Source organism: Paraburkholderia sp. JPY465 (assembly GCF_050436725.1).
Lineage (GTDB): Bacteria > Pseudomonadota > Gammaproteobacteria > Burkholderiales > Burkholderiaceae > Paraburkholderia > Paraburkholderia youngii.
This window is the reverse complement of sequence record NZ_JBNDMT010000002.1, coordinates 800,750-1,259,057: the sequence shown is the minus strand read 5'-3', so window position 1 is coordinate 1,259,057 and position 458,308 is coordinate 800,750. Positions and strand designations below refer to the sequence as shown.

Genomic DNA, 458,308 nt, shown 5'->3' with positions numbered 1-458,308 from the left:
GAAGAAGCCGTGAACCCGGGCGCGGCTCGCTTCGCAAGCGCCTGGCGCTGGCGAGCCTCGATCCCGATTCCCACGCTGCCGTACACTATCCGCTGGCCGCATCGCCCGCGGCCGGCCAGCGCAAACCCATGCTCACTCCACCCGATCCCGCCAACTGGCTAACCGCCTGCCGCGATGCCGAAACCGGCATCGAAAGTCTGCGCGCGCATTTCAGCGGCCATGCGTACGATCCGCACGATCACGACGACATGTTGATCGGCTACACCGAGCAGGGCGTGCAACGCTTCCAATGTCATCGGTCGTTGCACACGAGCGTGCCGGGCCGCGCGATCCTGATCGAGCCCGGCGCACTGCATGACGGCCACGCGCCCGAGGCGGGCGGCTTCACGTACGCGATGCTGTATCTGCCGCAAGCCTGGGTCGAGCGCGCGGCGCGCCGGCTCGACTTGCCGGGGCTGGCCGGCGTCGAAGCGGCATTCGGCCATACGCTCGTCGATGACCGTGCGCTCGTCGATGCGATCCGCCAGGCGTTCGTCGCGATTCACGGCAACGAGGGCCGGCTCGCGCGCGACCAGGCGCTCGATCGTCTGCTGCTGCGACTCGGCGCACAGTTGCGCGACGCGCCGCTCACCGGCGACCCCGCCGCGTCGCCCGCGATCGCGCGGGTGCGCGATCTGTTGCACGAACAGATGGACGGCAATCTCGGGCTCGACGAACTCGCCGAACTTGCCGGCATCGACCGGTTCAGGTTGACGCGTCTGTTTCAGCGCGCGTTCGGCACGTCGCCGCACGCGTATCTGGTGCGCCTGCGCCTGCGCGCCGCGCGGCGCCTGCTCGCGGCCGGGCGCACGCCCGCTCAGGTCGCGGCCGAAGTCGGCTTCGCCGACCAGAGCCATCTCGGCCGCTGGTTCCGTCGCGCGTACCGGATGACGCCAGCCGCGTACCGGCAGATGTGCACAAACGTTCCAGACTGATCGCGCGGCATCGTCGATCATGAGCGGCTCAACGAGGAGTCATCATGTTCGATACCAAAGTGGCGCTGATCGTGCGCAGCGATCTCGCGGTCTGGCAGAAGCTCAATGTGGTCGCGTTTCTCGCGACCGGCGTCGCGGCCGCGGCGCCCGATGCGCTGGGCGAGCCCTACGAGGATGCCGCCGGGCACCGCTACGGCCGCATGCTCGGCCAGCCGATGATGGTGTTCGCCGCCGACCGCTCCGGTCTGCAAGGTGCGCATCGGCAGGCGCTGTCGCGCGAGCTCAGAATCGTGCCGTATGTGCACGCGATGTTTTCGACGGGGCATGACGCGGCGAACCGCGCAGTGTTTCGCGCCGAGGACGCGGCGAATCTCGACCTCGTCGGTCTTGCGCTGCACGGACCGAAGAAAGCCGTCGACAAGGCCGTGAAAGGTTTGGCCTTGCACGAATGAGTCGACGAGTGAAAAGAGAAACGTTTGCCGCGCCGGACGTGAATTGCGTTAAAACAAAAAAAAGCTTATTCGGCGAATGCACAAGGCATCAATTGCCGCTTCATTTCACATCGTTTCGAGTCTCGAAGCGGTATTGCGTCAAAGCGCCGGTCTATCCAACGGGCATAGATCGGAAAGGCGCAAGTAACGCACCCCCTCTATAGCGGATCGTGTCGCCGTCGTGGTAATGCGATTGCAAGTCTTTGTCGGGAAACGAATTGTCGGCGATTGCGCCAATGCGGTCGCCAACTCGTTTCAAACTATTCTTTGCAAAAACGGCTTTCTATAGCATGGACATGCTCGCAAGAAAACCTTGCGTATACGTTTCAACCTGAATTTAACCTCAGTGAGAATTGAATCTGTTGATGTTACACTGCAAGCCGCTGGAGCCATTCTGGCAAAGGGCTTTGGTGTTTCCGGCTCAATTTTGGTTTGAAACGCGTCCACGACTTGTCGCTGGTGTCGTGCGTGCGGCAGCCATTCACTGGACTTCTCCAACACCCTGCTGCGTTCCCGGATTCCTCAGGTACTAATACCGTGTACTCTCAAACGCAAATCGACCCGGTGGTCAGCTTCCGCAACTCGCAGCGCGAGCATGTGCGTGGGACGATCATTAACCTCCAGAGAAAGTCTTTGGTCATGGAGGTCTATAACCCCTATTCCATCGTGCAGGTCAGCGAGGTCTTAAGCGAGCTGAGCGTGCGCATGGGCACCAAGAATGCCTATCTCGGCAAGGCGGTGGTGGTGAGTCTGGTGAACACCGGTCTGACCGCGGTGGTTTCACTGGCACTCATCGACGAATGGCGCGAGCTGAGCGTTCTGCCCAATGAAGCGAAGTCGGTCGGCCGGGAAGCAGAACTCTTTATTAGCGACTGGGACGCGCGCTTCAATATCCGCCGCGACTATCAGATCGTCGTGAACGAGATGCGCGCGTTCCTGTCGGAAGTGTCGCGCTGGGTGGAGCAGGTCGACCTGACCGAGAGCTTGCCGAAGAGCGAAGGCGGCAGGCTGCGCGAGGACCTGTTCTACGAGCTCGCCACGCCGATCATGCTCAAGATCAAGTTCTATCTCGACCGTCTCGAGGAAGAGGCCGAGCGCGTCGACGCGGAGATCGCACCCGTGCATCGCACGTACGCGCAATCAGCGCTGCATCCGTTGCTGCTGCGCGCGCCGTTCGTCTACCGCACCTTCACGAAGCCGCTCGGCTATGCCGGCGACTACGAGATGGTCAATCAGATCCTCAGCGATCCGCAGCAGGGGCCGACCACTTACTTCCAGATCGTCAATACCGCGTTCCTGCAGGCGGCGGTCGCAACCGCGCACCGCAACCGCATCAAGCTGCTGATCGACTTTCTGACGCGGCAGGCCGAGGCGGCGCGTGCGGCCGGCAGACCGTTCCGCATCCTCAACGTCGGTTGCGGGCCCGCTTTCGAGATCCAGCGCTTCGTGCGTGAGTATCCGCATCCGGAGCTGCTGTCGTTCGAGCTGGTCGACTTCAGCGAGGAAACGCTCGCTTTTACGAAGGACGCGATCGACAGCTCGGCACACGCCGCGGGCCATAAAGTCTCGGTGCAAATGGTGCATCAGTCGGTGCACGACCTGCTCAAGCGTAAGATTTCAACGGACCCGTCCGCGCGCGAATTCGACGCGGTGTACTGCGCCGGTCTGTTCGACTATCTGTCGGACAAGGTCTGCGCACGTCTGCTCAGTTACTTCGCCGCACGCACGCGACCCGGCGGCCACTTGCTGGTCACCAACGTCCATTCCGCGAATCCGGAGAAGTACGGGATGGAGCATCTGCTCGAGTGGTACCTGATCTATCGGAACGAGAGCGGCATGAGCTCGCTGCTTCCCCCCAACTCCACTGACCAGAAGCTCTACGTCGACGAGACCGGGGTGAATGTGTTCGCGGAAGCAACGATCCTCTGAAACCGTGTCGACATCCCTGTCCATGACTACCAGTCCCCTGCAGAGCGGCTATCAAACCGAGCTGGCCGACTTTCGCGTCACGTTCAGCCGGGGCGGCGCGTGCACCGCGATTGCGCTCGTGCTGCTCGGCGTGGGGCTGGATTACGCGCAGTATCCGCAGTATCAGACGTCGTTCGCGCTCGCGCGACTGCTCGTGTCGTTGATGATCGGCGGTATCGTCGCCTTGCTCGACACCGACATGGGGCGACGGCTTACTCCATGGCTGACGCTGTCCTGGCTGCTGCTGCCGCAGGCGATGATTTCATGGATGATCTGGCGCACCGACGGTGTTCTGTCGCCCTACTACATGGGCCTGAATCTGGCCATTTTCGCGTCCGGGATTGCGTTGCCATTCGGCTTGTGGCAAAACCTCGTGTTCGGCGTGCTGTCCTGCTTGCTGTATCTGCTGGCCTGCCTGTTGCCTCCGCATGGCGGTGTGCCGCTCGGCACGATGACCGTCAATGTTCTGCTGCTTCTGTTCGCCGCGGCCGCGAGTGCGGTCTACACGTTCTTCAACGAACGCGTGCGCTTCATGCTGTTTCGCCTGAAGGCCGAGGTGTCCGAGAAAAACGCGGAGGTCTCCGCGAAGAACGCCGAGCTCGAAGTGATCAATCGGCAGTTGCTCGACATCAAGGGCCAACTGCTGCAGCAGGAAAAAATGGCGGCGATCGGTACGCTCGCGGCGGGCCTGCTGCATGAAGTGAACAACCCGGTGAACTTCTGCCTGATGGCGATCGAGGTTGCGCTGGAGGAGCCGATCGCGAAGAAGGAGCCGACGCTGCAGGAATGCCTGGTCGATGCGCGGCAGGGCATGCAGCGCATCCAGCACATCGTGTCGGACCTGAAGACGTTCGCGTATCGCAAGCCCGGCGCCGAGGCGGAGCTGGGCACACCATTCCTGTTCGAAAAAGCGCTCGATTCGGCGATCCGGCTCGTCGGGCATGAATTGCGCGGCGTCACCGTAACGCGCGAGCTGCCCGCGGATACGCTGGTGCAGGGCGACGAGGCGGCCATCATCGGCGTGCTGATCAACCTGCTGTCGAACGCGGTGCTGGCGATGCGCAAGGCGGGCACGCCCGCGCCGGCGATTCACGTCAACGTCAGATGGACGGAAGAGCGCCTGCACGTGACGGTAAAAGACAATGGGCCGGGCATCGCGCCGGAGAATATCGCGCGCGTGTTCGAACCGTTCTTTACCACCCGCGAAGTGGGACAGGGCCTGGGCCTCGGATTGTCGATCAGCTATGCGGTGATCGAGCGCCATGGCGGCCTGCTGTTTGCTGAGAGCGAGCTGGGAAGTTGGGCTGCGTTCAGTTTCGATTTGTCGCCCGCACCCTGAGAAACACCATGAACGACATCCGACAGACCCAGCCCACTCTTCTCTACGTCGATGACGAAGAGTTGGCGTGCAAATATTTCGCGCGCACCGTCGGTGCCGATTACGAGGTCCTGCTCGCGACCAGCAGCGACGAGGCCATCGCTATTCTCGAGCAGGACAGTGCGCGCATCGCGGTGCTGGTCACGGACTTCCGCATGCCGGGGCGCGACGGCGGCGAACTGTTGCGCCAGGTGGCGCTGGAATATCCGCACATCGTGCGGATTCTGGTCACTGCTTATGCCGACGTCGAGATGCTGTTGCAGACGGTCAATACCGGCGAAGTGTTCCGCATCCTCGAAAAGCCGCTCAAGCCGGCGGCGGTGCGCGATACGCTGCAACTGGCGTTCGATCGTTACCACGAACGCGCGATGCAGAATCAGCGTCTGATCGCGATCGACGAAACCCTCGCGTTCATCGCGCACGAACTGAACACGCCGCTCGCGGCGATCGCGTTGAACGCGCACAGCATCGAAGATCGCACCGACGCGGAGCGCGATGCCGAAGGCGAAATTCTCGGCGCCGCGAAATCGATGCGCGAGAGCGCGCAGTACTGCATGGCGGTGGTGTCGTCGTTCTGGCGCTCGGTGCACAACGGGCGGCGCCGGCAACAGGAGGGCGATGAGGCGCGTATCGAGAGCACCGCGCATGGGCTGATCTCGGCGTTGCTCGATACGTATCCGTTTACGACCGCGCAGCGCTCGTGGGTGCAGGTCGACGTCGAAAGCGACTTTGCCGTGCTCACGCAGCCGAATTGCGTGGCGCTCGTGCTGTCGTCGCTGCTGTCCAACGCGTTGCGCGCGCTCGCGGATGTGCCGTCGCCGTCGGTGCGCTTTACCGTAACAACGGAACCCCACCCGAGCATCGGCATCTGTGACAACGGGCCCGGAATTCCGCCCGAGATCAAAGACCGCCTGTTGACGGACCCAATTACAACGCACGCGAAATCCGGGGGGAACGGCTTGGGCCTGATTCTATGCAACCGTGTCATGCAGTCCTGTGGCGGCGGACTCAGGATCGAGTCCACGTCGGGGGGAGGCACCACCGTAGTGCTGGATTTCCCCCATATCAAAGGTCAAACGCACAGGAGTTGTTGATGAACGAAGCAAAAGCCACAGAGGAGTTGGCGCCGGCGATCATCTTCGTCGATGACGAAGCTACTGCCGTAAAGTACTTCCAGCGTGCCATCGGAAGCCTGGCGCCGGTCCTGACTGGCGGCTCGGTGGAAGAGGGCAAGGCGCTGCTCGACGAGCACGGCGACCGGGTCGGCGTCCTCGTCTCCGACCAGCGCATGCCGGGCGAGTTCGGCAACGAGCTGCTGCGCTATGCGAGCGAGCGCTTTCCGCATGTCGTGCGGATTCTGACCACCGCGTATTCGGAAATCGATCAGACCGTCGCGGCCGTCAACCTCGGCCATATCCATCGCTACATCAAGAAGCCGTGGGACATCACGGCGCTGCGCATGGAGCTGAAGCAGGCGCTCGAACTGGCCGAGCTGCGCAAGGAGCGCGACACGCTGGTGCGCGAGAAGCTGGGCGTGCTGCAAAAGCAGGTGGTCGCCACGCGGATTGGTCTGGTGCGTTCGCTGTCGGCTACGCTGATCGGGCCCGAGCGCTTCCAGCCGGTCGAGACGTATCTTGCGGCGGCGGTGCTCGCCGAAGTGCCGAACTCCGAGCCGGACTGGCTGCTGCAGGACTATTCCGACCTGATCGCGGCCGAGAGTGCCCGCAGCGGCGCGTTCGGTCATGCCGTCGCGGCGCATCTCGCCACGCTGCGCAACCGGCACGGCGGCGCGAACGTGACCGCGAGTGACGCGCTGACGGCGCTGGCCGGGGCGTTTTCCGAGGCTGGCATCAATGTGCGCCGCGCAGGCGATGGTCTCGTGTGCGACCAGCCGGCCACGCTCGCGGAGTTTCTCGCGGAGCCGGGCAACAACGCGGTGTCGAGCGGACACGCGGCATGGCTGGCGAGCCTGCTGTGGCTCGACGGCACTGACGGTGCATTGCAGCCGGCACGCGAAGGCAATGCGATCGCGTTCCGGCCGGCGCAACGCGGTAGCGAGTTTGCCGCTGACCGCCTCGCCACATGGATCGAGCAGTTCTGATTAGCTTGCTTCGAGGGCGCGGCGTCTGACGTGCCCCTACTCGCACTGGCTTCGCGCTGCAGCCTGCCTCGGCTAGCAGCGCGAAGCTGACCAAGGCTCGCGCGAGCCGTTCGGACTTCGGTCGATCCTTCTCAAGCCTGAATGCGCGGCACAAACCGCCGCGTCCGAATCCACTTGGTCGCCACCCACTTGTCGCCGCTGCGCAGCGGCGTGCTCGCGTGCAGCGAGCTCGGATCGCACATCCCGTAGCGGTTGCCGTACTCGAAGTAGAGCGCATGCCCGCGCTGCGGTACCACCGACCACCCGAGCTGCGGAAACACCGTCTCACCGCCGCCTTCCACGTCCTTCAGATACATCAGCAGCGTGCCCATGCGCTGGCCGCTGCGCGCGATCGACTCGCGATTCGCTGCATTGCCCGTCATCAGATAGTCGACGTGCGGCGTCGACTCCGCGCCTTCCTCATAGTGCAGCATCTGCAGGCCCTCGCCGTTCTCGACCGGCGTCGCCGTCAGTTCCGCGATGCGTGCCTCGATGCGCGCGATCAGCGGCGTCTCGCCCAAACGGAAAAACATCCCGTGACTGCTGCGATGAGCGGCGATCACATCGCGGCCGGTCACCGGATCGACGACGGCCGAGCGGTCGAGCCGCGGCTGTGCCAGCGCGATCAGCTGCTCGCATTCGTCGGCACTCAGGAAGTTGGCGAGGTGCACGGCGGCCGGCCGTTGCAGCCGCGATAGCACGCGCACCTTGCGCTCGCCGAGCTGGATCAGCGGACCGTCGGGTACGCGCAGCGGCTCGGGCTGGTAGCTGAGCGGCGCGCCGCCGACTTCGAGCTTGTCGCCGGGCAGCGCCATGCCGTGCACGAATGCCGACGCGACCGCCTCGACCATCGCCGCGGCCAGCTCGGCCGCGTTGTTGCGGCTCACCAGTTCGTTGACGATCGCTTGCGGCGCGACGCCGCGCGAAAGATTGGCGGCAATCCAGTCGCGGACTTCGGCGGGGAAATTGACGGTGATGGACATCGGGGCGAGATAGTGGGGTGTCGTGACAGTCGCGGCGCGCGCAACGTTGGCTCGCGATCATATCGGACGAATGTGACGATTCTGCACGGACGGACCGGTTTTCGTTTGGCTGTCGTCTGTTACCGCATGTTGCGATGCCGCGCCGCGCTCAACCCTCGGCCGATGCGGATGTCCGCCGCCCGCGCGCCGCGTGATCGACACCCCCGATCCTTTCACCCGCCAACATGTTGCACCCCTGTAACTCAAGCCCGGCGCAAGCCGGCTACATTCACGCATGCCCCACACCGAAGCCGCGTCCTGGTTTCTTACGTCTTCATAACAGCAGGACCCGAGGGCTTCGACTGATGACAACGCGCGCGAACCGTGTCACTTTTGCGCAGTCCCGTCAGAGGGCGAGCTTCCTGCCGAAGCTCGACACCAATATCCGTTCCCGGAGATCAACATGAGCGAAACCGTGTCCCCGCCGCCAAAGCGCTCGCGACGCGGGCTCATCATCTTCTCGGTTGTCGTGCTCGTGCTGGTCGCGCTCGTCGTGGTTCATCTGCTGACGCGCAAGAAGCCGGCGCGCGAGAACGCGGCGATCGTCGTCACCGTCGCGCAGGCGACGCTCGGTTCGATGCCGGTCACATTGAGCGAACTCGGCACCGTCATTCCGATCGCGACGGTGACCGTGCTGCCGCAGCTGAGCGGCTATCTGACCGAAGTTGGCTATCACGAAGGCCAGGAGGTGCAAAAAGGGCAATTCCTCGCGCAGATCGATCCGCGCCAGTATCAGATCAGCAAGCAGCAGGCGGAGGCGACGCTCGCGAAAGACCGCGCTTTGCTCGCGCAGGCGCGCGCCGATCTCGAGCGCTATACACAGTTGAACGAGCGCAAGTCGATTGCGCAGCAGACCTACGCGGATCAGCAGTTCCTCGTGCAGCAGGACGAAGCGGCGGTGAAGGTCGATCTCGCCAACATCGCCCAATTCGATCTCGACCTCGCGTATTGCCGCATCACCGCGCCGATCGCGGGCAAGGTCGGCTTGCGGCTCGTCGATCCGGGCAATTACGTGACCGCGTCGTCGACGACGGGCATCGTCGTCATCACGACCGTGAAGCCGACCACGGTGCAGTTCACGGTGCCGCAGGATTCGCTCGCGTCGATCGTGCAGCGTCTGTCCACCGGCGCGAAGCTGCCGGTCACCGCGTATTCGAGCGACAACTCGCGCGAGATCGCAACCGGCACGCTCTACGCGGTCAGCAACCAGATGGCGACCGCGACCGGCACCGTCACGTTGCGCGCGACCTTCGCGAACGACGACGAGGCGCTGTTCCCCAACGAGTTCGTCAACGTGAAGCTGCTCGTCGACACGATGCAGAACGCGGTGCTCGTGCCGAGCGCCGCGGTGCAGTCCGGCGCGCCGGGCGACTTCGTCTATCTGGTCAATCCGGACAGCACGGTGTCCGTGCACAAGGTCAAGCTGGGCCCGAGCGACGGCAGGAATACGGTGATCGAGTCGGGTCTCGCGGCCGGCAACCAGGTCGTGACGGACGGGACGGATCGTCTGAATGACGGCGCGAAGATCCAGCCGGCGCATCCGAAGTCCGCCGCCGCGGCAAGCGGCGCGGCCGGCAACGGCCCGAAGGCGCCCGCCGCGGCGTCCGAAGCAGCGCCGGCGTCGAGCGCGCCGGCCGCGCCTGCGCCGGCCGCGTCAGAAGCCGCTTCGTCGTAACGGACCGCCGCGCCGATGAACATTTCCCGCCTGTTCATTCTTCGCCCGGTCGCGACGCTGCTGTTGATGATCGCGCTCGTGCTCATCGGTCTGATCGCGATGCGCGTGCTGCCGGTGTCGTCGCTGCCGAACGTCGACTATCCGACGATTCAGGTGCAGACCTTCTACCCGGGCGCGAGCCCGACGGTGATGGCGACCACCGTGACCGCGCCGCTCGAAGTGCAGCTCGGCGAGATTCCGGGCCTGCAGCAGATGACCTCGTACAGCTCGGACGGCGCGTCGGTGATCACGCTGCAGTTCGATCTGTCGCTGAACCTCGACATCGCCGAGCAGAACGTGCAGCAGGCGATCAACGCGGCGAACAGCTATCTGCCATCGGGCCTGCCGGCGCCGCCGACCTACGCGAAGGTCAATCCCGCCGACCAGCCCATTCTGACGCTCGCGGTCACGTCGAAGTCGATGTCGCTGACGCAACTCGAAGACGTCGCCAACAACCGCCTCGGCACGAAGATCTCGGAGGTGTCAGGCGTCGGCGTCGTGACGACGAGCGGCGGCAACGTGCCCGCGATCCGCGTAGAAGCCGACCCGCACAAGCTCGCCGCCTACGGCCTCAATATCGACGATCTGCGCACGCTGCTCAGCTACGTGAACGTGAGCCAGCCGAAGGGCAATTTCGACGGCCCCGATCTCGACTACACGATCAACGGCAACGATCAGATCACCGACCCGAAGGACTATCTGGACACGGTGATCGCGTATCAGAACGGCTCGCCGGTCTACATGCGCGATGTGGCGCGCGTGAGCCAGGCCGCGCAGGACGTCGAGCGCGGCGCGTGGTACAACGGCTCGCCCGCGATCGTGCTGAACGTGCAGCGCCAGCCCGGCGCGAACGTGATCCAGACGGTCAACCAGATCATGAAGGTGCTGCCGCAGCTCGAATCGACGCTGCCGGCCGGCATGAAAGTGACGGTGGTGTCGGACAGTACCGGCGTGATTCGCGCGTCGGTCGCGGACGCCGCGTTCGAGCTGATTCTCGCGATCGTGCTGGTCGTCGCGGTGATCTTCGTGTTCCTGCGCAACGTGCCCGCCACCGTGATTCCGAGCATCTCGGTACCGGTCTCGCTGATCGGCACGCTCGCGGTGATGTACCAGCTCAACTATTCGATCGACAACCTGTCGCTGATGGCGTTGATCATCGCGACCGGCTTCGTCGTCGACGACTCGATCGTGATGATCGAGAACATCGTGCGCTATCTGGAAGAGGGCATGTCGCCGCTCGAAGCCGCGCTCGAAGGCGCGGGGCAGATCGGCTTCACGATTCTGTCGCTGACCATTTCGCTGATCGCGGTGCTGATTCCGCTGCTGTTCATGGGCGGCGTGATCGGGCGCCTGTTCAGCGAGTTCGCGGTGACGCTCGCGGTTACGATCGTGATTTCGGCGGTCGTGTCGCTGACGGTGGTGCCGATGCTGTGCGCGCGGATGCTGCGCGCGCAGGCCGAGCGGCATCCGAGCCGCTTCGAGCGCATCAGCGAGCGCCTGTTCGACAAGACGCTTGCCGCCTACGAGCGTGGCCTGCGTTGGGTGCTCGACCATCAGACGCTGACGCTGATGGTCGCGGTCGCCACCGTCGTGCTGACCGGCATCCTGTACGTGGTGATTCCGAAGGGCCTGTTTCCGGTGCAGGACGTCGGCGTGATCCAGGGCATCAGCGTCGCCGACAACTCGGTGTCGTACGCGGCGATGGTGAAGCGGCAGAGCGCGCTCGCCGATGCGGTCCTGAAGGACCCGGACGTGGTGTCGCTGACGTCGTACGTCGGCATCGACGGCACCAACGCGACGCTGAACAACGGCCGCTTCCTGATCAATCTGCGCGACAAGGATCAGCGTTCAGACAACGCACAGGAAATCGCGCGCCGGCTCGCGCAGGAAGTCGCGCATGTGCCGGGCGTGAAGCTTTTCATGCAGCCCGAGCAGGACCTGACGCTCGACACGACCGTGTCGCCGAACCAGTACAGCTTCGTGTTGCGCGGACCGAGCCAGCAAGCGTTCCAGAAGTACGTGCCGGAACTCGTCGCGCGTCTGAAGCAGATTCCGTCATTGTCCGACGTGCAGAGCGATCTCAATACCGACGGCCTCAGCGTGAATGTCGAAGTGAACCGGCAATTGGCCGCGCGCTTCGGCATCACGCCCGCGACGATCGACAACGCGCTGTACGACGCGCTCGGCCAGCGCATCGTGTCGACGATCTTCGAGCAGTCGAGCCAGTACCGCGTGATTCTGGTTGCGAAGCCGGAGTCGATGCCGACCGTGCAATCGATCGGCAATCTCTATCTGCCGAGCCAGACCAGCAGCACGGGTCAGGTGCCGCTGTCCGGCATCGCGAAGATCGAGATCAGGAAGGCGCCGCTCGTGATCAGTCACCTCGCGCAGTTTCCGTCGGTGACGGTGTCGTTCAATCTCGCGAAGGGCGCGTCGCTGAGCACCGCGGTCAAGGATATTCGCGAGGCCGAGCAGGCGATCGACCTGCCGCCGTCGATCACCTCGTCGCTGCAAGGCGCGACCGCGGCGTTCGAGGATTCGCTATCGAGCGAGGTCTATTTGCTGATCGCCGCGCTCGTTGCCGTGTATATCGTGCTCGGCGTGCTATACGAGAGCTTCATCCATCCGGTCACGATCCTGTCGACGCTGCCGTCGGCCGGCATCGGCGCATTGCTGTCGCTGATGCTCGCGGGGATGGATCTCGACGTGATCGGCATCATCGGTATCGTGCTGCTGATCGGCATCGTCAAGAAGAACGCGATCATGATGGTCGACTTCGCGCTCGACGCCGAACGCAATCACGGCAAGGCGCCGCGCGAGGCGATCTTCGAGGCGTCGCTGCTGCGTTTCCGGCCGATCCTGATGACCACGCTCGCCGCGATGCTCGGCGCACTGCCGATGCTGCTCGGCACCGGCACCGGTTCGGAACTGCGCCGCCCGCTCGGTCTCGCGATCATCGGCGGTCTGACGCTGAGCCAGGTGCTGACGCTGTTCACGACGCCGGTGATCTATCTGTTCTTCGACCGGATGGCTACGCGCGTGAACCGCTGGCGCGCCGAGCGCGCTAAGCGCAACGGCGGGCGCCCGCCGGAAGGCGGCGCGGAGGGCACGCGGTGAACATCCCGGCGATCTTCATCCGGCGACCGGTCGCGACGACGCTGCTCGCGATCGCGATCCTGATCTCCGGCACGCTCGCCTATTTCCGCATGCCGGTCGCGCCGCTGCCGAACATCGCGTTTCCGGTGATCGTCGTGCAGGCCAACATGGCCGGCGCGAGCCCGAACATCATGGCGTCGACGGTGGCCGAACCGCTCGAGCGGCGGCTCGCGACGATCGCCGATGTCGAGGAGCTGACCTCGATCAGCTACGTCGGCTCGTCGATGATCATCGTCGAGTTCGGATTGAAGCGCGACATCAATGGCGCCGCGCGCGACGTCGAGGCGGCGATCCAGGCCGCGCGCGCCGATCTGCCCACCACGCTGCGCAGCAATCCGAGCTACCGCCAGTACAACCCGGCCGACGCGCCGATCGTGGTGCTGTCGCTGACCTCGGACACGCTGACCAAAGCGCAGCTCTACGACTCCGCCGATTCGGTGATCCAGCAGCAGTTGTCGCAGGTGCAGGGCGTCGGCCAGATCACGCTCGGCGGCGGCGCGTTGCCGAGCGTGCGCGTCGAGTTGCAGCCGGGCAAGCTCAATAGCTACGGCATCGGCATGGAAGACGTGCGCGCGGCGATCAGCGCGGCCAACGCCGACAGCGCGAAGGGGCATATCGACGTCGGCGATCAGCGCTACGTTGTCACGTCGAACGATCAGATCACGCACGCGGCGCCGTATCGCGATCTGGTGGTCGCGTATCGCGACGGCGCGCCGGTGAAGTTGCGCGACGTCGCCCAAGTGCGCGACTCGAACGAAAACATCCGCAATGCGGGGCTCTTCAACGGAAAGTCGGCGATTCTCGTGATCGTCTATCCGATGCCGGGCAGCAACGTGGTCCGCACCGTGCAGCAGATCCGCAACGTGCTGCCGGCGATCGAAGCGACGCTGCCGAGCAGCGTGCACGTGGAAGTCGCGATCGATCGCTCGCAGTCGGTCACGTCGTCGGTCGGCGATACCGAGCGCACACTGTTCATCGCGGTGCTGCTGGTGGTCGGCGTCGTGTTCATCTTCCTGCAGTCGCCGCGCGCGACGCTGATTCCGGCGGTCGCGTTGCCGCTGTCGATCGTCGGTACTTTCGGGCCGATGTATCTGCTCGGCTATAGCATCGACAACCTGTCGCTGATGGCGCTGACCATCGGCACCGGCTTCGTCGTCGACGACGCGGTCGTCGTGCTCGAAAACGTCGTGCGGCACATGGAGCTGGGACTGAGTCCGAAAGAGGCCGCGGTGAAGGGCGCGGGCGAAGTCGGCTTCACGGTGATTTCGATGAGCCTGTCGCTGATCGCGGTGTTTCTGCCGATCATTCTGTTTCCGGGCATCGTCGGACTGATGTTTCATGAGTTCGCGATCACGCTGTCGATCGCGATCCTGATCTCGCTGGTGATCTCGCTGACGGTCACTCCCGCGATGTGCGCGTACGTGCTGAGCCGCGACAACGCCGGTCATTCGAAAGCGCGCTGGGCGCAGTGGGTCGAGCGGCAGTTCGATCGTTTCAAGGACATCTACGCACGCTCGCTGACGGCCGTGCTCGATCATTCGCTGCTGGTGATCCTGCTGCTGTTCGCGCTGCTGGTCGGCAACGTGTTCATGCTGAAGCTGGTGCCCGCCACCTTCTTTCCCGAGCAGGACACCGGCATCGTGATCGGGCAGATCATCGCCGACCAGAGCATCTCGTTTTCGGCGATGCAGAAGAAGCTCGCGCAGTTACAGTCGATCGTGCAGAGAGATCCGGCGGTTCAGTCGGTTGCGGGCTTTACCGGCGGGCGCGCGCTCAATACCGCGAACGTGTTCATCGAGTTGAAGCCGCTGTCGCAGCGGCACGCGACGGCCACCCAGGTCGTGAACCGCCTGCGTCCGAAGCTCGACGAAGTGTCGGGCGCGCGGCTCTTTCTGCAGGCGCAGCAGGATTTGCGCATCGGCGGGCGGCAATCGGCGGCCGAGTACCAGTACACGCTGACGAGCGACGATTCCGCCGCACTGTTCGCGTGGACGCCGAAACTCGTCGCCGCGTTGTCGAAGGAGCGCGGGCGGCTGCTCGACGTGAACTCCGACTTGCAGCAGAACGGCCTGCAAACCTACCTGACGATCAATCGTGCAACCGCCGCGCGCTTTGGCTTCGCGCCGAACCAGATCGACAATGTGCTGTACGACGCATTCGGCCAGCGCACCGTGTCGACGATCTATAACCCATTGAACCAGTACTTCGTCGTGATGGAAGTCGCGCCCGAGTACTGGCAGTATCCAGAGACGCTGAGCCAGATCTATCTGAGCACGTCCGCGGGCAATCCGACCGGCACGGCCGCGACGCAGATGCCGCACGGCACGGTGTCGGCGACTAGCGCGACCACGGCCAGCGCATCGTCGAACACGAATTCGCGCAACTCGGACGCGCAGTCGAACGCGACCAACAACAGCATCGCCAACAGCAAGGGCGGCAGCTCGACCGGCAGCGCGGATAGTACGGCGGCCGAAACGATGGTGCCGCTTTCGGTGCTGACGTCGTACAAAAACAGCCATACGTCGACGCAGGTGAACCACCAGAGCGGGCTCGTCGCCGCGACGATCTCGTTCAATCTGCCGGCCGGCGGATCGCTGAGCCAGGCCGGCGCGGCGATCAACGAAACGATCCGCGACATCGGCGTGCCCGCGAGCATTCACGGCTCGTTCGCGGGCGCGGCGGCGGCCTATTCGCAATCGATGGGCGTGGTGCCGCTGCTGATTCTCGCGGCGCTAGGCGTCGTCTACATCGTGCTCGGCGTGCTGTACGAAAGCTCGATCCACCCGCTGACGATCCTGTCGACGCTGCCGTCCGCGGGCATCGGCGCAACGCTCGCGCTGCTGATCTTCGGCACGCCGTTCTCGGTGATCGCGATGATCGGCATCATCCTGCTGATCGGCATCGTCAAGAAGAACGGCATCATGATGGTCGACGTCGCGATCCAGTTGCAGCGCCAGGAGCGGATGCCCGCGCGCGACGCGATCCACGCGGCCGCGCTGATCCGTCTGCGGCCGATCATGATGACGACGTTCGCGGCCGTGCTCGGCGCGGTGCCGCTCGCAATCGGCATCGGCCAGGGCGGCTCGCTGCGCCAGCCCCTCGGTATCACCGTGATGGGCGGGCTGGTCCTCAGCCAGATGTTCACGCTCTATACGACGCCGGTGATTTATCTGTATCTCGACCGTCTGCGCGCACGGCTGGTCAGATGGTCCGCGGGGCTGCGCTGGAACCGCGACGCGACGCCGGGACAACCGGATACGAAGGCATGACGATGAAGATTTCTTCTCAACGAATGACAGGGCCGAGCGCCAGGTTGCCGGGCGTCGCGACGCTCGCCGTCGCGCTGCTCGCGCTGTTCGACTCAGGCTGCATGGTCGGCCCGGACTATCACCGGCCGCAGGTCAGCGTGCCCGCCACGTACTCGGAGCTGCCGGGCTGGACCCAGGCCGAGCCGAACGCGACCGGCCCGAAGGGCACGTGGTGGACCTCATTCAACGATCCGCTGATCGACGAACTCGAACCGCTGGTCGCGGTGTCGAACCAGACCGTGCGCGCGGACTACGCGAACTACCAGCAAGCGCTCGCCGAAGTGCGCGCCGCGCATGCGGCGCTGTTCCCGACGATCGGCGCGACCGGCTCGGCGACGCGCGAGCGCGCGGGCAGCGGTTCGGTCAGTGCAGCGGGAAGCTTCGTCAATGGCACGTCGACGCGCATCGTCAATTCGGGTTCGGTGGAAGGCAACGTGAGCTGGGCGCCGGACCTGTGGGGCCAGGTACGCCGCACCGTCGAGGAAAACGCCGCGAGCGCGCAGTCGAGCGAAGCGACGCTCGCGAATGCGACGCTCTCCGAGCAGGTTGCGCTCGCCACCGCGATCATCGAATTGCGCACCAGCGACGCGAACATCGACCTGCTGCAGCAAACGGTCGTCGCGTATCAGCATGCTCTCGACGTCGTTACCGAGCAGGACCGCGCAGGCACGATTCCGCCGAGCGACGTGATCACCGCGCGCAGCCAGTTGAATACCGCGAAGTCCAATCTGATCGCGCTCGGCGTCGCGCGCGCGCAGCAAGCCCATGCGATTGCGGTGCTGGTCGGCAAGAACCCGGAGGAGCTGTCGATCACGCATAGCACCGCGATGCCGGCGCTGCCGTCGGTGCCGGTCGGCGTGCCGTCGACGCTGCTCGAACGCCGGCCCGACATCGCCGCCGCCGAGCGCAGGATGGCCGCGCAGAATGCGGCGATCGGCGTCCAGGTGGCTGCGTATTACCCGGACATCTCGCTCTCGGCCGCGGCGGGTTTCACGCAGTCGCCGCTGTCCGGTCTGCTGAAGGTCGCGAATTACGTGTGGTCGCTGGGCGGCAGCGCGACCCAGACGCTGTTCGACGGCGGCCTGCGCAGCGCCGACGTCGACGCGGCGAAGGCGGCCTACGACTCGGCCGTTGCCAACTATCGCGGCACGGTGCTGGGCGCGTTCCAGAACGTCGAGGACGATCTGTCCGGCCTGCGCATTCTCGCCGAGCAGGCGGTCGTGCTCGAAACGGCGGTGCGCGACGCGGACCGTGGCGCGGAGATCGCGTTCAACGAGTACCAGGCGGGCACCGTCGATTACACCACGGTCGCGACCGCGCAAGCGACGCAACTGACTACGCGGCAGACTGCGCTGAACGTGCAGGAATCGCGCTTGCTACACGCGGCGTCGTTGTTTGGCGATCTGGGCGGCGGGTGGTCGGCCGATGAGCTGCATGATCCGCGGCATCCGGCGGCTGCTTTAGCAGCTTCCTCGCCTGCGGCCGCGTCTGTTCCATCGGCTACGTCACCGGCGACGTCTGCGGCTATCATGCCGGGTGCGCGGCAAGCGCGGCACGACCAAAACGACTAGGGACGAGTATTGGCCAAAGGCATCCACGGGCACCACGTCGGCGACCCGGTATCGACACATGAAGGCGACGCGCCACGCCAAACACCGCCTCGCGAAGTGACCTCGCTGGGCCTCTTTCTGATCTTCGCTCGCATCGGTCTGACGAGTTTCGGCGGCGGCTTGAGCGGCTGGTTCATGCGCGAGTTCGTGCACGACCGGCACTGGATGAGCGAAGACGAATTTCTCAACGGCCTCGCGTTGTCGCAGGCTCTGCCCGGCGTCAACGTGAAGAATCTGGCGATCTGGATCGGCTACCGGCTGCTCGGCTGGCGCGGCGCCGTCGCGGGATTCTGCGGCATCATTTTTCCGGCGGCCGTCGTGATCATTCTGCTCGGCGCGTTCTTCTCGGCGATCGCGTCGTTTCCGCTCACGCATATCGCGCTCGCCGGCGCCGCGGCCGGTGCGATCGGGCTGTCGCTGTCGATGGCGATCACCGCCGCGCGCCGGCTGCCGCGCCGCGGGTTTCCCTATCTGGTGCTGCTCGCGACGTTCGCGGCCGCCGCGGTGTTTCGCGTGTCGCTGGTGTGGACCGTGCTGATCGCCGGCGCGTTGAGCGTTGGCTACGAGTACGTGCGCGAGGCGCGCCAGCCCTGATCGGCTTGTGTCGCCACAAGTCAAACTCCACTAAAGCTTCCGCCGTGCTCAGAACTCTTATCGCGCTGTTTTCGGTTTTCGCGCCGCTGTCGATCGTCACCGTCGGTGGCGGGCAGGGGATCATCCCCGAAGTGCAGCGCCAGGTCGTCGACGTGCATCACTGGATGACCCATGCGCAATTTCTCAGCGACTTCGCGATCGCGCGGCTCGCGCCCGGTCCCGGCTCATTGCTCGCGACGCTGATCGGCTATCAGGTCGGCGGCGTCGGCGGCGCGCTCGTCGCGACCGTCGCGCTATTCGGTCCGACTGCGTTTCTGATGTATGGCGTCGTGCACATCTGGAATCGGCACGAAGGCGCACGCTGGCTGAATGCGTTGCAGGCTGGATTGCGCCCCGTGGCCGCAGGGCTGATTCTCGCGGCCGTTTATGTGCTGATCAAGGACCTGGAAGGCGGATGGATTGCGTGGCTCACCGCGGCCATCGCGACCGTGCTCGTGATGAGGACGCGTATCAATGCATTGGTGCTGATCGCGGGAGGGGCGATCGTGTTCGTGCTGATGCATTTTGTGGGGTTGCTGTAGCGCGCGGTGTGGCGACGGTGCGCGTGAAACTCTGATCGGACTCACACGAGAGAACTTCGCTATCCAGCCCCACATTTTTTCGGCCCGATTGCTCTAGGACAATTATTTTCCGCCCCGTTTTTGCCTCACTATGGGAGATCAGGCAAGACGACACGACTTCAAACGGAGCCGGCGTCGCGATAAACGGAGGAGCAACGGTGATCGAGCAATGGCGCGAGGCCGTGCGCGCGGTGCACGGCGTGGAATCGAAATACAAGCGGCTGGTCAAGGCGATTGCCGGCGACATCGAGAATACGTCGCTGCCGCCGGGCGCGCGCCTGCCGCCGCAGCGCGACGTCGCCGCCGAACTCGCGATCAGCGTGCAGACCGTGACCAATGCGTACAAGGAACTGGAGCGGCAAGGGCTGATCCGCTGCGAGGTGGGGCGCGGCAGCTTCGTCGCGGCGCGCGTCACCGAAACGATGTCGAGCTACATGCTCGATACGGCCGAGCGCTCGGTGGTCGACTTTTCGATCGCGCGCATCATTCACACGTCCGAGCACGATGCGATGTGGCGTAAGGTCTGCGCGACGCTGTCGACGCTCGACGATCAGCCGTGGATTCGCGCGTTCCGGCCGATCGCGGGCTTCGAGCATCATCGCCAGGCGGGCATTGCGTGGCTCGCGTCGCTCGGCATGCCGGCTTCGGCCGATACGCTGCTCGTCACGAATGGCGCCGCGCACGGCATCTTTCTCGCGCTCGCTTCGCTGGTGGGCCCGGGCGATACCGTACTGTGCGAAAGCCTGACGGATCACGGCGTGATAGGTTCGGCCAACGTGCTCGGCTTCACGCTGAAGGGCCTCGAAATCGACGAGTACGGCATACACCCCGAACACTTCGAGGAGATGTGCGACAGCGAGCGTATCTCGGCGCTCGTCTGCACGCCGACGCTGAACAATCCGACCGTCGCGTTGATGCCCGATTCGCGGCGTCGCGCGATTGCGAAAATCGCCGAACGCTATGGCGTCTACGTGATCGAGGACGACGTCTACGGCCCGTTGCCCGCCAAACATTCCACGCCGATTTCGAGCCTCATTCCAGATCTCTCGTTCTATTGCACGAGCTTGACGAAGTCGGTGATGGCCGGTTTGCGCATCGGCTATATGACGACGCCGCGCCGGCTCGCGCTGCGCGCCGAAAGCGTGCTGCGCGTGAGCAGCTGGATGGCGACGCCGCCGATGGCTGAGATCGCCACGCGCTGGATCGTCGACGGCACGGCCGCGCGGCTCGTCGAAATTCAGCGTGAACGGCTCGGGCGGCGTCAGGCGCAATTGCAGCAGACGCTCGGTAAATATGTCCTGGGCGCGCACCCGCAGGCGCTGTCGGCATGGTTGCGGGTGCCCGATCACTGGCGCACCGACCGGCTGGTGCGCGAGCTGCGCAACCGCGACATCGCGGTGACGTCGCCCGATCCATTCCTCGTGCGCGACGCGGACCGGCCTAATGCGGTGCGCGTTTGCGTCGGCGCCGAGGTTAGCGAAGACACCTATAAAGCCGCGCTCGAAACGATGCACGATGTGTTCGAGCAATACCCGCAGGTGCACGATTTCACCTGATCGCACGGGTGCGCGAATTGCGTGCGCGCTGACCGAAATGAACTAGGACAATAAAAATCCTTTTTTAGAACACTAGACTGGGCTGCATGGAAAGCGATGCGGCCGCGAATCACTGCGTTTATCTGCGACAGCCGTGCCCGCATCGAATAGCGAATCGACCACTTTGATGCAGGGCCTCGCGCATGTCCGTTCCACCGTCAGCCGATCTGTCGTTAGCCGACATTTACCGCGCGCGCAGCCGTATCGACGGCCGCGTGTGCCGTACGCCGCTCGTCGAATCACCGAGCCTGTCGGCGCACGCCGGCACGCCGGTCTATCTGAAGCTCGAAACCGTGCAGCCGACCGGCAGCTTCAAAGTGCGCGGCGCGACCAATGCGCTCGCGCAACTGGCCGACGAAGGCTGCACTCGCGTGGTGACCGCATCGACCGGTAATCATGGCCGCGCGGTCGCGCATGCGGCGCGCGCGCTCGGTATCGACGCAACCGTGTGTCTGTCGCGCCTCGTGCCCGCCAACAAGGTCGATGCGGTGCGCGCACTCGGCGCGCATGTACGGATTACCGGCCAAAGCCAGGACGAGGCGGAGCACGAAGCATTGCGACTCGCGCGCGAAGAAGGTTTTGCCTACGTCCCGCCATTCGACGATCCGCGCGTGATCGCCGGACAAGGGACGATCGGGCTCGAAATCGTCGAGGCGTTGCCCGATGTCGCGAACATCGTCGTGCCGTTGTCGGGCGGCGGGCTGTTTGCAGGCATCGCGCTCGCCGCGAAAAGCACGAGTGCCACGATCGGTTTGACCGGCGTGACGATGGCGCGCGGCGCCGCGATGCACGCGAGTCTAGCGGTCGGTCAGCCGGTGCTGGTCGAGGAAGTCGATACGCTCGCCGATTCGCTAGGCGGTGGTATCGGACTCGAAAACCGCTACACGTATGCGCTGACGCGCGATCTGATCGATGAAACCGTGCTGCTGGATGAGGCGTCGATCGCGCGCGGTATCGCGCATGCGTATCGGCAGGAACGGCTCGTCGTCGAAGGCGCGGCGGCGGTGGGGATTGCCGCGGTGCTCGATCGCGCGCTGCCCGCTGAGCGCATCGCGCGCGGGCCGCTCGTGCTCGTCGTGACGGGCGCGAACATCGATATGGATCTGCATCGGCGGATCGTCGGCAACGAAAATTCGCAAGCCCTACCGTCACCGAACCCACATACCGCATCCGCATCATGACCTCGATCACGCTCCTTGGCGAAGCCGAGCTTCGCAAACTCGTGCCGCTCGATCTCGCGGCCATCGACCAGATCGAAGCGGCCTTTGTCGCGCTCGCGACCGAAGCGGTTGCGATGCCGCCGATCCTGCGGCTCGATCTGCCCGCGCATAACGGCGAAGTCGACGTGAAGACCGCATGGTTGCCGCGCCTCGACAGCTTCGCGATCAAGGTGAGTCCGGGCTTTTTCGATAACCCGTCGCTTGGTTTGCCGAGCCTGAACGGCCTGATGCTGGTGCTGTCGGCGAAGACCGGATTGACCGAAGCGGTGCTGCTCGACAACGGCTATCTGACCGCGATACGCACGGCGGCCGCCGGCGCGGTCGCGGCGCGCTGGCTCGCGAAAGCGCACACGCCGCGGGTCGCGGTGATCGGCGCTGGCGAGCAGGCGCGCCTGCAATTGCGGGCGCTGATGCTGGTGCGCCGCGTCGAACACGTACGCGTGTGGGCGCGCGACGCGGCGAGCGCGCTACGTTTCTCCGCCGAAGTGAACAACACGCTCGGCGTGCGCTGCGACGTCGCGGCCAGCGTTCACGACGCGCTCGCCGAAGCGCACGTCGCGATCACGACGACGCCGAGCCGCACGCCGCTCATCGAAGCCGCCGATCTGCATCCGGGCCTGCACATCACCGCGATGGGCTCGGACGCCGAACACAAGAACGAAATCGCGCCGGCGGCGCTCGCGGCGGCGCGCTACGTGTGCGACCGCGCGCAGCAAACGCGCGTGCTCGGCGAACTGCATCACGCGCTCGCCGCGGGCACGATGCGTGCCGATGCGGCGATCGTCGAATTGGGTCAGGTGATCGCGAAACAGGCGGCGGGCCGCACGAGCGACGCCGACGTGACGATCTGCGATCTGACCGGAACCGGCGCGCAGGACACCGCGATTGCCGCGCTCGCCTTGCAGCGCGCGCGTGCCGCGAAGGCGGGAACGACATTTGGCAACGGCGCGCCGCTGCAATGACGCGCGATCAACGGTAAAACGCCGCACAAGCGGCTCACGAAGGAGTAGCACAGATGCGGGCATCCCCGATTCAACCGACGGTCGATTTCAACGCCGACGGCGAACAGCATGGTTTCCTGAAGCTGCCTCATTCTCACGACGTCTCCGCGTGGGGCGCGGAGATGATCCCCATCACCGTGATCCGTAACGGCGAGGGACCGACCGCACTGCTAACGGGCGGCAACCACGGCGACGAATACGAAGGGCCGATCGCGCTGTCGAAGCTCGCCGCCACCTTGAAGGCGAGAGACGTACGCGGGCGCGTGATCATCGTGCCCTTCATGAATTTCCCGGCGTTTCGCGCGGGCACGCGCACGTCGCCGATCGATCGCGGCAATCTGAATCGCAGTTTTCCGGGCAAGCCGGACGGCACCGTGACCGAGAAGATCGCCGATTATTTTCAGCGCTATCTGCTGCCGCTCGCCGACTATGTGCTCGATCTGCACGCGGGTGGCCGCACGCTCGACTTCGTGCCGTTCGCCGCGATTCACGTACTGCCCGATGCGACGCAGCAGGCGCGCTGCGAAGCGGCGATGCGCGCGTTCGGCGCGCCGTACTCGATGCGAATGCTCGAACTCGATAGCGTCGGCCTTTACGACACGGCCGTCGAGGAAGCCGGCAAGGTGTTCGTGTCGACCGAGCTTGGCGGCGGTGGCACGGCCACGGTGCAGAGCGTGGCGATTACCGAGCGCGGTGTGCGCGGCTTTCTGCAGCATGCGGGGATCATCGAGCATGACGAGTCGAGTCGTAACGCACCACGCACGACGACGCTGCTCGATATGCCCGACGGCACCTGCTACACGACGAGCGAGCACGATGGTCTGCTCGAATTGTGCAAGGACCTCGGCGAGATGGTCGATAACGGCGAGGTGATCGCGCGGGTCTACGATGCGAATCGCACCGGCGCCGCGCCGGTCGAATATCGCGCGCGACGCGCGGGCATGCTGGCCGCGCGGCATTTTCCGGGGCTCGTGCGGATCGGCGATACGGTTGCGGTGGTCGCAGACGTGCTCGAACGTGGCATACCGGTAACGGTCTGAACGCGCGATGAAATTCGACCGCTACGATCTCGCGATTCTGCGCATTCTCGCGCGCGACGGACGCATCACGAAGTCGCGCCTCGCCGAGGAAATCAATCTGTCGATTTCGCCGGCATGGGAGCGCGTGAAGCGCCTCGAAGAAGAGGGCGTGATTCGCGGGTATCGCGCGGATATCGATTGGGTGCGCGCGTTCAAGGGCAGCCGCGTGGTGGTCGAGGTCACACTCGCGCGTCATACCGCGCCGGACATGCGGCGCTTCGAGGAGCGCATCGCGGCCGCGCCGGAAGTCGTGCAATGCCTCGCGACGGGCGGCGGCGTCGACTATGTGATGCACGTGCTGTCGCGCGATATCGACCACTATCAGCGCTTCATCGATGCGTTGCTCACCGACGAATTGGGCATCGAAAAGTACTTCACCTATATCGTCACGAAGGTAGTGAAAAGCGGCGCCGAAGGACTGCCTGATTGGGCGGAACAATCGATTGGCGAGAACGGTTGAATGGCGCGGTAAATGCGGTCGAAACACGGTCAAAAGTCCCGCCCGAAAAAACATCAATCACACGGCGAATTGCAGAAAAAACGCGGTCTTCCAACCGCGACAACAAAAAAATCCGCAGTGCCTCAGGACCTACAGTGATAGCAGAAACATCGCACACAGGAGGTCGTCATGTTGCTGGGTCATCCGGTCCTATTCAAATCGCTGTGCTACGTGGATGGACGCTGGGTTCATAGCGCGAGCGCCGCGAGCGTCGCAGTGCAGAATCCCGCGAATCAGGAAGTACTCGGCCATGTGCCGATGCTCGATGCGGCGCAGATTACCGCAGCGGTCGATGCCGCGCAGCGCGCGTTCGACACGTGGCGCTGGGTGCCGGTCGCCAAACGTTCGGCGCTGCTATTGCGCTGGCATGAGCTGATCCTGCGTCATCAGCAGGATCTCGCTGCGATTCTGTCGCTCGAACAGGGCAAGCCGCTTGCCGAAGCGCGCGGCGAAATCGCGTATGGCGCGAGCTTCGTCGAATGGTTCGCGCATGAAGTGCGGCGTTTGAATGGGCGCACGATTCCGACGCATATCGATGGCGCGCATCTTGGCACGATCATCGAGCCGGTCGGTGTCGCCGCACTGATCACGCCGTGGAATTTCCCGTGCGCGATGCTCACGCGCAAGGCCGCTGCCGCGCTCGCCGCAGGTTGCACGGTGGTCGCAAAGCCCGCGCACGAGACGCCGTTCTCCGCGCTCGCGCTCGCGCAACTCGCCGAAGAAGCGGGCTTTCCGGCGGGCGTGTTCAACGTCGTGCTCGGCGAGCCGCAAATGGCGATGGAAACGCTGGTTTCGGATAGCCGCGTGCGCTCGGTCAGCTTCACCGGTTCGACGCGCGTCGGTGCGCTGGTGATGCAAACGGCCGCGCAGGCAGGCATCAAGAAGACCGCGCTAGAACTGGGCGGCAACGCGCCTTTCATCGTGACGGAAGATGCGGACCTCGCACAGGCCGTGCGCGTCGCGGTCGCAGCGAAGTTCCAGACCTCGGGCCAGGACTGCTGCGCGGCGAACCGGATTTTCGTCGCGCGTCCTTTGTATGAAGCATTCGTTGCGCGATACAGCGATGCCGTGAAGGCGTTGAAAGTGGGCAGCGCATTCGACCCGCACGTGGACGTGGGCCCGCTGATGCACCAGGCCGCGTTCGACTCGACCGTGCAGCGCGTCGCCGACGCGCGTGAGAAAGGCGCGCGCATCACGGTAGGCGGCGCGGCGCACGAGCGCGGCGGCTGGTTCTTCGAGCCGACCGTGGTGGCCGATGCTGCGCCCGGCATGCGCATCTACGACGAAGAGAACTTCGCGCCGATCTCGGCGGTCTCGCCGTTCGATTCGCTCGACGAAGTGGTCGAACGCGCGAACGACACCGAGTACGGACTCGCCGCCTACGTCTGCGCGAAAGATCTGAACACCGTGTTTCAACTGATCCGCCGGCTCGACTTCGCAATGGTGTCCATCAACGGCGCGAAGTTTACCGGCGCGCCGATTCCGTTCGGCGGCATCAAGTCGTCGGGGCTTGGACGCGAAGGCGGCGTCGAAGGCTTCGAGCCGTTCGTCGAGACACGTTATTTCTGCCTTGGCCAGCTCGGCTTGCCGGTCAGCGACAGCGCCCCCGCTCGTGCCGCGGCACACGCGATGGCGACGGACGCAACGGCCTGAACCTACTGATTCATTCATCGAGACATCACACGAAGGAGCGACCCATGACTAAATTCGATCAACTGCTGAGCGCCGATCGCGCGCACTTCATGCATCCGTCGACGCACGCGCACGATCACGCGAGCGGCGCACTGCCGGGCCGGATCGTGACCGGCGCGAAAGGCATCCGTATCGAGGACCATCAAGGCAAGTCGTTTATCGATGCATTTGCCGGCCTTTACTGCGTGAACATCGGCTACGGCCGCACCGAAGTGGCAGACGCGATTTACGAGCAGGCGAAGAAGCTCGCTTATTACCACACCTATGTCGGCCACTCGACCGATACGATCATCGAGCTGTCGTCGCGCATCATCGACTGGTCGCCGAAGGGCATGAAGAAGGTGTACTACGGCCTGTCGGGTTCGGACGCGAACGAAACGCAGATCAAGCTCGTCTGGTACTACAACAACGTGAAGGGCCGCCCGAACAAGAAGAAGATCATTTCGCGCGACCGCGGCTATCACGGCTCGGGTATCGTCACCGGCAGTCTCACGGGCTTGCCGAGCTTCCATCAGTTCTTCGATCTGCCGGTCGAGCGCGTCAAGCACACCGTGTGTCCGCACTGGTATCGTCGCGCGCCGGCGGGCATGAACGAAACGCAGTTCGTCGCGTATTGCGTCGATGAACTCGAAAAGCTGATCGCGCGTGAAGGCGCCGATACGATCGCGGCCTTCATCGGCGAACCGGTGATGGGCACGGGCGGCATCGTACCGCCGCCGGCCGGTTACTGGCCCCCGATCCAGCAGGTCCTGAAGAAGCACGACATTCTGCTGATCTGCGACGAGGTGGTGTGCGGTTTCGGCCGGCTCGGCTCGAAGATGGGCGCGCAGCACTACGGCATTCAGCCGGATCTGATCACCGTCGCGAAGGGTTTGACGAGTGCGTATGCGCCGCTGTCGGGCGTGATCGTCAGCGAAGGCGTGTGGGATGTGATCGATAAGGCATCGCAGGAATCGGGCGCGCTGGGGCATGGCTGGACGTATTCGGGCCATCCGATCTGTGCGGCCGCGGCGCTCGCCAACCTCGACATTCTGGAGCGCGAGAACCTGACGCAGAATGCGGCGCAAACCGGCGCTTATCTGCTCCAGCAATTGCATGCGGCGTTCGACTCACATCCGCTCGTCGGCGAAGTGCGCGGCGAGGGCATGCTGGCCGCGCTGGAGTTCATGGCCGACAAGGATCTTCGCACGCCGTTCGATGCGGCGCTGAAGGTCGGGCCGCGGGTGTCGGCTGCGGCGATGCAGCGTGGACTGATCGCGCGGGCGATGCCGCATGGCGACATTCTCGGCTTTGCGCCGCCGCTGGTGACATCGCGCAGTGATGTGGACGAGATTGTGAAGCTGACGCGCGAGGCGGTGGATGAGGTGGCGTCGCAGGTGTTTGCGCCGGCTGCTTCGCTTTGATGAACTGAGGTGTGAGAAAGCCCCGGCTGCCGTTATGCGGTAGGTGGTCGGGGCTTTTATTTACTTCGGGCGGAATTGATGTCAGGCGGTTCAATTTCGATAGAATCCAAGGTTTCGCTGACCGATCGTGTTTCGCGCAGATCACCGCCCACGATTTCGTGCCGGTGTCTGTCGAGAAATCGGATCTTCGTGTCGATTATCAACGTAACTGGGACGTCACCGTGGGAGCTATGCCACACGGCTTGAAATTTATACGGTCCCATCCGAGCGCCGCCCATATGCGGCATTGTCGCGCTATCTATCCTGTCTCCCCATCCCGTATCCGTAACTGAAAAGTTTTCAGTTATGAACTGTTCAAATTGAGCGCGCGGCTTGAGCATTGGAACAATGTCGCCGTGAAAACTGACCGATCCATCCGCATAAGCGGTCGGAATCAATAGCGCTCCGACGAGCGTAGCCATAAATCTTTGAACACAGATCCTTTTATTCACGATTCAGGATCCGGAAGATCTGGAAGAGCATGCCTTTAAATCTATGCCGTGCTTTAGTCCTCCCGGAACGGACTCCGGTTGCCCTTGTTCCGCGGGTCCTATCGTCACGCTATCGATATGCTCTTCAATGCGGACTGCCTTAAGCAAACTTCCATTGACCTTCCTGCCGCGCGAGTCGATGAAATCTATACGCGTGTTTATCGTCAGAACTACTGGTTTTGAACCTGAATTCTTGCGCCAGTTTGCCCACATCGAGTAAGGCCCGATTCTGGAACCTCCTAAAGCTTTAGATTGAACGTCTCCAATTCGCGTTCCCATTGAATCGCTGACGATATCGAAGTTGCAGCGAACGAGTTCTCTTAAGTCTGCGCTCTGATTTAATAGCGGCATGATAGATGAATCAAAATCGACTGAGCCCGTACCATCTAGTGCGAAAGCAGCAAGCGGGAGACACGACAAGAGCGGAAGCAGTCTTTTCATTTCATAGCCCAGAAAATTTGACCCGGCGAGAGCCGACAGCGTTGTGACGATGCATTGGCACGCTCCTCCTCGGATAGCGGCGGCTTCGCGCCGCCTTGTCACTGACGGCTATAGGTACATGGACCCGCATCAGAACCGCTGGAAATTGTGCTTGCTCGGCAAGATGCTGCTTCGTAGCGACCGCTTCTTTGATTGAAGCGAAACTGGGTTGTGTAACACGTTATCGCCGTACAAGCCGTCTCTGCGATGTCTCGCATTCCATCATGCTCCACTTGCAAGATCTGAAAAACATCAGCGTTTCCTTCATGCAGGATACGCCCGTTAGAAACAAGCCAGTGCTGGAATTGATGGGCGCCATAGAAAGGTGCGAAATATGGGTCCAAGGTGGGCCGCACGAATCGGATTTCCCGCCCCCTAAGGCTAATTGGGACGGTCTTCCATACGAGCCTTGTGCTTGGGTCCTTCGGTATCTCGCCCGCTTGTGCATAGCCAGTTAAATCCTGCGCTCGCTCTTCATGTTTCATCAATGCGCTTGCGAACGCATGAGTGACGTGATCCCATCCGCTCGTTGGGTCTTCAGTTCGATTCTCGAACAAGATTTCTGAGGCAACTGTATGACCAGCCGTAAGGCCTGCGAGTAGTAGCGCGATAGCAGTATTTTTCATTTTGGTGTCCCACCGCCCGCAATAAACCAAGCCTTCAGAGTCGTAAAGTCATGAACCTGAAAGGACACCCATTCATGAGGCTTTAGCTTCTCAATGGCATGCTTAATGTTCCCGGCCATCACCGAGTCAATTACATTGTGGACGCGAACGTCTTCAACCGCGATAAGGTCCTGAGTGTGCGGGGAAAAATCGTCGAGACCCATCGCCTTCTTGCCATGTTCGGTCCACGCGGCTCTGTTAATCTGGTACAGACCGGCAGCGGTAGTGTGCCCATCTTTACCCGGCCCCGGGTGAGTTGATTCGTCGGTAAAGGTCCACGTCGTATTTCCCGGATACCACCCGTACTTCGCGTGATAGTCGCCGCCTTCAGATTTCCCAATCATATAGAGGAACGCCTTGACGTTGGCATCTTTAAAATATTCCTCGTTCTCTTCGAGGCGCGTCTTCTGTCGTGACGCAACGCGAACCTGTTTCGCGGCGCTGTCGGCGGTACTCGTCGTCATTCTTCGCGCGGCATGGTTGAGATGCTTACCCGACGGGGAGATTACGGTCTTAGGCATGTTTCGCCCCGTTGCAATAGATATTGATTTCTTCAGCCGAACTGGTCATGGAAAGACGGTGCGTATAGCCGCTCGCGTCGGTCATTCCATGTTCTATATCGCCGCTTGCCCGTTCGATCGCATATTCAACGCTTGCTAAAGGCTTACTTGTGTGAGTGTCGAGGAGTTGGAATTGCTCGTCATAACCGGTTGATAGCGAACGCAGCCGGTCAAAGGGAAAGAACTCTCCGGTTTCTGCATTCAAAGCCTGTGCCGACGGCATCGGCGGGAAGTTGGCGTAGATCGAATAGGTAATGCGACAAAGGTCACAGACCTCCTCGTCTTGGGTCTGCTTTCCAGTGCCTTCCCGAATCTGCTTCTCCATTGGATTCCTCATGAATTTCCAGGCGATGTCGGATACTTACCCATCGAAACGAACCACGTCAACAGCTTTAAATCGAGATAAGACTGTCTTGAAAAACATTGACGACGACTGCTACGCGCGAAAAAGAAAGCCCGCCATGAGGGGCGGGCTCGGAGGGTGACAGTATGCGGCTAGAGCTGGGAAGGGCCGTAATGCATCGGCCGGTGCTTTAATCGCAATGAGAGTTAATGTGAAGCTTCGTCGCCGTAATGCCGATCCGGAACAACAACGATATTCCCCACGAAGCGCTTTTCCATAAACCGCGTCTGCGCCTCATGAAACTTCGACAGCGGATAAGTCGCCGCGAGAACCGGCCGAATCGTACCGCTCTGAATATAGTCGAGCACGCGTCTGAACGCGCCGCGCGTGCCCTGCGACGATCCATTCAACTGCAATTGCTTCAGATACATCGTGCGCAAGTCGAGTTGCACGACCGGCCCGGCGATCGCGCCCGCGGTCGTATATCGTCCCTCTGGCCGCAGCACGTTCAACAGCTTGCCGAACAGCGCCCCGCCAACCAGATCCGCAACCACGTCGACGGGCCGGCCGCCGGTCATCCGTTCGACGTCCGCGATGAAGTCGCCGCTGTCGCGCAGCATCACGCCTTGCGCGCCGAGCGCGAGCACCGCTTCTTCCTTGCCCTTGCTGACCACCGCATACGGAATTGCGCCGCGCGCGCGGCATAGCTGGATGATGGCCGAGCCGACGCCGCCGGACGCACCGGTAATCAGCACCGCTTCGCCGCGCTTCACGGCTGCACGCTCGATCATCTGCTCGCCGGTGTGATAAGCGCACCAGAACGTCGCGAGCTCGGCGTCGGAATACGTGGAGTCGACGCGATGTGCGTTTTCCGCGGGCACGGCCGTGTATTCGGCGTAGCCGCCGTCGCGGCCGTGACCGATGTAGTCGATATCGGCGAGGCTGTCGTCGTCGCGGTTGTAGATCGACGCGTCGACGATCACGCGCTCGCCGATACGCGCATCGCTGACGCCGCGACCCACCGCGACCACGCGTCCGACGATATCCGCGCCCTGAATGCGCGGAAACGTCAGCGTCGAGCGGCCGCGTCGCCACGTCGAGACCGCTTGTGGGTCGTCGTCGGTGCCGTAGGCGCCCTGGCGGACCCACACGTCGGTATTGTTGAGACCGCAGGCGGTCACATCGATCAGTACCTCGCCGGCCGCGCAGGACGGCACCGGCACGTCGTCGCGATAGACCAGTTTGTCGAGACCGCCGTGCCCGGTCAGCACGACGGCCTTCATCGTTTTCGGAAGCATGGTTCCCCTCTTGTCTGGACGGGCATCGTGCTTCGCGAGTCGATGCGGGCACGACGCCCGTGCGATTACGGTTTGACGAACAGCTTGCGTGGCGTCCGGCAGAAGGTCTCGACACCGGTCCTGGTGATCAGGATGCTCTCGGTGATTTCGAGGCCCCAGTCGTCGAGCCACAGGCCCGGCATGAAGTGGAACGTCATGCCGGGTTCGAGGACGGTCTTGTCCCCGGGACGCAGGCTCATCGTGCGCTCGCCCCAGTCGGGCGGATAGCTCGCGCCGATCGGATAGCCACAACGGCTGTTCTTCTCGATGCCGTATTTATGCAGCACCGCGAAAAACGCATTGGCGATGTCCTCGCAGGTATTGCCCGGTTTCGCCGCGGCAAGCCCGGCCTCGATTCCTTCGACCACCGCGCGCTCGCCCTCGATGAAATGCTTCGGCGGTTTGCCCAGATACACGGTGCGCGACTGCGGGCAGTGATAGCGCTTGAAGCAGCCGGCGATTTCGAAGAACGTGCCGGCGTCCTTCGCGAACGGCGTGTCGTCCCAGGTCAGATGCGGCGCGGCCGCGTCGGCGCCGGTCGGCAGCAGCGGCACGATCGCCGGATAGTCGCCGCCATGACCGTCGATGCCGGTAATGCCTGCCGAGTAGATCTCCGCGACAAGGTCATTCTTGCGCATGCCCGGCTCGATTCGCTCGACGATATGCGCGTGCATCTTCTCGACGATGCGCGCGGCCACGCGCATGTACTCGATCTCGCGTAGCGATTTGACCGCGCGCTGCCAGTTGACGAGGCCGGTGGCGTCCTGCCATTTCGCGTCCGGCAGATGCGCGACGAGCGAGCGATAAGCGGCGGCGCTGAAATAGTAGTTGTCCATTTCGACGCCGATCTTCGCGTTGGCCCAGCCGCGCGCCGCGATCACGTCGCGCGCGAGATAGTCCATCGGATGCCGCGCGGTGGATTGCACATAGTGATCCGGATAGCCGACGATCTGGTCGTGCTGCATGAAGACGGTGCGCTTTGCACCATTCGCGTCCTGACCGCGGCCGAACCAGACTGGCTCGCCATCGAGCGCGAGCAGCACGCACTGATGCACGTAAAACGACCAGCCGTCATAGCCGGTGAGCCAGGCCATATTGGTCGGGTCCGACACGATCAATAGCTCGATGCCGGCCGCCTGCATCGCCTTGCGCGTCTTGGCAAGACGCGCGGCATATTCGTCGCGTTCGAACGGCAGGCGCACGACGGGCACCTCAATTCGCGATTCCTGTTGCGTCGTATCTGACATCTTCCCCTCTCTCTGAGCGTGACGTCGTTGCGGGAAGTGGCGCGCGGTGCACGTGAATGCGGCGCCACGGGTATTTCTCGCCGCAGTCTAATGCCGCGAAAAAACGCCTCCGAATGTGCTAGTTCAATGTTGGTGACGTTATCGAAGCATGCTTGTGGTCTTGTTGCAGTGCACCCTTCGCTCGCCTTGGTCCGCGCGGAAAAAAGAATTGTTCTAGAGCAATCTGGTTTGCAAATATGGCTGCGTATTCTGGTTCGCATCACTGGCATTTCCGGCGCCGCAGCCGCATTCCATTGAGTCAAATCACGTACGACGAACGGGATCGAATCGATATGAACACTGCGCGAGTTACCGATCTATTGAGCGCTTCAGGCATCGCCCCGGCAAGTCTTTCCTCGGAGCGTACGGCGACGCCCGCAAACACTCAGGCGCGCCGCGACCAAAGCCCAGCGAATAAGCCGTTGATCCGACTCGACCGGATCACGAAACGATATGGCGCGCTGACCGTGCTCGACGAACTATCGCTCGACGTGATGCCCGGCGAGAAGCTGGCGCTGATCGGTCCGTCGGGATCGGGCAAGACGACGATCCTGCGCATCCTGATGACGCTCGAGACGATCGACGGCGGCCATATCGAGGTGGACGGCGAACAACTGTTTCATATGCCGCGTGGCGGCCAGATGGTGCCCGCGAACGAAAGGCATCTGCAGAAGATGCGCGAAAAGATCGGCATGGTGTTTCAGCACTTCAATCTGTTTCCGCACAAGAGCGTGCTCGACAACGTGACGCTCGCGCCGATGCTGACGAAGGGCGAGAGCCGCGAGTCGGCGGAGAAGCGCGCGCTGGAACTGCTCGACATGGTCGGCATGGCCGACAAGGCGAAAAGCCGTCCCGCACAACTTTCGGGCGGGCAGAAGCAGCGCGTGGCAATCGCGCGGGCGCTCGCGCTCGCGCCGCGAATCATGCTGTTCGACGAAGTGACGTCCGCGCTCGACCCCGAACTCGTCGAGGAAGTCCTGAACGTGATGCAACGGCTCGCGCGCGAAACCGATATGACGATGCTGCTCGTCACGCACGAAATGGGCTTCGCGCACGATTTCGCCGACCGCGTGCTGTTTTTCGATCGCGGCAGGATCGTCGAGGAAGGCAAGCCCGAGGACATCTTCACGCATCCCACGCACGAACGGACCCAGACCTTCCTGCGCAAGATCCTCGCCGCGGGGCATCGAATCTGAGCCGAGCCGCAACAGATTGTTTTTCCCATGCTGCACATCACCCACTACTACGTCATACCACTACGCCATAGGAGCCAGAGATCATGAAACTGAAGGGGATTCTGATTGCGGGAGGGTTGTCTCTGCTGACGCTCGCGAGCGTCGCATATGCCGCCGACGACAAGCTCACGCAGCTGCGCCAGCAAGGGTTCGCGCGCATCGCGATCGCGAACGAACCGCCGTTCACCGCAGTCGGCGCCGACGGCAAAGTGACGGGCGCGGCGCCCGATGTCGCGCGCGCGGGGTTCAAGAAGCTGGGCGTCAACGACGTCGTCGCGTCGGTCTCCGAGTATGGCGCGATGATTCCGGGCCTCGCGGCCGGGCGGCATGACGCGATTGCGGCGGGGCTGTTCATGACGCCGCAGCGTTGCGCGGCCGTCGCCTATTCGCAGCCGGTGCTGTGCGCGGTCGAAGCGTTCGCGGTCAAGAAAGGCAATACGAAGAGCATCAAGACCTACGAGGAAATCGCGAAAGATCCGAAAGCGGTGATCGGTGTGGAAGGGGGCACCACCGAGCAGAAGCTCGCGACCGCCGCGAATATTCCGACCGATCGCGTGATCATCGTGCCGGACGGGCAAAGCGGTCTGAAGATGCTGCAGGACGGCCGCATCGACGTATTCGCGTTGCCGCTTCTTTCGATCACCGATCTGCTTTCAAAGGCGAAAGACCCGAACCTCGATTCGATCGCGCCGGTGCAGAACACGCCGGTGCAATGCGACGGCGTCGCGTTTCGCAAGCAGGACACCGCGCTGCGCGATGCGTTCGATGTCGAGCTGAAGAAGATGAAGGATTCCGGCGAGTTCGCGAAGATCGTCGAGCCCTATGGCTTCTCGGCGAAGGCGGCGATGTCGGCGAGCCGCGAACAACAGTGCGCGGCGAAGAACTGAGGCCGCGATAGCACGCCATGCGCGCGGCACGGTCGCGCGCATGGCCTCCGATACATTGCGCGCGAGGTACGTCGATGAACCACTGGTCCGGTTATTTGCAGCTGATTTTGCAGGGGGCGCGGACAACCGTCGAACTGACGCTGATGGGCGCGGTACTCGCGCTCGTCATGGCGTTCGTCGCGGGGCTCGGGCGCCTGTCGCGCTTCTTCGTGGTGCGCGCGTTGGCCACGTCGTATATCGAGTTCTTTCGCGGCACGTCGATATTCGTGCAGCTGTTCTGGGCGTATTTCGTGTTACCGATGGCCGGCCTCACGCTGACGCCGCTGCAGGCCGGCGTGCTCGCGCTTGGGCTGAACGTCGGCGCGTACGGCGCCGAAGTGGTGCGCGGCGCGGTCGCCGCGATCGGCCATGAGCAGCGCAGCGCGTGCATCGCTTTGAATCTTTCCCGCTATCAGCGCATGCGGCACGTGATCCTGCCGCAAGCGTTGCCGCTGATGCTGCCCACCTTCGGCAACAACGCGATCGAGCTGCTGAAGGGCACGGCCGTCGTATCGCTGATTTCGCTCGGCGACATGACCTTCCAGGCGCAAGTGGTGCGCTCGCAAACCGGCAATACGTTGATCCCGTTCGCGACGATTCTCGCGCTGTACTTCGGCATGGCCTGTCTGATCTCGTTCGGTATGCGCAAGCTGGAAAGCCGGATGAGTTTCGGTCTCGACCGCATCAGGAGATAGACGAATGGAATGGGACTGGAGCTTCGTGCGCGAGATTCTGCCGATCCTGCTGCAAGGCCTGGAGATCACCGTGCTCGCTACATTGCTGGGCGCGGTGGTGGCGGCCGTGGTCGGCATGGTGATTGCCATTTTGCGGCTGGCGCCGAATCGCGTGGTGTCGCGCGGCACGTCGGCGGTTGCGGGCTTTATTCGCGGCACGCCGCTGCTCGTGCAGCTGTATTTCGTGTTCTACGTGCTGCCCGACATCGGCATCCGGATGCCGGCGCTCGCGGCCGGTGTGCTCGCAATTGGCGTGCATTACGCGACATACGCGGCCGAGGTCTATCGTGCCGGCATCGAAAGTATTCCGCGCGGGCAATGGGAAGCCGCGAAGGCCTGCAATCTGAGCCCTGCGCAAACCTGGCAGCACGTGATCCTGCCCGAAGCGGTGCCGCCGATGGTGCCCGCGCTCGCCAATTACCTGATCTCGATGTTCAAGGAAACGCCGTTGCTGTCGGCGATCACGGTCCTCGAATTGATGAATCAGGCGAAGATCATCGCGAATACGGACTACCGCTATCTGGAGCCGATGACGCTGGTCGGGGTGCTGTTCCTGATCATCAGCCTGATTGCGGTAGCCTTTGTGCGCGTACTTGAAAAGCGGTTTCCGGCTCCGGGGCATTGAACGATGCAAATAACTATTCGGCGGTTCGAGCGAGCGCCGCATCTGGTCGAACGCGCTTTCGACAAACGTATCGGCCTCGTGATTCTCGCGACCGATCACACCACCGAGCCGGATTTCGCGGCACTCGTTGCGAACGAGCATATCGGCATTTACGTGAATCGCGTGCCGTATGCGAACCCGGTCACGCCCGACAATCTGCGCGCGATGCAACCGTCACTGACCGCGGGCGCGGCGCTGATTCTGCCCGACGAAACGCTCGACGTCGTAATGTATTCGTGCACGTCGGCGTCCGTGATGATTGGTGATGCGCAGATCGAGAGCGCTATTCATGCGGCGAAGCCATCGGCCAGAGTGGTCACTCCAACGGCGGCCGCGGTCACTGCGCTCGACACGCTCGGCGCGCGGCGTATCAGCGTGCTGACGCCGTACACGGCACAAACGAGCGGGCCAATGGCGGAGTACTTCGCCGCGCAAGGCTTCGCGATCGATCGCTTCTCATGCGTCGGTTTGACCGACGACCGGGAGATGGCACGGATTTCGCACGACGATATCGTCGCCTTTGCGCGCGAGGCGACGGCGCTGGACTCCGACGCGCTGTTTATCTCGTGCACCGCGGTGCGAGCCGCGCGGATCATCGCGCGAATCGAAGAGGCTACGGGCAAGCCGGTGGTGAGCAGCAATCTCGCGACCGCATGGATGTGTTTGCGGCTGTGCGGCGAGAACGACGCGAGGCCGGAGCAGGGGCGTTTGATGACGCTGCCGTTGCTGATGCGCTGATGCGAATGACGTCGGGCTTTCAGCCACTCAGTGGCTTGCGCCCGACGTTCCCGACGTGAGCCGTTCGATCATGTTGCGGATCGCGCGCATCTGAACGCCTTGCTGATCGGCGAAATGTCGGCCGGTATATCCCCACCAGTCCCAGCATCCGTTCGGGTTGGTTATTGGAATCGATACCGCCTGCGGATATAGCACGACGATACGGTTGTTGTCCGCCCACTGCGTATAGCCCGCGTGCCGGACGAACGTGGTGCCGTAGGAGAGGCCGGTCGGCGAGCCGAGCGGGACATAGGCCTGACCCTGCCGACAGCCGTGCAGCGCAACGTGCAGCCGGCACGGCGCACCCGCATCGCATGTGCCCGGTACATACAGCCATCCGGTGGTGTCCATGCCCGTCCTGCGCAAAAAGCCCGCTGGCCGGTTGGCCGGTAGATAACGGCTCTGATCGAAGCGGATGAAGCGTCCCGGTGGCGTTGCCGCGGCAGGCGGCGCGAGCGGAGCAGGTCCGTAGATCCAGCCCAGTATCTGCTTCGCGCCATCGACGTTGCACTTGCCGATGAACGGCGATTCGCTTTTCGCGCAGGCCACGCCGTAGTCGAGGGTGGGCATCGTGTGGCCCGCATCGGCGATGCCGATTCGAGTCATGTTCTGTGCCGGCACGCCGAGCGCCGCATAGAACGCCTGCAACTGAGCGACGATGGGCGTAGGCACGGTCGCATCTTTCGCTCCCGATATCGTGACGATTCGTTGGCCCGCGATCCGGGAGATATCGTCAATCAGCCGATTGGCGGAAAACGTCCTGGCCATCGAGACGAGCCGCGGCACATTGGTGCTGTCAGGCGAGACCCGGCAGGCGCTCGCCGGTCCGATGGTGCATGAGCACCGGGTCGTGGCAATCAGAAGGCTGTTTTGCGAGCAATAGTACGGACCGGCCGCAACGACGCCCACGCCCTTGATGATCGACGAGTACGCGAGCGCCAGTTGCACCGCCATGAACCCTCCCGCCGAGAGGCCGGAGACGGAGGTCTGCGAGATATCGATGTTGAGCGCCGGCAATGGCGGATAGCTGGCAGCTTCGGCGTAACAGCCTGCCGACGGCATCGACAAAGCGGTGACACATATGCGGAGCGCTGCTTTCACCGGGTGGCCTCGCACTCGAATGCTTATCGGTAGAACGAACGACGGCTCGAAATTTTAAAGCGTCAGTGCATCCGAATCGTGTTGTTTTTCCCGATCGCGCGCGACTCATCGCCAACGCACACGTACGGATTACCGCATCCAGTGCGGGCTTTATGGAAAACCCCGATGCCTGCATCGTCCTAGAACATCGTTGCAGAAGTGTGCCGCCGGTATCGTGGATTCGGGCGACGTTGCCTGTGTCGCATAGAGACATCCCAGGAGGAGACATGCATTACGCACATTCATGGACCGCGCAGAGCGCGCAACCGCAAGCGCAAGCGCGCAGCTTGCTGCGGCGCGCGATCGCCGCATCGGCGCTCGGCAATGCAACCGAGTGGTTTGACTACGGTATCTACGCCTATGGCCTCAGCTACATTTCGGCCGCGTTGTTCCCCGGCAGCACTTCGCAGGCTACGTTGTTCGCACTCGCGACGTTCGCCATTTCGTTTCTCGTGCGTCCGTTAGGCGGCCTGTTCTGGGGGCCGCTCGGCGATCGCCTCGGCCGCAAGCACGTGCTCGCGTTGACGATCATCCTGATGTCGGTGGCAACGCTGCTGGTCGGACTCGTGCCGACTTACGCGAGCATTGGCTGGTGGGCACCGGCGATCCTCGTCGTGCTGCGAATGATCCAGGGCTTTTCGACGGGGGGCGAATATGGCGGCGCGGCGACTTTCATGGCCGAATACGCGCCCGACAAGAAGCGCGGCTTTTGCGGCAGCTTCCTCGAATTCGCGACGCTGTCGGGGTTCTCGCTCGGCGCGTTTCTGATGCTCGGTTGCTCGGTCGTACTCGGCAACACGGCGATGCATGCATGGGGATGGCGTTTGCCGTTTCTGATTGCGGCACCGCTCGGCCTGATCGGCTTCTATCTGCGCTCCAAGCTCGAAGACACGCCGGTCTTTCGCGAGCTCGAAGAAACGATGCACAAGGAGCAGCATAGCTGCGTCACGCTGAAGGCGTTGCTGAGCGACTATTGGAGACCTCTGATCCAGCTCGGCGGGCTCGTGGTTGCTTTGAATGTCGTCAACTACGTGCTGCTCGCCTATATGCCGACCTTCATGCAGAAGCAGCTTGGCATGAGCGACAACATGTCCCTGCTCGTGCCGCTGATCGGCATGCTCGCGATGATGGTGTTCCTGCCGTTTGCGGGCACGTTCTCGGATCGCGTCGGACGCAAGAACGTGTGGTGGTTTTCGTTGGTCGGCCTGTTCGTCGCGGCGATTCCGATGTTCCTGCTGATGAAGCTGAGCGTAACCGGCGCGTTCATCGGCTTTGCGGTGCTCGGGCTGTTGTACGTGCCGCAATTGGCCAGCATCTCGGCGATGTTCCCCGCAATGTTCCCGACGCAGGTCCGTTACGCGGGGATGGCGATTGCGTATAACGTGTCGACGTCGATCTTCGGCGGTACGGCGCCGATGGCGAACGAATGGCTGGTCGCGCATACGGGCAATGCGCTGGTGCCTGCCTACTACATGATGGCGGCGTGCGTCGTTGGTGCGATTGCGCTCGTCTTCGTGCCTGAAACGCGCGGCTGTTCGTTGCGCGGACAGGGCATTCCGGGGAAGCAGGAAGTGGTAGGTTGAAGTCAGCTAGCGTGGCCAGCCGCATATCGACGCGGTTTGGCCACGCATGTTCGATTGAGCGTTTATTTCAGCTGGCTTTCGCGAGCCTCGACTTCAGCAGTTCATATTTCTCACGCGACGTATCCGCGAACGCCGCCTCGCGACTCGAAAGCGTATCGTCGAATGGAATCGGCTCGGCAAACTGACTGACGGTCAGATCCCATCTCTTGCCGTCGATCAGGTTGTAGAAGTGTGTGCCGCCGGACGTTCGCGTCGTCAGAATCTCGCCACCGAAGCAGTCCTGCACGATCAGAGACGTCACGCTGCAATGATTCTGTGCCGGATTCGTCGACAACCAAGCGTGGGTCGGGCTCGACGTATCGCCGGCCCATACGCGCGCAAGGGCGCGGTAAAGGTCGATGGGCGTCGCAAAGTTCTTCGATACGGCAGGTGTCTGTGCTTCCTGTGTCATGGCGGCAATCCTTCGTTCGATGAGCGGATAAGGTCGTGAAAAACAAAAAGCCCCGTCGTTGCCGGCGGAGCTTTTTGGCGCATGTCGCTGCGAATGATGTCTAGCGGCGTATGCGTATGCGAGTCCCCACAGGCAGTCCCACGCGGGCATGCGCACGATGATGCTTTGCGATCGGGTGGGTCGTGAGGGCTTGCATAGAGAGCGAGTGTGCCTTCGATCGCGCGACGCGTCAACGAATCACCGATAACTGCGTCGCACTGATCATGCTTACGACTTCGCGCCGCTCAGGATCGTGAGGCTTGGGCAGTAGTGCGTCGCGCTCAGATACGCGGCCTGTTGCGAGCGCACGCCTGCGCTGTTCGACGTCGGCGGATCGATGAACACCTGTGCATTGTTCGATCCCGCCGGTGCGGTCAGCGTCATCGTCACTTTCCACCAGTTGCCGGATTTGACCGCGCTTAGCGCCGTTGCTTGTCCCGCGCCCCACGTGCCGCGCACGATCGCGCCGGTGTTCGTGTTCAGTACCCAGCCGAACTCGGTGCCGCTCGGGTCGTCGGTCTGGATCGAGCCGCCGGGGAACACCGTTGCGTTGGTGGTGGCGAGCACATAGTCGGTGAACGTGTACGACTGGCCGCCCTGTACCCGGATCACTTCGTGGATGTTCGACACGGACGAACCATTCGTGCTCGTGACCGTCGCGGCGCCACGATTGACGCCGGAGATGTCGGTAGCGGGCACGGCGGTGCCGCCGTTCGACTGGAACCACGCATCCGGCGTCGCGAGACTGAGTGGCGAATTGATCAGGTTGTTCGCATAGCAGGCCGACGCGGCTGCGTCGGCCGGCGGTCCGTAGAAGCTGGCGATGCTGGACTGGATCACGTTATCGGTCGTATCGGACGTCGCCTTCGTGATGATCGCGCCTTCGAAGAACTGGATCGGCGCGGCGCTGCCATCACCGCCTTCGCCGAGCGACAGACCGCCTTGCCATTGGCCGTTGAATGCGTGACCGGCATCGTTGCCGAAGATCAGCGCTTCAGGCGGCGCCTGATCGTACAGCGACGTCAACACGTTTTGCGAGGCTGCCCCGCCTTTGACCGCGAACAGATTCGACGCGTTGATCGGCGAGTACTTCGACAGCACCGTAACGAACTTCTCTTGCGCGGGCTGCTGCGGGCCGTACAGATAGACGCCGGCTTCGGCGTCCACACCCGGCCAGTTGGTGTCGAGCGCATTGCACACCGGGTCTTTCACGTTCGACGGCTGGATCGAGTCGCCGTCGCAATAGCCGAACACGGCCGCATTGCCGTTCGAGAACGCGAGCGCGAACATTTCGCCTTCGATTTCGCCGTGCGCATAGGTGCTCGGATTCGCGCTGCTTTCCATGTTGCCGTAGGTGCCGCAGCAGGTCGACGATTGGCTGTAGTGCGCGCCAGCGACCATGTACTCGGCGATTTCGCTATCGCCGATCGACTGGTTCACCGTGCCGAAGCGTTTCCGATAGGCCTGCCCGGCGAGCGTGCCGAGAGCAGCAATCTGCACGCCGTTCGTCGTGACGAACCCGAGCCTGGCCGGTGTGCCGGGGAGCGCGGGCAAGTCGTTGCCGATCGTCAGTTGCTGCGTCGGCGCCTGTGCGGTCAACGCGGTCGGCGGTTGCAGCAGTTGCACGGTCAGGGTGCCGGCGGTGCCGGGCAGCGTGATCGTCGCGAAGCCGTTGAGGACCGGCACGGTGGTGGTTTTGCTGCCGTTCTGTACCGTCAGCGATTCAGTGCCGTCCTGGTTCAGCGTCAGCGTCGCCGGGACATTGCCGAACGCGCCGTTTTTCAGCGGCGCGACCAGATCTATCTGATCGTAGATGTAGGTAACCGAGCAGGTCGTGTTGTTGCAGAAGGATTGCGCGCTCTGCACATTCGCCGAGCCGACCAGCGAGCGGTCGCCGCCCTTCAGCGTGCTGTTGGTGTACGGATAGACGTCGAGCGTCGTGTTGTCGGACGCGCGTTGAATCTGGAACAGCGGGCCGGTGTAGTTCTTGGTCAGTAGCCGGGTCACGCTGTGCGCGGCGGAGCAGGGCGTGTTGGCAGTCGCGGCGGCGTCGCAGGGCAGTGGGGGAGTCGTCGAGTTGTTGTTCGCCGATGCGTTCGAATTCGATTGCGATGCGTTGCTGGATACCGCCGCGTTCGACGTGGCTGCGTTCGCCACCGGCGATGTCGATACGCCGCTATTGTCGCCATTGCACGCGGCGAGTCCGACGGCCATCGCCAGCCAGACCGCCACTAATCCTATTCTTCTCGACATCATGACCTCCTCCTGTTGAACCGCTGATTGGTTGGAAATACTTAGGCGTACGGATCGGGATAAAGAGTCGTTATGGTGTTGGTTGCTTCGCAAGGGAGCCCGTGGGGCTGGCGTCGAACCTGGCAGGTAATAATATTAGTCAAGAATATCGATTTGCTTGCATGGGGTAATCCCGCATGCGAGCATCGGCAGAATGAAAGAATCTAGGCTGTATGCGGCATACGCATTGCGCATACGTGCGGGACTTTACGAAATTATTACTAATATTTTGACCCGTGCGACACGCGGCGTGCTGCCGCGATGACGTGATTGCGCCCGCCGTGTCGAATCAGCGCGACGCCGTGAAGCGAGGGGAATAGAAGTAAAAGTGACGCGAGGCGAATCAGAACTTCACCCGCGCATGGCTTGCGCCGATGTACTTCAACGCAATTCAACCGCCGGACAGAACTGTGTCCTCGATTTCATAGCGTTCGTTACCGACCGAAATCAGATTGATGCCGGCATGTTTGCGCGTCAGCGTGTCGCCGGGCGTCGGCTGATCGCTCGCGGACGCGGCTGTGCCCATCACGCGGCCGTTTACGCCGAAGAAAATGGCTCGCGTCATGCCGTCGGGCCAGTAGACCACGACCGTTGTCGATCGATCGCTGTGATGCACGACGCCGAACTTGCACATCGTTCTGGTCTGTCCGTTGCCGCGCTCGCACGGCAGCGTGCCGCTCGCGCTGATCGCCGATTCCTTCGCGGGTACGTGGCCATTCTGCGAGCTGGTCTGAGCGCCTTCCGTGGAAATCGAAATCAGCGTCACGCCATCCGCTGCGCCGACCACGCGCGCGCGCCGCTGGTGCTCGACGATCGCGCGCACGGCGGCGCTGTCGCGCGGACCGGGGCAACCGACCAGCATCGCCATATGATCGAGATAGTTCGCGGTCGCGGCCGACTCGCCGAGCCGCCGGCAGACATCGCCCGAGTGCGGATAGCCATCGCCGAGCACGACGAACGAGGCGGGCCATTTGAACGGCTTGCCGGTGCCAGCGGCCTGCGCGGAAGTCGACGCGCCGCCGCTACCGAAAGCCGTCGCCGCCATCGCGGCATACAGCGCCAAAGCGAAAGACCGGGTTGCGCGTCGCATCGATGTTCTCCTCGGCATGCTCACGTTCGAGCCGCACCGGCTGCCAACGCGGCCTGCGCCCGCTGCAGCCACTCGCGATTGTGTTCGCGCGCGTGGCGCGGCCAATGTTTGGCGTCCTGCACGATTTCCGCGTAGAGCGCACCGGCGCGGCGGCGGTCCGCGTCTTCCGGTTGCGCGGCGAGCCAGTCGGCGAACACGCAGCGCGGCGCGACATCGGTTGCGCAGGTCAGCGAGTGTTCGAATGCCGCTCGCGCACCCGGCGCGTTCAGCGCAGCCAGCGTGCGCGCGTACAGCAGCGCCGGCTCGCCCTGATTGCGCGCGTGCGGATTGATCGAGAACAGATTCGCCAATATTGTATCGGCGGCCGTGTAGTTGCCGAGCGCGAACTGCGAGCGCGCGAGACCTATCAGTAGCGCTGGATCGTTCGCAAAGGGGCCATTCGCCGCGGCCTGAAAATGTTCGAGTGCTTCACGCGGATTGCCGGCCGCGAGCAAGGCCTCGCCGAGCCGCATCCGATGCTGCACGGTCGGCGAGCGCTCGAAAGCGGCGCGTGCTTCACGCAGCGCGCGATTCGGATCGACGAATTGGGTGATCGCCTGCGTGGCCACTCGCGCGCCGCGCGTATGGCGCAGACCCGGCAGATAGATCGCGAAGAAGTACACGACGCTGCCGAGCAGCGGAAAGGCAAACAGAATGAATAGCCAGTAGATGCCCTGGTTATTGCGCATCGCGTGAATAGCGAAAAAGATCGCAATGAAAACGTGAAGTCCAATTCCAAAGAAGTAGGGCATATCGATTCAACCTTCGAGCATGAAGAAAAGCGACGAAACTATAGCGCTCGGAATGGTAGCGGATGCGCGGCACATTCAGTTCGCCGAGCGTCAACGAGTCCCAGGTCTTGCCGCCGTACAGTAGCACGAGCGGACTGCCTCGGTGCTCGTCCTTACCCGGTTCGCAGCCGCACTCGCCCTTTTCAGTCCACGTTCAGACGCAGGTGGTGAGCAGCAGCGCGGGCCCGAAGGTGATCACGCTCGCGACCAGCGCCGCGATCAGGGTCGAGACGACGACGGTATGCATGAACGAGCTGATACGTTCGGGTCCAGGGTCGCGGGTCACGGCGCGATAGCGCCATAGCCAGCCGAGTGCGACCAAATGCAGCAGCAGAATGATCGCAAGACTCGCGCGCAGCGGGCCGGCCGGCCACGCGAACGCGCAGCCGATCGCATGCAGCGCATACAGGATCACGAACGCGAGGCACCAGATCGTGAAGCCGACAGCGAGCCACCACAACCGACGTGGCGAAAGCGGACGCGCATTCATGGTCTGGCTCCCAGCATGGCGACGAGGCTTGGCAACGCGAGCACGAGTCCGAGCGCGATGATGCCCGTCGCCAGCGTGTAATCGACCCACAGGCGCGTGAGGCGCAGATCGGTCAGGCGCCGCGCGGAAACGAAGCCCGCGCCGACGCGCAGCACGTTGCTGATCAGGAACAGCAGCCCGACGCCCGCGTGAACCGCGATATACGTGAGTAGCGCCGCGGCCGTCGCGCCGAGCGCATGCTCGCGCGGATTCGGTGTCACGCCGTCGATCAGCATCACGCAGGCGACGAGCGCGACGATCAGCGCGATCGCGGAGAGCCCGATCGTGCCGTGCGGTTTGCGTTCGGCGGCGGCCGCGCGTAACGAGCCACGCGTGGCGGCTGCGGCCACCGCGAGCGCGACGACTGCGACAAGTGCGAGCAGACGGTTCGGATGCGGCGCGACCGCGGCTGGCCAGTTCGGCGCGGCGATCCACAGATAGAACGTGCCGAAGACCAGCGACGTGAACAGCGTGCCGTCCGCGACCAGCGCGCAGATCATCGAAAGCCATGACGGCGCACCGGCCACCTCGGTATGCGGCGGGACGGTGACGCCGCGCCCGACTGACAGCGCGCCGTAATCGCGCGCGTGCCCCGCGCTCTGGCCTGCGTAGATGAAGAGACCGAACGTCGCGAACGCGAATGCAACCGACAGCAGATAGAACTTGAACAGCATTGCGAGCACCGCCGCCGCGGTCACGAGTGCGGTGGCGAGTGGCAGATACGTCGAGTTCGGCAGCACGATCAGCTGCTCGGGCACGCCCGAAGTCATATGCACGCCTAGCGCCTCCTGCCAGCCGTTGCGCGTGAAGCCGAGATAGCCTTCCCCGCGCGCGAGCGAGGTAGCCAGCTGGCCGGGCGGGACCTTTTCGGATTCGGCGTCGATGTGTGGGATCGACGCGAACGCATACGGCGCGGGCGGAATCGGCATCGCCCATTCGAGCGTGGTCGATTGCCACGGGTTGCGCCGCACCCGTTGGCCGAAACGCAATTGCACGATGATGTCGATCACGACGAGCGCAAAGCCGATCGTCATCACGAAGCTGCCCACCGACGACAGCAGATTGAGCCCGTTCCAGCCTTCGTCGCCGCTATATGTGAAGACGCGCCGCGGCATTCCGAGCAGGCCGGTCAGGTGCATCATGAAGAACGTCATATTGAAGCCGATGAACACGAGCCAGAACGCCGGCACGGAAAGCTTATGCACGGCGGTGCGCCCGGTCAGCAGCGGCAGCCAGTAATAGAACGCGGCGAGCATCGGAAACGCCAGCGCGCCGGCCACCACGTAGTGCATGTGCGCGACGACGAAGTAGGTGTCGTGCGCCTGCCAGTCGAACGGCACGATCGCGAGCATCACGCCTGTGAGCCCGCCGCACGTGAAAACGAAGAAGAAGCCGAAGATGTACAGCATCGGCACATCCCAGCGCGGGCGGCCGTGCGACAGCGTGGCGAGCCACGCGAAGAACTGGATCGCGGTGGGCACCGCGACGATCGCCGAGCCCGCCGAGAAGAATGCGAGCGCCAGATGCGGAATGCCCACCGTGAACATGTGGTGCACCCAGATGCCGAAGCTCAGGAACGCGAGCGCGATGATCGCGACGACGATCGCGCGATAGCCGATCAGGCGGCGTCGTGCGAATACGGGGATCATCGTCGATAGCACGCCGGCCATCGGCAGGAAGATGATGTAGACGTCGGGGTGGCCGAATAGCCAGAACAGGTGCTGCCACAGCAGCGGATCGCCGCCACGCGTCGGATCGAAGAACGGCAGGTTGAACGCGCGCTCCACCTCGAGCAGGATCGAGCCGAGAATCAGCGGCGGAAACGCGACGATCATCATCATCGCGGTGACGAGGATGTACCACGCGAAGATCGGCATCCGATCGAGCGACATGCCCGGCGCGCGCATCTTCAGGATCGACACGACGATCTCGATCGCGAGTGACAATGCCGAAATTTCGACGAACGTGATGCCGAGCAGCCATACGTCGGCGTTCAACCCGGGCGTGTACACATTGGAGCTGAGCGGCGTGTACATGAACCAGCCGCCGTCGGGCGCGCTGCGCAGAATCAGCGACACGGTCAGGATCGTGCCGCCGAACAGATAGCACCAGTAGCCGTAAGCGGTCAGGCGCGGAAACGCGAAATCGCGCGTGCCGAGAATCTTCGGCGTCAGATAGACCGCGAAGCTTTCGACCATCGGGATCGCGAACAGGAACAGCATCATCGATCCATGCATCGTGAAGACCTGGTTATAGGTCTCGACATCCATGAAGGCCGCATGCGGTGTCGCGAGTTGTACACGCGTGAGCATGCCGAGAATCCCGGCGATCGCGAAGAACACGAACGACGTGATCATCATGCGCATGCCGAGGATCGTATGGTTGACCGCCGCGAGCTTCTGTACGCCCGGCCCGGTGCCCCAGATCGCGGCAAGCTGGCGATGCAGCCGCAGCGCGGTGATGCCCTGTGTTGGCGGCTCGACGGGCACACTCATTTCTTCACCTCCCCGTTGGCGGCGGCGCTCTTGACCGCAGCCGGAAAATCTTCCGGACGATCGACGATCACGGTGAAGTGCATCCCCGCGTGACCGATGCCGCAAAACTCGTTGCATTGTCCGGCGTACCGGCCGGGTTCGTCGGCCTCGATCCGAAGCAGGTTGTGGTGGCCCGGCACGGCGTCGATCTTGCCCGCGAAACGCGGAATCCAGAACGCGTGCACGACGTCCATGCTGGTCACGGTGATGTCGACCGGCGTGCGAGCGGGCAGATGCAGAACGTTGTCGGTTTCGACGTTGCCGAGTTCCGGATAGCGGAAGGTCCATCGCCATTGCTGCGCAATCGCCTCGATGCGCGGGGGCGCATGCGCACGCAGCGGCAGCAACAACTCGCCCGCGTACAGCGCGTAGCAGATCAACGGAATCAGGATCACCGCGGGCAGCACGAGACCGCCGAGCACGATCCAGCGCGCGGGCGGCACATGCGAGCCCCAGCCGGGCCGGAACACCGTCAGCAGAAACAGCACGAGCACCATCGCGAACAGGATCGCGGCGCCGGCCAGCATCACCCACCATAGCCCGGCGATCGATGCGGCGGCCGGACCCGATGGTTCGAGCGTCGACAGCGGCCCCGTGCAGCCGGACAACGCGGCGAGCGATCCGGCTTGGACCGCCAGACGCAAGCAGCTATGATGGTTTGCAGCACCAGGCATTCGATGCGAGGGCACGCCACCATGGCAAACAAACGTAATGCTGGAAACGAGACGCGAAGCGAAGTGATGCTCGAGCTGTTGCGGCTCGACAAGGGCTCGGCGGTGGCGCTCGTCGGTCATCCGATTCACGTGATGATGGTGCATTTCCCGATCGCGTTCGTCGTCGCGACCTTGGGCATCGACGTGATCTACTGGTGGACCGGCGACCCGTTCTGGATCCGCGCCGGCTTGTGGGCCGCCGGCTTCGCGTTCTGGAGCGGCGTCGCCGCGAGCGTGGTCGGTACCGCCGAACTGCTGCTGGTGCGCGGCATCCGCCTGAAGGAAGCGAGCTGGTCGCATGCGGTCGCCGCGATGACGCTCGTCGCGCTCGCGGGCGCGAACTGGGGTGTGCGCCTTTACTACCCCGATGAGATCCTGCCGCATGGGCTCGTGCTGTCGGTGCTCAGCTCGGTGATGACGGGCTTCGCCGGCTGGCATGGGGGCAAGCTCGTGTTCGATCATGGCGTGGGGATTCTCGTTTCGCCAAAGGAGTGATGCAGCCAGCGGCCAAGTCCCCCGGGCTCGAACAGATGCGGGGCCAGCAGGTTCGAGTCGATATGGGGCTTGGCCAGCACGATCCAGATGATCGCGACGATCACGACCAGATAAGCGATGGTCAGCGCAATCGCCGAGGCACGGCCGAACCGGCCGTCGGGCAGATACAGATCGTGCAATACCAGCCCGGCCAGCACGTGCAGCATCGCCATGATGCCGACGAACACCATCTTCGCGGTGAACCATTCAACGAAGGTAGCTTGCAGAAAAATCAGCGCGGTGCCACTCGCAATCGCGACGAAAGCGGCGGGCGAGGTCAGTTCCACGAACACGAAACGCGTGATGCGGTGCAGCCGGTCGAGCTCGGTGCCGGCCGCGAGCCCGCGACGCTGCCGGAACAGATACGGCAGCACGAGCAAACCGGCCGACCAGATCGCGATGGCGGCCAGATGAATGAACTTCAGAAGGGTCGTCACAGCGCCGGCTCTCTGACGCGCAGGCTTGACCAGACGAGTGAAAGTCCTGCCGCGAGATAAGGGATCATCGCCAGTACCCACATCAACAGTCCTGCGAGTTGCTGGTCGGCGAGTGGCGTGAGCCCCCATGCGGCGGTGGTCGCGAAGTGTGCGACATAGAGCGGCACCGGCGCGAACACGATCAGCGCGCCGAGCAAACCCATATGGCCGATGGTCGCGACGAGCGCCATCAGCGCGGGGCCGGTCGGCAGCAACGGCGATAAGATGCTGCGCCACATGAGCCATGCACTGCCAAGCAAACTGATCTGCATCAGCCAGTAGCCCGGCACGCTCGACAGTCCCCACGCATAAGGTCCCGGCGCATGCCACAGCCAGATGATCACCGCATGCGCTGCGACCACCGGCACGAGCGGCGGATGCGCGAGGCGCGGCAGCGGAAACGCAACGGCGAGCAGCGGCGCTACTGCGGCGATCAGAATGACGTGATGAGTGACGCGCGCGGAGAACAATGCCGAGGACAACGCGCAAAGCGGCGACACGAACACGAGAGCCATCAGCGCGACGGCGCCCCATCCCGCCCGTGCATTCGCCGAGCGGCCGCTTGCCACGACCCATGCGAGCGCCGCGAGCGCGATCAGCAATGGCGGGTCCGTATTCCAGCGCAACCACAGGCTTTCGGGGACAGCCGCGGGACCACAGTAGGCGACAGGAAAATATGGCATGGCGCGATGTCTTCAACGAGTCCAGGTGCTTCTTTAGTACACGCAAGCAAAAGCGTGACAGATAACACCTTTGAAATGTCGGGACGGCTCACGATCCAACTGATCGCTTGTGTACTCTAGCGCAAATAACCTGTTTAGGGATGGCTATCTGATTCGTGCAAGTTTTTGCGTGACAGAATGTTTTCAATTTGTCGCTCGCACTCGTTTTTTGCCAGCGGGATAAAGGCTAATGTAATGGCGGCGATAAGATTGCAATGGTGCGGCGCAATACTTCACGCGCAGTCTGCCCAGCATACTATGATGAAATCATGTGACGGAGACCCGCCATGTTTCATGATCCCATTCGAATTCCCGCAATCATCGAATTGTCATTGCTTGCGATCGTGCTGATCGTTGTCAGCATCCTGCGCGTGAGGCAGCAAAGGGAGCGGGCGCGAAACCGGGCAATGGCGGAGAAGCGACGGTCTGATAAAACACGAATGTAATATTCGCTTTTACTGCATCTTTAATGCTTCTCTATTCAGATATGTTGCAGATCTTTGCCACTTCTATTGACGGTTTTTCGACGTGGCATGCAGCCACGCCGATCGAGTTATAGCGCTGGACGCTCCAGTTGGACCCACTGCTGCACGCTTGCGCGCTGCCATTGTTGCATGGCGTAGTCCTTGAGCTTGTGCGGAACGGGATCGGCATTCAGCACGAGGCGATTGAGCATCAATGCGAGGTCCATATCGGCTATGCACCACTCGCCGAACAGATTTGGCGAATCGGCTGGAAGCAATGCGTCGGCGGCGGCGAAGAGTTTTTGAGCCGCTTGCTGTGCGCGCGACGAAAGCGGGCCGCTGCGCGATCCGTAGAAAATAACTTCGGTGGAACGCTCCTCGCGAATCGGCAGCAGATCGCTGCGCAGCCAGGCCTGCACCTGGCGCGCTCGCGCGCGCAGACGCCGATCCTGCGGATAGACCGGAGGATCCGGGAAAGTCTCGTCGAGGTACTCGGTGATCGCGGACGACTCGGATAGCGCGAAGTCTTCGTGTATCAGCGTCGGCACACGGCGTGTCAAGGAAAGGGTCGCGTAGTCGGTGGCGAGATTCGCTTTGCTAGCGAGATCGATGGTCGAAAGGTCATATGGCAAGCGCTTTTCGTGAAGCGTCACGAAGACGGACATCGCGTAGGGGCTCGCGAATTGGGTGTCGGTGTACAGGTGGAGGCGGTCTTGTGGCATACGGGCTCCGTTTCGTTAGTCAACGATGTCGAGATTGGAATACTAACCGCCCGTTGCGCGCTGTGCGGCGTTTCACCAGTGCGGATTGGCCATCTCGCAGGCCAGCAGACAGCCTAACGCCGACACGGAGCCGCCGAACAAAATCGCGCGAGGGGCTTCAAAAAAATAATTTAGCTGATACAATGGCGCCCCTCTGCCCAGGTGGCGAAATTGGTAGACGCACTATCTTGAGGGGGTAGCGCCGAAAGGCGTGTGGGTTCAAATCCCGCCCTGGGCACCATTTCGAATCGTCGGTTCGAATCTTCAAGCGCTTCGCGCTTTCTTCAGACAACGGCGGCCCGTACCAGACCATCGCGTTGTCTCTGCTTCTTCTGCGGCTCACTTTCATCGCTCAGAACTCGTTCCGATAGGCAAATAGCCCCGGAAGCCCGCCGCTCATCACGAATAGAATCTTCTGTCCCGCAGAATACTTGCCCGTATTCACGTTTTCGACGACACCCGCAAATGCCTTGCCGCTATACACGGGATCAAGCAGTAGACCTTCCGTCGCTGCCATCAACCGAACCGCAGCGCGCATGTTATCGGTCGGAATGCCATAGCCGGGTCCAAGCTGCGCTTCGTCGATCGAGATCGCGTCATCACTCACGCTAAGGCTTCGATCGATCAGTCGAACCGTCTGATTCGCTTTCTCCAAAGTAACCGTGCGCGCATGGCCGGCATTCCCATACACCGTGAATGCGGCAAGACGTGACGGATCGAGGCCCAGCGCAACAAAACCCGCAACCAGTCCCGCATGCATGCCGCCGCTTCCGTTCGGCACCACGATGCGATCGAAAGCCACGTTTTGCGCGTGCGATTGCGCGACGATTTCAGCGGCGCAGTCTGCATAGCCGAGGCAGCCGACCGGGCTCGAACCACCCAACGGACACACATACACGTTACGGCCCTGCGCTCGCAATTCGCTCGCGCGTTCCTCGGCGAATTGCAGTGCGTTGGCCGTGCCGGGAAGATCATGTACGCGCGCATCGAATAGCGCATCGAGCAGCACGTTGCCGTTCTCCATGTAGTCGTGATCGGAACGGGGCACGGCTCTCGTCAGCACCAGTTCGCATTGAAGTCCGACGCGAGCCGCCGCGGCCGCCGTCAGGCGCGCATGGTTCGATTGACGTGCGCCGACGGTAATGATGGTGTCCGCGCCACACGCGAGCGCTTCGCCAATCAGGAATTCGAGCTTGCGCAGCTTGTTGCCGCCGCCACCCAGTCCCGTCAGATCTTCTCGTTTGACGTAGATGTCCGCGCCGCCGAGGCGAGCGCTCAGACGCGCAAGGTGCTGAATTGGCGTCGGGCCTTCGAGAAGCGCGTGGCGCGGAAACCTTGATAAATCGAGGCGGTGCGATGAGGCGGAGTTCATGGTCGTGGGCGGGCGAGAGGGTTGAAAGAGACGCTTCTATTCACTTGACCGACGCAAAGTTTGCATTGAGTACAGTACTCAATGCGTCAACGTCCGTATTCCAGCCAGCAATTTATCAACTTCGGCGTCGGTGGTCAGATAGCTAACCGATGCGCGCGCGATCTGCGTCAGCCCTCTGATCGTCATATCGAACGGTGTATATGCGACGCCATTCGAGCCGATCGTGATGCCCTGCGCAGCCAATGCGCGTCGCACCGACATGGCGTCGAGTCCGGCGACGTTGAACGACACCAGACCGGATCGTTCGACACCCTGGTCGAGTACGGACACGCCCGGCATCGCGGCCAACCGCTCGCGCAATGTCTGCGCGGTCCGATCGATCTGCGCGCGGATGTTGTCGATGCCGATTTCCAGCGCTTCGTCCAATGCATTCGCCAATCCGCAATGCAGTGCAATCGACGCTTCCGATGATTCGAGACGCGCGGCATCGTCGCGCAGTACCGGTTCGCCATTGGCGTCGAGCGGCGCGGAATAAGTGTCGACGAAGGCCGGCGTCAAGCGGGGCAGAAAATCCCGCCGGACGTATAACAGTCCGGTGCCGCGCGGTCCGCGCAGTGCCTTGCGGCCCACGCCCGCCAGCACATCGCAGCCGACTTCGACGACGTCGATCGGCAGTTGCCCGATGGCCTGCGCCGCATCGATGAAATACGGAATGCCGTGACGGCGCGCTACCTGCCCAATCGCGGCAGCCGGATTGATCAGTCCGCCATTGGCCGGCAGCCACGTGAGTGCAATCAGTCGGACCCGGTCGTCGAGCATCGCTTCGAGTGCGCGAGGATCAACCCTGCCGCTGGCATCGGAAGGAATCGTCTCTATCGATGCGCCCGCGTGCTGCGCCAGAAGACGCATCGTCGCGAGATTGCCGCCCCATTCGTGCCGCGCGACGAGGATGCGTTGCCCCTCGCGCCACGGACCAAACGCCGCGAAAGCTGCGCCCCATCCCGACGAGTTGCCGGTCGTCAGTGCGATCTCGGCAGGCTGAGCGTTAAGCAGTCGCGCGGCGAGCGTGCGCGCCCGCTCGGTCTGTTCGCCGGCAGCCGCGCCTGCTTCCATGGGTCCCATCGACGCTTCCCGCAACAGATGCACGTGAATCGCTTCGAGCGTGGCGGCCGACGGCAGCGACGCGCCCGCATGATTGAAATGCGTGGTACTGAGGACACCGGGTGTGCGGGCACGTATTGCGTCGATGGCTGCGGGCGACAGCGGAGAGGACATTGGCGGCTCCGAGTGTATGAGTGGAATTCAGGCATTCTTCAATGCGACAACCGCTTCGACTTCGACGGCGACTCCCGCCGGAAGCGACGCGACACCGACCGCGCTGCGTGCGTGACGGCCGACGTCGCCGAAGATTTGCACCATCACGTCCGACGCACCATTGGCAACCGTGCTCTGCGCAGTGAATGCCGGTGTGCTCGCGATGAACACGTTCAGGCGCACAACACGGGCCACGCGTTCAAGCCGGTCGCCTGTCGCCGCGACGATCTGCGCGACGACACCGAGCGCAGACAGCCGCGCGGCCTGAGCGCCTTCGGCGTCGCTGATATTGTCGCCGAGACGCCCGAGATATGCAGGCTGTCCGTTGTTGCGCGAAATCTGACCGGAAATGTAAAGCAGATTGCCTTCTTGCACGAAGGGCACGTAATTGGCGGCGGGTGCGGTCGCGGATTCGAGCGTCAGGCCGAGGCTGGCGGCGCGGGAGCTAATCGAGGAGGTCATCGGAAGGGTACCGTGTTAGTGACGGGAAAGCTTCGATGCTATCGATTCGCGCCGCACCCGACCAACGAATTATCGTGCCCGACGCATGAGCCAAACTAATGCGTTCAGCCGAGCCGGTCCTGCTGCGCCGTTTGCATGATCCACGAGCGGAACGCGGTCGCGGCGGCGTCGAGCTTGCCTTTGCGCGTGACGAGCCACCAGCCGATGCGCGGATCGTCGAGCACCGCGTCGGGCAATGCCGGCACCAGCGAGCCTTGCGCGAGCTGCTGCGCGATCAGCCGATGGCGGCCCATTGCGATGCCCTGTCCGGCCAGCGCCGCTTCGACGACGATGTTGTAGTCATGCAATTGCACGCGTTGCGCGTCGCCGAGAGCGAGGCCGGCATGACGCGACCATGCTTCCCATTCGAACGAATGCGTCGAATACGAAATCAGCAGCGGGAAACGCAGCAGGTCCAGTGCTTTGCGCGGACGCTTTCTGCCGGCAAGCAGCGACGGACTGCACACCGGCGAAAGACGCTCGGACATGAGCCTTTGCGAAGCGACACCCGGCCAGCCGCCGCGTCCATAACGAATCGCCACGTCGACTTCGCCGCCCGGCACATCGGCGAGTGCGATGTCGGGCCGCAATTGCAGTTCGATGTCCGGATGCGCGAGCGGGAACGTATGCAGACGCGACGCGAGCCAGCGACTCGCGAATGAAGACAGCAGGCCCACGTTCAGCGTTTTGCGTTCGGTGGAGAATGCGCGCACTTCGCTGGTGCCGAGCCGCAGCAGTTCGAACGCCGCGTGGACTTTCGCATAGTACGCGCGGCCGGTCCCGGTGAGTTCAATCGCGCGCGTTTGGCGCTCGAATAGCGCGATACCCAGATCGGCTTCGAGCTTCTGGATATGGTGGCTCACCGCGCTTTGCGTGACGAACAGTTCTTGCGCCGCGCGGCTGAAACTCAGGTGGCGCGCGGCGGCTTCGAAGGCGCGCAGCGAAAGCAGAGGCGGCAAGGGTCGGGCGGTGCGCATCGAATCGGGCGATAACAGCGTGAGCGAAGTCTGCCGTTATACGCCTGATGCGACGCAATTAGAACCCTTACCGTCGACCTTCATTCCTGCCACGCCGCGCCTTCCGGATACCAGTACTTGTCCAACGTCCCTTGAATCATCTCGATGCTATAGCCCGGCCGTTGCGGCGGCATGTAGTGCCCGTTGCGGATCACCACGGGGTCCACGAAATGCTCATGCAGATGATCGACATATTCGAGCACGCGATTTTCGAGCGACGCCGACACACAGATATAGTCGAACAGCGAAATATGCTGCACGTACTCGCACAAGCCGACGCCACCCGCATGCGGGCACACCGGCACTCCGAACTTCGCGGCCATCAGCAGTACGACGATCACTTCGTTGAGTCCGCCGAGCCGGCAACTGTCGATCTGGCAGAAGTCGATGGCTTGCGCCTGCAGCAGTTGCTTGAACATCACGCGATTGTGGCAATGCTCGCCGGTTGCGACGCCGATCGAGCCGAGCCGCCGGCGAATCGCCGCATGACCGAGGATGTCGTCGGGACTGGTGGGTTCCTCGATCCACCACGGGTCGAACTCGGCGAGACGACGCATGTTCGCGATCGCTTCATCGACGTCCCATACCTGGTTCGCATCCATCATCAGCTTCAGGTTCTCGCCGATCTCTTCGCGCAGAATGCGCGCGCGCCGCACGTCTTCTTCCAGGTCGCCGCCGACCTTCTGCTTGAAATGCGTCCATCCCTGCGCGACGCCTTCGCGCGCGAGCCGGCGAATCTTTTCGTCGTCGTAGCCGAGCCAGCCCGCCGAAGTGGTGTAGGCCGGATAGCCATGCGCGAGCATCTCCTTTTCACGCTCGCCTTTGGTTTTCGCATGACGATGCAGCATCGCAAGTGCTTCGTGCGGTGTGATCGCATCGGTCACATAGCGAAAGTCGAGGCAGCGCACGAGTTCTTCCGGAGTCATGTCGACCAGCAGCTTCCAGACCGGCTTGCCGACGGATTTTGCCCACAAGTCCCACACCGCGTTCACGACCGCCGCGGTGGCAAGGTGAATCGCGCCTTTGTCCGGGCCGATCCAGCGCAGTTGGCTATCCGAAGTAAATGCACGCCAGAAAGCGCCCATATTCGCGGCGATATCTTCGAGCTTTTTGCCGACGATCAACGGCGTGAGTGCATTCACGGCAGTCACGCAGATTTCATTGCCGCGGCCAATCGTGAACGTGAGGCCGTGGCCGGTTAGATTCGGCGTGTCGGTTTCGAGCGTGACGTAGGTGGCGGAGTAGTCCGGCGCGGCATTCATCGCGTCCGAACCGTCCAGCGAACGTGAGGTGGGGAACCGGATGTCCCGAACGGACAGCCTTGTGATCGTCGTCATCTGCGCACCCTCCGGGGCTATGGCTATCGGCTTGTCCGTCTGCGGACGCAGACGGATCGGCTACCTGCGCACGTCTCCATGCGCGCGTTTCTGCCGCGTGTACGGGTAAGCCCTCGGTTCCCAGATACCAGGCATCCCTAGGTATTCCCCAGGCATTTGTACGCGTTGACAACGCGGCATTCACTTTCTAGCATGCTAGCATGTTCTCTCGAAATCAAGGCCTCCGTGAACTCGTCAGCCGAACTGGAGAATGCCGCCGGCAGTCCTTATGTCGCACTGCAAAAAGTTGGCGGCGGCGAGCGCGGCAGTTTGACCGACGCGGTCGAGGCGGCGTTGCGAGAAGCGATTGTTACCTTGGCGTTGGAACCCGGCATGATGATCGACAAGATGGCCGTGTGCGAAAGGATGGGCGTGTCGCGCTTTCCGGTGTCGTCCGCGTTGGCAAGGCTTGCGCATGCGGGTCTCGTCGAGGTATTGCCGCAGCGCGGCACGCGCGTCAAACCGATTGCGCTCGACGACATCCGCCAGCATCTATTCATCCGCAGCGCACTGGAAGTCGAGACGGTGCGCGGCGTGGCGCGAATGCACGACCGGGCGACGCTGGACGCGTTGGCCAGCAATCTCGACCAGCAGCGCAGTCTGGCTGGAAGTGGTGAACGTCTGGCGTTTCATGCGCTCGATCTGGCTTTCCATGAAATCCTGCTCGACGCGGTGAAGCTGCCGCGCGTGAAGGAAATCGTCGCGGTGTCGCGCAATGCGCTGGATCGCGCGCGGCAATTGCTCGCAAGTCCGGAACGGCTCGTGCATACGCTGGAAGAGCACGAGAGCATCTTCAAGGCCCTTTGCGCCGGCGACGGCGATGCGGCGGCCAAAGCGATGCACGATCATCTCGACCAGGTGGTCGCCGAATTGCACCGGTCCGCAAAAGAGAGGCCCGACCTGTTCGCGCCTTGAATGAAAGCTGCAATGAAAGCCGTTGTCGAGTCGTAAGAAGCTCCACCGAAAAAGCGTTGGTGATATAGGCAGCCGTCGACAGATCAGCACATGAACCCACTCATTTCCGTCAACAAGCTTTGCAAGAGCTTTCCGGGCGTAAGAGCACTTCATGACGTCCGCTTCGAACTCATGGCCGGCGAGGTCCACGCGCTGATGGGCGAGAACGGCGCGGGGAAGTCTACGCTGATGAAGATTCTTGCCGGCGTCTATACGCGCGATTCCGGCGAAATTCTCTTCGACGGCAAACCCGTCGACTTTCAAGGTCCGCGCGACGCGCAAGCGGTCGGCATCGGCATCATTCATCAGGAACTGCAACTGATGAATCATCTGAGCATCGCGCAGAACATCTTTATCGGCCGGGAGCCGCGCAAGGGTCTCGGTCTGTTCCTCGACGAAGACAAGCTGAATGTGCAGGCACGCGAGATCCTGGCCCGCATGCACGTGAAGCTCGATCCGCGCACGATAGTCGGCACATTGACCGTCGCGAGTCAGCAGATGGTCGAGATCGCGAAAGCCCTGTCTTTCGATTCGCGCGTGCTGATCATGGACGAACCCACCTCCGCGCTCAACGATGCCGAGATCGCCGAGCTGTTCCGGATCATCCGTCAATTGAGAGAGCGCGGCGTCGGCGTCGTCTATATCTCGCACAAGATGGACGAGCTGAAGCAGATCACCGATCGCGTCACCGTGATGCGTGACGGCGAGTATGTGGCCACCGTGCCGACCGAGGGCACCAGCGTCCAGACGATCATCGGCATGATGGTCGGACGCACGTTGGGCGACATGACGCCGGTCGAGAGCGCGCCGGTAAAAGGCGAAGTCGCACTCGAAGTGAAGAATCTCGTCGCGGGTCCGCTCGTGCGCGACGTCAGTTTCGAATTGCGCAAGGGCGAAATACTCGGCTTTGCCGGCTTGATGGGTGCGGGCCGTACGGAGGTCGCGCGTGCGGTGTTCGGCGCCGACCCGATCGAATCGGGCGAGATCTTTGTGAAGGGCGTGAAGGCGTCGATCAAAAGGCCCAGTGATGCGGTCAAGCGTGGCATCGGCTACCTGTCGGAAGATCGCAAGCGCTTCGGCCTGGCTACGGGAATGGATGTCGAATCGAACATCGTGATGTCCGATCTCGGCAAGTTCCTGTCGCTCAATATGTTCCTGCGCAGCGGGCAGATTCGCAAAAGAGCGCAGCACTTCATCAAGCTGCTTGCGATTCGCACGCCTTCGGCGACGCAGCAGGTTCGGCTCCTGTCGGGCGGCAATCAGCAGAAGATCGTGATTGCGAAATGGCTCGAGCGCGATTGCGATGTCCTGTTCTTCGACGAACCGACGCGCGGCATCGACGTCGGCGCGAAAAGCGAAATCTACAAGCTGCTGCGCTCGCTGGCGGCGCAAGGCAAGGCGATCGTGATGATCTCCTCCGAGCTGCCCGAAGTTCTGCGCATGAGCGACCGCGTCGTCGTGATGTGCGAAGGGCGCATTACCGGCGAACTGTCTGCCAGCGAAGCGACGCAGGAGCGCATCATGCATCTCGCGACGCAGCGCGAATCCCTGAAAACGGCACAAGCCTGAAGAGGTCTATGACATGACAATGCAAACGGATACCGCGGCGCTGGACAACGAACGGCGCACTTCCGGGCTGAAAGCGCGAATCTTTGCGCCAACCGCCGTGCAAAAGATGCTCGCGTTCGCGAGCCTCATTCTGCTGCTGGTGTTCTTCAGCTTCGCGTCACCGGCCTTCATGCAGATGGACAACATCCTCGGCATTTTGCAGGCGACTGCCGTGAACGGCGTGCTGGCGATCGCGGCCACGTTCGTGATCATCACGGGCGGTATCGATCTGTCGGTCGGTACGTTGATGACGTTCACCGCCGTGATTTGCGGTGTATTTCTCACGTACTGGCATCTGCCGATGTGGATGGGCGTACTCGCGGCACTGGCGACGGGCGCGGTGTGCGGCACGATCTCGGGCACGCTGACCGCGAAAATGAAGATCCCGCCATTCATCGCGACGCTCGGCATGATGATGCTGCTCAAGGGGCTTTCGCTCGTCGTGTCGGCCGACAAGCCGATCTATTTCACCGATACCGAGAACTTCTACCGTATTTCCCAGGACTCGCTGATCGGCTATTTTCTGCCGAGCGTGCCGATTCCGAATGCGGTACTGATCCTGTTCTTTCTCGCGATCGTCAGTTCCATTACGCTCAATCGCACCGCGCTCGGCCGCTATACGTTCGCACTCGGCAGCAATGAAGAGGCGGTGCGGCTCTCGGGCGTCAATGTCGATCGCTGGAAGATCGCAATTTACGGCGTGGGCGGCGCGATCTGCGGCATCGCGGGTCTGTTGATCGCGTCGCGGCTCAATTCCGCGCAGCCGGCGCTCGGTCAGGGCTACGAGCTCGATGCGATCGCCGCAGTCGTGATCGGCGGCACGTCGTTGAGCGGCGGTTCGGGCACGATACTCGGAACCATCATCGGCGCTTTCATCATGAGCGTGCTGACCAACGGGCTGCGCATCATGTCGGTCGCGCAGGAGTGGCAGATCGTCGTGACGGGGTTGATCATCATTCTGGCGGTGTACGCGGACATCCTGCGGCGCAGCCGGGGAAGTTGATGTAGCAGCAAGGAAGCAGCAAATAAGCAGGGAACGCAGGAGCAGCAGAGAGAGGGCACGTGAAGGCTCCCTCGAAAGCTCGATAGCGGCTTGAAAGCCCAACCATTGGAGGAGGCCCCATGTTGAAGAGAAGACTAATCGGTATCGTGGTCGGTGTCGGTGCGCTCGTTGGCGGAAGCAGTCTCGCGTATGCGGATGAGCCGTATATTCCGCTTATTTCGAAAGGCTTCCAGCATCAGTTCTGGCAAGCCGTCAAATTGGGTGCCGAGCAGTCCGCGAAAGCGAACAACGTCAGGATCACGTTCGAGGGACCGGAAACGGAAGCGATGGTCGACAAGCAGATCGACATGCTGTCGGCCGCGCTAGCGAAGAAACCGCAGGCGCTCGGTATCGCGGCGCTCGACAGCAAAGCGGCCATCCCCTTGCTCAAGCGCGCCCAGAACGACAAGATTCCGGTGATCGCATTCGACTCTGGCGTCGACAGCGATATTCCGTTGACGACCTGCGCAACGGACAACGTCGCCGCCGCCGCGCTCGCCGCGGACAAGATGGCCGAGTTCATCGGCAATTCCGGCGAAGTCGGTGTGATCGTGCACGACCAGACCAGCCGCACCGGTGTCGATCGTCGCGACGGTTTCGTCAATCAGATCAAGTCGAAGCACCCGAACATCAAGATCGTCTCCGTGCAATACGGCGCCGGCGACCACCTGAAGTCGGCGGAAATCGCCAAGGCCATGATCCAGGCGAATCCGAACCTGAAGGGCATCTTCGGCGCGAACGAAGGTTCCGCGGATGGCGCGGCGATTGGCATCAAGGAGTCGGGTAAGAAACTCGTGCTGATCGGCTTCGACTCCGGCAAGGAGCAGAAGGACAACATCATGTCGGGCTTGATGGCCGGCGCGATTACGCAGAATCCGGTCGGTATCGGCAAGTGCACGGTCGACTCGGCGGTCAAGGCACTGCATGGCGAGAAGCTGCCGAAGAAGATCGATACCGGTTTCTACTGGTACGACAAGACCAACATAAACGATCCGAAGATCGCAGCCGTGCTGTACGACTAAGCAAGGCCGGCGATCGCGACTCGGGAAGCCGGGAACGCGGAAATCATTAAAGAGGAAGAGCCACGCTCTTCCTCTTTTTTATTGCCTTTGCGCAACATCGGAATGACGTCGCACCGAGCAGGGCGCTGCGCCGCAACAACGTGCTATCCGAAACGACCGCACCGGTCGCGCGACTGCGCAATAGCGGCGGTCCAGTGCTTTAAAAACGCGGCTAATAGTCATTTCACGCCATTGCCCGCATTAATCTGATATTTTATGTTTATGTAATCGCCGCACGAGCCGTCCATTCGCATGCCGATTCGGACCCACTAACCGTCGAATGCGCAGGTCATGGCTTTTACCGAACCAAGGTCTCCATTTTTCAAGTGGCTCGTGTCCTCGGCTCAGAACCTGAGTCCGGACAACCGGCAGATTCTGCTTGCTAATCTGTTTACGCGAACCGCTTCGATCATATTCGCATCGATTTGCGAAATCAGCGTTTGCGCGACTGCGTATTATCTCTATCCAATACCGCTGTATGCCGCGTGGGGCATTGCGGTCGTCGCATTGCTGATCGCGCGGCTCCTGTTGATCTGGCTATGCCGCACGCGCGCCGCAAAAGGGCTACCCACACCGACTTCCGCGTTTCTTTTCGCGAGTCTGTTGTGGAGCGCGCTATTCGGTTTCGGCACATTTCTGTGCAATATCAGCGGGAGTCCCACGCTTTTTCTGCTTGGAAACGTTTGCGCGGTCGGTGTGATTGGCGGATTGGCCGGACGCAATGCGAGCACACCGCGGCTTGCGTTATTGCAGATCGTTTTTATTCTGAGCTTTCTGAGTATCGGTGCGGCGATGTCGCCGGGCAATGGGAAGCTCGTGTTGCTGTTTCAGGCACCGTTTTGCGCGGCCGGTTTTTTCACGGTTGCGCTGCGCAGCAATCGCGACACCGTCGCGCTGCTGCTCGCGCGCGAAAACAGCCATCGCCTCGCGCGCCAGGACAGCCTGACCGGCTTGCCGAATCGCGCGCGCATCAGCGAGTTGCTGCTCGAGCGCACCGGCGAGAGTTCGACCGGGCAGGGCGGAGCGTTTGCGGTGCTGCTGATCGACCTCGATGGCTTCAAGGCGATCAACGACAGCCTCGGTCATGCCGCCGGCGACCAGATCCTGCAGGAAACGGCGACGCGTTTGCGCGACCTGCTGCCAAGCGGCGACCAGGTTGGCCGCCTCGCGGGCGACGAGTTCGTGGCGATTTCGGACGACACCGGGCAGCTTCGCGACGTGCGCGTGCTGGCCGATCGCATCGTCAGAACGCTGGCGCGGCCGTTCGTGCTGAGCGAAGCGCTCGTGCATATCGGCGCGAGCGTCGGCATCGCGCTGTACCCGGAGCATGCCAAAACGGGTCCGCAATTGCTGATCTGCGCCGACCGCGCGCTGTATGGCGTCAAGCGCAGCGGCAAAAGCGCGTTTGCGATTTTCGATGCCGAGAAGCACGTATCCGACGAAAGCCTGAGCCTGCTGCGCAGCGACCTCGAAGGCGCGCTGAAGTCGTTCGATGGTTTGCGCATGGAGTATCAGCCGATCATCGATCTTCACACCGGCGCGGTGGCGGGCCGCGAGGCGCTGATTCGCTGGGCTCATCCGACGCGCGGCGAGTTGTCGCCGTCGGCGTTCATTCCAACCGCCGAGCGCACCGGCCTGATTCTCCTGTTGGGCGAATGGGTGCTGCTGCAATCGTGCATGGCGGCGTCGACGTGGCGCGACAAGGTGATCGTTGCGGTCAACGTATCGCCGGTGCAGTTGCGCGAGGAATCGTTCGCATCGACGGTGACGGCAATACTTCGGAAAACGCGGCTACCGCCGACGCGGCTCAATCTCGAAGTCACGGAAACGGCACTGCTGAACGACGACGAAGTGACCCGCCGCAATATCACCCGGTTGCGCGCGTTGGGTATCGGGCTGGCGCTCGACGACTTCGGCACCGGCTTTTCGACGATGTCGACGCTGGTGCGCTTCTCGTTCGACAAGCTGAAGATCGACAGCTCGTTCGTGCGCGAGGCCGTGCATGGTCGCGAATCCGCGGCCGTGGTGCGCGGCATCGTCGCGCTCGCGCGCGAGATCGGCATGCCGACCACGGCCGAGGGCATCGAAACCCAGGAACAGCTCAACTTCGTGCGCGTATGCGGTTGCACGCATGCGCAGGGTTATCTGCTGGGCAAGCCGATGAGCAGCGAAGAAATCGAGCAGTGCGAAGCCGTGCTCGATGCGCGTGTCGCCGACAAGGCCGCGCCCGCGGACTTTTGATAACCGTTACCGATGCGATCGAGGTCGTGATGTCATCTCCCTTGCAATTCCAATTGCGGATCACTGCGTCGGCGGCGCTCGCCGACTCGCTGCGCGCGGACCCTTCGTGCGCAGCGCATCCCGCACTTCGTGCCCTTTTGCAAACGCATCAAGCAACGCTCAAATGCCAGTTCGATGCATTCGCCGACTACGTGAGCGAAGCGGAAAGAATGGGCGCTGAAAACTACCCGCTTTATCAATGGACGCGGCAGACCATCGAGAACCCGGAGAAGAAAGCGAAATACCTGCAGTCGTTCACGCTCTATGTGAATAGCGACGAAGTGTATGACAAGGATGTCGCCGATGCGCTCGAAGTCGGCTTGTCGAAATTGATCGACGCGAACGGCATTGTTCGTGTGTCGAGGTTCGACACGAATCCCGCCAACAATCCACAGCCGCCCGCGCGCATGTGAGGCGGCCGTTTAAATTTCACTCTGAAAGCTTCACGGTCAAGCGACTTAACATTTGACGACACGCCACGAAGTTCGTGAGACGATGCCATTTCACTTATTTTTGTGGGAGTGCGACATGGGACTTCTGGACGAAGTGGGCAAGATCGCCGGTGCGGTCGCCGCCGTTGAAGCCGCGGAGAAAGTCGATCCGCAAGCGGGTCTGCTGACCAAAGGCATCGCCGCTATCGCTGGATTCGAAGGCGCCGGCAAGCTCGAAGAGCTGGTGGAAAAGAAAGAAGAGGAGAAGCGGGACGACGCCGACAACGCTCAAGCCGCGGACGATACGAGTTCGCAAACCTGAGCGGCGCTCAGGCGGATTGCCGGTTGCATGCGCGTGATCGAATTGCGCGCTGCACCGGCAATTCGTTTTTATGAGCGGTTCAATCTCAATCCCCAGCTCCCGCTGTTCTCCCGATGTTTTCATCGGGCTGTCATCGCCGTCCGGCTACGATCGTCCGTCGCTTCACTTCCGCGCTCGCCCCGCGGGGCGTTGTTTTGCGCTGGCATTCTTCCACCTGAACAACCATCCGGACATGTCGAACAGAAAAATCGTCAAGACAACGCCTGCCGACGAGGGCCGCTCACCACGAGCGGCCCTTGTTTTTCGCGGTCACCGCAAAAAACAATACCCCATTCATTTTGTTACACGTCTTACCGCGATGGACTGTCGCAGTTACAAAGGCCTTTCGAAAGCCCCGCTATACTCGGCGCCGTCTCACTAAAACAAAGACCCGATATGTCCAAGAAGATCATCCAGATGGTTGCCGTGGCCGCATTGAGCGCCGCGGCGTCGTTGCCGGCCCTCGCCGGTGATATGAACAACATGCTCGGCGGCGCGCTCGGTGGCGTGGCCGGCGCGGCAGTCGGCGGCGCGGTTGGCGGCAGCACCGGCGCGGTGATCGGTGGCGCGGTGGGCGGTGGTGCGGGCGGCGCGGTCACGTCGAATCGTCGCGAACGTACCGGCGCGATCATCGGCGGCGCGCTCGGTGGCGGCGCGGGCACCGCGGCCGGCAACGCGATGGGCGGCCGCACAGGCGGCCTCGTCGGCGCGGCGCTGGGCGGTGGCGCGGGTTCGGCGCTCGGCGGCAACATCTCCCGCTCGAACTCGTACGCCGACGACTACTCGCGCGGCTACTATTCGGGCAAGCGCCATCACAAGCATCGCCATTACGACTGAGATGGCTTGACATCGACGGGACCGGTCCGCGTGCGCATCAAAAGCGGACGCGCCGGCCCTCGTCTATCACGCATGCAAGACCAGTTTCTGAACACGCCAGTTCAGCAACTCGGCAATGAATAAGACGTTTTCCGAAGGGCACGCCATCTCGTGAATCCAGCCGAACTGTTTCGGCTGTTTGCCCGCTTTGCCGAGTACGCCGAGCACTTTGCCATCGAGCGTCATCTTGTAGATGCGGCCCGGAAACGCGTCGGCGCTATAGAGCACCTGATTCGGTCCCGGCGAAATACAGATCGCCCAAGGCGAGCCCGGCGCGAACGTGCCCGCGGCGAGCTCCGCTTCGCTCGGCATGTTGCCGATCGCGGGGCGCGCGTCCGGCGGCACCGGCACGTCGATCGTGAACTGGCGCAGGAACGTGCCCTCGGTATCGAACACCTGGATGCGCCGGTTGCTGCGATCGGCCACGTACACGTGGTCGTGCGCATCGACTGCGATGCTATGGGGTGTATGGAACTGCCCTGGTCCGGTGCCGCGATCACCCCATGACTTCAGCCAGTTGCCGTCGCGATCGACCTTCGCGACGCGCGAGTTGATGTACCCGTCGCTGATATAGGTGTTGCCTGCCTTGTCCCACGCGACGTCGGTCACCTGGCGAAAGCGTCCGGGTTCGGACGGCAGCGGCGGGTTGGGATGCTTGAGCGGCGCGGTCTCTTCGTCCGATGCTTCCTGCTTGCGGCCGAACACCATCGCGACCCGTCCTTCCGGCGTGAACTTGATCACCATGTCCGAGCCCTTGTCGGTGACCCAGATGTTGTCATGCCGGTCTACCTTCACCGTGTGCGCGAACGACCACGCATACAGGTTGTGACCGATCTCGCGCACGAAGCGTCCATCGGGCGCGAACTCGAGCAATTGCGCGGCGGCCGCGCCATACGCGGGGCCGGTGGTGTTGCCGCGCGACAGCACGAAGATATGGCCATGCGAATTGAGCGCGACGCCCGAGCATTCGCCGAAATACGTGTCGTTCGGCAAACGTACGGGATTGGCAATCGAGTCATAAGCAATCGTGCGGACGTCGGGTGCGTCCGCGGCGAACGCGGACGGCATCGCGAGTCCGGCGGCGCTGCCCGCAAGCAGGCTCATGAAAGTCCGACGGCTCATCGCCCGGTGGTCGGGACTGCCGCAGCACGCACAAAACGACTCGTATCGCTCGCTCATTGTTTGTCTCCTTTGATCCATCGCTTGAAGTGTGCAAAGGCAAGCCTAGTGCACAAAACGCTTAATAGCTAAGTCGTTTTGCGATGCTGGAAGAGACAATTCCCGTTATGCGCGTCCCATGCTCTTTGCGGCGCGTCCTGTCGATTTCGCCGCGCCACGCACGAACTCGACGAAACGCGCGGTCACCGGATCGTCGCGTGTAGGCTCCCATGCGAGTCCGACGCGCCAGCGTGCCGCCACATCGCGTAGCGGTATGACGGTCGCATCGCGCAGCAGGGATTGCACCCGCGACGGCACGAACGCCGCGCCGACGCCAGCGGCGACGGTCGCGAGCACCGTCTGGATGTCGTCGGCTTGCTGGATCACGCGCGGCACGAAACCATGCGCGCCACACCACCGATCGATCTGCGCAGCCAGACCCGGCCCGCGTCCACGCGCGAGCGCAATGAATCCCGGCTCGTTCAACCGGTCCAGATTGGCAGGCAAGCGCTTGACGCTGGCGTTTTGCGGCAACGCGAGCGCCAGTCGTTCATCGAGCACGGCGAACGATGCCAGTCCGCCCTCGGCGGGCAAGCGTAGAAAGCCGACGTCGAGTTTGCCGGCCAGCAGCCGTCTGCTTTGCTCCGCCGACGACAGATCGTTGAGCGTGACGGAAACATTCGGATTGAGCCGCCGGAACTCGGCGATCAACGGGGGCGCGAAGTCGAGAGTGGAGAGCCCGAGCCCGATGCGCAATGCGCCGCGTTTGCCGCTGCCCGCCTCGCGTGCGCGCGCGAGAACCTCATCGGCATCCCGGATCAGCGCGATGGCATCGGCCAGAAACGCTTCGCCGAACGCGGTGAGTTCAGCGCCATGCCGGCCGCGCACGAACAGGCGCGCGCCGAGGCTCGATTCGAGCGCAACGATCTGCTTGCTCAGCGCGGGCTGGCTCAAGCACAGATGGTCCGCAGCGCGACCGAAATGGCGTTGTTCGGCCACCGTCACGAAAGCGCGCAATAACTTCAGTTCCATTCTCTTCGCCTATCGAACGGATCGAAATATTCATTTTACTTATCGATGTACGGCGGGTCCAATGAGGCTATCCGGAATCACCGTTTGTGAGGTATTTGACGTGTCTGCTTCGATGCTGCGTGTTGCCGCCGTTCCGTTGGAGTTGTCGTGCCGGGGGATTCCGCCACAGGTCACTCGCGTTTCGCTTGTCGCAGAGCGGCTTGCGCGTGCCGCGCGCGAAGGGATCGGGCTGGCGGTGTTTCCCGAAGCGTGTCTGGTCGAGTGCGCGAGTCTGGCGAAGCTGCGTCGGCGTGAGGTCGAAGCGCTGGCCGAGCCGCTCGATGGACCGTCGGTCAGCGCGGTCGCCGAGGCGGTCGAAGCGACGGGCGTCGCCGCCGGTGTCGGCCTGTTCGAGCGCGCGCCGGACGGGCGTATTTTCAACAGCTACGTGATTTGCCTGCCCGGCGGCATCCGTCATTGTCATCGCAAGCTGCATGCGTTCGAGCATCGGCGCGTCGAATGCGGCGACCGCTTCACCGTCTTCGACACGGCCTGGGGCGTGCGCATCGGCGTGCTGATCGGCGCCGACAACTATCTGATCGAAAACGTGCGCATGAACGCGCTGATGGGCGCAACGCTGCTGGTCGCGCCGCACCGGCGCTATCTGAGCGCGAGTCAATCCGACGAGCGCGATTCGATTGGCGCGCTGCGCCGCTGGATGCCAGCGCGCGCGGCCGATAACGGCATGTTCGTCGCATTCAGCGGAGCGACCGAGGGCGGCTGCGAGAAAGGCAACGAGAAAGACAAGGAGAAAGGCAACGAGAACATCGGCGAAACGGACGCCGCGTTGATCGTCGACCCTTGCGGCCGCGTTCTCGCCGACAGCGTCGGCCGTGAAAGCGCATTCGTGTCCGCCGAACTCGACACGGCGTTGATCGGTGAGAGCGCCGGCCGCCGATGGCTCGAAAGCCGCCGCCCGGAACTTTACGGTCCGCTGGCGCGGGCGGCTGGCGCAGCGCGGGCCATGCCACCGCATACCGCAGTCGCGGCGCGCGGCGGCGCGGTACCGCTCAGCGTCGCCGTGGTGGGTCGCGACCGGCTGACAGTCAGATGGAATGTGCGGTGACGGCAGGGCATCGCGAGCCAGCCCGCTTTGCTACCATGCAGGACAGCGACCGATATGGTCCGCTTTCGTCCCGCGTTGTTCCATCACACAAGGAGATTCGAATGAGCAAAGGTTATTGGGTGACGTCATACCGCAAGACAAACGATCCGCAGAAACTGGCCGCGTACGCGCAACTCGCCCCCGCCGCGGTGGCGGCGGCGGGCGGGAAGTTCATCGTGCGAGGTGTGGCGGACGAGGCGCGCGAGCAGGGCCTGAAGGAACGCACGGTCGTGATCGAATTCCCGACCTATGAAGCGGCCGTGGCCGCTTACGAAAGCGATGAGTACAAGAAGGCGCTGGCCGCATTGGGCGATGGCGTCGAGCGTGATCTGCGCATCGTGCGCGGCGCCGACTGACGCGCAAGCCGATGTCCACACTGCGCGGCATGCGCCGCGCAGCCACTCACTTCACCGCGCCGAGCGCGAGCCCCTTCACCATATAACGCTGCAACCACGCAAACACGATCGAAACCGGCAGCGTCGCGCCCAAGGTCGCGGCCATCACCAGATGCCATTCGACCACGTACTTGCCCGCCACCATATCGGTCACCTGCACGGTCAGCGTTTTGTTTTCCGGCGAGCGGATCAACGTATAGACGACCGCGAACTCGTTCCACGCATTGATGAACGTGAAGATCGCAGTGACGACGATCGCCGGCACCGCGAGCGGCAGAAATACCTTGAACACCGCGCGCGTACGGCTGCAGCCTTCGAGCCACGCGGATTCCTCGAGATCCTGCGGCACGGTCTGAAAGTACGACGACAGCATCCACACCGCGAACGCGATATTGAACGCCGCGTACGACACGATCACGCCGATCCTCGAATCGACCAGGTTGCCGTCGCCCCACGGAATCATCGCCGCGAGCCGGAACAGGCCGACCACCAGCAGGATCGGCGACAGCATCTGCGTGACGAGCAGGAACTGCCTGTACAGACCGCGTCCGCGAAACGGAAAGCGCGCGAGCGCGTAAGCGGCGGGCAGGCTCACCGCGAGTGCGAGCGCGGTGGACAGGCAACTGATGATCGCGCTGTTGCGCAGCGCGACGCCGAAGTTGGCCGCCTCCCACATGTCGACGAAATTGCGCCACTGCCACTGCACCGGCAGCCAGCGCGCCGGATAGACGAAGATCTCCGACGCGGGTTTGACCGAGGTGAAGAACATCACCGCGAACGGAAACAGTATGACGATCACGAGCGGCGTCAGCGCGATCCAGCACCACAGCGAGCGTTTGGTCTTCGCGCTGAGACTCATGACGGCACTCCTTCTTTCGTGCGTTGCAGACGCAGATAAGCGATCGAGAACGCGAACAGCATCACGAGCATGATCAGCGAAACGGCGGCCGCTTCGCCGGGGCGTCCGAGCCGGAAGCCGAGTTCGTACAGATAGGTGACGAGGATGTGCGTGCTGTTGTCCGGCCCGCCTTGCGTCATCACCCAGATGATCGGAAACGAGTTGAACACATAGATCACGTTCAGCAGGATCGCCATGTTGATGAACGGGCGCAGCAGCGGCATCGTCAATTGACGGAACTGCTGCCACGCGCTCGCGCCGTCGATCCGCGCAGCTTCGTAGATATCGCTCGGCACCGAAGACAGGCCGCCAAGAAAAATCGTCACCGTGAACGGAATCGACACCAGAATGCCGACCGCGATTTCGACGGGGAATGCGAACTCGGGCGTCGCGAGCCAGTGAATCGGGCCACTGATCAGGCCGAGCCGCTGCAGCGTCACGTTGACCATGCCGTAGTCGTCGTTGAAGGCCCAGCGCCAGACGACGGCGGTCATCGTCAGCGACACGGACCACGGCAGCATCACGATCGTGCGCGCGACACCGCGGCCGTGAAAGTCCTGATTCAGAATCAGTGCGACAGGTACCGAGATCAGCACCGTGCCACCCACCACGCACACGGTCCAGATGATCGTGCGGCGTACCGAAGCGACAAACACCGGGTCCTGGAATACGTTGATGAAGTTCTGCGCGCCGGTGAAGTCGCGAATCGCGCCGAAGCGCGACACCTCATGCAGCGATTGCCACACGATGTTGAAAATCGGGTAGCTGATGATGAACAGCGCGAGCACGAGGCTCGGCGCAATCAGCAACCAGGGCGCATGCGCGCGCGGAGAAACGGAACGGCTCATGCGTGCTCGATCGTGAGACGCGCCCGCTTTCTGGCGGCGGGCGCGACGGAATGGGCCGGTGGGTGCATCGTGCTGCATAGGCTCGAATGTTGGGGTGGCGTGGCGCAACGCGCGGCGCTTTAGCTACGGCGCCGCGCGTCCCCTGTTCGTCTCGTTACTGCCGCAAGCCGCGCATCAATGACCGAGCGACTTGTTCGCCTGCGCAGCCGCCGCATTCAACGCGTCAGCCGGTTGCGCCTTGTTCAGATATATCGCTTGCATCGAGTCGGTCACGGCCTTTGCGGTGTCTTCCCAGCCGGTCACGGTCGGCGCGAAGTGAGCCGTGGGCAGCAACGCGATGAACGCCTTGATGTCCGGATCGTTGAACGCCGGGTCCGCCGCTTCGGCCTTCGTCGTGGGCAGGAAGCCTTCGGTCGTCGTGAACTCGACGCGCGGCTCCTTCGTGAACAGATAGTCGAGGAACTTCCACGCGGTCTTCTTCGCCTTCGAGTTCTTGAACATCACGATCGAGTCGGTGACCGCGTAGGTGGCGTGCGTCGTGCCCATCGGCACCGGATCGATGCCGTACTTCAGGTTCGGCGCTTCCTTCTTGATCTGCTTCGCGAGGAACGGCGCGGAGATCACCATCGCGACGCGGCCCTGCTTAAACAGGTTCTGTACGTCTTCGCGGCTATAGCCGGTGACGCCCGGTTGCGTGAGACCCTGGTCGATCATCTGCTTGTACATCGTCGCGGCCTTCACGCCCGCCGGCGAATTGAACGCGGCCTTGCCGTCCTTGCCGACCACGTCGCCGCCCATCGTCCACAGCGCGTAGTAATAGTAGACGTCGGTTTCGATTTCCTTGCCTTGCAGACCGAAGCCGGCGATGCCTTGCGCCTTCAGCTTCTTCGATGCATCGATCACGTCGTTCCAGGTCTTCGGGCCGTCGGGATAGCCGACCTTCGCGAGCATGTCCTTGTTGTAGTACAGCGCGCGTGCGGACGCGGCGATCGGCAGCCCGTAGGTCTTGCCGTTGATCTGGCCAGGCGCCAGGAACGGACCGATGAAGCGGGCCTTGAAGTTCGCGTCCATGTAGCCGTCCAGCGGTTCGGCGACGTCGTCCTTCACGAAGTCGAGCAGCCAGCGCGTGCCGACGATCGCGAGGTCCGCGTTGGCGCCCCCGGAGATGTCCGTTTGCAGCTTCTGTTGCAGCGTATCCCAGTTCACGTCTTCGATCTTGATGGTCGTGCCGGGGTTGGCCTTCTCGAAGTTGCGGGCCATTTTCTCGAAGTACGGCGCGGTCGCGTCGCTGTAGTGAGCGACCGTCACGCGGACCGTTTCGGCGTGAGCCGACACGGCGATACCTGCAAACGCGAGCGCCACGGCGACTTTGCCTAGCGCGAGGGAAGCACGGGCATGCAACGACATTTTTCTCTCTCCTGTGGGTGGTTTGCTGCCGTCGCCGGCCGCCTTGGGTACATTGTTTGAAAAAATCCTACATGACGCAAAATAGCTTGTCACGTAGGGTCTGCGATATTTTTTCCTCGCTGATTTTGTGCATAAGATGCTGGAAAGCATGGGGTATTCTGCAGTGCGCGATGGTACGAAAACCCACTCTTCGGGATGACCGGACAGTTTTCGCAAAACGCGTTTTGTAAGAAATTTACAGCGGTGTGCGCGGCGCGAGCCGGGTGGCGGAGGGCGACGGCAAGACGGCCGAATCGGCCGGACGAACGAGCGAGGAATACATGGATCGTGTCGTATTGGTAACGGGCGCATGCGGCGGTATTGGCAGCGTGTTATGCGAGCGCTTCGTCGAGGCGGGCGATACCGTGCTCGCGCTCGACATCGACGTGGCCGCGCTGCAAGCGCTGAGCGCGCGTCTCGGCGCACAACGGGGCGCAGACAAAATCGTGCCGGTCGCGGTCGATCTCGGCGACGCCGCGGCGGTGCAGCAAGCGGTGGCAGCGGCGGTCGCGCAGCGCGGACCGGTCGACGTGCTGGTCGCGAACGCGGGCGCCGCGCTCGGCGCGTCGCTCGCGACCACCGACGCCGCGAGCTGGCACCGCGACATCCATCTGAATCTGAACGGCACGTATCACACGGTCGAGGCGGTGCGCGCGTCGATGATCGAACGGCAGCGCGGCGCGCTCGTGCTGATCGGCTCGGTGAACGGTCTTGCAGCGCTCGGTCACCCGGCATATAGCGCTGCGAAGGCCGGCCTCATCAGCTATACGAAGTCGCTCGCGATCGAGCTGGGCCGCTATGGCATTCGCGCGAACATCGTGTGTCCGGGCACCGTGAAGACGCAGGCGTGGCAGGCCCGCGTCGACAAGAATCCGCAGGTGTTCGAGGAACTGAAGAAGTGGTACCCGCTGCGCGACTTCGCGACGCCCGACGACATCGCCGACGCGGTGCTGTTTCTCGCGTCGCCGCAAGCGCGCGTGATCACCGGTGTCGCGTTGCCGGTCGACGGCGGCTTGATGGCGGGCAACCGGCTAATGGCGCAGGAGCTGACGCTCGAGTCGTTCTGAGCGGCGCACGGCGCGCGCATCACGACACCCGCAATACAACACGCAGCAAGACGATGAGGACAGCATGGCAGCAGTGCAACTGAGCGGCATCTTCAAACGCTATGGCGACACCCAGGTCGTGCACGGCATCGATCTCGACATCGACGACGGCGAGTTCGTCGTGCTGGTCGGTCCGTCGGGCTGCGGCAAGAGCACGCTGATGCGGATGGTGGCGGGGCTCGAGGAAATCAGCGGCGGCGATCTGATGATCGGCGGCACGCGCGCGAATACGCTCGCGCCGCAGCAGCGCAATATCTCGATGGTGTTCCAGAGCTACGCGCTGTATCCGCATCTGTCGGTGTATGAAAACATCGCGTTCGGTCCGAGAATCCGCAAAGAGTCGTCGGAGAAATTCAAGCCGCGTATCGATGCGGCCGCGAAGATGCTGAACCTCAGCGGCTATCTGGACCGTTTGCCGCGCGCGCTGTCGGGCGGTCAGCGGCAACGCGTCGCGATGGGCCGCGCGGTGGTGCGCGAGCCGTCGCTGTTCCTGTTCGACGAGCCGCTGTCGAATCTCGACGCAAAGCTGCGCGTGCAGATGCGCACTGAGATCAAGGCGCTGCATCAGCGCTTGAAGAACACGGTGATCTACGTCACGCACGATCAGATCGAAGCGATGACGATGGCCGATCGCATCGTCGTGATGAACGCGGGACGGATCGAGCAGATCGGCCGTCCGCTCGAACTGTATGACCGGCCGGCGAATCTGTTCGTCGCGAGCTTCCTCGGCTCGCCGTCGATGAATTTCGTCGAGGGCGTGATCGTCAATCGCACCCATGGTGAAGGTCTCGCGTTGAAGCTCGCGGACGGCAGCGAGGTCGCGCTCGAACGCACGCCTGCGTCGGCCGTGGTCGGTGCGAAGGTCACGCTCGGCGTGCGGCCCGAGCACATCGAGATCACGACGCTGATACCGGATGCCGCGCTCGACGTCGAAGTGATCGAGCCAACTGGCGCCGAGACGCACTTGTACGGGAAAATAGGCGGCTCCGCGTGGTGCGTGACGACGCGCGAACGCTCGAAGATCGAGCCCGGTCAGCGCGTTGCGCTGCGTCTGCCGGCCGAACACATTCATCTGTTCGATACGGAGAGTGGACGCAGGCTGGTTTGACCAGGCCGATTGAAGCCGTAGAAGCTGCGAGCGACGCGGATCCATATGAAACAGCCCCTAAGGAACACCGGGTGTCCGCACCGAACTTGATTCCCCATATCCGCAACGCACTCGCGAGTCTGCGGCCCGCCGAGCGCAAGGTCGCCGACATGGTGCTCGCCGACGTCGACTTCGCGATGCGCGCGAGCATCACCGATCTCGCGCAGCGCGCCGACGTGTCCGAGCCTTCCGTCACGCGTTTTTGCCGCGCGATCGGTGCGCACGGTCTGCGCGACTTCAAGATGCAGCTCGCGCAGAGCGTGGCGGGTGGCTTGCCGTATGCGTCGACCGCGGTCGCCCGCGACGACGACGTGCAGACCTTGATGGACAAGGTCGGGGAAGCGGCGATCGACGGCATCACGCATGCGCGCGGCGCGCTCGATCCTGCGGTGGTCGAAAGCGCGATCGCGGCGCTTGTCAGCGCCCGGCGCGTGTTTTTCTTCGGGGTGGGTTCAGGTTCGGGGCTCGTCGCGCAGGATGCGGCGCTGCGGTTCTTGCGCATCGACATCGCGGCGGCCGCGTTCACCGATGGTCATTTGCAGCGTCTTTACGCGGGCCTGATGGAGCCGGGCGACGTCGCGTTTGCGATCTCGCATTCGGGGCGCAGCGTCGAAGTCAACGAAAGCATCCAGATCGCGAAGGAGCGCGGCGCGACGACGATCGCGCTGACCAACGTCGGCTCGCGGCTCGCATGGCTCGCCGATATTCCGCTGCTGCTGCGCGTGGCGAGTCCGATCGATCCGAATACGCCGGGCGTATCGCGGCTCGTGCATCTGTGCATCATGGATGCGCTCGCGATCGGCGTCGCGCTGAAGGCCGGGCCCGAGGCGCTGGAAAAGATGCGTCACGCGAAAGCGCGGCTCGTGCCGCATGAGCCGGAAGGGGCGGGCGGGTAGAGCGCGCTCGAAGCGCTAGCGCGCCGTCCTCTTCGGCCGGCCGATCATCGATACCTTGTCCACCGGCTGCGCGACCGTTGCCGCCGGGCGAACCTTGCCGCCCATCGGCAGATCGATCAATTGCCGTTTGCCGTGCCTCGCGAGTTCGAGCGAGAAGCTCGCTGCGAAACGTCTCTCCCAGCTATCATGGCAATCTGCCGCATGCGTCCAACTCATCGTCCAATCAGAACCGGCTCGAAGCGTTCTCGTTCAGGTCCGTCCGCCCATGTCCTCCCATTCCGCCGACACCGCACCGCACGCTCCAACCACGACCACCGCCCAACGTCCGCCGACACTGCTGCTGGCCGCCGCGCTGTCGCTCGGCAGCGCAACAGCGCTCGGTTTCGCGCGCTTCGCCTACGCGTTGCTGTTGCCGTCGATGAAGCTCGACCTCGGCTGGAGCTTCGCGCAGGCCGGTGCGATGAACACCGCGAACGCGCTAGGCTATCTGCTCGGCGCGCTGGTGTTCCCGCGCCTCGCGCGCCGCTGGTCGGCGGGCGCGCTGTTCGCGGGCGGTTGCGTGCTGACCGCGCTGTTGATGGCCGGCAGCGGCCTCACCGCCAGCACGGATGTGCTTCTGACACTGCGCGTGATCACCGGTGCGAGCAGCGCGGCGATTTTCATCGGCGGCGGCGTGCTGGCGGCGCGGCTCGCGTCGGCGCGCCCGCGCGACGCGGGGCTCGTGCTCGGTCTGTATTACGGGGGCACCGGCTGGGGGATCGTCGCGTCGTCGGTGCTGGTGCCCGTGACGATCCTTGACGCCGCCCACGGCTGGCAGTTCGCGTGGTTCGCGCTGGCGGCGGCCTGCGCGCTGTTCGCCGCGGTCGCGATCGGCGCGTCGCGCAGAATCGAGCGCGCGCATACGAGCGCGGCGGCTGCCGCGCATGCAGCCGGCGCCACTTCCGCGCCGGGTTGGCCGCACTACGCGGCCGCGCTCGCGGGCTATGGACTGTTCGGCGTCGGCTATATCGGCTACATGACTTTCATCGTCGCGCTGTTGCGCAACGCCGGCATGAGCGCGGCGGTCGTCACCGGCTTTTATCTGCTGCTCGGCGCGGCGACCGTGGTGTCGGCGCGAATCTGGTCGACACTGCTCGATCGCATGCGCGGCGGCCAGGCGCTCGCCGTGCTCAACGCGCTGCTAGCGATCGCGACGCTGCTGCCCGCGATCTTCACGCAGCCGTGGGTCGCGTTCGTTTCGGGCACGCTATTCGGCGCGACGTTCCTGTCGGCGGTCGCATCGACGACCGCGTTCGTGCGCCACAATCTGCCCGCGAGCCACTGGGCGAAGGGCATCAGCGCCTTCACGATCGTGTTCGCGTTCGGGCAGATCGTCGGGCCGGTCGTGATCGGCTGGGTGTCGGATGGCGCCGGGCTCGCGCGCGGGCTCGTGTATTCGGCGCTGCTGCTGGCGGGTGGCGCGGTGCTCGCGGCGTGTCAGAAGGCGTTGCGCACGGCGTGAGCCGCGTTACGTGTGCTTCGTATTCAGCGATACGTCCAGCACCGATGCGCGATGAACGTGAGCGGCGGCACCACGCACACGACGAGCGCGATACCGAGCGCGGGCGGGCCGCCCGCAAGCTGCGTCAGGCGCGCTACGAGCGCGGTCAACGTCAGGCCGCCCAGCGATACGAGCACGAACCGCCCAGCGTTCACCAACGCGGGCAGCGCCGAAAAACTCCAGAACGTGTTCAACAGATACGAAGCCGCCGTCGCCCACGTGAACGCGATCGCGTTGGCCCACGGCGGCGACATGGCGGCGTCCGCTATCAGCGTCAGCGCAATGCACACATGCAGGCCCGTCGCGATGACGCCGCTCGCGCCAAAGCGCATCAGCTTGACTCGATCGACCGGCATCATCGTGACGCTCCGTCGCGCTTGCGCAGGACCGCGAACAGCGATACGCCATAAGGCAGCGGCGCATGCGCGAGCCAGTGGCGCTCGGCGCTGAAAATGCGGTACAGCGCCGCGTTGAGCGGCCACGGCGGAATCGCGTCGCCGCTCGAGTGCTGACGATGCAGCAGCCGATCGGCCCAACGCGCGAGCACCGCGACCGGATACAGCAGCGTGTTGAAATAGCTGATGCGTTCGACTTCGTAGCCGGCTGCGGCCGCACAGCGCATCAGCGAAGCGCGGCTATAGCGGCGGTAGTGGTGCAGGAAAACATCGTGCGCGCTCCACAGATGGTGTCCGGCCGGCACCGTCACGACGATGCGGCCACCCGGCGTCAGCAGCTCGCGCATGCCGGCGAGCGAGCCGGCGTCGTCGGCGATATGTTCGAGGCAGTCGAAGAAGCAGATCAGGTCGAAGCGTTCGCCGTTGAATGGCACGTCGTCGGGGCAGTGGCCCGCGCGGATGTCGAACTGCTTGCCGGTCTTGCGCGCGCTCAGCGCCCGAGCAGTCGGGTCCATCTCGAGGCCGCTGACGGTGCCGAAGCCGGCCAGCATGTCGAGGTTGCCGCCGGTGCCGGAGCCTACTTCGAGCACCCGTGCGCGGCGCGGTAACGCGAGCCGTTCGAGCAGCGTGCGCAGCACGTCGCGCCGCGCGCGAAACCACCAGTGTCCAGCTTCGGTCTCGGCCATTTCGAGGTAGGCATCGGGAGACATGATTAACTCCTCAACTGTCAGTGGCCGACTACGCGAAACCGTGGCGCGGCACGCCTGCGTGTCGGTTCGACGCGCCCCACATGCGCTACGCGCGCATCCTGGCGCACGCCCGGCAACATGCTGACCTTGCTCTTCGCCTGATAGCGGCGCCGCACCAGATAAACGGGCCGTTCCTTCGACTCGTAGTAAATGCGGCCGACGTATTCGCCGATCACGCCGATGCCGATCAGCTCGATGCCGCCCATGAACAGCATCACCGAGATCGTCGACGCGTAACCGGGCACCGGATTGCCCGACCACAGCGTGCGGCCGATGACGAACCCGCCGTAGACGAACGCGAGCGTGGCGATGGACAGTCCGATATAAGTCCAGCTGCGCAACGGCACCGTGCTGAAGCTCGTGATGCCTTCGAGCGCGAAGTTCCACAGCCGCCAGCCGGAGAACTTCGAGTGACCGGCGCTGCGCGGCTCGCGTTCGTATTCGACGATCACGGTGCGGTAGCCGACCCACGCGAACAGGCCCTTCATGAAGCGACGACGCTCCGGCAGGCTGCGCAGTGCGTTGACCACCTGACGATCGATCAGCCGGAAATCGCCGACATTCTCCGGCAGCTTCACTTCGGACAGTGCGTTGTGCACGCGATAGTAGAGCGCGGCTGCCGTGCGTTTGGCGAACGTATCGCACAGGCGGTTCGTGCGTTTGGCCGCGACTACTTCGGCGCCCGCGCGCCAATGCTCGACCATCACCGGGATCAGGCTCGGCGGGTCCTGCAGGTCCGCGTCGATCGGAATCACCGCATCGCCGAACGCTTCGTCGATGCCGGCGGTCAACGCCGCTTCCTTGCCGAAGTTGCGTGTCAGGTCGATCACCCGAATGCGACGGTCGCGGCTGCTCTGCGCGATCAGCCGATCGAGCGTCGCGTCGCTGCTGCCGTCGTTGATACAGACGATCTCGAAGCGCGTGCCGTCGATCGATTCGAGCACCGGCACGACTGCCGCGAAGAAGCGTTCCACCGCGTCCTGCTCGTTATAGAACGGCACGACGAGTGAGATCAGTGGCGTGGTTGTATGAGTTGGCATGACGCTTCCCCGTTTATCGAATGATTCGAGCCGCGTGCGAATAGGCGAGGGCGGCGCGCTCGTCGCGTTCTTCGTCCATTGCGCGCACGCGGCGCATGACGAGCAGCAGCACCAGCAGCAGAACGATCGGGCCGATCTGCGGCAACTCGGTCGTGCGGTTGAAGAGTTCATAGGCCGGCAGCAGCCACGCAAGCGCAATCACGCTCTGCTCGCCGCGCAGCCAGCCTCTGTCGAGCCCGAGCGCGGTCAGGCAGGCCGTCGCGATGCCGAGCCACGCCAGTTCGTAGTGCCACACGTACGGGTTAGTCAGCAACGTGGCGACGACGAGGCTCGCCGCGCGCAGCCGCGTGTCGCGCGTGTTGCGCCACACGTGCCATGCGGCTGCCGCAGCAATCAGCCCAACGCAGGCGTGGACCGCAAAGGCCGCGACGATCGGCGCGCCGCCCTCGCGCAGCACAGCGAACACGGTTGGCGACGCGAGCCAGTAGCCGCGGCATTGTTCGAGCAGCGTCTCGCGGGCAATGCCGGTGTTGATGAAGAAGAGCCGCACCGTTTGCACGCCGCAGACCAGCACGCTGATCACGCCGAGCAGCGCCGCGCTGAACGCGGCGGCCGCCAGCGTGCGCCATGCGCGCGCGGCGATCAGCACAAGCGGAAACAGCACGGCCATCTGCGGCTTGATCGCGAGCAGGCCGAGGCACAACCCCGCGCGTACCGGATGGCGACGCAGCCAATGCAGCGTGAGCGCCGCGATGCCCGCGGTCAGCAGCGAGTTCTGACCGAACAGGGCTGGCACGAACACGCACGGCGAGGCCGCGACGACGAACCATGCGAAGCGCGATCCCCTGAAGCTGTCGGCAAGGCCCGACACTCGCAGCGTGCCCGCGCTGAGCAGCGCAATGCCGCCGCCGACGAACACGAAGTACATGACGAGCCGCGGCAATAGCGCGAGCGGCGAGATCAGCACGAGGAAGGTCGGCGGGTAGAGCCAGGGCATCACGCTGTCTTGCTTGACGGTCGTGAATAGCGCGCGCTGCAGCTTGTCGAACAACGCATGGTCGTAGACCTGCATCGCCGAACCGTGCAGCAGTCCATACGAGGCCGACCAGAAAATCGAAAAGTCCTCACCGGGACGCGTGAGGCGCTGGTCGGTGAAGCCGTGGCTCGCATAGGCCCACAACCCGATGATCACCGCATACAGCGCGCACATTCCGCTGCAGTAGAAGACGATGCGCTCGTGCGTGAGCCAGCCGCGAATCTCGCTGTCGCCGCTGCGCATGCGTAGCTGTGATGCGTACATGATCCCCGCCCCCGTGTGATCCGGATCAGGTCTGTCGACCCTCCGTTCGTTCTGTTTATTGATTCCGTTTTGTATGTGTCTGCGCGTGACATCGAATCAAAACCCGTGTCGTTGCGCTGAACCGGTCAGCTCATTGTTGGCGGAAATTTATGTGACTTTCAAGCTCGCGTTTTCCTGGCCGCGAGTCACGCGCTGCCGATTCACCCAATTAACGGGCCAAACGGTCAGCGTTGTGTGCGCCAACGCACCAAGCCGTCTCATCGATGAGACGCTTTGGACCGGCGCGCCATTCGGGAAGGCCGATTTCTCAGCGATATTCCGTTTTTACCGGCTCAGGGAAAGTCCTGGACAAAAAATGCCGAGCCTTGTCCAACGGGGCTTTACGCGTTCCGCGAAGTGTTCGGCGGCCTATGCGAAACGTTGCGGATTCGGACATTCCGGACGCGAATCGGGCGCGAGGCTCGAGGCCAGTCGGCTCGAACCCCTGTCGTTACGCTGTTTTCGCAAAGCTGGTCCCGTCCTTGCGATGGGGAGTGCGCGGAAGTCGACGACACGATGCTGCGGACCTGACAGACAGCACACCATGGCGCGAGAGAGAGCCAACGTCGACTGACCAGCGGGTGCTGGCCTCGAGCCGGCGCCAAGAAAAAATCACGAAAGACGGGGGATGTATGTACAACAAGTTCACGCGACTGCGCGGCGGTAACAAGCTCATGAGCGGCGCCCATCGTGCGGCCATGCTGCGTCAGCGGCACACGGCCGCAATGCTGCGGCTTGCCCGGCAGCTGCCGCTTCACTTCCCACGTTTCCTCCAGTTCGTGTCGCCCAGCGTTACGCCCATGCGGATCAAACACCGCGCGACGCTGACCGGGCGGCGAAACTAGCTCGCAGTTTTCCGCAGTTCCCAGCAGTGCCCGTAGTGCCACCGCCCACGCCAATCCTGGTAACGGGTTTAAATCGTTAGTCCTCCACAGGAGTCGAATCATGAAGAACATCATCGCTACCGCAGCCCGTTTCGTTCGTGACGAAGACGGCGTGACCGCCATCGAATATGGGCTGCTCGCCGGCCTGATCGCGCTGTTGATCATCGGCGGCGTGACCCTGCTCGGCCAGCATCTGCAGACGATTTTCAACAACCTCGCGGACTCGGTCTGAGTCATCTTGCCGACGGACGAACCTCACGATTCGTCCGTCACTTTCCAACTGAATACGGGGGCCTGTCATGAAGAAGCTGATTGCGCGCGCGCTGCGTTTCGCTCACGACGAAGACGGCGTGACCGCCATCGAATACGGTCTGCTCGCCGGCCTGATTGCACTGCTGATCATCGGCGGTGTGACCACGCTCGGCACCAACCTCAGCGCGATCTTCAACAATCTCGCCGACTCGATCTGACGCGGCTCGATCATCCATCACGAGGTCGTCATGACGCTGCCACTTCTGCCGCCACATCCTGTACCGCTGTGCGTGATCGTGCTGGCGATCGTGGCAGCGAGCACGGATCTCACCGCGAGGCGCATTCCCAATCGCCTGATCGTACTCGGGCTCGCCGTCGCGCTTGCCGTGCAGATGTCGATTCACGGGCCGCTCGCCGGCGCGCTCGACTGGCTGAGCGGCGCCGCGTGCGGCTTCGCTTTGCTGTTGCCGTTCTATCTGCTGCGCGGCATGGCCGCCGGCGATGTGAAGCTGCTGATGACGATCGGCGCATGGGTCGGACCCGCGCTGACCTGGCGGATCGCGCTCGCCACTTTTCTGATCGGCGGACTCTGGTCGCTGCTGATCGTGCTGTGCCGCGGCAGATTCGCGCGCTTGCTCGCGAATCTGCGGCAACTGATCGGCGGGTTCGTCGTCGCGCCGCTCAGACAACCGAGCCTGATCGATGCGCGCTCTGGATCGGTCGGGTCGATTCCCTACGGCGTTGCGATCGCGGCCGGCACCCTCGGAATGCTGTTCGCGGCCGCGCTGTAGCCGGACGTTTCCACTGAACGATGCGGGAGTGTTGCCATGAAAAACAGTCGGGCTTTAGTGATGCTGACGATCGCCGTGCTGGCGGGCCTCGCGGCCGTGAGTTTCGCGTCGCGCTGGTTGCTGCAGACCTCGTCGGCCGCGGTGACGTCGGTCGCGGTGGCGTCGTCGGACATCAGTCTCGGCCAGCCGCTGAACCAGAACCTGATTCACATGGTCAGCTGGCCGACTTCGAGCGTGCCGCCCGGTGCGTTCGCCGACGGCAAGGCGCTCGAAGGGCGCGTGCTGCTGACGAGTCTCGCGCCCGGCGAGCCGGTGCTCGAATCGAAGCTCGCGCCGCAGGGCACCAAGGGCGGCCTGTCCGCGGTGATCGGCGAAGGCCATCGCGCGATCACGGTGCGGGTGAACGACGTGGTCGGCGTCGCGGGCTTCGCGCTGCCGGGCAACTACGTCGACGTGATCGTCAACACGCAGCAGGCGAACAAGACCGACGCGGCGCAAAGCATCTCGAAGATCGTGCTCGAAAAGATCCTCGTGCTCGCGGTCGCGCAGCAGGTGAGCCGCGACGACACCGCGCCGAAAGTGGTCAACGCGGTGACGCTCGAAGTGACGCCCGAGCAGGCCGAGAAGCTCGACCTCGCACGCAGCGTCGGCACGCTGTCGCTGGTGCTGCGCAACCAGGTCGACAAGCAGACCCCGAGCACCGGCGGCGCGACCAAGCTGACCTTGCTCGACGTGCCGGTGCCGGCTTCGGCGCCCGCCGCACCCGAAGTGCGTCCGGTGCGCACCCACTATGCGGCACGTCCGGCGCCCAGGCGCGATTGCGTCGGCGTGCTGTCGGGAGTGACGGGCAGCGTCGAATGTTTCTAGCGCGGTCGCGGCGCGCCGGTTTTTGACTGACGCCGCGATCTGAATCAGAAGGCAATCAAAAGACGTCTCGGTTCACCTATCGAGCGACGGGGGCAGCAACATGAAAACACAACAACGGTTCTCATCCGGTGGCGGCAAGCGTTGCCGCTCGCTCGGCGGCACGGTGCTAGCCGCCGCGTTATGCGCCGGGTTAACGGCTGCGCACGACAGCGCCGCTCAAACGATGGCCGCCGCGCAAATGCCGCCGGGCTGGGGCGCGCAGGCCGCGCCGCTGCCGGTCGGCCGGGGCGCCGTGCCGATGCTGGTGAGCAACACGCCGATGCCGACCGGCGCGACGAGCGGCCGGATGGTCGCCCCCGCGCAGCTGACCGGGCCGAACTGCACCGGCGAGATTCGCGACGAATCGAACGTGTCGGTCGCGGTCGGCAAGTCGATCCTGGTTCCGCTCGTCGAGCCCGCGCGCAACCGCACGCTCGGCAATCCGGTCGTCGCGCAGGCGACGCTCGTGTCGCAGCGCACGCTGTACGTGGTCGGCATGAGCGTCGGCACCACGAACATGATCGTGCAGGGCCGCAGCGGCGCATGCCAGATCATCGACGTGAGCGTCGGCGTCGATGCCGACGGGCTGCAACGCACACTCGCGCAACTGCTGCCGAACGAGCGCGGCATTCGCGTGTCGAGCGCGGCCGGCAACCTCGTGCTCGCGGGCCGCGTATCGAGCGGGCAGGCCGCGCAGCAGGCGATGAGCATCGCCGGCGCTTACGCGGGTGCGCAACCGACCCAGCAAGACCAGTCGAGCACCGCGAGCTTCGGTAACGGCGGTTCGATCTCGCAGCAGAGCTCGAGCGTTAGCAAGGGCTCCGAAGTCATCAACATGATGTCGGTCGATTCGCCGCAACAGGTGATGCTCGAAGTGAAGGTCGCCGAGGTGTCGAAGACGCTGCTCAATCAGTTGGGTGCAGCGGTCAACATCCAGGGCGGCTTCGGTTCGTGGACCGGCGCGCTGGTGAGCAGCCTGCTCGCCGGCGTCAGCAGCGGTATCGCGGTGAGCAAGGCGAACAACAGGCCGTTCAACATCGCCGTCGACGCACAGAAGAGCGACAGCCTCGGCAAGATTCTCGCGGAGCCGAACCTCGTCACGCTGAGCGGCCAGGAGGCGTCGTTTCTCGCGGGCGGCCGGGTCTTCATTCCGGTGCCGCAAAGCAACGGCACGGGCGGCTCGACGATCACGCTGCAGGAAGAAGAGTTCGGCGTCGGCCTCAAGTTCACGCCGACCGTGCTCGCCGGCAGCCGCGTGAATCTGAAGGTCGCGCCGGAAGTGTCGGAACTGTCGCCGACCGGCGTCACCGTCCAGGCGACCGGCACGAGCAGCAGCGCGATCCTGCCGCTGATCACGACGCGGCGCGCGTCGACGACGGTGCAGATGAACGACGGCGAGAGCTTCGCGATCGGCGGGCTGATTCAGAACAACATCACCGGCGCGTTGAAGGCGCTGCCCGGTATCGGCGAAGTGCCGGTACTCGGCGCGCTGTTTCGCAGCACGTCGTTCCAGCAGGATCGCACGGAGCTGATCTTCATCGTCACCGTGCATCTGGTGAAGCCGCTGCCGCCGGGCGACTATCCGCTGCCGACCGATAGCTTCACCGGCGTGTCCGACGGCACCGTCTACGCGACCGGCAACATGGAAGGCCGCCGGCCCGCCGCACTGCCGAACGCGCCGCAGATGCCCGCGCAACCGCAACCGCAACCGCAACCCGCGGCGCCCGCACCGGTTCCGACGCCGGCACCGACCGAAGGCTCGGCCGCCCCCGCCGCGCTGCTCCCGCGCGACACCCAGGCGGACCGGCCGGCACCGTCGGCGGCGATGCCACCGGCCGACAAGACGGCAACTACGCCAACGTCGGCAACGCAAGTGCAAACCGGCGCCGAACCAACACTCGCCAAAGCCGACGCCACGAGCCCAGGCAACCCGACGCTCAAGGCCACCCGGCTCAACCCGTAACGCGCCGCGAAGGAGACTCTCATGAAACTCGAACATCTTCTGATCACGCGCCGCGCGGCGTTGCTGCTGACGGTGTGCACCACGCTGGTCGGCTCGTTGAGCGGCTGCATGTCGAGCTCGCCGATCTGGGACGCGCACGTCGGCGACGCCGTGCGCACCGTAACGCAGATGCAGATCATCGATCCGCATGCGGGCGAGCACACGCCGTCGACACCGGGAGTCGACGGCAGGGCCGCGGTCGCCGCGCAGCAGCAGTACGACAAGTCGTTCCAGACGCCGGCCACGACGTTCAATCCGTTCGTGATCGGGATCGGCAGCAACGGCGGCAGTCAGTGATGGCGGACGCGGGGGAACATCATGATCAACATCCTGGCTCTCTCTGAAGACGGTGCACGGCTCGCTCAGATCGCGCATCTGAGCGGCGAAGCCGGCGACTACCGGATCACGCGCGCGATGGGCACGCCGTCGCTGCTCGGCGAACGCGGCAATACGCTCGACGCGTTCGACGTGCTGATCGTCGACGCCGCGTCGCTGAAGGATGCGGAGCTCGCGGTGGTGGAGCGGCTGCATCGCGAGCATGGGCGGCTCACCTGCATCCTGCTGATCCCCGACGCGTCGCCGCAGACGCTGATCGCCGCGATGCGCGCGGGCTTTCGCGACGTGCTGAACTGGCCGCTCGATTCGCGCCAGTTCGCCGACGCGTTGCAGCGCGCACAGGCGCAGAGCCTGCAAGGCGGCACGCGCGACACGCGGATTCTGTCGTTCGTGTCGTGTAAGGGCGGCGCGGGCACCAGCTTCATCGCCGCGAACGTCGCACATGCGATCGCAAGTCTGCCGCAGAAAAAACGCGTGCTGCTGATCGATCTGAACCAGCAGTTCGCGGATGCCGCGTTCCTCGTCTCCGACCAGACGCCGCCGTCGACGTTGCCGCAAATCTGCGCGCAGATCGAGCGCATGGATGCCGCGTTCTTCGACACGAGCGTCGTGCACGTGAGCGACAGCTTCCATATCCTCGCCGGCGCGGGCGATCCGGTGAAGGCGGCCGAGGTGAAGGAAGACCGTCTCGAGTGGCTGCTCGGTGTCGCCGCGCCGCATTACGACTTCGTGCTGTTCGATCTCGGCCAGACGCTGAACCGGCTGTCGATGCTCGCGCTGGATCGCAGCGACCAGATTCATCTGGTGCTGCAGGCGAACATGCCGCACGTGCGCGCCGGCCGCCGGCTGCAGGAGATTCTGTGCTCGCTCGGCTACGCGCAGGAGCAGATGCGGCTGATCCTGAACCGCTATACGCGGCACGGCGAGCGGCCGCGCGCCGCGCTCGAATCCGTGCTCGGCATGAGCGCGTATCAGGTGATTCCCGAGGATGCCGATACGGTGACCGATTCGATGAACCAGGGACTGCCGGTGTCGAAGACCGCGCGCGGCAGCGGGGTTGCGCGCAGCCTGCAGGCGCTCGCCGAAAACATCGCGGCGCGCGCGAACAAACCGGGGCGCTCGCGCGCGAAAGGTGAGTCGCTATTCGGGCGGCTGCTCGGCCGCCAGCCGCCGCCGAAACTCGAAACGCTTTAACGCTCCAACGCCACACGATCAGAACAGGGGAACGTCATGTCGCTTCGTGAGCAGATTTCCGCGCAACGCGTGCAGCCGCTGGGCGAACGCCAGGACCCGGCGGCCGCCGGCATGTTGCGCGGCGCATACCAGAAACTGAAACGCGAGATTCATCAGGCGGTGCTCGAACGCGTCGAGCTCGAACGGCTGTCGAGGTTGCCGCCCGAGCAGGTCCGCCAGGAGATCGCGACGCTGATCGGCCGCATTCTCGAAGACCAGAAGGCGCCCGCCAACGATCTCGAACGCCGGCAACTCGTCGGCGACGTGCACGACGAAATGTTCGGCTTCGGTCCGCTCGAAGTGCTGCTGCGCGACCCGACCGTGTCCGACATTCTGGTGAACACGCATCGTCATACCTACGTCGAGCGCCGTGGCCGGCTGGAGGCGACCGATGTGACCTTCTACGACGACGCGCATCTGATGAAGGTCATCGAGAAGATCGTCTCCGGCGTCGGCCGCCATATCGACGAATCGAGCCCGATGGTCGACGCACGCCTGCCGGACGGCTCGCGCGTGAACGCAATCATCCGGCCCTGCGCGATCGACGGTCCGTTGCTGTCGATTCGCCGTTTCGCCGCGAATCCGTTGCAGGTTGCCGACCTGATCGAATTGCAGAGCCTCACGCCGCCGATGGCCGAAGTGCTCGACGCGCTGGCGCGCGCGAAGGTGAACATCCTCGTGTCGGGCGGCACGGGCAGCGGCAAGACCACGCTGCTGAACGTGCTGTCGGGATTCATTCCGGGCGACGAGCGCATCGTCACGATCGAGGACGCCGCCGAGTTGCAGCTGCGCCAGCAGCACGTGCTGCGGCTGGAGACGCGTTCGCCGAACATCGAGGGACGCGGCGAGATCACGCAGCGCACGCTGGTGCGCAACGCGCTGCGGATGCGCCCCGACCGCATCATTCTCGGCGAGGTGCGCGGCGCCGAAGCGCTCGACATGCTGAACGCGATGAACACCGGCCACGAAGGCTCGCTGTCGACGATCCACGCGAACACACCGCGCGATGCGCTGACGCGCCTCGAAAACATGATGACGCTCGGCGGCCTGTCGCTGCCGACACGCACGATGCGCCAGCAGATTTCGTCGGCGATTTCGGTGGTCGTGCAAGCCACGCGTCTGACCGACGGACGCCGCAAGATCGTCAGCATTTCGGAACTGACCGGCATGGAGGGCGACATGATCAACATGCAGGAGATCTTCGTGTTCCGCCGCTCCGGCGTCGATACGAAGGGCAACGTGCGCGGCCATTTCTGCGCGACCGGCGTGCGGCCGAAATTCGCCGAGCGCTTGCAGGCATTCGGCGTGGCGCCGTCGGAGCAGATCTACGATCCGGCGCGGCGCTTCGAAACGACATGACGTGCACGGGCGACGCGCACAGACCGCTTGCCCGGTGTTTCAGGAGACTTGCATGAGCCCGATTTTCTACGCGTCGATCATTCTGCTGTTCGCGGCCGTGGTGCTCGCGACGGGTGGTGTCTACGAGTATTGGAACAGCCGGCACGGGCCGGTCGCGCGCCGCGTCGATTCGCGGATTCGCGCGGTATCGGCCGGCGGTCCGATGAGCCGGCAGCGTCTGTCGATTCTGAAGACGCGCACGATGGCCGAGTCCGCGGTGCTCGCGCGGCTGCTGCTGCGTATTCCGCGCGTGCATGCGCTCGATCTGTTTCTGCAGCAGTCGGGGCTGTCCTGGTCGGTCGGTCGTTTCTTCGGCACCTGCGCGGTGTTGCCGCCTTTCGTGCTGATCGTGGGTGCGAGCCTCAGGGTGCCGTGGATCTTCACGGCTGCCGCCGCCGCTCTATGTGCGTTGCTGCCGATCGTCTACGTACAGCGGCGCCGCCACCGGCGCATTCGTCAGCTCGAACGGCAACTGCCGGACGTTTGCGACATGCTGTCGCGAGCATTGCGCTCGGGCCATGCGTTCACCGGCGCGATCGATATGGTCGGCGCCGAGTTCGCCGAGCCGATGAGCGGCGAGTTCCGCATCGTGTTCGACGAGATCAACTACGGCGTGTCGATCAGCGAGGCGCTGACGAATCTCGCGACACGGGTGCCGATTCGCGATCTGCGTTACTTCGTGATCGCCGTCGTGATCCAGCGCGAGACGGGCGGCAATCTCGCCGAAGTGCTCGACGGCATCACCGCGCTGATCCGCGACCGCTTCAAGCTGTTCGACAAGGTTCGCGTGCTTTCCGCCGAAGGCAGGATGTCCGCGTGGGTGCTCGGCCTGCTGCCGTTCGGCGTCGGCGGCGCGATGATGGCGATCAATCCGGGGTTCCTGAACGTGCTGTGGCGGGACCCGGCGGGCGTCAGGATGATCGCGGTGGCGAGCATCGCCATGCTGTTCGGCATTCTGTGGATGCGGCACATCGTGAAGATCCGCGTTTGAGCGGGCTCGAGGTCATCGGAGAAGGACCATGCAAACACTGAACATCACGCAGATTCTGTTGCTCGCCGGCGTCTTCGCGATCGTTTTCGCGGCCGTGTTCGGCGCAATGCATCTGAGCACGCCGCGCGACATGAGCCGCCGCATCGAGCAGGCGGGCGGTGCGAATGCGGTGCCCGCGCCGGAGCAACTCGACGCCGCCGCGCAGACGCCGTGGTACGAAAAGCTCGTCGAGATCTCGCAGCCGATCTCGAAGCTGTCGGTGCCGAAGGACGGCTGGGAGCAATCCGCGCTGCGCGTGCAGTTGATGAACGCCGGCTGGCGCTCGGCCAACGCCGTGCCGGTCTATCTGGCCGCGAAGACCGCGCTCGCGCTGACGTTGCCGCTGCTGGCGATGCTCGCGCTGTACGGCTCGTCGTTCGCGAGCTCGCTGCTCGAACGCGCGATCGTGCTCGTCGCGGTGGCCGCGTTCGGCTACTACCTGCCGAACATCGTGCTGTCGCGCCGCACCGCAGCGCGCCAGCGCAGCCTCGTCGAGGACTTTCCCGATGCGCTCGATCTGCTGACCGTGTGTGTGGAAGCGGGGCTGGGCCTCGACGCGTCGCTGATGAAAGTCGGCGAGGAAATCCGCCTGCGCAGCGCAGTGGTCGCGAGCGAGCTCGAACTGATGCTGCTAGAAATGCGCTCGGGTTTCTCGAAGGAAAAGGCACTGCGCAATTTTTCGCTGCGCACCGGCGTGGAAGACATCGACTCGTTCAGCGCGATGCTGATCCAGGCCGAGCGCTTCGGCACCAGCATCGGCGCGTCGCTGCGCGTGCTGTCCGATACGCTGCGCACGCGCCGCCGGATGCGCGCCGAGGAGCGGGCCGCGAAGATTGCGCTGAAGCTGCTGTTTCCGTTGATGTTCTGTATCTTTCCGGCGCTGCTCGTCGTGCTGATGGGGCCCGCGATGATTCATATCTATCGCGATCTGCTGCCGAGCATGGCGGGCGGCGCATGAGCAGAGCCTGTTATGAGTTGTCGCGCGTCTCGGCGCGTCTGCCCTGGAAGACCGGGAGCCGCCAGCCGTAGCGCAGCGACGCGAGCCGCACCATCACGCAAGCCAAGGTCGCGAACCACGGCGTCCACCAGTCCGTCCAGCCCGCATACGCAAAGCCGACCTGCACCGCCGCGCCGAACAGCGCGGCAGACGCATAGATCTCGCGCTCGAGAATCGCGGGCACGCGCGAGAGCACGACGTCGCGCATCACACCGCCGCCCACCGCGCTGACGACGCCGAGCAGAATCGCGAGCTCGGCATTGTGGCCATACGTGAGCGCTTTCTGCGCGCCCGACACCGCGAATAGACCGAGCCCGATCGCATCGAAGAACAGCACCGGCTGACGCAGCCGGCGCACCTGCGGATACGCGAGAATCGTCACCGCGGACGCGGCGAGCGCGGTGGCCAGATACCGCCAGTTCGACAGCCCCGCCGGCGGGATTGCGCCGATGCACACGTCTCGCACGATGCCGCCGCCGCACGCGACCATGAAGGCGATCACGACAATGCCGAACAGGTCGAGCCGCCGTTGACGCGCGGCGACCGCGCCGCTGATCGCGAATACGAAGGTGCCGATCAGATCGAGAATGGTATAGACGGCGTGTGAATTCACTGAGTGGTTTCGTGTTGGTCGAGCGAGACACCGGCCCCGCACAGCATGGCTTCGAGACCCGTACGCAAGGTCGGGTCGAGCGCCGGTGCGAATTTCGGCGAGTGATAGCTTGGGATTTCGTTGAGAGTTTTCACTGCGGACGCGTGGCGCCGTGCACCGATCGCGCTCGACATCGTTCCGATCAGCTTCGACATGGAGGGCTCCTTGTTGGCATGAACGCCAGGGAAGGCGCGGCGAAAGGCGGACCGTCGGTCAGGATCTCGCGGGCGGCGCGCTTGCGGACTCGCTTTCGAGCAGGCTATGCGAAAGCTTGCTGAGCAGACGTTCGAGCGTTTTAAGCTCGTTCGCGCTGAGCGCCTTCGCGAGTTCGACTTCGAGCTCGGTGCCTACCGCTTCGGATGCCTGCGCAACTTCGAGGCCGTGATCGGTGGCGCGTAATGCGATGCTTCGACGGTCCGATGCATGCATGTTGCGACTGATCAGGCCGCGTGTTTCAAGTTCGGCGAGGACTTTGGACAGCAGCGTTTTTTCGATCAGCGCGCGTTGCGAAACGGCCTTAGGCGTGATGTCGGGTTCCGCACAGACGAGGCGCAGCACGCGCAGCGCACGCACGTCGAGATCCCAGCGCTCGCGATAGACGATGTTCGCGCGGTTGATCAGCAGCGCGCTGGTCAGATCGAGCCTGAAAGTCAGGAAGTCCGAGTACAAGAATTTGCTCCGCTGTCGGCCGTCTTGCGCAGTGCAGGCATTATAGGCAAGTAGTTGAAATTTTCAAATACTTACGCGGAACGGACTGCATGCGCAGTCAAAGCTGTTTGCAATAAAACGTGGTGGCGCAGAACGCGCCGTCGGGCATCAGCGCGTAGTTCGGCACGCTGCCGACACGTAGCCAGCCGGCGCGCTGATAGAGCCGCTCGGCATCGCCGCCGGTTACGGTGTCGAGCACGAGAACCGATTTTTTCTCTTCCCGCGCGACGCGATCGAGTTCGCTCATCAGAGCGTGCGCGACGCCGCGGCGGCGTGCTTTTCTGTGCACGAGCATCTTCGCGACGTCGGCGCGATGCGGCTGATTTTCGGGTTGCGCGGTGATCAATTGCACGGTGCCGACGATGCTGCCGTCCCGGTCTTCAGCGATCAACAATGCGCGTTCTCCGCGCGCGACGCCCTCCGCGACGTTGCGCCAGAACACGAGCGCGGTGTTGCGCGAGATCGGCAGCATGAAGCTGACCGACGCTCCGCCTTCCACGCAGTCGATCAGCACGTCGGCGAGCGCTTCGACGCAGGCGGCCGCTTCGTTCGGGCCGACGCGCCGTATGGTCACGTTATCGCTCATCCGTTTCTCCGATCGTTGATTGGCGTTGTGCTCAGCGCGACGAGATAGCGCGCGCGTTTGCGAGTGGGGTTACGGAACACGATCGGGCTGTCGAGCCGCATCGCCAGGCAATCGCCTGTCTTGAGCCGCCAACTGGTGTCGCCGATCGTGATTTCCATCGAGCCGTCGAGCATCCACACCTGTTGATGGATGTCCGCGTCACGCGCGCCGGTTTCGTAACTGACCCGCTGACCCGCGGGGAAGTTGACCTCGACCAACTGGATCGCCGAGCGCGCGGTAGGCGACAGATGACGTCGCACATAGCCGGAGCTCGGGTCGGTCCATACCGGCTGCTCGGCCGCGCGACTGACTGGCGACGGCGCAGCCGCGGGTGCGCCTTCCTGCTCGAATAGCGACGCGAGCGGCACGTTCAACGCGGTTGCAAGTTTGTCGAGCACGGTCGCGGTGGGGCTGCTCTGCCCGCGCTCGATCAGCGAGATGTTCGAGCGGCTGACCTTGCTGCGTTCGGCCAGCGCGTCGAGAGACCAGTTCTGAGCGTCGCGTAGCGCTTTGACTCGCCGTGCGATCAGGGCGTTGATGTCCATGTCGTCCAGTTTAAGGGATCGGGCATCCAGTAAACTAGAGAATGGCTTTTTTGTTGTCAATATCGGGCGGTCGCCTCGTGCTTCAAGTCAACGAGCTTTTCTGCTTCTCAGGTGTGTTCGGCGTGCTTTCGGCATTCGACGCCATCCTGCCCGCCGGTGTATCGAGAGGCAATGCCGCCAGTTGTTCACGCAGGGCGCCTGTCATGCTGTCGAACGCGATCTGCTGACTGGTCGTGAGCGGCGCGGTGCGGGTTCGGCTTGTCAACACGAGCGGATCGATCGGTTGACCATATTCGCGCACCTCGAAATGCAGATGCGGCCCCGTCGCCGTGCCAGTACTGCCTACCGCGCCGAGTGGTTGTCCTTCGGTCACCGGCTTGCCGACACGCAAATCGCGGGCGAACGCGGACAGGTGCGCGTAGTGCGTCGTAAAGCCTCGCGGATGACTGAGTACGACGATCTTGCCGTAACCGGCTTTGAAGCCAATGAAGCGCACCGTTCCTGAGGCGGCGGCGCCGACAGGTGTTCCCTTCGGTGCGGCAAAGTCCACACCTGTGTGCATCAGGTGTTGGCCCTTGACCGGATGGGTCCGGTAACCGAAGGGCGAACTGAGCCTAACGTCATCGACAGGCATGGAAAATGGCTTGGTTGCAAGCCTGCGTCCGTCGAATGAATAGTAGTCTCCATCGGTGCGTCCCGGCGCGATGAACCACACGGCCTGGTAGAACTCGCCGCCCGATTGGACTTCGACGGCCGTTACGCGCTTGCGCTGTACGTCTGTATCGTCGTGTCCGTAGAGAACATGATAAGTGTCGCCCTTGTGCGCACGCGCGGCGAGGTCGAGGCGAGGAGCGAAAAGATGCTCGATCTGCTGTTGTATCTCCACTGGCACGCTGGCTCGTGCCAGGGTGTCGCGCAACGTGCCTTCGATCCGTCCCGCGTAAGAACCGCTGTCGACCTCCGGCATGACAAGCGGCGCAGCGTCGGATAGCCGACTGTAACTGGTTCTGCTAACGGATTCAGTGTGGGCCGGCGCAGTCACCGTTAAGGCCGAGGAAGGTTGGCTTGCACTTGATGCGTTCACGCGACTGACGATCTTCGGTTCCGTAACACAATCCGACGTACTCAGCATCGCAATGATGCCGCACAGCAATACGGCAGCCACTGGGGATTTAAATCGGCAATACGCCGAATGACTCACTTTGGCGGAAATGGCCTTAGCGCGGGAACAGACGTGACGTAAATAGCGCGAGCGCATCATTTCAAAACCTCGCAGTCGGAAAAGGGCTGCAGGGATGAATGACATCGCTTGAAACGCCGCGAAAACCCGATAAATCGACAGAGGGTTCTCTTTCGCGCTATACAACCCGGTAAGAAGAGCCTTTAGTCTATGCAGAGTGGCAAGTCGCCCATATCGGGAGAATCCGATTTTTGAGATTAACTCGGTGTCATCGCGCGCGATTGAGCTACGAGCGAGCGCGGTTGCTCAGCTTGGGTCGGGCGAACAGGAAACGCCTCGCCGTACGCGTACGTTTTTCCGCTTTCATGAATTGCCAATCAAACCTCGAATAACAATTTCCGCTTCTTTATTCGATTCGATTCAATAACTTTCAATTGGATTATGTAAGAAAAACCCTTACACCCCATTACGCATAAAATTACGCGTATTAGTAAAACTACCGATGCTGTAGTCAGACTACATTCTTGCATTACTCACCACGGAGACTCGCTACAGCCCATCCGGTTGCGCCGATTCTTCTTCCAACAGGCAAACGTTTGCAGTCATCGCTGCACGCCTGTGTTCGCGTCCGCTTCCCACCCACCCGACGCGCTCCGTTGCCCCAGAAAAGCACAATTTCGGAGAGACACCTATGCAGAAGAAACTATGGCCGGCCGTCGCGATAGCGGCGGCCGTGAGCGCCGCTGCGCACGCGGAAATTCCCACTCCTGGTCTCGACTTCGCGCCTACGTCGACGGTGCTGAACGCGTTCGCGTCGGCAGCGGCGCACCGGCGCGCGGAAACGCTCGTCAACAAGATGACGATCGACGAGAAGCTGCAGTTCATTCATTCGCAGTACGCCATGTCGGCTGTGCCGGGCGGCGGCGCGGGCTACATTCAGGGCGTGCCGCGCCTTGGCATTCCCGACCTGAACATGGTCGACTCCGCCACCGGTTCGGGCAGCACCAGCCAGCCATCGACGACCTTCCCCGCGACGCTCGCGGTGGCGGCGAGCTGGGACCGCGCGCTGTCGTGGAACTTCGGCAAGCAGATCGCGATCCAGTTGCGTCAGCAGGGCTTCGGCATGGGGCTCGGCGGTGGCACCAACCTCGCGCGTGAGCCGCGCGGTGGCCGGCTCTTCGAGTATCTCGGCGAAGATCCGGTGCTCGCCGGCGAGATGCTCGCCGAACGCACCGACGGCACACAAAGCCAGAAGGTCATCGCGACGATCAAGCACTACATGGGCAACGAGCAGGAACACAACCGCGGCGGCGGCAACAGCCAGATCGACGAGCGCACGATGCGCGAGCTCTATCTGCTGCCGTTCGAAATCGCCGCGCGCCGCGCGCAGCCGGGCAGTGTGATGTGCAGCTACAACGAGGTCAACGGCACCTATGCCTGCGAGAACTCGCACATTCTCAACGACGTGCTGAAGAACGACTGGCACTTCGAAGGTCAGGTGCAGTCGGACTGGGGCGCGGCGCATAGCACGGCACCCGCGATCAATGCCGGTCTCGACGAGGAAGAAGACGTCGGTTCGACCGTCTATCTGACGCCCACGCTGGTCAAGCAGGCGATCGCGAACGGCTCGGTGTCGACCGCGCGCGTCGACGACATGGTCGAGCGCAAGCTGTACGTGATGATCCGCACGGGCGTGATGGACGATCCGCCGAAGGGTGGCGCGACCATCGACTTCTCGGCCGCGAGAGCCTTCACGCAGTCGGTCGAAGAGCAGTCGATGGTACTGTTGAAGAACGCCAGCAATCAGCTGCCGCTCTCCGCCGGTTCGCTGTCGCGCATCGCGGTGATCGGCGGCCACGCCGACGCGGCGGTGCTGACGGGCGGCGGTTCGGGCAACACACGCGATCCGGTGACGGGCGCGTTCGCCGGTTGCGGCGGCTTGACGTTCGGCACCACGACGGGCTGCAGCTGGTGGACCAACCCGTGGCTGAAGCTGAACACGCCGATCGTGTCGGCGATCAAGGCGCTCGCGCCGCAGGCCACGGTGACCTTCGCCGGCAACAGCGATCAGCAGTCGCCGTTTGCCGCCTACACGCAGCAGCAGATCACCCAGGCAGCAACGCTGGCCGCGAACTCCGACGTCGCCATCGTAGTGGTCGCGCAGCCGGCCGGCGAGGATATCGGCGATCTGCCGAGCCTGGGCCTCGCGAATCCGACTAACCAGGATGCACTCGTCGAAGCGGTTGCGGCGGCCAATCCGCATACGATCGTCGTCGTCGAAAGCGGCAACCCGGTGCTGATGCCGTGGAAGGACAGCGTGTCGGCGATCGTCGAAGCATGGTATCCGGGCGAAGGCGGCGGCAACGCGATTGCGAACGTGCTGTTCGGCAAGGTCAATCCTTCCGGCAAGCTCCCCGTCACGTTCCCGGTGCGCGACCAGGACACGCCGACGTGGGGCACGAATGGCGCATTTGCGGCGAACCCGGTGTACTCCGAGAAGCTCGATATGGGCTATCGCTGGTACGACTCGCAGAACATCACGCCGATGTTCGAGTTTGGCTACGGCCTGTCGTACACGCACTTCGCATACTCGGGTCTATCGGTTCAGCATCTGCCGGGCGGTCTGATCGACGTGTCGTTCAACGTGCGTAACGATGGTCGCGTCGCCGGTGCGGAAGTGCCGCAGGTGTACCTCGGTGTGCCGTATCAGGGTGAGCCGCCGCGTCGTCTCGTCGGCTGGGACAAGGTTGGTCTGAACCCGGGCGAATCGCGTCGCGTGCACGTGGTCGTGACGCAGCGCATGCAGAGCGTGTGGGACACCACGAGCAACCGTTGGCGCTATGTGCCGGGCAGCACGGTGTACGTCGGCGCATCGTCGCGCGACATCCGTCTGCAGGGGCGTGGCTAAATAGTGTGACGTCGTAGCGAACGCGGGCGCGCGAAGTTGCGCGCCCGCTTGTATTACCGATTACGCTTTCAGCGTGTTCTTGTAGAACTTTCCATCCTTCATGACGATCCGCAGGTTCTGCTCCGGGTTAGCCATCAGGTCGAGATTCTCGAGCGGATTGCCATCGACGAGAAGCAGATCGGCGTATGCACCTTCTTCGAGTACGCCGAGCTTGCGCGGATACGGATTGCGGTGCCCGGACAGCGCGAGTAGTTGTCCATTGGTGCCCGTTGCCATGGTCAATGCCTCGGCTCCGCTGTACCAACGCTTCATATGCGTGAGCATCCTGCCTTGCCCCGCGGCCACGGCCTGCGAAAAGATCAGGTCCGTACCGAATGCGACCTTGATGCCATGCTTGCGCGCGAGTTTGAAAGCGCGATCGGTGCCCGCGATCACGTCGAGAAACTTCTCGCGACTCTGCGGGGCGAGCGGGCCCACGTCGTCTTCGTTGACGAACGGCTGCGTGCTCAACCATGTGCCGTTCTTCGCCATCAACGCCGCGGTCTTGTCGTCCATCAGATGAGCGTGCTCGATGCACTGCACGCCTGCCGCAACGGAGCGCTGAACCGCTTCGGGCATGTACGCATGCGAGAGCACATAGGTGCCCCAGTCGGCCGCTGTTTCGACGGCCGCGCGCAACTGCTTTTCGGTGAAGGTGAGCATGTCGAGCGGGCTGCGCGGCGTCGATACGCCACCGGAGCCGACCAGCTTGATCTGCGTCGCGCCCTGGATGAACTGCTCGCGAACGCGCAAGCGGACTTCGTCTTCCGTGTCGGCGATCGCGAAGCCACCGTCCCGTTCCAATTGGGTGATCTGGCTGCTGGTGCGCGGCATTTCGCTCAGTGCGCGAAAATCGCCGTGACCGCCGGTGGTCGTGATCATCGCGCCAGACGGATAGATGCGCGGTCCGGAAATCATGCCGCTATCGATTGCCTGCTTCAGCGCGAATGACGGGCCGCCCGCGTCGCGGATCGTCGTAAAGCCGCGCAGTAGCGTGCGTTCGGCTTCAGCGCTTGCGGCAATATGGACGAGCGAAATGTCGGATTGAAGGATGACCTGAACCGGCACCGCCGCGAGCAGTGCATGCCAGTGCATGTCGATCATGCCGGGCATCATCACCTTGCCACCGCAATCGACCAGCGTCTTGCCGTCGATCGAAGCCGGTTGACCTCGACCCAACTGGCTAATGCTGTCACCCTCGACAACCATATAGAGGCCGTCACGCAACGTCGACGATTTGCCATCGAACAAACGGAAGTTCGTGAACAGCACCGGCTTCGCGGGCGGTGCTGGCGGCACGGTGGTTTGGGCATTGCTGAGTCCGGGCAGTACCAGACTCAACATCGATGCGGCGAGACCAGTGACAAAACCGCGGCGCGACAGGTCGGCACTAATACGGCGGTTTGCATATTGCACTTGTGACTTGTCGCAAAGACATGAAGAAGATGGACTGACTATTTTATTGCCAAGATACTTTCCTGAAGGCATAGCTCACCCCATGACGTGGACCACTGTGCATCGAAAGCCGCCGTCTGACTACAGTTCACAATTGGCGACGTGAGAGTCAAGCCAGCACAGAGTATCTGCTGCGAACGTGGATGGCAAATGCGTGAGCGGAGTGCGGAAATGATCGGTCGAACTAAGGTAGTGCGACGAGCGGGCGTAGCGAGGGCCAGCCCGCCGAATCGGTGAACGCCGAATCTTCGAGTATTCAGTGGCGGCGCTGAAATTCCCAATTGTCCGAACCGGACCGGCAGAATCGCGGAGTGAGATGCATGGTTTGTCCTCTTGCACTGAGGTCGATTGCCGCGACCCGGCATGTTCGCGCTTCTTCCTTGACCGTGTGTGAGGGTGTGATCGTCGCGTGGACACGAGGCCTGTTGCGCGTGGCCTCGTTCGTCCAGTCGAGTGTTTCGCCATCCTGCTTGGTATCGAGCGCCTGATTCACTGCGGACTGGATCGACGCGATGTCTGCTTGCCGCATCAGACTGATCGGCGTATCGCTCAGGAATCCAAGGTTGATGGCCGCGTGAGCGCCCATTGTTTCCAACACGAGCAAGCTACCAATAACCGCTTTGTACAGCCGCGACGGTACTGACATGGGTTGGTTCTCCTGAGAAGAGGTCATGCGGAGATCGAAGGCCAGAAGGACAATAACGGCAATGACAGCCGATAGTACCATTGGAAAAGTCTTGACGAATTCGTTCGTCCAGCCGGGGCGCGAAAGGTCCGTTTTACACCTTGAAAGCGTCGCAAGCAGCGAATCCGGAGCAGGGTTTGGCGGACAAAGAGAAGCCCGCCTGACCCGACGATTCGGTTCAGGCGGGCTTGTTTGTGCGATCAAAGCTCGATGTAGGTGATCGTCGCGACCAGCGTCATCGCGACGGAGCGCTTCGTCAGTTCTTCTGCGCGAGCAGCGCCTGAATCCTGGCTTCGGTCTGCGCATAGTCGCCTTCTCCAAAGTGCGAGTAGACGATATGACCTTGCTTGTCGATCAGATAGAACGCGGGCCAGTACTGGTTGTTATACGCATTCCAGGTCGCGTACTGATTGTCCTGCGCAACCGGATAGGTGATGCCGAGCCGCTTGAGCGCGGTCTTCACATTGCCGGTGTCGCGTTCGAACGGATATTCGGGCGTATGCACGCCGATCACCGTGAGCCCCTGGTCCTTGTACTTCTGGTTCCAGCTTTTCACGTAAGGCAGCGTGTTGGCGCAATTGATGCAGCTATAGGTCCAGAAGTCGACGAGTACTACTTTGCCGCGCAACTGCTGCAATTTGAGCGGCTCGCTATTGAGCCATTGCGTGATGCCCGTGAGCTCGGGTGCGGGCGGCCCGCTTTCCTGCGGCGCGGCGATCGCGGCCGTACTCGCCGCGATCAACGCGCAGGCGGCAAACGCGGTGGACAGGGCGAAGTTTTTCAATCGGGTAGTCATGTCAAAGTCCTTTGAGTGAGGGGAAAAGGCCGGCGAGCCGCGCGTACAGCAGCACGTCGTACTGCAAATAGATGGCGAGTGCGGTCAGCATCACCAGTACGCCGAACACCTGTTGCAGACGTTCTGCGTGACGTGAGACGACACGTACGTGACGCGTCACGTAATGTCCGCCGTAGATGATCGCGAGCATCGGAATCGCCGCGCCGATCGCATACAGCGTGAGCAGCAGCGCCGACCAACCGAAGTCCTGAGCCTTCACGACGAGCACGAGAATCGACGCGAGCACGGGGCCGGCGCAGGGCGTCCATACCGCGCCGAGCGACATGCCGAGCACGAAGCCACCCGCGTTGCCGCTGCCCGGCTGCGTGCCCGGCGCAATGGCCGCGCCGATCCGGTCGAGCGGCCCTTGCAGTTGCGCGACGAGCCAGTCGTAGGGGCGCGGCCAGATACGCAGAAGTCCGGACAGTGCGAGCAACGCGATGCCGGTATTGCGCAGTACCTGTTGCGCGACGTGCACGGTGCTCGACACCGCGCCCAATAGCAGCGCGAAAGACGCGAAGGTCAGAATGAAGCCGGCAACGATGAACAATGGCCGCGTACGGCTCGGTTGTTCGACGGAAGTGCCGAGCAGAATCGGCATCACCGGCAGCACGCAGGGAGAGGCAATCGTCAGCAACCCGGCGAGCAGGGCGAGCGGAGTTTCGAGAGTACTGTGCATGATGGGCGTTCCGTTGGCTGGGATGACCGTATTGGAACGCTCACGCGTATCTGGTTTATGTCGGCGATCAGGCGCGCTTGCAATGTTGTATGTCCGCGCACGGCGCAGATACATTGCGACACAAATCGGCTGACGAGACGATGCGCGCCGCGGTGGTTGCCGAACGGTCCCAGCGTGAGGAAGGCGCTGTTGGTGATGCCGCGCGTGTGTGTAGTCGACTACGGCCTGCGTTGCCTGTAAAGCAACGACCTGTGAACTTAGTTGCTCTTCCTGATGACAGCCTGAGCTGTCACCATTCATCTCAAGCAGTGTTCGATTCGTTTATTCCAAATTCCGTATCAAAGCCTGGCTTGAAGGAGAACAACCATGTCGGATCAGATCAATAGCCGTCGCCGCCGCTTTCTTGGAACGGCGGTTGCGGGTATCAGCCTGCTCGAATTGGGACTGAGCGGGCTCGCGCATGCGCAATCGGCCGACACGGCCGGCAATGCGAGAGCAGGCGCGCGCGTGGCGTCGTTCGAGAACATTCGCTCGATCAATGCAGGCACGCTGAGCATCAGCTACGCGGAAGCGGGCCCGCAGAACGGACCAGTGGTCATTCTGCTGCACGGCTGGCCTTACGACATCTACAGCTTCGCCGAAGTAACGCCGTTGCTGACGGCGGCCGGTTATCGCGTGATCGTGCCTTACCTGCGCGGCTACGGCGGCACCCGTTTCCTGTCGGCGGATACGCCGCGCAACGGCCAGCAGGCAGTGGTCGCGGTCGACATCATCAACCTGATGGACGCGCTGAAAATCGACAAGGCCGTGCTCGGCGGCTTCGACTGGGGCGCACGCACGGTGAACATCGTCGCCGCGCTGTGGCCGCAACGCGTGAAGGCGATGGTGTCGGTGAGTGGTTATCTGATCGGCAGCCAGGAGGCTAACCGCGCGCCGTTGCCGCCGAAGGCCGAACTCGCGTGGTGGTATCAGTTCTATTTCGCCACCGAGCGTGGCCGTGCCGGTTATGAAGCGAACCGTCACGACTTCAACAAGCTGATCTGGCATACCGCCTCGCCGAAATGGAATTTCGACGACGCCACCTTCGAGCGCTCCGCAGAATCGTTCAATAACCCGGACCATGTTGCCGTGGTGATTCACAGCTACCGCTGGCGTCTGGGACTCGCGCAGGGCGAGCCGCAATACGACGAACTCGAAAAGCGCCTCGCCACCGGACCGACGATCGCGGTGCCGACCATCACGCTCGAAGGCGACGCGAACGGCGCCGCGCATCCGGAGCCCGCTGCATACGCGAAGAAGTTCACCGGCAAGTATCAGCACCGCAACATCAGCGGCGGCATCGGCCACAACCTGCCGCAGGAAGCGCCGAAAGCTTTCGCGGATGCGATTCTCGACGTCACGCGCCTTTGATCGAGCCGGCGTTAGCCGGCTTCTCTCTTCTGAACGGAACCCCGGTAGCCGAACGCACGGCTGCCGGGTTTTTTTTCATGGGCGGGCCATTTGCAGCACACGCGCAACTCGCACGACGCATGCGACGCCGGCCCTGCGCCGCATGTTCGGAAGCGGGGTTTTGTATCGCAATGTATCAACGGCGTACGCAGACAAACACGCTTGCAGAAATGGGGGGTGACGAAAACATTGCAGATACGTTGGGGCGTTCTAATGTCTTCACGCAAGGTTGATTCACAACGTTGCGTGTGAATCAGGCGGGGCGTCACAGTGTATCTGCGCTGATGGTTTTGTGTCCCGCTCAATCCTTATCCCTGATGGTTTGATACCCGGAGAAGACTCATGAAACTCGTTCAATCGCTGATCGTCGCTGCACTCGTCGCCGCTCCTGTTGTTTCGTTCGCGCAATCGCAACCGCAACAGGCGCTCACTCGTGCTGAAGTTCGCGCGCAGGTGGTCCAGTTGCAGAAGGCCGGCTATAGCCCGGCTAGTGACAACGCGCAATACCCGCAGAACATCGAGGCAGCTGAAGCGCGTGTCAGCGCGGGCAACGACGCTACCGCTTACGGCGGTGTCGAGAACGGAAGCTCGGCGTCCAGCTCGCATGTGCCGATGAAGCATGCGGCCGCGCATAGCGCCAACGACGGCTCGAACGTCGTCGGCCTCGGCTCCATCTACGCGCACTCCTGATTCGTTGATCCCTGAATGTTCTGATACCCGGAGAAGACTCATGAAACTCGTTCAATCGCTGCTCGTCGCCGCACTCGTTGCTGTTCCCGTTGTTTCGTTTGCGCAATCGCAACCGCAACACGCGCTCACTCGTGCTGAAGTTCGCGCGGAGCTGGTTCAATTGCAAAAGGCCGGCTACAACCCGGCCAGCGACAACACGCAATACCCGCAGAACATCGAGGCGGCCGAGGCGCGCATCAGCGCGAGCCATGACGCAGCCGCCTACGGCGGTGTCGCGAACGGCAGTTCGGCTTCGGGCTCGCACCTGCCGATGAAGCATGCGGCGGCGGATCGCGTGTATGACGGCTCCAACGTCGTCGGCCTCGGTTCCATCTACGCGCATTCGTGATCGATGCAAATGAGCAAGGCGTCCGCGCGCACCGATTCACGTCGACGCGCGGACGCCTTGTTTAACCCACCTGACGAGATATAAACGATGACCACGCTGCTGAAGAAAATTCTCGGTTCCGTTCTGTTGCTGGGCGGACTGTTCGCATTGCAGGCCACGGAGTTCGCTCAGGCTGCGCCGTCCGACGACCTGAAGGGCAAGAACGTCGTACTCGTCCATGGCGCTTTCGCCGACGGGTCCAGCTGGGACAAGGTGATCCCGTTGCTCGAAGCGCGCGGCCTGCATGTCGTGGCCGTGCAGAATCCGCTGAGTTCGCTCGCCGACGACGTGGCGGCCACCCGGCGCGTGATCGCGCAGCAGAACGGACCTGTGATTCTGGTCGGCCATTCATGGGGCGGCGTGGTGGTCAGCGAAGCCGGCAACGACGACAAGGTGAAGAGCCTCGTATACGTCGCGGCATTTGCGCCGGACAACAGCCAGTCCATCGCCGACATCACGAAAGACAAACCCGCGCCGGTCTGGGCTGATGAGTTGCGCAAGGACTCGGCCGGTTATCTGACGCTATCGACCCACGCGGTGCTCGACGACTTCGCGCAGGATCTGCCGCTGCCGCAGAAACGCCTGATCGCGGCGACCCAGCAGCCGTGGGCCGCTGGCTGTATCGACGACAAGGTGACGAACGCCGCCTGGCATGACAAGCCGTCGTACTTCGTGGTGTCGGGCCGCGACCGCATGATCGATCCGGCCTTGCAACTCGAGATGGCGAAGCACATCGACGCGAAGATCACGCGCGTCGACACGAGCCATGTCGCGATGCTGAGTCAGCCGCAAGCGGTGGCCGATGCGATCATCGCCGCCTCGAGGGACGCGCGTTAAAACGCGCAGTCTGATCGCCAATCAGATTGCGATCGACGGAATGCTCTTCATGCAGCGCAGCGCGAACATCGAGCGGCTATGGCGAATGCCTGCGATCTTGTAGAGCTTTTCTCGCAGAAAGCGTTCGTAGCCGGCGGTGCCGTCTACCGCGACCTTGACCAGGTAGTCGTAATCGCCAGACACCAGGTACGCTTCGAGTACTTCGCTGAGCGTGGCGAGCTCGGCGCCGAAGCGCGCGAGCGCGTCTTCGTCGTGGCGGTCGAGCGTGACTTCGAGCAGCACGACGTCCGCGAAACCGAGCTTCTGCTGATCGAGCAACGCGACATAGCCGCGGATATACCCTTCGTTTTCGAGCTGCCGCGTGCGATTCCAGCACGCGGTGGTCGACATGCCGACCAGTTCGGCAAGATCCGCATTACTGAGCCGGGCGTTCTTCTGAAGCTCGCGCATGATCTTGCGATCGAGCGCGTCGAGCGGGCGGTTTCGGGTGTTCATCAACGATATGGGAAGCATATTTTGCGGAACAATATTGTAAGTGAAGATCGTTCCGAATAGGCGGCATAAGCAGATGCGTTTAAGAAGCCTATCCAGCGGGGCTCCCGGTATATTTTCAGCGTGCATTCATGCCCGGGACAACCGCCCGGACCGCGGGCCTCGCGCCGGCGATCCTCCGTGGCCAAAAGCCGCTTTTTCGGTGTCTCGCCGCCTTCACGGTAAGGCGGCACGCGGGCGAATTCCGGCGTTACCCACGCCGGAAGACGCGCTCGCCGGGCATGGACGCATGTCGCCGCATGTGTCTATCGCAACTCTCTTTTGCCCGCTGATTCGCCGATGCCGATCCAGTTGTATGTTTCGTTTCTTCTCGCGTCCGCCGTACTCGTTTATTCGCCCGGCCCGGTCAATGTTCTTACGATGAGTCAGGCGCTTACCGCCGGATGGCGCGCGGCATTGCCCTGTGTATGGGGTGGCACCTGTGCGGTATTGCTGCAACTCGCTTTTACCGCGTTGTGTCTGAACTCGCTATTGCTGATCGATGAGCGCGCGCTAATCGTGCTGCGCTGGGCCGGCGCGATATATCTGGTTTATCTGGGCTTCAAACAATGGCGAAGCGGCACATTCTCGGCTTCTCCGCTTCCGGCAAAAAGCGCCGGACAACGCGGTTTGTTTTGGCGCGGCTTCGCGACGTCGGGCCTGAATCCGAAAACGCTATTGTTCTTTCCGTCTTTCTTTCCGCAGTTCATCAGTACTTCGTCGAATGAAGTCGATTGGTCGGCCAATCATCAATACCTGTTGCTGGCCAGTACTTTTGCGCTGATGTTCGCGTTGGGCGTCGCGTCGACGGCGATCTTCTCGCACCGTCTGCGCACGGTTTTGCAGCGCCCCTCGCGGTTGCGCGTCGTGAACCGCCTGATGGGTAGCTTGCTGGTCGGGATGGGCGCGCTGATGGCGGCGGTACGCTGACTACGAAACTAGCCGCATACCGCCGCCGCGGGAACAACGTCATCCTTATCGTCTGTACCGCGCGAGGTCAATGGAAAATGAGGTACAGGATGATCAGTACGATCAACGGAACGCCAAGCAGCCAGCCAATCAGGTAAGGCATGATGTCATCTCCTTTCGTATTGAAGTTCGAATACACAGGAGTTTTAGCAGGCAGCGTGCCTGAGTCGGAAAGGCACATGTGGTCACGTACGAAGCTTTAGCCGTTATTCGAAAAGCCCGGGTACAGCGTCATCCCGCCATCGACGAACAGCGTCGTGCCGACGACATAATCGCTTTCATCGGACGCAAGCCACACCGCCGCCTTGCCGATATCTTCCACGGCACCGACGCGTCCGTAGGGAATCAACTGCAATAGTTTGTCGAGTGCTGCTTGCGAATCCCACGCGTCCTGATTGATCCGCGTACGGATCGCGCCCGGCGCAATCGAATTGACGCGAATGCGCTCGGGTGCCACTTCCTGCGCCAGCGATTTCATGAACATCTGAATGCCGCCTTTCGACGCGGCGTAATTGACGTGCCCCGCCCACGGAATGACCTCGTGAACGGAACTCATGCAAATGATCTTGCCGAGCGCTTTCGATACAGTCGTCGGGCCGCGTCGGCGAAATTCTTTTACCGCGGCCTGGCAGGTTAGAAACTGGCCGGTTAAATTCGTCGACAGCACGAGTTGCCAATCGTCGAGCGTCATGTCGGCGAGTGGACTGTCCTTCTGCAGTCCGGCATTCGCGACCACGATATCAATGCCGCCAAAGCGCGCGCGACCCGCCTCGAAGAGGTTCGCTACCTGAGAGGGATTCGATACGTCTGCCTGGATCGCGATTGCGGATCCACCGGATTTTTCTATTTCGTCGGCGAGCTTTTCATCAGGTTCCGCATGCGAATGATAATTGAGCACGACCGCCGCGCCGGCATCCGCGAGTGCTTTGGCGACGCCGTAGCCGATTCCCGAACTCGCACCGGTAATCAGTGCGACCTGATTGGCCAGTAACTTTTCCATTTGAGTGCTCCGGCAACGACGAGAAGCGAAGCCGCCATCTACCGGCGCGCGACATCGCGCGGATAGACGGCGGCCCGCCGGGTGTTCCAGTCCAGGACGCGCGGCCTATATCACGCCGGCAACCAGCAGAACGATCACCACGATCAGTACGATGCCGAGTCCGCCGGTCGGACCATAGCCCCACGCCCGACTGTGCGGCCACGCTGGAAAAGCGCCGATCAGCAGCAGAATCAGCACGATGAGAAGAATGGTTCCTAGCATGTTATGACCTCCGCCTGGTTGAAGGGGACCTGCTGCACCTAGGTCAGCCGCAAGGCCGCAGGGTAATCCCTAGCGAGCAAACCGCGTGCCCACGGCCGATCCGTTAAGAGGATCACGGTGACAGCGCAGGCCGCGTGCGGAGATTCGCGAGTCGATTGAAACGGCACCCATTGCGCTCAAAACATGAGGAGGGTGCCGTTTTTCCAATTGCGGACACGTCGCGCGTCCTATAGAAGGTAGGGTCCGTTGATGCGGCCTTCGAAGATCGCGGTGTTGATGTCCCAATCGTCGACGGTACCCGTGCCGCCACCGTCCACCTTGACGACTACCGATCGGCCGCCGCGCAGCGTCTTCATCTGTTCGGCGCTCAGCGTTTTGTCGTTGGATGGCTCGCCCGCGCCGAGCGGCAGGTCTTTGATGATCACAGTGGCTTTCATGGCATTTCTCCTTGACGTGAAAGGCGAGCACAGTGCGGCGCCCGCCTCGATTTCTGCAAGGCCTATGCCAAGGTGTGGGAAGTGAGCCGCAAAAGGGAGCGGGGGCCGCGATGCGAAGCCTGGCAAGGATCCGCGCGATAGCCGCATTGAATCAAGCCGGATACGACCGCGATTGCGAGTCGAAGTGTTTGCGCGCGTCGCACGGGTCGCATACTAATGGTTGGGGCGCAGCGCAACGTGCCGCGTGGCGAACCCTCCCATGCCATACTCAATCGCAAGCCCAAATGGAAACGGCACGCGCTATTTCCGCGTGCCGTGCTGGTGAAACGCCCCCGCGAGCAATCCTAGCGGCGTCGCCCTTTGCGCGGCGAAGCGGCTTCCGCGATACGCAGATGCGCGTCAGGAAAGCCCGGCGGGTATGCGACGACGCGCGTCGCGGCCGGCACCAGCGGCGCGGCGAGACTCGAACGCGCGCCGACGCGAGCGCCCCCGACGATGGCGGCCATCGCCTCGCGGTCCAGCTCGACGCTTTCGGTCAGATCCTTCATGCTCAGCTTGGCCATGACGGCTCCAGAAAAACGCGCCGGCGGCCAGACCCGTTCGGGTTCCGGCCGCCGGGCTCGGAATGTGCTCAGTGTGCTATTCGTTGTACTCAGGTCTCAACGCACTATCAGTATAGGAAATCCGCTCGCGGCATGCATTGCCGTGCTGCTGTCGCGGCAGTGAAGGAACCCCCGGTCCCTCGCTGCTTCGCGGGCTTACACGGCGGAGAGATTGGCGCCCGCCAGGATCGGGTCGACTTTCAGTTTCGGCAGCACGACGCCCGAGCCGATATAGCCGATGTCATTGAGCGCTGCGACATTGACGATCTGCTGTTGAGCCAGATTCTGGGTGACGTTGACATTGACGTTGACGTTGGCGATGCCGGCAAGGCTGCCGAGACCACCAGGGCCCGAGGGCATGGGCACGTTGCTGCCGGTGCCGCCTGCGATCCCGGACATGGTCCGGCGATCGAGTTCGCGCGCGCCGGGCAGATCGCGAATCATGAGGGATGACATGGCGTTTCTCCTAAAACGTATGGAAAGCGGACATGCATGGCTGGCGGCGAAGCGGCCCGCGACAGCAGGCGCCTCGCCGCGCCATGCATTAGTGGCCGTTGGAGTTGCTCGACACGACATACGGGCTGAGCGTCGAGTCGATGCCTTCGGAGAACGCAACGTTGTTGCCATTGGCGTTCTGGAAGTTCAGTTCGTTACCGATGAATTGCGAGGTGGTGCTGTTCTTGATGCTCGTCGGCGCATAGACCGGGGCGAAGCTGTAGTACTGGCTGGGGCCATAGCCACCGCGTACGGCTTTCATGGCCTTGCTGTCGAGTTGTTCGGTAACGGACAGGTCTTTGATCATCAGCGTTTTCATGGTGAGTCTCCTGAGGGAAGTTTTCGCAGTGTCGCGAGTGGTTTCGAGCAATTCGTTTGCTCGGACATCACTAATGCACAGGCTGTGCCAGTCTTAATGAACTATCCTGAAGAAATCAACGAAGCCTTGTCGTATAAGGCTTTTGTGCGCGGTTCGGCCGCCGTGCCGGTCCGCTCGAACCGCGTTGACGCGCTAGAGGCGGTGGCGGCGGTCCGACATCGCGGCGGACCCTGTTGGCTCGCGCACGACATTGCGCGCGACACCATGCGGCGCGGCGCGCGGCCCATGCCTGGTTTGCCTGGTTTGCGAAAGCGCGGACCGGGAGCTAGTATCGAAACGGCACATGTAACTGGATACGACAGCTTCTCTATCGACCCGCGTGGCGTCGGTCGCATGCGACACGGTCCAGCGGCAACGGCGGTGCTTCGCAAAAATGGCTAGCCTTGCGCGTGTGATTCTCGACTTCCAGAGCGGCGAGCTATCGCGCGACGAGTTCGTCGCGCAGCTCGACAGCGCGTTGGCGACCGAGCAACTCGGTCCGACGCGGCTGCTGGAGACGCTATACGCTGCGCATCACAAGTCCCCGTTGCCCGACGATCTCTATCTGGAAGTGCGGCGGCGCATCGAGCTGCTGCGCGTGTCGAACGTCGCGGCAGGTGGCGACGAAACCGGCATACAGACCACGGTCGATCTACCGTCGCTGCGTTCGTCGAGCGCGGGTAGCGCTGGCAACGCGGGCAGCGCGAGTACCGCCGGAAGCGCCGCGCACGAGACCATCAAAGGCATCGGCGATACGCTGAACAACCGCTTCGTGCTCGAAGAGTGCCTCGGCGTAGGCGGCATGGGCACCGTCTACAAGGCGCTCGATCTGCGCAAGCTCGAAGCGTCGGACCGCAAGCCCTATCTCGCGATCAAGGTGCTGAACGTCCAGTTTCGCGGCAATCCGAATTCGCTGGTCGCATTGCAGCGCGAGGCACGCAAGGCGCAGGTGCTCGCCCATCGCAACATCATCACCGTGTACGACTTCGACCGCGACGGACCGATCGTCTATCTGACGATGGAGTACCTGAGCGGCAAACCGCTGAGCCAGCTGCTGCGCACGCCTGGATATCAGGGCATGCCGGTGCGGGCCGCGCTGCCGATCGTGCGCGGCATGTGCGCGGCGCTCGCGTACGCGCACGAGCGCGGCTTCGTCCATTGCGATTTCAAACCCGCGAACGTGTTTCTGACCACCAATGCCGAAGTAAAAGTGATCGACTTCGGCATCGCGCGCGTATTCCAGCGGCCGGAAGAGGAGAGCGACGCGACGGTGTTCGATCCCGGCAGTCTCGGCGCGTTGACGCCGGCCTATGCGAGTCCTGAGATGATCGAGCATCGCGAGCCGGACCCGCGCGACGATATCTACGCGCTTGGCTGCATCACTTACGAGCTGTTGACCGGACATCATCCGTTCGATCGCCTGTCGGCCACGCAGGCGCGCAATGCCGACTTCAAGCCTCAGCGTCCGCCGAATCTCGATGCGCGCCAATGGCGCGCGTTGCGTGCCGCGTTGTCGTTCGATCGCAATACGCGGATGCCGAGCGTCGTGCGCTTTATCGCAGAGTTCGACAATGAAGCGCGCGCGGAGAAGTCCGGGTCGCTCGCGTGGGCCGGGCTCGCTACTCTGGCCGTCGTTTGCGCGGTTACCGTGGGCGTGTTCGCGGTTCGCTCGGGGTCACACCGGCAGCAGGCCGCGCCATCCGAGGCGGCGGGACCGCTGGGCGACCAGGTCGATCGGGCGGCTGCGGCGTCCGCTGCCGCGCCTGCGACGAATGCCGCACAAACGGCGCCGTCGGCTGGCGCGAATGAAGGAAGTCCTACAACGGGTGGCGCGGCCGCAACCGCGCCTCCGTCGCCCGCGACCAGGCCCGCGTTGACGCTTGCTGCGATCGCGCCCACGCTTGCCCGCGTACCGTGTTCGGCTTTATCGGGCGCGGTGCAGGACCACGCACTGACGGTGCGCGGTTTCCTGTCGCAGCGGTACGGCGCCGCGCGTCTGCAGGAGACCTTGTCGCGGCTGCCTGGCGTCGATACGGTTTCGCTCGACGTGCGGCCGCTCGCCGACGACAAATGCGACGTCGTCAAAACGCTTGCGCCGTTTCTGGTGCGCAACTGGCAGGCGGGACGGGCAGCGTCGCTGCACATGCGACCGCCAAGCGGTTTGCTGACCGAGAACGACTCGCTGGTGGTCGACCTCAAAGCGCCCCCGTTCGATTCCTTCGCGACCGTCGACTACTACCAGCTAGACGGCCACGTCGTGCACATGGTGCCCAGCCGTCTGTGGCCGGACAACCAGATGCAGGCCAATGGCGGTCCATACACGATCGGCAGCACTGCGGGCGATTGGACGGTATCGAAGCCGTTCGGCTCGGAGATGGTGGTGCTGGTGGTGACGCCGGTGCCGCTGTTCGACAAGCTGCGCCCGGAAAGCGAAGCGCGCGCCGATTATCTGCGCGCGCTCGAGACGCGGTTGAAGCAGATCGGCGGCCAATACGGTCAGGATCGTCTGTTGGCGGACTTTGCGCCGATCACGACCAAACCCGCCAAGCCATGATCCGTCAGAGAGCCAATCGAAACGGCCCTCAGCGCAGATCTTTGACGACGCGAAAACCGTTCTGCGATTGACGCACGCCCGCGCTGTATTTGAAGCGCGTCGCGCTGAGCATGTAGTCGCCGCCTTCGCGCCATGAGCCGCCGCGAATCGCGCGCATCTCGCAGCCGGGCGTGTCCCACGCATGGCCGTCGACGGGTGCGCCCTGATAGGAGTTGTGCCAGCAGTCGGCGGTCCACTCCCAGACGCCGCCGTTCATGTCGTACAGACCCAAAGGATTCGCGGCGAACGTGCCGACGCTTTCCGGTCCTTCCTTGTGCCAAGGGTCGCCGCAGTCCTTGCAATTGGCGTTGCCCTTGCGCATCTGATCGCCCCACCAGTACGCGGTCGTGGTGCCGGCGCGGTCCGCGTATTCCCATTCGGCTTCGGTCGGCAGACGGTACGGTTTGCCGGTCGTTTTGGTGAGCCATTTGACGTACTGCTGCGCGTCGTCCCAACTCAGATCGCGCGCGGGTGCGGTCTTGATGCTATTGCTCTCCGGGGTCAGCTTCTGGCATGCGCCGGCGGCGACGCACGCATTCCATTGCTCGACCGTCACCGGGAATTTGCCGATCGCGAAGGGTGCGCCGATGCTCACGTGATGGACGGGCTTTTCCGACGGATCGTCGGTATTGCTGCCCATTGCGAACGAGCCGGCGGGTACCGCGACCATGATCGGACAGGCGGCGCAGTCGCGGATTTCACCGGCGGTCGGCGGATGGGCGACGGTCTTTTCGGCGAATGGCGCGGCGGCGGCCGTGGCGGGCGGCGTCGGCGCCGGGGCGGCAGCGGGGCGCGGTGGTGGCGGCGCGGCCGCGCTCGCTTGCGCCGTGGGACGCGCGGCCTGAGCAGGTGGCGCGGGTGGCGCGACGTGACCGCTCTGCGCCGCGGGCGCTGCGGGCGGCGCAGCACTCACCGCCGGAGTCGATGCCGCCGCGCGCAATCGATCGATACGCGCATGCGCGAGCGTGGCGAAGCGGCCATTCGGATAGGCCTTCAGATAAGCCTCGTAATCGGCTGGGTAGTTGCTGTCCTTGATCGACTCCCAGAACGTGATTTCGTATTGTTCGCCGCTTTCCTTCGGCATGATGCCGCGACTGCGCGGTGTAATGGCGCGATCGTCCGACGTAATCGACGACGCGATAGTGCGTTCGCCACTCGTGGGAATGGAAGTACGGGCCACGGAGAGCCACGGCTGCTGCGCTCCGCGTGTGGCGGCGCGAACTTCGGCGGCGACGTGCCGGAACAGCGCGGCGAGCGATCGGGACGATGCGTCGGCATCATCGAGCGCTTGCAGCAACGCACCCGTGTAGACGCCATGCCGCGGACCGTCCGCCGCGAATCCACCCGGCGCGGTTGCGTACGCAATCACGGTGTTGGCAGCGATCTTCGGTTGATCGATTGCAATCCCGGCGGGCATAAACGGATTGTCGAGGCAGGTATCGAGAATCACCAGATTGAGCTGGCCGGCGCGAGCGGATTGCATCGCCTGCAAGACGGTATTCAGTTCGACGCCGTTATTCAAGAGCGACACCGGTGCACGGTTATCGGCTCGCGCATCGAGTCCCGCCGGCAAAAGCAGCGTTTGTCCGGCCAACTGCATGCCGTGTCCGGCGAAATAGAACAGCCCGATATCGCCAGTTTTCAAACGTCGGTGAAATTCGTCGATCGCCGCGCGCATTTGCGGCGGCGTCGCATTCGTGCGGGTGATCACTTCGAAGCCACGCGCACGGAGTGCAGCGCCGATCGATTCGGCGTCGCGCGGCGCGTTAGCGCGAATCGGGTTAGTGGCGTCGCCGTATTCGCCATTTCCGATCACAAGCGCGATACGCCGCGAATGGGTGCCGTCGCGTGACGAAACAAAGGGTGAAAGGAGCAAAGCGGTATCCGCCGGCCGCCCCGGTTCACTCGTCACCGAACCCGCACTCGGCTCGATGAATTCGCGTTGCGTCGTGGCACCGGCGCTATCCCACTGCGCCTGGATTGCCCCAACCACGCACACCAGCAGGAATCGTCGCCACATCGTTTTATCCTGTTTGTACCGGACAGAATTCAGGCATTCGCGCACCACGATCGCGCTGTCCGCGCTCATTATTAACGATAGCACGCGCTTCGCGTCATAACTGTCCGGGAGTCCTGAACGCGTCATACGGTTAACGAGCATTGCGTATCTTTTTAGCAAGTTAAGTTCTAAGCTGATTCACAAAGTCACCTCACACGGCCGTTTTAACTAGGTGGCTGTCTACCGGTTGCAATCCGCGACAAGCCGCTCGAACACCCGGATGGCCATCGATAGCCGGGCCCAGCCATGACTCCTGTTCGGGAGAGTGCGCTATGCGAAGAACCCGTGTTTCCTCTCTTTTCGGCAGACGTGATCTCGCGCAAGCGCATTGCGGCGGATTGCGCGCGGCGGTGTGCGCGACGCTCGTCGCGGTGTGCGTCGGCATGGGAACGGGTGGCGTCGCGCGCGCCGAGCAGACGGCGTCACCGCCGGGGGCCGAGGAGTACATCATCTGGCCGTCGGATGGCGCGGTGATTCACGGCGGCAAGCTGTGGGTGCGCATGGGGCTGCGAAATATGGGCGTGTGTCCGAAGGGCATCGCGTTTCCGAATACCGGCCACCATCATCTGCTGGTCGACACGGATTTGCCCGCGCTCGACCAGGAGATTCCATCGGATCGCCAGCACCTGCATTTCGGCGCGGGCGAAACCGACGCGCGCATCGAGTTGCCGCCCGGCAAGCACACGCTGCAGCTGATTCTCGGCGACCATAATCACGTGCCGCACAACCCGCCGGTGTATTCGAAGAAGATCACCATCACCGTGCTAAAAGACTAACGCGATCCGTTGGTTCGAACTGGTCAAGCCGGAACGGAGAGTCCTGATGAACAAGATCATTGCGGCCGCGGCATTCGTCGCGGCGGCGCTGACGGCATCGACAGCGCCGCAGGGTGGGTGGGCAGCGACGCCGTCGCCGCCCAGCGCATACGCGTATATCGGTTATCCGAACGATGGCCAGGTGGTGCCCGCCAATAAGCCGTTTCGCGTGTGGTTCGGCTTGCGCTTCATGGGCGTCGCGCCGAAAGGCGTGAAGTACCCGAACACCGGTCACCACCATCTTCTGATCGATAGCGAGCTGCCGCCGCTGGATCAGGAGATACCCTCGGATCGCCATCATCTGCATTTCGGCGCGGGCGAAACGGAAACGATGATTTCATTGCCGCCTGGCAGGCATACGTTGCAGCTGTTGATGGGCGACGACATGCATATACCGCACAGCCCGCCCGTGTATTCGAAGAAGATCACGGTGATCGCGCGCTGACTGTCATCATGCAGCCAACAATCCCGCGTGCGCTGTTGGCTGCGATCCACCATTCGCGAGCCCCGCTGCGCCGGTCGGTAGCGGCGCCACAGCGCCTGCGTTCCTCCAGGCCTTTACTGCAAGGCCCTGACGACGCGAATGTCGAAAGCGAAGCACTCCTGGCATAGCCCATGCATCAGTAGCGCCCGAGCAGACAAGTTGCTCGAACCCGACGCACCACGATGCGCTTTCCCTTTTCCAGGAGTTTTGCCATGAACACGCTAATGATCAAGGACCTGTCCAATACCGAACAACTCGACAGCAAGGCGATGAGCGCCGTGCGCGGCGGCAACAGCTACTACTGCCCGATGCCGTCGTACCTCAGCTATGCGCCCGTCTATGCGCCGACCAGCATCAAGAACATCTGCACGACGCAGTCGATCAACACGGAAATGAACATCCAGAGCGCGAACGGCAACAACTCGGCGCTGGTCAGCGGTACGACGACCTACATCGAACCGACCGTGTACTCGAGCAACGTCAACAACGTGAAGTGAGCGGCGCTCGCACGCGCGGCCCGAGCGGCCGCGTGTGTGCGCCCCAATAGCCGCGTCGCTCAAAAAGACAACGCATTCGATCGTCCTTTCCACGCATCCTTCGCGTATCCGCCGCTCCCCGCATCGAGATTTCCGCCGCTTCATCGCTGAAGCCGCGCGGAAGCGGCTCGGCCTGAAAAAACCGGCCATCTCGCGCGAAACAGGCGGGTGCAACTGGAGACAACCGTGTCAGCATCGCCGGATTCGTCGTTCGGTTTGTCGTGTGATTCGCCGGACCTTCAGCGGGTTTGTGCCGCCAGCACGGCGCCGCGCCAAATGGGCCGTGTGCTGCGCGGCCTCGGCGCCGCAACGATGTGCGCATTGGCGTTGAGTGCCTGCGTCGACGTCAGGATGCCGGCTTATCAACGGCCGGACACGCCGGCCAAGACATCGTGGTCGGATCGCCAGGGCGCGCCGGTATCGGCCGCGGAGACGATCGAGCGCGACTGGTGGAAGGGCTTCCAGGACCCGTATCTGGATACGCTGATCGACAAGGCTATCGACGGCAACTTCGATATCCGGGTGCTGGCCGCGCGTATCGAAGTCGCGCACACGCAGATCAGCGAGACGGGCGCGGCCGCCTTGCCGACCGCGGACCTCGGTGCCGGCGCGGACTACTCGAAGACGACCGGCCAGCCTTTGTCGAGGACCTACAACCTCGCGCTGCAGGTGAACTGGGACATCGACATCTGGGGCAAGGTCGAAAAAGGCGTGCAGGCACAAAAGGCCGAATTCCACGCGACCGAAGCGGATTGGCGCGCGGGGTATCTCGAACTCGTCGCGAACGTGGCCAGTACCTATTTCCAGATCCTGCAATTCGACGACCAGATCGCCCAGCAGCAAAAGACCATCGCCACGAATAAGCAAATCCTGACGATCTACGAAGGGCAGGCGCGCAACGGGATCGTGCCGCAAACGCAGGTGTTGCGCCAGCAGGCGGAGATCAACCGCCTCACCAACGATCTGTACGATCTGCGCCGCTCGCGGGCTGTTTCCGACAACGCACTGTGCACGTTGCTCGGCGTGCCGGCCGGCGAATTCCATGTGCCGCAGGGCCATTTGCAGGAGCGCGTGAAATTGCCGGGCGTGCCCGATGGTTTGCCCGCGCAATTGCTGTCGCGCCGCCCCGACGTGGTGGCGGCCGAATTCAGGGTGCTCGAAGCCTATGACCTCGTCGGTCAGTCGAAGCTCGCGCAATTGCCGAGCATCGGCCTGACCGCTCAGGGGGGCACGGCAAGCTATGCGCTCAACCAGCTGCTGAAGTCGTTCACGTTCGGGCTGATGCCAAGCATCAACTTTCCGCTGTTCGATCCGGGTGTGCGCGCTCATGTGAAGGTGAGCGAGGCGCAATCGAAAGTCGCCGAACAGCAATATCGGGTGGCCGTGATGGGAGCGTTCGAGGAAGTGGAGAACGCGCTCGTCAATCTGAGTGCGCATAAGGCGCAGCATGAGGAATTGCAGCAGCAGGTGGCGCGCTTGCAGATCGTCGCGGATCAGATCCAGTCGCAACTGCACCTTGGCGTCGTGTCGCAACTCGAGGTGTTCGAAGACGAGCGGACCCTGCTGCAGGCGCAACAGGCGTTGCTGGAAAACCACCAATTGATTCTGTCCGATACGGTGACGCTTTATAAGGCGCTCGGCGGTGGATGGCCCAGTGTCGACGTGCAGGCGCAGGCCAAAGAAAAGTAACGAAGCATTGAGCTAATCCATCAGTTGGCGTACCACGCGGGTATTTCGTCGGCTGACGACTCATCCGCTGTCTTCTCATCCGGCGATATCCAAATTGACACTGTCGATGCGTGACTTAAAATCCTTTAGGGGTCAGCGTTTGCGTGGCTCTTCGCGACAATTTCGTTGGGCCGTCGTTCTTTGTCCAGTTCGCCCCGCGTTCCTGCCGCGGCAGGTAAACGCTTGAGCGATCCAGAGAAAATGGCCACCGGCGAAGCTCCGATTGCTGAAATGCGCACGACAACGGACGCCGCCTTCGACGTGGTGCTGTCGCCGGTTGCGTGCGCACAGCGCCCAGCGCTCGACGCCATTCGCATCGTCGACAACCTGTTCGCGGTCGGCCGCAGCGAAGCGCCGTTCAGCGACTATCCCGCGCAATGGACCGCCGGTCTGTCGCGTCGGCATGCGCGTGTTTTTATCGAGCATGGTGCGGTTTATGTCGCCGATCTCGGCAGCAAGAACGGCACGACGGTCAACGGCATCGCGGTGCGGCAAACTCCCGCGCGCGTGCGCGGCGGCGATGAACTCTGCTTTGCCGGTGAACTGTGCTATCGCGTCGGCATCGAGCCGCGCCCGCGCGTCGTCACGGGCGGAAGCGCTTCTTCCCTCGCCCATCTATTGCTGGTGCCACAGCGCGACGATCTGGGTCTGCAACCGGTCGACGTGCTGGCTTTTCCGTTCCTGGTCAGCAAAACGGACGAGATCTTCTCGCGCTACAAAGACCGTTATCCGCACCAGGTCAATTACATTTCGCGGCGCCATGCGCACCTGTTTCTGAAGGGCGGCCAGCTCTACGTCGAGGATCTCGGCAGCACCAACGGCACGTTCGTGAATGGCCAGCGGATCGGCGAATCGGCGCTTGCGCTGGTGGATGGGGATGTCGTTGCATTTGGCGGCGATCACTTCGTCTACAGGGTGTCGCTACAGAACTCCGCCGACGCCGAACCCACCGTGACCCAGTTCTCTCTTCGTCCCGCTGCCGACAGTGCCGCCGATGCCGACAAGACGACCTTCGTCGGCGCGGCGCATTCGTTTCTCGACATCTTTTGCGTCGATCCGGCACTGCAACGCGAAGACGAAGTGAACGATGCGGCGCAACCCGGCTCCGCCCGCGCGAAGCGTGATGGAGCCGGGGCGGCAAGCGGCGCGCAAGCCGCAAAGGGCGCGCAGGCGGCACACCCGGCGGACACGAAAGACGGCGCAAATGAAAGAAGCGGCAAAGCCAAAGCCGCGGCACGTAGTAAGCCGCGTCGCTGGAAGATGGTCGCCGGCGAACTCCACAAGGCGTTGGCGGACGGCGAGCGCACCAATGTTCGGCGCGCGGCGGCATGGGGCGGCGCGGGTGTTGCGCTCGTGGTTGCGCTTGGCGTGGGCCTCTATCTGCACGGTTCATCGGAACGCGAGTTGAAGAGCCTGCTCGCGAACGGTGATTACTCGAACGCCCTGACGATGGCACGCGGCTATCTGGCCACGCACCCGACGGACACCAGGATCAGCGCGCTCGCCAGCGAGGCATTGCTGAAAGCGAACTTGCCGGGCTGGATCGAAGCCGTGCAAAAAGCGCAGTTCGACCAGGCCGACGCGCTGCTGAAGAACATGAGGGCGTTGAGCGCGACGGACTCCGATGCCGCGTCGCTTGTCGGCGAATTGCAGTGGGTCGGCGATCTCGAACGCTTCGTCGCGGCGCGCGGCGGCGTCGACGCGCCGATCCGCATGTATACGGACGAAGCGACGATCAACGGCTTGCTGCACCGCTGGGACGACGACGCGGCGAGTCATCAGCGCGCGCTCGACCGGATTGCGAGCTACGTGCCGGCCTTCGCGGAGCCCTACGCGCACACGCTGAGCCATCTGCGCAAGCTCGAAAGCGACGATTCGGTGTACGTCGCCGCGATAGATCGGCTCAATGGCGTGATCCAAACCGAACTCTCGCGCGACAAACCCGACGCGCTGCCGCCGGTATTCGACGATTACGCGCAGCGCTACCCACGGCTCGCGGGGCTCGATAGAGTGCGCGACGATTTGCGCCAATACACCGCGCTGCTGAATGCCGCGTTGAGCCGCCAATTGACGTCATTGCTCGCGATGATGAAAACGGCGCGCTTCAGCACACCGCCTTTCCAGGCGCAATACCAGCAGCTTGCGGCGACGCGTTTGCCGTCGGCGGACATCGTTCAACGTCAGGACGCGGTCGATGCCGCGTGGCAACGCGGCGACGCGCAGCAGGCGCTCAGCGATTTGCAGTCGATGCCGACGAGCCCATGGTCCGACGTGCTCGCGGCCGAAGCCGCGCACAAGAAGGCGCTATCCGATCAATACAACGATCTGCAGAAAACGCGTGGCGGCAAAGATTACGACCAGCGTCTGCTGTCGTTCTACGCGAGCCTCGATCCGCGAACCGACGCATGGTTCGTGCAGGCGATCCAGAAAGACGTCGCCGCGTTGCATGACAATGCGCTCGCGCGTGCGCAGGATCTGTTGCTGCGCGCGCAAAGCCTGTGGAAAGAGTACCGCGCGAACGGGCCGATCGGCGGCACGCAGCGGCTCGAAGCCGGCATCTCGCCGGGCTTTCGCAGCGAGGCGCGTCTGCTCAGCGACGCGCAAACGGCGGCACGGCAGGGCATGCGCATCTACACGCAGCTGAAGGCCGATCATCCCGCCGACTTCGATCGTCTGCTCGCGGATATCGACGCGGAAGCGAGTTTGCAGCGCCGCTCGTTGACCGAGTTGCGCATGGTGCTGGACCCTGGGCTCCTGAAAGCGAAGCTCGCGTTGATTGGAGGCGATCAGAGTGAAACGCGATCCTCACCCTAAGCCGTTATCGGAGGCGCTGGAAGATCATAGCGTCGAAGGCATCGCGATCCTGACGTCCGAGCCGGTGCGGATTGCGCGCGCGCTGATCTGGGCGATGGTCGCGCTCGTCGTGTCGGGCTTGCTGTGGTCGTTCGTCGGCCGCGCGGATGTGATCGTCAGCGCACCTGGCACGTTGTCGCCGGAATCGGAGGTGCGGCGCATCTATACGCCGATCGACGGCGAACTCGCGGACCTGTACATCGCGGAGGGTCAGCCGGTGTCGAAAGGCGACGTGCTCGCGCGGCTCAATGCGCGCGGCGCGATCGAAGCTGCGAGCAACGCGTTACAGGCGCAACTGAAACTCGAAGACGCCGAACGCGAATGGAAGCAGTTTCCGGAGAAGAAGGCGTTGATGGAACGCAAGGCTGCGTCGTTGAAGGCGCAACTCGAAGTCGAGGAGCGCCTGCACGAGAACCGCGTTTCAGAAGGCACGACGAAGCTTGCCGAAGGGCAGAAGGCCGAACTCGACGAAGCGCGCAGCTCGCTCGACAACGCACGCCGCGCGCGCGAAGCGGCGAACCAGGAACTGGATCGCTATTCGCGGCTGTTCGCGCAGCCGGGCGGCGGCGGCATTGCCGAATTGCAGGTCGAGCAGAAACGCACGGCCGCGCTCGAAGCGGATAACGCCTTCCGTGTCGCGCAGTCGAAGCTGGCCGAACTGGACTTTCGTCTGAGCCATGAATACGCGCAGGCGAACGCGCAACTCGCGACGAGCGGCCAGCAAAGCACCGATCTGCAACTGCAATACGATCAGGCGGTGCGCGACGTCACCGATGCGGAAGACAAACTGCGCGTGCAATTACAAAGCGCGCGCCTCGAAGCCGATGCCGCTGCGCGCGTGCGCTTCGAGAACATCGATAAAGACAATTTTCTGCTGATTCTGGCGCCGGTTTCCGGCGTGATTACCGACGTCACGTCGACGCAGCGCGGCGACAAGATTCAGGCGAATGCGCCGCTCGGCGGCATTGCGCCAAAAGACGCGCGGCCCGTGCTGAAGATCGAAATCTCCGAACACGACCGCGCCTTTCTGCACGTGGGCCTGCCGGTCAAATTGAAGTTCAATGCGTTTCCTTACCAGCGCTACGGATTGATCAGCGGCACGCTCGCGTATATCTCGCCGGCCACGAAGCCGTCCGTGCAGGACAAGCAACCGGTCTACGAGGGCCGCGTCACGCTCGACAAGGATTACTACCAGGTGGCCGGCACGCGTTATCCACTGCGTTACGGCATGACCGCCAGTGCGGAAATCGTCGTGCGCGAACGGCGCCTGATCGACCTCGGTCTCGATCCGTTCAGAGAGGTGGCGGGTTGAGCGCGCGAATCAAACATCCAAGGAAGGAGCAGAACAAATGACCGCGATAGTGCGTATCGATGATGAAGTCGTGGATGTGGACGAGTTCATTCGTCTTCTGAAACTGACCGGCCAGTTCGAGAGCCTGATCGAGCAGATCGTGCGCGACAAGCTTACCGTCCATGCGGCGAAAAAGCAGGGCATCACTGTCAGCGCCGATGAAATCCAGCAGCGCGCGGATCAGTTTCGCCGCGTGCGCGGGCTGCATCGCGCGGCTGACATGAATCATTATCTCGACGCGCTGCACGTGAGCCTCGACGAATTCGAGGTGTTCATTACCGACGGGCTCTATCAGGAGAAGATGCTCGACGACATCGGTAACGACGCGGCAATCCGTGATTACTTCGCGTTGAATTCACCGAAGTTCGACGCGATCGAAGTCAGCCATATCGTGCTCGATAGCGAAGGCAAGGCGAAGGAAATGATCTCGTACCTGCACGATGACCCCGACGCCTTCGCCGAGATGGCGTGCGAGCATTCGATCGCCGACACGCGCGAGTCCGGCGGCGTGATCGGCAAGGTACTGCGCGGTTCGCTGAAGCCCGATATCGAGGCGAAGATCTTCAATGCGGCGGTCGGCGATCTGCTCGGTCCGTTTCCGTCGGCCGACCGTTCGTGTTTCGAGATCTTCGCGGTGACGGCCAAATATCCGGCCACGCTCGATGCCGACGTGGCCACTGAAATCCGCCGTTTGCTGCGCGAGAGCTGGCTGATTGCCCGCGCCCAGGAACACGTGATCGAAGCGCGCTAGTACCCGACTAGCGCCCGATAAAGCGAGGCTCACCGATACATGGACGCCCCCCAGACCGCGCCATCCGCGCCCTCCACCGCCGAATTTCTCGCTTCGGTGGAGATCCTGTCGCCATTCTCACGCGACGAATTGGAGCGGCTTGCCGAATACGCGCAGGCAAAGTTCTATTCGTTTGGCGAGACGGTGTGCTCGGCTGGCGAAGTGGCCGATGGTCTCTATGTGATCCGCTCGGGCACGGTGCGTATCTTTACCGAGGAGCACGGCAAGGAAACCAGCATGGGCGTACGCAAGTCGGGCGAGATCTTTGCCGACATTGCGATGTTGCGCTCGTACGTTCACGAAGCGTCGGTACGGTCGTCGGGCAAGACCGAAGTGCTGTTCATTCCGCGCAGCGCGATCGAGCCGGTGATGGCGGCCAACGCCGCGGCATTGGCGTTCGTCGCCAGCTATGTCGCGATCAATTCGGCTGGGGGCTTCGTCGCGCAACTGTTCGATCTGCGCGGCAAGCTGAACAAGGCGGAACTCGAAGAGTACGTGCGCAGCGTCGGCGCGAAACGGGTGGCTGCCGGCAAGGAGATTCTGAAACAGGACGGCCGCGAGGACCGGCGGCTTTATGTGGTGCGGCAAGGCCAGGTGCGCATCGTGCGGCACGAGGAGGGTCACGACTACACGCTCGCGACGCTCGGCGAAGGCGAGATCTTCGGCGAGAAGGCGTGCCTGATGCGCCAGGAACAGATGGCATCGGTGATTGCGACCACCGACACGCGGCTGCTGGTGATCCCCGAGCGCACCGTTCATTTCATTCTCGAACGCAATCCGAAACTGCGCGAAGTACTCGACGAGCGCATCCGCTACGGCGACCGCGAATTGCAGCGCCAAAAGCGGCTCGAACAGCGGCGCAAGCTGCCGTTGATGCTGGACCTGCAGAGCAAGCCGGAACTCGGCGAGAAGATCATCCGGCGTTTCGCGCTCGTCGAGCAGGCCGAGGAAATGGATTGCGGCGCCGCGTGTCTCGCGATGATCTGCCGCCATTACGGCATTCCGATGACGCTCGGCAAACTGCGCGAACTCGCGAACGTGACGACGCAGGGTGCGACGCTCGACAGCCTCGCGCGCGCGGGCGAGTCGCTCGGCTTCACGACGCGCGGTGTCCAATGCACGTTCGATTCGCTGCGCGGCTTCGATTTGCCGTTCATCGTGCATTGGGAGGGTTACCACTATGTGATCGTGTACGGGCTGTCGAAAGAGTATGTCTGGGTGGCGGACCCGGCACTCGGTTTCAGAAAGCTGAGCGTCGAAGATTTCGAACGCGGCTGGAGCGGCACCTGTTTGTTGTTTACCGGCGGATCGCAGCTGCTGCAGATGTCGGCCGAGCGCTCGCCTTGGATTCGTTTTGTCGGATACCTGAAGCCGTACCGCAAGATACTCGGCTATCTGTTTCTGGCGACCTTCGTGATCCAGGTGCTCGGCGTGATTCCCCCGCTGATCATTCAGAACATTCTCGACGGTGTGATCGTGCATCAGAACGTCAGTCTGCTGCATATGCTGATCGGCGGGCTCATCATTTCCAACATCTTCACGCAGCTGATGTCGACGATACGCGCGTATCTGGCGAACTTCATGGTCCGCAACATGGACTTCGCGATGATGTCGCAGTTCTTCAAGCATACGTTGTCGCTGCCGTTCTCGTTCTTCGCGAAGCGCAAGACCGGCGATATCTTCGCGCGCTTTCAGGAGAACCAGACGATTCGCGCGTTCCTGACCGAATCCACCGTGACGACCGCGCTCAATCTGCTGATGATCTTCATCTACTTCACGATCATGTTCGTGTACAACGTGAAGATGACGCTGGTGTTGATCGCATTCGTGATTCCGATCATGGGACTCACGGTGATCGCGACGCCGAAGATCAAGAGCTATGCGCGCGAGGTGTTCACAGCGTCGACCGAGGCGAAGTCGTTTTTGATGGAGGCGCTCTCCGGCGTCGAGACCGTCAAGGGCATGGGCATCGAGCGGCCGGTGCGCTTGCGCTGGGAGAAGAAGTACGCAAAGGCGCTCGAATTGCAGTATCGCGCGCACGCATTCAATATTCTGGTCAGCTTCGGCAGTCAATTGCTGAATGCGGCCACGACGATTGCGATTCTTTGGGTCGGCGCGAATCTGGTACTCGCACGCGAATTGACGATCGGCCAGCTGATCGCGTTCAATGCCTTCATGGGCAGCGTATTGAGTCCGCTGATGGGTCTGGTCGGCTTGTGGAGCATGCTCAACGATGCGGGTGTCGCGATGGAACGGCTCGGCGATGTGCTCGATATCGAGCCCGAACAGAAGCCGCAGGATTTGCCTTCCCGCGTAATGCTGCCGGAGCTGCAAGGCGAAATCAGCCTGCAAGGCGTCTATTTCCGCTATGGCGAAGAGGATTCCGCTTATGTGCTCGAGAACATCAGCTTCGATATCAAGCCCGGTGAACTGGTCGCGATCGTCGGGCGCAGCGGCTCGGGCAAGACCACGCTCGCGAAGCTGCTGGTTGGGTTCTATCAGCCGAGCGAAGGGAAAATGACGATCGACGGTTACGACTCCGGCGTGATCGACAAGGCTTACTTCCGCGCGCAAATCGGCTACGTGATGCAAAGCAACCTGCTGTTCTCGGGCACGATAGCCGAGAACATCGCGAGCGGCGACGACGCGCCGGACCGCCGGCGTATCGAGGAGGTCGCGAAAATGGCCGACGCGCATGGCTTCATCAGCAAGATGCCGCTCGGCTATGAACAGGTCGTCGGCGAGCGCGGCATCGGCTTGTCGGGTGGTCAGATCCAGCGGCTGTGCATTGCGCGCGCGCTTTATCACGATCCGCGTCTGCTCGTGTTCGACGAGGCGACATCGGCGCTCGACTCGCAATCGGAAAGCAATATTCTCGGCAATATGCACGACATCCTGAAGGGCCGCACGGCGGTGATCATTGCGCATCGGCTCAGCACGATCATGCGCGCGGACAAGATTCTCGTGCTGTATGAAGGCGCGATCGTCGAACAGGGCCGTCACGAGGAGCTGATCCAGCGCGGCGGCATGTACTATCAGCTCGTGCAGAAACAGTTGAGTGCATCATGATGAAGATACTCGACCAGATTGAAGAGGCGAGTCCCGCGATATCGTACGCGGGACTGATCGAGCGGATCGAGATCCTGCGCTCCACGTTGCGCTGGTCGTCGCGGCTCGAACGCGCCGATATCGACAAGCTGCTCAGGCAGGCCACGTCGTTGCGCGACGAAGTGATGCAGCTTTCGCACAAGGAGCGCTTCGTGCAGGCGGCTACCGCTGGCGAGCCGCAGGCGAGCGCGGAGCAATCGCGCGGTGCGCGACGCAAGGCGCTACTGGAACGCAGCTTTATTTTCGAGGGCACGTTCGGCGACAATCCGCGGCTGCTCGAATCGCTCGAAATTGCGGAAAAAGCCGCGCCGACCGATTTGCCGGTGCTGATCGATGGAGAGAGCGGCACCGGCAAGGAACTGATGGCGAAGGTGATTCACGCGAATGGCGCGCGTGCGGACAAGCCGTTCATTTCGGTGAACTGCGGCGCGATTCCGGACAATCTGCTGGAGTCGGAACTGTTCGGGCATCGCAAGGGCGCATTTACCGGCGCGTCGAACGACCGCAAGGGCAAATTCGAAAGCGCGCATACGGGCACGATCTTTCTCGACGAAATCGGCGAGTTGCCGCTCGCGGGCCAGGTCAAGCTGCTGCGCGTGCTCGAAGCGCACGAGATTCAACGCGTCGGTTCCGACGAAACGATTGCGGTCGATACGCGCATCGTCGCGGCGACCAACCGCAATCTGCGCAAGCTCAGCGAAGAAGGCCGGTTTCGCGAGGATCTGTTCTACCGGCTCAGCGTGATTCATGTCACGCTGCCGCCGCTGCGCGAACGGCGCGACGAAATTCCGTTGCTGATTGCGTGGTTCGGCGACGAAGCGGCGGGCACGCTGAAACGCCGGCCGGTCAGATTGACGCCGCGTTTGCGCGACTTTCTATTGAGCTACTCGTATCCGGGCAATATCCGCGAACTGCGCAACGTGATGTACCGCATCTCATGTCTGGCTGCAGATATGGCCGACGTCGAGCATTTGCCGCTCGATATGCGACCGGCCGCGCCCGGTTCAGCTGCGGCGCAGGCGGAGGGCGGCCAGGCGAGCGGCGAGCAGCCGATCAGTGTCGCGAATCTGATGTCGTTGAGCGACGCGAAGCGGGCGGCCAGCGACGACGCCGAGAAAGCGTTTCTCGAACGCGGACTGCGGGAAGTCAGCGGGACCGTCGCCGAGCTGGCGCGGCGCATCGATATGAATCGCTCGCACTTGCAGATGCTGCTGAAAAAGCACGGCCTGCACTCGAAGGATTTCCGCAATCGCAATGCGCCGCCCACGAAAAACGGCACGAACGAGCGCGATGAGGAAGACGACGAAGGCTGAGTGAAGGATCACTGAAAAACCAATGGAGGCTCGCTGAAACGCGTGCCTGAAGACCATCAAGGCGCCGGATTCAGCAAGGTCTTGTCCGCCGCATTCGGGTCTTGCGCTTCCACGACCACTGCCGTGATGTTGTCGCGTCCGCCGCGCGCGAGCGCGAGGTCGACCAGTTCGCAACATGCGTTTTCGCGCTCCGCCGAAGTCAGCACGCCGGCGATCTCGTCGTCGCTCAGTTCGTTGCTCAGACCGTCGCTGCACAACAGGAACACGTCGCCGTCGGCGACTTCGATCGCGTCGTCGTCGAGTTCGAGCAGGTCGGTTGCGCCGACCGCGCGCGTGATCATGTGTTGCGCCGGATGATTGCGTGCTTCTTCGTCGGTGATGACGCCGAGCGAGCGCAGCTCCTCGACCTGGCTGTGATCGCGCGTCAGTTGCCGCAACTGTCCGTCGCGGTACAGGTAGATGCGGCTGTCGCCGGCCCACACGTAGCCGCAGAAGCGATCGCAGGCAAGCAGCACGACCACGGTGCTGCCGATGCGCTGCACCTGGCGGCGCGCGGCTTCATCGCGCAATTGGCGGTTCGCGAATTGCAGACGCGCGCGCGCATCGGCGATCAGCATTCTGAGGCCGTGCGGCGCCGCCAGTTGAGTCAATGCGTCGATCACGGTGCGGCTGGCAACATCGCCGACCGCGTGACCGCCCATCCCATCGGCGACAGCCCAGCGTCCCGCCTCGGGATCGTCGAGGTAGGCATCTTCGTTGATTTCGCGGACCCGCCCCGTGTCGGAACGCGCGGACGACGTCCAGCGAAATTGGCTCTCGCAGGTCACAACGGCTACACCATCTCGTTTCGGTTGCGTGCGTCCGGAGACACGGTGAGGGTTGCGTTCGCGCCGGTGTTGCGTACGTCGACCGACTGGAACTGGTTGATCATCTGGTTAGCATAGAAGTTGTTGGAGACCTCGTACAGATTGACCACCGGCCCAATGCTAGGCGTTTGCGGCACGTACGGCTGAATCCAGCCATAGATCCATGGCGCGCCGCCGCCACCGCGGATCGCCGCCATCGCTTTGCGATCGAGCGCGAGGTTCAGCGAGAGGTCGTTCAATTTGATGCAGGACATGTCGTTCTCCGGTTGGCCGCGTTTGCAATGCGCGCGGCTGAATGGACCCTGCACACGCTGGTGCAAAGGCCATGCCAATCGGGGGCGGATTCGGCGCGAACCCCGCAGCGCCTTGACTGGCGTGCGCTGCGCGGCTTTTCCACGAATCAGGTCGATGTCATCGGTCGGCTCGCGGCCAACAAGCGTCCATTTAAATAGGTGTAGGACCCAACACATTCAGGCGGGTCCTCTTACGTTTTCCATTCACGTTAATTAGCGCGCCACACCGCTCGCAAATGAGCGTTGCACGCCAACAGATCGGCGCGATTTCTGTTGGTCCCTTACTGACATCTGTCTGTTCAAAAAACCGCTCGATCGGCCGCGAAGCCCGTAAACACGGGCTTTCCGGGAGCTGGCCCAGATGATGCAAAAGCTGTCGCAACAGTGTTGGAAATGCGAACGAGGCCAGCCATGAACACCCAAACGCTCGATACCCGCGACGACGAACCGCAATCCGCAGCCGCTTGCGACACCACCTCATCGACGATCGATCTGCCGATCGGCGCGCATCTGGTTACGCAACGCAATGGCTACGAACATCACGGCATCTATGTCGGCAACGGCCGCGTCGTGCACTACTCGGGCTTTGCGGGGTCCGCGCATCCCGGCCCGGTCGAGGAAGTCGAACTGTCGCGCTTCGCCGCCGGCCATGCGATGTCGGTTCGGGCGACGCCGAGCGCGATCTACGTCGGTGCCGAAGCAGTGCGCCGCGCGCGCTCCCGCCTCGGCGAAAACCGCTATCGCCTGCTGACCAACAACTGCGAACACTTCTGCGCGTGGTGCCTGCTCGGCGAAAGCCGCAGCGAACAGGTGGATTGCTGCCTGCGCCATCCGAGCACGGGCGTGCGCGCACTGCTGTGCCTCGTGAAGGCGTTTGTCGAGAGCGGGGCGAGGAACGATCACCGCGTGGCGCAACTCGCGCAAGTCGCGTGATTGCAGCGCGCCGGGAACGGGACGATTCGAGGAGAACATCATGGTTGCCGCGGAAAAGAGCTTGCACTGGGCCGTCGACAAATGGCTCGCGCCCACGCCGTCGATGCCCGCGCGAGTCGTGCGGTTCTGCCATCGCGCGTCGCAACAGCAACGCTATGTATGCGTGCAGGCGTTGAAGCCGGAAGGATTGCTGTCGATCTTCTTCTTCCGCCACGGCGACGGTTCGTGGAACGTGTTCCCGCCGCAAGCCGAGCGGCCCGCGATGAACGGGCACGGCCGTACGGCCGCGTAAGAAGTCAGGCGTGACCTGCCGTGGCCGCTTCCCTGGCGAGCCACTGACTGAACAGCAACATCGCCGGCGTCATCGGCTTGCCCTTCAGGCAGGTCAGCCAGTAGCTGCCCGCCTTCACCTCGACGTCGAACGGGCGCACCAGCCGCCCGGTATTGATCTCCCGTTCGAACATCAACGCGGGCGCGAGGGCGATGCCCGCGCCTTGTATCGCCGCCTCCACCATCAGCCGCGACGAATCGAACACCGGTCCGCGCACCGGCCGCGGCGCGATGCCCGCGGCCGCGAACCAGTTCATCCAGTCGTCCATCCGGTACGAGCGCAGCAGCGTTTCGTTGGCGAGATCGTCGGGCCGCGTGAGGCGCGCGGCGATCTCGGGCGTACAGAGCAGCGCGAGCGGCGCGTCGAGCAGTTTGGTGGCGAGCGAGCCGGGCCAGGTGCCGTCGCCGAAACGGATTGCGAAATCGAGGCCTTCGGTCGCGAGATCGACGAGGTTGTTGTTGGTCAGTAGCCGTAGTTCGACGAATGGATGCGCTTCGCGAAACGACTTCAGGCGCGGCATCAGCCAGCCTACCGCGAACGTGCCGACCACACCGACCGTCAGCACCTCGTGGAAATGCCCGCCGTCGAACTGCTTGAGTACCGCCTCGATACGATCGAACGCGTCGGACAGCACGGGCCGCAGTGCGAGTCCTTCATCGGTCATCGCGAGGCCGCGCGGCAAACGCTTGAATAGCGCGGTGCCGAGCCGCTCCTCCAGCGAGCGGACCTGCTGGCTGACCGCGGCCTGGGTCACGTTCAGCTCTTGCGCGGCGCGCGTGAAGCTCAGATGCCGCGCTGACGACTCGAACGCGCGCAGCGCGTTCAGCGGGAGATACGGTCTCATGGTGCAGATACAAGATTTTCTTGTGAGTGGGCTAACTTATCACCATCGGCCCACTTCGCCGACTCCCTGGCTGTTATTTCGCCAGTCGAATTGTGCGACACTAGGGCCACATCGACGGGGGCAATCGCACGCCCGGCGCCGCGCGAGGCGCGCGGCGCCGCGTCGGCAATCAAGGGCCGGCAACTGTGAGCAACGGTGAATGGCCGCCGCGGGTTGCCTCGATGTAGGTAGTGAGAAGTTGACTGTCCAGATGGAATGCTCGACATGTTCTGCCGACGTTCGTCCAGGTAAGCCGTCGGCTCGTACAACCTTGCATCAGTGCCCTCGATCGGGAGTCCGCTATGTCCGTGTATGTTCTGGCCTTGCTCATCGGCGTCGTCGCCGGCCTTCGCGCGATGATCGCCCCCACCGCCGTCAGCTGGGCAGCGCGCCTGGGATGGCTGCCGCTGCAAGGCACGTCGCTCGCGTTCCTCGGTGCCGCGGCCACGCCGTATATCTTCACCGTGCTGGCGGTCATCGAACTGATCACGGATCAATTGCCCGAAACGCCGAGCCGCAAGGTGCCGCTGCAGTTCGGCGCGCGCGTCGTGCTCGGTGCGCTGAGCGGCGCGGCGATCAGCGGCGCGCATGGCGGCCTTGCGGGCGGCATGATCGTCGGGGTGCTGGGCGCGGTGGTCGGTGCGGTAGGCGCGGTGATCGGCACGCTCGGCGGCGCGAAGGTGCGTAGTTCGCTCGCGAACATGTTCGGACGCGATGCACCCGCGGCGCTGATCGAGGACGTGGTGGCGATTCTCGCCGCTGCGTTGATCGTCGTGTCGATGCACGGCTTCTGATACTCCACGCACAAACGCGAACGCGGCGGCACGCTCTGCGCGTCGCCGCCGTGTTCGGTCGCTGCCTGCCGCTTATTGAGCCCGGGCGATTCGCGCGGCCGGCGCGACTTGCTTGACCGGTGCCGTCGCCGCCGTCGAACCTGCCGCCACCGGCGGGATCAGCTTGCCTTGCACGAGCAGCTGAAGCGTCTTCACCACCAGAATCGCGATGATCGCGTTTGCCACCAGGAACAGGACCGGCGCCGCGAACTCGATCGGACCGGTCGCGCCGCGTTCGACCAGACGCAGCGCCATCGTCGGCAATGCCGCTACGCCGAAGCTGAACGCCCAGTAGCCGGGCACGAACGCCTGCTGGCGAATCCACGGCAGCAAACGCAGCAGCATCAGCGCTTGAAACAGGCCGTAGCCGAGCAGCGCGAAGGCGAACACATCAGGCGTGCCGCTCGTGAGGCTCAGATACGCGACACCACCGACGACCGGCGGCGCCAGTTGCACGCCGAGGGTCGGGCGCAGCGCTTCGGGCAGCGGTTCATGCACCGCGGCGCGATGCAGGATCATCGATTCGAGCGCGAGCCACGCCAGCATGCCGCCGCCGAAAAACAGCTCGCCCAGTTGATGGAAGCCGAATGCGGCCGAGCTCGTCGCCGCGACGAAACCCGCACCGACCGTCGGCAGATAGATCGCCGGCGTGGTCAGTTCGGGCTTGCGGCCGCCTTGCCACAGCCGGCCATGTAGATAGACACCGAGCCCCAGTTGCGCGACCGCCGCGACGCCGTATAGCGTCAGCGCGAGGGTGTGCGCGTACGGCTGCAGCAGTTGCGCGGCGAGCAGCGTCGAGATCGGCGCGAGCGCGACGAACGACGACTGCACCGGATGGTCCAGTTCGGCGCGCGCGTCGGCGGTCTGCGCGAACCACTTGTGCGCATAGGCGAACAGAATCACGACCCAGACGGCGAGCGCCGCCACCGTCACCACGCTGCCCGCTATGGCCGGCAAATGCCACAGGCGGATTGCCACGCGCCACAGGTTGGCAAGCGCCAACGAGCCCACCGCGATACTGAAGAAGCCAGCGGGAACCGCCCCACGATTGCTGTTCATGACGACCTCCGGAAGTTGCGTCGCGCTGCGCGTTGCTGGCTATGCGCGATCGATGGCGTACTGTAAAAGGCCTCGGAGATTCGCAGAACGCTGCAAACGCTCGACAAATGGCGCGAGCGTCTCAAGCTGTGTTTTTAGCGGGAAAAGAGGGAGAGAAGGCAGGCAGGGGAGCCTGCCGTCAACCGCCCATGCGCACCAGCATCGCCAGCAGCTGGTCGAACGAAAGCGGCTTGCGCGCGTAGGCGATATGCGGATTGGGCTGCACCGGAATGTCCGACGCGGCGCTGCACAGGATGATCGGAATGTCGCGCAACTCCGGGTCCTCATACAGCGCCGCGCACAACTGGACGCCCGACATGACCGGCATCATGCAATCGGACACGATGATGCCGGGCCGGCTCGAGCGGACCAGTTCGAGCGCGACGGCGCCGTTCGACGCGGTCCGCACCGCATAGCCGTGTCGTTCCAGCAGCAGCCGCCACACCGTGAGGATGTCGAACTCGTCGTCCACCACCAGAATGGTTTTCATGGCGGCTAGGTTTTTCGCCGCGATTGCAGCGTGGCCGACAGGCCCGGCGTCGATTGGATACCGGCGGCGCCGGGCGAGCCCTCGATCACGTCGAGTCCTTGCGACGAAATCGACAGTTCGCGCAGTGACGTGTCGTGCGCGCTTTCGCGTTGCTTGACCACCGAAATCATGCGCCGCAGTCCTCCTTCTGTCTCGGCGTAGCGCAGCAGCACGAGGTTTTCGGTCAGCGCCGACACCCGCACGGCCTTCGCGTGGCCCGGCTCGCTGTACAGCGGCAGTTCCTCGGTGATGAGCGTCGTGACGGCCGCTTCGCGCAACTGATGCAGCAGTGCATTGAGGAACAGGCCGAAGCGCTCGGTGCGCAACGCCGAATCGCGAAAGCCCTCGACGCCGTCGATCACGATGCGCGTCGCGCCGGTCTGCTTGACGGTGGCGAGCGCTTTCGCCGCGATTTCGTCGATGGCGAGTTCGATCGCCGGCTGCCAATGCACGATCAGACGGCCGTCCTGCCACGCATCGGCAAGCGGAATCGACACCGCTTCGGCTTTGCCGACGAGCCGCTGCGGACCCTCGTAGAAGCCGAGATACACGCAGCGTTCGCCGCGTGCGAGCCCGGCCGCGAGGAACTGCAGGCACAGCAGCGTCTTGCCGACGCCCGACGGGCCGATCAGCGTGGTCGTCGAGCCTTGCGCGAAGCCGCCGCCGAGCAGGTTGTCCAGATGCGGCAAGCCGAAGCCGAGCCGTGCTTTCAGATCGACGGGGCCCGGTTGCTGCGCGCAGTGTGCTTCGAGGCGCGGGAACATCAGCAGCCCGCTGCCGGCGATGCGAAAGAAGTGCTTGCCCATCCGGTGATCGCGCGCGCGCATCTTGTGCACTTCGATCTCGCGCGCGCGGCGCATGCCGTCGTGATAGCGGTTCAGCTCGATCAGACCATCCACCAGCGTGTGCTCGGGATGCGGCTCGTTACCCGACAGCGGCGCGAGCAGCAGCGTCGTGCAGTCCATCGCGGCGACCAGCGCGTTCAGCTCGTGGATGAACTTCGACAGCGACAGCTCGGTTTCGCTGAATTCGCGTGCGCTGCGAAAGCCGTCGATGATCATCAGGCTCGGCCGGTAGTCGTAGATGCTCGACGCGATCAGCTTCAGGAAACCGTCGAGGCCGTCCTGCATCAGCTCGTGATAGCCGGACACGAACAGCATCTGCTGCGCGACCGCGGTTTCGTCGAAGAAGCTCAGGCCTTTCAGGTGACCGAGCAGCTTGTCGTGCGATTCGGCGATCAGCGTCATGTACAGCACTTTCTCGCCTTGCCGTACCCGGTGAAAGCCGATCTGGCTCGACAGGATCGTCTTGCCGGCGCCAGCCATGCCCTCCAGCAGATAGACGCCGCCGCTCACCAGACCGCCGCCGAGGATTTCGTCGAAACCAGGCACGCCGGTTTCGACATTGCGTCGGGCCGGGTTAGGCCGGGCCGCGTCAGACAGGCGAGAGGTGTTGGATGCGTCGGTAGTCATTGTCGAAGGGTCTTTCAAAGTGCAAGCGACGGCTGGTCGTGACGGTCCTGTGCTGAACCCCGTCGAGGCAGCAATCGCCGTTCCCGCTTGCGAGCGGCGACGCCTCACGGCCTGAGAGCCCCTTGCACGCGACATGACGGGGAGCACGTATACAATTCGGCAGCGCCTGATTCCCGCGGGCTTTCACCCGCCTATTTGCCAACCAGTCCAACCCATGCCGAATTCGACCCGGGCCTTTCTTCTCGGCCCGCTCCTTAAAGGCGTTTCACGCTCCTTCTATCTGACGCTGCGCGTGCTGCCCATCGGCATGCGCGATCCAATCGGCCTTGCATATTTGCTCGCGCGCGCCGCCGATACCATCGCCGACACCTCGCTGATCGCGCCGGGCCAACGCCTCGAATTGCTGCTTGCGTTGCGCGATCAGGTCAATGGCGTGACCGTCGATAGCGCGCCGTTCAAGCGCATCGCCGCCGAAGTCGCGGGTCAGCAGACGCAGTCGGATGAAAAGCTGCTGCTCGAATCGTTGAACCCCGCGCTCGACGTGCTCGCGCAACTGAGCGAGTCCGACCGCCACGCGGTGCGCGCAATCGTCACGACGCTGACCGAAGGCATGGAATTCGATTTGCGCACGTTCCCCGACGAACGCTCCGGCCAGATCGCGGCGCTGCGCGAATACGACGAACTCGATCGCTATACGTATCTGGTCGCGGGCTGCGTCGGCGAGTTCTGGACCACGATGACTTACGCGCACATGCCGGGCACGCTGAAGGAACCGCCCGACACGATGACGCAGCGTGGCGTGCGTTTCGGCAAGGCACTGCAGATGACCAACGTGCTGCGCGATTGCGGAAAAGACTTGCGCATCGGCCGCTGCTATCTGCCGCAGAGCATGTTCGAGCGTCACGCTCTAAGCGCGCGCGATCTGCTGCAACCGGCCAATTCGATGCGCGCGCGGCCGCTGCTCGTCGAACTCCTGCGCAAGACGCTCGATCATTTCCGCGCGGCGCTCGACTATATGCTCGCGATTCCGGCGAGCGCGGTGCGCTTGCGGCTCGCCTGCCTGTGGCCGATCCTGATCGGCCTCGACACTTTGCTGCTGCTCGCGGATAACGACGCGTGGCTCGATCCGGCGAAAGTGTCGAAGGTGACGCGCGGTGACGTATATCGGATCATCGCGTCGTCGCTGCTGATGGTGCCGTCGAATGCTTTGGTGCGCAATGCGATCAATAGCCGCATCGCGCGGATCGAGGCTCGGCTGCAGGCATAAACGATTTATTCTGGATCATTGAAACGTCAACAATCGGGAAAGCCCTAAGCCACTGCATTCGCGCTTCGCGTTAGTCTTTTCGAAAAGGAGACGAACCCATGCGACAAGCGTTCAATATTGCGTTGGTGCTTTTGCTTGGCTATCTGATGGCGGATCGGGCGTTGATGCGTGCGCAGGCGGGGGAGGTCGGCACGATTACGTGTCACCAGGGCGCGGCGCTCGTCAAATCGCAAGCGTTGAAAAAGGGCTTTGGCGACGCTGGCGCGAGCGCGCAGAGCGAGAGCTTCCTGTCGAGTTGCCTCGTGACCGGGCGGGGCCAGGTCGGCGATCTGATCGCACGCGAGTGAGCGCCGGCAGCTGAGGATTCGTCGCGGCGCACGCATAGCGCCGCGAAAAAGCGCCCAGACCGTGAAGGCCCGGGCGAAGTCATCGGGAGCCCGATGACGGAGGTAACACATATGAACTGGCCCGCGCTCGGAGATACCCGAGCAGCGGGCCAGTTCATTTGAATCGGGGCGCGCGTCGCAAGGACGCGCTATCGCTTACTGACCGAAGTAGACCGACTTCGGGCCACTCATCGGAGCCGCACGGCTCGTTTGGGTCGTACCGCTCACTACACCTCCGAAGCCGGTAGCGGCTTGGCCGACGCCGTTTTGCGCGTCGACGCGGGCTTGCGCAGCCTGGATGTCAGCCGGGTAGTGCGGGTCGGCGAGACCGGGTTGATAGCCGGCCTTTTCCAGCTGGACCAGCTCGGCGCGCACTTGAGCGCGGGTCACGGGCTGGTTGGCTTGCGCGAAAGCAGCGACCGGAGCGGCGACAGCGACAGCGCTGACAACGGCTTGAATCAGCGATTTCATGATACTTACCTCCAGTTCAGGGTTTTTTGTCTTGCTGCGAACTTGCTTGTTCGTAGTCAGTGATTGCATTGTAATTTGGTGAACTTGGCAGAGTAAGTCACGATGCAGGTAATGTTTGTTGCGAGATTTGATACAAAAGTGCGGAACTTTCAGGGTTAACGCGTAGGCTTTCGTTGCGTCGCCGCCGCGGTGCGGAGTGCTACTTCTCCGACACAGGACTGACGGGCGAGGGCGTTGCCGTTGCCGGTGGCGGCGGATCGTTTCGCGCGCTGCCCGGCGTCGCGGCACGCACCGATTGCCGCAAGCGCGTGAACGCCTGGCTCGTGCGCGCATCACGCTGGTCGCGTGCGTCGTAGAAGTCTTTGCTGAGCCACTGGCCGAGACTCATCATCAGCGAGCCCAACGCGCTCTTGAAGCGCACCCAGGCATTGCCGGTGCGCGCCAGTTGCGCGGCCGCCTCGACCGCGTCGGCGGCGAGCCGGTCCAGTTCCGCGTGCAGAAAGTCGGCGAAATGATGCAGGCCATGCTGATTGCCATTCGACGATTTGCGCTCCAGTTCGACGTGCTCGGCAATCAGCGATTGATTGGGCACGCGAATAAACGGCGGCGTATCGGCGCGCGCGCCGCCGTCATGGCGAATCGCCACACCGAGGTTCGCGGATGCCGCGGTGCGCTCGCCGAGCGGCGGCATTTGCCACTTGTCGCACAGGTACTTCAACAGGCTGCAATGATCGAATCGTTCGTTGCATACCCCGGCTTCGCACCACGGCGACACGAGGATCGCGGGAACACGCACGCCGAGTCGTTTGAAATCGAAGCTCGTGGTATGGCCGTCGGGTGCGACTGCGTCGGCCGGCGGCGATACGTGGTCGTAGAAGCCGCCGTGCTCATCGTAGAGGACCACCAATAACGTGCGCTCCCACAGCGCCTGATTCGAGCGCAGCGCATTGTAGGTATCGGCGATCAGTTTCTCCGCTTTCATGATGTTGTGCGGCGGATGATCGTCGTTCTGCGCTTCGCCGAAGTACTTCGGCTCGATCAGCACGAATTGCGGGAATTGGCTGGCGGGTCCCGCTGCGTCTTCGAAGAACTTGTCGAAAGAGCGGTAATTCGCGAGGTTTTCAGCGCGTCGCTGGTTCTTCAGCAGCAGTGACGCGGGGAAGTCGTAGAAATAGACGCTCCATGTTTTGCGCGCGCCGTTCAAGCGATCGAAAATCGTGTCCTGATCCTGCTCGGTGTACCAGCGTGGATTGAGTCCGTCGAGTCCCGAAGGCATGTCGATCTCGCCTTTCGACGTACCCGTGAGCGCGAAAAAACGGTTCGGCCACGTCGGCCCCGGCAATGAAGAGAACCACCGGTCGCACACGGTGAATTGCGAACCGAGCGTGTGCAGCGCGGGCAGAAAGCCGAGCGGGTAATAGCCCATCACGTCTTGCCGCGCGACCAGGCTGCTCTTCGGATAGTCGTTGACGAACGAACGCACGAAGCCGCTGTTGTCGGCGGCGATCTGATCCATCACGGCCTTGTGCTCGTGATTCGGATCGTGCTTCATCTGCCGCTCGCGCGTCGCACGCGGATAGAAGGTATGGCCTTGACCGTCGGCGTTCGATTTGCCGGCCGCGTTGCGCACGCCGTCCAGTTTGTCGTGCACGGCGTCGAGGCAGCCGAGCATCTGGTCGAACGAGTGATTTTCCATCAGCAGCAGCACGACGTGTTCGATCGGATCGTTCTGCGCGTTCGGCTCGACGTCACTCATCTTTATCGCTCCACTCGGGACAGGATGGATTTCGCGTTGCCAACTTAGCGCAAAACGCGGACCGGCGAAAGAGCGCTGGTTTGCAACGGACCTGCACGCGACGCTCGGCGCATCTCGTCGCGTGCATGATTGGTTCAGCCTCGCATCGACTCAACTGCCGCCAGAGAAGATCGGACCTTGCCCGCCCGGCGCGAACGACGGGAAGTGGTCGCCGGACGGCGCGACCGCCGCCGGTGCATGCGCTCCCGGCTGTGATGCCGGTTCGCGCAAGGTCAACGCGCTATCGGCCGTGATCGGCACGCTCGGCTTCGCGAGCAGCTCGGTCTTGCGCATCGAGCCGACCGACGTGCCGAAGTAATAGCCGATGATGCTGATCCATGCGGTTCCCAGCGCACCGACGATCACGTTGACGAGATCCTTGTTGGTGCCCGGCAGCGGCTGAAACGCCATCAGCAGCAGAATGCCGAAGAAGCCGGTGGTGACGGCCATCGCGAGCACCTTCGGGACCCAGTCGCGATTGGCGACACCCATCGCGCGTGCGTTCGCGGTGTCGCTGGTGGCGATGCGGGCCATCTCGGCGTCGTGCGCGAGGCTCGACTGCGCGGCCGTCACCATCAACTGCTGCAATTGCAGCGAGTTCGCGGTTTCGGCCTGGCGAAGTTTTTCGAGTGCGCCGGGGTCGTTCAACGCGGGTTCCACGAAGGCCGGGTCGCTCGGCGTGCCGAGCGCGTGCGAGATGATCGCGGCGGCGGCGCTCACGCCGAGGCCGACCGGACCCCCCACGAGCCCGGCGAGAAGCGGGGCGGTGCTGCTGATGTTCGTCGCTACTTTGGTCCAGTCCATCATGCTGCTCCCAGGAGAAGATTGGCTGCCATGCGTTCGGTCCAGCCGCGGCTGAAACTCGGCCACGAATGCAGGTTGCGCAGGTACCGCAGACGATACGCGGCGAAGCGCATCACGAACTTCATCGGATCGGCGTTCTTGACCGCATCGAGCGTGTCGGGGCCGAACTTGCCGTCTTCCTTCGCGCCGGACGCTTTCTGCATCCACAGCACGACGAGGCCGCCGTTGTAGTTCGCATCGAAAATCTGGAAGGCCACGCGCGGATCGAGTTCGTCGAGATGCAACGGGTCCCAGTACCTGCGCTTGGCGATCTGATGGGCGGTTTCGAGCGGCAGGTCTTTCATCGCGCCGTTATAGCCCTCGCTGCGCGCGACGCGCGCCGTTACACCCCACATCGTTTCGCCGCCCGGATCGGCCGGATTGAAGCTGTACCCGCCTTCGTTTCCGATCAAGGCTTTGAATGCATCTTCGAAACTGTCCATCGAACTGTCTCCTGTTCGGCTGTGTTGCCAACTCAAATGGCGATGCGTGCGGCTCAGGCCGCTCGCATCGCCTGTCCTACGGCGTCGCGTACCGTGTCGAGCGAGGCTCGCAGCGAGTACGACGTCATCGGATTCGAAACGGGCTTGACGCGCGGCTCAGGCCTCGATGTCCGGGTGTCGGCTTCGTCGGGCGATGCGTCCGTCGAGAGCGCCAGCTCGCGTTCGCGCGCCGACAGCGTGCCGGCGTCGAGCTGCAATGCCTGTGCATACTTGCGCGCGGCCTCGCGCAGAGCGCCTTTGTGTTCCAGCGCGCGGCCCCATTCCGCATAGGACGGCGCGAGATCGGGCCGCAACGCGACGGCGCGCGAGAGCTTGTCGATTGCTTCGTCGTAGTGGCCGGTCTTCACGAGCGCCTCGGCCCAGTCGTGCAGCGTGTCGACGGATTCCGGGTTCATCTCGGCGGCCCGCCTGAATGCGTCGAGCGCTTCGCGGTCGTGCCGGTTCGTATGCAACAGCACATCGCCGAGCAGCCGCAGGTTTTCAGCGGTGCGCGACTTTTCGTTCGCGCCGGCTCGCAGTTCCTTGAGCGCATCGTCGATGCGGTTCTGCTGTTCGAGCGCGATGCCGAGACTCGCGCGCAGCACCGCCGAGTCTTTGTACTGCGTCAATGCTTCGCGGATCTGCTGCTCGGCTTCTTTCGAGCGCTGCTGACTGTCGAGCAACCACGCCTTGCCCGCGACTGCCCATTGGGCCTGCTCGGATGAGGGCAGCGCGAGGACTTCGTCATAGATCCCGACGATCTCGCGATAGTCGCATTGCGCGAGCGAACATTTGGTCTTCTGCACCTGGGTGAACAGATGACTGGCGAGGATGTTGGGTTCGGCGAGGCGCATCGCCGTGATGGCGATGTCGTGCACGAACTTTTCGAGGTCGCGCCCTTCGAACGGCACCGTGCTTTCGCGGCCGTTGAACGGGCCGTGTTCTATCTGCACGTGCGCGATATATGAATCCGCGCTGTTGTTGGTCTTCGTGATGCCGACGTGCACGGCGACATCTTCGCGCTGAAGCACGCCTTTGATGAAGCGCACCGTCGTCGCATACGACATCTCCTGACCCGGGATCTGGATGTCCTGCTGCCCGTCGTTGCTGGTCATCGTGTCGTGCGGGATCGATTCGGCGTCCCGCCCGATTTCCTTCATCGCCGACATGATCCGCTCGGCCAGAAAGTTCGACGAATAGCCGCGCTCGGTCAACGTTTGCGGCGTCTCCACCGGCGGCACCAGCAATTGACGCGTGAGCACGCCGCGCGCGACGAGGCAGATGGAACCGATCGTCAGCAAGATGACCAACCACGGCAACACATAGGGCCAGAGGCGCTTCGGCCCGCGACCGATCACACTGGCGGTATGCAAGCCGAACAGCACGAATCCGCTGGGATGATGACGATGGCGGCGATTCGCGGCGTTGGCGCGCAGGACCGCACCGCTGAACCCGTTCATCGACCGACGTTGACCCTGTGCACTCGACATGACCCACCTCGCTTCGATCGGCGATCAATGTTGGCGATCGCCCGACTTGCGCGGTGGGTATGCATTGAGCGTGCCATGCCGCAGGGAACGGGCTGGCAGGCGGCTGTTGGCTTCCGCTAAAGGGATTGAAAGAAAGAAGTGTCGCGGGCTGGCCAACCTATCGGCAAAAACAGTTTGCCGGCGGGAGACAGGATGCAGGTTGGCAAACAAAAATGCCGCTCAGTCCAGAAGACCGAGCGGCATTGGTGAAGCGAACTACTATTTGAGGACTTGCGCAGCGGTGGCTTAAACCGAACTCGGCCGCCATTTCAACAATCGATGCTCGACCGCGGTCAACAGGTAGTCGGCGGCAAGCGCGACCACCGCCAGCACGATCATCGCCGCGAACACGCCGCTCGCATTGAACGCGCCCTGCGCGGTGGAGATCAGCAAGCCGATGCCCTGCTTCGAGCCGAGAAACTCGCCGACCACCGCGCCGACCAGCGCGAAGCCGAAGCTCACGTGCAGGCTCGCGAGAATCCAGCTGAGCGCCGACGGAATCACGACCGAGGTCGTCACCTGACGGCGCGACGCGCCGAGGATCTGCGCATTCGCGATCATGTAGCGGTCCGCTTCGCGCACGCCCTGGAACGCGTTGGCGAACACGACGAAGAACACCATCACGACCGCGAGCGCGACTTTCGACGCCATGCCGAGCCCGAGCGCGATCACGAACACCGAGCCGAGCACGACGCGCGGAATCGAGTTGGCGATCTTGATGTAGAGGCTGAACACGTCGGAGAGCAGCTTGTTGCGGCCCAGCACGATGCCGCAGACGATGCCCGCGACCGAACCGATGATGAAGCCGAGGCCTGTCTCTTCGAGCGTGACCCACACCTGCGTGAGCAGCGGCCCTTGCGACGTGCCGTTCACGAACCAGTCGACGATCTGTTCGAAGATAGCGCTCGGCATCGAGAAGAAGAACGGGTCGATCCACTTCAGGCGCGCGGACAGCTCCCAGCCGCCGAGCACGACCACGAGCACCAGAATGCGCAGCGAAATCACCAGAACGTGGCGCTGGCGGATCTTCTTCTGCGCGATACGCTCGACGTGGGCGAGCGACGCGGCGTCGATGCCCGCGGGCATCATCTGTTGAGAGGGTGTAGACATGTTTGCCGTTCCTTGATTAACCGATCTGCACTTCTTCGCGCAGGTCATGCCAGATATCGCGCGAAATTTCGATGAAACGTGAGTCGTAGCGGATCTCCGACGTGACACGCGGTCGCGGCAGATCGATTTCGTAGACTTTCTTCAGCGTAGCGGGGCGCGCGGTCAGCACGAACACGCGGTCGGCGAGCGCAATCGCTTCCTCGAGGTCGTGCGTGACGAACACGACCGAGCCGACGCCGCCCCACAATTGCAGCAGCTCGTCCTGCATCAACGTGCGCGTCTGCATGTCGAGGGCCGAGAACGGCTCGTCCATCAGCAGGATTTCCGGCTTGTTGATGAAGGTCTGCGCAAGCGCGACGCGCTTGCGCATGCCGCCGGACAGTTGATGCGGATAGTGCTTGCCGAACTTGTCGAGGCCCACGCGGCGCAGCCATTCGTTCGCTTCGTCGTAGGCGGCCGATTTCGAACGGCCACGATAGAGCGGACCCGCCGCGACGTTGTCGAGCACCGAGCGCCACGGAAACACCGCATCGGCCTGGAACACGAAGCCGATGCGCGGATCGATGCCGTCCACCGGCGCGCCCATCACGCGCACTTCGCCGGTGGTCGGCTTCAGCAAGCCGGTGATCATGCTGAGCGTGGTGGACTTGCCGCAGCCGGTCGGGCCGACCACCGCGACGAACTCGCCGCGTGCCACCGACATGCTGAAGTCGCGCAGCGCGATCGTGGCCTTGCCGTCCGGGGAAATGAAACGGCACGACACGTTGCGCATTTCGATCGCTGGCGTCTCGCGTGACATAGGTTGATTCATCGGCGGGTGCCTCGCAGTTCTGTGAATATGAATGAAGCGTTACTTCGACGCGGTCTTGACCGGCGCCGACAGGAAGTCGTTGGTGTAGGTCTTGGCGAGGTCGATATGCTTGCCCTTCACCGACGGATTGAATGCGGACAGCACCTTCAGCACCGTGTCCGGGCCGTCTGCGGGCATCTTGCCGTCCTTCGTGAACATCGGCAGCGACGCCTTCAGCGCGCCCACGTACAGGTCCTTGTTGTTGCCGTAGTAGTCCTTCGGCATTTTCGCGGCGATGTCCTCGGCGCTATGCGTCGCGATGAAGTTCAGCGTCTTCGCGAACGCGTGCGACAGCTTCGCCGCGTCGTCCTTGTGCGATTCGGCCCACGCGCGCTGCACGTAGAAGCTCGACGCGGGGTAGGTGCCGCCTAGCGCGGCGCGCGTGCCTTCCACGGTGCGCATATCGACCAGCACCTTCGCGTCGCCGGTCTTCAGCAGTTGCGAGACGGTCGGCTCCGTGGTCATGCCGGCGTCGATGCGGCTTTGCTTGACGGCGGCGATGAAGCTGTTGTCCGCGCCGACCGGCAACATCGTGTATTGCGTCGACGGCACGCCTGCGCGCTGCGCGAGGTACTGCGTGAGGAAGCTCGTCGACGAACCGAGGCCGGTCACGCCGAGCGTCTTGCCTTTGACGTCGGCCATGCTCTTCAGCGTATCGGCCGCCTTGGTCGAGACCATTTCGACTTCGCCCGGCACCTGGCCGAAGACGACCAGCGCCTGCACTTCCTTGCCCTTGCTCTGCAGATCGATCGTGTGATCGTAGAAGCCGACCACGCCTTGCACCGCGCCCGCGAGCAGTTCGTTCTCCGCATCGACACCGGCCGGCTGCGACAGGATCTCGACGTCGAGGCCTTCGTCCTTGAAGTAGCCGAGCTGCTCGGTGAGCTTGGCCGGCAGATAGATGATCTTGGTGGCGCCGCCGACCATGATCGTGATCTTCTCGGCGTGAGCGGCGGCCGAAGCGGCGGCAAGGGCGAACGCAACTCCTGACACAACGGCAATCTGGCGCAAGGTACGCATGAAGCAGTCTCCTTAGGTGGGTCGCCGCAATCGGGGCGCGGCGCTTTTCTGGGTGAATGGCAGCGATTATAGAAACGCGAAACCTTCTGCCAGCTTTCGGGGTTTGGCGCAAAACATGGGTGTTAACCCGACGACGCGCCGACGCCGCGCCGACGCCGCGCCGAAATTTCGCGCGAATCGCCGCCGCACTCGCGGCAGCCACTGGACGTATGCTGTAAACCACACTTCACGCGCGCAGACCCCTTGTTTTAAGGCACAATCGACGACCTGACTTTTGCCGTTCCCGCCATGAAGCTGCTGCTGATCGAAGACAACCCCACGCTTGCACACTGGCTCGCGAAGATGCTGGAGCAGGAAGCCTTCGCGCTCGACGCCGTGCAGGACGGCGACGAAGCCGACCGCCTGCTGCGCACCAATCACTACGACGTGATCCTGCTCGACCTGAACCTGCCGAAGCTGTCCGGCAAGAACGTGCTGCGCCGGCTGCGTCAGCGCGGCGACGCGACGCCGGTGCTGATCCTGACCGCGAGCGGCTCGATCGACGAGAAGGTGGAACTGCTCGGCGCCGGCGCCGACGACTACCTGGTGAAGCCGTTCGAAGTGCGCGAGCTGATCGCGCGCATCAAGGTGGCGATCCGGCGGCAGTCGCCGTCCAAAGCGAGCGAGGTGGTGTGCGGCGACCTGTCGTTCGACATCGACACACGGCAGTTCACGCTGAAGGGCGCGCCGCTGAACGTGACGCCGCGCGAGCGTTCGGTGCTCGAAGCGCTGATCCTGCGCCTGGGCAAGACGGTGACGAAGCCCGCGCTCGTCGATGCGATCTTCACGCTCGCCGACGAGCCGAGCGAAGACGCGGTCGAAATCTACATTTCCCGTCTGCGCAAGAAGCTCGATGGCAGCTCGGCCGCGATCGTCACGCTGCGCGGGCTCGGCTATCTGCTGCGCAAGCGGGAAGACGACCAGTAACGATGTCCAATAGTCTGCGCATACGCCTGCTGTGGTGGCTGCTGGTGCCGCTCGCGCTCTATGTGTTCGTGACCGGCAAGACCGAGTACGACAACGCGCGGCACACCGCGAATCTGGTGCAGGACAACCAGCTGGTCGCGTCGGCGCGAATGATCGCGGGCGAGGTCGAATGGAGCGACGGCTTTCTGCGTGTCGATGTGCCGCCCGCGGCGCTCGAGATCTTCGCGTCGCCCTATCGCGACCAGGTCTTCTACAGCGTGCGTGTCGACGATGGGCGGCTGCTCGCCGGTACGCCTGATTTCCCGCCGCGACCGCTGCGCGCGCCCGACGTGCCGGATTCGTACTACACCGAGTTGCACGGCCAGCAGGTGCGCGCGGTCGACATCGTGCGGTTCATGTACGACAACGGCGCGACGCGCCCCGTACGCGTGACGGTCGGCAAGACCGTGCGCTCGCGCGACGCGATGACGCAACAACTGTGGCGGCCGCAACTCGTGCGCCAGCTCGAAATGATCGCGCTGGCAGTCGCACTCGTTTGCATCGGGCTCACGTTCGAGCTGCGCCCGTTGATGAAGGTGAAAGACGAAGTGGCCGACCGCGATCCGATGCAGCTCGAACCGATCCGCGTCGAGCGTCTGCATTCGGAACTGCGGCCCATCGTCGATGCGATCAATCAGTGCATCGCGCGGCTAGGCGTGCAGGTGGCGGCGCAGCGGCGCTTCATCGCGGATGCCGCGCATCAGTTGCGCACGCCGCTTACGCTGCTCGGCACGCAACTGCAATTCGCGCGGCAGCAGGAAGGCCTCAATCCCGCGCTCGACGAAGCGCTTGCCGCGATGCATAGAAGCAATCGTTCGATGGTCGGTCTCACCAACAAGCTGCTGTTGCTCGCGCAGGCCGAGGCCGCCGACAACTCGCAACTGGCGATGGAACGCGTCGATCTGGTGCCGCTCGCAATGGAGGTCGTCGAAGATCTCGGGCTGCTCGCGCAGGCGCGTGAAATCGATCTTGGCGCGGAATTGCACGGCGTGGCGCCGGTGCTCGGACATCGCGGCATGTTGCAGGCACTGATCGCGAATCTCGCCGAGAACGCGATTCGCTATACGGGCAGCGGTGGCCATGTGACGGTCGCCGTGAGTGCGGCTACCGAGGCCAATACGGTGACGGTCAGGGTGACCGACAACGGCCCGGGCATTCCGGCCGAAGCGCGCAGCCGCGTGTTCGAGCCGTTCTTTCGCGCGTCGACGGATACGGAAGGCACGGGCCTCGGTCTGGCGATCGTGCGCGAAATCGCGGACGCGCATCACGGCGAGATCGTGCTGAAGGCGGGCGAGGGCGGCAAGGGCGTGGATATCGCCGTGACGTTTCCGCGCGCGACGCCGCAGTGATCGGGATAAACCCGAGGTTCACGCAACAGATACGGCCCTGAAAGCATCGGGAAGGGTTCGCCCCTTCAGAATCACGGGCGGGCGACCCGCGCGGCGCCTGGAGCAAGATAACGGAGACACTCGCAAATGAAGCTTTCCCCGACGCGTTTTTCGCGCGCGGCCTATGCCGCCGTGGCGGCGTCGCTCGCATGGTGCGCGCTCGCGAGGGTGGCGACACCTGCGCAAGCCGCCGAGCCGGAGAAACTCGCGATCATGGTGGGCGGCACCAACAAGCTCATCTATCTGCCGGCGCGTCTTGCCGAACAGCTCGGCTATTTCAAGGCGGAAGGGCTCGACGTCGAACTGCTGTCGCAGCCGACTGGAATAGAGGGCGAAAACGAAATGCTCGCCGGCGCGGTGCAGGGCGTGGTCGGCTTTTACGATCACACGATCGATCTGCAGACACGCGGCAAGGAAGTGAAGACGATCGTCGTGTTCAGCCAGGTGCCGGGCGAAGTGCAACTGGTCGCGGCGAAATCGGCCGCTTCGATCCGCAGCATGGCCGACGTGCGCGGCAAGACGCTCGGCGTGACCGGGCTCGGTTCGTCGACGAGCTTCCTCACGCAATACCTCGCACAGCGCGCGGGCGTGCCGTCCACGCAATACACGCTGCTGCCGGTCGGCGCGGACAGCAGTTTCATCGCGGCGATGCGGGAAGGACGCATTCACGCGGGTATGACGACCGAGCCGACCGTCACGCAGCTATTGAAGGCGGGCGACGCCAAAGTACTCGTCGATATGCGCAACGTCGACGGCACGCGCGCCGCGCTCGGCGGCATGTATCCGGCGTCGAGCCTCTACGTGCAAAGCACGTGGCTCGACGCGCATCCGGACGAAGCCGCGAAACTCGCGCGCGCATTCGTCAGGACACTGCGCTATATGCATACCCACAGCGCGGAACAGATCGCCGCGCAGATGCCAAAAGAAGACATCGGCAACGACAAGGCGCTGTATATCAGCGCGTTGCAGGCTTCGCTGCCGATGTACACCGTCGACGGCAAGATGCCCCCCGACGGTCCGCAGACGGTGCTGAAGGTACTGTCGAGTTTCAATCCGGCGGTGAAGGGGCGGTATATCGATCTGTCGCGCACCTTCACCAACCAGTTCGTCTCTGAGGTCAAGCCTTGAAAGCGGGCTGACCGCGTGGGTCGCATCGAGCACAAGAGGATCGGCACATCGTGTTTTCAGGCAGTTTGCGCGGACGCTTGTTGTGGTGGCTGCTGTTGCCGCTGGCGGCGTTCGTCTCCATTTCGGTCGTCATTTCATACCGGTTCGCGCAGAACACCGCGGACCTGGTGCAGGACCATGCGCTGCTGTCGTCGATGCGGATCATCGGCGAGGATGTCGACTGGGACAACGGTTCGGTGTCGATCCAGATTCCGCCGGCCGCGCTCGAACTGTTCGAATCGCCGGAACAGGACACGGTTTTCTATCGCGTCGAGGCGAGCGGCCATCGTCTGCTCGCGGGCATCCCGGAGTTGCCGCTGCCGCCGCATGTGAGCGACAAGCCCACGCTTTATGCCACCCATTTCACCGACGGCCGCGCGGCGCGCGCGGTCGCCTACGCGCGGCAGCTATACGACTCGGGACATACCGAGGAAGTGATCGTCGCGGTCGCGAAGACGGAGGGCTCGCGCGACGCGATGGTGTGGCGTCTGCTGCGGCCGCAATTGTCCGGCGAAGTCCTGACGCTGGTGCTGGCGATGGTGTTCGTCTACCTCGGCCTGACCTTCGAACTGCTGCCGCTGATGAAGGTGAAGGACGACGTCGCCGATCGCAATGCGTCGCAACTCGAACCGATTCGCGTCGCGCGTCTGCACGTCGAGCTGAGGCCGATCGTCGATGCGATCAACCAGTGCATCGCGCGAATGGGCCAGCAGGCCGCGACGCAGCGTCAATTCATCTCCGATGCAGCACATCAGCTGCGCACGCCGCTCGCGCTCCTGGTCGCGCAGATCCAGTTCGCGCGGCAACGCGATAGCCGCGACGCCCGGCTCGACGAAGCGCTCGCGGGCATGCACAAGAGCAGCCGCAAGCTGACCACGCTGACCAACAAGCTGTTGTTGCTGGCACAGGCCGAGTCGGCGGCGCCGCTGAGCGTGCCGGAGCGGATCGATCTGAGCGCGTTGATCGCGGGCGTGCTGGAGGAACTGATCGCGTTTGCGCAGTCGCGAGAAATCGATCTGGGCGCGGAGCTGGAAGACGGCCTGTACGTGACCGGCGACGAAGCATTGACCGCGGCCCTCGTGACCAATCTGGTCGACAACGCGCTGCGCTATACGCAGGCGGGCGGGCGCGTCACGGTGCAGACGCAGCGGCGCGACGCGATGGCGATCGTGCGCGTAATCGACAACGGACCCGGCATCAAGGCCGATGCGCGCGAGCGCGTTTTCGAGCGCTTCTATCGTGCGTCGAGTCATGCGGAAGGGACTGGTCTGGGCTTGCCGATCGTGCGCGAGATTGCGCATCGCCAGGGCGGCAGCGTGACGCTCGAATCGAACGCAGGCGGCGCGGGCCTCGTCGCGACCGTCGAGATGCGCTTATGGCTCGGCGCAACCTGAGCTCGCGCGACTCACCAATGAGAGGACAACGATGAAACTGCTGCTCGTGGAAGACGACGCGGACCTCGCGCGCTGGGTGATGAACCTGATGCAAGTCGAGCAATTCGCGATCGACTGGGCGCAAAACGGCGAATGCGCGGAGACGCTGCTCGGTCTGCAATGCTATGACGCGGTGCTGCTCGATCTGCGCCTGCCCGGCATGAGCGGCAAGGAGGTGCTCGCGAGGTTGCGCCGCAAGCGCGACAACGTGCCGGTGCTGATGCTGACCGCGAATGGCTCGACCGACGACAAGGTGGCCTGCTTTTCGGCCGGTGCCGACGACTATGTCGTCAAGCCCTTCGATGCGCGCGAACTGGTGGCGCGCATCAAGGCGCTGATTCGCCGTCAGGCCGCGGGAGACAGAGGGCAGTCGACCGAATGCGGCGATCTGCGTTATCTGTTCGATTCGCGCGAATTCGTGCTGCGGGACGAACGCCTGCCGTTGCGCCGCCGCGAACACGCGATCCTCGAAGCGCTGATTCTGAAGCAGGGCAAGACCGTCTCCAAAGCCACGCTGATGGACAAGATCTTCACGCTCGACGAAGAGCCGAGCGCCGACGCGATCGATATCTATATTCACCGGCTGCGCAAGCATCTCGCGGCATCGACGGCGAAGATCATGACGCTGCGCGGACTCGGCTATATCTTGCGCGAAGAAGAGCCGCGCGAGGCGTTTGTGTCTGGCTGAGACGACAGCGCGTTCTTGAACCGAGGTTTCGCTGGCTTCGGCGAGCAGTGCGCGCGCCGCGCTGCTGATGCTGACGGTGTATGACGACGACGTCGCACCGCTCGTCGAACCTGCCGATGATGAACTGCTCGTGGCCGTAAGTGGCTGTTACGGTTTGGCTCTCGCGTTGCTCTGCGCCGCGAGTTCCCCGACCATCTCACGCGCGGCCGTTTGCAACTCGGGCACGTAGCGCCGCTTCGCTTCCGCGAGCGACACCGCGCGCGACAGAAACACCACGTTCAAGCTCGCGAGCACTCGCTCCTCGAACACGATCGCGACGGCGACCGCGCCGATCTTCCCCTGGTCCACCCAGTCGCCGTGATTCGAACCGAACCCATCCGCGCGCACGCGTCTTACGAGATTGCGGATCAACGCGTCGTTCGACGCGAGCGCCTTCTGCTCCTCGCCGCCCGCACCCGCGCGCAGCAGATCGAGAATGTCCTCGCGCTCTTCATCGGGGCACATCGCGAAGTACGCGCGGCCCGCCGCGGTCAGCAGCATCGGCAAGCGGCGGCCGACCATCGCGCGATGAAACGACAGCGTACTGAAGCGGTGGGTGGTCTCGCGGATGATCATCGCGTCGCCGTCGGGCGTGGTCAGATCGGAAGGCCACGCAACGCGTTGCAGCAGACGCCCCATGACCGGCGGCGCGATGGTCGCGATGCGTTCGTCGTCCGTGAAGCCTTCGCTCAGTGCGCGCACTTTCAGCGTAAGCCGGAAGCTGTCGTCCGACGCGCTGCGCCGCACGAAGCCTTCTTCCATCAACGTCTCCAGAAGCCGCCGCGCGGTGGTGCGATGCAGGCCGGTCAGCTCGCTGATCTGCTGGCTGGTCGCGCGGCCGCTGTCCATCGAGTTGAGTGCTTGCAGCACCTGCAAGCCGCGCGACAGACCTCGCACATTCGTGTATTTGGTCACTTAAAACCTCAATAAAATCAACTATGTGCATTCTATGCACATTTTCCAGATTTTGTTGAGCGGGTAAGTGGCCAGTCCTAGACTGCCAACAAATCAACGAATTCATGGAGACGCGAGCTGTTGCCCGCAGGCGACTTTTTTCGCCGTGGTTACCGCTGGTTCCCGCCGCCGCGCTCCGTGAATAGCTCGACCTGGTCACTTCGGTCGACATACGGAGACAACATGCCCCAACCGCTCGACCCGGTGGCCGCGCAAGGCCACAGCGGAACCGTCACCACCGACGTCGCGATCATCGGCGCCGGCCCGGTCGGTTTGATGATCGCCAATTATCTCGGCCTGCAAGGCGTACGCGTCGTGCTGATCGAAAAGCTCGACAGGATCATCGACTATCCGCGCGCAATTGGCCTCGATGACGAAGCACTGCGCGTGTTCCAGTCCGTCGGCCTCGCCGATGCGTTGCTGCCGCACACCACTCCCGATCACTGGATGCGTTTCGTCACCAGCAACGGTCACTGCTTCGCATCGATCGAACCGCGCACCGACGAATTCGGCTGGTCGCGCCGCAATGCGTTCATCCAACCGCTGGCCGATCGCGTGCTGTACGACGGTCTGCAACGCTTCCCGCACGTCGAGGCGCTGTTCGGTCACACCGTCAACTCGTTCACGCAGGACGGCAGCGGCGTCACGATCGAAGCGCAACACGCGCAGAGCGGCCGCCGCACGATCCGCGCGTCGTACATGGTCGCCGCGGACGGCGGCAACAGCTTCGTGCGCCGCACGCTCGACGTGCCGTTCGAGGGCCGCACGAAGCCGAATCAGTGGATCGTCGTCGACGTACGCAACGACCCGATCGGCTCGCCGCACGTGTACATGCACTGCGATCCACGGCGCCCGTATGTGTCGGCCGCGCTGCCGCACGGCATTCGACGCTTCGAATTCATGGTGATGCCCGGTGAGACCGAGGAAGAGCTGTCGAAGCCGGAGAACATGGCCGCGCTGATCCGCAAGGTCGTCGCCGAGCCGGACAAGGTCGACTACATCCGCAAGCGCGTCTATACGCACAACGCACGCCTTGCGAGCAGCTTTCGCGTGAACCGCGTGCTGCTGGCCGGCGACGCCGCGCACATCATGCCGGTGTGGCAGGGCCAGGGCTACAACAGCGGCATTCGCGACGCGAGCAACCTCGGCTGGAAACTCGCGATGGTGGTCAAGGGAGTCGCCGGCGATGCGCTGCTCGATACCTATACCGCCGAGCGCCGTTCGCATGCGCGCTCGATGATCCACCTCTCCGAAGTGGCGGGCGACATCTTCGCGCCGACGAGCCGCTTCGGCATCAAGTTCCGCGACGCGTTCGTGCGTACGTTCAACTGGTTTCCGGCGGTCAAGCGCTACTTCGTCGAAATGCGTTTCAAGCCGATGCCGCGCTATGAAAGCGGCGTCGTGTTGCTCGCGCACACGCCGCGCAAGCGTGGCTGGCTCGCGCGCGTGCTCGAACGCTCGGGCCATTCCGCGCCGGGCCGCCTGCTCGGTCTGATGAGCGAGAAGCGCGAGTCGCGGCTCGGCCGTCTCGTGTATGGACGCGCCCCGCATTGTCATTCGCCGGTCGGCCGCATGTTCATTCAGCCGCGCGTGCGTACGGCGAGCGGCGAGATCGTGCGACTCGACGATGTGCTCGGCAACCGGTTCGCGATCGTCGGCTGGGGCGCGGAACCGACGTTTGGTTTGTCTGATGAAGCGCGCGCGATCTGGCAGCGGCTCGGCGGCTGCTTCGTGGTCGCGAAGCCGGACACGCAACTGTCTTTCCATGACGACGTGCCAGAAGACGTGATCGCGATCGGCGATGTGAACACGCGGCTGAAGGACTGGTTCACGCGAGTGCCGGAATCGGTCGTGCTGTTGCGTCCGGATCGTTTCGTCGCGGGCATGGGCTCGCCGCAGCAGGTGTCGCAACTGGTCGTCGAACTCGCGCAGAAGCTGCATCTCGCCGCGGCAACGCGTGCTGATGTGACGGATGCCTGCACCGAAGCAGCGTTCGCGCGCGATGCCGGTGCCACTCTCGCAACCGCTGCAACCGCCGGAGCCTGACATGCCGATGCTGCTCGAATGCCTGTCGCACACGCCGTTGCACGGCTATTACGATCCCGCGCCCGAAGTCGTCGCCGAAGTCGAGCGTGTGCATGCGGCGGCGCGTGCGCGCGTCGTCGAGTTCGATCCTCAACTGGTCGTCGTGTTCGCGCCCGATCATTACAACGGTTTCTTCTATGACGTGATGCCGCCGTTCTGCATCGGCGCATCGGCGAGCGCGGTCGGCGATTTCAAGAGCCTCGCTGGTCCGCTGAACGTGCCCGCCGATACCGCGCTCGAACTGGCCGAAGCGGTGCTCGCGAGCGATGTCGATGTCGCGGTCTCCTACCGCATGCAGGTCGATCACGGTTGCGCGCAAGCGCTGGAGATTCTGACCGGCGGACTCGATCGATATCCGGTCGTGCCGGTGTTCATCAATTCGGTGGCCGCGCCGATGGCTTCATGCCGCCGCGCGCGTCTGCTCGGCGATGCGTTGGGCCGCGCGCTCGCACGCTCGAACCAACGCGTGCTCGTGATCGGCTCGGGCGGCATTTCGCACGAACCGCCGGTGCCGGAGCTCGCGGGTGCGAGCGACGAAGTCGCCGAGCGTCTGATCGCGGGCCGCAATCCGTCGGCCGAGTCGCGCGCGGCGCGGCAGGCACGCACGATCGCGGCGGCGCGCGCGTTCACCGCGGGCGACAGCCATCTGCATCCGCTCAATCCCGAATGGGACCGCGCGTTCCTGAAGCTGCTCGAGGACGGCGAGCTGGCCGCGCTCGACGGCCTGACCAACAACGCAATCACGCGCGATGGCGGGAAGTCCGCGCATGAAATCCGCACGTGGATCGCCGCGTTCGGCGCACTGAACGCGAGCGGACCGTATCGCGCGTCGCTCGATTACTACCGTCCGATCCCCGAATGGATCGCGGGCTTCGGCGCAATGCACGCGCGACCCGTGACGGCCCACGTCTAACTCAATCAGGAACCCGCTATGAGCACTCAAAGCAATGTCGACGCGCTGGCCCTGCGCCTGCGCGAATCGGAACGTGCGCGCGTGACCATCGCGCCGTTGCGCGACGACGCGCGTTTCACCGAACTTTCGAACCCCGCCGACACCGAGCAACTCGCGTACGCGGTGCAGCAGGCCAACGTGGCTGCGCGCGTCGCGGCGGGAGAGCGCATCGTCGGCCGCAAGATCGGACTCACGTCGCCGGCGGTGCAGCGTCAACTCGGTGTCGATCAGCCGGATTTTGGCGCGCTGTTCGCATCGATGGCGTATGGCGACAGCCAGCCGATTCCATTCTGCGAACTGATTCAGCCGAAAGTCGAGGCGGAGATCGCGCTCGTGCTCGAGCACGATCTGCTGCACGAGCGCCACACGTATGCCGATCTGATGCGCGCAACCGCGTATGCGGTCGCGGCGATCGAAGTGGTGGACAGCCGCATCGAAGGCTGGAACATCCGCTTCGTCGATACGGTCGCGGACAACGCGTCGAGCGCGCGCTTCGTGCTCGGCAGCCGCCCGGTGTTGCTGCGCGATATCGATCTCGCGGCCTGCGCGATGACGCTGTCGAACGATGCCGAAGTCCTGTCGCGCGGCAATGGCGCCGCGTGTCTCGGCAATCCGCTGAATGCCGCTGCCTGGCTCGCGGATCGCATGGTCCGGCTCGGCACGCCGCTGCGTGCCGGCGACGTGCTGATGACGGGCGCTTTGGGCCCGATGGTCGCGGTCAAGCAGCCGGGCAGCTTCAGCGCGCAGATCGACGGTCTCGGCAGCGTCCGCGCGACGTTTACCGCTTGAATCAGGACTCAATATGGCTTCCGAAAAACTGAAAGTCGCGATCATCGGCTCCGGCAATATCGGCACGGATCTGATGATCAAGATCATGCGCAACGGCCGGCATCTGGAGATGGCGGCGATGGTCGGCATCGATCCGAACTCCGACGGTCTCGCGCGCGCCGCGCGGCTTGGCGTCGCGACCACGCATGAAGGTGTCGAAGGTCTGACGCGTCTGCCGGTGTTCGAAGACATCGATTTCGTGTTCGACGCGACTTCGGCCGGCGCGCACGTGAAGAACGATGCGTTCCTGCGTGCTCGCAAGCCTGGCATTCGCCTGATCGACCTGACGCCGGCCGCAATCGGGCCGTACTGCGTGCCGGTCGTCAATCTCGACGCGCATATCGACGCACCCAACGTGAACATGGTGACGTGCGGTGGTCAGGCGACCATTCCGATGGTCGCGGCCGTGTCGCGCGTCGCCAAGGTCCACTACGCGGAGATCGTCGCGTCGATCAGCAGCAAGTCGGCCGGTCCCGGCACGCGCGCGAATATCGACGAATTCACCGAGACGACCTCGAAGGCGATCGAAGTGGTCGGCGGCGCGGCGAAAGGCAAGGCGATCATCGTGCTCAATCCGGCCGAACCGCCGGTGATGATGCGCGACACCGTCTATACGCTGTCGGAGATGGCCGACCTCGACAAGCTCGAGCAGTCGATCGAGGAGATGGTCGCGAAGGTTCACGCGTACGTGCCCGGCTATCGCCTGAAGCAGAAGGTGCAGTTCGATGTAATCCCGGCGAACGCGCCGCTCAATATTCCGGGCCTCGGCATGTTCAGCGGTTTGAAGAGCTCGGTGTTTCTCGAAGTGGAAGGCGCCGCGCACTACCTCCCTGCCTATGCCGGCAATCTCGACATCATGACTTCGGCCGCGCTCGCGACCGCCGAGCGCATGGCGCAGGCGCTCGTGCAGGCATCAGAGGCTTAAGGAGACTTCCCGCATGGACAAAAAACTCTATATCTCCGACGTGACGCTGCGCGACGGCAGCCACGCGATTCGTCACCAGTACTCGATCCAGAACGTGCAGGACATCGCGCGCGCATTGGACAAGGCGAAAGTCGATTCGATTGAAGTGGCGCACGGCGACGGCCTGCAAGGGTCGAGCTTCAACTACGGCTTCGGCGCGCATAGCGACCTTGAATGGATCGAAGCGGTCGCCGACGTCGTCGAGCACGCACAGATCGCGACGCTGCTGCTGCCCGGCATCGGCACGATCCACGACCTGAAGGCTGCGTACCGCGCGGGCGCACGCGTGGTGCGCGTGGCGACCCACTGCACCGAAGCCGATATCTCGAAGCAGCACATCGAATACGCACGCGAACTCGGCATGGACACCGTCGGCTTCCTGATGATGAGCCACATGAGCACGCCGGAGAACCTGGCAGTCGAAGCGAAGAAGATGGAAAGCTACGGCGCGACCTGCATTTACGTGGTCGATTCGGGCGGCGCGCTGACGATGAACGACGTGCGCGACCGCTTCCGCGCGGTGAAGGCCGTGCTGAAACCCGAAACGCAAACGGGCATGCACGCGCACCACAACCTGTCGCTGGGCGTGGCGAACTCGATCGTCGCAGTGGAAGAAGGTTGCGACCGGATCGACGCCTCACTTGCGGGAATGGGCGCGGGCGCGGGCAATGCGCCACTCGAAGTGTTCATCGCGGCAGCGGAGCGCATGGGCTGGAATCACGGCACCGATCTCTACACGCTGATGGACGCCGCCGATGACATCGTGCGTCCGCTGCAGGACCGCCCGGTGCGCGTCGATCGCGAAACGCTCGCGCTCGGTTATGCGGGTGTGTATTCGAGCTTCCTGCGTCATTCGGAAGTGGCCGCGAACAAGTACGGCCTGAAGACCGTCGACATTCTGGTCGAACTGGGCAAGCGCCGCATGGTCGGCGGTCAGGAAGACATGATCGTCGACGTCGCACTGGATCTGAAGCGCGCACGCGCAACCGACGCAGTGGCTTCATGACCCAGACGCTGCTCGGCGGCGCCGCATGCCGCGCGCGCAGCGTTCATTTCATCCAGCAAGGTCGCCGCAAGAGCGATGCTGATTCAACATTGGAGACATTCATGCGGCAGTCAACACGAGCAACACCAACAACGCAGTCGACGAAACCTCTTGCCAGCGGCGCGCTGACGATCGGGCTCTGCCTGATCGTCGCGCTGCTCGAAGGCGTCGACCTGCAATCGACCGGCCTCGCCGCACCGCGCATGGCGCGCGAATTTCATCTCGCGGTCGCGCAGATGGGCTGGGCGTTCAGCATCGGCGCACTCGGGCTGCTGCCCGGAGCCGCGATCGGCGGACGTCTCGCCGACCGGCTCGGGCGCAAGCGCGTGCTGATGTGGTCGGTCGCGCTGTTCGGCCTCTTTTCGCTCGCGACCGCGCAGGTATGGGATCTGAACAGCCTGCTCGCCGCGCGCTTTCTGACTGGCCTCGGTCTCGGTGCGGCGATGCCGAATCTGATCGCGCTGTGCTCGGAAGCGGCGCCGCCGCATCAGCGCAACACCGCGGTCGGCGCGATGTATTGCGGCATGCCGTTCGGCGCGGCGCTCGCGGCGGTGGTCGGCATCATCAGCCCGGGCGATGCGGGCTGGCGGCATATCTTCTACGTCGGCGGGTTCGGGCCGTTGCTGGTGCTGCCGCTGCTTGCGCTGTTCATGCGCGAGTCGGCGCAGTTCGTCGCGGCGCGCGCAACCACGGGCGCGCGCCGCGATGCGGCCGCCAGCGTGACGCGCGCGCTGTGGCAGGAAGGGCGCGCGGGCACGACGATCGCGTTGTGGATCAGCTATCTCGGCACGCTGATCGTGCTGTATTTCCTGATCAACTGGCTGCCGTCGCTCGTATTGACGCGCGGTCTGACGCGCGTGCAGTCGGGTGTCGTGCAGATGATGTTCAACATCGGCGGCGGCATCGGCGCGATCGTGATCGCCGGCATGATGGACCGGATGGGCCGGCGCCGCACGGTCGCGGGCATGTATGTCGGCATCGTCGTTGCGCTCGGTGCGTTGCTGAGCGCGAACGGCGGCGCGTCGATGGCGTGGGGCGGTCTGCTCGCGGGCCTGTTCCTGGTCGGCGGCCAGTCGGTGCTGTATGCGCTGGCAAGCAGCCTGTACCCGACCGAAGTGCGTGGCACCGGCGTCGGCGCGGCCGTGGCGGTTGGCCGTCTCGGCTCGATCCTCGGACCGTTGATCGCGGGGCAACTGCTCGCGATCGGTCAGGGCGCGAGCGTGCTGCTCGGCGCGAGCATTCCGCTGATCGCAGTCGCCGCGATCGGTGCGTGGCTCGTCGTGAATCGCTCGACACTTCGATATACCGCGGCGGCCGCGCAGTAGTTTTGCGGCCTGAAATATGGAGCGGGCTTGCCGTCAGCGGCGGCCCGCAGTCACTCAACTCGTGAAACACAGGAATCCGACATGAGCAATACAAATACACAAGCAGTGGCGATCAGTGAAGAAGCGACCAGCAAATTCGTCCGGATCACTGAAGATGGCCGCGAGGTGCAACTGCACTACAACGACGTGGAGCAGGGCGCGGAAACGGTCGTGATGCTGCACGGCTCGGGACCGGGTGCGACCGGCTGGGCCAACTTCAATCGCAACGTCGAGCCGCTCGTCGCGGCGGGCTATCGCGTGATCCTGATGGACTGCCTCGGGTGGGGCAAGAGCGATCCGATCGTCTGCAAGGGTTCGCGCTCGGAACTCAACGCGCGCTGCCTGAAGGCGTTGCTCGATGCGCTCGATATCGAACGCGCGCATCTCATCGGCAACTCGATGGGCGGGCATAGCGCGGTCGCGTTCGCGCTCTTGGAACCGAAGCGCGTCGGCAAGCTCGTGCTGATGGGCGGCGGCACCGGCGGCCCGAGCCAGTTCGTGCCGATGCCGACCGAAGGCATCAAGCTGCTGCAAGGCCTGTACCGTAACCCGACCATCGAGAACCTGCAGCGCATGATGAGCGTCTTCGTGTTCGACACGAAGGCGTTGACCGAGGATCTGATGCAGGCGCGTCTCGCGAATATGCTGGCACGGCGCGACCATCTCGAGAACTTCGTCGCGAGCCTCGCCGCGAATCCGAAGCAGTTCAACGACTACGGGCCGCGCCTCGGCGAAGTGGCCGCGCCGACGCTGGTGATCTGGGGCCGCGACGATCGCTTCGTGCCGATGGACGTCGGCCTGCGACTCGTTGCCGGGATGCCGAACGCCGATCTGCATGTGTTCGGCCGCTGCGGGCATTGGGCGCAGTGGGAGCATGCGGACAAGTTCAACCGGATGGTGGTCGAGTTCCTCGGGCGCGAGGGGTAAGGCGGGTTGTTGTTGCGGGCGACTGGCGCGCCGTTGCGGCGGCGGGCTAATGCGATCCATTCGCATTTAGCCAAAAATAATACGTCGCAAGTCATCTATAAGATATCTGTCTTAAGACCGGGTTAATCGGCCGCAAACCCTTGCCAGTCGGGGCTCGACCCTTTTCGGCAGGGTCTTGCGGACCTGTTTGTTTACCCACATTTAGTGGAAAACGCGCATATACTCTCGGTCGTATCGCAAAACGAAGGTCGCGGGGTTGCGTCGTGCCGAACCGGCGCCGTCGCCATCGCGCCGCGATTTGCGCTGGCCTCGACTGCCAACGCTCTGTCTATCACTTCCTAGCAAAGCATTAATCATGTCCACACCGCCGAAGATCATCTACACCCTGACCGACGAAGCGCCCGCACTGGCGACGTACTCGCTGCTGCCGATCGTCAAGGCGTTCACGCGCTCGTCCGACGTGCTCGTCGAAACGCGTGACATCTCGCTCGCCGGCCGGATCATTGCCGCATTTCCCGACTACCTGAGCGCAGAACAGAAGGCTTCCGACGATCTGGCGGAGCTCGGTGGACTCACCACGCGCCCGGAAGCGAACATCATCAAGCTGCCGAACATCAGCGCGTCGGTGCCGCAACTGAAGGCCGCGATCGCCGAGTTGCGCGATCAGGGCTACAAGCTGCCGTCGTACCCGGACGTCGCGACGACCGACGCCGAGAAGGACGTCAAGGCCCGCTACGACAAGATCAAGGGCAGCGCGGTGAACCCGGTGCTGCGCGAAGGCAACTCGGACCGCCGCGCGCCGCTGTCGGTGAAGAACTACGCGCGCAAGCATCCGCACAAGATGGGCGCATGGAGCGCGGACTCGAAGTCGCACGTCTCGCACATGAGCGGCGGCGATTTCTACGGCAGCGAAAAGTCGACGCTGATCGCGCAAGCCGGTAGCGTGAAGATCGAGCTGGCCGCCGCGGACGGCACGACCACGGTCCTGAAGGCGAAAACGCCGGTGCTGGCAGGCGAAATCATCGACGCGTCGGTGCTGAGCAAGAAGGCGCTGCGCAGCTTCATCGAAGCGCAGATCGCCGACGCGAAGGCGAACGGCGTGCTGTTCTCGGTGCACCTGAAGGCCACGATGATGAAGGTCTCGGACCCGATCATCTTCGGCCACGTGGTGTCGGTGTTCTACAAGGACGTGCTCGCGAAGCACGCGGAAGCGCTGGCCAAGGTCGGCTTCAACCCGAACAACGGTATCGGCGACCTGTACGCGCGTCTGAAGGATCTGCCGGCTGAAACGGCCGCGGCGATCGAAGCCGACATCAAGGCGCAGTACGAACAGCGTCCGCCGCTCGCGATGGTCAACTCGGACAAGGGCATCACGAGCCTGCACGTGCCGAGCGACGTGATCGTCGACGCGTCGATGCCGGCGATGATCCGCGAGTCGGGCAAGATGTGGGGCGCCGACGGCGCGCTGCACGACGCGAAGGCGGTGATTCCGGACCGTTGCTACGCCGGCGTGTACCAGGCTGTGATCGAAGACTGCAAGAAGCACGGCGCGTTCGATCCGGTCACGATGGGCACGGTGCCGAACGTCGGCCTGATGGCGCAAGCCGCGGAAGAATACGGTTCACACGACAAGACGTTCCAGATCGCGGCGAACGGCGTGGTCCGCGTGACCGACGAAGCCGGCGCGGTGCTGCTGGAGCAGCCGGTCGAGGAAGGCGACATCTTCCGTATGTGCCAGACCAAGGACGCGCCGATCCGCGACTGGGTCAAGCTCGCGGTGAACCGCGCCCGCGCGACCAACACGCCGGCAGTGTTCTGGCTCGACCCGGTGCGCGCGCACGATGCGCAGATCATCAAGAAGGTCGAACAGTACCTGAAGGATCACGACACCAATGGTCTCGACATCCGCGTGATGACGCCGGTCGATGCGACGAAGTTCTCGGTCGAGCGCATCCGCGCGGGCAAGGACACGATCTCGGTCACCGGCAACGTGCTGCGCGACTACCTGACCGACCTGTTCCCGATCATGGAACTGGGCACCAGCGCGAAGATGCTGTCGATCGTTCCGCTGATGGCCGGTGGCGGCATGTTCGAAACCGGCGCGGGCGGTTCGGCGCCGAAGCACGTGCAGCAGCTGGTCGAAGAAGGCTTCCTGCGCTGGGATTCGCTCGGTGAATTCCTGGCGCTGGCGGCATCGCTCGAACATCTGAGCACCGCGTATCACAACCCGAAGGCGCAGGTTCTCGCGAAGACGCTCGATCAGGCGACCGGCAAGTTCCTCGACAACGACAAGTCGCCGGCGCGCAAGGTCGGCGGCATCGACAATCGCGGCAGCCACTTCTACCTCGCGATGTACTGGGCCGAAGCACTGGCCGCGCAAACCGACGACGCGGCGCTGCAGGCGCAGTTCGCGGGCGTCGCGAAGGCGATGGCCGACAACGAGGCGAAGATCGTCGCGGAACTCGGCGCGGCGCAGGGCAAGCCGGTGGATATCGGCGGCTACTACCGTCCGAACGTCGAGCTGACCAGCAAGGCGATGCGCCCGAGCGCGACGCTGAACGCGATCGTCGATTCGGTGGCTTGAAGCCGCGCGGGCTGCTGATGCGGTAAGCATCGCGGCCGCAACTGCGCTGCACCGGAAAGCCACGCGGTAAGTACGCAGCGCAACCGCGCACAAAGCCGCAAGCAGGACCGCAAATACGACAATGGCGCCTTCGGGCGCCATTGTCGTTTCTGCTTTCACTGCTACGTCGCCGTCGGTCATATCCGTCCTTATACGTGAACGATTTCCCAATCAGCGAGTTTCTCCGGAATTTCGAGCGTCGACGTGTCGAGCTCGGACAGATGCTCGCAGCTCAGGCCGCGCGCGAGGTCGTCGGCGGCCTGTTGCGGGCTCGAGAATTCTCCGAGCGTTTCGTTGCCGTAGGTGGCTTCCCAGCCGTCCTGACCCGGCAGAATGTAGAACGCTCCCTGCGTCGAACCAAAGCGAAAGCCTTTCATTTTTAGTCTCCCAGTTACCAATAAAAAAGCCGCGATTCGTGACGGCTTCTGCGCAATCTCTGGGATTTGGGTGGCCATGTCGTGAGGCCCCTCGAATCCGACTGCGTGAAGCGCATGCTCTTGTGAAAGAGTCTACGTCAGCGAGTCGGCTCGCAAGCGGGCGTCAAACCGTTCTTTATATTAAAAATATTCTCGCAAAAACAATGGCTTAGGCGTTTCATTTTGCGATGTGCAACGCTGCCGGACATCGTGAAATGCCCGCTTTGTGCCGCGCACCATGGTTTTTTACGACGCGCGGCATCGTTTCAGATCGTGAAAATTAGGGCTCTCGCGACGTATAAATCGACGCCATGCGCCCCTGTCACGCGTCGATCCGCTCGATCAACATCGCGACGAAGGTCTCGGTCACCGGCGGCAAGGTTCGGCCGCGCTTTCGGATCAGCGCGACGCGGCGCGTGAACGCGGCTTCGTCGATCGGCCGCGCGACCAACTCGGGCTCAGCGCGCACCTCGCGCGCCGACGCCGGCAGGATCGTGATGCCGAGCCCGGCGCGCGCCATCGCGACCGCGCTCATCATGTAGGTCGGCTCGCAGGCGATGCGCGGCTCACATTGCGCGTCGGCGAACGCGCTGTCGACCACCGCACGTACGCTCGTGCCCTGCGCGGTCAGCACGAGCGGCTCGTTGGCCAGATCGCCGAGCGTGACGGGCCGGCGCCGCCGCGCGAGTGCGTGCTGCTTCGGCAACACGGCGACGAGCCGGTCGATACCCTCGTGCAGCACCTCGAGCCCGCTGTCGTTCAGCTCGCCGCCGGTCAGCCCGATATCGACTTCCTCGTTGCGCACCAGCGTGTTGACCATGCTCGCGACGACGTCGCGCACCTCGAAGCCGACGCGCGGCACGGCTTTTCTCAGCGCCTGCACGAGCTCGGGCAGCACGCTCGCCGCGAAGGTCGGCAGGCAGGCGATGCGCACCGTACCGCTCGCGCCTTCGCCGAGCGCGCGTGCATCGAGTAGCACGTGCTCCATGTCGTGCAGCGATTTCTGCAGCACGGGCAGCAGCTCCCGGCCGGTCGGCGTCAGCGCGACATTGCGGCTGTTGCGATCGAACAGGCGCAGGCCGACCGTTTCCTCGAGCCGGCGAATCTGCACCGTCAACGCCGGTTGCGACAGATGCAGCCGCGCGGCCGCGCGCGTGAAGCTGCCCGTTTGGGCGACCGCGATAAACGCGCGGATGTCCCGCAGATTCAGATCCATGATGATTTGTGATTGCTGCAATCAATTCATTTCAATTGTTTTATTGCTGTGCAGAACTTACGCTCGATCACACTAAAAAACAACCTGGAGACAAGCTCATGCTGCCATTGCTGGGGCTGGCTACCATCGTCGTGCTGCTCGGCGCGATCCTGTCCAAACGCATGTCGCCGCTCGTCGCGTTGATCATCGTGCCGCTCGCGGCCTCGCTGCTCGGCGGCGTCGGCCTGCAGACCAGCAAGTTCGTGGTCGACGGTCTGAAAAGCCTCGCGCCGGTCGTCTGCATGTTCGTATTCGCGATCCTGTACTTCGGCACGATCACTGACGCCGGCACGCTCGACCCGATCATCGAGCGTATCCTGCGCGCGGTCGGCACGCGGCCCACGCGTATCGTGATGGGCACCACGCTGCTCGCGCTGCTGATCCACCTCGACGGCTCCGGCGCCGTCTGTTTCCTCGTCACGATTCCCGCGATGCTGCCGCTTTACGATCGCCTGAAGATGGACCGGCGCGTGCTCGCCGCGGCGGTATCGATGGCGGCCGGCATCAACTTCCTGCCGTGGACAGGGCCGATGATTCGCGCGTCGGCGTCGTTGCATCTGCCGATTTCGGCGCTATTCAATCCGCTGATTCCGGTGCAGGCGATCGGCCTCGTATTCGTGTTCTCGATGGCGTACTGGCTCGGGCGGCGCGAGGAAAAGCGCCTCGGCCTCACTGCCGCGAGCGGTTCCGTGCCGATGCCGCAACGCGAACTGACGCCAGAACAACAGGCGCTGCGCCGCCCGCAAAACTTCTGGTTCAACATCGTGTTGACGCTTGTCGTGCTGGGCACGATGGTCGTGATGGGCGAGAAGATTCCGCCGGCCGTCATGTTCATGGTGGGCCTGTGCATCGCGTTGATGGTCAACTATCCGAACGTCGACATGCAGCGCAAACGGATCGACGCGCATGCGCGCGCCGCGCTGATGATGGCCGGCATCTTGCTCGCGGCCGGCGTGTTCACCGGCGTGATGCAGGGCAGCGGGATGCTGAAGGCGATGGCGCAGGCGGCGGTCGGCTTCGTGCCGCCGGCGATGGCGAGCCATATTCCGATCGTGCTCGGCCTGCTGTCGATGCCGCTCAGCATGCTGTTCGATCCCGATTCATTTTATTTCGGCGTACTGCCGGTGATCGCGGAAGTGGCGGGCCAGCTCGGCGTGCCAGCAGTGCACGTCGGACAGGCCGCGTTGCTCGGACAAATGACCACCGGTTTTCCGGTCAGCCCGCTCACGCCCGCGACGTTCCTCGTGGTCGGCCTATGCGGCATCGAGCTGGCCGATCATCAAAGATTCACGTTTCCCCTGCTGTTCGGCGCGTCGGTCGTGATGACGATCGCGTGCGTCGCGCTCGGGATCTTTCCACTGTGAGTTTCATTGAACGGACGGCAGCACCATGACAGCCATTGAATCTGAACGCGTCGTGCGCATCGGCGCGGGCGCGGGCTACTCGGGCGACCGCATCGAACCCGCGCTCGAACTCGCGGAACACGGCCAGCTCGACTATGTGGTCTTCGAATGCCTCGCCGAACGCACGATCGCGATCGCGCAGCAGGCGCGCAGCAAGGACGCGGAGCTCGGCTACGACCCGCTGCTCGAAGCGCGCATGCGCGCGGTGCTGCCCGTCGCGGCGCGCAACGGCGTGCGTATCGTGTCGAACATGGGCGCGGCCAATCCTCGCGCGGCGGCGCGCAGGACCGCACAGATCGCGCGCGAGCTCGGTCTCGGCGGGCTGAGGATTGCCGCCGTCACCGGCGACGACGTGCTCGACGTCGTGCGTGCGGGCGAGTTCCATTTCGTCGAATCGGGCGACGCGGTGGCCGCGTACGAGGACCGGCTGATATCGGCGAATGCATATCTCGGCGCGAGCGGCATCGTCGACGCGCTCGCGGCCGGCGCGCAGATCGTACTGACCGGGCGCGTCGCCGATCCGTCGCTGTTCGTCGCGCCGCTGGTCCACGAATTCGGCTGGCGCATGGACGACTGGCCGATGCTCGGCCAGGCGACGGTAATCGGCCATCTGCTCGAATGCGCAGGGCAGATCACCGGCGGCTATTTCGCAGACCCCGGCTTCAAGGACGTGCCGAATCTCGCGCGGCTCGGCTTTCCGATCGCCGAAGTTGCGCGGGACGGTTCGGTGGCGATCACGAAGCTCGCGCGAAGTGGCGGGCTCGTGACCGAAGCGACGTGCAAGGAGCAGTTGCTGTACGAGATTCACGATCCTCGTCGCTATCTGCAACCCGACGTGGTCGCCGATTTCTCGCAGGTGCGCGTCGAACAGGAAGCCCCGGACCGTGTGCGCGTCACTGGCGGTGGCGGCACGGAGCGCACCGCGACGCTGAAAGTGTCGGTTGCGTATTTCGACGGCTATATCGGCGAAGGGCAGATTTCGTACGGCGGACCGGGCGCGCTGGCGCGGGCGCGGCTCGCTCTCGATATCGTGCGAGAACGGCTCGCGCTGACCGGTGTAGAGGCGCGCGAACTGCGCTTCGATCTCATCGGCGTGAACGCACTGCATGGCGAGACGGTCGCGGCTGGCCATGGCGAGCCGTACGAAGTGCGCGCGCGGGTGGCGGGGCGCACGGCGTCGCTCGCGGAAGCGGTGCGCATCGGCAACGAGGTCGAGACGCTGTACGCGAACGGACCGGCGGGCGGGGGCGGAGTGACGAAGGCGGCGCGCGAGGTGGTCGCCGTGCAATCGGTGCTGCTGCCGCGCGAGCATGCGACGCCGGCTTTCTCGCTAGTGGAGGCTTGAGATGAAACTCCGTGAACTGGCTCATTCGCGCACCGGCGACAAGGGCAATACGCTCAACATCTCGGTGATCTGCTACGACGCGCGGCACTACGAGCGGTTACGCGATGTGTTGACGCCCCAGCGCGTCAGCGCGCATCTGCGGGATGTGGTGCGCGGTGACGTGGTGCGGCACGAGTTGCCGGGCCTTGCCGCGTTCAACTTCGTGCTCGGCGATGCGCTCGGCGGCGGCGTTACGCGTTCGCTCGCGCTCGATGCGCATGGCAAATCGCTGAGTTCGGCGTTGATGGATCTGGACGTGGGGGAGTGAGCGGGTGCTGCTGGCGGTGTGTCGTATTGCGGGGCGGTCGATCGGCCCCGCATGCGGTCACACGCCAGCCTTCGTCAAGTCATGCGCGCGGCGCAGACGTTCGCGGCTGTTGCTCAGATGCATGCGCATCGCGGCGCGCGCGTCGTCGGCGTCCTGACGCTCGATCGCGCGATAGATCATCAAGTGCTCGCCGAGCACGCTGCGCAGTATCTCGATATGGTCGAGCTCGGCGATCTCGGCCGAACCGAGCCGCGTGCGCGGGCTGACCGAGCGGCCGAGTTGGCTCAGCACGTCGAAGAAGTAGCGGTTGCCGCTCGCGCGTGCGATCTGCAGATGGAACTCGATGTCGTGCGCGAGCGTGTCGGTGCTGCCGCGCTCGAGTTCCGACTCGAAGCGGTCGAGCGCGATGCGAATCTGCTTCAGGTTCTGCTCGGTGCGCCGCGATGCCGCGAGCGCGGCCGCGGCCGCTTCGACGTCGATCCGGAACTCGATGATCGCCATTACGTCGAGCATGCTGGTGAGATCGGCGGCGGGAAGCTGCATCGGCTTTTCCGCGGCGGGCGCGAGCACGAACGTGCCGATGCCGTGGCGTGTCTCGACGATCCTCGCTGCCTGAAGACGCGAAATCGCCTCGCGCACCACGGAGCGGCTCACGGACAACTGCTTCATCATCGCGACTTCGGTGGGGATGCGATCGCCTGGCCTCAGCGCCCCGCGGCGAATTTCATCGGAAAGGGTGGCCACCACCTTTTCAGTTAGGCTGCTCATTTTTGTGGCTGGTTGACTGATCCAACAGAGTATTGCACAGGACTGTACTCGATTCTGCCGGGTTCGGCGGCCTCGGTGCGGGCTATTTTTTCCGCGCCGGACGCGGGGTGGAGCGAGGATGAGGCGGGCGGTTGCGCAAGCGCATGAGCTGCTGGTAGGGAGCCGCCATTTAAAGACATCGGACGTCTTAGTCCGAGCTAGATTTCAGAAGTGGTTGTAGCCTTTAAAGCCCTGAATCGGCCGATATCCCAAGGGAATCAATCAACGCGCGCAGGGTAAACACCCAACTGGATCTGGGAAAAATAACGCGGTAGACTGTCGTCAGACAACGTATCAGGCGCATCGGCGGGTCTCGTATCGAACCGTTGCGTCGCGCTGCGTTCCACCAGGCCACATGGCCCACAGGGGAGACAAAACTTGACATCAGTTCTCACTACCGCGCTCGACCCGCTGCAATCAGCGGTCGCGAAGGTGAAGCGCAACGTGTTGCCGCTTTTCCTGATCATGTTCATCGCGAACTACATCGACCGCGTGAACATCGGCTTCGTCAACGCGCACATGAAGACCGATCTCGGCATCGGCGCGGCGGCCTACGGGCTCGGCAGCGGGCTGTTCTTCATCGGCTACGCGCTGTTCGAAGTGCCGTCGAACGTGCTGATGCAGAAGTTCGGCGCGCGCGCGTGGCTCACGCGCATCATGGGCACGTGGGGGCTGGTGGCGGGCGCGATGGCGTTCGTCTGGAACGACACGTCGTTTTACGTGCTGCGGTTCCTGCTCGGCGTCGCCGAGGCGGGCTTCTTTCCCGGCGTCGTCTTTTACTTCACGCAGTGGCTGCCGCAAAAAGAGCGCGGCAAGGCGATGGCGATCTTTCTGTCGGGTTCGGCGCTCGCGTCGGTGCTGTCCGGTCCGATCACCGGTTCGCTGCTGTCGATTCGCGGCCTCGGCCTGCAGGGCTGGCAGTGGATGTTCCTGATCGAAGGCGGGTTCTCGATCGTGCTGTGCGTCGTCAGCTGGTTGCTGCTGAAGTCGCACATCCGCGACGCACACTGGCTCACCGCCGAACAGCAGCGCGTGCTCGAACGATCGATCGCGGCCGAACAGGCTGAACGCGAAGCGCAGGGCGGCGCGCATCTGCCGACGGTGAAGCTGCTGAAGGACCCGCAGATCGCGCTGTTCTGCTTCCTGTACTTCGCGATCCAACTGACGATCTACGCGGCCACTTTCTGGCTGCCGACGATCATCCGCAAGATGGGCGGCCTGTCCGACTTCGAGGTCGGCATGTTCAACGCGATTCCGTGGCTGATCGCGATGGTCGCGATGTATGGCTTCGCTGTGGTGTCGGCGAAATGGCGTCATCAACAGGGCTGGCTCGCGGTCGCGCTCGTCATCGCCGCGGTTGGCCTGTTTGCGTCGACGTCGGGCAACCCGGTGTTCTCGTTCGTCGCGATCTGTTTCTCGGCGATCGGCTTCAAGGCCGCGTCTTCGCTGTTCTGGCCGATTCCGCAGGGCTACCTCGACGCGCGCGTCGCCGCCGGCGTGCTTGCGCTGATCAACTCGCTCGGCAACCTCGGCGGCTTCTTCGCGCCGGCCACGTTCGGCTATCTGCAGCAGCACACGGGCTCGATCACGGGCGGCTTGTACGGCCTCGGCGTCGCGTCGCTGCTCGCGGCAGCGGCCGGCTTCCTGACGCGCAACAAGCCCGGCAATCGCGAGCCTTCGCCCGAGTCGTTGCGCGGCAACGCGCATTGACTACACTGACGGCTCGTATGCGGCCGTCAGTTCTTCTGTATTCGCGTTTTCATCCGGTCCGGTCGAACGCCCACGCAGCGCGCGGCGGCTTCCGCCGGCCGGCTTACTTCATCACACAGGTGCTTTCCCCATGTCCACCAAACCTACCGAATCGAACGCCACGCCGGTCGTCACCGAACTGCGCGTCGTGCCCGTCGCTGGCCGCGACAGCATGCTGATGAATCTGAGCGGCGCGCATGGTCCGTTCTTCACGCGCAACGTCGTGATCCTGCGCGACAGTGCGGGCCATACTGGTGTCGGCGAAGTGCCGGGCGGCGAGAACATCCGCAAGACGATCGACGACGCGCGGCCGTTCGTGGTCGGTCAGTCGATCGGAAATCTGCAGGCGATCCTGAACAAGGTGCGCACGCAATTCGCCGATCGCGACGCGGGCGGCCGCGGCCTGCAGACCTTCGACCTGCGCACGACGATTCACGCGGTCACCGCGCTCGAAGCGGCGCTGCTCGACCTGCTCGGTCAGCATCTCGGCGTGCCCGTCGCGGCACTGCTCGGCGAAGGCCAGCAGCGCGACGAGGTGGAAATGCTCGGCTATCTGTTCTATATCGGCGATCGCAACAAGACCGATTTGCCGTACGCGAACAACTCGGGTGCGCGCGATGACTGGGAGCGTGTGCGCACCGAAGAAGCGATGACGCCGGAAACGGTCGTGCGTCTCGCCGAGGCCGCGAAGGCGCGCTACGGTTTCAACGACTTCAAGCTGAAGGGCGGCGTGCTGCAAGGCGACGCGGAAATCGAAGCGGTGACGGCGCTGGCCGAGCGCTTCCCCGAAGCGCGCGTGACGCTCGACCCGAACGGCGCGTGGTCGCTCGCCGAAGCGGTGCGCCTGTGCCGTGACAAGCACGACGTGCTCGCTTATGCGGAAGATCCGTGCGGCGCGGAGAACGGCTATTCGGGCCGCGAAGTGATGGCCGAGTTCCGCCGCGCGACCGGCCTGCCGACAGCGACCAACATGATCGCGACCGACTGGCGCCAGATGGGTCACGCGATCCAGCTGCAATCGGTCGACATTCCGCTCGCCGATCCGCATTTCTGGACCATGCAGGGCTCGGTGCGCGTCGCGCAGATGTGCAACGACTGGGGCCTCACGTGGGGTTCGCATTCGAACAACCACTTCGACATTTCGCTCGCGATGTTCACGCACGTCGCGGCCGCGGCGCCGGGCAAGATCACCGCGATCGATACGCACTGGATCTGGCAGGACGGTCAGTTCCTGACGCGCGATGCGCTGCAGATCGTCGGCGGCAAGGTCAAGGTGCCGCAGAAGCCGGGTCTCGGCATCGAGCTCGATATGGACGAACTCGAAAAGGCGCACGCGCTGTATCAGCAGCACGGCCTCGGCGCGCGCGACGACGGCGTTGCCATGCAATATCTGATTCCGAACTGGAAGTTCGATAACAAGCGTCCGTGTCTCGTGCGTTAACGACGATTTAACTCAATCGAAAGCCTGGCGGCCTGCACCAACGGTGCGGTCCGCCAGGCTTTTTTGTTTTCCGGCCGTGGCCTTTCTCGTTCGCTTCTCTTCACTCATCAGACGTCCGTGCATGCAGTATAAGTGTTTGTTTTCATTGGCGTAACGTAAACCCTAGTCGTCTGATGACGATTAAATCATTACGATGGCTTCACTGGAGAGCGAATCATGTCCACGTTGAGGTGAGCGTCGGGGACGAGAAGTTTCCAGCCAGGCTTGCACGTCTTTTAGACTCGGGCCCGGAGCAGCAGCAAGCGGAAAACTGGCAATAAATCGAATCGCAGTCCTTCACATTAAAACGACCGATGCGCGTCTCGCGTTTGTGCATATAACAATTGAGGAAAGACATGTCTGTGAAATTCACTCAGAGGAGAACAGCCGCTGCCGCAAGTTTCGTATTCATTCTGGCGGCGTGCGGTGGCAGTGACAGTCCGAACACAACGGCGGCTTCAACGGCAGCCCCGACGCAGACATCCACCATGCCATGGATGAATACGTCACTGTCTCCCGAAGCACGCGCGGCATTGCTTGTCCCAGCCATGGCGCTTGCCGATAAGGAAGAGCAATTGGCCGGTTCGAATCCCGGCATCCTGCCTGAATTGCCGCAGTGCTACGGTGCGCGGCACATTCTCGGCCTGACGAAGTACGCTATTCCGACCTTGCGCATCACCAATGGGCCGGTGGGTATCGGCCAGAACGACTGCGTTTCTCCGTCCGTATCGGGCTTTGCCGCCTATACGGATTCCAGCTCCGCCAAGGCGACCGCTCTGCCTTCAGCCATCGCGATGGCGGCTTCGTTCGATCCTTCCGTCGCGACCCAGTTTGGCAACGTGGTCGGCGTCGAAGGAAGAAACCTGGCTCTGCACGTGTTCGAAGCACCCGGTATGAACTTGGCAAGATTGCCGGTGGGCGGACGCAACTTCGAGTACATGGGCGAGGACCCCTATCTCACCGGCACGATGGGTGTCGCCGAAATCCAGGCCGTGCAAGCCCACGGCATGATCGCAATGGCGAAGCACCTCGTGGCGAATGAGCAGGAAACGAATCGCATGACGATTCAGGAAAGCATCGACGACCAGACGTTGCACGAACTCTATATGCTGCCGTTCGAAATGGCGGTGAAGGCAGGCAACGTCGGCGCCGTCATGTGTTCGTACAACTCGGTGAACGGTTTTTCGATGTGCGAGCAGAAGCACATCCTGTCCGATGTGCTTCGCGGGCAATGGGGCTTCAAGGGCTACGTGCAGTCGGACTTCTTTGCGGCGCACAGTACCGCGCCGACGCTTCTGGCAGGCATGGACAACGAAATGCCGCTGCCACAGAACTGGTCGCCGGCAAACCTGAATGCAGCTTTGGCTTCGGAACAGATTCAGACCTCGGATATCGACAATGCGCTGCTGCGCCGATACACGCAGATGTTCCGCGCGGGCATCTTCGATCGGCCTATTGCTCAGACCGCGATCAACGCGACGGCTGACGGTGCGGTCGCGAAGCAGATCGGTGAACAGTCGGCCGTGCTGCTGCAAAACAACGGGACTTTGCCGCTGAAGAAGACGGTCCGAAACGTCCTCGTGGTCGGCAAGACGACACAGGTCTATGCGCAGCAAGCGGTTGCCGGCGGCAGCTCGGTCGGCCACCCGATGGGTTCGGGCGGCGGCAGCTCCGACGTCGTCGCCTTGTACACCGTGACGCCGGTGCAGGGCCTCAAGGACACGCATGCGAACCTCGGCAATACCGGTGCTCAGGTTCATCTGGCGCTCGTCGACGACAACAATTCGACCGGCACGATCGACGGCGCGGCCGCCACCATCTCCGACGTCACGTCAGCGGCGACCGGCGCCGACGCGGTGATCTTCATGGCCGGCTCCATGTCGGAGGAAGGTGCTGACCAGGCGACCTTTACCGACTCGACGGGCCTGACGCTCGACACCGGCAAGTACCTGAATACGCTCGACTGGTATTCGCCAAAGTCGAGCTCGATCACTACCTCGAGTACCGCAAAGAACAGCAACACGCTCGCGTTGCTGCAGACCATCGTCGCGGCAAACAGCAACACCGTGCTCGTTCTGAAGGACAGCGCCGCCGAAGCGCTCGATTCGTCGATCCTCACCGGCGGGACATCCGCCGCGAGCGCGATTCTCGAAACGTGGTTCCCCGGTCAGGAAGACGGGCATATCGTGGCGGATCTGCTGTGGGGTGTCGCGAATCCGTCCGGCAAGCTACCTGTGACGTTCCCGCAGGTCGGCCAGCGCTTCATGGATTCGATTACGGCTTACCAATACCCGGGTGTGTCGATCAACGGAAGCGCGACGGTCATCTACTCCGAAGCGCTCAATGTCGGCTACCGCTGGTACGACGCGATGGGCAAGACTCCGGCATTCCCGTTCGGTTATGGACTTTCGTACACGACCTTCACGATTACCAATCCGACCGTCAGTACCGGAGCAAACGGCACTTACACGGTTAGCGCGGTCGTGAAGAATACGGGTTCCGTCGCGGGCGCCGAAGTTCCGCAGGTGTACGTTGCGCTGCCGACGTCGGCGGGAGAGCCGCCCAGGCGTCTGGTGGGATTCCAGAAGGTCAGTCTGAATGCGGGCGCAACGCAGACGGTGTCGATCACGATCGATCCCGCCGCGCCGAATCATCCGCTCAGCACCTGGAGTAAGGATGCGCAGCAGTGGACGACGCCGACTGGTTCCTACTCGGTGTATATCGGGAACTCGTCGCGCAGCCTGACTCTCGCCGGAACTATTACCAAATAAAGTCGAATAAAGCGCCAGAGTCTGATCAGATTCGATCCCTGATCGGACCTGGCGTTACACACACCAACCAAAGTGGTCCGCTTAATGAAAGTACTATCACTACGGATGTTGGCACTTGTGCTCGGTGCAACGCTCTCGCTGGCGACGAGTGCGACAGAGAAGCCCTTTGTCACGGTCAATGGCAAACCGGTTTCTCAAGCCGACGCCGATTTGTACGTCGGACAGGCGCATGCGCAAGGATTTTCTGATTCCCCACAATTGACCGACCATGTCCGGGACGAATTGATCCGGCGCGAAGTTCTGTTCCAGCAGGCGCAGAAAACTGGCTTCGACCGCAACCCGGAAGTCGCGGCACGTGCCGAGGCCGCGCGGCAAAGGATTCTCTCGCAGGCGCAGGCGACGTGGGAGATCGAGATCGTCAGAGCGTACATGCAGGACTTTCTGAAAAAGAATCCTGTCAGCGACGATCAATTGAAGGCGATGTACAACGATATGAAAGCAAAGGGCGGAAGCGCGCAATATAAAGTCCGCCATATCCTCGTCAAGGATGAAGGTCAGGCAAAAGACATCATTGCGAAGCTGAACAAGGGAGCGTCATTCGGCGACCTCGCAAAGGAATCGATCGATGCCGACACTCGATACAACGGCGGAGATCTGGGCTGGATAACTTCGAGCAAGGTGGTCAAACCGTTTGCTGACGCGGTTTCGCATTTGCACAAGGGCGAATACACGCGCACGCCGGTCAAGACCGGATACGGTTTTCATGTGATCGAAGTCGATGACACTCGCCCTTTGCAGGTTCCGTCGTTCGAAGACATGAAGCCGATGCTGTACCAGCAGGCGCAAGCGGAACTCGTCGACAGGATGGTGAAGGATCTTAGAGCGAAAGCCACCATTCAGTAAGCGGCCAAATCACGTTCGTCATCCTTGGGATGCGATTGCGAGCCTGATGTGACGACGTCGGGTCTCTTCGTCCAACCCATTCGCTCCCCGGCCTTTCATTCGGATCGGGGAGCTTTTTTTATTTGCCGCTGATATTCCCGCACTCAGCTCTTGCGAAACACCACGTGCGAGATCCGTTGCACCAGCAGCGCGGCCGCGAGCGATGCCACCGCCGTCAGCCACACGCCCATATGAATGGACTGCACGAGCGCATCGCGCGCGCTATCGATCAGCGCGAGCGTATCGAGTCCCGACGTCTTCATGTCCGCGATCAGCTGCGTGCGCGACGCATCGTCGATCAGGATGCGCAGATCCACGAAACGCGGCCGCCATTGCGATGAGGCCGGCTCGCCGAGCACGCTCATCGTGCGCGTGACGACGTCGCGATAGTGATGCTGCACGACCGTCGCGACGATGCTGGTGCCGAGCATGCCGCCGACCATACGGGTCGATTGCAGCAGCGCGGTCGTGATGCCGAAGCGCTCGCGTCCGGCGATCTCCTGGCCGAACACGTTCAGATTGTTCAGGATGAAGCCGAGGCCGATGCCGACGGCGCCCATCGGCAGCACGATGCGCAAGCGCGGCGTATCCGGATTCGCGAAAGCGAGCGCGATCGACGCGAACATCAGCAGCCCGAAACCGATGGTCAGAATGCGCGTGGGCTTCTTCATGTGAATCACGATGCGCGTGTTCAGCAGACTGCCGAGCGCGATGCACGCGGCGATCGGCGTCGCGAGCAAGCCGGCCTGCTGCGGCGACAGACCGAAGCCGCCTTGCAGCAGCAAAGGCGCGAAGAAGATCAGCGAGAACATCACGAAGCCGGACAGCATGCCGAGCGTGAATAGCGTGACGAGCTGCGCGTCCTTGAACAGATCGAGCGGAATGATCGGATGCGTGGCGCGCTTTTCGCACTTGAAGAGCGCGACCGCGCCGATCATCACGCACGCACCGAGCACGAGATTGCCCACCGTGAGGCCACTCTTCGGCACCGCTTCGATGAAGGCCTGCAACCCGCCGAGCACGCCCGCGACGAGCCCAGCGCCGAGCCAGTCGATCTTGACTTCGCCGTCCTGCGGCCGCCGGAAGTTCGGCAGATGGATCCAGACGAAATAGAGCGCGGCCGCGCCGACCGGCAGATTGATGAGAAACGTCGAGCGCCAGCCGAGGTGCTCGCTCATCCAGCCGCCGAGCGACGGGCCCGTCGCCGTGCCGATGCCGTAGGTCGCGGCCAGCACGACCTGCCAGCGCACACGGGTACGCGGGTCGGGGAACAGATCGGGAATCGACGCGAACGCGGTGCCGACCATCATGCCGCCGCCGATGCCTTGCAGTCCGCGCGCGATCGCGAGAAACAGCATGCTGTTGGCGAGGCCGCACAACACCGACGCGACCGTGAATGTGATCACCGCGGCGATCACGAAGCGCTTGCGGCCGAAGTAGTCGCCGAGCCGCCCGAACACCGGCACCGTGACGACGGACGCGAGCAGGTACGCGCTCGCGATCCACGCGAAATATTCGAAGCCATGCAACTCGGCGACGATCGACGGCAGCGCGGTGCTGACGACGGTCTGGTCGAGTGCGACCAGCATATTGACGAGACCGATGCCGAGCATCGCGTAAAGCGCGTGGCGAAACGGCAGGGCGGGGGCGGCGGGAGCGGCGGAGGCGGAACTGGCGGCGGGGGCGGTGGAATTCACGGATCGGGCAGAAGGCGGTTCGGGGTGGACGCTGCACGGCGTATCGCGGTCAGGCACCCGGCGATTGTACGCAAGTTGTCTGACGTCTTGAGGATTATACGGGTTTTCCCCTAGTCAAAGCCGTTCATCGCGCGAAAACCACACTGCGACCGACGCTGCCGCGCGCATGCTCTCGCCCGAACGTGGTAAGTTCGCTCGCGGAATATCCGATCGATGTGTTTGAGGAGGACTCATCCTGCGTCACGTCATGGCTTGCCTGCCGAACACAGTCCGCGAAGCCTTGACGACCAGGGGCGGCGTGACAGCGGCCTGGTTAAGTGGCGCGCTGCTGCTCTACGCGCACGGCGCAGGCGCCGTCACCGACATCGATACCGGCACCGGCGCCGCCTCCGCTTCCGGAATCAACGCCGGCTTCGTCTCGCTGTATGGCGTGATCGACACGAGCGTCGAAGTCACCGACCCCGGTTCGGGATGGGTCGCGCGCATGGACTCGGGCGCATATCGCGGTTCGCGCGTCGGGCTGCACGGCGCAGAGCCGCTCGGCGGCGGCAACGCGATCGTGTTCACGCTGGAAAACGGCTTCAGCTCGACCGACGGCAGCCTGCAGGTGCCCGGCTCGATCTTCAATCGCCAGGCATGGATCGGCGCGAGCGGCGGCTGGGGCGAACTGCGCTTCGGCCGTCAGTATTCGCCGATCTATATTCCGTTCAAGGGCGATCTCGACGCGTTCGGCGCCGGCACGATCGCTTCGGGGCTCAACAACCTGTCGAAAATCACCCCATATGCGAACGATGCGCTTGCGTATCTGTCGCCGCGCATTGCCGGCTTTAGCGCGACGCTGATGATGGCGATGCGCGATCCGTCCGAGAAGGACGGCAACGGTATCGACGGCTATTACGTGACCGCGTCGTATCGGTTCGACCAATTGCATCTGCTGTACGCGCGCCAGCAGACCCACGGTGCCGGCGCTCTGCGCGCGAATCTCGGCGGCGCGAACTACGCGTTCGGCAAACTGCGCGTATGGCTGTCCTTCTTCAATGGCGATGGCGGCGCGCCGGTCTATCACGGCGCGGGCGGCTCGCTGTCGGCGCAATACAGCTTCTCGACCAACGCGCGCGCGTCGCTCGGCTATGCGCACGTGCGCGACTACACGACGCCCGGTGGCAGCGCCGACCAGTTCAGCGCGGCATTCGAATACAGCATGTCGCCGACGCTGCTGCTCTACTTCAGCGCCGCGTATCTCGCGAATCACGACGACTCGAGCTTCACGCTGCGCGGCGTCAACGTGACCGGGCTGCCGGTCGCCTATCCGGGTGCGCCTGTGGCGGGTGTTCAATTCGGTGTGATCGAGCGTTTCTAGCGCGGATCGCAATACGTGATTAATTGGTATATGTCGAATGCACTTTAGATGCGACTGCGAATTGACGAGAGAGTCGCGCGAGTCGGAATTGCAAAAGCGTCGCGAATAAAAAAAAGCCGACACAGTGTGTCGGCCTAAAGATTCTGGCATCCGAGGATGATGGCCAGAACCTGAGAGACATGGACCCGCAGAGCAGCCCCAGTGCGGTATTTCGGGCCGCCGCGACGCGGGTCGATCTGCGTCGTACTTTAACGTTAGCTTTCAGCGCGAGAAGATTGAGAGCGCGTTCCGCTGATTGCTCTTCGTTCGAATGCCGATCCAGAAAGCATGGCGTGGAGTATAGCGTCGCCAATCGACTTTGTGGAACCGCACTTCGGCGAATGGGTTAATGAGGTTTTCCGGATGTTTAACGTCGTATGGTTGGATTTACATAATGCGCAGATTCAACCGGAGCACTCCCGCGCGCTGACACGGTTCCGATAGAACAGGAAACGGGGTAGTGGCGCTATGCTAGCGGTTTCGTCTACTCGAGGAGCGACCGATGACCCAACACGCAGGTTCGATGATCACGTTCAACCGTCCCGACGGCAAGCAGCTACAGGGCTATCTCGCGAAGCCGGAAAAAACCGCGGGCGCGCCCGCGATCGTCGTGATCCAGGAATGGTGGGGATTGAACGACCAGATTCGCGGCGTCGCCGATCGCCTCGCGAAAGCCGGCTACTTCGCGCTCGTGCCCGATCTGTATCGCGGCAAGTCGACGGTCGAAGAGGACGAGGCGCACCATCTGATGAGCGGCCTCGATTTCGGCGATGCCGCAACGCAGGACGTGCGCGGCGCGGTCCAGTATCTGCAGCAGCACGCTGCGAAGGTCGGCGTGACCGGCTATTGCATGGGCGGCGCGTTGACGTTCCTCGCGCTGTGCAACGTGCCCGAATTGGCGGCCGGCGTCGTCTGGTATGGCTTCCCGCCGCTCGACTATATCGATGCGTCGAAGATCAAGGTTCCGGTGATGGGCCACTGGGGTACGCAGGACGAGTTCTTCGCCGCCGATACCGTCGACGCGCTCGAAAAGAAACTCACCGACGCGAAGGTCGACATCGAGTTTCATCGTTATCTGGCGCGTCACGCGTTCGCGAACGAAACGGCGGTTGGATCGGGCCGCATTGCGAGGACGCAATACGATCCGGTCTGGGCACAACAGGCCTGGGATCGTACGCTGACGTTCTTTGGCCGCACGCTGTGGAAATGAGTTAGTGAATGGCGGAAGTGGACGGCCGCGCTGTTTATTTGCAGCGCGGCCGTTTTCTTATGCAGCCTGTACCGGGTTTGCGAGGTGCGCTTCAAACCCTGCGTGCTGAATGGCGTTGCCAAGCTGGCGGATGTGGACTGCCTGATTTTGCGCAAACATAGTGTTCCTTATCGGATGCGTCTATCTAGAATTGCATTTGAAAGCAAAGCCAACATAAAATGCTAAACGGTATTGGAATCCTCGGTTAAGTTGTGGACAGCAGCACTTAACTCGGCAGACGGGTGTCAGTTCATTTCGCTGTTCTGGACCTGAAAGCGTCATTCCTCTCGTGGGGAACGGGCGACATCTTCGCTGACATTGTCTGACCGGTCGCGCAGCCGCTAATACAGTTAAGTACCTACCTAATATTCAAGCGAAATTCGCGAGTCCGAGGCAACACGCAGGGCGGCGGGCGTCCGTGGCCAAGGGCCGGCCACGACGTGTCGTTGACGGTTGCGTCGGGATATTCTGAGATATAATACGAAAATGAATACGATTGCGATGCTAGGCCGAGTGACTTCCGGCGAACTTCAGGAACTGGACGGCAGTGATTTCCCGGCTCAGGTGGCGGCAGAGACGCGCAAACTGATCAACCGGGGAGTGCTTGCGCCCGGCTTCCAACTACGACAGTCCGATCTTGCCGAGCGCTTCGGAATTAGCCGAGTGCCCGTGCGTGAGGCGCTGAAACTGCTGGCCGCTGAAGGCATCATTGAACACGATCCGAATCGTGGGTTCTTTGTCGCCCAACTGTCGAGCGACGAGGCACGGCAACTATATCGGATGCGGCAACTGCTCGAAGCCGAATTGCTGATGACCATCGAATGGCCGACGCCTGCGCAGATGAAGCAACTCAAGGCAATGCTCGCGGATCTGGAGCATTTGCTCGGTGCGGGTAATCGCGAAGGCTGGATCGAGCAGCACCGCGCATTCCACGACATGATTTTCGATCTGTCACCGAACAAGGTCCTTAAGCGCGAAGTGCTGCGATTGATGCGATTGACCGATCGCTATCGCGCATTGGCCGCGGATATCTCTGCGAACCCTGAGCACCGCAATGCGAATATCGAGGCGCGGTTGGTGAAGGCGTTGCAGAGTAAGGATAAGGACTTGCTGCTCGCGACCTACGAAAAGGGCCGATCAATTGTTTTGAGCGGATTGATGGCGGTGCTTGCGGCCAGAGAGACCTGAATGATAGAAGGGGCACCCACGGTGCCCCTTTTTTCATCTACAGCCCGTTTCGCGCAACGTGTTTGTCGTTCGACGCCGACTTGAAGACGCCTGCCGAATTGCTAAATTAGTCGGAGCCCCAGTTCGAGATCCAAAGCATGTCGTGGAAATCGACGGCCTTATTGGTTTGAAATTCACCGTAAGAACCCTGCGAATACAGTAGCGGCGTCTTTGCGTCCGTATTAATGGCGGTTCCCAGCACGTGGCCAAAAATTACGGCATGCGTGCCGATTTCGACGATACGTTCGACGCTGCAATCGAAATTCACCATGGCCGTGGCCAACGCCGGGGCGCCGGTCCTAATGCGATTCCATGTGCCTGCCTGGAATTTCTCCTCAGGCGAGATCGGGCGAGAAAATCGTTGTGCCAATTCCTGCTCGCTGCGCGCTAGCACATTGACGACGAAATGACCGGTCGCCTGCACGTGTGCCAACGACGAATTCGCGCGATTGATGCAGACGAGCAGGATAGGGGGCGCCGCACTCACCGAGGTCACGGCGGTTGCTGTCATGCCAGCGAGTGGACCGTCAGCGTCAGAACCGGTGGTAATCAAACATACGTGCCCGGTGAGACTGCGCATGGCGCGCCTAAATTCAGATTCTTCGATGCTCAATTGCGCCCCCAGGTCATCAAAATTTGGTGACACTAAAAGAAACACGGGTGGCGTCCCAAAGACGGCCGCCCGTGAGAGAGACTCGCACCTCTCAGCTGGTTACTGGTCCCAGCCAAAGATACTGAGCGTGCTTTCGCCGGCCTCTAGCCGTTTCAACTGCTGTGCTTCGGCGGCCTCGCGTGCTTCCGACGCTGCGATAGCGGTTGCGACTTGCTCGCGCGGAATGCAGACGACACCATCTTCGTCGCCGACGATCAGGTCACCTGCATTAACGGTTACGTCGTCGAGTCGGATCGGTGCGTTGATCCAGCCACGTGCGCCAAAGTCTTTTCCGGTGCCGCGGATGCAGAGTCCTCGGGCGAAAACTGGGAAGCCGATCTCGGACAGCAGTCGCTGATCACGAACGCACCCGTTAATGACGAGACCTGCAAGCCCGCGAACCTTTGAGGCCGTTGACATGATCTCGCCCCAGTACCCATGCTCATACGCTTCGCTGACCGATACGACCAGCACATCACCCGGCTGCGCTGCGTAGATCGCCCGGTGCAACCACAGGTTGTCGCCGCCCGGCGAATGGACGGTCACAGCAGGGCCACACAGCTTGAAACCCGGTGCCACAGGGTGGATTGCAGCCGGCAGCGCACCGATCTTTCCAGCCGCTTCATGCAGCGTGGCAGACGGCAGTTTGCCAGCCGCCTTGATCAGTTCGGCATTCGGACGTTGAATATCGAGGCGTGTCGTCTCTGCCGGGTTGAAGCGCGGACCGGTCATGCTTTGCTCCCGGTGGTGCGCGTTTGCAATTGATGGTACTTGAACTGCTTGCGCGCTTCGTCGAGGCGCATGCCCGACGCGACTGCTGCACGAATGGCTCTTTCTGCTGCGTCGATTTCTTCCGCAGCGGCGAGCACACGCTCTTCGTGTTCTTTGGGAATCGAAATCACGCCATCGGCATCACCGCGCAGCAGGTCACCTGGGGCAACACGTACGTCGCCGATGTTGACCGGCACATTCGTGGCTTCGACTTGCACGCGATCCTTGCCCGTGCGCATCCAGTTGTCCTTGGAGAACACCGGATAACCGAGCGACAGGCAGAGATGGACGTCGCGGTTGATGCCGTCGATCACCGTGCCGGCAATGCCGCGACGGTGTGCGATTTCAGTCAGGATGTCGCCCCAAACGGTGGCATCGGTGCGACCGCCGTTGTCGAGAACGATCACGCTGCCGGGCGGCACGTCGTCGATGAAGTCGCCGACCGTGCCTGCGGGAGAAGCAGCCGGGCCGTAAAGGATCGTGAATGCACGGCCAGCCATGCGGAAGGACGGATCACGGGGCTTGATACGGCTGCACTGGCCGTTGAGGCCCAGACGATCGAGAGCGTCGCTCAACGTCGCCGTTTCGAGTTTTGCCGCACGTGCGACGTTCTTGTCTTGTTCGATTTCGGACATGACTAATCCTTAAGCATGAATTCGTAGTTGCCGCCCATCACTTCGTGAATGGGGGTACCTGCCAGTACAGCCTTCGCCATCAGAGCTTCACGCGCCACGATCGACTCGGCGGTTTCGATCACGCGTGCAATGTTGGCGGCGCTGATGAAGATCACGGCGCTGCTGTCGGCGATCACATAATCACCAGCTTCGACGGCGGTACCGAAGACCTCGACCGGAACGTTGACGCCTTTCTCGACGATGCGACCGCGGGCAGTGCGGGCGGTGAACGCGTTCGCGAACACCGGCAGATCCATCTCGCGGGATTCGTCGATATCACGGACCGGGCCGTCGGCGATCACGCCAGCGATGCCGCGAACCTTGGCGCCCAACGAGAGGATGCCGCCCCACGAACCGGCTTCGACGCCCGTGCGCTGTCCGACAACGATCACGTCGTCGGCGCCGCCGAGTTCGATAGCGGTGGTCCCGAGGTGACGCGGCGGGCCCGGAGGCGGATCGCCAACACCGAGTTTCATCGTGATCACGCGACCTGCGATCCGGCTGGTGCCCGAAGCCTGCCTCACACCGCTGACGACGCCGCTCAGACCGAGTTTGTCCAGCGCATCCGAGACGGCGCAGCAGTCCAATCGCCGAAGGCGGTGGACGTATTCGTCTTTGCTTTTCATATCTTTGCTAATCCTTATTGCCGGTCCGGCGACTTCCAGTAAACGAAACCCATCGCGTTGCCGGTGCCGGCTTCGCTGCGATAGCACGGCACGTAATCGACCACCGTCATGTCGAAGCCGATTTCGTCCATCACGCCAGCGACCGGAATCCAGTTCTTGATTTCCGACGTGCCTGCCTGGAAGATCGCTTCATCGAGTTCGAAGACCGGCGAGAAATCATGGTTCTTCATTGCGCTCAGGACCAACTGATCGACGCGCTCGTCGATCACGAAGTGCGTCAGACCGCCCGAGGCGATGACGGCAACGCGTGCATCCGTGTCCCACGACTGGATAGCGCGACCGATCGAGCGGCCGAACGCGTGGCAGCGGGCAACGGTCGGTTGATTCGGCGGGTAGAACGTGTTGACGAGCACCGGCACGGTCGGGATCACCTGATCCTTCATCAACTGACGGAACACAAAGCCGAACGCGTGCGGCGTTTCGGTTTCCGACAGACGCTGAAGGGCTGCGACGTCGAACTGATCGTTCATCGCGGTCTTGATGATGTGCTTCGCGAGTTCGGGAACGCCGGAGTAACTCGCGGTATCCGGCATATAGCCAGGCATCGCGTGACGCACGCCCGGGGGCATCGTCTGAAGTTTCGCGTGGCTGATCATGTTGTTCACGATCGTCGGGCCACACATGACGCTGAGTGCGGGGATGCAGTCGGTATCGAAGATCTCCATCTGATCGTTGCCGACGATCACAACGACGTCCGGCTTCGCTTCGGCGAGAACCCGCGCCATCTCTTCGATAGCCGCGAGACACTGGGCGTGCCTGGCTTTCCATACGTCGAGCGTGATCTGGTCCCCGAGGTTCTCGGCACGCCGATAACCGACGAGTTCATCGAAGGACCACTCACGGCCCTCGAAGTGATGCTTACTCAGTCGGTCATCGGGTACACGAGCGCCCCAGGTTTCAGGCGGCGTCACGAGCATGGGACCGTGCGATGTCCCCATTCCCAGTACGATTTTTGCCATGGTTTTCGAGTCCTGTGGGCGCTGGGAATTATTCGTAATCCGCGAGGTCGAGCTTGAAGAAGTCGCGAGCATTGCCGAAGAAGATCTTGTCCTTCTCTTCCTGCGACAGCCAGTCGAAGCCCTGGATGTACGGCTTGATGTCGTCGAACGTGCGGCCCGTATCCGGATTGATAGCCGAGCCGACGCCCGGGCACTCGGCGCCGAACAGGCAGCGATCGGCACCCACGGTCTTGATCAGCAGGCGCAGCGACTCTTCCGAATAGAGCACGGTGTCGTAATACAGGTTGCGCATACCTTCGAGGAAGTTGCGGCCGGCGCGTGCCGCACCCGACTGGAAGCGACCGATCTGATACGGGATCGAGCCGCCGCCGTGCGAGATCATGATCTTCAGCTTCGGGAAGTCCTTGAACACGTTCGAATTGACGAGGTTGAACACCGCGATCGTTTCTTCATTGATGAAGTGAACGGTGTAGGGCGAGCGAGCCGAGTGTGAACCCGTAGCGTGGATATGCGCCGGAATGTCCAGTTCGCACAGCTTTTCGTACAGCGGATACCAGTAGCGCTCACCCAACCCCGGAGCTTCGCTGCCGCTGTTTTCGAACGGATCCGGGTTGAGCAGCACGCCCTTGAAGCCGAGTTCCTTCACGCCGCGTTCGAGTTCCGGCAGCACGGTTTCGATCGGGTCACCCGCAACTTGCGGCAGGCCGCCCACACCGATGAAGCGCTTGGGCAGCAGCTTGACCGTGCGCGAGATGATGTTGTTCGTTTCTTCGGTGAACCAGTGGACGAGTTTGCCCGGCTTCTGGCTGTGCATCATCTGGAACGGACGCGGCGACAGCAGCTGGACGTTCGTGCCCACGCGATCGAGCATGTCGATGTGGCCGACCGGCGCCATTTCCTTCTTGTTCGCGTAGTGCAGGATCTCTTCGTCCGTCACTTCCGGCATCCTGCGACCATGTTCGCCGCGATGCGAGAGGATGTGTGCCTTGTAGACCCAGAGTTCGGCGGGCGCGCTGACGTGACCGTGGCAATCGATAATCACTTACTTGTCTCCTTGACTTAACGTGAGATGAGGGCGACGTCGTCGCCCGGTGTTCTACTTACAGATCGAGGACGAGACGGTCGCCCTTACAGCCAGAACAGCAAATGATCATCGTGTTGTTCGCAGCCTTTTCGGGCTCCGACAGAATGGCATCGCGGTGATCGGGTTGGCCTTCGAGCACGCGGACTTCACACGCGCCGCACACGCCTTCTTCACAGGAATAGGAAATGGGGATTCCCGCGTCGCGCACGACGTTGAGAATCGTTTTGCCCTGCGGGACCGTCAGGGTTTTTCCGCTCTTGCGCAATTCGATGACGAAGTTCCCATCGAGCGCGGCTTCCTGCTTCGCGGAGAAGTATTCGACGTGAACCTGTTCCTGAGGCAGCGACGCACACGCGGCTTCGAACGCCTCGAGCATCGGGCCGGGACCGCAGCAGTAGAAGTGAGCGGTGGACGGTTCTTTCTTGACGACGTCCGCGATGTTGAGGAATGTGCCGGCCTCGGCATCGACGTGAACCAGCGCGCCTTCGAAGGTTTTCAATTCCTCGGCGAATGCGACGTCGACGCGTTCACGGCACGAGTAATAGATACGCGGCGACTGTCCGAGCTCTTTCAGACGACGCGCCATACACAGAATAGGTGTAATCCCGATACCGCCGGCGACGAGGACGGTGTGCCCGGCATCTTCATTGAGCGGGAAATTGTTGCGAGGTGCTTCGATCTGGATGAGATCGCCGACCCGCATCGTCTCGTGCATATAGCGCGAACCGCCGCGCGACTGCGGATCGAGTTTGACGCCGACCACGTACGAACGCTGTGTCAGGCTGTTGCTGTATTCCAATAGCGAGTACTGACGGGTCAGGCCGTTCGGCAAAACGACTCCGACGTGAGCGCCCGGTTCCGCCCCGGGCAGCAGGTTGCCCTCGGGGTCTTCGAATGTGAAGGCCAGCGTGTTCCGGGCCAGATAGTTGATCGCCGTCAAACGCAGGGTCATCACTTCATTTAGTTGTTCACTCATGTCACCTCCAAAATCGTAGAACGCGGAGAACCGCGCAAACGGCGCGCAAGAATTACACATCACGCTTCCTTGTTTAAGAACCTCTGACGTCAGAATCACGGGGCACCGAAAGTTCCGTCGGCCGTTTGACGCGTAATTCGTTTTTGCATATTATTTGGCCTGACCAGAAAAAAGTCAAAGCCTCTTCGGCGCAGAGTCTGGCGGAAGCTGTAGCGACTACGTTTCTGAGGAAAACAGGCGAGATCACACGGGGTATTCCCCTAGGGAGGAGAAATGATCGCAGTTCTGACCACCAACGGTGGAACCGTCACGTACGGTGAGGGTGCGGCAACAACGCTGTTGGTCGCCACTATTCGAGGCATGCTCGTGTTCGAGCGTGCCGACGCCAATGCGCCGTGGAATCTCACGCGCAAGGCGCTGGAAGATCGTCACGTGAGCGCGCTGCTCTACGTGCCGAAAGCGGGTCTATTGTTCGCGGGCGCACACGGCCAAGGCAGTCTGTCGGTCAGCAAGGACCTCGGGCTGACGTGGGAACCAGCCAACAACGGGCTCAAAAGCACGCATATCTACACGATGGCGCAGCAGGAGCGCGATGGCCGCACCGTTCTGTTCCTGGGCACGGAGCCGTCCGCGCTTTATCGCAGCGACGATCTGGGTGCCACGTGGGTCGAAATCCCCGAGATGATGACGGTGCCGGACCAGGACAAGTGGACGTTCCCGCCGCCCCCGCACATCGCGCACGTGAAGAACATCGCGTTCCATCCGGCCGAGCCGAAGACGCTCTATATCTGTATCGAACAGGGCGCGCTGCTCAAGACGGTCGATGACGGCAAGACGTGGACCGAGCCGCGTAGCTACGAATCGGAAAACGACAAGTTCTACCACGACAACCACCGCGTGCTGATTCGTCCGTCCAACCCCAGGCAGATGTTCATGTGCGGCGGCGAAGGCCTGCACTACAGCGCAGACGCAGGCGAGACGTGGGTGCACCTGATGACGCGTCAAGACCTGATCGGTTATCCCGACGCGATGTTCATCGATCCCCGCAACGAAAACGTGCTGTATCTCGGTGGCCCGGGCAACGCGCCGCGTGACTGGGGTACACGGAAGTCGGCGGATGCCACGGTTCTCAAGAGCACCGATGGTGGCGTCACCTGGGACCATATGCGTAATGGTTTGCCCAAGGAAATCATCGGCAACATCGAGGGCATGGGTCTGTATCACTGGGGCGACAGGATCATGCTCATCGCTGGTACCGCGACGGGCGAGATTTACGCGACCGAGAACGACGGCGATAGCTGGTACGCGATCTCGGAAGACGTGCCGCCGATCTCGAAGGGTGGTCACTACCGCTGGTTCCTCGATGCCAAGGAACGCATGAACGTCGAAGGTCGTTACGGCCGCAACGAACACTGACCCGGCCACAGCAGCCAAACAAAAAGCTATTCTGCGCGCCGGTTCCTCGAGCGCGGCGCAGCAAGCCCTAACAGGAGAACGCCTTGAGTCGTATTGCTAGTCACGAGGACGCCCTCGCTATCGCTCGCGGTTTGCACAACGTGATTCGTTCACGTGTCAAACAGACCGAAAGCGATCGCGTGGTGCCGAAAGAAACCATCGACGCACTACGTGAGTCGGGTCTTTTCAACATCATCACGCCGAAGTCGTTTGGTGGTTCCGAGCTGGGCTTCACGACGCTCGTCGAAGTCACGGCCGAAATCGCGTCGGCTTGCGGTTCGACCGGTTGGGTGTTCGGCGTGCTCGCCGGTCACAGCTGGATGCTGAACCTGTTCCCGTTGAAAGCACAGCAAGACGTGCTGGGCAAAGGCCACGCCCTGACGGCCACGGTGTTCCGCCTCGGCGGCACGATTACCGAAGTCGACGGTGGCTACAAACTCGTGAGCGGTGAAGGGCGCTTCTGCTCCGGTATCGATCACGTGGAGTGGGTCATCGTCGGCAATGCCGTGCAGCGCGAAGACGGGCCGCCCGAACCGCGCTTCTTCGTGATCCCGCGCTCGGATATCCAGATCGTCGATGACTGGCACACCGCGGGCCTGCGTGGCACCGGTAGCCGCACGATCAAGGTCGCCGAAGCGTTCATCCCGGCACACCGTTCGGTGTCCGTGAAGGAAATGATGACGGGCAGCGTCGAAGGCGCCGATGCCCTGCGCGCTCCGATCTACCGCATGCCGTTCCATAACGTCACGCCGTTCTCGCTGATCGGTGCGCCCCTGGGCATGGCACGCGCGGCAATCAAATCGTTCACCGAAGGTCTGGCGCCACGTCTGAAGGCAATGCCGGCTGACCAGATGGCAGAGCAGTCGGCAACGATCGAACGTCTTGCACACGCGACGGCGGATCTCGACGCTGCCTATGCGTTGATTCTCGAAGACACTCGCCGCATTGACACAGCCGAAAGCGCAAAGTCGTTGACGCCGCTCGAATGGTCGCGCATTTCCCGCGATTGGGCATATTCGGCGCAAACGGCTCGTCGCGCGGCCAACAGTCTGTTCGAAGCCGCGGGCGGCACCAGCATCTACAACGCGTCGGACCTCCAGCGCATCTGGCGCGACGTCAATTCGGCCGCGCAGCACTTCGCATTCACGTGGGACAGCGCACTGACGAGTTACGGACGTCAGGCACTCGATCTGCCGCCTTCGAACTTCGGCCCTGGTCCTAAGAAATAGGAGTTAGCAATGAACGTGGATGATCTTCATTCAATCGAGGATTACTCGCCGGAAACGCTGCGTCAGATTGTCGAACGGGTGGAGAACTCGCGCACGTTCGAACAGATGATTTATCGCGAGTCCGAGCTGGACGAAGTCTGGCGCCTGCTCGACAACGATATCGCGGCGGCTGCACGGAATGCCGCGAACTCGGCCGAAGGGCAGAACCTCGTGGCGCTGCGCAATCTGATCATCGAAGCGCACGACCTGATCGGCAACGAAAGTAACACCGTAGACGCTCGCGAACGACTGCTAAAAGCCGTCGCACTCGTTTAAGGCAGTCGGGGGATTTCGGTCTCCCACGCAAATTCATATACAAGAGACTAGGAGCAAACATGCTTTCCCGCGAAGACAACGACGTTCTGACTCAAGTAGGAAAAGGCACCCCGAACGGCGACATGATTCGTCAATTCTGGATTCCGGCGCTGCTCGCATCGGAAATTCAGGAGCCGGGTGGTGCGCCCAAGCGTGTGCGTCTGCTCGGCGAAGATCTCGTGGCGTTCCGCGACAGCGACGGCAAGGTCGGCCTGCTCGAAGAACAGTGCCCGCACCGTCGTGCCTCTCTCGCGCTGGGCGACAACTCGGAAGGCGGTCTGCGTTGTCTGTACCACGGCTGGAAGTTCGCCGTCGATGGCCAGTGCATGGACACCCCGACCGAGCCGGAAGATTCGAAGCTGTGCTCGCGCATCAAGGCGATCGCCTACCCGGTGCGTGAGGTCGCTGGCGTGATCTGGACGTACATGGGCGACCCGGCAAAGGTTCCGCAGTTCCCCGACTTCGATTTCCTGTCGTACCCGGCAGAAAAGGTCGCAGCGTTCAAGGTTCTCGAAGACTGTAACTACGCTCAAGCCGTCGAAGGCACGATCGACTCGGCACACGCGGGTGTCCTTCACCGCGAGCAGCCGTGGTCGGCGCCGGCGAAGTACGAGCACGAGCGCGATTTGCGTCCGAAGATCGAAGTCGAATACACGCTGTACGGTCTGCGCTACGCCGGCGTCCGCAATTTCCGTGAAGAAGGCAAGCTGCACGCCCGCGTCACGGAAGTGATTCTGCCGTTCTTCACGCTGATCCCGCCCGATGGCTTCGGCGTCCGCAAGAACCGCCGCATGGCCAACGCTTTCGTTCCGCGTGACAACGAATCGACGTGGCACATCCAATGGTTCTTCGACGAAACGCAGCCGGTCGATATCGAATATCGCATCCAGGAAGGCGGCCACTGGGTCGATGAAAACTTCCGCAAGGAACTCAACATCGACAACTGGTACAAGCAGGACCGCGAGGCGATGAAGACGTCGTCGATGTCCGGCATCAAGGGCATCCTGACGCAAGATCACGCGGTCAGCGAAACGCAGGGCCGCATTCTCGACCGCACGAAGGAACACCTCGGCACGTCGGACGTCGCGGTCGTGGCATGGCGTCGCCAGATGATTCGTTCGGCACGCGCGTACGCACAAAGCGGCGAGCTGCCGAGCGTGCTGACGAACACGATTCCGTGGAATCAGATTCACGCTTCGACGGTGATCTTCCCGAACGATCGCACATGGAAGGAAGAAGTGCCCCTCAACCCGGCCGTCGCTCTGAAGGCCTGAGGTTCGCATGATCGTTGATAGCCACGCTCACGTATCGCCTCATTGGTATGAGCCCGTCGAGGTGCTGCTCGATCAGATGAATGAATACGGTGTTGGTCATGCCGTGCTCACGCAGATGATTGGACAGACGGACAACCGGTATCAGCAGGAATGCGTTAAGCGATTTCCCGGCCGTCTGTCGAGCGTGGCCTGGGTCGATGTCGAGGACCCGGACGTTGCGAAGACGATCGAATCGCTGGCACGCGCTGGTGCCAGCGGTATTCGATTGAGACCATCGGCATGTCTTGACGACGGTCGCCTTCCCGAGGCCTGGCGCGGTGTTCAGGCCTCGGGATTGCCAGTGAGCTGCGTGGGATCTGCTGAAACGTTCAACGCGCCGGGCTTCATTGAATTGATCACCAAATTGCCGGGTACGACGATTGTCCTCGAGCATCTTGGCGGCACCAGTGCACCGGCTTCAACGGATGAAGCGCTGGCCCTGCGCCGTCAGGTGTTCAAACTCGCGGCGTTTCCCAATGTGATGCTGAAAGTGCCGGGTCTTGGCGAACTATTGCCTCGCGATCCGAAAACATGGCACCTGGGCCGGCCGTTTGGTGATGCTCATCCTACGCTCCTACACGAAGCAGTTGACGCGTTTGGCGCTGATCGTTTGATGTGGGGCTCTGACTTTCCCGTCGTCAGTTCACGCGAGGGATATGGTCTGGCGTTGAAACTCCCGCGTCAGGCGCTCGCTGGACTGACGAATCACGATCTCGACGCGATCTTTGGCGGCAACGCCCTGCGCGTATTTTCGAAAGCCTGAGATTGAAAAACTAGCAGGAGACAGACATGACGAAGAAGGTGTTGGCCGCGGTTAAAACGGATGTCGAGACTACCGAATTGCGCGAATTCGACTATCCGCAAGTGCGCCCAGAGACCGGCATTTTGCGCATCGAAGCCAGCGGCGTCGGAGGCAGCGATCCCGAGTTGTATCGCAAGGCAGGTCACGTTCCGGTGATCATGGGCCACGAGAACGTCGGCACGATCGAAGAGGTTGGCGAAATCGCGGCTAAACGGTGGGGCGTCAAGCCCGGCGACCGCGTGGCTCTCCACGAATACCTGCCGTGCTGGAATTGCGAGTGGTGTATGAAGGGCGATTTCCGTCTGTGCATGGAAGTCGATTTCTTCAACGTGAAGGATCGCCTGAATACCGACCGATTCGGTATGTCCACCGCCAACAAGCCGCCGCATCTGTGGGGCGGGTACGCGCAGTACATGCATATGCCGCTCAACACGGTGATGCACAAGATTCCCCAGGACCTGCCGGCCACCCACGCGACGCTGGCCGTGCCGTTCGGCAACGGCGTGCAGTGGGCGTGTCTGGACGGTGGCGCAGGCCCCGGCAAGGTCGTGCTCGTCTTCGGTCCCGGCCAGCAGGGTTTGGGCTGCGTGCTGGCGGCAAAGGCCGCGGGCTCGTACACGGTGATTCTCGCGGGTATGACGCGTGACCAGACTCGTCTCGATCTGTCGCTGCGCCTCGGCGCCGACTACGCGATCAATGTCGAAACGCAAGACCTTGAAGCCGAAGTGATGCGTATCACGAAGGGCCGCGGGGTGGACGTCGTTGTCGATACGACGGGCGATCCCAAGGGCGAAATCGTCAAGCAGGCGATCGCGCTGGCAGCGAAGGGCGCTTACCTGAGCCTGAACGGCCTGGAACAACACGTGCCGATCGGCGAGATCAAGAAACGCTATCTGACGGTGCGCGCACCGCGTGGCCGTAGCTATGCGGCCGTCGAACTCGCACTGCGCTATATCGGTTCGGGCCGCTATCCGATCGACGAGGTGTGCTCGCACACGTTCGGACTCGCACAGACACACGAAGCGATCCTGGCGACGGCCGGGCGTGGCGTCGAAGGCGCTATCCACGTCTGTGTTGATCCGTGGAAATAACGCCCTGCCGTTTGTTGATATCGAATTTTACAGAGAAGGTAACGTCATGATCGACAGTCACGCCCACCTGATTTCCACTAACGTGGAGAAGTATCCGCCGTCGCCGTTGAGCGGCACGCTCGAAGCGAACGCATTCGACAACCCGGTGACGGCCGAACGCCTGATCGACCTGCTCGACGCTTATGGTGTCGAGAAGGCGCTCGCGGTCCAGCGGGCTCACCTCTACGGCTTCCACAACGACTATGTGGTGGACTCCGCCGAGCAATATCCCGATCGTCTGCGTTCGCTGTGCATGATCGATGCACTGGCCGACAACGTGGAAGAAACCGTGCGCTACTGGGTCGGCCAACGCGGCTCGGTCGGCATTCGTTTGACGGAGCCGAACAAGGGCGCGGACTCGAGCTGGTTCGCGTCGAAAGAAGCGCTGCGTGCATGGTCGGCCGTGTCGGATCTCGGCGGCTCGGTGCGTCTGCACTTCTATCGCTGGAATCGCGTCGGCGCGCTCGAAGCGCTTCGAGACGTCGTCAAGCAATTCCCGAACACCCCGGTCATTCTCGACCACTTTTCGAACATCGTCGGCGAATCGGGTGCACCGGACTACGGCGTGGACGAAGCGCTGCTCACGTTCGTCGATTCGCCGAACGTCTATCTGCTGTACTCGATGATCAACCTCGGCAAACTGAAGGCACTCGAGCTGCCGGCAGCGCCCGTCGTCGAGCGTGTTGTCCGGTCGTTCGGCGCCGACCGGGTGATGTGGGGTTCGGACATCGCGCAGTCGAAGGGTGAGTACAAGGACATGGTTCAGTTGGCCAAGGACGCGGTGTCGTCGCTCTCTGAAGCGGATCAGCGGAAGGTCCTGCACACGACCGCCGAACGCGTGTACTTCAGCTGATATTCGCCCACCTAAATACGGCGTTCCAATAAGAAATTGCGGGACGCCGCTTCTCGCATTTAAGGGTATCCCCGAGTCTTGTCGAGCGGTGCTACAAGATAAGATAAAGAATACCGAATTGAATACTTTCGGCGGTCGAGCGCGGTGGGTCCGATCCGAGGCAACTTTGGTCGGCTGTACCGCACGGGTCAGGCAATACGCTCGATTTGTCCGTTCTCGATTCTCTCTGAGGAGACATCAAATGAAATTCCTTCGGAATTGTTGGTACATGGTTGGCTGGTCGAGCGAGTTCTCGGCTACCGACATCGTCCCGTTCACCGTGATGGACGAGCCGCTGGCGCTCTATCGCAAGGACGACGGCACCCTCGTCGCTCTGGAAGACCTGTGCCCGCATCGATTGGCGCCGCTCACGGTTGGCCGCAAGGAAGGCGACGAACTGCGCTGCATGTATCACGGCCTCAAGTTCGCTGCCGATGGTCGCTGCACCGAAATCCCGGGCCAGGAGCGCATCTCGTCGAAGGTCTGCGTGCGCAGCTATCCGATCGAAGAAAAGCACGGTGCCGCGTGGGTCTGGATGGGCGACCCGGCAAAGGCCGACGTCGCGCTGATTCCGCCGATCGAAGGTCCGGACAGCGACACGTACGCGATGGTTTGCTCGAAGTTCGTGATGAACGGCAACGCCGAACTCGTGGCCGACAACCTGCTCGATCTGTCGCACGCACCGTTCATTCACGAATCGACGTTCGGTGCGAACAACAAGGTGTCGCTGAAGGTCCAGAAGGACGGCGAGACCAAGCGCGGCACGACGGTTCTCGAACGTGGCGTGGTCGCCGACCGTTGGCACATGGGCCGTCCGACGAACCCGTATTTCGATCTGCCTTCCGACGATAACGTGGTCAGCACCTTCCTCGTGCCGGGCGTCTTCATTCTGAAGATCAACTCCTTCGCACCGGGCGTTCAAGATCGATTCGTCGACGGCAAGCCGAACGAGGAACCAATCTTCCGTCGCTGCACGTGCCAGATGATTACGCCGATCAACGATACGCAATCGATGTTCTTCTACAACTTCGGTCCGGATCATGGGCACGCCGATCTGAAGGAACACGCATTCGGAATCGCGGACGCAGCATTCGCCGAAGACAAGGCAATCATCCAAGCGCAGCAGGCAATGATCAAGAAGGTGCCGGGCCGCAAGATGATCATGCTGGCGATGGATCAGCCGGTGCTGCGTTACAACGAGATCTATGACGGCCTTCGCACGAAGGAAGAAGCCGAGCAGGCAGCAGCTCCTGCAGCCTAAGTAGCTCAACCCGCGCCGGTATGTTTAGAGAAACGATGGATAACGAAAAGATGGAAGTGAACTGGACCGAGCCCCGATGGGATGAACAGGCCGATATGGTCGTGGTCGGCTATGGCGGTGCGGGCGCAACGTTCGCGTTCGCTGCCGCCGAACAGGGCGCTGACGTGCTCATCCTCGAAAAGGGTGCGCAGGGGGGCGGCAACTCGGTCTGTGTGGCGGGTGGTCTGATCATGACCTCCGTCGATGAAGAAGAGTCTTTCAAGTATCTGAACTGGTTGTGTGCAGGCCAGACCGAGGAGAGCGTTCTTCGTCATTTCGTTGCAAGTCTCAAAGACATACCCGCGTTCCAGCACAAACTGGAATTGCCGCTCAAAGACAACCCGCAGCCGTTCTCGGCCCCGGGTTTCTTTCCCGAGTTCGCGGGCGCTCCGGGTGCCGAGAGCATCAAGGGCATGAGCGTCGTGGCCGCACCGGGCGGTGCAGGTCTCTATAACGCGATCTCGGCTCAAGCAGAGAAGGCGGGTGCGCGTGTCAAGTACAGCACGCGGGTCACGCGTCTGATTCAGCATCCGGTGACGCGCGCGATTCTCGGTGTCGAAGCCGAGCGCGAAGATGGCACGACGATCACGATTCGCGGTCGCAAGGCGACGGTGCTGGCCAGCGGTGGCTTCGAAGCGAACGAGGCCATGTGCAAGCAGTTCCTCACCGCATGCCCGATCTATTTCCTGGGTAGCCCGAATCTGACCGGCGACGGCATCCGCATGGCGCAGGAAGTCGGTGCCCAGCTGTGGCACATGAACGCCGTGGCAGGCCCGCTCAACATGGGCATCAAGACTAAGGAAGGCTACGTTTACGTCACCTACGACCTTAACAAGGTTGCAGGCTTCGGTTACAAGTCGGGCGCGTTCAAGGACGGCGGCAGTCTGCTGTGGGTGAACCGGCAGGCGAAGCGCTTCCACAACGAAACGATCGACACGTCGGTCGTTCAACACGGGTTGGCGAATCGCGACGCGTGGCTGGCAACGACGCCGGGCATTCCGGAATTCACCAACGTGCCGGCATTCCACATCTTCGACGAAAAGGTTCGGGCCGGAGGCGCGGCGATGACCACGCTGAATTCGCGCGTGCCGCCGTGGAGCCAGGACAACCTCAAGGAACTCGAAGAAGGTCTGATCACCAAGGCCGATACGCTCGAAGAACTGGCGTTGAAGTGCCAATGGCCGGAAATCCCCGGCGTGACCAAGGCAGGTCACCTCGATCCCCACGCACTTCGTGAGACCGTCGAGCGCTATAACGAGCAGTGCCGTCTGAATGCGGATCCCGAGTTCGGACGTGAGACGTTCCTGGTGCCGCTCAACGACGAGGGACCCTACTACGCGATCGGACCCATGCTGCCGACGTACCTCAATACCCATGGTGGACCGAAACATGATGCGGGGCAACGTGTTCTCGATCATCAGGACAAGCCGATTCCCGGTCTCTATGCAGTTGGGGAGTGCGGATCTTTGTGGGGCCCGTTTTACAACTCGATGGGCGATATTGCGGAGTTCATCGTATCAGGCATGACAGCGGCGAAGACCGCACTTTCCGATAGCGAGGATCGGAAGATTCGCTGATTGATTGCACGGAAAACTAAACCAGGAGACAGAGAACAATGAGTGAGACCGCACAGGTGCGAGCGACGTTCGCACCCGCCGAAGCCGCTTCGGATTCGAAAACGTCGAAGGGAGCATGGTGGATGCTCGTCATTTTGACGGCGACCTACGTGATCTCCTTCATCGATCGGGGTGCGATTTCCCTCGTCGTCGGACCGATCAAGGAAGACCTCGGAATTTCCGACCTCGAAGTCAGTTGGCTTCTCGGGCTCTCATTCATGCTGCTGTACAGCGTGCTTGGCATTCCCATGGGTGCGCTGGTCGACAAGTACGAGCGCCGGCGCCTGCTCGGTGGCGCGATCATGGCATGGTCCGCCGTCCAGGTTCTGTGCGGTTTGAGTCAGACATATGTCCAGTTGTTCGTGACGCGCGTGGGTCTCGGTGTTGGCGAGGCCGCGCTGTCGCCTGGCGCCGCGTCAATGATTCGCGATGCGTTTCCGCCGCAACGCCGCAGCCTCGCGTTCGGCATTTACAACATCGGACCGCTTCTCGGCACCGGTCTGGCTCTCGGGCTCGGCGGCTTTCTGCTGAAAGCCGCATCGGCGGGTGCATTTGCGGGCCTGCCGCTGGTTGGCGGCCTCAAACCATGGCATTTCGTGCTGCTGGTGCCCGGACTTATCGGCATTCCGTTCGCCGTGCTTCTGTGGCTCGTACGTGAGCCGGCACGCCGCGACGTCAACGCAGGCAGTGGAGTCACGTATCGTGAAGCGCTTTGTTTCGCGTGGGCCAACAAGGCCGTCTACGTTCAACTCTGGGTTGCAATCTGCTTGTACGGCATTGCGGTTGGTTCGCAAATGGCCTGGCTGCCGGAAATCATCGCGCGCACGCTGAATATCCCGCGTCCGGAGATCGGTAAGGCGTTGGGGGGTGTGGCACTGTTGGCGTCGCCTGCTGGCCTGTTGATCCTGGGTCGTATCGCTGACTGGTTGCGTGAACGCGGCATGATCGACGCACCGGTTCGCGTCGCCGCTGTCACGACGGCTATCGCTGCAATCGTCACCGCATGCTTCCCGCTGATCCACTCGATGAATGTCGGCCTGATCGCTTATTTCGTGCAGACGTTCATGTTCTCGATGTTCGCGGTAGCTGGCGGCGCAACGATGGCCAACTTCACGCCGGGCAACATGATGGGCAAACTGACGGCGGTCTACTACCTGATCACGAACCTGCTCGGTCTGGCACTCGGGCCCACCGTCGTTGCGCTCGTTGCCAAACTGTTCTCGGGTCCGAATGCACTCGGCGCTTCCTTCGTCATTTGCTATGTGATCTCGGTTGCAGTGGCAGTCATTCTGTTGATCCGTGTCTGTGGTGCGCTGCGCCGTGCGGCGGCGAATAGCTGATATCTGATATCTGATTCAGGAGTGTGCGGTGTGGGCACTCCTCTCTCGAGTTCCTACAGGGTCAATCCAGTGAAAATTACCCGCGTTGAGTGCGTTCCGGTTTCAATGCCGCTTAAGAAGCCACTGAAGCTTCCGAACGTCACGATCACCTGTCTGAATACGCTCGTGGTGCGTATTTACGCCGATAACGGTTTGGTGGGCGTCGCTGAATCTGGCGACACTTCGTCGTGGTATCGCGGCGAAAGCCAGGCCTCGATGGCGGCGATGATTTCCGATATTTTCGCTCCGCGAATCCTGCTCGGCGAAGATCCGTGCAATATCGAAAAAATCGTCGGCATGATGGGTCAGCTCGCACGCGACAATAATCAGGCGAAAGCGCTCGTCGATTGCGCGTTGCACGACCTGAAGGGGAAGGCACTCGGTCGGCCGGTTTACGATCTTCTGGGTGGCCGCACTCGCGAGTCGGTACCGTTGGGTTGGGTTCTCTCGGCCGGCGATCCGGAAAAAGTGGCAGAGGCAGCGGTCCAGGTTCGGGAGGCAGGTTTCTCGGCCTTCAAACTCAAGGTTGGACGCCATACGTTCGACAACGATGTGGCGACGGCCCGTGAAGTGCGCAAGGCACTCGGCCCGGACGCGATGATCACGCTGGACGCAAATGGGTCGTGGAATTACGAGCAGGCCCTGAAAACGGTGCGTCGTCTGGACGAATACAACCTCGCGTTTATGGAGCAGCCGCTCGCGCATCAGTACCGCGACAGCATGTCCAAACTCCGCGAGCGCGTGAACACACCGATTTACGCGGACGAGGGCGCGCAGGAACTCGGCGACCTGCGCGAGATCGCCGAACGCCGCTCGGCTGACGGCGTGATTCTGAAGATTCAAAAAGTGGGCGGTCTGCTGAAGGCACAACGATTCCTGGCCGCATGCCGGATCTACGACATCCCCGTGTTCTGCTCCACCTTGATTGGCGGCGGTATCGAGTCGGGACCAAGCACGCATTTGATGGTCTCGGATCAGTGGGCGTGCCAGTTCATGAGCGAAAGCATGGGGCCGCTGGCGGTGCATTCGGTATTCAACAGCGACGAGATTCCGGCGGGCGAAGATCTGGCAATCGGCGGTCAGCGGTTTGCTCAGGGTCGCGCATATCCGAGCGAAGGCCCGGGCTTCGGATTCGAGGTCGATGAAAAGCTACTGAACAAAATCATCACGCCGGGCGCAGCCCATCGGGTCGTTCAGGTGTAAACGGGCATTCAGCGGCTGACTCGATTCCGCCGCGTTGCGAAACTAAAGCCAACAACGGAGACATCTGATGCAAGGTATTAATTCGCCGCCGTGGAAGTACGCTGTCCTTTGGCTCAGGATATATTTCGGAGCCGATTTGCTGTGGTCGGGTTTCCGTTATATCTCCACCGGATGGGTTCCATTCATTCCGGGCACCGGAGGTGCATACGTGCAAGCGCTGGATGCGATTCACATGTTCCCGGTCGTCAAGTATATGGAATGCGTGCTCGGTATCCTGATGCTGAGCAACCGTTTCGTGCTGCTCGCTGCGATTTTCGAGTTCCCGACTTCGGTTTCGATTTTCTGGATCAATACCTTCATCGTTGCGACTCCGCGTCAATTGTTCTCGGGCCCGAATCAACTGCTGATGAATGGTCTATTGATTTTGGCCTACAGCGGCTACACGGCTTCGGTATTTAAGCCAAAACTCACGCCTCTGGCATTATGGGAAGGGTTCAAGGTCGATGTCTGGAAAGAGTCTCTCAAGTTCAAGAAAACATCTGAACCGAGCAGTGATATCGTCGGATCGGGAGAACTGCAATGAAGAGCAACCGGAACCTTTATATCGGTCTCGCCCTGTGTCTGGTCATGACGTGCTGGGTCTTCTTCGGATCGACGGGATTGGGTTACACGGAATATCGTCCTCTGCGCGCGCGTGACATGTTTGGTCTGGCAATTCCGTGGATCTGCGTCATTACTGTACTGATTCGCGATCGCCGTAAAGGCATCGTTTAAAACGGCTCTTAGGTGATGGGAAGTTTCCATCACCTTTGAGATATCCTGTCGTATTGCAATTTCCGCGGCACCATATTTCAACGTTGTACTGCAAGAACCTTTACGGAAATACCCTTCCCATGAATAGCGCGAATTCTTCCCCGTGGAAGTATGTAATCACGTGGTTGCGTCTGTATTTCGGCGCCCACCTTTTCTTCTCAGGTATCCGATTCGTGATCGACGGCTATGTGCCAATGATTCCAGGTCTCGCCGGCCAGTATGTGGCGGGAGCCGATGCGATCGGTATGTATCACTGGGTTAAGTACATGGAAGCGGTTTACGGGGCACTGCTGCTGATGAACCGTTTCGTGTTCCTGACACTGATTCTCGAGATGCCGACGACGGTCACGATTTTCTGGCTGAACACGTTTATCTCGGCGACGCCGCGTCAACTGTTCTCGGGTCCGCAAGAACTCCTGATGAACGGCATTCTGCTGCTCGCGTACAGCGGCTACATGGCGGTTTGCTTCCGTCCGACGCTCAACCCGATGTGGCTGTGGGACGGCTGGAAGGGTTTCAGCCTGAAGGGCAAAGGTGGGAGCCTGGTGGGTGTACCCGCCGTCGAACAGCAGCAAAATGTACCCGCCTTCGAACAGCGGAAAAAAGAATTGGCTTAAGGAGCACACGCGATGAAAAAGAATACCTGGATCGCAATCGCCATCTGTATCGCACTGACGCTGGCGGCCGTCGACGGCTCGACGGGTTGGGGCTGGACGGAGTACCGTCCGCTGCGTAATTTCGACTACTTCGGCCTCGGCGTCTCCTGGCTGCTCTTCATCTTCGTGCTCGTGCGCGACAAGGTCAAGGGCGAAGCATAAGGCTTCGGTCACCGCGGTTCTAGATTCAAGGAAGTCCAGGGAGAATTTTCTCTCTGGACTTTTTTTGTTTATATACGGCTTGGCGTGTCCATCTGAGTTGGGTTCAGCAGGATCGATCTGATGGTGGCGCAGGGCGCGAGTACGCATGACCCAAGTCGCAGGCGGTTCGTCTCTGATCTGTCGAGCAATGAGCTGCGACAGATATCCCAATCTCGCTTGGTTCTCCAGTGCGTTTGAAAGTCCTTAGAGAGAGGCACTCCGTCTGTTTGAACGGATGGAGAAGTACCTGCCACTGGCGACAGAAAGATGCCTGCCTGCAGAGGATTAGTAGGCTAAGTTCGAGCGCAGGCTGACGACGGCGCTGGTCCGACGCGACCGAGAACAGATCATGCAGGTGTTGATCGATGAGCGGGAGCGTATAAGCGGGACGGTCATCGACGTTTTGGTAAGCGGAGGGCTATGAATAAAAAAAGCCCGCTAGAAGCGGGCTTTTTCACAGGAGTAGGAGGGCTTAGAAGCGCGTTGCCAAACCCAGGCCGATTGCCGTGACATTGGCGTGGTAGCCGGTCGGGGCACCGAGACCACCGGGCGGGTAGATCGTTTGGTGCGCGATCCCGCTGTTCCAGAGCTTCTTGAAGAAGCCGTACAGCATTGTCGCCTTCGAGAGTTGGTACGTGTAACCGACAGCAGCCGATCGAATCGCCCAATTGCCAGTTACCGGACCGTTTGTGCTGGCATAGGTAATGTTCTGGTCGCTCAGTCCGCCGTAAGAAGCGCGAATGGTGCCGAATGGGCCGGTCGGAATCGTGACACCGGCTTGCCAGCCCTTATCGGTCTGGCCCGGATCATTCAGACGCACTTGGTACGTACCGTAGAGCGCGACGAAGTTGAAGTCATATTTCACACCCAAGACGTGTTCGTACGTATTGCGTGCAATGGTCGCTGACGGTTGCAGGCTGTGGCCGAAGCCGTAGCTCGTGAGCAACGGGCCGTTGGCGTAGGTAAGAGTCGCGAGTTGGTAGTGCGTCGCGTTCTGCAGACCTTGATTGTTGCCCCACGAATACGCTGCGGTGCCATTCAGACCCCTCCACGTCGGCGACGAATACTGGATCGTATTGTCCTGGCGAGCCGGATCTTGCAGCATGTTGAAAATCCACGGACGCGGTTCTTCGCCGCCAATCGAGCCGAGCGGCGATGCTGCTGCCAGCAGCATCGGGTCGAAGGTACCGCCCCATTCGTAGCCGGCTGTTTGCAGGCGGCCTGCAATGATCTGGCCGAAGTCGCGGCTGTCGATGCCGACGAAGGCGCGACGGCCGAACAAACGACCACTCTGGCCGGACGTGCCGTTGTTGATGTTGAAGCCGCTTTCGAGCACGGCGATCGCAGACAGACCGCCGCCCAGATCTTCCTTCGCGCGAATGCCCCAACGCGACCCACCGGCCCCGCCGCTGTTCATGCTGACGACGTGTTGACCTTCCGAGTTTCCGAAGTAGCCGACGAATGCATCGGCAACGCCATACAGCGTCACGCTGGTCTGTGCCTGTGCCATCACAGGCGCGATTGCTGCCGCAACGGCGCAGCTAACGAGCAGTTTACGCAATTCCAGTGTCTCCCACATGTCGATGTTAATTTGTAGAGTGGCCGACGTTGCGCAACGGCAAAGCGATGCACAACGGCACGCATGCAAAATAATATACGATGTTGCATATGGCTGATAGAGAATTTCAAAAATGTTGTGTTCGAGGGTATTCCCTGGATGACAGCTGAGGCTCGTTATTTTTACTTCATCGTCATTGCTTGGGATTGCAAAGGAAAAAGCGGTGGTGCAGAGCGATTCTTCAAAAGAAAAGATAAAGCACCATTGGTTGACCGAAATACCTGCTGTCACGCGTGAGCGCCGTGGGCGGAAAACTTGGCATGTCGACGCAAACGCTGCGCAACTGGTTGGTTGCAGGCGACTGAGGCCGGCATGATGAGTGGCCGCGGGCGAAGGTCATTTCGGCGGGGCAGAAGGCGCTCGCAGCCAGAAGCTTCCGGCGGGCATTCTATCGACACTTGCGGCGCGCCTCGATTTCGCGAGCTCCATCGAACGCCTCGTTCCGGCTGCGGCCCTGTCCTCGAAATTCCTCCGCTGACAGGACAGCGCCGAACGATACGCAATTAGTGATCCGTTGGTCCGCCACTTACCGCACCATATTTCTCGCCCCTGGTTTGTGCACTACGCGAGAAGTGAATATGTTTCGATTTGCCTTTCGTTTGTCAAGACAGCGCTTATACTTATCAGCGATAACCCCGATAAGAAAGGTGTTGCCATGAACCCCTTTCCGCGTGTAGCGCTCGGCGTTCTTGCCGCGGCGTGCTGCTTCGCGTCTGTTGAGGCGCTGGCCCAACCGTACGATTCGACGATGCCGCTCACCCGAGCCGCGGTGCGCGCCGACCTGATCGAATGGCGGAAGGCGGGCTACGATCAGTCCGACGACTGGTTCGACTACCCCGATAGCGCGATCCGCGCGGGCGCGATCGTGGCGCAATGGCGTGCGGCGGCCGGCACTCCAGCTGGTCAGATGGCCCAGTAGTAACATAACCGAATCACCCCAATCATCCGGCGTCGGCGCTGCAAGGGCCAATGCCGGTGGGGGATCGTGTTCGCTCGCGGATTGAATCTTCCTGTCCACCCATCCGGGTGAGGACTCAGTCAGTACGGAAGGCGGAGCATGGCAGGCTTCCGCCACCATGCCGCGTCAAGTATCGCGGCGTACAGGTTCGTCGTCTCCGACCGACTCACAGTTGGCGCACTCGTCAGCGCCAAATCCGACCTCGCCGCCCGCCGGCGCCTTCGCTTCCCGTGCATTACGCTCCGCGCGAACGAAATGCCGCATACATCAAATAGCACCTATCCGCCAACAACGGAAATAGGGAAACCCCGACGTTTACACGCGATCTTTTGGCCTATACGATTAAGTAGGCTAAATTAAATCCAAAAACGCAGGTCCTAACCATCTCAAGTCGAAGCGTTTCACTCTTCACAATGCTTTCAAGGAGGCAGGATGTCGAATAACCAAGGGGTTCTCTCCTCGGGGGGTAACGCCACGCGTGTCAACGTGTGGATGGACAGCATGACTGGACGCGTGGTCACGGCAATCGTGGGCTTCCTGTTCATCGCGCAGATCGCTCACGGTCTGCATTCGGATCCGCGTTGGCACTGGCATGCAGGCACCGGCAAACTGCCGCATGACATTGTTCAGGAGTTCATGGACCTGGCTTATACGGAGGGCAAGGGAGCCGAGGCCTACAAGACTTATTTCTCGGAAAAGGCTGTCGATAACGCGCCGAACACGATCGATCATCAGGATGGCGAACCCATTCCCCACGAGGTGAAGAAGATCATCGTCCAGGGCATGGACGTCGCGGTCTATCAGACGATCGGCGCCACCCGTGGCCAACCGGCGCAAGACGTTGTCGATGTCTACGAGATCAGCGGGTCTGGCTGGATCATTCGCCATGACCGCATTACGCAACAGAAGGCTGCGCCGGTGCAGGCTGCGAACTAAAACGGCAAAGGACGAAAGCACACTATGGACAACGATGATCGCAAAACGATGCCGCAACTCATCGGCAAAGTCATCCTGACGTTCTGCCGGCTGTATCTTGGCGGCTGGATGGTCGTCAGCGGTACCAGCTACTGGCGTACGGCTCTCGGCATGTCGCCGATCTTCCCGCAACCGTTCGGCACGCTGCCCGCGTCGAACGAGCTGCTGGTCACGATGGTTCACACGCATTTCTTCCATATCGTGAAGACGTGCGAAATTCTGGGTGGCCTTTCGCTCATTCTCGGTATCTTCGTCCCGGTCGGCCTGCTTATGCTTCTGCCGGTGTCGTTCGTCGTCTGGTACAACGCGATCGTGTTGAACCATCGCTTCGACAAGATGTTCACGCCGTACATGGGCGTTGGTTGCCTGTACATGAACCTGATTCTGATGGTCTGGTACATCAAGTATTACCTGCCGATGATGACGTTCAAAACGACGATCGGCCGCATCAGCGACTGGAAGAAGCTGCCCAAAATTTTCAAGTCGGACGCGGTTGATTTGATCTGATTTCGGATGTGAAATGAGGGATTTGGCTACGTTGCTTCGGTAACGTAGCTTTTTTTGTTTAAGTATTTGGCGATATTTCCTAAATCATGACGAAAAGATTTTCGCGTCTTAAATCGGGTTGGTCATTGAGCCGAGTTTGTGGCGATATTAGCGGTGCGATATTTGGCATGCTGTTGATCGCGCAGCCGTTGATCGCGCATGGGCAGCCTGTTCAAACGCTCACGATCATAGAGTATCGATCGCATATGTCGCCGGACCAGCCGACAATGCGTGGCATGGCCAGGTTCGCGGATATCGTGAACCGGGAGTCGCACGGTCGTCTGGCCGTGAGCGTGAGCGCGGATACAGTTCAGGGTTCGCCGGGCGAGCAGATCAAGACATTGCAGGCAGGTGGCCCGGGTGCCCCGGATTTGATGCTGCTGGTGACGCCGGCATTGCGTCACCTCGTGCCCGAATTCGAAATCATGGATCTGCCGTTTGTTGTCCGCAGCGAACGTCAGGCGCAGGCGCTGCTCGATGGTCCGTTCGGACAAGCTCTGTTGTCGCGCCTAGAGAGCCACGGCCTCACGGGTCTCGCCTGGTGGGAGAACGGCTTCCGACAGATCACGACGTCGGGCCAGCCGTTCCGGCAGGCGCTCGATCTGGCGAACCGGCCGGTTCGTGTGATCCCGGAACCCGCGTTCGTTGAGACGTTCAAGGTCTTGGGCGCTGACGTCGTGGGACTTCCGTATTCTGAGCTATACGGAGCGTTGAAGAGTGGACGCATCGTTGCAGAGGATAACTTCTATTCGCAAATCCTGGCCGGGCGCCTTTATGATGTTCAATCGGCCGTCTCGATCACGAATCACTCATATAGCGCCATTGCTGTCATTGCCAATTCGGCGGTCTGGCGGAAGTTGACAGTTCAGGATCGACATGTTTTACAACACGCTGCGATAGAAGCAGGGCGCTTTGAGCGCGACCTGATTCGAGAACAGGCGAAAGCCGATCGTGCAGAGCTTGAGCGTCGCGGTATGACGGTCTATACAGTCGCGAGCGATGAAATAGAAAAGCTGGACACCCTGACAGACCCCGTCAGACAGCAATTCTTCCGCAACTACGATCCCATAATCGTCGATATGTATCGACGTCAAATAGCGAAACGCTAGACAATCCGGTGCTTGAGAAAAATATAACTATTGGGGATGTGCGAGACTCCGCCCAGGAGTCTCGCTCTGCATCCAGGCGTACGCGACTGATCCCGATGATCGTCGCGGTACCGATGTTTTTGCAGAGTCTCGATACCTCGATATTGGGCACGGCTCTCCAGTCGATTGCCACTTCCCTGAATGTCGAGATACTTCATCTCAACTTCGCCATAACCGCGTACCTGTTGAGCCTCGCACTGTTTCTCCCGGCAAGCGGGTGGCTCACCGATAGATTCGGGACGCGGCGCGTATTCTGTTCGGCAGTCGCGATCTTCTCACTGGCATCCGCGCTATGCGGCGCGGCCACCTCGATCACTGAAATCGTTCTGTTCCGGGTCTTGCAAGGCCTCGGCGGCGCCATGATGGTGCCTGTAGGGCGCCTGATTCTGCTGCGAAGTATTCCGGCAACGCAGCTGGTCGCAGCGATGGTGTGGTTTACAGTACCGGGGACCATTGGGCGTGTGATCGGGCCACTTCTGGGTGGGCTGATCGTCACGATGGGCTCCTGGCGATGGATCTTTCTGCTCAACATTCCATTCGGTGTGTTGGGCATCCTGCTGTCGTTGAAATTTGTGCCGGATTCGCGCTCGGAAAAGTCTGGGCCGTTCGACATGACGGGATTCATTCTGATGGCGATAGGGCTTTCCGGCATCGTATGTGGTCTGGAAACCGTTGGCCGGAATTTCGTCCCTATGAGCGTAACGATTGGAATCACGGCTATTGGGGTACTGGCAATGATCGTATACGGGCTCTATAGCCGTGGACGTTTCGATGTCATTATCCCTCTCAAGATTTTTGGATATAAAGCGTTTAGCATCACGACGATCGGCGGCATTCCGCTTAGACTCGCGGTCGGCTCGGCTCCAATCTTCGTACCGCTCCTGTTGCAAGTCGGCTTGGGATTGACCCCCATTCAATCTGGCTTGATGAGCGCCTGGCTGTCTGTCGGCGCATTCGGTGTCCGTCCAATCATGGATCGTGCAATAAGGAAGTTCGGATTCAGGCCGATCATGATGTTGGGCGCTGCGATGACGGGCGCGACATTCGCTTGCTATGGATTGTTCGGACCGACGACGTCGGTTGGGCTCATGTGCTTCGTCCTTTTCGTAGCGGGGATCGTTAATTCTCTGGGGATGATAACTATGAATACGGTTGGCTATTCCGGCATCCCTGATACTTTGATGAGTAAGGCCACGGCACTTTCGACAATGATGCAGCAGACCTCGATTAGCTTTGGCGTCGCAGTCTGCGCATCATGCCTGACGATCACCGCACAGGTTCATGGGCACAGCGCGGATCATCTGGTAATCGACGATTTCCCGATGACATTTTTCGTTGTCGGGGCCTTTACCCTGCTGTCGGTCGTGGCATTCGCCGGTCTTCCCAAGGAGGAAGGCCAGGAACTGCGCTAGATTACGATAAACGATATGAGCTATTCCTTTAAGTCACACGCCAATACACATCCGGGCTCGAGCGACTACGGTCGAGACCTGGCGGATCACTTCGGTGCCTTCGATGCGGAATTTTACGACCGGCGCTTGGCCGATCAAGCAACTGAGCTGCAGGCGACGCCGCGAGACGAAGCGCACGGAAACTCACGAACGCGTAAGGTTGACGCTCGTGCGTGATCAACACGATTGGACGGTTCGGCAGCGCGAGAGGTACATTCAACGTCGAATAGAGTGGCGTGCAGTTCGAGCCGTCGCCAGTCGCTCTAACGTGACGAAGGCACTGAGTGGAGAATTCCGGTAGCCTCCAGTTGCGACAAGAGATGGATGCGCGACAGAAAAAAAAGCTCGATGCCTTTTCAGAACATCGAGCCCCTGTCGTTACCCATGCAACGAACTGAGTTACTTCGCAGGCTGACTCAGCCTGTCGTGATCAGTGGCGATAACCTTCGCATAGTCGGCGGATGCGAGATAAGCAGCCTGGTGACCGTTGACGTTCAGCGCTTTCTGGACGTTCGGGTCCTGCACTGCGATCTTCACGGCGTCCGCGATCTTATCGCGGACCGGCGCCGGTAGATCCTTCGGTGCCAACACACCTGTATGCGACGCGAAATCGAAGCCTGGGAACATTTCGCCGAGCGCGGGAACATTCTGAATCTCGGGAATACGGCGCGAACCCAAGACCGCGAGCACACGCATCTTGCCTGCCTTGATCTGCGGCACCGCCATTTCGTACGGAATTTCAACCATTTGCACTTTGCCGCTCAAGAGCGCTGAAATCTGGTCAGCGTCGCTCTTGTAGGCGGTATGAATCATTTTGACGCCCGCACGCTTCTGGAACGCCACCATCGCCAGATATTCACGCGACGTGGTGCCTGTCGATCCAAACATGTAGCAGTTCGGATTGTCCTTCAGACGGCTAATCAGATCGGCGTAGTCCTTGATGTCGGTGCCGCTCAAACCGGCGCCGTTGCCCGCGACCAAAACCAGACCCGCGTGACCGGTGACTTGTGCCACCGGAGTCAAATCCTGGCGTGCGGCGTCCACTTGCTCGGTATCGCCGACGAGAAGCGTCAGCCCGTCAGCGGGCGCTGCTTTTGCTGCCGACAAAGCGGCTGCGTCCGCCTGAATTTCGACGACAACCTCGGTGCCCAGCGCCTTGCTCAACGCGGGCGCCAGTGCGCGGGCAACCATGTCTGAATTCTGGTTCGGTCCGGCAGCGATCAGCTTGACCGGCGCCGACTTCGCCGGTGCTTTGGCGACCGAAGCTTTGGCGGGTGACGTCTGTGCCGCGAAGCCACAACTCGACATCGTTATACCGGCGACCGCGGCGAAAGCGAGTGCGGCACCGAAGATCTTTCGATTCGTGTTCAAGTAACGTCTCCTGTGTGTTGGGGTTAGAGATGGGATGGTCGCAATTTTGTATTCAAAAAAGACTACCATTGTACCAGGGCAAACGCGTACGGTTCGGCACGAGTGCGAGCGCAGCGACGGTTGATCGCCACCACGCCGCCCCCGCGGATTCCGTATTGCCCCAACCAATTGCGACGCGACCGGGGGAAGCCCAGGGTTTTTACCGGAGCATGGTTCGTTGACATCGTAGGCTGTCGTAAATACTATTTTGACTGATGATAACGAATTCTAGTTGGTGCGCGATTACCTCGGGGTGCGGAGAGAATCCGGTTGGGGCTTGTCACGCATCTCGGATCCAATGGGGTGTTGCTGACGCGCCCTGCGCGAACTTTTGGGCCGCCAAGCAGTTCACGGCAAATGTGCTGCCGGGGGGCAGCGCCCGATCTGGTCAATCGATTCGCCGGCAACAACGCAACACCCTGATCGCCAACGTGACGAGCTCGGCCATTCGTCACGCTGAGACCGGCTCCCCTCTCTATTCGGCCGGTGCCGCCGCACGGCTCGCACCGGTCATGGCTCGCACGATTCATGAGTTGCTTCGGGTGTTCAACGGCGATCCCGACGCCCGCATTGGATGCTGCACAACTTCAGGAGGACAAGCGACCAGCGAAACGATTCACCGCCAGTCAGTTTCAAAGACCACAAATAACAATCAGGAGAATGTATGAATCATCAGGGGGCCGGGAGGAAACACCGATGGACCGCGATACCGTTGGCATGCGCATCGGTTTGCATCAGCATTACGGCCGCGCATGCGCAAAGTAGCGTGATGCTTGGCGGATTCCTTGACGAAGGGGTCGCTACCTATCGTGATTCCGGTGGGTCACGTTTTTTTCAAATGCAGGATTCCGCTATTTTCCCCACAAAGTTCTTCTTCCGCGGGAGCGAGGACATGGGGGGCGGCCTGCGCGCAAACTTCAGCCTCGACTCGATGATCAGCCTGAGCACAGGGGGGCTTGATCCGCAGTCGCGCGGTGCGATGTTCGAGAACTCGTCGTGGGTCGGACTCAGTCAAACGGGGATTGGCAGCTTCCGCCTCGGGCGGCAGAACGACTTCGCCTTCGACTACTACCTGATCGGCGGTATCGATCCCGCAACTGGCATCGCTGGCGGTATGCTGAACTTCCGCACCGGCAGCTTCGGTGCCGATCTGCTCGGCGTTTCGGGTCCGGCCCAGATTGCTGGTGCCGTCCCAGGCGGGCCGTTCGCACCTATCACAAGGAACGGTCAGATTACTGGGTTAGCGGCCATCAACTGGGACCGTGTCGGCGGCAAACGGATGTCGAATGCCGTCAAGGTCGTTTCGGAGGAGTATGCCGGGCTGTCGGTTGGCTTGATGTATAGCTTCGGCGGCACGGCGGGGGACTTCAACAACGGGGCCGGAAAGAGCGCCGCAATCAATTACAGGAATGGGGAAACGCGTGCTGCCGTTGTTTACACCGAGCAGAACTACGCGCCGGTCAACAACGGGCATAGTGGCATCGCCAACCTGCTCGCCGGCGCAAGGACGAAGTACGCCCATTTCACGGTCTCGGGGTTGTACAGCCAGGCGCGCAATACCCATACGGGTGCGAGGATTTACGCGCTTGCGGGTGGCGTCGGGTATGACTTCTCGCCGGCCTGGAACCTCGGCGGCGCCTACACCTACGAAAATGGTAACGAGTTGCTGAAGAACGTGACGATCAACCAGGCCGCATTGCAGTTGACATACACGTTGTCGAGACGCACCTCGCTGTATGCCGCCGGTGTATTTCAACGCACCAATGGCGCATATGCTGCCGAAATTGGGAACATCGTGGCAAACGGCAATATCCAGTCAGTTTTTCAGCTTGGCATGATGCATCGATTCTGATGCTGCATTGAGAACGGCGGCGGTGAAAAGTTTTCGTCATCGCTGCCGTGATCTTGACGGGTATGTAATAGCAAACTCACCCCGATCGAGCGCAGAGAGTACCACGAGGTTCTTTTCGTCTACTATGATAGTATACAATTTAGAATTATCTGAGGGAAGCAAAAACGAAGTCGGCAAGGTTCGCCCCTCCAGCTGAGAGCAATTCAGCGCACCTGACACGTGGTTGCGCGCAGAACCGACTGATCAACCATAGTACGAGGTGGTGTTCCGACGTATAGGCGCAAACTCGGCTTCTGGTTCCGATCACATTTGAAGGAGCGGCAGACATGAAGGGCGAGGACGACCTACCCCTAAGCCAAGCAGTTGAAGCCCGAGCTTTAAATTGGCTAACCCATATTGTCGAAGTCGACAAGTCGATCTCGGAGTCTGCTGATCGACATCTGAAGTCATCGCTTGGGATTTCATCCGCACAGGCTAAGGTCATTGTATGCCTCGCTGGGCGGAATTTCATGACGCAGGTTCAACTCGCCCGCAGGCTGAATTACGACATGGGGTCGCTATCCCGACTCATTCCGCGTCTCATCGACGCTGGAATTGTAATGAGATCCCGGCATCCAGACGACTGCCGCTGCTGGTGCGTTCAGCTTACGGAAAGCGGAGTGGCCATGGCCGCGAAGATCACAGCGTTTCTCGGGGCAACCGACCAGAAATTGATTAGCCTCTTAACCGAGGACGAAGCGGATATTTTCATGGTGTTGCTCAAGCGCCTACTCGCTAATTCGGCAGCTCATGGGCCAGCCGATGTCTCGGCAGTTGCCTCGACGGTCAGCCCGAGGTCCTTCGGCGCCATTGGCGCACCGGCGTGAACGACACCGTTCCCTCCTTTGCAGCGCGACGTGGCCGGCGCACTATCTAGTTCCGCGCGTTCTTGCCTACGTCCTTATCGACGTCAACGTCTCCCGCGTGCGCTCGATGAGCGTCGCTGTCGATGCGGCTATCCGGAGGCCGCATCCAGGAGCAGGAAAGAGCCGAGAACAGAGACCATTGTTGGCGCCCCGTGCTGCGTTGATTTCGCGTTAGACATCGATGAATCTCGCGAGCCCGGCACTAACACATCGGACCGGAATTCACAATCATGCTTGCCCCCTATCCATACGCAGGGGATTTATGCCGAAATCCAACGGTATACAATCAATGTAGGCAAAAAAACATGCTAATGCTTCTTCGCAATCTCAAAGTACGCAACCGGCTGTTTGTTAGCTTCGCAATCGTTATCCTGCTGTTATGCAGTGCTGCGGGATTTGCGCTGTTCCAGGCGCATCGGATTGAATCGCATCTTCTGGACATCAAACAGAATTGGATGGAGTCAATCAAAACGATTGCTGATCTTCGTCTGGCCCTCAGTACGGATCGTCGCGCCACGCTCGGTCTGGTCTTGTCTGATTCCAAACAGGCCAAAGATACCAATGCGGCGATCCGGACCCAAGCCTTGGATCAACTGAGAAATGGTGTCAATCACTATGAGAAGAATGCGCTGCCGGGCGAGGATCGTCAGTATTTCGAGAACGATAAGAAAGCAATTGCTGCCTATGCGGTGATCAACAAAGAACTCTACACTCTCGCAATGACTGAGAATCCGGATCTTGCAACCGCGCGAGTGCTCGCCAACACCAAGATCTTCGATGTCTTCAAGTCCACGGAGAACACGCTCAGCGCCCATATGGACTTCATCCAGAGGAATGCGGATGAGGCTGCGGAAAAGGCCATTCATGACTATGACATGGCCCTTATGCTGACCTTCGCAGTGATCTGTATCGCTATCATTGCGACGGTATATGTCTGCAACACGGTTGCCACGTCAATCGTGTTCCCGTTAAACGACGCCGTAAGAATTGCCGAGGCCGTTGCGTCGGGGGATTTGACGTCGCAAGTCAGGGTGCATTCCGATACTGAACTCGGCCAATTGATGCGTGCACTGCGCAGCATGAATGAGAGTCTCGTGGATATCGTGAAGCAGGTCCGCTCCGGTAGTGAGGCCGTATTGACCGGCGCATCGGAAATCGCGGCAGGTAACGAGAACCTGAGCCAGCGCACCGAGGAACAGGCGGCGTCCCTGGAGCAGACGGTAGCTTCGATCCAGCAGTTGACGGCGACCGTGGAGAACAACGCGGCGAATGCCAGACAGGGCCTCAAACTCGCGCAGACTACCTCTGATCTGGCAAACGGCGGCGGAGAGGTCATGAAAGTGGTCGTGACCACCATGACAGGCATTGCTGACCAATCCAGAAAAGTCGCCGACATCATTGCGACTATCGAGGGTATCGCCTTTCAGACCAATATTCTGGCTCTTAACGCGGCGGTTGAAGCCGCACGTGCTGGCAACGAAGGTCGTGGCTTCGCCGTCGTTGCCCAGGAGGTCCGCACGCTGGCTCAACGCTCGGCAACGGCCGCCAAGGAAATCAAGGAATTGGTCAGCAATTCGGTCACCCGCGTTGACCAGGGATCTCAGCTGGTAAACGATGCCGGGTCCAAAATCAACGAGGTGGTGAATGAGTTCGCCCACGTATCGACTCTGATGGAGGAGATCACCCATGCATCCGATGACGGCCACCGGGGCATCATGGAGATAAACAAGGCGATCGGCGAAATCGACACGGTGACCCAGCACAACGCAGCCTTGGTCGAAGAGGCCGCGGCGGCTGCCCGTGGCGTTCATGCGGAAGCTGAACGCCTGCAGTCACTGGTTACCAACTTCAAGATCGCACGCGCCATTTGATTGACGGTCTTCGGACACCCACGCGGTTGGCTCCTCACAATGCCTTTCACTGAGTGAGTAACAGGCCGATGGCAAAATTTCTAATCCGCGAAAGGATAAAAAAGCGATGAAAATAGCAAATGAATCACCCTGGAAATTTGTCGTCATGTGGATGAGGCTATATTTCGCATTCCACTATCTCTCTTCCGGGCTGAATTTCGTAGTCTTCAGATACATTCCGGATTTCAGCCACGCAGGAAAAGTGGGCGCCTATATAGGCGCTATGGCAGATATCGGCTTCTACCAGATGGTCAAGTACCTGGAAGTTGTGCTTGGGTCCATGCTGCTGCTGAACATCGGGGTGCCGCTCGCATTGGTCGTAATGGCTGGCATCAGCGTCACCATTGTCTTCCTCAATCTTTTCGTTTCGCCGGATCCGCGCGAACTGTTCACCGGCTTCCAGGAGTTGCTGTTGAACGGAGGACTCTTGCTTGCGTACGGAGGGTACTATGCAAACTTCTGTCGCGTCAAAGCAGAGCCTCTTTGGTTTTGGGACGGAATGCGGAAGCGGGGGAATTTCGACACAAGGAGCCAATCGTGAATAAAAATTTTCTGGTGGTTTTTTCGATCATTGCCGTTGTAGTTTTGATAGTAATTTCAACGTCCACCATTTTCTTTGCACGGCACTTGCGCTTGTATGACTATGGGCCCCCTTTGGGGGCGGGGCTAATCACCTTGGCGGCAATGCTTCGAGCCGCTGCGATGAAACGATAGCCGCTGAATGCGCGTTGATTTGAAACGATTTACGTTTCCAAGCGATTCTTCAAGAAAAAATGGCCTCTGTCTGGAGGCCATTTTTTTGTGCTGCTCGGCCGGATCGCGCGAGTTCCATCCGACATGGACGAAGGCGAGCTCGAGCTGCGGCATGAGGCCTTGCGCAAAGAATAAAGACTTTGTAGGCTGGCGCTGATGCCTGTCGGGCATGAGCGGAGCGGGGGCACATGAGCTTCGACGGCCGTGGCATCGAACCGCTAGCAACACGCTCATGACGTTTTCGCCAACCGCGGCTATCGTGCCGCGCACACAACAAAACCGGCGGGGAGACCTTGACGACCGATCAGGCAGCCAACCGCACCGCAACCGCGGCCGCAACAATGCCCGCGGCTTTCGACTACACCCACTTCGACACCTACGCCACGGCGCCGCGCGCGCAATTGCCTATGTGGCGCGAGCGCGTCGGCCATTTTCTGGACGTGCCGATCTCGCGCCGGCAACTGGCCGACGGCTTTCGCGGCAGCATCGACACCTATCGCGCCGGCGGCATGGCCTTCACGGATTGCCGCACCGATCCGGTCGAGCAAACGCGCTCGGTCGCGCGCATTTCGACCGACAACGTGCGCCAGATCGTGTTTCATGTGGCCGTCGAAGGGACCTTCGAGACGACCACCGGCCTGTATCCGAAGCGCGTCGCGCTGCAAACGCGGCCGAGCATCCTCGCGCTCGACATGAATCAGCCGATGCAGATGACGCGGGGGCCGTGCCGCCTGGTCGCACTGTTCTTGCCGCGCCATCTGATCGATCCGGTGCTGCCGGAAGCGGAGTCGATACATGGCCGCATGATCGAATATCAAACGCCGCTTGCGCGGCTGATTCCCGCGCATCTGGCCGATCTGTGCCGCAGGTTGCCCACGATGGACGCGCCCGCGGCTCAGGAAGCGTTCCATACCTGCGCGCTGTTGATGGCCGCGGCGTTCGGCAAGGAGACGGGCTTGACCGGCGGAGCGCGGGCGGTGGCACGCACCGCGATGTTCGCGGCGGCGCGCCGCTATATCGACGCGAATCTCAGCCAACCTGATCTGACGGTCGACAGCGTGCTGGCCATGTCGCAGCTGTCGCGGCCCACGCTGTATCGATTGTTCGAGCCGGAGGGCGGGCTCCACGCGTATATTCGAAACCGGCGCCTGCGCGAGGCGGCCGACGAACTGCATCGCCACCCGCGCAGGCCGGTGATCGACGTCGCGTACGGCTGGGGCTTCAATAGCGCGTCGGATTTCAATCGCGCATTCAGACGTGCGTACGACATGTCGCCGGGCGATTTTCGCGCGGCCGCATCCGCAATCAATTCAGGGAGATGACAACGTGGTGAAGATCGATCCGGACCGGCTGATGGCCGACCTCAAACGGCTGCGCGGGTTTGGCGCAACCGGCCCAGGCGTGGTCCGGCTCGCGCTGTCGCCGGTCGATCTGGCGGCACGCGAATGGCTGGTCGGCAGGATGACGGAGGCGGGGCTCGACGCGCGCATCGACGGCGTGGGCACCGTGTTCGGACGCTCGCGCAAAAGCGGTCCCGCGCTCGTGATCGGTTCGCACACGGACACGCAGCCGACCGGCGGCTGGCTCGACGGCGCAATGGGCGTCATCTACGGGCTCGAAATCGCCCGTGCGCTCGCGGAGAACGACGCGACGCGGCACCTCGCCGTCGACGTCGCGTCGTGGATCGACGAGGAGGGCACGTTCTCGGGCCTGCTTGGCAGCCGCAGCTTCGTCGGCGAGGCGGTCGACGAATCGATTCGCGGCGCGACGAACCGGCAGGGCGAACGTGTAACCGACGTGCTGGCGGCCGCGGGCCTCGCGGGCCGGCCGCGTGCGCGTTTCGAGGCAGGGCGCCAGGTCGCGTATCTGGAGCCGCATATCGAGCAGGGCGGACGGCTCGAAGCGATCGGCAAATCGATCGGCGTGGTCACGACGATCGTCGGGCTGCGCGAATCGCGGCTGCGCTTTACCGGTCAGCGCAACCATGCGGGCACGACGCCAATGGCGATCCGCCGCGACGCGGGCGCGGCGCTCGTCGCATTCATCGCGCGGATGAACGACGCGTTCGCGCAACTCGCCGACGCGGATACCGTCTGGACCGTGGGCCGCATCGATCTCGATCCGGGCTCGATGAGCGTCGTACCCGGCGCTGCCGACATGTACCTGCAATTCCGCGACGCTAACCCGGCGCGGCTTCAGGCAATGGAACACGCGCTCGCGGAACTGGTGCGCGACTTCAACGCGCACAACGCCGTGAGCGTCGAATCGCAGACGATCGACGAGCCGATCGAGCCCGTCAGCATGGACGCCACGCTCGCGGAGCACATCGCGCGAGCCGCCGAAGCGATCGCGCCGGGGCAGTGGCTGCGCATGCCGAGCGGTGCCGCGCACGACGCGCAGGTGATCGCGCGTTGCATGCCGGCCTGCATGATGTTCGTGCCGAGCATCGGCGGCGTGAGTCACGACTTCATCGAGGACACGGCCGAGGAGCATATCGTGCTCGGCTGCCAGGTCGCCGCGACGGCGGCGGCTTCGATGCTGTTGCAGCTATCGGCGGGGCATTCCTGAGGGCCGCGCTACTTCCACTTGTCGCCTAGCGCGTCGAGGCCGGCTTTCATCAGATCCTCGGGCAGCATCGCGATGCGCAGCTCGCACTCGGCGTCGAGCTTAAGGAACCACGGTTCGGCGAGCGCGGGAATCGCCGATGCATCGGCGACATCGACAACCGCCACCGCGCCGCGTTTGCCCTGCTGCTCCGTGAAGTAGATCGCTTCCGGCTTCATGTCCTCGAGGATCTTTTGCATCAGCTCGCCGATTCGGCCTTCGCGCACGAGTGTGCCGAACGGTTCGTTCGGTATTTGTATGTTGAGAAGCATGCGCATGTCATCCTCCTGTTCGATACCCAACGGGCATCTTAAGGATAGATGTTGCATGCGCGGCCGATGGCGTTGATCGCGGACGAAGCATCGGCGATTACGGCCGAGGGGTGGCGCGTTGTGCTGGGTCTGCGCTGCTTCAGCTGCCGAACAGCGACCCCTGCGTTCCTCGGCTCGGCGGGTGATGCGCCGGTTTCGCGGGTGCATCGTCCTTGACCGGTCGCGCCGCTTTTCCCTCCGGCGCGGGTCGTGGCGCGTCATCGGCCGCTGCCTCGAGCGAGGTCTGCCCCGCCTCCAGCGAAAGCAGCAGCATCTTGTTGGCGAGGCCGCCGGCGAATCCCGTCAGCTCGCCCGACGCGCCAATCACGCGGTGACACGGCGCAACGATCGAAATCGGATTCCGGCCATTTGCCGCGCCCACCGCGCGCACTGCATTGAGCTTGCCGATCTGCTGGGCGATCTCCGAGTAGCTGCGCGTCTGGCCGAACGGGATGGTCAGCAGCGCGCGCCAGACCTGCTTCTGGAACTCGGTGCCCTGAAAATCGAGCGGCAGATCGAAGGCCTGGCGCGTACCCGCGAAGTACTCGCGCAGTTGCCGCTCCGTTTCGACGAGCACCGCGAGCTCGTTCGCTTCGCTCATTTCGCCGAGTCGCACGCGGTTCGGCTTGTCGTGTTCCCATAGAATCGCGGCAAGGCATTCGCCTTTCGCCACGAGCTTCAACTGACCGACCGGCGAATCGATCAACTTGTATGCGTACGTCACTTTCTCAGGCTCCTGACAGGATGGAGGCGCAAGGCTCGCGAGACGGACGTGCTTGAACGACCGGACGCGGAAAGCTGTATGAAGGCTGCGCCGATACTCGGGAGTGTCCCGCTGGCGTCGCCTGAACGCCCTCCAGATATTGCTGTCTCATTCGCATTCGACACGGCCGCGACGATCATGAGCATCGCGGCGATCACGTCACTGTACCGCAGAGAACCCCAGATGGCCTTTGACTCAGTAAAATCGACAGCTTCGGTACGACGCGCTGCGCGCGCTACCCGATCTTCTTTCCCACGACTGTGACCACGACTTTAGAACAACTGCGGGCCGGGCAACTGGCGGGTACGCGCGAACTCAAACTCGCGTGCGGTCTCAGCGAATTTCCGCGCGAGATTTTCGATCTTGCCGATACGCTCGAAGTGCTCGACCTGTCGAACAATGCACTGACGACGCTGCCCGACGATCTGCCGCGCCTGCGCAAACTGCGCATCCTGTTCGCGTCCAACAACCCGTTCACCGAGCTGCCAGGTGTGCTCGGCGAATGCGCGCAACTGAGCATGATCGGCTTCAAGTCGAATCGCATCCGCGAGGTGCCGGCGAGCGCGCTGCCGCCGCTGTTGCGTTGGCTGATTCTGACCGGTAACGACATCGAAAGCTTGCCCGCGGAACTCGGCCGCTGCACGCAACTGCAAAAGCTGATGCTCGCCGGCAACCGGCTGCGCGCGCTGCCTGAGGAACTGGCCGCATGCACGCGGCTCGAACTGCTGCGGCTCGCCGCGAATCGTTTCGACGCATTGCCGCGCTGGTTGCTGCGTCTGCCGCGGCTTGCGTGGCTCGCGTATGCGGGCAATCCGTTCAACGCGGCGCTCGAACAGGCGGCGTTCATCGACACACCGATCAGCGGCATTCGCTGGGATGCATTGCGGCTCGAGCGGCCGTTGGGCGAGGGCGCATCGGGCGTCATCTATCGTGCGGCGCTGCATGCGGACCACGAACCGGCGCCGCGTGCGGTCGCCGTCAAGCTGTTCAAGGGCGCGGTGACGAGCGACGGTTTGCCCGACTGCGAAATGGCTGCTTGCATTCGCGGCGGCGAACATGCGAACCTGATTCCCGTGCTCGGCAAGGTGATCGGGCATCCGTCGGATACGCATGGCCTCGTGATGGGATTGATCGATCCACGCTTCGCCAGTCTGGCCGGTCCGCCGAGCCTCGCGTCGTGCACGCGCGATATCTATCGCGACGACGCGTGCTTCGACCTCGAGACGGTGCTCGGTATCGCGAGCGGCATCGCGAAGGTCGCTAGTCATCTGCATCGGCGTGGCGTAATGCATGGCGATCTGTACGCGCACAATATCCTGCACGACGGCGCGGGGCGCGCGCTGCTCGGCGATTTCGGCGCGGCGTCGTTTTTCGATGCCGGCGATCGCGAGCTCGCTATCGCGTTGCAGCGGCTCGAAGTCAGGGCGTACGGCTGTCTGCTCGAAGAACTGCTGGAGCGTTGCGACGCGCAAGCGGACATCGCCGGGCAACTGGCCGCGTTGAAGACGCGTTGTCTGAGCGAAGACATCGACAGCCGCCCGCTGTTCGACGAAATCGTCGCCAGCGTCGCGTCGTTCGATCGGCACATCCGCAACCAGTCCATCTGCAGCCAGCACCTCCGCGAAGGAGTCAAGCCATGACGCAGAACATGCGCCGCCGCGTGCTGCTCGCGGGCGCGCTGGCCGCAACCGGTCTCACCGGCATCGCGCGATTCGCGAACGATGCCCATGCCCAGGTACCGTCCGGCACGAAGCCGAAGATCGCGCTCGTGCTCAAATCCATGTCGGACCCGTTTACGGTCGCGATGGTCGACGCCGCGCGCAATTACCAGCAGCACTTCTCGTCGCAATTCAGCCTGACGATTCGCGGCACGGCCAAACAGACCGACACCGCCGCACAGATCCGCATGGTCGACGAGATGATCAGGGCGAAGATGAACGCGATCGTGATCGCGCCGACCGACTCTAAGGCGCTGATCCCGGTGATCGCACGCGCGATCAAGGCCGGCATCATCACGATCACGATCGACAACCCGCTCGACGACGCAGCGCAAGCGGCCGCCGGCATCTCGGTGCCGTTCGTCGGGCCGAACAATCGCAGCGGCGCGAAGCAGGTCGGCCAGTATCTGGCCACGCGGCTGAAGCCCGGCGATCAGGTCGGCATCATCGAAGGCATTTCGGTGAGCAGCAATGCGCAGCAGCGCACGGCCGGCAGCCGCGACGCGATGGATGCGGCGAAGGTGCAGGTCGTCGCGGTCGAGTCGGGTAACTGGGAGTACGGCAAGGGCCGCGACGTGGCCGCGAAGATGCTGGTCGAGCATCCGCAGCTTCGCGCGCTGTTATGCGGCAACGACAACATGGCGATGGGCGCGGTCGACGCGATTCGCGACGCGGGCCGCGGCGGCGGCGTCTACGTCACCGGCTACGACGCGATCGATGCGATCAAGCCGCTGCTCGCCGACGGCCGCGTGCTCGCGACGATGAACCAGTTCGCCGACCGCCAGACCGTATTCGGCATCGACTTCGCGTTGAAGGCGGTGACCGAGCGGCGCAAGCAGCGCGAGCTGTCGAGGGTGATCGAGACGCCGCTGCAACTGGTGACGGCCTCGAAACGTTGAGGCGGGGCGCGCGATTGCGCCGCCTGCCGCCGCCGCGCGTCGAATACGGGTAGCAGGTCACGTGCCCGGTCCGCGCCGCGACTTGATGCGCTTTCGGAATCAGGTGGTGCCGAATTGTCAATAGCTCGGGTTTCTGTGGCGACTTAAGATCGCGCCAACGTGGACCAGTCGCGATGAAGTCCGCAAGCGCCCGGTACGCGAACAAGAACGCAAGAGCGACGCAAAACAAACAACGGAGACACGCACCATGGCTAAGTCCATCCTGAACCGCCTGCTCGGTTTCACGCTCGGCGCCGGCATCGCGTTGACCGCCTTCAGCGCTCATGCGGGCGCCACGCTCGATCGCGTGATGAAGAACGGCACGATGATGGTCGCGACGAGCGGCAAGTGGCCGCCGCAAGCGTTCCTGAACGACAAGCACGAATTCGACGGTTTCGATATCGACGTCGCCAAGGAAATCGCGCGCCGGCTCGGCGTCAAAGTCACATTCGATACGCCGCAGTTCAGCCTGATGACCGGCGGTCACTGGCACGGCCGCTGGGATCTGTCCGTGCTCTCCGTCACGCCGACCAAGCCGCGCGCCGAATTGCTCGACTTCCCCGCGATCTATTACTACAGCCCGTATGTGTTCGTCGTGAACAAGGATTCGAAGGCGAGGACCCGTGCCGATCTGAACGGCAAGGTGATCGGCGTCGAGGCGGGCACCACGTCGGAAGACTACGTGCGCAACCGCCTGAATATCGCCGGCCCGGACGTGCCGCCGTTCCAGTACATGACGCAGCCGCCGAAGGAAATCAAGACCTACGCGGACTCGATGCTGCCTTACGACGATCTGCGCCTCGGCGACGGCAAGCGCGTCGACGCAATCGTGACGCCGGTGCAGACCGCGCTCAACGCAATCAAGAACGGCTATCCGGTGAAGATCATCCCTGGCGACTTTGCGTTCCGTGAGCCGCTCGCGATCGTCGCCGACAAGGGCGACGCCGAGTGGGACAAGAAGGTCGGCGACATCGTCGCGCAAATGAAGCAGGACGGCACGTTGACCAAGCTCAGCATGAAGTGGTTCGGCAACGACTATACGAAGCAATAAGCACGAACCCGAGACGCGGTGGTCGATGCCGCCGCCGCGCCTGCTGCCGCGCCCGCCGCGCAGCCATCAATCGCCACCAACAACAAGGCGGCACTCCATCACGAGATGGCTTCCTACCTCGATACCTATTACACCCGCACGCTGCGCACGGTCGAGCCGCGCGCGGCGCTGAGCGGTTCGCTGCAAGCCGATGTATGCGTGGTCGGCGCCGGCATGGCCGGCATCACGACCGCGCTCGAATTGCTGCGCCGCGGCCGCTCGGTAATTCTTCTCGAAGCGCAGCGGGTGTCGTGGGGCGCGTCGGGCCGCAATGGCGGCGTGGTGAGTCCCGGCTATTCGACGAGCTTCGAGCGGATCGCGCAACGCGTCGGCGTCGACGACGCGAAATCGATCTACCGGATGTCGATCGAGGGCGTCGATATCGTCGCCGACAATATCCGCCGACTCGGCATCGACGAAGCGCAGCCCGTGCATGGCGTGCTGCGCGTGTCGCGTCACGAGAACACCGCCGAGATGCAGGCGCAGCAGGCGTGGCTCGCCAACGAGTTTCAGTACGACGTCACGTTCAAGACGCACGACGAGATTCGCGAGTGGCTCGTATCGGACAAGTACCGCCATGCGCTTTATAACGAACGCGGCTTCCATTTTCATCCGTTGAACTATGCGCGAGCGCTGGTCGCGGAAGTCGAGCGGCTGGGCGGCCAGGTGTTCGAAGACTCCGAAGTGTTGTCGCTCGATTGCTCGTCGGCGATCAAGCGGCTGAAGACCGCGCGCGGCACGGTAACGGCGCGCGACGTGGTGTTCACCTGCGGCGGCTATACGGGCAACGTGGTGCCGCAACTCGCGCGCAGCTATCTGCCGATCTCGACCTACATGCTCGTCACCGAGCCGGCCCCGGATCTGATCGCAACCGCCATTCGCACGCGCGCGTCGGTCGGCGACAGCCGCCGTGCGAGCGACTATTACCGCCTCGTCGACGGCGGCGAGCGCATTCTGTGGGGCGGCATGATCACGACGCGCAAGTCCGAGCCGGACCGGCTCGCCGAGCTGTTGCGCCGGCGCATGGTCGATACCTATCCGCAGCTATCCGAGCTGAAGGTCGCGCTCGCGTGGTCCGGACGCATGTCGTATGCAAGGCATCTGATGCCGCTGATCGGCCGGCTGAATACGGGCGTCTGGTACTGCATGGGGTTCGGCGGCCACGGCATGAATACGACGGCGCTCGGCGGCAGGCTGATCGCGCAGGGCATCGCGAACGAAACCGACCGCTATCGTCTGTTCGCGCCGTTCGGTCTCGAATGGAACGGCGGGCCGGCCGGCACGGCGGCCGTTCAATTGACGTACTGGTACTACCAGCTGATGGATTTCATGCGCGAACGCGCGGCGTAAGCGGGCTCGAACACGACGGGCTCGAACACGACCGCCCGTCGTTCGTCGCGCGCTCGGCGGATCTACGGAGGAACACATGTTTGCAGAAGATGCTGACGGCGTCGAGAAACGCAAGCCGGGCACGATTCTCTTCCTGCTCGCGGTGTTGCTGATCGGCGGATACTTCGCGGTGCAGCACGCGCCGGACTGGATGGCCGGCATCGACCACGGCGTGCCCGCGCTCGGCATCGACGCGGCCTTACTGCAGAAGCTGCTCGGCGGCGCGGTCGCGATTGCCGTGCTGGTCGCCAATTGCTATCTGTTGCTGAGGCTTTCGCTGCGCTGGCAGATTACCGTCGCGTGGTGTGAACTCGCGTTGCTGGTCGTGCTGTTCTTCTCGACGTTCAATCTGAGCATAGACTTCATCGAGCGCAAGATCGGCTATCTGGTGCTGCAAGGCGCGACCACCACGCTCTATATCTCGGCGATCTCGATCGCGCTCGCGTTCGTGCTCGCGCTAATTGGCGCACTGGCGAAGCTTTCATCGAACGGGATCGCGATTGGCATCGCGACGTTCTACACGTCGCTGTTTCGTGGCCTGCCGCTGCTGATGCAGATCTTTATTCTGTATCTCGGCCTGCCGCAGCTCGGCTATGTCGTCGATCCGATTCCCGCTGGCGTGGCCGCGTTGTCGTTGTGCTATGGGGCCTATATGACGGAGATCTTTCGCGCCGGCATTCAAAGCATTCCGAAAGGGCAGTGGGATGCGGCACGCGCGCTCGGTCTCAGCCACGGCATGATGATGCGGCTCGTGATTCTGCCGCAGGCGCTGCGCGTGATCATTCCGCCGACCGGCAACCAGTTCATCGCGATGCTGAAGGATAGTTCGCTGGTGTCCGTCGTCGGCGTGTGGGAACTGACCTATGTCGCGACCACCGAGGGGCAGCGCGAATTCCGTCACATGGAGATGCTGATCAGCGCGTCGGTGATCTACTGGCTCGTGTCGATGGTGCTCGAAGTGATCCAGTCGCGGATCGAACGCCGCTTCAGGAGGTCCGCGCGATGACGCCGGTCGCGGCGTTTTTTTCCGTGTCATCATGTCTGGTCTGTTGGAATCCAATCACAACGAACTCCCGGACCTGCCATGTCATTCCATACCTGGTTGCTTTTCGCCGCTGCCTATCTGCTCACCACCATTTCGCCGGGACCGAACGTTCTGCTGGTGATCCGCAACTCGGTTCGCTATGGAAGCCGCGGCGCGGCGGCGAGCGTTGCCGGTAATCTGCTCGCACAAGGAGTCGTCGTCGCGCTGGTCGCGCTCGGTGTCGGCGCGGTATTGACCACGCTGCCGCCGCTCTTCGTCGCGATGAAACTGCTCGGCGCGGGTTATCTGATGTATCTCGGCATCAGGCAACTGCGCGGCGGCGACAGGCAGGCAACGCAGGCCACGCAGCCCACGGGCGTCGCATCGCCCGCTTATACATTCGAGCGCAACAAAGTATTCCGCGAAGCCTTGCTCGTGTCGGGCAGCAATCCGAAGACGATGATCTTTCTTTCGGCGTTCATGCCGCAATTCATCGACCACGAGCGCGGCCTGCCGGAGCAGTTCATCGTGATGTATCTGACAATCGCGGTCACGGTCGCGCTCGTGCACACCATTTATTCGCTCGGCGTGCGCGGTATCCATAAGCGCGTTGGGGCCAGCCGTTGGATCGCGGCGATCAAGCGCGGCAGCGGGCTCGTTTTCGTCGCGCTCGGCATCAAGCTATTGACCGCGCAACGCGCGTAGTCCATCACGATGAACTGCAAGAAAATGAGCCGAATGCAAAGCGTCGTCGATGTGAACGTGCTGTTTCTGAATGGGCAGGGCGAGTGCCTTTTCATGCAGCGCGCGAATACCGGTTTCAGGGACGGCCAGTACGCGCTGATTGCCGGCCATCTCGAACCAGGCGAATCGATCGAAGAGTGTGCGATTCGCGAATCGAAAGAAGAAGCGGGCGTGACGATTGCGCCCGGCGATCTCGAATTCAAGCTCGTGATGCGGCGCGACTCGGACACGAACCGCATCAGCTTCTTTTTCGCGTGCCGTTCATGGCAAGGCGAACCGGCGAACATGGAGCCGCACAAGTGCTCGGGCTTCGTGTGGGCGAAGCCGGACCAGCCGCCGGCGCCGATCGTCGACTATGTGGCGGCCGCTCTCGCGCATATCCGCGAGGGGGTAATGCTGGCCGATTTCAAGCCTTGATTGCGCCATTCCGTTTCCGAAGAATAAGCACGAGATCCAGTTTTATTGGCTGAGTTACTGCTTATTTCGTCACTTTTAATGACGATTCCCTCCGCGAATCAAACGCGCAATCTCCCGCTTCAATAGAGCGACGGAACGACCGCTCATTGACGCCGCGCCAATCCCCATTGCGCCGGAATTTGTCGCTTGCGCCAGTTTTGCGTTATCGTGCTGCACCAAAAAAATGGCGGAGCTGGCTAATTGCCGGCTTGGCCGTATCTCAACTCATCCTGAATCGATGAATGGCAATGTTTGATCAGTATCAGGAATCCCCAGCCATCCGGTTGGCAAGGTAAGTAAAGAGGAGATGTATCGTATGTCGTTCAAGCTTCACAAACTGCTGCCGCTCAGCGCAGCAGTCGTCGCATTCGCGGGCATTGCCGGTACGGCAAATGCGGATCAGGTCGTCAAGATCGGTCACGTCGGTCCGTTGACGGGCGGCTCCGCCCACCTCGGCAAAGACAATGAAAACGGCGCGCGCCTCGCGATCGAGGAAATCAACGCGAAGGGCCTGACGATCGACGCTCAGAAGGTCACGCTCGTGCTCGACGCGCAGGACGACGCAGGCGACCCGCGCCAGGCGACCCAGGTCGCGCAGAAACTCGTCGACGACAAGGTCGTCGCGGTGGTCGGCCACCTGAACTCGGGCGCGTCGATTCCGGCATCGAAGATCTATAGCGACGCGGGCATCGTGCAAATTTCGCCGTCGTCGACGAACCCAGCGTACACGCAGCAGGGCTTCAAGACGACCTACCGCGTCGTCGCGACCGACGCTCAGCAAGGTCCGGCACTCGCCGCCTACGCCGCGAAGACCCTGAACGTGAAGACCGTGGCCGTGGTCGACGATTCGACCGCCTATGGCCAGGGCCTCGCGAACGAATTCGAAAAGACCGCGAAGTCGCTCGGCCTGAAGGTCGTCTCGCACGACGCGACCAACGACAAGGCCGTCGACTTCCGCGCGATCCTGACCAAGATCAAGGGCGAGAATCCCGACGCGATCATGTACGGCGGCATGGATGCGACCGGCGGTCCGTTCGCGAAGCAGGCGCGTCAGCTGGGCCTGCGCGCGAAGATGCTGTCGGGCGACGGCGTGTGCACCGAAAGCCTCGCGGACCTCGCCGGTCCGGCGGCCGGCAACGTGGTGTGCTCGCAGGCCGGCATGGCCGTCGAGCGCATGAACGGCGGCGCGCAATTCGCGGCGAAGTACACGAAGCGCTTCGGTCATCCGATCGAATTCGACGCACCGTTCACGTACGACGCGGTGTATATCGTCGTCGACGCAATGAAGCGCGCGAACTCGACCGACCCGGCGAAGGTGCTGGCCAAGGTCTCGGGCACCGACTACAAGGGCGTGACCGGTCAAACGACGTTCGACGCGAAGGGCGACCTTCAGCACGGCGTGATCTCGCTGTACGACTACAAGGACGGCAAGAAGACGCTGCTCGACGTCGTGAAGATGTAAGAGCGCGGACGCATTAAAAGCGTTGAAAGCACGAAGGGCCGATGAAGCATCGCTTCATCGGCCCTTTGCGTTGACTGAAGCCGGGCGGCGCAAATCGGTTACACGACCGTTACACCGATTAATATGTTTTACGACCTAATTGAGCAGAAAAAATATATTGGACGTCTTACTGGCGTTCTTGCACTATTCGTCTCCAGCGCCGACTCCGCGCTGCGATCCCCACGCCCGCGCGGGCGCTCATCAAAACCGATAACAGCAATACCTGAGGATACAGATGCCCAACTATCGCTCACGCACTTCGACTCATGGCCGCAACATGGCCGGCGCCCGCGCGCTGTGGCGCGCGACCGGCATGAAGGACGACGATTTCGGCAAGCCGATCATCGCGGTCGTGAACTCGTTCACGCAGTTCGTGCCGGGCCACGTGCATCTGCGCGATCTGGGCGCGCTGGTCGCGAAGCAGATCGAAGCGGCCGGCGGCGTGGCGAAGGAATTCAACACGATCGCCGTCGACGACGGCATCGCGATGGGTCACGGCGGCATGCTGTATTCGCTGCCGTCGCGCGAACTGATCGCGGACTCGGTCGAGTACATGGTCAACGCGCACTGCGCGGATGCGATGGTCTGCATCTCGAACTGCGACAAGATCACCCCGGGTATGCTGATGGCCGCGATGCGCCTGAACATTCCGGTCGTGTTCGTGTCGGGCGGCCCGATGGAAGCGGGCAAGGTCAAGTCGCCGACCGACGGCCAGGTGATCGCGAAGATCGATCTGATCGACGCGATGATCAAGGCCGCGGATCCGAAGATCAGCGACGCCGAAGTCGCCGAAGTCGAGCGCAGCGCGTGCCCGACCTGCGGTTCGTGCTCGGGCATGTTCACCGCGAATTCGATGAACTGCCTGACCGAGGCGATCGGCCTCGCGCTGCCGGGCAACGGTACGGTCGTCGCGACGCACGCATGGCGCAAGGGCCTGTTCGAGCAGGCGGGCAGCCTCGTCGTCGATCTGTGCCGCCGCTACTATCAGGAAGAAGATGCCTCGGTCCTGCCGCGCAGCATCGCCACCAAGCAGGCTTTCGAGAACGCGATGACGCTCGACGTCGCGATGGGCGGCTCGACCAACACCGTGCTGCACCTGCTGGCCGCCGCACAGGAAGCGGGCGTCGATTTCACGATGTCGGACATCGATCGCATCTCGCGCAAGGTGCCGTGCCTGTGCAAGGCCGCGCCCATGACCGACAAGTACCACATCGAGGACGTGCATCGCGCGGGCGGCATCATCGGTATTCTCGGCGAGCTCGCGCGCGCGGACCTGCTCGATCTGTCGTGCGGCAATGTGCATAGCGGCACGCTCGGCAACGCGATCGCGAAGTGGGACATCGCCGGCGGCGCGGGCGAGGAAGCGCAGAAGTTCTTCCGCGCGGCGCCCGGCGGCATTCCGACCACCGTCGCGTTCAGCCAGGAAGCGACCTACGCGACGCTCGACACGGACCGCAAGAGCGGCTGCATCCGCAGCAAGGAACACGCGTATTCGAAGGACGGCGGCCTCGCGGTGCTGTACGGCAACCTCGCGGAGAAGGGCTGTATCGTGAAGACCGCGGGTGTCGACGAATCGCAGTGGCTGTTCTCGGGCCGCGCGCGCGTGTTCGAAAGCCAGGACGATGCGGTCGATGCGATTCTCGGCGACAAGGTCGTGCCGGGCGACGTCGTGGTGATTCGCTACGAAGGTCCGAAGGGCGGTCCGGGCATGCAGGAAATGCTGTACCCCACTTCGTATCTGAAGTCGAAGGGTCTCGGCAAGAGCTGTGCGCTGTTTACCGATGGCCGTTTTTCGGGCGGCTCGTCGGGTCTCGTGATCGGCCATGCGTCGCCGGAAGCGGCGGAAGGCGGCACGATCGGTCTGGTCGAAGACGGCGACGTGATCGAGATCGACATTCCGCAGCGCAAGATGCATCTGGCGGTGTCGAATGAAGAGCTCGCACGCCGTCGTGCGGCGATGGAAGCGCGCGGCGCCGATGCATGGCAGCCGGCCAATCGCGAGCGTGTGGTGTCGCAGGCCTTGCAGGCGTATGCGGCGCTCGCGACCTCGGCCGATCGCGGCGCGGTGCGCGATATTTCGCAATTGAAGCGCAAGTAAAGCGCGGATCATCGCGGCGGCCCGGTTCGCGGTGACGCGGCGGGCCGAACAAGGACCGGTATGCGGGAGACTGCATGCCGGTTTTTTTGCAGTCGCAGTGCCCCGCGCGGCGCCTTCCTTAAGCCGGAAAACTGGCAACGAGGTCATCGGCAGGCTGCGAAGACCCCGCCACCATCACGCAGTTTCTGCCGTTGGCTTTCGCGGCATAGAGCGCCCTGTCGGCTCTCGCCATTACCGACGCAACGGTATCGCCATCGCCGAATTCGTCGACGCCAGCGCTGAGTGTGCAAGCGGCGTCGCCGGTCGGAGCACGCGCAACAGACGCCGCGACGAGTGCGCGCAACCGGTTCGTGAGACGGGCCGCTTGCTCTTTGCCGGTCAGTGGCATCAGCAGCGCAAACTCTTCACCGCCGATGCGGCCAAGGACGTCGCTTTGCCGTAGATCGCGCGATATCGTCAACGCAACATGCGCAAGGGCCTGGTCGCCGGCCGCATGCCCGTATCTGTCGTTGATGCCTTTGAAGTTATCGATGTCCAGGATCGCGATGGACAGCTTCGACTTCGCCACCTTTGCCAGCTCGAACAGCGCCTCCGCGCGCGCGATGAAAGCGCGCCGTCCGAGCGCGCCAGTCAGATCGTCGATAGTGGCGAGGCGTTCCATCCGCTCCGCCAGCCGGTCATGAGCCAGCATCACCATGCCGACCGACAGGCATGGCAAAGTCAGGATGGCCATGCCGAGAAACGCGACGTTTAGCGGCGTTTCCTCCAGAAACACCGATTCATGCGCTAGCCCCGACCCATAGACGACACAGCGTACTGCGTGGACGACCGCCCCCAACACCGCGGCAACAGCCACGAAGTGGTAGCCGTATTTCGGTCTGCCCGCAGGCCGGTACCGCTGCACGACCCAGGCGATCACAAATCGGATGTACGCGAGAAAACCCGAGATCATCGCGCCCCGGGCACTGACGTCAGGCCGCACGTAGGTCCAATAAACGAGTCCCGCCAGGATCGCGCACAGCGCGCCGTACTCCCAGATCACCGATGGCGGCCGATGAAAGAATTGCCGGAAGCCGTGAATCGCGAGGAGCGACGCGACGAGCAGCAATACGCTCGCGCCCAGTACGACGAGATCCGACCTACGGAACAGGAGGAGCGTGGCCGTGACGGCCAGCAGACCACTCGCCACGCACCAACGACGTATTCCTGGAACCTGAGTGTGAAACAGCGAGCCTAGAACGGCGACGCTCATCAGGCAGGACAAAATCGCAATGCCGATCAGCGCGTTCGGGATGGACATGGCAGCGTAACAATGGGTGTGATCCATGAAGGCGCCTGGCGCAATATGAGGTCGCACCGGTTACATCCGCTGCCTTCGCGCAAAGCGCATATCGTACCGGAAGAATTTTTCGCTTCGGATCGATTTTCAACGATTTTCGCCCGACGTTTTCCTTTCGAAACGCTGTCCACACTTCTCGGACCTCGACGCAACGGGGCGGTCGTCATGCCCGGACCGGAGTTCGGCCTTATGCGAACTTCGCGTAACGGCCGGCTTGCGTCTATGCTTGACTCACTTGTTCGGCTGTCTACGACGTCGACGAGCTCTTCTGCAGTCTTCAATAATCGCCCGTTCACCAAGGGCAAACCCAACAGGAGAAAACCAGATGTCACGATCCATCACGCGGCGCGCTTTCATGGTGTTCGGTGGTTTGGCCTTAGCGGGTACGCTGACTTTGGCGCAAGCGGCGCCCGTCTCGTTCGAGGTGCCTTTGACGGGCGCTCAACAGGTGCCCCCGGTGCAGACGCCGGGCAGCGGCAACGCCAAGCTCACGTACGACTCCAGCACTCGGGTCGTCACCTGGAACATCACCTTCAGCGGATTGACGAGTCCGACCACGATGGCGCATTTCCACGGACCCGCTCCGGCCGGTAAAAACGCCGGCGTAAAGGTCTGGATCTCGCAGAAAGGCTCCACTGAGGTGACGAGCCCGATGACCGGTCAGGCCACGCTATCTCCGGACGAAGCGAAGATGTTCGAAGCGGGTGAGATGTACATCAACGTCCACACGAAGAACAATCCGAACGGCGAGATTCGTGGCCAGGTGACGCCGCCGAAGGGCGGCTGAAGCAGGCACGGCAGCAGCGCCCCGAGTTCGGGTGTGCGGCTTGCTCACAGATAAGCCGCAAGCAGCATCACCACGGCAACGCCGACGCCGAGCGGCAGCAGCGCCAGCAGCGCTGGCGCTTGGCGCGGCGCGTCCACGGACGAGGGCAGCAGTTTGTAGCCGGTCAGCATCGGACGCAGCAGGTTGTGTCCCTTCGCGACTGCGTAGACGGCGATCACGAGAACGTGCAGCGCCATGGCCGCGAGCAGCACGTACCAGAGCAGCCCATGCAGCGCCGAGATTGCGTTGGCGAGCCACGCGGGTACCAGTTCGCTCAACGGGCCTTCGTCGGCGATGTCGTTGTTGACGTAGAGCCCGCTCAGCGTCTCGGTCAGCAGCAAGGCGAGCAGAAATAGAACCATCCAGCCGCCGGCTGCATTGTGGCCGACCTGCACATCCGGTTCGCGATGAAACAGCCGGCGCAAATGACGAAGCGCGGCCGCGGGCGATGCCACGAAACTGCGAAAGCGCGCGGTTTCGCTGCCAAAGCAGCCCCATAGCAGCCGGAAAATCACCAGGGCGAGCAGCGTCTCGCCGACGCGCACGTGCCAGTCGATCCAGTTCAGCTTCAGGGTGATATAGGCCGCAGCGACCAGCGCGACCACCAGCCAGTGAAAGAGTCGCACCGGCGCGTCCCAGACCAGCACCGGGCGGGGCACTGGCTGTGTCGGCCGCGTGACGGGTTTGTGTGCATCCATGTATTGGGCCTACGTGCGCGATCGGCGGTTTGGCGGTGCGTGGACTGGCGGTAGCGGGCGATTAAGCATACCTCTCACTGATGCCTGACGTACTGCGCCGAATGCGCTCGAACTGAACTTCGATAAACTGCACTAGCGGCGTAATAGCATTTCGGGCTTCTGCGCCTTGGCGAAAATCGCCCAGGCGCTGGGCGTCAGGGTGCTTGCCGAAGCGCAGGAAGAACGGCTGATTGCCGCGCTGATCCACGATGACATGGTCAGCGTGCTGCGAAGCTATCGCGCGAATCCGAAGCTGCTGCCGCCGTTCGAGCCGCGCCTGAACGGCTACGTGTCGGCGGCGGACCAATCACAGCTGACGCTGCCGTCGAGCGTCGCCGGGATGCCTGCCGGAACGCACGAGATCATCGTCGGCGACCAGGAAATTCACGTCGCCATTGCCGGGTTGGAAGGGGCACGGCTCTACCGTGTCTATGACTTCAGCCGTTACGAGAAACACTTCAAGCAGATGATCAACGTGCTGATGGCCGGTACGGGGCTTTTTGCGCTGCTGACCATCTGGCTTTCATTCGGCGTCTCGGGACTGCTGGTACGCCAGGTTGCCGGCCTTGCCCGCCAGGTCAATGCGCTTCGGCACGAAAACGCGGCGCTGATCGATCCGGGCAGGTATGACGAAGCCGAAATTGCAGGACTGGTCGAGGCTTTCAACGACTATCACCGACGCATGGCCAACATGATCGCGCGAGAAAAAGACTTACACGCAATAAGCAATGGCAGTGGTCGTTAACAAAAAAACCGCTACGAGTCTCGTGAACTCGTGGCGGTCTTCCGACAATCGTCGGTCTATACGACGATGGTTGATAGTCGAGGCGTCAATCAGTAGTCCCACTGCACCGGTACGAAACGGAAGCTTTCGCCGTGCTTCGCAACGTGACCGATGGACGGGAATGCGACATGCGCTGCTGCCAGCAGAGAGCCGGTTTCAGCGGCTTCGTTGAATAGCGCGATTCGCACGTCCACAGCCTTTTCAGGATCGTGCTCGAAGCCATTTTGCCAAGCAGGATTATCGAAGCCGACCTCGAAAATTGCGTCGCCTACGAACGTCAGCTTCTCGCCCTTTGATGCGACGTCGACGACGCAGTGCCCCGGCGTGTGCCCGCCCGTCACGCGTGCCGACACGCCCGCTGCGATTTCGACGGTTCGATCGAACCGCACGATGTTTTCGCCGTAGAGTTCCACGAACTTTGCAGCAGCCTTGCGAAGCGCCGGAGAACCGATTCCGGCATCACCGTCTTGCTGAAGTCCGGCTTTTTCCAGAACTCCACTTCCGTGGCCGACACGTGAATGCGCACGTCGGGGCGCAGCTTGGCCTTGACGCCAGCAACGTTGAGCCCGCCGACGTGATCCATGTGCATATGCGTAATCACGATATCGGTAATCGCAGCCAGGTCGATGCCAGCCGTTTCCAGGCGCATCACCGAGCGACCGGCGCGCGAAAAGTATTCGAAGCCGTCGCCCACGCCCGAGTCGATCAGGATCAGGCGTTCGCCGCTGCGCACGAGCGCGATATTCAGCGCCCAGTCGAACATGTCACGTTGCAGGAAACGGCCATCGAACCATTCGTTGCGGTCCGCTTCGCTCACGTTAGTGGACATGGTGGAGGTGGGCAGCGGCAGAATGCCGTCGCTGATCAGCACGACGTCGATGTCACCCACGCGCACGGCGTAGCGCGAAGATACGAGTTCGCCTGAATCTTCTTTGCCAAGGTTGGCGATAACCGGCTGCACATTGCGGGTAGTTGCGCTCATCTTCAATAGTCCTGTTGATTAAGTGGGGTAAGCCGCACTGGGCGACGCGGTTCACGAGCACGACCACGAGTTTCGCGCGCTTCGTTGTGCTCGCGTTTCGACTGATCGTCAGAGCGATTTTAGTTAGGCTGGCGAACGTAAGTAGTGTCGCAAATGCGTTTATCGTGTTGTCCGAATGGCAACAATCGAAGGGCGGATTCAACCGGTCGATGCAACACAATGAACGCTGCATGAGCGGCGGGAGTGTTGCAAATGAAACAGCGACACCGGATTTACTACAGCGAGAAGCAGAAAGCGCTGATGTGGGAGCGCTGGCGAAAGGGTGAGTCTCTCGAGCATATCGCCCAGCTCTTCGATCGCCACCACTCGTCCGTGCAGCGGATCATCGGCGAAGCCGGTGGAATCCCGCCGGCAAAGCGACATCGTTCGCGGCTGGCGCTAACATTAGCCGAGCGGGAAGAGATATCGAGCGCGCTTGTTGCTGGCGATTCGATCCAGTCAATCGCCAGTCGGCTTGCGCGGGCTCCCTCTACCATCTGCCGCGAGATCAAACGCAACAGTGGGCAGGATGGCTATCGGGCAAGTCACGCCGATCAGCTTGCCTGGGATCGGGCGCAGCGGCCCAAAGTCTGTAAGCTGGTCGAACACCGGATGTTGGCACGCATCGTGGCAGACAAACTTCAACTGGAGTGGTCGCCCGAGCAGATCGCGGGATGGCTCAGGCGCGCGTACCCGGACAACGAGGATTACCACGTGTCACACGAGACCATCTACCGCAGTCTCTTCATCCAGGCCCGTGGTGTCTTGAAGAAGGAATTGCTCGAACATTTGCGGCGTACCCGGGTCATGCGGCGTTCCCGCCATTACACGCAGAAGACGGGCGACCACGGCAGGATCCGCGACACGGTGTCGATCAGCGAACGTCCAGCCACGATCGAGGACCGCGCAGTGCCGGGACATTGGGAGGGTGATCTGCTTTGCGGCAGCGGGAGCAGCCAGATTGCGACGCTCGTCGAGCGCCAGACACGCTATGTGATGCTGGTGAAGATTGCCAGCAAGGACAGCGAGGTGGTTGCCGATGCGCTCATCAAACATGCCTGCAAATTGCCCCAGGAACTCTACAAATCGCTAACCTGGGATCGCGGCACTGAGATGGCCAGCCACAAACGCTTTACTGTTGCCACGGACATTGCCGTCTACTTCTGCGACCCACAACATCCCTGGCAGCGTGGGTCGAACGAGAACACGAATGGACTGTTGAGGCAATACTTCCCGAAAGGTACCGACCTGTCGGTGTATTCACAGACTAGGCTCAATGCTGTGGCGAGACGGCTCAATGAACGTCCGAGGAAGACACTGAATTACGAAACGCCAGCCGAGCGGTTTAACCAAACTATTGCATCGACCGGTTGAATCCGCCAAGCCCATGTTGATTGATGTTCCGCGCGCAACACTGTGGATGCCGGCAACGATCTACCGCAGGAAGCAGCACGTACGTACGATCGCTCGTGGATGGCCCGCCGTCGCCGCGCACGCCGAATATGGCGCCATACGCGGCGGCAATCTGTAGAGGCAACATCGCATGGAGAAACTACATGAAGTTCATCGTCATTGGCGGTACGGGACTTATCGGCAGCAAGGTGGTGAAGAACCTGCGTGAGCGCGGCCATACCGCCGTCGCGGCTTCTCCAGCAACGGGCGTGAATACGTTCACGAACGAAGGACTGCGGGTGGCGCTCGAGGGGGCCGACGTCGTCGTCGATCTTGCCAATTCACCTTCGTTCGAGGACAACGCCGTTTTGGCCTTCTTCGAAACGTCGGGCCGCAACCTGTTCGCGGCGGAAATCGAGGCCGGCGTCCGGCATCACGTCGCGCTTTCTGTCGTCGGCACCGGCAGGCTTTCGCAAAGCGGCTATTTCCGCGCCAAGATCGCGCAGGAAAAACTCATTCGCGATTCGGGCGTGCCATACACGATCGTGCATTCCACACAGTTCTTCGAGTTCCTCGGTGGCATTGCGCAATCGGGCACCGAGGGCGACAGCGTCCGGCTCTCGCCCGCTTTCTTCCAGCCAATCTCGTCCGACGACGTGGCCGTGGCCGTGACGGACTTCTCGGTTGGCGAGCCGCGCAACGGCATCGTGGAAATCGCCGGGCCGGAACGCGTTCGACTTGCGGCAATGGTGCGACGCTATCTACAGGCGACGCATGATAACCGTACGGTCTTCGAAGATGCCGACGCGCGTTACTTCGGCGCGCAACTGCAGGACGACACGCTTGTGCCAGGTCCGCATGCGCGGCTGGGCTCTGTCGATTTCGACGCGTGGTTCCGGCAGGCCCAGGCGGTGAAGTAAACGCGACCCATGAAGGCGCGTTATCAGAGGTCTTAGCGTCGAGCTATTCCACTCGTCGATTAGCGCTCCCCCTGTTTGCCCGTCTGGTAAGGCGGGCTTTTTTTCTGTTCATACCGGAGTGCCCATACGCACGATCAGATGTCGCGCGTGTGTGGAATGATCACCGCCTGGCCGTGCAGTGTGCCGTTCGCGTCGAGTAGCTGCCACAGTGTGGCTTGCTCGATCATGAAGCGCTCGCCAGACTTGGTAACACGCACGCCCCGGTAGTTCGTCTCGTAGCCGAGCCGCTGCACGCGTTCGAGGAATTGCTGCCGTTCCTCACGATTCGGGGCCTCGGCGGAAAGCCGCGACGGCAGCCTGGTGATTTCATCCCAGCTATATCCAAAGCGGCGCTGTGCGGCCTTGTTGCCGTAAATAAAGACCGGGTCGGGATCGGTATTGTGCGCGAGTACCGCGAATGAGGCATGTTCATAGAGCCATTCGGTCGCTTCAGCAACGGGCATGACGTGAGGAACCAGACTGTGGCCGACTAGCCGGGCGTAACTATCGGAAAGGAGTTGGTAAAAAGACGGATCACGGTGAAGTGGAATCATCGGATTTATATCGACGAAGAACATTGGGGACACTGGGTCGCGGAATCCTGATCCAGATTGTCCATGATTGGTGCATCCAGGTCGACCAACAGAGACCTGACGGGGACAGCGGTGTTGAGCGGCCGGTCGAAACCATTGCCGCACCAAAAAGCCCGCCGAAGCGGGCCTATGTTAAACGTTAACTGCGCACGAAGGCGAGCAGATCCGCGTTGAGGACCTCTGCGTTCACCGTCAACATGCCGTGCGGAAAAGCCGGGTACGTCTTCAGTGTCCCGTTCTTCAACAGCTTGATCGACTTCAGCGCCGCAGCGGCGATCGGTACGATCTGGTCGTCGTCTCCATGCAGTACGAGCGTCGGGACGGTAATCGCCTTGAGATCTTCCGTCTGGTCAGTTTCCGAGAAGGCTTTGATGCCCTCATAGTGCGCTTCCGCACTACCCATCATTGCCTGCCGCCACCAGTTTTGGACCACACCTTGGTACACGGTCGCGCCGGGACGGTTGAAGCCGTAGAAAGGACCGGCCGCGACGTCGAGGAAGAACTGGGCTCGATTGTCTGCAAGCGCTTTCCGGAAACCGTCGAAGACTTCGACTGGTAGACCTTCTGGATTTGCGTCAGTCTTGAGCATGAGCGGAGGCACGGCACTGACCAGGACGGCTTTGGCTACTCGTCCCGCCGGCTGCCCGTGTTTCGCTACATACCGGGTTGCCTCGCCGCCGCCCGTCGAATGGCCGATATGCACCGCGTTATGCAGATCGAGTGCTTCAACGACGGCAAAGGCATCGGCAGCGTAATGGTCCATGTCATGACCGCCCGAGACCTGCGACGAACGACCATGGCCGCGCCGATCATGCGCGATGACGCGGTAGCCTTTCTGCACGAAGAACAGCATCTGCGTATCCCAGTCGTCGGAAGATAGCGGCCAACCGTGATGGAAGACGATAGGCTGGGCGTCCTTTGGGCCCCAGTCTTTGTAGAAGATATCGACATTGTCCATAGTCCTGACGTACGGCATGGTCATGCTCCTTTGACGTTATCCGCGCTAGGAGACGGATCATCGTGATCCGGCGCCCGCGCAACAGAAGTCACCGCTTCGGCACGAACGCTCGCAAAAAGCGGACGAAGCAAAGCGATGTGAAGACAGGCATTGGGACGGAACAAAGACGTACCGTCGGAAACATCGTAGCAGTCGCAAGGGTATGCGAACCATGCTTAATGTTGCCGGACATGCAACACGGTGAGCCGTCCCGCCCGCCTCACGGTCCTCGGGCTACAGGGCAATCGTCTGCTGTTCGAGATCCTCCGTTCGCTCGCCTAGCATCGATCGAACATCGCGCTCGATGTGCGCGCACAGCGTCGAAATCGGCACGTCATTCGCGCTTCCTTCAAACGGGTTTTCAGTGCTGTCGCCCACCTGTTCGAGCGAGGTGTACATCCACGACACGGCCACGCTGAACGGCACGACGAGCCATATCATGTTTCCGTGCATAAAGCCGCTCACGCTGTCGTTGAGCCTGTCGAATTCTCGCAGTAGGCCAAACGGAAAAAGCAGGCAAAAGAAGCGGACGAATAGCGCGCACACGGTTGCGTATTGACGGGGATACGGAAATTCCTTCAACTGTTCTGCCTTTGCTTGCAAATCAATGAAATCGCCCAACGCGCGTTGAAGTTCCAGATAGTACGACGGATGCAGTTTTCCCGCCGCGTGAAGCTTCTGCAGACATGCGCCTTGGGCGCTCAGCAGGCTTGTCGCGGCGCTCGGGGAATCGAGCGTCTGCTCGGTCTCCAGCACAGTCAAATATTTGCGCAGCGCTTCTTCGAGACTCCTTTCCCATTCGGGCACCCTGTAGTGCCGACGGTATTCGGTATTGAATCGCTTGCTCATGCTTTCCCACACGCGCGGGCGGCGCAGCGAGTAACGCAATGCAGTGAGCCAGGCGAGATGACGGTCGATCAACTGCCGGCTGGTGCTGTCGTCGTCCAGAAAATCGCGGGCAAGCTGGCCCCAGCGCCGGCTCGCGCTCACGATGCCTGTCCAGATCGTTTGGGCATCCATCGCCCTGTTATAGGTCTGAACGTTCTTGAAGCCGACAATGAACGACGTGGCGGTGCCAAGCAGAACGACGATCGTGAGCGGCACTGACAGCCACGCCATGCCGCAAAACTTGAAGAGAATGACGGGCAACGTGCCCCAGATGATGAGGGCATAGATTTGCCTTCTCGTCCAGAACAGGAACTCCGATAACTTATAAGATTTGCCGAGGTGCATGGCGCGGCTACCTGGTGACGCGGTGACGTTCGCCTGCGATTGACTCATGCGTGGACAGTCGCTTGAGGGCTCAGGCGGGATAAGGCCTTTCGACTCGCACGTGAAAGATGCAACCAGGCACGCAGAGCATGACCTGTGCATCCATCATCTGACGCTCCGTGGGGCTACCTCGGCTTGTCGCTAACGTGAATCCGCGCGGGACGCAGTTCAATTCGGCGCACTCTGGTACGTTGCGACGAAGCGCGCCTGTGCGACGATCTTGCCGTGCATCTGAAACGCAACGAGCGCCGGACTCGACGCAGCACTGACGTCGATATGTGGCACGTCAAGTGCGTACGCAGTGACCACATAGCGATGCGGCTTGCCTTGCGGCGGACAGGGCCCGCCGTACTTTGATATGCCGAAGTCAGTCAGCGTTTCAATGGCGCCAGCCGGCAGCAGTTGTCCGTTGCCGGAGGCGCCTTTCTGAAGCGACGTCTGCGAGGGCGGTATGTTGGCAACCGCCCAGTGAGTCCAGCCCAGACCTCCCGTCGGCGCATCGGGATCGTGGATGGTCACGACGACGCTGCGGGCTTCGGCCGGTAGGTGCGACCAGGACACACCGGGCGACACGTTCTCGCCGTGGCAACCGAATCCGCTGTACACCTGTTCATTCCTGAAGCGGCCATGATCGAGGTCGGCAACTTTGAGGGAAAACGGTTCAGCGGCGGCGACCGCGGGCAGCGTTGCGAGTAGCGCGCATACGCAGACAGCTTTTCGTGGCAGGACAAAGAGTCCCATGTCAGCCTCCTGTGATTGAAGAAAGTGCAGTGACTTCGCTGTCAGACGGTATCGCGCGCCGGTGCGCGGTGGAAGCCGGGCCACGGAAACCACTGTGTTGCCTCGTGCGCAACAAGCACCTGTCCCGTGAGCGTGATGCAATTCCAGAGGGCGCCCGCTCAGTGCGGATGCCTGGTCAACGAGGGCGCGAGGGGGGGGCTGGCGTTCAACGGGACGATGGGCGATTCTCGGTTGTTCGAATCGATCCAGATCCAATGCAGGACTGCGGCTGGTTACTTCGCGCGATCACACAAACTGTGCGCGGCTTGAAGGAAGGATGCGCGCTTATCTGACGTTCATAACGCTAACTGGAACGCGTGCTCGTCACCGCCTCGATGGCAGCTGTCAGGTCTTTGGCACTCAAAGGCTTGGTCAGAAACGCACAGGCGCCCGTGGCTAGCGCTTCCTGCTGCAGTTCAGGCTTCGGATAGGCGGAGACAAATACTGTTGGTATGGACCGTCCGGTTTCGATCAGACGCAGAGTCAATTCGAAGCCCGACATGCCGGGCATCTGTACGTCCGAAATGATGCAATCGGGCTGCGTTTCTCCGGTACGTGCGATCAGGTCCGCTCCAGACTCGAAGGTCAAGACAACGTAATCGAGCGATCTGAGCAGGCTTGAGAGTCCAGATCGAAACGAGGGATCGTCATCAACGACCCAGATTACCTGTGGCGAGCGCAATTATCCTTCTCCCAGTCCGCGCCGGCTGCGACGGTTTGGCCGCCGTGTCGTGTGTGCGCAAACGAAGGATACTCAACGTAGAGCCCCGTTGAAAGCATACGCGGGTATATCGAGAGGTTAGTGCGGGTCGTGGGTGGAATGCGGGAGGCGAGTGAGCTACGCACTGCAGCGGGCGGTGCCGGCGATGCCGGCACCGCCTCGCCAGAATCCTACATTTAAATTACACTTCGGGAGGCAGTTTAAATCTTGGTGCGCAACCGATGCGTTGTGCACATCAGTACAGGAAAGGAACGCGAATGGAGAAAAATACCTTTCCAGCCGTGGCTAACACCGACGGTGCAATTGTCTATGTAATCGACGACGACGCGTCGCTTCGCTCGTCGCTCTCGAGCTTACTGCGTTCGTGCGGATATTCGGTGCGAACCTTTGAGGGGACGCGCGATTTCATTTCGGCCGAAAAACCAGGTGTTCCGAGCTGCCTGCTACTGGACGTTCGCCTGCAGGGGGAGAGTGGTTTGACGTTCCAGTTGAGCGCGAGAAGGCATCAGGTCGACATGCCAATTATCGTCATGACTGCCCATGCGGATATTGAAATGTCGGTGGAGGCCATGAAAGCCGGCGCCGTTGATTTCCTGACCAAACCTGTCCGGGAGCAACGTGTTATCGACGCTGTTTCATCGGCGATCGGTCGTCATGCCGAGCAATTGGAAAAATCTCTGACAAGGGTTGCGCTGCTGGCGCGTTATAACACGCTTACCGCGCGGGAGCGTGAAGTGATCTGGTTCGTTGTGAAGGGGTTTTTGAACAAGCAGATCGCTGCTGAAATGAACTTGAGCGAAATAACCATCAAGATGTACCGCGGCGCTGCGATGAAGAAGCTTGAAGCGCTATCGCTTCCCGATCTGATCAGAAAGACGGACCTCATCAAGGATTGTGTCTCGACGAAACAGGAATGGTGATAGCGCACCTTCGCGGAGCCTGACAGCGCGGCGCTATGTCCTCCCGCCGGACCGAACAGGTTTCGCGTGCGTAATTGTAGTGAACCGATCTCCGCGTATTTGTGACATCGCGGACAAACAGTTGATCCGGTTTTTCATGAAACAGATCATCCTGATCGCTTTAGTATTTCATCTCTGCCGCTCTGGATTTTGCCTCATCTTCGATATGGGTATCTAACTAGCCGAACTTGTCGAGGAAGTAGAATAATCCATATCCGATTGGAAATTGTGACCTTGATCATCATGCGTTGAATTTTGATTTAGTGCTTCACTCTTATTGCCATGATTTTTCTGAAGGACCAATTTGTCCTACAGAAAAACAGCCGCCAGGAAGGAAAGAACGATGCTTAAGGATTTTGAAGGTCGTCTCGCTGTGGTCACGGGAGCGAGTTCCGGAATTGGGCTTGCGACTACCCGTCGCTTATTAAACAATGGGGCGCGCGTGCTGGCGATGAGTCGAACGAAAGGGGGTTTGGCGGCATTGCAGTCGACATTCGACGAGAGGCTCGTATGGATCAAAGGGGACGTCACACGAAGTGACGATCTCGAGTTGCTTTCTGCGGAGGCCCAGCGGCTGGGTCCGATCGACTTTCTGGTGCCGAATGCAGGCATCGCTATATTGGACGACGGTCTTGAAGCCGCGGCGTTCGAGCGTCAATGGGCAGTGAACGGAGCGGGTGCGCTGAACACGCTTTCAGTGGTGCGAGAACAGTTGGCGAAACCTGCGTCGGTTGTGTTCATCGGGACGTTTCTGTCACAGACAACATTTCCGGGGCTGGGCGCGTATATAGCATCAAAGGCGGCGGTCAAGGCGCATGCGCGGACGCTCGCAGTGGAACTGGCACCACATGGCGTCAGAATCAATCTGGTCTCGCCGGGACCAACCGCTACAGCAATCTGGTCCTCGTTGGGCTTGCCAGATGATCAGCTTTCCGCGATTGCCGAACGTGTCAATCGGCGTTTGCTTCCTGGCCGCTTCCTCGAGGCCGATGCGGTAGCCGACACAATCATGTTTTTGCTGTCGCCGGCGTCTCGCGGGATATATGGTCAAGACTTGATAGTCGATAATGGCTATACGTTGGCCTAGGACATTTATCTTCGGCCGCGCGTCTGCACTCAGACGGCTATTCCGCTGAAATACATTTGGGACCCAACATCGCATTCGAACTGAACGCGATGTTGCGTTGCTGTCTCTCGGTCGGCTGTTCAAGCCTTGTTCAAGCGCGCCGAGAATCGATTTGTCTTATCCTGACGCACCATTCCATCCGCCTTCGTCTCGCACACGACAAGGTGCGCGTTTGCATGGCCATCCATGCGCAAACGGCTTCGAAGCGGGAGCTCGACATCAACTGCGGTTTCAGACCGGCGAACGAGTGGGTAACGATAGACCCGCAGGCTGACCCGCGGCCTTTCCCGGGCGCTTGAAACGGGTGGCGAGCGCGAGATGCGGGCCGTCGAGCCTGTGGTCGATACTCCGACGCTTGCCCATGCCTTGCCCTCCACTCGTTAGGCCACGCTCCTACACTGTCTGTAATCCCGAGTTCACCAAAAACGTCACCTCTGCTTCGTTCGCACGCGAGACCGTAATGACCGCACCGTTACCGGCATTGACCATCGAGATCGATCCGCAACATGAGTTGCCGATCTATCTGCAAATCTGCGAGCGCTTCCGGACTGCGATCGCCGCGGGGAATCTGCGCCCTGGAGACCGCGTGCCCGCATTGCGCGGTCTGGCCACGCAGCTGAATACCGCACTCGGCACGGTTGAACGCGCGTACACGACCCTCGTCGACGAGGGCTACCTGCAGGTGCGCGGCGCGGCGGGCACCTTCGTATCGCCATCGCTTCCGGTGTCGGCGATGCGATCGTCAAGGCTGCAAACCGTTCGGTACTCGCTCGACAGGCCTCGCGCGGTCGCAGGCGGAGTGACGACTGAGCCGGTCGCGCCGCACGGCAGTCAATCGGCGCTGGATCGACCGGTCGTCCCCTTCAGCGGCGAACCGCTGCCGTTACAACCGGGCTTGCCTGCGCTGGACGCTTTTCCGCGCAAGGTCTGGAACCGGCTGTTCTCGTTTCGCGTACGCAGCGGCGAACGTGCGGCACTCGCTTATCCAGCGCCGGCCGGCTACCAGCCACTGCGCGAACACATCGCTACCCATCTCGGACTGTCGCGCGGCGTCACCTGCCTGCCCGAACAGGTGTTCGTGACCGGGAGTTACCGCGCGACGCTCGAACTCGTGATGCGCAGTCTCGCATCCGCGGGCGATCGCATGTGGTTCGAAGATCCCGGCTATCTGCTCGCACGCAGCTTTCTGGCCGATGCCGGCGTGCGGCTCGTGCCGGTGCCGGTCGACGGCGAAGGGATCGACGTCGAGCGCGGCATACAACTGGACGCGCAGGCACGCTTTGCACTCGTTACGCCGTCGCATCAGAGTCCGCTCGGGCACACGCTGTCACTCGCGAGGCGGATCGCACTGCTCGATTGGGCGGAGAACGCCTCTAGCTGGATCCTGGAAGACGATTACGACAGCGAGTTCCGCTACACGGGCCGACCTTTGCCGGCTTTGAAGAGCATTGACCGGCACGGTCGCGTGATCTATTGCGGCACCTTCAGCAAGGTGATTTTTCCGGGCTTACGGCTCGCGTATGTGGTCGTGCCGGAACGGGCGATCGAGAGCGTCGAGCGGGTGACGCACAGCATGAACGCAGGCGCTTCGACATTGCTGCAGGCGGTTGCTTCGGATTTCATCGGGCAGGGACATTTCGCGCGCCATCTGAAGCGTATGCGCGCGTTGTACGAGGAGCGTCGCATGCTGATCGTGGACGCGTTGAAGGGGGCGTTCGGAGAACGGCTGATGGTCGATCCGCCATCGGGCGGAGTGCAGTTTGCGACCCGATTCGCCGAAGGCCCCAATGGCGCAATCGACGATGTCGCAGTTGCCGCCCGCGCCCGCGAAGCCGGACTTGCGGTTCTGCCGCTTTCGAGCTGGTACGCGGATGGCCGCGCACCGCACACTCCGCGCGGTCTGGTGATGGGCTTTGCGAACGTTGCCGATGCGCGGGAGGCCGAGCGTCTCGCGCAATTGTTGCGAGCCTGCCTGGACGACTGACATCACGAATCGATCAAGCGTTGCGACCGCTTAAATCATGGAACGGTCCGGATCGCGTGCAACGCTGCCGCCGGTCGGACACTACGCTGGCATCGCCGCAATGCAGTTCATAGCCTCGCTCGCATTGGCGCGGTCCAAATTATTCAGATCAAGCGCCCGGATCTGCTCAGTCATGAAATCGATAAAGACGCGGACCCGGATCGGCAGGTGTTCACGGCAAAGGTAGCAAATGTAGTAGGCGCGCTCCTTCGACACATGCTGGGTCAACGTCATCACAAGCTCCTGGCGCCTCGCGCAGTCCCAGATCTGATGCGCCGGCATCTGCGCAATGCCGCGACCACCGAGGACGGCATCGCGTACGAGATCCGCGTCATTGAACGTCAACTTGGAGGGAGGGAGGAATTTTTGAGTCCGGCCCTCCACCATGAACTCCCACTCGACCACTCGCCCAGTTGAATGTTTCATGTTGATGCACTCGTGCTGGCCAAGCTCGCCGAGGCTGGAAGGAAGTCCGTGCCGCTCGGCGTAGGCACGCGACGCGCAAACGATGAGCTGCATCGGAATCAGCCGCTTTGCGACGATGCGGGAGTCCGTGAGGTGTCCATCGCGGAACGCAACATCGATCTGGCCACCGGCGAAATCCACCGGTTTGTCATCGAGAAGCAGTTCGACCGAGATGTCCGGGTAGAGCTCGGCGAACTTCAACAATAGCGGCGCGACCACATTGCGCCCGAAACCGATGCCCGATGAGACCCGCAGCAAGCCACGAGGCGGACCGTGGCGCAGGTCGAGCATGTCGTTGACGGCCCCGACGATATGAGCCACACCAAGATTGCAGTGCTCAAAAAAGCGCTCTCCCTCGCGCGTCAGGCGCGTGGTTCTCGTCGTTCGAAGGAATAGGCGTGTGCTGAGCTGCTTCTCGAGCCGCTGGACACTGCGCGAGACGCTCGAGCGTCCAACTCCAAGTCGCTCGCCCGCTTTGGCAAAACTCCCTTCTTTAGCAACCGCCATGAACGTGACGATGCCTGCATAGCTGCTCGCAAAGCAGTTTAAGAAAGGATCGGCGTGGTTCAGAAAATCGGCAGGAAAGGCGGGTGGCGAGATATTCAATTGATTCATGAAACGCTCCAAAGCTGTTCGACTTGCGGACGTTGAGACCATGGGCATGTCGTCCCGCGCGAACGGGACAGAGCTCCACAGCGATCGTTTCCCCAAGCCAAGTTACTTCGCGCGCGTACCTCATACCAGTCTACGATCGTACGGACCCCGCATACCTTTGTTTGGTCAAGTGTTTCGATTCAAAATCGACCGTCGCTAATTGATAATCGAAAAAATTAGAGAGGTGGAAATCGGAGCCGGATTCGATAACAACGCTGTATTGGACATCGGGTAAGAGAGCAAATCCGACACTTGCCATCGTGCGTGATTGCAGAGCACTAAAAGGCTTACCTTGCATGACGCCGAAATGACGCGAACGACAGTGGACCGTTCCCGATACCTACGATGAGATGACGGTACGGTGGTCTCTACTATACGAAGGTATGAGCGTTCCAATCCGGTAAGTAGCTTATGCCAATTCAAAGTAGGGTGGCGACGTGGCTCTATCAGGGATACCGTTGACCATGACGATTCAGCCTGCATTTGCATCTGTTCAGCACGGAGATCGGACTAGCAATAGGAAGACGGACCATGAAATCTGCCTGACTGTGACCCGCCCACACCCGCAACACCGATTCGAGTAGAGCGCCAGCCGATCGATACCGACGGCAATCCTCTGATGTGTTTGTGCGGCGAGCGGTCCCGAAATGCCGAAATGACGTGTGACGCGGCGTAATCGAATTCGTCGATTCGCCTCTCGCAGCCGCCTGACGAGCAGCAATCATTCCAACTTGGAGGAACCCGTATGGTATTGGAACAATCGGATATTTGCGATCCATGGGCGAGGACCGTCGGGTTGCTGGGGCAATTGTCGGACGAGCTACCCGTAAACGGCGAAATGAGCGTTGCCGCTTTGTTCAAGCGGGAAGTGCAGAACGTGTCAACGGTGCCGGTCGTGGGCGTCACGGTACGGCTGCTAGAGCGTTCGACTGCCACGAGAGTTACGCTCGCCTGGAGTGATCCCTTGCGTTGTGCTTACCATGATCAGGAGTGGCATCTGACTCGCGCACGCCACTCCGGAGTTTGCGCGATAAGTGGAATGAAAATCCGCCGGGGTGAGATCGTCTATCGTCCTCGGGCAACGCGCCCGAGGATGCCGGTTAACGCGAATGCGATGATTCATCCCATTGCGTTACAGGGCGATCAGTGAAGTCACTGGAATGACAACGCCAGGATTCGATCGATGGTCACTGTTCGTTATCGGCTATAGGCGGGGTCCATCACAACCCATACGTTATCGATGAGGCAAGCATGCTGTGATTGTTGCTTTTCTGGAAACTCAGAAGCATGCACTGCTGATCTTCTATCGGGGACAAGGCATTCATATGATGGTGAGTCAGATCCGATCCGCCCGGTAGATGGCTCGGTTGAACGCCGCGAAATGCTCTGAGTTTTTTGTTCTTTGCGATGCACTACTTGCCATCTGAATGAAAGCAATATTCGGCTCGCACACAGAGCTCTGAACTTTCTATATTTTTCCGTGAGACTTGTCGTGCATCGCGCATTTACTAACGCGTCGCTCTTCGTGTTGCTATACCTCGCATCAGCGTGCGTATTCGCCCAGTCACCGGCTTCGTCGTCCGCGATGGACGAGCGTATGCGCGCCTGCACGTCGTGCCATGGTGTACAGGGGCAGGGGCGCAGCAACGACTACTTCCCCCGCATTGCCGGCAAGCCTGCTGACTATCTGTTTAATCAGCTGTCCGCGTTTCGCGACGGCGGCCGGACCTATCCGCCGATGAGTTACCTGCTGGCGTTTCTGACCGATGAAGATCTGCGCAGGATCGCCCAGTACTTCGCTGGCTTTCAGCCTCCGTATCCCGATCCCGATACTGCCGCGGTGCCGCCCGATGTGCTCGACCACGGCAAGCAACTCGTGATGAACGGCGACGCGTCACGCAAGCTGCCCGCGTGCGCGGCGTGTCACGGAGCGCGCCTGACCGGCGCGAAGCCCGGCGTGCCCGGCCTGCTCGGTCTCCATGCGAGCTATATCGCCGGGCAGATGGGGACGTGGCGCTCGGGCACGCGACACGCAATCGCGCCCGACTGCATGCATGAGATCGCCGCGAGGCTGAATGATCGCGATATCTATGCGGTTTCCAGCTGGCTCGCGCGGCAGCCTCGGCCCGACGATCCCTGGCCGTCGCCGCCAGGCGGTTTAAAGCTGCCGCTAGCATGCGGGAGCCAAATGCAATGAGGAATCGAATTTCCCGTCCCGCTTCGTGCGTTCTGGAGCCGCGTTCGCTGTACGTCAGCTCGCGCCGCGTGTTCGAACGCGCTACAGCCGTCGTTTCGTTCGTCGCTGCTATAGCCGCGTCGATGTTCGTTTGCACCACGGCGAGCGCGGAAACTCGGCAGGCGGCATCCGCCGATGCCGATACGCGGTCGGGGATCATCGCGCGTGGCGAATATCTCGCGCGCGCGGGCGACTGTATCGCCTGCCATACCGCGCCGCGTGGCAAGCTTTTCGCGGGCGGGCTCGCGATGGAAACACCGTTCGGCACGCTCTACTCGCCCAACATCACGCCCGATCCGCAGTACGGAATTGGCCACTGGAGCAAGGACGAATTCTTCAGGATGATGCGCACGGGCAAGTCACCGGACGGCAAGCTGATCTATCCGGCCATGCCGATCGCGCAGTACACGAAGGTCACCCGTGAGGACTCGGATGCGATCTATGCTTACCTGCAATCGATCGTGCCGGTACCGAAGCCGAATCGGCCGCATGAACTGAAATTTCCGTTCAACCAGCGCGAACTGCTTATCGGCTGGCGCATGCTTTACTTCCGCGAAGGGGCCTATCAGCCGAGTCCAACGCGGTCAGTCGAATGGAATCGCGGCGCGTACCTCGTGGAAGGCCTCGGCCACTGCACGATGTGCCATACGCGGATCAACATGCTCGGCGGTTCGTCGCGCAGCGAAGAGTTCGCGGGCGGCCTGATCCCGGTGCAGCAGTGGTATGCCCCGTCGCTGACCTCCGACAAGGACGGCGGCCTTGGCGACTGGAGCATCAAGGACATCGTCGATATGCTGCAGGCGGGTCTCTCGGAGCGTGGCGCGGTGTATGGCCCGATGGCGGAGGTGACCTACCACAGCCTCCAGTACCTGAGCGACGACGACGTCAGGGCGATGGCGATCTACCTCAAGGCGCTGCCGGACAACAAGGGCCGCAAGAACGGCCCCTCCGCGGCGACCGACACGAAGGTATTCGCGCGCGGCGCACAGGTGTACAGCGACAAATGCGCGGTCTGTCACGGCAGCGATGGCAAGGGGAACGTGCCGAAGTATCCGCCGCTGGCCGGCAACCAGTCGATCGAAATGGATTCGGCGGTCAATCCGATTCGCATCGTGCTCAATGGCGGCTTCCCGCCGGGTACGCGGCGCAACCCTGAACCGTACGGAATGCCGCCGTTCGCGCAGGAATTGAGCGACGACGACGCAGCCGCGGTCGTGACTTACATTCGGACCGCGTGGGGCAACCACGGCCTGCCGGTCACGGCGAAAGAGGTCAACGAACTGCGCAAGGCGCCATTGCGCTAGACGAGCACGACGACGCGCGGTATCCGGGCATCGTTTCGTATCACCACGTCCTCACTGAGAACCCCATGATGGAGACCAACGACAACCGCAAAGATCCGCTGCTGGACGCCACGATCGAGCTCATCGTCGCCGGCGGACCGCGCGGCGCGATCGCGCTGGCCGGTGCGGCCACCGTGATCGTGTTCGCGATCTGGTTCGCCTTCTATTTCCTCGCATTCCTGCCGCGCGGCCCTATCAGCTGATCATGTCGACCGAAACCTCGCACCAACCCAATCATGATGGCCGCTCGGTCGCGATGCGCGTCGAGCGTCGCTGGGCCGTCTTCGCCGGCGGCCTGATCCTGCTGCTCGTGATCGTGATGATCTACCTGGGCATGCACTCGGCGATGACGTCACCGTCGCGCGTGGAAACGATCGACCCGAGCCGACTGCAGATGTCAGGGGAATTCGTCGAGAGCAACCTGGGCAGCGCGGTCGAGCCGGATGGCTCCGTCACGGTGCGCTTCATTGCCCAGCAATACTCGTTCACGCCGCAATGCCTGCTGATGCCGGCCGATACACCGGTGACGCTGCGCGTCACGAGCGCCGATGTCGTGCACGGCCTCGAGATCATGGGCACAAATGTCAACGCCATGATCGAGCCAGGCTATGTCTCGACGCTCGCCACCGTTTTCCCGAAGCCGGCCGAACACCTGATGCCGTGTCACGAGTACTGTGGCTTCGGCCATCAAACCATGTGGGCTCACGTGAAAGTCATCGACAAGGCCACGTTCTTCGAGGCCGCCCGCCACTCCCGGAGGCTCAGCTGTGTTTCTCGCTAAGCGGCTCGTTCTCGCGCATTTCTGGCTCGCCTTTGTCTCGTTCCTTGTCGCGCTCGTGCTTGGCGCGTGGCAGATGCTCGTGCGCAGTCCACTGTTCGCGTGGGTGGGCAATCCAGAGATCTACTACCGTTCCGTGACGGCGCATGGAACCGTTATGGCCTACGCGCTGCCGACGCTGGTCGCAATGGGGTTTGGCTACGCAATCTGCGAGCTCTCACTCAGACAGCGGCTGATCGGACTCAAATGGGCATGGGCGGCCTTCATCCTGCTCGCGGTGGGCGCCTTGATGGCACTCGCGCCCGTTGCGACGGGCCATGCCTCGGTGCTGTTCACCTTCTATCCGCCGATGATCGGTAGTGTGTTCTACTACCTCGGCATCGTGCTCGTGGTAGTCGGCTCGTGGATATGGGTCGCGCTGATGTACGTGAATCTGCGTGCATGGAGGCGCGTCAATCCCGGTCAGCCGATTCCGCTCGCCATGTTCGCCAATGTGGCGGGCGCGTATCTTTGGGCGTGGACGGCGGTAGGCGCGGCACTCGAGATCCTGTTCCAGATCCTGCCGGTGGCGCTCGGCCTGAAGTCGACCATCGATGTGGGTCTCGCGCGCGTGTTGTTCTCGTGGACGCTGCACGCCATCGTTTACTTCTGGCTCATCCCGGCCTACACCGCGTACTACACACTGGTGCCGCGCGCCATCGGCGGGCGGCTCTACAGCGATTCGATGGCCCGCATCGCGTTCGTGATGTTCCTGGTGTTCGCGATGCCCATCGGCATTCACCATCTGTACACCGATCCGCAGGTCGGCACCGGTTTCAAGTTCATACACCAAATGTTTACGGCGATGGTCTCCGTGCCGACACTGCTGACCGTGTTTACGATTTGCGCGTCGGTCGAGATTGCGGGTCGCCTGCGCGGCGGCACCGGACTATTCGGCTGGCTCACGGCGCTGCCGTGGCGCAATCCGATGATGCTCGCCATTGCGTTCTCGTTCGTCATGCTCGGATTCGGCGGCGCCGGCGGGCTCATCAACATGAGCTACCACCTTGATTCGACGATCCACAACACGCAGTGGATCACTGGCCACTTCCATCTGATCTTCGGTGGCGCGGTCGTGATCATGTACTTTGCGATCGCCTACGACCTCTGGCCCCAACTCACAGGACGCAAGCCCGATGAGGGCTTGATCCGCAAGCAGCTGTGGCTGTGGTTCATTGGCATGCTGGTGGTGAGCTTCCCTTGGCACTACGTCGGTCTCCTGGGCGCTCCGCGTCGCATGGCGTATTACGATTACACGAACCCCGCTATCGCGCCGCAGGCAATATGGGTGGCAGTCTCCGCATTCGGCGGCATCGTGCTGCTCATTTCCGGTGCGCTCTTTGTCTACATTCTCGCGAAGGCCCAGTTCGGTTCGTCGAACCGTACGCATGAAACGCCGGAACCGTTCGAGTTCAGTGTCTGCGTGCATCCGGTCGAGCGCGTGCCGGTAGCGCTCAATAGCTTCAGGCTGTGGATTGCCCTGATGATCGGCCTCACCGTCGTCAACTACTCGGTGCCGATCGTGCAGCTGCTGCGTCTGCCGAACACTTCCGTTCCGGCCGTTGCCGTGGGAGCACCGCGATGAAACTGGAACGCGTGTTCAGCCTTCGCAACCCGTGGTTTACCGTGAGCGCCGGCGGGACATTTCTCGTCGCTGTCCTCGCGATTCTCATTGGCTTCGTCTGGTTGCCATCGATGCAGCGCGACTTCACGGCGAACGAGTTGTGGAGCGCGATCTGCAGCGCGGCGGGTGTGCCGTCGTCGGGGTCCAAGGGCACCGACAACGTGCCTGACGCACCGCCGAGCAATGTCGTCGTGCTACCGCCGCTGCGCGCCGTTCGCATCTACGCGGTCTCGAGCGGACGCGGCGCCACGCTCGCCACGCAGCGTTGCTCGATGTGCCACGGCGCACAGAACCCGGCCGGCATAACGGCTCCGGCGCTCGCCGCCCAGTATGCCGATGCGATCTACAAGGAACTGCGCGACTTTCACAGCGGCGCACGGGAGAGCGCGATCATGCAGCCAATCATCGCGAGCCTGAGTGACCAGGATCTGCACGATGTCGCCGAATACTATTCGAGCCGGCCACGCCATACGCAGTTGCAGGAAGCGGGCAGCCGCGATTACGGCGCCGCACACGCGCTTGCGATGCAAGGCGCGCCGATCCGCAATATCGCTCCTTGTGCAGCGTGCCACGGCACGATCGACCGCAAGGGCGCGGCGCCCTCGCTCGACGGGCAGTCAGCCTCGTATCTTGCCGCTCAGATGCGCGCATTTGCTGGCGGCACCCGGCATAACGACATCGGCGAGCAAATGCGCAACGTCGCGCGGCAACTTCGACCCGAAGAGATCGACGGTCTCGCAAAGTATTACGCGGTTCAGCCGTGAATGCGCGATTTAGGCGACCGACTGCGCAGCCGGATTTTTTCAGGCAAATCCCCGACGACTACGACGGAACGCCGGGATGCATGGGTAGCCTGAACTGAACGCGCGCGCCGCGTGGGCAGCACCCACTGACCCACAGTCGGCCGCGGTGCGCATCGATGATCGAACGCGAGATAGAAAGTCCCATGCCACGGTGGCCGCCCGCGTGCAGACGAAACGCCGGCGGCGATGCGCATCTGCTCAACGCGAACATTCCACCCCGGAGTGCCGGTGCGCGACACCCCGGCTCACGCGAAAAGGTCACACAGTCTGATTGGTGCTGCCCGAGCAACATCGTGAGCCGGTTGCCGCGTCTACCGGTTGGGATCATGGGGTCCTAAGATGCCTTCGTGCGGGTTCGATGCTGCTGAACGCATCCCCCACGCCACACATATCTGCTCATTTCAACCAGGAGGCATCATGTCGCAGCGTATCAACTACATCCAGCAATCGCCGGAACTATTCAAGAAGTTTCTGGAGTTCAGCAATCTGTTGAAAGAGAGCGCGATCGAAGAATCGGTTCGCGATCTCGTATCGATTCGCGCTTCGCAACTCAACGGGTGTGCGTTTTGCCTCGACATGCACGTAAAGGAAGCGAAGATTCACGACGAGCGCGAATTGCGCATTCATCATCTCACGGCCTGGCGTGAATCGACGCTGTTCGCTCCGCGTGAACGCGCCGCGCTCGCCTGGACCGAAGTGCTCACGAAGCTTCCGGAGCAAGGCGTGCCTGACGATATCTACGAGCGCGTGCGCACGCAGTTCAGCGAAAAGGAACTCTCGGACCTGACGTTCGACATCATGGCGATCAACGCGTGGAATCGCGTGAACGTTGCGTTCAGGACCGTGCCGGGTTCGGCCGATAAAGCGTACGGCCTCGACAAGGCGAATCTGAGCTGAGCGCATCCTCTACACGTTTCGTTGGCACCGGTCCGCACGGGCCGGCTCATACTGGAGCACACGAATATGCTTCGCCTGAAGAAAGCCCCACTCGTGACCTTGCTTGCCGTGGGCGCGTCGCTGGGCATCGCTCACGCTGGCACGCCCGCTGAGGCCATTGTCACTCCACTGATGACGCAACGCCTTGGCGATTATCCGGGCAAAGAAGCCTTGATGATTAGCGTCGAATATCCGCCGGGAGCCGAGGACCCCGTGCATCGCCATCACGCGCACGGTTTCATCTATGTGCTGGAGGGATCCATCGTCATGCAGGTCAAGGGTGGCAAGGAAGTAACGCTGACGCCCGGCCAGACCTTCTACGAAGGTCCGAACGACGTGCATACGGTGGGGCGCAACGCCAGCCAGACGCAGCCGGCGAAGTTCGTCGTGCTGCTGCTCAAGAACCAGGGCGCGCCGGTTTTGGTTCCCGAGAAACAGGGCCATTGACTGTCGCGACGGCGGCATCCGCCAAAACGTTCGCACGGGTGAACGCGTCAGCGCACGCGTACCACCCGTTCGTCGCTTGCGTTGTATAGCGGCCCGGCTCCGGCCGGCGCACGTCTCTTTTGTTTCGCGACTCAGCAGCGTGCTGCACGTGACGGTCTTCCGATCCTCTCGACCCCGGCATTCGGCGCCAGATTGCAGCGCTGCTGCCGAGTGACTGTCATACACCGATATCCCGAGATTGACGGGCTCACGCCATTGCGTCAGCCCGTCACCCAACACACGTTCAAACGAGGCGGGTCTGATTGCGCAGGCGCAGTCTAGCGCCGCCGTATTGTCCAATTGCCCCCGCTCGAACCACGCATAGCCTATAAGGCCACGAAGTGCAGCACCGCGGTACGGCGTTCGCAATAGGTATTCATGACCTAATCAGATTGTCATTTCTTGTACCTTCCGATTTCGCCGCTGAATTCGTAAAGTTATCTTTTCGACGCGAATCCCGGCGATTTCAACCAGTCATTCGAGTCATGCGATTTGCGAGAAACACAGGCACACTTTCCGCGCCGAACCACGAACTCTGGTTTTCAGAAACCGAGTTCGTGCATACCTGAAACTACGACTTGCAGTTCGTTCGCGGTACTCGGGACACCGCGGGCGTAAATCCTGAATTATGAGTATTTGGGCGCGCGATCCTACTTAACCGGGGAACCGTAGGGTGGACACATTAGGTACCCTCAGCATATTTGTACACGCGGCGGAGACCCGCAACTTCACGCGAACTGCTCAGCGGCTCGGCCTCTCCGCGTCAGCGATTGCAAAATCGATTGCCCGTCTCGAAGACCGGATGGGCATCCGCCTGTTTCATCGCAGCACCAGAAACGTAATGCTTACCCACGAGGGCGAAGTGCTCCTGGAAAGCTGTCGACGGATCATCGAAGAACTGGAGATGATCGAGGAGCGCTTTACCAGGAGAGGAAAGGCTCCGAGCGGCAGGCTACGCGTGATTGCGCAGATTCCCAGTGCCTATCTCGCCCCGGTACTCCGCAAGTTCATCGTTGCCTTTCCAGAAATAGAACTCGATATCGAGTGGGGAACTGGCGCTGCCGGTTTGATAGAAAGCGGATTCGATGTTGCAATCTGTCCCGGCCTCGATACAGACTCCCGACTGATGTCGAAGCACCTTGGGTACTCCAAGGTTTGTATTGCGGGTGCCGCATCCTATTTCGAGCGCTGCGGAATACCTGCGACACCGCAAGACCTTGCGCATCACGTCTGCATTCATCTGAAAGATGCCGGAAAGCTGATCCGATGGCCACTCGGGCTCAGCGAATCGGACGCCGGCGAACCGCCTGTCTCTATGGCGGTTTCGATGCTTGGCGCACTGGTCAATCTGGTGGAGTGCGGGTCCGGCATCGCATGCCTGCCGGAATTCGCGATCGAGCGGCAATTGAAGGATGGCTCAATGCGGCGCGTGCTGGGAGACCATGTTTCTGGCAGTTACCAGTGCGTGGCAGTGTGGCCATCCAGTCGGCATATGGCGACGAAAATACGGGCATTCGTGGACTTCGTGGCTAATAACCTATTCGGCGAGGCGAAGGGCGACGAAGCCTGACGCTAGCCTTTGGCCTGCCAGCGACGCGAGCCGCTATCCGGCACGTGTATGCCTTATGCCTCCAACGATAGCGGCTCCGTGATGTCCATGCGATCGGTTCGTTCGCATCCGGCGTTGCAAGTGACGTCGGCCTACGTGATCGCCAGGATGCGAGCCGGCGCCCGCTAAGTCATCTTGACGCTCCCGGAAAAGTACGCATTACTTGTGCGTTTGCAGCTCCGATCGAGTTGCGCTCTCTCCCGATGCATCCAGCGCTTCGAGCGCATTTCGAACACCCGTGCCATACAGCGGGTCTGCCTTCGTACAGTGAGCTATGTGCAACTCCCGGACCGGGCGTGAAACGCCGCGCATTGCGCGTGCGGTGTTCTCGAACAGGGCTTTCTGTTGTGCTGGCGACATTAAACGGAACAGATCGCCGGGCTGGGAATAGTAGTCCTCGTCAACTCTATGGTTCCAGTGGGCGGCTGCTCCCTCAATGGAGAGCGGCGGTTCGCTATAGTCGGGCTGATCGAGCCAGGCTCCGCGCGTATTCGGATTGTAGGAAGGCGTGCCACCTCGATTGCCGTCGACACGAAGCAAGCCGTCTCGATGATAACTGTTGTAGTGGCTGGTACCGCGCGGAGAATTCACTGGGATCTGATGATGGTTCACCGTTAGTCGGTATCGCTGCGCATCGCCGTAAGAGAATAATCGCCCCTGCAACATCTTGTCAGGGGAGAAGCTGATGCCCGGCACAACGTTTGCGGGATTGAACGCCGCCTGTTCGACATCCGCGAACCAGTTTTCCGCATTTCTGTTGAGTTCGAACTCGCCAACTTCAGTTAGCGGGTAGTCCTTTTTCGACCAAACCTTCGTGAGATCGAACGGATTGACCTTATAGGTGGCGGCCTCCTTTTCCGGCATGATCTGGAAATACAGTTTCCAGCGCGGAAATTCTCCTCGTTCGATGGCCTCGTAAAGATCACGATGATGCGTCTCGCGGTCGGCCCCAACCAGTGCGTTCGCCTCCTCGTCGGTTATGTTCTGAATGCCTTGCTGCGTCGACATATGAAACTTGACCCAGAACCGCTCGTTATTCGCGTTGAGGAGGCTGAATGTATGGCTGCCAAATCCATGCATATGCCGGAAGCTGCGCGGAATACCACGATCGCTCATGACAATCGTGACTTGATGCAGCGCTTCGGGAAGCTGGGTCCAAAAGTCCCAGTTGCTGTCGGCATTGCGCAGGCCGGTTCGCGGATCACGCTTGACGGCGTGGTTGAGGTCCGGGAATTTGAGCGGATCACGGAGAAAAAAGACCGGTGTGTTATTGCCGACGAGGTCCCAGTTTCCTTCTTCCGTGTAGAACTTCAGGGCGAATCCACGAATGTCGCGTTCGGCATCGGCCGCGCCGCGCTCACCCGCAACGGTCGAGAATCGCGCGAACATTTCAGTTTTCTTGCCGACGGACGAGAAGATTTTTGCCCGCGTGTATTGGGTGACGTCATGCGTCACGGTGAATGTACCGAATGCCCCGGATCCCTTTGCGTGCATGCGACGCTCAGGAATCACTTCCCGGTCAAAATGCGCGAGTTTCTCAAGGAGCCAGACATCCTGAAGCAGGGCAGGACCTCTGGGTCCTGCGGTTTGCGTGTTCTGGTTATCCGGCACCGGTGCGCCAAATGCAGTCGTGAGCTTGCCCATTGTGAAGTCTCCAGGAATGGGTTGATTGGGGAATAGGGGAACCACCGTGCGAACAGGCCTGGATTCAGCGCAATTACGTTGCCCGGCATTGCAGGCATCATGCGACGCAATACCTGGCGGAACATCCTGCAAAAAAGAACGTAATACAGAAACCGAACGGTTTAGTTGAATCGATCGGCTATTACGTGCCCGTTCTCGAGCATGATAATTTGAGCAGTGAGGTTCGCGCGCTGGAGCTGCGTCGTGAAAATGCAACGAAGGTAAGCACGACCCCGATCTCTACCAGCGTCGAAAAGATGGAATCTATGACTGCAGTCGTCGTTATTCGCTATTCGGCTTTATGTCGCCACGGACGATCACGACAAAACCGCGCGATGCCGGGGTAGCTTGAACTGAACGAGCGCGCCGCATGGAGAGCACTCACTGACCCACAGTCGGCCGCGGTGCGCATCGATGATCGAACGACAGATCGAAAGCCCCATGCCAAGGCCCGTGGACTTCGTGGTGTAGAACGCGGTGAATGCGCGTTCGGCGCCGTCCGGACCAAAGCCCGGACCCGAGTCGCGCACCGTCACGAGCACGCACGCGCCGTCGACTTCACCGGTACTGATATGCACCTGTCGCACCCCATCGATGCCGCTCATTGCCTCCAGCGCATTGATGATCAGGTTGAGCATGACCTGCTGCAGTTCCACACGGTCGCCTTCGACGAAGGGCAAACACTCTGCAAGCTGCATCACGAGCAGGGCGCCGCATTTCCTTGCTTCGCCCCGCACGAGTTCGACGATCTCGCGGATCGCCTCGTTGATGTTCACCGGCTCCTTTTTCCGTGGCGCCTTTCTGATCAGTTGCCGCAGTCGCCCGAGCACCTCGCCGGCGCGGTTGCCATCCCTGAGGATGCCGTCGAGCGCCAGGCCGACCTCGGTGAGGTTGGCGGGCTCGCGGTTCAGCCATCGCAATCCGGCTTCTGCATGGGCCACCGTCGCGGCGATGGGTTGATAGACTTCGTGAGCAATCGAGGCCGCGAGCTGCCCCATAGTCGCCACGCGGTTCGCGTGCGCCAGATCGGTCTGTACTTCGCGGTAGCGCTGCTCGCTCTCGCGGATTTTTTGTTCCGCCTGCTTCTGCTCGGTCAGATCGAGTACGAACGCCAGGCCTTCCCGGCCGCTTGCGTCGAACGCAGCGAGGCCCACAATAATGGGAACGCGACTGCCGTCCTTCCTGATGTATTCCATTTCGAACGGCTTGGTGCGGCCAGTTTCCGTTAACTCGATGCGCGCGCGGATCGCGTCGTCATGCTTTTCCGGTGGCGTCAGATCCAGCCAGCGGACGCGGCCAGAGACCAGATCGTCGCGGTCATAGCCCACCATGCGCAGAAATACATCATTGGCTTCGAGGATATTCCCGTCGGCATGCCAGACATTGATCCCAATGATGTTGGCATCGACGAGACGCCGGATCTTTGCTTCGCTTTCCGCGACATCGCGGTACAAACGGGCATTTTCGAGCGAAATCGCAGCCTGCGAGGCCACGAGCTTCAGCACGGCGATCCGGGCCGGGCTGAACACGCGGGCAGTGAGGTTGTTCTCGAGGTAGAGCGCACCCATGAGCTTGGCTGCGTTCATCAAGGGCAGGCACAGAATGGACCGGGCGCGATGCAGACGGACGTAGGGATCCGCGGCAGCCATGGGATCCGTTGCGGCATCGTCCAGAAAGATAGTCTCGCGCGTACGCAAGACCTGGTTGAGGATCGACTCCGGCAACATCGCTGCGGTGAGCGGGGCGTCGGAGAGCTGCACGTGGACCGCGTCGCCGGCGGTGGTGGCTTCCGCAGCGATCCGATGGCCGCCCGCATTCGACAGGATCAGCAAGCCCCGTTCGGCGCCCGCCTGCTCGATCGACGTGCGCATGACCATGCCGAGCAGCTTTTCCAGATGGATCTCGCCGGAAGCCGCCTGCGACACCTTGATCACGGTCGCCAGATCGAGGTGCTCGATGGGTGCCGCGATCGTATTCGTCGGTCCGGTCGCCGCCGCCTCGTCGGTTCTCAAGTACGGATACTGTTCCTCGAGTTGCCGCGCCTTGCCGATGGCGCCCCAACGCAGATAGCCATTGTGGGCGTCCTGCATGCAAACGCGCGCAAACTTGCGAAGATCGCGTGCGGCATAAAAGCGGGACGCAAGTTCGTTGGCCAGTGCCTCGACGTGCGCGAAATCGCTATCCTGCGCCAATCGGATGGCTTGTTCGTAGAGCATTTCGGCGTCGATCACGCGGTCTTCGATGCGGGCGATCTCGGCGCCGACCAGCGCGGTATGGCTTGCGAAGTTCTCCGCGCAAAGATCTGCCCAGATACTCAGTTGCTTTTGATGGGCGCGCAGCGTGTCAAGGTGCTGCGTACGCTCGCCAGCCGGGATGGCGTCGATCCGGCCAGCCCACGCCAGCGCGGCATAGAAGCAATATTCAGCCTCCTCGGTGAACGAGTACATGACCCAGCCTAGCTCATTCGCCTGTGCAGCCGCGTGCGTGGCCGCCTCATAGTCGCCGGCAAGATAGCGTGCCTGTAGCTTCCGAATCCAATACATGCACACGTACGACACGGAGGTTTGAGACAGGTGACGTTCTGTGTGAAGCTCGTCGGACTCGGCGCAATCGAAGCTGCCGAACCCCGGTGTCAGGCCGCGGAGCGTCCGGATCAGTGCGAGCTGCAGCCCACTAAAGGCTGTGACCATCGGAAACTGCACTCTCTCGCAGTATGCGATGCCGGATTCTGTCTCCCGGTGCGCCTCGGATAGTGGTGCGCCGGTTACAAGCAGGGTCGAGACGACGTGATTGCGTGAGAACGCCCCCCACGGAATATCGCCGGTCCGATTGGCCATGTCGAAAACGCGGTGCATCTGCTCTGCGCAATTGCGCATGGGTTGAACCAGGCGCGCAGCATACATGTAGTAGGACAGATACGTGCGCGCTTTGTAGCGTTCGAGGCCACGCCGTTCGACCAGTTGGCAGCCGAGCTCGCCGAACTGGAAACCGGCCTGATAGTCGCCGAAAACGCGTCCGGCGAACCTCGGAAAATTAGCGTAGGCCACGGACGAGGCGTCGCTATTGCCGTGCTCGAGGCTCAGCGTGATTGCCTTGCAGATCGTCAGGCAAGCGAGGTTCCCGTCGCTGTGGAGGGCAGGCGGGACTAGCGAGATCACTGCATCGATGGTTGCGAGGGCGACCGCGTCCTGCATCGGCGGCAGATCGATGAGCTCCTCGATGGCCCGCTCCCCAAGTAGCGGCCAGATGCGCTCGTATTCGCTGCGCACGGCCGCGTCGTCCGGATGCGGTGACCAGTCGATGCCCACATGCCGAAGGAAGGCGAGGCACACAGCGACCCCGATCTCGCGCTTGCCGAGCATCAGGAAGACATCCATCTGCAAGCACGCGACCCGGGCGCGCTCGACGGTGGTCGTAGCACGCCTCGATAACTCCGCCAGTCGCGTTTCGGCAGCCAGCAGTTGTCCCGTCAGGAGCTCGCATTCGGCCCGGTTCAGCTCCAGTGCAAAGGTCAACTCATGCCGGCGTTCCCGGCCATTGTCATTCAACAGATCGGCGCCGGCGCTGAAATAGGCGAGCGCCGAGGCATAGGCTGCCGACGCCCTGGCGCGCTGGCCAGCGCGCAGATTGAGTTCGGCCAGTTGCTCGCGTTCATCCCGTTCGGTGATCAGCACGGCGCCGCGATTGAGCTGCCCGACAATTTCGAAGATCGCTTCCTCGCGTTTTTCCGCCGGGGCCTGCGCGATGAGCAGGCGGCCGATCCGCAGATGCGCGTCGGCGCGCGATGATTCAGGAATCAGGGAATAGGCGGCCTGATGAACCCGGTCGTGAACGAACGCGTAGGCGCCTTCGAGCCGCACGACGAGTTCCTGGCGAACCGCCTCCCAGACCACGGCGTGAATCCCCGCCTCCGGCATGCCGAGCACGGCCGACAGGGTCGCGATGTCCGCGGTGTTCCCGAGACAGGCAAGCTGCTGCAGCGCGCGTTGCGTCGCGGGCGGCAGGCGCGTCAGCTTGCCGGCCATCAGGTCCACGACGTTGTCGGTGTAACCGCTGGCGTGGATGCGTTCGGTATCCCAGCGCCACTGCCGCGCATCGTGATCGAATGCCAGCAGACCGCCTTCGGCCAGCGCGTGCAGGAACTGGATCACGAAGAACGGATTACCACCGGTCCGGTCGGTCACGAGGCGCGCCAGTGGCGCAAGTTTTTCAGGCGCACAGTGCAGCGCGTCCGCGATCAGATTCCCGATGTGCGCACCGGTCAGCGGCGCGAGCCGGATTTCCCCGATCTTCGCGCCCGCGCTGCGGATCGCTGCAAGCCGGGCTGTCAGCGGATGAGCGGCATCCACCTCGTTGTCGCGATAGGCGCCGATGACCATCAGGTAGCGCAGTTCCGGCTGGATCAGCAGGTCCACGAGCAGGTCCAGGGTCGCTGCGTCGAGCCACTGCAGGTCGTCGAGGAACAGTGCGAGCGGATGGTCGGCCTGAGCGAATACGCCGATGAAACGCCGGAACACCTGCAGGAAGCGCTGTTTCGCCTGTTGTGGTTCGAGCTCCGGGACCGCGGGCGGCTCGCCGATGATCAGCTTCAGTTCGGGGATCAGTTCGCTCACCAGCGCCGCATTGGGCGAGAGCGCGTCCAGCAATGCGGCACGCCAGCCCGCCAGCTCCGTTTCGGACTTGCCCAGAAGCATGCGCACCAGGCTTTGAAATGCCTGGATCAGCGTTGCATACGGAATATCGCGCTTGTACTGGTCGAACTTGCCGGATGCAAACAATCCCCGTGGCGGCACGAGGATCTTGTGCAGTTCATTGACCACCGACGATTTGCCGATGCCCGAATACCCGGAAACCAGCACGAGTTCGGGTGTGCCGGTCTCGACAATACGGGTGAAGGTGCTGACCAGGGTCTCGACTTCCCGCTCACGTCCGTAAAGCTTCTCGGGGATCATCAGCCGGTCGGGGGTGCCGTGCTCGTCCAGCGGAAAGTCGTCGATGCGGCGCTGACGCTCCCAGTCGGCGAGGCAGCGCCGCAGATCATGCTCGACACCGGCAGCGGTCTGGTAGCGCTCCTCGGCGGTCTTGGCGAGCAGCTTCATGACGATGCGGGAGATGACGGCGGGGATGGCTTCCACCCGCGCATTGGGTGCCAATGGCGTTCTGGCGATATGGCAGTGCACCCATTCCATCGCGTCCGTGGCGGCAAACGGCAAGACACCCGTGAGCATCTGATAGAACGTGACGCCGAGCGCATACAGATCGCTGCGCGAATCGATCGAGCGATTCATCCGTCCGGTCTGCTCGGGTGCCATGTAGGCGAGCGTTCCCGCGATGGTTTCGGGAGGCTCCGGCGCCTGCCGCTCGCGCGGCAGTCGCGAGGCCAGGCCGAAGCCGGTCAGCCGCGCCTGTTCGTCGGCGCAATGCACGAGGATATGCGCGGGCTTCAGATCCTTATGGATCAGGCCGCGTTGATGAAGCTTGCCGAGGGCGGCGGCAATGCCAATGGCGAGTTCCAGGAAATAGCCAATCTCCATGGGCGTGCCGAGCAGACGCGCGAGCGGCTCGCCGCCGGGGTCCTCGAGCGCCAGCACGGTCTGGCCGCCTTCGCGCACCAGCCTCAGCGGCCGTACCGCCCACGCACTGTCAAGCTCGTCCTTCAGCCCGAACTCGTGGGCAAGACGATCGAGACTGGCGGGCATCGGCTGGTCAGCGGCAAGCCGTGCGAGCAGCACACTCTGGCCGGCGACCACCGGGAACTGTTCTCGCGAGAAAATGCGCTCGCCGTCGTCCCATAGAACATTTCTTTTCTGATCCATCGGAGTCGCAACGAGATAGGTCAAATTCTGCGGATACAGGCACTTCGGAAGAATACACGTTCCTTATGGCGGCGTCATTGGTAATGCGGATCATTATCAACGGGGGCGCAAGTAGCAGCATCATGCGTGAATCCTTTCCCCGGCATCATTCGCACGTACGGCAGTGACAGCGCGATCAGGTCCTTTTCGATCTCACCTTCGGGTGCGAACGTGGTGCAGCTACACGGACGGACGCGGCAGGCGTGGCCTTCCATCCAACCAGTTGTGCCGTGACGAAATCCATGAATACCCTTGCGCGCATTGGAATGTCCCGTCCAAAGGCATGAAGCGCATGCACGGGCACGGCCGCCAGCGCCTCGTCCTGCAGCACGGTGCGTAACCGTCCGGCAGCGAGGTCATCTCGCACGGCGATCGCCAGAATCTGCGCAATACCCAGTCCATTCAACGCTGCCACCCGCATTGCGTCGCCGCTGTCCGCGTCGAACACGCCGTCGACAGCGACAGTCGTTCCATCTGCGAAGATCACGGGATACGCGCGCCCGTTGAGGCGATAGCGCACGTGTCGATGCGCGATGAGATCCGCGATCCTCCGCGGTGTTCCGTGTTCACGCAGATAAGCCGGCGCAGCCACCAGCACCAGCGGCAACTCTGCAATGGTGTGCGCATGCAGACCGCTATCTCCCAGCCATCCTGCTCTGATCGCGATATCGAAGCCATCGCGGATCAGATCGACATGGCGATCGCTGACGCTCACATCGAGCGCGAGTTCCGGATGTTTCGTCATGAGTTGCCGGGTGAGCGGGTCCAGCAAAAGGCGCCCTAACTCGCCTGGCAGGCTCACGCGCAATCTTCCCGTGGCGGTCGCGGGAGAGCGCAGAACTTCGTCTGCACTCTCCAGGCCGCGCACGAGCGGAGCGACTCGCTCGTAGTACGCCTGCCCTTCCGCGCTCAGGAGGAAGGCGCGCGTCGACCGTTGAAACAACCTGACGCCCAGGCGCTTTTCGAGCCTCGCGATGCTTTTGGACACTGCGGAAGGGGTGGTGCCTAACGTTTGCGCTGCACTCGTGAATGAGCCAGTCTCGACGGCGCGGACGAATGCGGCAAGACCATTGAAATTTTCGACAGACATGATGACAGAACGGAACAAGTGAAATGATCATCGTGTGACTTTAGCGCCTTCGCAGCCGTTGCTACATTCCGGCTGTACGCCAGATCGGCGAAATAGGACGAGGAAAGAAAATGAATCGGCTCGCAAATAAGGTCGCCGTCGTCACAGGCGCGAATAGCGGAATTGGGTTGGCGACAGCCAGGCTGTTGGTCGAGGAGGGTGCGAATGTGATCGTGGTAGGCCGCCGGGCAGATGCGGTCAATGCGGCCGTATCCGAACTTGGAGATAGGGCGATCGGGTTGACGGGCGATCTCGCGAACCCGCAAACGCACGATGAGGTGGCCTCGCTGGTTTCCCGCCGTTTCGGCGGACTCGATATCTACTTCGCCAATGCGGGAATCAATACTATTGCGCCCTCGAGCGATGTGAGCCACGAATCGTACGACCTTCACTTCACGACTAACACCAGAGCCGTCTTTTTTGGCGTCCAGAAAATCGCACCGTTGATGCGCGAGCACGGCGCCATTCTGCTGACCAGTTCGATTGCGAGTTCGAAGGTGTTCGAGGGGCACGCCGTCTATGCCGGCACCAAGGCCGCGATCGAGGCATTTGCGCGGAGTTGGGCGCTCGAATTCCAGGCACGTGGCATTCGCGTGAATGTCATCAGTCCGGGACCGGTCGATACGCCAATTCTCGGGAAACTCGGCATCGGGAGCGCCGAACGGCCCGCATTCGAGGCGGCCGTTGCAGGCCGCATTCCACTGGGTCGCCTCGGCCGTCCCGAAGAATTGGCGCGCGCGGCGCTCTTCCTTGTCAGCGACGAAAGCAGTTTCATCAGCGGCATCAATCTGAACGTCGATGGCGGTATGTCGCTGATATGAGTTGACCCGAAGTGATTAACGGCTCGTGAAATGAACGGCAAACAGCACATTCTCGTCCCGACTGGCTTGACGAGGTCTCCCCCGGCTTCGAGCGACGACTCGCTCGCATCCAGTTTCGCCACCAGCTATGCGGGCGTGATCTCCTTCCTCGCGGTAGTGAGCGAAGGCAGCTTCGCGAAGGCTGCCAGTCGGCTCGGCATCGGCCGCTCGGCTGTAAGCCGCAACGTCCAGAAACTCGAAGCGCAAATCGATGCGCGGCTCCTGCTGAGGACCACGCGCAGCACGGCATTGACACGCGAAGGCGAACTTTTCTATCAGAACTGCAACCCCGCTGTCGAGCGCATCGTCCAGGCTCTCGCGGACATGCGCGAACTTCGCCAGGGTCCGCCGCGCGGCCAGTTGCGCGTCTGCTCGACGACGGGCTTCGGCCGCACGATCGTCGCGCCGCTGCTCAGCGGCTTCTGTACGGCGTACCCCGATATTGCGCTCGACTTCATGCTCAAGGACGGCCCCGTCGAATTCACAACGGAGCGTATCGACGTCGCGTTTCGTGACGGCAAGCTTGACGACAGCCAGGTCGTCGCCAAACAGCTGATCCCGATGCAGATGATCGTGTGTGCGTCGCCGGAATACGCGCGCGCCCACGGTTTGCCGCGCTCCGTCGAGGACCTCGAGATGCATCGCTGCATCAATCTCCGTCTTGCTTCGGGCCGTATCGCCGGATGGGAATTCAAGGTCGGCGGCGTGAGCCGTAAAGTGGTCCCGAAGGCCGTGCACGTTCTCAACGATGCGGATCTGATGCTGCAGGCAGTGCTTGCGGGCCACGGCATTGCCCAGCTCGCAGCCTACCAGGTGAGCGAACTGCTGCGCGGGAAGCGTCTGTACGCGTGCCTTGCACAGTACGCGCCCGACGACCGCGGTCATTACGCGTGCTATCTGAGCCGCAAGCATTTGCCGTCGCGCATTCGGGTCTTTATCGATTACATGACCGAGCAGATCCGCGCGCTCGATCTGCAATGTCCAACTGAAGTCGTTCCTCCAGCCTGTTGTCCTTGATTGTTGATGCGATGACAACACGGTGAGCCCGTGCTCAGGGCTACTGCCGCTCGCACATGGCGCCTAGGATTTCACCTGACGTGGAGCGCTTTTCCGGACGCTCACGTTGGCATGCGAATCCGACTTAGCTTGAAGAACACGCAACGATGCAAGAGGAGCCCGAATATGGAGGCGCAGTCGAATATTCTCGATCCGTGGCTGATGACTATTGGCATCCTTGGGCAACTGTCGGGTGAGAAGAGCTCGAGAAGCAACGTTGCATCGGAGTGGACGCGATGGTCGGAACGTTCGGCAGGAAAGCGGGCAGACGGACTGACAATCCGCTTTTTGGAGCGTGCCACGACAACGAGCGTCACGCTCGCGTGGCTGGACCCGTTGCGATGTGTCTACGGAAACCAGGAATGGCACCTGATTCGTGCTCGTCACTCAGGAGTATGTGCAGTCAGCGGTCGCCAGATCCAGTTCGACGAGTACGTTTACCGGCCCCAACGTAGGCGCCCTCAGGCCGTGAACGCAGACGCGATGATCCTTAAAGACGAATTGGAGAAGCGCTTGTAAGCGAATGCGGCAAGCGCTGCCGGGAATCGGGCTGACCGTCTTCGGGTCGCGTGCAGGCAACACTACAGGAACATGACCATGGGACAAGAAGAGGCCGGCGTTTCGGTAGCCCCAGATGCGCCGGTGCTGGGCGATGACACAGACGTCGCTGGCTTCGCCGTCCCGCGGCGCACCTCATGGACGAGACGCCTCGTCAAAATCACTGCATTGTGGGCGCTCGTCGAATTTCCCATGGAATTCTGGGTCGCGCCAGACGACATGCAGCGGCTCGCGCTTGCGCTTGCCACCGTAATCTGGCTTCTTCTCGCATTTTATGTGCTCAGGGGCAGCGCGGCGGCGCGCGGCACACTTGCCTTCCTGTGTGTGTTGAGCGTTATCGCCATCGCGCCGGCGCTGCCCGCCGAGTACGCGGGGTTTCGTGTCGCGTTCTGGTTGTCGTTGGTCGAATGCGCACTGAAGGGCCTGTTATTCGTCGCTTTGCTGTCATCACGCCATACCGCCGTGTCTGGATGATGTTCGGCGCATGCGCACGATATCGCCTTATTTCTTCACCGCTGGCCCCTGATATGCCAGCGTCAGGACATTAACTCTCGACGGTCGTCAGAACGCGGGCTACAACGTCGATTGTGACGCTCGTGATGAGCGGGGGGCGCGGGATCTTCGTGCTTCCCCCTCCACCAATCTGGAAGGCGATCAGAAAGCGACTCGACATCGGTAACTGGTGTGCAGAAACGTCGAATTGCAGCGCACGGGGCATTCGTTGCCCGAAATGTCTCAGGTCCAGACTGCCCACGGGATGGTCCAGTTCATCAAAGACATACCCAGTTGCCCGTACCGGGTATGCAGCGTCACTTTGCATCGTGACGTTAAAAGTCACCGTTGAGATGATCTGCTCATTTTCAATTTGAAATGGGGAAAAATAAGGTTCATCGAGGATTTCCGGGGAACGCGGCGCGGATTTTGAGGAAGAAGTACTCCTCGTCGCGGTACCCGTAAGCTCTGCGCTTGATGACCTTGATCGTGTTGTTGATCCCTTCAACGATGCTGGTGTTCAGTGGGTGGTGGCAGCGCGCCAGGATTCCATGCCAGTAGCCTTGCAGGCGCTGCGCAAACAGTTGCAGGGCGGCGATACCACTCTGGCTTGCCTGCTCGCACCATTGCTCCCAGGCCTTCTGCGCCCAGGCAGGCTTGCGATAGAACCAGAGCCGTTTGAGTTCGTCACGTAGCACATAGACACACAACAGCGATTGGTTGGCAGCCAGCAGTTCCTTCAGATGCACCGACTGCTCAGGTTTCAGGTTGCGGCGGTTACGCAACAGCAGCCAGCGGCTGGACTTCAGGACCTTGCGCGCTGGCCTGTCATGGCGAAGCTGGTTGGCCTGATCGACGCGCACGCGATCGATGACTTCGCGCCCGTATTTGGCCACGACGTGGAACAGGTCGTAGACAATCTCGGCCTGCGGGCAATGTGCGTTGATCTCCAGTTCATAGGCCGTGGTCATGTCGATTGCGACGGCCTCGATGCGTTCGGCGACGCCTTCCGGTAGCTGCTCAAAGAAGGCCCTGGCTGTCTCGCGGGAGCGTCCCGCTCCTATCCACAGCACCTGTCGGCCGATCGGATCGACCACCACCGTGGCGTACCGATGACCTTTATGGAGCGCGAACTGAAGCGCCCCGGGTTTTCCGGAGACTCCACTTCTTGAGAAAATGGAGCTATGGAAAACACGAAGAAGAAGTCCCCGAGGTACTCGCCGGAAGTTCGTGAGCGGGCTGTGCGAATGGTACTGGAACATCAAGGCGATCGCGAATCGCAATGGAAGGTGATCGCGTCGATCGCAGCGAAGCTTGGCTGCTCGGGCGAGACGCTGCGTAGCTGGGTACGCAAGGAAGAGCGGAATCGGGGTTTGCGCCCGGGCACGAGCACGCAGGAGCAGGATCGGATCAAGGAACTGGAGCGGGAAGTGCGTGAGCTTCGGCAGGTCAATGAAATCCTGCGCAAGGCGTCAGCGTATTTCGCACAGGCGGAGCTCGACCGCCGACCGAAGTGATGATCACGTTCATCGATGATCACCGGCACGTCTACGGGGTCGAGCCGATCTGCAGGGTGCTGCCAATCGCCCCGTCGACGTACTACACGCATGTGGCCCGCCGCGCCCATCCTGAGCTGGTGCCGGCGCGGGCCCAGCGCGACAGGATGCTCAAGGACGAGATCCAGCGTGTGTGGGAAGAAAACTTCCAGGTCTACGGCGCAGACAAGGTCTGGAAGCAATTGAAGCGCGAAGGCATTGTCGTGGCGCGTTGCACGGTCGAGCGGCTGATGAAGCAGATGGGCCTGCGCGGTGTGGTGCGGGGCAAAACGGTCCGCACGACAGTGAGCGATGGTTCGACGCCGTGCCCGAAGGATCTGGTGAAGCGGCAGTTCACGGCCGAACGGCCCAATGCGCTGTGGGTGTCAGATTTTACGTATGTATCGAGCTGGCAAGGCTTCGTCTATGTCGCGTTCATCATCGACGTGTTCGCCCGGCGCATTGTCGGCTGGCGCGTCTCGAGCTCGGCGCGAACGGACTTCGTTCTGGACGCACTGGAGCAGGCCTTGTACGAACGACAGCCGGCGCAGCAGGACGGGCTGATCCATCACAGCGACCGCGGCGTGCAATACGTATCGATCCGCTATACGGATCGGCTGGTCGAGGCTGGCATCGAGCCATCCGTGGGCAGCGTGGGCGACTCCTACGATAACGCGCTGGCTGAAACGATCAATGGCTTGTACAAGGCAGAGGTCATTCACCGCCTCGGGCCGTGGCGCAATCTGCAGGCCGTTGAAATGGCCACGCTCGAATGGGTGGACTGGTTCAACAATCGTCGGCTCTTCGGCCCCATCGGCAACATTCCACCTGCCGAGGCAGAAGCCGCTTACTATGCAAATCTCGCTGAGTCTGTCACTGTGGCATGACGCAAGCAAAACGGTCTCCGGAAAACCCGGGGCGCTTCAAACTCATCCATCGCCAGATAGCGGATCGTCGACCAGTCCGGTTCGGCCACGCGTGCGCGCAGGCGCAACTTGTCGATCGATTTGACCGTGTGCCAGCCCAGATCGTAGAAGGCCGCCACCGCCTGTACGCTGGCCGCCTGCAGCAGCTTCTCGCACGCCTTGGCGAAGCGCTCAGTCACCCGCTGGTAGCGGCCCAGCCACTCCAGCTTCTCCAGGCGCGGGCCACCGCAGTGTTCGCACCAGACCCGGCGGCGGGGCACGTGCAGCACCACCCGATACTCGAACAGTGGCAGGTCGCGCACCCGGCGAACCGCCGTCTCATGAATCTGCGAACAACGCGCTCCGCATTGCTCGCAATGCATGACCCTGCTCACCGGTTTCAGATAAAGCGAAAGCGTGTGGTTGTCCCCCTGCGGCCACTCTACGCGTTCCAGCCGGTAGCCCTTCCAGCACCCCAGCGCCTGCAGTGCCTTGCGATCGAGCAATTCTCCCCCTGATGTCCCCTCAATTCAGGCATCAGATTACGCAATTGGCAAAAATCGCTCCACGCTTTTCTACGAAGAACCAAAAATAAGCGGCTACAAAGTCAACGTTCCAGTCGTCAGGACAGACGCAACACTCCTGGAAGCCGGACCATCCCGCTGGCGTAGCGGCCAGCGTGGAGGGCTTGAGTCGGGTGGCCTTGACAATCGGAATCTCCGTCAGCGAATTTCCAGCTTCCCCCGTCACACAAAACGGCCTGAAGACGGAGGGAGCTGATACAACCGAGGTGCTGTCCATATCGGTTTGGGGACTGTGGTGAGAGCTAGCAGCGCAGCTAGCGCCACACGAAGTACTGGAGGGTTCAGGTGAGCGCAAAGGCAGGACGCCGCCTGCCTGGTCCTGTCCTGGCTACAAATTGATGAGCGATTGGTCGACGGTTTGCTGGGTCTTTATCGTTTGAGCGTTGGCCTGATAGTTCCGTTGCGCCGTAATGAGCGCTACGAGCTGGTCAGTCAGATCAACGTTCGAACTTTCCTGCATAAATCCTTGTAGCACACCGTGGTTGAAAGTGCCCGGCGTGCCGATTTGCGCAGCCCCTGACGCCAGAGTTGCGTAGAACAGGTTGCCGCTTTGACTTTGAAGCCCATTCGGATTGGCGAAAGTCGCCGTCGCCACTTGCCCAATGACGAGTGTCTCCCCGTTCGTGTAACCGGCAGTGATGGTGCCGTCGTCAGCGACGGAAAGTGTGCCGTTGTAAGCGGCCGCGGCGTATCCGTCGGGGTGATACCGGGTCACGCTGTCTGTCGTCGCGGCGTACTGCGTGGTGTTGCCGAGATCGATGGCAATCGTTTGCGGGCTGGCGCTGCCATTAGTCGTGTTCATCTCGAACGAAAGGAAACTCGAACTGGTGAGTCTCCCGGAGGAATCGAAAGTCAGTGTTCCGATTTGCGTGTACGGGGAAGGCGTCCCGGTTCCATTGTCAACGGTGACATCCGAACCTTGGGGCGCTATATAGGCACTCCATTGATTGGGGGTGGCCGGATCTTTCACAAGATAAATGCTGATCTGATGCTCGTTACCTTCTGAATCGTACGTAGTAGCCGTCGTTGCGAAGTTGTAGCTCTGGTTGTTGGTAGGGTCGAACGGCGTGACTTTCGGGGTTTCATCTCCCGCGTTGAGATTGAAAGACCACGCGATCGCGCTGGTCGGCTTCGGGGGCAGATTTGCCACGGTCGCAGTCGTTAATTGAATCAGTCGTGAAGTGTCGACGACACTATTCGGACCAACTGCGTATCCCATTAACGGAAGGCCATTGCTGCTGTTAATAATATTTCCGTCACTGTCTTGCTGAAATTGACCGTTTCTCGAGTAGACCAGAGTACCGTTCTGAGAAAGCAGAAAGAAACCATTTCCTCTAATGTCGAGATCGAGCGGATTACCTGTTTGGGTAGGTGTTCCTTCCGAGAAGTCCCGGACGATCGTCGACGTTGCAACACCGATGCCGATCTGATTATTCGTCGCGCCGAGCATCGCGTTAGCGTACATGTCGGAAAAAACCGCCGTGCCTTGTTTGAATCCCACTGTGTGGGCATTTGCAATATTATTGCCGATGACATCAAGATCGTTTGAGACGGCATGCAAGCCGCTTAGCCCCGTCTGGTAACTCATATGGTCTTCCTTGGTCGAACATCAGAGTGTGTGGTGATGTAATTCCGCCGGAGGCAGGCGGTTTCGCCCGAGGAATTCTAAGTGATGTGTTTTCCTATTGTTTATGAAACTTCGTCCAAATATTTGTTCCGTATATTCATAAAATAGCGCGGCTATTGGGAATTAATGTTCTGCTTCAGGCGGTTGCTGCGGATTTCAACTGATGGAGACATTTAGCGCGACATTTGAAGCGTATGCGCGCGTTGTACGGGGAGCGTCGCATGTCCTTGCAGGACGAGTTATTAGACGCACGCGAGTGGGCGACCCGCATGCAAAAGAGGGCAAGGACGAGAGTCCTTGCCCTTGTGATCAGTGAAGTTCTAGCCGCGCTTAGCTTTGGATGAATGCGAGCAGATCCGCGTTGAATTTCTCTTTGTGCGTGTCAGTCAAGCCATGCGGCGCGCCCGGGTAGACAATCAGCTTCGAGTTCTTTATCAGCTTTGCCGATGCGCGGCCGGCTGCGTCGATAGGCACGATCTGATCGTCTTCTCCATGAATGATCAGCGTCGGGACGTCGATCTTTTTCAGATCTTCGGTAAAGTCGGTTTCGGAGAATGCCTTGATCGAATCGTACGTGTTTTTGTGGCCGCCCTGCATGCCCTGCGCCCACCACGAATCGATCAAGCCCTGCGACGGCTTGGCGCCGGGGCGGTTGAAGCCATAGAACGGTCCGGATGGCACGTCTTTGTAGAACTGCGAGCGGTTCCCCAATTGAGCAGCACGCAGGCCGTCAAATACCTCGATCGGCAATCCCCCCACGTTTGTGGGAGTTTTCAGCATCAACGGCGGAACAGCCGACACGAGCACGACTTTTGACACGCGTCGAGTACCGTGACGGCCCAGATAGCGTGCAACCTCGCCGCCGCCGGTGGAAAAGCCAACAAGTACGGCATCCTTGAGGCCGAGCGTTTCGAACACCGTCGCCAGGTCGTCGGCATAGGTATCCATTTCATTGCCGTTCCACGGTTGGCTCGAACGTCCGTGGCCTCTGCGGTCGTGCGCCACGGCGCGAAAGCCGTGCGACGCCACTAGCATCATCTGCGATTCCCAACTATCGGAGCTAAGCGGCCAGCCGTGACAGAACACCACGGGGCGGCCTGCACCCCAATCCTTGTAGTACAACTGAGTGCCATCTTTCGACGATATGTAACTCGAGAAGTGTCGGTGGTCCGCTTTCGATGCTTGCGGTGAAGCGACGGCTGGGCTTGCCTGAACCGTACCCGGGAGCATGGCGGCCGCCAGGCCGCCTGCGGCCGCGGCACCGCCGATCAACAATTTTCGACGTGTGGGTTGTTCATTCACCTTACTGCTTTTCATATTCATCCTCGTTGTTGAGCGTCTGCTCTGAGCGGGTCTGGTTTCGTTGACCATGGCGATCGCACGAAGTCATGCTTCAGCAGCGCGAGAGGAATGTTAGGGGGGCATCCCGACGAAAAAAAGGCTGAAAGAAGGCAACGTCGTGTTGCATCCGGAAACATCAAAGGACGCGACGCTAATCGGCTCTTGAATGAGGGGCCACCCCGATCTGGCGCGGCCGAATACAGTTACCGAAGGCAGGGTGTCGATATTGCGCCGACGGAAGTAGCGCTTCCCGAGGTTTCCGATAGAAGTATCTGATTCACAACGCTAACCGGATCGCTTGCTCGTCGCAGTCTCGATGGCAGCTGCCAGGTCGTTGGCACCCAAAGGCTTGATCAGAAGGGCACAGGCTCCGGTCGCGAAAGCTTGACGATGCAGTTCGGGCGTCGGATATGCGGTGATAAATATCGTTGGTATGCGCCACCCGTTTTCAATCAGGCGCACAGACAATTCAATGCCCGACAATCCCGGCATTTGAACATCTGAAACGATGCAGTCGGGCTGAGTATCGCCGGTATGTGCCAACACCTCGGCGGCCGATTCGAAGGTCACGACATCGTAGTCAAACGATCTGAGTAAGGTTGATAGACCCGATCGAACCGAGGGATCGTCGTCAACGACCCAAATTACCTGTGACGCGCGCAATTATCTTTCTCCCTGTCCGCGCCGATTGCGCGGAGTGGCCATCGCGTCCAGCGGATGAATGCGATCATACCCGACGGGTGGGCCGCTTAAAATCATACGCAGGTATATATAGGGGCAGTGCTGTTTGTCGGTAGAATGTTAGTAGCCAGTAAGTCGTGAGCTACTGCCGGCGCTGCTTGTGATACCCGCTCCGACCGCACCATTAGCTTACAATTACATCTCATTCCGAAAGAGCGACTATTCCCACTGACGGACCTATGCATTGTGTACACCAGTACGGGGAAAGGAACGCGAATGGAGAAAAACGTTTTTCCGGCCGTGGCTAGCACAGACGGTGCAATCGTCTATGTAATCGACGACGATGCGTCAATGCTCTCGGCACTATCTAGCTTGTTGCGTTCGTGCGGATATTCGGTGCGAACCTTTGAGCGGATCCGGGATTTCATTTCGGCTGAAAAACCGGGGGTTCCAAGCTGCCTGCTACTGGACGTCCGCCTGCAGGGTGAGAGTGGTTTGACGTTCCAGTTGAGTGCGCGAAACCATCAGGTCGACATGCCAATTATCGTCATGACTGCCCATGGCGATATTGAAATGTCAGTGGAGGCCATGAAAGCCGGCGCCGTTGATTTCCTGACCAAACCTGTTCGAGAGCAACGTGTTATCGACGCTGTTTCGTCGGCGATCGGCCGTCATGCTGAGCAATTGGAAAAATCTCTCACAAGGGTTGCGCTTCTGGCGCGTTATAACACGCTGACCGCGCGGGAGCGTGAAGTAATCTGGTTCGTTGTGAAGGGGTTTTTGAACAAGCAGATCGCTGCTGAAATGAACCTGAGCGAAATCACCATCAAGATGTACCGTGGCGCTGCGATGAAGAAGCTTGAAGCGCTATCGCTTGCCGATCTGGTGAGAAAGATGGAGATCGTCAGATCGGCGGAACGCGGACGGTATTGACGGTTAGGGTCCAGGCGGTGAAGTCGTTACGAATTCTCCCGAGGAGTTGCAGATCAAAGGCGGCCCAGATTCTTGATCCGACTGTCTGAGAGCGGAATCTCTCACGCCATCGTGTGTGTACTCCACCAGGCCGCACCCCATGGTCTGGCACACGCGACTTCGATTCATTTTGCCGGTTGGACGCTCATCTTCGGCAAGAGCCCCCCGGGGCAACGTCGATTGATGTTCTTCGATGCAACGCCGTGTTGCCCTCTTTCGACCTTCTTCTCGTGGGGACGTCCCCCTAACATTCGTCTTGCGGTGCTGAAGCGTGACGTCTTGAAACAGCAACTGCCAGCGCCCGGTGCAATCACTGCAGCGAATGGCAAACGCGTTATGCGATCCAAAGTTCTCGCGGTGAATTGAAACAGGCCGTCTCAAGTACGAGGTTCAACCGGACCGTCGCGTATTTATTTTCCATCTGCGTATCGGAGCAGCTTTTTGCCGCTCGCCGGCGCACACCAATGAGGACATTTATGTCAGAACACGTTTACAAGAAGGTGGAACTGACCGGTTCGTCGAAGAAATCGATCGACGACGCGATCACCACAGCGATCGCCAAAGCATCGGAAACGCTGCGCAATCTGCACTGGTTCGAGGTCACGGAAACACGTGGCCAGATCGAGAACGGCAAGGTCGCGTACTGGCAGGTGACGCTGAAGGTCGGCCTGCGCATCGAGGACTGAGCAGCTGCCGCACAACTCGCTGGCGCCTGACGTCGCGCAAACCCGAACAACGATCCAGTGTGAGTGGAAGTTGGAATCGAAAACAATATCGGTGGCATCGCACCACGGCATTCATGCCGATGTCGCCGGGAACCGAAAACTTACGGCCCTCCGCACCGCCGCTATTTCAAGGAAGCACTGAATTGATGGGCTTTCTATTGGCGCGACGCAGGAAAGGAGATGCACGATGAGAATGGCTACTGGAAGACGGTCAATACTTCCAGGTCTGGTGATTCTTCTCGCAGGCTGTGCTGCTTGTGGCATGCCGTATGCCGGGCCACGCCTCGCCTCGACGGAGTGCCGCGACCTGGTGGCGCTCAGAGAAAACGCGCACCCTACCATAGAGCAACGCCATAGCGAGCTCACTGCCCTCAGGAAAGCGGGCTACGCTGCGTCAACGTGGTATGACGATCCATACTACCCGGACGATCTGCAAGCGGCACAACGCCTGGTCGACTCCTGGTTCAAAACAGAGTGCCAGCAGCTTTAATCCGGCTGAGATGGACAGGCCGAGTACTGACAAAGGCATTCCGCGCACGGAACGAATAACCTGCTGCTGACGTTGGTACAGCGTGGATGGTCCAAGTGATCCGCAAAGCCCGACTCACTGGCGAGGAAAGTCATCCTCATTGCAACGAGGGCTTACTCGTCCTGACGCTACTTTCGCGACACATCCACACCAGAGTAGTCTGAATCGTTCTTTTCGGGGAAAAAGGGTATGCGCAACAACCATCCAATCACGCAGCGCGAGTTCGAAACCCCGGGCAATGCGACGTTGATGTCGACAACCGATGTGCAAGCTACATTAGCTGTGCGAACGCTGCGTTCATCGAGGCTAGCGGTTTCTCACGCGATGAAATTCAAGATCAACCTCATAACCTTGTCCGTCATCCCGACGTGCCGCAGCAGGCGTTTGCCGACATGTGGGCGACGCTCAAAGGAGGAGAGCCGTGGAGCGCGCTGATCAAGAACCGGCGCAAGGATGGCGACCACTACTGGGTACGCGCGAATGCCATTCCGGTCTTGCGCAACGGCCAAACGTCGGGCTACAGGTCAGTGCGGACCAAACCCTCGCGAGAGGCAACCAAGACCGCCGAGTCCCTTTACCGTGCGTTTCGCGAGCACAAGGCGAGCAAGCGGCGCTTTCACAAGGGCCTGATTGTTCGCACGGGCCTGATGGGATGGACCTCTATCCTCAAGACCATGCCGGTGCGCCGGCGCATCCGGTCTGCGTTGCTTGCGGCTGCGCCGTTCCTTCTGTGCGCGGCCTGGCTCTGCGGCGTCAGGGAGATTTCGCTGGTGGCGGGGTTCTCTGCGTTTGCCCTTGGATGCCTGCTATGCTAACTCGGCCTCATGTTCCGGTGGCTCATCGACGACGTAAGCGAACAGGTCACAACAGTCCAGAGCGCGATCAACGAGATCGCACAAGGCAACAACGATCTCAGCGGGCGCATGGAGCAGGCGGCGTCGAATGTGCAGCAGACGGCGGCTTCGATGGCGCAGATGACAGCGACGGTGAAGAGCAACGCCGAAATCGGGATGCAGGTGAACATGCTTTCGGGTTCCGCTAGCGATGCAGCCGCAAAGGGCGGAAAAGCGGTAGCGGAAGTCATCAGCACCATGAATGAAATCACCGCTAGTTCGCGAAGGATTGCGGACATCATTGGCGTCATCGACGGCATAGCGTTCCAGACCAATATCCTGGCCTTGAATCCAGCCGTTGAAGCTGCTCGTGCGGGCGATCAGGGGCGAGGATTCGCGGTCGTTGCCGGGCAAGTCCGTGCGCTTGCACAACGTAGCGCGAATGCGGCGAAAGAGATCACGAACCTCATCTCGACCAGCGTTGAGAAAGTCGAGACGGGGTCCAGCCTGGTCGCCGACGCCGGTAAGACAATGGACGAGATCGTGACGCAAGTGAAGAGAGTGTCGGATCTGATCGCGGAGGTCAGAGCTGCAACGGAAGAACAAAGCAGCGGCGTCTCCCAGATCGATCAGGCCGTGAGCGATCTCGACAACATCACGCAGCGGAACGCAACGCTGGTCGAGAAAAGCAGTGCCGCTTCGGATAGCCTCAAGCAGCAGGCGACGAGACTTGCGGAGGCGGTGAGCGTCTTCCGATAAAGTTTTCGCGCGTTCGGAGTGCGCATCTCATGCGGCTTCCACGATCGATGCGGCTTCGCAAGCACGGAGTGTCGCAGGTCAGCTAACGCTTTGTTGATCAACCCCGCACACACCGAAACCCCGCATACACATACTGATAGTGCGGCTGAAACCAGTTGCGAAATTCCGGCCGCAGCATGCACAGCGCGGTACGCGCCGAACCGCCCTTCAGCACGTAATGCTGTCCATCGAAGAAGTTGGCCGAATAGCCGGGATAGAACGGAAACGCTTCGAACCCCGGCAGCGCTTCGAATAGCGTCGAGGTCCATTCCCAACCGTTGCCGAACTGACCTTCCGCACCGAACGCGCTGACGTTGTCCGGATGCGCATCGACGGGTCGCGGGTCCCAGCTGCGGAAATCGAAGTTCCCCGATGCCGCGTGCGGCGCGCCGTGCGCCGCGCGTTGCCATTGCGCCTCCGTCGGCAGGGCTTTGCCGGCCCAGCGCGCGTAGGCGCTCGCTTCGGCGTGGCTCACGTAGACGGGCCAGTCGAGCGGCAACGGCACGTCGTCGAACATCGTGCGCAGCGTCCATGCGGTGCGGCCGTTTTCCAATGTGCGTTGCGACCAGCCGGCCGGATGCTCGATGCACTCCGCTTCCTTCCACGCCCAGTCTTTCGGCGACCACCACTTCGGCTCGCTATATCCGCCGTCTTGGAGGAACTCGAGGAACGCACCGTTCGTGACCATGTATCGATCGATCTCGAACGCGGGCACCTCCACGCCCATTTCGCCGAATTCATTGTCCCAGCCGAAACGGCCGGCCTCGCGCGGCATGCCGAGCACGGTCGTGCCGGCGGGCACGCGGACCATCGACGACAACGCGTCGCGCTGCTCCGTGCATGTCACGACCGGCTCGCGCAACGCGGTGTTTTTCTGCGCGAGCGGCAACTGATGGAGCATGTACGCGAGCGTTTCCGCGTGCATCAACCGATGCTCGATCGCGACGTTCAGCAACTGCACCGCCGCTTCGTCGTGCGCCGGGTTGCCGAGTTCGGCGAGCGCGGCGTCGATCTGCCGGCGCGCGCGCATCGCATACTCGCGCACGGCGTCGAGCGACGGCCAATCGCTGGGCTGATCGGTGGGAAAGCCGCCGTCTACCGGATCGATGCCGAACGCGAACAGCTGGTCGAGTTCCGGTGCGAAAGCCGGCAGATCGAACAGACGCTGGTCGAACAGATTGCGATCGAACGCTTCGAGATGGCCGATATAGAACACCACGCGATGACGCTCGCGGATCGGCCGTTCATAGAGGTAGTCGGGTTTGACGATTGCAAACAGGTCATCGGTTACTTGACGCGCGTCGTGCAGGCGCTGCACGAGCAGATGATGCGGGGCAGGGTCGCGATTCATTGGGGCCGGGTCTCCATGCAACACGGTCGCCGTGGGGGCGGTCTGAAAACTTTACCCCCTTGCAGACGGCGTGCCAAGACGAACCGAGCGACCGTTCAGCCCGGGCCAACCGCTCAGACCTGCCGCAAGCCTTCCAGATCGACGATGTGAATATGCTTGCCCCGCGTGTCGATCAGGCCACGCTTTTGAAATCTTGACAGGGTGCGGCTGACCGTTTCGAGCGTCATGCCGAGGTAGCTGCCCATGTCTTCGCGTGTCATGCGCAGGTTGAATTCCGACCACGAGTAGCCGCGCTGCGCATTGCGCTGCGACACGTCCAGCAGGAAGGCGGCGACGCGTTCGTCGGCGGACAGCGAGCCGAGCACCATCATCTGCGCGGCCTCGCTGACGATCTGCGCACCCAGCAGCTTGTGCATGCGCTCCTGGATCGAACCGATTTCGCGGCATAGCTGCTTCAGCGCACTGTATGGAACGATGCACACCGTGCTGTCTTCCAGCGCGACGGCGCTGCACGCATGGATGTCCGCGCTGATGCCGTCCAGCCCGAGCGGCTCGCCTGCAAGACGCAGGCCGGTGACCTGCTCGCGGCCGTCGCGGTGGACCATCACGGTCTTCATCGAGCCGGAACGCAGCGCGTAGATGCTGTCGAAGCGGTCGCCGCTGCGATACAGCGCTTCGCCGCGCGGCACCGAGCGCGCCGAACAGATCAGCGTTTCGAGCTTCGGCAGTTCCTCCGCCGACAGCCCCTGCGGCATGCAGATCTGACGCATCGAACAACTGGAGCAGCGCGCGGCGGTGCGTGCGGTGGCGCGTCCCGCCATGGACTCGCGGCTGCCGCTCGCGGCAGAGCCGGCGGAGCGGGTCGAGGAACGGGGCACAGCGGTGGGATTCAGCATGTTCTGCGCGCGATTGATATTGGTAGTGGTGAAATTGTCCCACCCGTTATGACCCTCAACAGGTGGCAAAGTGACGCGTTCGCTGCTTCGCTTTCCGAGCGGCGGTGGTGCCTCGACGAAGGTGGAAAGGTGAGCCGCCGCGGCTTATGTCGACGTCATGGCTCACCGTCTTGCGCGTGATGACCGTGTCAGACGGGTTGCTTGTCGGCGCCCGCGGCGGACGGCACCAGCAGAACCGGCAACGTGGCCTGGCGCACGCACCGTTCGGCGACGCTGCCGAGAATCAGCCGCTGGAAGCCACGCCGCCCGTGCGTGCCCATCACGAGCAGGTCGGCGTTGAATTCGGCGGCGGCATGCAGCACGATCTCGGCGACATCGCCGAGCGACGAAGCCTCGGAAACTCCCGGGTCGCCCTTCACACCTTGCTCGGCCATCACTTTCGAAAACTCGGCGCGCAGCTCCTGGCCTTCCTCGATCAGGCGGTTGCGCAGGATCGACGGGTCGTAGCCGGGCGCCTCGAAGTACATCGGCGTGTTTTCGACGACATAAAACGGCCGCAGCACAGCGCCATTCGATTTGGCGAGTTCGAGCGCCGCTTCGAACGCACGGCGCGAGGTATTGCTGCCGTCGACCGCTACAAGGATGCGTTTGTACATATCGGCTCCGCGTCAAAAAAGCGTCTGCCGCATTGCTAGCCGCGGCAGGGTTCTGTTGATCTTTTATACCAACGAAGCTTAGGTGATTGCGGGAAAAGATGCACCCGACCAGGATGTAAATCAAACATTTGCCAAATATTCAGGCCTGGCGCGGACAAAATGGCGGCCGCGGCGGCGCGCGCGAGTGGCCTTGCATGCTTGCAAACCGCATAAGTTTGCTGAAGCTGAAACAAGGTTGGCCTTACAATCAGGCCATATTCAGACAAGCTGGCCAGTCCGCTGATGAACGATCGAAAAACTAAGGGCTTACCCGACCAGATCTACGGCGACATTCTCAACCGCATCCTCGAAGGCGAGTACAAGGAAGGCGAGCGGTTGCCGACCGAGCATGCGCTGGCGGAGCGTTTCGCCACGTCCCGGCCGACCGTGCGCGAAGCGCTCGCGCGACTGCGTGCCGACGGCATCATCTCGACGCGGCACGGCTCGGGCACGACCGTCGCGCGGCGCCCCGACCCCGATGTGCGCCGCTTCGCGCCACTCGAGACGCTGTCCGATATCCGCCGCTGCTATGAATTTCGCATCGTGACCGAAGCGGGCGCCGCCGCGCAGGCAGCGCTGAAGGCCGACGCCCAGGACATCGCCGCGATCCAGCATGCGTGGGACGAGCTCGAGCGCATCATCGAGGCGCAGGGCATCGGCGCGAAGGACGACTTCCTGTTCCACCAGGCGGTCGCGCGGGCGTCGAAGAATCCGTTTTTCATCACGGTGATGTCGTTCATCGAGGAACAGATCCTGTTCAGCATGAACCTGTCGCGCAATCTGTCGCTGGTCAAAACGGTGGAGCGGCAGCGGCTGGTGCAGGCCGAGCACATGGCGGTGCTCGACGCGATCCGCCGCAAGGACTCGGCGGCCGCGGGCGCCGCGATGCGCGCGCATCTCGAGAACGCGCTGGAACGGATGTTCGGTTCCTGAGCCGACGCGCGCGGGTGAAGGTGTCGAGATTTTCGGTGACGCCAGGCTCCGGCGCGGCTCAAGCCGCGTCGGCGACCGGCCCGAATAGCGAGGTCAGCGTTTTCGCGCTTACCGCGACGTCGAGCGCAATGGCCCGCTCGACGCCGATCTGCAGCGGCGGCCCGAGCCGGCTGATATCGAGCCCGGCACGGCGCAGCATGCGCTCGATCGGCGTGGTGGTCACCGTGACGTAATGCGTAATGCCCATGCGCTGTGCGAAACGCATCACTTCCTGAATTGCGCGGATTGTCATATCCGTGAAACCAAAAGACTGTTCCTCCCCGTCGGTTTCGATCGCCCAGCGGCTCAGTTCCCAGATATGTCGGCCGACCGGCGCGGCTGCGCCATGCAGCAGTTGCGGGAAGGTGTCCTTGAGCATGTTCGGACCTTCGGTCGGCATCAGTCGCCAACAGCCGCGCAACCGTTCGTCTTCGCCCTGAATCAGCATGTAGTACGGCCCGAGCGCGTCATAGCCGTCTATCTCCATTCCCGCGATGGTCGGAATTTCCCAGCCGAGCCGGCCGTGAAAGACCCGGGCGCGCAGCCGGTACATCTCGTTGATCAGTTCGTTGTCGAATTCCTGCCGGAGTCCAATACGGATCGTGGTTTGCATGACGTTCTCCTGTGCGTGTTGGGGCTGCCAGATACGCAGGAAAACTTATGCATTCTGAATCTTTGCGCCACCTACCTACCTGGATAGGTGTGGATGCTTATCGGGTATCGCAAAATTCATCCACGTAACCGCCCCCAACCTACAAGGGTCCAAAATGGAACTCCTCGACAATCACTGGCAACCGCAAACCCACCTCCAGGCGCGCCCCTCGGAGGTCTCTTCGGCAGTGGATCGTGTTCTGATCATTGCCTACCGGAAGAAGAAAAAAGAGAGCCAGCGTCGTTTCTGGGCTCGCTTCGGCGTCACGCAGTCGCGCGGCAGCCGCTTCGAGTCGGGCGCGGAGATCCCGGCGCCGGTGTCGATCCTGCTTGGCCTTTACTTCATGAAAACCGTGTCGGATGCCGATCTGGGTCGCGCCGAGCGCGTGATGTACAGCCGCGACGCGGCCGCGCTGCTCAACCCGGGTCAATAAGCCCAAGCTGGGCCGCGATCACGGCGGCCGCGCGCCGTGAATTCACGCCGAATTTCGCCCTGATGTTTTTCATGTGGAAGTTCACCACGGCTTCCGAACAACTCAGGATGTGGGATATCTCCCACGTGGATTTGCCGCGTGCGGTCCATTTCAGGCATTCGCGCTCGCGCGGAGTCAGCTTCGGCATCAAGCTCTGCGCATGCGAATCCAGATGCTGTTTGCTGGTGTCGATCACGAGGTCGCGCAACAGCACGAGGTTCGGCAACGCGGCGTTCACATGGCGCCTGAACCCGTCCGACGGCTTGTCGTCATTGACGAAGCACATCATGCCGGCTTCCTGATTCGGCCCGTGAATCGGCAGCGTCACACCCGCACCCAAGCCGTACGAGCGGGCTTCCTCGTACAGGGCTTGCTGTGGCGGGGTGGCGAAAATCTCCGGCGTCCAGATGAGCGGCGCGGAGCGTGACAGGCAGTGCGCGACCGTCGGGTCGATATGCACCATGCCCTGTTCGTCATAGGTCTGCCGCCATGCCGGCGCGTAAGTGCTGCGCAGGTAAGCGTCCTCGAGACGCATGGTGGGCCGGGGCAGCATCGCGACCAGTATCCTGTCGAAGCCCCACGTTTCGGCGAGGCCCGTAATCGCGCCGAACCATTCCGCCTCGTCGGCGGCGTCCAGTAGCGGTGCCATCTGCTCGATAAAGTGTAGCGACAATTTCTTGGCTCTCTCAGGCTCGCAAACATCCCATTCGCGGTTATTGGCAGACAAACTTCGGTCCGCTCTTTTGGTCCGCATAATCTATCACTAAAAACTCGAAAGCAATGCGCTGGCGCTCCGCGGGGTAAACGATAGCAGCCATGTGATAGCAGGGACGGCGTTGCCTATTATTATGCTGATTGAAATAGACCTTTAACCCGCCCGGGGTGTCGGGCGAGAAATGCGGCTAATCCGCATCCGGCTACCGCATTTTAATATGTTTCATTGACAGCATTATTTCTTTCGTGCTTCGGAATTAATCGCATTTATTCGATTATTTGGGAAAGCGGGTTATTTGCGCGTCGAGTCGGTCCTGCCAAAAAAAGCGCCTGCGCCGTTTCCATGTGGGCGGCGGCATCATTGTTATACAAAAGGAAATCTCGTGAACGGCTCCCGGGCAATTCGCCGCCGGCGGCATGCTGGTGCGACCGCCATGCGCAGGTTGTTTGACGACATTGTGATGCCGATGCTACCGTGAAACCTCCGCCCAGCGCGTTTCGCGCGTCAGCCATCATGAACGAATCTCCGCTCCGCGACGGCGAGTTCGCCGCGTCGGTCATGGCCGTGCCGCCGCTCGCGCGTCGCGCCGACTACACGCTCGACCCTGCCCAGAATTTTGCGCTGATCCGCCATATCGAAGCGGGTGGCGTACGCACGCTACTGTATGGCGGCAACGCGAACCTCTATCACGTCGCGGTCAGCGAATACCGCGAGCTACTGGACCTGCTCGCCGAGGCCGCGAGTCCGGGTACACGCGTGATTCCGGCGCTCGGTCCCGACTACGGCAAGATGCTCGATCAGGCGCGCATCCTCGCGCAGACGCGTTACCGCACCGCGATGGTGCTGCCGCTCGGCGGCTTTACGACGTCCGAGGGCGTCGAGACGGGCCTCACGCGGATCGCCGACACGGCCGGCATGCCGCTCACCTTGTATATCAAGAGCGAAAACTATGTCGCTGTCGATACGCTCGGGCGGCTCGTCGAGCGTGGCACGTTGAGCGCGGTCAAATACGCGATCCCGCGCGACGATCCCGCCGACGATCCGTATCTGCGCCGGCTGCTGCAATGGGTGCCGGCCGCGAAGATCGTATGGGGCATGGGCGAGCGGCCGGCGCTCGTGCATCTGCGCGAATTCGGGCTGGCTGCGTGGACGACCGGTAGCGGCTGCATCGCGCCGAGCATGGTCATGGCGCTGCTGGGCGCCGTGCAAAGCGGCCGGAGCCCCGACGGGACCGATAGCGCGGACAACGACACCGCCCAACGTTTGTACGATGCATTCATGCCGCTCGAAACGCTGCGTAACGACATCTCGCTGATCCGCGTGCTGCACGATGCGATCACATTCACGGGCCTCGCCGACATGGGGCCGCTGCTGCCACTGCTCAGTTCGACGCCGCGCGAGCATCATGCGAAGATCGCTCAGACCGCGTGCACGCTGCTCGCTCTCGAGCGCGAGTTCGCGCCCACCCAATCGAACCGCTCCGACACGCAGGCAAGCACATGACCGATCACAGTAGACGCTATCCCGATCCCTCCATCCGCGTGTTCGATCCACGCTTCAAGTCGTTGATCATCGCGTCGGCGTCGGTCGAATGCCTGTATCAGGGCACGCGCTGGTCGGAGGGGCCGGTGTGGTTCGGCGACGGCCGTTATCTGCTGTGGAGCGATATTCCGAACGACCGCATCCTGCGCTGGGACGAAACGACTGGCGCGGTCAGCACGTTCCGTCAATCGTCGAACAATGCGAACGGCCATACGCGCGATCGCGAAGGGCGTCTCGTCAGTTGCGAGCACCTGACGCGGCGCGTGACGCGTACCGAGTACGACGGCTCGATCACCGTGCTCGCCGACCGCTATCAGGGCAAGCGCTTCAATTCGCCAAACGACGTGGTCGTCAAATCGGACGGCTCGATCTGGTTTACCGACCCGACCTTCGGCATCGAAGGCTTCTACGAGGGCGAGCAGCAGCAGTCCGAACTGAAGCCGTGCGTGTATCGGATCGACGGGCAGACGGGCGAGGTCTCGATGGTCATCGACGACGTGCTCGCCCCGAACGGCCTCGCGTTTTCGCCGGACGAGTCGCTGCTGTACGTGGTCCAATCGCGCGGCGAGCCGCGCAAGATCCGCGTATTCGATGTCGAGGCCAATGGCAAAGGCACGACGGTGTCGAACAACCGCGTGCTGATCGATGCGGGTCCGGGCACCCCCGACGGCTTTCGGGTGGACGTGCACGGCAATCTGTGGTGCGGCTGGGGGATGGGCACCGACGAACTCGACGGCGTGCGCGTCTTCACCGCGCAAGGCGAGCCGCTCGGCCATATCGCGCTACCGGAGCGTTGCGCGAACGTTTGCTTCGGCGGACGGCATCGCAACCGTCTGTTCATGGCGGCGAGCCACGGCTTGTATTCGCTGTTCGTCAATACGCAGGGCGTGCGCGGAGGTTGAGCAGTTGTCCGCTAACCAGACAACTTGTGTTGCAGCCACTGCGGATGCTCGGGTTTGCCCTTAATTCGCGTTACCAGGCATTGAACGGCAAGGATTTCACGTCAATCGAGCCGTTTTCGTCCAGGCCCCGCGCTCTGGACTATTTGCTTGACATCGGCTGTTGCGCTTCGCTATGTTCCCTTGGTAGAAAGATACCGTCCGCACGCAACACATCGACCAGCGGGCTTCCATACCAAGAAGCGAGGAGACGTAATGACTGTTTCGCACAGGCTGTCGTTCAAGCTGGTATCCGTCTGTATCGCCGCAAGCGCGGCGTTCGCCGTTGCCGCGCACGCGGCCGATCCGGTCACGATCAACATCGTCGACGTGGCCGGCGATCTTCAACTCACGCAGAAGGGCTTCGAGGCGTTCAAGGCCAAGAACCCGAATCTCGTCGCGAACATCACGTTCACGAACGCTCCTTCGCCGCAATTGCCCGGCAAGATCAAGGCGATGCAGGCCGCGGGACGCTCCGATATCGACCTCGTATTGACCGGCACCGACGCGCTCGCGGCCGGCATCGAACAGAACCTGTGGATCAAACTGCTGCCCGATAACGCGGCGCAGTTCCCCGGTGTGCTCGACAAGTACGCGCCGGGCCCGCGCAAGATGCAGGATCTCGCGCAGGGCTACGGGCTCGAGGTCGCATATATGCCGGCTGGTCCGCTGCTCGAATACAACCCGGCCAAGGTCAGCGATCCGCCGAAGACACCCGAGCAACTGCTGCAATGGTGCAAGGCCCACCCCGACAAGCTGATCTACGCGCGGCCGGCCAATTCCGGTCCTGGCCGCACGTTCCTGATGGGCTTGCCGTACGTGCTCGGCGACAAGGACCCGCAGGACCCGGTGCACGGCTGGGACAAGACGTGGGCGTACCTGAAGCAGCTGAACGACTGCATTCCGTACTATCCGGGCGGCACCTCGGCGGTGATGAAGGAACTGGGCGAAGGAACGCGCGACATGACCGTGACCGTGACCGGCTGGGACATCAATCCGCGCGCGCTCGGCATCGTGCCGGCCGAATTCCGCGTACAGCCGTTCGACAACATGACGTGGGTCAACGACGCGCACTACATGGTGGTTCCGAAGGGCGTGCCGAAGGAAAAGCTCGACGTGCTGTACAAGATGATGAACTTCATGCTGGAGCCCGCGCAGCAGGCATTGACCTACGACGACGGCTACTTCTACCCGGGCCCGGCGATCAAGGGCGTCACGATCGAGCAGGCGCCCGCGCATAGCCAGGAGGTGCTGCAAAAGTATGGCCGGCCGGAATACGCGAAGATGTTGAGCGATCGTCCGCATGCGATGCCGCTGAATGCGGCGGCAATGGTCGCGGCCTTCAAGAAGTGGGATACCGACATCGGCGCGCAGAAGACCCGTTAGGCCTTCACCATTGCGACGGAAAACGAGGCGAAACGCAGCGCGGCGTGAGGTAGCGCCGCGCTGCGTGTTTGCGGCGATCATCCGCGCCTCGGCTTAACTGCTGATGCGCCGCGCGCACCGCACGCGCGGCACTTGCGACCCCCGTCGTCTCACGCGGATCAGGAAACCGTATGAAGCATCACTTTGAGCAGTTGCGGCTCGACTCGGTGAGCCGCAGTTTCACGAACGCGCAAGGTCACGCGATCGCCGCGCTGCAGGGTCTCGATCTGACGATCCGGCGCGGCGAGTTCATCGCGCTGCTGGGACCGTCGGGTTGCGGCAAATCGACGGCGCTGAACTGCATCGCCGGATTGCAGCCGCTCACCGGCGGCGGCATCTGGCTCGACGAGCGGCGCATCGACGTGCTGCCGCCGGAAAAGCGCGGCTTCGGCATGGTGTTCCAGAACTACGCGCTGTTCCCGCATATGAGCGTGCTCGACAACGTCGGCTTCGGGCTGAAGATGCGCGGCGTCGGCAAGAGCGAGATCGCGCGCCGTGCACGCGAGGCGTTGAAACTGGTGCAACTGACAGGGCATGAGCAGAAGCTGCCCGGCCAATTGTCCGGTGGCCAGCAGCAGCGTGTCGCGATCGCGCGTGCGATCGTGATCGAGCCGCCACTGATCCTGATGGACGAGCCGCTGTCGAATCTCGATACGAAGCTGCGCATCGAAATGCGCGCGGAGATTCGCCGCATCCATACGCAGCTCGAACGCGCGACGCTGTACGTGACGCATGATCAGGACGAAGCGCTGTCGATGGCCGATCGCATCGTCGTGATGAGGGAGGGCGTCGTGCAGCAGGTCGCGACGCCGAAAGAGGTCTATACGCGGCCGCGCAATCTGCATGTCGCGCGCTTCGTGGGCTATCGCAACGTCGCCGAGTTCACGCTGGAGGGCATGCAAGGCGAGGGCGTGGTGGTCAGTGCGAACGGCGTGCGGCTGATCGGCACGGCGATGGCCGGCTTCGACGGCAAGCGCGTGAGCGTCGCGCTGCGCCCCGAAGACATGGAACGTGCCCAGCCCGGCGCCGACAACGCGTTCGAGGCGCTGATCGACGCCGTCGAATACGGTGGGCACGATTCGCTGCTGCGCGTGAAGACCGCGTTCGGCGACGTGTGGGCGCGCGTAACCGGTGAATGCGCGGAGGGTGAGCGCATCATGCTGCGCGTGCGGCCGTCGTGCGTGCTCGTCTACGATGCCGAGGCCGCATGAACACGCCGACGCTCGTCCTCCCGCTTACTCCCCGCGCGCCGCGCGATGCCAAGGCCTGGCTCGTCGCGCCGGCGCTGCTCTTTATCGTCGCGCTGTTCATCTATCCGTTCGCGTACGGTCTCGCGCTGTCGTTCCGGCCGATGAACGGCGGCGGTCTATGGGCCAACTATCTGACGTTCTTCACCGACACGTCGATGTGGCCGACGATTCTCGTCACGCTGAAGCTGTCGGTGCCGGCCACGCTGATCAATGTCGGCGTGTCGGTGCCGGTCGCGTTCGCGCTGCGCCGCTACTCGCGTTATCAGAAGCTCGTCACGACGCTGCTGGTGATTCCGGTGACGCTCGGCACGGTGCTGATCGCCGACGGCATGCTCACGTATTTCGGTCCCCACGGCTGGCTGCCGCAGGCGTTGCAGGCGCTGCATCTGTACACGCAAGAGGTGCGGCTCACGCACAACTTCACGGGCGTGCTGCTGTCGCTGATCGTGTCGGGCTTTCCGTTCGCGTTTCTGTTGACGCTGTCGTACGTGACCGGCATCGACCCGACACTCGCGAGCGCGGCGGCGACGCTCGGCGCGAGTCCGTGGCAGCAGTTTCGCCGCATCTATTTCCCGCTGCTCGTGCCGGGGCTCACGATGGCCGCATGTTTGTCGTTCGTGCAGGCGTTCTCGGTGTTTCCGTCGGCGGTGCTGCTCGGCGCGCCCGCGGGTCCGACGCGCGTGATGTCGATTGCCGCGGCCGAAGCCGCGTTCGAGAGCTACGACTATTCGCTGGCGTCGGCGATCGCGATGGTGATGGGCTTCGTGCAACTGCTGGTGGTCGCCGCGCTGCTCGGCGCGCGCCGCTGGTTCTATCGTGGTCCCGTGACGGGAGGCAAAGGCTGATGACGACCGATCGTCGCGCGACGCAGCCCGACTGGCCCGCGTCCACCTCCGCTTCCGCATCCGCGGCGCCGCAGCCGGGCGATGGCGCCCGCGAGCCCGCGCAACACGCGCGTCAGCGAGCGAACCTGCCGGGCCGCATCTGGCAGGTGCTGGTGTGGGCCGTGATGGCGTTTTTCCTGATCAACGTCGTGCTGCTGATTGCGACGGTCGCGGTGAATTCGATCGCGACGCGCTGGTTCGGCACCGCGTTGCCGCAAGGTTTCACGCTGCACTGGTATGCGCAGGCGTGGAGCGACTTTCAGCTCGCGAGCGTGCTGTGGGTGACCGTGCAGGTGGTCGGCGCGGTCGTGCTGCTGTCGGTGCTGCTCGGCGTGCCTGCCGCGTATGCGCTCGCGCGCGTGCAATTCCGCGGTAAGCGCCTTGCGATGCTGATCTTTCTGCTGCCGTTGATGGTGCCGCCCGTCACCTACGGCATTCCGATGGCGACCGTGATGTACAAGGTCGGCCTCGCCGGCACGCTATGGGGTGTGATTCTTGCGAACCTAGTACCGGCGCTGCCATTCGTGATTCTGGTGATGACACCGTTCATCGAGCAGATCGATCCGAATCTCGAAGCGGCCGCGCGCATTTTCGGCGCGAACACGTTCCGCTACTTCCGTTACGTGCTGCTGCCGCTGCTCGTGCCGGGTATGCTGGCCGCAGGGCTGCTCGTGCTGGTGCGTACGATCGGCATGTTCGAGCTGACGTTCTTTACGGCCGGTCCTGCCACGCAAACGCTGGTGGTCGCGTTGTATTACGCTGTGTTTTCGACCGGCGTGCGCGCGCCGCAATCGATCGATGCGATGGCGATGATCTATATGGCGATCACGTTGATCTGGGTGCTGATCGCACTACAATTCGTGAGCCCGACGCAGATCGTGTCTCGCGTAAAGGAACAGCGGCGCTGACGCGTGGTCGGCGTCAATCGTGGAGTAGACGTTGACGAAGAGAAAGACCGCCGAGGAATTGCGCAGTCAGCGCTGGTATGGCGCGAACGATCTGCGTTCGTTCGGCCACCGCTCGCGCACCGCGCAGATGGGCTACAACCGGGAGGAATACGCGGGCAAGCCGGTCATCGCGATTCTCAACACGTGGAGCGAGATCAATCCGTGCCACACGCATTTCAAGCAGCGCGTCGAGGAAGTGAAACGCGGCATCTGGCAGGCCGGCGGCTTCCCGATCGAGTTGCCTGTGCAGACGCTGTCCGAGCCGTTCCAGAAGCCCACCACGATGCTGTACCGCAATTTCCTCGCGATGGAAGCCGAGGAGATGCTGCGCTCGTATCCCGCCGACGGCGTCGTGCTGATGGGCGGCTGCGACAAGACCACCCCCGCGCTACTGATGGGCGCGATCTCGATGGATCTGCCCGCCATCTTTCTGCCCGCCGGCCCGATGCTGCGCGGCAACTGGAACGGCGTGACGCTCGGCTCGGGTTCCGACTCATGGCGATACTGGGCCGACCTGCGCGCGGGTACGCTGACGCCGGAAGAGTGGCAGGGCGTCGAGGGCGGCATCGCGCGCTCGCCGGGGCACTGCATGACGATGGGCACCGCGTCGACGATGACCAGCGCGGCCGAAGCACTGGGCTTCACGCTGCCCGGCTTCGCGTCGACGCCCGCGGCCGATTCGCGTCATGCGCAGATGGCCGCGAAAACCGGCATGCGTATCGTCGAGATGGTGTGGGAGGATCTGAAGCCGTCGGACCTGATCACCGCGGCCTCGGTCGATAACGCGGTGACGACTTGCGTCGCGCTGTCCGGCTCGACCAATTCGGTCGTCCATATGATCGCGCTTGCACGGCGCGCGGGCATCGAGTTGACGCTCGATCGCTTCGACGAGATCGCGCGCCGCACGCCCGTGCTCGCGAACATCAGGCCGACCGGCGCGTATCTGATGGAGGATTTTTTCTACGCGGGCGGTTTGCGCGCGCTGCTCGCGGAACTGGGCGAGCTGATCGACGGTTCGCAGAAAACCGTGAACGGCCGCACGCTCGGCGAGAACCTCGCGGGCGCGCAGATTTTTAACGACGACGTGATCCGCCGCCGCACGAATCCGCTACTGCGCGACAGCAGCCTCGCGGTGCTGCGCGGCAATCTCGCGCCCCGCGGCGCGGTGATCAAGCCCGGCGCGGCCGAGCCGCATCTGCTCGTGCATACGGGCCGCGCGGTCGTGTTCAGCGACTACAACGACATGGCCGCACGCATCGACGACGACGCGCTCGACATCGACGAAAGCTGCGTGCTGGTGCTGCAGCACGCGGGGCCGGTCGGTGCGGGCATGCCCGAGTGGGGGCAACTGCCGATCCCGCGCAAGCTGCTGCAAAAAGGCGTGCGCGACATGGTGCGCATCTCCGACACGCGGATGAGCGGCACGAGCTATGGTGCGTGCGTGCTGCACGTGGCGCCCGAGGCGTTCGTCGGCGGGCCGCTGGCGTTGGTGCGAAACGGCGATCTGATCGAGCTCGATGTGCCGCGCCGCAGGCTGAATCTGCTGATATCGGACGAAGAGTTCGCGCGCCGCAAGGCCGCGTGGGTCAAACCGGCGGCGCGCTTCGAGCGCGGCTATGGCGCCCTGCATCAGGCGCACGTGATGCAGGCGGACCAAGGCTGCGATTTCGACTTCCTGCAGCGTGGCGGCGCGAGTCCCGAGAGCTCGGGCGAGCCGGAAATTCACTGACGCTCAATACCCGACGCGATACACGCGCCCCGTCTGCGCGCCTTCCACGCTGCGCAGATAAGCAAGCGCCGCGCGTTGCGCGCTGACGGGCTCGAAGCCGCGAAAGAACGGCGCATAAGCCTCCATCGATTCAGTCAGCACGGTCGGACTCACGAGGTTGATGCGCAGCCCGCGCGGCATCTCGATCGCCGCGCCACGCACGAAGCCTTCCAGCGCGAGATTGACGGTCGTCGCGCTCGCGCCCTGCGCGATCGGTTCGTCTGCCAGAATGCCGCTCGTCAGCGTGAACGAACCGCCGTCGTTCACATACGGCAGTGCCGCGAACACGACGTTGATCTGACCCATCAGCTTGTCGCGCAGCCCGACCCAGAACTGCTCGATGCTCATTTGCGCCAGCGGACCGAAATGCACGTGGCCGGTCGCGGTGACGACGCCGTCCACCTTGCCGATGTCGCGAAACAGCCGCTCGACGCTCGCGGGCTCCGTGCTGTCGACGTGATATTGCCCGCGCGTCGCGCCCACCTCGATCACCTCGTGACGCGCCTTCAACTCCGCGCTGACGGCCTGGCCCAGCGTGCCCGTGGCACCGATGACGACGATCCTTTTCATCCGCAACTCCGTTAAACGAACCAACGTTAAACAAAGCAAAGCACGCACCCGAATAAAACGGTGCGTGCTACGTGAATGCCTGATTTAATCGGAATAAACGCGGTAATTCAAACGCGCGCGTATAAAGGGATGATACGCGCGTCCGCCTATTTCACGCGGTGTAATTCGATAACGCGCGCGGGTCGCAAATGATTGAGCGCGTAGTGAATGCGCCCGCGCTCCTGGCGCTGTCCGACCGGACGCGGGTCGTTGTACTGGTTGTCGGCCGAGTAGACGGCGAGCGGTTCGACCATGCCCTTGTCGATTACCGCATAGCCGGGCTCGAGCGCGAGCAGCAGATGGTTGCCGCCGAGCCGGCTGTCGAAGCCGGCCATGCCGTCGAGCGCCTCGGGCACGCTGTTCTCGAGCGTTGCATTGCTGGTTGTGATTTCGTCGGGCGAGATCGCGCCGTGGCCCGCCAGACGGGCCGCTTCGTGGTTCTTGCCGTCGGTGTCGACGGTGCTGTCATGCGTGCGATCGTTGTGCAGGTCCGTGGTTGGCGGGTCCCTCGGGTCTGGTTTCGTGCCGGCGTTTTCGGGTTTGCTGATCGCGCTGTTCATCGTGCATCTCCTGAAGAGGACATTCGAAGAAAAGAGCAAAAGCCGTTCCGACAGACACGGCGCCGCTGTGCGCGGGAGTCGCGATGCGTTGTCCGCCAAGATTCGATGCGAGTGGCGTTGCCTCGCGATTGAATGGCGATGACGTGCGCGATTCATTTCATTTTTTTTAATGGACGCGTATTTCCTACAGAGTATGATTCTACTCCTGCGACCGACGCGCGGATAAATTGGCGGCATGCTCCGGCTGTTCAGCATGGTCGGAAAAAATTAACAAACAAATGGCCGCGCGACTGAGAAAATGTTACGGGGCTTCAGGGGCGGGTGACTCATGCACTTCGATGCTGCATTCACACATCGCGGCTATCTATTGAATTGCGAACCGGCGCGCTCGGGCGACGGCTTCTGGCAACCGTATGTGGTGATCTCGCGCTCGAGCGACGGCGAACTGGTCGCCAACCGTTTCTTCCCCACGGAACTGCGCTTCTCCGACGAAGCCGCCGCGATCGCACATGCGCGCGATTGGGCAGTGCGCTGGATCGACGCGAGCAGTCTGACAATCTGAAGTCAGGGAACGATGCGCGCGTGCCGACGCGCGCCGACGCATTGAATCCGGGCAGGTCTGCGCGCTGCCGGGCGGGCAGCGTTAAAACGCGGTAATCTCTGCTGGATAACCACTTTGAACCGTGCACGCTGCACGACGCCGTCCCTTATGCCCAACGAGCCTTCCCCGAACTGGGGCCTTGAACAGATCGTCGCCGACCTGCGCGCCTCGCGCGAGCAATTGCATCGCACGCGGCATCCGCTCGGCATTCGCGAATTGCCGTCGCGCGAAGCGGTGGTCAGTATCGTGACCGGTTTGCGCGCCGCGATGTTTCCGACGCACTACGGCGCGCCCGATCTAACCGACGAGACGGTCGACTACTACGTCGGCCATACGCTCGAAAGCACGTTGCGGCTGCTCGCCGAACAGATTCGCCGCGCGCTGCGCTTCCTGCCCGAGTTCGGCGCGACGTCCGACGCCGAGTTACGCGAGCGCGCGTTCGCAGTGGCGCGCGAGTTCGCGACGCAGCTGGCGGGCATCCGCGCGCTGCTCGTCAGCGACATCCAGGCTGCGTACACCGGCGACCCCGCCGCGCAGCACATCACCGAAATCCTGCTGTGCTATCCGGGCGTGTGGGCGATGACGCATCACCGGCTCGCGCATGCGCTGCATCGGCTCGGCGTGCCGCTGCTCGCGCGCTTCATCAACGAGATCGCGCACTCGGCGACCGGCATCGACATTCACCCGGGCGCGACGATCGGGCCGAGCTTCTTCATCGATCACGGCACCGGCGTGGTGATCGGCGAGACCGCGATCATCGGCGAGCGCGTGCGCTTGTACCAGGCGGTCACGCTCGGCGCGAAGAGTTTCGCGGCCGACGAGGACGGCACGCTGATCAAGGGTAACGCGCGGCATCCGATCGTCGAGGACGACGTCGTGATCTACGCGGGCGCGACGATTCTCGGACGCGTGACGATCGGGCGCGGATCGGTGATCGGCGGCAACGTGTGGCTCACGCATAGCGTGCCGCCGGGCAGCAGCGTATCGCAAGGCAAGATCCGCGAAGGAGAGCGCACCGACAACGGGCGGCAGTGATGCCCGCCCGGCCGCGGCCGGCTGCATCGCTGCGCTAGCTGATCGGCCAATGGCGTATCCACGGCAACGCATGCATGCCATGCAGCCACACATGCTCGCCGATGAACCACGCGGCCACCCACGACGCGGCGACGACGATCAGATCGCAGTGCCCGCTATTCCATAGATTCAACGAATGTCGCCCGGCGATCCACGGCACGCCGAGCGGATTCGGCCAGTCGGCGAGCAGATGCATCAGGCCGCCGCACGCGAAGCCGAACGCGGGCGCCGCGTAGATCGAATGTCCGAGCATGTGATACGACGCCGCGAGCAGCGCGAGCCAGCCGATGCCCCAATGCGTCAACGTGCGATGCGTGATCCACAGCCGCCGCGCGCGCGACCACCATGCAACTTCGAGCCAGTCCGGCGCGGTGCTGCCGGCCACGCCGGCGATGAAGCTCAGCAGCACGCCAGCGTGAAACGGGCCGCCGCCGCTGCGCGCGACGATCGCCGCCGCGATGATGCCGGCTGCGAAACCGGTCGCATGATGCGCTTTGCTGGATGCCATCGACACTCGCGGCACAGGTGCCGCGCCAAAAACAAAGGGCGGCTATGTTCGCAGATGAGCGCGTAAAAAAATAGCCGATGCGCGAGATAAAAATCGCGCATCGGCCTTCCGTAAATCGTGCGCACGGCGTTCAGGTGCGCCGCGTCGCTCAGGTCGCGCAGCGCGCGATATCGAAGCGCATTTCCTCTTCGGGCGGATCGTCGGGCGCATTGGCCGGATGAATGACCTTGATGACCGTGCTGCCGTTGAGCGGGGTCAGCGTGACGAAGTACGAGTTGTGCGAATCGGCGCCGACCGCGAGTTCGGTCGCGGCGCCGGTGTGCGCGGTACGCACGCGCGGCAGACGGTCTTCGAGACAGGCAGCGATGGACGCAGGCGTGCGTGAGGACGACACGTACACGAGCGGCGCGGACGCATCGCGCGCGGGGCCGCCCGACGAACCGCAAGCGGCGAGGGTGGCAGTGAGGGCGACAGTGGGGACAAGCAGGAGAAGTCTTTTCATGATCCGATCGTCGGCGTTCCCGGTCATGCATGGGAAGGTGAGGCGCGGGCGAAGCGCGTGCGCTGGCGGACAGCGCGATGCTTCGCGACGAAGCTACCGTGCCGGCGGCGCGCTTTCGCGGCGTCGCACGGCGGCCGGGGCAGTATACCGAGCATGCGTCGAGGTCGTCACTAGCGCGGCGAAGGGTTTATTGGTCTGACGGCAAACCGTAAGGCCCATGAAAAAACCCGCGACGTGATCGTGTCACGCGCAGGTTCGACCGCGGCGCGGAGGGATGGCCGCGCGCCGCAATGCCTGCACGCAGAGCGGGCGAAGAACCGCCGTCAGAAGCGATGCCGCACACCGACTGCCGCGGCCACCTGATTGCCGGTCGACGACGGCGCAAGCGTATTGATCGCCGCGACGTTCGCGCCGAAGTTGCCGAGTGCGCCCGACGCATGCTGGTACACGCCTTCGATATACACGTCGGTGCGCCTGCTCAGCGAGTAATCGCCTTGCAATGACACGGTGTGCCACTTCGGATCGCCCGAGCCGTTGGAGCCGCTCACCTTGCCGTCGGTGAACGTGTACGACGCGGCGAGGTTCACTGCCGGCGTCAGCGCATACCGGCCGTTCACTTCATAGTTGTCCAGATGCAGGTTGGTGCCCGCAATGCCAGGCAGCGTCGCGCCGCCGACGTTCACGCCGGTGATGCCGTCGAGTTGCGTATGTGTATAGACGAAGCCCGCGGTGGCCGGCCCGTAAGAGTAGTTGATGCCCGCGCCGAACGTGCGTTGCAGATCGGCCGCGATTGCCGCGGTGCCGTTTCCTTGCGACACGGCGCCGTTCAGATGCGAGCTGCCCGAGTTGTTCAACTGCAGATAGGCAGCGGCCAGGCTCAACGGACCGTTGTCGTACGAAGCACCCGCGCTCTCCATGCTCGATTGTTGGCGAACTGGCCGGCCGCGTTGCTGAAACCGTACAGGCCGCCGAACTTCAGGCCCGCGTAGTTCGCGCTCGAGTACTTGACGGCATTCCTGATCGAGAACGAGCCGGAAAGATTGTCGTTGTCGAACGGGTGGGCCGCGAGATTATTGCCGTAGCCCCCGCCCGCATCCGATAGCGGCGCCAGGTAGTCGCTGACCGAGTCGTACTGGCGGCCGAGCGTCAGCGTGCCGAACTGATCGCTCTTCAGGCCGACGAACGTCTGGCGATTGAACATCGTACTGCTTTCGGTGTTCTGGTCATTGTTCAACGGCGTGCGGCAAGCCTGCCGTGATGAGAGTTCTTTGCATGTTCGGGATTCACTCAGGGATGACTCGGCATGTTGACTGACGATTTCCGGTGAAGTGTAATTGCCGCTATGCAGATATTTAATTACGCGATTTACAACCGTTTATTTTCGAAGCCGGGATTTATGTGAATTAATCGTGTAAGTGCAGGTCGCCAAAAGCAAATCATTTTTAATGACGAATGGGCGGCTGCGATGTGAAGCCACGATGTTGCCGGACGGTTACGACGCAAAGGCTTCCCGGCGCGCACCGGATGCGCGCATTGGCACCGATTCCCACCATTTTGTGCAACGCAGTCTTACGTAGAAAGCGTTAAATCGCGATGGGATGCCACTTATAATTTACATAGACCCCTTCGACCAAAGGGTGTCTTTTTCATTTTTACACGCGGCTTTCGGGCCGCGTTTTTTTATCTGACGTTTAAAGCGGTCTTATACATTGTCGCGTAAGGTTAAATAGAATTTTTCGCCGCTCGAGGGGATTCGCCGTTCCGAACGCGCCTTGTCCGTTCGTCAGAGCGAGCGGGGCGAAGCGGGCCGGGCAGGTAGAATCGCGGGTTCGTAATCTGTTTGTGCGCCCCGCGAAGTGAGTGAACCTGTGATGAACGACACGCCCTTTCCCTCGACCGACACGAATGCCGGGTCCTTGGCCGACGACTCGTCCGGACCGGACGAAAGCTTGCATGAAGAGCGTCTGTGGCGCGATAACGGCTGGACCGCGCGCATCATCAAGAACGAAGACGACGAAGGCTGGGCCGTCGAAATGATCAAGGACGGCGAGGCGGAGCCCGCGCTCGTCGGACCTTGGACGATGGGTCGCAACAAGAAGGATCCGAAGCCGCTCGACGTATCGGCGTTCAACACGCTGGTGAAAACCGCAGCGGAAGTGCTGCGTCGCCACGAGCAGCAACTGCGCGCGCAACTGCACAAGGCGGTGCGCGTGCCGAGCGCGGACGGCAACGACGAACTCGACATCACGCTCGACATCGTTCCGGACGAGGACGAGCCGTACGCGCTGTTGAGCGCGCTCGATATTTTCGGCGAGCAGATCGCGCAGGTGCAGGTTGCGCCGACCTTCAAGCTCAGCAAGGCGAGCGCCGCCGCGTGGGTGGCGAACGAGTTTCGCCGGCCGGGGTAAGCGGCCGTCGTAGGCGCGGTTGCGTCGTGATCGGATCGTCTTAGGCCATCCGGCTGAGGAGCCAGCGAACGGGAATCTCGCGATAATTTGCGGTCTCCTTTGGCGGCCTCGCGAGGTGGACTTGAAATGGATTTTGATGTTGCGACGAGGGTTTTATCGACGTGGCGAACGTTCGCTATGACCTCGCTCATCTGCTTGCCAGCGCGTTCACTTTCGCGATTCCCGCCTCGCAGCGATTTCCTGCAGTGACGGCAACGGTCCACGTCGAATACACGTCACATTGCGTGTCGTTTGGGAGCGGGCGCGACCGGGCCACTCGATTTCGAAGTGCTCGGCGACGCGCGCACAATATTCGATCATCGCAATGTGGCGCGCGCGTTTTGCCCCGACCGACACCGCTGGTCGCTCAAGCTGCCGGCGATCATCGCGCAGTTGGCAAGATTTGAGAGGCGAATCGATCCGCGACCCGAGCCTGAGTCGGCACTAGAAAAGAACTGGATGTGTGAGAGTGGCCTGGCCAGAAACAGGTGAGGCCCCGCGCGGGGGCCTCATGACTTCGCGGGAGCGCTTGATCGGTGCGACCGACGTAACCAGCACGGCCGGACCCTGTTGACCAGGAGGCAGATAGACGCCCTTGCGGAGCCCCGAAAAATCTATCTGCGGCAATTGTACCGTGCCAACCCCTGCTCGGAGCCATCTCAATACCGATGGCCGCAGCCAGCGCGTGCCGCCACCGCCTAGTTGCGCTTGCAAAAAATCGCGGTGATCAGTGGCGCGACGTGATGCACGATCGCCGTGCTGCCGGCGTTCTCGAGTGCGCTTTTAACCTTGTCGTCGCCGCCGAACACGACGGCGCCATACGCGGACTGCGCGACCGGTTCGCCGTCGCCGACCCGGAACATCGGGTCGTCTTTTTCGAAGCCCACCACCGCGAATACGCGGAAACCGAACGCGGTCAGATGCGCACCCGGCATCGGCGAGAACGCGTTGATCGAGTTGCTTTCGACGTGACTTGGCTTCGGGTTGATCAGTTGCTGCTGCATCAAATCAGCAATGAACTGGTGGCCGCTCTCATTGCATACCAGTGGCGCGTCGAGCTCCACGGCGAACGAGGACAGCGGCAGCGCGGCGGCTGCGGCAAACAGCAGAGGGGCAAGAAAACGGTTCATGAGTGTAGGCGGGCGTCCACAGTCGATGTCGTGGATTAGCAACCACTGCGCCATCCCCCGGAGGGAGCTAGCGGGGCTGCACATCGAACAGATTCCACGTGACTGGCACAACTGGATTCGCACTTTACAGCGATTCGGCGAATTCCGCTTTGTGGCGGACACACGAACGGTATCTGCGAAATTGCGGGGAAACATACGACAGAACAGCAAGCTTTCAGAATCCCGTATATATTTCCGCCTTATGACTTCGCAACCCCGACCTCCAATAAACGTCCCGCCTCCACGTACGTGGGACGCCCGGCTCGCCCGCCGGCTCGTGACACCGCTAATCGATACCTGGGTCACCCCGAATCATTTGACCACGCTGCGCCTGCTGATCGGCGTCGCAGGCGCGCTGTGCCTTGCGCACGGGGGATTCGCGTGGGCCAATGCGGGCGCACTTCTGATCGTTCTGTCCAATTTCGTCGATCACACGGACGGCGAACTCGCGCGCGTCGGCGGCAAGTCGAGCCGTATCGGTCATTTTTACGACCTCGCCTGCGATGCGCTCGTGACCGTGATGCTGTTCGTCGGCATGGGTATCGGTGTCGGCGGTGCGCAGATCGATGCTTTGAAGTTCGCTCCCGGCGCGCTCGGCGCGGTTGCGGGTGTCGCGGTTGCCCTGATCTTCTTTTTGCGCATGCGGATCGAGGAAATGGTCGGCAAGGCCGGCACGAAGCAGGCGTCGGTGGGGGGCTTCGAAACCGAGGACGTGCTCTACCTGTTGCCCATCGTCACGCTGACGAATGTCGTCGCGCCGTTCGTGGTGGTCGCGTCGATCGGCGCGCCGCTGTTCGCCGCCTGGGTGGTGATCGACTACTGGCGCGTCGCGCGCCGCAGCGCTCGCCCGACGGCCAAGGCCCCCAGCGCTTCCGAAACCAGTCAACAGTGGGCCGGCAAATGAATCTGCACGCCGAAGACGACGTGATCGCGCCCGTGTCGACAGGCACGCCCGTCGCGGCGCTCACGCCCGCGCCCGATGCCGACCGCGCGGTCGCGAGCCGTACCCGCACGTTCGACAACGCGCGTCTGCGCAAAGACTTCGCCGCGCAGGACGCGTTTCTGTATCTGGAAGATTTCCTCGCGCCGGAAGTCACCGCGCAACTGGTTCACAGCGCGCGCTCGCTGCTCGACGAGGTGAACCGCAACTATCTGCCGGGCCACAAACAGGGCGGCAGTGTCAGCCGCCATACGATCGACCGTCTCGCGCCGTTCATCGCCGAGCTGTATCGCTCGAAGGAGTTGATCGGCTGGCTCGAGCAGCTGAGCGGCGACCAGTTGCAGGTGTCCCCCGCGGACGATCCGCACGCGTACGCGCTCTACTACTACACGCGCCCCGGCGACCATATCGGCTGGCACTACGATACTTCGTATTACGACGGGCGCCGCTACACGCTGCTGCTCGGCGTGATCGACGAATCGTCGTGCCGGCTCGACTACGAACTGCATACCCGCAATCCGCAGGTGCCGGACCAGCCCGGCTCGGTGCAGATTCCACCGGGCGGCCTCGTGTTTTTCGATGGCGACAAGCTGCGGCATCGCATTACGCCGGCCGGCCCGAACGAGATTCGCGTGTCGCTGACGTTCGAATACGTCACCGATCCCAATATGCGGCCGTGGCGCCGCTTCGTTTCGAACATGAAGGACGCAATCGCGTATTTCGGTTTCCGTCAGGTGTTCCGTCAGATGGCCTCGCGCGGCAAGGACGCCGCATGAGTCGCGCCGCGCTGCTTCTGCTGTCGATCGGCTCGGCGCTGTTCGTCGGCCTGCTCGCGTGGCAGGGCTTCGGCTCGGTGGCGTCGACCTTGCTCGCAGCCGGCTGGGGGCTCGCGGTCGTCGCCGCGTTCCACGTGGTGCCGCTCTTGATCGATGCGGCCGCGATCGCGGTGCTGTTCAAGCGCGCCCACCCGTCCCATGACGGCGCGCATGAAGGTCCGGCAAGCCGCGCGCGAGCCGGACTCTCGCTGCGCGATGCGCTGTCCGCGCGCTGGATCGGCGAATCGGTGAATAGCCTGCTGCCCGCTGGACAGATCGGCGGTCCAGTGGTGATGGTGCGGCAACTGTCGCAGCGCGGCATGCTGCTGCGCGACGCGGCCGCCGCGATCACAGTTAGCACGACCTGGCAGGCGCTCGCGCAAATCGTGTTCGCGCTCGGCGGCCTCGCGATGTTCGGCGCCTACGCCGCGCACGGCACGCTGCACGACCTGCGCACCGCGACGCTGATCGCGACCTGCGTGCTCGGCGCGCTGATCGCCGGGTTTTATTTCGCGCAGCGGCGCGGCCTGTTCGGCCGTCTGCTCGCAGTGGTGTCGAAGGTGTTCGGCAAGCGCGACTGGTCGTCTCTGATGACGCGCGCGGAAGCCGTCGATGCCGCCGTGCAGTCGCTGTACCGCGAGCGCGGCCGCGTGGCGGCGAGCTTTGCGCTGAGCCTCGTCGGCTGGGTCGTCGGCACGGTCGAGGTTTGGCTCGCGCTGCGTTTTCTCGGCCATCCGGTCGGCTGGATCGACGCGCTGCTGCTGGAAAGCATCGGCCAGGCGATTCGCGGCGCGGCCTTCATGATTCCGGGCTCGCTCGGCGTGCAGGAGGGCGGCTATCTGCTGCTCGCGCCGCTGGTGGGTTTGCCGCCCGACGCGGCGCTGGCGTTGTCGCTCGCCAAGCGTGCGCGTGAAATCCTGCTGGGCCTGCCGGGCCTGCTGGTATTGCACTTCAGCGAACGAAGCTGGCAACGTCGGCGCGCCCCGCGGCGTGTGCCGGTTGCCGATTGACCTCCGTACTTTTTTCAAAGGACCGCGCATGCGCGCCATCATTCTCGCAGCGGGCCTCGGCCTGCGTCTCCAGCAGCCGCCGCAAGCCCAGTTTCCGAAATGCCTGTTGCAGTTCGACGGCATGAGCCTGCTCGAACGGCATCTGCAGATGCTCGAAACCGCCGGCGTGACCGACGTCGTGCTGGCGCTTGGTTTCCAGCCGGAATCCGTGCAGGCGGAACTCGCGCGCATCAACTGGCCGCATAAGGTCGAGACGGTGCTCAATCCGCGTTTCGATCTGGGCAGCGTGCTGACCGTGCACACCGTTGCCGACGCGTTGACGCGCGGCGGCGACGTGCTGCTGATGGACGCCGACGTGCTGTACGACGAGCGCATCCTGAACGCGCTGGTGGCGGGGGAGTCGGTCAACCGTCTGCTGATCGACCGCGATTTCGAAGCGGGCGACGAGCCGGTCAAGCTGTGCCTGAAGGACGGCGTGCCGGTCGAATTGCGCAAGCAGCTCGCGGTCAATCTGGAGTTCGACACGATCGGCGAATCGGTCGGCTTCTTCCGCTTCCGCGAGGAAACCGCACGACGCTTTACGCAGATCGTCGCGGGCTATATCGACAGCGGCCGCGCGAACATGCCGCACGAAGAGGCGGTGCGCGACCTGCTGCTCGAGCGCAGCCAGGTATTCGACACGGCCGACGTGACCGGCGCGCCGTGGATCGAGATCGACTTCCCGAACGACGTCGCGCGCGCGGCCGACGAAATCCTGCCGCAGTTGCAGCCGCTCGTCAGCGCATCGCGCTAAAGCTTCCGCCGCGCGCCAGCGCGCCTCACGGCGCGCGGCAATCCCCTCGCGCGGCAACATTTGTTGCCGCCGCAATGCCATAATCGGCGCTTTCCATTGATGGCGGGCCGCCCGTCGCCATGACATGCTGCTCGCTTTAGGCGCTTTCATCGTTCCGCTGATCGTCGCGTGCGCGATGTTCATGGAAAACGTGGACGGCACGGTCATCGTGACGTCGCTGCCGGTTCTGGCGCGCGACCTCGGTCATGATCCGATCACGCTGAAGCTTGCGGTTACCGCGTATGTGATCGGCCTCGGCGTTTTTATCCCGATCTGCGGCTGGGTCGCCGACCGCTTCGGTTCGCGCACCGTTTTCCGAACCGCGATCGGCATCTTCATGGCGGGCTCGCTGCTGTGCGCGGCGTCCACTTCGCTCGATACCTTCGTGCTTGCGCGCTTCGTGCAGGGCATCGGCGGCGCGCTGATGGTGCCGGTGGGGCGCATCATCATCTTCCGTTCGCTGCCGAAGTCGGAGTTCATTCGCGCGATGAACTATCTGTCGGTGCCGGCGTTGCTCGGTCCGGTGGTTGGGCCGCCGCTTGGCGGCTTTATCACGACCTATCTGCACTGGCGTCTGATTTTCGTGATCAATGTGCCGATCGGGCTGCTCGGCATCTGGCTCACCAACAAGTACATCGCCAATACGCGCGAGCCGCATCCAGGCCGGCTCGACTGGTTCGGCTTCTTGCTGTCGGCAAGTGGCGCTTCGCTGTTCATGCTCGGGCTCTCGCTCGTCGGCGGCGAACTGGTGTCGACAGGAGAATCGGTGGGCATGTGCGTGACCGGCATCGTGCTGCTGCTGGTTTATGTGCTGTACGCGAGCCGCGTCGCGTTGCCGGTGCTCGATCTGCGTTTGCTGCGCATTCCGAGTTTTCATGCGAGCGTGATCGGCGGTTCGCTGTTTCGTATCGGTCTTGGCGCGGTGCCGTTCCTGTTGCCGCTCGCGTTGCAGGAAGGGCTCGGCATGACCGCGTTCAGAGCCGGCGCGATCACATGCGCGTCCGCGTTCGGTTCGATCTTCATGAAGACGGTGGCGTCGCGCATTCTAGAACGCTTCGGCTTTCGCACCGTGCTGATGGTCAACGCCGCGTGTGCGGGTCTGGCGATCGCCGTGTACGGGTTGTTCTTTCCCGGCACGCCGCATTGGGTGATCTGGTGCATCGTGCTGGTAGGCGGCTTCTTTCCCTCGCTGCAATTCACGTCGCTCAATACGCTGGCCTATGCGGATATTCCGAGCAGCGAGGTCGGCCGCGCAACGAGTGTTGCGAGCGTGATCCAGCAGATGTCGCTCGGCCTCGGCGTGACGATCTCGGGCATCGTGCTGCTGATTTCCCATCGTCTGCAAGGGCATCCGAACATCGTGTTCTCCGATTTCTGGCCGGCGTTTCTGGTCGTCGGTCTGTTCTCGTGCCTGTCGATTCCGATTACGCGGCGGCTGCCGCGAGACGCGGGTGATGAGATCGCGCGCGGCAGCCGCGGGCGCGCGTAAGTCAAGATACGGGCGCAGTCTTCTTAGCCCGCCTGCTCCACCGGCGTCACCGTCAACTCCAGCCGCTGCGCGCCGCGCAACACCGTCACGCTGACCGGCTTGTCGATACGCGAAGCGTCGAGCGTGCGTTGCAGACCATCCACATCCTGCACCGGCTGTGCGTCGATCGCGACGATCGTGTCGTCGGTGCGCAAGCCGCCGAGCGCGGCCGGACTGCCTTTGACGATCTCCATGACGTGCACGCCGCTTTGCGTGCCGAGCCCAAAGTAGCGCTGCACACGCCGCGACAGCGGCGTCGTCGTGCCGGCCACGCCGATATACGCGCGTCGCACGCGGCCATGCGCGAAGATCTGCATGATGACCCACTTCGCGGTATCGATCGCGGTCGCGAAACAGATGGCCTGCGCGCCAGGAATGATCGCGGTATTCACGCCGATCACCTGACCCGCCGAATTGATCAATGGTCCGCCCGAGTTGCCCGGATTCAACGCCGCGTCGGTCTGGATCACGTCGTAGATCATGCGGCCGGAGTTCGAGCGCAGCGACCGGCCCAGCGCCGAAACGACACCGGCCGTCACGGTCTGCTGCAGCCCCAGCGGGCTGCCGACCGCAATGGCGATCTGCCCGACGCGCAGCTTCGACGATTCGCCGAGTTCGACGTGCGGCAGCGGCTCCGGCGAACCGATGCGCAGCACCGCGAGATCGCTGCCGGGATCGTCGCCGACCAGATCGGCGTCGAACTTCGCGCCGTCGGCCAGCGTCACCTGGATATGCGTCGCGCCATGCACGACGTGGCTATTGGTCAGCAGGTAGCCGTCGGGCGTGAACAGAAAGCCCGAGCCGGTGCCGCCGCGCGCGCCGCGCCCATGCGCGGACGCGTCGCCGGGCAGCCGGCGTTCGACGGCGATAAACGCGACCGCCTGCTGCACGCGCTCCAGTGCGCCGATCACGGTGCGGGAGTAGGCGTCGAGCAGCGCGTCGTCGCCGTCGGTCAAAAGGTCGGTGGATTGGGGCCCGGGGGCGTCGGATGCGGCGCTCGACAGGTCATCGATGAAGCGTGGACGGCTTCCCATAACGATGCTCCGGATAGACGGGCTGCGAGATGCGGGGCGTCGCGCGCGTTTTCAAGGGCGTCTGGGGCGGGGCGCCCGGGGCCGTCGCCGCGGGCCGCACTGGCGGCCATCGCGTGTGAGACACTTTCCGGGGCGGGCCGTCGCTCGCCGCTCGCTCGCGCCACGGAGAACTACTTCATGTCCGCATCTACCGCTTCAGCGCCGCAACCTCCGCAGCCGGATCCACGCATCGAGTCTCTGAGCGCGATCACGCTCGCCACCAGCGACATGCAGCGCGCCGTCGCGTTCTATGAAGCGCTCGGCCTCCCACTCAAATATGGCGGTCCGCGCGAGGCGTTCACGTCGTTCGCGTTCGGCAGCTCGTATCTGAACCTGATCGCCGATGCGCGTGCGCCGGTCAACTGGTGGGGGCGCGTGATCATCTACGTGTCGGACGTCGACGCGATCTATGCCAAGGCGCTGGCGGCGGGCTTGCAGCCGTCGTCCGCGCCCGCGGATGCGCCGTGGGGCGAGCGCTATTTTCATATCACCGATCCGGACGGCCACGAATTGAGCTTCGCGCGGCCGCTGCACTAGCCGAGGAGGCCCAGGCAAAACTCGCTATCATGGGTGTTACCACGCCTTCGCAGCGGCCGCCCACGCGGTAACACGGCTGACACCTCGCGCTTCGATAATCGAACGCGACCGCGTCGCGCTAGCCGCCGCGCGCCATCCCATTCCTGTTGCGAGGAGAGCCGCAATGAAAGAGCCGGACCCGAGACCCGATTTCGAATTGATGGCGGAGCGGCAACGCCGTTTCGAGGAAGACCTCATCGATGCCTATGACGAAGAACTCGAAATGGAGGTCGACGACCGCATCATCGACGGCCCGGCCGGCTTTACGCCCGAGCATCGCGAGGCGCGCAAGCAGTACTTCCGTGAACTGTTCCGGCTGCAGGGGGAACTGGTCAAGCTGCAGGACTGGATCGTCGCGACCGGACATCGGCTCGTCGTGATCTTCGAAGGGCGCGACGCGGCCGGCAAGGGCGGCGCGATCAAGCGCATCACGCAGCGACTCAATCCGCGCGTTTGCCGCGTGGCCGCATTGCCCGCGCCGAACAATCGCGAGCGCACGCAATGGTATTTCCAGCGCTATGTATCGCATCTGCCGGCGGGCGGCGAAATGGTGCTGTTCGATCGCAGCTGGTACAACCGCGCGGGCGTCGAGCGGGTGATGAACTTCTGCACCGACGAGGAATACGAAGAGTTTTTCCGCTCGGTGCCTGAGTTCGAGAAGATGCTCGTGCGCAGCGGCGTGCAGATCCTCAAGTACTGGTTTTCGATCACCGACGAAGAGCAGGAAATCCGCTTCCAGAACCGCATTCACGATCCGCTGAAGCAGTGGAAGCTGAGCCCGATGGATCTGGAAAGCCGGCGCCGCTGGGAAGCGTATACGCTGGCGAAAGAAGTGATGCTGCAGCGCTCGCATATTCCCGAGGCGCCGTGGTGGGTCGTGCAGGCCGTCGACAAGAAGCGCGCGCGCCTGAACTGCATTCACCATCTGCTGAGCCAGGTGCCGTATCACGACATCGAGCATCCGCACATCGAATTGCCGTCGCGTGTCTATCACGAGGACTATAGCCGCCAGCCGGTGCCTGAGGCGATGATCGTGCCCGAGGTGTACTAAAGCCGGATCGCATGAACGAGCTTGCCAACAAAAAAGCGCGGTACGTATAGAACGTACCGCGCTTTTTTTCGTGCTGCATTCCGCTGGAGCGGCGAACTTAGAACACCGATCGGAACACCCAGTACAACCCGCCCGCGAGCGCGATCGACGCGGGCAGCGTCAACACCCATGCAAGGATCAGGCTGCGCACGGTGGCCCATTGCAGGCCCGAGCCGTTGGCCGCCATCGTGCCGGCCACGCCGGAAGAGAGCACGTGGGTCGTCGACACCGGCAGACCGTAGACGTCGGCGGCACCGATCGTGACCATCGCGACGAGTTCAGCCGACGCGCCCTGGCCATACGTCAGATGCTGTTTGCCGATCTTCTCGCCCACCGTGACGACGATGCGCTTCCAGCCGACCATCGTGCCGAGACCCAGCGCGATCGCGACCGCCACCTTGACCCACGGCGGAATGAACTTGGTCGCGTGATCGATCTGCGTTCTGAAGTTGGCGATGACCTTTGCGTCCTCGGCCGAGAACTGCGGCTGATTGGCCTTCTGCATCAGACGGATCGCCTCGGACGTGACATACATGTTGTTGCGCACGTTATCGACGATGCCTTGCGGCACCGCCGCCATCGAGCCGAATTCGCCGACCTGGCGGCCGATCTGCTCGGTCAATTGCCGCAGCGCCGGCAGTGTGGCGGGTGTCAACTGACGGGTGCGCACGAAGGCCTCGACGTCGGCGCGCGGATCTGCGGACGGCCCCGCGCCCTGCGTGTAGCGCGCTAGCGTCGCCGCGGTTTGATGCGCGACCGCGACGAAGTTCTGCGTTTGCTCCGGCGTGACCGCTCGATTCAGTGCGTACGCAGTGGGCACCGTACCGATCAGGATCAGCATGATCAGCCCCATGCCTTTCTGGCCATCGTTCGAGCCGTGCGCGAACGACACGCCCGTGCAGGTCAGAATCAGCAGACAGCGAATCCAGAACGGCGGCGGCTCTTTGCCCTTCGGCTCGGCATACAGCGCGGGCACGCGCACGACGGCCTTCAGGATCAGCAGCAGCAAGCCCGCGAGCAGAAAGCCCACGATCGGCGAAAACAGCAGCGACTTGCCGACGCCGAGCGCCTGAGTCCAGTCGACGCCGCTGGTGCCATTCGCACCATGCATCATCTGATTCATCAGGCCCACGCCGATGATCGAGCCGATCAGCGTGTGCGAGCTCGAAGAAGGCAGGCCCAGGGACCACGTGCCGAGGTTCCAGATGATCGCGGCGATCAGCAGCGCGAATACCATCGAGAACCCGGCGCTGCTGCCAACCTGCAGGATCAGCTCGACAGGCAGCAGTTGCAGCACGCCGAAGGCGACCGCACCGCTCGACAACAGCACGCCGAGGAAATTCCACGCGCCGGACCAGACGACCGCGATATTCGGCGTCAGCGAGTGGGTATAGATGACGGTGGCGACCGCATTGGCCGTATCGTGAAACCCGTTGACGAACTCGAAGCCGAGCGCGATCAGCAGCGCGACGCCGAGCAACAGATAGGGCAGCACCGAGCTTTCGCGCACGGGCTGCAGATCGTCTATCAGATGAACGCCGCAGTACACGACGCCCGCGATGAGCAGGCCGGCGAAAATAACCAGGCCTGCGCTACGGCCCTTGCCGCTGGCGGCGCCTGGTTGCGGATACGAAAGTTCCGGCATGACGTGAGCCCCAAAATTGTGGTCGCAGAGTATTCGATGCTGCTTTCGCTGCGTGTCGCATTGATGACAACTGCGTGACGGCTATGGGGGGCGGAAAAATAGACGCGGCGCGGCTCATGCCGCGCCGCGCATCCGACTAAGCAAGTGATGAATAAAACCAGACGGTGAACGCACCGCGGTAGCGCCTACGATGCGCTGATGACCTCGCCGCTTGCACTACCACCGAGGGCGCGTTTATAGGCTTGCGCGACGATTTCCGCCGGCACCCCTTGCGACGGATCGCGGCCCATCGATTCGAGCGTTTCGGCGACCCACCCCGGGCTCACCACATTGACGCGGGCCTTGCCGCGCAACTCGAGCGCGGCCGAGCGCGCGAACGCTTCGACACCCGCATTGACGATGCTGACCGCGGCGCTGCCTTCCATCGGCTGTTGCGCGAGCACGCCGCTCGTCAGCGTGAACGAGCCGCCTTGGGACACATGGTCCACGCCGCAGCGCACAACATTGACCTGCCCCATCAGTTTATTGGCAAGACTAAAAGAAAAGTCTTCGTCGCCAAGCGCCGCGAGCGGCGCGAACTTCGCCGAGCCGACCGCGCAGATGATCGCGTCGAAGCTGCCGGCTTGCGCATACATCGCTTCGATGCTGCGTTTGTCGGACAGGTCGACGTGCAGATCGGAGCCCTTGCGGCTTGCGCCGACCACGTCATGCTCGGTGGCGAGCAGCTTCACGATGTGCGAGCCGAGCAGGCCGGTCGCACCGACAACGAGTATTCGCATACATCCTCCTAGGGGTCTGTTTGGCGGCATTTGCCGCGCTGCACACTGCATCGTCAAACCGGAGCATTCGCCGGACCGCGCGATAAGCGCCCCATCGGTCGAGCATAGGCGCTACCGACACGACGCGCCAACGCGGAACTGGAAAACCCGCTGATATGCGCGGTGATTCCCTCGTGAGCATCAATTTTGCTACGCTGGAAATACGGTCATGTTTCCGGGAGCATCGATGAAGCAAGACAGCGAAACAGCCAACGAGCCGGTACCGGAAGAATCGGCGCAGCGGGCCTTTACTTCCTACGCCGAGCCACTCGTCGATGAGGCGATCAGACTCGCCAAAGGCATACACGACGACCCGTCACCCGAAGCGCTGCACAAACTGCGTGTGTCACTGCGGCGTTTGCGTTCGTTGTGGTGGGCGTTCGCACCGCTGCTCGACAAGGGCGAGAATTCTCGCCAGCGCGCGGTGTACAAGTTCCTCGCCACCGCGGCCGGTAAAACGCGCGACTGGGACATCCTGATCGAGTTGCTCAAGCAGAAAGGCGGTGACGCACAAGCGTTGATGCCTAAGCTCGAGCAGACGCGCCGCGATACGCTGGCGACCAGCCGCGAGACGTTGTTGAATGCCGACGTCAAACATCTGTTGCGCGATGCATTAGCCACCACTTCCGGGGAACTGCACGCCACCCACGATGCGGATATTGCGTTGCGCAAATTTGCCGCTCGACGCATTCGGGCGTCGGAGCGCTCATTGAAAAAGCGCATCAAACGCGCGCGCCATGCCAAACGCTCGAATTACGCCGCCTTCCACGATGTCAGAAAAGCGGGCAAGAAACTGCGCTATCTGTTCGAGTTTTTCGGGCCGGTGCTTAAAATCAGCCATAAGCGCACGCTCAAGCGGCTGAAAAAGCTTCAGAAGCGCTTCGGCTTGCTCAACGATACCGTCGCCAGCGAAGCGCTGTTGCGCGACAATGCGGCGTCGCTTGCCGACGCGGATCACATCGAAACCGCGTTGGCCTGGCTCGACAGGAAACGCAAACGCCGCTTGCGCGCGGCGTCGGAGCTACTGGGCTGAGCGAACGCTCTCGTCTCGCTGGCGCGGAGGACCCGCGGCCCAACATGCACGGCGCACCGCGCTGCCGGTCCAAAAGAATCGTCCGCGAAAGGAGGCGAGGAGCGTGGCACAGCATGGGCTTTCGCTGCGTCATCGGTTGCGCCTGACGTTGCATGCCGTTCGAACCGGGATGACCCGCTATGTGGGCAACCGCCCGTGGGTGGCCGGCGTCGCCGGCACGCTCGTCGCGTTGGCGATGTCGATCCTGACCGCGGTGGAGGTCGGCGAAGGTCGCCGTGAAATGCTCGCTCATGCGCGCCAGACCTCGCAAAACCTCGTGTCGATCATTTCCGCGGATCTCGCCCGTAACGTCGAAATCTATAGTCTGTCGTTGCAATCGATGGTGGATGCCGCGCGCGATCCGGATACCTGGACGCTGCCAGTCCCGGCACGCCAGGCGAGGCTGTTCGATCGCGCGACCACCGCCGCCTTTCTCGGCGGTGCATATGTCGTCGGCGCCGACGGCGAAGTGGCGGCCGCACAGTACGACGACGCGAACACTACCGTCCATCTCGACGACCGCGAATACTTTCAGGTACAGCAGCGCAATCCGGCGGCCGGCCTGTATTTCTCGCATCCGTTCATGTCGCGGCTGCGCGGCGGCAAGCCGTCGATCGCGCTGACGCGGCGCATCGACGATGCGCAGGGCAACTTCGCCGGCATCGCGCTGCTCGCTATTCGCATCGAGTACTTCCAGCACCTGCTCGACCGGATCGACACCGGCGAGCAGGGTTCGGTTTTCATCGTGATGACGGACGGCACGCTGCTCGCGCGCAAGCCCATCGAAGGGCGCGATATCGGCGGGAGCGTCGCAAAGTCGCCGACCTTCTTACCGATGACCGCGCACGACTCCGGCAGCTTCGTAGCGGTCTCGCCGGTCGACGGTGTGCGTCGCATCTTCACATACGCGCACGTGCCCGGCACGCCGCTGATCGTGGCGATCGCGCCCGCCGTCGACGACGTGCTCGCGCCGTGGCAGCATCGCAGCCACGTGGCCGCTGCGCTGACCATCGCGTTCGGTGCGGTATTCGTGGTCGTGTCGTGGCTGCTCACGTTCGCGCTGCGCGACAAGCAGCGCGCGCAGGCTGCGCTAATGCGTCTCGCGTCGACCGATCCGCTGACCGGGCTCAGCAATCGCCGCGTGCTCGACAAGCGGCTCGACGACGAATGGAAGCGCGCGCGGCGCGACAACAAGCCGCTGTCGGTGCTGTTCATCGATATCGATCACTTCAAGCGTTTCAACGACACCTACGGCCATGAGAGCGGCGACGAGGTGTTGGTCGCGGTGGCGGATTGCATCGCGTCCGTGGCGCGGCGCTCTGTGGACCTGGTCGCGCGCTACGGCGGCGAAGAGTTCGCGGTGGTGCTGCCGGATACCCCCGCGCAGGGCGCGTTCACGGTCGCGGAGCAGATTCGCCGCAAGGTGGAAAACCGCGTCATCGTGCGTGGACACGATGCGCCGCAGGCGGTGACGGTAAGCGTCGGCTGCGCCACGGCGCTGCCGAGCGCCACGGATTTCGCCAATGGAGTCGAGCTGCTGGCCGCCGCTGACGGACAGCTGTACGTGGCGAAGACCGAAGGGCGCAATCGCACCCGGTCGGCACAGTGGGCCGAGTATTCGGCGGCGCAGGGGGCGTCGAGTACAGGCGCGGCGCTCTGACGCCCAGGTATCCGTTCACGTGAGCGCGAGCGCTTTCCCGGCCTGCGTGGGTCGCGACGCAGCGCGAATCAGGCACGCTCCACGCTGCGCGGCGCGAAACCGCGCAACGTCACTGCAGCTGCCGTTTCACCCCACGCCGAACGTGGCTGAGCGGGCGCCGTGCCGGCCGCGTAAGCCAGCGAGCCCACCGGGAAGCCGCGCCGCTGCCATGCATCGAGCCCGCCGCGCAGTGCGCGAATCCGCGTGTAGCCATTGCGGCGCATATGTTGCGAGACTTCGAGCGCGGTCGCGCTGTCCGGACAGATGCAGTAGATGACCACGTCGTGCGCGCGCAGCGCACCGTCGATCAGTTCGGGCGAATGCGGATCAAGCGCGAGGGCGTCGGGAATCTGGCCTCGCAGATCGAGCAGCGGTGCGCCGGGCCGCGCATCGAGCACGCGGGACGGCGCCGTGCGACTCAGGCGACCGGAGTGCCGCCAGCTCCACGGCAGTCTCGATGCGACGCTCGCCGCCGAGGCGTGCGTCGGCGCGGCCAGCATCGGCGTGGCCGGGGCCGACGCGGCTCGCGTGAACCGGCGTCGTTCGTCATATCGCAGATACAGCCGGTAGAGCAGATAAGCCAGCGCCACCACCAGAAGAATGTCGGCGAGTGTGCCGCCGCGCCGTTCGACGAATGCGCGCAGCATATGCACCTCGCGCTCCACAGCCGCGCCGCCAAGCAACCAGAAAGTCGCCCACGTGATCACGCTCGCCAGATCCCATAGCGCGTAGAGGCGGATGTCGACAGCGGTCGTGCCCATCAACGGTGGCGTGATCAGGCCAAGCCCAGGCACGAACTTCGAGATCGACACGAGCGGCATGCCATAGCGTTCGAATAGCGAGCGCGCCATTTCGAGCCTCGTATCGACGACTGGCGACAGGCTGCCGAGCCATGCCAGCACCTTGCGGCCATACAGCCGGCCGGCCGCGAACCACGTGCCGTCGCCGATCAATGCGCCAAGCACCGCCGCGCCGAGCGTCGGCCAGAACGACAGGTTGCCTGCGGCGATCGCCGAGCCCGCGAACAGCAGCATCGGCACGGCCGGAATCGGTACTCCGAGGCGCGTCAGCAGGACGTTGACGAATACGATCGCGCTGCCCCAGGTTGAAATCGCCGACAACGGAAACTCGACCAATTGACCCGCTCCTGTTGCTGCGGTGAGCTGGCATGCGCACCGTGGATTCAGCATAGCCGATGGCTTGTGGGCGGTGCGGGTGGGGAGGGGTGTGGATTGGGCGGCGCGGTGATCAATGAGGGAAGAAGCTTGCGTCGACGGCCGCTGTTGAGCATTGGCCTGTATCGTCAAGACGCAACTAACTGTCAACCCCGCCCGCACCCCACGACATTGCCGGCGAGCGCGAAGGCCATGCGCGCGAGGCCGCACGCCGGATTCGCAGAGGCGGGGGCTGCATCGGCAGCGAACCCCTAACAGCCCCTGCGTTCACCGCATCAGGCATTCGGCATGGCCACCACGCCCGGATTTCCGACGATCGCCAGAAACTCCCGCCGTGTCGACGGATCGGTGCGAAACGTGCCGAGCATGCGCGAGGTGACCATCGTGACGCCCGCCTTATGCACGCCACGCGTCGACATGCACTGATGCGCGGCTTCGAGAATCACGCCGACGCCGGCCGGTTGCAGCACGTCGTTCAGCGTATCGGCGATCTGCACCGTCATCTTTTCCTGGATCTGCAGCCGCTTCGCGAACGCATCGACGAGACGCGCGAGCTTCGAAATGCCGACCACGCGATGATTCGGCAGATACGCGACGTGTGCGCGTCCGATGATCGGCACCATATGGTGCTCGCAGTAGCTTTCGAAGCGGATGTCCTTCAGCACGATCATTTCGTCGTAGCCGTCAACTTCGGAGAAGGTACGCGCGAGGATTTCGCGCGGATCGACCTGATAGCCCGCGAAGAACTCCTCGTAAGCGCGCGTCACGCGCGCCGGCGTGTCGATCAGGCCTTCGCGTTGCGGATCGTCGCCGGCCCAGCGCAGCAGCACGCGCACGGCTGCCTCAGCTTCTTCGCGGCTCGGGCGTTCGACGGCCGCTGCGGGTTTGGTTTTCTTTGCCTTGCTGCTGGTCATGCGTCGTCCTCCTGGATCGCGTGTCGATGCTGCGCTGCGCGCGGGGTCAGTAACTGAGGTCATTGTTCCATGTTTTGCGACCGATGGTGCCGATGCCCCTCTCGCTGCCGGGGCGGTCGCGGACTTGCTTCGAGCGGCTACTTCGGCCATTCGTCCATTGCATCGTTGAACAGTTCGGCGACCACGCCGCGCAGCCAGCTGAGGCGCGGATCGTTATGAAACTTGCGATGCCAGTGCTGACGCAGGTCGAAGCGCGGCAACGGTAGCGGCGGCTCGACGAGCATGATCGACGCATGCTCCGACACGTACGCGAAGCCGATCGCGTGCGGGACGGTCGCGAGCAGATCAGTGCGTGCGAGGATGAAAGGCAGGCTCATGAAGTGTGGCGTTTCGAGCACCGCGCGCCGCTTGATGCGCTTCTTTTCGAGGTACTGCTCGAGCACTTCCTGGCTGCGTCCCTCGGCGCGCACGACCGCATGCCCCGACGCCACGTATTGCTCGAGCGTGAGCGGCCCTTTCGACAGCGGGTGTCCGCTGCGCATCAGGCAGATGAAGCGGTGCGTGAAGAGCCGCTGCTGAAAGAAGTTGTTGCCCGCCAGGTCCGGAAAATAGCCGACGGCGAGATCGACATCGCCCGATTCGAGCCCGCGTTCCACCTGCGACGGCGACAGCGTTACCGAGCGCAGATTCGCGGACGGCGCGCGCTCGGCGAACAACTGCAAAAGACGCGGCAGAAACACGATCTCGCCGACGTCGGACAGCGCGATCGAGAACGTGTGCGTGCTCGTCGCCGGATCGAAGTCCTGCACGTCGAGCATGCCTTTCTCGATGCGCAGCAGCGCGTCGCGCGCGGCGGGCAGGATCGCGAGCGCGCGCGGTGTCGGCTCCATGCCTTTCGAGGTGCGCACGAACAGCGGATCGTCGAAGTATTCGCGCAGACGGCCAAGCGCGGTGCTCACGCGCGGCTGGCTCACGCCGAGCTGCTCGGCGGCGCGGCTCACGTTGCGCGTGTCTTCCATCGCGACCAGGTAGGGGATCAGATTCAGATCCAGATGTGTCTCGGACATGCTAGTTATGGCTCGCGGGGCGGGCGAGGCAACGCGGTGCCTATGCCGTATCGCTATAGAGCCTAGTTGATAAATCGCCCATAAGCATAGTGGGATTTCGCGCGGCCGGCTTTTTCGCGCGCAGGGCGAGCACTGGACGAGGGCAACCCGGACCTTCGCCGCCGCGAGCGGCGACCTATGATGAAGGGGGTTTCCCTGCCTTGACAATCGGCCCACAGGACAACCATAATCGCCGAGGCGTTCGCTAAACGAATCACTGTTCATGTAACGAACAAATTCAGCGGCGAATCAATCGAAGGCGCCAGCCCGCTCTCTCCCTCGCGAGCCGTCGCCAGCATGCCCGGAGACTGTTTCCGCGCGAGCTTTGCCGCGACCCTTGTCGGCGAGGGCTGTCAGCCCAGCGGCACGTAGCGCCCCCAAAGGAATTTTCGACATGATCAACAAGATTTTCGAGACACTTCAATCGGCTGTCGCCGATGTCCACGACGGCGCGACCGTCATGATCGGCGGCTTCGGCACGGCCGGCATGCCGTCCGAACTGATCGACGCGCTGATCGAGCAGGGCGCGCGCGAGCTGACCATCGTCAACAACAACGCAGGTAACGGCGACATCGGCCTCGCGGCGCTGCTGAAGGCAAAGCGCGTGCGCAAGATCATCTGCTCGTTCCCGCGCCAGACCGACTCGTATGTGTTCGACGCACTCTATCGCGCCGGCGAAATCGAACTCGAACTCGTGCCGCAAGGCAACCTCGCCGAGCGCATCCGCGCGGCGGGCGCGGGCATCGGCGGCTTCTTCACGCCGACCGCGTACGGCACCAAGCTTGCCGAAGGCAAGGAAACGCGCCTGATCGACGGCCGTCACTACGTGCTCGAAGCGCCGCTGCATGCGGATTTCGCGCTGATCAAGGCGTACAAGGGCGACCGCTGGGGCAACCTGATCTATCGCAAGACCGCGCGTAACTTCGGGCCGATCATGGCGAGCGCCGCGAAGACCGCAATCGTGCAGGTGTCGGAAGTGGTGCCGCTCGGCGGCCTCGATCCGGAAGAAATCGTCACGCCCGGCATTTTCGTGCAACGCGTGATCGAAGTGCCGCAAGCGGCGCATCTCCCCACGCCCAATCCTCACGACGCTGCTGCCTGACCCGGAGACCGACATGAAGAAACTGACCCGCGATGAAATGGCCAAGCGCGTTGCCCAGGACATCCCCGAAGGCGCTTACGTGAACCTCGGCATCGGCGTGCCGACGCTGGTGGCGAACCACCTCGCCGCCGACAAGGAAATCTTCCTGCACAGCGAAAACGGTCTGCTCGGCATGGGCCCGGCACCGGCGAAGGGCGAAGAAGACGACGAACTGATCAACGCCGGCAAGCAGCACGTCACGCTGCTCACGGGCGGCGCCTACTTCCATCACGCGGATTCGTTCGCGATGATGCGCGGCGGCCATCTGGACTTCTGTGTGCTCGGCGCGTTCCAGGTGTCGGCGAAGGGCGACCTTGCGAACTGGCACACCGGCGCGCCCGACGCGATTCCGGCGGTCGGCGGCGCGATGGACCTCGCGATCGGCGCGAAGCAGGTCTACGTGATGATGGAGCACCTGACCAAGCAAGGCGAAAGCAAGATCACCGCCGAGTGCTCGTATCCGGTCACCGGTATCGGCTGCGTGACCCGTATCTATACGGACCTCGCGATGATCGACGTGACGAAGGAAGGCCTCGTCGTGCGCGAGATTTTCACGGACATCGGCTTCGACGAACTGCTGAAGCTGACCGGCGTGCCGATGACCGACGGCACGCAGGCCGCGCGCGCGGCCTGATGCCTGGCTGAGGCGTCGCGGCGGCGGCCTGTTTTGCGGCCGCATCGATGGCGCCTCATCTGAGGGCAGCATTGCACGAACGGGCCAGCGTTGACGAGGCAAATTCTTCGTCAGCGCTGGCCTGGCAACTTGAGCGACAGCCTGCCCGCGTTTGGCGCACAATACGCAGCACAAAGTGCGGCATACGCACGGCACGAACGCGCTATGAGCGCTGGTTCACCGCGGTGTCTGCTTCGAACCGCCGCGCGCCGCGCCGCTTCTTCACTTCCGATTTCCTCAACATCGTCGTCACCATGCTCGACTCCAGCGCCCGTCTGACTGGCCTTCTTTGCGGCACACAGCCGATGAACGACATCTGGGCGCCGCGTGCCACGCTGCAGCGAATGCTCGACGTCGAAGCCGCGCTCGCGCGTGCCTCTGCCGGGCACAAAGTCATTCCCGAATCAGCTGTTCCCGCGATCGAAGCAGCCTGCCAGGCCGACCAACTCGACGCCGACGCGCTCGCACGCGACGCCGCGCTCGGCGGCAACCTCGCGATTCCGCTCGTCAAGCAACTGACCGCACGCGTCAAAGCCGCGGACGCCGAAGCGGCCAAATACGTGCATTGGGGCGCGACGAGCCAGGACATCATCGACACCGCGACGGTGCTGCAACTTCGCGACACCTTCGACCTGCTCGACAGCGGCCTGCAAGCCACCTGCGACGCGATCGCGAAACTCGCGGCCACCCATCGCGCGACGCCGATGATCGGCCGCACATGGCTGCAACAGGCGCTGCCGATCACGCTGGGTCTGAAGTTCGCGCAATGGCTAGACGCGCTGCTGCGACATCGCGATAGGCTCGATGCGCTGCGCGAGCGCGTGCTGGTCCTGCAATTCGGCGGCGCGGCAGGCACGCTCGCGAGTCTGCGCGAGGCGGCGCCGCAGGTCACGCAGTCGCTTGCCAGGGAACTCGGGCTCGCGGTGCCGACCCTGCCGTGGCATACGCAGCGCGATCGCATCGCCGAGACGGCGTCGCTGTTCGGCATGCTGATCGGCACGCTCGGCAAGATCGCGCGCGATGTCTCGCTGCAGATGCAAACCGAAATCGACGAACTCGCCGAGCCGGCCGCGGCCGGCAAGGGCGGATCGTCGACGATGCCGCACAAGCGCAACCCGGTCGGTTGCGCGGCAGTGCTGGCGGCCGCGACGCGAGCGCCCGGCCTGGTCGCAACCGTGTTCGCCGGTATGGTGCAGGAGCATGAACGCGCGCTCGGCGGCTGGCAAGCCGAATGGGACGCGCTGCCGGATCTCGCGCGTCTCGCGGGCGGCGCGCTCGCGAACATCGAACAGATCGCGTCCGGCCTGAACGTGAACGTGCCGCGACTCGCGAAGAATCTCGACGTCACACACGGCCTGATCCTCGGCGAAGCGGTGATGCTCGCGCTCGGCGATGCGATCGGCCGGCTCGACGCGCATCATCTGGTGGAGCGCGCGTCGAAGGCGGCGATCCGCGACGGCAAGACGCTGTACGACGTGCTTGCCGCCGACGCGGCCGTCACCGAACATCTTTCGATCGAGCGCTTGAAGCAGCTGCTCGATCCCGCTCAATACGTCGGCCAGGCGCACGCATATGTCGACGCCGCGCTGGCGCTTCACACCACGCGCGCGCAGCGCGCCCATTCCAAGGAGTAACCGGCATGCCCTACGCCGCAGTCAACGGCACCGAGCTTCACTATCGCATCGACGGCGACCGTCACGGCCACGCGCCGTGGCTCGTGCTGTCGAATTCGCTCGGCTGCGATATGTCCATGTGGACGCCGCAGGTCGCGGCGTTGTCGAAGCACTTCCGCGTGCTGCGCTACGATACGCGCGGTCACGGCCATTCAGAAGCGCCGAAGGGGCCGTACACGATCGAGCAACTGACCGGCGACGTGCTCGGTCTGATGGATACGCTGAAGATCGCGCGCGCGAATTTCTGCGGCATTTCGATGGGCGGCCTGACCGGCATCGGGCTCGCCGCGCGTCACGGCGACCGCTTCGAGCGCGTCGTGCTGTGCAATACGGCCGCGCGCATCGGCTCGCCGGAAGTCTGGGTGCCGCGCGCTGCGAAGGCACGCTCGGAAGGCATGCTCGCACTCGCCGACGCGGTGCTGCCGCGCTGGTTCACGGCAGACTTCATCGAGCGCGAGCCGGTCGTGCTGGCGATGATCCGCGACGTGTTTGTGCACACCGACAAGGAAGGCTACGCATCGAACTGCGACGCGATCGACGCGGCCGACCTGCGTCCCGAAACGCCGGGCATCAAGCTGCCGACGCTCGTGATCAGCGGCACGCACGACCTCGCCGCCACGCCCGCGCAGGGCCGCGAACTCGCACAGTCGATTCCGGGCGCACGCTACGTCGAGCTCGACGCTTCGCATATTTCCAACATCGAGAAGGTCGACGAGTTCACGAAGACCGTGCTCGACTTCCTGACGGAGGCAAAATGAACGATGAAGACCGTTACGAAGCCGGAATGGGCGTACGTCGCGCGGTGCTGGGCAACGCGCACGTCGACCGTTCGCTCGCGAACCGCACCGAGCTGACCGAGGAGTTCCAGAACCTGATCACGCGCTATGCGTGGGGCGAGATCTGGACGCGTGAAGGTCTGCCGCGTCATACGCGCAGCTTGCTGACGATCGCGATGATGGTTGCGTTGAATCGCAGCGAAGAACTCGCGCTGCACCTGCGCGCCGCGAAGAACAACGGCGTGACGCGCGAACAGATCAAGGAAGTGCTGCTGCAGACCGCGATTTATGTCGGTGTGCCGGCGGCCAACTCCGCGTTCCACCTGGCCGACAAGCTGTTCCGCGAGGACGATGCGGCGGCCGCGGCGGCGAAGTCGTAAAGACCGCGCGCTCGTAGTTTTCGGAGCCAATCAGCAAACGCGCGACGGATGTTTCCGTCGCGCGTTTTTTTATGCGGCGATCGTCGCTACGACGCTTGCCGGCACCTGCACGCACACCGGGCACAATACAGTCTTCTTGATCACCTCGCGTCAATGCGCGAGCGTCGCGGCGCGCCGGATCAGGTCGAAGCTGACGGCAGGCGTGCTCACGGTAGGAACGCTTGCGGTAGCGGGCGGCCATTTCAGTTCGACCGTTCAGACCGGACGCGAAAGGTCAGGACTGTCTTGAGTTCAATGCAGGCCAGTGGGCCAGTGCAATGAACCACAGCAGAACGACGTTCACCACCGGAATGAAGGCAAGCAGCGACCAGGCTCCCGCATATCCCGCCTTCTTCAGGATCAGCCATAGCGGGATTATCTCCGCGATAACGACAACAAGAACGAACACCAGCCAGTGCCAAATGGAAAGAGCGGCCACGCCTACCTCCATCTTTAAAATTGACGGGCAGAGATAAGTATAACGACGCAAGGCCGAATCCTTGCTCAATGTAAAAAAGACCCACGCGAAGCGGGTCCGCGTCTGACCCGGCGCGAGTCACTCGATCTGCCTGTACCGAGTGTCCCCGCTGACACGCTGCAACTGTTTCGAAACGATAAGAAACTGTTCGTCGCTAATCGTGCACTCCAGTTCGCCTATCTCATACACAGCAACCAGCTTGATCTTATTTCCATTTCGCTCCTCAAAGGTGATCTGATAGACCCCGCGCCACTTTTGTTCGCCATCTTCGTATTTACCGATCTTCTCGGACGCCAGTCGCACGGCTTTTGTTTTCGTAGCATCGAAATCCAAGGAGAGGATGTCTGTTTTTCTCACCGCCATCTGGGCCACATAGGCCGGAAATCGGTCGCCGCATGGGGGGTATGGGCCGGTTTCCGCCAAGCATAGCGCGGGAAAAGATAGCAGTAGGACTGCAAAAGCGTGTTTCATGGATTCAAAGGGCCTCACTCTATCTGCTTGAATGCTCTATCGGCGTCGCCTGATGGCAAATGACCTGAAACAATAAAGACGTCAACCCCACCAATCGAGCATTCAAATTCGCCTGCTGCTTCGTTTACGGCAATCACTTTGATCTTATTTCCGTTTTTTTCTTGGAAGGTGATGTGATAGACCTCGCGCCACATCTGTTCGCCATCCTCATATTTACCTATTTTTTCGGACGCGAGTTGAACGGCTTCGGTTTTCGTATAGTCGATGCTGCCAAGCATGCCAGCGCTTTTTAGTCTCCCTTCTGCGATGTTCGTCGGCCACCTGTCGCATGGCGGATTCGGTCTACCTTGCGCAAAGCATAACGCGGGAAGGGAAAGCAGCAGGACTGCGAGAGCGCGTTTCATGGATGTTCCACCCTAAGCATTCTGTCCCCACTGTCCCAGATTTGCTTCCGGAATGGCAGGCGAAGAACGATACATCCATTTGACGCGTTACCGGGTTCCTTCATGCTGTCGCCGTGGATCATGAAACCATCGCGCCCGCCCAGGCTCGTTCCCGCAACGGGGTTGAGCCGCATCGAATGCGGTCCGGTTTTGGGGTGTGGAAACGGTGCCGTAATTTCATACAGGCCAACGGGGATCGGTCCTTTGTCGCGGACGTACTGGCTACTGTGTCTATCCTTGTGCTCGCCCTTACCGGAATATCCGGTATCTGTGACGTATTTGTCGTCGTGATACAACAAGTGGCTCTCATGCTTGTAAATCCAAACCATCGTCTTTTTCTCATTGGTTGTACGAACCAACGATTAAACCAGACCGACTGGTTGCACACAATTTTTAAGATATGCGTCAGTTTGATCTGCATCCCGATATGGAGATCGTCTACATCTTCGAGATGAGCACGGGCAGCGCGTGCATGCGCGGGTGGGCGGCCTCGCGAAGGGGGCGGTCGTCGGCAAGGATGGCTTGCGCTGAAACTGAAGCGGTGCGCACCAACTCACGGTAAACGGCAATGCAACGAACCTCGCAGAGCGGAGATGGCGATCAGGCTTCGCAAGCTGTTCGTGCACGCAGACCGTCGAGCCGCCCGCGTGCCGTGCGGTCGCGATTGCGGTGATCGATAATGCGTATGCGGGGACGCCCTTCGCTTGTTGCCCGGGTGATTTCGCTGGTAGTGTCCTGCCTTTGACGCGGGCGCGCATGGTGCCGCCCGCGCTGCCGAGGGTCACGATGCTTTCGAATCTGCTGGTACAACTGGTCAATGGACTCGCCGACGCGTCGACGCTGTTTCTGGTCGCCGCCGGTTTGTCGTTGATCTTCGGCGTGACGCGCATCGTCAACTTTGCGCATGGCTCGTTCTATATGTTCGGCATCTACGTCGCGTACAGCATCGCGAGCCGCTTTGGCCATACCGCGGGCGGCTTCTGGCTGTCGGTGCTGGCCGCCGCGCTCGCGGTCGGGATGCTGGGCGCGCTCGTCGAAATCGTCGTGCTGCGGCGGATCTATCAGGCGCCCGAGCTGTTCCATTTGCTCGCCACCTTTGCGCTCGTGCTGATCTTTCGCGACGCCGCGCTCTGGCTTTGGGGCCCCGACGATCGGTTCGGCCCCCGCGCGCCCCATCTCGCGGGCGCGGTCGACTTTCTCGGGCATCCGCTGCCCACTTACGACATCGCACTGATCGTGATCGGCCCCATCCTATTGCTGCTGCTGTGGTACGCGTTGACGCGCACGCGTTGGGGCACGCTGGTGCGCGCCGCGACGCAGGATCGCGAGATGCTCGGCGCGCTCGGCATCAATCAGGCGTGGCTGTTTACCGGCGTGTTTTTCGTCGGCGCGTTTCTCGCAGGGCTCGGCGGCGCGCTGCAAGGGCCGCGCATATCGGCGAACCTGTCGCTCGACCTGGAGACGATCGGCAACGCGTTCGTGGTCGTCGTGGTCGGCGGCATGGGTTCGATTCCGGGCGCGTTCATCGCGGCGTTGCTGATCGCCGAAATCAAGGCGCTGTGCATCGGCATCGGCCATGTGACGTTCTTCGGCATCGGTTTGTCGCTAAGCCGCTTTACATTGGTGGCCGAATTCGTCGTGATGGCGGTCGTGCTGGTAGTGCGGCCTTGGGGTCTGCTGGGCCGCGCGAGTGCCGCGGTGCGCGCGATGGGTGCGCCGGAAGCGCCATTGCGTCCCGCGGGCAAGCGTCTGAAGTGGCTCGCCGCCGTCGTGTTGCTAGTGCTCGTTCTGGCGCCGCTCGCGGCCAACGCGTTTCCGTATATGCCGGTGCTGCTCGTCGAAATCCTGATCGCGGTGCTGTTCGCGACGAGCCTGCATTTCATCATGGGCCCGGGCGGTCTGCATTCGTTCGGCCACGCAGCGTACTTCGGACTCGGCGCATACGGCGCGGCGCTGTTCCTCAAAGTGCTGAATCTGCCGATGGAAGCGGCGTTGCTGCTCGGGCCGCTGCTCGCGGTGGTCGGCGCGCTCGTGTTCGGCTGGTTCTGCGTGCGCCTGTCCGGCGTCTATCTGGCGATGCTGACGCTCGCGTTCGCGCAGATCGTCTGGTCGGTCGTGTTCCAGTGGGACGACGTGACGGGCGGCAGCAACGGCATTCTCGGACTATGGCCGTCGAGTTGGCTGTCGTCGCCGGTCGCGTTCTACTACCTGACGTTAGCGTGCGCGGTGCTCGGCGTGTGGCTGTTGCGCCGCATGCTGTTCTCGCCGCTCGGCTACGCGATGCGTGCGTCGCGCGATTCCGCGCTGCGCGCCGAGGCGATCGGTATCGACGTGAAGCGCGTGCAGTGGGCGTCGTTCGTGATCGCGGCGTTGTTCTGCGGACTCGCCGGCTCGCTGTACGCGTTTTCGAAGGGCAACATCTCGCCCGAAGTGATCAGCGTGAGCCGCTCGGTGGATGGCCTCGTGATGGTGCTGCTCGGCGGCTTGCAGACCTTGAGCGGGCCGATCGTCGGCGCGGCCGTGTTCACGTGGCTGCAGGACACGGTTGCGCGACAGACCGACTACTGGCAGGCGCTGCTCGGCTTCGCGATCCTGCTGCTGGTGATCGCGTTTCCGCAGGGAATCGTCGGCTTCATTCGCGAGCGTTTCGGCGACGCGAACGGCGATCAGACCGATAAGTCCAACGGCGGCGCCGCGTCGCCATCGCAACGGACCGCCGCGGTCAAGGAGGGCCTATGAGCCTGCTGCGCGTAAGCGGTCTGTCGCGGTCATTCGGAGGACTGAAGGCGGTCGATGACGTTTCATTCGAGCTCGAAGCCGGTCAACTGCTGGCGTTGCTCGGCCCCAACGGCGCGGGCAAATCGACCTGTTTCAACATGGTCAACGGCCAGTTGCAGCCGTCGTCGGGATCGATCCTGCTCGACGGTCATGAACTCGTCGGCATGCGGCCGCGCGATATCTGGCGGCGCGGTGTCGGCCGCACGTTCCAGATCGCCGCGACCTTCAACTCGATGACGGTGCTCGAAAACGTGCAGATGGCGCTGGTGTCGCGCGAAAAAAAGACCTTCGGTCTCTGGAAACCGGCGGCTGCGCACCATGCCGGCGAAGCGTTCGCGTTGCTCGAACAGGTCGGCATGAGCGAGCACGCGAAACGCGCGTGCGGGGTGCTCGCGTATGGCGACGTGAAGCGCGTCGAACTCGCGATCGCGCTCGCGAACCGGCCGAAGCTGCTGTTGATGGACGAACCGACCGCCGGCATGGCGCCGAAGGAGCGCAACGAATTGATGGCGTTGACCAGGCGTCTGGTGACCGAACGAAAGATCGGCGTGCTGTTTACGGAGCACAGCATGGACGTCGTATTCGCGTACGCGGACCGGATGATCGTGCTCGCGCGCGGCAAGCTGATCGCCGAGGGCGACGGCGATACGATTCGCAACGACCCGCGCGTGCAGGAAGTCTATTTCGGCACCGGCAAGATGTTCCGGCCGCACGCGGCGCTGCAGGACGCGGACGGCAACGCGCGCAATGGCCGGGGAGCGCAGCAATGAGCGAACCGATGCTGAAAGTCTCCGGCCTCAATGCGTTCTACGGCCGCGCGCACATCCTGTTCGACGTCGACCTCGAAGTCGGCCGTGGCGAAGTGGTCGCGCTGATGGGCCGCAACGGCGCCGGCAAATCGACGACGATGAAAGCGGTGATGGGACTGCTGCCGCGGCGCCACGGCGAAGTCACGTTTCGCGGCCAGAACATCAGCGCGCTTGCGCCGTACAAGATCGCGCGCATGGGCGTCGGCTTCGTGCCCGAGGACCGCCGCGTGTTCGCGGATCTGTCGGTGATGGAGAACCTCGACACGGGCCGCCAGCCGCCGCGCGAAGGCGCGCCGCAATGGACGCCGGAAAAGCTGTTCCGCCTGTTTCCGAATCTCGGCGAAATGCCGCAGCGCCCCGGCGGCCAGATGAGCGGCGGCGAGCAGCAGATGCTGACCGTGTCGCGCACGCTGATGGGCAATCCGTATCTGGTGTTGCTCGACGAACCGTCCGAAGGCGTCGCGCCGGTGATCGTCGAGCAGATGGCGAACATGATTCTCGAATTGAAGCGCGAAGGGCTATCCATTTTGTTGTCGGAACAGAATCTGCACTTCGCCGAACTGGTCAGCGACCGCGCATATGTGCTCGAAAAAGGGCAGATCCGTTTCAGCGGCACGATCGGCGAACTCGCACGGAACGAAACGGTGAGGCGCGCTTATCTGAGCGTGTGAATTCATCCAGTAATGCCGGCGAAAGTAGAGGCCGATGGCGCCGATGATAGGCGAGCGCGCGGCTTTTCGGCGCAGATCCGGCGCTCGCGCTGCATACGAACCCGCACGGCGCGGCGCCGGACAACCCGATTCGCGTGATTCTCGACGGCATCGGCTCGCCTGCGCGGCCCGAACTCGGTACGATGCCGGCTTACCGCGAAATTTTGAACGACGCCCAGGTCGCCGGGTTCGTGCCGTACCTGCGCGCGCAGTTCGCGGACGGCAAGCCGGCATGGCGGGACGTCGCCGCGAACGTGGCCAGAATCCGCGCGCAACCGCGCGAGCAATGAGCCGTCGGCCGTCGTCCGCAGGTGCGCGGGTCCGGCGCGCTTGCCCGCCCGTTCGCACGTCTGAAAAAACCACCATTCCTTCTGATTACGGAGTAACGCATGACCACGCGCGCAGGATGGATCTCTCGCCTCATGGTGTCGACCGTGTGCTCGTTCGCCGCGTTCGGCGCGAGCGCCCAGCAGACCATCAAGATCGGCGAGATCAATAGCTACAAGGCGCAGCCCGCCTTTCTCGGGCCTTACAAGCAAGGCTGGAATCTCGCGCTCGAGCAGGTGAACGCGGCCGGCGGCGTGCTCGGCAAGCAACTGGAAGTGATTTCGCGCGACGACGGCGGCAACCCCGGCGACACGATCCGCGTCGCGCAGGAACTGATCGCGCGTGAGCAGGTGCAGTTGCTGTTCGGCGGCTTCCTGTCGAACACGGGCCTTGCGCTCGCCGACTTCGCGAAGCAGAAGAAAATCTTCTTCCTCGCCGCCGAACCGCTGACCGACAAGATCGTCTGGGCCGATGGCAACAAATACACATACCATCTGCGTCCTTCGACCTATATGCAGGTGGCGATGCTGGTGCCCGAGGCCGCCAAGCTGAAAAAGAAGCGCTGGGCGATCGTGTATCCGAACTACGAGTACGGGCAATCGGCGGTGGCGACCTTCAAGAAACTGCTGACGGCCGCGCAGCCGGACGTGCAATTCGTCGTCGAACAGGCGACGCCGCTTGGCAACGTCGACGCGGGCGCGGTGACCCAGGCGATCGCCGACGCGAAGCCTGACGCGATCTTCAACGTGCTGTTCGCCGCCGACCTCGGCAAGTTCGTGCGCGAGGGCAACACGCGCGGGCTCTTCAAGGATCGTTCGGTGGTGTCGCTCCTGACCGGCGAACCCGACTACCTCGATCCGCTCGGCGCCGAGGCGCCGACCGGCTGGATCGTGACCGGCTACCCGTGGTATTCGATCGATACGGCCGCGAACAAGCAGTTCGTCGACGCGTATCGGGCCAAATATCACGACTATCCGCGGTTGGGCTCGGTGGTCGGCTACTCGGCGCTGATGTCGATCGCGGACGGCATCAAGAAGGCGGGGTCGACCGATCCGGACAAACTCGCCGCCGCGTTCAAGGGGCTCAATGTGCAGACGCCGTTCGGTCCGATCACGTACCGCGCGCAGGACAACCAGTCGACGATGGGCGCGTATGTCGGCGTGACCGGCGTGAAGGACGGCAAGGGTGTGATGACGTCGTACCGCTATGTGGATGGCGCGAGCGTGCAGCCATCGGACGCCGAGGTGAAGAAAATGCGGCCGGCGGATTGAGGACGCGGCGCGCGGCGGTCCGTCGTGACTGCCGCGCGCTGGCCGCGTGAGTGCTGGTGAAGGCGCGTCCGCGGCGGCTTCTGCCGCCGGTGAAACCTACTCTTCCGCGTCGTGCTCCATGACGAAGCGCTTCAGATAAGCGAGCACGGCCGCTTCCATCGCGCGATGATCGGCGGTGTTTTTCGATCCCGCGTTCTCTTCATCGCCGAACAGGGTGGACGGCGCGTTGTGCACGTCCACCTCTTGCCCCTCGCGAAACACGCGAATTTCGTGGACGTCTTCGACGTACTCGGCGATCCAGTGCACGCCCTCGATATGTGCGCCAGCGCGAACCGTAACTATCTTCATGGCTGTCTCCGTGCAAGCGGTCGATTTGAGTTGGCGCCTCGGCGCTGACTCCCGTCCCATGTCCACAACCATACGCCGTCCCGCCCACGCACGCGAGTCCCGCCCGTAACCGCTGCCGGACCAGGGCGCGGACGGGCGTTGCGGCACGCTCGTTGCTGAACTATAAAGGCTCACCCACAACCGGAGAACCGTCATGCCAGAGCAGAAAACCTTGAAGCGTGCCGCGGCCGATAAACGCGCGGGCAAATCAGCGAGTACCCAAGCGGGAGAGTTCATCAAGGAACAGGTGGACAAGGTCCGCGCCGGCAAGCACGGCGTGCGCTCGCCGAAGCAGGCGATCGCGATCGGGCTGTCCGAGGCGCGGCGCGCCGGCGTCGACGTAAAGCCGCCGAAGAAGGGCGCGACGAGCGAGGCGACCCGCAAGAAAGCGCAGAAGGACAGTGCGGCGGGCAAGCACGCGGGCGCTGCAAAGAAGAGCGCGAGCAAGGAGTCCAGTGCTAAACGCTCGCGTGTGTCGGAAAGCGTGCTCAAGCGTGAGAGCAAGGCTGGGGCGTCGTCGGCGGCGATGTCGAAGCAGGCGAAGTCGGCTGCAGCTAAGCGGCCTGCTGCGAGCCGCTCCGCCGCAGCCAAGAAGGCCGCGGCGACCAAAGGCGCGGCTGGACGCTCCGCTGCCGCGAAAAAGGCCGCGCAAACGCGGGCGTCGCGCGCGCATCACTGAGCCTTGCGGCTCGCAAAGCGGCGGCAATGGAAAAGAGCGGCGGCACGCATGCGCGTGCCGCCGCTCTTTCGTTGTCACCCGCTGGCGGGCTTGCCCGCCTTCTTACTGCACCGTCGCCAGCACTTCGCCAACCGTGCGGAAGAGCCGCGCAATCTGCTCTTCGTCGATGATCAGCGGCGGCGAGAATGCAAGGATGTCGCCGGTGAAGCGGATCAGCACGCCCGCCTCGAAGCATTTGACGAAAGCCTCGTAGGCGCGCGCGCCCGGCGCGCCGTCGCGCGATTCGAGCTCGATGCCCGCGACGAGGCCGAGATTGCGCACGTCCTTCACATGCTTTGCGCCGCGCAGCCCATGCGCGGCGGTTTCGAACGCCGGCGCGAGGCTCGCCGCGCGCTCGAACAGCTGGTCGCGGCGGTACAGATCGAGCGTCGCGATCGCGGCCGCGGCCGCCGCCGGATGCGCCGAATAAGTGTAGCCGTGGAACAGCTCGATCGCGCCCGGCGCGCCGCTGCCGACCACCGTGTCGTGGATCGTCCGGCTGGCCGCGACCGCGCCCATCGGTATCGACGCGTTGTTGATCGCCTTCGCCATCGTGATCAGGTCCGGCGTGACGCCGAAGTGTTCGCTCGCGGTCGCCTTGCCGAGACGGCCAAAACCGGTGATCACCTCGTCGAAGATCAGCAGGATGCCGTGCTTCGTGCAGATCTCGCGCAGCTTCTGCAGATAGCCTTGCGGCGGAATCAGCACGCCGGTCGAGCCGGCCACCGGTTCGACGATCACCGCGGCGATCGTCGAAGCGTCGTGCAGCGCGACGATGCGCTCCAATTCCTCGGCCAGATGCGCGCCCCATGCCGGCTGGCCCTTCGAGAACGCGTTGTGTTCGAGGTTGTGCGTGTGCGGCAGATGATCGACCGCCGGCAGCAGCGCGCCCGAAAACGTCTTGCGATTCGGCGCGATGCCGCCGACCGAAATGCCGCCGAAGCCGACGCCGTGATAGCCGCGCTCGCGGCCGATCAGACGCGTGCGCTGAGCTTCGCCGCGCGCGCGATGGTAGGCGAGCGCGATCTTCAGCGCGGTGTCGACCGATTCGGAGCCCGAGTTCGTGAAGAAGATGCGGTCGAGCCCTTCCGGCATCAGCTCGGCAACCTTGGTCGCCGCTTCGAACGCGAGCGGGTGGCCCATCTGGAAGGTCGGCGCGAAGTCGAGCGTCGACAGCTGCTGCGTGATCGCGGCGACGATTTCATCGCGGCTATGACCGGCGTTCACGCACCACAGCCCCGCGCAGCCGTCGAGAATCTCGCGTCCGTCGGTGCTCCGGTAGTACATGCCCTTTGCCGATTCCAGCAGGCGCGGCGCGGCCTTGAACTGGCGGTTGGCGGTGAAGGGCATCCAGAAGGACGACAGATCGTCGATGACGGGGCGCGAAGTCATGGCATCTCCTCGAAGTGGGGGTCGGTTGGGGCTTTGAGCGTAGCCAAACTGTAGTCCTCGCGGTTTAATGGCGGCATAAACAGTTGACGAAGTGTGGTGCCAACTGTGCTGGCGGATTGGCGCGAACTGTCCCGGTAGGCGGGCGGTCCGTGGTTGGTCTTTTTGCCCCTGGTTTTTCGCCCAAAACATGATCGAACTGGACCTTCAACGTGACCGGCGTGCGGCGCCGACGCTCGTCGAACAGGTTGTGCAAGGCTTCGCGCGCGCGATCGACGCGCAATCGCTGCGCGCCGGCGCACTGCTGCCGTCGGTGCGGCAGCTTGCGCAAAGCCACGCACTGAGCACCTTCACGGTTACCGAGGCGTACAACCGGCTCGTGTCGATGGGGCTGGTGGTCGCGCGGCGTGGCTCCGGCTATCGGGTGGCGGCGCGCTCGCCGTCCGCGCGCGCGGCCGTCGCTGATTGGACGCCGCCGAGCCTGACCGCGACGTGGCTGCTGTCCGACGTGTTCGCCGATCACTCGGTGCCGATCAAGGCGGGCTGCGGCTGGCTGCCGAGCGAATGGACCAACGAGAGCGGCCTGCAGCACTCGCTGCGCGCGCTGAGCCGGGTGCCGGCCGCGCGTCTCGGCGACTACGGCCATCCGTACGGCTTTGCGCCGCTGCGCGAGCGCATTGCCGAACAACTCGACCGGCGCGGGCTGCCGGTCGACGTCGCGAACGTGCTGCTCACGCAGGGCGCGACGCAAGGACTCGATCTGATCGTGCGCACGCTGCTGCGCGCGGGCGATGCGGTGATCGTCGAGGATCCCGGTTACTGCAACCTGCTGCAGATCCTGAAGCTCGCCGGGCTGGTCGTGCATGGCGTGCCGCGCACGCCGGCCGGCGTCGATACGGAGGTGCTCGAAACGCTGGTCGCGCGGCACAAGCCGAAGGCCATCTTCGTCAACACCACGCTGCAGAATCCGACCGGCGCGACCTTCGGCATGTCGGCCGCGTTCCGCTTGCTGCAGATCGCCGAGCGCGAGCGCATCTGGGTGATCGAGGACGACGTGAGCCGCGAACTCGCGCCGGCCGGCGCGCCGCTGCTGGCGGCGATGGAAGGCTTGCAGCGCGTGTTGCACGTCGGCGGCTTTTCGAAGACGGTGACGCCGTCGCTGCGCTGCGGCTATGTGGTGGCCGAGCAGGCGGTGCTGCGCGAACTCGCGCGAACAAAGATGGCGGTGGGGCTGACGTCGTCGGAAACGATCGAGCGGATCGTCGACAAGGTGCTGGTGGAAGGGCGTTACGCGCGCCACGTCGAGACGGTCAACGAGCGGCTCAAGCTCGCGCACGTGGCGCTCGAAGAACGGCTCGACGCGCTCGGGCTCGAGGTGTTTCACCGGCCGCGCGCGGGGCTCTTCATGCTGGCGCGCCTGCCGATCGAGGCGGAGCGCGCCGCCGAGGTCGCGACCGCCGCGCTCGCGCACGGCATCTGGCTCGCGCCGGGCTCCTATTTCCGTCCCGACGACGCGCCGAGCGCGTGGTTCCGCTTCAACGCGCCGTATTCGACCGACGACGCGTTGTGGCGCTTCATCGAGCGAGTCGGGCAGGGGGCGTGGTAGACGCGGCGGCGCCTCGGACGCTCAGCCGCCGCGCCCGAACAGCGTCAGCGCGATCGGATACAGCGACCCCACGAGCAGCAGCGCCATCGCGACGTTGAAGATGCGCAGCCGCTTCGGGTTCGACAGGACCTCGCGCATCGCGGTGCCGAAACCGGCCCACACGCAGATGCAAGGAAAGCCGATCACGTAGAACACCGCGGCCATTGCAATTGCGTTCATGCCGAAGCTGTTGCTCAGATGAATCGTCGTCGCGGCGGTCAGCACCATCATCCACGCCTTCGGGTTGACCCACTGAAACGCGATCGCTTCATGAAAACGCATCGGGCGCCGCTCGCCGTTTCTGAGCTTCAGCTCGCCCGACGTGCCGATCTTCCACGCCAGATACAGCAGATAAGCGACGCTGACGACTTCGAGCACCGTGTACAGCACGGGAAAGTGCACGAACGCTTCGCCGAGGCCGACGCCGACCGACAACATCAACAGCGCCACGCCGACGCTGATGCCGGACAGATGCGGCAGCGTGCGGCGAAAGCCGAAATTGACGCCCGAAGCGAGCAGCATCGTGTTGTTCGGACCGGGCGTGATCGAGGTGACGAGCGCGAACAGAACGCCGGCGGGCAGCGCGCTGAGAGTGACGAAAGACATGAGGGATGGGCTCCGGTGTCGCCAACAGAAAACGGTGAAGGTCATTCTAGCGAGCGCCCCCGGTACAGTACCTGTACGGTTTTGAAAATGGTCTCCAGTACGGATCTATGATGACTTGATGAGCAGGGAAACGCCGTCGCACGGCGTAAAACGACACTAATAATTAGATCGCCGCCGCTATTAGTGAGATTTCCGACACCATAGATGAGATTGGATGTGGAAAAGGCGCCTCTGGTTAGCTGTCGTTCGTCGGCGCTCCTTTGGGAAAGATCGGTGAGCAGCCGTAAGCGGACATATCAGCGTCCACACATGAACGACAGCAGTGGCCGAACGGAGCAGTCACGAGCATAGGCAGGTCGGTCACCGACAGGCGTCCGTGGTGGGGTAATGCAGATGCTTTCCTTCGTTTTTCAGCCACGGGTTAAGCTTCGTCTGGAAAACTCCCCTCCACGAACGCCCGCGTCTGCGTCAGATCCGTGCGCGCATAGGCGGCCGTCGTCTGCACCGACGCATGACCGAGCAGCGTCTGCGCCACCGGCAACGGCACCGCGTGATCCACCACCAGGGCGCGAGCATAGCCATGCCGTAACCAGTGCGTCGACGCGGCGCGCAGTAGTGTAAGCGTCTCCAGGTCGCGGGGCGTCACCCTCGTTTCGGCGGCGAGCAGGACGGCCTTGACCTCGTCGTACAGGCCGCTGTGTCCGAGCGCGTCACGCTTCTCGCTGTGGATCCGGGCGACCCGTTCAAAGGGCGACGGGCAGGCCGGCAAGGCGCCCGCGAGCCGGTAGGCGCGCAGTGCCGGCACACACACCGAGGGCAGCGGCACCGACCGGCGCTTCCCGCCTTTGCCCTGCACGTGCAGGGTCCACTGGTCCTGCGAATCCACCTCGAGCCGGGGCAGGCCGTCCGCTTCCGACCACACCAGTTCCGCCAGCCGCACGCCGGCATAGCGGTACAGCGACCCGCGCGCGTGAGCCACGCGCGGCCGGCGGCATCGGGCGCGAGCACCGCGAGCCACCGCGCCGGACTGGAAGGACCGGGTGCGTCCGGATCGGCGAGGGCAGTGACGGCTGCATCCGCAGCGGCCGTGGCGGACACGTGCGCGTGGCCGCGTCGTCCGGCGCGAACCGGAACCGCCGGTGCTGTCTGAGCAGCCGCAGCAGCACGGTGTGAGCCGTCGGTGCGGTATCGCCTGCGGCGACCCGGAGCCGCCCGCGCTCCCAGTACTCGACCGCGGCATCGTGATCAAGCAGCAGCGCGAACACGAGGGGGTGATCGCGTTTCGCGTCGGCCAGTGACGGACATCCGCGCTTGAGTAACGCGAGTGTCCAGCGCGTGTAGACCGGGTGGCCCAGGGCGTCGGCGACATAGGCGAGCGCCGCGTCAATGGTGTCGGGCAGACGCTGCGGGGGCGCGCTGGCCATGTCGAGCCAGCCGGAAAAGCCTGGCAGGCCGGGTGGGCGGTTCATTTCGGGCGGCGCCGTCTGGTGGTCGCCGGCGTCGGCGACGTGCTGGCCGGTTTGCGGTGGGGCGATGACCCGGCAGCGTGGGCGCGGCCGTCGACGGTGGCCAGCAGCGCACGCTGTTCCGCGACCACCGTGGTCAGCGCCGCGACGTCCGCGGCTGCGCGCAGGCGCGCGTCGCGTTCCGCCGCAAGGTCGCCGAGCAGGCGATCCCGCAGCGCTTCGAGCGCCGCCACGCGCTCCTGCTTTTCGGCAACCTGTCCCGTCAGCCGTTCACGCTCGTTCTGCAGCGCGTGGCGCTGGTGCTCCGTCTCCTGCAGCAGCTGTCGGGACAGCCCTTCATGGCGGGTGTGCACCGCGGCGAATTCCCTGGCATGCGCCTCCTTCATTTCAGTGAGCGCGAGCCGGGCCGCGTCCAGTTGCCCCTGCAGGTCAGCGGCGGCCGTCCGGTACGCGTCCGTCCGCTCGGTCAGGCTGCGGCAGTTGGCCCGCAGCGTCGCCCACGTGGTCTCGCGGGCAACTTTCATGCAACAAAAGACGCAACGACCCGTGCAGTTTGAGATCACGGAGCAAACGCGGCAGAGCGTGGCGGCCTGGATCGCTGCTCAACGACTGAAGCCGGCTGACTATCTTTTTCCAAGTCGCCTACATGCGTCGCCGCACTTGTCGACGCGTCAGTACGCCCGCATCGTTCATCGCTGGGTCGCATCAATCGGACTCGATGACGCAGCGTACGGGACACATACGATGCGCCGCACGAAGGCTTCGCTGATCTATCGACGCACCAAAAATCTTCGTGCAGTTCAGTTGTTGTTGGGCCATACGAAGCTCGAGAGTACCGTGCGGTACCTCGGGATTGAAGTCGACGATGCCCTTTGAGATGGCAGAGCAAACTGAAGTCTGATTGCCCTGAGGCCGGTGAGCGGACGCTTGCCGGCCAGGAGCCGCCGGTCGAGGTCGTCGTCCAGTTTGGCTGGACGAGGTCTCATTCGCCCTCGCTCAATGGCCGGTCTCCGGCGAGCAAATTGCGGAGGGCACTGCCTTAACCCGCCCCCCAAGGGGCGACCAACTTTTTCGATAGCGGTCATTCAATTTCATTGCAAAGTTGCGCCGTCCGTTGGTCGCATCCCCGTTGCTTTCGCTTGGTAGCTAGGGTCTACCACAAATTGCCTCGAGCCCTCTACTTCAATGACCAACCCGATAGACGCGACCACTTTGCACGCCTTCCACGCTGCGTCTATAGGCCATTGCCACACGTGTTGCCGGCACGCTTTCGTAGGCGGGAAAGAACGGACCAAACCGGTCCATAGATTCCGTCAGCACTGTCGGGCTAACGGCATTTATGCGGATGCCCCGTGGAAAATCGCACGCAGCAGCACGCACGAATCCTTCAATCCCAGCATTCGACGCTGCGGCGTTGGGTGCGCCCGACACGAATGATTTCGTGTTTACCGCTGCGCGCAAGTTCATCTGCCACGGAACGACCTACGTCTCCACCGGCGCCGATTACGACGATCTTCATAAAACACTCCTTTTCGAGTTCGGGTTGAATCATCAACATTCTTAACCAAACCATTGAGGTGATAAATGTGCTCCAATTTCCAACACTACTAGCCCATAGTTAGCAATATGGACAAACTGCGCGCGATGGAAACCTTCGTTGCCGTCGTGGAGGGAGGCAACTTCACCGAGGCGGCACAACGGCTGCAAATATCGGCCGTAATGGTCGGCAAGTATGTGCGTGAACTTGAAGAGCGTCTCGGCGCGCGCTTGCTGGAGCGCACCACACGACGGCAAAACTTGACTGATGCTGGTCGCGTTTTCTATGAAGACGCCAAGCGTGCGCTTGAACATGTGCGTGCGGCTGAGACATCGATCGAACGGTCACGCGCGTCGCCATCCGGCACATTGCGGATAAGTGCTCCGATCACCTTTGGCTCCTGTGTCATCGCTCCTCTAGCCGCGACTTTCCAGCAGATCTATCCGCGCGTGCGCATTGAACTGGAATTGAGCAATCGCGTCGTCGACCTTATTGACGAGAGTTTTGATCTGGCCATCCGAATTGGTGAACTAGGCGACACTGACCTGATAGCAAAACCGTTGACCAGCTACCGCATGGTGATCTGTGCGTCTCCGAGTTACCTCGCCCGACATGGCCGTCCAGAGACGCCGCAGGACCTGAGCGAACATCACTGCCTGTCTCACACGGTGTGGAATGGCCGCAACGGCTGGAAACTGAGGGGTGGGGATGGGCCACAGTCTTCGAAGGATCCGGTTTTCACATGCAACGATGGCAACGGTCTACGTATAGCTGCCATCGCCGGTGCAGGATTGTTGCTGCAGCCCGAGGTTGTGGTGGCACGGGAAAACGTATCGTAATGTGAAACCACCCTGCTCTGCGGGAACTGCCTCCACAAGCTTCATCGCATCGACGCGCTTCGTACGGAACGCCCCCAGCCTCGTGCGCCTCGCCGGCAAGCGCTCGCTCGCCCGACGGCCCCAACAGTTTGATGTCGATCCGAATCGGATTGCGTACCTCCGCGCGCGCGCTCCGTTCATCGGCAGCGTAACGGAATAACTGGATGGCTCCTGCCGATCGTTCGACGGAAGGCGCCCAAGCTCCCGATCAAAGCGACGGCGGCTGCGATCAAGGCTTCATATGTCCGGCTTCGGTGAACCTCTGATGCCACGACAAGGCTTCGCCAAGCAAGTGCGGGGTGTGCTTACCCACACTGTCACGGCAGGCGCGGTCGAAATAGTCTCGCAGAAGCGGTCTGTAATCCGGGTGAGCGCAATTGTCGATGACCACACGCGCTCGTTGCTTGGGCGACAACCCGCGCAGGTCCGCCAGCCCCTGTTCCGTGACGATCACGGTGACATCGTGCTCGGTGTGGTCGACGTGGCTGACCATCGGCACGATGCAGGAGATCGCTCCGTTCTTGGCTGTACTCGGCGTAACGAAGCATGCAAGAAAGCCATTGCGGGCGAAATCACCCGAACCGCCGATGCCATTGATGATCGAAGTGCCGGCCACGTGCGTCGAGTTGACGTTGCCATAGATATCAGCTTCAACCATACCGTTGATGGCAATACAGCCCAACCTGCGAACCAATTCGGCGTGGTTGGAGATCTCCTGCGGACGCAGAACGATGCGGCTGCGGTAGTGGTCGATATTGCGGCTGAATTCTTCGACACCTTCCGGACTTAGCGACAAAGCAGTCGCCGATGCGGTTTGGATGGTATCGGTCCTGATCAGATTCAGCATCCCATCCTGAATCACTTCGGTAAACGCAGTAAGCCCTTCAAATCCGCCATCGCGCAGCCCGCTCAACACTGCATTGGCGATATTCCCTACCCCGGACTGCAACGGCAACAAGTGCTGCCCGAGCCTGCCCTTCGCGATTTCGTGCCGGAAGAACTCTACCAAGTGTTTCGCAATTCGAATGCTGCTGTCATCCGGCTGGGCGAATCGGCCCAGCCGATCAGGACCGCGGGTTTCCACAACGGCGATCACTTTCGATGGATCGACGCGCAGGTAGGGCTCCCCAATACGGTCGCCGGGACGGACCAAGGGAATCGGCTGACGATCCGGTGGCAACGTCGTACCGTAATAGATGTCGTGCATGCCATCCAGACCGGCAGGCTGAGCCGAATTCACTTCGATGATGACTTTGTCGGCAAGGTCAAGCCAGGTCTTGTTGTTGCCGACCGATGTCGATGGAATCAAAAGTCCGTCGGACAATATGCCGGAAACCTCGATGACTGCCACGTCGATCTTGCCGAGGAACCCAAACCAGGTGTACTGCGCGACCTGCCCCAGATGGATATCCATGTACTCGATCTCGCCACGGTTGATCCGTGCGCGCAGTTCCGGATCGGACTGATAGGGCAAGCGAAAGTCGATGCCCCCCACTTTGGCGAGCGCACCGTCCAGTTCCGGAGCAGTGGAAGCGCCAGTCAGTATGCGGAGCGCAAACTTTTCTCCGCGGGCATGAGCGTCTTCGATGCGTGCCGCCAGCGCCAGGGGCACCGCCTTGGGGTATCCAGAGCCGGTGAACCCGCTCATTCCGACGGTCATGCCCGGTAAAATGTGGGCCGCCGCCCGATCGGCTGGCATCACCTTGGACACGAGATACGAATTCTGGATGCGCTTTTCCATAGCGATTCCTCTGTCATTGCGGATCCTGGCTCTTAACGAGTCACGCAAGAAAGGGACAGCAAGTGCAATACCTGACCACCGGAAACGGCTGAGGGTCAACCGTCGCGGTTCAAGGTCCATTAGGCGTTGTAGTGGCGGATTGCATGTGTCTGCTGGCCCAGTTCCTCATGAATGCGCGCCGCGTTGAAATGCGCGTCCGCAAAGTCCTGCTTCAGTTCGATGCTGCGCCGGTACGCGATGAGTGACTGTTCGAGGCGGCCTGAGTCTTCCAGCGCAACGCTCAGATTGAAGTGAAGCAGGTGATGGTCCGGGTTTTCTAGCAGGGCAGTGCGCCATACCCCGATAGCCTCGTCGTGACGGCCGCACTCGGACAGCAGGCATCCGAGGTTGAGGTAGGCCTCGAGATAGGCCCGGTCCGAGTCAATGGCGCCCTATAGCCGGATTCGGCGCCGTCGACATCGCCCTCAGCTTCCCTTGCGGCAGCGTCCGCGAATTCGTCGGGCAACGAGGGAAGGTCAAGCAGAAAATTCTTGTCATCTGTTCATTATTTCGATTGTCGAAATATGGAAACGAACCAGACCATCGCCGCTCTGGCGGCACTCGCGCACGAGTCGCGGCTCGCAGTCTTTCGCGCTCCGGTGCAGGCAGGCCCCGAAGGCATGCCCGCAGGCCAGATCGCTACGCTGCTCGATGTGTCGCCGTCGTCGCTGTCCTTCCATCTGAAGGAGCTGTCTCATGCGCAGCTCATCACCAGTCGGCAAGAAGGCCGGTTCGTCTACTACTGCGCGAATTTCGAAACGATCAACGGCCTTCGATCTGCCCGTAGTGGGCCGTTTGTTTGAAGAGTACGTAGCGTCGCACGGCCTGCAGGAACGGCTGCATTTCTATCCGGGCGACTTCTTCAAGAATTCCTGTCCAGCGGCCGATGTGCTTGTGATGGGACACATCCTCCACGACTGGGATCTCGGGCAGAAGCTCGAGCTCCTCGCGAAGTGCTACGCGTCGCTACCTCCCGGAGGTTGCCGCGAGATTCGCAAGCATTCTCAGCGCGCGCGTGCGACATAGCGTCGTCCGCAACGTCGGATGTTCGATGCGGAGCAGTCGACCGAATGGCCACCCGACTGCGATCTCGAACGACGGTTCCTGGCCGGGTCCTGCCGCTAGCGAACGCTGGCTCTTGGCCGCCGCCGTCCCGTCGGCGAGTGCACCAAACCTACCCAACAGGGCCGTTGGGGGCTGGGGCGCTGCAACGGCCGCTATCACGGCAAGAACCGCCGCAGATCACTACTGCGGCGCCAGCTGTCCCGACCGGTAAAGAAGCGGGCCACTGGACCCGCCACCGCTGCGTTATAAATGCAGTTCTACCTTTGCCTCGGCATTTTCGACGATCAAAGACAGCACCCAAACGTTCGACGATACCTCGAGCCGAGCGCGATCGACCCGAGGGTGTTTGCCGCTATCGGCAATATCCGTGCCGGCCCGTGCACCGCTAGCCCCACGATGCAAACGCCTTACAGTGCGTATCGATGAATGACACGTTCTTTTAAAATAGTGACATCACTGTTCATAGTAGAAGAATAAGCGGTGATTAAGCCATTATTCACATGGGATAGGCTTGTCCCATCAGAAATCCTTACTACAATAGTCGAATCACGTTGGCATAGGTCGCTGGCCGCGCTAATTGGCGGAATCCAGTATCTGGGGTTGCTCGCCGTCGGTGGACTGAAAGGGCTATCCTGGGAAATGACCAACATGCTGCGAACGAATTTCAAAATCCCGGTGTTGTCATCTTGTTGTCTTTGTTTTGGCGTGGCTGCTCCCTTATTTCATCTTCCAGATAATCGTTATGGCGATCCTGAGGCGTATGAACGGCGAATAAGGTGCATCAAGGGGGCCAGTTTCGGCGGGCGTCTCAACTCCATTTTTAGGAGCGAATTATGAACTACGATCCAGTCGATACTGCGGTAGTATTCACTGATCCCCAGAACGACGTTCTCAGCCCGAACGGGAAGAACTGGGGCGTTCTTGGCGCAAGCGTGACTGAAAATAAGACTGTCGAAAATATGCTGTCAATCTTCAGGGCAGCGAAAGCCGGTAAGTTCAGTGTTTTCATCTCTCCGCACTATTTTTACCCAACCGACACTAGGTGGCAATTCAATGGGCCGCTTGAGACGGGTGAGTTTCAAACGGGAACGTTCGCGCGAACGGGCGCGTTGAACCTGAGCGGGTTCCAGAAGTCGGGGGCCGACTGGCTGGAGGAATTCAAGCCATTCATTGACGATGGTGAGACTATCGTTGTGAGTCCACATAAGGTTTTCGGTCCACAGACCAACGATCTAACGCTGCAACTTCGCAAGCGCAATGTGCAGAAAGTCGTGCTTTGCGGCATGCCAGCTAATATGTGTGTCGAAGCTCATCTACGCGATCTGATCGAGCAAGGTTTCGAAGTGACCGTCGTCGCCGACGCCACGGCGGGGCCGCGCCATCCGACGTGGGGCGACGGCTATAAGGCAGCACTTGTGAACTACGCGTTTCTCGCACATGCTGTGGTCACGACTCAGGACGTCGTGAAAGCCATGACGCAAGGGTAGTTACTACGGCGCCGATTTTGGGCGTCCCCTACACGATGCGTATGACATAAGCCCATAAGTCCGGTTTCTGGCGCGCATATCGGCCTTATGGCAAGTTCCTGCGCACAGTATCGACATCGTAAAAGAAAGTTTCCATACCTTGATCAGTTCTGCCAGCGTCGCTCACTGGCATGGAGCTCGGATGAGTGCCAACGACCAGGAAATGCAGATGCTCGCAAGTCGTCCGCGCCAGACTGGACAGGCGTTCGACTACCTGCCGATCGGACTATTTGGATCGGTCATGGGGCTGGTTGGACTCGCTGTTGCCTGGCGCGCTGCTTCGCAGATGTATGGCGTGTCGGCTTCGATCGCTGATGGCATCGGAGCTGTCGCCGTAGCGGTCTTCGTCTCGCTGGTTCTTGGATATGGTTGGAAATGCCTGACTGCCTGGCACGCGGTGAAGACGGAGTTTGGGCATCCGATTGCCGGCTGTCTGTTCGGAACGGTAGCAATCAGTCTTCTGCTGTTGCCGATCGTGCTGGTACGTGTAAGCTATGAACTTGCGTTCGGCATGTGGGTATTGGGTGCCGTCGGCATGGTGTTTTTAGCGTGGCTCATCGTCAGCCGATGGATAAGTCGCCGCCAGCAGTTGCCCCACGCTACTCCTGTGTGGATTATTCCGGTCGTTGGCATGCTCGACCTGCCATTGGCGATGCCCGCGCTCGGTCTACCAGCCACTTCGGAACTCGGCGTATTCGCACTCGCGGTTGGGATATTCTTCGCGGTGCCAATCATTACGCTGATCTTTGCGCGATTGTTGTTCGAGGACCCAATGCCGGACGGCTTGCGACCGACATTGATGATTCTCGTTGCGCCCTTTGCCGTCGGCTACTCGGCCTACATCACGGTGACCGGTAGTCATGACCTGTTCGCGGAAGCACTCTACATGCTGACTTTGTTTTTCCTCGCGGTGCTGTTTGGACAAATGCGCTATCTTGCGGCCTGCTGTCCCTTTCGTCTTACATGGTGGGCTGTCAGCTTCCCTCTCTCAGCGTCGGCGATCCGCTCTCTCAGAGTGGCAAGAGAGAACCCCGGTCGTATCACCAATAGCATCGCCTTGCTTCTACTTTGTATCGCCAGCCTTGCTATTGTTGGTATCTTCCTGAGGACTTTGAAGGGGTTACTCTCCGGCGAATTGCGCACCTTGAGTACCTAGACATGCGTATGCAGGGAACAAGCAGCTCTGTGAGCGCCGCGGATAAGCAGGGTGCATTTTTGTCGGGACGGGAAAACCGATAGGCTTGGATATCGGTAAATGGGTTTCCCGGCCATGATGTGCCGGACAGGCCTGCGTGCATCGTGGCAAGAGCGATGCGAACTGAACTCAGAACGTGGCGGCAACCATGCAATTAATAGGAGCTGACTTCGTGCGATGCACCGCAGACCATGTGACCAGCGACGGATAGACGGGCGGGTATCTATTTAGAGGAAGGGCGACTGGCGAAAGCGATGGGGGAAGATTCCGAAAGCCGTTTATTCGTTTGCATTGGAATACCGCACCGATTCGAATGGCCGTTGTGGGGAACGTCAGCGACGTCCGAACGTCGTCAGGCGCGCGCAGGCGAATGGCCGTAGATGGCCCGGGTCCTGCCGCTAGCGAACGCTGGCTCTTGGCCGCCGCCGTCCCGTCGACGAATGCACCAAGCCGACCCTGAGCGGTCCATCGCCGGGTTCGCAGGAAAGGGCGGCGGCAAGTCTAAGAGCAGCCGTTCGATGCCTACAGAGCGGACGCGTCGCGAGCGCTGGTTGAAACTGACTGGAGAATGGCGTTCGCGAACTCCACAAAACCGGCTCCCCCTGGACCACGCGTTATCCATCGAGGGGGAGTCGGTAATTGCGGTAGATAGTCAGTCACCGTGCTCACGCCTGCCGTATGTTTGAAAAACTCGAACATTGGCGCGTCGTTGGTGGAGTCACCAGAATAGGCGACTAATTCGCGCGCTGCTTCAGTGTCAATGCTGTATGTGCTGGCGAGTACTCGCAATGACATCGTCAACTTGTCGTAGCCGCCCAGCCAGCCCAGAACCCAAAGGTTGTTTATCGTCGCATTCGCTCCCGCCTGTCTTAGCGCATCGACGATGCGGTGATCGACGTCGGTTCCTGTGCAGTGATATGCAAGGCTCGTCAACCGAAACACTTGATCATCAGCCTCTTGCGCCTCAGGCACTGCTTTTTCGATGACCCGCGCAATCGACTTTAGTTGTTCGCGGACGTGTTCAATGCTATCGGGCGAATGCCAGTAATGTCGTTCGACGCCATGCCCGTCTGAACTCCGCCGAAAGAACAAGCCGCCATTTTCGGCAATGACACCGTCGACGGGCCACATGCGAGCCATCTGGTCGCACCATCCGGCAGGGGCCGCGGTGACCGGCACCACGCGAATGCCGCGGGCTTCCAGTTGTGTCAGCGCGGTGTACGTCTCGGCAGGCAGGCGGCCTTGATAGGTCAATGTATCGTCCATGTCCGTGAGCACGAATCGGACTGTCGAAAATTGATTTGCTGCTGCCAGGGAAAGGGGCTGCATGGTGACCCGTTAGCAATGGACAGCCGCAAATTATGAAGGGCAATGGGATAGTCGTCTTGTCGAATTGCGCGGATGCTTATCACTATTTGTGGATAGCATATTGTTACGATGCGATCGCGGTGGCCGCTGACGCTGCAAAACCGGACGTCGGTAAGCGCGCATGCCTACGGCCGGTGTTGGCCGATTGGGTGAGGTCGCAAACAGCCGCTAACCGGCAATCCAGTCCTCAAAATGTGAATCTTGCTGACTGACCGGTTTGGGGAAAGCTGTCTGTCCGGAGAGGGTCGAGGGACTGATATGACTTTCCGTGTCAATCGCGATCGGTTCTCGGTCTGGGTACATCTGAATTTCCTGAGGGCGACGTAGCAGTACGTCTCGACGGTGGGTCACACTGATATCCGCGGGTTGGTTACCGCATTACTGTGGTCCGCCCTATGAGCCTGCCGCTACCTAAAGTCGCAAGTCGCATAAGATGTGTTGCATAGTCCAATCGCGGGTTGCTCGGGTGCCGGGCTACGCCGCCTTCAGGAAACTCTCCGTGTCCTCGTTAAGATGAGATAGTGTCAGACCGGCCTGGCATCTTTCGGTATGGCGAGAGACATCGCCAGTCTGCCGATGTCCCAGATAAACCCTGAGAGCTCTCGCGCAACGGCAACCACGCCGGTGTTCACATTCTTGCCGCGCGCTGCGAGCTTGCGATATCGCCGGCATAGCCGCAGCTGGGCATCCCATGCGCGGTCAATGATCGGTTTCGGAATTCCTTCATGGCGGCGTTGGATGTCGGGGCTCACCCGAGCGGGGTATCTGTAACTCCACGCAGCCTCCACGAGCAGCTTTCTTGCATAACTGTTCCCGTTTTTTGTAATGCTGCCTTGACGGCGCCGCTCGCCTGACGAGTGTTCGGAGGGCGTCACCCCGAGCCAGGCCATCAGCTGTCGCGGATGCTCGAATCGCGACAGGTCACCCAGTTCGGCGAGCATGCCAACGGCCGTGGTGAACTGGATACCGCGCATGGTCTGCAGTCCCAGTACGACCGGATAGAAGCGCCAGTTGACGACAGCCTCGCGTAGTGCCGCCTCGAGGCGGTCGCATTGGGCGAGTCTGTCTTCAATGGTGCGGCGGCACTCGTCAAAGGCCAGTTGTTGCCAGTGGTTGGGGAATACGAAGGTGCTGATCCACCGTCGATGTGCCGGCCCCCAGTTCGCGCTGCCGGTGTAACGAATACCATGAGAGAGCAGAAACGACTTGAGGCGCTGACGCGCGTGCTTGAGATCCGCTTTGGCGGCGGCCCACGCGCGGGCCAGGTCCCGGAATGCCTCATCTTCGACGCCTGGCACGTAGACTGACGAGAGATCACCTGCACGCAACGAGCGCACGAGTTTGAGTGCGTCGCGGCGGTCAGTCTTGACCCGCTCGCCTGGTTTCTTCGGAATCAGCGACGGGGCACATACCACGCAGTCGAATCCCTTCTGCACCAGTTGCCGGTAGAGGCCATAGCCGCATGGCCCTGCTTCGTAGACGATGCGAACGTGCGTCGCCTTGGACTGCATGCGCTGGCACAGGCGATCGATGTCTGTCTTCGAAGTGCCGATCTTGCCCAGCAATTCCACCTCGCCTATCCCGACGGCGTAGGCTGCCGTGATGGATTCCTTGTGGACATCCAGACCGACGTACACAGTGCTATCGTGTCCCATGCTGGCCTCCGTGCTGGAAATCGCCGGGTGTCGCCCTCGTGCACACCATGCGGCTCTGGCAGCAATGCTAACCCGCGTCTGGTTTCTCACGGCGGGCCAGCCACCACATCACGGAAAGTCATACTGCCTAAACCGCTCGCGCGGTAAGGGGCTGCGGCCGGCGGTAGTAGCAATGGAGAGGAAACCGACTCTGTTCTCATGTTGATGGGCGAGGTAATTCGCCTCGCCGTTCAACGGGAGCAGAGTCATGACTGATACCCTCCAGACTGTCAGCCCACTGCGCCAGCGCATGATCGACGACATGCGTATGCGCCATCTGGCGCCGAAGACGCAGGCCGGTTATCTGCGCATCGTACGCGAGTTCACCCGGTTTCTGGGGCGCCCGCCCGACACCGCCACCGTCGAGGATCTACGGCGTTACCAGCTGCATCTGGTCGACCACGGCACGTCGCCCGTGTCGCTCAATGCGGCGATCACCGGACTGAAGTTCTTCTTCGAGATCACGCTTCACGAACCCGAACGGATGGCCCGGATGCAGCCGGTGCGCGTGCCCCGCACGCTCCCGGTCGTGCTCAGTCCGGACGAAGTGGGACGCCTGATCGCTGCGACCGGCAACCTGAAGCACCAGACCGCACTGTCAGTCGCCTACGGCGCCGGCCTGCGTGCCAGTGAAGTGGTGGCGCTGAAGGTCGGCGACGTGGACGGCCAGCGCATGACGCTGCGCATCGAGCAGGGCAAGGGCCGCAAGGACCGTTACGCCATGCTCTCGCCGGTACTGCTTGAACGCCTGCGTGTCTGGTGGCGCGTGGCGCACGCGCAGGGCCGGATGCTGGAGGGCGGCTGGCTGTTTCCAGGCCTCGACCCGGTCGATCCGCTCAGCACACGGCAGCTCAACCGCGCCATCCACGCCGCCGCCGTCGCTGCAGACATCAACAAACGTGTCTCGATGCACACATTGCGACACAGCTTTGCGACCCACCTGCTGGAGCAGAAGGTTGATATCCGTGTCATCCAGGTCCTGCTGGGCCACAAGAAGCTGGAGACGACCGCGCTCTATGCCCAGGTCGCGACGGACCTGCTGCGCGAAGTGATCAGTCCGCTGGAGAAGCTGCACAACAACAGCTGAAACACGGCGCACTGCCGTGCCCGAAGTCGCGGACGTCTTCCGCGCGCATGGGCCCGCGTGGCGACAGACCGTACAGCTGAGCCTGGGACAGCTGAAGGTCATGTCGGCGATCGAACAGTGCCGCAGCGCGGCGCTGGGTGGGCACGTGTTGCGCTGTTGTGGCTGCGAACAGATCGAGGTGGCCTACAACTCCTGCCGTAACCGCCATTGTCCGAAGTGCCAAGGGAGCGCCGCGCACCGGTGGCTCGAGGCACGTCAGGCCGATCTGCTACCGGTCGGGTATTACCACGTGGTCTTCACGCTGCCTGCGGCGATCAGCGCGATCGCCTGGTACAACAAGTCGATCATCTACGGGCTGCTGTTCGACGTTGCCGCCGAAACCCTGCGTACCATCGCCGCCGATCCGAAGCATCTGGGCGCGCGGATTGGCGCCACGCTGGTGCTGCATACGTGGGGTTCGGCGCTGACGCACCATCCTCACGTACATGGCATCGTTCCCGGAGGAGGCCTCGCGCCTGACGGTGAACGGTGGGTCGCATGCCGGCCCGGCTTCTTCCTGCCAGTACGTGTGCTCTCGAGGCTGTTCCGGCGGCGCTTCCTGGAAGAACTCACCCATGCCTGTCGCCGGGGCCAGCTACGCTTCTTTGGCGAGTACGCTGCACTTGCCGATCCCGCGGTCTTTACCCGGTGGCTTGCGCCACTGCGCGCCTGCGAATGGGTGGTGTATGCGAAGCGCCCGTTCGCTGGTCCTGAGGCAGTACTCGCGTATCTGTCGCGCTATACGCATCGCGTGGCCATCTCCAACCAGCGCCTCGTCACGTTCGACGAGCGCGGCGTGACCTTCCGCTGGAAGGACTATCGGGCCAGCGGCCGCACACGCCACAAGACGATGACGCTTGCGCCCCAGGAATTCATGCGACGCTTCCTGCTGCATGTGCTGCCCGGGGGCTTCCACCGCATCCGCCATTACGGTCTGCTCGCCAACCCGGTGCGCCGGCAGAACCTGGCGACGATACGCGCGCTGTTGCACGCTCCGGCAACCATTGCCGCCAGTAAAGACGCGTCAGCCCAGACAACGGCACCGACATTTGTCTGCCGGCATTGCGGCGCACCGATGGTCATCGTCGATATCCTGCCGCGTAGCCACCCGATTCGCGCGCCACCTGGTTGCAGAGGTGATGCGTGAACCAGAATGACCAGGTATCTTCAGTCCGACTGTCGGCTCCTCGGCAACGAGCGCCAGCAGGAGACGTTTGTGTGCATCTCGCCAGGCAGAAGTTGCCGCCTGTCGGCAGTCGCGACCAATGCGCTGTGCGACGGCATCGCAACTTCATCGGCATCAGGCCAGCCTCGGCTTCGTCCGATCAACGCGTGATCAGCCGGGCCACGCGATCACTTCAATCCCCATAACCGCCTCGGTACACCCCGCGGTTTCCTCCCTCGAGCGTTGTCCAACGCCTGCCCGCATACGCCGTCGCTTACTCACGCGGCAGCAGACATGGGCAGGCGTCGAACAACGCTTAACGACAAGCGTCTTACGGGATCACGCCCGTCGAGGCTTCCTACACCCCACAGCGCAATGACCGGGTGGGACGCGATCAGCGGGCATCGATCGCTAGGCCGCGCCCACCCCGGAACCGACTCTATCCGCCAATCTAGATTACCCCGTAGCCATCGGTTCGCCGTGACGCCCGCGGTCGCGTTAGCGAGGCTGCGGCGCTGCGCGACGATCTTCCCGCACGTCGGTGGGTCACGCTCCCCTACCCGGCCACGGTGCCCGGTGATCAAGCCCACGCCGGTGTCTGAGACTGTTGCAGCTGGTTATTAACTGTTCATCGACCGCGTCAACGCCCGTCGCGGCTTCTGGAGCGAAGCCGGGAAACTGGCCAGTGCGGCCGGCCGGTACCGTCACGCGCAGTCAGTTGCGGACCGGACGCGGCGCCACCACGGGTTGGACTAGATGACGGCGCTCGCAATCGGACGGAATCTGTTTATCCACGGGAAGCGCCGGGCAGTAGTAACAAAATTGGTTGAAAAGTAGTAACAAAATTAGTTGTGTGAGCGGCAATCCAGCCGCCGCGACAATGTGTCCAGAAACGAAGGGGCGGATAGCCCCAACTATCCGGGCCTCTGTTTGCTCACAAGGAGGAGGGGAGCACCCGAGTCCCCGTCGTGGCCAGCCGGGGACTATTGGAGAGAATGCGCGTGGTGGCCGACATGCACATCCTTACGTACCCATTGGAGTGGCACACTACGGAAATTCAGCCCCGAGTCAGAAGCTTAAGGATCCGGTCATCGTGCTTTACATGAAGTGTGTCGACAACGAGTTGACGAGCACGTCAAAGTCACGCGATACTGTATGGGCATACAGTATTATAGGCATCGCCGTGACTCGTCCACGTTTGCCGCAGATGCCTTCGCTGACGCTGGCAGAACTGCGTCGTCTATGGCGACAGCATGCGTCCGGGTCCGAGTACGACGTGACCGTTCGGCGCCGGATAGCTGAGGTTGTCAGGATGCGCCGGCTCGTGGTTGAGATGGACGGCGCTGAGGAGCAGTTCAGCGGGCTTGGCGCGACGCGACCCGCTCGAATCTGGTAGCACTCGAGCGCCTGACGATTCTTCTCAACGTTGAACGTTCGCGCCCTGGTCGACTTTCGTCGGAATCGCCGCCGACACCAGGAGGCGCCATGAAGCGCAACCCCTGACGAACGCGATGGAAGCAGAGATTTACAAGGGTTACGCAATCTACGGGCACTCTATCCATGAGGGTGGGGTTTTTGCTGCCAGTGGGACTGTGCTGCGTACGGGGCGACTCGTTGGCACCAGCGGCGTGCTTGAGCTTTTTCATACGGAAGCAGAGGCGACGGCCGCCGGCATTTCATGGGCTCGGGAGTGGGTCGACGCCAATGCGTGAAAAGAAGTAGCGCTCGCGCCGGAAATGCTCACGGCCCATTCCTGTCGCTGAAGACAGGCTCCCAACTTGGACAGGTGCAGTAGAGATACGCGAAAGCGGACTCCGCCGTTAATGCCAAGGCCTGCGCTTCCTCTCGTGTTGCCGGTTCGATGCCTCGATACCAGCACTCGCCAACGACAATGCAGGACGTAAGAATCGTCCAGACCATGCTTCCCGCCTGTTACGCGAGTCGGGACGACCTGGTCACACGCCCGGCTGCGCGCCGCATAAACCTAGCGTCCGGGTAGGCGCTTTATCGCCGCAGCCAACGATTGTCGAGTGGACCAGTACGCTGCCCACGGGCCCTGCAACTTGAAGCTGAGAGAAAGTTTCCTCCAAAGGAAGGTGCTAGCGCGTACGTTTATTGGAGGCTGTACGTTAAAAGCGGACAACGAAGGTGTACAGAATCGCCAAGCGGCCAATTCCTTCGAGGGGACGATGCAATCCGGGTTCGCAGAGTGGATTTGCGTCTATGCCCACCGCGTGCGCAGGCGCAAGTTACCGCTGCCAATGCAATTAGCATTATCGTCCCATCGTGGCTCCAAGATCTCACTGCCAGTCGTCGCCTTCGTGCTCATGAGTCACTGTCCTTTCGCGCTTCGTGGGAATACCGACCCGCAGCGTCACCGGCGTCGCCTCGGCGAGGATACCGCTGGCAATTTTCTCGTCACATGGTGTTTCGTTCCTCTCGGTGAATTGGTGCATTGCAGCAATTTGTGTTACAGTGTCAGCTTGTCATTGCGCCCAGTCTTGCGCTTCCCAAGCGCCCGCGCGTGTCTGCGAACCGCGTTCATTGCCCGTTGCGATCCCCCGTTGTGCCCGCCTGTAGCCTTGGAATGTGCATGGCTTTCCCGCTCTGGCGTCGGCGGCCCGTGGACTCGCGATCGTTGGGCAAACCCCTCCTGGAGAATGTATGGCAAACGTTGATCGGAGCAACTCACGTCCGGACATAGCTACATCCGCGCCGACCGCGTCGGCCCGGCGCGCATCGAGGGGCAAGGCCGCCGCAACCCTGCTGCCGGTGGAAACAGTGTCGCGGGACGATGAGCAGCAGCGCCAGATGCGAGCACTCATCCAGCTCGGCAAGGAGCGCGGCTACCTGACCCATGCCGAAATCAACGATCATCTGCCGGACAACTTCGCGCAGACCGCTGCCATTGAAACCATTGTCAGCACCTTCAATGACATGGGCGTAGCAGTCTACGAGCAGGCACCTTCAGCGGAGGCGCTGCTTTTGAACGACGCGGCGCCGGCAGCCATGTCGGATGACCAGGCCGACGAGGAGGCCGAGGTCGCGCTTTCTACCGTTGATTCGGAATTCGGGCGCACGACCGATCCCGTCCGGATGTACATGCGTGAAATGGGCGCGACCGGATTGTTGACTCGCGCGGGCGAGGTTGAGATTGCGAAGCGCATTGAAGACGGCCTCCACGAAATGGTCCAGGCGATTGCGGCCTGCCCGGCGACCATCTCCGCGATCCTTCTGAGCGCGAAGCAGGTTGAAGCCGGTGAGCTGCGCATCGACGAACTGGTTGATGGCATCAATGAGGAAACCGAATCGGTCGAACTGTCCTCGTCGGACCAGGCTGAAACGCCGGACATCGAGCAGGCCATCGAAGATGATGACGACGCCGGGAGCGACGAGGGCGATGAGGACAGTGAGTTCGAAGAGCGGGACACGGCGAGGGCGAACGAAGCGCGTCTGAAACAGCTCGCGAGCGACAGCCTCGCTATATTTGCACGAGTGCGCGAACTGTTCGAGCAGATTTCCGGTTCCTGTGCTGCGCAGGGTAAGGGGCGCGTGACCCACGTTCACCTGTGCGAAGCTATCCAGCGCGAGCTGGCGCCCATTCGCTTTACGGCGCGAACCATCGACCGGCTATGTACCGACGTGCAACAGCAGGTCGCACAGGTGCGTGCGGTCGAGCGGCATATCCTGCAAATTGCCGTTGACCGGTGCGGCATGCCGCGCGAGAAATTCGTCGCGTCGTTTCCTGGACAAGAAACTGATCTCACGTGGACTGAAAACACGGCGGCGGCGTCGCGCGCGTACGGCGACGCGCTCGAACGTAGTCTGCCGGCAATTCAGGCCGAACAGCAGAAGCTTCTCGATATCGAAGCGAAGGTCGGACTGTCGTTGCAGCAGCTGAAGAAAATCAACCGGCAGATGATGGCGGCTGAGTCAAAGATGCGGCAAGCAAAGCGCGAGATGATCGAGGCCAACCTGCGGCTCGTGATCTCCATTGCGAAAAAATACGTGAACCGGGGCATGCACTTTCTGGATCTCATCCAGGAAGGAAATATCGGCCTGATGAAAGCCGTCGACAAATTCGAATATCGACGCGGCTGGAAGTTTTCAACCTACGCAACATGGTGGGTGCGGCAGGCAGTGACGCGTTCGCTTGCGGATCAGGCCCGCACGATCCGGGTGCCGGTGCACATGATCGAGTCGATCAACAAGCTGAACCGGATTTCCCGCGAGATCCTGCAGCAGACCGGACGCGAGGCTCATCCTGCCGCGTTGGCGCAGCGCATGGAACTGCCGGAAGAGAAGGTTCGCGGCATGTTGAAGGTCGCGAGGCAACCCGTATCGCTCGAGACGCCAGTGGGTGAGGATGCCGACGCGACACTTGGCGATATGATCGAAGACCCGATGGCGGCATCGCCCGCAGATGCGGCCGTGCAAGCGAACCTGCGCGTCGCAATCGATGAGGCGCTCGATGCATTGTCGCCGCGTGAAGCGAAGGTGTTGCGGATGCGTTTCGGGATCGATACATCGACTGACTATACGCTCGAGGAGCTGGGCAAACAGTTCGACCTGACGCGCGAACGCATCCGGCAGATCGAAAGCAAGGCAATGCGAAAGCTGATGCACCCGAGTCGCGCCGCCAGGCTTCGGCCATTTCTCGACCATTAACGCGTAGACTCGTGCATAAGCGGGTTGCGCTGTTTCGGGGACGGCAGGCGCTCCCGATCGTCGACCGCATAGGCCGTTGTGGAGCGCACCGGGGCCGGACGGCTCAATGCGCTGCACGCCTCATCGGACAGCGGATCGTCGTACGCTACCGCCGACTCACAGCAGGACTGCCTGCTGCAGAAGTTCCAGAGCCTTCAATTCGTCCAATCGGCCCGTGCGTGCCTTACCTGCCAGCGTCTTGATCAACGCTTCCGCGATTGGCGCGATACCGACAAGGTTGTCCAGGCTGGTGACGGAAGCGGGGAGCGACACGGGGTTTTGCTGCGGGATTGCAGCGGCTGGAAGCAGTTCAGCGGTGGGCGGTGTGACCACCGGCAGCTTGCCATCACTGCCTTCAGAGGAGCGACCGGCGGCCTCGGCGGAGGCACCGCTTATGTGATATTGCTGGCTGACGACGATTGCCTCTGTCGCTTCTCCGACATCCGCTGAAGCAGGCGAGGCGCTTTCTGGCTCAACCGGGACGCCCGTCCGCGCGCGCCGCGTGTGCACCTTCGAATTTGCGGGTCTTCCTGACGCATCGTCGTTCGCGGTGGCCGCAATCGGCTCATGTTGATCCGCGGACGCACGTCCGCGCGAAGCAGGAGTGAGCAGCCGTGACACCGACTCGGGAATCTCCGCTTCCGAGCGCGGCGAGTCCAACCAGCCAGTCGGCAAACCAAATCGCTCCGTGAAACGGTTCGCCTCGACATCGTCCATGCGCTTCTTGCCATATAGCCGATGTGCCATGTTTGACTTGGTCATGGATAGGACTACACCAAGTCGCGCTTTGGATCCGTTGCGACCCGTGAGGACGTGGAGGTTCTGCCGTCGAATGTTTTCGACCGTAGCGCTGTCGTCTAACGCCAGCGGGTGCTGCCGGGTCGCTTCAGAAGAGGCTCTGGACTTCGGAGATGAATCTTTTCCTGGTGCATGGGTGCCAGTCGGTCTGGCCATCTGGCTTCGACTCTGTTTGACGGTCACCGGCGACCCGCCCGTTGCTCTCTTTGGCATTTCCGTTTCCTCGGACAGGTTATCTTCCAGCATGGGTTGTTGGCCGCCGATCGGGGCGGAAGTCGGTACTGGCGTTTCAGACTCAACCTCGGGCTCGTCGTCTGATTTGACAAAGTCGAGCGGTGACTTCAGACGGGCGATGGTTTCGGGCGCGAGCGCAGGATGGGGCTGATCAAAGAAACCGTGCGGAAGCCCAAGCGTGGTTTCCATATGAAAAGCGGTCTCGGGCGTGAATCTTTCGCCCTTCATCAGTTCGGCCACTCGCGTCATGTTCGAGTCGAGTCCGAGCGCGATATTCTCTGCGCCCACGGCATCGACGAGAAACTGAAATGATCGTGTTTTGAAAATCGACGAAGTCTGAGTGGAGTCTCGAGGCGGTGCCTTCACGTACCGTTGTCCCTGCCTGTTGGGCGGTGACTTTTTCATGTGACGAGGTTGGCGTTGGCCGCTGTCCCGAGGTCCCGCATGTCGTCCGCGGGGTTGACTCATAAAATAGGGCTCCGTGCGATCATTGATGTTCTGGCTCGTGAATTATAGACGAGGGTAAATTTCGAACATCCGATGCGTTAGCCTGTCCATCTAGTGAGAAATACCCCCACGCGGCGCACGAATGATGAAAAGCCCGAATCTATCATTGGCCGCGGCTTGTCATGCGACGCCAATATTGTGTTCGCGGATGTGACTGATGCCGGCTACCCCTCCGTTTCTGCTCGACGCACGCCAGAATATTTTCGTGCGAAGCCGCTCGAGTACCGGTCGGCGGGAATGGTCTTTGCGGCGGGCTAGGCTGCATCATTTTCGCGCCGGTCCTTTGCGACTGGTACCTGCAGATCATCGCATTCGAGGAGACAGTTATGGCGAGCGAAACGCTTCTGGTACTTCCGGGTAATGGAGGCGAGACCGAACGGGCTGCGGTGGGCAGTGCCGAGGGTCGCGCGGCAGTTAATCTTTTTGTCGATGTGGCGGAAAGGTTGTTCGAACTGAACCGCACGGCAGTAAAGACTTCAATTGACGAACAATTTGCGGTCGCATCGAAGGCGCTTGAAGAAAGGTCGCCGCTGGGCGCGTGGCGGCTGCAGGCGAGCTATGTCCTTGCCGGATCGGCGAAAGCGGCTGCCTACTGGCGCCATGCGACCGAAATCCTGCTGGACTCGTTTGCGGATGTCGTGAATGACGCCGAGCAACGCGTGAATCGGGGCTTCCTCGTGATGACAGGTGTGCTCGAAGATGCGACCGTTGGATTCGGGTCCTCGATTCTCACGGGAGACCAGGGGCCCGCGACACACAGCATGCAGGAAACGGCGCAGATTATCTCGCAACCCGAGGACGAAACTCCTGCTCGGCGGCGCGGTAGGGCAGATGGATAGGCCGCGTCAACGTAGTGCGGGTTCGACGCGGACCAGTACGCGCGGCCACCCTCGCTTGGCCGGGGAAGTCGGATCAGACGAAAGAGCGGCGCGGGCGCACGCCGCGGCCGGCGTGCGCGAATCATTTGTGCCTTTACGTGTGCATCGGTACGTCGCGTCGAGAGCCGAACGCATCGGCCGCTCTAACGGAAACCTAGATGATGAACCTGAAACCTGCCGAGCAGAAACCATCATGATCAGCGGTGCGACTGCCTTCAACACCGCGAATAAGTCCTTTAGCCCCGCCGACAAGAAGCGCCAGACCAATCGCCAGTTGGAGGGTAATGGTCGCAAGATTGGTTGGCAGGCCCGTTCGGGAAAGGAACATGGCAACCACCGCCTCCGTTCGATGCCCTCCCTGGAGCGGTTGTTCCGATGCACGAAAAGTCACCACCTTATAGATGACGTAGACGCCAACCAGTGCGCGGCTAAACAACGCCCGGACGTACGAAATTGGTGTAGCACAAACATGGCGGCGCTTCTCGGCCGCGATGATGGCGGACACCATCATCTCGAACGACAGCTCCATCACCGGCAGATACACTTTCCAGTGGGATTCAGGTTGACGGAGACCCGCGTTAGCTTCACCGAACTCACATTTTCGGACCATCATCGGCCCTTGGGAATTGCCCGAAGCGGTCGTTCAGCATAGCGGCTGCATGTCGGTTGCATCGGCAAACTCTGTCTGCCCCTTACCCCGCGTTTTCGCCCGGTACATTGCGCTATCCGCGGCACGCATCAATGTTTGGGTGTCGAGAGAGCTGCCTCCGGTGCCTTCCGTCAGCAGCATGCACACTCCAATGCTGGCCGAAACGGCAGTCCGATGTCCGCCAGCGGTTCGCACGTTGCTCAGGATGACGTGAATACTATCGGCGATTCTGAGCGCGCCTTCCTGGTCGCATACGTGGTGTGCAAGGACTACGAATTCATCTCCGCCCAATCGTGCGAGCGTGTCACCGCGGCGCATCCGGCTTACCAGGGCCATGGCAAAACTCCGCAGCAATTCGTCACCTACCGCATGTCCGTGTGCGTCGTTCACTTCTTTGAAACCGTCCAGGTCTATCAGGAACAAGGCAGTCTGACCGACTTCGGTACCTCGACCGGTCAGCGTTCGCCCAATCACCTGCTCAAGTCGGAGGCGATTGCTTAGCCCCGTCAGGGGGTCAGTCGCAGCCCGCTTTTCGAGTCGATACACCAGCACCGCCAGGTAGAGGGATATTGCTGCAACGCTAAACGTCAAACCCAGTCCGGCCTCGATGTTTGTCCGCCACCACGGTTGCCAATACATCAGGCTTACGAATCCAGCGAGCGCCACCGCACATGACAGCGCCAGCATTCGTCGGCCGTAACGGCAGCCGGCACCCACCAGTAACCAAAAAACCACCCAGAGCAGCGGAAGCGCGGCCCTGCCGCCAATTGCCAGAGCTGTCGTCACCGTTGCCTGGTCGACAACCGTGGTGAGAGTTAACCGGAGGTGTGAGCGCGCTGGTCCGACCTTCGTGGCGACGTACGTCATGATACCGAACACCACGTAAATCGCGACCGTCACCATCGTTGAGTAGGCGACTGTCGAATGACAAATCAAGGTGAAAGCCAGGTACGCGAGCAGAACCACGGTTCCAAAAACCATGCGCAATATCGCTTGTTCCTTCTCGGGGTTCTTCGGAAACACCCGCCACATCGCTTGCTCGCGCCAAGAATGAAGATCCGCCTCGGCCATCCCAACCACCCCGCTAGAGTCCAATAACTGCCGTGTGGGCAAAACTTCGTATTTGTTCACTTGGGGTCTCCACGAGTGAGACCCGCCGTTGGAATCCATCTTAAGATAATTTATGCAATCGCCGTGAATGTTCTACATACGAAATATTTGTGGCTGTAGGAGTGTGCTGACAAGAAAAGATCCACCAAACGTTTGCTTGTCATTGAATTGGACCTTTCCAGCTCACCTTAATCGTTTGCGGAAGAAGGTGATGCCGCCACCTTCGTGAGGTGAATGCACGACAAGTTGCGTGGAAGCTCACCGTAAGACTGACGGGGAAGGAGAGGCCGCCTGTCAAACGGCAATGCACAACTGCGGGCGAAGTGTTGGGGCGTTGCGAGGTCTCGCTGCAGCCGCAGTCCCTCAATGTCTCCGGCTGAAGTGCAACTAACGGTCAAAGTCATCCACCACCATGCCGAGGCTTCGCCCGAAAACCAGCTGCCAAAAGGGTGATCAATCCGGACTGTCGTCGCGCCAGGATGCACTTGATTACCGGTCGATGCCGACTGAGCGCACGGCTCTATGGTGCAAGCCGCGGGTTGGAGGCAGACGATGGATGAATCTGACGCAGCATGTCGAAATGGATTAGTCTTGCGAAGGCGAGCGAGGGGCTGTCCCGGGAGTTCCAGTCGGGTATCCTCCTTTCGATGAGACCAGTGAAAGCAGAAACAATGAATGACCTGATACTGCCTGAAGGCGCCTAAAGCGACACACTCGCTGACGTGGTCAAGCTATTGGAGGAGGGTCGCCGGACAGCGGCGCGGAGCATCAATGCGCTGATGACGGCGACATATTGGCTGTCGGGCGCCGGATCGTTGAATCTGAGCAGGGTGGGCAGGGGCGCGCCGCTTACGGGCAGGCGCTCCTGCAGCGACTTTCCGCAGATCTGACGAGGCAGTTCGGTCGGGGTTTCGGTGCAGACAATCTGGAATTGATGCGCCTGTTCTACCAGAGCTATCCGCCGGGTGAGATTTCCGAATCAGTGATTCGGAAATCCCGGACACAGGAGCCCAAGACAAAATCCGAATCGCCGGTTCGGATTTTCTCGCTTCAACAGTTGGCCGAGCGCTTCCCCTTGTCCTGGACGCACTATGTGCGGCTGATGCGACGGATGCGCTCGCCCGAAGAGCGTGCGTTCTACGAAACCGAAGCATTGCGCGGCGGCTGGAGCGTGCGACAGCTCGAACGGCAGATGGACAGTTAGTTCTACACGCGCACATTGCTGTCCAAAGATATGCGTGCGATGCTCAAAAAGGGCACTGTCGCAAAACCCGGCGACCTCGTGACGCCAGAAGAAGCAATGAAGGATCCTTATGTCCTCGAGTTCCTGGACCTCAAGGACGAGTACTCCGAAAGCGACCTTGAAGAAGCGCTACTCCATCGGCTCGAGGACTTCCTGCTCGAGCTGGGTGGCGACTTCACATTAGTCGGGCGGCAGCGGAGATTACGGATCGGCGACAGCTGGTTTCGCGTGGATCTGCTCTTCTTTCACCGGCGGCTGCGATGTCTGGTGATCATCGATCTCAAGCTGACCGAGCTGAATCATGCTGACGTCGGCCAGATGCATATATGTACTGCAATTACGCGAAGGAACATTGGACTTTACCCGATGAGAATCCGCCGGTCGGCTTGATCCTTTGCGCGAGAACAAACGCGGCAATCGCGCGCTATGCGCTTGACGGCCTGCCTAACAAAGTGCTTGCCGCGGAGTATCAAACCGTGCTTCCGGAAGAGCAATTACTTGCTGACGAACTCGCGAAAACCCGCCGTGAATGGGAGGCGCAGCATCCCATCCTGCACGACTCCCAAACCTGACGGACGAGCTACGCACACAATTCGGCCAAAGGCGCCGTGTGAGCGGATCGGTTTTACGTCAGCGATGCGGCCGATTGCGACATTGTCGGCATGAAGCAAAGGAGCGGCAGCTTTCTACATCCGCGAAGTCACACTTTCGACCCGCTCCGGTCAGATAGCTTTCTCCGAACCGGTCGGTCAGCCAAATTCAGGTTTTGCGAACCAGGGTGCCGGTAAGCGGCCATTGGCGAGCTGACCCTATCGGCCCGACTACCATCTGCACGATCCGCGCGTCCGCAAGACGTAGACCAACGGACGCACAGTGCCGCACGCTCGAAGAAATAAATACCCCGAAGCAACTGCGACCCGACAAGATTCGCTATACCGGCGCTCAATCACCGCGGAAAACGGCCCATGCGACAGTGACATAAGGCTCAAACGGCGAGTGAGCCACCGTCAACGTAGAGCTCGACGCCTGCGATATAGCTGCTTTCGGTCGACGCCAGGAAGAGCACGGCGCGCGCTATCTCATCTGGCCGGCCCAAGCGCCCCATCGGCACGAGTTGCTTCAGCATATCTTCGACTCCCGGCCGCGCATCGAGGTAGCTCCGCATTGGGCGTGTCTCGGTGCCGCTCGGCGAGACCACGTTCACGCGGATGCCTCGCTCCCTCAGGTCTGCCGTCCAGCTTCGCGCGAACGACCTCACAGCCGCCTTGCTTGCGTTGTAAAGCGACTGGCCAGGAAAGCCTTTGCTGCCAGCCACCGAGCCATTGAGGACGACAACGCCACCTGACGAAAGTAGCGGCAAAGCCTTCTGCACAGTGAAGAGCGTGCCACGCACATTGAGGCCGAAAAGTTGGTCGAACCCCGCCTCGTCGATGGTGCCGAGCGGTCGCGGCTCGACTTCGGCAACGCCAGCATTTGCGAAAACGACGTCGAGTCTACCGTGGTCGCGCCGGATGCGCTCATAGAGTCGATCAAGATCGGTGAGGTTACTTGCGTCCCCCTGAACGCCGACGGCACCGTTGCCGATTTCTCGTATCGCCTCGTCTAGTCGACTTTGCCTGCGGCCCGTGATGTAGACCTGGGCTCCTTCGTCCGCGAAAAGCCTGGCGCTCGCAAGGCCGATGCCCTCGCTGCCGCCGGTGATCGCCACAACCTTGCTCTCGAATCGCTTTGCCATATAGAAGATCTCTAGGTTAAGTGGAGAATTGCTCCACTTAGTATATGGAGGCATCATCCACTTATCAAGAAAAATCAAGGCAAGGATGAAGAGCAAGCGTTCCACGACCGACGAAGCACCGCTGCGTGCCGACGCAGCCCGCAACCGGCAACGCATTCTCGAAGCGGCGGACGCGCTGTTTCTCGAACGCGGCGCTGAGGCCTCGCTCGACGATATCGCGAAGCGTGCCAACGTTGGTATCGGCACGCTCTATCGTCGCTTCCCGACGCGCGACGCGCTCCTCGCCGCGACGAGTGATGAGCGCCTCCTGTCACTCGCCGAAGCAAGCCGCGCACGCGATGACAAGCTGGAACCGAACGCTTCCGTACGCGCCTTCGTCAAGGAGCTCGTGAACCACGCGACCCACTATCGCGGGTTGGCTGCGTTGCTGGGAACGGTACTGCAGGAAGGTACCGCTGGCTGTCGCGCCGGGCGTGAAGAGGGGCGCCGGCTGCTCCATCGTGCCCAAATGACAGGGACGGTTCGCAAGGACGTCTCGGTCGACGATCTCGTGTGCGTAGTCACGGCGATCGCTCTCGCCGTCGAGCAAGGCGGCGCGACGAAATCGCGCGTTGCCCACCTGGTGGATCTCTTCCTCGACGGTATAGGCAATACCTAGGCGGCGTGAAGACATTAACTTGTTTTTTGCTTTAAACAGGCAGCATGGGCAGTGATTGGATCTGAAGCCGACATGGGCTGGAGGACAGTGAAGGTGCGCTCGGGGTTTCGCTGCGTCAGTCCGCTCCCTGAACCCACCGCTCCGAAGCAATGGGATGGACGCCCCCACCCGAAACGGCATCTGCGTGCCAAAGTGGAGTTGCGTATCAACCACTTCACGGACGGGAGCGCCCATCATGAAGGCTACAACCATTGGTATCGATCTGGCAAAAAACGTGTTCCAGCTTCACGGTGTCGACGGGCATGGCAAGGTAGTTCTGAAGAAGCAGATGAAGCGCGAACAGATGGCGACGTTCTTTGCGAATCGCGCTCGTTGGCATGGAGGCTTGCAGTGGTGCCCACTACTGGGCACGCAAGCTGCAAGGCATGGGTCACACCGTAAGACTAATGGCGGCGCAATTCGTCAAACCCTACGCAAAAACGAACAAGAACGACGTTGCTGACGCCGAGGCGATCTGCGAAGCCGTCGCCCGACCGAACATGCGCTTTGTGCCAATCAAGAACATCGAACAGCAGGCGGTGCTGGCATTGCATCGGGCACGCCAAGGCTTCGTCAGCGCACGCACGGCACAGGCCAATCAGATCCGCGGCCTGCTCAGCGAGTACGGCATCGTCATCCCTCAAGGGATTGCGCATATCGCCGGATGCGTGCCAGAGATTATCGAAGACGCTTCCAACGAATTACCCGGACTGTTCCGGCAACTGATTCAGCGCCTCATGGACCACCTCAGGGTGCTTCACCAGCAAGTCCTCGACACGGATGCCGCGATCAGGACATGGCACCGACAAAGCGATATGTGCCGCAAGTAATGGCCAGAACGATTAGCCAATGACCGATGCTGAGACTTCCCATATCGAACCTCTAGAACTAGAAAAACGTTGAACGATGACGCGCAGCTTTTCCGCACGTTCCGGAAAGTAGCGGTTCCGGTGTAGCCCCCATTGTCAAATCCGAAGCGATCCCGTCTCATTGAGCCATTTGCGGAATCGAAACCGTGATTGCCGCCACCAATGCGTGTCACCCGCAGAGGCAAGAAAGCTCCGGTTGTCCCAGCCGTGATTTGCGTTCACAGCGTTCGAAGCGTTCGCTGCCGACGCAATTGCGGACCTTCTCAAACGCAGAAGCCAGGTGTGAAAACGCTAGCGTTTACGCACATTCGGCATATCGAGACATGCTAGTGCCGTGACGATCGCGAATACCGACTCTGGCGTCCGCATCGGCTCAGGTGTCAGGATTCGCTGCGACGAAGCTCTGGAACGCACCGTAAGTCGGCTGGATCGGTACCAGACTGTTCGAGACGATGCCGAACGTCTGGTCACCACTCGTCAAGTCGTAGTACATCACCGACTGAACCGCAGACGTCTTGCGCGCCGCATAGAATTCGCCGAGTTGCTGACTGACGTAGGTCGCGCGGAACGCTTCGGTATCTTCGGGGGCGGCGTTCCATTCGGAGATGATGAACGGCACTCCATAGCGCGCCTTGCAGTAGATCGGCAGGTTGAAGCCTGGACCGGCACCGTCCGAGCCTACGTCGAAGATATCGCCATAAGGCTGGTAGTTGTGCCACGTCGTGATGTCCCAGCGAACCTTAGGGTAACCGCTCGTTCCATTCGGCTGCAAGCCATCCCATAGCATGTCGGAGGCGGCGATATCCGCCACGCAGAAGTTGATGCCGCACTTGGCGTTCGGCTGCACGGATTTGATGCCATCGATCATGCCGCGCATCGCGCCGCGCAACATCGGCCAGTTCGCGTTGTTGAAGTCGCCCCTGCCTGTTCCGGCCGTTGCCGAATTCAGGATGATCGCCCCGTCGCGGGTCAGTTCATTGCCACATTCGTACATCGTGACGCCATACGGCGCCAGCGCCGTGGCAATCGCCGCAGCCCCTGAGAATGAAGCCTGATAGGCCGCCGATTCACTCGTGTACAGGTTGTTGTTTGTGTCACGGAGCCCGTATTCGACGAGCGGGAAAAGCGTCAGTCCGGCGGACTTGAAAGCGCTTGCCAGGGCTACCAACGCGTTTATCTGGGTCGGCGTGTTGAAAACGCCGACGCGATACGTCGTGCATCCTAGCGCACGCAGCGCGCCGACGACCTGCGCGGGCGTAAACGGATAATCGTAGTGCCCGTTGATGCCGTAGAACGCGCCCGGCGTCGCCGCCGCGGCGATACGCGGGTCCGTACACGGTAACCAGTTGCCGTTCCATGTCAGGACAGAGAACTGCCCGCCCGTCCCCGACTGGTAGATCATGCCGCCATACCACAACAGCAGGCTCACGTTGGAGGAGGACGGATCCTTGACCTTGTTCTTGTAGATGTAGCCGTTCGAAAGCGTCCAGATGTTGCTGGACTTGTCGATGATGTAGGCGGCGGACGGAATCGTCGTGCCGTCTGCCGAAGTGCCGCCAAGGCGCGGATCGATACACGACGTCCATCCCGACCCAAGCCACTGATAGAAATTGCCGCTCGTGTTTTCCTGGTACACGCTGCCGTTGTACCACAGCAGCATTGTGACGTTGTACGAGTAGGGGTCTTTGGTCCCGTTCCTGTAGATATACCCGTTGGAGGTCGTCCACACGATGCCGGAGGCGTCGATAATGGACGTCGCCGGCGGGGTTGTCGTGCCGTTGGCCGAAATATTACCCCCGACGCGCGGATCGACAGAGGGTGTCCAGCCCGTCCCAAGCCATTTGTAGAAATCCCCGCCCGTGTTCTGCTGGTAGACGCTGCCGTTGTACCACAGCAGCAACGCGACGTTGTACGAGTAGGGGTCTTTGATCCCGTTCCTGTAGATATACCCGTTGGAGGTCATCCACACGATGCCGCTGGCGTCGACAATGGATGCCGCAGGCGGGGTTGTCGTGCCGTTGGACGAAGTGCCCCCGAGGCAGGGATTGGAAGCCGGTGTCCATCCCGACCCAATCCACTGATAGAAATCTCCGCTCGTGTTTTGCTGGTAGACGCTGCCGTTGTACCACAGCAGCATCACGACATTGTACGAGTAGGGGTCTTTGGTCCCGTTCCTGTAGATATACCCGTTGGCGGTCATCCACACACTGCCGCTGGCGTCGACAATGGCGGACGCCGGCGGGGATGTCGTGCCGTTGGCAGAAGTCGTACCGTTGGCCGCAATGAGGCGCGGATCGACAGAGTTTGTCCACCCCGTCCCAAGCCACACATAGTAATCCCCGTTCGTGTTCTGCTGGAAGACGCTGCCGTTGTACCACAGCAGCATTGTGACGTTGTACGAGTAGGGGTCTTTGGTCCCGTTCCTGTAGATATACCCGTTGGAGGTCGTCCACATGATGCCGGAGGCGTCGACAATGGACGCTGCCGGCGGGGTTGTCGTGCCGTTAGGTGAGGTGGATACGCTGGCGTTTGCCTTGGCCGCACTGCTGTTGCTGCGAGGCGCAGTGGCGTCGCTGTTGCTCCCGCCACCGCACGCAACCAGTACATAGCTGCTTGCAGCTGCCGTCAGGCAGCCGAGAAATCGTCGTCGATTGATCACAGAAATAATCCGCAGCCGGAAGACCCGGCCAAATTCAGTTGGTAAGCGCTCGAGTCACACGGGTCTGACGTGCGCCAGAAAGTGGTTGCACCTTTTAATTCGGTATGCTTATCAAACCGCTGCAATACGATCGGACGACGGCTCCCAGGCGTTCATCAAGGCGCCGCGTTTTCTATCGAACTGCTTGTCGGAGGGATTTCGATTACCGGAGCGATCCTCACTTGATCTGCCTTTGCGCAGCCAGCGAGCGAATTCGCAAAAAGGGAATAAGCGATAGTGATTCGGTAGTAATTACCTTTTCGAGCCTCGCGTCAGGTAAGAGATACTACTGGATGTCGGCAGGAAGTGGGCCGGAGGTTAGAGCACGGCGGAAAATAGGCTTATTCTTGCGATTAAAAGGCGCCCGCAGGTTACTTTTTTCGCGGTCTGCGAATCGGAAGCGACGAACGTCCAGACGGTGGTGGACGATGAGCACTTTTCCACGGGGTATCTTTCCAATGATCTCGGGGAGCGTTCAGGGCCGGAAAGTGACCTTGCCCCTGTTTCACGAATCCCATAGCTGAAGTGTGTTGGCTGGAACTCGATCTGGCAGGTAGTCTGGGCCGATAGAGAAGACGCGATCAATGGGAATGAGTTTCTCCCTGGCGAGTTGTAGTGAATCGAGAAAGGTGCGCATCGGGGCCTTGCCGTAACACCATCGTCCCTGATGTTCCCGTTCATTGTTGTACTGGTCGACCGCCGCCCCATCGACGGATGTTCGCTAGGCTGATCGCGCACCCGGGGCGCGTCTTGCTCCGGGACTTCTAGGGAAAACTTCGGTACTTTCCTGTTCACGGCTCCATTCTCTCGAGAGCTGGAGTCTGCACGGAATCCGCGGCGGTTGCACTTGTTCTCGGACGCCGCGGAGTGGCCCCGATCGACAGCGACGGGCTCCGCAGCAGCTGGTCGAACTCGATTCGCCCTCGTCAAATATCACGACGATAGGTTTGTCTCGGCAAACCCTCGGCGAATCATATTGGCAATTAGTTCAGCGCAACTTTCTGCCGCGACCACGAGAACGGCATCGAGCCCGTTCGGTGCGTTCTTCGTCGGATCAAACGTGAACTTCGTCCATTCCATCGGCGTGGTCTGTCTGTGAACGATAATGCGGTGGAAGTTCGGCACGTTGTAATTCGTTCCCGCGGGGTTCAACACGTAGGGATCAAACGAGCACGGGGTAGCCTCAGTGAACGGAGTCGATGCGTCATAGACTTGCGTAGCGGGCTTGGCGTTTTCGTGAAGGTGGTCATGCGGGACATGACTGTCCAGGTTAAATGAATAGAAGAGCCTACCCTGACCGCTAGCCTGTTGAATGAAATGAACGCGTCCCGCCCACGCGTCGGTTCAGAAGACGTCGTTACTGCGAGACCAATAGCAACAACGTTCGGGGCACAAAATCTACGGGTGTACCGGCGCCTGGAGGAACCAAAATGACCTGTACGACGGTGGGTTTGTATATCGCGAAGAATGTGTTTCAGGTGCATTACATCGACGAAGAGACAGGCGAGATCGCGAATAAGCCGATCAGACGCGCGAGATTTTTGGAGCACTTTGCGAACCGTGCCCAATGCATGATCGGGATGGAGGCGTGTAGCGGAGCGCATCACTGGGCGAGACAGTTTACGAAGATGGGCCATCAGGGAAAGCTGATACCGGCGGTCTTCGTGAACGCGTTCAATATACGTAACAAGAATGACGCAGCTGACGCACGAGCGATCTGGCTGGCTGCACAGCAGCCCAGCAAGTCGATCGCAGTGAAGACCGAAATGCAGCAGGCAATGCTGGCTCTGCACCGGATGCGGGACCAGCTAGTGAAATTCCGCACGATGCAAATCAACAGTCTGCGGGGACTGCTCACCGAATATGGTGAAGTGATGGGCAAAGGCCGGGTGGCATTGGATAAGGCGATACCGGACGTGCTGGCAAGTGTTGCCGAGCGTCTCCCAGCAGCGCTAATCGATACGCTACGTGAGCAGTGGAATGGGCTCAGAAAAACTGGATGAGCAGGTCGCGGCAATCGAGCGACGGATGCGCGCATGGGTCAAGGAAGACCGAGCTGTAAAAGCGATCAGTGATATAGACCTATCATGACGATGCACTCCCGTCGATCGATGTCTTCCAGGATAGCCAAAATCTCGCTTCTTGGGCGGGTTTTTCAACAGAATCAACCTGAATGCGACGTTCGCTGTTGCGTTTCAACTGCCACTTACACTACTTACATATGGAAAGTGGCGCTTCACTCGGCTTCTGCGTTAAATTGGCTTCGACCTGTTTTGCATATGTTCGGGCCGCGCCAGGACGGTCAGATTTCATCTGACCTGCGTGTAAAACCGCCGTGGTGTTGGCAGGATCTCACAGGATTCCTCGGCCTGTTTTGCCATCGGCAGTGCTGCATACGTCGCACACCTATCCAGGACAAACCCGCACCATTCGATCGTTATATGTGGGGGCGCGCACCGAGACCACCAAATATCTGTCGACTCAGCGGGGCTTTGCCTCTATTACTTGGGTAGTCCGACTGCGAGGGCATCGTCGCAGGCAACCCGTCGATCTGGAAAATCTCCACCCTCGCTTTGGGGTGCGATACGGCATCGCCCGCGCTATTTCCGCTTATCCCGACTTCAGCAGAACGCTGTCCGACAATCTTTGCAAACTTGCGTCAGAACTATGACTATGAGCTTAAGGGTCAAAAATCTCGCATCGGCGGCACTTCAAAGCGGTTTCGACGACAAGGAGCCAGCCACCGCGAATCGTACGAGCATTTCCGCGTTGGCACCTTCTGTCACTGTCGTGATGGCCAACTTCAATGGAGAGAACTGGATCGGAGAGGCGATCAGGTCGGTCCAAAGACAGAGCCTCGCGGATTGGGAACTGATCGTTGTTGATGATGCGTCAACCGACGCCAGCACTGAGATTGTCCGCGCCGCTGCTGCTAACGACCCACGTATCGTTCTCCTCACATCTTCTTCCAACGCGGGACCCTCGGTCGCGCGCAACCGTGCGCTGGCATGTGCGCGAGGACGCTGGATCACGATCCTCGACAGTGATGATGTGTTTGCGGACGGACGCCTTCAGTCGATGCTCGCAAGGGCCGAATCGGACGGCGCGGGCATTGTAGCGGACGACTTGCTCATCATGAGCGAAAGCGGCTCGCTGACCGGGTATTCGCTGCTTGGCCTGCGGACCGCGAGGACCGTCGATGCCGTTGCGCTTGTCAAAGCGCCGCAACTCGGCTATCTGCAGCCCATGATCAGAACCGAACTGCTGTCAGAGCTTCGGTATGACGAGCGGGTTCGCTCCGCCGAAGACTTCGATCTTTTGTTGCGCGTGTTGGTCAGGCACGAAGCGGAAATGGTCGTCTATCCGGCTATGGGTTACCACTATCGCAGACGTGATGATTCGCTTTCCACAGACAAGTCAGCGGATCGACGGGCGCTTCGAGGCATGCTCGAAGCAAACGCGCGTTTCCGCGCATCGCACGCGCTGTCAGGAAGGTTAGCCCACGCGTGTGCGCATCGACAGCGAACCCTCGAAACCCAGCTTCGCTGGGTCGATGTCACCGAGGCAGTTCGTGAAAGGCGTTTCGCACAAGCCTTTCGGCACACAATGCATCACCCTTGGGTCCTCAGTTGCGCCGCGCGATTCCTTGCGAAGCATTTTCACTTTCTCGTACTCAGAAACAAACGCCGCGCCGTGACTTTGGGACTTTGAGCTGAGACGCGACGGATGCCGGCACGTCCGCAACGGATGGTGCGGGCGCCCTTTGGGGCGCGGGCGATGCCTGCGATTTTCCAGAACAGCGTGGCTCGAGGCGGCCGCTCAGGGGCGGCATTTGATCAGATGCACGCGTGCAAAATTTACCGCAACTTCAGCACGGCCACGTCCCATTTGAATCGCGTCGACGCGTGTGTGATACGGACACGATCGAGTTCGTCGAAGGCCGCCTTCAACCTGTTCCACGTCCGTATTCCGTCGTCGTGATACCAGATACTGACGATCAATAGCCCACCGGGCGCGAGACAGCGCGCGAGTCGACGAATCTGTTCCTCCGGTTCTTCCAGGTAATAAAGCATCTCGTTGAAGACGATAACGTCGAATATCTGCGAAGGCTCAAAGGTAGCGGCATCGGCGACGGCGAATTCCGCTCCATCGATATTCGCCTGGCGGGCCTGCTCAATGGCGACTTCGGAAAGATCGATGCCGAAATAGCTAGAAATCGAGGCGCCCGAAAGCCAACTTGCAAGAACGCCAGCGCCGCATCCAACGTCGAGCACTCGCGCGGCGGGTTTCAGGTGCTTGCAATACCCGGCGATCACGCTATAGCGGGCAATCTCCGGCGTCGTCCCCAGATAATCCCAGGTGCCCGAGCCGTACGCCTGATTCCACGTCGCATCCGAGATTGAGACGCTGTGAGCCGGCAGTATCCTGGCCCTGATCGCTGGGGGGACAAACCTTTTAACAGGCCACTTTATGGCTTTACCCAGGAATCCGTACACTCCTCTTCTATCTGTCGGATTAAGCATGGTCGGCTCTCATGTCAAACCAACTGACGCTACGTGGCTTCTTCAGGCCAGCACCCGATATCCCCGCGCGACTTTAGGTGCGCGGCAGAATCGTCATTAAGCCTGCTGTAACGGACTGTCTGTCGCGATTACTCGGATTGGCCAGCAAGCGTTCGAATACGTTGCTGGTGATACGGTCGACGACAGCATGACTTTCGGCCTGCGGATCCATGAGGACGCGAGCCCAATCTGTCGTGCCTGCGTTGAAGACGATGCCCGGCTGAACTCCTCTTCCAGCCGCCCGCTGCAGTACGCCAAATACGCCGCGTCCGCCGACGTCCCATCCATTCAGCGCGCTTGTCATGCCAAGCACGTGGAAACCATTGGGGTCCGGCGGCAAGCCGTCTACTTCGTAGCCCACCAGACGATCTTCGGCACCAAAAATGTCTCCGTTGTTCAACTCCGTACCGGCGAGCGCCCAGTGGCTCGCGTCCTCGACCCGGAATCCGGTTGCTGAGCGCTCGCGCCGGATCCAGCCACCACGCAGTAGACGCCATTCTCCCCACCAGCCGCCGCCATAACCATAACTGAGCCCGATCAGGTCGCTTTCGTCGTGACCGGGCCAATTTTCCGCGAGGCGAGTCACGCGCAGATCGGGAGCATCAGGGCTGCCGCGCGAAAATTCGATTGGCCGATAGCAGGTGTTTCCACTAAAGATCGCGTAGTGTCCGCCGTTTGCAATGAAGCTGGCCATCCTGTCACGCATGCGCCTGCTCCAGTATTCATGATGACCCACGCTAAGCACGCAGCGATACTGGGTTAGATCAAGCCGGTCACCATCATCGAGGTCCAGGTCGGAGTAGAAGTCGCAAGCAATGTTCTTCGCCTGCAGCCAGCGCACGAACTTCGCGTCCCAGTGTGGGAACTGTTGGCGCGGGGACCGAGGTTCATAGGGGTCGGCAGGCTCGCCGAACTGCGCCCCGAAGCCGCCACCTGGTCTTAGCAGGGTCACGGTCGTGACAGGTTTCTTACGTCGAACGGGATCATGATAAAAACCGCCGCCGCCGATCGAGTTGTACGCCTGATACGTCGCGACAGGCATGATGTAAGCGACCGACGCCGATGGTCGCGGAGGGCGCGCGACCAACATTGCCATACTTCTGCTGTCCGGCGGCAGCCCGTATAGAGGCTCATGCGCGGCGCAGTTGCGCCCCAGCGGGCGCACGGGCTCGCCGTTGGCGCGCACCTCGTAAGCCACCGCGACATACACCCCCGACGTCGCATCGGCTCGATCGAAGCGAAACCGGAAGCTCGGCCACCGCCACGCAGCGTCGCAACGCGTTGCGGTTCGTCCGCGCGGCGAAGTCAGCACCCATTGGCCACTCACGCTGTCGCAATCCATCGCGCCGCGGTCCTCTACAAGGATGCCGCAGTGGAACTCGAGCGCTTCTCCGATACCTTGCCGGTAGATTGCAACAGAAAAGCGGCGCCCTGGCTCGACGGCGAGTTCGAAAATGCCGCCGGCATCGTAGGCGGGCGCGAGCGGATATAACCTCATCGATCACTTTCTCCGATCCTTGACGAAGCTGCACGTGGACGAGATGGGGGGTCATAGTGGCAACCATGTCCCGCACCGGGGCAATTTGACGCGGAGTTACTCACTGCGACGTGAATGCTTTGGGCGCCCTTTGGGTCTGTTCGGAATTGGCAAAATGATACCTCCCGCGCTCCGCTTTCAATTCCACGGTATGCGACATAAGATACGCGGTATGCGCCGAGTGACATCGAAATGCTTGATCACCGGGCTGTTCAGCGAGTCGGACTATCCGACGCTTGCCAGCATGTCGGAGAAATTCGCCGTCAGGCTCGCGGCGTTGCTATATTCTGACGCGTCGGGCTGCTCTCGGCCCGATGTGATGCGTTCGCCGTTCGCCCGGCGCCCACCTCCGCACACCTAATTGCTGGGCAGCGAATGTCCGAACGGACACAAATTCCTTTTCAATGAGCCACGGCATCCGGGCTAAGTGCAATCTGTCTGAGCAGATTCAACAGCAGATCAGGAGCGGCACCTTTCTGGCCGTGCGCTGCCGTTCGACGACCCACAAAGCTGTCGTCCGCCCGGACCGGACATCACTGCAAGGTTAAGCTCGCCGTGAGCGTTACGAGGATATGGGGAAGGCTGCTTGCAATTGCGCTGCCGGTTCGGGCAGCCCGGCCACATAAACCCACGGAAAGATGCCACGCTCATGTTTGTCGCTGAACACCAGTTGCATGCCGTAAGCGGCCGGGCGAATCTCCAGAATGACGATATCGGGCGACACGTCGAGCGCCGTTCCATCGAGCCGTCGCCGCCGACATTCGGCGCAAGGGCACCCCATGCGCAGCGCGCGGGACGTAAGCCGTTGTGCCGGTCCCTCATCCCAATGCAGGGTTAGCGTCTCAGCGTCGAATTCGATCTGCCGCGGACTCTTCATGGTGTCACTGGCTCGAGCTGTTGCAGCGCAATTCTGGCCGCCTTGCGCACTTCGGGATCGCTGTCGCCCGACGCTTCGCGCAGTGCCGCCGCTGTCGATGGGTCGCGCAGTTCCCCGAGCGCGAGCGCCGCTTCCTTGCGCAGATTGCTGATCGCGTGCGCCAGCAGTGCTACGAGCGGCGGTGCCGCGGCACGGTCGCCCAACTGTCCCAACGCGCGCGCGGCACGCAGGCGCACCTGCCAGTAGTCGTCGTCGAGCGCGACGATCAACGCGTCGCGCGCCGATGCGACGCGCAGCTTGCCGAGTGTTGTCGCAGCCTCCTCACGGACTTGCCACACGGGATCACGCAGCGCTTGCAGCAACGCAAGCGGGGTGGCGCAATCGTCTCCCTGGTCAAAACCCAGCGCACCGATCGCCGCGCGGCGAATGTCGGCGCTGCTGTCGGATGCGGCAATACGGCCAAGCGGCGCGAGCGCGCGCGCATCCTTCAGCCATCCGAGCACGCCGACGGCTTCGATGCGCACACTGGGATCGTCGTCAGCAAGGGCTTGCAACGCAGGTGCGAACGCATTGGCGACACGGAGCTCGCGCAACGCGCGCAGTACCGCGGCCTTCACGAACGGTTCGGGTCGATCGAGCCATCCGCAGAGCACCGCGCCCGATGACGCATCCTTTAGCTCCGACAGACTTAATGCTGCGGCCTGGCGCACCTCCCCATCGACGTCGGTCAGCGCATGACAAAGCGCTTCCACGATTTGCGGGTCTTCCCACGCGCCGAGCACGCGTGCGGCTTCACTGCGCACCGTGGCAGAATCGTCGTGTTTCAGCGCCGCGACAATGGGCTGCAGCGCGTCGGGGTCTTCCAGGTCGGCAAGTTCGATCAGTGCAATGCGCCGGACCGCCGCATCGGCATCCGACAGGCGCGGCAAGAATGCAACGGCTTCCGGTGCAAGCGTTTCGGGATCGTAGGTCAACAAGTTCGGGGCGGACATGAACGGTCGAATAATGGAATCGCGCGGCGTCACTTGGCGTCGCGCAACAGTGAAAGGCATTGGCGCTTGATGTCGACGAACACTGGATCGAATGTCGTATCGTCCGACCGGGGTCGAGCAAGCGGCACCGGAATATCCGCGACCACGCGGGCGGGCCGCTTCGATAGCATCAGGATGCGATCCGCGAGAAACAGCGCTTCTTCGATATCGTGCGTGACGAAGACAACCGTCGTGCGTACCTTTGTCCAGATATCGAGCAGCAGCGTCTGCATCATGCGGCGCGTTTGCGCGTCGAGCGCGCCGAACGGCTCGTCCATCAGCAGCACGCGTGGCCGGTTGATCAGCACGCGCGCGATTTCGACGCGCTGCTGCATGCCGCCGGACAGTTGCGCGGGGTAGTGCGAGTCGAACCCGCCAAGTCCAACGAGTTCGAGCAGTTCTGCGGCTTGCCTGCGCCGCTCGTTCGCGCCGACGCCCTTCATCTTGAGGCCGAACGCGACGTTGTCGATCACGCGCTTCCATGGAAACAGCGTGTGTTGCTGAAAGACGAGACCGCGCTCGGGATGCGGGCGTTCGACCGTTTCGTCATCGACGGCGATCGTGCCTTGTGTCGCTGCGATATGCCCCGCGATCGCGGCGAGCAAGGTCGACTTGCCGCAACCGGAAGGACCGAGCACGCAGACGAACTGGCCGGGCGCGATGTCGACGTCGAGTCCGTCGAGTGTCGCGATGCGCGCTTGCGGCGGTCCTACTTCGACAGAAAGCGCGCGCACGTTGACGCGGGCGGGCGCGTTCGCGATTTCGATAGCAACGCTGCTCATCGTTGCTTCTCCTGCAATCGGTACCACGGGGTGAGCGCAAAGCCCAGACGCTTGACGAGCGCGCTACTGCCCATGCCGAGCGCTCCGATCAACGCCATGCCGACGACGATGTCGGGGTAGTTCTGCAACGTGTACGACTCCCACGTGAAATATCCGATGCCATACTGGCCCGCGATCATCTCCGCCGTCACCAGACAGAACCACGCGGTGCCCATGCCGATCGCAAAGCCCGTGAATATAGCCGGCGCAGCGCCTGGCAGCACCACTTCCTTATAAAGCGCGAGCGATTTTGTGCCGAGACTGCGGGCAGTCGCAACGAGCCTCGGATCGACGGCTTCCACGCCATGCACCGTGTTGAGCAGAATCGGAAACAACGCACCGATGAACGTGATGAACATCATGCTGAGTTCCGACGACGGAAACATCAGGATCGCAAGCGGTATCCACGCGACGGCTGGGATCGGGCGCAGCATTTCGAGCGCAGGCAGCGCCGTATCTTCGACCGCGCGATAACGGCCAATCGCGAGGCCCAAACCGACACCCACGACCGCCGCCGCGCAAAAACCCGCGAGCACGCGCCAGATGCTCGCGGCCAGATGCATCGGCAGCTTCGGCGAATGCAGCAGCGACCACAGCGCGGGCAGCGCATCGGTCGGCGCGGGCACGTTGGCAAACGTGATGAAGCCCGTCGATAGCCGGAAGTGCACGGCAAGCTGCCAGAGCGCGACGCATACCGCCAGCGATGTCACGCGCCGCGTGCGGCGCAGGGTCGTAAGCGCGAGGAAAGGAGGGCGCCGGCGCGTCGATGTGCGGTTGCCCTGAAGTTCGAAGGTGGCGGCCATAGTTTGTCCCGATGTTGCGCGACGATGGAATGCGCCTAGCGCGACGCGAGGGCTTGTGCAGCGCCCGATTGCGCCGCGGCGTAATCGACCACCGATCCTGACACCTGTTGCGCGTAACGGTCGGCGCCCGCTCTTAGCAGGAATGCGGTGATCGCGCCGTGCGAATCCATCACGTACCACGCCTGGTTTGCAAACAGCTTCAGGCCGCTTGCGTGGTCATGAACGAACACGGCGCGTGGCTTTGCGCCCGACTGTGCGATCTTGCCGAGCGCCGCGAATGCTTCTTCCGGCGACGCGTAATTGCGGACCTTCTCTTCGTTGTCCAGCCACACCTGGGCCACGTCGTTGAAATCGCGGATCGGTTTTCCTGTGACGGCGTCGTTGGCGATGAGCGGCTGCCTCGCATAGTTCTTCAGCGCAGCGTCGTAGTCGAGGCCGGATTCCTTGAACGCTTCGCGAATGTAGCGGTCATCGATGAACGTGTTCGCGTTCAGATCGACATCCGTTTTCTTCAAAAGCTTGAGCGTTTCTATTGCGGTTGCCGTCGCCTGGCGATATTCGGGCTTCCATGTGAGGTCGCGTGTCTGGATACCGAGCGGACCATGATAGAGATAGTCGACGGGCGCTTCGATACCCGTCGTCTTCTGGATCAGCAGGCTGTACTTTTCCGGGTCCTGCGCGATGAGCCGGTTGGCATCGATGGCGGCGCGCAGATACGCGACGACCACTTCGGGATACTTCTGCGCATAGGCCGCATCGACCAGTGCGCCGTGATAGGTCGGTGCGTGGCTTTGCGCGCCGTCGTAGATCTTGCGCGCAAAGCCGCGATAGGGGAAAAGATCCGCGAACGGCACGAAGTCGGCGTGCGCGTCGATCTTTTTCGCCTTCAGCGCGCTGCCCGCAACCTCGGGCGCCTGCGTGATGATGTTCACGTCCGTGTCCGGGTTCCAGCCTTGCGCCTTGATCGCGCGCAATAGCATGCCATGCGATGTCGAGGCGAACGGCACGGAAATCGTTTTGCCCTTCAGGTCGGCGATGGAATGCAACGGCGAGCCTTCGGGCACGACGATGCCGTTGCCACTTCCGTCGACGCTGCCCGACAGCACGGCGATGAAGATGCTCTTGCGGCCAGCCTTCTGGAACGCCGCGCCATTGAGCGCGCCGGGGAAGTCGGCCATCGCGCCGAAATCCAGCTTGCCGGCGACCATCTCGTTCGTCATGGGCGCGCCGGATGTGAAGTCTTTCCATTGCACGTCGTATGTCGCGTCCTTGTACTTGCCCGTGTGCGGAAGATACCTGTCGAGCAGATGGAGTTCGCGAATCAATAGGCCGCCAGTCGCGCAGTTGATGGTCGTGTCCTGCGTGCCGATGGCGACGCGGATCGTTTCGGCCTCGACGGTGCCCGCGGCAAGGGCGAGCATGGCAGCGGCAAGGAAGCGGGGCAGGGCATGGCGGATGGTCATGAGGCGGCTCTTCGTTGGTCTCGGAAGGAACAGGCTGGATGCTCGCGGCGGCGCGCTAGCGCAGCAGATACGGAATATCGACTTTTACAGCGCCGGTGGGGCAGTCCTGCTCACACGGCATGCAGTACCAGCATTCGTCGAACTGCATGTAGGCCTTGCCTTTACTGATGTCGATCGCGAGCAGATCGAGCGGGCACACGTCGACGCAGACAGTGCAGCCCTTGTCGGCAATGCATCTGCTTTCGTCGATCGTGACGGGGGCCGAGCTTCGATGAAGAATGTCGTGCGGGGTATAAGACATCGCGGGTGCTCCTGTCAGGCGGTGACATCGGCGAGCGGCCGGGGTGCCGCGTGCGTGATGTCGTTGGCGTCGTGAATGCGCAGCTTGCTGTAGGAACCGCGTTGCTCGTCGTCGAGCGGCACGATGTACGGCTCCACGGCGCGCTTTTCGCTGACCATGCGGCCCGTTGCGTCCTTGCGCAGATGGGTATGGCAGAACCAATCGGTGTCGTTGCGCTGCGGATAGTCGACCCGATGGTGATACAGACCCCAGCGGCTTTCCGTACGGAACAGCGATGCACGTGCAGCCATCTCGGCGCAATCGCGGATCGCGCGTACTTCGGCGGCGCGCATCAGTTCGTGAGGATGCGACGCCTTGATCGCTGCGATGTCTTCGGCGATCTCGTCGAAGCGTTGCAGGCCGATTTCCATCTTGCGTGTCACCTTGGGCGGCTGCAGATAATCGTTGACCATGCGGCGCAGCTTGTATTCGACCTGTCCGGGCGCAAGGCCATGTTCGCGATCAAGAGGTGCGTAGACGCGCGCGCGCTCTGCGTCGATCTGCGCCTGATCGAGCGGCGCATGCTCGCGTCCCGCGACATACGCGGCCGCATTCTGTCCGGCGAACCAGCCGTACGTGAAGGCGCCCAGCATGTAGTTATGGGGCACGGCGGCCATATCGCCAGCGGCATAGAGCCCGCGCACGGTGGTCTCTGCCCGCTCGTTCACGAACACGCCCGAAGCGCTGTGTCCGCTGCAAAAGCCGATCTCGGAGATATGCATCTCGATCATCTGTTGCCGGTAGTCGGTACCGCGTCCCGCATGAAAGCGCCCACGGCTCGGTCGCTCGTTCGTATGCAGGATCTGCTCGATGGTCTGGATCGTTTCCTCGGCGAGATGATCGAGCTTGAGAAACACCGGGCCATTACCGCTCTGGAGTTCCTGATAGAACTCCCACATCATCTGCCCGCTCCAGTAATCGCATTCGATGAAGCGTTCGCCCTTGCCGTTCGCCGTGAAGCCGCCGAGCGGTCCGGTCACGTACGCGCATGCGGGGCCGTTGTAGTCCTTGATCAGCGGATTGATCTGGAAGCATTCGAGGTTCGCGAGCGCGGCCCCGGCGTGATAGGCCATCGCGTAGCCATCGCCCGCGTTGGTCGGATTCTCGTACGTGCCCATCAGATAGCCGGATGCGGGCAAGCCGAGCCTTCCGGCTGCGCCACACGACAGGATCACGGCCTTGGCTCGTACCACGTAGAAGTCGGCTGTGCGGCAATCGAAGCCCAGTACGCCGTTTACGTTGCCCTGTGCGTCGGTGAGAAGACGCGTCGCAACGATGCGATTGGTGATCGCGATCCGTGCACGTTTCAACTGCCGGTACAGCACTTTCTTGATGTCGTGGCCCTCGGGCATCGGCAATACATATGAACCCATGTGATGCACTTTCTTCACGGCATAGTCGCCCGTGCCGTCCTTTTCGAACTTGACGCCCCAGCGGTCGAGTTCTTCGATGGTCTTGAAGCTGTGCTTCGCATACGCATAGACGGCGGACTGATCGACGATGCCGTCGTTGGCGATCGTGATTTCGCGCGTGTATTGCTCGGGTGTCGCGTGGCCCGGGATGACGGCGTTGTTCAGTCCATCCATGCCCATGGAAATCGCGCCGCTGCGTTTGACGTTGGCCTTTTCGAGCAGCAGCACCTTGAGGTGCGGGTCGCTTTCCTTAGCCTTGACGGCGGCCATCGGACCCGCTGTTCCGCCGCCAACCACGACGATGTCGTATTCGAGTACGTGTGTATTCATCATGCTTTCCTTGTGGCCTGGCTTGTTGCGCCATTGCCCTGCTTTTCACGGTCGATCCGGAAGCGGTACTGGAACGCATCACCGCGGAAGTACAGATGTTCATAATCGATAGGCGTACCGTTCGCGTCGTGCGTCAGGCGGTCGATGCGTAACGCCGGACTGCCTTCTTCCACCCGCAGCGCGTCGACCATCTCATCGTCGGCGAGAATTGCGTCGATCGCGATGTCGGCGTGGCCGAGCGGCACGCCGCAGTCGTTTTCCAGAATCAGGAAGATGTCGCGCGTGACGAGGTCGGCATTGGCGAGCCGTTGGCCGAGCGCTTCGGGAAGCCAGGTCAGCTCGAGCGAGATCGGCTCGCGATTGAGCAGACGCACGCGATGAATTTCGATGACCGGCGCGCCTTCTTCGATGCGAAGCCGGTCGGCCACTTGCCGATTCGCGCTGACGGTGCGGAAACTGCGCAACTGGTTGACGATTTCGTAGCCCATCGAAGACATGGCTTCGGCGAAACCCTGCAACGAGCTGATGTTCTGAAAGGCTTTCGGCTTCGATACGAACGTGCCTTTGCCATGCAACCTGAAGAGCAGGCCCTCTTTCTGCAGGTCGCCCAACGCCTGGCGCACGGTTATTCGGCTCACGCCGAACATCGCGCAGAGTTCGTGCTCGGAGGGCATCTGGCTGTGAGGCGCATAGGTGCCATCGAGGATGCGTGCGCGCAGGGTTTCCTTGATCTGCGCGTAGAGCGGCACCGATGTGACGGGGACTAGATTACCTGCGGCTTTCGACATGACTCAGCTTGTTATGACAAGATGAGTCGCAGTCTAGTGAGTGCCTGTTCGCAGTCCAACCAACAAATTCTGCTTTGCTTTTTCGACTGCGATCGACCGCGCACCCTTACCCGTTTTGCGCGATGAGCTCGCCTGCGCGCACGTCGAGCGACAGCTGTTCCAGCGCCGTGAGTGCGCCGAAGCGCTTGCTGAGCCCATCGAGCGACAGCGGCTGCGAACGCAGCGGCACGGCGGGTGCTTCGGCGCTCGCCGCGGCGCCGAAGAACGGATTGGCGGATTGCAGCATCGAATCACCTTGATTGACGTGGTCACGGCAGACGGCAGCCTGCTTGTGTTGATCCCCCGCACGCGGCGCCGCCAGCGAGGCGCGGCGCTTGCCGCTATGCGGCTCGCTGCGCTTCGAGCAATTGCGGATATTTGGCCGCGACCTCGCGGAAGATGTCGCTGATCGTCTGCCCGCCCGGTTCGAGACGGCCGTCGGCTTCCCATGCATCGAACGCGTCGAAGATCTTGTGCTTCAGGAAGTGCCGCCACACGACCGGCACGCCGGCCAGAATTTCCGTCAACACCGCGTAGCGCTCGCGCGTCCAGCGCGCTTCATAGGCGGTGCGCGCCGCGCCGTAATCGAAGTGCGCGGCCGGCGTGCGCGGTGCGTTAGCTTCGAGTTCGGTGCGCCGCGCGGCGGTCGCTTGCGTATCCACTTCGCCCGCGCGCAGTACGACGCCGTACAGCGCCAGCGCATCCGCTTCGCTCAGATAGCCGCGCGTCACGTCGGTCGCGACCATCCGCGGATCGCGCTCGTACGGGTTGCCATAACCGCCGCCGCCGCAGCCTTCGAGGCGGATCACGTCGCCGGGGCCGCACACGACCAGATCGGTCACGCCAAGATTCTCTTCGTGCCCGGTGCCCGGATTGCGCGTGAAGCGCGACGTCGATCCCGCCTTGCCGCCGAGCACGCCCCACGACGCGAAGCGTGAGCGGTCGCGATTGCGCGCCGTCACCAGCGTGCCCGGCGAGAATACGCGGAACTCCATCACGGTGCCGAGTCCGCCGCGATAGCGTCCCGCGCCCGCGCTGCCCGGCACCATGCCGTACTTCAGAATGCGGATCGGCACCTCGGCTTCGTTGATCTCGACCGGCGTGTTGCGCAGGAAAGCGACGTTGGCGCCTGACGCATCCGAGCCATCGCCGTTGATCATCCCGCCCGCGCCGCCGCCGACCGGACCGATTGCCGCGATCACGGTGCGTCCGTCGCTATCGACGGTGCGCACGTTCAGAATCGACATGCCGCCGGCCGGGCACGCGGGCAGCCGGTCCGGACAGACCATCGAGAACGCGCCGAACGTGACGTTCTGCGCGACCTTGCAGGTCAGACTGCGCATGCCGACCGCGGCGGGCGGCTGGCAGTTCATGATCGTGCCTTCCGGCAGCACACAGCGGGCGACCTTCAGCATGCCCGCGTTGAGCAGCAGATCCGGGTGCAGCGAATACAGCACGTAATTGAGCCCGACGAGCGCGAGCACGTGCCGCTCCTTGCCACCGGTCGGCATGTTCAGCGACGAATTGAGCTGCGGGTCGCTGCCGGTGAAATCGAGCACCAGCGATTCGCCTTGCACTTTCAGATTCAGCGCGACACGCAGCGGCTTGCCGTTGACCGAATCCTCGTCGGCGTACTCGGCGAAGAAGTATTCGCCATCCGGCATGCTGGCGACGATCGCCCGCGCCTGCTCTTCCGAGTAGTCGATCATCGCGTGCATGCCGGCCTTGAAATCGTCGATCCCGAAGCGCTCGATGATTTCCAGCACACGCCGCTCACCGGTCATCAGCATCGCGATTTGCGCCTTCAGGTCGCCGCGATTCTGCTCGGCCGCGCGTACGTTGATCGCCATGTGCTCGAGCAGCGTCTCGTCGAGCACGCCGGCGCGCACGATCTTGGTCGGCGCCCAGCGAATGCCCTCCTGATAGATCTCGGTCAGCGTGCGCGACAGCGACGCGGGCACCGCGCCACCCATGTCGGTGTTGTGGATGTGCCCGCCGACGTAGCAGACGATCTCGCCGTTGTAGAACACCGGCTTCCACATCATCACGTCGGGGGTGTGCGTGGCGACGTAACCGCTGTACGCGTCGTTGGTCATGCCGATGTCGCCCGGCTCGTAGTGATCGATCGCCTCGATCACCGAGCCAAAGTCGAGGCCCGGGTACCAGGTCGCGCCGAGCGTTTTCGGCGACGCGAACGTGAGCCCTGCGGGCGTCATGATCGTGCAGGAGAAATCTTCGGTTTCCTTGACGAAGGCCGAGTGCGCGGTGCGCATCAGCGTGTGGGCCATGCTTTCCGCAGCCGCGACGCAGTAATTGGCGAAGATCTGTAGAACGGATCGATTGAATGTCATGGTCTGAGTCCTTCGGATTTCACTCGCGCTTCACTGGGCCGACAGCAGCAGGTTGCCGTATTCGTCGACGACGGCTTCGAAGCCCGGCAGCACGCAGGTCGTCGTGTCGTCCTGCGCAATGATCGCGGGGCCGTGAAAGCGATGTGCGGCGAGCAGCATCGAGCGGTGGTACAGCGGCACCTTGCGCCAGGCCCCGTCCAGATACACGTCGATCAGCGCCTCGACGCGCGGTGCGCCTTCGCCGAGCGCGATCTTCGGCATCTCGGGCTTCGGTGTCGGCAGGCTGATCACGAGGCGCAGCGCCACGACCTGTACGGGCGAACTCGCCTCGCTGTGGCCATACAGCCGATGATGCTCGCGGTGGAACGCTGCGCCGATCGTCGCCATGTCGCCGTTGCGAATGGCTTGCGGATCCAGCGGGGTGTCGACTTCGAACGACTGGCCGCGGTAGCGCATGTCGGCCGAGACGAGCATTTCCGCGCCTGCGTCGGAGCCGGTTTCGTTGATGATCCACTCGCGCGCCCGCGCTTCGAGCGTCGCGAGGTCGCCGGCGAGTTTGTCGAGCGAAGCGGCGTCGAGCGGATAGTAGGTGGTGCGCACGAAGTCGTTCTTCGTGTCGGCGATCAGGCCGCCCAGCGCGCTCAGCACGCCCGGCGTGGTCGGCACGATCAGATGGCGCATGTTCAGCGCGCGCGCAAGGAAACCGCCGAGCATCGGGCCCGCGCCGCCGAACGGCATCAGCGAGAACGCGCGCGGATCGATGCCGAAGCGCGACACGATACGGCTCACGCCGCCGTACATGCCGGACACCGCGACGTCGATGATCGCGGCCGCCGTTTGATGCACGTCGATGCCGAGCCGCTGCGCGAGCGGTTCGATCGCGCGGCGGCTCGCTTTGACGTCGACCTGCACCGCGTTATAGCCGAGCGACGCACGGCCCAGCACGCCGATCACCGCGAACGCGTCGGTAATGGTCGGGCGCGTGCCGCCGCGGCCATAGCAGACCGGACCGGGGTTCGAGCCGGCGCTTTCCGGACCGACCTTCAATACGCCGAAATCGTCGACCCATGCGATCGAGCCGCCGCCATCGCCGATCGACGAAACCGACACCGACGGGATATGAATCTGGAAGTCGCCGATGTACTCGCCGGTCGCGTACTGCGGTTTGCCATCGACGATCAGTGCGACGTCCGCCGTCGTGCCGCCGATGTCGAGGCTCATGCAGTCCTTGATCCTGCACATGCCGGCCAGATACGACGCGCCGATCACGCCCGCGGCGGTGCCCGACAGGATCATCTGCACGCAATTGCTCTTGCCGTTCTCGGCGCTCATCACGCCGCCATTCGACTTCGTCACTTTCAGGTCCGCGCCGACGCCGCTTTCGGCCAGTGCGGCCTGCAAGCGCGTCAGGTATTGCGACACGCGCGGCTGCACGTAGCCGCCGATCGTCGCGGTGACCGTGCGCTCGTATTCGCGGATGATTGGCCACACTTCGTGCGAACACGATACGAAAAACCCGGGCGCGGCTTTCTCGATGATCGCCTTGACCTGCTGCTCGTGCGCGGGATTGCGATAAGAATGCAGCAGCGAAATCACGACGCCTTCGCATTGCGCCGCCTGCAGCGCTTCGAGCGCGGCGAGCACGCTCGCTTCGTCGATCGGCGCTTCTTCGGTGCCGTCGGCGCGCATGCGGCCATCGACGCCAAACACGCGATCGCGCGTGACAAGCGGTTCGGGGCGCCGCGACATCAGGTTGTACATGTCGGGGATCTTCAGGCGCGCGATGTCCAGCACGTCCTCGAAATGGCGCGTCGTGATCAGCGCGAGGCGCAAGCCCTTGCGTTGCACGACCGAGTTCACGCCGACCGTTGTGCCGTGCGTGAAGTACACGACTTCGTGCGGATCGATTCCGAAGCGTGTTTTCAGGCCTTGCATGCCGTCGATCACTTCGCTGCCCGGTGAATCCGGCCGCGAGAACACCTTCAGCGTGCGCGTGGTGCGCGTCTCGTCGTCCAGCACGGCGAAGTCCGTAAACGATCCGCCGATATCCACTCCAATTCTCAAGCCCATTGCCGTCCCTTTAGGTATGCCTCGCAGACCATTCGGGTCTGCGTCGCGTCAGCGACTCTGATTCCCACAGCGATTTGGTGAATGAAAAAGCAGCCTTTGCAGCGCACGCGGGGTCGTCACATCATCTCGGGACTCGCCAGCCGGGTTCCATCGCTAAAGCGCGTCAACCGGTAGGGCTGAATATCGATCCCGGTCGCGTCGTTGGTCACGATGCGGCTAACCAGCATGCCGGCGCCCGGTCCCAGTCCGAAGCCATGACCGCTGAACCCGGACGCGATCACGAGGCCGGGCGTGCTGTCCACACGCGACATCACCGGCACCAGATCGGGCGTCGTGTCGATCGCGCCGGCCCAAGCATGCGCGACACGCAGTCCCGACAGCTCGGGAAACACCGTCGCGACGTTTGCCAGCGCACGGGTCGGCCACTCGGCATCGGGCACAGGATTCAGAACCCGCGTTAGCTCGAACGGCGAGATGTCGTCGTTACGCCAGTCGGCACTCCCTTCGGGGCCGCCGAAGAACGGTTGCGCGATCCGGAACTTGAGCTTCTTGTTGAGTTTGCTGCGGAACATCTTGCGAAACTTGACCGCGTGCCGCAGGTTCTGCGGCGCGATTTCCATGCGTCCGTAGCCGGGGACCGCGATCGTATAGCCGCCGTCGAGCCGCCGCCTCATCGCAAAGTTCGGGCCGGAGAAGCAACCGTCTATCACGGCCGGCGCTTCGGCCGTGCGCAGCGCGGTGCCGATCACATTGACCGCCGGCAGATCGATGCCATGACGCCGGCAGAAGAGGGCACTCCACGCGCCGCCGGCCAGCACGACGCTGCTCGCGCCGATCAGGCCGCGCTCGGTCCATACACCGGAGACACGGCCCGCGCTGATATCGAGTCCGCGAACCGCGCAGGTCTGATGCACGCGCGCGCCGAGTCGTTGCGCGCCTCTTGCAATGGCGGGCGCCGCTTTCGACGGCTCCGCGCGTCCATCGGAATGCGACCACACGCCACCTGCCCACTTTGCCTGACCATTGGGAACGCGCGCCGCCAGTTCGCGAGCCGACAGCAGCTGACTGTCGAAGCCGAGCGCACGGGCCCGGCCGAGCCATGTTTCCCATTGCGCGACGTCCGCGGACTGCTCGCTTCCGTACAGGATGCCGGCTCGCCTGAAGCCGATGTCTTCGCCGAGTTCGTCGCTCAACTCGCTCCAGCGCGCGAGGCTTTGCATCGCGAGCGGCAACTCGTGCAGATCGCGGTTCTGCTGACGCACCCAGCCCCAGTTGCGTCCCGATTGTTCGGCGCCAATGATGCCTTTCTCGAGCAGCACCACCGATACGCCGCGCCGCGCAAGCTCGTAAGCGGTGCTGACGCCGATAATGCCGCCGCCGATCACTGCGACGTCACAGCGAGCGGGGAATCCGTCGCTATTCGAAACTTCGTCGATTCTTAGCATGTTCGAGCCACCATGATGGATGAGAGCGGCGAATACCGGGTGCGTGTCGTTGCAGTCAAAAGATCACGTAGATCTTGCGCAGCGTTTCGTCGATGTTCCAAAGCCCTTCGGTGTTGGCTTCGAAAAACAGCGTGTCGCCGGCGGCGAAGCGGATCGTGTCTTCTCCGTCGGGTGTGAAGGTGCCGCTGCCCTTGATGAAATGCATGACCTCCGCCTGCTTGACGGAACGCCTGTAGGTGCCGGGCGAGCACTCGAACAGCCCGGTGTCGACCGCGTCATGACCCGGAATCACGTACTGGCGTCCCGCTACGCGTGACGGCTCGGTGCCGGGCAGGCCGGCGGTTCCCCAATCCTCGAGGGCGGTGACTTCCGCCGCTTGCCTGATTTGCTGAACTTTCATGTGGTTTGTTCCTGTTGGCGTGAGCGCAGGTCGATACGGCGTTCGATCCGGCCTAGCCGGACCACGGTGACGCCGGCGCGCAACTGGCGCAGCGACGGCATCACGAGCATGCAGTCGTCGTACGGCGTCGCGACCGGCTGGCCATCGGACCAGGCGATCACGGTGCCGGCGTGCTCGAAGGTTTCGAGCCCGGTGTAGGGCCCCGCGAAGCGGAAGTCCATGCTCTTTGCAACGACCGGTTCGGTCACGCGGACGATGCGCATTTCGTCGGGCAGCGGCCTAATCCAGCCGGACGGCAGATCCGCCGCGTCGACGATGCCCGACAGCAGCAGAAAACGCGCGGTGCAGTCGCGCGCGACCGTCACCGCGCTGGCTTCCCAATGCTGGCCGCATTCGATCAGCAGCGCGTTCTGCGCGCTCGCGTCGTCACCGAAGCCTTCGTAGTCGCGCATCCGGCGGCCTTCGGGATGGCCTTCGTCCTGGATCACGGTGGCGGGCGCGCCGAGCCGCTCGGCCAGTTCCGCACCTTTGCGCAGCGGGCCCGCGACGATCAGCGGCGCGCTTTTTTCATGCATCGAATGCAGATCGAGCAGCAGATCGACCGTGTCGATCACCGGCCGCATCGCGCGCGCACGATCGAGTTCGGACGAGCGCGTTGCCACGTCGTCGAGTTTCGCGGCGGTCCATACGCGGTTGAAGTCCTGATCGATGAAGCGCGCCTTGTCGGGCGTTGCCGGATCGAAGCGCGCGTAGGCGGCGACGTTCGCGAACGACAGCGTGAGCTTGCCGCGGCGCGGCCGCAGCCCGCCGCGCAACAACGCGTCGACGGTGATCGCGCCGCACACTTCGTTGCCGTGCGTGAGCGCGTTGATCATCACATGCGGTCCGGGTTGGCCGGAGTCGAACGTGTGCACGTATGCAATGCCGGTGTTGCCGTCGGCGTGCGCCGAGATGTCCGGGAATTCGACTTCGATCGGATAGGCTTGCATATTTACTCCAGTCCTCCCTGACACAGATACTTGATCGACAGATAGTCATCCAGTCCGTACTTCGATCCTTCGCGACCATAGCCGGATTCCTTCACGCCGCCGAACGGCGCCGCCTCAGAAGCGAGCGTGCCTTCGTTGATCCCGACGAGGCCCGCTTCGAGCGCGCGCGATACGCGCTCGATCCGGCGCATGTTCTCGCTATAGAAATACGACGCGAGCCCGAACGGCGTGTCGTTCGCGGCCTGCACCGCCTCCTGCTCGCTGTCGAACGGGAACAGCGGCACGACCGGGCCGAAGGTTTCCTCGCCGCACAACGCCATCGACGCCGTGGCGTTGCCCAGCACCGTGGGCGCGTAGTAGTGCGGTCCCAACTCGGTGAGCCGCCGTCCGCCAGTCAGCACGAGCGCACCATTCGCGAGCGCGTCGTCGACATGACGCGCGATCTTGTCCACCGCCCGTTCGTTGATCATCGGCCCGATCTGCGAAGCGGGATCGCTCGCGGGGCCGACCCGCAGCTCGGCCACCTTCGCGCACAGCAGCGCGGAGAAGTGCTCGTAGACACCGCGCTGCACGTACACGCGGTTCGGGCACACGCAGGTCTGCCCGCCATTGCGAAACTTCGCGGCGAGCAGGCCATTGGCCGCGGCATCGAGGTCGGCGTCGTCGAATACGATGAAGGGCGCATTGCCGCCGAGTTCCAGAGAAAGCTTCTTCAGCGTGCCAGCCGATTCACGCGCGAGGTGCTTGCCGACGGGCGTCGATCCGGTGAACGTGATCTTGCGCACGCGGCTGTCGGCGAGCCATTCGCCGACCGTCTCCGCCGCGCCGGCGCGCGAGGCCGAGATCAGGTTGAGCACGCCGGCTGGCACGCCCGCCTCGTGCGCCAGCATCACCAGCGCGATGGCGGTGAGCGGCGTATCCTCAGCAGGTTTCGCGACGACCGTGCAGCCTGCCGCGAGCGCCGGCGCGATCTTGCGGGCGATCATCGCGAGCGGAAAATTCCACGGCGTGATCGCGGCGACGATGCCGATCGGTTCCTTGATCGCACTCATGCGTTTGCCACGCTGCTGCTGTGGAATCAGATCGCCGTAGATGCGGGTGGCTTCGTCGGCGAACCACGCGACGTACGACGCGCCATAGCTGACCTCGCCGCGCCCTTCGACGAGCGGCTTGCCCTGTTCGAGCGAAATCAGCGCGCCGAGCGCGTCGCGATTCGCGACGATCAGCGCGTGCCAACGGTGCAGCACGGCCGCGCGTTCGCTCGCGAGCCTTGCACGCCATGCGGGCAGCGCTTTGGCGGCGGCGTCGGTGGCGGCGCGCGCGTCGCTGGGACCGCTGTCGGCCACCTCGGCGATCAGCTTGCCGGTTGCCGGATCGGTGACCGCGAAGCGGCGGCCGCTCGCGGCCGCGACCCACTCGCCGTTGATGAAGTTGTCCGTGCGGATCAGCGCGCGGGCCTGTTGTTCGAGATTCGTGCTCATATGAGGTCTCCAGTGCGGTTGGCGTGCGACGGCAGAGCGCCCGACACGCGCCGGGCAGTCATGCGGTCTGCGCTGTCAGTGATCGGTGCCTATCGACGGCTCGCGCTGGCGACGTGCGCCGCGATCGCCACGCCGACTTCCGTGGTCGATGCGCTGCCGCCCAGGTCGCCCGTGCGCGGGCCATCCTTCAGCACCTGCGTGATCGCGGCGACGATCGAATCGTGCGCATCGCGCTCGACGCCCGCGCCGTCGCCGAGAAAGTCGAGCATCATCGCGGCCGACCAGATCATCGCGACCGGATTGGCAATGCCCTTGCCGGCGATGTCGGGCGCCGAGCCGTGGACCGGCTCGAACAGCGACGGAAAGCGCCGGTCAGGATTCAGGTTGCCTGATGGCGCAATGCCGATCGTTCCGGTGCACGCCGGACCGAGGTCGGAGAGGATGTCGCCGAACAAATTCGACGCAACCACCACGTCGAAACGGTCGGGGTTCAGCACGAAACGCGCGCACAGAATGTCGATGTGCTGACGGTCCATTTTGACGTCGGGGTAGCGCGCGGCCATTTCATCGGCGCGCGCATCCCACCACGGCATGCTGATCGCGATACCGTTGCTCTTCGTCGCAACCGTGATCTTCTTCGCGCGGCGCTGCGCCAGCTCGAACGCGAACTTCATCACGCGCTCGGTGCCGTGGCGCGTGAAGATCGACTGCTGCATCACGACTTCGCGCTCGGTGCCCTCGAACATCGTGCCGCCCACCGACGAATACTCGCCTTCGGTGTTCTCGCGCACGATCATGAAGTCGATGTCGCCGGGCTTGCGGTTGGCGAGCGGGCTCGGCACGCCGTCGAACAGACGCGCCGGGCGCAGGTTCACGTACTGGTCGAATTCGCGGCGGAACTTCAGCAGCGATCCCCACAGCGAAATATGGTCGGGCACCTTGTGGGGCCAGCCGACCGCGCCGAACAGAATCGCATCGCAGTCCTGCAACTGCTGCTTCCAGTCGTCGGGCATCATCTGGCCGTGTTGCGCGTAGTACTCGCACGACGCCCATTCGATATGGCGGTAGTCGATGCCGATGTCGAAGCGCTGGCAGGCGGCGTCCAGCACGCGCAGGCCTTCGGGCATCACTTCGGTGCCGATGCCGTCGCCGGGAATGACGGCAATGCGGTATTTGCGGGTCATACGTGTCTCTCCTTGCGTTGATCGCGCGCTGTCTGCCGACACCGCGCGGATCGCCAATTGGGGGGCGTTCTGGTGTCGGGCCGTGCATCGGTATCAGTAGCCGCGGGTCCGGTCGATCAGGCCGTTCATGCGCTCGCCGGCGCGATGCAGACGCAGGTTTTCCAGCACCGCATCGACAGCCGATTCGGGCCGCGTCGCGCTCGCGATATGCGGCGTGATGCGCACGCGCGCTTGCGCCCACAGCGGATGGTCCGCGGGGAGCGGCTCGGGGTCGGTGACGTCGAGCACCGCGCTATGAATCTGCCCGCTTTGCAGCGCGCCGAGCAGATCGCCGCTGACGAGTTGGGCTCCGCGCCCGACGTGCACCAGCGACGCGCCTCGTGGCAGCCTGTCGAATACCCGGCGGCACAGCAGCCCGCGCGTCGCGTCGGTCAGCGGCAGCAGGCAGATCAGCACGTCGGTGCGGGCCAGCATCGCATCGAGCCCCGCCTCGCCCGCGTAGCAGGCGACACCTTCGAGGTCGTGCTGCGAGCGGCTCCAGCCCGCGCATGCAAAGCCGAACAGCCGCAAAGGATGCAGTACCGCGGTGCCGAGCATGCCCAGACCGAGCACACCGATGCGGCGCGACGCGGCGGCGCGCAGCGGCAACGGCTGCCAGGCGCGCGCCTGCTGTTGCGACGCGTAGTCGAACAGATCGCGGTGAATCGCCAGCACCGCCTCGGTCACATACTCGACCATGCCTTCGGCGATGCCCGGTTCGAGCATGCGCACCACCGGCAGATGGGCTGGAATCTGCGAGAGATCCAGCTGGTCGACGCCCGCGCCGACCGAGAACACGACTTCGAGATTCGGCAGCGTGAGCGCGAGGTCGCCCGGCTGCCACGCGACCAGATAGCGCACGGCCGTGCGATCGCCGAGATCGGGCCAGACGCGGAAGCGGATCTCGGGCGCGAGCTGCGCGAAGCGCTCGGCCCATAGCGCGCCACGCACCGGATCGGCTTTGTAGAGGACGGTCATCGCCGTTTATGCCATCGCCTGATTGATGATGCCGTACGCGCGCCAGGTCGCGTCGGGGGCCGCCTCGCGCGCGTCGGCAGAAGCGTTGCGCACCATCTTTTCGACCGAATCGACGCGCGTCAGGCCGAGGCTCGTCAGCCAGTCGTTGATGCCGGCGTCACCCGGCACGTCGATCCGCACGAAATCGCCGGCATGCTGCGCGAGCCAGTACGAGATCAGCGCGTGGGCGCGCTGATCGTCGGCGGAGCGTTGCGCGACGACCGGCCCGATCGAGTAGCCGCGTCCGAACGGGCGGAACAGCGAGAAGCCGAGTACTTCGCCGTCGCGTTCGAGCACCACGGCTTGCGAGAATTCGAGCAGCGACGGAATCGTCGCGCTGCGCTCGAGGCCGCTCGCCCGCGACGCGATTTCGATCAGGCGGGGCGTGTCCGCAGGCGTCGCCGCGCGCAGATGCTCGCCGGGCGGCGGCGCGACGGCGGCCACGCTGCCAGGCGTTCCCTGATACTGGGTGAGTCCGCCGCAGGCGACGAAGCCCAGCTTTTCGTAAAGCGGCTTGCCGGCGAGCGTTGCATGCAGGAAGGTCACACGGTTGCCGAGTTCTTCGAGCACCAGTTCCATCAGCTTGCGGCCGATGCCGCGTCCCTGTTCGTCCGGCGACACGATCACGAGGCCCAGCGTGCCCCGGTCGGCGCCGAATTTCCAGCACAGCGCGGTGCCGATCACGGTGCCGTTGTCTTCGGCGACGAAGCCGCATCCGGCGTCGTACATGAAGCGCCAGTCCTCGGCGCGGTGCGGCCAACGCACCGCAACGGAGAGGCCATGCGCGGCCGCGATGTCATCGGACGTGAAACGGCGGTAGTGTGGTGATTTCTTCACTATTTTGGACACTGCAAACTCCTGCTGGCGGCGTGGTCAGCCTAGACTTTCGCATTCCCAGCGCTCGCTTCATAGGACGATCTTTTTGTTATTCGAGCGCGCGCGTGGTCGGGCTCGATCCGCGTCGGCCAGTCACGCGCAGCGCAACCGCGCAGGTATTTTGTCGTTCACTCCGATGGTGCTATATTCAATATAATGATGGAAATTGCACGACCGTTCGGTGTGGTGAAGCAGCCAAAGCTTCTTCGCATGCCACGGCGCGTGTCCGGCACAACAATCGCAACGTCATCGACAGGAAACCCATGCAGCGAACACAGATCAGCAGGAAACGCGCGGCCGACCCGGGTCACGGCGACGTCGGCACTCGTCTGCGCGCGCTGCGCGTCGCGCAGGGGCTGTCGATCAACGAGCTGGCGATGCGCGCGGGCGTATCGGTAGGCACGGTCAGCCAGGTCGAGCGCAACAAGGCCAATCCGTCGGTGCGGATTCTCGAACGCCTGCGCCAGGCGTTGGAGGTTCCGCTCACCGCGCTGCTCGAAGAAGACGACGCGGTCTCGGACCCGGTCACCGGCGATTTCGTGCGCAAGGCGGCCGAGCGGCCGCTGTTCGAAGTCGGCACGAACGGCATGCAGAAAGAATTGTTGTCGCCGCACGGCGATCACGATTTGCAGATGATGATCATCATGCTGCCGGCCGGTTCCCGTTCGGAGGAAGTGCTGGTCGGCATCGGCGAGAAGGCGGGGCTGGTGCTGGAAGGCACTGTCGTGCTGAACGTCGGCGACCGGCGCTCCGAACTGCGCGCGGGCGACAGCTTCCAGTTCAAGAGCACGGTGCCGCACAGTGTGCACAACGAAAGCAAGAAGACCGCGCGTTTGCTATGGATCATGAATACGCAGCCGCCCGTGATTCATCTTTGATCCGTCTGTAGTTCGAGCCGCGTGCCGTGTGGCGCGCGACTCTGTCCTTCCTCTCTTTCCCCCGATCGTTCCGATGCGTTGCGTCCGGTTCAGCTGGACCTCGGCTGACCTCGACGCCTTTCATTCCCTGTTGCCCTTTTCGGTTTTGCGTTGCACGAACGGCGGGACGTGTCGCATGGCCTTGCTCGCTCGCCGCGCTCGCACGGGCCTGCCGCTTATGTGCGCCGGTGCCGCAGCGCCTTCTGCGCGGCAGGCAACCTATCGCAGCGCACAACGAACTTTTCATAAAGTTTATTTTTGACCACTAGTATTTCATTTGATGTTCATTAAAATGAACTTCGTCCGATGTTCGTTCATTCGGTGGTCGCGAGGGCGAACAGCAGTGCCGGGTGTGCCGGAATCATCAGTGCGTTGACGCACGCGGTCCCACAAACTTGAACCTACAGATCAGGCCAGGCATGTCCATTCCGTCACTCGATTTCGATCCTTCAACCGTTCAGTTGCCGCAGGGGCATTTCATTGGCGGTGCGTACTATTCGGCGGGCGAGGCGCAGATCGCCGTTCAACGGCCCTCGGATGGCGCTCTGCTCGGCCATGTGCCGGATGCGTCGGACGCGACCGTCGATTACGCAGTGAGCAATGCGCTTGCTGCATGGAAGACGAGCGGCTGGGGCACGCGTTCTCCGCGTGAACGCGCGAAGGCGCTGAGCCGCTGGGCCGAACTGATCGATCGCGATGCGGTGAGCCTCGCCCAACTCGAGACGGTCAGCTCGACGCGCCCGGTGGCGGAAAGCTACGCGTCCGACGTGCCGTTCACCGCCGAAGCGATCCGCTTTTTCGCGGAGCTGGCCGACAAGCTCGGTGGCGATATCGCGGCCACGCGTCGCGACAGTCTCGGCTTTATCGCATCGGAGCCGTACGGCGTGATCGGTGCGATCACGCCATGGAATTTCCCGCTGTCGATGTGTTCATGGAAGTGCGGCCCCGCGCTCGCGGCGGGCAACGCGGTCGTGATGAAACCGTCGGAAATGACGCCTTATTCGACCCTGCGAATTGCGGAACTCGCGATCGAAGCCGGCGTGCCGCCCGGCATCTTCAACGTGGTGAACGGCCGTGGCGCGACGGCGGGCGCGGCGCTGACGCGTCACCCGGGCATCTCGAAGATGAGCTTCACGGGTTCGACCCGCACGGGCGCCGCGATCATGAGCGACGCCGCGATGCACGGCACCAAGCCCGTCACGCTGGAACTCGGCGGCAAGAGCCCGCAACTGGTGTTCGAGCATGTGCGGGACCTCGAACATACGGCGCGCTGCGTCGCCCGCGGCTTTACCGCCAACGGCGGGCAGGCCTGCGTGGCCGGTACGCGGCTGATCGTGCACGAGCGCATCGCCGAGCCGCTGATCGCCGCGATTGAACGGCAACTGCGGCCGATCAAGCCAGGTCCGCTGTGGGACAGCCGCACTGCTTATTCGCCGATCATCAGTGCGCCCCAGGCGCGGCGCATCGAAGCGCTGGTCGAGCAGAGCCGCGAGGGCGGCGCTGAAGTGATCTTCGGCGGCGGCTTTTACGAAGGCACCGCAGAAGGCTATTTCCACCGCCCCACACTGATCGCCAATGTGACTGCGGAGACACCCGCCGTGCGCGAGGAGCTGTTCGGCCCGGTGTTGACGGTACAGACATTCAAAGACGAGGAAGAGGGCATCGCGCTCGCCGCACATCCGATCTACGGTCTCGCGGCGGGTGTCCATAGCAGCGACATCGGCCAGGCGCTGCGGGCGATGCGCCGCATCGCGGCGGGCACGATCTGGATCAACCGCTACGGCCGCAGCGGCGACATGATCATTCCGACGGGCGGCTTCGGCCAATCCGGTATCGGCAAGGATCTCGGCCGCGAGGCAATGGTGGCCTGCATGCGGCACAAGAGTGTGCTGATCGATTTCGAAACGTTGTGAACAATCGCGTTACACCGGCTTCACGCAAGCAGCAACCGCATCGATTCAACCGAAACTGAACCCCGAGCCTGCGAACAGGTTCGCCACGACGACAGGATGTTGACCATGATCGATTTCGAACCGAAGTACATCACTTTCGACTGCTATGGCACGCTGACCAACTTCCAGATGGGCCAGACCGCGCGGCAGCTTTACGGCGACAAGCTGGACAAGGCGAAGATGGACGAGTTCGTCGAATTCTTCCGTGGCTACCGCCTCGACGAAGTATTGGGCGCATGGAAACCCTACCGCGACGTGGTCGTGAACTCGGTGCGCCGCACCTGCGAACGCACCGGCGTGCCGTTCGACGAAGCGACCGCGCAGAAAATCTACGAAGCCGTGCCGACCTGGGGCCCGCACGCGGACGTGCCCGAAGGGCTGTCGCGACTGGCCAAGAAGTACAAGCTGGTGATCCTTTCGAACGCGTCGAACGACCAGATCCACAGCAACGTCGACAAGCTCGGTGCGCCGTTCCACAAGGTCTACACCGCGCAGCAGGCGCAGGCGTACAAGCCGCTGCAGAAAGCCTTCGAGTACATGTTCTCGCAACTGGACTGCAATCCCGAAGACGTGCTGCACGTGTCGTCGAGCTTCCGCTATGACCTGATGACCGCGTACGACATGGGCATCAAGCACAAGGCGTTCGTCAACCGTAGCCACGAGCCGCTGAACCCGTACTACGGCGTCAACGAAGTGTCGGGCATTCCGCAACTGGCGTCGCTGCTCGGTCTCTGATCGATAGCTTCGGCCCTATGGCGACATCGCTTCCCGTGCGCAAGTGAGCGGCGCACCCAACCGACAGGAATGCATCACGATGAAGCTCGACTCCTACTGGCTCGACACCGCGCCACGGTTTACCGGAGGCACCCAGAGTCCACTGCCGCAGCGGGTGGACGTGGCCGTGGTCGGCGGCGGCTTCACCGGACTGTCGGCGGCGTTGGAACTCGCCAAACGCGGCAAGTCGGTGATCGTGTTCGAGGCGGGCAGGCTCGCGGCGCAGGCATCGGGCCGTAACGGCGGCCATTGCAATACGGGCGTCGCGCAGGACTACGCCGCGTTGTCCGCGCGCATCGGCAGCGAGCGCGCGGCGGAGTTCTATCGCGCGTATGCGGGCGCCGTCGAGACGGTGAAATCGATCATCGCGGAAGAGCGGATCGACTGCGATTTGCGCCACTCCGGGAAGATCAAGCTCGCGGCGAAGCCACAGCATTTCGCGTCGCTTGCGAAGTCGTACGAGGTGTTGCGGCGCGAGGTCGATCCTGATGTCGAACTGGTGCCGCCCGAGCAGATCCGCAAGGAGATCGCGTCTGACAGCTTTTTCGGCGGTCTCGTGCAGCGCAACGGCATGCAGATGCACATGGGCAAATTCGGCGTGGGTCTCGGCGCGGCGGCGGCACGCCGCGGCGCGCAGATCTACGAGAACGCGCCGGTGACGAACCTGGAACCACTCGGCGGCAGCGCGTTCGACGTGCAGTGTCCGCTCGGCACGGTCCGCGCCGAACGCGTGCTGATCGCCACGGGCGCGTCGCAGGTCGGTCCGCTGCAATGGTTCCGGCGCCGCATCGCACCGGTCGGCAGCTTCATCGTCGCGACCGAGCCGCTCGGCAAGGACCGCCTCGATGCGTTGTTGCCGACGCGTCGCTCGTATGTGACGACGCTGAACATCGGCAACTATTTTCGGGCCACGCCTGACGAGCGTTTGCTGTTCGGCGGCCGCGCGCGCTTTGCGATGTCGAACCCGCGTTCGGACGAAAAGAGCGGGCGGATTCTGCGTGACGGGCTCGCCCGATATTTCCCGCAACTGGCCGATGTGCGCATCGATTACTGCTGGGGCGGCCTCGTCGACATGACGGCCGACCGCCTGCCGCGCGCGGGACAGCATGAAGGACTGTTTTATTCAATGGGCTACAGCGGTCACGGTGTGCAGATGTCCGTGCACATGGGTCGACTGATGGCCGACGTGATGTTCGGCGCCGCCGCGCGCAATCCGTGGCGAACGCTCGAATGGCCCGCGATTCCAGGACACTTCGGACGCGCGTGGTTTCTGCCGCTGGTCGGCGCGTATTACAGGTTGCAGGATGTACTGCATTGAACGGATCGACTGATCGCGACTGTCAGATGGCAGGGCAGCGCAGATTGAAAAACACTATTCCCAAAGGAAATCCCCATGTTGCGTTTCATGTTCCAGCCTGCTTCCGCCGTCCGTTTCAACACCGTGCAGCGCTTTGCCGCGGGCGCGGGCCTCGCGATGACGATGATGTTCGGCGCCGCCCACGCCGCCCACGCCGCCCACGCGGCCGAAGGGGCGACGCTGACTGCAGGCTCGCCGCCGTCGAGCGCACCGACCACGTTCATGAACGTGAAGACCCAGAAGATCGAAGGTCTGATGCCGGACGTCGTGAAGGAGATCGGCAAGCGCGAGGGCTTCAATGTGTCGTACGACGCGGTGCCGTTCTCGGCGCTGATCCAGTCGGTGGTATCGGGCAAGATCGACATCATCGTGGCCGGCATGACGCCGACGCCGAAGCGCGCCGAAGTGGTCGATTTCTCGCAGCCGGTTACGGCGTTCGGCGAAGGCATCATCGTGAAGGAGAGCAACAAGGCCGTCTATCACTCGGTGCAGGACATGAAGGGCATGACGGTCGGTGCGCCGACCGGCACCGACTATGGCGATCAGTTGAAGAAGCTCGGGATCTTCACCGAAGTGAAGATGTACGACAGCCCGGCCGACATGACGCGTGACGTCGCGCTTGGCCGCATCGTCGCAGGCTTCAACGACTATCCGATCCTGAAGGCCCAGGAGGCGGCGGGCGCGATGGCGGGAACGCGGGTCGAAGATGCCTATGTGCCGATGGAAAAGTTCGACATCGCGATAGCGGTGAAGAAGGGCAACAGTGCGCTGATGGCGAAGATCAACGACGCACTGACGAAGATGAAGGCCGACGGCACGCTCGACACGATCCTGAAGAAGTGGCACCTCACGAGCTGATTCGCTTCTCGTGACAGGAGGCGGGCCCGCCACGACACGGGACCCGCCCCGCGATGTTCGCCGCCCAGCGGCGCGGCGGACTGAACGAATGCAAACAGCAAGGGAAGGCACGACATGCGCTGGCAAGATATAGCCGACTTTGTACCGATTCTGCTGCAAGGCGCGATGATGAGCATCATCATCACGCTGGGTTGTCTGCTGTTGAGCACCGTGCTCGGCCTGGCCTGGGCGCTGTTGAAGATGTCGCGCTATCCGCACGTGGTACGCGGTGTGAGCGCGATGATCAACGTCGTGCGCGGTCTGCCGATGATCGTGCTGCTGTTTTACATCTACTTCGTGCTGCCGGATATCCACATCCAGGTATCGGCGTTGCAGGCAAGCATCATCGGGCTGGGTTTCGGTTACTCGACCTACGTCGCGGAAATCTTCCGCGCGGGTATCGAGGCGGTCGATCCGGGCCAGTACGAAGCCGCGCAGTCGATCGGCATGGGTCGCGTGAAGACGATGGTACGGGTGATCCTGCCGCAGGCGATCAAGGTGGCTCTGCCACCGTACAGCAACACGCTCGTGATGATGCTGAAGGACTCGTCGCTTGCATCGACGATCACGGTCGCCGAAATGACTCGCGAAGGCCAACTGATCGCGTCGTCGACGTTTCAGAATCTGACGGTGTACACACTCGTCGCGCTCGGCTACCTGGCGATGAGCCTGCCGCTGATGAGCATGACCCGCAATCTGGAACGACGATTCGGTCGGCACAGGGCCAGGTAAGTGCGAAGCGAGGATGCGATGATCGAAATCACGAATGTGCACAAGAGTTTTGGCTCCGTACCTGTTCTCAAGGGCATTTCGCTCAACGTGAACCAGGGCGAAGTGGTCTGCCTGATCGGTGCGTCGGGCTCGGGAAAGTCAACCCTGCTGCGATGCATTAACGCGCTGGAGTCCTACGACGAAGGCGAGATACGCCTGCTCGGCGAGCGCGTCGAGCAGCGCGCGCGCAACATCAACCAGTTGCGCACCCAGGTCGGCATGGTGTTTCAGCGCTTCAATCTGTTTCCGCACCGCACCGCGCTCGAGAACGTGATGGAAGGGCCCGTGCACGTCAAACGCCTTGCGCGTGCGCAAGCGCAACGCGAAGCGTCCGAACTGCTCGACAAAGTCGGGCTCGGCCACAAGCTGCACGCCTATCCTCATCAGCTTTCGGGAGGGCAGCAGCAACGGGTGGCGATTGCCCGCTCGCTCGCGATGAAGCCCAAGGCGATCCTGTTCGACGAGCCGACCTCGGCGCTCGATCCGGAACTGGTCGGCGAAGTGCTCGGCGTGATGCGCACCCTTGCGCGCGAAGGCATGACGATGCTGGTCGTCACGCATGAAATGGGCTTTGCGCGTGAAGTGGCAGACCGCGTGTGCTTTCTGCACGCGGGACTCATCATCGAGGAGGGCACCGCGCAGCAGGTGCTGGGTTCGCCGCGCGAGGCGCGTACCCGCGAATTCCTGCGCCACGTGCTGAGCAATCGCAGCGACGCTCACGTGTCACCGGACGGCATGGCGGGAGCCGCGGCATGAACGGCAGATTCGTACGCTTGGGCGAGACGGCTCGCGCCAAAGTCGAGCTGACGATCGACGGTGAGACCGTCGAAGCGCTGGCCGGCGACACGTTGCTCACCGCGATGCTGTGCTCGGTGCGGCATGTGCGGCGGTCCGAATTCGGTGCTGAAAAGCGCGCCGGCTTTTGCCTGATGGGCGCGTGCCAGGATTGCTGGGTATGGACCGCGGACGGCGAGCGGCTGCGCGCCTGCACCACCGTGGTCGAAGCAGGCATGCGCGTCGTCACGACGCAACCGGAGGGCCCATGGGCGAACCTCGCATCGTAATCGTCGGCGCAGGACCCGCAGGGGCGCGCTGCGCGGAGACATTGCTGGCGGCCGGCATCCGCCCGATCGTCGTCGATGAAGGTCGGCGCGATGGCGGGCAGATCTACCGGCGCCAGCCCGACGGCTTCAGGCGGCCGTACGCGAAGCTGTACGGCACTGAAGCCGCGCGCGCGGAGGACCTGCATCGCAGCTTCGAGCGACTGCGCGCGCAGATCGATTACCGTCCTCAGACGCTCGCGTGGAACGTTGCGCAAGGCAAGCTGCATATCGTGCACGAAGGACACGCGAGTTCGTTGGGCTACGACGCGCTGATCCTGTGCCCCGGCGCGACGGACCGGCTCATGCCGGTCAAAGGCTGGCAGTTCGCCGGGACCTACAGCCTCGGTGCCGCCCAGATCGCACTGAAGTCGCAGGCCTGCGCGATTGGCCGCCAGGTCGTATTCATCGGGACCGGCCCACTGCTGTATCTGGTTGCGAACCAGTATGTGCAGGCGGGCGCCAAGGTAGCAGCGGTACTCGACACGTCGACGACCGGTGCGCGGCTGCGTGCGCTGCCCAAATTGCTGGCGCGCGTCGACGTGTTGCGCAAGGGCCGCGCGCTCGTGGCGGCGTTGAAGCGCTCGGGCGTGCGGGTCGAAAACGGCATCGAGCCGCTCGAAATTGTCGGCACGCCGGACGACGGCGTGCTTGGCGTACGCTTTCGCGATGCGCGCGGCAACGTCGCGCAGATCGATTGCGACGCGGTGGGGCTCGGCTATCACCTGCGTCCGGAAACCCAGTTGGCCGACCTTGCGCGCTGCGCGTTCCGTTTCGATGCGCCGACGCGGCAATGGGTGCCGCAAATCGATGAACTCGGACGTGCTACCGAAAAGGGCGTCTACATCGCCGGTGATGGTGCGCGCGTGCTCGGCGCGGATGGCGCGGAGATCGCCGGACGGCTCGCAGCCTACGCTGCACTGAGCGATCTCGGGCGTGCGGTGCCGGCCGCGACGCTCGCCACGTTGACGCGCGAACAGCGCAAAATGGAGCGCTTCCGGCGCGGTCTCGCTGAAGCGTTTGCGTGGCCTGGCGGGCAGGCGGCCCGTCTGTCCGACGATACGATCGTTTGCCGGTGCGAAGGCATCACCGCCGGCGAACTGCGCCGCGTGGTGCGCGACGAAGGCGCGCAGGAAGCGAACCGCGCCAAAGCGTTCAGCCGCGTCGGCATGGGACGCTGCCAGGGACGTTACTGCGGCCATGCGGGCGCCGAGGTGATCGCGGCGGCCGCGCACGTGCCGCTCGAGCAGGTTGGCAGGCTTCGCGGGCAGGCACCCGTGAAGCCGCTGGCCATCGCAACCGTGGAGGATACCGAATGAACCGCGCACAAGCCGATGTGCTGATCGTGGGCGGCGGGTTCATGGGTGCCTCCGCCGCATTTTTTCTGAGGCAACGGGGCCGCTCGGTGATCCTGCTCGAGCGCCAGCTCGTTGGTCAGCAGGCGAGCGGTACCAACTTCGGCAACGTGCGCCGGCAAGGGCGCTTTCTGCCGCAACTGCCGCTTGCGAACCGTTCGCGCGAAATCTGGGGGCGTCTGCCCGAACTGATCCAGCACGACGCCGAGTTTCTGATGTCCGGCCATGTGCGCGTCTGTTATCGCGAAGAGCAGGCCGATCAGTTCGAAACGTATGCGAAGGAGGCCGCGCACTACGGTCTCAAGCTCGATCTGCTGCGCGGCGACGCGCTGCGCGCACGGTTTCCGTTTCTCGGTGCCGAGGTGCTGGCGGGCTCGTACTCGCAAATGGACGGGCACGCGAATCCGCGGCTCGCGGCGCCCGCGTTTGCTCGCGCGGCGGCGCGGCTCGGCGCGCAGATCGTCGAAAACTGCGATGTCGTGACCGTCGAAAAAGAGGGCGCCGAGTTTCGCGCGACGAGCGCAGAGGGCCGTACCTTCCATGCCCCGGTGCTGCTGATCACAGCGGGCGCGTGGGGCAATCTGCTCTCGGAGCAGTTTGGCGAAGCGGTGCCGATCGCCGTCAACGGCCCGCAAATGGCTGTGACCGAACCTGTGCCGTATGCGATCCAGCCGGTGGTCGGCGTGTCGTCGCCGCAAATCGAGGAGGTCGTGTACTTCCGCCAGGTCGCGCGCGGCAATATCGTGATCGGCGGCTGCGCGCGTGCGCCGGCGTATCTCGACGAACGCCGCGCGAAAGTCCTGCCGCAAAGCACGTTGCTGCAGTTCAGGCAGTTGCAGCGCGTCGCGCCGATGCTGCGCAGGCTGAACATCATCCGGGTATGGAGCGGCGTCGAAGGCTATATGCCCGACGACCTGCCGATCATGGGCGCGAGCGGTACGACGAGCGGCCTGTTCTATGCGTTCGGTTTTTGCGGCGCGGGGTTCCAGCTCGGGCCGGGCGTCGGCGACACGATGGCTGAACTGATCGACACGGGCGCGACCAGCACGCCGCTCGAGCCGTTCGACATCCGCCGCTTCGCGGCCGGCCGGGGCGCTTCGCCGGCGGCTCCTGCCGCGTCGCGCGTTGCGTGAGCGGAGCGTCGATGCTGAGCCCGAGCCGAACCTCGTCGTCATCATCGGCGCCCGATCTCGCGGGCGCGAACCGCCATGCGCGACGTGTGCCGGATCGAGTGAGCGGCGCCGTCGAACGCGCGGTCAACTTCATCGATGCATGTTTCGCCGAGCCGATCAGCCTGGCCGAAATGGCCGCCGTCGCGGAGCTGAGCATTTCGAGGTTTGCGGTGCGCTTCAGCGCGGAGATTGGCGTGTCGCCGCAGCAATACGTGAGGCTGGTGCGGGTACGGCATGCGCAACGCCTGCTGCGGCGAGGCATGCCGCCGTCGATCGTCGCGGCCGAGGTGGGCTTCTTCGATCAAAGCCATCTATGCCGGCATTTCAAGCGCGTGCTGGGCAGAACGCCGGGTGAGTGGCTGAGCACCAACGGCTGATTGCAAGCTGAAAGCTCACCGGGCCCGCGACCGCTTCATTGATGCCGTTGCGAGAACAGTGTTTCCAGCGGGTATTCGGATTTCACGAACGGCGTCTTGATGATCACGTAGCTGAAATACTTCTCGATGCCAATGTCGCGCTCCAACAGTCCTTCGATCACACTCTGATAGTGGTTGACGCTGCGCGTGACGAACTTCAGCAAATAATCGTATCCGCCGCTCGCCAGATGGCATTCGATGATCTCCTCCACGGGACGGATCGCCGCCTCGAACTTGGCGAAGTCTTCGCGGCGATGGTCGGCAAGTGTGACCTCGGTGAACACGATCTGCACGTCGCCGAGTTTCTGCAGCTGGATGTGTGCGCCGTAGCCGACGATATAGCCGGCCTTTTCAAGCCTTTTCACGCGAATCAGACAGGGGCTCGGCGAGAGCCCCACGGCGTCAGCAAGCTCGACGTTCGTGATGCGGCCTTTTTTCTGCAGTTGCGAAAGAATACGCAGGTCGATCCGGTCCAGCTTCGTGTCGCCGCTTGTCGTCATGTATCGGTCTGCCCGTCGAAGGTTCTGCTTTTCGCTGCATCGCGCTTCGCGTGAGTCAAGCGACGCGCAGGCCGATGTTATCACGCGCTCAGGCGGCTGCGCGGCTCGCGCCGCGCAACGCGGCACGCACCTCCGCATGGTCGAGCACTTCGTCGAGCGTGCGCCGCAAACGGCCGAACAGCTGGTCGAATTCCGCCTCGCCGAAGCAAAGCGCGGGCGCGAAACCGAGGATGCTGTCGCCGAACGCGCGGAACACGAGCCGGTTGCGGTAGGCCGCTTCGGCGATCCGGTCCGGCAGCTTCAGCGACGCATCGAAGCGTGCGCGCGAACCCTTGTCGGCGACGAGTTCGAGCGCGCCGAGCAGGCCCCGATGACGCGAGTCGCCGACCAACGGATGATCGAGCAGCGCGTCGAGTCCGGCGGCAAAACGCGGCGCCTGCGCAATACCGTTAGCGAGCAGACCACCCTCCTGATAGAGACGCAGCACTTCGAGGCCGATCGCGGCGCTGACCGGATGCGCGGAGTAGGTCTGGCCGTGACCGACCACTGCGGTATCGCGCGCATCGCCCGCGATGCCCTGGTAGATTTCGTCGGACATCAGCACCGCGCCCATCGGCGCATAGCCCGAGGTCAGCCCCTTCGCCACCGTCATCAGATCCGGCTCGACCTGTTCCGCCTCGCATGCGAACAATGGGCCGGTACGACCGAAGCCCGTGATGACTTCGTCGGCGACGAACAGAATGTCGAGACGGCGGCACGCGTCGCGCATCGCCTTAAGCCAGCCGACCGGCGGCACGATCACGCCGCCCGACCCCTGGATCGGCTCGCAGAAGAACGCGGCGACGTTCTCCGCGCCGAGTGAGGCCACCTTCGCTTCGAGCGCGGCGACCGACGCGGCGATCAGTGCCTGCGCGTTGTCGCCTTGCGGCTGACGGTATGCATAGGGCGACGGCAGGTGGTGCTGGTGCGGCAGCGGCAGATCGAAGTTGCGGTGAAACGCGGGCAGCGCGGTGAGCCCCGCGCCGACGCTCGACGATCCGTGATAACCGCGCTCGAGCGCGATCATCTGCTTTTTCGCCGGACGCCCCGTCGCGTTGAAGTAATGCGTGATGAAGCGGACAGCCGAGTCGATCGCATCGGAGCCGCCGAGCGTGAAGTAGACGTGGTGCAGCGAAGCGGGGGAGAGCGCAACCAGCTTTTCGGCCAGTTCGATGGCGGGTTCCGACGAGAAGTGGAAGTAGGTGGTCGCGTAGGGCAGCTTCGTCATCTGCCGCGTCGCCGCCTCGACGATGCTCTGCTGGCCGTAACCCACGTTCACGCACCACAGGCCCGCAAACGCGTCGAGCAGTTCGTTGCCGTCGATGTCGCGCAGATAAGCGCCGTGTCCGGATTCGAGTACGGTGGTGCCCCGCGCTTCGTGCGCGCGGTAGTTGATGACCGGGTGAATCAGATGCTTGCGGTCGGCGTCGATGAGCGATGTTCTTGACATGGTGGTATTTCCCCGCAGGTTGCGATCAGGTGAGCGTCACCCCTTGATAGTAGCGAGAGCCGCATGCGAGCCGTTCCGCCAAAAAAATGCGCAAAGAGCGCAAGCGCAGCGTTTTCTACCCCACAGACGGCATTTTCTGCCGCGCGTGCTTAATAGCGACGCAAACGCGAGTTCAGCCGAGCGTTCGTGGCCGCGTCAGGTCAGCGACTGCGTGATCACCGCATACTGACGTAGCGGGCCGTCGCCGCGGCTGGGCTCGGAACGGGGTTGCGCGGATGCGATCCGCCGCATCCTGACGACCGTCTCCGTGGGTGCGAGGCCGAGGCCGGTTAGCCACGTTCGCAGGCCTTGCCCGTGCGGCACGTCGATGCGGACCAGCGCGCCTTCGTTCAGCGCGAGCCAATGACGGATCAGCGCTTTGGCGTGCACGGCGCCCGGGCTCGCGCCGGCGACCACGGGGCCGATCAGGAAACCGCGCCCGAAGCGACGGAACATCGAGAAGCCGAGTAGTTCGCCGTCCCGATCAAGCGCGATACCGTCGGCGAGGTCGAGCAGTGGCGGCAGCACGTGGCTGCGGTCGAGACCGCTCGCGCGCGATGCCAGCTCGACGAGTTGCACGGCGTCGCTCGCGCCGAGCGGGCGCAGCCGCTCGTTGGCGGCCAGCGCGACGAGCGGCGGACGGAACGCCGCGCCCTGCATCTGGTCGAGTGCGCCGCAGGCCTCGAAGCCGAGCGCGTCGCACATCGGCCGGGCAGCGTCGGTCGCATAGAGCGTGATGTCGCGCTTGCCGATCTCGTCGAGTGCGTAAGCGAGCAGCGTGCGGCCGATACCCAGGCCGCGGTGCTCCGGCGCGACGATCAGCATCCCGAGCGTCGCCTGATCCGCGCCGAACTTCCAGCACACGACGGTGCCGACCAATGCGCCTGCCGTCTCGGCGACGAAACCGATTCCCGTGTGCGCGGAGAATCCCCAGTCTTCACGGCGATGCGGCCAGCCGATCGCGGCGGACAGGCGTTGTGCGGCGGGCAGGTCGTTGGCGGTCAGGCGTCGGTAGGTGACAAGTGCGTGCGTGGTTGAATCGGGCACGGGGTGCTCCGTGATTTGTCGGCCGTGCCGCGACTGTTGCACGTTGCTCGCGCGTTGACTAGTACGAACTTCTCATCGTCGTGCGTGCCGCGCCCGGCGAGGCGCCGCTGCGCCCGTGCCGGGCATGCCACGCGAAATGTGTGGTTCGGTCGTGCAGATTGCGTGCGGCGTGCTGAAACGGCCAATTTTGTCGGTGCAATCCGCGGTGCGCTCGCCGCTACGATGATGTGCATGCACCGACGCCTCGCTTCGAAGATCGCACACGGCGCCGGGCTCGCGCGTCAGGGTCAATGCCAGGGGCGGCAAATCATGCTGTTTGGACCACGCAAAACCATGTTTTCGAATGGTCGAATCCAGCGATACGCGATCAACGCCATTTTTTGCAGTGCTTAAATCGATTCATGCAGTGCCGCCGCGCCGCGACCAGCACGCGGAGCGCCGTCGAACACCAATGCTGGATATCCCGCGTTCAATCACCAGTGAGGAGCAGTTCGCATGTACGACGACGAAATCAAAACGGGCGGTTTCAGCCGCCGCGACATGATGCGTTTGCTGGCTGCCGGCGGCTTGCTCGCCACCGGCGCGGGAGGCTTGCTGGCGGGCGCTCGCCCGGCGCTTGCGGCAGCCGCGCCGAAGAAAGGCGGCAAGATCCGGGTCGCCTACGACTCATCGTCGACCGCGGATACGCTCGACCCGGCCAAGGGATCGGCAGGTGCTGACTACATCCGCTTCTTCATGTTTTACAGCGGCCTGACGCAACTCGACAGTTCGCTGACGCCGCGGATGAATCTCGCCGAAGCGGTGGACACGAGCGATGCGAAGGTGTGGGTGATCAAGCTGCGCAAGAGCGCGACCTTCCACGATGGCAAGCCGCTTGCGCCCGCCGATGTCGTCTACTCGCTGATGCGTCATAAGAATCCGGCGACTGCTTCGAAGGTGAAGACGCTGGCCGATCAGTTCGTGGAAGCGAAGCAGACCGGCCCCAACGAAGTCACACTCACGCTCGCGTCGCCCAACGCGGACTTGCCGGTGATTCTCGCCACGCCGCAATTCGTGATCATCAAGGACGGCACGACGGAGTTCACGACGGCCGTCGGTACCGGCCCGTACAAGGTGAAGACGTTCAAGCCCGGCGTCTCGACAGTCGGCGTGCGCAATGACAACTTCTGGAAGACGGGCGGCGGCCCCTACCTCGACCAGATCGAGCTGATCGGTATCGGCGACGACGCGGCGCGCATCAATGCGCTGCTGTCCGGCGATGTCCACCTGATCAACGCGGTCGATCCGCGCTCGACGCAGCGCATTGCCGCGACGCCGGGCTATGAGGTGCGCGAGACCAAGTCGGGTCTCTATACCGATCTGATCATGCGACGCGACAATCCGCTGACCGGCAACCCCGATTTCGTGCAGGGCATGAAGTATCTGTTCGATCGTGACCAGGTCCGCACGGCGGTGTTCCGCGGCTATGCGGTGGTCGGCAACGATCAGCCGATTCCACCCAGCCACCGTTACTTCAATGCGTCGCTGCCGCAGCGGCCGCACGATCCGGACAAGGCGAAGTTCTACTTCCAGAAAGCCGGAGCGATCGGGACGGCGTTGCCGCCGATCTATGCGACGACCGACGCGAACGGCTCGATCGAAATGGGCGTGCTGCTGCAGCAGTCCGCCGCGAAGATCGGCGTGAACCTGAACATCAACCGCGTGCCGGCCGACGGTTACTGGTCGAACCACTGGATGAAGCATCCGCTCGGGTTCGGCAGCGTCAATCCCCGCTCGAGCGCCGACGTGCTGTTCACGCAGTTCTTCAAGTCGGACGCGCCGTGGAACGAGTCGGGCTGGAACAACCCGAAGTTCGACCAGCTGCTGGTCGCCGCGCGCTCGGAAACCGACGATGCGAAGCGCAAGCAGATGTACGGCGACATGCAGGTGCTGGTAGCGGAGCAGGGCGGCATCGGCATTCCGACCTTCCTGAGCCTGCTCGATGCGAACGACAAGCGCCTGGAAGGGCTTCAACCCATACCTACCGGCGCGATGATGGGCTTCAACTTCGCCGAGTACGTATGGTGGAACGCGTAACACGTTGAAGCGCGCGCACGCGCCGGGCGACGCACGGCGCGTGCCCCAAAGCCTCAACCGAGGAGCTCATGCCTATGAACGGGAATATCGCCCAGTTGATCGGCCGGCGCATTGCGGTCACTGCGCTGACGCTGGTGATCGTCTCCATCATCATCTTCGTGATCACCAATCTGTTGCCCGGCGATGCCGCGCAGGCCGCACTCGGCCAGTCGGCAACGGCCGAAACGGTCGCGGCACTGCGCCAGCAGTTCGGTCTCGACCAGCCGGCTTACCTGCGGTACTTCCATTGGCTCGTCGGTCTGCTGCACGCGAACTTCGGCGTGTCGCTATCGAATAATCTGCCGGTCTCCGAGCTGATCGAAGGGCGCTTGCCGAAGTCGCTGACCCTCGCGGCGATCACCACCGCGGTGTCGGTGCCGATCGCGGTGTCGGCGGGCATCCTGGCGGCGGTCAAGCGCGACTCGCTGATCGACCGCATCGTGAGCCTTGGTACGCTGTCGCTGGTCGCCACGCCCGAGTTCCTGATCGCGACGCTCGCGGTGCTGGTGCTGGCCGTCAAGCTGCACTGGCTGTCCGCGCTGTCGTACAGCGGCGACATCGAGAGCCTGCACGACTTTCTGCGCGCGTATGCAATGCCGGTCGTAACCCTCTGCGCAGTCGTGATTGCGCAGATGGCCCGCATGACCCGCGCCGCGGTGATCGAGCAGCTCAGTTCGTCGTATGTGGAAATGGCGATGCTGAAGGGCGCGAGCCCCGCGCGCGTGGTACTGCGCCACGCACTGCCGAATGCGATCGGCCCGATTGCCAACGCGATCGCGCTGAGCCTGTCTTATCTGCTGGGCGGAGTGATCGTCGTCGAGACCATCTTCAACTATCCGGGCCTCGCGAGCCTGATGGTCGACGCGGTGAGCAACCGCGACTTCCCGCTCGTGCAGGCCTGCACGCTGCTGTTCTGCCTCGGCTATCTGATGCTCGTGCTGCTAGCCGACCTGTGCGCCATCATCTCGAACCCGAGGCTGCGGACATGACGACTCTTCGACCTTCTTCCGATTCGTCTCACCCACTCGGCGCGCTCGAGCCGGTGCAGCGCAGCAGCATGCTGCCGCAGGGCGCGGAGCCACCACGGTCATGGCGTGGCGGCGGCGCTCCGGCGCCGCGGCCGGTGCGCCGTCGCAGCGTCGCTCAGCGCATGAATCTGTCGACCGGCGGCTGGATCGGTCTCGCGATGGTGAGTTGCGCGCTGTTCGTCGCGGCGTTCGCGCCGTGGATCGCGCCGCACGCGGTGGGCGCGATCGTCACGCCCGACGTCTTCGCTGGCTTCAGCGCGAAGCTGCCGCTCGGCTCCGACTACCTGGGCCGCGACATGCTGACCCGCATCATCTACGGCATGCGGCTGACGGTCGTGCTGGCGCTCGCCGCGGCGCTGCTCGCGGCGCTCACCGGGACGATGCTGGGCTTGCTCGCGGCCGTCGCCGGCCGCCATATCGACGAAACCATGAGCCGGCTGCTCGATGCGGTCACCTCGATTCCGTCGAAGATGTTCGCGCTGATGATCGTCGCCGCGTTCGGCTCGTCGCTGCCGTTGCTGATCGCGACAGCGGCCATCAGCTACATGCCGGGCTCGTACCGGATCGCCCGCTCGCTCGCGGTCAATATCGGCACGCTCGAATATGTGCAGGTCGCCCGGGCGCGCGGAGAAAGCGCGCTTTACATCGCGTGCTTCGAGATGCTGCCGAACATGATCCACCCGATGCTCGCCGACACCGGGCTGCGTTTCACGTTCGTCGTGCTGCTGCTGAGCAGCCTGAGCTTTCTCGGCCTGGGCGTGCAGCCGCCGTATGCCGATCTCGGTTCGCTGGTGCGCGAGAACATCGCCGGTCTCGGTGAAGGCGTGCCCGTGGTGATCCTGCCCGCGATCGCAATCGCGGTGCTGACGGTCGGCGTGAACCTGCTGATCGACGGACTGCCGCATCGTGGGCGCCGCAAGAACATGCCCGATGCCGATGGAGGCCATTGATGAAGGGACACCTGTTCAGACGTGCTCACGCGGACTTTACGGCCGCCTCGCAGACCGCGTCGTTACCTTCGTCCAATCTGGTCGAAGTGCGGGGCCTGCGCGTGGTGGGAAGCCGCCCCGGCGAGCCTGATACCACGATCGTGCACGACATCGACTTCGAGATTGCGCGCGGCGAGGTGCTCGCCTTGATCGGCGAATCGGGTTCGGGCAAGACCACGATCGCGCTGTCGCTGATGGGCCATGCTCGCAGCGGCTGCCGCATCGCGGGCGGGTCGATCCGGGTCGACGACACTGACGTGCTCGGACTGTCGCCGAAACAGCTCGAGGGATTGCGTGGCCGCAAGGTTGCCTATATCGCGCAAAGCGCGGCGGCCGCGTTCAACCCGGCGCGCTCGATCATGGACCAGGTGATCGAAAGCGCGCTGATTCACGGCACGCTCAGCAAGCGCGCCGCGCAGGCAAAAGCGGTCGAACTGTTCCGCGCGCTCGCGCTGCCGGACCCGCAGAAGATCGGCCAGCGTTACCCGCACCAGGTGTCGGGCGGCCAGTTGCAGCGGCTGATGGCGGCGATGGCGCTGATCACCGACCCCGCCCTCGTGATCCTCGACGAGCCGACCACGGCGCTCGACGTCACGACGCAGATCGACGTGCTGCAAGCGTTTCGCGGCGTGATCCGGCAATGCGGAATGACCGCCGTCTATGTGTCGCACGATCTGGCGGTGGTCGCGCAGATGGCCGATCGGATCGTGGTGCTCAGTAACGGTGAGATTCGCGAAACGGGCCGCACCGAGCAGATTCTGCATGCGCCGGCCCATCCTTATACGCAGAGCCTGATAGCCGCGGTGACGCCAGTCGCTCCCGCTGCATCGACCGCGGCCGCGCTGGACGCGTCGCAACGCAACGCGGCGCCGCTGCTCGAACTGCGCGGGCTGACGGCCGGCTACGGCGGCACCGACGCGCACGGCTGGCCGCACAAGGTCATTCTGCGCGACGTCGACCTCGCAATCGGCCGTGGCCAGACGGTGGGCGTGATCGGCGAGTCGGGTTCGGGCAAGACCACGCTCGCGAAGGTGATCGCGGGGCTGGTGCCGATGGCGCGCGGCAAGCTGCTGCTCGATGGTGAGCCGCTTGCCGCCAACCTGAACCGTCGCAGCCGCGAACAGTTTCGCTGTATCCAGATCGTGTTCCAGAACGCCGACACGGCGCTCAACCCGACCCATACCGTCGAGCGCACGCTGGCGCGCCCGTTGAAGTTCTATCACGGTATGAAGGGCGAGGCCGCGCGGCGCCGCGTCGCCGAACTGCTTGGCCTGGTGCGCCTGCCAGCCGAACTGGCGCAACGTCGCACCGGGGAGTTGTCGGGCGGGCAAAAACAGCGCGTGAATCTCGCGCGGGCGCTGGCCGCCGAACCCAAGCTGATCCTTTGCGACGAAGTCACCTCCGCGCTCGATACGGTGGTCGGCGCAGCCATTCTCGAACTGCTGCGCGATCTGCAGAAAAAGCTCGGCGTGTCGTATCTGTTCATCACGCACGACATCGCCAAGGTGCGCGCGATCAGCGACGACATCGTCGTGCTGTACGCAGGGCACCGCGTCGAGGCGGGTAACCGCGACGCGTTGTCGGCGCCGCCGTACCACCCGTATTCGCATCTGCTGGTGTCGTCCGCGCCGGAACTTCGCGCCGGCTGGCTCGAAGAAGCGGGCGAGCGCTGTCATCAGACGCTGCCGCCGATCGGCGAGCCGGCCAATGAGCCGCAGCTATGCACGTTTCTCGCACGTTGTCCGATGCGCATCGATGGGGTCTGCAACCGCACGCCGCCGGCCGCGCGCACGCTCGAGAGCGGCGCGCAGGTGCTGTGCCATCGCAGCGAAGCGGAACTGCAGCAGTACCAGAACGGACCGCCGGACGGCGCTACTGCGGCTGGTGGGCTCGCGCAGTCCGTCACGCTGCGCGTCTGATGGCCAACTCGCGCTTCGCGATGACGGCATCCGCCGTGTCGAATCGGTGTCGTCGGAGCGGCGCGCATGATTTTGTGGCCCGAGGGGATACGACATGACTGGAATCTTCGACTACACCGCCAGCGGCACGACCGTGGTGATGTCGCGTGCGATCAGGCGGGCCGTGGCTTTTATCGAAAGCTCGTTCGCGCAGCCCGTCAGTCTTGCGACGCTCGCGGCGACGGCGGGCTTGAGTGTGTCGCGCTTTGCGACGCTGTTCCGCAAAGAAGTGGGAATCTCGCCGCATCGTTATGTGTGTTTGGTGCGGATCCAACACGCCAAGCGGCTATTGCGCGACGGCGTCCCGCCGTGTGAGGTCGCGACCGAGGTCGGGTTTTTCGATCAGAGTCACCTTGGCCGACATTTCCGGCGCGCGGTCGGCGTGACGCCGGGGCATTTCGTCGCTTCGCCGGAGGCGGTCAGCGCGTGCCGATAAGGTCCTGGACAGAAGCTAAGGAGCGAACGCCGAGCTAGCGGAGTCGTCGATCCGCAGCAGACGGCCCGCGTTGGCGATCACGATGAACGTGCCGACGTTGTGCAGGATCGCTGCCCACACTGCGCCGAGCATGCCGGTCGCGGCGAGCGCGATCACCGCGAGCGTCCACGCGAGGCCGATCGCCGCATTGGTCGTCGCCGTGCGCCGGCATTGCCGGCCGAGGCGGATGCAGGTCGGAATCCGCCGCAGATCGTCGCCCAGCAGCACGATGTCGGCCGACGCGATCGCAATGTCGACGCCGCGCTCGCCCATCGCGATGCTCGTCGAGCCGGCCTTGATCGCCAGCACGTCGTTCAGCCCGTCGCCGACGACGAGCGGATGCAGGCCCGCCCCGATCTCGCGCATCACGTAATCGAGCTTGTCGTGCGGCAGCGCCTGCGCGACCACCGTCTCGATACCCGTCTCGGCCGCGACTTTGCCGGCGACGCGCTCGAGGTCGCCCGTCAGCAGCGTCTGCCGCGCGAGGCCCAGCGTTCGCAGCTCGGCGAGCGCTTCGCGCGCGTCGGGCCGCAACGTGTCGGCAAAACCGAACCACGCGAGCAGCCGCCCGCCGAGCACGAGTCCGACGAGCGGCCCGTCGAAACCGTCAGGCGCCGGCGGCAAGTCACCGGCATGGTCGGCCAGCAGTGTGGGCCGGCCGAGTACCGCCGTGCCGGCCGGCGTGTCGGCGATGACGCCGAGCCCGCGCAATTCCCGCGTGCGTTCGAACGGCGCAACATCGGCGCTCGTGAGGCCGGACGCAACGGCATCACGGACGAGCGCGCGGCTCGCAGGATGCGCGCTGCTTTCGCCGAGCCGCGCGGCCAGCGCACGCGCCTGCGCGGCGTCGACACCGGGCTGCGGCCACACCTGCCGGACCTGCAATTCCGCGCGGGTGAGCGTGCCCGTCTTGTCGATCACGAGCGAATCGACCTCGGCGATCTTGTCGAGGAACGCGGCATTGCGAAACAGAATGCCGTGCCGCGCGCCGACCGCGATCCCGGCAATGGCCGTGGACGGCGCGGCGAGCACCAGCGCGCACGGGCACGCGGCCACGATGACCGCGAGCATCGCCGATGCATTGGCGGACGTGAACCAGACGATCGCGGCGATCAGCAGGACGAGCGCGAGATACGCGCCCATATGCCGCTCGAGTACCTGCGTGACGGGCGGTTTCGCCTGCTCCGCATGCTGCATCAGCGCGATGATCTTGCCGAGCGTCGAATCCTTGCCGGCGTGAGTGACCTGGATGCGCAGCACGCCGTCGAGATTCAGTGCGCCGCCATAAACGGCGCTGCGGTCGATTTCCTCGCGTCGTCCGTCGATCCAGATGCCTGTCATCGGCTGCAGCGACACGCCGTTGAGCAGCGCGCTCGTCACGCCCCATTGTCCTTCGACGCACAAGACGAGCTGCGTCGAAGCTGCGGTGATCCGCAGCGAGTGCGAGGCGACATTGACGCGGGCCTGGCAAGCGCCGCGCCGCGTCATCACGTTCAGTACCTCGACCGGTCGGGCGCGCACGCTCGCCCAGATCAGCAGATCGCCGGAAAACTGCACGGGCTGTCCCGGGCGCGCGAACCACGCGCCATCCTGCGAATGCAGATCGAGCGCGCCGTCATCGAGCAACAGCAGCGTGCGATCGAGTCCCGGAAATTGCGAGAACCTGCCGGGACCATTCAGTGCGGCGAGGCTGACGCGCCACTCGATGCCGCCATCGTCGCTCGCGCGTTTGGCGATGGTGCGCGTGATGCCGCCGCCGTTCGCCCACGTTTCGGGCGCGAGTTGCGCGCAGTCGAAGAAATGAATCGAGTGCTGCGAGGGTGGCTTCCCGAAGCTCGCCGAGGCACGGAGCGGGGCGCCGCGTTGATCCGGATGCGTGAAGTCCGTCATGAGGTGCCCCGTGCGCCGACGTACGCTTCCAGGTCGCGCATCGTCTCGAACAAATCGCCGACGAACCCGATGTCGGCGACGGAAAAGATCGGTGCGTCGGGGTCCTTATTGACGGCGACGATGAGCTTCGAGTCCTTCATGCCGGCCAGATGCTGAATCGCGCCGGAGATGCCGAAGGCCAGGTAAGCATCGGGCGCGACCGTTTTGCCGGTCTGTCCGACCTGTGCGGCGTTGGGCGCGTAACCGGCATCGACGGCGGCGCGCGAGGCGCCGAGAGCGGCGCCGATGCGCTCGGCCAGGGTGCCGAGCCGCGCCATGTTTTCTTGCGACGCGAGGCCCCGGCCGCCTGCCACGACGACGCGCGCAGTCGATAGATCGTGGCCCGTTTGCTGCGCCGCCTGTCGTTCCACGAGGCTTGTCTTTTCAAACGCAGGCACGGCATCGAGCGTCACGATCGACGCGTTCCCGCCCGCACGTTCGACCGGCGCAAACGACGACGCGCGAAACGTCGCGAACGTGAGCGCCGTTTCGCTTGCCACGGTCGCCAGCACGCTGCCCGCATACAGCCCACGCACGAAACAGCCATCGTTCGCGAGTCCGAGCGCGTCAGGCACGAACGCGCTGCCGGTCAACGCGGCCGCGCGCGGAAACGCGCCGCGCGCCAGCGGCCGATGGGCGGCGGCAATCAGCGAATAGCCGGTGCACACGCTGCGCAATTGAGCGGCGAGACTTTCCGGCGTCGCCACGCCGTCGTAGCGGCTGCTCAGCACGCGTGCTACGCCGGGGATCTGCGCGGCCTCGTTGGCGGTCTCGGCATCGAACGTAAGCACGTCGAGCGGCGCGCCTCGCTGAGAGACAGCGCCGATTACGCGCAACGTGGCGTCGCTGATCGAGCCGTGATCCGATTCAGCCAGTACCAGAGTTTTCATACGATGGCTCCTGCGCGGTCGAACACGCGATGCGCCGCGAGCGCATCGAGCAAAGCCGCGGTATTCGCGACCTTCACGCCCGCCTGCCGCGCGGGCGGATCGCGCAGCTCGACGATCCGGCTTTGCGGCGTGAGCGTGCCGCCGAGCGTGGCCGCGTCGAGGGTCGCGAGAGGCTTCTGCCTGGCCTTCACGATGTTCGGCAAGCTCACGCGCCGAGGCTCGGCCAGGCGCAGGTCCGCGCTGACGACCGCCGCGCCGTCGAGCTGCCATGTCGCGGTGCCCGAGTCGTCGCCGCAGGTCACGCGCCAGCCGGAGCCGTGGGCGACGATGGCGCTCGCGTCGAGCGCCTGCGGCCAGTCGAGCAGGCCCGCGAGCATCGCGGCGACGCCGCCCGTATCGTCGTCGATGGCCTGCTTGCCGCAGATCACGAGGCCGAATGCATCGCCGTGCGCCGACAGATACGCGCGCAGCAGGCGCGCGACAGCCAGCGAGTCCAGCGAGTCCTGCGATGTCGCAGCCGCGCCCGTATCGAGCAGGACCGCGTTGTCCGCGCCCATCGCGAGCGCCGTGCGCAGCACGTCCTGGCTATTGGCCTGCCCGCAGGTGATGACGGTCACCTGCGAGGCGTGTCCCGCTTCCTTCAGTTGCAACGCTTTTTCCAGCGCGCACTCGTCGAAGGGATTGAGCGACATCTTCAGGCCGTTCGTGTCGATCGCGCCGCCGGCGCCGACTCGCACGCGCACGTTCGGATCGACCACGCGCTTGACGGGGACGAGAACCTTGATGGACATGATCGTCTCCATGAATCAGGACACCGCGCCCGAGCCGTATTTGCCGACCAGCAGCGCGCCCGTCGAGAAGCGCTCGAGCGCATAGGGCGCGAGCGACACATCGGTCGGCTGACCGAGCGCATGCTGCGCGAGCAGCCTGCCGATGCCCGGCGAGAGCTTGAAGCCGTGTCCGGAGAAGCCGAAGCCGACCACCAGTCCCTCGACATCGCCGACACCGCCGAGCACCGGATTCCAGTCGGGCGTGACGTCGTAGACGCCCGTCCACGACGACGCGAGCCCCGCCGTCTCGTAGGCGGGAAACCGCTCGGCGACCTGCGCGCCGACTTCGACGACATAGTCGAGGGAGATCTCGCCCTGCTCGGTCTCCGGCGCGTTGAGCGTTTCGCCGACCACGCCTTCGGACACCAGCATCTGGCTGCCGCCGTAGCTGCGAAAATAGAGCATGCCGGGCGAACCGAGGTCCTTGAACGCCGGCATGCCGAAGGTGTATGCCCCCGTCTCGCATTCGAGGGCGAGCACCGTGTGGCGCTCGGGTTTCACAGGCAGCGGCACGCCGATCCAGGCGGCCAGCTCGGGCGTCCAGATGTTCTGCGTGCTGACGAGGGTGCCGCAGCTGAAGCGGCCCGCGCTCGTCTCGACGCCGGTCACGCGGCGACCTTCGCGGATCACGCCCGTCACGCTCACGCCTTCCATGATCTTCGCGCCGCGGCGGCGCGCCGACCTGGCGAAGCTGGTCGCGACGAGATAGGCGTCGGCGAAGCCGGCCTCGGGCTCGAATCCGATCAGCGCCGCGTCGTCGAACTGCGCGATCGGCAGGCGCTCGCGCGCTTCGGCGCGGTTCATCAATTGCACTTCGATGCCCATCTCCTGCTGCGCGGCGAGCGACGCGCGCAGTGGTTCGAGCTTGTCGCCTTCGGGCGCGCAGATCAGGTAGCCGCATTTGACGAGCCCGCACGACGCTTCGTCGTCGCCGACATACTCGGCGAAGTGGTTGAACGCCGACCACGACGAGCGCGCGAGCTCGACGTTCTGGCGAACCGAATAGTGCGTGCGCAGCAGGCCGGATGATTGCGAAGTCGTGCCGGCGCCGATCGTGTCGCGCTCGAGGACCAGCACGCTTTTCGCGCCGGCGGCGGCGAGATGGTGCGCGACCGAGGCGCCGATCACGCCGGCGCCGATCACGATGAAGTCATAGTGGCTCATGGGAGCGTTCCGATTTTCCTGTAGGGGCGATGGAACGGATTCTAGAAAGCCGAAACGCGGGCGAATTTTGAGCAAGCAGCATTCGACATCGTCGCGCGACATGCGCTGGGCGCCGCGGACACTGGAGTCATGATGAGACGAACTCAACCGCCAATCGATCTGCGCGCGCTGCAGGCCTTCATCGCCGTGTGCGAGACCGGCTCGATGACGGGCGCGGCCAGGCAGTTGGGCGTGAGCCAGAGTGCGATCAGCCAGGCGGTCTCGGCGCTCGAGCGCGATCAGGGCATGACGCTGTTCGACCGCGAGAGCCGGCCGCCGCGGCCCAATATTGCCGGGCGCGCCTTGCTCGAGCTCGCGGGGCCGCTGCTCGAGCATGCGCAGATGGTCAGCACGCGCATCGGCGACGCGTCGCACGCGGGCACGCTGCCTGTGCGGCTTGGTTGTGTCGATTCGTTCGCGGCCACGGTCGGGCCGGAGCTGATTCGCGCGGTGTCGAATTCGGCCCGGCAGATCGCGTTGTGGTCGGGTCTCACGCCGGGGCTGTCGAAGCAGCTGCACGAGCGGGAACTCGATCTCGCCGTCTGCACGCAGACGACGCTGAACGATGCGCGCATCGTCGAAGTGCCGCTCTTTTCGGAAGCGTTCGTCGCGGTCGTCGCGCGCAGCCATCTCGCCGGCCGTGCGCCGCTCGACTGGCGCACGCTCAAGACGGAGCTGCCGCTGATTCGCTATACGGCGCGCTCGGTGATCGGCCAGCAGGTCGAGCGCTTCGCGCGGCATCTCGGCATTGACAGTCCGCGCCGCTACGAATTCGACGCGACCGATCCGCTGCTGAGTCTGGTGGCGGCCCGGCTCGGCTTTGCGATCTCGACGCCGCTGTGCCTGTGGCAAGCACGGCACTATCTCGACGAGATCGCGGTGTTGCCGCTGCCGTCCGGGCGGCTCGGACGGCGCGATTTCTTCCTGCTGCACCGGCAGGGCGAGTGGGACGATTTCGCGAGCGAAATCGTCACCTTGACGCGCACGGTCATCGATCGCTCGATCCAGCCGGCGCTGGCGCGTGCGTTGCCGCAGCTTCCCGCCGACGCATTGCTCTAGTCGCGTCGTTTTCATGGAGAACGTCTTTGGACGATCTATATACGTTGCAAAGCGGCGAGGCGCCGCTGCTGATCTCGATTCCACATCTGGGCAGCCGGATTCCCGCCGAACTTCAGCCGCTCTATACGGAACAGGCGCTCACGGTTGCCGATACCGACTGGCATCTCGACCGTCTGTACGATTTCGCCGCGGAATTGGGAGCGACGGTGCTTGGCGCGAAGCTGTCGCGCTATGTGATCGACCTGAACCGGCCGCCGAACGACGAGAGCCTGTATCCGGGGCAAACTATGACCGGCCTGTGCCCGGCTGAGACGTTTCGCGGCGAGCCGGTCTACCGCGCTGGCTGCGAGCCTAACGCGCAGGACAAAGCGCGGCGCGTGACGGACTACTGGCAGCCTTATCACGACCGGCTGCGCGCGGAACTCGCGCGTCTGCGCGAGCGTCACGCTCACGTCGTGCTGTGGGAGGCGCATTCGATCGCGAGCGTGCTGCCGCGCCTGTTCGACGGCAAGCTGCCGGACCTGAACCTCGGCACGCAGGACGGCCGCACGGCTGCACCCGCCTTGCAGGCAGCCGCCGTTGCCGCCGCCGCAGCGAGCTCGTTCAGCTGGGTCGCGAACGGACGCTTCAAGGGCGGCTATATCACGCGTCACTTCGGCGCGCCGCACGACGGTGTGCACGCGCTCCAGCTCGAGATGTGCCAGTCGACCTACATGAGCGAGCGCGCGCCGTTTGCCTATGACGAGGTACGTGCGGCACGCGTGCAGCCGGTATTGCGCGCAATGATCGAGGACGTGCTGCGCGCCTTGGCGACTTTATAAGTTGTGTTGATACACCGTCGTAACCCGCCTGGCCGTTTCAGTGCAGCTTTGCACCGCATTCACGATTCGGGCGCACCGCAGGCAAGCAGAAGCAGGAGAAGCCGGGAGAGGGGGCAAGACCGCGGTGCGCCGCCAGTGTTTATTGACAGGAACTTTTGATTCTCACTGATAAACATGGCACGGACGTTGCATGACAGTGGGACAGTTGCCCGGAATGCGGCCGCGAGGTCGGAGCCGAGGTGGAGGCCGCTCACTCGGCGGCGGACTGAGCGTAGACGAAGATCGAAAGAAACTGGATCGGCGTCTTGATCAGGCGTTCTGGGCCATGCGGGATATCGCCGCGGAACGTGAGCGTGTCGCCGGGATGCAGGATGTAGGTTTGCTGGCCGTGGCGGTATTCGATCACGCCCTTGAGCATGTGGATGAACTCGGTGCCCGGGTGCTCGAAGACGGGGAAACGCTCCGACTCGTCGTCCATCGTGATGAGGAACGGTTCGAAGAGCTTGCGCGGGCCCTGATCGTACGCGAGCAGATGGTAGGTGTGGCCGCGCTGCGTGCCCTTGCGGACGACCTCCATGCCGGCGCCTTTCTTGACCAGTTGGGCGCCGCCTTGCGGGACGTCGAAGTTGCGAAACAGCGCCGACATCGACACGCCGAGCGCCATGGCGATGCGGTGGAGCACGTCGAGCCCGGCCGAGGTTTGCGCGTTCTCGATCTTCGAGAGCATTCCGCGGCTGATGCCGGCCTGCTCGGCGACCTGCGCGATGGTCAGTTCGTGAGACTGGCGCAGCTCGCGGATCGTCGTGCCGAGATGGCGTTCGAGCGGTGATTTGTTGTCGTCCGCGGTTTGCATGGATGACCTCGGAAAAAGGAAGCAAGGTTAGCAGATCGCACTGGTTTGCCGGCGTTTGAAGCGGGCCTTTGAAGCGGGCCTTGAAAGCGGGAACGCGTGCGCGCAGAGTTTCCTGGTGGGAAATATTTTTGCATGTTAATAAATTGTTGCAAGGAGTGGCAATGAACCTGAACGATGCGAGCAAGCTGCCGGTCACCGTCAACGAGCTCGGGAGCGTGCCGCGCTTCGACACGGCACAAGACGCGCAGGCCTGGCTCACGCAACAGGGCGTGAAATACGTGCTGGCGCAGTTCGTCGATATTCACGGCGTGGCGAAGGCAAAGTCGGTGCCGGTCGCGCATCTGAAAAGCGTGCTCACCGCGGGGGCGGGTTTCGCCGGCTTTGCGATCTGGGGTGTCGGGATCGAGCCGAACGGGCCGGACTTCATGGCTGTCGGCGATCTGTCGACGCTCACGCCGGTGCCCTGGCAGCCCGGCATTGCGCGCATCGCGTGCGATGGCCATGTCGACGGCAAGCCCTGGCAGTTCGATTCGCGCGTGACGCTGAAGAAACAGGTCGCGCGCATGACCGGGCGCGGCTGGACGCTCTACACGGGGCTCGAACCCGAGTTCTCGCTGCTGCGCCGCTCGGCGTCGGGCCTGCTCGAGCCATGCGATCCGAGCGATACGCTCGCGAAACCGTGCTACGACTACAAAGGCCTCTCGCGCACCCGCGTGTTCCTGGAAAAGCTCACCGAATCGATGCGCGCGGTCGGCATCGACGTCTATCAGATCGACCACGAGGATGCGAACGGCCAGTTCGAGATCAACTACACGTACACGGATTGCCTGACTTCATGCGACCACTACGTGTTCTTCAAGATGGCCGCGTCCGAGATCGCCAACGAGCTCGGCATGATTTGCTCGTTCATGGCCAAGCCGTTTGCGAATCGTCCCGGCAACGGCATGCACATGCACATGTCGATCGGCGACGGCGAGCGCAATCTGTTCGCCGACAAGGGCGATCCGCTCGGCATGGGCCTCTCGAAGCTCGGCTACCAGTTCACGGCCGGCTTGCTCGCCCATGCGCCGGCGCTCGCGGCGCTGTGCAATCCCACCGTCAACTCGTACAAGCGGCTGGTAGTGGGCCGTTCTCTGACGGGCGCGACCTGGGCGCCTGCCTATATCAGCTACGGCGACAACAATCGGTCGACGATGGTGCGCATGCCGGGCGAGCGCATCGAACTGCGCCTGCCGGACGGCTCGTGCAATCCGTATCTGGCGACCGCCGCCGTGATCGCGGCCGGGCTCGACGGCATCGAGCGCGAATTGTCGCCGGGCGCCCCCGCCAACGAAAACCTCTACGACTGGACACCGCGGCAATTGCGCGAGCACGGCATCGGCGTGCTGCCGCAGAACCTCGAACAGGCGCTCGACGCGCTCGAAGCGGACCGCCTGATCTGCGATGCGCTCGGCCCGGTCGCCGATGAATTCCTCAAGTTGAAGCGCATGGAATGGCTCGAATACATGCGCCACGTATCGGATTGGGAGCTGAAGAGCTACCTCGAATTTTTCTAAGGAGACGCACTATGTGTGGAATCGTAGGGCTGCTGGTCAAGACGCCGGCACTACGTGAACGGCTCGGCGAACTGATGGTGCCGATGCTGATCGGCATGACCGAGCGCGGCCCCGACTCGGCCGGGCTGGCCGTGTTCGGCACGGCGGTCGATGCGCACCAGCGCAAGCTCAGCCTCTACTCGGGCTTCACCGACGAAGGCGAGCGTTTCGCCTGGCAACCGCTCGTCGACGCGTTGAACGCCGCGATGGATGTCACGCCGCGCATCGAAGCGAAGGGCAATCATGCCGTGCTGACGCTGCAAGGCAGCGTCGAGAACGTGAAGCGCTGGCTCGGCGAGCATTATCCGAAGCTCTATCTGCTGTCCGCGGGCCGCTCGATCGACCTCTACAAGGACATCGGCTCGCCCGCGCAGGTTGCTCAACGCTACGGCTTCGCGGACCTGAAGGGCTCGCATCTGGTCGGGCATACGCGGATGGCGACCGAATCGGCGGTCACGCCGGATCGCGCGCATCCGTTCACGGCGGGCGAGGACTTCTGCCTAGTGCACAACGGCTCGCTGTCGAATGCGCACGGCGTGCGGCGCAAGCTCGAACCCGAGGGCATTCACTTCGATACCGACAACGATACGGAAGCGGCCTGCCGCTTTCTCGAATGGCGCCTGCGCGAAGGCGACACGTTGCCGGACGCGCTGCAAAAAGGCTTCGAAGAGCTCGACGGCTTCTACACCTTTCTGATGGGCACGACGACCGAGCTCGCGCTGATCCGCGATCCGTTCGCCTGCAAGCCCGCCGTGGTCGCGGAGAACGACGAGTACGTGGCGATTGCCTCGGAGTTCCGTTCGCTCGCGCATCTGCCCGACATCAAGAATGCGAAGGTCTTCGAACCCGCACCTGAGGAGATGTATGTATGGAAAGCGTGACATTCGACCTTGAACGCTCGCCGGTCAGGGCGCTGAACCAGTACCTGCACGGCGATGCCGCTGAGCTTACCGGTCAGCGCATCACGGTGAGTTCGCCCAACGGCGCGCACAACATCGCGGTCGGCGTCGATGCCGACGTCAGCATCACGATCGAGGGCCATGCCGGCTACTACGCGGGCGGCATGAACCAGCACGCGAAGATCGTCATCGAGGGCAGCGCGGGCACCGGGGTCGCCGAAAACATGATGAGTGGCAAGGTGCACGTGAAGGGCTTTGCGTCGAACGGCGCGGGTGCTTCGGCGCATGGCGGGCTGCTCGTCATCCACGGCGACGCGGGCCTGCGTTGCGGGATTTCGCTGAAGGGGGGCGACATCGTCGTCGGCGGATCGGTGGGCAGCTTCTCGGCGTTCATGGCGCAAGCGGGCCGCATGGTGATCTGCGGCGATGCGGGCGACGCGCTCGGCGACTCGCTCTACGAAGCGGTGCTGTATGTGAAGGGTGAAGTGAAATCGCTCGGCGCGGACGCGCAGTTCGAGCCGATGAGCGATGCGGACGTCATGGCCGTCGCCGCGCTGCTCGATGCGGCCGGACTGCAGCACGATCCGCGCGCGTTCAAACGCATCGCCTCGGCTCGCACGCTCTACCACTGGAACGCCGACGCGGACCAGGAATATTGAACACCCAAGATCATCGAGAAGGTCCCCATGGAAAAGCCCGTTCATTTCGCCCGCTTGCAGCAGGAAGAGTCGCAAGGCTACGACCGCAAGACGATCGACTACATCCACATGGCCGCGCAGCGCGGTCTCTATGAAATCCGCGGCCTTGGCGCCAAGCGGCGCGTGCCGCACTTCGACGATCTGCTGTTCCTCGGCGCGTCGCTGTCGCGCTATCCGCTCGAAGGGTATCGCGAGAAGTGCGTCACCAAAACGGTGCTTGGCACACGCTTTGCGAGCAAACCCGTCGTGCTCGACATCCCGATCACGATTGCGGGTATGAGCTTCGGCGCGCTCTCGGCGAACGTGAAGGAAGCGCTGGGACGTGCGGCGACGGCGGCCGGCACCTCGACGACGACGGGCGACGGTGGCATGACGCAGGAAGAACGTCGTTCGTCGAAGACGCTGGTCTACCAGTGCCTGCCGTCGCGCTATGGCTTCAACCCCGACGACGTGCGCCGCGCCGATGCGATCGAAATCGTGATTGGCCAGGGCGCGAAGCCGGGCGGCGGGGGGATGCTGCTGGGCCAGAAAGTGAACCCGCGGGTCGCCGCGATGCGCACGCTGCCCGCGGGCGTGGACCAGCGTTCGGCGAGCCGTCATCCGGACTGGACCGGCCCCGATGACCTCGCGATCAAGATTCAGGAGTTGCGCGAAATCACCGATTGGGAAAAGCCGATCTACGTGAAGGTCGGCGCGACCCGCACGTTCAACGACGTGAAGCTGGCGGTGCATGCCGGCGCGGATGTGGTGGTGATCGATGGGATGCAGGGCGGCACCGCGGCGACGCAAACGTGCTTCATCGAGAACGTCGGCATTCCGACGCTCGCCGCGGTGCGGCAGGCCGTCGACGCGCTCGAGGACCTGAACATGAAAGGGCAGGTGCAGCTAATCGTGTCGGGCGGCATCCGCACCGGGGCCGACGTGGCGAAGGCGCTCGCGCTCGGCGCCGATGCCGTGGCGATCGGGCAGGGCGTGCTGATGGCGCTCGGCTGCAACAGCGACACCTATTTCAAGGATGGCGCGCTGCATTCGGCCACCGCCGATTACGCGGCGCTCAACACGTCGCCGGGTTTTTGCCACCACTGCCACACGGGCAAGTGCCCGGTCGGCGTGACGACCCAGGACGCCATGCTCGAGCAGCGCGTGCAGCCGGAGGAAGGCTCGCGCCGGGTACGCAACTACCTGAAGACGCTGAACATGGAACTGACGACGATCGCACGCGCCTGCGGCAAGCAGAACGTGCATCACCTGGAGCCGGAGGATCTCGTGGCGCTGACGGTGGAGGCGGCCGCGATGGCGCGCGTGCCGCTCGCCGGCACCTCGTGGATACCAGGACTAGCGAATTACTGAACCACCAACGTAAGCAGGAGAGCCCAGCATGAGCGCAACACCGCAACCTACCGCTGTTCCTTCGCAGTCCGCCGATCTTCGATCGTCGAGCCTGGGCTTCATGGAGACGATCGGCCAGTCTCTCGCCAACATCTCTCCGACTCTAACGCCGTCGATCAACGTCGTGGCCGTCGCGGCACTCGCGGGTGCGGGCAGCTGGCTGGTCTACGGGCTGTCGACGCTCGGGCTCATGTTCGTCAGTCTCAACATCGCCGTGCTGGCCAGCCGGTTCGCCGCGGCCGGATCGTTCTTCATCTTCATCTCGCGCTCGCTCGGGCCAATGGCGGGCGGCATCGCCGGATGGGGGCTGATTGCCGCCTACACCGGTACGGCGATGGGCGTGCTCGCCGGCGAAGCCATCTTCGTGCAGAACGCGTTCACGCCGTTCGGCATCGCCGTGCCGACCTGGCTGATCTATGTGGTGAGCGCGGGGTTGGCCTGGTTCCTGTCGTCGCGCGACATCAAGCTGTCTTCGCGCCTGAGCCTCGCGATCGAGGCCGCCTCGATCACGATCGTCGGCGGCGTGCTGCTGGTGGTCTTCTATCAGCATCCCGAGCGCATCGTCGATCATGCGCAGCTGTCGCTGCAGGGCACGACGCCCAAAGGGATGGCGGAGGCGATGGTGCTCGGCATCTTCTCGTTCGTCGGCTTCGAGAGCGCCGCGTCGCTCGGCAAGGAAACCAGGGACCCGCTGAAGGCGATTCCTCGCGCCATCATCTGGAGCATGGTGCTGGCCGGCGCCTTCTTCATGTTCGTCGCCTACTCGATGGTCGTCGCCTACGGCGGCAACGTGAGCAAGCTCGGCGCCGATACCGCACCACTGCAGACGCTGCTGAGCGGACTCGGTGCACCGGCGCTGGCGCCGCTGTTCTATCTGATCGCGTCGGTGAGCGCGTTCGCCTGCATGCTGGCCTCGATCAATGCCGCGAGCCGGCTGCTGTTCTCGATGGGCCGCTATCAGTTCGTGCACCGCTCGATGGGCATGGTGCACACCAAGCATCAGACGCCGCACTATGCGGTGGCCTTTGCCGCGCTCCTCTCGCTGGCCGTGAATCTCGCGTTGCTGGGCACGGGCGCGTTGAATACGTTCGGCTATACGAGCACGTTCGCGACATTCGGCTTCATCGTGGCCTACTTCCTGATCTCGGTGTCCGCGCCGCTCTACCTGAAGAAGCAGGGGCAGCTCAAGCTTGCCAATCTGGTGGTGGGCATCCTCGGCGCCGTGGCGATGATCGGCGGGTTCTTCGGCAGCGTCTATCCGGTTCCGGACTGGCCGTACAACATCCTGCCTTATCTGTTCGCGGCCTACATGCTGTTCGGCCTCGGCTGGCTCGCGATGCTGAAGAAGCGTGCGCCGCAGGTTCTCGATAAGATCGAGCATGATCTCGAATCGAGCGAAGCTGCGATCTTCGACAGGAAATGACCGACACACCCCTCGCGAATGCCATCGAAGCAGCGTGCATGACACTGCGGCCCGAGCGCGGCGAATCTCCTGAGCTCGACATCGCCTTTGTTTCCGAGCCGGGCCGCAGCGGGCGCAACGAGGACTACGTCGGCATCATGCTCGGGGATCTGATGCAACGCTCGGCGCGGGGGAGCGTAGTCGCGCTGGCTGACGGCATGAGCGGCGGCCGGGGAGGGCGCGTGGCGGCCGAGCTCGCCGTGCGAAGCTTCATCGACGGCTACTATGCGCCGCCTCACACGCTGGCGCCCGAAGCCGCGGCGTCGCGCGCGCTCGATGCGATTCACCGCTGGCTGCACCAGATCGGCCGCAGCGACGCGGCGCTCAGTCAGATGGCGGCGTGCTTTGCGGCGCTCGTGATCAGGGGCGCCACGGCCTGGCTCGTCGGCGCGGGGGACGTGCGGCTTTATCAGCTGCGCGATGGCGAAGTGTCGCAACTCGGCGGCGACGACGTCATCGACGTGCCGTTCGGCGCCTTCGTCGCGCATGCGGTCGGCATGCAGAGTGCGCTGGTGACACGCATCGAGAGCTGGGCGCTAAAGGAAGGTGACCGCCTGCTGCTGTGCTCCGACGGGCTCTATCGACGCACACCGTGGCGCGAGTTGCGGGCCGTGCTGTCGGCGCAGGCGTCCGCGGCCGCGGTGGCTGAACGGCTCGTCCAGATGGCGCGCTCGCGCGGCTCGACCGACGACGTCTCGGCGGTCGTGGTCGACGTGCGCAAGGTGCCGGACCTCGACTATCGCTATCTCGAAGGCGTGCTCGGCGACCTGCCGATTCTCGCGGTTCCCGCGTGTGGCGAGGTGATCGACGGCTATGCGCTGACCACGGTACTGAGCGACGGACATTACTCGCGGATCTTCATCGGCCACGACCTTGCCGACCCGCAAAAGCGGCTCGCGCTCAAGTTCCCGAAGCCGCGCGTCGACGAAGACGCCAACGTGCGCCAGTCGATCGTCCGGGAACGGTGGCTCGCGGGGAAGATTGACAGCGAGAACGTACTTGCGCCGAGCGCGATCGATCCCGCGCGCCAGACCCGCCTCTATGTCGTGATGCCGTTCCTCGACGGCTTGCCGCTCGAAACCTTGATGACGCCGGCACTGATGTCGCTGACGCGCGGCCTCGCGATCGCGCGTCAGCTCGGCCGCGCGATCCACGCGCTGAATCGCCAGGGCATCTTCCATCGCGACATCAAACCCGAGAACGTGCTGGTGTTGCCCGACGGCAGCGTGAGGCTGCTGGACCTCGGCTTTGCCTACATGCCCGGCCTGCTCGCGCCGGGGCCGTCTATTGCGCCGGGCACGCCCGCCTACATGGCGCCCGAGCTTCTCAAAGGCGGGAAGGGCGATGCGCGCTCCGAGGTCCTTGCGTTCGGCGTCACCCTGTATCGCATGTTCAGCGGCGGACGCTCGCCGTACGGCTTCAATAGCCGGGTTCCGTTGCAGCATCACCGACCCGACCTGCCAGCATGGCTTGACCTCGTGCTCGAGAAGGCGATGCAGGCCGATCCGGAGCGTCGCTATCAGGATGCGCTCGAGCTCTGTGCCGAGCTGGACCGATTCGCCGCGGGCGGCGGCGAAACGCCAACGGCAGCGAGGCTGCCATTTATCGAGCGCAGTCCGGTGACCTTCTGGAAAAGCGTGGCGTTGATCCTTCTGATCCTGCTGCTGATTGCGTTGGCGCACGGTTCGGGAGCGGCCTGAAAGGTCCCGGCGGCTTTTATTTTTTCTAATTTCTTGGCATTCCATCATCTCAGAAGACGGGATTCATGGTCCTGTGATCATCGTCTACTGCACCGTTACCGCGGCGCTGTACGTCCCTTAAACGTTTCTGGAGATCGACATGAGCAGTAAATGGATTGTGTTTGCAGCGCCGCTGACTGCTGCGTGCTTGATGACGCTCGCGGCAGCGCCCGCACTCGCCGCCGACCCGATCGTCTTCACGAGCTGGGGCGGCACCACGCAATCGTCGCAACAGAAGAACTGGGCGCAGCCGTTCACGCAGGCGAGCGGTATCACCGTATTGATGGATGGCCCGAACCGACTACGGCAAGCTAAAGGCAATGGTCGATAGCGGCAACGTGAGCTGGGACGTCGTCGATGTGGAGGGCGACTTCGCGTACGCCGCGCAAAAGGCCGGCCTGATCGAGCCGATCGACTACTCGGTCGTGAAGAAGGACGAACTGGACCCGCGCTTCGCGACGCCGGACGCGGTAGGCAGCTTCTATTACTCGTTCGTGCTCGGCTACAACAAGTCGAAGTACACGGGCGCACAGCCGCAGACGTGCGGCGGATCTGTTCGACACCAAGAAATTCCCCGGCAAGCGCACGTTCTACAAGTGGTCGGCACCGGGCGTGCTGGAAATCGCGCTGCTCGCCGACGGCGTGCCGCCGAACAAACTCTATCCGCTCGATCTCGACCGCGCGTTCAAGAAGCTCGACACGATCAAGAGCGACATCGTCTGGTGGAGCGGCGGCGCGCAGTCGCAGCAACTGCTCGCATCGGGCGAAGCGCCGATCGGCATGTTCTGGAACGGACGTTTGCATGCGCTCGCGCAGACCGGTGTGCCGGTCGGCATTTCGTGGAACCAGAACCTGACCGCCGCCGACATGCTCGTGATTCCAAAGGGCGCGAAATGGTCCGTGACATTCTCGAGCGCGTCGCAAAGCCGACCCTTGATCCTTCGGAACGCCGAAGTCCGCCTCGCGCACGTCGCTCGTCAAGCCGATAGGCGACAAAATCTGCCAGGTCTGGTTTCGCGTGCTGCCAATGCAGCCGTAGCCGGATCTGGTCACCCGTTCTTCGTTCTCGCCGCGAGGTAAACGACATGTTGAGCCCGCACGAATTGGCCACATTGTTGCTGTCGAAAGATGCGCCTGAGCGGATCGATTCGGATCGGGCAGAGCTTGGCACACTCCGCGAATTGCAATTGATTGCGAATGAGCCAGCTGGGCCGGGACTGCGGTTTCCTCGCGTGACGGCGCGTGGCGACGCCGTACTGCGTGCGTTTGCACGTGCAGGTTGACTGGTGCACCGACATTCTGTTGAGACGAACTATAGTCGTCTGTCGAGCCGTCTTCGCTGGCGGGGTGGCAATCCGGGTGTATCTGAGGAGGCCGACGTGGACCAATTTTGGTTGGGTATGGGGCTATGGGCCCGATCGTGCTGGTGATGGCGGCGTGTGGCGTGATTGCGCACTACAGCCGTCAACGGCGCGGTGCCGATCTGCTGCGCAACCTTGATCACCACGACTGGTGTCGCTGGACCCGGTCGCGACACTGAACGTCGTCGTCGGGACTGCAGTCACACACTGTCGCGCCGGTGAAAGTCAACCGCGACCAGTCGGCACGCGAGGTCGCAGCAGACGAAGGCCGTCAGGCGGTCCCAAGCCGTCTCGCACTGCACCGGGGAACCTCCCGTCGCGCTGGCTGCATTACTCCACAACCGGACGGATGAGCTACGCGCAGAATTCGGCCATAGCTGACGTTCAGGTGATGGCTTAGGTCGGTCGGCTTCACGGCACTCTCCGGCCGTTCGCACCTCAGCGGTCGTGAGCGACTCGTCTCGCTGTCGCCAACGCGTCCTTGCGACCGTTGCAGGCCTTCAGTGAGCCTTGGACCGGTTCACCACCCTCGTGAAGGCCACAACCGGAAGCAATCAAACGAAACCGTCGGTCATAACCGATGGTGCCAAATGCCTCCACTCAATCGCTTGTCGATTATCGTTTTCTCCTACCCCTGTTCTGGACTCGTTCCATATATCAATGAGAGTGACGTATCTCAAGCAGATCATCAAGGGCATACACGCACAATCCGAAGCGGAAAAGGCCACCCGACGTGTGCTGATGTCCCGCGTTGACAAGCTGCGCTGGTGCTTCACTTCGCGGGACGGTTGCATGCCATCACGATACATTGACGCGTTATCGCTACATCAAGCCAATGATTGGCGCGCGCAGTCACTGGCGCGATTTGCTGTGCATAACCGACGAGCCACGCGCGTACTACCTCACCGAGCGTGCTTGCGGCCACGTTTCCCATTGGCCGGGACTCGTCGAATTCAGTGCTCAGAGCCCGCCTCACAGCGTTATCGGAGACTTCCCGCACTCGAATCGGATCGAATTTTATTCTTGTTCGTCAGTCGGATAAGATCGCCGATTGTCGACGATTCTGGTTGAAACGCCGAATGTCCGAAACTGGCCGAGGCCGTGTAAAAACGTGCTTGATAGCCTAGACTAAATCAACCTGTTGGCGCGAGAGGGGAAGATGGGGCGATTTGTCGAAGGTGCAGACCGCAATCAGGCAACGCTGCTGCCGGAATGTCTCGATGACTTTATTGCAGAAGACAATCCCGTCCGGATCATCGACGCATTCGTTGAAGAACTCGAACTGGTTTCTCTGGGATTTGAAGGCGCCACGCCTGCAATCACTGGTCGACCGTCTTACCACCCCACAGTGCTGCTCAAGATCTATATCTACGGCTATCTCAATCGCGTGCAGTCGAGCCGACGTCTGGAGCGGGAGTGCCAGCGCAATGTCGAACTGATGTGGCTGACCGGCCGGCTTGCGCCAGACTTCAAGACGATTGCCGAGTTCAGGCGCAGCAATGGTGATGGTATTCGCAACGTATGCCGTCGCTTCGTCGTGATATGCCGTGACCTGAAGCTGTTCACACAAGCGGCCGTGGCCATCGACAGCAGCAAGTTCAAGGCGGTCAACAGCCGCGACAACAACTTCACGCCCAACAAGATTGCGCGGCGTCAGGAGCAGATCGAACAAAGCATCCAGCGTTATCTGGATGCGCTGGAGACTGCCGATCGCACTCAACCAGCCGAGGTAGAAGCGAAGACTGAGCGGCTACGGGAGAAGATCGAGACGCTGCGCGAACAGATGCGCGAGCTGGATCACGCGGCAGAGCTTCTGAACGATCTGCCGGAAAAGCAGATCTCGATGACCGACCCCGACTCACGCTCGATGATCTCGCAAGCCAAGGGTACGGGCGTGGTTGGCTACAACGTCCAGGTAGCCGTCGACACCCGACACCATCTCATCGTCGCCCACGAAGTCACGAATGTCGGCAGCGACCGAACGCAGTTGAGCCCGATGGCTAAAGCCGCGCGCGATGCGATGGGCAAGAAGAAAATCAAGGCACTGGCAGACCGCGGATACTTCAGCGCACCGGAGATCAAGGCGTGCGACGACGCGGGTATTGCGGCGCTGGTGCCAAAGAGCCAAACCTCCGGTGCAAAGGCTGACGGTCGGTTCGACCGGGCCGACTTCATTTACATCGCCAAAGATGACCAGTACCTGTGTCCGGCGGGTCAACGTGCGATATACAGGTACACGTCCTTTGAGAGTGCCAATCTGCTGAAACTGCGGACCTACTGGAGCAGCGCCTGTCCGCGCTGTCCGCTCAGAAACCAGTGCACGCCGGCTCCTTACCGGCGCATTCGCCGGTGGGAACACGAAGCGGTACTCGAGAGAATGCAACTCAGACTTGATCGCCAGCTTGACGCCATGACAATACGACGTCGAACGGTCGAACACGTGTTCGGCACACTGAAGCACTGGATGGGCTCAACCCACTTCCAGACGCGCAGGCTCGGGTACGTATCGACTGAAATGAGCTTGCATGTGCTGGCATACAACCTCAAGCGCGTCATCAGGATTCTCGGATTTGCAAAGACATTGCGAGCGATGAAGCTGGCAGGCGTGTGATCTCACGCCTGACCATGATTGCTCGCATAACGCGATCCGGTCAGTCGCTGGCAAACCGGAACTGCGCAGACGCGGTCTCACAGGTGCTCTTCCGGCCTGCCGGCCCAGACGTTTTTACACGGCCTCGGCCGAGGGTGTGTCAAAACTCGAAATTACCCGGCTTTCGGATGTCACTTTACCCCTCCCCAAGTGCAACGAAGCCGGTACAGAGCATTCTGATGGGTCGACTTTTGCGCCCGACGTCGAAGCCGCACGTTTTGACACACCCTCGGCCGCGCCCTGACAGCGACGCAGACTCTACAATCAACGACGCGCGTCGAGTACAAGAAAAATCGAGTAAAGCCGGTAGAGAAATCCGGGAGATTTGCGACTTACCGCCCCAGTCGCCCCATACAGCCGAAGATGCTTACAACCGCGAAAGCGACGAGGAGCGAGCCGACCAAGACGTAAGCGAGGAGGAATTTGATCGGTGATTCGGACTTGTATATGTCGCCCCCGAAACGTCCATGGACCTTTTCTTCCGTTCGATAGCTTGATAGCGTCGCGATTAAGCCGCCCGCTGATCCGACGAGAGTTCCGATCCAGCCGAAATGGATACCGTTGATCGGGTATGCAATGCATATTCCCCATGAAACGAGGGCCACCGTCAGGAGAGCCCCGACCATTCTATTCACTTTGGTAGTCGATTTCGAAGGACGACATCGAAATTGTCAACGATCTACGCACTGATGTCGAATGGCCGAAGGTGACCGGACAGCGCCCGAGTGCCGTCCGGCCGCCTGTCGTTCAAACCTCTGTCTGTTTCGCCATCTCGAGAGCGTCGTCGACCTCAATGCCAAGGTATCGAACGGTACTCTCGAGCTTTGCGTGACCGAGCAGCAACTGTATCGCGCGCAGGTTCTTTGTGCGCCGGTAAATCAGCGACGCTTTCGTTCGACGCATTGAATGCGTTCCGTAAGCTGTATCGTCGAGCCCGATCGACCGTATCCAGCGATGGACAAGGCGGGCGTACTGGCGCGTCGAAAGTTGGGCTGAGCCGTGAATGCGGCTTGGGAAGAGATAGTCGCTCGACGACGGTCCCGCCTCTCGAATCCACGCAGCGGCGCTCTCCCGGGTCTGTTCAGTGATTTCAAACTGGACCGGCCGCTGGGTCTTCTGCTGCATTACGGTCGCCCTTGGTGCCACACGCGAGCCAAGACAGATATCCCTCACTCGCAATTTCGTTAGATCGCACGCTCTCAACTTGCTGTCGATCGCGAGGTTGAACAGCGCGAGCTCGCGCGCTCTTCCAGCAAGCTGCAGGCGGATACGGATTCCCCAAATCTCCCTCAGCTTCAGTGGCAGCTTCTGCCCCGTCAGCTTGTCCTTGTTCCGCGGTACACGGCCGACGCCCGGGTTGATGGTGGCTTCCATGACGAATCTCCTTTCGAAGGACGGGAGAATCAGTTTGCACCCGGCGCCGCCGCGCAATACCCGACCCGGAGGCGACACTCACAATCCCCCACAGCGGCCATTCAGATTGGCGACAAACGACGCCCAGTGCGGTTTGAGCAGAGCCCGATTGGCCCCCACTCGTTCCGCGCGATGGCCAATACTGTCGTGGTGCACTCGCGGCCCTTGAAGCGTCGATCATTGACGCGTTCTGATTGAACACGCTTTCCAACCGTTTTGCAGAGCCTTATCGCCGCCGTGTTGTCCGACGTCTCCGCAAGGATTCGCTGAACTGCGAATTCGAGGAAGCCAAATTCCAGCGAGGCGACCATTAAGTGATTGTGCTTATATCCCCGCAATGCATTGTCATGCGATCTGCTGAACCCATTGACTCCGCCAACGCGGCGCTTCAAAGGGATCTGAAAAGTACTGGGTCTCGTGCATGACCTTCCCGTTGCGGAACTCCATGATGCTTACCGTGTAAGCCGGCCGCCCGTTATAGGTGATGGAGTATTCCGTGATCCATAGATTACCTTCTCCTTGAATTCGCCTGACATCGAAACCTGCTGGCTTGCCTGGATGATGACTCCGCAGTGCCTGCAAATTCATTCGCCCGAGGATTCGTTCACCCGACTGGGGATAGTCACAGATGGCATCGTCATCGTAAATATCGTGTTCTGCGTCGAGATCGCCGGCCGCCGACGCTTGCCAGTGCGCATTCAGGGCTTCACGTATTTTCTCTTCCTGCATGGAGTGCCTCCGGCTGCCGTTTACGTTCACCTATTGCGGGCGTCGTGGAATAAACCCGGGCGCCCGTCCTGACGACATCGAGACTCCACGAAGCATGTGCTCAATCGGGGTCTCAACTTCATAGTGATGGGCATCTGTTCAACTTCATAGTGATGGGCATCTGTTAGCAAGGGGACGACTTCACGAATTGTGTACGAACTTCGAGTCGGTGTCGAACGACCGTTTCTGGCCGGGTTGAGGCAGCGCCCTGCGTAACTCGCTCGCCGGAAACCGGCCATTGAGGGAAGGCGCGCAAGACATCTGCTAGCCAAACTGGACGACAGCCTCGAACGGCCGCTGATGGCCCGATCTGTGTCCCGCGATCGAGCATCACGGCCCGCACGCAGTCACCGTTGAAGCCAATCGCCGCGACCAATGCCATAAATGCGATCGCACTCGTCGTATGCCTCCTCGAGCGTGGCATACCAATGATCGGAGGTCGGAGATGCCTCTTCTGTGGATTCGTACCGCATCAGCAGAAAGCTTCCGTCGTTAAGCTGTTCAATCTCGACTTTCCAGGTCGTGCCTTGGCTTGCGCCTCGGCCATCAAGAGATGTCCGTGTCGGTGCCCAAATCCGCATAGGTAATTCGCGTCCGTTGAACGTAGTGTTTGGAGGGTCGTCAAGCCTGGCCGACACTGACCTGAAAAAGAGGGCTGGTGCCGGCCACTTATCCGGGTCTATCCATTCCGGGCGAAGCCCGCGAATGTGTTCTTTTCGGACCTGTTCCATCGATTCCACGTTGCCCAGATCGGCCTCAATCTCACCGACGCAGCCCCAGCAGTCGCCGCCGCAGTTCATCGACAAGGGGTCGTCGGGCTGGTCGAGTGACCGCCCACATATCCGACATTTCATCGCTAGCCTTCCGGTATGTGAAGTAGCCAAATTGTCAGCGATTCGTGCAGGTACGTCGACCGGCCGGTCATGGCCGACCGCCGCCCGTGCGGTCGGCCGTACCCGGCCTGAGCGGACTTCTGATGTCTCGCGGCGGCAATGACTGCACGCCAAGGGAGGCAGTCGTTCGGTTGGGCACCGGTTGGGGACGGTCGCAGGTCTCCCGTTGTTCAGGGAAAAGGCGGGTAAATTATCAGTTTGATAACTCCGTCCGGCTGTCGAAGGCTTCATCGAAGTGACGCGACAGAAAACGGCGCAATGGAAATGCGGCTTCAGCACTACAATCTGGACGATGAAGCGCGAACGGAACTGCTAGGGTATCTAGTGGTTGCTCAACTCATCGCGCGAGCAAGCACGGGGCAATGGCTTGAAGCAGCGGATGTCTGCGAATCTGTACTGCTTTGGCTCTCGGCTAATGATGGCAATTGCGGTGCCCGGGAACGCTCTGAGTTGTCGCGGCTTTCGGTCGCCGCGGCTGAACAGTTTGTCGGCTTGCCGCCGTTCGACGATGAAGCGAGTTTAATTCAAATGATCTTGGCCCTGAACCGTCTTGACTATCGCAAAGCCGACGTCAAAAAAATATTGGCAGTTTGCGGTGAATACATCACGCATCGTCATGGCGCAGGCTGGTCCTGATAGGACAGTCAAGCCGTAAGCAGGCATGCCAGCGTCAAAGCACATTTGTTAGCCGTGACCGACGAGCGCGCGTCGCGCATCTGCCGAGTTTCAGAGTACGTCGGCCGTTCGAGTGACGACTGCACGCCTTCGGCGGCAGAAAGTGGCCGGGTCCTGCCAGCCGGCCAACGCTGGCTCCCGGCCGCCGCCGCCGCGCCGGGGAATGCACCAAACCGACCCCGAGCGGTCATACGCGGTCGCGACAGGCGGAAGGCCGCTTCCAAGGTATTACGGCCCGTCAAGTCGTCGGCCCGGACGGCAAATGCTCTGCCGTAGCGGTCGTGCGCCGCCATCGGACTTTCCACTCGATGAGAGGCCGTTGGTGAGAAACAGGTTAGACCGAGGTGCAGTCACGCGCAGTATTCAATCTGCCGTAGCATCGGCGACGAGCCTTGGATCTGAGGCCGTGTTGACGTGGTTTGCCACAGAGCTTGTTGCCGCGCGACGCTCGGTGTCATATGCGGTCAAGAGCCCCGCTGCCTTCGGGGCATTCAGTTCACGATTCGTCCGGGTGCACGAAGGCTCGACCAGGACCACTCGCACGCCAAACTGTCGGGTCTCATGGTCCAGGCTCTCCGACATCCCTTCGATGGAGTGTTTAGTTGCCGAGTAGAGGCCCATATAGGGCGCTGGCAGGAATCTGTGTCCAGTTCGCGTAGTCCTGCGGTACAGAGCCAAAGACCATATGCTCGCGGTCGGCGAATTGCTTCGCTGTGGCTCGGCCAATCCCTGAGGAAACCCCTGTGATGAAGCGCCCCGGGTTTTCCGGAGACTCCACTTCTTGAGAAAATGGAGCTATGGAAAACACGAAGAAGAAGTCCCCGAGGTACTCGCCGGAAGTTCGTGAGCGGGCTGTGCGAATGGTACTGGAACATCAAGGCGATCGCGAATCGCAATGGAAGGTGATCGCGTCGATCGCAGCGAAGTTTGGCTGCTCGGGCGAGACGCTGCGTAGCTGGGTACGCAAGGAAGAGCGGAATCGGGGTTTGCGCCCGGGCACGAGCACGCAGGAGCAGGATCGGATCAAGGAACTGGAGCGGGAAGTGCGTGAGCTTCGGCAGGTCAATGAAATCCTGCGCAAGGCGTCAGCGTATTTCGCACAGGCGGAGCTCGACCGCCGACCGAAGTGATGATCACGTTCATCGATGATCACCGGCACGTCTACGGGGTCGAGCCGATCTGCAGGGTGCTGCCAATCGCCCCGTCGACGTACTACACGCATGTGGCCCGCCGCGCCCATCCTGAGCTGGTGCCGGCGCGGGCCCAGCGCGACAGGATGCTCAAGGACGAGATCCAGCGTGTGTGGGAAGAAAACTTCCAGGTCTACGGCGCAGACAAGGTCTGGAAGCAATTGAAGCGCGAAGGCATTGTCGTGGCGCGTTGCACGGTCGAGCGGCTGATGAAGCAGATGGGCCTGCGCGGTGTGGTGCGGGGCAAGACGGTCCGCACGACAGTGAGCGATGGTTCGACGCCGTGCCCGAAGGATCTGGTGAAGCGGCAGTTCACGGCCGAACGGCCCAATGCGCTGTGGGTGTCAGATTTTACGTATGTATCGAGCTGGCAAGGCTTCGTCTATGTCGCGTTCATCATCGACGTGTTCGCCCGGCGCATTGTCGGCTGGCGCGTCTCGAGCTCGGCGCGAACGGACTTCGTTCTGGACGCACTGGAGCAGGCCTTGTACGAACGACAGCCGGCGCAGCAGGACGGGCTGATCCATCACAGCGACCGCGGCGTGCAATACGTATCGATCCGCTATACGGATCGGCTGGTCGAGGCTGGCATCGAGCCATCCGTGGGCAGCGTGGGCGACTCCTACGATAACGCGCTGGCTGAAACGATCAATGGCTTGTACAAGGCAGAGGTCATTCACCGCCTCGGGCCGTGGCGCAATCTGCAGGCCGTTGAAATGGCCACGCTCGAATGGGTGGACTGGTTCAACAATCGTCGGCTCTTCGGCCCCATCGGCAACATTCCACCTGCCGAGGCAGAAGCCGCTTACTATGCAAATCTCGCTGAGTCTGTCACTGTGGCATGACGCAAGCAAAACGGTCTCCGGAAAACCCGGGGCGCTTCACTTCGCTGCTGAGCAGTGCCTGGATGATCCGCGCGTTCCTGTTGGCCAGTGCGACCGCTGCGCAGTTATGCCCGCGTCGAGCCATCAGCTCTTGAAGCCAGATGCTCTGAGGATCCGTTTTTTTCGGTGCATAGCGCAGAACAGCCCGAGCACCATGAATGAGCAAGGTCCGCAGGTATGTGTCGCCGCGTCGGCTGATGCCGTGCAGGCGAGGCTTGCCGCCAGACGAATACTGTCGAGGCACGAGGCCGAGCCAGGCGGACAGATGCCGGCCGTTGCGAAACTGCCTGGCATCGCCGACCGCGGCGACAACGGCCGTGGCGGTAATCGGGCCAATACCAGGGATCTCGGCGATCTTCCTGCAGAGCGCGGATTTCTTCATGAACGTCTGGATGGATGCCTCGATGAGATGAAAACGTTCCTCTATGGCGCGCATGTGCTGCAGAAGTTCGGTGAGCAGAGTCTGGCAAAAGGAGATCAGTTCATCTGCGCTCCTGCGCAGCAATTCCGGTATCGCGCGCCTGAAGGCTTCCGGTGAGCGCGCAATAGCCAGCCCCCGTTCGCCGAGCAGGCCACGTATCTGGTTGATCAGCGCGGTACGATGACGCAGCAGAATTGCGCGCATGCGATGTGCTGCCTGGATATCCTGCTGCTCGACAGATTTGATCGTCACGAAGCGCATCGTGGGCCGGCTGGCAGCCTCGACGATCGCCTCCGCATCATTGCGGTCGTTCTTGTTTGTCTTGACGAACGGCGCAACATATTGCGGGCTGATCAGCCGGACTTCGATACCGACCGACTGGAAACGCCTCCCCCAGTGGTGGGCAGTGCTGCATGCTTCCATGACAACCAACTTCGGGTTCAAGGCGCGTACGGCTTCGAAGAACGAACTCCGCGAGACCTTCGACCGATGCACAACACGACCGCGACGATCAGCGCCGTGGAGCTGGAAGATCTGTTTCGCTAGATCAATGCCGAGAACGTCGATTTCCATGATGAACCTCCGCACGTCTGGGTGAGTGCGTTAGTGTCCCCCGGTGGGAGGCGCCGGGTCCATCTCAGTAAAACCTGGCGCTTTCGTCGCCCGCGCGCCTAGCCGGAGCGCGCATGATTGAGGGCGGCCAACAAAACCGCACCACGCGCTGCACTCCTGCGGTCTGTGTGCATACCGAACCGGTTCACGGTCCAGCCATGCGCCGCCATGGCGCCGCATCAAGAAGCATCTCTCGATAGCGATCGATCGGAAAGGTCAGCGTTCCACGGAAATTCACATGCGTAAAATGCGCTGGCCCCATCCGCCGTAACCAGTCGTCGTCCACCCCTTGGCCCTTGCTTCGCCAACGATCAAGGGTTGCCTGGATGCGTTGTGTATTCCACGCAATGACCAGGTTGGTCAGCAGCGTCAAGGAGCCAGAAATCGCGATCATTTCGTCGCGGCGCCGCCCGCGCTCCGGCGCGATCTTGACGGTATAGATTGCGCGCTGCAACTGATGGACCGATTCACCGCGGTTGAGCAGCGTATGCATTTCACGCCCGGAATTCAATGTTGCTGCCCGTCATCCACTTCGCGACCGTCACGATCACACCGTGGCCGTACCAGCAGTCCGGAAAAGGATCACATGCGGTGTCGAGGAAGGCCTGTCCGGCCTCGGACAGCCGGTATGCGTTGAAGCGCTCGCTTTCCGACTCAACAAGCCCCAGCGCCAGCAGCGGTTGCACTGCTGACATGCGCATCGGCTGAGAGACATAGAATCCCGGCCGGCGCATTGCCTGGAAGGTGAGGTTCTCGTTGCCGCGCAGCTTCTGCGTGCCGCGGACCCGGCGATCGCGCTGCCAATTGTTCGACGCGAGCGCAATCCTGCAGGCGAGCGCCTCAACCGCGTTGGCGGCCTCGATGTTCGACACTTGCATCGACTCCCGCGCTATGGCTGCCGCTGCAATACCGAGCAACGGCCACAGCAGCTGCCGGCCGGTCCAGATACTGCCCATGCCCGGCACCGCCAGCTCATTGAATTGTCGTACAGCGGCGCCGCACATCGAGGGTGCGGACGCGGCGGACCGACGCCAACCCATCAGCGCCGAGCAGTCCCCATGATTGAGCAGAGTCAGTCATCCCTTGTATTCCCTTTGTACAGAAGTTGCACGCATCAATCCCCCACCAGCGTGGTGCCCGTCACGCGATAGTGTTCGAGGCACCGCTTCAGGCACAGCCGCCTTCGCCCGATTGTCACAACGATCTGGCCCGTAAGTCACAGAATGCGATGCCGTCGGTGAGGCGCCTCCTTGCTGCCTGCCGTGTCGGCGCGCGCAGACTCCACGGTTGCGTAGCGGGCAAGAACTTTCGTTTGGGAGGGCAGTACCTTCGAAGATCCCTGCCGATATGGATACCGCGCTGGCGTACGGACATATCGGCTGATAGCGAGGAGTTATTCACATCACAGTCGATCTATTACGTAGTGTCGGTATGGGCCAAATAATCTTGAATCCACAAGGTAATCGACTAATCGATCAGTGCGCTTTGTAGGAGTTCGTTGTGGATCGGGGCCGATTGTATGAGCAAAGACGTCTTCGCGATAGCGAGGTCTGCTATCGGAGAAGCGGTGAGATGCTCCGCAATCGTTTGCGTTTGCATTCGCTCAACAACCGGAGGTATTTACTAGCATCAGGACACTACATGTCCGAAATAGTCGTCTACGAGTCCACGAGAAGGCTGGCCATCATCGACGAAAAGGCGTTTGGCGCCGAGTTACTGATCCCGCGGCGGTGGCGCGCAGAGTCGTTATGGTGGGCGATCACAACCGATGCGCTGGACGAGTCGATCGGTTATCGCCGGCCGATGAACGAGGGAACGAGGTCGAAAATCTCCTCAAACGCAATGTCTTCCAGGATCTCTTCGAACAATTGCCGAAGAGTCACAAGGGCATGCTGACCACACAGCATCGCATGGACGAGCATATTGGCCAGCTGGTAAGCGAGCTATTCTATGAAGGTCGTCTGCAGTCAAGCCGCCAGGACGGAGCGCCTCACGCTCGAAAGCGGCCGTGCCGTCGCGTACATGATGGATGACGTGTTGCTGGCCGGCACGCGCACGCTGACCGCCAAGCCGTCGGACTGGATCATCACCGGCACGCCGCAATCGTCGGAAGCGTATGGCTTCATGTTGCGCCGCGACGATCCCGAGTTCAGAAAGCTCGTCGACGACACGCTCGAACAGGTGATGAAAGGACCCGAAATCCACACGATGTACGACCGTTGGTTCGTCAAGCCGGTGCCGCCGAAGAACATCAGCTTCGACTTTCCGATGAGCGATTCGCTGAAGCAACTGTACACGCAGCCGAACGACAAGGCGCTCGAATAACGGCTTTTGCCGCGACTGCATGCAGGAATCGGTTTCTGCGTGGCAGTGTTTGGCTCTTTCCTCTATACCTGGCTATAGGCGGCGCGTTTCTGTTCAGCGTCGCCTATAGCGGCAACGGAGGTGAAAAGTGAAGAAGCCGATGGAAACTTCACGGCGCGGACGGGTTTTCCTCTGTGGAATCCTTCCTGCCGCGCTAGCGTTAGCAAGCGGCGTATTCATGGTGTCCGCCAACGCTGACGCGCCCATGCGCGCGATCACGATCGTATCGGGCACCTATGGCGAGAATTGCGGCGCGCCGCGCGGCAACCTGACTCGCGAACTCGAGCGTCATTGCAACGGACGGGAAACTTGCGACTACCCGCTGCCCGGCCTGCACAAAGGCGGCACGACGCTGGCATGCCCACGCGACTTCCGCGCCGAATGGCATTGCGACCACGCGGACTTCCACACCGCGGCGCTGGGTCCCGGCGCGAAATCGGGCGACACGCTCGTGCTGGGTTGCGTCGAGTCGCGCGGCGCGGGCAAATAGCTGCATGCGCGAATAAAAAGGCCGAGGCCCTCACGGGACTCGGCCTTCGACTATTGCGGCGGTTTTTCAGCTGGCTTTACGAACCGGCGCGAAGCGCCGCTTGCCGAGCGACGGCCCGATCCGACGGAACCGCTCCCGTTTGTGTTCCTCTTCGAAGTGAGCGAGCGACGGCTTGACCAGATCGCTGCGCGACACGATTCCGATCAGACGCATGCTGTTGCCATCGGCGACCACCGGCAGGCGTTCGAGTCCCAGCACGGCGAGCCGCGTCGCCACGAGCCGGCAGGTTTCGGATGACAACGCAAAGGCGGTGTTGTGCTGCGCGAACACGTCGGCGAGCGTCATCGCGCGCTTGCGCTCCGGGTCCTCGGCGCAGAAGCGTTCGAGCGACAGGCGGTCGGCCACGCCGATCACGGCGCCGTCGCGCACCACCGGATACGCGCGGCGCAGCTGGTTCGCGCCGAATAGCGTTTGCAGCGTTGCGCCGACCGTCGTGGCTGCATCGACCGATTCGACCGAGGCGGTCATCACTTCGTCGACATAGTGGCGCTCGAGCGGATCGACGCCGTACTCGCGATAGATGTGATATCCGCGTCGCGCGATTTTCTCGGTCATGATCGAGCGCCGCATCACCACCGTGGAGAAGCCGTGCGCGATCAGCGTTGCCGTCAGCAGAGGCAGCAGCGCGTTGGCGTCGTGCGTGAGGCCGAACGCGAACACGATGGCCGTCAGCGGCGCGCCGAGCGTGGCGCCAAGCGTCGCGGCCATGCAGACGAGCGGCCACAGCGCCGGCTCGCTGCCCGGCAGCCAGTGCGCGAGTACCGTGCCGAGTCCGGCGCCGAGCATCAGCAGCGGAGCGAGCACGCCGCCGGACGTGCCCGAGCCGAGCGCGATGACCCACATCACCGCCTTCACGGTCAGCAGCAAAAGCGCGACCTGCACCGCGATATGCTGATGCAGCAAATCGCCGATCACGTCGTAACCGACGCCGAGCGCGCGCGGTTCGAGCCAGCCGCCAATGCCGACGACGATGCCGCCGAGCGCGGGCCACCACATCCAGTGGATCGGCAGCTTGCCGAACAGGTCTTCCACTTTGTAGAGCGCGGCGGACAGGCCGGACGCCAGCGCGCCCGACAACACGCCCGCGACCGCGCATGACAGCAGCGACCAGCCATCGGGCGCGGCGGTCTGCAGCAGAAACAGCGGACCTGTAGCGAAGAAAATCGCGCGCGCGAAGCCGGCGACCGCGCAGGCCACCGCGACCGGCAGGAAGCTGCGAGGGCGCCACTCGAACAGCAGCAGCTCGACCGCGAGCAGCACGGCCGCGAGCGGCGTGCCGAACACCGCGGTCATGCCGGCCGCGGCGCCGGCCACCAGCAGCGTCTTACGTTCCGCCGACGTGACCTTCACGCATTGCGCGATCAGCGAGCCGAGCGCGCCCCCGGTCATGATGATCGGGCCTTCCGCGCCGAACGGCCCGCCGCTGCCGATCACGATGCCCGACGACAACGGCTTGAGCACGGCCACTTTCGGCGACATCCTGCTCTTGCCGAACAGGATCGCTTCGATCGCCTCGGGAATGCCATGGCCGCGAATTTTTTCGGAGCCGAAGCGCGCCATCAGTCCGACGATCAAGCCGCCGATCACCGGCACGCCGATCACCCAGATGCCGAGCGTATTGGTGGCGGGCGAGCGGTCGACGAACGACAGCGTGCCGAAGAAAAACAGGTTGGTGAACAGGCGAATCAGGTTCAGCAGAACAAAAGCGGCAAACGTACTGACGAGGCCGATGCACGCGGCGAGCGCGAAAATGCCGGGCAGCCGTGCATTTGCCGCGAAGTCGCGTTTGTGGGAATCCATGCTCATGGTTAGTCGAGGTCGATCTGAGGAATCTGAAAGGAGCCTTCGAGCGATCTCAATTCGGCGCGATGCAATTCCGCGAGCCGCTCGAGTACCCGTTCTCCCGCTTTTTCGATGTGTACTTCAACCTGGCGACGATCGGTTTCGCTGACCTGGCGGCGCACGAGACTCAGTGCCTCGCAGCGCGATACCAGTGCGACGACGCCGTGATGTTGCGCCTGCAGACGCTCCGCGAGTTCGCCGACGGTCGCCCAGTCGCGCTCGGGATAGCCCTTGATATGCAGCAACAACAGGTATTGCAACGGCGTGATGCCCTCGTTCTGCGCGGCCTGCTCCGAGAAGCGCTCGAAGCGCCGCATCTGGTAGCGAAACTCCGACAACTGCTCGAAATCGCTCTTGACGAGCTTGCGAGTCCGTACTTTCATGAGATATCCGCCGTTGAGAAGAAAAGCCGAAAATATATCACGGCATGATGTATTTGGGTGGATTGCGGCCGTGGCAACGGCATCGCGCGGCAGGTCTCCTTGCTCTTATAACTGAAAATCAGGCCGCGTTGCGGGCTTGGGTGGCGGTCTGCCGATATAGGCCGGAGATCAGGTCCACCTGCGTGATCATGCCGACCACGCGCCCCGCGCGATCGAGCACCGGTACATGGTGGTGCCCATAGTTCGCGAACATCGGCACGAGTTCCGTGATCGGATCGGAGGCGGCGACGGTGCATACGTCGGTGGTCATCAAGCTGCCGACGTTCGACGTGCGAAGCGCATCGCCGCGCAGCCAGCCGTCGAAGTAGTTCAGGATCGGACCGAGCGCGCCGAACTTTTTCCTGTCGACGAAATCGGCGCGCGTGACGATGCCGAGCAGCTTTTGCTTCACATCGACGACCGGCAGCGCCTTCACGTTGTGGCGCCTGAACAGCTCCCATGCGGCGGCGGCGCGCGTGCCCGGCGACACCGACACGACATGGCGCGACATCACGTCTTCGCAGCGCAGTTCGTCGAAGCTGCGTGAGAAAGCCTGCAGCTGCGTTTCGCGCAGCAGCGAATAGAGGTCGTCGGTGCCGATGTCGAGCATTTCGTCACGGCGTCGCAGCACGGCTTTGACGTCGTCGCGGGTGAAGCCGACACGCGCGGCTTCGTCGGCGGCCTGGTTCGGCGTCGCGCGGTCCTGGCGTCCCGCATGCGGATAGCGATGGCCGGTTGCCGCGTGATAGACGAGCGCCGCGAACAGCAGCGCGGCCGACTGGATCGCGATCGGTTCGAGCACGAAGCGGTAGCCGAGCGCATGAATGACCGGGCCGCCCAGCACCGCGGTCAACGCGACCGCGCCCGACGGCGGGTGCACGCAGCGCAGCGCGAACATGCCGGAGATCGACAGCGCCACCGCGAGCGCGGCCGCGAGCGTCGGATCGCCGATCAGCATCGCGCAGGTCACGCCGACCGTCGCGGACACGAGGTTGCCGCCGATGATCGACCACGGCTGCGCGAGCGGGCTCGCGGGCACCGCGAACAGCAGCACTGCGGAGGCGCCCATCGGCGCGACCAGCAGCGGAATGTTGGCGGTGGGGCCGAGCAGCAGATACATCAGACCGCCGGTGAACGCGATGCCGAGCAGGGCGCCGAGGCACGAACGCGCACGCTCGTGCCACTTCACGGTGACCGGTGCGGGGAGAAAGCTGGCAAGCCAGCCGAGAGCAGGAGAGCGGGACAAGATAGGAGCGGAAAGTAGTCGATGATGCCGGGCCCGACATTACCGGGGAAACCCTGGCAACGCGAATACAGTCTGGTCATGATTATATTTCAATATGATATAAAAAGTTCTCCAGCCCCCGCCCGACACGCGAAATCTGTCGCATATCGCAGACAGTCGAGCGCGGGCCGACGTCCTTCAGCCTGGCCCCAAATCGCCAAGCCGCACGTTCCTGTTTATCACGTTGTGATATAAAATGATGGTGACCGATTGGCAGCACTCGTTGGCCGGTTGCCTGATAGACCGATAAGGGAGCCATCATGATGATCACATTTCAATCGACGGCGTCGCCGGACGTCGTCATGCTGAGGGATCTCGCGCAATATCTGCTAGGCCTGATCGGCAAGCGGCTCGGCGAGCGGGGCGTCATCAGCCACGACGAGCTGGTCCGCGCGATCGATCGTCTCGAAGCCGCCATCACCGAAGACGCGGCCGCGGAAACGACGCTCGAAGCATTGCACTGTTCAACGAGTAATCAGCGCGAGTCGCGCAACCGGCTGTCGCAGCGCGCATGGCCGTTTCTGGACATGATGCGTGCGGCGCGCGACTCGGACGCGGACATCATCTGGGGGCTGTAGTTCGTCGAGGGAATCGCGATGAAACGATTGACGTCGCGTCGACGCTTCGCAATCCTCGTTATTTCGGTTTGCGCCGTCCCGCTTGCCCATGCGTTCTCACCTGCGCAGGAAACCGGACGATACCAGCAGCCGATGCGCGACCCATGTGCCGCGTCGCGCGACACCGGGGTGCGAAGCAAAGTGATCGGCGTGTATGGCGGCACCGTTGTCGACCAGTTGTCCAGTGGAGCGGTGGTGCTCGTGAAATGGCCGAACGGTTCGCCGCACGAGGCATGGACCCCTCGGTCGCACAGCCATGGTTTGCCAGTCGATCCCGCGGCAAACGCTGCTCATGTTTTCTTTCTGTGGCCGGAGTCATAGCCCGCGGCGTTCCTGATCGCCGCGCCGAACAAGCGCATGCGTTCAGGTACGGCTAATGCGCGCGCGATGCTGTTACGACGGCACACCCATTCCCTATCTCGATCCGACCATGAGGAGCGGCAGTGCAGACCCACGCGTCAAAAGGCGACTTCGCCACCGATACCCGGCTTCTGCGAATCACGGTGATTGCCGCCGTGGTCGGCTTGTTGAGCACCTTCGCCGCGGACTTCCTGCTGCACCTGATCCGCTTTTTCACCAACCTGTTCTTCTTTCAGACGCTGTCGATCGCGGACCGCTCGCCGCGCAGTCATATGCTAGGGCTGTGGGTGATCGTCGTGCCGGTGGTTGGCGGTCTGATCGTCGGGCTCATGGCGCGCTTCGGATCGGAGCAGATTCGCGGGCACGGTATTCCCGAAGCGATCGAAGCGATCCTGTTCGGCAAGAGCAAAATGTCGCCGAAGGTCGCCGTGCTGAAGCCATTGGCGTCGGCGATCGCGATCGGCAGCGGCGGACCGTTCGGCGCCGAAGGGCCGATCATCATGACGGGCGGCGCGCTCGGGTCGTTGATCGCGCAGTTCTTCCATCTGTCGAGCAGCGAGCGCAAAACGCTGCTGGTCGCGGGTGCGGTCGCCGGCATGACCGCGGTGTTCGGCACACCGGTCGCCGCCGTGTTGCTCGCGGTCGAGTTGCTGCTCTTCGAATTGCGGCCGCGTAGTCTGCTGCCGGTTGCGGTGTCGTGCGCGGTGGCGGGTTTTTCGCGGCCGCTATTTCTGGCCAGCGGTCCGCTGTTTCCGCTGCAGACCTTGCCGCTCGGCGCGCTCGGGCTTGCGTCGTGCGCGCTCGCGGGGCTGATCGGCGGCGCGCTGTCGTGGGGATTGTCGACGCTGCTCTACAAGGTCGAGGACGCGTTCGCGCGGCTGCCGTTTCACTGGATGTGGTGGCCCGCGCTCGGCGGCATCGCGGTCGGCATCGGCGGCTATTTTCAGCCGCGCACGCTGGGTGTCGGTTATGACGTGATCGGCGATCTATTGATGCATCACCTCGCCGTGAAGGTCGTGCTGGCGATCGTGCTGGTCAAGGCGGTGATCTGGGTGATCGCGCTGGCCTCGGGCACGTCCGGCGGCGTGCTCGCGCCATTGCTGATGATGGGCGCGGGCGTCGGCGCGGTGCTCGGTCCGGCGATGCCGGGCGGCGACCCCGCGGTCTGGCCGCTGGTGTTCATGGCGGCGGCGCTCGGCGGCATGATGCGCGCGCCGATCATGGCCGTCGTGTTCGCGTTCGAACTGACGCACGACGCGAATGCATTGCTGCCGCTGTTGACCGCCGCCGCGGTGTCGTACGGCTTCACGGTGCTGTTCATGCGCCGCTCGATTCTGACGGAGAAGATCGCGCGACGCGGGTACCACATCTATCGCGAGTACGGCATCGATCCGCTCGAACGTCATCACGTGGATGAAGTGATGACGCGCACGGTAAAGACGATCGATTCGAGCCTCAGCGTCGCCGACGCGCTCGCACAGTACTTCGGCTCGACGCAGATTCATCGCGCGTACCCGGTGGTGCAGGCGGGGCGGCTCGTCGGCATGGCGGATCGGGGGATGCTGAGCGCGGCGCTCGACGAGTGTCGCGCGACGGCGACGGTCGGAGAGTTGTGCGCGAGCGATGCGAACTTCGCGAGCGAGCGGCTCGACATCGCGTTGCCGGAAGAGACCTGCCGGCACGTCGCCGCGCGTCTGGCCGCGCGTTCGCTCGATCGCGTGCCGGTCGTCGCCGATACATCCACTTATCGGCTGATCGGCATCGTGTCACGCCACGATCTCGTCAAACCCTCGCTGTCGATCTTCAACGAGGAACGCGAGCGCGAACGGTTCCGGCGCATTTCGCTATTCCAGGGCAGGGATTCGGTGGCCACTGACATATAATTAATTGATGACTTGCCGCGCGGCGCAAGGAGGTTCTCATGTCGAGCTTCAAGCGCATTCTTCTCTGCTACGACGGAACACGCGAAGGACAACACGCGTTGAAGGACGGTGCCGCTCTCGCGCAAGATCTGAACGCGGAAGTGCACCTGCTTTCCGTGCTCAACAATACGGCGTGGATGCAGGGCGCGGACATCACGTCCGCAGTGCCGGTCGATTTCATCAACGAATCCGCCAAAGCGCTGCTCAACGAGGGCTTGCAGAAACTCGCCGCGCGCGGAATTCGCGCGACTGGTCATCTCGCGATCGGTGAACCACTCGATGAGATTCCGTTTTTCGCTAACGACCTGAAGGCCGATCTGGTCGTCGTCGGTCATCGTCGCAGTCACGGACTCGCGCGATGGTGGGGCGGCCGGCACGACGGGCTGTTGCTCGACCGCGTGACGTGCAGCGTGCTGGTGACGATGGGCGCGGCAGCCGATGCGCCGGCCGCAGTCGCAGGCACGGGCGAGACCGAGCGGTCCGCCGAACATTCATGAGTGTTGTTTGTGTTGAGTTGAGAGTTGTGTTGTGTTGCGTTGGCACGGAGGCACACCATGAAAGTCGTCGACGAACAGTTCAATCATCCCCAGCCCGTCAAGCACAGCGATAACGAAAAGAGCAAGCTGCCGCAGCGCGCCGCTGATGCGCAGCGGCCGAAAAAGAAACCCGAAGGCGAACCGCCGGTCGAGTGACGCGGGGCGGCGCCACGCCGTTCAATTCGCGCGTAAATGCTAAAACGCTGCCAGGCCCGAAAACCTGGCAGCGTTTTTGTCATGCCTGCGAGTCTCCTTGCACCTGCGACCGACTGTGCGTCTGACGATCGGAAGTCGGTGCTGATCGACCACAGGAACGTACGCGGCGCACCTTGGGTCCGGTCCGCGCAAGGAACGAAAGGTCCGGGCGGATTATCGTTCAAATGCGAATCGTTCCTATTGAAGAACTGCAACGATTTACAGAACAGATGGCAAAAGTGGGTATTTCCGATGGCGTCATGATGCCGTGATGCGCGGTTTGACGGCTCCGCGAGGACGGTACAGCGTTTGCTACCCGCCCAAAGGTTTAATCGCAGGCCGCCATACATGTCACGAAATTCGACTACCTGCCAGAGATGGAGCGCCCGAGAGGTCCAGTTATTGCACGACGTGCCGCGCGTGCTCGTCGTCGACGACAACGAGAGCGCCGCCGAAGCCCTTGCCACCTGGCTGTCCTACGAGGGCGTCGAGGCGCGCGCCGCGACCGGCTGCACGGCGGCGCTGCGCTGCGTGCGCAACTGGGTTCCCGACGTCGTCGTACTCGACATCATGATGCCGGAGCGCGACGGCTATGAAACGGCGAGCGCGCTGCGCCGCTATCTGCCGACGCACAGCCTCGGCATCGTCGCGTTCACGTCGCTGGACGAAGATCACGTGAGGGAAACCGGCCGCGAGCGCCACAATTTCGACGGCTATTGCCAGAAGGGCACCGCGCCCGCCACGCTGCTCGCATTGTTGCGACGGCTGTGGCGCGGTTAACGACGGCGCTCGCGTCGACAAAAAAACGCGGCGGCGCGGACATCTCTCCGCGCCGCCGCACTTTTCAGCCGGGCGCGCAGCCCGCCGCGCTCAACCGCTCAGCTTTTCCGCGCGGTCTGCATCCAGCCGGCTTCGACGCCGAACTGCGCGATCTGTTTCGCGACCGCATCGGCGAGGCGCCTGGCATCGTCCGACACGCCCGCGCGCTTCGTTTCAGTCACGCCGTGCAGGCCCGCGCCGGCCGCTGCCGCGGTCGCGACGGTGCCGGCCGCCGCGCCGACCCCGGCGGTTTCGACCATGCCCGGCATCTTGCCGCTGTCCGCGTTGGCCGTGAAGCTCTGCACGACGCGCGGCGCGCCCCCCGCGGGTTGGTAGACGATCTGCACCGCGCTGCTCACCTCGCTCTTGCCGGCGCCGAGGCCGATCAGCGTACGGCGGCGGCGATTGCCGGCGTCGATCGTCTCGAATCTGCCTTGCACGAGCAGCACGTTCTGGCCGGCGGGCACCGGCGCGTCGGTGCGCACCGCGTGCAGACCCATCGCCTGCAGCTGATGGACGATCTCGTCGGCGACCTGCTCGCGCACCTGGGCGGCATCGGCAACCTGCTTCTGCGCGTCCGTCGAACCCGACATCTGCGTCTTCAGTTTCTGCAGCAGGCCGCTGTGATCGAGCTTGACCTGCTGCGGATCGGCATCGAACGTGTACACGTAGATCGTGTCCGGATGCATCGTCGACTGTGTGCCTGCGTCGGCCGTCGCGGACGTGCTCGTCGCGCTCAGATTCGTGACGCTGGCGCCGGCGCAGCCGCTCAGCAGCGCGCTGCCGCACACGAGTGCCATGCAGGTGAAACGGGCGGCGTTCTTTTTGATGAAGTTCACTGAAGTCAACATGATGATCCTGTCGTCGGCACGCGGTGCCAGTTGGTTCGAGTCCAGCGCCGATGATCGGGCAACCGTGGGATCGTCGATCATCGGCGAAGGGATTCGCACGTGAAGCCTTTCGATCTCATGCGTCTGTGATTCGTCACGCACCGGCAGCGAACGAAGTATGGGCGCGCGGGCCGCCGAACTCCATTCAACAATTATTTCGAGCGATGTCACGGCGACATGAAGGCGCGAAGCGCGGGCAGCCGCAGCGAAGCGCGACACGAAACGGCGGGGAGGGGATGGCGAAGAGAGAAGGCGCGGAGATCCAGCCGCCGATCAGTTCAAAGCGAGCTTGACGATGCAGCACAGCACGAACACGAGCAAGGCGGCGGCAATGGCCATGTCCATTGGATAGCGCATTCCTTCACCCTGTCCTGATGTTGCGGAGCTCCTATCGTAATCACCTGACCGAAGATGGAAAGCGCCAGTGAAGCGCCAATGTGGGACAGGCAACGAAGTCGCGCAAAGCCGCACGGAGCGGGGCTGCGGGAGCGCTTCCACCCATCGGCGAGAGGCGGCAACGCACCGATCGCTCGATTGCGCTCGCATGCGCGAAGCGCGCGCCGCGAACTTCGACGCGATGCACGTCAGCGTCCACGAATGCGCGTCAGGGTGAGCGCCGCTGGCGCAACGCAGCCGGATCGCGCATGATTGCTGCGATGTGCCGTGCGACCCCCAAAAGCGTCTCGCTGTGGCGGCAGGCGCGGCACACGCAGCCGCCGGCATCGGCGTCGCGCCTGGTGCGGGCGGCGCAGAGGCGATGAGTCTTCAACCGCAAGGAGGATTTCGCATGGACCGACCCGATGCAGCCAATCCGTTTGGCGATCTGACCAAAATGCTGGAACAGTTCAAGCTCCCCGGCTTCGACGTACCCGCCATCATGGAAGCACGCCGTAAGGACATGGAAGCGCTGGTTCAGGCGAATCAGACAGCATTCCAGGGGATGCAGTCGCTCGCGCAGAAACAGGCCGAGATGCTGCGCAGCACGCTGGGCGAACTGCAGTCGCTGACTGCGCAACTCACCGCGGCCGGCGCCGCGCCGTCGAGCAAAACCGCGGAGCTGATCCAGCAGAGCCTGCACAAATCGCTCGCCGATATGCAGCAACTCGCGCAAGCCGCGTATCAGACGCAGGCGGAGTCGTATGCGGTGATCGCGAAACGCGTGGAGGAGAATGTACAGGAACTGAAGTCGCTTCTTCAGCAGCAAAAGAAGTAGCGCACGCCGCGAGTTCCGAACGAGCTATGTCGCGGGGGGCCGTCAAGCCCTCCGCGATTTTTTTGCCCCGTTATTCGGCAGACGCTTACATCGATAAAAAAGCGCTGCCCTCATTCACAGCATTTACACGCGACGGCCGAAATTTCCACAGCCTGCTGCTTCTAAATATCAGAAGAAAACCAAAGCATTGTCGCCAAAAGACTTTGTCCGCACGGATCGAAGGTAGTCGAACGATCCCGGAACCTCCAAAAGTTCAAATCGCATAGCAAACGATTGCCGCGTGCGATTCCCCTGACTTAAAGTTTCGCCCCGCCTTTCCGTAGACGCATTCACGCAGCCCGACCGGCGTGAAGGCAACCCGGCCTGGCCGATCAGGTGTGCGCCCCTGGTTTCGCGTTTTCACCTCGAAGGAAATCTTTTGAATCCGAAGCTTCTTACCCGCATTGCCTGCGCGGTGCTCGGGGCATGCTGCGCGTTGCCGTTCGCCGCGCACGCGACGCTCGGCCAGAACGCCAGCACCGTCGACGGCGATCAGACGCGCCTGCGCGCAGTCGCTCATGCGGCCAGCGCGCAGGGCGCCTATTCGGTGCACGCGCTGACGCTGCCGTCCGGCACCCAGGTGCGCGAATTTGTGGCGGCCAACGGCATCGTGTTCGGCGTCGCATGGGATGGCCCGACGCTGCCCGATCTGAAGGCGATGCTCGGCGCATCGTTCGACGCCTACGTCGCCGCCAGCGCGACGCGTCGCGGCGTGCCGCTCGCGGTGTCGAACAGCGATCTCGTGGTGTTCTCGAGCGGCCATCTGCGCGCCTTCACCGGCTACGCGTATCTGCCGCAGGCGGTGCCCGCCGGCGTCGACGTCAGCGTCATTCAATAACGGAGCGAATCATGCGATCCAGGTCTTCGTGGATGACTCGGCTGGGCGCGACGCCCGTCATGGTTCTGGCGCTGCTGTTGAGCGCGTGCGGCGGCGGGGGCGGTGGCGGCGGCAGCGCGAGCACCACGGCTAATTCGAGCACGTCCGGCGGCTCGCCCGGTTCATCGGGCTCGACCGTGACCAATACGTCGCCGTCGCCGCAGGTGCTGGCCGCCAACGCGGTGCGCGTGACGGTCGACTCGGGCATCAGCAACGTGCCGAACATGCCGTTCGTCAGCATCACGATCTGCGCGCCCGGCACGAGTAACTGTCAGACGATCGATCATGTGCTCGTCGATACCGGCTCATGGGGCGTGCGCGTGTTCGCGTCGCAACTGCCCGCGTCGATGAGCCTGCCGCAGCAGAAGGACGGCGCGGGCAATCTCGTCGCCGAATGCATGCAGTTCTTCGACGGCTATACGTGGGGCGCGGTGAAGCTCGCCGATGTGCAGATCGCCGGCGAGAAAGCCGCGTCGCTGCCGATCCAGGTGATCGATCCGGGCTACGCATCGCTGCCGGGCGATTGCGCGGCCGTCGGCGCGCCTCGCAATACGCCGGCCACCTTGCAGGCCAACGGCATTCTCGGCATCGGCGTGTTCAAGAACGACTGTGGCGCGAACTGCGCGCAGCAGGCGATTCCCGCTACCTACTACGGTTGCAGCGGCGCGAGCTGCACGTCGATTCCGCTCGCGGAGACGTATCAGGTCGCCAATCCGGTGCCGTACTTCGCGACCGACAACAACGGCTCGATGCTCAGTCTGCCGACCGTGTCGGGCGGCGCGCGATCGGTGTCGGGGCAGCTCGTGTTCGGCATCGGCACGCAGAGCAACAATGCGCTCGGCGCGGCGCAGGTGATCGGCGTGAGTCCGTCGAACGGCACGTTCACGACGGTGCAGAACGGCACCACCTATACGCGCAGCATTATGGACAGCGGCTCGACGGGACTCTTCTTCCAGACCACCTTGATGCCGGCCTGCGCGAGTCCGAACAGCGCGTATTACTGCCCGAGCTCGACGCAGCAGTTGAGCGCGATGATCGAAGGCGTGAACGGCACGACGAGCGCGGTGACGTTCAGCATCGGCAATGCGACGTCGATCGCGCAGACGTATAGCGGCGACTCGGCATTGCCGATGCTCGCGGGACCGGCGTTCGTCACGTCGACGGTGTTCGATTGGGGGCTGCCGTTCTTCTATGGCCGCGACGTCTATGCGGCGATCGAGCAGCAGTCGACGCCGGGTGGGAAGGGGCCTTATGTGGCGTACTGAAGCGCTGATCGTGTGATGAAAGCCCGCTGCCGGGTGATCCGGCAGTGGGCGCTTTCATGCGCTCATGTGCTCGCGGTCGCCTCGCTGGTCGCGCTTGCCGCCCGCCGCCGTGATTACGCGATGCACGAAGCGCAGCTTGTCGACCACTGGGGCGGCGAGCGTGAACGGATAGCCGTCGGGCATGCCGAGACTGCGGTTCAGGCTATTCAGTGCATACGTGAGTGGAAACCAGCGCTTCATCAGATTGCCGAAGCTCGCATCCTCGACCGGCGTGCGGTCGGTCAGAGTCGGCTCGCTCGGATCGTCGGGCAGCAGCGCGAGTCCGTACGACGTCGAGGTATCGAGCACATCGACGATCAGCAGATAGTGCGCCCACGTCTCCGCCCAGTCTTCCCACGGATGCATCGTTGCGTACGCGCTGATGTACGACGCCTGCCAGTCGGCCGGCGCGCCGTCGCGATAGTAGGCGCTCAGCGCTTCGCCGTAGTCGGCCTGCTCGTCGCCGAACAGCTTGCGAAACGGTTCGAGCCAGCGCGGCTCGTTTTCGATCAGCTGGCTGAAGAAGTAGTGGCCGGTCTCGTGGCGGAAGTGGCCGAGCAGCGTGCGGTACGGCTCGCCCATCGCGGTGCGCACTTTCTCGCGATGTGCGTCGTCGGCCTCGGCGATGTTCAGCGTGATCAGCCCGTTGTCGTGACCGGTCATCACCGGCTCGCCATCGCCGCCGTCGGCGAGAAATTCGAAGGCGAGACCGCGCTCGGGGTCCGCGTCGCGCGATTGCACATCTAGGCCAAGCTCGCCTAGCGTGTACAGCAGACGCCGTTTCGCGACTTCGAGCCGGTACCAGTAGAGCCGGTTTTCCGGTTCGCTCAGGTTCGGAATCGTGCGAGTCAACTGACAGGCGCGGCACAGCGTGTCGGGCGAATCGGCGGGGATCATCCAGTTGCAGACGTTTTCGACCGCGTAGTTGTGGCATTGCCGGAACAGCGCGCCGTTGGCCTCCGGATGCAGGCTGCGCCAGCGGCCGTCGCCGGCGTCTTCGAACGCGCTGATTTCGCGCAGTTCGGGCAGATAGCCGAGCAGCGACTCGCAGCGCTCGCAGCGGACATTCTCATAGAACAGCAGTTGCGCGCAGCGATTGCAGTGGAAGGTTTTCATTGGGCCGGCCTTGTGATCAGTGCGATGTCGGTTGCGGTGACGAACGATCGCAATCTTCATGCCGCGATTGCCAGATGTCACCGCTTTAACGCACAGTACGGTCATGATCGTGCATCGGTGCTGCGCCGCTTTGGTGCACGGTTCGACGCAGCGCAACGGCAAGACGACAGATACGCAAAACGCACACGCAATTCAGGCAACACAAAGCGATTCATGGGGGTTTGTCCAGCAACGGCATAGAGCTTGCTTTTTTGGCGGGCTGCACCTTTCGTCGAGGAGTCCGGAGTGTCCATACGCGTCGCGTTGCATCACGTCACTCATTACCGCTACGACAGACTGGTTACGCTGTCGCCCCAAGTCGTGAGGCTGCGGCCCGCGCCGCATTGCCGTACGCCGATCCTGTCGTACTCGATGCGCGTCGAACCCGCGAGGCACTTCATCAACTGGCAGCAGGACGCGTTCGCCAACTATCAGGCGCGGCTCGTGTTTCCCGAGCAGACGCGCGAGTTCAAGGTGAGCGTCGATCTGGTCGCCGAGATGGCCGTCTACAACCCGTTCGACTTCTTCCTCGAACCATCGGCCGAGCAGTTTCCGTTCGACTACGCGCCGGAACTCGCAGCCGAACTCGCGCCCTACTGCGTGAAGCGGCCGATGACCCCGCGCTTCGCCGAGTTCGTCGCGAGCATCGACCGCACGCCGGCCGGCACCGCGAACTTCCTGGTGGCGCTGAACCAGCGGCTGCAACGCGAGATCCGCTATCTGATCCGGATGGAGCCGGGCGTGCAGTCGCCCGAGGAAACCCTAGTCAACGCATCGGGCTCGTGCCGCGATACGGGCTGGCTGCTCGTCGAGACGCTGCGGCAACTTGGCTTCGCGGCGCGTTTCGTGTCCGGCTATCTGCTGCAGCTCGCGCCCGACGTCAAATCGATCGACGGCCCGAGCGGCACCGAGGTCGACTTCACTGACCTGCACGCGTGGTGCGAGGTCTATCTGCCGGGCGCGGGCTGGATCGGGCTCGATCCGACCTCGGGGCTGCTCGCGGGCGAAGGCCATATTCCGGTTGCCTGCACGCCGGAGCCGGGCAGCGCGGCGCCGATCTCGGGCGCGGTCGACGAATGCGAGGTCGAGTTCGGACACTCGATGTCGATCGAACGCGTGCTGGAGTCGCCGCGCGTCACGAAGCCGTACAGCGAAGCCGCTTGGCACGATGTGCTGAAGATGGGCGCGCGGGTCGACTACGAACTCGCCGACATGGATGTGCGACTGACGATGGGCGGCGAGCCGACCTTCGTGTCGGTGCGTGATCGCGACGCCGCCGAATGGAACACCGACGCGCTTGGACCCACCAAGCGCGGCTACGCGGTCGCGCTGATGGACCGGCTGCGCGAACGCTACGGCGCGAACGGCTTCCTGCATATCGGCCAGGGCAAGTGGTATCCGGGCGAGCAACTGCCGCGCTGGGCGATGTCGCTGTACTGGCGCGCCGACGGCGAGCCATGCTGGCACAACCCGGCCCTGTTCGCCGATGAACGCGAGCCGGGCCGCTACACGGCCGGCGACGCGCAACGCTTCATCGCGCATCTGGCGGCGAAGCTGTCGCTCGACGCGGACTGCATCCAGCCCGGCTACGAGGACACCTGGTACTACCTGTGGCGCGAGCGTCGCCTGCCGGTCAACGTCGATCCGTTCGACGCGCGCCTCGACGACGAGCTCGAACGCGTGCGGCTGCGGCGCGTGTTCGACGCCGGGCTCGCGAGTCCGGCCGGCTACGTGCTGCCGATCGGCCGCGAGCGCGGCGCACCGGGCATCGCGCCGCAGTGGATCACGGGACGCTGGTTCTTCCGCGACGAACGCATGTATCTGATCCCCGGCGATTCACCGATGGGCTACCGGCTGCCGCTCGATTCGCTGCCGTGGGTGTCGAAGACCGACTATCCGTATCAGCACGCGCACGATCCGTTCGCGCCGCCGCAGCCGTTGCGCACGGCTGCGCAGTTGCGCGTGCAGTACGAAGGCGGGCGCGAGAGCCGGCAGATCGCCGAGGAACAGGCCAGCGCGCGGCAGGCGGCCGCGCTGTCGCTGTCGGCGGCCGATCTGCTGAGCGGCATGCCGCAAGGCGGCGTGCTCGCGTACGCGCCGCCGCGTCATGGCGAATCGCCACCGGCGCGTGGCGAATCGTCGAAGGACACGTTGCGCACCGCGGTGTGCGTCGAGGCGCGCGACCCGAAGCGGGCGGCCGGCCCGAAAGCCGAAGCCGATGCGTTCGGCAGCGGCCGCACGCTGCTGCACGTCTTCATGCCGCCGCTGACCGACCTCGACGACTATCTCGACCTGCTTGCCGCGGTCGAAGCGACGGCCGCGGAGCTGAAGATGCAGATCGTGCTCGAAGGCTATCCGCCGCCGCGCGATCCGCGTCTGAAAGTGCTGCAGGTGACGCCCGACCCCGGCGTGATCGAAGTCAACATTCATCCTGCCGCGAACTGGGACGAGCTCGTCGATCACACCGAGTACCTGTATCAGTCGGCCGCGCACAGCTATCTGAGCAGCGAGAAGTTCATGCTCGACGGGCGCCACACCGGCACCGGCGGCGGCAATCACTTCGTGCTTGGCGGTGCGACGCCGGCCGACAGTCCGTTCCTGCGCCGGCCCGATCTACTCGCGAGCCTGATCGCGTACTGGCACAACCATCCGTCGCTGTCGTATCTATTTTCGGGGTTGTTCATCGGACCGACGAGCCAGGCACCGCGCGTCGACGAAGCGCGCAACGACCAGCTCTACGAACTCGAAATCGCGTTCGCCGAGTTGCAACGGCAGGTCGATCTGCTCGGCGGCCGCGACAGCAGCCACCTGCCGCCGTGGATGATCGATTGCGCGCTGCGCAACATCCTGATCGACGTGACCGGCAACACACACCGCGCCGAGTTCTGCATCGACAAGCTGTATTCGCCCGACGGACCCGCAGGCCGCCTCGGTCTGCTGGAACTGCGCGGCTTCGAGATGCCGCCGCACGCGCGCATGAGTCTGGTGCAGCAATTGCTGCTGCGCGCCCTCGTTGCGCGGTTCTGGCGCATCCCGTACACGCAGCGGCTCACCCGCTGGGGCACCGAGCTGCACGACCGCTTCCTGCTCGGCACCTTCGTGAAGATGGATTTCGACGACGTGCTCGCCGAACTCGGCGAAGCGGGCTTCGCGTTCGATAGCGCATGGTTCGCGCCGCATTTCGAATTCCGCTTTCCGCTCGTCGGCGAGATGACGCTGAGCGGCATCGATCTGACGATCCGCAACGCGCTCGAACCGTGGCACGTAATGGGCGAGGAGGGCTCCGCCGGCGGCACGGTGCGCTATGTTGATTCGTCGGTCGAGCGGCTCGAAGTGCGCGCGCTCGGGTTGAACGGCAATCGTCACGTGCTCAGCGTCAACGGCGTGCCGGTGCCGCTGCAACCGACCGGCCGTGTCAGCGAGTACGTGGCCGGCGTGCGTTTTCGCGCGTGGTCGCAAGCGTCGGCGCTGCATCCGACGATCGGCGTACACGCGCCGCTCACGTTCGACCTCGTCGACACCTGGAGCGGCCGCTCGCTCGGCGGATGTCAGTATCATGTCGCTCATCCGGGCGGACGCAACTATCAGACCTTCCCGGTCAACGCCTACGAGGCGGAAAGCCGGCGACGCGCGCGTTTCTTCGCGTCGGGTCATACGCCGGGGCCGCTCGCCGTGGGCCGACCGCAACGCAGCCTCGAGTTTCCGTTCACGCTCGATCTGCGCCACAGTTGAACAACACGCATCGCTGACACCACACGACCTTGGCCTTTCAATCGACCTTGCCCTTCGAAGCGTCCGCGATGCCGGCGGACGCTTCGTCCCTGTTGCGGTTGCTGCCGGGTCATGACGGACATTGGGACGAGCTGCGCGACGCGTCGGGCGCGCTGCGCGAGCCGTGGCGGCAGTTTTTCGCGCTGCTCGACGAGGACGGCGTAGCGCGGCTCGCGGACCATCATGCGTCGATCGCTCGGCAGATCCGCGACAACGACATCAGCTACAACGTCTACGCCGACAACGGCAAGTCGCGGCCCTGGGCGCTCGACCTGCTGCCGTTCCTGATCAGCGAGGCCGAGTGGGCGCAGCTCGAGCGCGGCGTCGCGCAGCGCGCGCATCTACTCAACGCGATCGTCGCCGACATCTACGGACCGCAGACGCTGCTCGAACATGGGCAACTGCCGCCCGCGCTGGTGTTCGGGCATCCGGGCTATCTGCGTTCGGTGAAGGGCTTCACGCCGGCCGGTGGCCAGTATCTGCAGGTCGTCGCGCTCGATCTCGCGCGCACGCCGGGCGGCGAGTGGAGTGTGATCGCGCATCGCACCGAGGCGCCTTCCGGTCTCGGCTACGCGCTCGAAAACCGCCTGATCGTCTCGACGCTGCTCGCCGAGCCGTTCCGCTCGCTGCGTGTGAGCCGGCTCGCGCCGCTCTATTCGCAACTGATCGCGACGCTCGTGCAGGCCGCGCAAGCGACGATGCGCGACGAGGAAAGCGCCGACGCTTCACCGCATATCGCGCTGCTCACGCCGGGGCCGTACAGCGAGACCTATTTCGAGCATGTGTTTCTGGCGCGCTATCTCGGCGTCACGCTGGTCGAAGGCAAGGATCTGACCGTGCGCGGCGACCGGCTCTATCTGAAGACGCTTGCAGGCCTCGAACGCGTGCACGTCGTGCTGCGCCGTCTCGACGACGCATTCTGCGACCCGGTCGAGCTGCGCGCCGATTCGACGATCGGCGTGCCGGGGCTGTTGCAGGTGATGAGGGCGGGCAATGTGATCGTGTCCAACGTGCCGGGCTCGGGGTTCACCGAGTCGCCGGCGCTGCACGGTTTCATGCCCGGTATCGCCGAAGCGTTGCTCGGCGAAGAACTGCTGCTGCCCGGCGTGCCGACCTGGTGGTGCGGCGAACAGGCGGCGCGCGAGCATGCGTTTGCCCACCTCGACGACGCGTTCGTCGTGCCGACATGGCCGCTCGCGGGACGCGATGCGCCGCCCGGCATCGAAGGGGGAGGACAGCCGCTCGCGGCATGGCGCGAGCGCATCGACGCGTGGCCCGACGCGTTCACGATCCAGCAGGAGCAGCGCTTTTCCTGCACGCCGCGCTACGAGGAGGGCACGATCGGCGGGCGGCCGTCGGTGCTGCGCGTCTATGCGATCGCCGACGTCAACGGCGGCTGGCACGTGATGCCGGGCGGCTTCACGCGCATGGCCGCCGAGCGTCAGACCACGGTATCCATGCAGCATGGCGGCAGCAGCGTCGATACATGGGTGCTGTCGAGCCAGCCCAGCTCTACGTTCACGCTGCTGCCTTCGCCGATGCAGCCCGCCGACCTCACGCGCAAGCATCGCACGGTATCGAGCCGCGCCGCGGAGAACCTGTTCTGGGCGGGCCGCTATGGGGAGCGTGCGGAAAACAACGTGCGGCTGCTGCGGCTGATTCTCGGCTCGCTCGAAGGCAACGACGCCGACGCGATGTTCGCGACGCTGGTCGAACTCGCGACATGGTGCGGCCTCGTGCAGCCTGGCGACCTGGCGTCGCCGCACGGGCCGGCCTCGCCGCAGACCTTCGAGCGCGCGCTCGTCGCGAATCTCGGCGAGAGCGCGGGCAGTGTCAGCATCAGCCAGAACCTCAACTGCCAGGCGCGCGCGAACGGCGAGGTGCGCGGGCGGTTGTCGAATGATCATTGGCGCATGATCCTCGCGGCGCGCAACGACTTTCAGGACGCGTTGCAGGTGTTGCTGCCTGCCGTGGGCGCGGGCAACGGCGGCGCGGGTGCCGCGAGCAGCGGCAGTGCGTTCGATCGCTACGATCGCGTGACGCTCGCGAACGCGCTCGAACATCTGTCGGTGCAGCTATCGGCGATCAGCGGCGCGCAGGGCGACCGCATGACGCGCGATGAAGCATGGCGGCTGCTGTTCGTCGGGCGTCATATCGAACGCGTCGCGACGATGGCCGCGTTCATGCGCGGCGTCGCCGCGAACGGCCAGCTCGCGACGCCGGCCGGCTTCGATCTGCTGCTGCAAATGTTCGACAGCACGCTCACGTATCGCTCGCTGTACCCGGGGCGTTTCGAAGTGCCCGCGCTGCTCGATCTGCTGGTGATCGAACCGCACAATCCGCGCGGCATTTATGGCGTGTACGAACGGCTGCGCAACAAGCTCGGCGAGATCGCCGTCGCGGCGGCCAGCGTTCGGCATCGGCCGTTCGCGGAGCTGCTGCCGCCGGTGGAGATGCTGCCGTCGCTCGGATCGCTGTGCGAGGTCGACGAACATGGCTCGTATGGCAAGCTGATTGCGCTGTGCGATCAGATCGGCGGCTTCGCCAATGCGGCCGCGCATGAGATCAGCGCGCGCTATTTCAGTCACGCGACCACGGTCGCCTCGCAGGTGTGGGTATGAAGCACGCATCGACGGTGCTGTCCGTTTCTCATCGCACTACCTACCATTACTCGACGTATGTCGAAACCGCGCAGCATCTGGCGACGATCCGGCCGCTCGCGTGTCCGTGGCAGCACGTGATCTCGCGCAGCGAGCGAATCGAGCCGGAGCCGTCGTATCGGCATAACCGCATCGATGCGTTCGGCAACGACGTGCTGTACTTCGCGCTCGATACACCGCACGAGCGTCTGCAGCTCGTCAGCGAGACCACGGTCGCGCTGACGCCGCGCTGGACCAACCTCGACGCCGCGGCGACCCCGCCCTGGGAGACGGTGGCCGAGGCGCTGCGGTTTCGCGTGGGAGGCGCGTTCCGTCCCGAGGCGGAGTATTGCTTCGCGTCGCCGAATATTGCACTGCGGCCGTCGCTGCGCGCGTATGCGTTGCCGAGCTTCACGCCGGGCCGGCCGCTCGTCGCCGGCGCGATCGATCTGATGCATCGCATTCACGAGGACTTCGCGTACAAGCCGTCGGCGACGCTGTTCGATACGCCGGCCGAACGCGCATTCGAGCTGAAGAGCGGGGTGTGCCAGGATTTCGCGCAGGTGATGATCGGCTGCCTGCGCTCGCTCGGTTTGCCCGCGCGCTACGTCAGCGGCTATCTGCGCAACGATCCGCCGCCCGGCCATCCGCGTCTGATTGGCGCGGATGCTTCGCACGCGTGGGTGTCGGTGCATTGTCCGGCCAGCGGCTGGATCGATCTCGATCCGACCAATGACGTGCTCGCCGATCTCGATCATGTGACGCTCGCGATCGGGCGCGATTACAGCGATGTGTCGTTGCTGCGCGGGACGATTCTCGGCGGCGGCGCGCATCGGATGGAAGTGGGTGTGACGGTGCTGGCGTTGTGAAGCGGGCGCGGCTCGTCGCAGGTACTCGACTGAGTTCGGCCATAATGGAGGAAACGTCGCCGGAGTTCACCCGCTCATGAAGTCTCTTTGCTTCGCAGCATTTCTCGTTTTCGCTGCCGGCTGCACGTCGACCTCGCCGCCGGCGAGTCCTCAGGCGGCGCACGATACGAACGCCTACCTGCTGCACGGTCCCGACGCCGCTGCGAGACCACCGCGACTCACCGTCGGCACCAGCTATTCCGACACGCAACTGATACTGCCGTGGTTCCTCAACGACATTATTAACTTCGTGAACTATCGCTAGTCTGGAAACTTTTTTCCAGAAAGCGTTCACAGCCAGCGACGCACAGACGCCTTGTAGGCCAGGTATTCCGACGGAAAGCGGCTTTCCAGATAGCGCTCTTCCCGCGGGATGACCACGAGTGACATCAGCGCCACCGCCGGCACGAGGGTGAGCAGTAGCCAAAGACTGTTGACCGAGAACGCAATGCCTAACTGGAGCAGCGAA

414 protein-coding genes, 1 tRNA gene, 18 pseudogenes and 2 other annotated features (2 of these 435 cut by a window edge) are annotated in these 458,308 nt (G+C 62.5%); of the genes and pseudogenes, 256 read left to right on the top strand and 177 right to left on the bottom strand.

Annotated elements, in window-relative coordinates; all coding sequences use genetic code 11:
- The 7 genes from QFZ94_RS07880 to QFZ94_RS07850 form a co-directional block, all read left to right on the top strand.
- A protein-coding gene (locus tag QFZ94_RS07880) for a hypothetical protein (RefSeq protein WP_429456103.1) crosses the window boundary here: on the top strand, positions 1–13 show its 3' end. Its footprint begins 515 nt before the window's first position; the window shows 13 of its 528 coding nt (coding positions 516–528); its start codon lies beyond the left edge, outside the window; the stop codon is at positions 11–13.
- 115 nt (positions 14–128) lie between these two features.
- A complete protein-coding gene (locus QFZ94_RS07875; protein ID WP_429456102.1) occupies positions 129–974 on the top strand; it encodes an AraC family ligand binding domain-containing protein in 846 nt (281 codons plus the stop codon).
- A 44-nt stretch (positions 975–1,018) separates the two neighbouring features.
- Positions 1,019–1,426 carry a DUF2000 domain-containing protein gene (locus tag QFZ94_RS07870; RefSeq protein ID WP_013092622.1) on the top strand — a complete coding sequence of 136 codons (408 nt, stop codon included), beginning with the start codon at positions 1,019–1,021 and terminating at the stop codon, positions 1,424–1,426.
- 576 nt (positions 1,427–2,002) lie between these two features.
- On the top strand, positions 2,003–3,394 hold the full coding sequence (locus tag QFZ94_RS07865; protein ID WP_368583123.1) for a class I SAM-dependent methyltransferase: 1,392 nt from the start codon (positions 2,003–2,005) through the stop codon (positions 3,392–3,394).
- 22 nt (positions 3,395–3,416) lie between these two features.
- Positions 3,417–4,772: a sensor histidine kinase gene (locus QFZ94_RS07860; protein ID WP_410850168.1), complete on the top strand. Its 1,356-nt coding sequence runs from the start codon at positions 3,417–3,419 to the stop codon at positions 4,770–4,772.
- Between the two features lie 8 nt (positions 4,773–4,780).
- Positions 4,781–5,905: an ATP-binding protein gene (locus tag QFZ94_RS07855; RefSeq protein ID WP_368583121.1), complete on the top strand. Its 1,125-nt coding sequence runs from the start codon at positions 4,781–4,783 to the stop codon at positions 5,903–5,905.
- Positions 5,905–6,912, top strand: coding sequence for a response regulator (locus tag QFZ94_RS07850; RefSeq protein ID WP_368583119.1), 1,008 nt, complete (start codon positions 5,905–5,907; stop codon positions 6,910–6,912). The genes QFZ94_RS07855 and QFZ94_RS07850 overlap by 1 nt, the downstream gene beginning before the upstream one ends.
- 131 nt (positions 6,913–7,043) lie before the next feature.
- On the opposite strand, the gene QFZ94_RS07845 is transcribed toward QFZ94_RS07850, so the two are convergent.
- The gene (locus QFZ94_RS07845) at positions 7,044–7,934 is read right to left on the bottom strand and encodes a 2OG-Fe(II) oxygenase (RefSeq protein WP_410850170.1); all 891 of its coding nucleotides are present in this window, start codon (positions 7,932–7,934) and stop codon (positions 7,044–7,046) included.
- A gap of 442 nt (positions 7,935–8,376) precedes the next feature.
- On the opposite strand from QFZ94_RS07845, the gene QFZ94_RS07840 reads away from it, so the two are divergent.
- From QFZ94_RS07840 to QFZ94_RS07780, 13 genes are all read left to right on the top strand, one after another.
- The gene (locus QFZ94_RS07840) at positions 8,377–9,648 is read left to right on the top strand and encodes an efflux RND transporter periplasmic adaptor subunit (RefSeq protein ID WP_429456101.1); all 1,272 of its coding nucleotides are present in this window, start codon (positions 8,377–8,379) and stop codon (positions 9,646–9,648) included.
- A 15-nt stretch (positions 9,649–9,663) separates the two neighbouring features.
- Positions 9,664–12,804 (top strand): efflux RND transporter permease subunit, encoded by a 3,141-nt coding sequence (locus tag QFZ94_RS07835; RefSeq protein ID WP_429456100.1) that lies wholly within the window; start codon positions 9,664–9,666, stop codon positions 12,802–12,804.
- A complete protein-coding gene (locus QFZ94_RS07830) occupies positions 12,801–16,112 on the top strand; it encodes an efflux RND transporter permease subunit (protein WP_429456099.1) in 3,312 nt (1,103 codons plus the stop codon). The genes QFZ94_RS07835 and QFZ94_RS07830 overlap by 4 nt, the downstream gene beginning before the upstream one ends.
- A complete protein-coding gene (locus QFZ94_RS07825) occupies positions 16,109–17,722 on the top strand; it encodes an efflux transporter outer membrane subunit (protein ID WP_429456098.1) in 1,614 nt (537 codons plus the stop codon). The genes QFZ94_RS07830 and QFZ94_RS07825 overlap by 4 nt, the downstream gene beginning before the upstream one ends.
- A gap of 9 nt (positions 17,723–17,731) precedes the next feature.
- Complete coding sequence (locus QFZ94_RS07820; RefSeq protein ID WP_429456097.1) at positions 17,732–18,355, top strand: chromate transporter; 624 nt, start codon at positions 17,732–17,734, stop codon at positions 18,353–18,355.
- Between the two features lie 44 nt (positions 18,356–18,399).
- The gene (locus QFZ94_RS07815) at positions 18,400–18,936 is read left to right on the top strand and encodes a chromate transporter (protein WP_429456096.1); all 537 of its coding nucleotides are present in this window, start codon (positions 18,400–18,402) and stop codon (positions 18,934–18,936) included.
- Positions 18,937–19,133: 197 nt separating this feature from the next.
- The gene (locus QFZ94_RS07810) at positions 19,134–20,531 is read left to right on the top strand and encodes a PLP-dependent aminotransferase family protein (RefSeq protein ID WP_176106902.1); all 1,398 of its coding nucleotides are present in this window, start codon (positions 19,134–19,136) and stop codon (positions 20,529–20,531) included.
- 182 nt (positions 20,532–20,713) lie between these two features.
- Positions 20,714–21,751 carry a hydroxyectoine utilization dehydratase EutB gene (gene eutB / locus QFZ94_RS07805; RefSeq protein ID WP_429456095.1) on the top strand — a complete coding sequence of 346 codons (1,038 nt, stop codon included), beginning with the start codon at positions 20,714–20,716 and terminating at the stop codon, positions 21,749–21,751.
- Positions 21,748–22,752 (top strand): cyclodeaminase, encoded by a 1,005-nt coding sequence (locus QFZ94_RS07800; RefSeq protein WP_429456094.1) that lies wholly within the window; start codon positions 21,748–21,750, stop codon positions 22,750–22,752. Before eutB ends, QFZ94_RS07800 begins: the two co-directional genes overlap by 4 nt.
- 53 nt (positions 22,753–22,805) lie before the next feature.
- Positions 22,806–23,831: a N(2)-acetyl-L-2,4-diaminobutanoate deacetylase DoeB gene (gene doeB / locus QFZ94_RS07795; protein WP_429456093.1), complete on the top strand. Its 1,026-nt coding sequence runs from the start codon at positions 22,806–22,808 to the stop codon at positions 23,829–23,831.
- A 7-nt stretch (positions 23,832–23,838) separates the two neighbouring features.
- A complete protein-coding gene (locus QFZ94_RS07790; RefSeq protein ID WP_368583099.1) occupies positions 23,839–24,330 on the top strand; it encodes an Lrp/AsnC family transcriptional regulator in 492 nt (163 codons plus the stop codon).
- 168 nt (positions 24,331–24,498) lie between these two features.
- The gene (locus tag QFZ94_RS07785) at positions 24,499–26,022 is read left to right on the top strand and encodes an NAD-dependent succinate-semialdehyde dehydrogenase (protein ID WP_410850179.1); all 1,524 of its coding nucleotides are present in this window, start codon (positions 24,499–24,501) and stop codon (positions 26,020–26,022) included.
- A 44-nt stretch (positions 26,023–26,066) separates the two neighbouring features.
- Positions 26,067–27,464, top strand: coding sequence for an aspartate aminotransferase family protein (locus tag QFZ94_RS07780; protein ID WP_429456092.1), 1,398 nt, complete (start codon positions 26,067–26,069; stop codon positions 27,462–27,464).
- Between the two features lie 56 nt (positions 27,465–27,520).
- On the opposite strand, the gene QFZ94_RS07775 is transcribed toward QFZ94_RS07780, so the two are convergent.
- The 5 genes from QFZ94_RS07775 to doeA all read right to left on the bottom strand — a co-directional run bounded on the left by QFZ94_RS07775 (position 27,521) and on the right by doeA (position 32,626).
- The gene (locus QFZ94_RS07775; RefSeq protein WP_429456091.1) at positions 27,521–27,955 is read right to left on the bottom strand and encodes a hypothetical protein; all 435 of its coding nucleotides are present in this window, start codon (positions 27,953–27,955) and stop codon (positions 27,521–27,523) included.
- A gap of 1,141 nt (positions 27,956–29,096) precedes the next feature.
- A complete protein-coding gene (locus QFZ94_RS07770) occupies positions 29,097–29,660 on the bottom strand; it encodes a paar repeat-containing protein (RefSeq protein ID WP_410842404.1) in 564 nt (187 codons plus the stop codon).
- The gene (locus QFZ94_RS07765) at positions 29,653–30,024 is read right to left on the bottom strand and encodes a hypothetical protein (RefSeq protein WP_429456090.1); all 372 of its coding nucleotides are present in this window, start codon (positions 30,022–30,024) and stop codon (positions 29,653–29,655) included. Before QFZ94_RS07765 ends, QFZ94_RS07770 begins: the two co-directional genes overlap by 8 nt.
- A 224-nt stretch (positions 30,025–30,248) precedes the next feature.
- A complete protein-coding gene (locus QFZ94_RS07760; protein WP_429456089.1) occupies positions 30,249–31,340 on the bottom strand; it encodes an alcohol dehydrogenase family protein in 1,092 nt (363 codons plus the stop codon).
- Positions 31,341–31,405: 65 nt separating this feature from the next.
- Positions 31,406–32,626 carry an ectoine hydrolase DoeA gene (gene doeA / locus QFZ94_RS07755; protein ID WP_368583087.1) on the bottom strand — a complete coding sequence of 407 codons (1,221 nt, stop codon included), beginning with the start codon at positions 32,624–32,626 and terminating at the stop codon, positions 31,406–31,408.
- 332 nt (positions 32,627–32,958) lie between these two features.
- On the opposite strand from doeA, the gene ehuA reads away from it, so the two are divergent.
- The 5 genes from ehuA to eutA all read left to right on the top strand — a co-directional run bounded on the left by ehuA (position 32,959) and on the right by eutA (position 36,962).
- Positions 32,959–33,861, top strand: coding sequence for an ectoine/hydroxyectoine ABC transporter ATP-binding protein EhuA (ehuA, locus tag QFZ94_RS07750; RefSeq protein WP_368583085.1), 903 nt, complete (start codon positions 32,959–32,961; stop codon positions 33,859–33,861).
- A gap of 83 nt (positions 33,862–33,944) precedes the next feature.
- Entirely contained in the window at positions 33,945–34,787 is an 843-nt protein-coding gene (ehuB, locus tag QFZ94_RS07745) for an ectoine/hydroxyectoine ABC transporter substrate-binding protein EhuB (protein ID WP_429456088.1), read from the top strand.
- A 74-nt stretch (positions 34,788–34,861) separates the two neighbouring features.
- The gene (gene ehuC / locus QFZ94_RS07740) at positions 34,862–35,521 is read left to right on the top strand and encodes an ectoine/hydroxyectoine ABC transporter permease subunit EhuC (protein WP_368583082.1); all 660 of its coding nucleotides are present in this window, start codon (positions 34,862–34,864) and stop codon (positions 35,519–35,521) included.
- A 4-nt stretch (positions 35,522–35,525) separates the two neighbouring features.
- Entirely contained in the window at positions 35,526–36,185 is a 660-nt protein-coding gene (ehuD, locus tag QFZ94_RS07735; protein ID WP_429456087.1) for an ectoine/hydroxyectoine ABC transporter permease subunit EhuD, read from the top strand.
- 3 nt (positions 36,186–36,188) lie between these two features.
- Positions 36,189–36,962, top strand: a complete 774-nt coding sequence (eutA, locus tag QFZ94_RS07730; RefSeq protein WP_429456086.1) for an ectoine utilization protein EutA — start codon at positions 36,189–36,191, stop codon at positions 36,960–36,962.
- A gap of 27 nt (positions 36,963–36,989) precedes the next feature.
- On the opposite strand, the gene QFZ94_RS07725 is transcribed toward eutA, so the two are convergent.
- Positions 36,990–38,102: an extracellular catalytic domain type 2 short-chain-length polyhydroxyalkanoate depolymerase gene (locus tag QFZ94_RS07725; protein ID WP_429456085.1), complete on the bottom strand. Its 1,113-nt coding sequence runs from the start codon at positions 38,100–38,102 to the stop codon at positions 36,990–36,992.
- Between the two features lie 266 nt (positions 38,103–38,368).
- Here QFZ94_RS07725 and QFZ94_RS07720 point away from each other — a divergent pair, with 266 nt between their 5' ends.
- On the top strand, positions 38,369–39,724 hold the full coding sequence (locus QFZ94_RS07720; protein ID WP_368583075.1) for an MFS transporter: 1,356 nt from the start codon (positions 38,369–38,371) through the stop codon (positions 39,722–39,724).
- A gap of 67 nt (positions 39,725–39,791) precedes the next feature.
- On the opposite strand, the gene QFZ94_RS07715 is transcribed toward QFZ94_RS07720, so the two are convergent.
- Positions 39,792–40,175, bottom strand: coding sequence for a YunG family protein (locus tag QFZ94_RS07715; RefSeq protein WP_429456084.1), 384 nt, complete (start codon positions 40,173–40,175; stop codon positions 39,792–39,794).
- Between the two features lie 267 nt (positions 40,176–40,442).
- Positions 40,443–42,221, bottom strand: a complete 1,779-nt coding sequence (locus QFZ94_RS07710; RefSeq protein ID WP_429456083.1) for an arabinofuranosidase catalytic domain-containing protein — start codon at positions 42,219–42,221, stop codon at positions 40,443–40,445.
- Positions 42,222–42,243: 22 nt separating this feature from the next.
- On the opposite strand from QFZ94_RS07710, the gene QFZ94_RS07705 reads away from it, so the two are divergent.
- Positions 42,244–42,486 carry a hypothetical protein gene (locus tag QFZ94_RS07705; RefSeq protein ID WP_368583069.1) on the top strand — a complete coding sequence of 81 codons (243 nt, stop codon included), beginning with the start codon at positions 42,244–42,246 and terminating at the stop codon, positions 42,484–42,486.
- A 411-nt stretch (positions 42,487–42,897) separates the two neighbouring features.
- On the opposite strand, the gene QFZ94_RS07700 is transcribed toward QFZ94_RS07705, so the two are convergent.
- The 5 genes from QFZ94_RS07700 to coxB all read right to left on the bottom strand — a co-directional run bounded on the left by QFZ94_RS07700 (position 42,898) and on the right by coxB (position 48,133).
- Positions 42,898–43,596 (bottom strand): hypothetical protein, encoded by a 699-nt coding sequence (locus tag QFZ94_RS07700; protein WP_429456082.1) that lies wholly within the window; start codon positions 43,594–43,596, stop codon positions 42,898–42,900.
- Positions 43,597–43,616: 20 nt separating this feature from the next.
- Entirely contained in the window at positions 43,617–44,387 is a 771-nt protein-coding gene (locus QFZ94_RS07695; protein ID WP_429456081.1) for a tetratricopeptide repeat protein, read from the bottom strand.
- A 193-nt stretch (positions 44,388–44,580) separates the two neighbouring features.
- Positions 44,581–44,916 (bottom strand): hypothetical protein, encoded by a 336-nt coding sequence (locus QFZ94_RS07690; protein ID WP_429456080.1) that lies wholly within the window; start codon positions 44,914–44,916, stop codon positions 44,581–44,583.
- Positions 44,913–47,450, bottom strand: coding sequence for a cytochrome c oxidase subunit I (ctaD, locus tag QFZ94_RS07685; protein WP_429456079.1), 2,538 nt, complete (start codon positions 47,448–47,450; stop codon positions 44,913–44,915). The genes QFZ94_RS07690 and ctaD overlap by 4 nt, the downstream gene beginning before the upstream one ends.
- The gene (gene coxB, locus QFZ94_RS07680; RefSeq protein WP_429456078.1) at positions 47,447–48,133 is read right to left on the bottom strand and encodes a cytochrome c oxidase subunit II; all 687 of its coding nucleotides are present in this window, start codon (positions 48,131–48,133) and stop codon (positions 47,447–47,449) included. The genes ctaD and coxB overlap by 4 nt, the downstream gene beginning before the upstream one ends.
- 51 nt (positions 48,134–48,184) lie before the next feature.
- On the opposite strand from coxB, the gene QFZ94_RS07675 reads away from it, so the two are divergent.
- Complete coding sequence (locus QFZ94_RS07675; protein WP_368583058.1) at positions 48,185–48,697, top strand: DUF2231 domain-containing protein; 513 nt, start codon at positions 48,185–48,187, stop codon at positions 48,695–48,697.
- On the opposite strand, the gene QFZ94_RS07670 is transcribed toward QFZ94_RS07675, so the two are convergent.
- Together QFZ94_RS07670 and QFZ94_RS07665 are read right to left on the bottom strand one after the other, a co-directional pair.
- Complete coding sequence (locus tag QFZ94_RS07670) at positions 48,661–49,173, bottom strand: CopD family protein (RefSeq protein WP_429456077.1); 513 nt, start codon at positions 49,171–49,173, stop codon at positions 48,661–48,663. The genes QFZ94_RS07675 and QFZ94_RS07670 overlap by 37 nt on opposite strands.
- The gene (locus QFZ94_RS07665; RefSeq protein ID WP_429456076.1) at positions 49,170–49,895 is read right to left on the bottom strand and encodes a cytochrome c oxidase assembly protein; all 726 of its coding nucleotides are present in this window, start codon (positions 49,893–49,895) and stop codon (positions 49,170–49,172) included. The genes QFZ94_RS07670 and QFZ94_RS07665 overlap by 4 nt, the downstream gene beginning before the upstream one ends.
- Before the next feature lie 326 nt (positions 49,896–50,221).
- Between QFZ94_RS07665 and QFZ94_RS07660 the strand changes: the two genes are divergently transcribed.
- Positions 50,222–50,380: a hypothetical protein gene (locus QFZ94_RS07660; RefSeq protein ID WP_368583052.1), complete on the top strand. Its 159-nt coding sequence runs from the start codon at positions 50,222–50,224 to the stop codon at positions 50,378–50,380.
- Positions 50,381–50,487: 107 nt separating this feature from the next.
- Here the strand turns inward: QFZ94_RS07660 and yfcF are convergent, their stop codons facing one another.
- Complete coding sequence (gene yfcF, locus QFZ94_RS07655) at positions 50,488–51,120, bottom strand: glutathione transferase (RefSeq protein ID WP_429456075.1); 633 nt, start codon at positions 51,118–51,120, stop codon at positions 50,488–50,490.
- A 195-nt stretch (positions 51,121–51,315) separates the two neighbouring features.
- Between yfcF and QFZ94_RS07650 the strand changes: the two genes are divergently transcribed.
- A tRNA-Leu gene (locus QFZ94_RS07650) sits at positions 51,316–51,400 on the top strand.
- Positions 51,401–51,511: 111 nt separating this feature from the next.
- On the opposite strand, the gene QFZ94_RS07645 is transcribed toward QFZ94_RS07650, so the two are convergent.
- The 5 genes from QFZ94_RS07645 to QFZ94_RS07625 form a co-directional block, all read right to left on the bottom strand.
- Complete coding sequence (locus tag QFZ94_RS07645) at positions 51,512–52,531, bottom strand: D-cysteine desulfhydrase family protein (protein WP_410850196.1); 1,020 nt, start codon at positions 52,529–52,531, stop codon at positions 51,512–51,514.
- Positions 52,532–52,609: 78 nt separating this feature from the next.
- Entirely contained in the window at positions 52,610–53,806 is a 1,197-nt protein-coding gene (locus QFZ94_RS07640; RefSeq protein ID WP_429456074.1) for an aminotransferase class V-fold PLP-dependent enzyme, read from the bottom strand.
- Positions 53,807–53,833: 27 nt separating this feature from the next.
- Positions 53,834–54,307: a RidA family protein gene (locus QFZ94_RS07635; protein ID WP_429456073.1), complete on the bottom strand. Its 474-nt coding sequence runs from the start codon at positions 54,305–54,307 to the stop codon at positions 53,834–53,836.
- A 104-nt stretch (positions 54,308–54,411) separates the two neighbouring features.
- Complete coding sequence (gcvA, locus tag QFZ94_RS07630; protein ID WP_368583044.1) at positions 54,412–55,323, bottom strand: transcriptional regulator GcvA; 912 nt, start codon at positions 55,321–55,323, stop codon at positions 54,412–54,414.
- Between the two features lie 80 nt (positions 55,324–55,403).
- Positions 55,404–56,699, bottom strand: a complete 1,296-nt coding sequence (locus QFZ94_RS07625; protein ID WP_429456072.1) for an L-fuconate dehydratase — start codon at positions 56,697–56,699, stop codon at positions 55,404–55,406.
- A 192-nt stretch (positions 56,700–56,891) separates the two neighbouring features.
- Here QFZ94_RS07625 and QFZ94_RS07620 point away from each other — a divergent pair, with 192 nt between their 5' ends.
- From QFZ94_RS07620 to QFZ94_RS07585, 8 genes are all read left to right on the top strand, one after another.
- On the top strand, positions 56,892–57,653 hold the full coding sequence (locus QFZ94_RS07620) for a GntR family transcriptional regulator (protein WP_368583041.1): 762 nt from the start codon (positions 56,892–56,894) through the stop codon (positions 57,651–57,653).
- A gap of 90 nt (positions 57,654–57,743) precedes the next feature.
- Positions 57,744–59,261 carry a sugar ABC transporter ATP-binding protein gene (locus QFZ94_RS07615; protein ID WP_429456071.1) on the top strand — a complete coding sequence of 506 codons (1,518 nt, stop codon included), beginning with the start codon at positions 57,744–57,746 and terminating at the stop codon, positions 59,259–59,261.
- A gap of 13 nt (positions 59,262–59,274) precedes the next feature.
- Positions 59,275–60,303: an ABC transporter permease gene (locus tag QFZ94_RS07610; protein ID WP_013092574.1), complete on the top strand. Its 1,029-nt coding sequence runs from the start codon at positions 59,275–59,277 to the stop codon at positions 60,301–60,303.
- A gap of 119 nt (positions 60,304–60,422) precedes the next feature.
- The gene (locus QFZ94_RS07605; protein WP_368583036.1) at positions 60,423–61,364 is read left to right on the top strand and encodes an ABC transporter substrate-binding protein; all 942 of its coding nucleotides are present in this window, start codon (positions 60,423–60,425) and stop codon (positions 61,362–61,364) included.
- A 330-nt stretch (positions 61,365–61,694) separates the two neighbouring features.
- A complete protein-coding gene (locus QFZ94_RS07600) occupies positions 61,695–63,644 on the top strand; it encodes a putative bifunctional diguanylate cyclase/phosphodiesterase (protein ID WP_429456070.1) in 1,950 nt (649 codons plus the stop codon).
- A gap of 29 nt (positions 63,645–63,673) precedes the next feature.
- The gene (locus QFZ94_RS07595) at positions 63,674–64,096 is read left to right on the top strand and encodes a hypothetical protein (protein ID WP_429456069.1); all 423 of its coding nucleotides are present in this window, start codon (positions 63,674–63,676) and stop codon (positions 64,094–64,096) included.
- Between the two features lie 115 nt (positions 64,097–64,211).
- Positions 64,212–64,436 carry a hypothetical protein gene (locus tag QFZ94_RS07590; protein WP_429456068.1) on the top strand — a complete coding sequence of 75 codons (225 nt, stop codon included), beginning with the start codon at positions 64,212–64,214 and terminating at the stop codon, positions 64,434–64,436.
- A 435-nt stretch (positions 64,437–64,871) separates the two neighbouring features.
- Positions 64,872–65,312, top strand: a complete 441-nt coding sequence (locus QFZ94_RS07585; RefSeq protein ID WP_368583028.1) for a hypothetical protein — start codon at positions 64,872–64,874, stop codon at positions 65,310–65,312.
- A gap of 66 nt (positions 65,313–65,378) precedes the next feature.
- Here QFZ94_RS07585 and QFZ94_RS07580 read toward each other — a convergent pair whose 3' ends face one another.
- On the bottom strand, positions 65,379–66,530 hold the full coding sequence (locus QFZ94_RS07580) for a peptidyl-alpha-hydroxyglycine alpha-amidating lyase family protein (protein WP_429456067.1): 1,152 nt from the start codon (positions 66,528–66,530) through the stop codon (positions 65,379–65,381).
- Between the two features lie 105 nt (positions 66,531–66,635).
- On the bottom strand, positions 66,636–67,541 hold the full coding sequence (locus tag QFZ94_RS07575; protein WP_429456066.1) for a LysR substrate-binding domain-containing protein: 906 nt from the start codon (positions 67,539–67,541) through the stop codon (positions 66,636–66,638).
- A gap of 100 nt (positions 67,542–67,641) precedes the next feature.
- Between QFZ94_RS07575 and QFZ94_RS07570 the strand changes: the two genes are divergently transcribed.
- Together QFZ94_RS07570 and QFZ94_RS07565 are read left to right on the top strand one after the other, a co-directional pair.
- Entirely contained in the window at positions 67,642–68,646 is a 1,005-nt protein-coding gene (locus QFZ94_RS07570; RefSeq protein WP_429456065.1) for a nitrilase-related carbon-nitrogen hydrolase, read from the top strand.
- 101 nt (positions 68,647–68,747) lie between these two features.
- A complete protein-coding gene (locus tag QFZ94_RS07565) occupies positions 68,748–69,041 on the top strand; it encodes a DUF1330 domain-containing protein (protein WP_176106837.1) in 294 nt (97 codons plus the stop codon).
- A gap of 46 nt (positions 69,042–69,087) precedes the next feature.
- Here the strand turns inward: QFZ94_RS07565 and QFZ94_RS07560 are convergent, their stop codons facing one another.
- The 3 genes from QFZ94_RS07560 to QFZ94_RS07550 form a co-directional block, all read right to left on the bottom strand.
- Entirely contained in the window at positions 69,088–69,939 is an 852-nt protein-coding gene (locus QFZ94_RS07560) for a carbohydrate ABC transporter permease (protein ID WP_368583022.1), read from the bottom strand.
- Positions 69,936–70,826, bottom strand: coding sequence for a carbohydrate ABC transporter permease (locus QFZ94_RS07555; RefSeq protein ID WP_176121060.1), 891 nt, complete (start codon positions 70,824–70,826; stop codon positions 69,936–69,938). Before QFZ94_RS07555 ends, QFZ94_RS07560 begins: the two co-directional genes overlap by 4 nt.
- A gap of 174 nt (positions 70,827–71,000) precedes the next feature.
- The gene (locus QFZ94_RS07550; RefSeq protein ID WP_018435768.1) at positions 71,001–72,233 is read right to left on the bottom strand and encodes an ABC transporter substrate-binding protein; all 1,233 of its coding nucleotides are present in this window, start codon (positions 72,231–72,233) and stop codon (positions 71,001–71,003) included.
- 320 nt (positions 72,234–72,553) lie between these two features.
- Here QFZ94_RS07550 and QFZ94_RS07545 point away from each other — a divergent pair, with 320 nt between their 5' ends.
- The 3 genes from QFZ94_RS07545 (at position 72,554) to QFZ94_RS07535 (ending at position 75,421) form a co-directional block, all read left to right on the top strand.
- Entirely contained in the window at positions 72,554–73,339 is a 786-nt protein-coding gene (locus tag QFZ94_RS07545) for an SDR family oxidoreductase (protein WP_429456064.1), read from the top strand.
- A 64-nt stretch (positions 73,340–73,403) separates the two neighbouring features.
- Positions 73,404–74,486 (top strand): ABC transporter ATP-binding protein, encoded by a 1,083-nt coding sequence (locus QFZ94_RS07540; RefSeq protein ID WP_429456063.1) that lies wholly within the window; start codon positions 73,404–73,406, stop codon positions 74,484–74,486.
- A gap of 71 nt (positions 74,487–74,557) precedes the next feature.
- Positions 74,558–75,421 carry a MurR/RpiR family transcriptional regulator gene (locus tag QFZ94_RS07535; protein ID WP_429456062.1) on the top strand — a complete coding sequence of 288 codons (864 nt, stop codon included), beginning with the start codon at positions 74,558–74,560 and terminating at the stop codon, positions 75,419–75,421.
- 15 nt (positions 75,422–75,436) lie between these two features.
- On the opposite strand, the gene QFZ94_RS07530 is transcribed toward QFZ94_RS07535, so the two are convergent.
- Positions 75,437–75,637 carry a hypothetical protein gene (locus QFZ94_RS07530; protein WP_429456061.1) on the bottom strand — a complete coding sequence of 67 codons (201 nt, stop codon included), beginning with the start codon at positions 75,635–75,637 and terminating at the stop codon, positions 75,437–75,439.
- Between the two features lie 49 nt (positions 75,638–75,686).
- Here QFZ94_RS07530 and QFZ94_RS07525 point away from each other — a divergent pair, with 49 nt between their 5' ends.
- Complete coding sequence (locus QFZ94_RS07525) at positions 75,687–76,922, top strand: YbfB/YjiJ family MFS transporter (protein WP_429456060.1); 1,236 nt, start codon at positions 75,687–75,689, stop codon at positions 76,920–76,922.
- A 23-nt stretch (positions 76,923–76,945) separates the two neighbouring features.
- Here QFZ94_RS07525 and QFZ94_RS07520 read toward each other — a convergent pair whose 3' ends face one another.
- The 4 genes from QFZ94_RS07520 to QFZ94_RS07505 are packed head-to-tail and all read right to left on the bottom strand — an operon-like array spanning position 76,946 to position 80,445.
- Positions 76,946–77,320: a GtrA family protein gene (locus QFZ94_RS07520; RefSeq protein WP_429456059.1), complete on the bottom strand. Its 375-nt coding sequence runs from the start codon at positions 77,318–77,320 to the stop codon at positions 76,946–76,948.
- A complete protein-coding gene (locus QFZ94_RS07515) occupies positions 77,317–78,066 on the bottom strand; it encodes a methyltransferase domain-containing protein (RefSeq protein ID WP_429456058.1) in 750 nt (249 codons plus the stop codon). The genes QFZ94_RS07520 and QFZ94_RS07515 overlap by 4 nt, the downstream gene beginning before the upstream one ends.
- Positions 78,067–78,083: 17 nt before the next feature.
- On the bottom strand, positions 78,084–79,145 hold the full coding sequence (locus tag QFZ94_RS07510; RefSeq protein WP_429456057.1) for a glycosyltransferase family 2 protein: 1,062 nt from the start codon (positions 79,143–79,145) through the stop codon (positions 78,084–78,086).
- A 13-nt stretch (positions 79,146–79,158) separates the two neighbouring features.
- Positions 79,159–80,445 carry a glycosyltransferase family 87 protein gene (locus QFZ94_RS07505; protein WP_429456056.1) on the bottom strand — a complete coding sequence of 429 codons (1,287 nt, stop codon included), beginning with the start codon at positions 80,443–80,445 and terminating at the stop codon, positions 79,159–79,161.
- A 671-nt stretch (positions 80,446–81,116) separates the two neighbouring features.
- On the opposite strand from QFZ94_RS07505, the gene QFZ94_RS07500 reads away from it, so the two are divergent.
- The 11 genes from QFZ94_RS07500 to QFZ94_RS07450 all read left to right on the top strand — a co-directional run bounded on the left by QFZ94_RS07500 (position 81,117) and on the right by QFZ94_RS07450 (position 90,274).
- Complete coding sequence (locus QFZ94_RS07500) at positions 81,117–81,329, top strand: hypothetical protein (protein WP_429456055.1); 213 nt, start codon at positions 81,117–81,119, stop codon at positions 81,327–81,329.
- A 100-nt stretch (positions 81,330–81,429) separates the two neighbouring features.
- Positions 81,430–81,600 (top strand): Flp family type IVb pilin, encoded by a 171-nt coding sequence (locus tag QFZ94_RS07495; protein WP_013092552.1) that lies wholly within the window; start codon positions 81,430–81,432, stop codon positions 81,598–81,600.
- Between the two features lie 67 nt (positions 81,601–81,667).
- The gene (locus QFZ94_RS07490) at positions 81,668–81,838 is read left to right on the top strand and encodes a Flp family type IVb pilin (protein WP_368583004.1); all 171 of its coding nucleotides are present in this window, start codon (positions 81,668–81,670) and stop codon (positions 81,836–81,838) included.
- Between the two features lie 30 nt (positions 81,839–81,868).
- On the top strand, positions 81,869–82,411 hold the full coding sequence (locus QFZ94_RS07485) for an A24 family peptidase (protein ID WP_410851165.1): 543 nt from the start codon (positions 81,869–81,871) through the stop codon (positions 82,409–82,411).
- 36 nt (positions 82,412–82,447) lie between these two features.
- Positions 82,448–83,278, top strand: coding sequence for a Flp pilus assembly protein CpaB (cpaB, locus tag QFZ94_RS07480; RefSeq protein WP_410851164.1), 831 nt, complete (start codon positions 82,448–82,450; stop codon positions 83,276–83,278).
- A 100-nt stretch (positions 83,279–83,378) separates the two neighbouring features.
- Complete coding sequence (locus tag QFZ94_RS07475; RefSeq protein WP_429456054.1) at positions 83,379–85,280, top strand: type II and III secretion system protein family protein; 1,902 nt, start codon at positions 83,379–83,381, stop codon at positions 85,278–85,280.
- Between the two features lie 21 nt (positions 85,281–85,301).
- A complete protein-coding gene (locus QFZ94_RS07470) occupies positions 85,302–85,616 on the top strand; it encodes a hypothetical protein (protein WP_429456053.1) in 315 nt (104 codons plus the stop codon).
- A 21-nt stretch (positions 85,617–85,637) separates the two neighbouring features.
- A complete protein-coding gene (locus QFZ94_RS07465; RefSeq protein WP_368582997.1) occupies positions 85,638–86,849 on the top strand; it encodes an AAA family ATPase in 1,212 nt (403 codons plus the stop codon).
- 36 nt (positions 86,850–86,885) lie between these two features.
- On the top strand, positions 86,886–88,247 hold the full coding sequence (locus QFZ94_RS07460; protein ID WP_368582996.1) for a CpaF family protein: 1,362 nt from the start codon (positions 86,886–86,888) through the stop codon (positions 88,245–88,247).
- A gap of 52 nt (positions 88,248–88,299) precedes the next feature.
- Complete coding sequence (locus QFZ94_RS07455) at positions 88,300–89,277, top strand: type II secretion system F family protein (RefSeq protein WP_368582994.1); 978 nt, start codon at positions 88,300–88,302, stop codon at positions 89,275–89,277.
- A gap of 28 nt (positions 89,278–89,305) precedes the next feature.
- Positions 89,306–90,274, top strand: coding sequence for a type II secretion system F family protein (locus QFZ94_RS07450; protein ID WP_429456052.1), 969 nt, complete (start codon positions 89,306–89,308; stop codon positions 90,272–90,274).
- 10 nt (positions 90,275–90,284) lie between these two features.
- On the opposite strand, the gene QFZ94_RS07445 is transcribed toward QFZ94_RS07450, so the two are convergent.
- The 6 genes from QFZ94_RS07445 to QFZ94_RS07420 all read right to left on the bottom strand — a co-directional run bounded on the left by QFZ94_RS07445 (position 90,285) and on the right by QFZ94_RS07420 (position 94,149).
- Positions 90,285–90,926 (bottom strand): trimeric intracellular cation channel family protein, encoded by a 642-nt coding sequence (locus tag QFZ94_RS07445; protein ID WP_368582991.1) that lies wholly within the window; start codon positions 90,924–90,926, stop codon positions 90,285–90,287.
- Complete coding sequence (locus tag QFZ94_RS07440; protein WP_368582989.1) at positions 90,923–91,120, bottom strand: hypothetical protein; 198 nt, start codon at positions 91,118–91,120, stop codon at positions 90,923–90,925. The genes QFZ94_RS07445 and QFZ94_RS07440 overlap by 4 nt, the downstream gene beginning before the upstream one ends.
- A 58-nt stretch (positions 91,121–91,178) precedes the next feature.
- The gene (locus QFZ94_RS07435) at positions 91,179–91,634 is read right to left on the bottom strand and encodes a MarR family winged helix-turn-helix transcriptional regulator (RefSeq protein ID WP_429456051.1); all 456 of its coding nucleotides are present in this window, start codon (positions 91,632–91,634) and stop codon (positions 91,179–91,181) included.
- A 97-nt stretch (positions 91,635–91,731) separates the two neighbouring features.
- A complete protein-coding gene (locus QFZ94_RS07430; protein ID WP_429456050.1) occupies positions 91,732–92,259 on the bottom strand; it encodes an N-acetyltransferase family protein in 528 nt (175 codons plus the stop codon).
- The gene (locus tag QFZ94_RS07425; protein ID WP_368582983.1) at positions 92,256–92,843 is read right to left on the bottom strand and encodes a helix-turn-helix domain-containing protein; all 588 of its coding nucleotides are present in this window, start codon (positions 92,841–92,843) and stop codon (positions 92,256–92,258) included. The genes QFZ94_RS07430 and QFZ94_RS07425 overlap by 4 nt, the downstream gene beginning before the upstream one ends.
- An 82-nt stretch (positions 92,844–92,925) precedes the next feature.
- Positions 92,926–94,149 (bottom strand): M23 family metallopeptidase, encoded by a 1,224-nt coding sequence (locus tag QFZ94_RS07420; protein WP_429456049.1) that lies wholly within the window; start codon positions 94,147–94,149, stop codon positions 92,926–92,928.
- A gap of 565 nt (positions 94,150–94,714) precedes the next feature.
- Between QFZ94_RS07420 and QFZ94_RS07415 the strand changes: the two genes are divergently transcribed.
- Positions 94,715–96,931 (top strand): beta-glucosidase, encoded by a 2,217-nt coding sequence (locus QFZ94_RS07415; RefSeq protein WP_429456048.1) that lies wholly within the window; start codon positions 94,715–94,717, stop codon positions 96,929–96,931.
- A gap of 60 nt (positions 96,932–96,991) precedes the next feature.
- Here QFZ94_RS07415 and QFZ94_RS07410 read toward each other — a convergent pair whose 3' ends face one another.
- The 4 genes from QFZ94_RS07410 to QFZ94_RS07395 form a co-directional block, all read right to left on the bottom strand.
- The gene (locus tag QFZ94_RS07410; RefSeq protein WP_429456047.1) at positions 96,992–98,314 is read right to left on the bottom strand and encodes an amidohydrolase family protein; all 1,323 of its coding nucleotides are present in this window, start codon (positions 98,312–98,314) and stop codon (positions 96,992–96,994) included.
- Positions 98,315–98,681: 367 nt separating this feature from the next.
- Positions 98,682–99,071, bottom strand: a complete 390-nt coding sequence (locus QFZ94_RS07405; protein WP_368582978.1) for a hypothetical protein — start codon at positions 99,069–99,071, stop codon at positions 98,682–98,684.
- Positions 99,072–99,366: 295 nt separating this feature from the next.
- The gene (locus QFZ94_RS07400) at positions 99,367–99,906 is read right to left on the bottom strand and encodes a thioredoxin family protein (RefSeq protein WP_368582977.1); all 540 of its coding nucleotides are present in this window, start codon (positions 99,904–99,906) and stop codon (positions 99,367–99,369) included.
- Between the two features lies 1 nt (position 99,907).
- Positions 99,908–100,624 (bottom strand): cytochrome c biogenesis CcdA family protein, encoded by a 717-nt coding sequence (locus QFZ94_RS07395; RefSeq protein WP_368582976.1) that lies wholly within the window; start codon positions 100,622–100,624, stop codon positions 99,908–99,910.
- 366 nt (positions 100,625–100,990) lie between these two features.
- On the opposite strand from QFZ94_RS07395, the gene QFZ94_RS07390 reads away from it, so the two are divergent.
- The 4 genes from QFZ94_RS07390 (at position 100,991) to QFZ94_RS07375 (ending at position 104,027) form a co-directional block, all read left to right on the top strand.
- A complete protein-coding gene (locus QFZ94_RS07390; protein WP_429456046.1) occupies positions 100,991–102,034 on the top strand; it encodes an alpha/beta fold hydrolase in 1,044 nt (347 codons plus the stop codon).
- A 381-nt stretch (positions 102,035–102,415) separates the two neighbouring features.
- Complete coding sequence (locus QFZ94_RS07385; protein ID WP_368624112.1) at positions 102,416–102,763, top strand: DUF4148 domain-containing protein; 348 nt, start codon at positions 102,416–102,418, stop codon at positions 102,761–102,763.
- Positions 102,764–102,803: 40 nt separating this feature from the next.
- On the top strand, positions 102,804–103,151 hold the full coding sequence (locus QFZ94_RS07380; protein ID WP_429456045.1) for a DUF4148 domain-containing protein: 348 nt from the start codon (positions 102,804–102,806) through the stop codon (positions 103,149–103,151).
- A gap of 87 nt (positions 103,152–103,238) precedes the next feature.
- Complete coding sequence (locus QFZ94_RS07375) at positions 103,239–104,027, top strand: alpha/beta fold hydrolase (protein WP_429456044.1); 789 nt, start codon at positions 103,239–103,241, stop codon at positions 104,025–104,027.
- A gap of 21 nt (positions 104,028–104,048) precedes the next feature.
- On the opposite strand, the gene QFZ94_RS07370 is transcribed toward QFZ94_RS07375, so the two are convergent.
- On the bottom strand, positions 104,049–104,522 hold the full coding sequence (locus tag QFZ94_RS07370; protein ID WP_013092527.1) for an Lrp/AsnC family transcriptional regulator: 474 nt from the start codon (positions 104,520–104,522) through the stop codon (positions 104,049–104,051).
- Positions 104,523–104,858: 336 nt separating this feature from the next.
- Here QFZ94_RS07370 and QFZ94_RS07365 point away from each other — a divergent pair, with 336 nt between their 5' ends.
- Positions 104,859–105,488, top strand: a complete 630-nt coding sequence (locus tag QFZ94_RS07365) for a LysE family translocator (RefSeq protein WP_429456043.1) — start codon at positions 104,859–104,861, stop codon at positions 105,486–105,488.
- A gap of 238 nt (positions 105,489–105,726) precedes the next feature.
- On the opposite strand, the gene QFZ94_RS07360 is transcribed toward QFZ94_RS07365, so the two are convergent.
- The 6 genes from QFZ94_RS07360 to QFZ94_RS07335 all read right to left on the bottom strand — a co-directional run bounded on the left by QFZ94_RS07360 (position 105,727) and on the right by QFZ94_RS07335 (position 108,641).
- On the bottom strand, positions 105,727–106,527 hold the full coding sequence (locus QFZ94_RS07360; protein WP_368582967.1) for an SDR family oxidoreductase: 801 nt from the start codon (positions 106,525–106,527) through the stop codon (positions 105,727–105,729).
- A gap of 105 nt (positions 106,528–106,632) precedes the next feature.
- Positions 106,633–106,788 carry a DUF3309 family protein gene (locus QFZ94_RS07355; protein ID WP_013092523.1) on the bottom strand — a complete coding sequence of 52 codons (156 nt, stop codon included), beginning with the start codon at positions 106,786–106,788 and terminating at the stop codon, positions 106,633–106,635.
- A 227-nt stretch (positions 106,789–107,015) separates the two neighbouring features.
- Positions 107,016–107,225: a hypothetical protein gene (locus tag QFZ94_RS07350; RefSeq protein ID WP_429456042.1), complete on the bottom strand. Its 210-nt coding sequence runs from the start codon at positions 107,223–107,225 to the stop codon at positions 107,016–107,018.
- A 344-nt stretch (positions 107,226–107,569) separates the two neighbouring features.
- The gene (locus tag QFZ94_RS07345) at positions 107,570–107,788 is read right to left on the bottom strand and encodes a hypothetical protein (protein ID WP_429456041.1); all 219 of its coding nucleotides are present in this window, start codon (positions 107,786–107,788) and stop codon (positions 107,570–107,572) included.
- Between the two features lie 195 nt (positions 107,789–107,983).
- Positions 107,984–108,283 carry a hypothetical protein gene (locus QFZ94_RS07340; protein WP_410851150.1) on the bottom strand — a complete coding sequence of 100 codons (300 nt, stop codon included), beginning with the start codon at positions 108,281–108,283 and terminating at the stop codon, positions 107,984–107,986.
- A gap of 88 nt (positions 108,284–108,371) precedes the next feature.
- Positions 108,372–108,641, bottom strand: coding sequence for a hypothetical protein (locus QFZ94_RS07335; RefSeq protein ID WP_368582962.1), 270 nt, complete (start codon positions 108,639–108,641; stop codon positions 108,372–108,374).
- 433 nt (positions 108,642–109,074) lie between these two features.
- Here QFZ94_RS07335 and QFZ94_RS07330 point away from each other — a divergent pair, with 433 nt between their 5' ends.
- A complete protein-coding gene (locus tag QFZ94_RS07330) occupies positions 109,075–111,234 on the top strand; it encodes a protein kinase domain-containing protein (protein WP_429456040.1) in 2,160 nt (719 codons plus the stop codon).
- A gap of 28 nt (positions 111,235–111,262) precedes the next feature.
- Here the strand turns inward: QFZ94_RS07330 and QFZ94_RS07325 are convergent, their stop codons facing one another.
- Entirely contained in the window at positions 111,263–113,293 is a 2,031-nt protein-coding gene (locus tag QFZ94_RS07325; protein ID WP_429456039.1) for an SUMF1/EgtB/PvdO family nonheme iron enzyme, read from the bottom strand.
- Positions 113,294–113,715: 422 nt separating this feature from the next.
- Here QFZ94_RS07325 and QFZ94_RS07320 point away from each other — a divergent pair, with 422 nt between their 5' ends.
- The 9 genes from QFZ94_RS07320 to QFZ94_RS07280 all read left to right on the top strand — a co-directional run bounded on the left by QFZ94_RS07320 (position 113,716) and on the right by QFZ94_RS07280 (position 126,310).
- Positions 113,716–114,108: a DUF4399 domain-containing protein gene (locus QFZ94_RS07320; protein ID WP_429457734.1), complete on the top strand. Its 393-nt coding sequence runs from the start codon at positions 113,716–113,718 to the stop codon at positions 114,106–114,108.
- A 46-nt stretch (positions 114,109–114,154) separates the two neighbouring features.
- Positions 114,155–114,592 carry a DUF4399 domain-containing protein gene (locus tag QFZ94_RS07315; RefSeq protein WP_368582957.1) on the top strand — a complete coding sequence of 146 codons (438 nt, stop codon included), beginning with the start codon at positions 114,155–114,157 and terminating at the stop codon, positions 114,590–114,592.
- Between the two features lie 251 nt (positions 114,593–114,843).
- Complete coding sequence (locus tag QFZ94_RS07310) at positions 114,844–115,128, top strand: hypothetical protein (RefSeq protein ID WP_176106806.1); 285 nt, start codon at positions 114,844–114,846, stop codon at positions 115,126–115,128.
- Between the two features lie 315 nt (positions 115,129–115,443).
- Positions 115,444–116,856, top strand: a complete 1,413-nt coding sequence (locus QFZ94_RS07305) for an efflux transporter outer membrane subunit (protein ID WP_368583209.1) — start codon at positions 115,444–115,446, stop codon at positions 116,854–116,856.
- Positions 116,857–117,096: 240 nt separating this feature from the next.
- Positions 117,097–119,709, top strand: coding sequence for an FHA domain-containing protein (locus QFZ94_RS07300; RefSeq protein WP_429457732.1), 2,613 nt, complete (start codon positions 117,097–117,099; stop codon positions 119,707–119,709).
- On the top strand, positions 119,687–121,060 hold the full coding sequence (locus tag QFZ94_RS07295) for an HlyD family efflux transporter periplasmic adaptor subunit (protein WP_429456038.1): 1,374 nt from the start codon (positions 119,687–119,689) through the stop codon (positions 121,058–121,060). The genes QFZ94_RS07300 and QFZ94_RS07295 overlap by 23 nt, the downstream gene beginning before the upstream one ends.
- A 37-nt stretch (positions 121,061–121,097) precedes the next feature.
- A complete protein-coding gene (locus QFZ94_RS07290) occupies positions 121,098–121,850 on the top strand; it encodes a peptidylprolyl isomerase (protein ID WP_429456037.1) in 753 nt (250 codons plus the stop codon).
- A gap of 39 nt (positions 121,851–121,889) precedes the next feature.
- The gene (locus tag QFZ94_RS07285; RefSeq protein WP_429456036.1) at positions 121,890–124,958 is read left to right on the top strand and encodes a peptidase domain-containing ABC transporter; all 3,069 of its coding nucleotides are present in this window, start codon (positions 121,890–121,892) and stop codon (positions 124,956–124,958) included.
- Positions 124,955–126,310 carry a sigma-54 interaction domain-containing protein gene (locus tag QFZ94_RS07280; RefSeq protein WP_368582951.1) on the top strand — a complete coding sequence of 452 codons (1,356 nt, stop codon included), beginning with the start codon at positions 124,955–124,957 and terminating at the stop codon, positions 126,308–126,310. The genes QFZ94_RS07285 and QFZ94_RS07280 overlap by 4 nt, the downstream gene beginning before the upstream one ends.
- A 56-nt stretch (positions 126,311–126,366) precedes the next feature.
- Here QFZ94_RS07280 and QFZ94_RS07275 read toward each other — a convergent pair whose 3' ends face one another.
- Positions 126,367–127,137, bottom strand: a complete 771-nt coding sequence (locus QFZ94_RS07275; RefSeq protein WP_368582949.1) for a PP2C family protein-serine/threonine phosphatase — start codon at positions 127,135–127,137, stop codon at positions 126,367–126,369.
- 5 nt (positions 127,138–127,142) lie between these two features.
- Positions 127,143–127,430 carry a hypothetical protein gene (locus QFZ94_RS07270; protein ID WP_013092508.1) on the bottom strand — a complete coding sequence of 96 codons (288 nt, stop codon included), beginning with the start codon at positions 127,428–127,430 and terminating at the stop codon, positions 127,143–127,145.
- Positions 127,431–127,880: 450 nt separating this feature from the next.
- Between QFZ94_RS07270 and QFZ94_RS07265 the strand changes: the two genes are divergently transcribed.
- Complete coding sequence (locus QFZ94_RS07265) at positions 127,881–128,402, top strand: lecithin retinol acyltransferase family protein (protein ID WP_429456035.1); 522 nt, start codon at positions 127,881–127,883, stop codon at positions 128,400–128,402.
- 40 nt (positions 128,403–128,442) lie between these two features.
- Positions 128,443–128,694, top strand: a complete 252-nt coding sequence (locus tag QFZ94_RS07260; protein ID WP_368582946.1) for a hypothetical protein — start codon at positions 128,443–128,445, stop codon at positions 128,692–128,694.
- Positions 128,695–128,698: 4 nt separating this feature from the next.
- Here QFZ94_RS07260 and QFZ94_RS07255 read toward each other — a convergent pair whose 3' ends face one another.
- On the bottom strand, positions 128,699–129,577 hold the full coding sequence (locus QFZ94_RS07255) for a LysR family transcriptional regulator (RefSeq protein ID WP_368582945.1): 879 nt from the start codon (positions 129,575–129,577) through the stop codon (positions 128,699–128,701).
- Positions 129,578–129,918: 341 nt separating this feature from the next.
- On the opposite strand from QFZ94_RS07255, the gene QFZ94_RS07250 reads away from it, so the two are divergent.
- Positions 129,919–130,410 carry a DUF4126 family protein gene (locus QFZ94_RS07250; protein WP_368582943.1) on the top strand — a complete coding sequence of 164 codons (492 nt, stop codon included), beginning with the start codon at positions 129,919–129,921 and terminating at the stop codon, positions 130,408–130,410.
- Positions 130,411–130,482: 72 nt separating this feature from the next.
- Here QFZ94_RS07250 and tehA read toward each other — a convergent pair whose 3' ends face one another.
- The 3 genes from tehA to QFZ94_RS07235 form a co-directional block, all read right to left on the bottom strand.
- The gene (gene tehA, locus QFZ94_RS07245; protein WP_429456034.1) at positions 130,483–131,508 is read right to left on the bottom strand and encodes a dicarboxylate transporter/tellurite-resistance protein TehA; all 1,026 of its coding nucleotides are present in this window, start codon (positions 131,506–131,508) and stop codon (positions 130,483–130,485) included.
- 178 nt (positions 131,509–131,686) lie between these two features.
- Positions 131,687–132,037: a response regulator gene (locus tag QFZ94_RS07240; protein ID WP_429456033.1), complete on the bottom strand. Its 351-nt coding sequence runs from the start codon at positions 132,035–132,037 to the stop codon at positions 131,687–131,689.
- Between the two features lie 5 nt (positions 132,038–132,042).
- The gene (locus QFZ94_RS07235) at positions 132,043–133,548 is read right to left on the bottom strand and encodes an RAD55 family ATPase (RefSeq protein ID WP_429456032.1); all 1,506 of its coding nucleotides are present in this window, start codon (positions 133,546–133,548) and stop codon (positions 132,043–132,045) included.
- 214 nt (positions 133,549–133,762) lie between these two features.
- Here QFZ94_RS07235 and QFZ94_RS07230 point away from each other — a divergent pair, with 214 nt between their 5' ends.
- Positions 133,763–134,815 (top strand): phytoene/squalene synthase family protein, encoded by a 1,053-nt coding sequence (locus tag QFZ94_RS07230; RefSeq protein ID WP_429456031.1) that lies wholly within the window; start codon positions 133,763–133,765, stop codon positions 134,813–134,815.
- A 98-nt stretch (positions 134,816–134,913) separates the two neighbouring features.
- Positions 134,914–135,162: a hypothetical protein gene (locus tag QFZ94_RS07225; RefSeq protein WP_410851140.1), complete on the top strand. Its 249-nt coding sequence runs from the start codon at positions 134,914–134,916 to the stop codon at positions 135,160–135,162.
- Between the two features lie 195 nt (positions 135,163–135,357).
- Here the strand turns inward: QFZ94_RS07225 and QFZ94_RS07220 are convergent, their stop codons facing one another.
- The 8 genes from QFZ94_RS07220 to QFZ94_RS07185 all read right to left on the bottom strand — a co-directional run bounded on the left by QFZ94_RS07220 (position 135,358) and on the right by QFZ94_RS07185 (position 143,301).
- On the bottom strand, positions 135,358–135,672 hold the full coding sequence (locus tag QFZ94_RS07220; RefSeq protein WP_429456030.1) for a DUF4148 domain-containing protein: 315 nt from the start codon (positions 135,670–135,672) through the stop codon (positions 135,358–135,360).
- A 199-nt stretch (positions 135,673–135,871) separates the two neighbouring features.
- Positions 135,872–137,428 carry an alkaline phosphatase family protein gene (locus QFZ94_RS07215; RefSeq protein WP_429456029.1) on the bottom strand — a complete coding sequence of 519 codons (1,557 nt, stop codon included), beginning with the start codon at positions 137,426–137,428 and terminating at the stop codon, positions 135,872–135,874.
- A 150-nt stretch (positions 137,429–137,578) separates the two neighbouring features.
- Positions 137,579–138,271 carry a hypothetical protein gene (locus QFZ94_RS07210; RefSeq protein WP_368582933.1) on the bottom strand — a complete coding sequence of 231 codons (693 nt, stop codon included), beginning with the start codon at positions 138,269–138,271 and terminating at the stop codon, positions 137,579–137,581.
- A complete protein-coding gene (locus QFZ94_RS07205; protein ID WP_013092495.1) occupies positions 138,271–138,753 on the bottom strand; it encodes a glycoside hydrolase family 108 protein in 483 nt (160 codons plus the stop codon). The genes QFZ94_RS07210 and QFZ94_RS07205 overlap by 1 nt, the downstream gene beginning before the upstream one ends.
- A gap of 53 nt (positions 138,754–138,806) precedes the next feature.
- Positions 138,807–140,282, bottom strand: a complete 1,476-nt coding sequence (locus QFZ94_RS07200) for a tetratricopeptide repeat protein (protein ID WP_429456028.1) — start codon at positions 140,280–140,282, stop codon at positions 138,807–138,809.
- 285 nt (positions 140,283–140,567) lie between these two features.
- Positions 140,568–141,431: an ABC transporter permease gene (locus tag QFZ94_RS07195; protein ID WP_429456027.1), complete on the bottom strand. Its 864-nt coding sequence runs from the start codon at positions 141,429–141,431 to the stop codon at positions 140,568–140,570.
- Between the two features lie 16 nt (positions 141,432–141,447).
- Positions 141,448–142,242 carry an ABC transporter ATP-binding protein gene (locus QFZ94_RS07190; RefSeq protein WP_026228638.1) on the bottom strand — a complete coding sequence of 265 codons (795 nt, stop codon included), beginning with the start codon at positions 142,240–142,242 and terminating at the stop codon, positions 141,448–141,450.
- 39 nt (positions 142,243–142,281) lie between these two features.
- A complete protein-coding gene (locus QFZ94_RS07185) occupies positions 142,282–143,301 on the bottom strand; it encodes an ABC transporter substrate-binding protein (protein ID WP_368582930.1) in 1,020 nt (339 codons plus the stop codon).
- 288 nt (positions 143,302–143,589) lie between these two features.
- Between QFZ94_RS07185 and QFZ94_RS07180 the strand changes: the two genes are divergently transcribed.
- The 5 genes from QFZ94_RS07180 to QFZ94_RS07160 all read left to right on the top strand — a co-directional run bounded on the left by QFZ94_RS07180 (position 143,590) and on the right by QFZ94_RS07160 (position 148,982).
- Positions 143,590–144,267 (top strand): response regulator, encoded by a 678-nt coding sequence (locus QFZ94_RS07180; protein WP_013092490.1) that lies wholly within the window; start codon positions 143,590–143,592, stop codon positions 144,265–144,267.
- A gap of 2 nt (positions 144,268–144,269) precedes the next feature.
- Positions 144,270–145,655, top strand: a complete 1,386-nt coding sequence (locus QFZ94_RS07175) for a sensor histidine kinase (RefSeq protein ID WP_429456026.1) — start codon at positions 144,270–144,272, stop codon at positions 145,653–145,655.
- 126 nt (positions 145,656–145,781) lie between these two features.
- The gene (locus tag QFZ94_RS07170) at positions 145,782–146,822 is read left to right on the top strand and encodes an ABC transporter substrate-binding protein (protein ID WP_429456025.1); all 1,041 of its coding nucleotides are present in this window, start codon (positions 145,782–145,784) and stop codon (positions 146,820–146,822) included.
- Positions 146,823–146,872: 50 nt separating this feature from the next.
- Positions 146,873–148,255 carry a sensor histidine kinase gene (locus QFZ94_RS07165; RefSeq protein WP_429456024.1) on the top strand — a complete coding sequence of 461 codons (1,383 nt, stop codon included), beginning with the start codon at positions 146,873–146,875 and terminating at the stop codon, positions 148,253–148,255.
- 31 nt (positions 148,256–148,286) lie between these two features.
- Complete coding sequence (locus QFZ94_RS07160) at positions 148,287–148,982, top strand: response regulator (protein WP_429456023.1); 696 nt, start codon at positions 148,287–148,289, stop codon at positions 148,980–148,982.
- A gap of 147 nt (positions 148,983–149,129) precedes the next feature.
- Here QFZ94_RS07160 and QFZ94_RS07155 read toward each other — a convergent pair whose 3' ends face one another.
- The gene (locus tag QFZ94_RS07155; protein WP_429456022.1) at positions 149,130–149,936 is read right to left on the bottom strand and encodes a DNA-binding transcriptional regulator; all 807 of its coding nucleotides are present in this window, start codon (positions 149,934–149,936) and stop codon (positions 149,130–149,132) included.
- Between the two features lie 222 nt (positions 149,937–150,158).
- Between QFZ94_RS07155 and QFZ94_RS07150 the strand changes: the two genes are divergently transcribed.
- From QFZ94_RS07150 to QFZ94_RS07115, 8 genes are all read left to right on the top strand, one after another.
- Positions 150,159–152,021, top strand: a complete 1,863-nt coding sequence (locus tag QFZ94_RS07150) for a bifunctional 3-(3-hydroxy-phenyl)propionate/3-hydroxycinnamic acid hydroxylase (RefSeq protein WP_429456021.1) — start codon at positions 150,159–150,161, stop codon at positions 152,019–152,021.
- Between the two features lies 1 nt (position 152,022).
- A complete protein-coding gene (locus QFZ94_RS07145) occupies positions 152,023–152,973 on the top strand; it encodes a 3-carboxyethylcatechol 2,3-dioxygenase (protein WP_429456020.1) in 951 nt (316 codons plus the stop codon).
- A gap of 18 nt (positions 152,974–152,991) precedes the next feature.
- Positions 152,992–153,801, top strand: coding sequence for a 2-keto-4-pentenoate hydratase (locus QFZ94_RS07140; protein WP_429456019.1), 810 nt, complete (start codon positions 152,992–152,994; stop codon positions 153,799–153,801).
- A 13-nt stretch (positions 153,802–153,814) separates the two neighbouring features.
- Complete coding sequence (locus QFZ94_RS07135; protein WP_429456018.1) at positions 153,815–154,765, top strand: acetaldehyde dehydrogenase (acetylating); 951 nt, start codon at positions 153,815–153,817, stop codon at positions 154,763–154,765.
- 13 nt (positions 154,766–154,778) lie between these two features.
- On the top strand, positions 154,779–155,810 hold the full coding sequence (gene dmpG / locus QFZ94_RS07130; RefSeq protein WP_429456017.1) for a 4-hydroxy-2-oxovalerate aldolase: 1,032 nt from the start codon (positions 154,779–154,781) through the stop codon (positions 155,808–155,810).
- 101 nt (positions 155,811–155,911) lie between these two features.
- Positions 155,912–157,174 carry a 3-(3-hydroxy-phenyl)propionate transporter MhpT gene (mhpT, locus tag QFZ94_RS07125; RefSeq protein WP_429457730.1) on the top strand — a complete coding sequence of 421 codons (1,263 nt, stop codon included), beginning with the start codon at positions 155,912–155,914 and terminating at the stop codon, positions 157,172–157,174.
- Between the two features lie 81 nt (positions 157,175–157,255).
- A complete protein-coding gene (locus QFZ94_RS07120) occupies positions 157,256–158,140 on the top strand; it encodes an alpha/beta fold hydrolase (RefSeq protein WP_429456016.1) in 885 nt (294 codons plus the stop codon).
- A 355-nt stretch (positions 158,141–158,495) separates the two neighbouring features.
- Positions 158,496–160,724: an NADP-dependent isocitrate dehydrogenase gene (locus tag QFZ94_RS07115; RefSeq protein ID WP_429456015.1), complete on the top strand. Its 2,229-nt coding sequence runs from the start codon at positions 158,496–158,498 to the stop codon at positions 160,722–160,724.
- 188 nt (positions 160,725–160,912) lie between these two features.
- Here the strand turns inward: QFZ94_RS07115 and QFZ94_RS07110 are convergent, their stop codons facing one another.
- A complete protein-coding gene (locus QFZ94_RS07110) occupies positions 160,913–161,140 on the bottom strand; it encodes a hypothetical protein (protein ID WP_013092475.1) in 228 nt (75 codons plus the stop codon).
- A gap of 361 nt (positions 161,141–161,501) precedes the next feature.
- Complete coding sequence (locus QFZ94_RS07105; RefSeq protein ID WP_429456014.1) at positions 161,502–162,395, bottom strand: LysR family transcriptional regulator; 894 nt, start codon at positions 162,393–162,395, stop codon at positions 161,502–161,504.
- Positions 162,396–162,493: 98 nt separating this feature from the next.
- Between QFZ94_RS07105 and QFZ94_RS07100 the strand changes: the two genes are divergently transcribed.
- Genes QFZ94_RS07100 through QFZ94_RS07090 form a run of 3 tightly spaced genes read left to right on the top strand, consistent with a single transcriptional unit; the run spans position 162,494 to position 165,489 of the window.
- Complete coding sequence (locus QFZ94_RS07100; protein WP_429456013.1) at positions 162,494–163,798, top strand: CitMHS family transporter; 1,305 nt, start codon at positions 162,494–162,496, stop codon at positions 163,796–163,798.
- 25 nt (positions 163,799–163,823) lie between these two features.
- Positions 163,824–165,182 carry an acyclic terpene utilization AtuA family protein gene (locus tag QFZ94_RS07095; protein ID WP_429456012.1) on the top strand — a complete coding sequence of 453 codons (1,359 nt, stop codon included), beginning with the start codon at positions 163,824–163,826 and terminating at the stop codon, positions 165,180–165,182.
- A 1-nt stretch (position 165,183) separates the two neighbouring features.
- Entirely contained in the window at positions 165,184–165,489 is a 306-nt protein-coding gene (locus QFZ94_RS07090) for an AtuA-related protein (protein ID WP_368585457.1), read from the top strand.
- Positions 165,490–165,546: 57 nt separating this feature from the next.
- Here QFZ94_RS07090 and QFZ94_RS07085 read toward each other — a convergent pair whose 3' ends face one another.
- Positions 165,547–166,257, bottom strand: a complete 711-nt coding sequence (locus QFZ94_RS07085; RefSeq protein WP_429456011.1) for a FadR/GntR family transcriptional regulator — start codon at positions 166,255–166,257, stop codon at positions 165,547–165,549.
- A gap of 417 nt (positions 166,258–166,674) precedes the next feature.
- Here QFZ94_RS07085 and QFZ94_RS07080 point away from each other — a divergent pair, with 417 nt between their 5' ends.
- The 4 genes from QFZ94_RS07080 to QFZ94_RS07065 all read left to right on the top strand — a co-directional run bounded on the left by QFZ94_RS07080 (position 166,675) and on the right by QFZ94_RS07065 (position 173,199).
- Entirely contained in the window at positions 166,675–168,006 is a 1,332-nt protein-coding gene (locus tag QFZ94_RS07080) for an MFS transporter (RefSeq protein WP_429456010.1), read from the top strand.
- A 130-nt stretch (positions 168,007–168,136) separates the two neighbouring features.
- Entirely contained in the window at positions 168,137–169,486 is a 1,350-nt protein-coding gene (gene gudD / locus QFZ94_RS07075; protein ID WP_429456009.1) for a glucarate dehydratase, read from the top strand.
- 536 nt (positions 169,487–170,022) lie between these two features.
- Positions 170,023–172,296: a beta-glucosidase gene (locus QFZ94_RS07070; RefSeq protein WP_429456008.1), complete on the top strand. Its 2,274-nt coding sequence runs from the start codon at positions 170,023–170,025 to the stop codon at positions 172,294–172,296.
- Between the two features lie 84 nt (positions 172,297–172,380).
- Positions 172,381–173,199, top strand: a complete 819-nt coding sequence (locus QFZ94_RS07065) for a peptidylprolyl isomerase (protein WP_429456007.1) — start codon at positions 172,381–172,383, stop codon at positions 173,197–173,199.
- 143 nt (positions 173,200–173,342) lie between these two features.
- Here the strand turns inward: QFZ94_RS07065 and QFZ94_RS07060 are convergent, their stop codons facing one another.
- A complete protein-coding gene (locus tag QFZ94_RS07060; RefSeq protein ID WP_368585533.1) occupies positions 173,343–174,851 on the bottom strand; it encodes an MFS transporter in 1,509 nt (502 codons plus the stop codon).
- A gap of 331 nt (positions 174,852–175,182) precedes the next feature.
- Here QFZ94_RS07060 and QFZ94_RS07055 point away from each other — a divergent pair, with 331 nt between their 5' ends.
- The 3 genes from QFZ94_RS07055 to QFZ94_RS07045 all read left to right on the top strand — a co-directional run bounded on the left by QFZ94_RS07055 (position 175,183) and on the right by QFZ94_RS07045 (position 178,771).
- Positions 175,183–176,295 carry a porin gene (locus QFZ94_RS07055; RefSeq protein WP_429456006.1) on the top strand — a complete coding sequence of 371 codons (1,113 nt, stop codon included), beginning with the start codon at positions 175,183–175,185 and terminating at the stop codon, positions 176,293–176,295.
- A 541-nt stretch (positions 176,296–176,836) separates the two neighbouring features.
- Entirely contained in the window at positions 176,837–177,544 is a 708-nt protein-coding gene (locus tag QFZ94_RS07050) for a dienelactone hydrolase family protein (protein WP_368585464.1), read from the top strand.
- 525 nt (positions 177,545–178,069) lie between these two features.
- Positions 178,070–178,771 carry a GntR family transcriptional regulator gene (locus tag QFZ94_RS07045; RefSeq protein WP_368585465.1) on the top strand — a complete coding sequence of 234 codons (702 nt, stop codon included), beginning with the start codon at positions 178,070–178,072 and terminating at the stop codon, positions 178,769–178,771.
- 106 nt (positions 178,772–178,877) lie between these two features.
- Here QFZ94_RS07045 and QFZ94_RS07040 read toward each other — a convergent pair whose 3' ends face one another.
- The 7 genes from QFZ94_RS07040 to QFZ94_RS07010 form a co-directional block, all read right to left on the bottom strand.
- The gene (locus QFZ94_RS07040; protein WP_246391938.1) at positions 178,878–179,423 is read right to left on the bottom strand and encodes a flavin reductase family protein; all 546 of its coding nucleotides are present in this window, start codon (positions 179,421–179,423) and stop codon (positions 178,878–178,880) included.
- Between the two features lie 99 nt (positions 179,424–179,522).
- Positions 179,523–180,194 carry a 4-carboxy-4-hydroxy-2-oxoadipate aldolase/oxaloacetate decarboxylase gene (locus QFZ94_RS07035; protein WP_429456005.1) on the bottom strand — a complete coding sequence of 224 codons (672 nt, stop codon included), beginning with the start codon at positions 180,192–180,194 and terminating at the stop codon, positions 179,523–179,525.
- Positions 180,191–180,868, bottom strand: a complete 678-nt coding sequence (locus QFZ94_RS07030; protein ID WP_176106756.1) for an RraA family protein — start codon at positions 180,866–180,868, stop codon at positions 180,191–180,193. The genes QFZ94_RS07035 and QFZ94_RS07030 overlap by 4 nt, the downstream gene beginning before the upstream one ends.
- 2 nt (positions 180,869–180,870) lie before the next feature.
- The gene (locus tag QFZ94_RS07025) at positions 180,871–181,533 is read right to left on the bottom strand and encodes an RraA family protein (protein ID WP_429456004.1); all 663 of its coding nucleotides are present in this window, start codon (positions 181,531–181,533) and stop codon (positions 180,871–180,873) included.
- Between the two features lie 14 nt (positions 181,534–181,547).
- The gene (locus QFZ94_RS07020) at positions 181,548–182,552 is read right to left on the bottom strand and encodes a protocatechuate 3,4-dioxygenase (protein ID WP_368585468.1); all 1,005 of its coding nucleotides are present in this window, start codon (positions 182,550–182,552) and stop codon (positions 181,548–181,550) included.
- Between the two features lie 28 nt (positions 182,553–182,580).
- Positions 182,581–183,594: an amidohydrolase family protein gene (locus QFZ94_RS07015; RefSeq protein WP_368585469.1), complete on the bottom strand. Its 1,014-nt coding sequence runs from the start codon at positions 183,592–183,594 to the stop codon at positions 182,581–182,583.
- A gap of 58 nt (positions 183,595–183,652) precedes the next feature.
- On the bottom strand, positions 183,653–184,612 hold the full coding sequence (locus QFZ94_RS07010) for a PDR/VanB family oxidoreductase (RefSeq protein ID WP_410853194.1): 960 nt from the start codon (positions 184,610–184,612) through the stop codon (positions 183,653–183,655).
- A gap of 273 nt (positions 184,613–184,885) precedes the next feature.
- Here QFZ94_RS07010 and QFZ94_RS07005 point away from each other — a divergent pair, with 273 nt between their 5' ends.
- The 15 genes from QFZ94_RS07005 (at position 184,886) to QFZ94_RS06935 (ending at position 198,916) form a co-directional block, all read left to right on the top strand.
- Positions 184,886–186,028, top strand: a complete 1,143-nt coding sequence (locus tag QFZ94_RS07005; RefSeq protein WP_429456003.1) for a glycosyl hydrolase — start codon at positions 184,886–184,888, stop codon at positions 186,026–186,028.
- Between the two features lie 83 nt (positions 186,029–186,111).
- Positions 186,112–187,296, top strand: coding sequence for an acyl-CoA dehydrogenase family protein (locus tag QFZ94_RS07000; RefSeq protein ID WP_429456002.1), 1,185 nt, complete (start codon positions 186,112–186,114; stop codon positions 187,294–187,296).
- A gap of 9 nt (positions 187,297–187,305) precedes the next feature.
- Entirely contained in the window at positions 187,306–187,611 is a 306-nt protein-coding gene (locus QFZ94_RS06995; RefSeq protein WP_368585472.1) for a hypothetical protein, read from the top strand.
- Between the two features lie 59 nt (positions 187,612–187,670).
- Positions 187,671–188,924 (top strand): Rieske 2Fe-2S domain-containing protein, encoded by a 1,254-nt coding sequence (locus QFZ94_RS06990; RefSeq protein WP_429456001.1) that lies wholly within the window; start codon positions 187,671–187,673, stop codon positions 188,922–188,924.
- Positions 188,925–188,931: 7 nt separating this feature from the next.
- Positions 188,932–189,726: an amidohydrolase family protein gene (locus QFZ94_RS06985; protein ID WP_429456000.1), complete on the top strand. Its 795-nt coding sequence runs from the start codon at positions 188,932–188,934 to the stop codon at positions 189,724–189,726.
- 26 nt (positions 189,727–189,752) lie between these two features.
- Entirely contained in the window at positions 189,753–190,856 is a 1,104-nt protein-coding gene (locus tag QFZ94_RS06980; protein WP_368585475.1) for a zinc-dependent alcohol dehydrogenase, read from the top strand.
- A 46-nt stretch (positions 190,857–190,902) separates the two neighbouring features.
- Entirely contained in the window at positions 190,903–191,748 is an 846-nt protein-coding gene (locus QFZ94_RS06975) for an amidohydrolase family protein (RefSeq protein ID WP_429455999.1), read from the top strand.
- Between the two features lie 241 nt (positions 191,749–191,989).
- A complete protein-coding gene (locus QFZ94_RS06970; RefSeq protein ID WP_429455998.1) occupies positions 191,990–193,048 on the top strand; it encodes a Rieske 2Fe-2S domain-containing protein in 1,059 nt (352 codons plus the stop codon).
- 35 nt (positions 193,049–193,083) lie between these two features.
- Positions 193,084–194,664, top strand: coding sequence for an FAD-dependent oxidoreductase (locus QFZ94_RS06965; protein WP_429455997.1), 1,581 nt, complete (start codon positions 193,084–193,086; stop codon positions 194,662–194,664).
- Between the two features lie 38 nt (positions 194,665–194,702).
- Positions 194,703–196,043, top strand: a complete 1,341-nt coding sequence (locus QFZ94_RS06960) for an MFS transporter (protein WP_429455996.1) — start codon at positions 194,703–194,705, stop codon at positions 196,041–196,043.
- A gap of 69 nt (positions 196,044–196,112) precedes the next feature.
- Positions 196,113–197,285, top strand: coding sequence for a mandelate racemase/muconate lactonizing enzyme family protein (locus QFZ94_RS06955; protein WP_429455995.1), 1,173 nt, complete (start codon positions 196,113–196,115; stop codon positions 197,283–197,285).
- Positions 197,286–197,352: 67 nt separating this feature from the next.
- Positions 197,353–197,868: a hypothetical protein gene (locus QFZ94_RS06950; RefSeq protein ID WP_429455994.1), complete on the top strand. Its 516-nt coding sequence runs from the start codon at positions 197,353–197,355 to the stop codon at positions 197,866–197,868.
- On the top strand, positions 197,865–198,059 hold the full coding sequence (locus tag QFZ94_RS06945) for a hypothetical protein (RefSeq protein WP_087738133.1): 195 nt from the start codon (positions 197,865–197,867) through the stop codon (positions 198,057–198,059). Before QFZ94_RS06950 ends, QFZ94_RS06945 begins: the two co-directional genes overlap by 4 nt.
- 119 nt (positions 198,060–198,178) lie before the next feature.
- A complete protein-coding gene (locus tag QFZ94_RS06940; RefSeq protein WP_246391931.1) occupies positions 198,179–198,715 on the top strand; it encodes a hypothetical protein in 537 nt (178 codons plus the stop codon).
- A gap of 12 nt (positions 198,716–198,727) precedes the next feature.
- A complete protein-coding gene (locus tag QFZ94_RS06935) occupies positions 198,728–198,916 on the top strand; it encodes a hypothetical protein (protein WP_368585482.1) in 189 nt (62 codons plus the stop codon).
- Between the two features lie 511 nt (positions 198,917–199,427).
- Here the strand turns inward: QFZ94_RS06935 and QFZ94_RS06930 are convergent.
- Positions 199,428–200,804 (bottom strand): porin, encoded by a 1,377-nt coding sequence (locus QFZ94_RS06930; protein WP_429455992.1) that lies wholly within the window; start codon positions 200,802–200,804, stop codon positions 199,428–199,430.
- Between the two features lie 424 nt (positions 200,805–201,228).
- On the opposite strand from QFZ94_RS06930, the gene QFZ94_RS06925 reads away from it, so the two are divergent.
- The 5 genes from QFZ94_RS06925 (at position 201,229) to QFZ94_RS06905 (ending at position 205,612) form a co-directional block, all read left to right on the top strand.
- Positions 201,229–201,492 (top strand): DUF4148 domain-containing protein, encoded by a 264-nt coding sequence (locus tag QFZ94_RS06925; RefSeq protein WP_368585484.1) that lies wholly within the window; start codon positions 201,229–201,231, stop codon positions 201,490–201,492.
- 471 nt (positions 201,493–201,963) lie between these two features.
- A complete protein-coding gene (locus QFZ94_RS06920) occupies positions 201,964–202,467 on the top strand; it encodes a hypothetical protein (protein ID WP_429455991.1) in 504 nt (167 codons plus the stop codon).
- 24 nt (positions 202,468–202,491) lie between these two features.
- Positions 202,492–203,013 carry a DoxX family membrane protein gene (locus QFZ94_RS06915; protein WP_368585486.1) on the top strand — a complete coding sequence of 174 codons (522 nt, stop codon included), beginning with the start codon at positions 202,492–202,494 and terminating at the stop codon, positions 203,011–203,013.
- Between the two features lie 167 nt (positions 203,014–203,180).
- Positions 203,181–204,161, top strand: a complete 981-nt coding sequence (gene dctP, locus QFZ94_RS06910) for a TRAP transporter substrate-binding protein DctP (protein ID WP_429455990.1) — start codon at positions 203,181–203,183, stop codon at positions 204,159–204,161.
- Between the two features lie 95 nt (positions 204,162–204,256).
- Complete coding sequence (locus QFZ94_RS06905) at positions 204,257–205,612, top strand: MFS transporter (protein ID WP_429455989.1); 1,356 nt, start codon at positions 204,257–204,259, stop codon at positions 205,610–205,612.
- A gap of 438 nt (positions 205,613–206,050) precedes the next feature.
- On the opposite strand, the gene QFZ94_RS06900 is transcribed toward QFZ94_RS06905, so the two are convergent.
- Positions 206,051–207,091, bottom strand: a complete 1,041-nt coding sequence (locus QFZ94_RS06900; RefSeq protein WP_429455988.1) for a Bug family tripartite tricarboxylate transporter substrate binding protein — start codon at positions 207,089–207,091, stop codon at positions 206,051–206,053.
- Between the two features lie 634 nt (positions 207,092–207,725).
- Between QFZ94_RS06900 and QFZ94_RS06895 the strand changes: the two genes are divergently transcribed.
- From QFZ94_RS06895 to QFZ94_RS06865, 7 genes are all read left to right on the top strand, one after another.
- Complete coding sequence (locus QFZ94_RS06895) at positions 207,726–208,913, top strand: porin (protein WP_429455987.1); 1,188 nt, start codon at positions 207,726–207,728, stop codon at positions 208,911–208,913.
- A 326-nt stretch (positions 208,914–209,239) separates the two neighbouring features.
- Entirely contained in the window at positions 209,240–209,779 is a 540-nt protein-coding gene (locus QFZ94_RS06890; RefSeq protein WP_429455986.1) for a MarR family winged helix-turn-helix transcriptional regulator, read from the top strand.
- A gap of 344 nt (positions 209,780–210,123) precedes the next feature.
- Complete coding sequence (locus QFZ94_RS06885; RefSeq protein WP_429455985.1) at positions 210,124–211,689, top strand: methyl-accepting chemotaxis protein; 1,566 nt, start codon at positions 210,124–210,126, stop codon at positions 211,687–211,689.
- A 106-nt stretch (positions 211,690–211,795) separates the two neighbouring features.
- The gene (locus tag QFZ94_RS06880) at positions 211,796–212,269 is read left to right on the top strand and encodes a hypothetical protein (RefSeq protein ID WP_368585494.1); all 474 of its coding nucleotides are present in this window, start codon (positions 211,796–211,798) and stop codon (positions 212,267–212,269) included.
- On the top strand, positions 212,266–212,442 hold the full coding sequence (locus QFZ94_RS06875) for a hypothetical protein (RefSeq protein ID WP_429455984.1): 177 nt from the start codon (positions 212,266–212,268) through the stop codon (positions 212,440–212,442). Before QFZ94_RS06880 ends, QFZ94_RS06875 begins: the two co-directional genes overlap by 4 nt.
- Positions 212,443–212,774: 332 nt before the next feature.
- Positions 212,775–213,803, top strand: coding sequence for a helix-turn-helix domain-containing protein (locus QFZ94_RS06870; RefSeq protein WP_429455983.1), 1,029 nt, complete (start codon positions 212,775–212,777; stop codon positions 213,801–213,803).
- A 4-nt stretch (positions 213,804–213,807) separates the two neighbouring features.
- The gene (locus QFZ94_RS06865; protein WP_429455982.1) at positions 213,808–215,049 is read left to right on the top strand and encodes a Zn-dependent hydrolase; all 1,242 of its coding nucleotides are present in this window, start codon (positions 213,808–213,810) and stop codon (positions 215,047–215,049) included.
- 8 nt (positions 215,050–215,057) lie between these two features.
- On the opposite strand, the gene QFZ94_RS06860 is transcribed toward QFZ94_RS06865, so the two are convergent.
- Complete coding sequence (locus QFZ94_RS06860) at positions 215,058–215,363, bottom strand: panthothenate synthetase (protein WP_368585498.1); 306 nt, start codon at positions 215,361–215,363, stop codon at positions 215,058–215,060.
- A 133-nt stretch (positions 215,364–215,496) separates the two neighbouring features.
- Positions 215,497–216,120 carry a methylated-DNA--[protein]-cysteine S-methyltransferase gene (locus QFZ94_RS06855; RefSeq protein ID WP_429455981.1) on the bottom strand — a complete coding sequence of 208 codons (624 nt, stop codon included), beginning with the start codon at positions 216,118–216,120 and terminating at the stop codon, positions 215,497–215,499.
- Positions 216,121–216,419: 299 nt separating this feature from the next.
- Between QFZ94_RS06855 and QFZ94_RS06850 the strand changes: the two genes are divergently transcribed.
- The 9 genes from QFZ94_RS06850 to ilvD all read left to right on the top strand — a co-directional run bounded on the left by QFZ94_RS06850 (position 216,420) and on the right by ilvD (position 227,117).
- Positions 216,420–217,799: a leucine-rich repeat-containing protein kinase family protein gene (locus QFZ94_RS06850; RefSeq protein ID WP_429455980.1), complete on the top strand. Its 1,380-nt coding sequence runs from the start codon at positions 216,420–216,422 to the stop codon at positions 217,797–217,799.
- On the top strand, positions 217,796–218,776 hold the full coding sequence (locus tag QFZ94_RS06845; RefSeq protein ID WP_429455979.1) for a substrate-binding domain-containing protein: 981 nt from the start codon (positions 217,796–217,798) through the stop codon (positions 218,774–218,776). The genes QFZ94_RS06850 and QFZ94_RS06845 overlap by 4 nt, the downstream gene beginning before the upstream one ends.
- A gap of 247 nt (positions 218,777–219,023) precedes the next feature.
- The gene (locus tag QFZ94_RS06840) at positions 219,024–219,866 is read left to right on the top strand and encodes a transporter substrate-binding domain-containing protein (RefSeq protein ID WP_368585502.1); all 843 of its coding nucleotides are present in this window, start codon (positions 219,024–219,026) and stop codon (positions 219,864–219,866) included.
- A gap of 18 nt (positions 219,867–219,884) precedes the next feature.
- Complete coding sequence (locus tag QFZ94_RS06835) at positions 219,885–221,255, top strand: NAD(P)/FAD-dependent oxidoreductase (protein WP_429455978.1); 1,371 nt, start codon at positions 219,885–219,887, stop codon at positions 221,253–221,255.
- A 76-nt stretch (positions 221,256–221,331) separates the two neighbouring features.
- The gene (locus QFZ94_RS06830; RefSeq protein WP_429455977.1) at positions 221,332–222,300 is read left to right on the top strand and encodes an amino acid ABC transporter permease; all 969 of its coding nucleotides are present in this window, start codon (positions 221,332–221,334) and stop codon (positions 222,298–222,300) included.
- 78 nt (positions 222,301–222,378) lie between these two features.
- A complete protein-coding gene (locus QFZ94_RS06825) occupies positions 222,379–223,023 on the top strand; it encodes a LysE family translocator (RefSeq protein WP_429455976.1) in 645 nt (214 codons plus the stop codon).
- Between the two features lie 9 nt (positions 223,024–223,032).
- Positions 223,033–223,479 carry an NUDIX hydrolase gene (locus QFZ94_RS06820; protein WP_429455975.1) on the top strand — a complete coding sequence of 149 codons (447 nt, stop codon included), beginning with the start codon at positions 223,033–223,035 and terminating at the stop codon, positions 223,477–223,479.
- Between the two features lie 355 nt (positions 223,480–223,834).
- Complete coding sequence (locus QFZ94_RS06815) at positions 223,835–224,980, top strand: branched-chain amino acid ABC transporter substrate-binding protein (protein WP_429455974.1); 1,146 nt, start codon at positions 223,835–223,837, stop codon at positions 224,978–224,980.
- A 274-nt stretch (positions 224,981–225,254) separates the two neighbouring features.
- On the top strand, positions 225,255–227,117 hold the full coding sequence (gene ilvD / locus QFZ94_RS06810) for a dihydroxy-acid dehydratase (protein ID WP_368585508.1): 1,863 nt from the start codon (positions 225,255–225,257) through the stop codon (positions 227,115–227,117).
- A gap of 118 nt (positions 227,118–227,235) precedes the next feature.
- On the opposite strand, the gene QFZ94_RS06805 is transcribed toward ilvD, so the two are convergent.
- Positions 227,236–228,417, bottom strand: coding sequence for a GGDEF domain-containing protein (locus QFZ94_RS06805; RefSeq protein WP_429455973.1), 1,182 nt, complete (start codon positions 228,415–228,417; stop codon positions 227,236–227,238).
- A gap of 364 nt (positions 228,418–228,781) precedes the next feature.
- Here QFZ94_RS06805 and QFZ94_RS06800 point away from each other — a divergent pair, with 364 nt between their 5' ends.
- Positions 228,782–229,243 (top strand): CHRD domain-containing protein, encoded by a 462-nt coding sequence (locus QFZ94_RS06800; protein ID WP_368585510.1) that lies wholly within the window; start codon positions 228,782–228,784, stop codon positions 229,241–229,243.
- Positions 229,244–229,287: 44 nt separating this feature from the next.
- Here the strand turns inward: QFZ94_RS06800 and QFZ94_RS06795 are convergent, their stop codons facing one another.
- Positions 229,288–229,980, bottom strand: coding sequence for a cytochrome b/b6 domain-containing protein (locus QFZ94_RS06795; RefSeq protein ID WP_429455972.1), 693 nt, complete (start codon positions 229,978–229,980; stop codon positions 229,288–229,290).
- Between the two features lie 148 nt (positions 229,981–230,128).
- On the opposite strand from QFZ94_RS06795, the pseudogene QFZ94_RS06790 reads away from it, so the two are divergent.
- Positions 230,129–230,728 (top strand): annotated as a pseudogene (locus QFZ94_RS06790) (sensor histidine kinase); the annotation flags it as partial.
- Positions 230,729–230,853: 125 nt separating this feature from the next.
- Here the strand turns inward: QFZ94_RS06790 and QFZ94_RS06785 are convergent.
- Positions 230,854–231,785 (bottom strand): annotated as a pseudogene (locus QFZ94_RS06785) (MBL fold metallo-hydrolase).
- 252 nt (positions 231,786–232,037) lie between these two features.
- Here QFZ94_RS06785 and QFZ94_RS06780 point away from each other — a divergent pair.
- The gene (locus QFZ94_RS06780) at positions 232,038–233,198 is read left to right on the top strand and encodes an IS30 family transposase (RefSeq protein WP_429455971.1); all 1,161 of its coding nucleotides are present in this window, start codon (positions 232,038–232,040) and stop codon (positions 233,196–233,198) included.
- Positions 233,199–233,380: 182 nt separating this feature from the next.
- On the top strand, positions 233,381–234,136 hold the full coding sequence (locus QFZ94_RS06775; protein ID WP_429455970.1) for an SDR family oxidoreductase: 756 nt from the start codon (positions 233,381–233,383) through the stop codon (positions 234,134–234,136).
- Between the two features lie 134 nt (positions 234,137–234,270).
- Here the strand turns inward: QFZ94_RS06775 and QFZ94_RS06770 are convergent, their stop codons facing one another.
- From QFZ94_RS06770 to QFZ94_RS06750, 5 genes are all read right to left on the bottom strand, one after another.
- The gene (locus QFZ94_RS06770; RefSeq protein ID WP_368585536.1) at positions 234,271–234,729 is read right to left on the bottom strand and encodes an MEKHLA domain-containing protein; all 459 of its coding nucleotides are present in this window, start codon (positions 234,727–234,729) and stop codon (positions 234,271–234,273) included.
- Positions 234,730–234,907: 178 nt separating this feature from the next.
- The gene (locus QFZ94_RS06765) at positions 234,908–235,744 is read right to left on the bottom strand and encodes an alpha/beta fold hydrolase (RefSeq protein ID WP_368585514.1); all 837 of its coding nucleotides are present in this window, start codon (positions 235,742–235,744) and stop codon (positions 234,908–234,910) included.
- 255 nt (positions 235,745–235,999) lie between these two features.
- The gene (locus QFZ94_RS06760; protein WP_429457727.1) at positions 236,000–236,998 is read right to left on the bottom strand and encodes a bestrophin family protein; all 999 of its coding nucleotides are present in this window, start codon (positions 236,996–236,998) and stop codon (positions 236,000–236,002) included.
- A 207-nt stretch (positions 236,999–237,205) separates the two neighbouring features.
- Positions 237,206–237,778: a YbhB/YbcL family Raf kinase inhibitor-like protein gene (locus QFZ94_RS06755; RefSeq protein ID WP_176368732.1), complete on the bottom strand. Its 573-nt coding sequence runs from the start codon at positions 237,776–237,778 to the stop codon at positions 237,206–237,208.
- Positions 237,779–238,121: 343 nt separating this feature from the next.
- A complete protein-coding gene (locus tag QFZ94_RS06750) occupies positions 238,122–238,499 on the bottom strand; it encodes a response regulator (RefSeq protein ID WP_429455969.1) in 378 nt (125 codons plus the stop codon).
- A gap of 296 nt (positions 238,500–238,795) precedes the next feature.
- Between QFZ94_RS06750 and QFZ94_RS06745 the strand changes: the two genes are divergently transcribed.
- From QFZ94_RS06745 to QFZ94_RS06735, 3 genes are all read left to right on the top strand, one after another.
- On the top strand, positions 238,796–239,458 hold the full coding sequence (locus QFZ94_RS06745; protein ID WP_429455968.1) for a response regulator transcription factor: 663 nt from the start codon (positions 238,796–238,798) through the stop codon (positions 239,456–239,458).
- A gap of 382 nt (positions 239,459–239,840) precedes the next feature.
- Positions 239,841–240,584 carry an SDR family NAD(P)-dependent oxidoreductase gene (locus tag QFZ94_RS06740; protein WP_368585518.1) on the top strand — a complete coding sequence of 248 codons (744 nt, stop codon included), beginning with the start codon at positions 239,841–239,843 and terminating at the stop codon, positions 240,582–240,584.
- Positions 240,585–241,083: 499 nt separating this feature from the next.
- Positions 241,084–242,607, top strand: coding sequence for a PLP-dependent aminotransferase family protein (locus tag QFZ94_RS06735; protein WP_429455967.1), 1,524 nt, complete (start codon positions 241,084–241,086; stop codon positions 242,605–242,607).
- An 81-nt stretch (positions 242,608–242,688) separates the two neighbouring features.
- On the opposite strand, the gene QFZ94_RS06730 is transcribed toward QFZ94_RS06735, so the two are convergent.
- Positions 242,689–243,726, bottom strand: coding sequence for a LysR family transcriptional regulator (locus QFZ94_RS06730; RefSeq protein ID WP_429455966.1), 1,038 nt, complete (start codon positions 243,724–243,726; stop codon positions 242,689–242,691).
- A gap of 784 nt (positions 243,727–244,510) precedes the next feature.
- Here QFZ94_RS06730 and QFZ94_RS06725 point away from each other — a divergent pair.
- The 7 genes from QFZ94_RS06725 (at position 244,511) to QFZ94_RS06695 (ending at position 250,549) form a co-directional block, all read left to right on the top strand.
- Entirely contained in the window at positions 244,511–244,915 is a 405-nt protein-coding gene (locus tag QFZ94_RS06725; protein ID WP_429455965.1) for a DUF3331 domain-containing protein, read from the top strand.
- A 435-nt stretch (positions 244,916–245,350) separates the two neighbouring features.
- Complete coding sequence (locus QFZ94_RS06720; RefSeq protein WP_429457725.1) at positions 245,351–245,962, top strand: c-type cytochrome; 612 nt, start codon at positions 245,351–245,353, stop codon at positions 245,960–245,962.
- Complete coding sequence (locus QFZ94_RS06715; RefSeq protein WP_429455964.1) at positions 245,959–247,305, top strand: c-type cytochrome; 1,347 nt, start codon at positions 245,959–245,961, stop codon at positions 247,303–247,305. The genes QFZ94_RS06720 and QFZ94_RS06715 overlap by 4 nt, the downstream gene beginning before the upstream one ends.
- 65 nt (positions 247,306–247,370) lie before the next feature.
- Positions 247,371–247,547: a hypothetical protein gene (locus tag QFZ94_RS06710; RefSeq protein ID WP_410850641.1), complete on the top strand. Its 177-nt coding sequence runs from the start codon at positions 247,371–247,373 to the stop codon at positions 247,545–247,547.
- A 2-nt stretch (positions 247,548–247,549) separates the two neighbouring features.
- Entirely contained in the window at positions 247,550–248,125 is a 576-nt protein-coding gene (locus QFZ94_RS06705) for a cytochrome C oxidase subunit II (RefSeq protein WP_410850640.1), read from the top strand.
- Positions 248,112–249,746: a b(o/a)3-type cytochrome-c oxidase subunit 1 gene (locus tag QFZ94_RS06700; RefSeq protein WP_429455963.1), complete on the top strand. Its 1,635-nt coding sequence runs from the start codon at positions 248,112–248,114 to the stop codon at positions 249,744–249,746. Before QFZ94_RS06705 ends, QFZ94_RS06700 begins: the two co-directional genes overlap by 14 nt.
- Positions 249,743–250,549 carry a c-type cytochrome gene (locus QFZ94_RS06695; protein ID WP_429455962.1) on the top strand — a complete coding sequence of 269 codons (807 nt, stop codon included), beginning with the start codon at positions 249,743–249,745 and terminating at the stop codon, positions 250,547–250,549. Before QFZ94_RS06700 ends, QFZ94_RS06695 begins: the two co-directional genes overlap by 4 nt.
- 58 nt (positions 250,550–250,607) lie before the next feature.
- On the opposite strand, the gene QFZ94_RS06690 is transcribed toward QFZ94_RS06695, so the two are convergent.
- Positions 250,608–250,799, bottom strand: coding sequence for an ATP-binding protein (locus QFZ94_RS06690; RefSeq protein ID WP_368624153.1), 192 nt, complete (start codon positions 250,797–250,799; stop codon positions 250,608–250,610).
- 206 nt (positions 250,800–251,005) lie between these two features.
- Here QFZ94_RS06690 and QFZ94_RS06685 point away from each other — a divergent pair, with 206 nt between their 5' ends.
- The 3 genes from QFZ94_RS06685 to QFZ94_RS06675 all read left to right on the top strand — a co-directional run bounded on the left by QFZ94_RS06685 (position 251,006) and on the right by QFZ94_RS06675 (position 253,580).
- Positions 251,006–251,485: a carboxymuconolactone decarboxylase family protein gene (locus tag QFZ94_RS06685; protein WP_368585527.1), complete on the top strand. Its 480-nt coding sequence runs from the start codon at positions 251,006–251,008 to the stop codon at positions 251,483–251,485.
- A gap of 66 nt (positions 251,486–251,551) precedes the next feature.
- On the top strand, positions 251,552–251,971 hold the full coding sequence (locus QFZ94_RS06680; protein WP_368585528.1) for a cupin domain-containing protein: 420 nt from the start codon (positions 251,552–251,554) through the stop codon (positions 251,969–251,971).
- Between the two features lie 712 nt (positions 251,972–252,683).
- Entirely contained in the window at positions 252,684–253,580 is an 897-nt protein-coding gene (locus QFZ94_RS06675; protein WP_429455961.1) for a LysR family transcriptional regulator, read from the top strand.
- A gap of 198 nt (positions 253,581–253,778) precedes the next feature.
- Here the strand turns inward: QFZ94_RS06675 and QFZ94_RS06670 are convergent, their stop codons facing one another.
- From QFZ94_RS06670 to QFZ94_RS06660, 3 genes are all read right to left on the bottom strand, one after another.
- On the bottom strand, positions 253,779–255,263 hold the full coding sequence (locus QFZ94_RS06670; protein WP_429455960.1) for a catalase: 1,485 nt from the start codon (positions 255,261–255,263) through the stop codon (positions 253,779–253,781).
- Positions 255,264–255,619: 356 nt separating this feature from the next.
- Positions 255,620–261,118, bottom strand: a complete 5,499-nt coding sequence (locus QFZ94_RS06665) for a trifunctional serine/threonine-protein kinase/ATP-binding protein/sensor histidine kinase (RefSeq protein WP_429455959.1) — start codon at positions 261,116–261,118, stop codon at positions 255,620–255,622.
- A gap of 175 nt (positions 261,119–261,293) precedes the next feature.
- On the bottom strand, positions 261,294–262,247 hold the full coding sequence (locus QFZ94_RS06660; protein ID WP_429455958.1) for a LysR family transcriptional regulator: 954 nt from the start codon (positions 262,245–262,247) through the stop codon (positions 261,294–261,296).
- Positions 262,248–262,357: 110 nt separating this feature from the next.
- Between QFZ94_RS06660 and QFZ94_RS06655 the strand changes: the two genes are divergently transcribed.
- From QFZ94_RS06655 to QFZ94_RS06640, 4 genes are all read left to right on the top strand, one after another.
- On the top strand, positions 262,358–263,107 hold the full coding sequence (locus QFZ94_RS06655; protein WP_410850634.1) for an SDR family NAD(P)-dependent oxidoreductase: 750 nt from the start codon (positions 262,358–262,360) through the stop codon (positions 263,105–263,107).
- A 30-nt stretch (positions 263,108–263,137) separates the two neighbouring features.
- The gene (locus QFZ94_RS06650) at positions 263,138–264,163 is read left to right on the top strand and encodes a LysR family transcriptional regulator (RefSeq protein ID WP_429455957.1); all 1,026 of its coding nucleotides are present in this window, start codon (positions 263,138–263,140) and stop codon (positions 264,161–264,163) included.
- A gap of 165 nt (positions 264,164–264,328) precedes the next feature.
- Positions 264,329–264,721 (top strand): DUF3331 domain-containing protein, encoded by a 393-nt coding sequence (locus QFZ94_RS06645; RefSeq protein WP_429455956.1) that lies wholly within the window; start codon positions 264,329–264,331, stop codon positions 264,719–264,721.
- Between the two features lie 78 nt (positions 264,722–264,799).
- Entirely contained in the window at positions 264,800–265,234 is a 435-nt protein-coding gene (locus QFZ94_RS06640) for a hypothetical protein (RefSeq protein ID WP_429455955.1), read from the top strand.
- A 413-nt stretch (positions 265,235–265,647) separates the two neighbouring features.
- On the opposite strand, the pseudogene QFZ94_RS06635 reads toward QFZ94_RS06640, so the two are convergent.
- Positions 265,648–266,388 (bottom strand): annotated as a pseudogene (locus QFZ94_RS06635) (ISL3 family transposase); the annotation flags it as partial.
- A 48-nt stretch (positions 266,389–266,436) separates the two neighbouring features.
- On the opposite strand from QFZ94_RS06635, the gene QFZ94_RS06630 reads away from it, so the two are divergent.
- A protein-coding gene (locus QFZ94_RS06630) for an IS3 family transposase (protein WP_429455647.1) occupies positions 266,437–267,674 on the top strand; the annotation gives its coding sequence in 2 pieces (ribosomal slippage) (positions 266,437–266,731 and positions 266,731–267,674; 1,239 coding nt in all).
- Positions 266,727–266,843 (top strand) — a sequence feature (AL1L pseudoknot). It overlaps the preceding gene by 117 nt.
- Positions 267,675–267,712: 38 nt before the next feature.
- On the opposite strand, the pseudogene QFZ94_RS06625 reads toward QFZ94_RS06630, so the two are convergent.
- From QFZ94_RS06625 to QFZ94_RS06610, 4 genes and pseudogenes are all read right to left on the bottom strand, one after another.
- Positions 267,713–268,198: pseudogene (locus tag QFZ94_RS06625) on the bottom strand (helix-turn-helix domain-containing protein); the annotation flags it as partial.
- 406 nt (positions 268,199–268,604) lie between these two features.
- Positions 268,605–269,864, bottom strand: a complete 1,260-nt coding sequence (gene flgE / locus QFZ94_RS06620) for a flagellar hook protein FlgE (RefSeq protein WP_429455954.1) — start codon at positions 269,862–269,864, stop codon at positions 268,605–268,607.
- A 369-nt stretch (positions 269,865–270,233) separates the two neighbouring features.
- Positions 270,234–271,220, bottom strand: coding sequence for an alpha/beta fold hydrolase (locus QFZ94_RS06615; protein WP_429455953.1), 987 nt, complete (start codon positions 271,218–271,220; stop codon positions 270,234–270,236).
- 309 nt (positions 271,221–271,529) lie between these two features.
- The gene (locus tag QFZ94_RS06610; protein ID WP_368585105.1) at positions 271,530–271,907 is read right to left on the bottom strand and encodes a response regulator transcription factor; all 378 of its coding nucleotides are present in this window, start codon (positions 271,905–271,907) and stop codon (positions 271,530–271,532) included.
- Positions 271,908–272,201: 294 nt separating this feature from the next.
- Between QFZ94_RS06610 and QFZ94_RS06605 the strand changes: the two genes are divergently transcribed.
- From QFZ94_RS06605 to QFZ94_RS06590, 4 genes and pseudogenes are all read left to right on the top strand, one after another.
- Positions 272,202–272,858 (top strand): response regulator transcription factor, encoded by a 657-nt coding sequence (locus QFZ94_RS06605; RefSeq protein ID WP_410850628.1) that lies wholly within the window; start codon positions 272,202–272,204, stop codon positions 272,856–272,858.
- A 515-nt stretch (positions 272,859–273,373) separates the two neighbouring features.
- Entirely contained in the window at positions 273,374–273,583 is a 210-nt protein-coding gene (locus QFZ94_RS06600) for a dodecin (protein WP_018437078.1), read from the top strand.
- A 226-nt stretch (positions 273,584–273,809) separates the two neighbouring features.
- Entirely contained in the window at positions 273,810–274,112 is a 303-nt protein-coding gene (locus QFZ94_RS06595; RefSeq protein WP_429455952.1) for a hypothetical protein, read from the top strand.
- Positions 274,113–274,340: 228 nt separating this feature from the next.
- Positions 274,341–275,743 (top strand): annotated as a pseudogene (locus QFZ94_RS06590) (methyl-accepting chemotaxis protein).
- 97 nt (positions 275,744–275,840) lie between these two features.
- Here QFZ94_RS06590 and QFZ94_RS06585 read toward each other — a convergent pair.
- The 3 genes from QFZ94_RS06585 to QFZ94_RS06575 form a co-directional block, all read right to left on the bottom strand.
- Complete coding sequence (locus QFZ94_RS06585) at positions 275,841–277,133, bottom strand: SUMF1/EgtB/PvdO family nonheme iron enzyme (protein ID WP_429455951.1); 1,293 nt, start codon at positions 277,131–277,133, stop codon at positions 275,841–275,843.
- Between the two features lie 113 nt (positions 277,134–277,246).
- A complete protein-coding gene (locus QFZ94_RS06580) occupies positions 277,247–277,903 on the bottom strand; it encodes a helix-turn-helix domain-containing protein (RefSeq protein ID WP_176369513.1) in 657 nt (218 codons plus the stop codon).
- Positions 277,904–278,217: 314 nt separating this feature from the next.
- Entirely contained in the window at positions 278,218–278,685 is a 468-nt protein-coding gene (locus QFZ94_RS06575) for a universal stress protein (protein WP_176106710.1), read from the bottom strand.
- A gap of 282 nt (positions 278,686–278,967) precedes the next feature.
- On the opposite strand from QFZ94_RS06575, the gene QFZ94_RS06570 reads away from it, so the two are divergent.
- Positions 278,968–279,657 carry a FadR/GntR family transcriptional regulator gene (locus QFZ94_RS06570; RefSeq protein WP_368585112.1) on the top strand — a complete coding sequence of 230 codons (690 nt, stop codon included), beginning with the start codon at positions 278,968–278,970 and terminating at the stop codon, positions 279,655–279,657.
- Between the two features lie 58 nt (positions 279,658–279,715).
- Here QFZ94_RS06570 and QFZ94_RS06565 read toward each other — a convergent pair whose 3' ends face one another.
- Complete coding sequence (locus QFZ94_RS06565; protein ID WP_410850626.1) at positions 279,716–280,309, bottom strand: acyl-homoserine-lactone synthase; 594 nt, start codon at positions 280,307–280,309, stop codon at positions 279,716–279,718.
- Between the two features lie 154 nt (positions 280,310–280,463).
- Here QFZ94_RS06565 and QFZ94_RS06560 point away from each other — a divergent pair, with 154 nt between their 5' ends.
- On the top strand, positions 280,464–280,781 hold the full coding sequence (locus QFZ94_RS06560) for a hypothetical protein (RefSeq protein WP_013092374.1): 318 nt from the start codon (positions 280,464–280,466) through the stop codon (positions 280,779–280,781).
- On the opposite strand, the gene QFZ94_RS06555 is transcribed toward QFZ94_RS06560, so the two are convergent.
- Positions 280,765–281,469: a helix-turn-helix transcriptional regulator gene (locus tag QFZ94_RS06555; RefSeq protein WP_368585114.1), complete on the bottom strand. Its 705-nt coding sequence runs from the start codon at positions 281,467–281,469 to the stop codon at positions 280,765–280,767. The two genes, QFZ94_RS06560 and QFZ94_RS06555, sit on opposite strands and share 17 nt — an antisense overlap.
- Before the next feature lie 579 nt (positions 281,470–282,048).
- Here QFZ94_RS06555 and QFZ94_RS06550 point away from each other — a divergent pair.
- From QFZ94_RS06550 to araD, 7 genes are all read left to right on the top strand, one after another.
- Positions 282,049–283,038, top strand: a complete 990-nt coding sequence (locus QFZ94_RS06550; protein ID WP_429455950.1) for a dihydrodipicolinate synthase family protein — start codon at positions 282,049–282,051, stop codon at positions 283,036–283,038.
- Positions 283,035–283,979: an SMP-30/gluconolactonase/LRE family protein gene (locus tag QFZ94_RS06545; RefSeq protein WP_368585116.1), complete on the top strand. Its 945-nt coding sequence runs from the start codon at positions 283,035–283,037 to the stop codon at positions 283,977–283,979. Before QFZ94_RS06550 ends, QFZ94_RS06545 begins: the two co-directional genes overlap by 4 nt.
- Positions 283,980–284,231: 252 nt before the next feature.
- Positions 284,232–285,401 carry an ABC transporter substrate-binding protein gene (locus QFZ94_RS06540; protein WP_410850623.1) on the top strand — a complete coding sequence of 390 codons (1,170 nt, stop codon included), beginning with the start codon at positions 284,232–284,234 and terminating at the stop codon, positions 285,399–285,401.
- 170 nt (positions 285,402–285,571) lie between these two features.
- Positions 285,572–286,651: an ABC transporter ATP-binding protein gene (locus QFZ94_RS06535; protein WP_429455949.1), complete on the top strand. Its 1,080-nt coding sequence runs from the start codon at positions 285,572–285,574 to the stop codon at positions 286,649–286,651.
- The gene (locus tag QFZ94_RS06530; RefSeq protein WP_429455948.1) at positions 286,648–287,535 is read left to right on the top strand and encodes an ABC transporter permease; all 888 of its coding nucleotides are present in this window, start codon (positions 286,648–286,650) and stop codon (positions 287,533–287,535) included. Before QFZ94_RS06535 ends, QFZ94_RS06530 begins: the two co-directional genes overlap by 4 nt.
- Positions 287,535–288,482 (top strand): ABC transporter permease, encoded by a 948-nt coding sequence (locus QFZ94_RS06525; protein WP_176384963.1) that lies wholly within the window; start codon positions 287,535–287,537, stop codon positions 288,480–288,482. The genes QFZ94_RS06530 and QFZ94_RS06525 overlap by 1 nt, the downstream gene beginning before the upstream one ends.
- Positions 288,483–288,513: 31 nt before the next feature.
- Complete coding sequence (gene araD, locus QFZ94_RS06520; protein ID WP_429455947.1) at positions 288,514–290,250, top strand: L-arabinonate dehydratase; 1,737 nt, start codon at positions 288,514–288,516, stop codon at positions 290,248–290,250.
- 3 nt (positions 290,251–290,253) lie between these two features.
- On the opposite strand, the gene QFZ94_RS06515 is transcribed toward araD, so the two are convergent.
- Positions 290,254–290,859 carry a short chain dehydrogenase gene (locus QFZ94_RS06515; RefSeq protein ID WP_368585122.1) on the bottom strand — a complete coding sequence of 202 codons (606 nt, stop codon included), beginning with the start codon at positions 290,857–290,859 and terminating at the stop codon, positions 290,254–290,256.
- 146 nt (positions 290,860–291,005) lie between these two features.
- A complete protein-coding gene (locus tag QFZ94_RS06510; RefSeq protein WP_429455946.1) occupies positions 291,006–291,458 on the bottom strand; it encodes a DUF3005 domain-containing protein in 453 nt (150 codons plus the stop codon).
- 328 nt (positions 291,459–291,786) lie between these two features.
- On the opposite strand from QFZ94_RS06510, the gene QFZ94_RS06505 reads away from it, so the two are divergent.
- Both QFZ94_RS06505 and epsC read left to right on the top strand, forming a co-directional pair.
- Positions 291,787–292,020: a hypothetical protein gene (locus QFZ94_RS06505; RefSeq protein ID WP_429455945.1), complete on the top strand. Its 234-nt coding sequence runs from the start codon at positions 291,787–291,789 to the stop codon at positions 292,018–292,020.
- 147 nt (positions 292,021–292,167) lie between these two features.
- On the top strand, positions 292,168–293,094 hold the full coding sequence (epsC, locus tag QFZ94_RS06500; protein ID WP_429455944.1) for a serine O-acetyltransferase EpsC: 927 nt from the start codon (positions 292,168–292,170) through the stop codon (positions 293,092–293,094).
- A gap of 34 nt (positions 293,095–293,128) precedes the next feature.
- Here the strand turns inward: epsC and QFZ94_RS06495 are convergent, their stop codons facing one another.
- The 3 genes and pseudogenes from QFZ94_RS06495 to QFZ94_RS06485 all read right to left on the bottom strand — a co-directional run.
- On the bottom strand, positions 293,129–293,641 hold the full coding sequence (locus QFZ94_RS06495) for a metal-dependent hydrolase (protein ID WP_429455943.1): 513 nt from the start codon (positions 293,639–293,641) through the stop codon (positions 293,129–293,131).
- 148 nt (positions 293,642–293,789) lie between these two features.
- Complete coding sequence (locus QFZ94_RS06490; protein WP_429455942.1) at positions 293,790–294,143, bottom strand: hypothetical protein; 354 nt, start codon at positions 294,141–294,143, stop codon at positions 293,790–293,792.
- 323 nt (positions 294,144–294,466) lie between these two features.
- Positions 294,467–295,356 (bottom strand): annotated as a pseudogene (locus tag QFZ94_RS06485) (porin); the annotation flags it as partial.
- Positions 295,357–296,014: 658 nt separating this feature from the next.
- On the opposite strand from QFZ94_RS06485, the gene QFZ94_RS06480 reads away from it, so the two are divergent.
- The gene (locus tag QFZ94_RS06480; protein ID WP_429455941.1) at positions 296,015–296,551 is read left to right on the top strand and encodes a hypothetical protein; all 537 of its coding nucleotides are present in this window, start codon (positions 296,015–296,017) and stop codon (positions 296,549–296,551) included.
- Between the two features lie 737 nt (positions 296,552–297,288).
- Here the strand turns inward: QFZ94_RS06480 and QFZ94_RS06475 are convergent.
- Positions 297,289–297,720 (bottom strand): hypothetical protein, encoded by a 432-nt coding sequence (locus QFZ94_RS06475; protein ID WP_368585128.1) that lies wholly within the window; start codon positions 297,718–297,720, stop codon positions 297,289–297,291.
- Between the two features lie 241 nt (positions 297,721–297,961).
- Here QFZ94_RS06475 and QFZ94_RS06470 point away from each other — a divergent pair, with 241 nt between their 5' ends.
- The 5 genes from QFZ94_RS06470 to QFZ94_RS06450 all read left to right on the top strand — a co-directional run bounded on the left by QFZ94_RS06470 (position 297,962) and on the right by QFZ94_RS06450 (position 302,845).
- Complete coding sequence (locus QFZ94_RS06470; RefSeq protein ID WP_429455940.1) at positions 297,962–298,663, top strand: CDP-alcohol phosphatidyltransferase family protein; 702 nt, start codon at positions 297,962–297,964, stop codon at positions 298,661–298,663.
- Positions 298,660–299,475 (top strand): HalD/BesD family halogenase, encoded by an 816-nt coding sequence (locus tag QFZ94_RS06465; RefSeq protein WP_429455939.1) that lies wholly within the window; start codon positions 298,660–298,662, stop codon positions 299,473–299,475. Before QFZ94_RS06470 ends, QFZ94_RS06465 begins: the two co-directional genes overlap by 4 nt.
- The gene (locus QFZ94_RS06460) at positions 299,472–300,524 is read left to right on the top strand and encodes a lysylphosphatidylglycerol synthase domain-containing protein (RefSeq protein ID WP_368585131.1); all 1,053 of its coding nucleotides are present in this window, start codon (positions 299,472–299,474) and stop codon (positions 300,522–300,524) included. Before QFZ94_RS06465 ends, QFZ94_RS06460 begins: the two co-directional genes overlap by 4 nt.
- A gap of 28 nt (positions 300,525–300,552) precedes the next feature.
- Entirely contained in the window at positions 300,553–301,317 is a 765-nt protein-coding gene (locus QFZ94_RS06455) for an NTP transferase domain-containing protein (protein ID WP_013092354.1), read from the top strand.
- Between the two features lie 124 nt (positions 301,318–301,441).
- Positions 301,442–302,845: an MFS transporter gene (locus QFZ94_RS06450; RefSeq protein WP_368585132.1), complete on the top strand. Its 1,404-nt coding sequence runs from the start codon at positions 301,442–301,444 to the stop codon at positions 302,843–302,845.
- Positions 302,846–302,868: 23 nt separating this feature from the next.
- Here the strand turns inward: QFZ94_RS06450 and QFZ94_RS06445 are convergent, their stop codons facing one another.
- Positions 302,869–303,918 carry a S1C family serine protease gene (locus QFZ94_RS06445; RefSeq protein ID WP_429455938.1) on the bottom strand — a complete coding sequence of 350 codons (1,050 nt, stop codon included), beginning with the start codon at positions 303,916–303,918 and terminating at the stop codon, positions 302,869–302,871.
- A 177-nt stretch (positions 303,919–304,095) separates the two neighbouring features.
- Between QFZ94_RS06445 and QFZ94_RS06440 the strand changes: the two genes are divergently transcribed.
- The gene (locus QFZ94_RS06440; protein WP_429455937.1) at positions 304,096–304,494 is read left to right on the top strand and encodes a VOC family protein; all 399 of its coding nucleotides are present in this window, start codon (positions 304,096–304,098) and stop codon (positions 304,492–304,494) included.
- A gap of 163 nt (positions 304,495–304,657) precedes the next feature.
- Entirely contained in the window at positions 304,658–305,584 is a 927-nt protein-coding gene (gene ppk2 / locus QFZ94_RS06435; RefSeq protein ID WP_368585135.1) for a polyphosphate kinase 2, read from the top strand.
- Between the two features lie 97 nt (positions 305,585–305,681).
- On the opposite strand, the gene QFZ94_RS06430 is transcribed toward ppk2, so the two are convergent.
- Both QFZ94_RS06430 and QFZ94_RS06425 read right to left on the bottom strand, forming a co-directional pair.
- Positions 305,682–307,268 carry an inorganic phosphate transporter gene (locus QFZ94_RS06430; RefSeq protein WP_429455936.1) on the bottom strand — a complete coding sequence of 529 codons (1,587 nt, stop codon included), beginning with the start codon at positions 307,266–307,268 and terminating at the stop codon, positions 305,682–305,684.
- A gap of 185 nt (positions 307,269–307,453) precedes the next feature.
- A complete protein-coding gene (locus tag QFZ94_RS06425; RefSeq protein WP_429455935.1) occupies positions 307,454–308,047 on the bottom strand; it encodes a short chain dehydrogenase in 594 nt (197 codons plus the stop codon).
- A 226-nt stretch (positions 308,048–308,273) separates the two neighbouring features.
- On the opposite strand from QFZ94_RS06425, the gene QFZ94_RS06420 reads away from it, so the two are divergent.
- Together QFZ94_RS06420 and QFZ94_RS06415 are read left to right on the top strand one after the other, a co-directional pair.
- Positions 308,274–309,119 (top strand): CHAD domain-containing protein, encoded by an 846-nt coding sequence (locus QFZ94_RS06420; RefSeq protein WP_429455934.1) that lies wholly within the window; start codon positions 308,274–308,276, stop codon positions 309,117–309,119.
- Positions 309,120–309,222: 103 nt separating this feature from the next.
- On the top strand, positions 309,223–310,818 hold the full coding sequence (locus QFZ94_RS06415; RefSeq protein WP_429455933.1) for a diguanylate cyclase: 1,596 nt from the start codon (positions 309,223–309,225) through the stop codon (positions 310,816–310,818).
- A gap of 68 nt (positions 310,819–310,886) precedes the next feature.
- On the opposite strand, the gene QFZ94_RS06410 is transcribed toward QFZ94_RS06415, so the two are convergent.
- The 3 genes from QFZ94_RS06410 to QFZ94_RS06400 form a co-directional block, all read right to left on the bottom strand.
- Entirely contained in the window at positions 310,887–311,993 is a 1,107-nt protein-coding gene (locus QFZ94_RS06410) for a VTT domain-containing protein (protein WP_368585141.1), read from the bottom strand.
- Positions 311,994–312,307: 314 nt separating this feature from the next.
- A complete protein-coding gene (gene folE / locus QFZ94_RS06405) occupies positions 312,308–312,946 on the bottom strand; it encodes a GTP cyclohydrolase I FolE (protein WP_176125881.1) in 639 nt (212 codons plus the stop codon).
- Positions 312,947–313,083: 137 nt separating this feature from the next.
- On the bottom strand, positions 313,084–314,013 hold the full coding sequence (locus QFZ94_RS06400; RefSeq protein ID WP_013092343.1) for a LysR family transcriptional regulator: 930 nt from the start codon (positions 314,011–314,013) through the stop codon (positions 313,084–313,086).
- Positions 314,014–314,446: 433 nt separating this feature from the next.
- Here QFZ94_RS06400 and QFZ94_RS06395 point away from each other — a divergent pair, with 433 nt between their 5' ends.
- The 5 genes from QFZ94_RS06395 (at position 314,447) to pcaC (ending at position 318,695) form a co-directional block, all read left to right on the top strand.
- Positions 314,447–315,154, top strand: a complete 708-nt coding sequence (locus QFZ94_RS06395; protein WP_368585143.1) for a 3-oxoacid CoA-transferase subunit A — start codon at positions 314,447–314,449, stop codon at positions 315,152–315,154.
- 13 nt (positions 315,155–315,167) lie between these two features.
- Positions 315,168–315,827, top strand: coding sequence for a 3-oxoacid CoA-transferase subunit B (locus QFZ94_RS06390; RefSeq protein ID WP_062131414.1), 660 nt, complete (start codon positions 315,168–315,170; stop codon positions 315,825–315,827).
- A 293-nt stretch (positions 315,828–316,120) separates the two neighbouring features.
- Complete coding sequence (locus QFZ94_RS06385) at positions 316,121–317,500, top strand: 3-carboxy-cis,cis-muconate cycloisomerase (RefSeq protein WP_429457722.1); 1,380 nt, start codon at positions 316,121–316,123, stop codon at positions 317,498–317,500.
- Between the two features lie 5 nt (positions 317,501–317,505).
- Positions 317,506–318,297, top strand: coding sequence for a 3-oxoadipate enol-lactonase (gene pcaD / locus QFZ94_RS06380; RefSeq protein ID WP_013092339.1), 792 nt, complete (start codon positions 317,506–317,508; stop codon positions 318,295–318,297).
- Positions 318,294–318,695, top strand: coding sequence for a 4-carboxymuconolactone decarboxylase (gene pcaC, locus QFZ94_RS06375; protein WP_013092338.1), 402 nt, complete (start codon positions 318,294–318,296; stop codon positions 318,693–318,695). The genes pcaD and pcaC overlap by 4 nt, the downstream gene beginning before the upstream one ends.
- Positions 318,696–318,969: 274 nt before the next feature.
- Here the strand turns inward: pcaC and QFZ94_RS06370 are convergent, their stop codons facing one another.
- Genes QFZ94_RS06370 through QFZ94_RS06355 form a run of 4 tightly spaced genes read right to left on the bottom strand, consistent with a single transcriptional unit; the run spans position 318,970 to position 320,485 of the window.
- A complete protein-coding gene (locus tag QFZ94_RS06370; protein WP_429455932.1) occupies positions 318,970–319,242 on the bottom strand; it encodes a hypothetical protein in 273 nt (90 codons plus the stop codon).
- A gap of 48 nt (positions 319,243–319,290) precedes the next feature.
- Positions 319,291–319,683 (bottom strand): hypothetical protein, encoded by a 393-nt coding sequence (locus QFZ94_RS06365; protein WP_410850609.1) that lies wholly within the window; start codon positions 319,681–319,683, stop codon positions 319,291–319,293.
- Between the two features lie 14 nt (positions 319,684–319,697).
- On the bottom strand, positions 319,698–320,087 hold the full coding sequence (locus QFZ94_RS06360; protein ID WP_429455931.1) for a hypothetical protein: 390 nt from the start codon (positions 320,085–320,087) through the stop codon (positions 319,698–319,700).
- Entirely contained in the window at positions 320,084–320,485 is a 402-nt protein-coding gene (locus QFZ94_RS06355) for a tlde1 domain-containing protein (RefSeq protein WP_429455930.1), read from the bottom strand. The genes QFZ94_RS06360 and QFZ94_RS06355 overlap by 4 nt, the downstream gene beginning before the upstream one ends.
- A gap of 427 nt (positions 320,486–320,912) precedes the next feature.
- Between QFZ94_RS06355 and QFZ94_RS06350 the strand changes: the two genes are divergently transcribed.
- The 5 genes and pseudogenes from QFZ94_RS06350 (at position 320,913) to QFZ94_RS06330 (ending at position 326,021) form a co-directional block, all read left to right on the top strand.
- A complete protein-coding gene (locus tag QFZ94_RS06350; RefSeq protein WP_429455929.1) occupies positions 320,913–322,865 on the top strand; it encodes an ABC transporter permease in 1,953 nt (650 codons plus the stop codon).
- Positions 322,862–323,674: an ABC transporter ATP-binding protein gene (locus QFZ94_RS06345; RefSeq protein WP_368585148.1), complete on the top strand. Its 813-nt coding sequence runs from the start codon at positions 322,862–322,864 to the stop codon at positions 323,672–323,674. Before QFZ94_RS06350 ends, QFZ94_RS06345 begins: the two co-directional genes overlap by 4 nt.
- Positions 323,671–324,384, top strand: coding sequence for an ABC transporter ATP-binding protein (locus QFZ94_RS06340; RefSeq protein WP_368585149.1), 714 nt, complete (start codon positions 323,671–323,673; stop codon positions 324,382–324,384). The genes QFZ94_RS06345 and QFZ94_RS06340 overlap by 4 nt, the downstream gene beginning before the upstream one ends.
- Positions 324,385–324,443: 59 nt before the next feature.
- Positions 324,444–324,713, top strand: a pseudogene (locus tag QFZ94_RS06335) (c-type cytochrome); the annotation flags it as partial.
- A gap of 99 nt (positions 324,714–324,812) precedes the next feature.
- A complete protein-coding gene (locus QFZ94_RS06330; RefSeq protein ID WP_429455928.1) occupies positions 324,813–326,021 on the top strand; it encodes an ABC transporter substrate-binding protein in 1,209 nt (402 codons plus the stop codon).
- 96 nt (positions 326,022–326,117) lie between these two features.
- On the opposite strand, the gene QFZ94_RS06325 is transcribed toward QFZ94_RS06330, so the two are convergent.
- Positions 326,118–326,369, bottom strand: a complete 252-nt coding sequence (locus QFZ94_RS06325) for a hypothetical protein (RefSeq protein WP_176125892.1) — start codon at positions 326,367–326,369, stop codon at positions 326,118–326,120.
- A gap of 193 nt (positions 326,370–326,562) precedes the next feature.
- Here QFZ94_RS06325 and QFZ94_RS06320 point away from each other — a divergent pair, with 193 nt between their 5' ends.
- Positions 326,563–327,087, top strand: coding sequence for a DUF6496 domain-containing protein (locus QFZ94_RS06320; RefSeq protein ID WP_368585151.1), 525 nt, complete (start codon positions 326,563–326,565; stop codon positions 327,085–327,087).
- A gap of 102 nt (positions 327,088–327,189) precedes the next feature.
- On the opposite strand, the gene QFZ94_RS06315 is transcribed toward QFZ94_RS06320, so the two are convergent.
- Complete coding sequence (locus QFZ94_RS06315; RefSeq protein WP_410850603.1) at positions 327,190–328,518, bottom strand: aspartate aminotransferase family protein; 1,329 nt, start codon at positions 328,516–328,518, stop codon at positions 327,190–327,192.
- A gap of 187 nt (positions 328,519–328,705) precedes the next feature.
- Here QFZ94_RS06315 and QFZ94_RS06310 point away from each other — a divergent pair, with 187 nt between their 5' ends.
- On the top strand, positions 328,706–330,121 hold the full coding sequence (locus QFZ94_RS06310; protein WP_429455927.1) for a PLP-dependent aminotransferase family protein: 1,416 nt from the start codon (positions 328,706–328,708) through the stop codon (positions 330,119–330,121).
- 21 nt (positions 330,122–330,142) lie between these two features.
- On the opposite strand, the gene QFZ94_RS06305 is transcribed toward QFZ94_RS06310, so the two are convergent.
- Together QFZ94_RS06305 and QFZ94_RS06300 are read right to left on the bottom strand one after the other, a co-directional pair.
- Positions 330,143–330,766, bottom strand: a complete 624-nt coding sequence (locus tag QFZ94_RS06305) for a LysE family translocator (RefSeq protein WP_429455926.1) — start codon at positions 330,764–330,766, stop codon at positions 330,143–330,145.
- A gap of 421 nt (positions 330,767–331,187) precedes the next feature.
- A complete protein-coding gene (locus QFZ94_RS06300; protein WP_429455925.1) occupies positions 331,188–331,745 on the bottom strand; it encodes a tyrosine-type recombinase/integrase in 558 nt (185 codons plus the stop codon).
- A gap of 160 nt (positions 331,746–331,905) precedes the next feature.
- Here QFZ94_RS06300 and QFZ94_RS06295 point away from each other — a divergent pair, with 160 nt between their 5' ends.
- On the top strand, positions 331,906–332,064 hold the full coding sequence (locus QFZ94_RS06295; RefSeq protein ID WP_429455924.1) for a hypothetical protein: 159 nt from the start codon (positions 331,906–331,908) through the stop codon (positions 332,062–332,064).
- A 167-nt stretch (positions 332,065–332,231) separates the two neighbouring features.
- Here QFZ94_RS06295 and QFZ94_RS06290 read toward each other — a convergent pair whose 3' ends face one another.
- The gene (locus QFZ94_RS06290; RefSeq protein WP_429455923.1) at positions 332,232–332,756 is read right to left on the bottom strand and encodes a hypothetical protein; all 525 of its coding nucleotides are present in this window, start codon (positions 332,754–332,756) and stop codon (positions 332,232–332,234) included.
- Between QFZ94_RS06290 and QFZ94_RS06285 the strand changes: the two are divergent.
- Positions 332,731–333,133: pseudogene (locus QFZ94_RS06285) on the top strand (tyrosine-type recombinase/integrase); the annotation flags it as partial. The gene QFZ94_RS06290 and the pseudogene QFZ94_RS06285 sit on opposite strands and share 26 nt — an antisense overlap.
- A gap of 281 nt (positions 333,134–333,414) precedes the next feature.
- On the opposite strand, the pseudogene QFZ94_RS06280 reads toward QFZ94_RS06285, so the two are convergent.
- Positions 333,415–333,648, bottom strand: a pseudogene (locus QFZ94_RS06280) (short chain dehydrogenase); the annotation flags it as partial.
- Positions 333,620–333,751: an NAD(P)-binding domain-containing protein gene (locus QFZ94_RS06275; RefSeq protein WP_429457793.1), complete on the bottom strand. Its 132-nt coding sequence runs from the start codon at positions 333,749–333,751 to the stop codon at positions 333,620–333,622. The pseudogene QFZ94_RS06280 and the gene QFZ94_RS06275, both read right to left, overlap by 29 nt.
- Positions 333,752–333,858: 107 nt before the next feature.
- On the opposite strand from QFZ94_RS06275, the gene QFZ94_RS06270 reads away from it, so the two are divergent.
- A complete protein-coding gene (locus tag QFZ94_RS06270) occupies positions 333,859–334,608 on the top strand; it encodes a LysR family transcriptional regulator (RefSeq protein WP_429455922.1) in 750 nt (249 codons plus the stop codon).
- Positions 334,609–334,876: 268 nt separating this feature from the next.
- On the opposite strand, the gene QFZ94_RS06265 is transcribed toward QFZ94_RS06270, so the two are convergent.
- Both QFZ94_RS06265 and QFZ94_RS06260 read right to left on the bottom strand, forming a co-directional pair.
- On the bottom strand, positions 334,877–336,388 hold the full coding sequence (locus tag QFZ94_RS06265) for an acetyl-CoA hydrolase/transferase family protein (RefSeq protein ID WP_429455921.1): 1,512 nt from the start codon (positions 336,386–336,388) through the stop codon (positions 334,877–334,879).
- 119 nt (positions 336,389–336,507) lie between these two features.
- A complete protein-coding gene (locus QFZ94_RS06260; RefSeq protein ID WP_429457720.1) occupies positions 336,508–336,813 on the bottom strand; it encodes a tetratricopeptide repeat protein in 306 nt (101 codons plus the stop codon).
- Positions 336,814–336,951: 138 nt separating this feature from the next.
- Between QFZ94_RS06260 and QFZ94_RS06255 the strand changes: the two genes are divergently transcribed.
- The 4 genes and pseudogenes from QFZ94_RS06255 to QFZ94_RS06240 all read left to right on the top strand — a co-directional run bounded on the left by QFZ94_RS06255 (position 336,952) and on the right by QFZ94_RS06240 (position 340,174).
- Positions 336,952–337,230 (top strand): ArsR/SmtB family transcription factor, encoded by a 279-nt coding sequence (locus QFZ94_RS06255; protein ID WP_429455920.1) that lies wholly within the window; start codon positions 336,952–336,954, stop codon positions 337,228–337,230.
- Positions 337,199–337,411 (top strand): annotated as a pseudogene (locus QFZ94_RS06250) (methyltransferase); the annotation flags it as partial. The gene QFZ94_RS06255 and the pseudogene QFZ94_RS06250, both read left to right, overlap by 32 nt.
- 914 nt (positions 337,412–338,325) lie before the next feature.
- A complete protein-coding gene (locus QFZ94_RS06245; RefSeq protein ID WP_429455919.1) occupies positions 338,326–338,979 on the top strand; it encodes an isochorismatase family protein in 654 nt (217 codons plus the stop codon).
- A 181-nt stretch (positions 338,980–339,160) separates the two neighbouring features.
- On the top strand, positions 339,161–340,174 hold the full coding sequence (locus tag QFZ94_RS06240; RefSeq protein WP_429455918.1) for an SLAC1 anion channel family protein: 1,014 nt from the start codon (positions 339,161–339,163) through the stop codon (positions 340,172–340,174).
- Between the two features lie 561 nt (positions 340,175–340,735).
- Here the strand turns inward: QFZ94_RS06240 and QFZ94_RS06235 are convergent.
- Together QFZ94_RS06235 and QFZ94_RS06230 are read right to left on the bottom strand one after the other, a co-directional pair.
- Complete coding sequence (locus QFZ94_RS06235; RefSeq protein WP_429455917.1) at positions 340,736–341,542, bottom strand: HAD-IIB family hydrolase; 807 nt, start codon at positions 341,540–341,542, stop codon at positions 340,736–340,738.
- A 563-nt stretch (positions 341,543–342,105) separates the two neighbouring features.
- Positions 342,106–343,236 (bottom strand): IS110 family transposase, encoded by a 1,131-nt coding sequence (locus QFZ94_RS06230; protein WP_429455916.1) that lies wholly within the window; start codon positions 343,234–343,236, stop codon positions 342,106–342,108.
- A gap of 247 nt (positions 343,237–343,483) precedes the next feature.
- Between QFZ94_RS06230 and QFZ94_RS06225 the strand changes: the two genes are divergently transcribed.
- Both QFZ94_RS06225 and QFZ94_RS06220 read left to right on the top strand, forming a co-directional pair.
- Positions 343,484–344,362: a tyrosine-type recombinase/integrase gene (locus QFZ94_RS06225; protein ID WP_429455595.1), complete on the top strand. Its 879-nt coding sequence runs from the start codon at positions 343,484–343,486 to the stop codon at positions 344,360–344,362.
- Between the two features lie 16 nt (positions 344,363–344,378).
- Positions 344,379–345,548 carry an IS91 family transposase gene (locus QFZ94_RS06220; protein ID WP_429455915.1) on the top strand — a complete coding sequence of 390 codons (1,170 nt, stop codon included), beginning with the start codon at positions 344,379–344,381 and terminating at the stop codon, positions 345,546–345,548.
- 2,318 nt (positions 345,549–347,866) lie between these two features.
- Here the strand turns inward: QFZ94_RS06220 and QFZ94_RS06215 are convergent.
- Positions 347,867–348,022: a hypothetical protein gene (locus tag QFZ94_RS06215; RefSeq protein WP_429455914.1), complete on the bottom strand. Its 156-nt coding sequence runs from the start codon at positions 348,020–348,022 to the stop codon at positions 347,867–347,869.
- Positions 348,023–348,230: 208 nt separating this feature from the next.
- On the opposite strand from QFZ94_RS06215, the gene rpoD reads away from it, so the two are divergent.
- Positions 348,231–350,234, top strand: coding sequence for an RNA polymerase sigma factor RpoD (rpoD, locus tag QFZ94_RS06210; protein ID WP_429457718.1), 2,004 nt, complete (start codon positions 348,231–348,233; stop codon positions 350,232–350,234).
- A 156-nt stretch (positions 350,235–350,390) separates the two neighbouring features.
- Here rpoD and QFZ94_RS06205 read toward each other — a convergent pair whose 3' ends face one another.
- Positions 350,391–351,773 (bottom strand): hypothetical protein, encoded by a 1,383-nt coding sequence (locus tag QFZ94_RS06205; protein WP_429455913.1) that lies wholly within the window; start codon positions 351,771–351,773, stop codon positions 350,391–350,393.
- A gap of 365 nt (positions 351,774–352,138) precedes the next feature.
- Here QFZ94_RS06205 and phaP (QFZ94_RS06200) point away from each other — a divergent pair, with 365 nt between their 5' ends.
- Entirely contained in the window at positions 352,139–352,651 is a 513-nt protein-coding gene (phaP, locus tag QFZ94_RS06200; RefSeq protein ID WP_410850596.1) for a TIGR01841 family phasin, read from the top strand.
- Positions 352,652–352,901: 250 nt separating this feature from the next.
- Here the strand turns inward: phaP (QFZ94_RS06200) and QFZ94_RS06195 are convergent.
- Together QFZ94_RS06195 and QFZ94_RS06190 are read right to left on the bottom strand one after the other, a co-directional pair.
- Positions 352,902–353,135, bottom strand: a pseudogene (locus QFZ94_RS06195) (sodium:calcium antiporter); the annotation flags it as partial.
- A 198-nt stretch (positions 353,136–353,333) separates the two neighbouring features.
- Positions 353,334–354,470, bottom strand: coding sequence for a diguanylate cyclase domain-containing protein (locus tag QFZ94_RS06190; protein ID WP_429455912.1), 1,137 nt, complete (start codon positions 354,468–354,470; stop codon positions 353,334–353,336).
- A 701-nt stretch (positions 354,471–355,171) separates the two neighbouring features.
- Between QFZ94_RS06190 and QFZ94_RS06185 the strand changes: the two are divergent.
- Positions 355,172–356,264 (top strand): annotated as a pseudogene (locus tag QFZ94_RS06185) (PDDEXK nuclease domain-containing protein).
- Between the two features lie 413 nt (positions 356,265–356,677).
- Here QFZ94_RS06185 and QFZ94_RS06180 read toward each other — a convergent pair.
- The gene (locus QFZ94_RS06180) at positions 356,678–357,427 is read right to left on the bottom strand and encodes an SDR family NAD(P)-dependent oxidoreductase (RefSeq protein WP_429457716.1); all 750 of its coding nucleotides are present in this window, start codon (positions 357,425–357,427) and stop codon (positions 356,678–356,680) included.
- Positions 357,428–357,512: 85 nt separating this feature from the next.
- Here QFZ94_RS06180 and QFZ94_RS06175 point away from each other — a divergent pair, with 85 nt between their 5' ends.
- Both QFZ94_RS06175 and QFZ94_RS06170 read left to right on the top strand, forming a co-directional pair.
- Complete coding sequence (locus QFZ94_RS06175) at positions 357,513–358,085, top strand: TetR/AcrR family transcriptional regulator (protein ID WP_429455911.1); 573 nt, start codon at positions 357,513–357,515, stop codon at positions 358,083–358,085.
- A gap of 235 nt (positions 358,086–358,320) precedes the next feature.
- Positions 358,321–358,951, top strand: a pseudogene (locus tag QFZ94_RS06170) (IS110 family transposase); the annotation flags it as partial.
- A 415-nt stretch (positions 358,952–359,366) separates the two neighbouring features.
- Here the strand turns inward: QFZ94_RS06170 and QFZ94_RS06165 are convergent.
- Both QFZ94_RS06165 and QFZ94_RS06160 read right to left on the bottom strand, forming a co-directional pair.
- Complete coding sequence (locus QFZ94_RS06165; protein ID WP_429455910.1) at positions 359,367–361,652, bottom strand: hypothetical protein; 2,286 nt, start codon at positions 361,650–361,652, stop codon at positions 359,367–359,369.
- Positions 361,653–362,624: 972 nt separating this feature from the next.
- Positions 362,625–362,771 (bottom strand): hypothetical protein, encoded by a 147-nt coding sequence (locus QFZ94_RS06160; protein ID WP_429455909.1) that lies wholly within the window; start codon positions 362,769–362,771, stop codon positions 362,625–362,627.
- 350 nt (positions 362,772–363,121) lie between these two features.
- On the opposite strand from QFZ94_RS06160, the pseudogene QFZ94_RS06155 reads away from it, so the two are divergent.
- Positions 363,122–363,770: pseudogene (locus QFZ94_RS06155) on the top strand (IS110 family transposase); the annotation flags it as partial.
- A 594-nt stretch (positions 363,771–364,364) separates the two neighbouring features.
- A complete protein-coding gene (locus QFZ94_RS06150) occupies positions 364,365–365,402 on the top strand; it encodes a glycosyltransferase family 2 protein (RefSeq protein WP_368585162.1) in 1,038 nt (345 codons plus the stop codon).
- A 146-nt stretch (positions 365,403–365,548) separates the two neighbouring features.
- Here the strand turns inward: QFZ94_RS06150 and QFZ94_RS06145 are convergent, their stop codons facing one another.
- The 20 genes from QFZ94_RS06145 to QFZ94_RS06050 all read right to left on the bottom strand — a co-directional run bounded on the left by QFZ94_RS06145 (position 365,549) and on the right by QFZ94_RS06050 (position 387,519).
- Positions 365,549–366,214, bottom strand: a complete 666-nt coding sequence (locus tag QFZ94_RS06145; RefSeq protein ID WP_410851791.1) for a class I SAM-dependent methyltransferase — start codon at positions 366,212–366,214, stop codon at positions 365,549–365,551.
- A gap of 73 nt (positions 366,215–366,287) precedes the next feature.
- Positions 366,288–367,595: a N,N-dimethylformamidase beta subunit family domain-containing protein gene (locus QFZ94_RS06140; RefSeq protein ID WP_429455908.1), complete on the bottom strand. Its 1,308-nt coding sequence runs from the start codon at positions 367,593–367,595 to the stop codon at positions 366,288–366,290.
- A 757-nt stretch (positions 367,596–368,352) separates the two neighbouring features.
- Positions 368,353–368,667 (bottom strand): DUF971 domain-containing protein, encoded by a 315-nt coding sequence (locus tag QFZ94_RS06135; protein ID WP_368585165.1) that lies wholly within the window; start codon positions 368,665–368,667, stop codon positions 368,353–368,355.
- The gene (locus tag QFZ94_RS06130) at positions 368,664–369,659 is read right to left on the bottom strand and encodes a HEAT repeat domain-containing protein (protein WP_429455907.1); all 996 of its coding nucleotides are present in this window, start codon (positions 369,657–369,659) and stop codon (positions 368,664–368,666) included. The genes QFZ94_RS06135 and QFZ94_RS06130 overlap by 4 nt, the downstream gene beginning before the upstream one ends.
- A gap of 29 nt (positions 369,660–369,688) precedes the next feature.
- On the bottom strand, positions 369,689–370,480 hold the full coding sequence (locus QFZ94_RS06125; RefSeq protein ID WP_429455906.1) for an ABC transporter ATP-binding protein: 792 nt from the start codon (positions 370,478–370,480) through the stop codon (positions 369,689–369,691).
- Positions 370,477–371,322, bottom strand: coding sequence for an ABC transporter permease (locus QFZ94_RS06120; protein ID WP_429455905.1), 846 nt, complete (start codon positions 371,320–371,322; stop codon positions 370,477–370,479). The genes QFZ94_RS06125 and QFZ94_RS06120 overlap by 4 nt, the downstream gene beginning before the upstream one ends.
- A 35-nt stretch (positions 371,323–371,357) precedes the next feature.
- Positions 371,358–372,785: an ABC transporter substrate-binding protein gene (locus QFZ94_RS06115; RefSeq protein WP_429455904.1), complete on the bottom strand. Its 1,428-nt coding sequence runs from the start codon at positions 372,783–372,785 to the stop codon at positions 371,358–371,360.
- Positions 372,786–372,840: 55 nt separating this feature from the next.
- Positions 372,841–373,086: a 4Fe-4S dicluster domain-containing protein gene (locus QFZ94_RS06110; protein WP_018433236.1), complete on the bottom strand. Its 246-nt coding sequence runs from the start codon at positions 373,084–373,086 to the stop codon at positions 372,841–372,843.
- 14 nt (positions 373,087–373,100) lie between these two features.
- Positions 373,101–374,867, bottom strand: coding sequence for a fumarate reductase/succinate dehydrogenase flavoprotein subunit (locus tag QFZ94_RS06105; protein ID WP_429455903.1), 1,767 nt, complete (start codon positions 374,865–374,867; stop codon positions 373,101–373,103).
- Positions 374,867–375,655 carry a GntR family transcriptional regulator gene (locus QFZ94_RS06100; protein ID WP_368585171.1) on the bottom strand — a complete coding sequence of 263 codons (789 nt, stop codon included), beginning with the start codon at positions 375,653–375,655 and terminating at the stop codon, positions 374,867–374,869. The genes QFZ94_RS06105 and QFZ94_RS06100 overlap by 1 nt, the downstream gene beginning before the upstream one ends.
- Before the next feature lie 106 nt (positions 375,656–375,761).
- On the bottom strand, positions 375,762–375,941 hold the full coding sequence (locus QFZ94_RS06095; protein ID WP_429455902.1) for a hypothetical protein: 180 nt from the start codon (positions 375,939–375,941) through the stop codon (positions 375,762–375,764).
- Positions 375,942–376,035: 94 nt separating this feature from the next.
- Positions 376,036–378,045, bottom strand: a complete 2,010-nt coding sequence (locus tag QFZ94_RS06090; protein WP_429455901.1) for a hydantoinase B/oxoprolinase family protein — start codon at positions 378,043–378,045, stop codon at positions 376,036–376,038.
- Positions 378,046–378,075: 30 nt separating this feature from the next.
- Positions 378,076–380,115 carry a hydantoinase/oxoprolinase family protein gene (locus tag QFZ94_RS06085; RefSeq protein ID WP_429455900.1) on the bottom strand — a complete coding sequence of 680 codons (2,040 nt, stop codon included), beginning with the start codon at positions 380,113–380,115 and terminating at the stop codon, positions 378,076–378,078.
- A 116-nt stretch (positions 380,116–380,231) separates the two neighbouring features.
- On the bottom strand, positions 380,232–381,560 hold the full coding sequence (locus QFZ94_RS06080) for an NAD(P)/FAD-dependent oxidoreductase (protein WP_429455899.1): 1,329 nt from the start codon (positions 381,558–381,560) through the stop codon (positions 380,232–380,234).
- Positions 381,561–381,615: 55 nt separating this feature from the next.
- Positions 381,616–381,960: a cupin domain-containing protein gene (locus QFZ94_RS06075; RefSeq protein ID WP_018435672.1), complete on the bottom strand. Its 345-nt coding sequence runs from the start codon at positions 381,958–381,960 to the stop codon at positions 381,616–381,618.
- Entirely contained in the window at positions 381,957–382,949 is a 993-nt protein-coding gene (locus QFZ94_RS06070) for a M14 family metallopeptidase (protein WP_429455898.1), read from the bottom strand. The genes QFZ94_RS06075 and QFZ94_RS06070 overlap by 4 nt, the downstream gene beginning before the upstream one ends.
- A 2-nt stretch (positions 382,950–382,951) precedes the next feature.
- Entirely contained in the window at positions 382,952–384,430 is a 1,479-nt protein-coding gene (locus tag QFZ94_RS06065) for an NAD-dependent succinate-semialdehyde dehydrogenase (RefSeq protein ID WP_429455897.1), read from the bottom strand.
- 89 nt (positions 384,431–384,519) lie between these two features.
- The gene (locus QFZ94_RS06060; protein WP_429455896.1) at positions 384,520–385,614 is read right to left on the bottom strand and encodes a tartrate dehydrogenase; all 1,095 of its coding nucleotides are present in this window, start codon (positions 385,612–385,614) and stop codon (positions 384,520–384,522) included.
- Between the two features lie 93 nt (positions 385,615–385,707).
- Entirely contained in the window at positions 385,708–386,631 is a 924-nt protein-coding gene (locus tag QFZ94_RS06055) for a 2-hydroxyacid dehydrogenase (RefSeq protein ID WP_368585179.1), read from the bottom strand.
- A 6-nt stretch (positions 386,632–386,637) separates the two neighbouring features.
- Complete coding sequence (locus QFZ94_RS06050) at positions 386,638–387,519, bottom strand: GNAT family N-acetyltransferase (protein WP_429455895.1); 882 nt, start codon at positions 387,517–387,519, stop codon at positions 386,638–386,640.
- 290 nt (positions 387,520–387,809) lie between these two features.
- Between QFZ94_RS06050 and QFZ94_RS06045 the strand changes: the two genes are divergently transcribed.
- From QFZ94_RS06045 to QFZ94_RS05995, 11 genes are all read left to right on the top strand, one after another.
- Entirely contained in the window at positions 387,810–388,424 is a 615-nt protein-coding gene (locus QFZ94_RS06045; RefSeq protein WP_368585181.1) for a cupin domain-containing protein, read from the top strand.
- Positions 388,425–388,882: 458 nt separating this feature from the next.
- The gene (locus QFZ94_RS06040; protein ID WP_429455894.1) at positions 388,883–390,376 is read left to right on the top strand and encodes an aldehyde dehydrogenase family protein; all 1,494 of its coding nucleotides are present in this window, start codon (positions 388,883–388,885) and stop codon (positions 390,374–390,376) included.
- Positions 390,377–390,481: 105 nt separating this feature from the next.
- The gene (locus QFZ94_RS06035; RefSeq protein ID WP_368585183.1) at positions 390,482–391,150 is read left to right on the top strand and encodes a haloacid dehalogenase type II; all 669 of its coding nucleotides are present in this window, start codon (positions 390,482–390,484) and stop codon (positions 391,148–391,150) included.
- Between the two features lie 79 nt (positions 391,151–391,229).
- Positions 391,230–392,507 (top strand): NAD(P)/FAD-dependent oxidoreductase, encoded by a 1,278-nt coding sequence (locus tag QFZ94_RS06030; RefSeq protein WP_368585184.1) that lies wholly within the window; start codon positions 391,230–391,232, stop codon positions 392,505–392,507.
- Between the two features lie 75 nt (positions 392,508–392,582).
- Positions 392,583–393,404 carry a substrate-binding periplasmic protein gene (locus QFZ94_RS06025; RefSeq protein WP_429455893.1) on the top strand — a complete coding sequence of 274 codons (822 nt, stop codon included), beginning with the start codon at positions 392,583–392,585 and terminating at the stop codon, positions 393,402–393,404.
- A gap of 114 nt (positions 393,405–393,518) precedes the next feature.
- Positions 393,519–394,175: an amino acid ABC transporter permease gene (locus QFZ94_RS06020; RefSeq protein ID WP_368585186.1), complete on the top strand. Its 657-nt coding sequence runs from the start codon at positions 393,519–393,521 to the stop codon at positions 394,173–394,175.
- An 18-nt stretch (positions 394,176–394,193) separates the two neighbouring features.
- Positions 394,194–394,970 (top strand): amino acid ABC transporter ATP-binding protein, encoded by a 777-nt coding sequence (locus QFZ94_RS06015; RefSeq protein WP_018435684.1) that lies wholly within the window; start codon positions 394,194–394,196, stop codon positions 394,968–394,970.
- Positions 394,967–395,278 (top strand): (2Fe-2S)-binding protein, encoded by a 312-nt coding sequence (locus QFZ94_RS06010; protein WP_368585188.1) that lies wholly within the window; start codon positions 394,967–394,969, stop codon positions 395,276–395,278. Before QFZ94_RS06015 ends, QFZ94_RS06010 begins: the two co-directional genes overlap by 4 nt.
- Positions 395,257–396,633 carry an FAD-dependent oxidoreductase gene (locus QFZ94_RS06005; RefSeq protein WP_429455892.1) on the top strand — a complete coding sequence of 459 codons (1,377 nt, stop codon included), beginning with the start codon at positions 395,257–395,259 and terminating at the stop codon, positions 396,631–396,633. Before QFZ94_RS06010 ends, QFZ94_RS06005 begins: the two co-directional genes overlap by 22 nt.
- Positions 396,630–397,802, top strand: coding sequence for an NAD(P)/FAD-dependent oxidoreductase (locus tag QFZ94_RS06000; RefSeq protein ID WP_429455891.1), 1,173 nt, complete (start codon positions 396,630–396,632; stop codon positions 397,800–397,802). The genes QFZ94_RS06005 and QFZ94_RS06000 overlap by 4 nt, the downstream gene beginning before the upstream one ends.
- Positions 397,803–397,813: 11 nt before the next feature.
- Complete coding sequence (locus tag QFZ94_RS05995) at positions 397,814–398,218, top strand: helix-turn-helix domain-containing protein (RefSeq protein WP_429455890.1); 405 nt, start codon at positions 397,814–397,816, stop codon at positions 398,216–398,218.
- A 35-nt stretch (positions 398,219–398,253) separates the two neighbouring features.
- Here QFZ94_RS05995 and QFZ94_RS05990 read toward each other — a convergent pair whose 3' ends face one another.
- From QFZ94_RS05990 to QFZ94_RS05980, 3 genes are all read right to left on the bottom strand, one after another.
- Positions 398,254–398,757 carry an Lrp/AsnC family transcriptional regulator gene (locus tag QFZ94_RS05990; protein ID WP_176110758.1) on the bottom strand — a complete coding sequence of 168 codons (504 nt, stop codon included), beginning with the start codon at positions 398,755–398,757 and terminating at the stop codon, positions 398,254–398,256.
- 88 nt (positions 398,758–398,845) lie between these two features.
- A complete protein-coding gene (locus QFZ94_RS05985) occupies positions 398,846–400,246 on the bottom strand; it encodes an aspartate aminotransferase family protein (RefSeq protein ID WP_429455889.1) in 1,401 nt (466 codons plus the stop codon).
- Positions 400,247–400,441: 195 nt separating this feature from the next.
- Positions 400,442–401,332, bottom strand: a complete 891-nt coding sequence (locus tag QFZ94_RS05980) for a GNAT family N-acetyltransferase (RefSeq protein WP_429455888.1) — start codon at positions 401,330–401,332, stop codon at positions 400,442–400,444.
- 495 nt (positions 401,333–401,827) lie between these two features.
- Here QFZ94_RS05980 and QFZ94_RS05975 point away from each other — a divergent pair, with 495 nt between their 5' ends.
- The 5 genes from QFZ94_RS05975 (at position 401,828) to QFZ94_RS05955 (ending at position 407,858) form a co-directional block, all read left to right on the top strand.
- Positions 401,828–403,408 carry an ABC transporter substrate-binding protein gene (locus QFZ94_RS05975; RefSeq protein ID WP_429455887.1) on the top strand — a complete coding sequence of 527 codons (1,581 nt, stop codon included), beginning with the start codon at positions 401,828–401,830 and terminating at the stop codon, positions 403,406–403,408.
- Positions 403,409–403,482: 74 nt separating this feature from the next.
- Positions 403,483–404,436 (top strand): ABC transporter permease, encoded by a 954-nt coding sequence (locus QFZ94_RS05970; protein WP_176110762.1) that lies wholly within the window; start codon positions 403,483–403,485, stop codon positions 404,434–404,436.
- The gene (locus QFZ94_RS05965; RefSeq protein ID WP_429455886.1) at positions 404,433–405,425 is read left to right on the top strand and encodes an ABC transporter permease; all 993 of its coding nucleotides are present in this window, start codon (positions 404,433–404,435) and stop codon (positions 405,423–405,425) included. The genes QFZ94_RS05970 and QFZ94_RS05965 overlap by 4 nt, the downstream gene beginning before the upstream one ends.
- The gene (locus QFZ94_RS05960) at positions 405,425–407,383 is read left to right on the top strand and encodes an ABC transporter ATP-binding protein (RefSeq protein WP_429455885.1); all 1,959 of its coding nucleotides are present in this window, start codon (positions 405,425–405,427) and stop codon (positions 407,381–407,383) included. Before QFZ94_RS05965 ends, QFZ94_RS05960 begins: the two co-directional genes overlap by 1 nt.
- 94 nt (positions 407,384–407,477) lie before the next feature.
- Positions 407,478–407,858: a helix-turn-helix domain-containing protein gene (locus tag QFZ94_RS05955; RefSeq protein WP_368624218.1), complete on the top strand. Its 381-nt coding sequence runs from the start codon at positions 407,478–407,480 to the stop codon at positions 407,856–407,858.
- Positions 407,859–407,873: 15 nt separating this feature from the next.
- Here QFZ94_RS05955 and QFZ94_RS05950 read toward each other — a convergent pair whose 3' ends face one another.
- The 4 genes from QFZ94_RS05950 to QFZ94_RS05935 are packed head-to-tail and all read right to left on the bottom strand — an operon-like array spanning position 407,874 to position 412,710.
- Positions 407,874–409,787 (bottom strand): HutD family protein, encoded by a 1,914-nt coding sequence (locus QFZ94_RS05950; protein ID WP_429455884.1) that lies wholly within the window; start codon positions 409,785–409,787, stop codon positions 407,874–407,876.
- On the bottom strand, positions 409,784–410,716 hold the full coding sequence (locus tag QFZ94_RS05945; RefSeq protein ID WP_429455883.1) for an electron transfer flavoprotein subunit alpha/FixB family protein: 933 nt from the start codon (positions 410,714–410,716) through the stop codon (positions 409,784–409,786). The genes QFZ94_RS05950 and QFZ94_RS05945 overlap by 4 nt, the downstream gene beginning before the upstream one ends.
- Complete coding sequence (locus QFZ94_RS05940) at positions 410,713–411,501, bottom strand: electron transfer flavoprotein subunit beta/FixA family protein (RefSeq protein ID WP_429457714.1); 789 nt, start codon at positions 411,499–411,501, stop codon at positions 410,713–410,715. Before QFZ94_RS05940 ends, QFZ94_RS05945 begins: the two co-directional genes overlap by 4 nt.
- 21 nt (positions 411,502–411,522) lie before the next feature.
- On the bottom strand, positions 411,523–412,710 hold the full coding sequence (locus QFZ94_RS05935; protein WP_429455882.1) for an NAD(P)/FAD-dependent oxidoreductase: 1,188 nt from the start codon (positions 412,708–412,710) through the stop codon (positions 411,523–411,525).
- Positions 412,711–412,842: 132 nt separating this feature from the next.
- Between QFZ94_RS05935 and QFZ94_RS05930 the strand changes: the two genes are divergently transcribed.
- Positions 412,843–413,808: a LysR family transcriptional regulator gene (locus QFZ94_RS05930; protein WP_429455881.1), complete on the top strand. Its 966-nt coding sequence runs from the start codon at positions 412,843–412,845 to the stop codon at positions 413,806–413,808.
- Between the two features lie 26 nt (positions 413,809–413,834).
- A complete protein-coding gene (hutG, locus tag QFZ94_RS05925) occupies positions 413,835–414,629 on the top strand; it encodes an N-formylglutamate deformylase (protein WP_429455880.1) in 795 nt (264 codons plus the stop codon).
- A 250-nt stretch (positions 414,630–414,879) separates the two neighbouring features.
- Here hutG and QFZ94_RS05920 read toward each other — a convergent pair whose 3' ends face one another.
- On the bottom strand, positions 414,880–415,482 hold the full coding sequence (locus QFZ94_RS05920; RefSeq protein WP_410851823.1) for a helix-turn-helix domain-containing protein: 603 nt from the start codon (positions 415,480–415,482) through the stop codon (positions 414,880–414,882).
- Positions 415,483–415,643: 161 nt separating this feature from the next.
- Here QFZ94_RS05920 and glnT point away from each other — a divergent pair, with 161 nt between their 5' ends.
- The 10 genes and pseudogenes from glnT (at position 415,644) to QFZ94_RS05870 (ending at position 427,236) form a co-directional block, all read left to right on the top strand.
- Complete coding sequence (glnT, locus tag QFZ94_RS05915; RefSeq protein WP_429455879.1) at positions 415,644–417,038, top strand: type III glutamate--ammonia ligase; 1,395 nt, start codon at positions 415,644–415,646, stop codon at positions 417,036–417,038.
- Positions 417,039–417,049: 11 nt separating this feature from the next.
- Entirely contained in the window at positions 417,050–417,958 is a 909-nt protein-coding gene (locus QFZ94_RS05910; protein ID WP_429455878.1) for a class II glutamine amidotransferase, read from the top strand.
- The gene (locus QFZ94_RS05905) at positions 417,946–418,635 is read left to right on the top strand and encodes a protein glxC (protein WP_410851825.1); all 690 of its coding nucleotides are present in this window, start codon (positions 417,946–417,948) and stop codon (positions 418,633–418,635) included. The genes QFZ94_RS05910 and QFZ94_RS05905 overlap by 13 nt, the downstream gene beginning before the upstream one ends.
- Positions 418,636–418,662: 27 nt before the next feature.
- Positions 418,663–420,024, top strand: a complete 1,362-nt coding sequence (locus QFZ94_RS05900) for an FMN-binding glutamate synthase family protein (RefSeq protein ID WP_410851826.1) — start codon at positions 418,663–418,665, stop codon at positions 420,022–420,024.
- Between the two features lie 28 nt (positions 420,025–420,052).
- Positions 420,053–421,486: an APC family permease gene (locus QFZ94_RS05895; protein WP_429455877.1), complete on the top strand. Its 1,434-nt coding sequence runs from the start codon at positions 420,053–420,055 to the stop codon at positions 421,484–421,486.
- Complete coding sequence (locus QFZ94_RS05890; RefSeq protein WP_429455876.1) at positions 421,483–423,225, top strand: protein kinase domain-containing protein; 1,743 nt, start codon at positions 421,483–421,485, stop codon at positions 423,223–423,225. The genes QFZ94_RS05895 and QFZ94_RS05890 overlap by 4 nt, the downstream gene beginning before the upstream one ends.
- A 139-nt stretch (positions 423,226–423,364) precedes the next feature.
- Positions 423,365–424,158 (top strand): annotated as a pseudogene (locus QFZ94_RS05885) (ABC transporter substrate-binding protein); the annotation flags it as partial.
- 191 nt (positions 424,159–424,349) lie between these two features.
- Positions 424,350–424,547, top strand: a complete 198-nt coding sequence (locus QFZ94_RS05880; protein WP_429455875.1) for a hypothetical protein — start codon at positions 424,350–424,352, stop codon at positions 424,545–424,547.
- Positions 424,548–425,135: 588 nt separating this feature from the next.
- A pseudogene (locus QFZ94_RS05875) lies at positions 425,136–425,399 on the top strand (ISKra4-like element ISBte2 family transposase); the annotation flags it as partial.
- Between the two features lie 385 nt (positions 425,400–425,784).
- Positions 425,785–427,236: an IS1182 family transposase gene (locus QFZ94_RS05870; protein WP_429455874.1), complete on the top strand. Its 1,452-nt coding sequence runs from the start codon at positions 425,785–425,787 to the stop codon at positions 427,234–427,236.
- Between the two features lie 786 nt (positions 427,237–428,022).
- Here the strand turns inward: QFZ94_RS05870 and QFZ94_RS05865 are convergent.
- From QFZ94_RS05865 to QFZ94_RS05855, 3 genes are all read right to left on the bottom strand, one after another.
- Positions 428,023–428,649 (bottom strand): tyrosine-type recombinase/integrase, encoded by a 627-nt coding sequence (locus QFZ94_RS05865; protein WP_429455873.1) that lies wholly within the window; start codon positions 428,647–428,649, stop codon positions 428,023–428,025.
- A 384-nt stretch (positions 428,650–429,033) separates the two neighbouring features.
- Complete coding sequence (locus QFZ94_RS05860) at positions 429,034–429,417, bottom strand: nuclear transport factor 2 family protein (RefSeq protein WP_429455872.1); 384 nt, start codon at positions 429,415–429,417, stop codon at positions 429,034–429,036.
- 386 nt (positions 429,418–429,803) lie between these two features.
- The gene (locus QFZ94_RS05855; protein ID WP_429455871.1) at positions 429,804–430,256 is read right to left on the bottom strand and encodes a hypothetical protein; all 453 of its coding nucleotides are present in this window, start codon (positions 430,254–430,256) and stop codon (positions 429,804–429,806) included.
- A 351-nt stretch (positions 430,257–430,607) separates the two neighbouring features.
- On the opposite strand from QFZ94_RS05855, the gene QFZ94_RS05850 reads away from it, so the two are divergent.
- The gene (locus QFZ94_RS05850; RefSeq protein WP_410853000.1) at positions 430,608–430,985 is read left to right on the top strand and encodes a hypothetical protein; all 378 of its coding nucleotides are present in this window, start codon (positions 430,608–430,610) and stop codon (positions 430,983–430,985) included.
- 402 nt (positions 430,986–431,387) lie between these two features.
- On the opposite strand, the gene QFZ94_RS05845 is transcribed toward QFZ94_RS05850, so the two are convergent.
- Positions 431,388–431,645, bottom strand: a complete 258-nt coding sequence (locus QFZ94_RS05845; RefSeq protein ID WP_429455869.1) for an SDR family NAD(P)-dependent oxidoreductase — start codon at positions 431,643–431,645, stop codon at positions 431,388–431,390.
- Positions 431,646–431,821: 176 nt separating this feature from the next.
- Between QFZ94_RS05845 and QFZ94_RS05840 the strand changes: the two genes are divergently transcribed.
- Positions 431,822–433,059 (top strand): IS3 family transposase gene (locus QFZ94_RS05840; RefSeq protein WP_429455868.1). Its coding sequence is split into 2 segments (ribosomal slippage): positions 431,822–432,116 and positions 432,116–433,059, totalling 1,239 coding nucleotides; the frame shifts between segments, so codons are not numbered across the junction.
- Positions 432,112–432,228, top strand: a sequence feature (AL1L pseudoknot). It overlaps the preceding gene by 117 nt.
- Here QFZ94_RS05840 and QFZ94_RS05835 read toward each other — a convergent pair.
- Together QFZ94_RS05835 and QFZ94_RS05830 are read right to left on the bottom strand one after the other, a co-directional pair.
- A complete protein-coding gene (locus QFZ94_RS05835) occupies positions 433,046–434,092 on the bottom strand; it encodes an IS110 family transposase (RefSeq protein ID WP_429455867.1) in 1,047 nt (348 codons plus the stop codon). The two genes, QFZ94_RS05840 and QFZ94_RS05835, sit on opposite strands and share 14 nt — an antisense overlap.
- Positions 434,093–434,276: 184 nt before the next feature.
- Positions 434,277–434,649, bottom strand: a pseudogene (locus QFZ94_RS05830) (Tn3 family transposase); the annotation flags it as partial.
- A gap of 1,230 nt (positions 434,650–435,879) precedes the next feature.
- Between QFZ94_RS05830 and QFZ94_RS05825 the strand changes: the two are divergent.
- The 3 genes and pseudogenes from QFZ94_RS05825 (at position 435,880) to QFZ94_RS05815 (ending at position 436,985) form a co-directional block, all read left to right on the top strand.
- The gene (locus QFZ94_RS05825; RefSeq protein ID WP_410851393.1) at positions 435,880–436,164 is read left to right on the top strand and encodes an AAA domain-containing protein; all 285 of its coding nucleotides are present in this window, start codon (positions 435,880–435,882) and stop codon (positions 436,162–436,164) included.
- A pseudogene (locus QFZ94_RS05820) lies at positions 436,115–436,456 on the top strand (amino acid ABC transporter substrate-binding protein); the annotation flags it as partial. The gene QFZ94_RS05825 and the pseudogene QFZ94_RS05820, both read left to right, overlap by 50 nt.
- A gap of 244 nt (positions 436,457–436,700) precedes the next feature.
- Positions 436,701–436,985 (top strand): hypothetical protein, encoded by a 285-nt coding sequence (locus QFZ94_RS05815; RefSeq protein WP_429455866.1) that lies wholly within the window; start codon positions 436,701–436,703, stop codon positions 436,983–436,985.
- 66 nt (positions 436,986–437,051) lie between these two features.
- On the opposite strand, the gene QFZ94_RS05810 is transcribed toward QFZ94_RS05815, so the two are convergent.
- The 3 genes from QFZ94_RS05810 to QFZ94_RS05800 form a co-directional block, all read right to left on the bottom strand.
- Entirely contained in the window at positions 437,052–438,851 is a 1,800-nt protein-coding gene (locus QFZ94_RS05810) for a chloride channel protein (RefSeq protein WP_429455865.1), read from the bottom strand.
- Positions 438,852–438,853: 2 nt separating this feature from the next.
- On the bottom strand, positions 438,854–439,270 hold the full coding sequence (locus QFZ94_RS05805) for a MarR family winged helix-turn-helix transcriptional regulator (protein WP_176106657.1): 417 nt from the start codon (positions 439,268–439,270) through the stop codon (positions 438,854–438,856).
- Positions 439,271–439,388: 118 nt separating this feature from the next.
- Positions 439,389–440,555, bottom strand: coding sequence for an HPP family protein (locus QFZ94_RS05800; protein ID WP_429455864.1), 1,167 nt, complete (start codon positions 440,553–440,555; stop codon positions 439,389–439,391).
- A gap of 299 nt (positions 440,556–440,854) precedes the next feature.
- Between QFZ94_RS05800 and QFZ94_RS05795 the strand changes: the two genes are divergently transcribed.
- The 6 genes from QFZ94_RS05795 (at position 440,855) to QFZ94_RS05770 (ending at position 445,004) form a co-directional block, all read left to right on the top strand.
- Positions 440,855–441,172 carry a DUF1840 domain-containing protein gene (locus tag QFZ94_RS05795; RefSeq protein ID WP_368582237.1) on the top strand — a complete coding sequence of 106 codons (318 nt, stop codon included), beginning with the start codon at positions 440,855–440,857 and terminating at the stop codon, positions 441,170–441,172.
- A gap of 18 nt (positions 441,173–441,190) precedes the next feature.
- Entirely contained in the window at positions 441,191–441,532 is a 342-nt protein-coding gene (locus QFZ94_RS05790) for a hypothetical protein (RefSeq protein WP_429455863.1), read from the top strand.
- A 122-nt stretch (positions 441,533–441,654) separates the two neighbouring features.
- The gene (locus tag QFZ94_RS05785; RefSeq protein WP_429455862.1) at positions 441,655–443,454 is read left to right on the top strand and encodes a chloride channel protein; all 1,800 of its coding nucleotides are present in this window, start codon (positions 441,655–441,657) and stop codon (positions 443,452–443,454) included.
- Positions 443,455–443,492: 38 nt separating this feature from the next.
- Complete coding sequence (locus tag QFZ94_RS05780) at positions 443,493–443,990, top strand: universal stress protein (protein WP_368582239.1); 498 nt, start codon at positions 443,493–443,495, stop codon at positions 443,988–443,990.
- 57 nt (positions 443,991–444,047) lie between these two features.
- Entirely contained in the window at positions 444,048–444,185 is a 138-nt protein-coding gene (locus QFZ94_RS05775; RefSeq protein WP_013092287.1) for a hypothetical protein, read from the top strand.
- Positions 444,186–444,572: 387 nt separating this feature from the next.
- Entirely contained in the window at positions 444,573–445,004 is a 432-nt protein-coding gene (locus QFZ94_RS05770) for a response regulator (protein WP_368582240.1), read from the top strand.
- Between the two features lie 98 nt (positions 445,005–445,102).
- On the opposite strand, the gene QFZ94_RS05765 is transcribed toward QFZ94_RS05770, so the two are convergent.
- Entirely contained in the window at positions 445,103–445,894 is a 792-nt protein-coding gene (locus tag QFZ94_RS05765) for a DUF4410 domain-containing protein (protein WP_429455861.1), read from the bottom strand.
- Positions 445,895–446,720: 826 nt separating this feature from the next.
- Here QFZ94_RS05765 and phaP (QFZ94_RS05760) point away from each other — a divergent pair.
- From phaP (QFZ94_RS05760) to QFZ94_RS05750, 3 genes are all read left to right on the top strand, one after another.
- Entirely contained in the window at positions 446,721–447,146 is a 426-nt protein-coding gene (phaP, locus tag QFZ94_RS05760; RefSeq protein WP_368582242.1) for a TIGR01841 family phasin, read from the top strand.
- A gap of 418 nt (positions 447,147–447,564) precedes the next feature.
- Positions 447,565–448,023: a DUF2844 domain-containing protein gene (locus tag QFZ94_RS05755; RefSeq protein WP_410851385.1), complete on the top strand. Its 459-nt coding sequence runs from the start codon at positions 447,565–447,567 to the stop codon at positions 448,021–448,023.
- A gap of 11 nt (positions 448,024–448,034) precedes the next feature.
- Positions 448,035–449,327, top strand: coding sequence for a DUF3443 domain-containing protein (locus QFZ94_RS05750; RefSeq protein ID WP_429455860.1), 1,293 nt, complete (start codon positions 448,035–448,037; stop codon positions 449,325–449,327).
- Between the two features lie 54 nt (positions 449,328–449,381).
- Here QFZ94_RS05750 and QFZ94_RS05745 read toward each other — a convergent pair whose 3' ends face one another.
- Complete coding sequence (locus QFZ94_RS05745; protein WP_429455859.1) at positions 449,382–450,482, bottom strand: zinc-binding metallopeptidase family protein; 1,101 nt, start codon at positions 450,480–450,482, stop codon at positions 449,382–449,384.
- 285 nt (positions 450,483–450,767) lie between these two features.
- On the opposite strand from QFZ94_RS05745, the gene QFZ94_RS05740 reads away from it, so the two are divergent.
- The 4 genes from QFZ94_RS05740 to QFZ94_RS05725 all read left to right on the top strand — a co-directional run bounded on the left by QFZ94_RS05740 (position 450,768) and on the right by QFZ94_RS05725 (position 458,104).
- On the top strand, positions 450,768–454,253 hold the full coding sequence (locus QFZ94_RS05740; RefSeq protein ID WP_429455858.1) for a DUF2126 domain-containing protein: 3,486 nt from the start codon (positions 450,768–450,770) through the stop codon (positions 454,251–454,253).
- Positions 454,254–454,282: 29 nt separating this feature from the next.
- Entirely contained in the window at positions 454,283–456,913 is a 2,631-nt protein-coding gene (locus QFZ94_RS05735) for a circularly permuted type 2 ATP-grasp protein (RefSeq protein ID WP_429455857.1), read from the top strand.
- Positions 456,910–457,800 carry a transglutaminase family protein gene (locus tag QFZ94_RS05730; RefSeq protein ID WP_368582248.1) on the top strand — a complete coding sequence of 297 codons (891 nt, stop codon included), beginning with the start codon at positions 456,910–456,912 and terminating at the stop codon, positions 457,798–457,800. Before QFZ94_RS05735 ends, QFZ94_RS05730 begins: the two co-directional genes overlap by 4 nt.
- Positions 457,801–457,876: 76 nt before the next feature.
- A complete protein-coding gene (locus QFZ94_RS05725) occupies positions 457,877–458,104 on the top strand; it encodes a hypothetical protein (RefSeq protein ID WP_429455856.1) in 228 nt (75 codons plus the stop codon).
- Positions 458,105–458,130: 26 nt separating this feature from the next.
- On the opposite strand, the gene QFZ94_RS05720 is transcribed toward QFZ94_RS05725, so the two are convergent.
- On the bottom strand, positions 458,131–458,308 hold the 3' portion of the coding sequence (locus QFZ94_RS05720; RefSeq protein WP_429455855.1) for a methyltransferase family protein. The gene runs 143 nt beyond the window's last position; 178 of the gene's 321 nt are visible here — the last part of the coding sequence; the start codon falls outside the window, past its right edge; the stop codon is at positions 458,131–458,133.

Bases quoted from the DNA above. Each gene is read 5' to 3' on its own strand.
- QFZ94_RS07875 (WP_429456102.1), top strand. From the start codon at position 129: ATGCTCACTCCACCCGATCCCGCCAACTGGCTAACCGCCTGCCGCGAT.
- QFZ94_RS07870 (WP_013092622.1), top strand. From the start codon at position 1,019: ATGTTCGATACCAAAGTGGCGCTGATCGTGCGCAGCGATCTCGCGGTC.
- QFZ94_RS07860 (WP_410850168.1), top strand. From the start codon at position 3,417: ATGACTACCAGTCCCCTGCAGAGCGGCTATCAAACCGAGCTGGCCGAC.
- QFZ94_RS07855 (WP_368583121.1), top strand. From the start codon at position 4,781: ATGAACGACATCCGACAGACCCAGCCCACTCTTCTCTACGTCGATGAC.
- QFZ94_RS07850 (WP_368583119.1), top strand. From the start codon at position 5,905: ATGAACGAAGCAAAAGCCACAGAGGAGTTGGCGCCGGCGATCATCTTC.
- QFZ94_RS07845 (WP_410850170.1), bottom strand. From the start codon at position 7,934: ATGTCCATCACCGTCAATTTCCCCGCCGAAGTCCGCGACTGGATTGCC.
- QFZ94_RS07840 (WP_429456101.1), top strand. From the start codon at position 8,377: ATGAGCGAAACCGTGTCCCCGCCGCCAAAGCGCTCGCGACGCGGGCTC.
- QFZ94_RS07835 (WP_429456100.1), top strand. From the start codon at position 9,664: ATGAACATTTCCCGCCTGTTCATTCTTCGCCCGGTCGCGACGCTGCTG.
- QFZ94_RS07825 (WP_429456098.1), top strand. From the start codon at position 16,109: ATGACGATGAAGATTTCTTCTCAACGAATGACAGGGCCGAGCGCCAGG.
- eutB (WP_429456095.1), top strand. From the start codon at position 20,714: ATGTCCGTTCCACCGTCAGCCGATCTGTCGTTAGCCGACATTTACCGC.
- QFZ94_RS07800 (WP_429456094.1), top strand. From the start codon at position 21,748: ATGACCTCGATCACGCTCCTTGGCGAAGCCGAGCTTCGCAAACTCGTG.
- doeB (WP_429456093.1), top strand. From the start codon at position 22,806: ATGCGGGCATCCCCGATTCAACCGACGGTCGATTTCAACGCCGACGGC.
- QFZ94_RS07790 (WP_368583099.1), top strand. From the start codon at position 23,839: ATGAAATTCGACCGCTACGATCTCGCGATTCTGCGCATTCTCGCGCGC.
- QFZ94_RS07785 (WP_410850179.1), top strand. From the start codon at position 24,499: ATGTTGCTGGGTCATCCGGTCCTATTCAAATCGCTGTGCTACGTGGAT.
- QFZ94_RS07780 (WP_429456092.1), top strand. From the start codon at position 26,067: ATGACTAAATTCGATCAACTGCTGAGCGCCGATCGCGCGCACTTCATG.
- QFZ94_RS07770 (WP_410842404.1), bottom strand. From the start codon at position 29,660: ATGCCTAAGACCGTAATCTCCCCGTCGGGTAAGCATCTCAACCATGCC.
- QFZ94_RS07765 (WP_429456090.1), bottom strand. From the start codon at position 30,024: ATGGAGAAGCAGATTCGGGAAGGCACTGGAAAGCAGACCCAAGACGAG.
- QFZ94_RS07760 (WP_429456089.1), bottom strand. From the start codon at position 31,340: ATGCTTCCGAAAACGATGAAGGCCGTCGTGCTGACCGGGCACGGCGGT.
- doeA (WP_368583087.1), bottom strand. From the start codon at position 32,626: ATGTCAGATACGACGCAACAGGAATCGCGAATTGAGGTGCCCGTCGTG.
- ehuA (WP_368583085.1), top strand. From the start codon at position 32,959: ATGAACACTGCGCGAGTTACCGATCTATTGAGCGCTTCAGGCATCGCC.
- ehuB (WP_429456088.1), top strand. From the start codon at position 33,945: ATGAAACTGAAGGGGATTCTGATTGCGGGAGGGTTGTCTCTGCTGACG.
- ehuC (WP_368583082.1), top strand. From the start codon at position 34,862: ATGAACCACTGGTCCGGTTATTTGCAGCTGATTTTGCAGGGGGCGCGG.
- ehuD (WP_429456087.1), top strand. From the start codon at position 35,526: ATGGAATGGGACTGGAGCTTCGTGCGCGAGATTCTGCCGATCCTGCTG.
- eutA (WP_429456086.1), top strand. From the start codon at position 36,189: ATGCAAATAACTATTCGGCGGTTCGAGCGAGCGCCGCATCTGGTCGAA.
- QFZ94_RS07720 (WP_368583075.1), top strand. From the start codon at position 38,369: ATGCATTACGCACATTCATGGACCGCGCAGAGCGCGCAACCGCAAGCG.
- QFZ94_RS07715 (WP_429456084.1), bottom strand. From the start codon at position 40,175: ATGACACAGGAAGCACAGACACCTGCCGTATCGAAGAACTTTGCGACG.
- QFZ94_RS07700 (WP_429456082.1), bottom strand. From the start codon at position 43,596: ATGCGACGCGCAACCCGGTCTTTCGCTTTGGCGCTGTATGCCGCGATG.
- QFZ94_RS07695 (WP_429456081.1), bottom strand. From the start codon at position 44,387: ATGCCCTACTTCTTTGGAATTGGACTTCACGTTTTCATTGCGATCTTT.
- QFZ94_RS07690 (WP_429456080.1), bottom strand. From the start codon at position 44,916: ATGAATGCGCGTCCGCTTTCGCCACGTCGGTTGTGGTGGCTCGCTGTC.
- ctaD (WP_429456079.1), bottom strand. From the start codon at position 47,450: ATGAGTGTGCCCGTCGAGCCGCCAACACAGGGCATCACCGCGCTGCGG.
- QFZ94_RS07675 (WP_368583058.1), top strand. From the start codon at position 48,185: ATGGCAAACAAACGTAATGCTGGAAACGAGACGCGAAGCGAAGTGATG.
- QFZ94_RS07665 (WP_429456076.1), bottom strand. From the start codon at position 49,895: ATGCCATATTTTCCTGTCGCCTACTGTGGTCCCGCGGCTGTCCCCGAA.
- QFZ94_RS07660 (WP_368583052.1), top strand. From the start codon at position 50,222: ATGTTTCATGATCCCATTCGAATTCCCGCAATCATCGAATTGTCATTG.
- yfcF (WP_429456075.1), bottom strand. From the start codon at position 51,120: ATGCCACAAGACCGCCTCCACCTGTACACCGACACCCAATTCGCGAGC.
- QFZ94_RS07645 (WP_410850196.1), bottom strand. From the start codon at position 52,531: ATGAACTCCGCCTCATCGCACCGCCTCGATTTATCAAGGTTTCCGCGC.
- QFZ94_RS07640 (WP_429456074.1), bottom strand. From the start codon at position 53,806: ATGTCCTCTCCGCTGTCGCCCGCAGCCATCGACGCAATACGTGCCCGC.
- QFZ94_RS07635 (WP_429456073.1), bottom strand. From the start codon at position 54,307: ATGACCTCCTCGATTAGCTCCCGCGCCGCCAGCCTCGGCCTGACGCTC.
- gcvA (WP_368583044.1), bottom strand. From the start codon at position 55,323: ATGCGCACCGCCCGACCCTTGCCGCCTCTGCTTTCGCTGCGCGCCTTC.
- QFZ94_RS07625 (WP_429456072.1), bottom strand. From the start codon at position 56,699: ATGACGACGATCACAAGGCTGTCCGTTCGGGACATCCGGTTCCCCACC.
- QFZ94_RS07620 (WP_368583041.1), top strand. From the start codon at position 56,892: ATGCTAGCATGTTCTCTCGAAATCAAGGCCTCCGTGAACTCGTCAGCC.
- QFZ94_RS07615 (WP_429456071.1), top strand. From the start codon at position 57,744: ATGAACCCACTCATTTCCGTCAACAAGCTTTGCAAGAGCTTTCCGGGC.
- QFZ94_RS07610 (WP_013092574.1), top strand. From the start codon at position 59,275: ATGACAATGCAAACGGATACCGCGGCGCTGGACAACGAACGGCGCACT.
- QFZ94_RS07605 (WP_368583036.1), top strand. From the start codon at position 60,423: ATGTTGAAGAGAAGACTAATCGGTATCGTGGTCGGTGTCGGTGCGCTC.
- QFZ94_RS07600 (WP_429456070.1), top strand. From the start codon at position 61,695: ATGGCTTTTACCGAACCAAGGTCTCCATTTTTCAAGTGGCTCGTGTCC.
- QFZ94_RS07595 (WP_429456069.1), top strand. From the start codon at position 63,674: ATGTCATCTCCCTTGCAATTCCAATTGCGGATCACTGCGTCGGCGGCG.
- QFZ94_RS07590 (WP_429456068.1), top strand. From the start codon at position 64,212: ATGGGACTTCTGGACGAAGTGGGCAAGATCGCCGGTGCGGTCGCCGCC.
- QFZ94_RS07585 (WP_368583028.1), top strand. From the start codon at position 64,872: ATGTCCAAGAAGATCATCCAGATGGTTGCCGTGGCCGCATTGAGCGCC.
- QFZ94_RS07580 (WP_429456067.1), bottom strand. From the start codon at position 66,530: ATGAGCGAGCGATACGAGTCGTTTTGTGCGTGCTGCGGCAGTCCCGAC.
- QFZ94_RS07575 (WP_429456066.1), bottom strand. From the start codon at position 67,541: ATGGAACTGAAGTTATTGCGCGCTTTCGTGACGGTGGCCGAACAACGC.
- QFZ94_RS07565 (WP_176106837.1), top strand. From the start codon at position 68,748: ATGAGCAAAGGTTATTGGGTGACGTCATACCGCAAGACAAACGATCCG.
- QFZ94_RS07560 (WP_368583022.1), bottom strand. From the start codon at position 69,939: ATGAGTCTCAGCGCGAAGACCAAACGCTCGCTGTGGTGCTGGATCGCG.
- QFZ94_RS07555 (WP_176121060.1), bottom strand. From the start codon at position 70,826: ATGAGCCGTTCCGTTTCTCCGCGCGCGCATGCGCCCTGGTTGCTGATT.
- QFZ94_RS07550 (WP_018435768.1), bottom strand. From the start codon at position 72,233: ATGTCGTTGCATGCCCGTGCTTCCCTCGCGCTAGGCAAAGTCGCCGTG.
- QFZ94_RS07545 (WP_429456064.1), top strand. From the start codon at position 72,554: ATGGATCGTGTCGTATTGGTAACGGGCGCATGCGGCGGTATTGGCAGC.
- QFZ94_RS07540 (WP_429456063.1), top strand. From the start codon at position 73,404: ATGGCAGCAGTGCAACTGAGCGGCATCTTCAAACGCTATGGCGACACC.
- QFZ94_RS07530 (WP_429456061.1), bottom strand. From the start codon at position 75,637: ATGAGTTGGACGCATGCGGCAGATTGCCATGATAGCTGGGAGAGACGT.
- QFZ94_RS07525 (WP_429456060.1), top strand. From the start codon at position 75,687: ATGTCCTCCCATTCCGCCGACACCGCACCGCACGCTCCAACCACGACC.
- QFZ94_RS07520 (WP_429456059.1), bottom strand. From the start codon at position 77,320: ATGATGCCGGTCGATCGAGTCAAGCTGATGCGCTTTGGCGCGAGCGGC.
- QFZ94_RS07515 (WP_429456058.1), bottom strand. From the start codon at position 78,066: ATGTCTCCCGATGCCTACCTCGAAATGGCCGAGACCGAAGCTGGACAC.
- QFZ94_RS07510 (WP_429456057.1), bottom strand. From the start codon at position 79,145: ATGCCAACTCATACAACCACGCCACTGATCTCACTCGTCGTGCCGTTC.
- QFZ94_RS07505 (WP_429456056.1), bottom strand. From the start codon at position 80,445: ATGTACGCATCACAGCTACGCATGCGCAGCGGCGACAGCGAGATTCGC.
- QFZ94_RS07500 (WP_429456055.1), top strand. From the start codon at position 81,117: ATGTACAACAAGTTCACGCGACTGCGCGGCGGTAACAAGCTCATGAGC.
- QFZ94_RS07495 (WP_013092552.1), top strand. From the start codon at position 81,430: ATGAAGAACATCATCGCTACCGCAGCCCGTTTCGTTCGTGACGAAGAC.
- QFZ94_RS07490 (WP_368583004.1), top strand. From the start codon at position 81,668: ATGAAGAAGCTGATTGCGCGCGCGCTGCGTTTCGCTCACGACGAAGAC.
- QFZ94_RS07485 (WP_410851165.1), top strand. From the start codon at position 81,869: ATGACGCTGCCACTTCTGCCGCCACATCCTGTACCGCTGTGCGTGATC.
- cpaB (WP_410851164.1), top strand. From the start codon at position 82,448: ATGAAAAACAGTCGGGCTTTAGTGATGCTGACGATCGCCGTGCTGGCG.
- QFZ94_RS07475 (WP_429456054.1), top strand. From the start codon at position 83,379: ATGAAAACACAACAACGGTTCTCATCCGGTGGCGGCAAGCGTTGCCGC.
- QFZ94_RS07470 (WP_429456053.1), top strand. From the start codon at position 85,302: ATGAAACTCGAACATCTTCTGATCACGCGCCGCGCGGCGTTGCTGCTG.
- QFZ94_RS07465 (WP_368582997.1), top strand. From the start codon at position 85,638: ATGATCAACATCCTGGCTCTCTCTGAAGACGGTGCACGGCTCGCTCAG.
- QFZ94_RS07460 (WP_368582996.1), top strand. From the start codon at position 86,886: ATGTCGCTTCGTGAGCAGATTTCCGCGCAACGCGTGCAGCCGCTGGGC.
- QFZ94_RS07455 (WP_368582994.1), top strand. From the start codon at position 88,300: ATGAGCCCGATTTTCTACGCGTCGATCATTCTGCTGTTCGCGGCCGTG.
- QFZ94_RS07450 (WP_429456052.1), top strand. From the start codon at position 89,306: ATGCAAACACTGAACATCACGCAGATTCTGTTGCTCGCCGGCGTCTTC.
- QFZ94_RS07440 (WP_368582989.1), bottom strand. From the start codon at position 91,120: ATGTCGAAGCTGATCGGAACGATGTCGAGCGCGATCGGTGCACGGCGC.
- QFZ94_RS07430 (WP_429456050.1), bottom strand. From the start codon at position 92,259: ATGAGCGATAACGTGACCATACGGCGCGTCGGCCCGAACGAAGCGGCC.
- QFZ94_RS07425 (WP_368582983.1), bottom strand. From the start codon at position 92,843: ATGGACATCAACGCCCTGATCGCACGGCGAGTCAAAGCGCTACGCGAC.
- QFZ94_RS07420 (WP_429456049.1), bottom strand. From the start codon at position 94,149: ATGTCATTCATCCCTGCAGCCCTTTTCCGACTGCGAGGTTTTGAAATG.
- QFZ94_RS07415 (WP_429456048.1), top strand. From the start codon at position 94,715: ATGCAGAAGAAACTATGGCCGGCCGTCGCGATAGCGGCGGCCGTGAGC.
- QFZ94_RS07410 (WP_429456047.1), bottom strand. From the start codon at position 98,314: ATGTTGAGTCTGGTACTGCCCGGACTCAGCAATGCCCAAACCACCGTG.
- QFZ94_RS07405 (WP_368582978.1), bottom strand. From the start codon at position 99,071: ATGTCAGTACCGTCGCGGCTGTACAAAGCGGTTATTGGTAGCTTGCTC.
- QFZ94_RS07400 (WP_368582977.1), bottom strand. From the start codon at position 99,906: ATGACTACCCGATTGAAAAACTTCGCCCTGTCCACCGCGTTTGCCGCC.
- QFZ94_RS07395 (WP_368582976.1), bottom strand. From the start codon at position 100,624: ATGCACAGTACTCTCGAAACTCCGCTCGCCCTGCTCGCCGGGTTGCTG.
- QFZ94_RS07390 (WP_429456046.1), top strand. From the start codon at position 100,991: ATGTCGGATCAGATCAATAGCCGTCGCCGCCGCTTTCTTGGAACGGCG.
- QFZ94_RS07385 (WP_368624112.1), top strand. From the start codon at position 102,416: ATGAAACTCGTTCAATCGCTGATCGTCGCTGCACTCGTCGCCGCTCCT.
- QFZ94_RS07380 (WP_429456045.1), top strand. From the start codon at position 102,804: ATGAAACTCGTTCAATCGCTGCTCGTCGCCGCACTCGTTGCTGTTCCC.
- QFZ94_RS07375 (WP_429456044.1), top strand. From the start codon at position 103,239: ATGACCACGCTGCTGAAGAAAATTCTCGGTTCCGTTCTGTTGCTGGGC.
- QFZ94_RS07370 (WP_013092527.1), bottom strand. From the start codon at position 104,522: ATGAACACCCGAAACCGCCCGCTCGACGCGCTCGATCGCAAGATCATG.
- QFZ94_RS07365 (WP_429456043.1), top strand. From the start codon at position 104,859: ATGCCGATCCAGTTGTATGTTTCGTTTCTTCTCGCGTCCGCCGTACTC.
- QFZ94_RS07360 (WP_368582967.1), bottom strand. From the start codon at position 106,527: ATGGAAAAGTTACTGGCCAATCAGGTCGCACTGATTACCGGTGCGAGT.
- QFZ94_RS07355 (WP_013092523.1), bottom strand. From the start codon at position 106,788: ATGCTAGGAACCATTCTTCTCATCGTGCTGATTCTGCTGCTGATCGGC.
- QFZ94_RS07350 (WP_429456042.1), bottom strand. From the start codon at position 107,225: ATGAAAGCCACTGTGATCATCAAAGACCTGCCGCTCGGCGCGGGCGAG.
- QFZ94_RS07345 (WP_429456041.1), bottom strand. From the start codon at position 107,788: ATGGCCAAGCTGAGCATGAAGGATCTGACCGAAAGCGTCGAGCTGGAC.
- QFZ94_RS07340 (WP_410851150.1), bottom strand. From the start codon at position 108,283: ATGTCATCCCTCATGATTCGCGATCTGCCCGGCGCGCGCGAACTCGAT.
- QFZ94_RS07335 (WP_368582962.1), bottom strand. From the start codon at position 108,641: ATGAAAACGCTGATGATCAAAGACCTGTCCGTTACCGAACAACTCGAC.
- QFZ94_RS07330 (WP_429456040.1), top strand. From the start codon at position 109,075: ATGGCTAGCCTTGCGCGTGTGATTCTCGACTTCCAGAGCGGCGAGCTA.
- QFZ94_RS07325 (WP_429456039.1), bottom strand. From the start codon at position 113,293: ATGTGGCGACGATTCCTGCTGGTGTGCGTGGTTGGGGCAATCCAGGCG.
- QFZ94_RS07320 (WP_429457734.1), top strand. From the start codon at position 113,716: ATGGGAACGGGTGGCGTCGCGCGCGCCGAGCAGACGGCGTCACCGCCG.
- QFZ94_RS07315 (WP_368582957.1), top strand. From the start codon at position 114,155: ATGAACAAGATCATTGCGGCCGCGGCATTCGTCGCGGCGGCGCTGACG.
- QFZ94_RS07310 (WP_176106806.1), top strand. From the start codon at position 114,844: ATGAACACGCTAATGATCAAGGACCTGTCCAATACCGAACAACTCGAC.
- QFZ94_RS07305 (WP_368583209.1), top strand. From the start codon at position 115,444: ATGGGCCGTGTGCTGCGCGGCCTCGGCGCCGCAACGATGTGCGCATTG.
- QFZ94_RS07300 (WP_429457732.1), top strand. From the start codon at position 117,097: ATGGCCACCGGCGAAGCTCCGATTGCTGAAATGCGCACGACAACGGAC.
- QFZ94_RS07290 (WP_429456037.1), top strand. From the start codon at position 121,098: ATGACCGCGATAGTGCGTATCGATGATGAAGTCGTGGATGTGGACGAG.
- QFZ94_RS07285 (WP_429456036.1), top strand. From the start codon at position 121,890: ATGGACGCCCCCCAGACCGCGCCATCCGCGCCCTCCACCGCCGAATTT.
- QFZ94_RS07280 (WP_368582951.1), top strand. From the start codon at position 124,955: ATGATGAAGATACTCGACCAGATTGAAGAGGCGAGTCCCGCGATATCG.
- QFZ94_RS07270 (WP_013092508.1), bottom strand. From the start codon at position 127,430: ATGTCCTGCATCAAATTGAACGACCTCTCGCTGAACCTCGCGCTCGAT.
- QFZ94_RS07265 (WP_429456035.1), top strand. From the start codon at position 127,881: ATGAACACCCAAACGCTCGATACCCGCGACGACGAACCGCAATCCGCA.
- QFZ94_RS07260 (WP_368582946.1), top strand. From the start codon at position 128,443: ATGGTTGCCGCGGAAAAGAGCTTGCACTGGGCCGTCGACAAATGGCTC.
- QFZ94_RS07255 (WP_368582945.1), bottom strand. From the start codon at position 129,577: ATGAGACCGTATCTCCCGCTGAACGCGCTGCGCGCGTTCGAGTCGTCA.
- QFZ94_RS07250 (WP_368582943.1), top strand. From the start codon at position 129,919: ATGTCCGTGTATGTTCTGGCCTTGCTCATCGGCGTCGTCGCCGGCCTT.
- tehA (WP_429456034.1), bottom strand. From the start codon at position 131,508: ATGAACAGCAATCGTGGGGCGGTTCCCGCTGGCTTCTTCAGTATCGCG.
- QFZ94_RS07240 (WP_429456033.1), bottom strand. From the start codon at position 132,037: ATGAAAACCATTCTGGTGGTGGACGACGAGTTCGACATCCTCACGGTG.
- QFZ94_RS07235 (WP_429456032.1), bottom strand. From the start codon at position 133,548: ATGACTACCGACGCATCCAACACCTCTCGCCTGTCTGACGCGGCCCGG.
- QFZ94_RS07230 (WP_429456031.1), top strand. From the start codon at position 133,763: ATGCCGAATTCGACCCGGGCCTTTCTTCTCGGCCCGCTCCTTAAAGGC.
- QFZ94_RS07225 (WP_410851140.1), top strand. From the start codon at position 134,914: ATGCGACAAGCGTTCAATATTGCGTTGGTGCTTTTGCTTGGCTATCTG.
- QFZ94_RS07220 (WP_429456030.1), bottom strand. From the start codon at position 135,672: ATGAAATCGCTGATTCAAGCCGTTGTCAGCGCTGTCGCTGTCGCCGCT.
- QFZ94_RS07215 (WP_429456029.1), bottom strand. From the start codon at position 137,428: ATGAGTGACGTCGAGCCGAACGCGCAGAACGATCCGATCGAACACGTC.
- QFZ94_RS07210 (WP_368582933.1), bottom strand. From the start codon at position 138,271: ATGGACTGGACCAAAGTAGCGACGAACATCAGCAGCACCGCCCCGCTT.
- QFZ94_RS07205 (WP_013092495.1), bottom strand. From the start codon at position 138,753: ATGGACAGTTTCGAAGATGCATTCAAAGCCTTGATCGGAAACGAAGGC.
- QFZ94_RS07200 (WP_429456028.1), bottom strand. From the start codon at position 140,282: ATGTCGAGTGCACAGGGTCAACGTCGGTCGATGAACGGGTTCAGCGGT.
- QFZ94_RS07195 (WP_429456027.1), bottom strand. From the start codon at position 141,431: ATGTCTACACCCTCTCAACAGATGATGCCCGCGGGCATCGACGCCGCG.
- QFZ94_RS07190 (WP_026228638.1), bottom strand. From the start codon at position 142,242: ATGAATCAACCTATGTCACGCGAGACGCCAGCGATCGAAATGCGCAAC.
- QFZ94_RS07185 (WP_368582930.1), bottom strand. From the start codon at position 143,301: ATGCGTACCTTGCGCCAGATTGCCGTTGTGTCAGGAGTTGCGTTCGCC.
- QFZ94_RS07180 (WP_013092490.1), top strand. From the start codon at position 143,590: ATGAAGCTGCTGCTGATCGAAGACAACCCCACGCTTGCACACTGGCTC.
- QFZ94_RS07175 (WP_429456026.1), top strand. From the start codon at position 144,270: ATGTCCAATAGTCTGCGCATACGCCTGCTGTGGTGGCTGCTGGTGCCG.
- QFZ94_RS07170 (WP_429456025.1), top strand. From the start codon at position 145,782: ATGAAGCTTTCCCCGACGCGTTTTTCGCGCGCGGCCTATGCCGCCGTG.
- QFZ94_RS07160 (WP_429456023.1), top strand. From the start codon at position 148,287: ATGAAACTGCTGCTCGTGGAAGACGACGCGGACCTCGCGCGCTGGGTG.
- QFZ94_RS07150 (WP_429456021.1), top strand. From the start codon at position 150,159: ATGCCCCAACCGCTCGACCCGGTGGCCGCGCAAGGCCACAGCGGAACC.
- QFZ94_RS07145 (WP_429456020.1), top strand. From the start codon at position 152,023: ATGCCGATGCTGCTCGAATGCCTGTCGCACACGCCGTTGCACGGCTAT.
- QFZ94_RS07140 (WP_429456019.1), top strand. From the start codon at position 152,992: ATGAGCACTCAAAGCAATGTCGACGCGCTGGCCCTGCGCCTGCGCGAA.
- QFZ94_RS07135 (WP_429456018.1), top strand. From the start codon at position 153,815: ATGGCTTCCGAAAAACTGAAAGTCGCGATCATCGGCTCCGGCAATATC.
- dmpG (WP_429456017.1), top strand. From the start codon at position 154,779: ATGGACAAAAAACTCTATATCTCCGACGTGACGCTGCGCGACGGCAGC.
- mhpT (WP_429457730.1), top strand. From the start codon at position 155,912: ATGCGGCAGTCAACACGAGCAACACCAACAACGCAGTCGACGAAACCT.
- QFZ94_RS07120 (WP_429456016.1), top strand. From the start codon at position 157,256: ATGAGCAATACAAATACACAAGCAGTGGCGATCAGTGAAGAAGCGACC.
- QFZ94_RS07115 (WP_429456015.1), top strand. From the start codon at position 158,496: ATGTCCACACCGCCGAAGATCATCTACACCCTGACCGACGAAGCGCCC.
- QFZ94_RS07110 (WP_013092475.1), bottom strand. From the start codon at position 161,140: ATGAAAGGCTTTCGCTTTGGTTCGACGCAGGGAGCGTTCTACATTCTG.
- QFZ94_RS07105 (WP_429456014.1), bottom strand. From the start codon at position 162,395: ATGGATCTGAATCTGCGGGACATCCGCGCGTTTATCGCGGTCGCCCAA.
- QFZ94_RS07100 (WP_429456013.1), top strand. From the start codon at position 162,494: ATGCTGCCATTGCTGGGGCTGGCTACCATCGTCGTGCTGCTCGGCGCG.
- QFZ94_RS07095 (WP_429456012.1), top strand. From the start codon at position 163,824: ATGACAGCCATTGAATCTGAACGCGTCGTGCGCATCGGCGCGGGCGCG.
- QFZ94_RS07090 (WP_368585457.1), top strand. From the start codon at position 165,184: ATGAAACTCCGTGAACTGGCTCATTCGCGCACCGGCGACAAGGGCAAT.
- QFZ94_RS07085 (WP_429456011.1), bottom strand. From the start codon at position 166,257: ATGAGCAGCCTAACTGAAAAGGTGGTGGCCACCCTTTCCGATGAAATT.
- gudD (WP_429456009.1), top strand. From the start codon at position 168,137: ATGTCCACCAAACCTACCGAATCGAACGCCACGCCGGTCGTCACCGAA.
- QFZ94_RS07070 (WP_429456008.1), top strand. From the start codon at position 170,023: ATGAATACGTCACTGTCTCCCGAAGCACGCGCGGCATTGCTTGTCCCA.
- QFZ94_RS07065 (WP_429456007.1), top strand. From the start codon at position 172,381: ATGAAAGTACTATCACTACGGATGTTGGCACTTGTGCTCGGTGCAACG.
- QFZ94_RS07060 (WP_368585533.1), bottom strand. From the start codon at position 174,851: ATGCTCGGCATCGGTCTCGTCAATATGCTGGTCGCACTCGACCAGACC.
- QFZ94_RS07055 (WP_429456006.1), top strand. From the start codon at position 175,183: ATGGCTTGCCTGCCGAACACAGTCCGCGAAGCCTTGACGACCAGGGGC.
- QFZ94_RS07050 (WP_368585464.1), top strand. From the start codon at position 176,837: ATGACCCAACACGCAGGTTCGATGATCACGTTCAACCGTCCCGACGGC.
- QFZ94_RS07045 (WP_368585465.1), top strand. From the start codon at position 178,070: ATGAATACGATTGCGATGCTAGGCCGAGTGACTTCCGGCGAACTTCAG.
- QFZ94_RS07035 (WP_429456005.1), bottom strand. From the start codon at position 180,194: ATGACCGGTCCGCGCTTCAACCCGGCAGAGACGACACGCCTCGATATT.
- QFZ94_RS07030 (WP_176106756.1), bottom strand. From the start codon at position 180,868: ATGTCCGAAATCGAACAAGACAAGAACGTCGCACGTGCGGCAAAACTC.
- QFZ94_RS07025 (WP_429456004.1), bottom strand. From the start codon at position 181,533: ATGAAAAGCAAAGACGAATACGTCCACCGCCTTCGGCGATTGGACTGC.
- QFZ94_RS07020 (WP_368585468.1), bottom strand. From the start codon at position 182,552: ATGGCAAAAATCGTACTGGGAATGGGGACATCGCACGGTCCCATGCTC.
- QFZ94_RS07010 (WP_410853194.1), bottom strand. From the start codon at position 184,612: ATGAGTGAACAACTAAATGAAGTGATGACCCTGCGTTTGACGGCGATC.
- QFZ94_RS07005 (WP_429456003.1), top strand. From the start codon at position 184,886: ATGATCGCAGTTCTGACCACCAACGGTGGAACCGTCACGTACGGTGAG.
- QFZ94_RS06995 (WP_368585472.1), top strand. From the start codon at position 187,306: ATGAACGTGGATGATCTTCATTCAATCGAGGATTACTCGCCGGAAACG.
- QFZ94_RS06990 (WP_429456001.1), top strand. From the start codon at position 187,671: ATGCTTTCCCGCGAAGACAACGACGTTCTGACTCAAGTAGGAAAAGGC.
- QFZ94_RS06985 (WP_429456000.1), top strand. From the start codon at position 188,932: ATGATCGTTGATAGCCACGCTCACGTATCGCCTCATTGGTATGAGCCC.
- QFZ94_RS06980 (WP_368585475.1), top strand. From the start codon at position 189,753: ATGACGAAGAAGGTGTTGGCCGCGGTTAAAACGGATGTCGAGACTACC.
- QFZ94_RS06975 (WP_429455999.1), top strand. From the start codon at position 190,903: ATGATCGACAGTCACGCCCACCTGATTTCCACTAACGTGGAGAAGTAT.
- QFZ94_RS06970 (WP_429455998.1), top strand. From the start codon at position 191,990: ATGAAATTCCTTCGGAATTGTTGGTACATGGTTGGCTGGTCGAGCGAG.
- QFZ94_RS06965 (WP_429455997.1), top strand. From the start codon at position 193,084: ATGGATAACGAAAAGATGGAAGTGAACTGGACCGAGCCCCGATGGGAT.
- QFZ94_RS06960 (WP_429455996.1), top strand. From the start codon at position 194,703: ATGAGTGAGACCGCACAGGTGCGAGCGACGTTCGCACCCGCCGAAGCC.
- QFZ94_RS06950 (WP_429455994.1), top strand. From the start codon at position 197,353: ATGCAAGGTATTAATTCGCCGCCGTGGAAGTACGCTGTCCTTTGGCTC.
- QFZ94_RS06945 (WP_087738133.1), top strand. From the start codon at position 197,865: ATGAAGAGCAACCGGAACCTTTATATCGGTCTCGCCCTGTGTCTGGTC.
- QFZ94_RS06940 (WP_246391931.1), top strand. From the start codon at position 198,179: ATGAATAGCGCGAATTCTTCCCCGTGGAAGTATGTAATCACGTGGTTG.
- QFZ94_RS06935 (WP_368585482.1), top strand. From the start codon at position 198,728: ATGAAAAAGAATACCTGGATCGCAATCGCCATCTGTATCGCACTGACG.
- QFZ94_RS06925 (WP_368585484.1), top strand. From the start codon at position 201,229: ATGAACCCCTTTCCGCGTGTAGCGCTCGGCGTTCTTGCCGCGGCGTGC.
- QFZ94_RS06920 (WP_429455991.1), top strand. From the start codon at position 201,964: ATGTCGAATAACCAAGGGGTTCTCTCCTCGGGGGGTAACGCCACGCGT.
- QFZ94_RS06915 (WP_368585486.1), top strand. From the start codon at position 202,492: ATGGACAACGATGATCGCAAAACGATGCCGCAACTCATCGGCAAAGTC.
- dctP (WP_429455990.1), top strand. From the start codon at position 203,181: ATGCTGTTGATCGCGCAGCCGTTGATCGCGCATGGGCAGCCTGTTCAA.
- QFZ94_RS06905 (WP_429455989.1), top strand. From the start codon at position 204,257: ATGATCGTCGCGGTACCGATGTTTTTGCAGAGTCTCGATACCTCGATA.
- QFZ94_RS06900 (WP_429455988.1), bottom strand. From the start codon at position 207,091: ATGGTAGTCTTTTTTGAATACAAAATTGCGACCATCCCATCTCTAACC.
- QFZ94_RS06895 (WP_429455987.1), top strand. From the start codon at position 207,726: ATGAATCATCAGGGGGCCGGGAGGAAACACCGATGGACCGCGATACCG.
- QFZ94_RS06890 (WP_429455986.1), top strand. From the start codon at position 209,240: ATGAAGGGCGAGGACGACCTACCCCTAAGCCAAGCAGTTGAAGCCCGA.
- QFZ94_RS06885 (WP_429455985.1), top strand. From the start codon at position 210,124: ATGCTAATGCTTCTTCGCAATCTCAAAGTACGCAACCGGCTGTTTGTT.
- QFZ94_RS06880 (WP_368585494.1), top strand. From the start codon at position 211,796: ATGAAAATAGCAAATGAATCACCCTGGAAATTTGTCGTCATGTGGATG.
- QFZ94_RS06860 (WP_368585498.1), bottom strand. From the start codon at position 215,363: ATGCGCATGCTTCTCAACATACAAATACCGAACGAACCGTTCGGCACA.
- QFZ94_RS06845 (WP_429455979.1), top strand. From the start codon at position 217,796: ATGACGCAGAACATGCGCCGCCGCGTGCTGCTCGCGGGCGCGCTGGCC.
- QFZ94_RS06840 (WP_368585502.1), top strand. From the start codon at position 219,024: ATGGCTAAGTCCATCCTGAACCGCCTGCTCGGTTTCACGCTCGGCGCC.
- QFZ94_RS06830 (WP_429455977.1), top strand. From the start codon at position 221,332: ATGTTTGCAGAAGATGCTGACGGCGTCGAGAAACGCAAGCCGGGCACG.
- QFZ94_RS06825 (WP_429455976.1), top strand. From the start codon at position 222,379: ATGTCATTCCATACCTGGTTGCTTTTCGCCGCTGCCTATCTGCTCACC.
- QFZ94_RS06820 (WP_429455975.1), top strand. From the start codon at position 223,033: ATGAACTGCAAGAAAATGAGCCGAATGCAAAGCGTCGTCGATGTGAAC.
- QFZ94_RS06815 (WP_429455974.1), top strand. From the start codon at position 223,835: ATGTCGTTCAAGCTTCACAAACTGCTGCCGCTCAGCGCAGCAGTCGTC.
- ilvD (WP_368585508.1), top strand. From the start codon at position 225,255: ATGCCCAACTATCGCTCACGCACTTCGACTCATGGCCGCAACATGGCC.
- QFZ94_RS06805 (WP_429455973.1), bottom strand. From the start codon at position 228,417: ATGTCCATCCCGAACGCGCTGATCGGCATTGCGATTTTGTCCTGCCTG.
- QFZ94_RS06800 (WP_368585510.1), top strand. From the start codon at position 228,782: ATGTCACGATCCATCACGCGGCGCGCTTTCATGGTGTTCGGTGGTTTG.
- QFZ94_RS06795 (WP_429455972.1), bottom strand. From the start codon at position 229,980: ATGGATGCACACAAACCCGTCACGCGGCCGACACAGCCAGTGCCCCGC.
- QFZ94_RS06780 (WP_429455971.1), top strand. From the start codon at position 232,038: ATGAAACAGCGACACCGGATTTACTACAGCGAGAAGCAGAAAGCGCTG.
- QFZ94_RS06775 (WP_429455970.1), top strand. From the start codon at position 233,381: ATGAAGTTCATCGTCATTGGCGGTACGGGACTTATCGGCAGCAAGGTG.
- QFZ94_RS06770 (WP_368585536.1), bottom strand. From the start codon at position 234,729: ATGATTCCACTTCACCGTGATCCGTCTTTTTACCAACTCCTTTCCGAT.
- QFZ94_RS06765 (WP_368585514.1), bottom strand. From the start codon at position 235,744: ATGCCGTACGTCAGGACTATGGACAATGTCGATATCTTCTACAAAGAC.
- QFZ94_RS06760 (WP_429457727.1), bottom strand. From the start codon at position 236,998: ATGCACCTCGGCAAATCTTATAAGTTATCGGAGTTCCTGTTCTGGACG.
- QFZ94_RS06755 (WP_176368732.1), bottom strand. From the start codon at position 237,778: ATGGGACTCTTTGTCCTGCCACGAAAAGCTGTCTGCGTATGCGCGCTA.
- QFZ94_RS06745 (WP_429455968.1), top strand. From the start codon at position 238,796: ATGGAGAAAAATACCTTTCCAGCCGTGGCTAACACCGACGGTGCAATT.
- QFZ94_RS06740 (WP_368585518.1), top strand. From the start codon at position 239,841: ATGCTTAAGGATTTTGAAGGTCGTCTCGCTGTGGTCACGGGAGCGAGT.
- QFZ94_RS06735 (WP_429455967.1), top strand. From the start codon at position 241,084: ATGACCGCACCGTTACCGGCATTGACCATCGAGATCGATCCGCAACAT.
- QFZ94_RS06730 (WP_429455966.1), bottom strand. From the start codon at position 243,726: ATGAATCAATTGAATATCTCGCCACCCGCCTTTCCTGCCGATTTTCTG.
- QFZ94_RS06725 (WP_429455965.1), top strand. From the start codon at position 244,511: ATGGTATTGGAACAATCGGATATTTGCGATCCATGGGCGAGGACCGTC.
- QFZ94_RS06720 (WP_429457725.1), top strand. From the start codon at position 245,351: ATGGACGAGCGTATGCGCGCCTGCACGTCGTGCCATGGTGTACAGGGG.
- QFZ94_RS06715 (WP_429455964.1), top strand. From the start codon at position 245,959: ATGAGGAATCGAATTTCCCGTCCCGCTTCGTGCGTTCTGGAGCCGCGT.
- QFZ94_RS06710 (WP_410850641.1), top strand. From the start codon at position 247,371: ATGATGGAGACCAACGACAACCGCAAAGATCCGCTGCTGGACGCCACG.
- QFZ94_RS06705 (WP_410850640.1), top strand. From the start codon at position 247,550: ATGTCGACCGAAACCTCGCACCAACCCAATCATGATGGCCGCTCGGTC.
- QFZ94_RS06695 (WP_429455962.1), top strand. From the start codon at position 249,743: ATGAAACTGGAACGCGTGTTCAGCCTTCGCAACCCGTGGTTTACCGTG.
- QFZ94_RS06690 (WP_368624153.1), bottom strand. From the start codon at position 250,799: ATGTTCGCGTTGAGCAGATGCGCATCGCCGCCGGCGTTTCGTCTGCAC.
- QFZ94_RS06685 (WP_368585527.1), top strand. From the start codon at position 251,006: ATGTCGCAGCGTATCAACTACATCCAGCAATCGCCGGAACTATTCAAG.
- QFZ94_RS06680 (WP_368585528.1), top strand. From the start codon at position 251,552: ATGCTTCGCCTGAAGAAAGCCCCACTCGTGACCTTGCTTGCCGTGGGC.
- QFZ94_RS06670 (WP_429455960.1), bottom strand. From the start codon at position 255,263: ATGGGCAAGCTCACGACTGCATTTGGCGCACCGGTGCCGGATAACCAG.
- QFZ94_RS06665 (WP_429455959.1), bottom strand. From the start codon at position 261,118: ATGGATCAGAAAAGAAATGTTCTATGGGACGACGGCGAGCGCATTTTC.
- QFZ94_RS06660 (WP_429455958.1), bottom strand. From the start codon at position 262,247: ATGTCTGTCGAAAATTTCAATGGTCTTGCCGCATTCGTCCGCGCCGTC.
- QFZ94_RS06655 (WP_410850634.1), top strand. From the start codon at position 262,358: ATGAATCGGCTCGCAAATAAGGTCGCCGTCGTCACAGGCGCGAATAGC.
- QFZ94_RS06650 (WP_429455957.1), top strand. From the start codon at position 263,138: ATGAACGGCAAACAGCACATTCTCGTCCCGACTGGCTTGACGAGGTCT.
- QFZ94_RS06645 (WP_429455956.1), top strand. From the start codon at position 264,329: ATGGAGGCGCAGTCGAATATTCTCGATCCGTGGCTGATGACTATTGGC.
- QFZ94_RS06640 (WP_429455955.1), top strand. From the start codon at position 264,800: ATGGGACAAGAAGAGGCCGGCGTTTCGGTAGCCCCAGATGCGCCGGTG.
- flgE (WP_429455954.1), bottom strand. From the start codon at position 269,864: ATGAGTTACCAGACGGGGCTAAGCGGCTTGCATGCCGTCTCAAACGAT.
- QFZ94_RS06615 (WP_429455953.1), bottom strand. From the start codon at position 271,220: ATGAAAAGCAGTAAGGTGAATGAACAACCCACACGTCGAAAATTGTTG.
- QFZ94_RS06605 (WP_410850628.1), top strand. From the start codon at position 272,202: ATGGAGAAAAACGTTTTTCCGGCCGTGGCTAGCACAGACGGTGCAATC.
- QFZ94_RS06600 (WP_018437078.1), top strand. From the start codon at position 273,374: ATGTCAGAACACGTTTACAAGAAGGTGGAACTGACCGGTTCGTCGAAG.
- QFZ94_RS06595 (WP_429455952.1), top strand. From the start codon at position 273,810: ATGAGAATGGCTACTGGAAGACGGTCAATACTTCCAGGTCTGGTGATT.
- QFZ94_RS06585 (WP_429455951.1), bottom strand. From the start codon at position 277,133: ATGAATCGCGACCCTGCCCCGCATCATCTGCTCGTGCAGCGCCTGCAC.
- QFZ94_RS06580 (WP_176369513.1), bottom strand. From the start codon at position 277,903: ATGCGTCAGATCTGCATGCCGCAGGGGCTGTCGGCGGAGGAACTGCCG.
- QFZ94_RS06575 (WP_176106710.1), bottom strand. From the start codon at position 278,685: ATGTACAAACGCATCCTTGTAGCGGTCGACGGCAGCAATACCTCGCGC.
- QFZ94_RS06570 (WP_368585112.1), top strand. From the start codon at position 278,968: ATGAACGATCGAAAAACTAAGGGCTTACCCGACCAGATCTACGGCGAC.
- QFZ94_RS06565 (WP_410850626.1), bottom strand. From the start codon at position 280,309: ATGCAAACCACGATCCGTATTGGACTCCGGCAGGAATTCGACAACGAA.
- QFZ94_RS06560 (WP_013092374.1), top strand. From the start codon at position 280,464: ATGGAACTCCTCGACAATCACTGGCAACCGCAAACCCACCTCCAGGCG.
- QFZ94_RS06555 (WP_368585114.1), bottom strand. From the start codon at position 281,469: ATGGCACCGCTACTGGACGCCGCCGACGAGGCGGAATGGTTCGGCGCG.
- QFZ94_RS06550 (WP_429455950.1), top strand. From the start codon at position 282,049: ATGAACGAATCTCCGCTCCGCGACGGCGAGTTCGCCGCGTCGGTCATG.
- QFZ94_RS06545 (WP_368585116.1), top strand. From the start codon at position 283,035: ATGACCGATCACAGTAGACGCTATCCCGATCCCTCCATCCGCGTGTTC.
- QFZ94_RS06540 (WP_410850623.1), top strand. From the start codon at position 284,232: ATGACTGTTTCGCACAGGCTGTCGTTCAAGCTGGTATCCGTCTGTATC.
- QFZ94_RS06535 (WP_429455949.1), top strand. From the start codon at position 285,572: ATGAAGCATCACTTTGAGCAGTTGCGGCTCGACTCGGTGAGCCGCAGT.
- QFZ94_RS06530 (WP_429455948.1), top strand. From the start codon at position 286,648: ATGAACACGCCGACGCTCGTCCTCCCGCTTACTCCCCGCGCGCCGCGC.
- QFZ94_RS06525 (WP_176384963.1), top strand. From the start codon at position 287,535: ATGACGACCGATCGTCGCGCGACGCAGCCCGACTGGCCCGCGTCCACC.
- QFZ94_RS06515 (WP_368585122.1), bottom strand. From the start codon at position 290,859: ATGAAAAGGATCGTCGTCATCGGTGCCACGGGCACGCTGGGCCAGGCC.
- QFZ94_RS06510 (WP_429455946.1), bottom strand. From the start codon at position 291,458: ATGAACAGCGCGATCAGCAAACCCGAAAACGCCGGCACGAAACCAGAC.
- QFZ94_RS06505 (WP_429455945.1), top strand. From the start codon at position 291,787: ATGCACTTCGATGCTGCATTCACACATCGCGGCTATCTATTGAATTGC.
- epsC (WP_429455944.1), top strand. From the start codon at position 292,168: ATGCCCAACGAGCCTTCCCCGAACTGGGGCCTTGAACAGATCGTCGCC.
- QFZ94_RS06495 (WP_429455943.1), bottom strand. From the start codon at position 293,641: ATGGCATCCAGCAAAGCGCATCATGCGACCGGTTTCGCAGCCGGCATC.
- QFZ94_RS06490 (WP_429455942.1), bottom strand. From the start codon at position 294,143: ATGAAAAGACTTCTCCTGCTTGTCCCCACTGTCGCCCTCACTGCCACC.
- QFZ94_RS06480 (WP_429455941.1), top strand. From the start codon at position 296,015: ATGAACGACACGCCCTTTCCCTCGACCGACACGAATGCCGGGTCCTTG.
- QFZ94_RS06475 (WP_368585128.1), bottom strand. From the start codon at position 297,720: ATGAACCGTTTTCTTGCCCCTCTGCTGTTTGCCGCAGCCGCCGCGCTG.
- QFZ94_RS06470 (WP_429455940.1), top strand. From the start codon at position 297,962: ATGACTTCGCAACCCCGACCTCCAATAAACGTCCCGCCTCCACGTACG.
- QFZ94_RS06465 (WP_429455939.1), top strand. From the start codon at position 298,660: ATGAATCTGCACGCCGAAGACGACGTGATCGCGCCCGTGTCGACAGGC.
- QFZ94_RS06460 (WP_368585131.1), top strand. From the start codon at position 299,472: ATGAGTCGCGCCGCGCTGCTTCTGCTGTCGATCGGCTCGGCGCTGTTC.
- QFZ94_RS06455 (WP_013092354.1), top strand. From the start codon at position 300,553: ATGCGCGCCATCATTCTCGCAGCGGGCCTCGGCCTGCGTCTCCAGCAG.
- QFZ94_RS06450 (WP_368585132.1), top strand. From the start codon at position 301,442: ATGCTGCTCGCTTTAGGCGCTTTCATCGTTCCGCTGATCGTCGCGTGC.
- QFZ94_RS06445 (WP_429455938.1), bottom strand. From the start codon at position 303,918: ATGGGAAGCCGTCCACGCTTCATCGATGACCTGTCGAGCGCCGCATCC.
- QFZ94_RS06440 (WP_429455937.1), top strand. From the start codon at position 304,096: ATGTCCGCATCTACCGCTTCAGCGCCGCAACCTCCGCAGCCGGATCCA.
- ppk2 (WP_368585135.1), top strand. From the start codon at position 304,658: ATGAAAGAGCCGGACCCGAGACCCGATTTCGAATTGATGGCGGAGCGG.
- QFZ94_RS06430 (WP_429455936.1), bottom strand. From the start codon at position 307,268: ATGCCGGAACTTTCGTATCCGCAACCAGGCGCCGCCAGCGGCAAGGGC.
- QFZ94_RS06425 (WP_429455935.1), bottom strand. From the start codon at position 308,047: ATGCGAATACTCGTTGTCGGTGCGACCGGCCTGCTCGGCTCGCACATC.
- QFZ94_RS06420 (WP_429455934.1), top strand. From the start codon at position 308,274: ATGAAGCAAGACAGCGAAACAGCCAACGAGCCGGTACCGGAAGAATCG.
- folE (WP_176125881.1), bottom strand. From the start codon at position 312,946: ATGACCAGCAGCAAGGCAAAGAAAACCAAACCCGCAGCGGCCGTCGAA.
- QFZ94_RS06400 (WP_013092343.1), bottom strand. From the start codon at position 314,013: ATGTCCGAGACACATCTGGATCTGAATCTGATCCCCTACCTGGTCGCG.
- QFZ94_RS06395 (WP_368585143.1), top strand. From the start codon at position 314,447: ATGATCAACAAGATTTTCGAGACACTTCAATCGGCTGTCGCCGATGTC.
- QFZ94_RS06390 (WP_062131414.1), top strand. From the start codon at position 315,168: ATGAAGAAACTGACCCGCGATGAAATGGCCAAGCGCGTTGCCCAGGAC.
- QFZ94_RS06385 (WP_429457722.1), top strand. From the start codon at position 316,121: ATGCTCGACTCCAGCGCCCGTCTGACTGGCCTTCTTTGCGGCACACAG.
- pcaD (WP_013092339.1), top strand. From the start codon at position 317,506: ATGCCCTACGCCGCAGTCAACGGCACCGAGCTTCACTATCGCATCGAC.
- pcaC (WP_013092338.1), top strand. From the start codon at position 318,294: ATGAACGATGAAGACCGTTACGAAGCCGGAATGGGCGTACGTCGCGCG.
- QFZ94_RS06365 (WP_410850609.1), bottom strand. From the start codon at position 319,683: ATGAAACACGCTTTTGCAGTCCTACTGCTATCTTTTCCCGCGCTATGC.
- QFZ94_RS06360 (WP_429455931.1), bottom strand. From the start codon at position 320,087: ATGAAACGCGCTCTCGCAGTCCTGCTGCTTTCCCTTCCCGCGTTATGC.
- QFZ94_RS06350 (WP_429455929.1), top strand. From the start codon at position 320,913: ATGCTTTCGAATCTGCTGGTACAACTGGTCAATGGACTCGCCGACGCG.
- QFZ94_RS06345 (WP_368585148.1), top strand. From the start codon at position 322,862: ATGAGCCTGCTGCGCGTAAGCGGTCTGTCGCGGTCATTCGGAGGACTG.
- QFZ94_RS06340 (WP_368585149.1), top strand. From the start codon at position 323,671: ATGAGCGAACCGATGCTGAAAGTCTCCGGCCTCAATGCGTTCTACGGC.
- QFZ94_RS06330 (WP_429455928.1), top strand. From the start codon at position 324,813: ATGACCACGCGCGCAGGATGGATCTCTCGCCTCATGGTGTCGACCGTG.
- QFZ94_RS06325 (WP_176125892.1), bottom strand. From the start codon at position 326,369: ATGAAGATAGTTACGGTTCGCGCTGGCGCACATATCGAGGGCGTGCAC.
- QFZ94_RS06320 (WP_368585151.1), top strand. From the start codon at position 326,563: ATGCCAGAGCAGAAAACCTTGAAGCGTGCCGCGGCCGATAAACGCGCG.
- QFZ94_RS06315 (WP_410850603.1), bottom strand. From the start codon at position 328,518: ATGACTTCGCGCCCCGTCATCGACGATCTGTCGTCCTTCTGGATGCCC.
- QFZ94_RS06310 (WP_429455927.1), top strand. From the start codon at position 328,706: ATGATCGAACTGGACCTTCAACGTGACCGGCGTGCGGCGCCGACGCTC.
- QFZ94_RS06305 (WP_429455926.1), bottom strand. From the start codon at position 330,766: ATGTCTTTCGTCACTCTCAGCGCGCTGCCCGCCGGCGTTCTGTTCGCG.
- QFZ94_RS06290 (WP_429455923.1), bottom strand. From the start codon at position 332,756: ATGAAAGTTGCCCGCGAGACCACGTGGGCGACGCTGCGGGCCAACTGC.
- QFZ94_RS06275 (WP_429457793.1), bottom strand. From the start codon at position 333,751: ATGAAGATCGTCGTAATCGGCGCCGGTGGAGACGTAGGTCGTTCCGTG.
- QFZ94_RS06270 (WP_429455922.1), top strand. From the start codon at position 333,859: ATGGACAAACTGCGCGCGATGGAAACCTTCGTTGCCGTCGTGGAGGGA.
- QFZ94_RS06265 (WP_429455921.1), bottom strand. From the start codon at position 336,388: ATGGAAAAGCGCATCCAGAATTCGTATCTCGTGTCCAAGGTGATGCCA.
- QFZ94_RS06255 (WP_429455920.1), top strand. From the start codon at position 336,952: ATGGAAACGAACCAGACCATCGCCGCTCTGGCGGCACTCGCGCACGAG.
- QFZ94_RS06245 (WP_429455919.1), top strand. From the start codon at position 338,326: ATGAACTACGATCCAGTCGATACTGCGGTAGTATTCACTGATCCCCAG.
- QFZ94_RS06240 (WP_429455918.1), top strand. From the start codon at position 339,161: ATGAGTGCCAACGACCAGGAAATGCAGATGCTCGCAAGTCGTCCGCGC.
- QFZ94_RS06235 (WP_429455917.1), bottom strand. From the start codon at position 341,542: ATGCAGCCCCTTTCCCTGGCAGCAGCAAATCAATTTTCGACAGTCCGA.
- QFZ94_RS06230 (WP_429455916.1), bottom strand. From the start codon at position 343,236: ATGGGACACGATAGCACTGTGTACGTCGGTCTGGATGTCCACAAGGAA.
- QFZ94_RS06225 (WP_429455595.1), top strand. From the start codon at position 343,484: ATGACTGATACCCTCCAGACTGTCAGCCCACTGCGCCAGCGCATGATC.
- QFZ94_RS06215 (WP_429455914.1), bottom strand. From the start codon at position 348,022: ATGCACCAATTCACCGAGAGGAACGAAACACCATGTGACGAGAAAATT.
- rpoD (WP_429457718.1), top strand. From the start codon at position 348,231: ATGGCAAACGTTGATCGGAGCAACTCACGTCCGGACATAGCTACATCC.
- QFZ94_RS06205 (WP_429455913.1), bottom strand. From the start codon at position 351,773: ATGAGTCAACCCCGCGGACGACATGCGGGACCTCGGGACAGCGGCCAA.
- phaP (WP_410850596.1), top strand. From the start codon at position 352,139: ATGGCGAGCGAAACGCTTCTGGTACTTCCGGGTAATGGAGGCGAGACC.
- QFZ94_RS06180 (WP_429457716.1), bottom strand. From the start codon at position 357,427: ATGGCAAAGCGATTCGAGAGCAAGGTTGTGGCGATCACCGGCGGCAGC.
- QFZ94_RS06175 (WP_429455911.1), top strand. From the start codon at position 357,513: ATGAAGAGCAAGCGTTCCACGACCGACGAAGCACCGCTGCGTGCCGAC.
- QFZ94_RS06160 (WP_429455909.1), bottom strand. From the start codon at position 362,771: ATGGAATGGACGAAGTTCACGTTTGATCCGACGAAGAACGCACCGAAC.
- QFZ94_RS06150 (WP_368585162.1), top strand. From the start codon at position 364,365: ATGAGCTTAAGGGTCAAAAATCTCGCATCGGCGGCACTTCAAAGCGGT.
- QFZ94_RS06145 (WP_410851791.1), bottom strand. From the start codon at position 366,214: ATGCTTAATCCGACAGATAGAAGAGGAGTGTACGGATTCCTGGGTAAA.
- QFZ94_RS06140 (WP_429455908.1), bottom strand. From the start codon at position 367,595: ATGGATTGCGACAGCGTGAGTGGCCAATGGGTGCTGACTTCGCCGCGC.
- QFZ94_RS06135 (WP_368585165.1), bottom strand. From the start codon at position 368,667: ATGAAGAGTCCGCGGCAGATCGAATTCGACGCTGAGACGCTAACCCTG.
- QFZ94_RS06130 (WP_429455907.1), bottom strand. From the start codon at position 369,659: ATGTCCGCCCCGAACTTGTTGACCTACGATCCCGAAACGCTTGCACCG.
- QFZ94_RS06125 (WP_429455906.1), bottom strand. From the start codon at position 370,480: ATGAGCAGCGTTGCTATCGAAATCGCGAACGCGCCCGCCCGCGTCAAC.
- QFZ94_RS06120 (WP_429455905.1), bottom strand. From the start codon at position 371,322: ATGGCCGCCACCTTCGAACTTCAGGGCAACCGCACATCGACGCGCCGG.
- QFZ94_RS06115 (WP_429455904.1), bottom strand. From the start codon at position 372,785: ATGACCATCCGCCATGCCCTGCCCCGCTTCCTTGCCGCTGCCATGCTC.
- QFZ94_RS06110 (WP_018433236.1), bottom strand. From the start codon at position 373,086: ATGTCTTATACCCCGCACGACATTCTTCATCGAAGCTCGGCCCCCGTC.
- QFZ94_RS06105 (WP_429455903.1), bottom strand. From the start codon at position 374,867: ATGAATACACACGTACTCGAATACGACATCGTCGTGGTTGGCGGCGGA.
- QFZ94_RS06100 (WP_368585171.1), bottom strand. From the start codon at position 375,655: ATGTCGAAAGCCGCAGGTAATCTAGTCCCCGTCACATCGGTGCCGCTC.
- QFZ94_RS06095 (WP_429455902.1), bottom strand. From the start codon at position 375,941: ATGCTGCAATCCGCCAATCCGTTCTTCGGCGCCGCGGCGAGCGCCGAA.
- QFZ94_RS06090 (WP_429455901.1), bottom strand. From the start codon at position 378,045: ATGACATTCAATCGATCCGTTCTACAGATCTTCGCCAATTACTGCGTC.
- QFZ94_RS06085 (WP_429455900.1), bottom strand. From the start codon at position 380,115: ATGGGCTTGAGAATTGGAGTGGATATCGGCGGATCGTTTACGGACTTC.
- QFZ94_RS06080 (WP_429455899.1), bottom strand. From the start codon at position 381,560: ATGCTAAGAATCGACGAAGTTTCGAATAGCGACGGATTCCCCGCTCGC.
- QFZ94_RS06075 (WP_018435672.1), bottom strand. From the start codon at position 381,960: ATGAAAGTTCAGCAAATCAGGCAAGCGGCGGAAGTCACCGCCCTCGAG.
- QFZ94_RS06070 (WP_429455898.1), bottom strand. From the start codon at position 382,949: ATGCAAGCCTATCCGATCGAAGTCGAATTCCCGGACATCTCGGCGCAC.
- QFZ94_RS06065 (WP_429455897.1), bottom strand. From the start codon at position 384,430: ATGAGCACGAATCTCGAACAACAGGCCCGCGCGCTGATCCGCACGGAC.
- QFZ94_RS06060 (WP_429455896.1), bottom strand. From the start codon at position 385,614: ATGACCCGCAAATACCGCATTGCCGTCATTCCCGGCGACGGCATCGGC.
- QFZ94_RS06055 (WP_368585179.1), bottom strand. From the start codon at position 386,631: ATGACCGTCCTCTACAAAGCCGATCCGGTGCGTGGCGCGCTATGGGCC.
- QFZ94_RS06045 (WP_368585181.1), top strand. From the start codon at position 387,810: ATGCAGCGAACACAGATCAGCAGGAAACGCGCGGCCGACCCGGGTCAC.
- QFZ94_RS06040 (WP_429455894.1), top strand. From the start codon at position 388,883: ATGTCCATTCCGTCACTCGATTTCGATCCTTCAACCGTTCAGTTGCCG.
- QFZ94_RS06035 (WP_368585183.1), top strand. From the start codon at position 390,482: ATGATCGATTTCGAACCGAAGTACATCACTTTCGACTGCTATGGCACG.
- QFZ94_RS06030 (WP_368585184.1), top strand. From the start codon at position 391,230: ATGAAGCTCGACTCCTACTGGCTCGACACCGCGCCACGGTTTACCGGA.
- QFZ94_RS06025 (WP_429455893.1), top strand. From the start codon at position 392,583: ATGTTGCGTTTCATGTTCCAGCCTGCTTCCGCCGTCCGTTTCAACACC.
- QFZ94_RS06020 (WP_368585186.1), top strand. From the start codon at position 393,519: ATGCGCTGGCAAGATATAGCCGACTTTGTACCGATTCTGCTGCAAGGC.
- QFZ94_RS06015 (WP_018435684.1), top strand. From the start codon at position 394,194: ATGATCGAAATCACGAATGTGCACAAGAGTTTTGGCTCCGTACCTGTT.
- QFZ94_RS06010 (WP_368585188.1), top strand. From the start codon at position 394,967: ATGAACGGCAGATTCGTACGCTTGGGCGAGACGGCTCGCGCCAAAGTC.
- QFZ94_RS06005 (WP_429455892.1), top strand. From the start codon at position 395,257: ATGGGCGAACCTCGCATCGTAATCGTCGGCGCAGGACCCGCAGGGGCG.
- QFZ94_RS06000 (WP_429455891.1), top strand. From the start codon at position 396,630: ATGAACCGCGCACAAGCCGATGTGCTGATCGTGGGCGGCGGGTTCATG.
- QFZ94_RS05995 (WP_429455890.1), top strand. From the start codon at position 397,814: ATGCTGAGCCCGAGCCGAACCTCGTCGTCATCATCGGCGCCCGATCTC.
- QFZ94_RS05990 (WP_176110758.1), bottom strand. From the start codon at position 398,757: ATGACGACAAGCGGCGACACGAAGCTGGACCGGATCGACCTGCGTATT.
- QFZ94_RS05985 (WP_429455889.1), bottom strand. From the start codon at position 400,246: ATGTCAAGAACATCGCTCATCGACGCCGACCGCAAGCATCTGATTCAC.
- QFZ94_RS05975 (WP_429455887.1), top strand. From the start codon at position 401,828: ATGTACGACGACGAAATCAAAACGGGCGGTTTCAGCCGCCGCGACATG.
- QFZ94_RS05970 (WP_176110762.1), top strand. From the start codon at position 403,483: ATGAACGGGAATATCGCCCAGTTGATCGGCCGGCGCATTGCGGTCACT.
- QFZ94_RS05965 (WP_429455886.1), top strand. From the start codon at position 404,433: ATGACGACTCTTCGACCTTCTTCCGATTCGTCTCACCCACTCGGCGCG.
- QFZ94_RS05960 (WP_429455885.1), top strand. From the start codon at position 405,425: ATGAAGGGACACCTGTTCAGACGTGCTCACGCGGACTTTACGGCCGCC.
- QFZ94_RS05955 (WP_368624218.1), top strand. From the start codon at position 407,478: ATGACTGGAATCTTCGACTACACCGCCAGCGGCACGACCGTGGTGATG.
- QFZ94_RS05950 (WP_429455884.1), bottom strand. From the start codon at position 409,787: ATGACGGACTTCACGCATCCGGATCAACGCGGCGCCCCGCTCCGTGCC.
- QFZ94_RS05945 (WP_429455883.1), bottom strand. From the start codon at position 410,716: ATGAAAACTCTGGTACTGGCTGAATCGGATCACGGCTCGATCAGCGAC.
- QFZ94_RS05935 (WP_429455882.1), bottom strand. From the start codon at position 412,710: ATGAGCCACTATGACTTCATCGTGATCGGCGCCGGCGTGATCGGCGCC.
- QFZ94_RS05930 (WP_429455881.1), top strand. From the start codon at position 412,843: ATGAGACGAACTCAACCGCCAATCGATCTGCGCGCGCTGCAGGCCTTC.
- QFZ94_RS05920 (WP_410851823.1), bottom strand. From the start codon at position 415,482: ATGCAAACCGCGGACGACAACAAATCACCGCTCGAACGCCATCTCGGC.
- glnT (WP_429455879.1), top strand. From the start codon at position 415,644: ATGAACCTGAACGATGCGAGCAAGCTGCCGGTCACCGTCAACGAGCTC.
- QFZ94_RS05910 (WP_429455878.1), top strand. From the start codon at position 417,050: ATGTGTGGAATCGTAGGGCTGCTGGTCAAGACGCCGGCACTACGTGAA.
- QFZ94_RS05905 (WP_410851825.1), top strand. From the start codon at position 417,946: ATGGAAAGCGTGACATTCGACCTTGAACGCTCGCCGGTCAGGGCGCTG.
- QFZ94_RS05900 (WP_410851826.1), top strand. From the start codon at position 418,663: ATGGAAAAGCCCGTTCATTTCGCCCGCTTGCAGCAGGAAGAGTCGCAA.
- QFZ94_RS05895 (WP_429455877.1), top strand. From the start codon at position 420,053: ATGAGCGCAACACCGCAACCTACCGCTGTTCCTTCGCAGTCCGCCGAT.
- QFZ94_RS05890 (WP_429455876.1), top strand. From the start codon at position 421,483: ATGACCGACACACCCCTCGCGAATGCCATCGAAGCAGCGTGCATGACA.
- QFZ94_RS05880 (WP_429455875.1), top strand. From the start codon at position 424,350: ATGTTGAGCCCGCACGAATTGGCCACATTGTTGCTGTCGAAAGATGCG.
- QFZ94_RS05870 (WP_429455874.1), top strand. From the start codon at position 425,785: ATGGGGCGATTTGTCGAAGGTGCAGACCGCAATCAGGCAACGCTGCTG.
- QFZ94_RS05865 (WP_429455873.1), bottom strand. From the start codon at position 428,649: ATGGAAGCCACCATCAACCCGGGCGTCGGCCGTGTACCGCGGAACAAG.
- QFZ94_RS05860 (WP_429455872.1), bottom strand. From the start codon at position 429,417: ATGCAGGAAGAGAAAATACGTGAAGCCCTGAATGCGCACTGGCAAGCG.
- QFZ94_RS05855 (WP_429455871.1), bottom strand. From the start codon at position 430,256: ATGAACTGCGGCGGCGACTGCTGGGGCTGCGTCGGTGAGATTGAGGCC.
- QFZ94_RS05850 (WP_410853000.1), top strand. From the start codon at position 430,608: ATGGAAATGCGGCTTCAGCACTACAATCTGGACGATGAAGCGCGAACG.
- QFZ94_RS05845 (WP_429455869.1), bottom strand. From the start codon at position 431,645: ATGGGCCTCTACTCGGCAACTAAACACTCCATCGAAGGGATGTCGGAG.
- QFZ94_RS05835 (WP_429455867.1), bottom strand. From the start codon at position 434,092: ATGGAAATCGACGTTCTCGGCATTGATCTAGCGAAACAGATCTTCCAG.
- QFZ94_RS05825 (WP_410851393.1), top strand. From the start codon at position 435,880: ATGGTGGGCGATCACAACCGATGCGCTGGACGAGTCGATCGGTTATCG.
- QFZ94_RS05815 (WP_429455866.1), top strand. From the start codon at position 436,701: ATGCGCGCGATCACGATCGTATCGGGCACCTATGGCGAGAATTGCGGC.
- QFZ94_RS05810 (WP_429455865.1), bottom strand. From the start codon at position 438,851: ATGAGCATGGATTCCCACAAACGCGACTTCGCGGCAAATGCACGGCTG.
- QFZ94_RS05805 (WP_176106657.1), bottom strand. From the start codon at position 439,270: ATGAAAGTACGGACTCGCAAGCTCGTCAAGAGCGATTTCGAGCAGTTG.
- QFZ94_RS05795 (WP_368582237.1), top strand. From the start codon at position 440,855: ATGATGATCACATTTCAATCGACGGCGTCGCCGGACGTCGTCATGCTG.
- QFZ94_RS05790 (WP_429455863.1), top strand. From the start codon at position 441,191: ATGAAACGATTGACGTCGCGTCGACGCTTCGCAATCCTCGTTATTTCG.
- QFZ94_RS05780 (WP_368582239.1), top strand. From the start codon at position 443,493: ATGTCGAGCTTCAAGCGCATTCTTCTCTGCTACGACGGAACACGCGAA.
- QFZ94_RS05775 (WP_013092287.1), top strand. From the start codon at position 444,048: ATGAAAGTCGTCGACGAACAGTTCAATCATCCCCAGCCCGTCAAGCAC.
- QFZ94_RS05770 (WP_368582240.1), top strand. From the start codon at position 444,573: ATGTCACGAAATTCGACTACCTGCCAGAGATGGAGCGCCCGAGAGGTC.
- QFZ94_RS05765 (WP_429455861.1), bottom strand. From the start codon at position 445,894: ATGTTGACTTCAGTGAACTTCATCAAAAAGAACGCCGCCCGTTTCACC.
- phaP (WP_368582242.1), top strand. From the start codon at position 446,721: ATGGACCGACCCGATGCAGCCAATCCGTTTGGCGATCTGACCAAAATG.
- QFZ94_RS05750 (WP_429455860.1), top strand. From the start codon at position 448,035: ATGCGATCCAGGTCTTCGTGGATGACTCGGCTGGGCGCGACGCCCGTC.
- QFZ94_RS05745 (WP_429455859.1), bottom strand. From the start codon at position 450,482: ATGAAAACCTTCCACTGCAATCGCTGCGCGCAACTGCTGTTCTATGAG.
- QFZ94_RS05730 (WP_368582248.1), top strand. From the start codon at position 456,910: ATGAAGCACGCATCGACGGTGCTGTCCGTTTCTCATCGCACTACCTAC.
- QFZ94_RS05725 (WP_429455856.1), top strand. From the start codon at position 457,877: ATGAAGTCTCTTTGCTTCGCAGCATTTCTCGTTTTCGCTGCCGGCTGC.